450 protein-coding genes, 4 tRNA genes, 2 other RNA genes and 3 pseudogenes (2 of these 459 only partly in view) are annotated in these 438211 nt (G+C 66.5%); 201 read left to right on the top strand and 258 right to left on the bottom strand.

The genetic code is table 11. The features are described 5' to 3' along the window. From AC6RIC_RS11875 to yidD, 5 genes are all read right to left on the bottom strand, one after another. A protein-coding gene (locus AC6RIC_RS11875; protein ID WP_499736316.1) for an OpgC family protein crosses the window boundary here: on the bottom strand, nucleotides 1-750 show its 5' portion. It extends 477 nt beyond the left edge of the window; 750 of the gene's 1227 nt are visible here — the first part of the coding sequence; it begins with the start codon at nucleotides 748-750; its stop codon lies beyond the left edge, outside the window. A 421-nt stretch (nucleotides 751-1171) separates the two neighbouring features. After that, the gene (locus tag AC6RIC_RS11870; RefSeq protein ID WP_499736315.1) at nucleotides 1172-1783 is read right to left on the bottom strand and encodes a GDYXXLXY domain-containing protein; all 612 of its coding nucleotides are present in this window, start codon (nucleotides 1781-1783) and stop codon (nucleotides 1172-1174) included. Beyond that, on the bottom strand, nucleotides 1783-3072 hold the full coding sequence (locus AC6RIC_RS11865) for a DUF2157 domain-containing protein (protein ID WP_499736314.1): 1290 nt from the start codon (nucleotides 3070-3072) through the stop codon (nucleotides 1783-1785). Before AC6RIC_RS11865 ends, AC6RIC_RS11870 begins: the two co-directional genes overlap by 1 nt. A 247-nt stretch (nucleotides 3073-3319) precedes the next feature. Next, nucleotides 3320-5317, bottom strand: a complete 1998-nt coding sequence (thrS, locus tag AC6RIC_RS11860; RefSeq protein WP_499736313.1) for a threonine--tRNA ligase — start codon at nucleotides 5315-5317, stop codon at nucleotides 3320-3322. 51 nt (nucleotides 5318-5368) lie between these two features. Beyond that, complete coding sequence (gene yidD, locus AC6RIC_RS11855) at nucleotides 5369-5659, bottom strand: membrane protein insertion efficiency factor YidD (RefSeq protein ID WP_499736589.1); 291 nt, start codon at nucleotides 5657-5659, stop codon at nucleotides 5369-5371. A gap of 173 nt (nucleotides 5660-5832) precedes the next feature. Between yidD and AC6RIC_RS11850 the strand changes: the two genes are divergently transcribed. Further along, nucleotides 5833-6579, top strand: a complete 747-nt coding sequence (locus AC6RIC_RS11850; RefSeq protein ID WP_499736312.1) for a phosphatase PAP2 family protein — start codon at nucleotides 5833-5835, stop codon at nucleotides 6577-6579. Nucleotides 6580-6787: 208 nt separating this feature from the next. On the opposite strand, the gene AC6RIC_RS11845 is transcribed toward AC6RIC_RS11850, so the two are convergent. Then, on the bottom strand, nucleotides 6788-7234 hold the full coding sequence (locus AC6RIC_RS11845; RefSeq protein ID WP_061967062.1) for an iron-sulfur cluster assembly scaffold protein: 447 nt from the start codon (nucleotides 7232-7234) through the stop codon (nucleotides 6788-6790). A gap of 185 nt (nucleotides 7235-7419) precedes the next feature. Between AC6RIC_RS11845 and folE the strand changes: the two genes are divergently transcribed. The 3 genes from folE to AC6RIC_RS11830 all read left to right on the top strand — a co-directional run bounded on the left by folE (nucleotide 7420) and on the right by AC6RIC_RS11830 (nucleotide 9941). Next, entirely contained in the window at nucleotides 7420-8064 is a 645-nt protein-coding gene (gene folE / locus AC6RIC_RS11840) for a GTP cyclohydrolase I FolE (protein ID WP_291922946.1), read from the top strand. 290 nt (nucleotides 8065-8354) lie between these two features. Beyond that, nucleotides 8355-8762, top strand: a complete 408-nt coding sequence (gene hisI / locus AC6RIC_RS11835; RefSeq protein ID WP_454656469.1) for a phosphoribosyl-AMP cyclohydrolase — start codon at nucleotides 8355-8357, stop codon at nucleotides 8760-8762. 201 nt (nucleotides 8763-8963) lie between these two features. Next, the gene (locus AC6RIC_RS11830) at nucleotides 8964-9941 is read left to right on the top strand and encodes a patatin-like phospholipase family protein (RefSeq protein ID WP_454656468.1); all 978 of its coding nucleotides are present in this window, start codon (nucleotides 8964-8966) and stop codon (nucleotides 9939-9941) included. Nucleotides 9942-10120: 179 nt separating this feature from the next. Here the strand turns inward: AC6RIC_RS11830 and AC6RIC_RS11825 are convergent, their stop codons facing one another. Then, on the bottom strand, nucleotides 10121-10552 hold the full coding sequence (locus AC6RIC_RS11825; protein ID WP_454656467.1) for a CBS domain-containing protein: 432 nt from the start codon (nucleotides 10550-10552) through the stop codon (nucleotides 10121-10123). 195 nt (nucleotides 10553-10747) lie between these two features. Beyond that, nucleotides 10748-11560 carry a rhomboid family intramembrane serine protease gene (locus AC6RIC_RS11820; RefSeq protein ID WP_499736311.1) on the bottom strand — a complete coding sequence of 271 codons (813 nt, stop codon included), beginning with the start codon at nucleotides 11558-11560 and terminating at the stop codon, nucleotides 10748-10750. A gap of 410 nt (nucleotides 11561-11970) precedes the next feature. Here AC6RIC_RS11820 and AC6RIC_RS11815 point away from each other — a divergent pair, with 410 nt between their 5' ends. Both AC6RIC_RS11815 and AC6RIC_RS11810 read left to right on the top strand, forming a co-directional pair. Next, nucleotides 11971-12540, top strand: coding sequence for a PAS domain-containing protein (locus AC6RIC_RS11815; protein ID WP_454656465.1), 570 nt, complete (start codon nucleotides 11971-11973; stop codon nucleotides 12538-12540). A gap of 61 nt (nucleotides 12541-12601) precedes the next feature. Beyond that, a complete protein-coding gene (locus AC6RIC_RS11810) occupies nucleotides 12602-13216 on the top strand; it encodes a PilZ domain-containing protein (RefSeq protein WP_454656464.1) in 615 nt (204 codons plus the stop codon). 36 nt (nucleotides 13217-13252) lie between these two features. Here AC6RIC_RS11810 and AC6RIC_RS11805 read toward each other — a convergent pair. Further along, nucleotides 13253-13898, bottom strand: a pseudogene (locus tag AC6RIC_RS11805) (glutathione S-transferase family protein). Between the two features lie 346 nt (nucleotides 13899-14244). Here AC6RIC_RS11805 and AC6RIC_RS11800 point away from each other — a divergent pair. Continuing rightward, the gene (locus AC6RIC_RS11800) at nucleotides 14245-14880 is read left to right on the top strand and encodes a transglutaminase-like cysteine peptidase (RefSeq protein ID WP_454656463.1); all 636 of its coding nucleotides are present in this window, start codon (nucleotides 14245-14247) and stop codon (nucleotides 14878-14880) included. Between the two features lie 143 nt (nucleotides 14881-15023). Here AC6RIC_RS11800 and AC6RIC_RS11795 read toward each other — a convergent pair whose 3' ends face one another. Both AC6RIC_RS11795 and AC6RIC_RS11790 read right to left on the bottom strand, forming a co-directional pair. Further along, nucleotides 15024-15554 (bottom strand): gamma carbonic anhydrase family protein, encoded by a 531-nt coding sequence (locus AC6RIC_RS11795; RefSeq protein WP_499736310.1) that lies wholly within the window; start codon nucleotides 15552-15554, stop codon nucleotides 15024-15026. Nucleotides 15555-15608: 54 nt separating this feature from the next. After that, nucleotides 15609-15935, bottom strand: coding sequence for a DUF6949 family protein (locus AC6RIC_RS11790; RefSeq protein ID WP_499736309.1), 327 nt, complete (start codon nucleotides 15933-15935; stop codon nucleotides 15609-15611). Between the two features lie 162 nt (nucleotides 15936-16097). On the opposite strand from AC6RIC_RS11790, the gene AC6RIC_RS11785 reads away from it, so the two are divergent. Next, nucleotides 16098-16817, top strand: coding sequence for a hypothetical protein (locus AC6RIC_RS11785; protein WP_454656460.1), 720 nt, complete (start codon nucleotides 16098-16100; stop codon nucleotides 16815-16817). Nucleotides 16818-16995: 178 nt separating this feature from the next. On the opposite strand, the gene AC6RIC_RS11780 is transcribed toward AC6RIC_RS11785, so the two are convergent. Next, nucleotides 16996-17208: a DUF3126 family protein gene (locus AC6RIC_RS11780; RefSeq protein ID WP_499736308.1), complete on the bottom strand. Its 213-nt coding sequence runs from the start codon at nucleotides 17206-17208 to the stop codon at nucleotides 16996-16998. A gap of 170 nt (nucleotides 17209-17378) precedes the next feature. Between AC6RIC_RS11780 and AC6RIC_RS11775 the strand changes: the two genes are divergently transcribed. Together AC6RIC_RS11775 and AC6RIC_RS11770 are read left to right on the top strand one after the other, a co-directional pair. Continuing rightward, nucleotides 17379-18755 (top strand): serine hydrolase domain-containing protein, encoded by a 1377-nt coding sequence (locus AC6RIC_RS11775; RefSeq protein ID WP_499736307.1) that lies wholly within the window; start codon nucleotides 17379-17381, stop codon nucleotides 18753-18755. A 255-nt stretch (nucleotides 18756-19010) separates the two neighbouring features. Further along, the gene (locus tag AC6RIC_RS11770; protein ID WP_499736306.1) at nucleotides 19011-19349 is read left to right on the top strand and encodes a hypothetical protein; all 339 of its coding nucleotides are present in this window, start codon (nucleotides 19011-19013) and stop codon (nucleotides 19347-19349) included. On the opposite strand, the gene glyA is transcribed toward AC6RIC_RS11770, so the two are convergent. Then, entirely contained in the window at nucleotides 19346-20668 is a 1323-nt protein-coding gene (glyA, locus tag AC6RIC_RS11765; protein ID WP_499736305.1) for a serine hydroxymethyltransferase, read from the bottom strand. The genes AC6RIC_RS11770 and glyA overlap by 4 nt on opposite strands. 123 nt (nucleotides 20669-20791) lie before the next feature. On the opposite strand from glyA, the gene AC6RIC_RS11760 reads away from it, so the two are divergent. After that, nucleotides 20792-21682, top strand: a complete 891-nt coding sequence (locus AC6RIC_RS11760) for a LysR substrate-binding domain-containing protein (protein ID WP_499736304.1) — start codon at nucleotides 20792-20794, stop codon at nucleotides 21680-21682. Nucleotides 21683-21687: 5 nt separating this feature from the next. Here the strand turns inward: AC6RIC_RS11760 and cysE are convergent, their stop codons facing one another. Next, nucleotides 21688-22536, bottom strand: coding sequence for a serine O-acetyltransferase (gene cysE / locus AC6RIC_RS11755; protein ID WP_454656455.1), 849 nt, complete (start codon nucleotides 22534-22536; stop codon nucleotides 21688-21690). Between the two features lie 188 nt (nucleotides 22537-22724). After that, nucleotides 22725-23492 carry an alpha/beta fold hydrolase gene (locus AC6RIC_RS11750; protein WP_499736303.1) on the bottom strand — a complete coding sequence of 256 codons (768 nt, stop codon included), beginning with the start codon at nucleotides 23490-23492 and terminating at the stop codon, nucleotides 22725-22727. Between the two features lie 117 nt (nucleotides 23493-23609). On the opposite strand from AC6RIC_RS11750, the gene AC6RIC_RS11745 reads away from it, so the two are divergent. The 4 genes from AC6RIC_RS11745 (at nucleotide 23610) to AC6RIC_RS11730 (ending at nucleotide 26540) form a co-directional block, all read left to right on the top strand. Next, nucleotides 23610-24569, top strand: coding sequence for a heparan-alpha-glucosaminide N-acetyltransferase (locus tag AC6RIC_RS11745; protein ID WP_488849738.1), 960 nt, complete (start codon nucleotides 23610-23612; stop codon nucleotides 24567-24569). A 79-nt stretch (nucleotides 24570-24648) separates the two neighbouring features. Next, nucleotides 24649-24900: a zinc-finger domain-containing protein gene (locus AC6RIC_RS11740; RefSeq protein ID WP_293808006.1), complete on the top strand. Its 252-nt coding sequence runs from the start codon at nucleotides 24649-24651 to the stop codon at nucleotides 24898-24900. A gap of 85 nt (nucleotides 24901-24985) precedes the next feature. Continuing rightward, nucleotides 24986-26167 (top strand): FAD-dependent monooxygenase, encoded by a 1182-nt coding sequence (locus AC6RIC_RS11735; protein WP_499736302.1) that lies wholly within the window; start codon nucleotides 24986-24988, stop codon nucleotides 26165-26167. Next, a complete protein-coding gene (locus tag AC6RIC_RS11730; RefSeq protein ID WP_499736301.1) occupies nucleotides 26157-26540 on the top strand; it encodes a hypothetical protein in 384 nt (127 codons plus the stop codon). The genes AC6RIC_RS11735 and AC6RIC_RS11730 overlap by 11 nt, the downstream gene beginning before the upstream one ends. 3 nt (nucleotides 26541-26543) lie before the next feature. Here the strand turns inward: AC6RIC_RS11730 and chrA are convergent, their stop codons facing one another. From chrA to AC6RIC_RS11715, 3 genes are all read right to left on the bottom strand, one after another. Further along, nucleotides 26544-27923 carry a chromate efflux transporter gene (gene chrA, locus AC6RIC_RS11725; RefSeq protein ID WP_499736300.1) on the bottom strand — a complete coding sequence of 460 codons (1380 nt, stop codon included), beginning with the start codon at nucleotides 27921-27923 and terminating at the stop codon, nucleotides 26544-26546. Then, nucleotides 27920-28753 (bottom strand): chromate resistance protein ChrB domain-containing protein, encoded by an 834-nt coding sequence (locus AC6RIC_RS11720; protein ID WP_499736299.1) that lies wholly within the window; start codon nucleotides 28751-28753, stop codon nucleotides 27920-27922. The genes chrA and AC6RIC_RS11720 overlap by 4 nt, the downstream gene beginning before the upstream one ends. 133 nt (nucleotides 28754-28886) lie before the next feature. Then, nucleotides 28887-30149 (bottom strand): hemolysin family protein, encoded by a 1263-nt coding sequence (locus AC6RIC_RS11715; RefSeq protein ID WP_454658976.1) that lies wholly within the window; start codon nucleotides 30147-30149, stop codon nucleotides 28887-28889. A gap of 126 nt (nucleotides 30150-30275) precedes the next feature. Here AC6RIC_RS11715 and AC6RIC_RS11710 point away from each other — a divergent pair, with 126 nt between their 5' ends. Then, the gene (locus AC6RIC_RS11710; RefSeq protein WP_499736298.1) at nucleotides 30276-30923 is read left to right on the top strand and encodes a DUF938 domain-containing protein; all 648 of its coding nucleotides are present in this window, start codon (nucleotides 30276-30278) and stop codon (nucleotides 30921-30923) included. A 130-nt stretch (nucleotides 30924-31053) separates the two neighbouring features. On the opposite strand, the gene AC6RIC_RS11705 is transcribed toward AC6RIC_RS11710, so the two are convergent. The 4 genes from AC6RIC_RS11705 to AC6RIC_RS11690 form a co-directional block, all read right to left on the bottom strand. Continuing rightward, nucleotides 31054-31140: transfer RNA gene (locus AC6RIC_RS11705), tRNA-Leu, on the bottom strand. Between the two features lie 238 nt (nucleotides 31141-31378). Beyond that, on the bottom strand, nucleotides 31379-32035 hold the full coding sequence (locus AC6RIC_RS11700) for a DUF1190 domain-containing protein (protein WP_499736297.1): 657 nt from the start codon (nucleotides 32033-32035) through the stop codon (nucleotides 31379-31381). A gap of 47 nt (nucleotides 32036-32082) precedes the next feature. Beyond that, nucleotides 32083-33648, bottom strand: a complete 1566-nt coding sequence (locus AC6RIC_RS11695; protein ID WP_499736296.1) for an AMP-binding protein — start codon at nucleotides 33646-33648, stop codon at nucleotides 32083-32085. A gap of 85 nt (nucleotides 33649-33733) precedes the next feature. Beyond that, complete coding sequence (locus AC6RIC_RS11690; RefSeq protein ID WP_499736295.1) at nucleotides 33734-36553, bottom strand: phosphoenolpyruvate carboxylase; 2820 nt, start codon at nucleotides 36551-36553, stop codon at nucleotides 33734-33736. A 185-nt stretch (nucleotides 36554-36738) separates the two neighbouring features. On the opposite strand from AC6RIC_RS11690, the gene AC6RIC_RS11685 reads away from it, so the two are divergent. Both AC6RIC_RS11685 and AC6RIC_RS11680 read left to right on the top strand, forming a co-directional pair. Beyond that, nucleotides 36739-37338, top strand: coding sequence for a DUF2239 family protein (locus AC6RIC_RS11685; RefSeq protein ID WP_499736294.1), 600 nt, complete (start codon nucleotides 36739-36741; stop codon nucleotides 37336-37338). A gap of 142 nt (nucleotides 37339-37480) precedes the next feature. Next, entirely contained in the window at nucleotides 37481-38374 is an 894-nt protein-coding gene (locus AC6RIC_RS11680) for a DMT family transporter (protein ID WP_499736293.1), read from the top strand. A 12-nt stretch (nucleotides 38375-38386) separates the two neighbouring features. On the opposite strand, the gene gpt is transcribed toward AC6RIC_RS11680, so the two are convergent. The 5 genes from gpt to AC6RIC_RS11655 form a co-directional block, all read right to left on the bottom strand. Next, nucleotides 38387-38896 (bottom strand): xanthine phosphoribosyltransferase, encoded by a 510-nt coding sequence (gpt, locus tag AC6RIC_RS11675; protein ID WP_499736292.1) that lies wholly within the window; start codon nucleotides 38894-38896, stop codon nucleotides 38387-38389. Nucleotides 38897-39017: 121 nt separating this feature from the next. After that, nucleotides 39018-40814 carry a methyl-accepting chemotaxis protein gene (locus tag AC6RIC_RS11670; RefSeq protein WP_499736291.1) on the bottom strand — a complete coding sequence of 599 codons (1797 nt, stop codon included), beginning with the start codon at nucleotides 40812-40814 and terminating at the stop codon, nucleotides 39018-39020. 329 nt (nucleotides 40815-41143) lie between these two features. After that, nucleotides 41144-41905, bottom strand: a complete 762-nt coding sequence (locus AC6RIC_RS11665; RefSeq protein ID WP_454656440.1) for a competence/damage-inducible protein A — start codon at nucleotides 41903-41905, stop codon at nucleotides 41144-41146. Nucleotides 41906-41999: 94 nt separating this feature from the next. After that, nucleotides 42000-42851: an FkbM family methyltransferase gene (locus AC6RIC_RS11660; protein ID WP_499736290.1), complete on the bottom strand. Its 852-nt coding sequence runs from the start codon at nucleotides 42849-42851 to the stop codon at nucleotides 42000-42002. 53 nt (nucleotides 42852-42904) lie between these two features. Continuing rightward, entirely contained in the window at nucleotides 42905-44086 is a 1182-nt protein-coding gene (locus tag AC6RIC_RS11655) for an HD-GYP domain-containing protein (RefSeq protein ID WP_499736289.1), read from the bottom strand. A gap of 229 nt (nucleotides 44087-44315) precedes the next feature. On the opposite strand from AC6RIC_RS11655, the gene map reads away from it, so the two are divergent. The 8 genes from map to AC6RIC_RS11615 all read left to right on the top strand — a co-directional run bounded on the left by map (nucleotide 44316) and on the right by AC6RIC_RS11615 (nucleotide 52971). Then, a complete protein-coding gene (map, locus tag AC6RIC_RS11650; protein WP_499736288.1) occupies nucleotides 44316-45137 on the top strand; it encodes a type I methionyl aminopeptidase in 822 nt (273 codons plus the stop codon). Beyond that, on the top strand, nucleotides 45134-45877 hold the full coding sequence (gene radC / locus AC6RIC_RS11645; protein ID WP_499736287.1) for a RadC family protein: 744 nt from the start codon (nucleotides 45134-45136) through the stop codon (nucleotides 45875-45877). The genes map and radC overlap by 4 nt, the downstream gene beginning before the upstream one ends. Beyond that, nucleotides 45877-46245, top strand: coding sequence for a DUF488 domain-containing protein (locus AC6RIC_RS11640; protein WP_454656435.1), 369 nt, complete (start codon nucleotides 45877-45879; stop codon nucleotides 46243-46245). The genes radC and AC6RIC_RS11640 overlap by 1 nt, the downstream gene beginning before the upstream one ends. A gap of 207 nt (nucleotides 46246-46452) precedes the next feature. Then, entirely contained in the window at nucleotides 46453-47868 is a 1416-nt protein-coding gene (locus AC6RIC_RS11635) for a circularly permuted type 2 ATP-grasp protein (protein WP_454656434.1), read from the top strand. 70 nt (nucleotides 47869-47938) lie between these two features. After that, entirely contained in the window at nucleotides 47939-48880 is a 942-nt protein-coding gene (locus AC6RIC_RS11630) for an alpha-E domain-containing protein (protein ID WP_499736286.1), read from the top strand. Nucleotides 48881-48934: 54 nt separating this feature from the next. Then, on the top strand, nucleotides 48935-49762 hold the full coding sequence (locus AC6RIC_RS11625; protein WP_499736285.1) for a transglutaminase family protein: 828 nt from the start codon (nucleotides 48935-48937) through the stop codon (nucleotides 49760-49762). 147 nt (nucleotides 49763-49909) lie between these two features. Beyond that, nucleotides 49910-50659, top strand: coding sequence for a proteasome-type protease (locus AC6RIC_RS11620; protein WP_454656431.1), 750 nt, complete (start codon nucleotides 49910-49912; stop codon nucleotides 50657-50659). 14 nt (nucleotides 50660-50673) lie between these two features. Then, nucleotides 50674-52971: a putative bifunctional diguanylate cyclase/phosphodiesterase gene (locus AC6RIC_RS11615; protein ID WP_499736284.1), complete on the top strand. Its 2298-nt coding sequence runs from the start codon at nucleotides 50674-50676 to the stop codon at nucleotides 52969-52971. Between the two features lie 30 nt (nucleotides 52972-53001). Here the strand turns inward: AC6RIC_RS11615 and AC6RIC_RS11610 are convergent, their stop codons facing one another. After that, a complete protein-coding gene (locus AC6RIC_RS11610) occupies nucleotides 53002-53589 on the bottom strand; it encodes an exopolysaccharide biosynthesis protein (RefSeq protein WP_454656429.1) in 588 nt (195 codons plus the stop codon). A gap of 131 nt (nucleotides 53590-53720) precedes the next feature. Next, on the bottom strand, nucleotides 53721-53990 hold the full coding sequence (locus AC6RIC_RS11605; RefSeq protein ID WP_454656428.1) for an usg protein: 270 nt from the start codon (nucleotides 53988-53990) through the stop codon (nucleotides 53721-53723). A 159-nt stretch (nucleotides 53991-54149) separates the two neighbouring features. On the opposite strand from AC6RIC_RS11605, the gene bcsS reads away from it, so the two are divergent. Beyond that, a complete protein-coding gene (gene bcsS / locus AC6RIC_RS11600) occupies nucleotides 54150-54881 on the top strand; it encodes a cellulose biosynthesis protein BcsS (RefSeq protein ID WP_499736283.1) in 732 nt (243 codons plus the stop codon). A gap of 239 nt (nucleotides 54882-55120) precedes the next feature. Here the strand turns inward: bcsS and AC6RIC_RS11595 are convergent, their stop codons facing one another. The 10 genes from AC6RIC_RS11595 to AC6RIC_RS11550 all read right to left on the bottom strand — a co-directional run bounded on the left by AC6RIC_RS11595 (nucleotide 55121) and on the right by AC6RIC_RS11550 (nucleotide 65068). Next, on the bottom strand, nucleotides 55121-56722 hold the full coding sequence (locus tag AC6RIC_RS11595; RefSeq protein ID WP_499736282.1) for an NTP transferase domain-containing protein: 1602 nt from the start codon (nucleotides 56720-56722) through the stop codon (nucleotides 55121-55123). A 9-nt stretch (nucleotides 56723-56731) separates the two neighbouring features. Next, a complete protein-coding gene (locus AC6RIC_RS11590; RefSeq protein WP_499736281.1) occupies nucleotides 56732-57424 on the bottom strand; it encodes an XdhC family protein in 693 nt (230 codons plus the stop codon). A 3-nt stretch (nucleotides 57425-57427) separates the two neighbouring features. Continuing rightward, a complete protein-coding gene (locus AC6RIC_RS11585) occupies nucleotides 57428-58057 on the bottom strand; it encodes a LysE family translocator (protein WP_454656424.1) in 630 nt (209 codons plus the stop codon). Between the two features lies 1 nt (nucleotide 58058). Then, the gene (locus AC6RIC_RS11580; protein ID WP_499736280.1) at nucleotides 58059-58382 is read right to left on the bottom strand and encodes an XdhC family protein; all 324 of its coding nucleotides are present in this window, start codon (nucleotides 58380-58382) and stop codon (nucleotides 58059-58061) included. Nucleotides 58383-58525: 143 nt separating this feature from the next. Then, nucleotides 58526-59725 (bottom strand): vWA domain-containing protein, encoded by a 1200-nt coding sequence (locus AC6RIC_RS11575; protein WP_499736279.1) that lies wholly within the window; start codon nucleotides 59723-59725, stop codon nucleotides 58526-58528. Further along, nucleotides 59722-60102, bottom strand: a complete 381-nt coding sequence (locus tag AC6RIC_RS11570) for a nuclear transport factor 2 family protein (protein WP_499736278.1) — start codon at nucleotides 60100-60102, stop codon at nucleotides 59722-59724. The genes AC6RIC_RS11575 and AC6RIC_RS11570 overlap by 4 nt, the downstream gene beginning before the upstream one ends. 33 nt (nucleotides 60103-60135) lie before the next feature. Further along, nucleotides 60136-61050: an AAA family ATPase gene (locus tag AC6RIC_RS11565; protein ID WP_454656420.1), complete on the bottom strand. Its 915-nt coding sequence runs from the start codon at nucleotides 61048-61050 to the stop codon at nucleotides 60136-60138. A 236-nt stretch (nucleotides 61051-61286) separates the two neighbouring features. After that, nucleotides 61287-62090, bottom strand: coding sequence for an FAD binding domain-containing protein (locus AC6RIC_RS11560; protein WP_499736277.1), 804 nt, complete (start codon nucleotides 62088-62090; stop codon nucleotides 61287-61289). A 17-nt stretch (nucleotides 62091-62107) separates the two neighbouring features. Continuing rightward, the gene (locus AC6RIC_RS11555; RefSeq protein WP_499736276.1) at nucleotides 62108-64471 is read right to left on the bottom strand and encodes a xanthine dehydrogenase family protein molybdopterin-binding subunit; all 2364 of its coding nucleotides are present in this window, start codon (nucleotides 64469-64471) and stop codon (nucleotides 62108-62110) included. 96 nt (nucleotides 64472-64567) lie between these two features. After that, on the bottom strand, nucleotides 64568-65068 hold the full coding sequence (locus tag AC6RIC_RS11550) for a (2Fe-2S)-binding protein (protein WP_454656417.1): 501 nt from the start codon (nucleotides 65066-65068) through the stop codon (nucleotides 64568-64570). A gap of 287 nt (nucleotides 65069-65355) precedes the next feature. Here AC6RIC_RS11550 and AC6RIC_RS11545 point away from each other — a divergent pair, with 287 nt between their 5' ends. Beyond that, the gene (locus AC6RIC_RS11545) at nucleotides 65356-66711 is read left to right on the top strand and encodes a methyl-accepting chemotaxis protein (protein WP_499736275.1); all 1356 of its coding nucleotides are present in this window, start codon (nucleotides 65356-65358) and stop codon (nucleotides 66709-66711) included. Between the two features lie 9 nt (nucleotides 66712-66720). Here the strand turns inward: AC6RIC_RS11545 and AC6RIC_RS11540 are convergent, their stop codons facing one another. Continuing rightward, nucleotides 66721-67173 (bottom strand): SRPBCC family protein, encoded by a 453-nt coding sequence (locus AC6RIC_RS11540; RefSeq protein WP_199085851.1) that lies wholly within the window; start codon nucleotides 67171-67173, stop codon nucleotides 66721-66723. A 148-nt stretch (nucleotides 67174-67321) separates the two neighbouring features. Between AC6RIC_RS11540 and AC6RIC_RS11535 the strand changes: the two genes are divergently transcribed. Further along, nucleotides 67322-68581 carry an aconitase X gene (locus AC6RIC_RS11535; RefSeq protein ID WP_499736274.1) on the top strand — a complete coding sequence of 420 codons (1260 nt, stop codon included), beginning with the start codon at nucleotides 67322-67324 and terminating at the stop codon, nucleotides 68579-68581. Beyond that, a complete protein-coding gene (locus AC6RIC_RS11530; protein ID WP_499736273.1) occupies nucleotides 68572-68982 on the top strand; it encodes an aconitase X swivel domain-containing protein in 411 nt (136 codons plus the stop codon). The genes AC6RIC_RS11535 and AC6RIC_RS11530 overlap by 10 nt, the downstream gene beginning before the upstream one ends. A 181-nt stretch (nucleotides 68983-69163) precedes the next feature. Here AC6RIC_RS11530 and AC6RIC_RS11525 read toward each other — a convergent pair whose 3' ends face one another. After that, nucleotides 69164-69679, bottom strand: coding sequence for a flavin reductase family protein (locus tag AC6RIC_RS11525; RefSeq protein WP_499736272.1), 516 nt, complete (start codon nucleotides 69677-69679; stop codon nucleotides 69164-69166). A gap of 274 nt (nucleotides 69680-69953) precedes the next feature. On the opposite strand from AC6RIC_RS11525, the gene AC6RIC_RS11520 reads away from it, so the two are divergent. The 8 genes from AC6RIC_RS11520 (at nucleotide 69954) to AC6RIC_RS11485 (ending at nucleotide 78185) form a co-directional block, all read left to right on the top strand. Then, entirely contained in the window at nucleotides 69954-70280 is a 327-nt protein-coding gene (locus tag AC6RIC_RS11520; RefSeq protein WP_454656412.1) for a cupin domain-containing protein, read from the top strand. Nucleotides 70281-70689: 409 nt separating this feature from the next. Continuing rightward, nucleotides 70690-71613 carry a branched-chain amino acid ABC transporter permease gene (locus AC6RIC_RS11515; RefSeq protein ID WP_454656411.1) on the top strand — a complete coding sequence of 308 codons (924 nt, stop codon included), beginning with the start codon at nucleotides 70690-70692 and terminating at the stop codon, nucleotides 71611-71613. A gap of 4 nt (nucleotides 71614-71617) precedes the next feature. Further along, nucleotides 71618-73003 carry a high-affinity branched-chain amino acid ABC transporter permease LivM gene (gene livM / locus AC6RIC_RS11510; RefSeq protein WP_499736271.1) on the top strand — a complete coding sequence of 462 codons (1386 nt, stop codon included), beginning with the start codon at nucleotides 71618-71620 and terminating at the stop codon, nucleotides 73001-73003. Further along, entirely contained in the window at nucleotides 73003-73869 is an 867-nt protein-coding gene (locus AC6RIC_RS11505) for an ABC transporter ATP-binding protein (RefSeq protein ID WP_454656409.1), read from the top strand. Before livM ends, AC6RIC_RS11505 begins: the two co-directional genes overlap by 1 nt. Beyond that, nucleotides 73866-74597, top strand: coding sequence for an ABC transporter ATP-binding protein (locus AC6RIC_RS11500; protein ID WP_454656408.1), 732 nt, complete (start codon nucleotides 73866-73868; stop codon nucleotides 74595-74597). The genes AC6RIC_RS11505 and AC6RIC_RS11500 overlap by 4 nt, the downstream gene beginning before the upstream one ends. 127 nt (nucleotides 74598-74724) lie before the next feature. Beyond that, nucleotides 74725-75099 (top strand): DUF6867 family protein, encoded by a 375-nt coding sequence (locus AC6RIC_RS11495; RefSeq protein WP_454656407.1) that lies wholly within the window; start codon nucleotides 74725-74727, stop codon nucleotides 75097-75099. A gap of 130 nt (nucleotides 75100-75229) precedes the next feature. Continuing rightward, a complete protein-coding gene (locus AC6RIC_RS11490) occupies nucleotides 75230-76345 on the top strand; it encodes a branched-chain amino acid ABC transporter substrate-binding protein (protein WP_454656406.1) in 1116 nt (371 codons plus the stop codon). A gap of 322 nt (nucleotides 76346-76667) precedes the next feature. Beyond that, entirely contained in the window at nucleotides 76668-78185 is a 1518-nt protein-coding gene (locus AC6RIC_RS11485) for a hypothetical protein (RefSeq protein WP_454656405.1), read from the top strand. Between the two features lie 314 nt (nucleotides 78186-78499). Here AC6RIC_RS11485 and AC6RIC_RS11480 read toward each other — a convergent pair whose 3' ends face one another. The 5 genes from AC6RIC_RS11480 to AC6RIC_RS11460 form a co-directional block, all read right to left on the bottom strand. Further along, entirely contained in the window at nucleotides 78500-79078 is a 579-nt protein-coding gene (locus AC6RIC_RS11480; RefSeq protein WP_499736270.1) for an RBBP9/YdeN family alpha/beta hydrolase, read from the bottom strand. 185 nt (nucleotides 79079-79263) lie between these two features. After that, nucleotides 79264-80571 carry an adenylosuccinate lyase gene (gene purB / locus AC6RIC_RS11475; protein WP_499736269.1) on the bottom strand — a complete coding sequence of 436 codons (1308 nt, stop codon included), beginning with the start codon at nucleotides 80569-80571 and terminating at the stop codon, nucleotides 79264-79266. A 132-nt stretch (nucleotides 80572-80703) separates the two neighbouring features. Beyond that, on the bottom strand, nucleotides 80704-81387 hold the full coding sequence (gene rpe / locus AC6RIC_RS11470; protein WP_499736268.1) for a ribulose-phosphate 3-epimerase: 684 nt from the start codon (nucleotides 81385-81387) through the stop codon (nucleotides 80704-80706). A gap of 36 nt (nucleotides 81388-81423) precedes the next feature. Next, complete coding sequence (locus AC6RIC_RS11465) at nucleotides 81424-82107, bottom strand: glutathione S-transferase family protein (protein WP_499736267.1); 684 nt, start codon at nucleotides 82105-82107, stop codon at nucleotides 81424-81426. Nucleotides 82108-82151: 44 nt separating this feature from the next. Further along, nucleotides 82152-83123: a hypothetical protein gene (locus AC6RIC_RS11460; protein ID WP_499736266.1), complete on the bottom strand. Its 972-nt coding sequence runs from the start codon at nucleotides 83121-83123 to the stop codon at nucleotides 82152-82154. Between the two features lie 264 nt (nucleotides 83124-83387). On the opposite strand from AC6RIC_RS11460, the gene AC6RIC_RS11455 reads away from it, so the two are divergent. Continuing rightward, nucleotides 83388-84638, top strand: a complete 1251-nt coding sequence (locus AC6RIC_RS11455) for an NAD(P)/FAD-dependent oxidoreductase (RefSeq protein ID WP_499736265.1) — start codon at nucleotides 83388-83390, stop codon at nucleotides 84636-84638. A gap of 292 nt (nucleotides 84639-84930) precedes the next feature. Further along, nucleotides 84931-86070, top strand: coding sequence for a dipeptidase (locus AC6RIC_RS11450; RefSeq protein ID WP_454656399.1), 1140 nt, complete (start codon nucleotides 84931-84933; stop codon nucleotides 86068-86070). Between the two features lie 146 nt (nucleotides 86071-86216). Here the strand turns inward: AC6RIC_RS11450 and AC6RIC_RS11445 are convergent, their stop codons facing one another. Together AC6RIC_RS11445 and AC6RIC_RS11440 are read right to left on the bottom strand one after the other, a co-directional pair. Further along, a complete protein-coding gene (locus AC6RIC_RS11445) occupies nucleotides 86217-86717 on the bottom strand; it encodes a Clp protease N-terminal domain-containing protein (protein ID WP_499736264.1) in 501 nt (166 codons plus the stop codon). 10 nt (nucleotides 86718-86727) lie between these two features. Next, a complete protein-coding gene (locus AC6RIC_RS11440; RefSeq protein ID WP_454656397.1) occupies nucleotides 86728-86949 on the bottom strand; it encodes a hypothetical protein in 222 nt (73 codons plus the stop codon). A 188-nt stretch (nucleotides 86950-87137) separates the two neighbouring features. Here AC6RIC_RS11440 and AC6RIC_RS11435 point away from each other — a divergent pair, with 188 nt between their 5' ends. Beyond that, nucleotides 87138-87965: an RNA methyltransferase gene (locus tag AC6RIC_RS11435; RefSeq protein WP_499736263.1), complete on the top strand. Its 828-nt coding sequence runs from the start codon at nucleotides 87138-87140 to the stop codon at nucleotides 87963-87965. 57 nt (nucleotides 87966-88022) lie between these two features. Here AC6RIC_RS11435 and AC6RIC_RS11430 read toward each other — a convergent pair whose 3' ends face one another. Beyond that, on the bottom strand, nucleotides 88023-90293 hold the full coding sequence (locus tag AC6RIC_RS11430; protein ID WP_499736262.1) for a TonB-dependent hemoglobin/transferrin/lactoferrin family receptor: 2271 nt from the start codon (nucleotides 90291-90293) through the stop codon (nucleotides 88023-88025). Nucleotides 90294-90680: 387 nt separating this feature from the next. Here AC6RIC_RS11430 and AC6RIC_RS11425 point away from each other — a divergent pair, with 387 nt between their 5' ends. Continuing rightward, complete coding sequence (locus tag AC6RIC_RS11425; RefSeq protein WP_499736261.1) at nucleotides 90681-91958, top strand: flavin monoamine oxidase family protein; 1278 nt, start codon at nucleotides 90681-90683, stop codon at nucleotides 91956-91958. On the opposite strand, the gene AC6RIC_RS11420 is transcribed toward AC6RIC_RS11425, so the two are convergent. After that, nucleotides 91939-92901, bottom strand: a complete 963-nt coding sequence (locus AC6RIC_RS11420; RefSeq protein WP_499736260.1) for a bifunctional helix-turn-helix transcriptional regulator/GNAT family N-acetyltransferase — start codon at nucleotides 92899-92901, stop codon at nucleotides 91939-91941. The genes AC6RIC_RS11425 and AC6RIC_RS11420 overlap by 20 nt on opposite strands. 135 nt (nucleotides 92902-93036) lie before the next feature. On the opposite strand from AC6RIC_RS11420, the gene murI reads away from it, so the two are divergent. From murI to rpsD, 3 genes are all read left to right on the top strand, one after another. After that, entirely contained in the window at nucleotides 93037-93903 is an 867-nt protein-coding gene (gene murI, locus AC6RIC_RS11415) for a glutamate racemase (RefSeq protein WP_499736259.1), read from the top strand. 64 nt (nucleotides 93904-93967) lie between these two features. Beyond that, entirely contained in the window at nucleotides 93968-94204 is a 237-nt protein-coding gene (locus tag AC6RIC_RS11410) for a hypothetical protein (RefSeq protein WP_499736258.1), read from the top strand. Between the two features lie 205 nt (nucleotides 94205-94409). Next, the gene (gene rpsD / locus AC6RIC_RS11405) at nucleotides 94410-95027 is read left to right on the top strand and encodes a 30S ribosomal protein S4 (RefSeq protein WP_454656390.1); all 618 of its coding nucleotides are present in this window, start codon (nucleotides 94410-94412) and stop codon (nucleotides 95025-95027) included. A 142-nt stretch (nucleotides 95028-95169) separates the two neighbouring features. Here the strand turns inward: rpsD and AC6RIC_RS11400 are convergent, their stop codons facing one another. The 3 genes from AC6RIC_RS11400 to AC6RIC_RS11390 form a co-directional block, all read right to left on the bottom strand. Continuing rightward, a complete protein-coding gene (locus AC6RIC_RS11400) occupies nucleotides 95170-95385 on the bottom strand; it encodes a DUF1059 domain-containing protein (protein ID WP_488850061.1) in 216 nt (71 codons plus the stop codon). 273 nt (nucleotides 95386-95658) lie between these two features. Continuing rightward, complete coding sequence (locus tag AC6RIC_RS11395) at nucleotides 95659-96090, bottom strand: EamA family transporter (RefSeq protein WP_499736257.1); 432 nt, start codon at nucleotides 96088-96090, stop codon at nucleotides 95659-95661. A 102-nt stretch (nucleotides 96091-96192) separates the two neighbouring features. Continuing rightward, nucleotides 96193-96345 carry a hypothetical protein gene (locus AC6RIC_RS11390; RefSeq protein ID WP_454656387.1) on the bottom strand — a complete coding sequence of 51 codons (153 nt, stop codon included), beginning with the start codon at nucleotides 96343-96345 and terminating at the stop codon, nucleotides 96193-96195. Between the two features lie 201 nt (nucleotides 96346-96546). Between AC6RIC_RS11390 and AC6RIC_RS11385 the strand changes: the two genes are divergently transcribed. After that, nucleotides 96547-96789, top strand: a complete 243-nt coding sequence (locus AC6RIC_RS11385) for a hypothetical protein (protein ID WP_454656386.1) — start codon at nucleotides 96547-96549, stop codon at nucleotides 96787-96789. A gap of 95 nt (nucleotides 96790-96884) precedes the next feature. On the opposite strand, the gene AC6RIC_RS11380 is transcribed toward AC6RIC_RS11385, so the two are convergent. Continuing rightward, the gene (locus AC6RIC_RS11380; protein ID WP_454656385.1) at nucleotides 96885-97505 is read right to left on the bottom strand and encodes a Spy/CpxP family protein refolding chaperone; all 621 of its coding nucleotides are present in this window, start codon (nucleotides 97503-97505) and stop codon (nucleotides 96885-96887) included. Then, nucleotides 97502-97669 (bottom strand): hypothetical protein, encoded by a 168-nt coding sequence (locus AC6RIC_RS11375; protein WP_499736256.1) that lies wholly within the window; start codon nucleotides 97667-97669, stop codon nucleotides 97502-97504. Before AC6RIC_RS11375 ends, AC6RIC_RS11380 begins: the two co-directional genes overlap by 4 nt. A gap of 11 nt (nucleotides 97670-97680) precedes the next feature. Here AC6RIC_RS11375 and AC6RIC_RS11370 point away from each other — a divergent pair, with 11 nt between their 5' ends. The 5 genes from AC6RIC_RS11370 to AC6RIC_RS11350 all read left to right on the top strand — a co-directional run bounded on the left by AC6RIC_RS11370 (nucleotide 97681) and on the right by AC6RIC_RS11350 (nucleotide 103240). Then, entirely contained in the window at nucleotides 97681-98679 is a 999-nt protein-coding gene (locus AC6RIC_RS11370; protein WP_454656384.1) for a P1 family peptidase, read from the top strand. 118 nt (nucleotides 98680-98797) lie between these two features. Continuing rightward, the gene (locus AC6RIC_RS11365; protein ID WP_454656383.1) at nucleotides 98798-99112 is read left to right on the top strand and encodes a hypothetical protein; all 315 of its coding nucleotides are present in this window, start codon (nucleotides 98798-98800) and stop codon (nucleotides 99110-99112) included. Further along, nucleotides 99109-100569 (top strand): methyl-accepting chemotaxis protein, encoded by a 1461-nt coding sequence (locus AC6RIC_RS11360; protein ID WP_499736255.1) that lies wholly within the window; start codon nucleotides 99109-99111, stop codon nucleotides 100567-100569. Before AC6RIC_RS11365 ends, AC6RIC_RS11360 begins: the two co-directional genes overlap by 4 nt. A 43-nt stretch (nucleotides 100570-100612) precedes the next feature. Further along, complete coding sequence (locus AC6RIC_RS11355; protein WP_499736254.1) at nucleotides 100613-101401, top strand: ATP12 family chaperone protein; 789 nt, start codon at nucleotides 100613-100615, stop codon at nucleotides 101399-101401. Nucleotides 101402-101710: 309 nt separating this feature from the next. After that, nucleotides 101711-103240, top strand: coding sequence for an acyl-CoA carboxylase subunit beta (locus AC6RIC_RS11350; RefSeq protein ID WP_499736253.1), 1530 nt, complete (start codon nucleotides 101711-101713; stop codon nucleotides 103238-103240). Nucleotides 103241-103249: 9 nt separating this feature from the next. Here the strand turns inward: AC6RIC_RS11350 and fabF are convergent, their stop codons facing one another. The 6 genes from fabF to AC6RIC_RS11320 all read right to left on the bottom strand — a co-directional run bounded on the left by fabF (nucleotide 103250) and on the right by AC6RIC_RS11320 (nucleotide 108793). After that, nucleotides 103250-104515, bottom strand: a complete 1266-nt coding sequence (fabF, locus tag AC6RIC_RS11345; RefSeq protein ID WP_499736252.1) for a beta-ketoacyl-ACP synthase II — start codon at nucleotides 104513-104515, stop codon at nucleotides 103250-103252. A 9-nt stretch (nucleotides 104516-104524) separates the two neighbouring features. Next, the gene (locus AC6RIC_RS11340) at nucleotides 104525-105040 is read right to left on the bottom strand and encodes a winged helix-turn-helix transcriptional regulator (RefSeq protein WP_454656378.1); all 516 of its coding nucleotides are present in this window, start codon (nucleotides 105038-105040) and stop codon (nucleotides 104525-104527) included. Nucleotides 105041-105112: 72 nt separating this feature from the next. Then, complete coding sequence (locus AC6RIC_RS11335; RefSeq protein WP_499736251.1) at nucleotides 105113-106255, bottom strand: ABC transporter permease; 1143 nt, start codon at nucleotides 106253-106255, stop codon at nucleotides 105113-105115. Next, nucleotides 106252-107145 (bottom strand): ABC transporter ATP-binding protein, encoded by an 894-nt coding sequence (locus AC6RIC_RS11330; RefSeq protein ID WP_499736588.1) that lies wholly within the window; start codon nucleotides 107143-107145, stop codon nucleotides 106252-106254. The genes AC6RIC_RS11335 and AC6RIC_RS11330 overlap by 4 nt, the downstream gene beginning before the upstream one ends. Before the next feature lie 29 nt (nucleotides 107146-107174). Beyond that, the gene (locus AC6RIC_RS11325) at nucleotides 107175-108134 is read right to left on the bottom strand and encodes an HlyD family secretion protein (RefSeq protein ID WP_499736250.1); all 960 of its coding nucleotides are present in this window, start codon (nucleotides 108132-108134) and stop codon (nucleotides 107175-107177) included. After that, nucleotides 108131-108793, bottom strand: coding sequence for a CerR family C-terminal domain-containing protein (locus AC6RIC_RS11320; RefSeq protein WP_454656375.1), 663 nt, complete (start codon nucleotides 108791-108793; stop codon nucleotides 108131-108133). The genes AC6RIC_RS11325 and AC6RIC_RS11320 overlap by 4 nt, the downstream gene beginning before the upstream one ends. 389 nt (nucleotides 108794-109182) lie before the next feature. Between AC6RIC_RS11320 and AC6RIC_RS11315 the strand changes: the two genes are divergently transcribed. The 4 genes from AC6RIC_RS11315 to AC6RIC_RS11300 all read left to right on the top strand — a co-directional run bounded on the left by AC6RIC_RS11315 (nucleotide 109183) and on the right by AC6RIC_RS11300 (nucleotide 112679). Then, a complete protein-coding gene (locus tag AC6RIC_RS11315) occupies nucleotides 109183-110556 on the top strand; it encodes an MBOAT family O-acyltransferase (RefSeq protein WP_499736249.1) in 1374 nt (457 codons plus the stop codon). Then, on the top strand, nucleotides 110531-111553 hold the full coding sequence (locus AC6RIC_RS11310) for a hypothetical protein (RefSeq protein ID WP_499736248.1): 1023 nt from the start codon (nucleotides 110531-110533) through the stop codon (nucleotides 111551-111553). Before AC6RIC_RS11315 ends, AC6RIC_RS11310 begins: the two co-directional genes overlap by 26 nt. Nucleotides 111554-111733: 180 nt before the next feature. Next, nucleotides 111734-112156, top strand: a complete 423-nt coding sequence (gene dksA, locus AC6RIC_RS11305) for an RNA polymerase-binding protein DksA (RefSeq protein WP_454656373.1) — start codon at nucleotides 111734-111736, stop codon at nucleotides 112154-112156. Between the two features lie 130 nt (nucleotides 112157-112286). Next, nucleotides 112287-112679, top strand: coding sequence for a GFA family protein (locus AC6RIC_RS11300; RefSeq protein ID WP_499736247.1), 393 nt, complete (start codon nucleotides 112287-112289; stop codon nucleotides 112677-112679). Between the two features lie 46 nt (nucleotides 112680-112725). Here the strand turns inward: AC6RIC_RS11300 and AC6RIC_RS11295 are convergent, their stop codons facing one another. From AC6RIC_RS11295 to flgF, 6 genes are all read right to left on the bottom strand, one after another. Continuing rightward, the gene (locus AC6RIC_RS11295; RefSeq protein ID WP_454656371.1) at nucleotides 112726-113958 is read right to left on the bottom strand and encodes an HlyD family secretion protein; all 1233 of its coding nucleotides are present in this window, start codon (nucleotides 113956-113958) and stop codon (nucleotides 112726-112728) included. After that, nucleotides 113951-114406 carry a hypothetical protein gene (locus tag AC6RIC_RS11290; protein WP_454656370.1) on the bottom strand — a complete coding sequence of 152 codons (456 nt, stop codon included), beginning with the start codon at nucleotides 114404-114406 and terminating at the stop codon, nucleotides 113951-113953. The genes AC6RIC_RS11295 and AC6RIC_RS11290 overlap by 8 nt, the downstream gene beginning before the upstream one ends. 504 nt (nucleotides 114407-114910) lie before the next feature. Next, nucleotides 114911-115663 (bottom strand): flagellar basal body L-ring protein FlgH, encoded by a 753-nt coding sequence (gene flgH / locus AC6RIC_RS11285; protein ID WP_454656369.1) that lies wholly within the window; start codon nucleotides 115661-115663, stop codon nucleotides 114911-114913. An 18-nt stretch (nucleotides 115664-115681) separates the two neighbouring features. Beyond that, nucleotides 115682-116728 (bottom strand): flagellar basal body P-ring formation chaperone FlgA, encoded by a 1047-nt coding sequence (flgA, locus tag AC6RIC_RS11280; protein ID WP_499736246.1) that lies wholly within the window; start codon nucleotides 116726-116728, stop codon nucleotides 115682-115684. Nucleotides 116729-116739: 11 nt separating this feature from the next. Next, on the bottom strand, nucleotides 116740-117531 hold the full coding sequence (flgG, locus tag AC6RIC_RS11275) for a flagellar basal-body rod protein FlgG (protein WP_454656367.1): 792 nt from the start codon (nucleotides 117529-117531) through the stop codon (nucleotides 116740-116742). A gap of 21 nt (nucleotides 117532-117552) precedes the next feature. Next, the gene (flgF, locus tag AC6RIC_RS11270) at nucleotides 117553-118296 is read right to left on the bottom strand and encodes a flagellar basal-body rod protein FlgF (protein WP_454656366.1); all 744 of its coding nucleotides are present in this window, start codon (nucleotides 118294-118296) and stop codon (nucleotides 117553-117555) included. A 285-nt stretch (nucleotides 118297-118581) separates the two neighbouring features. Here flgF and fliL point away from each other — a divergent pair, with 285 nt between their 5' ends. The 6 genes from fliL (at nucleotide 118582) to AC6RIC_RS11240 (ending at nucleotide 125997) form a co-directional block, all read left to right on the top strand. After that, on the top strand, nucleotides 118582-119082 hold the full coding sequence (gene fliL, locus AC6RIC_RS11265) for a flagellar basal body-associated protein FliL (RefSeq protein WP_499736245.1): 501 nt from the start codon (nucleotides 118582-118584) through the stop codon (nucleotides 119080-119082). A gap of 46 nt (nucleotides 119083-119128) precedes the next feature. After that, entirely contained in the window at nucleotides 119129-120256 is a 1128-nt protein-coding gene (gene fliM / locus AC6RIC_RS11260; protein WP_454656364.1) for a flagellar motor switch protein FliM, read from the top strand. 10 nt (nucleotides 120257-120266) lie between these two features. Further along, nucleotides 120267-120722, top strand: coding sequence for a DUF6468 domain-containing protein (locus AC6RIC_RS11255; protein WP_454656363.1), 456 nt, complete (start codon nucleotides 120267-120269; stop codon nucleotides 120720-120722). Further along, nucleotides 120719-121519 carry a MotE family protein gene (locus AC6RIC_RS11250; protein ID WP_499736244.1) on the top strand — a complete coding sequence of 267 codons (801 nt, stop codon included), beginning with the start codon at nucleotides 120719-120721 and terminating at the stop codon, nucleotides 121517-121519. The genes AC6RIC_RS11255 and AC6RIC_RS11250 overlap by 4 nt, the downstream gene beginning before the upstream one ends. A 549-nt stretch (nucleotides 121520-122068) precedes the next feature. Continuing rightward, complete coding sequence (locus tag AC6RIC_RS11245) at nucleotides 122069-122383, top strand: hypothetical protein (RefSeq protein ID WP_454656361.1); 315 nt, start codon at nucleotides 122069-122071, stop codon at nucleotides 122381-122383. Between the two features lie 167 nt (nucleotides 122384-122550). Next, on the top strand, nucleotides 122551-125997 hold the full coding sequence (locus AC6RIC_RS11240; RefSeq protein ID WP_499736243.1) for a tetratricopeptide repeat protein: 3447 nt from the start codon (nucleotides 122551-122553) through the stop codon (nucleotides 125995-125997). Nucleotides 125998-126000: 3 nt separating this feature from the next. Here AC6RIC_RS11240 and AC6RIC_RS11235 read toward each other — a convergent pair whose 3' ends face one another. The 4 genes from AC6RIC_RS11235 to AC6RIC_RS11220 all read right to left on the bottom strand — a co-directional run bounded on the left by AC6RIC_RS11235 (nucleotide 126001) and on the right by AC6RIC_RS11220 (nucleotide 129336). After that, nucleotides 126001-126345 carry a lipid-A-disaccharide synthase N-terminal domain-containing protein gene (locus AC6RIC_RS11235; RefSeq protein ID WP_441471609.1) on the bottom strand — a complete coding sequence of 115 codons (345 nt, stop codon included), beginning with the start codon at nucleotides 126343-126345 and terminating at the stop codon, nucleotides 126001-126003. Then, on the bottom strand, nucleotides 126345-127088 hold the full coding sequence (locus AC6RIC_RS11230) for a glycosyltransferase family 2 protein (RefSeq protein WP_454656359.1): 744 nt from the start codon (nucleotides 127086-127088) through the stop codon (nucleotides 126345-126347). Before AC6RIC_RS11230 ends, AC6RIC_RS11235 begins: the two co-directional genes overlap by 1 nt. Nucleotides 127089-127167: 79 nt before the next feature. After that, nucleotides 127168-128862 carry an ArnT family glycosyltransferase gene (locus tag AC6RIC_RS11225; protein WP_499736242.1) on the bottom strand — a complete coding sequence of 565 codons (1695 nt, stop codon included), beginning with the start codon at nucleotides 128860-128862 and terminating at the stop codon, nucleotides 127168-127170. A gap of 216 nt (nucleotides 128863-129078) precedes the next feature. After that, nucleotides 129079-129336, bottom strand: a complete 258-nt coding sequence (locus AC6RIC_RS11220; RefSeq protein WP_499736241.1) for a hypothetical protein — start codon at nucleotides 129334-129336, stop codon at nucleotides 129079-129081. 103 nt (nucleotides 129337-129439) lie between these two features. Between AC6RIC_RS11220 and AC6RIC_RS11215 the strand changes: the two genes are divergently transcribed. Further along, complete coding sequence (locus tag AC6RIC_RS11215) at nucleotides 129440-129730, top strand: hypothetical protein (RefSeq protein ID WP_499736240.1); 291 nt, start codon at nucleotides 129440-129442, stop codon at nucleotides 129728-129730. Nucleotides 129731-129734: 4 nt separating this feature from the next. On the opposite strand, the gene AC6RIC_RS11210 is transcribed toward AC6RIC_RS11215, so the two are convergent. Together AC6RIC_RS11210 and AC6RIC_RS11205 are read right to left on the bottom strand one after the other, a co-directional pair. Further along, entirely contained in the window at nucleotides 129735-130745 is a 1011-nt protein-coding gene (locus AC6RIC_RS11210; protein ID WP_454656355.1) for a hypothetical protein, read from the bottom strand. Nucleotides 130746-130789: 44 nt separating this feature from the next. Beyond that, nucleotides 130790-131776 (bottom strand): extracellular solute-binding protein, encoded by a 987-nt coding sequence (locus tag AC6RIC_RS11205; protein ID WP_454656354.1) that lies wholly within the window; start codon nucleotides 131774-131776, stop codon nucleotides 130790-130792. A 111-nt stretch (nucleotides 131777-131887) separates the two neighbouring features. Between AC6RIC_RS11205 and AC6RIC_RS11200 the strand changes: the two genes are divergently transcribed. From AC6RIC_RS11200 to AC6RIC_RS11190, 3 genes are all read left to right on the top strand, one after another. After that, entirely contained in the window at nucleotides 131888-132931 is a 1044-nt protein-coding gene (locus AC6RIC_RS11200; protein WP_499736239.1) for an ABC transporter ATP-binding protein, read from the top strand. After that, complete coding sequence (locus tag AC6RIC_RS11195; protein WP_499736238.1) at nucleotides 132928-134601, top strand: ABC transporter permease; 1674 nt, start codon at nucleotides 132928-132930, stop codon at nucleotides 134599-134601. Before AC6RIC_RS11200 ends, AC6RIC_RS11195 begins: the two co-directional genes overlap by 4 nt. A gap of 130 nt (nucleotides 134602-134731) precedes the next feature. Continuing rightward, nucleotides 134732-134998 (top strand): hypothetical protein, encoded by a 267-nt coding sequence (locus AC6RIC_RS11190; protein ID WP_454656351.1) that lies wholly within the window; start codon nucleotides 134732-134734, stop codon nucleotides 134996-134998. Nucleotides 134999-135272: 274 nt separating this feature from the next. Here AC6RIC_RS11190 and AC6RIC_RS11185 read toward each other — a convergent pair whose 3' ends face one another. Beyond that, the gene (locus tag AC6RIC_RS11185) at nucleotides 135273-135626 is read right to left on the bottom strand and encodes a hypothetical protein (RefSeq protein ID WP_499736237.1); all 354 of its coding nucleotides are present in this window, start codon (nucleotides 135624-135626) and stop codon (nucleotides 135273-135275) included. Between the two features lie 101 nt (nucleotides 135627-135727). Here AC6RIC_RS11185 and AC6RIC_RS11180 point away from each other — a divergent pair, with 101 nt between their 5' ends. The 3 genes from AC6RIC_RS11180 (at nucleotide 135728) to AC6RIC_RS11170 (ending at nucleotide 137065) form a co-directional block, all read left to right on the top strand. Further along, nucleotides 135728-136048: a hypothetical protein gene (locus tag AC6RIC_RS11180; RefSeq protein ID WP_499736236.1), complete on the top strand. Its 321-nt coding sequence runs from the start codon at nucleotides 135728-135730 to the stop codon at nucleotides 136046-136048. An 8-nt stretch (nucleotides 136049-136056) separates the two neighbouring features. Further along, nucleotides 136057-136344: a hypothetical protein gene (locus AC6RIC_RS11175; RefSeq protein WP_499736235.1), complete on the top strand. Its 288-nt coding sequence runs from the start codon at nucleotides 136057-136059 to the stop codon at nucleotides 136342-136344. A gap of 337 nt (nucleotides 136345-136681) precedes the next feature. Further along, nucleotides 136682-137065: a hypothetical protein gene (locus AC6RIC_RS11170; RefSeq protein WP_499736234.1), complete on the top strand. Its 384-nt coding sequence runs from the start codon at nucleotides 136682-136684 to the stop codon at nucleotides 137063-137065. A gap of 44 nt (nucleotides 137066-137109) precedes the next feature. Here AC6RIC_RS11170 and AC6RIC_RS11165 read toward each other — a convergent pair whose 3' ends face one another. The 44 genes from AC6RIC_RS11165 to AC6RIC_RS10950 form a co-directional block, all read right to left on the bottom strand. Further along, nucleotides 137110-137811, bottom strand: coding sequence for a nucleoside/nucleotide kinase family protein (locus AC6RIC_RS11165; RefSeq protein WP_499736233.1), 702 nt, complete (start codon nucleotides 137809-137811; stop codon nucleotides 137110-137112). Further along, nucleotides 137808-139154 (bottom strand): hypothetical protein, encoded by a 1347-nt coding sequence (locus AC6RIC_RS11160; RefSeq protein ID WP_499736232.1) that lies wholly within the window; start codon nucleotides 139152-139154, stop codon nucleotides 137808-137810. The genes AC6RIC_RS11165 and AC6RIC_RS11160 overlap by 4 nt, the downstream gene beginning before the upstream one ends. Before the next feature lie 2 nt (nucleotides 139155-139156). Then, entirely contained in the window at nucleotides 139157-139474 is a 318-nt protein-coding gene (locus AC6RIC_RS11155; RefSeq protein ID WP_499736231.1) for a hypothetical protein, read from the bottom strand. Next, nucleotides 139471-139662, bottom strand: coding sequence for a hypothetical protein (locus AC6RIC_RS11150; RefSeq protein ID WP_499736230.1), 192 nt, complete (start codon nucleotides 139660-139662; stop codon nucleotides 139471-139473). The genes AC6RIC_RS11155 and AC6RIC_RS11150 overlap by 4 nt, the downstream gene beginning before the upstream one ends. 7 nt (nucleotides 139663-139669) lie before the next feature. After that, complete coding sequence (locus tag AC6RIC_RS11145; protein ID WP_499736229.1) at nucleotides 139670-140053, bottom strand: hypothetical protein; 384 nt, start codon at nucleotides 140051-140053, stop codon at nucleotides 139670-139672. Then, complete coding sequence (locus AC6RIC_RS11140; protein ID WP_499736228.1) at nucleotides 140053-140535, bottom strand: lysozyme; 483 nt, start codon at nucleotides 140533-140535, stop codon at nucleotides 140053-140055. The genes AC6RIC_RS11145 and AC6RIC_RS11140 overlap by 1 nt, the downstream gene beginning before the upstream one ends. Continuing rightward, on the bottom strand, nucleotides 140532-140744 hold the full coding sequence (locus AC6RIC_RS11135) for a DUF7940 domain-containing protein (protein WP_499736227.1): 213 nt from the start codon (nucleotides 140742-140744) through the stop codon (nucleotides 140532-140534). Before AC6RIC_RS11135 ends, AC6RIC_RS11140 begins: the two co-directional genes overlap by 4 nt. A gap of 7 nt (nucleotides 140745-140751) precedes the next feature. Continuing rightward, complete coding sequence (locus AC6RIC_RS11130; RefSeq protein ID WP_499736226.1) at nucleotides 140752-140883, bottom strand: hypothetical protein; 132 nt, start codon at nucleotides 140881-140883, stop codon at nucleotides 140752-140754. Between the two features lie 8 nt (nucleotides 140884-140891). After that, a complete protein-coding gene (locus tag AC6RIC_RS11125) occupies nucleotides 140892-141344 on the bottom strand; it encodes a hypothetical protein (RefSeq protein ID WP_499736225.1) in 453 nt (150 codons plus the stop codon). A gap of 90 nt (nucleotides 141345-141434) precedes the next feature. Then, nucleotides 141435-143975, bottom strand: coding sequence for a hypothetical protein (locus AC6RIC_RS11120; RefSeq protein ID WP_499736224.1), 2541 nt, complete (start codon nucleotides 143973-143975; stop codon nucleotides 141435-141437). A gap of 2 nt (nucleotides 143976-143977) precedes the next feature. Then, the gene (locus tag AC6RIC_RS11115; RefSeq protein ID WP_499736223.1) at nucleotides 143978-144232 is read right to left on the bottom strand and encodes a hypothetical protein; all 255 of its coding nucleotides are present in this window, start codon (nucleotides 144230-144232) and stop codon (nucleotides 143978-143980) included. A gap of 61 nt (nucleotides 144233-144293) precedes the next feature. Then, nucleotides 144294-144785, bottom strand: coding sequence for a DUF4376 domain-containing protein (locus AC6RIC_RS11110; RefSeq protein WP_499736222.1), 492 nt, complete (start codon nucleotides 144783-144785; stop codon nucleotides 144294-144296). Nucleotides 144786-144793: 8 nt separating this feature from the next. Next, nucleotides 144794-145807 (bottom strand): hypothetical protein, encoded by a 1014-nt coding sequence (locus AC6RIC_RS11105; protein WP_499736221.1) that lies wholly within the window; start codon nucleotides 145805-145807, stop codon nucleotides 144794-144796. 12 nt (nucleotides 145808-145819) lie between these two features. Then, the gene (locus tag AC6RIC_RS11100; RefSeq protein WP_499736220.1) at nucleotides 145820-146443 is read right to left on the bottom strand and encodes a hypothetical protein; all 624 of its coding nucleotides are present in this window, start codon (nucleotides 146441-146443) and stop codon (nucleotides 145820-145822) included. Nucleotides 146444-146450: 7 nt separating this feature from the next. Next, nucleotides 146451-147560, bottom strand: a complete 1110-nt coding sequence (locus AC6RIC_RS11095; RefSeq protein ID WP_499736219.1) for a baseplate J/gp47 family protein — start codon at nucleotides 147558-147560, stop codon at nucleotides 146451-146453. A gap of 7 nt (nucleotides 147561-147567) precedes the next feature. Beyond that, entirely contained in the window at nucleotides 147568-148098 is a 531-nt protein-coding gene (locus tag AC6RIC_RS11090; protein ID WP_499736218.1) for a phage GP46 family protein, read from the bottom strand. After that, nucleotides 148095-148643 (bottom strand): phage baseplate assembly protein domain-containing protein, encoded by a 549-nt coding sequence (locus tag AC6RIC_RS11085; RefSeq protein WP_499736217.1) that lies wholly within the window; start codon nucleotides 148641-148643, stop codon nucleotides 148095-148097. Before AC6RIC_RS11085 ends, AC6RIC_RS11090 begins: the two co-directional genes overlap by 4 nt. Continuing rightward, the gene (locus tag AC6RIC_RS11080) at nucleotides 148640-149746 is read right to left on the bottom strand and encodes a phage baseplate assembly protein (RefSeq protein ID WP_499736216.1); all 1107 of its coding nucleotides are present in this window, start codon (nucleotides 149744-149746) and stop codon (nucleotides 148640-148642) included. The genes AC6RIC_RS11085 and AC6RIC_RS11080 overlap by 4 nt, the downstream gene beginning before the upstream one ends. Nucleotides 149747-149761: 15 nt before the next feature. After that, on the bottom strand, nucleotides 149762-150952 hold the full coding sequence (locus AC6RIC_RS11075) for a DNA circularization N-terminal domain-containing protein (RefSeq protein WP_499736215.1): 1191 nt from the start codon (nucleotides 150950-150952) through the stop codon (nucleotides 149762-149764). After that, on the bottom strand, nucleotides 150952-152886 hold the full coding sequence (locus tag AC6RIC_RS11070) for a phage tail tape measure protein (RefSeq protein ID WP_499736214.1): 1935 nt from the start codon (nucleotides 152884-152886) through the stop codon (nucleotides 150952-150954). The genes AC6RIC_RS11075 and AC6RIC_RS11070 overlap by 1 nt, the downstream gene beginning before the upstream one ends. A gap of 68 nt (nucleotides 152887-152954) precedes the next feature. Then, on the bottom strand, nucleotides 152955-153332 hold the full coding sequence (locus AC6RIC_RS11065; RefSeq protein ID WP_499736213.1) for a hypothetical protein: 378 nt from the start codon (nucleotides 153330-153332) through the stop codon (nucleotides 152955-152957). Continuing rightward, nucleotides 153329-153712 (bottom strand): hypothetical protein, encoded by a 384-nt coding sequence (locus AC6RIC_RS11060; protein ID WP_499736212.1) that lies wholly within the window; start codon nucleotides 153710-153712, stop codon nucleotides 153329-153331. The genes AC6RIC_RS11065 and AC6RIC_RS11060 overlap by 4 nt, the downstream gene beginning before the upstream one ends. 70 nt (nucleotides 153713-153782) lie before the next feature. Then, nucleotides 153783-155288 (bottom strand): hypothetical protein, encoded by a 1506-nt coding sequence (locus AC6RIC_RS11055; protein WP_499736211.1) that lies wholly within the window; start codon nucleotides 155286-155288, stop codon nucleotides 153783-153785. 28 nt (nucleotides 155289-155316) lie between these two features. After that, a complete protein-coding gene (locus tag AC6RIC_RS11050) occupies nucleotides 155317-155505 on the bottom strand; it encodes a hypothetical protein (RefSeq protein WP_499736210.1) in 189 nt (62 codons plus the stop codon). 12 nt (nucleotides 155506-155517) lie between these two features. After that, nucleotides 155518-156324, bottom strand: a complete 807-nt coding sequence (locus tag AC6RIC_RS11045; protein ID WP_499736209.1) for a hypothetical protein — start codon at nucleotides 156322-156324, stop codon at nucleotides 155518-155520. Continuing rightward, a complete protein-coding gene (locus AC6RIC_RS11040) occupies nucleotides 156321-156728 on the bottom strand; it encodes a hypothetical protein (RefSeq protein WP_499736208.1) in 408 nt (135 codons plus the stop codon). Before AC6RIC_RS11040 ends, AC6RIC_RS11045 begins: the two co-directional genes overlap by 4 nt. Then, complete coding sequence (locus tag AC6RIC_RS11035; protein ID WP_499736207.1) at nucleotides 156728-157315, bottom strand: hypothetical protein; 588 nt, start codon at nucleotides 157313-157315, stop codon at nucleotides 156728-156730. Before AC6RIC_RS11035 ends, AC6RIC_RS11040 begins: the two co-directional genes overlap by 1 nt. 201 nt (nucleotides 157316-157516) lie before the next feature. Beyond that, entirely contained in the window at nucleotides 157517-157858 is a 342-nt protein-coding gene (locus tag AC6RIC_RS11030) for a capsid cement protein (RefSeq protein ID WP_499736206.1), read from the bottom strand. A 95-nt stretch (nucleotides 157859-157953) separates the two neighbouring features. Further along, nucleotides 157954-159588: a phage major capsid protein gene (locus tag AC6RIC_RS11025; protein WP_499736205.1), complete on the bottom strand. Its 1635-nt coding sequence runs from the start codon at nucleotides 159586-159588 to the stop codon at nucleotides 157954-157956. 76 nt (nucleotides 159589-159664) lie between these two features. Then, nucleotides 159665-160330 carry an HK97 family phage prohead protease gene (locus AC6RIC_RS11020; protein WP_499736204.1) on the bottom strand — a complete coding sequence of 222 codons (666 nt, stop codon included), beginning with the start codon at nucleotides 160328-160330 and terminating at the stop codon, nucleotides 159665-159667. Next, nucleotides 160317-161843, bottom strand: coding sequence for a phage portal protein (locus AC6RIC_RS11015; RefSeq protein ID WP_499736203.1), 1527 nt, complete (start codon nucleotides 161841-161843; stop codon nucleotides 160317-160319). The genes AC6RIC_RS11020 and AC6RIC_RS11015 overlap by 14 nt, the downstream gene beginning before the upstream one ends. A 5-nt stretch (nucleotides 161844-161848) precedes the next feature. Further along, a complete protein-coding gene (locus AC6RIC_RS11010) occupies nucleotides 161849-162058 on the bottom strand; it encodes a phage head-tail joining protein (RefSeq protein WP_499736202.1) in 210 nt (69 codons plus the stop codon). 3 nt (nucleotides 162059-162061) lie between these two features. After that, a complete protein-coding gene (locus AC6RIC_RS11005) occupies nucleotides 162062-164113 on the bottom strand; it encodes a terminase gpA endonuclease subunit (RefSeq protein WP_499736201.1) in 2052 nt (683 codons plus the stop codon). Nucleotides 164114-164134: 21 nt separating this feature from the next. Next, nucleotides 164135-164740: a hypothetical protein gene (locus AC6RIC_RS11000; protein WP_499736200.1), complete on the bottom strand. Its 606-nt coding sequence runs from the start codon at nucleotides 164738-164740 to the stop codon at nucleotides 164135-164137. Nucleotides 164741-165116: 376 nt separating this feature from the next. Beyond that, nucleotides 165117-165842: a hypothetical protein gene (locus tag AC6RIC_RS10995; protein ID WP_499736199.1), complete on the bottom strand. Its 726-nt coding sequence runs from the start codon at nucleotides 165840-165842 to the stop codon at nucleotides 165117-165119. Nucleotides 165843-166155: 313 nt separating this feature from the next. Beyond that, a complete protein-coding gene (locus tag AC6RIC_RS10990) occupies nucleotides 166156-167910 on the bottom strand; it encodes a DNA primase family protein (RefSeq protein WP_499736198.1) in 1755 nt (584 codons plus the stop codon). Further along, complete coding sequence (locus tag AC6RIC_RS10985; protein ID WP_499736197.1) at nucleotides 167907-168959, bottom strand: bifunctional DNA primase/polymerase; 1053 nt, start codon at nucleotides 168957-168959, stop codon at nucleotides 167907-167909. Before AC6RIC_RS10985 ends, AC6RIC_RS10990 begins: the two co-directional genes overlap by 4 nt. A gap of 2 nt (nucleotides 168960-168961) precedes the next feature. Then, on the bottom strand, nucleotides 168962-169165 hold the full coding sequence (locus AC6RIC_RS10980) for a hypothetical protein (RefSeq protein WP_499736196.1): 204 nt from the start codon (nucleotides 169163-169165) through the stop codon (nucleotides 168962-168964). Continuing rightward, nucleotides 169162-169839, bottom strand: a complete 678-nt coding sequence (locus AC6RIC_RS10975) for a hypothetical protein (protein WP_499736195.1) — start codon at nucleotides 169837-169839, stop codon at nucleotides 169162-169164. Before AC6RIC_RS10975 ends, AC6RIC_RS10980 begins: the two co-directional genes overlap by 4 nt. Further along, on the bottom strand, nucleotides 169836-170579 hold the full coding sequence (locus AC6RIC_RS10970) for a DNA methyltransferase (RefSeq protein ID WP_499736194.1): 744 nt from the start codon (nucleotides 170577-170579) through the stop codon (nucleotides 169836-169838). The genes AC6RIC_RS10975 and AC6RIC_RS10970 overlap by 4 nt, the downstream gene beginning before the upstream one ends. Then, complete coding sequence (locus AC6RIC_RS10965) at nucleotides 170576-170839, bottom strand: hypothetical protein (RefSeq protein WP_499736193.1); 264 nt, start codon at nucleotides 170837-170839, stop codon at nucleotides 170576-170578. The genes AC6RIC_RS10970 and AC6RIC_RS10965 overlap by 4 nt, the downstream gene beginning before the upstream one ends. Further along, nucleotides 170839-171045, bottom strand: a complete 207-nt coding sequence (locus AC6RIC_RS10960; protein ID WP_499736192.1) for a hypothetical protein — start codon at nucleotides 171043-171045, stop codon at nucleotides 170839-170841. Before AC6RIC_RS10960 ends, AC6RIC_RS10965 begins: the two co-directional genes overlap by 1 nt. Continuing rightward, the gene (locus tag AC6RIC_RS10955; protein WP_499736191.1) at nucleotides 171042-171509 is read right to left on the bottom strand and encodes a hypothetical protein; all 468 of its coding nucleotides are present in this window, start codon (nucleotides 171507-171509) and stop codon (nucleotides 171042-171044) included. The genes AC6RIC_RS10960 and AC6RIC_RS10955 overlap by 4 nt, the downstream gene beginning before the upstream one ends. Before the next feature lies 1 nt (nucleotide 171510). Further along, on the bottom strand, nucleotides 171511-171993 hold the full coding sequence (locus AC6RIC_RS10950) for a phage regulatory CII family protein (RefSeq protein WP_499736190.1): 483 nt from the start codon (nucleotides 171991-171993) through the stop codon (nucleotides 171511-171513). Nucleotides 171994-172076: 83 nt separating this feature from the next. On the opposite strand from AC6RIC_RS10950, the gene AC6RIC_RS10945 reads away from it, so the two are divergent. The 22 genes from AC6RIC_RS10945 to AC6RIC_RS10840 all read left to right on the top strand — a co-directional run bounded on the left by AC6RIC_RS10945 (nucleotide 172077) and on the right by AC6RIC_RS10840 (nucleotide 182982). Then, nucleotides 172077-172235, top strand: coding sequence for a hypothetical protein (locus AC6RIC_RS10945; RefSeq protein ID WP_499736189.1), 159 nt, complete (start codon nucleotides 172077-172079; stop codon nucleotides 172233-172235). Between the two features lie 279 nt (nucleotides 172236-172514). Next, nucleotides 172515-173171, top strand: a complete 657-nt coding sequence (locus AC6RIC_RS10940) for a LexA family protein (protein ID WP_499736188.1) — start codon at nucleotides 172515-172517, stop codon at nucleotides 173169-173171. Nucleotides 173172-173181: 10 nt separating this feature from the next. Continuing rightward, nucleotides 173182-173475, top strand: coding sequence for a hypothetical protein (locus AC6RIC_RS10935; RefSeq protein WP_499736187.1), 294 nt, complete (start codon nucleotides 173182-173184; stop codon nucleotides 173473-173475). Nucleotides 173476-173555: 80 nt separating this feature from the next. After that, entirely contained in the window at nucleotides 173556-174002 is a 447-nt protein-coding gene (locus AC6RIC_RS10930; RefSeq protein ID WP_499736186.1) for a hypothetical protein, read from the top strand. Nucleotides 174003-174013: 11 nt separating this feature from the next. Beyond that, nucleotides 174014-174424 (top strand): hypothetical protein, encoded by a 411-nt coding sequence (locus AC6RIC_RS10925; RefSeq protein WP_499736185.1) that lies wholly within the window; start codon nucleotides 174014-174016, stop codon nucleotides 174422-174424. Then, nucleotides 174424-174579, top strand: a complete 156-nt coding sequence (locus tag AC6RIC_RS10920; protein ID WP_499736184.1) for a hypothetical protein — start codon at nucleotides 174424-174426, stop codon at nucleotides 174577-174579. The genes AC6RIC_RS10925 and AC6RIC_RS10920 overlap by 1 nt, the downstream gene beginning before the upstream one ends. A 70-nt stretch (nucleotides 174580-174649) precedes the next feature. Continuing rightward, nucleotides 174650-174808 carry a hypothetical protein gene (locus AC6RIC_RS10915; protein WP_499736183.1) on the top strand — a complete coding sequence of 53 codons (159 nt, stop codon included), beginning with the start codon at nucleotides 174650-174652 and terminating at the stop codon, nucleotides 174806-174808. Then, nucleotides 174805-175044, top strand: a complete 240-nt coding sequence (locus AC6RIC_RS10910; protein ID WP_499736182.1) for a hypothetical protein — start codon at nucleotides 174805-174807, stop codon at nucleotides 175042-175044. The genes AC6RIC_RS10915 and AC6RIC_RS10910 overlap by 4 nt, the downstream gene beginning before the upstream one ends. Then, nucleotides 175041-175754: a hypothetical protein gene (locus tag AC6RIC_RS10905; RefSeq protein WP_499736181.1), complete on the top strand. Its 714-nt coding sequence runs from the start codon at nucleotides 175041-175043 to the stop codon at nucleotides 175752-175754. Before AC6RIC_RS10910 ends, AC6RIC_RS10905 begins: the two co-directional genes overlap by 4 nt. Before the next feature lie 3 nt (nucleotides 175755-175757). Continuing rightward, nucleotides 175758-175952 carry a hypothetical protein gene (locus AC6RIC_RS10900; RefSeq protein WP_499736180.1) on the top strand — a complete coding sequence of 65 codons (195 nt, stop codon included), beginning with the start codon at nucleotides 175758-175760 and terminating at the stop codon, nucleotides 175950-175952. Then, nucleotides 175949-176287 (top strand): YfdP family phage-associated protein, encoded by a 339-nt coding sequence (locus AC6RIC_RS10895; RefSeq protein ID WP_499736179.1) that lies wholly within the window; start codon nucleotides 175949-175951, stop codon nucleotides 176285-176287. The genes AC6RIC_RS10900 and AC6RIC_RS10895 overlap by 4 nt, the downstream gene beginning before the upstream one ends. 33 nt (nucleotides 176288-176320) lie before the next feature. Further along, nucleotides 176321-177295: a DUF2303 family protein gene (locus tag AC6RIC_RS10890; protein ID WP_499736178.1), complete on the top strand. Its 975-nt coding sequence runs from the start codon at nucleotides 176321-176323 to the stop codon at nucleotides 177293-177295. A 63-nt stretch (nucleotides 177296-177358) separates the two neighbouring features. Then, a complete protein-coding gene (gene dnaN / locus AC6RIC_RS10885) occupies nucleotides 177359-178477 on the top strand; it encodes a DNA polymerase III subunit beta (RefSeq protein WP_499736177.1) in 1119 nt (372 codons plus the stop codon). A 3-nt stretch (nucleotides 178478-178480) separates the two neighbouring features. After that, the gene (locus AC6RIC_RS10880) at nucleotides 178481-178735 is read left to right on the top strand and encodes a hypothetical protein (protein WP_499736176.1); all 255 of its coding nucleotides are present in this window, start codon (nucleotides 178481-178483) and stop codon (nucleotides 178733-178735) included. Continuing rightward, nucleotides 178732-179121 (top strand): ASCH domain-containing protein, encoded by a 390-nt coding sequence (locus AC6RIC_RS10875; RefSeq protein WP_499736175.1) that lies wholly within the window; start codon nucleotides 178732-178734, stop codon nucleotides 179119-179121. The genes AC6RIC_RS10880 and AC6RIC_RS10875 overlap by 4 nt, the downstream gene beginning before the upstream one ends. A gap of 142 nt (nucleotides 179122-179263) precedes the next feature. After that, complete coding sequence (locus AC6RIC_RS10870) at nucleotides 179264-180157, top strand: TAXI family TRAP transporter solute-binding subunit (protein ID WP_499736174.1); 894 nt, start codon at nucleotides 179264-179266, stop codon at nucleotides 180155-180157. 10 nt (nucleotides 180158-180167) lie between these two features. Beyond that, nucleotides 180168-180542 (top strand): hypothetical protein, encoded by a 375-nt coding sequence (locus AC6RIC_RS10865; RefSeq protein WP_499736173.1) that lies wholly within the window; start codon nucleotides 180168-180170, stop codon nucleotides 180540-180542. Continuing rightward, nucleotides 180535-180765 (top strand): hypothetical protein, encoded by a 231-nt coding sequence (locus tag AC6RIC_RS10860; RefSeq protein WP_499736172.1) that lies wholly within the window; start codon nucleotides 180535-180537, stop codon nucleotides 180763-180765. Before AC6RIC_RS10865 ends, AC6RIC_RS10860 begins: the two co-directional genes overlap by 8 nt. 1 nt (nucleotide 180766) lies before the next feature. Next, nucleotides 180767-181036 carry a hypothetical protein gene (locus AC6RIC_RS10855; protein ID WP_499736171.1) on the top strand — a complete coding sequence of 90 codons (270 nt, stop codon included), beginning with the start codon at nucleotides 180767-180769 and terminating at the stop codon, nucleotides 181034-181036. Nucleotide 181037: 1 nt separating this feature from the next. Beyond that, nucleotides 181038-181538 carry a single-stranded DNA-binding protein gene (ssb, locus tag AC6RIC_RS10850; protein ID WP_499736170.1) on the top strand — a complete coding sequence of 167 codons (501 nt, stop codon included), beginning with the start codon at nucleotides 181038-181040 and terminating at the stop codon, nucleotides 181536-181538. 8 nt (nucleotides 181539-181546) lie between these two features. After that, nucleotides 181547-181825 carry a hypothetical protein gene (locus AC6RIC_RS10845; RefSeq protein ID WP_499736169.1) on the top strand — a complete coding sequence of 93 codons (279 nt, stop codon included), beginning with the start codon at nucleotides 181547-181549 and terminating at the stop codon, nucleotides 181823-181825. Then, entirely contained in the window at nucleotides 181813-182982 is a 1170-nt protein-coding gene (locus AC6RIC_RS10840; protein WP_499736168.1) for a hypothetical protein, read from the top strand. Before AC6RIC_RS10845 ends, AC6RIC_RS10840 begins: the two co-directional genes overlap by 13 nt. A 72-nt stretch (nucleotides 182983-183054) precedes the next feature. On the opposite strand, the gene AC6RIC_RS10835 is transcribed toward AC6RIC_RS10840, so the two are convergent. The 4 genes from AC6RIC_RS10835 to AC6RIC_RS10820 all read right to left on the bottom strand — a co-directional run bounded on the left by AC6RIC_RS10835 (nucleotide 183055) and on the right by AC6RIC_RS10820 (nucleotide 184206). Continuing rightward, nucleotides 183055-183131: transfer RNA gene (locus AC6RIC_RS10835), tRNA-Arg, on the bottom strand. Nucleotides 183132-183162: 31 nt separating this feature from the next. Beyond that, the gene (locus tag AC6RIC_RS10830; RefSeq protein ID WP_454656350.1) at nucleotides 183163-183468 is read right to left on the bottom strand and encodes an ETC complex I subunit; all 306 of its coding nucleotides are present in this window, start codon (nucleotides 183466-183468) and stop codon (nucleotides 183163-183165) included. A 69-nt stretch (nucleotides 183469-183537) separates the two neighbouring features. Next, nucleotides 183538-183614, bottom strand: a tRNA-Pro gene (locus AC6RIC_RS10825). A gap of 109 nt (nucleotides 183615-183723) precedes the next feature. Next, nucleotides 183724-184206, bottom strand: a complete 483-nt coding sequence (locus AC6RIC_RS10820) for a DUF192 domain-containing protein (RefSeq protein WP_499736167.1) — start codon at nucleotides 184204-184206, stop codon at nucleotides 183724-183726. 203 nt (nucleotides 184207-184409) lie between these two features. On the opposite strand from AC6RIC_RS10820, the gene AC6RIC_RS10815 reads away from it, so the two are divergent. Together AC6RIC_RS10815 and AC6RIC_RS10810 are read left to right on the top strand one after the other, a co-directional pair. Beyond that, a complete protein-coding gene (locus AC6RIC_RS10815) occupies nucleotides 184410-186239 on the top strand; it encodes an aq_1923 C-terminal domain (protein WP_499736166.1) in 1830 nt (609 codons plus the stop codon). A gap of 36 nt (nucleotides 186240-186275) precedes the next feature. Continuing rightward, a complete protein-coding gene (locus AC6RIC_RS10810; protein ID WP_454656342.1) occupies nucleotides 186276-186998 on the top strand; it encodes a CatB-related O-acetyltransferase in 723 nt (240 codons plus the stop codon). Here AC6RIC_RS10810 and AC6RIC_RS10805 read toward each other — a convergent pair. The 5 genes from AC6RIC_RS10805 to aspS are packed head-to-tail and all read right to left on the bottom strand — an operon-like array spanning nucleotide 186970 to nucleotide 191411. Beyond that, nucleotides 186970-188022, bottom strand: coding sequence for an acyltransferase family protein (locus tag AC6RIC_RS10805; protein WP_499736165.1), 1053 nt, complete (start codon nucleotides 188020-188022; stop codon nucleotides 186970-186972). The genes AC6RIC_RS10810 and AC6RIC_RS10805 overlap by 29 nt on opposite strands. After that, entirely contained in the window at nucleotides 188019-188900 is an 882-nt protein-coding gene (locus tag AC6RIC_RS10800; protein WP_499736164.1) for a glycosyltransferase family 2 protein, read from the bottom strand. Before AC6RIC_RS10800 ends, AC6RIC_RS10805 begins: the two co-directional genes overlap by 4 nt. Before the next feature lie 42 nt (nucleotides 188901-188942). Beyond that, on the bottom strand, nucleotides 188943-189245 hold the full coding sequence (locus tag AC6RIC_RS10795; protein ID WP_499736163.1) for a hypothetical protein: 303 nt from the start codon (nucleotides 189243-189245) through the stop codon (nucleotides 188943-188945). A 13-nt stretch (nucleotides 189246-189258) separates the two neighbouring features. After that, nucleotides 189259-189627 (bottom strand): hypothetical protein, encoded by a 369-nt coding sequence (locus AC6RIC_RS10790; protein WP_499736162.1) that lies wholly within the window; start codon nucleotides 189625-189627, stop codon nucleotides 189259-189261. 5 nt (nucleotides 189628-189632) lie between these two features. Then, a complete protein-coding gene (aspS, locus tag AC6RIC_RS10785; RefSeq protein WP_454658973.1) occupies nucleotides 189633-191411 on the bottom strand; it encodes an aspartate--tRNA ligase in 1779 nt (592 codons plus the stop codon). A 143-nt stretch (nucleotides 191412-191554) separates the two neighbouring features. Between aspS and rnd the strand changes: the two genes are divergently transcribed. The 3 genes from rnd (at nucleotide 191555) to AC6RIC_RS10770 (ending at nucleotide 193304) form a co-directional block, all read left to right on the top strand. After that, nucleotides 191555-192694, top strand: coding sequence for a ribonuclease D (gene rnd, locus AC6RIC_RS10780; RefSeq protein WP_454656337.1), 1140 nt, complete (start codon nucleotides 191555-191557; stop codon nucleotides 192692-192694). Nucleotides 192695-192787: 93 nt separating this feature from the next. Beyond that, nucleotides 192788-193033 carry a type II toxin-antitoxin system Phd/YefM family antitoxin gene (locus AC6RIC_RS10775; RefSeq protein ID WP_499736161.1) on the top strand — a complete coding sequence of 82 codons (246 nt, stop codon included), beginning with the start codon at nucleotides 192788-192790 and terminating at the stop codon, nucleotides 193031-193033. Then, nucleotides 193023-193304 carry a type II toxin-antitoxin system RelE family toxin gene (locus AC6RIC_RS10770; protein WP_499736160.1) on the top strand — a complete coding sequence of 94 codons (282 nt, stop codon included), beginning with the start codon at nucleotides 193023-193025 and terminating at the stop codon, nucleotides 193302-193304. The genes AC6RIC_RS10775 and AC6RIC_RS10770 overlap by 11 nt, the downstream gene beginning before the upstream one ends. A gap of 12 nt (nucleotides 193305-193316) precedes the next feature. On the opposite strand, the gene fliP is transcribed toward AC6RIC_RS10770, so the two are convergent. Beyond that, entirely contained in the window at nucleotides 193317-194084 is a 768-nt protein-coding gene (gene fliP, locus AC6RIC_RS10765; protein ID WP_499736587.1) for a flagellar type III secretion system pore protein FliP, read from the bottom strand. A 155-nt stretch (nucleotides 194085-194239) separates the two neighbouring features. Further along, entirely contained in the window at nucleotides 194240-195559 is a 1320-nt protein-coding gene (locus AC6RIC_RS10760; RefSeq protein ID WP_499736159.1) for a hypothetical protein, read from the bottom strand. A gap of 241 nt (nucleotides 195560-195800) precedes the next feature. Here AC6RIC_RS10760 and flgB point away from each other — a divergent pair, with 241 nt between their 5' ends. From flgB to cckA, 7 genes are all read left to right on the top strand, one after another. Then, complete coding sequence (gene flgB / locus AC6RIC_RS10755; protein WP_499736158.1) at nucleotides 195801-196202, top strand: flagellar basal body rod protein FlgB; 402 nt, start codon at nucleotides 195801-195803, stop codon at nucleotides 196200-196202. A gap of 2 nt (nucleotides 196203-196204) precedes the next feature. Further along, nucleotides 196205-196615, top strand: coding sequence for a flagellar basal body rod protein FlgC (gene flgC / locus AC6RIC_RS10750; protein ID WP_499736157.1), 411 nt, complete (start codon nucleotides 196205-196207; stop codon nucleotides 196613-196615). A 32-nt stretch (nucleotides 196616-196647) separates the two neighbouring features. Further along, nucleotides 196648-196971 carry a flagellar hook-basal body complex protein FliE gene (gene fliE / locus AC6RIC_RS10745; RefSeq protein WP_454656332.1) on the top strand — a complete coding sequence of 108 codons (324 nt, stop codon included), beginning with the start codon at nucleotides 196648-196650 and terminating at the stop codon, nucleotides 196969-196971. A 24-nt stretch (nucleotides 196972-196995) separates the two neighbouring features. Next, nucleotides 196996-197262: a flagellar biosynthesis protein FliQ gene (fliQ, locus tag AC6RIC_RS10740; RefSeq protein ID WP_047578234.1), complete on the top strand. Its 267-nt coding sequence runs from the start codon at nucleotides 196996-196998 to the stop codon at nucleotides 197260-197262. A 77-nt stretch (nucleotides 197263-197339) separates the two neighbouring features. After that, nucleotides 197340-198095 (top strand): flagellar biosynthetic protein FliR, encoded by a 756-nt coding sequence (gene fliR / locus AC6RIC_RS10735; protein WP_499736586.1) that lies wholly within the window; start codon nucleotides 197340-197342, stop codon nucleotides 198093-198095. A gap of 7 nt (nucleotides 198096-198102) precedes the next feature. Next, a complete protein-coding gene (gene flhB / locus AC6RIC_RS10730; protein ID WP_499736156.1) occupies nucleotides 198103-199170 on the top strand; it encodes a flagellar biosynthesis protein FlhB in 1068 nt (355 codons plus the stop codon). A 70-nt stretch (nucleotides 199171-199240) separates the two neighbouring features. Further along, the gene (gene cckA / locus AC6RIC_RS10725; RefSeq protein ID WP_499736155.1) at nucleotides 199241-201745 is read left to right on the top strand and encodes a cell cycle histidine kinase CckA; all 2505 of its coding nucleotides are present in this window, start codon (nucleotides 199241-199243) and stop codon (nucleotides 201743-201745) included. 33 nt (nucleotides 201746-201778) lie between these two features. Here the strand turns inward: cckA and AC6RIC_RS10720 are convergent, their stop codons facing one another. Beyond that, the gene (locus AC6RIC_RS10720; protein ID WP_499736154.1) at nucleotides 201779-202201 is read right to left on the bottom strand and encodes a DUF1330 domain-containing protein; all 423 of its coding nucleotides are present in this window, start codon (nucleotides 202199-202201) and stop codon (nucleotides 201779-201781) included. Further along, nucleotides 202201-203028 (bottom strand): crotonase/enoyl-CoA hydratase family protein, encoded by an 828-nt coding sequence (locus AC6RIC_RS10715; protein ID WP_499736153.1) that lies wholly within the window; start codon nucleotides 203026-203028, stop codon nucleotides 202201-202203. Before AC6RIC_RS10715 ends, AC6RIC_RS10720 begins: the two co-directional genes overlap by 1 nt. Nucleotides 203029-203109: 81 nt before the next feature. Between AC6RIC_RS10715 and AC6RIC_RS10710 the strand changes: the two genes are divergently transcribed. The 6 genes from AC6RIC_RS10710 (at nucleotide 203110) to AC6RIC_RS10685 (ending at nucleotide 210258) form a co-directional block, all read left to right on the top strand. After that, nucleotides 203110-203703, top strand: a complete 594-nt coding sequence (locus tag AC6RIC_RS10710) for a TetR/AcrR family transcriptional regulator (protein WP_454656327.1) — start codon at nucleotides 203110-203112, stop codon at nucleotides 203701-203703. Between the two features lie 175 nt (nucleotides 203704-203878). Then, a complete protein-coding gene (gene recA, locus AC6RIC_RS10705; RefSeq protein ID WP_257732354.1) occupies nucleotides 203879-204925 on the top strand; it encodes a recombinase RecA in 1047 nt (348 codons plus the stop codon). 189 nt (nucleotides 204926-205114) lie between these two features. Next, a complete protein-coding gene (gene alaS, locus AC6RIC_RS10700) occupies nucleotides 205115-207757 on the top strand; it encodes an alanine--tRNA ligase (RefSeq protein ID WP_499736152.1) in 2643 nt (880 codons plus the stop codon). Between the two features lie 7 nt (nucleotides 207758-207764). After that, nucleotides 207765-208928, top strand: a complete 1164-nt coding sequence (locus tag AC6RIC_RS10695; RefSeq protein WP_499736151.1) for a cyclic nucleotide-gated ion channel — start codon at nucleotides 207765-207767, stop codon at nucleotides 208926-208928. Nucleotides 208929-208930: 2 nt separating this feature from the next. Next, nucleotides 208931-209554: a hypothetical protein gene (locus tag AC6RIC_RS10690; RefSeq protein ID WP_499736150.1), complete on the top strand. Its 624-nt coding sequence runs from the start codon at nucleotides 208931-208933 to the stop codon at nucleotides 209552-209554. 68 nt (nucleotides 209555-209622) lie between these two features. Continuing rightward, a complete protein-coding gene (locus tag AC6RIC_RS10685) occupies nucleotides 209623-210258 on the top strand; it encodes a class I SAM-dependent methyltransferase (protein WP_499736149.1) in 636 nt (211 codons plus the stop codon). An 80-nt stretch (nucleotides 210259-210338) separates the two neighbouring features. On the opposite strand, the gene AC6RIC_RS10680 is transcribed toward AC6RIC_RS10685, so the two are convergent. Beyond that, nucleotides 210339-211553, bottom strand: coding sequence for an NADP-dependent isocitrate dehydrogenase (locus AC6RIC_RS10680; RefSeq protein ID WP_454656322.1), 1215 nt, complete (start codon nucleotides 211551-211553; stop codon nucleotides 210339-210341). Between the two features lie 323 nt (nucleotides 211554-211876). Here AC6RIC_RS10680 and AC6RIC_RS10675 point away from each other — a divergent pair, with 323 nt between their 5' ends. The 4 genes from AC6RIC_RS10675 (at nucleotide 211877) to AC6RIC_RS10660 (ending at nucleotide 215457) form a co-directional block, all read left to right on the top strand. Then, a complete protein-coding gene (locus AC6RIC_RS10675; RefSeq protein WP_499736148.1) occupies nucleotides 211877-212692 on the top strand; it encodes a hypothetical protein in 816 nt (271 codons plus the stop codon). 77 nt (nucleotides 212693-212769) lie between these two features. Beyond that, the gene (locus AC6RIC_RS10670) at nucleotides 212770-213507 is read left to right on the top strand and encodes an SDR family NAD(P)-dependent oxidoreductase (protein WP_499736147.1); all 738 of its coding nucleotides are present in this window, start codon (nucleotides 212770-212772) and stop codon (nucleotides 213505-213507) included. Between the two features lie 89 nt (nucleotides 213508-213596). Then, the gene (locus AC6RIC_RS10665) at nucleotides 213597-214142 is read left to right on the top strand and encodes a 2,4'-dihydroxyacetophenone dioxygenase family protein (protein WP_454656319.1); all 546 of its coding nucleotides are present in this window, start codon (nucleotides 213597-213599) and stop codon (nucleotides 214140-214142) included. 142 nt (nucleotides 214143-214284) lie between these two features. Continuing rightward, nucleotides 214285-215457, top strand: a complete 1173-nt coding sequence (locus AC6RIC_RS10660) for a lipase family protein (RefSeq protein ID WP_499736146.1) — start codon at nucleotides 214285-214287, stop codon at nucleotides 215455-215457. A 52-nt stretch (nucleotides 215458-215509) separates the two neighbouring features. Here AC6RIC_RS10660 and AC6RIC_RS10655 read toward each other — a convergent pair whose 3' ends face one another. Then, nucleotides 215510-215917 carry a flagellar assembly protein FliX gene (locus AC6RIC_RS10655; protein WP_499736145.1) on the bottom strand — a complete coding sequence of 136 codons (408 nt, stop codon included), beginning with the start codon at nucleotides 215915-215917 and terminating at the stop codon, nucleotides 215510-215512. A gap of 379 nt (nucleotides 215918-216296) precedes the next feature. On the opposite strand from AC6RIC_RS10655, the gene AC6RIC_RS10650 reads away from it, so the two are divergent. The 8 genes from AC6RIC_RS10650 to flaF all read left to right on the top strand — a co-directional run bounded on the left by AC6RIC_RS10650 (nucleotide 216297) and on the right by flaF (nucleotide 222827). Then, nucleotides 216297-217382 carry a flagellar basal body P-ring protein FlgI gene (locus AC6RIC_RS10650; protein ID WP_454658970.1) on the top strand — a complete coding sequence of 362 codons (1086 nt, stop codon included), beginning with the start codon at nucleotides 216297-216299 and terminating at the stop codon, nucleotides 217380-217382. Further along, nucleotides 217382-217738: a rod-binding protein gene (locus AC6RIC_RS10645; RefSeq protein WP_499736144.1), complete on the top strand. Its 357-nt coding sequence runs from the start codon at nucleotides 217382-217384 to the stop codon at nucleotides 217736-217738. Before AC6RIC_RS10650 ends, AC6RIC_RS10645 begins: the two co-directional genes overlap by 1 nt. After that, nucleotides 217725-218213, top strand: a complete 489-nt coding sequence (locus AC6RIC_RS10640) for a hypothetical protein (protein WP_499736143.1) — start codon at nucleotides 217725-217727, stop codon at nucleotides 218211-218213. The genes AC6RIC_RS10645 and AC6RIC_RS10640 overlap by 14 nt, the downstream gene beginning before the upstream one ends. Before the next feature lie 224 nt (nucleotides 218214-218437). Beyond that, on the top strand, nucleotides 218438-218890 hold the full coding sequence (locus AC6RIC_RS10635) for a hypothetical protein (protein ID WP_499736142.1): 453 nt from the start codon (nucleotides 218438-218440) through the stop codon (nucleotides 218888-218890). A 268-nt stretch (nucleotides 218891-219158) separates the two neighbouring features. Further along, on the top strand, nucleotides 219159-220496 hold the full coding sequence (locus tag AC6RIC_RS10630) for a flagellin N-terminal helical domain-containing protein (protein WP_499736141.1): 1338 nt from the start codon (nucleotides 219159-219161) through the stop codon (nucleotides 220494-220496). A 190-nt stretch (nucleotides 220497-220686) separates the two neighbouring features. After that, entirely contained in the window at nucleotides 220687-222030 is a 1344-nt protein-coding gene (locus AC6RIC_RS10625) for a flagellin N-terminal helical domain-containing protein (RefSeq protein WP_499736140.1), read from the top strand. A 49-nt stretch (nucleotides 222031-222079) separates the two neighbouring features. Beyond that, complete coding sequence (flbT, locus tag AC6RIC_RS10620) at nucleotides 222080-222472, top strand: flagellar biosynthesis repressor FlbT (protein ID WP_047577967.1); 393 nt, start codon at nucleotides 222080-222082, stop codon at nucleotides 222470-222472. Further along, a complete protein-coding gene (gene flaF / locus AC6RIC_RS10615; RefSeq protein WP_499736139.1) occupies nucleotides 222456-222827 on the top strand; it encodes a flagellar biosynthesis regulator FlaF in 372 nt (123 codons plus the stop codon). Before flbT ends, flaF begins: the two co-directional genes overlap by 17 nt. Before the next feature lie 95 nt (nucleotides 222828-222922). Here flaF and AC6RIC_RS10610 read toward each other — a convergent pair whose 3' ends face one another. From AC6RIC_RS10610 to AC6RIC_RS10580, 7 genes are all read right to left on the bottom strand, one after another. Then, nucleotides 222923-224443, bottom strand: coding sequence for a flagellin (locus AC6RIC_RS10610; RefSeq protein ID WP_499736138.1), 1521 nt, complete (start codon nucleotides 224441-224443; stop codon nucleotides 222923-222925). A gap of 7 nt (nucleotides 224444-224450) precedes the next feature. After that, the gene (gene flgK / locus AC6RIC_RS10605) at nucleotides 224451-226310 is read right to left on the bottom strand and encodes a flagellar hook-associated protein FlgK (protein ID WP_499736137.1); all 1860 of its coding nucleotides are present in this window, start codon (nucleotides 226308-226310) and stop codon (nucleotides 224451-224453) included. Between the two features lie 59 nt (nucleotides 226311-226369). Next, nucleotides 226370-227770 (bottom strand): flagellar hook protein FlgE, encoded by a 1401-nt coding sequence (locus tag AC6RIC_RS10600; protein WP_454656308.1) that lies wholly within the window; start codon nucleotides 227768-227770, stop codon nucleotides 226370-226372. A 176-nt stretch (nucleotides 227771-227946) separates the two neighbouring features. Continuing rightward, nucleotides 227947-228960, bottom strand: coding sequence for a YcjF family protein (locus AC6RIC_RS10595; RefSeq protein ID WP_499736136.1), 1014 nt, complete (start codon nucleotides 228958-228960; stop codon nucleotides 227947-227949). Between the two features lie 13 nt (nucleotides 228961-228973). Continuing rightward, a complete protein-coding gene (locus tag AC6RIC_RS10590) occupies nucleotides 228974-230419 on the bottom strand; it encodes a YcjX family GTP-binding protein (protein ID WP_499736135.1) in 1446 nt (481 codons plus the stop codon). A 55-nt stretch (nucleotides 230420-230474) separates the two neighbouring features. Beyond that, a complete protein-coding gene (locus tag AC6RIC_RS10585) occupies nucleotides 230475-230990 on the bottom strand; it encodes a SixA phosphatase family protein (RefSeq protein ID WP_499736134.1) in 516 nt (171 codons plus the stop codon). Nucleotides 230991-231011: 21 nt separating this feature from the next. After that, nucleotides 231012-231710: a TetR/AcrR family transcriptional regulator gene (locus AC6RIC_RS10580; RefSeq protein ID WP_499736133.1), complete on the bottom strand. Its 699-nt coding sequence runs from the start codon at nucleotides 231708-231710 to the stop codon at nucleotides 231012-231014. A 103-nt stretch (nucleotides 231711-231813) separates the two neighbouring features. Between AC6RIC_RS10580 and AC6RIC_RS10575 the strand changes: the two genes are divergently transcribed. Beyond that, nucleotides 231814-233067: an ABA4-like family protein gene (locus AC6RIC_RS10575; protein ID WP_499736132.1), complete on the top strand. Its 1254-nt coding sequence runs from the start codon at nucleotides 231814-231816 to the stop codon at nucleotides 233065-233067. A gap of 44 nt (nucleotides 233068-233111) precedes the next feature. On the opposite strand, the gene AC6RIC_RS10570 is transcribed toward AC6RIC_RS10575, so the two are convergent. Continuing rightward, nucleotides 233112-233336 carry a helix-turn-helix domain-containing protein gene (locus AC6RIC_RS10570; RefSeq protein WP_454656302.1) on the bottom strand — a complete coding sequence of 75 codons (225 nt, stop codon included), beginning with the start codon at nucleotides 233334-233336 and terminating at the stop codon, nucleotides 233112-233114. 9 nt (nucleotides 233337-233345) lie between these two features. Further along, entirely contained in the window at nucleotides 233346-233810 is a 465-nt protein-coding gene (locus AC6RIC_RS10565; RefSeq protein WP_454656301.1) for a DUF2975 domain-containing protein, read from the bottom strand. A gap of 187 nt (nucleotides 233811-233997) precedes the next feature. Between AC6RIC_RS10565 and AC6RIC_RS10560 the strand changes: the two genes are divergently transcribed. Beyond that, nucleotides 233998-234624, top strand: coding sequence for a hypothetical protein (locus tag AC6RIC_RS10560; RefSeq protein WP_499736131.1), 627 nt, complete (start codon nucleotides 233998-234000; stop codon nucleotides 234622-234624). On the opposite strand, the gene AC6RIC_RS10555 is transcribed toward AC6RIC_RS10560, so the two are convergent. Then, nucleotides 234599-235444: an AAA family ATPase gene (locus tag AC6RIC_RS10555; RefSeq protein ID WP_454656299.1), complete on the bottom strand. Its 846-nt coding sequence runs from the start codon at nucleotides 235442-235444 to the stop codon at nucleotides 234599-234601. The genes AC6RIC_RS10560 and AC6RIC_RS10555 overlap by 26 nt on opposite strands. Before the next feature lie 218 nt (nucleotides 235445-235662). On the opposite strand from AC6RIC_RS10555, the gene AC6RIC_RS10550 reads away from it, so the two are divergent. Next, a complete protein-coding gene (locus tag AC6RIC_RS10550; protein ID WP_454656298.1) occupies nucleotides 235663-237456 on the top strand; it encodes a cation:proton antiporter domain-containing protein in 1794 nt (597 codons plus the stop codon). Here AC6RIC_RS10550 and AC6RIC_RS10545 read toward each other — a convergent pair. Beyond that, nucleotides 237392-238504: a glycosyltransferase family 4 protein gene (locus tag AC6RIC_RS10545; RefSeq protein ID WP_499736130.1), complete on the bottom strand. Its 1113-nt coding sequence runs from the start codon at nucleotides 238502-238504 to the stop codon at nucleotides 237392-237394. The two genes, AC6RIC_RS10550 and AC6RIC_RS10545, sit on opposite strands and share 65 nt — an antisense overlap. Further along, nucleotides 238504-239334, bottom strand: coding sequence for a UDP-2,3-diacylglucosamine diphosphatase (locus AC6RIC_RS10540; RefSeq protein ID WP_499736129.1), 831 nt, complete (start codon nucleotides 239332-239334; stop codon nucleotides 238504-238506). The genes AC6RIC_RS10545 and AC6RIC_RS10540 overlap by 1 nt, the downstream gene beginning before the upstream one ends. 128 nt (nucleotides 239335-239462) lie before the next feature. Between AC6RIC_RS10540 and AC6RIC_RS10535 the strand changes: the two genes are divergently transcribed. From AC6RIC_RS10535 to AC6RIC_RS10525, 3 genes are all read left to right on the top strand, one after another. Continuing rightward, nucleotides 239463-240242 (top strand): SDR family oxidoreductase, encoded by a 780-nt coding sequence (locus AC6RIC_RS10535; protein ID WP_499736128.1) that lies wholly within the window; start codon nucleotides 239463-239465, stop codon nucleotides 240240-240242. 121 nt (nucleotides 240243-240363) lie between these two features. Further along, on the top strand, nucleotides 240364-241287 hold the full coding sequence (locus AC6RIC_RS10530) for a DMT family transporter (protein ID WP_499736127.1): 924 nt from the start codon (nucleotides 240364-240366) through the stop codon (nucleotides 241285-241287). 99 nt (nucleotides 241288-241386) lie between these two features. After that, entirely contained in the window at nucleotides 241387-242007 is a 621-nt protein-coding gene (locus AC6RIC_RS10525; RefSeq protein ID WP_454656293.1) for a helix-turn-helix domain-containing protein, read from the top strand. A 17-nt stretch (nucleotides 242008-242024) separates the two neighbouring features. On the opposite strand, the gene AC6RIC_RS10520 is transcribed toward AC6RIC_RS10525, so the two are convergent. From AC6RIC_RS10520 to lysM, 7 genes are all read right to left on the bottom strand, one after another. Further along, nucleotides 242025-242606 carry an HAD-IA family hydrolase gene (locus AC6RIC_RS10520; RefSeq protein ID WP_499736126.1) on the bottom strand — a complete coding sequence of 194 codons (582 nt, stop codon included), beginning with the start codon at nucleotides 242604-242606 and terminating at the stop codon, nucleotides 242025-242027. A 38-nt stretch (nucleotides 242607-242644) separates the two neighbouring features. Then, entirely contained in the window at nucleotides 242645-243586 is a 942-nt protein-coding gene (locus AC6RIC_RS10515) for a c-type cytochrome (RefSeq protein WP_499736125.1), read from the bottom strand. 182 nt (nucleotides 243587-243768) lie between these two features. Next, on the bottom strand, nucleotides 243769-244200 hold the full coding sequence (locus AC6RIC_RS10510) for a c-type cytochrome (protein ID WP_499736124.1): 432 nt from the start codon (nucleotides 244198-244200) through the stop codon (nucleotides 243769-243771). A 131-nt stretch (nucleotides 244201-244331) separates the two neighbouring features. Then, nucleotides 244332-246641 (bottom strand): xanthine dehydrogenase family protein molybdopterin-binding subunit, encoded by a 2310-nt coding sequence (locus AC6RIC_RS10505; protein WP_454656289.1) that lies wholly within the window; start codon nucleotides 246639-246641, stop codon nucleotides 244332-244334. A gap of 101 nt (nucleotides 246642-246742) precedes the next feature. Then, on the bottom strand, nucleotides 246743-247702 hold the full coding sequence (locus tag AC6RIC_RS10500; protein WP_499736123.1) for a DUF3829 domain-containing protein: 960 nt from the start codon (nucleotides 247700-247702) through the stop codon (nucleotides 246743-246745). Nucleotides 247703-247756: 54 nt separating this feature from the next. Further along, nucleotides 247757-248074: a rhodanese-like domain-containing protein gene (locus AC6RIC_RS10495; RefSeq protein WP_488847827.1), complete on the bottom strand. Its 318-nt coding sequence runs from the start codon at nucleotides 248072-248074 to the stop codon at nucleotides 247757-247759. Between the two features lie 147 nt (nucleotides 248075-248221). Continuing rightward, nucleotides 248222-248662, bottom strand: a complete 441-nt coding sequence (gene lysM, locus AC6RIC_RS10490; protein WP_499736122.1) for a peptidoglycan-binding protein LysM — start codon at nucleotides 248660-248662, stop codon at nucleotides 248222-248224. A 179-nt stretch (nucleotides 248663-248841) separates the two neighbouring features. Here lysM and AC6RIC_RS10485 point away from each other — a divergent pair, with 179 nt between their 5' ends. Further along, the gene (locus AC6RIC_RS10485) at nucleotides 248842-249270 is read left to right on the top strand and encodes a GlcG/HbpS family heme-binding protein (RefSeq protein WP_454656285.1); all 429 of its coding nucleotides are present in this window, start codon (nucleotides 248842-248844) and stop codon (nucleotides 249268-249270) included. A gap of 159 nt (nucleotides 249271-249429) precedes the next feature. After that, nucleotides 249430-250491, top strand: coding sequence for an NAD(P)/FAD-dependent oxidoreductase (locus tag AC6RIC_RS10480; protein ID WP_499736121.1), 1062 nt, complete (start codon nucleotides 249430-249432; stop codon nucleotides 250489-250491). A gap of 246 nt (nucleotides 250492-250737) precedes the next feature. Here AC6RIC_RS10480 and AC6RIC_RS10475 read toward each other — a convergent pair whose 3' ends face one another. Next, on the bottom strand, nucleotides 250738-253233 hold the full coding sequence (locus tag AC6RIC_RS10475; protein ID WP_499736120.1) for a hypothetical protein: 2496 nt from the start codon (nucleotides 253231-253233) through the stop codon (nucleotides 250738-250740). Nucleotides 253234-253589: 356 nt separating this feature from the next. Continuing rightward, nucleotides 253590-254828, bottom strand: coding sequence for a urate hydroxylase PuuD (locus tag AC6RIC_RS10470; RefSeq protein WP_499736119.1), 1239 nt, complete (start codon nucleotides 254826-254828; stop codon nucleotides 253590-253592). A gap of 221 nt (nucleotides 254829-255049) precedes the next feature. Between AC6RIC_RS10470 and uraH the strand changes: the two genes are divergently transcribed. The 3 genes from uraH (at nucleotide 255050) to AC6RIC_RS10455 (ending at nucleotide 257063) form a co-directional block, all read left to right on the top strand. Further along, nucleotides 255050-255403 carry a hydroxyisourate hydrolase gene (gene uraH, locus AC6RIC_RS10465; RefSeq protein ID WP_499736118.1) on the top strand — a complete coding sequence of 118 codons (354 nt, stop codon included), beginning with the start codon at nucleotides 255050-255052 and terminating at the stop codon, nucleotides 255401-255403. Between the two features lie 6 nt (nucleotides 255404-255409). Then, nucleotides 255410-256834, top strand: coding sequence for an allantoinase PuuE (gene puuE, locus AC6RIC_RS10460; RefSeq protein ID WP_499736117.1), 1425 nt, complete (start codon nucleotides 255410-255412; stop codon nucleotides 256832-256834). A 70-nt stretch (nucleotides 256835-256904) separates the two neighbouring features. Further along, a complete protein-coding gene (locus AC6RIC_RS10455) occupies nucleotides 256905-257063 on the top strand; it encodes a hypothetical protein (protein WP_454656279.1) in 159 nt (52 codons plus the stop codon). A gap of 161 nt (nucleotides 257064-257224) precedes the next feature. Here AC6RIC_RS10455 and AC6RIC_RS10450 read toward each other — a convergent pair whose 3' ends face one another. Beyond that, nucleotides 257225-258628: an SNF2-related protein gene (locus AC6RIC_RS10450; protein ID WP_499736116.1), complete on the bottom strand. Its 1404-nt coding sequence runs from the start codon at nucleotides 258626-258628 to the stop codon at nucleotides 257225-257227. 304 nt (nucleotides 258629-258932) lie between these two features. Between AC6RIC_RS10450 and AC6RIC_RS10445 the strand changes: the two genes are divergently transcribed. Further along, entirely contained in the window at nucleotides 258933-260321 is a 1389-nt protein-coding gene (locus AC6RIC_RS10445; RefSeq protein WP_499736115.1) for a M20 family metallopeptidase, read from the top strand. Between the two features lie 7 nt (nucleotides 260322-260328). On the opposite strand, the gene AC6RIC_RS10440 is transcribed toward AC6RIC_RS10445, so the two are convergent. The 5 genes from AC6RIC_RS10440 to AC6RIC_RS10420 form a co-directional block, all read right to left on the bottom strand. Further along, on the bottom strand, nucleotides 260329-260586 hold the full coding sequence (locus tag AC6RIC_RS10440; protein ID WP_454656276.1) for a hypothetical protein: 258 nt from the start codon (nucleotides 260584-260586) through the stop codon (nucleotides 260329-260331). Nucleotides 260587-260660: 74 nt separating this feature from the next. Beyond that, nucleotides 260661-261119, bottom strand: coding sequence for an MgtC/SapB family protein (locus AC6RIC_RS10435; RefSeq protein WP_499736114.1), 459 nt, complete (start codon nucleotides 261117-261119; stop codon nucleotides 260661-260663). Nucleotides 261120-261283: 164 nt separating this feature from the next. After that, nucleotides 261284-261359 (bottom strand) — tRNA-Lys (locus AC6RIC_RS10430). Nucleotides 261360-261498: 139 nt separating this feature from the next. Beyond that, on the bottom strand, nucleotides 261499-262776 hold the full coding sequence (locus AC6RIC_RS10425) for a solute carrier family 23 protein (protein WP_499736113.1): 1278 nt from the start codon (nucleotides 262774-262776) through the stop codon (nucleotides 261499-261501). Between the two features lie 337 nt (nucleotides 262777-263113). Then, on the bottom strand, nucleotides 263114-264676 hold the full coding sequence (locus AC6RIC_RS10420; RefSeq protein ID WP_499736112.1) for a 2-isopropylmalate synthase: 1563 nt from the start codon (nucleotides 264674-264676) through the stop codon (nucleotides 263114-263116). Nucleotides 264677-265083: 407 nt separating this feature from the next. On the opposite strand from AC6RIC_RS10420, the gene AC6RIC_RS10415 reads away from it, so the two are divergent. Continuing rightward, nucleotides 265084-265725 (top strand): YoaK family protein, encoded by a 642-nt coding sequence (locus AC6RIC_RS10415; RefSeq protein ID WP_499736111.1) that lies wholly within the window; start codon nucleotides 265084-265086, stop codon nucleotides 265723-265725. A gap of 69 nt (nucleotides 265726-265794) precedes the next feature. Beyond that, a complete protein-coding gene (locus AC6RIC_RS10410; RefSeq protein WP_454656271.1) occupies nucleotides 265795-266127 on the top strand; it encodes a hypothetical protein in 333 nt (110 codons plus the stop codon). A gap of 17 nt (nucleotides 266128-266144) precedes the next feature. On the opposite strand, the gene AC6RIC_RS10405 is transcribed toward AC6RIC_RS10410, so the two are convergent. The 10 genes from AC6RIC_RS10405 to AC6RIC_RS10360 form a co-directional block, all read right to left on the bottom strand. Continuing rightward, nucleotides 266145-267860, bottom strand: coding sequence for a SulP family inorganic anion transporter (locus AC6RIC_RS10405; protein WP_499736110.1), 1716 nt, complete (start codon nucleotides 267858-267860; stop codon nucleotides 266145-266147). Nucleotides 267861-267919: 59 nt separating this feature from the next. After that, the gene (locus AC6RIC_RS10400; protein WP_499736109.1) at nucleotides 267920-269995 is read right to left on the bottom strand and encodes a M3 family metallopeptidase; all 2076 of its coding nucleotides are present in this window, start codon (nucleotides 269993-269995) and stop codon (nucleotides 267920-267922) included. Between the two features lie 154 nt (nucleotides 269996-270149). Beyond that, nucleotides 270150-270878: an NUDIX hydrolase gene (locus tag AC6RIC_RS10395; RefSeq protein WP_499736108.1), complete on the bottom strand. Its 729-nt coding sequence runs from the start codon at nucleotides 270876-270878 to the stop codon at nucleotides 270150-270152. Next, the gene (locus tag AC6RIC_RS10390) at nucleotides 270875-271774 is read right to left on the bottom strand and encodes a PhzF family phenazine biosynthesis protein (protein ID WP_454656267.1); all 900 of its coding nucleotides are present in this window, start codon (nucleotides 271772-271774) and stop codon (nucleotides 270875-270877) included. The genes AC6RIC_RS10395 and AC6RIC_RS10390 overlap by 4 nt, the downstream gene beginning before the upstream one ends. A 16-nt stretch (nucleotides 271775-271790) precedes the next feature. Beyond that, nucleotides 271791-272906 carry an endonuclease/exonuclease/phosphatase family protein gene (locus AC6RIC_RS10385; protein ID WP_499736107.1) on the bottom strand — a complete coding sequence of 372 codons (1116 nt, stop codon included), beginning with the start codon at nucleotides 272904-272906 and terminating at the stop codon, nucleotides 271791-271793. A gap of 10 nt (nucleotides 272907-272916) precedes the next feature. Beyond that, a complete protein-coding gene (gene pdxY / locus AC6RIC_RS10380; RefSeq protein ID WP_499736106.1) occupies nucleotides 272917-273765 on the bottom strand; it encodes a pyridoxal kinase PdxY in 849 nt (282 codons plus the stop codon). Nucleotides 273766-273869: 104 nt separating this feature from the next. Beyond that, the gene (locus AC6RIC_RS10375) at nucleotides 273870-274949 is read right to left on the bottom strand and encodes a sensor histidine kinase (protein WP_499736105.1); all 1080 of its coding nucleotides are present in this window, start codon (nucleotides 274947-274949) and stop codon (nucleotides 273870-273872) included. Between the two features lie 89 nt (nucleotides 274950-275038). Beyond that, a complete protein-coding gene (locus AC6RIC_RS10370) occupies nucleotides 275039-276070 on the bottom strand; it encodes an ABC transporter substrate-binding protein (protein WP_499736104.1) in 1032 nt (343 codons plus the stop codon). A 90-nt stretch (nucleotides 276071-276160) separates the two neighbouring features. After that, the gene (locus AC6RIC_RS10365) at nucleotides 276161-276952 is read right to left on the bottom strand and encodes an ABC transporter permease (RefSeq protein ID WP_499736103.1); all 792 of its coding nucleotides are present in this window, start codon (nucleotides 276950-276952) and stop codon (nucleotides 276161-276163) included. Next, the gene (locus tag AC6RIC_RS10360) at nucleotides 276949-277827 is read right to left on the bottom strand and encodes an ABC transporter ATP-binding protein (RefSeq protein ID WP_499736102.1); all 879 of its coding nucleotides are present in this window, start codon (nucleotides 277825-277827) and stop codon (nucleotides 276949-276951) included. Before AC6RIC_RS10360 ends, AC6RIC_RS10365 begins: the two co-directional genes overlap by 4 nt. Nucleotides 277828-278040: 213 nt before the next feature. On the opposite strand from AC6RIC_RS10360, the gene AC6RIC_RS10355 reads away from it, so the two are divergent. Further along, nucleotides 278041-278544 (top strand): DedA family protein, encoded by a 504-nt coding sequence (locus AC6RIC_RS10355; protein ID WP_454656260.1) that lies wholly within the window; start codon nucleotides 278041-278043, stop codon nucleotides 278542-278544. 210 nt (nucleotides 278545-278754) lie between these two features. Further along, entirely contained in the window at nucleotides 278755-279144 is a 390-nt protein-coding gene (locus AC6RIC_RS10350) for a ComEA family DNA-binding protein (RefSeq protein WP_499736101.1), read from the top strand. 406 nt (nucleotides 279145-279550) lie between these two features. On the opposite strand, the gene ilvC is transcribed toward AC6RIC_RS10350, so the two are convergent. Next, nucleotides 279551-280570 (bottom strand): ketol-acid reductoisomerase, encoded by a 1020-nt coding sequence (gene ilvC, locus AC6RIC_RS10345; RefSeq protein ID WP_454656258.1) that lies wholly within the window; start codon nucleotides 280568-280570, stop codon nucleotides 279551-279553. Between the two features lie 14 nt (nucleotides 280571-280584). Further along, nucleotides 280585-281250, bottom strand: coding sequence for a TetR/AcrR family transcriptional regulator C-terminal domain-containing protein (locus AC6RIC_RS10340; RefSeq protein ID WP_499736100.1), 666 nt, complete (start codon nucleotides 281248-281250; stop codon nucleotides 280585-280587). A gap of 141 nt (nucleotides 281251-281391) precedes the next feature. On the opposite strand from AC6RIC_RS10340, the gene AC6RIC_RS10335 reads away from it, so the two are divergent. Next, on the top strand, nucleotides 281392-281937 hold the full coding sequence (locus tag AC6RIC_RS10335) for a DUF924 family protein (protein ID WP_499736099.1): 546 nt from the start codon (nucleotides 281392-281394) through the stop codon (nucleotides 281935-281937). 3 nt (nucleotides 281938-281940) lie between these two features. On the opposite strand, the gene AC6RIC_RS10330 is transcribed toward AC6RIC_RS10335, so the two are convergent. The 5 genes from AC6RIC_RS10330 to AC6RIC_RS10310 all read right to left on the bottom strand — a co-directional run bounded on the left by AC6RIC_RS10330 (nucleotide 281941) and on the right by AC6RIC_RS10310 (nucleotide 286071). Beyond that, the gene (locus tag AC6RIC_RS10330) at nucleotides 281941-282162 is read right to left on the bottom strand and encodes a hypothetical protein (protein WP_454656255.1); all 222 of its coding nucleotides are present in this window, start codon (nucleotides 282160-282162) and stop codon (nucleotides 281941-281943) included. Nucleotides 282163-282164: 2 nt separating this feature from the next. Next, entirely contained in the window at nucleotides 282165-282707 is a 543-nt protein-coding gene (gene ilvN, locus AC6RIC_RS10325; RefSeq protein ID WP_499736098.1) for an acetolactate synthase small subunit, read from the bottom strand. Between the two features lie 57 nt (nucleotides 282708-282764). Then, nucleotides 282765-283442 (bottom strand): glutathione S-transferase family protein, encoded by a 678-nt coding sequence (locus AC6RIC_RS10320; RefSeq protein ID WP_499736097.1) that lies wholly within the window; start codon nucleotides 283440-283442, stop codon nucleotides 282765-282767. Further along, a complete protein-coding gene (locus AC6RIC_RS10315; RefSeq protein ID WP_499736096.1) occupies nucleotides 283439-284149 on the bottom strand; it encodes an aspartate/glutamate racemase family protein in 711 nt (236 codons plus the stop codon). Before AC6RIC_RS10315 ends, AC6RIC_RS10320 begins: the two co-directional genes overlap by 4 nt. A 158-nt stretch (nucleotides 284150-284307) precedes the next feature. Beyond that, a complete protein-coding gene (locus AC6RIC_RS10310; RefSeq protein ID WP_499736095.1) occupies nucleotides 284308-286071 on the bottom strand; it encodes an acetolactate synthase 3 large subunit in 1764 nt (587 codons plus the stop codon). A 335-nt stretch (nucleotides 286072-286406) separates the two neighbouring features. On the opposite strand from AC6RIC_RS10310, the gene AC6RIC_RS10305 reads away from it, so the two are divergent. Beyond that, nucleotides 286407-287870, top strand: a complete 1464-nt coding sequence (locus AC6RIC_RS10305) for a GGDEF domain-containing protein (RefSeq protein WP_454656250.1) — start codon at nucleotides 286407-286409, stop codon at nucleotides 287868-287870. A 3-nt stretch (nucleotides 287871-287873) separates the two neighbouring features. On the opposite strand, the gene miaA is transcribed toward AC6RIC_RS10305, so the two are convergent. Further along, nucleotides 287874-288800 carry a tRNA (adenosine(37)-N6)-dimethylallyltransferase MiaA gene (gene miaA, locus AC6RIC_RS10300; RefSeq protein WP_499736094.1) on the bottom strand — a complete coding sequence of 309 codons (927 nt, stop codon included), beginning with the start codon at nucleotides 288798-288800 and terminating at the stop codon, nucleotides 287874-287876. 12 nt (nucleotides 288801-288812) lie between these two features. Here miaA and serB point away from each other — a divergent pair, with 12 nt between their 5' ends. Continuing rightward, nucleotides 288813-289700, top strand: a complete 888-nt coding sequence (serB, locus tag AC6RIC_RS10295) for a phosphoserine phosphatase SerB (RefSeq protein ID WP_499736093.1) — start codon at nucleotides 288813-288815, stop codon at nucleotides 289698-289700. Here serB and AC6RIC_RS10290 read toward each other — a convergent pair whose 3' ends face one another. The 9 genes and pseudogenes from AC6RIC_RS10290 to AC6RIC_RS10250 form a co-directional block, all read right to left on the bottom strand. Further along, nucleotides 289701-290042 carry a DHCW motif cupin fold protein gene (locus tag AC6RIC_RS10290; RefSeq protein ID WP_454656247.1) on the bottom strand — a complete coding sequence of 114 codons (342 nt, stop codon included), beginning with the start codon at nucleotides 290040-290042 and terminating at the stop codon, nucleotides 289701-289703. 148 nt (nucleotides 290043-290190) lie between these two features. Next, on the bottom strand, nucleotides 290191-291708 hold the full coding sequence (locus AC6RIC_RS10285) for a DegQ family serine endoprotease (protein WP_499736092.1): 1518 nt from the start codon (nucleotides 291706-291708) through the stop codon (nucleotides 290191-290193). A gap of 161 nt (nucleotides 291709-291869) precedes the next feature. Next, nucleotides 291870-292061 (bottom strand): DUF2065 domain-containing protein, encoded by a 192-nt coding sequence (locus tag AC6RIC_RS10280; protein ID WP_454656245.1) that lies wholly within the window; start codon nucleotides 292059-292061, stop codon nucleotides 291870-291872. A gap of 18 nt (nucleotides 292062-292079) precedes the next feature. Beyond that, nucleotides 292080-293015, bottom strand: a complete 936-nt coding sequence (gene hflC, locus AC6RIC_RS10275; protein ID WP_454656244.1) for a protease modulator HflC — start codon at nucleotides 293013-293015, stop codon at nucleotides 292080-292082. Then, the gene (gene hflK / locus AC6RIC_RS10270; protein WP_499736091.1) at nucleotides 293012-294172 is read right to left on the bottom strand and encodes an FtsH protease activity modulator HflK; all 1161 of its coding nucleotides are present in this window, start codon (nucleotides 294170-294172) and stop codon (nucleotides 293012-293014) included. The genes hflC and hflK overlap by 4 nt, the downstream gene beginning before the upstream one ends. A 154-nt stretch (nucleotides 294173-294326) precedes the next feature. Then, complete coding sequence (locus AC6RIC_RS10265; RefSeq protein WP_499736090.1) at nucleotides 294327-294842, bottom strand: dihydrofolate reductase; 516 nt, start codon at nucleotides 294840-294842, stop codon at nucleotides 294327-294329. 4 nt (nucleotides 294843-294846) lie between these two features. Beyond that, complete coding sequence (locus tag AC6RIC_RS10260) at nucleotides 294847-295329, bottom strand: GNAT family N-acetyltransferase (protein ID WP_499736089.1); 483 nt, start codon at nucleotides 295327-295329, stop codon at nucleotides 294847-294849. Further along, nucleotides 295326-295604 (bottom strand): annotated as a pseudogene (thyA, locus tag AC6RIC_RS10255) (thymidylate synthase); the annotation flags it as partial. The gene AC6RIC_RS10260 and the pseudogene thyA (AC6RIC_RS10255), both read right to left, overlap by 4 nt. A 588-nt stretch (nucleotides 295605-296192) precedes the next feature. Beyond that, complete coding sequence (locus tag AC6RIC_RS10250; protein WP_499736585.1) at nucleotides 296193-297080, bottom strand: helix-turn-helix transcriptional regulator; 888 nt, start codon at nucleotides 297078-297080, stop codon at nucleotides 296193-296195. Between the two features lie 371 nt (nucleotides 297081-297451). Here AC6RIC_RS10250 and AC6RIC_RS10245 point away from each other — a divergent pair, with 371 nt between their 5' ends. The 8 genes from AC6RIC_RS10245 (at nucleotide 297452) to istB (ending at nucleotide 305309) form a co-directional block, all read left to right on the top strand. Continuing rightward, nucleotides 297452-297832: a helix-turn-helix domain-containing protein gene (locus tag AC6RIC_RS10245; protein ID WP_499736088.1), complete on the top strand. Its 381-nt coding sequence runs from the start codon at nucleotides 297452-297454 to the stop codon at nucleotides 297830-297832. Nucleotides 297833-298086: 254 nt separating this feature from the next. Next, entirely contained in the window at nucleotides 298087-298968 is an 882-nt protein-coding gene (locus AC6RIC_RS10240; RefSeq protein ID WP_499736087.1) for a hypothetical protein, read from the top strand. 41 nt (nucleotides 298969-299009) lie between these two features. Next, nucleotides 299010-299366 (top strand): HdeA/HdeB family chaperone, encoded by a 357-nt coding sequence (locus AC6RIC_RS10235; protein WP_499736086.1) that lies wholly within the window; start codon nucleotides 299010-299012, stop codon nucleotides 299364-299366. Nucleotides 299367-299473: 107 nt separating this feature from the next. Continuing rightward, nucleotides 299474-299740, top strand: coding sequence for a hypothetical protein (locus AC6RIC_RS10230; protein WP_499736085.1), 267 nt, complete (start codon nucleotides 299474-299476; stop codon nucleotides 299738-299740). 327 nt (nucleotides 299741-300067) lie between these two features. Next, on the top strand, nucleotides 300068-300580 hold the full coding sequence (locus AC6RIC_RS10225; RefSeq protein ID WP_499736084.1) for a hypothetical protein: 513 nt from the start codon (nucleotides 300068-300070) through the stop codon (nucleotides 300578-300580). 332 nt (nucleotides 300581-300912) lie between these two features. Further along, nucleotides 300913-302484: a DUF1254 domain-containing protein gene (locus tag AC6RIC_RS10220; protein ID WP_499736083.1), complete on the top strand. Its 1572-nt coding sequence runs from the start codon at nucleotides 300913-300915 to the stop codon at nucleotides 302482-302484. Between the two features lie 597 nt (nucleotides 302485-303081). Then, a complete protein-coding gene (gene istA, locus AC6RIC_RS10215) occupies nucleotides 303082-304581 on the top strand; it encodes an IS21 family transposase (RefSeq protein ID WP_499732769.1) in 1500 nt (499 codons plus the stop codon). Next, complete coding sequence (gene istB, locus AC6RIC_RS10210) at nucleotides 304581-305309, top strand: IS21-like element helper ATPase IstB (protein WP_499732768.1); 729 nt, start codon at nucleotides 304581-304583, stop codon at nucleotides 305307-305309. Before istA ends, istB begins: the two co-directional genes overlap by 1 nt. Here istB and AC6RIC_RS10205 read toward each other — a convergent pair. From AC6RIC_RS10205 to AC6RIC_RS10195, 3 genes and pseudogenes are all read right to left on the bottom strand, one after another. Continuing rightward, the gene (locus AC6RIC_RS10205; protein WP_499736082.1) at nucleotides 305293-307767 is read right to left on the bottom strand and encodes a hypothetical protein; all 2475 of its coding nucleotides are present in this window, start codon (nucleotides 307765-307767) and stop codon (nucleotides 305293-305295) included. The two genes, istB and AC6RIC_RS10205, sit on opposite strands and share 17 nt — an antisense overlap. A gap of 8 nt (nucleotides 307768-307775) precedes the next feature. After that, complete coding sequence (gene thyA / locus AC6RIC_RS10200; protein WP_499736081.1) at nucleotides 307776-308678, bottom strand: thymidylate synthase; 903 nt, start codon at nucleotides 308676-308678, stop codon at nucleotides 307776-307778. Between the two features lie 528 nt (nucleotides 308679-309206). After that, nucleotides 309207-309734: pseudogene (locus AC6RIC_RS10195) on the bottom strand (thymidylate synthase); the annotation flags it as partial. A gap of 215 nt (nucleotides 309735-309949) precedes the next feature. Here AC6RIC_RS10195 and AC6RIC_RS10190 point away from each other — a divergent pair. The 6 genes from AC6RIC_RS10190 (at nucleotide 309950) to AC6RIC_RS10165 (ending at nucleotide 313107) form a co-directional block, all read left to right on the top strand. After that, nucleotides 309950-310213: a hypothetical protein gene (locus AC6RIC_RS10190; protein WP_499736080.1), complete on the top strand. Its 264-nt coding sequence runs from the start codon at nucleotides 309950-309952 to the stop codon at nucleotides 310211-310213. A 38-nt stretch (nucleotides 310214-310251) separates the two neighbouring features. Beyond that, nucleotides 310252-310630, top strand: a transfer-messenger RNA (tmRNA) gene (gene ssrA, locus AC6RIC_RS10185). A gap of 62 nt (nucleotides 310631-310692) precedes the next feature. Continuing rightward, complete coding sequence (locus AC6RIC_RS10180) at nucleotides 310693-311265, top strand: SspB family protein (RefSeq protein ID WP_499736079.1); 573 nt, start codon at nucleotides 310693-310695, stop codon at nucleotides 311263-311265. A gap of 13 nt (nucleotides 311266-311278) precedes the next feature. Next, the gene (gene fumC, locus AC6RIC_RS10175; RefSeq protein ID WP_499736078.1) at nucleotides 311279-312673 is read left to right on the top strand and encodes a class II fumarate hydratase; all 1395 of its coding nucleotides are present in this window, start codon (nucleotides 311279-311281) and stop codon (nucleotides 312671-312673) included. A gap of 15 nt (nucleotides 312674-312688) precedes the next feature. Then, the gene (locus AC6RIC_RS10170) at nucleotides 312689-312886 is read left to right on the top strand and encodes a DUF4169 family protein (RefSeq protein ID WP_499736077.1); all 198 of its coding nucleotides are present in this window, start codon (nucleotides 312689-312691) and stop codon (nucleotides 312884-312886) included. Continuing rightward, nucleotides 312883-313107, top strand: a complete 225-nt coding sequence (locus AC6RIC_RS10165; RefSeq protein WP_454656181.1) for a ribbon-helix-helix domain-containing protein — start codon at nucleotides 312883-312885, stop codon at nucleotides 313105-313107. Before AC6RIC_RS10170 ends, AC6RIC_RS10165 begins: the two co-directional genes overlap by 4 nt. Nucleotides 313108-313405: 298 nt before the next feature. Here the strand turns inward: AC6RIC_RS10165 and AC6RIC_RS10160 are convergent, their stop codons facing one another. Both AC6RIC_RS10160 and AC6RIC_RS10155 read right to left on the bottom strand, forming a co-directional pair. Then, nucleotides 313406-316987: an AsmA family protein gene (locus tag AC6RIC_RS10160; protein ID WP_499736076.1), complete on the bottom strand. Its 3582-nt coding sequence runs from the start codon at nucleotides 316985-316987 to the stop codon at nucleotides 313406-313408. Between the two features lie 164 nt (nucleotides 316988-317151). Beyond that, on the bottom strand, nucleotides 317152-318591 hold the full coding sequence (locus AC6RIC_RS10155) for an FAD-binding oxidoreductase (protein WP_454656179.1): 1440 nt from the start codon (nucleotides 318589-318591) through the stop codon (nucleotides 317152-317154). 46 nt (nucleotides 318592-318637) lie between these two features. Here AC6RIC_RS10155 and AC6RIC_RS10150 point away from each other — a divergent pair, with 46 nt between their 5' ends. Both AC6RIC_RS10150 and AC6RIC_RS10145 read left to right on the top strand, forming a co-directional pair. Then, a complete protein-coding gene (locus tag AC6RIC_RS10150) occupies nucleotides 318638-318982 on the top strand; it encodes a hypothetical protein (protein WP_499736075.1) in 345 nt (114 codons plus the stop codon). Between the two features lie 75 nt (nucleotides 318983-319057). After that, nucleotides 319058-319630 carry a thioesterase family protein gene (locus AC6RIC_RS10145; RefSeq protein WP_454656177.1) on the top strand — a complete coding sequence of 191 codons (573 nt, stop codon included), beginning with the start codon at nucleotides 319058-319060 and terminating at the stop codon, nucleotides 319628-319630. A 12-nt stretch (nucleotides 319631-319642) separates the two neighbouring features. Here the strand turns inward: AC6RIC_RS10145 and AC6RIC_RS10140 are convergent, their stop codons facing one another. From AC6RIC_RS10140 to AC6RIC_RS10130, 3 genes are read right to left on the bottom strand one after another with little or no spacing between them, the layout of a single operon-like run. After that, nucleotides 319643-320452 (bottom strand): potassium channel family protein, encoded by an 810-nt coding sequence (locus tag AC6RIC_RS10140; protein ID WP_454656176.1) that lies wholly within the window; start codon nucleotides 320450-320452, stop codon nucleotides 319643-319645. Between the two features lie 21 nt (nucleotides 320453-320473). Next, entirely contained in the window at nucleotides 320474-321109 is a 636-nt protein-coding gene (locus AC6RIC_RS10135) for a class I SAM-dependent methyltransferase (RefSeq protein WP_499736584.1), read from the bottom strand. 38 nt (nucleotides 321110-321147) lie between these two features. Beyond that, on the bottom strand, nucleotides 321148-322371 hold the full coding sequence (locus tag AC6RIC_RS10130) for a BtaA family protein (RefSeq protein ID WP_499736074.1): 1224 nt from the start codon (nucleotides 322369-322371) through the stop codon (nucleotides 321148-321150). Between the two features lie 238 nt (nucleotides 322372-322609). On the opposite strand from AC6RIC_RS10130, the gene msrB reads away from it, so the two are divergent. Next, nucleotides 322610-323038: a peptide-methionine (R)-S-oxide reductase MsrB gene (gene msrB / locus AC6RIC_RS10125; protein WP_499736583.1), complete on the top strand. Its 429-nt coding sequence runs from the start codon at nucleotides 322610-322612 to the stop codon at nucleotides 323036-323038. A 115-nt stretch (nucleotides 323039-323153) separates the two neighbouring features. On the opposite strand, the gene AC6RIC_RS10120 is transcribed toward msrB, so the two are convergent. After that, nucleotides 323154-324803 carry an acyl-CoA dehydrogenase family protein gene (locus AC6RIC_RS10120; protein WP_499736073.1) on the bottom strand — a complete coding sequence of 550 codons (1650 nt, stop codon included), beginning with the start codon at nucleotides 324801-324803 and terminating at the stop codon, nucleotides 323154-323156. A gap of 227 nt (nucleotides 324804-325030) precedes the next feature. On the opposite strand from AC6RIC_RS10120, the gene AC6RIC_RS10115 reads away from it, so the two are divergent. The 5 genes from AC6RIC_RS10115 to AC6RIC_RS10095 all read left to right on the top strand — a co-directional run bounded on the left by AC6RIC_RS10115 (nucleotide 325031) and on the right by AC6RIC_RS10095 (nucleotide 328903). Beyond that, nucleotides 325031-327412: an ATP-dependent helicase gene (locus AC6RIC_RS10115; RefSeq protein WP_499736072.1), complete on the top strand. Its 2382-nt coding sequence runs from the start codon at nucleotides 325031-325033 to the stop codon at nucleotides 327410-327412. Nucleotides 327413-327535: 123 nt separating this feature from the next. Continuing rightward, complete coding sequence (locus AC6RIC_RS10110) at nucleotides 327536-327730, top strand: type II toxin-antitoxin system HicA family toxin (protein ID WP_499736071.1); 195 nt, start codon at nucleotides 327536-327538, stop codon at nucleotides 327728-327730. A 1-nt stretch (nucleotide 327731) separates the two neighbouring features. Next, nucleotides 327732-328019: a type II toxin-antitoxin system HicB family antitoxin gene (locus AC6RIC_RS10105; protein WP_499736070.1), complete on the top strand. Its 288-nt coding sequence runs from the start codon at nucleotides 327732-327734 to the stop codon at nucleotides 328017-328019. A 42-nt stretch (nucleotides 328020-328061) separates the two neighbouring features. After that, nucleotides 328062-328484 (top strand): GNAT family N-acetyltransferase, encoded by a 423-nt coding sequence (locus AC6RIC_RS10100; RefSeq protein ID WP_499736069.1) that lies wholly within the window; start codon nucleotides 328062-328064, stop codon nucleotides 328482-328484. 44 nt (nucleotides 328485-328528) lie between these two features. Beyond that, nucleotides 328529-328903 carry an SDR family NAD(P)-dependent oxidoreductase gene (locus tag AC6RIC_RS10095; protein WP_499736068.1) on the top strand — a complete coding sequence of 125 codons (375 nt, stop codon included), beginning with the start codon at nucleotides 328529-328531 and terminating at the stop codon, nucleotides 328901-328903. A 76-nt stretch (nucleotides 328904-328979) separates the two neighbouring features. On the opposite strand, the gene AC6RIC_RS10090 is transcribed toward AC6RIC_RS10095, so the two are convergent. Then, nucleotides 328980-329753, bottom strand: a complete 774-nt coding sequence (locus tag AC6RIC_RS10090; protein ID WP_454656170.1) for a GGDEF domain-containing protein — start codon at nucleotides 329751-329753, stop codon at nucleotides 328980-328982. A 98-nt stretch (nucleotides 329754-329851) separates the two neighbouring features. On the opposite strand from AC6RIC_RS10090, the gene AC6RIC_RS10085 reads away from it, so the two are divergent. Beyond that, on the top strand, nucleotides 329852-330799 hold the full coding sequence (locus AC6RIC_RS10085) for a 50S ribosomal protein L11 methyltransferase (RefSeq protein WP_454656169.1): 948 nt from the start codon (nucleotides 329852-329854) through the stop codon (nucleotides 330797-330799). 45 nt (nucleotides 330800-330844) lie between these two features. On the opposite strand, the gene AC6RIC_RS10080 is transcribed toward AC6RIC_RS10085, so the two are convergent. Next, nucleotides 330845-330973 carry a hypothetical protein gene (locus tag AC6RIC_RS10080; protein WP_257734498.1) on the bottom strand — a complete coding sequence of 43 codons (129 nt, stop codon included), beginning with the start codon at nucleotides 330971-330973 and terminating at the stop codon, nucleotides 330845-330847. Between the two features lie 56 nt (nucleotides 330974-331029). Then, nucleotides 331030-331272: a hypothetical protein gene (locus AC6RIC_RS10075; RefSeq protein WP_499736067.1), complete on the bottom strand. Its 243-nt coding sequence runs from the start codon at nucleotides 331270-331272 to the stop codon at nucleotides 331030-331032. 297 nt (nucleotides 331273-331569) lie between these two features. Here AC6RIC_RS10075 and AC6RIC_RS10070 point away from each other — a divergent pair, with 297 nt between their 5' ends. Further along, a complete protein-coding gene (locus tag AC6RIC_RS10070; protein ID WP_499736066.1) occupies nucleotides 331570-333405 on the top strand; it encodes an aminopeptidase P family protein in 1836 nt (611 codons plus the stop codon). Nucleotides 333406-333634: 229 nt separating this feature from the next. On the opposite strand, the gene AC6RIC_RS10065 is transcribed toward AC6RIC_RS10070, so the two are convergent. The 4 genes from AC6RIC_RS10065 to AC6RIC_RS10050 all read right to left on the bottom strand — a co-directional run bounded on the left by AC6RIC_RS10065 (nucleotide 333635) and on the right by AC6RIC_RS10050 (nucleotide 336877). Continuing rightward, nucleotides 333635-333934, bottom strand: a complete 300-nt coding sequence (locus AC6RIC_RS10065) for an AzlD family protein (RefSeq protein ID WP_291653072.1) — start codon at nucleotides 333932-333934, stop codon at nucleotides 333635-333637. Further along, nucleotides 333931-334644: an AzlC family ABC transporter permease gene (locus AC6RIC_RS10060; RefSeq protein WP_454656166.1), complete on the bottom strand. Its 714-nt coding sequence runs from the start codon at nucleotides 334642-334644 to the stop codon at nucleotides 333931-333933. Before AC6RIC_RS10060 ends, AC6RIC_RS10065 begins: the two co-directional genes overlap by 4 nt. 29 nt (nucleotides 334645-334673) lie before the next feature. Next, nucleotides 334674-335537, bottom strand: coding sequence for an AraC family ligand binding domain-containing protein (locus tag AC6RIC_RS10055; protein WP_499736065.1), 864 nt, complete (start codon nucleotides 335535-335537; stop codon nucleotides 334674-334676). Nucleotides 335538-335632: 95 nt separating this feature from the next. After that, nucleotides 335633-336877: an MFS transporter gene (locus AC6RIC_RS10050; protein WP_499736064.1), complete on the bottom strand. Its 1245-nt coding sequence runs from the start codon at nucleotides 336875-336877 to the stop codon at nucleotides 335633-335635. 95 nt (nucleotides 336878-336972) lie between these two features. On the opposite strand from AC6RIC_RS10050, the gene AC6RIC_RS10045 reads away from it, so the two are divergent. Continuing rightward, the gene (locus AC6RIC_RS10045) at nucleotides 336973-337947 is read left to right on the top strand and encodes an AraC family transcriptional regulator (protein WP_454656163.1); all 975 of its coding nucleotides are present in this window, start codon (nucleotides 336973-336975) and stop codon (nucleotides 337945-337947) included. Nucleotides 337948-337950: 3 nt separating this feature from the next. On the opposite strand, the gene ligA is transcribed toward AC6RIC_RS10045, so the two are convergent. Then, nucleotides 337951-340116: an NAD-dependent DNA ligase LigA gene (gene ligA / locus AC6RIC_RS10040; RefSeq protein WP_499736063.1), complete on the bottom strand. Its 2166-nt coding sequence runs from the start codon at nucleotides 340114-340116 to the stop codon at nucleotides 337951-337953. 381 nt (nucleotides 340117-340497) lie between these two features. On the opposite strand from ligA, the gene AC6RIC_RS10035 reads away from it, so the two are divergent. Then, nucleotides 340498-341289, top strand: coding sequence for a DUF2189 domain-containing protein (locus tag AC6RIC_RS10035; RefSeq protein WP_499736062.1), 792 nt, complete (start codon nucleotides 340498-340500; stop codon nucleotides 341287-341289). Nucleotides 341290-341700: 411 nt separating this feature from the next. Here AC6RIC_RS10035 and AC6RIC_RS10030 read toward each other — a convergent pair whose 3' ends face one another. Continuing rightward, nucleotides 341701-343719, bottom strand: coding sequence for a DEAD/DEAH box helicase (locus AC6RIC_RS10030; protein ID WP_499736061.1), 2019 nt, complete (start codon nucleotides 343717-343719; stop codon nucleotides 341701-341703). Nucleotides 343720-344082: 363 nt separating this feature from the next. Between AC6RIC_RS10030 and aidB the strand changes: the two genes are divergently transcribed. Beyond that, a complete protein-coding gene (gene aidB, locus AC6RIC_RS10025) occupies nucleotides 344083-344904 on the top strand; it encodes an AidB family quorum-quenching N-acyl homoserine lactonase (RefSeq protein WP_499736060.1) in 822 nt (273 codons plus the stop codon). A 6-nt stretch (nucleotides 344905-344910) separates the two neighbouring features. On the opposite strand, the gene recN is transcribed toward aidB, so the two are convergent. From recN to AC6RIC_RS09985, 8 genes are all read right to left on the bottom strand, one after another. After that, nucleotides 344911-346593: a DNA repair protein RecN gene (gene recN / locus AC6RIC_RS10020; protein ID WP_499736059.1), complete on the bottom strand. Its 1683-nt coding sequence runs from the start codon at nucleotides 346591-346593 to the stop codon at nucleotides 344911-344913. A 72-nt stretch (nucleotides 346594-346665) separates the two neighbouring features. Next, a complete protein-coding gene (locus AC6RIC_RS10015) occupies nucleotides 346666-347559 on the bottom strand; it encodes an outer membrane protein assembly factor BamD (protein ID WP_499736582.1) in 894 nt (297 codons plus the stop codon). A gap of 297 nt (nucleotides 347560-347856) precedes the next feature. Further along, on the bottom strand, nucleotides 347857-348804 hold the full coding sequence (gene lpxC, locus AC6RIC_RS10010) for a UDP-3-O-acyl-N-acetylglucosamine deacetylase (RefSeq protein ID WP_499736058.1): 948 nt from the start codon (nucleotides 348802-348804) through the stop codon (nucleotides 347857-347859). Between the two features lie 309 nt (nucleotides 348805-349113). Next, on the bottom strand, nucleotides 349114-350820 hold the full coding sequence (gene ftsZ / locus AC6RIC_RS10005; RefSeq protein ID WP_454656155.1) for a cell division protein FtsZ: 1707 nt from the start codon (nucleotides 350818-350820) through the stop codon (nucleotides 349114-349116). 126 nt (nucleotides 350821-350946) lie between these two features. After that, nucleotides 350947-352278, bottom strand: a complete 1332-nt coding sequence (gene ftsA / locus AC6RIC_RS10000; RefSeq protein WP_454656154.1) for a cell division protein FtsA — start codon at nucleotides 352276-352278, stop codon at nucleotides 350947-350949. Then, nucleotides 352275-353237, bottom strand: a complete 963-nt coding sequence (locus AC6RIC_RS09995) for a cell division protein FtsQ/DivIB (protein ID WP_499736057.1) — start codon at nucleotides 353235-353237, stop codon at nucleotides 352275-352277. The genes ftsA and AC6RIC_RS09995 overlap by 4 nt, the downstream gene beginning before the upstream one ends. Nucleotides 353238-353242: 5 nt before the next feature. Continuing rightward, entirely contained in the window at nucleotides 353243-354157 is a 915-nt protein-coding gene (locus AC6RIC_RS09990; protein ID WP_499736056.1) for a D-alanine--D-alanine ligase, read from the bottom strand. A 225-nt stretch (nucleotides 354158-354382) separates the two neighbouring features. After that, a complete protein-coding gene (locus tag AC6RIC_RS09985; RefSeq protein ID WP_499736055.1) occupies nucleotides 354383-354880 on the bottom strand; it encodes a MarR family winged helix-turn-helix transcriptional regulator in 498 nt (165 codons plus the stop codon). A 117-nt stretch (nucleotides 354881-354997) separates the two neighbouring features. On the opposite strand from AC6RIC_RS09985, the gene AC6RIC_RS09980 reads away from it, so the two are divergent. Beyond that, nucleotides 354998-355885, top strand: coding sequence for an EamA family transporter (locus AC6RIC_RS09980; protein ID WP_499736054.1), 888 nt, complete (start codon nucleotides 354998-355000; stop codon nucleotides 355883-355885). On the opposite strand, the gene murB is transcribed toward AC6RIC_RS09980, so the two are convergent. Genes murB through AC6RIC_RS09960 form a run of 4 tightly spaced genes read right to left on the bottom strand, consistent with a single transcriptional unit; the run spans nucleotide 355860 to nucleotide 360487 of the window. Then, nucleotides 355860-356786, bottom strand: a complete 927-nt coding sequence (murB, locus tag AC6RIC_RS09975) for a UDP-N-acetylmuramate dehydrogenase (RefSeq protein WP_499736053.1) — start codon at nucleotides 356784-356786, stop codon at nucleotides 355860-355862. The genes AC6RIC_RS09980 and murB overlap by 26 nt on opposite strands. A 46-nt stretch (nucleotides 356787-356832) precedes the next feature. Next, the gene (gene murC, locus AC6RIC_RS09970; protein ID WP_257734478.1) at nucleotides 356833-358239 is read right to left on the bottom strand and encodes a UDP-N-acetylmuramate--L-alanine ligase; all 1407 of its coding nucleotides are present in this window, start codon (nucleotides 358237-358239) and stop codon (nucleotides 356833-356835) included. A gap of 15 nt (nucleotides 358240-358254) precedes the next feature. Then, on the bottom strand, nucleotides 358255-359358 hold the full coding sequence (gene murG, locus AC6RIC_RS09965; protein ID WP_499736052.1) for an undecaprenyldiphospho-muramoylpentapeptide beta-N-acetylglucosaminyltransferase: 1104 nt from the start codon (nucleotides 359356-359358) through the stop codon (nucleotides 358255-358257). A gap of 4 nt (nucleotides 359359-359362) precedes the next feature. Continuing rightward, nucleotides 359363-360487: an FtsW/RodA/SpoVE family cell cycle protein gene (locus tag AC6RIC_RS09960; protein WP_454656146.1), complete on the bottom strand. Its 1125-nt coding sequence runs from the start codon at nucleotides 360485-360487 to the stop codon at nucleotides 359363-359365. Between the two features lie 305 nt (nucleotides 360488-360792). Here AC6RIC_RS09960 and AC6RIC_RS09955 point away from each other — a divergent pair, with 305 nt between their 5' ends. Next, nucleotides 360793-361272 (top strand): VOC family protein, encoded by a 480-nt coding sequence (locus tag AC6RIC_RS09955; RefSeq protein ID WP_499736051.1) that lies wholly within the window; start codon nucleotides 360793-360795, stop codon nucleotides 361270-361272. 193 nt (nucleotides 361273-361465) lie between these two features. On the opposite strand, the gene murD is transcribed toward AC6RIC_RS09955, so the two are convergent. The 9 genes from murD to AC6RIC_RS09910 all read right to left on the bottom strand — a co-directional run bounded on the left by murD (nucleotide 361466) and on the right by AC6RIC_RS09910 (nucleotide 371626). Continuing rightward, on the bottom strand, nucleotides 361466-362899 hold the full coding sequence (gene murD, locus AC6RIC_RS09950) for a UDP-N-acetylmuramoyl-L-alanine--D-glutamate ligase (protein WP_499736050.1): 1434 nt from the start codon (nucleotides 362897-362899) through the stop codon (nucleotides 361466-361468). 10 nt (nucleotides 362900-362909) lie between these two features. Continuing rightward, nucleotides 362910-363992 (bottom strand): phospho-N-acetylmuramoyl-pentapeptide-transferase, encoded by a 1083-nt coding sequence (mraY, locus tag AC6RIC_RS09945; RefSeq protein ID WP_499736049.1) that lies wholly within the window; start codon nucleotides 363990-363992, stop codon nucleotides 362910-362912. A 21-nt stretch (nucleotides 363993-364013) separates the two neighbouring features. Further along, complete coding sequence (locus tag AC6RIC_RS09940) at nucleotides 364014-365441, bottom strand: UDP-N-acetylmuramoylalanyl-D-glutamyl-2,6-diaminopimelate--D-alanyl-D-alanine ligase (RefSeq protein WP_499736048.1); 1428 nt, start codon at nucleotides 365439-365441, stop codon at nucleotides 364014-364016. Continuing rightward, nucleotides 365438-366889, bottom strand: a complete 1452-nt coding sequence (locus AC6RIC_RS09935; protein WP_499736581.1) for a UDP-N-acetylmuramoyl-L-alanyl-D-glutamate--2,6-diaminopimelate ligase — start codon at nucleotides 366887-366889, stop codon at nucleotides 365438-365440. The genes AC6RIC_RS09940 and AC6RIC_RS09935 overlap by 4 nt, the downstream gene beginning before the upstream one ends. A gap of 27 nt (nucleotides 366890-366916) precedes the next feature. Further along, a complete protein-coding gene (locus AC6RIC_RS09930; protein WP_499736580.1) occupies nucleotides 366917-368665 on the bottom strand; it encodes a peptidoglycan D,D-transpeptidase FtsI family protein in 1749 nt (582 codons plus the stop codon). 26 nt (nucleotides 368666-368691) lie between these two features. Beyond that, nucleotides 368692-369078, bottom strand: coding sequence for a cell division protein FtsL (gene ftsL, locus AC6RIC_RS09925; RefSeq protein WP_454656141.1), 387 nt, complete (start codon nucleotides 369076-369078; stop codon nucleotides 368692-368694). Nucleotides 369079-369080: 2 nt separating this feature from the next. Continuing rightward, nucleotides 369081-370121 (bottom strand): 16S rRNA (cytosine(1402)-N(4))-methyltransferase RsmH, encoded by a 1041-nt coding sequence (rsmH, locus tag AC6RIC_RS09920; RefSeq protein ID WP_499736047.1) that lies wholly within the window; start codon nucleotides 370119-370121, stop codon nucleotides 369081-369083. Then, complete coding sequence (locus AC6RIC_RS09915; RefSeq protein ID WP_499736046.1) at nucleotides 370118-370594, bottom strand: division/cell wall cluster transcriptional repressor MraZ; 477 nt, start codon at nucleotides 370592-370594, stop codon at nucleotides 370118-370120. The genes rsmH and AC6RIC_RS09915 overlap by 4 nt, the downstream gene beginning before the upstream one ends. 567 nt (nucleotides 370595-371161) lie before the next feature. Next, nucleotides 371162-371626, bottom strand: a complete 465-nt coding sequence (locus AC6RIC_RS09910) for a MarR family winged helix-turn-helix transcriptional regulator (protein WP_499736045.1) — start codon at nucleotides 371624-371626, stop codon at nucleotides 371162-371164. Nucleotides 371627-371774: 148 nt separating this feature from the next. Between AC6RIC_RS09910 and AC6RIC_RS09905 the strand changes: the two genes are divergently transcribed. Further along, nucleotides 371775-372197 carry an organic hydroperoxide resistance protein gene (locus AC6RIC_RS09905; protein ID WP_499736044.1) on the top strand — a complete coding sequence of 141 codons (423 nt, stop codon included), beginning with the start codon at nucleotides 371775-371777 and terminating at the stop codon, nucleotides 372195-372197. A gap of 173 nt (nucleotides 372198-372370) precedes the next feature. Here the strand turns inward: AC6RIC_RS09905 and rnpB are convergent. Both rnpB and AC6RIC_RS09895 read right to left on the bottom strand, forming a co-directional pair. After that, nucleotides 372371-372777, bottom strand: an RNA gene (gene rnpB / locus AC6RIC_RS09900) — RNase P RNA component class A. A gap of 56 nt (nucleotides 372778-372833) precedes the next feature. Then, nucleotides 372834-373433 (bottom strand): lytic transglycosylase domain-containing protein, encoded by a 600-nt coding sequence (locus AC6RIC_RS09895; protein WP_499736043.1) that lies wholly within the window; start codon nucleotides 373431-373433, stop codon nucleotides 372834-372836. A 408-nt stretch (nucleotides 373434-373841) separates the two neighbouring features. Between AC6RIC_RS09895 and AC6RIC_RS09890 the strand changes: the two genes are divergently transcribed. The 6 genes from AC6RIC_RS09890 (at nucleotide 373842) to AC6RIC_RS09865 (ending at nucleotide 380343) form a co-directional block, all read left to right on the top strand. Then, nucleotides 373842-374591, top strand: coding sequence for a TerB family tellurite resistance protein (locus tag AC6RIC_RS09890; protein WP_454656135.1), 750 nt, complete (start codon nucleotides 373842-373844; stop codon nucleotides 374589-374591). Nucleotides 374592-374771: 180 nt separating this feature from the next. Beyond that, nucleotides 374772-375560, top strand: coding sequence for an N-acetylmuramoyl-L-alanine amidase (locus AC6RIC_RS09885; protein WP_499736042.1), 789 nt, complete (start codon nucleotides 374772-374774; stop codon nucleotides 375558-375560). Nucleotides 375561-375667: 107 nt separating this feature from the next. Continuing rightward, entirely contained in the window at nucleotides 375668-377329 is a 1662-nt protein-coding gene (locus AC6RIC_RS09880) for a hypothetical protein (RefSeq protein ID WP_499736041.1), read from the top strand. Between the two features lie 10 nt (nucleotides 377330-377339). Further along, the gene (locus AC6RIC_RS09875; protein ID WP_499736040.1) at nucleotides 377340-378089 is read left to right on the top strand and encodes an ABC transporter ATP-binding protein; all 750 of its coding nucleotides are present in this window, start codon (nucleotides 377340-377342) and stop codon (nucleotides 378087-378089) included. Next, a complete protein-coding gene (locus AC6RIC_RS09870; protein WP_499736039.1) occupies nucleotides 378086-379318 on the top strand; it encodes an ABC transporter permease in 1233 nt (410 codons plus the stop codon). The genes AC6RIC_RS09875 and AC6RIC_RS09870 overlap by 4 nt, the downstream gene beginning before the upstream one ends. 83 nt (nucleotides 379319-379401) lie before the next feature. Then, nucleotides 379402-380343: a diguanylate cyclase domain-containing protein gene (locus AC6RIC_RS09865; RefSeq protein WP_499736038.1), complete on the top strand. Its 942-nt coding sequence runs from the start codon at nucleotides 379402-379404 to the stop codon at nucleotides 380341-380343. Nucleotides 380344-380383: 40 nt separating this feature from the next. Here the strand turns inward: AC6RIC_RS09865 and AC6RIC_RS09860 are convergent, their stop codons facing one another. Continuing rightward, a complete protein-coding gene (locus AC6RIC_RS09860) occupies nucleotides 380384-380743 on the bottom strand; it encodes a winged helix-turn-helix transcriptional regulator (protein ID WP_499736037.1) in 360 nt (119 codons plus the stop codon). A gap of 123 nt (nucleotides 380744-380866) precedes the next feature. On the opposite strand from AC6RIC_RS09860, the gene gstA reads away from it, so the two are divergent. From gstA to AC6RIC_RS09845, 3 genes are read left to right on the top strand one after another with little or no spacing between them, the layout of a single operon-like run. Continuing rightward, nucleotides 380867-381478, top strand: coding sequence for a glutathione transferase GstA (gene gstA / locus AC6RIC_RS09855; protein WP_499736036.1), 612 nt, complete (start codon nucleotides 380867-380869; stop codon nucleotides 381476-381478). Between the two features lie 15 nt (nucleotides 381479-381493). After that, a complete protein-coding gene (locus AC6RIC_RS09850; protein ID WP_499736035.1) occupies nucleotides 381494-381874 on the top strand; it encodes a nuclear transport factor 2 family protein in 381 nt (126 codons plus the stop codon). Nucleotides 381875-381902: 28 nt separating this feature from the next. Beyond that, the gene (locus tag AC6RIC_RS09845; protein ID WP_499736034.1) at nucleotides 381903-382142 is read left to right on the top strand and encodes a tautomerase family protein; all 240 of its coding nucleotides are present in this window, start codon (nucleotides 381903-381905) and stop codon (nucleotides 382140-382142) included. 15 nt (nucleotides 382143-382157) lie between these two features. Here AC6RIC_RS09845 and AC6RIC_RS09840 read toward each other — a convergent pair whose 3' ends face one another. The 4 genes from AC6RIC_RS09840 to AC6RIC_RS09825 are packed head-to-tail and all read right to left on the bottom strand — an operon-like array spanning nucleotide 382158 to nucleotide 388356. After that, on the bottom strand, nucleotides 382158-382619 hold the full coding sequence (locus tag AC6RIC_RS09840) for a GNAT family N-acetyltransferase (protein ID WP_499736033.1): 462 nt from the start codon (nucleotides 382617-382619) through the stop codon (nucleotides 382158-382160). 55 nt (nucleotides 382620-382674) lie between these two features. Continuing rightward, nucleotides 382675-386427 carry a methionine synthase gene (gene metH / locus AC6RIC_RS09835; protein WP_499736032.1) on the bottom strand — a complete coding sequence of 1251 codons (3753 nt, stop codon included), beginning with the start codon at nucleotides 386425-386427 and terminating at the stop codon, nucleotides 382675-382677. A gap of 4 nt (nucleotides 386428-386431) precedes the next feature. Continuing rightward, on the bottom strand, nucleotides 386432-387343 hold the full coding sequence (gene metF, locus AC6RIC_RS09830) for a methylenetetrahydrofolate reductase [NAD(P)H] (RefSeq protein ID WP_499736031.1): 912 nt from the start codon (nucleotides 387341-387343) through the stop codon (nucleotides 386432-386434). Then, on the bottom strand, nucleotides 387343-388356 hold the full coding sequence (locus tag AC6RIC_RS09825) for an ArsR/SmtB family transcription factor (protein ID WP_454656122.1): 1014 nt from the start codon (nucleotides 388354-388356) through the stop codon (nucleotides 387343-387345). Before AC6RIC_RS09825 ends, metF begins: the two co-directional genes overlap by 1 nt. Nucleotides 388357-388737: 381 nt before the next feature. Here AC6RIC_RS09825 and mbfA point away from each other — a divergent pair, with 381 nt between their 5' ends. After that, entirely contained in the window at nucleotides 388738-389727 is a 990-nt protein-coding gene (gene mbfA / locus AC6RIC_RS09820) for an iron exporter MbfA (protein ID WP_499736030.1), read from the top strand. A gap of 19 nt (nucleotides 389728-389746) precedes the next feature. After that, entirely contained in the window at nucleotides 389747-390283 is a 537-nt protein-coding gene (locus tag AC6RIC_RS09815) for a cytochrome b (protein ID WP_499736029.1), read from the top strand. An 812-nt stretch (nucleotides 390284-391095) separates the two neighbouring features. Here AC6RIC_RS09815 and AC6RIC_RS09810 read toward each other — a convergent pair. Continuing rightward, nucleotides 391096-391299: a cold-shock protein gene (locus AC6RIC_RS09810; RefSeq protein WP_199091797.1), complete on the bottom strand. Its 204-nt coding sequence runs from the start codon at nucleotides 391297-391299 to the stop codon at nucleotides 391096-391098. A gap of 542 nt (nucleotides 391300-391841) precedes the next feature. On the opposite strand from AC6RIC_RS09810, the gene AC6RIC_RS09805 reads away from it, so the two are divergent. From AC6RIC_RS09805 to AC6RIC_RS09795, 3 genes are all read left to right on the top strand, one after another. Continuing rightward, nucleotides 391842-392465, top strand: coding sequence for a YitT family protein (locus tag AC6RIC_RS09805; protein ID WP_454656119.1), 624 nt, complete (start codon nucleotides 391842-391844; stop codon nucleotides 392463-392465). Nucleotides 392466-392561: 96 nt separating this feature from the next. Beyond that, a complete protein-coding gene (locus AC6RIC_RS09800) occupies nucleotides 392562-393734 on the top strand; it encodes an alpha-hydroxy acid oxidase (RefSeq protein ID WP_499736028.1) in 1173 nt (390 codons plus the stop codon). Nucleotides 393735-393758: 24 nt separating this feature from the next. Then, nucleotides 393759-393971, top strand: coding sequence for a DUF4287 domain-containing protein (locus AC6RIC_RS09795; protein ID WP_499736027.1), 213 nt, complete (start codon nucleotides 393759-393761; stop codon nucleotides 393969-393971). A gap of 122 nt (nucleotides 393972-394093) precedes the next feature. On the opposite strand, the gene AC6RIC_RS09790 is transcribed toward AC6RIC_RS09795, so the two are convergent. The 3 genes from AC6RIC_RS09790 to ettA form a co-directional block, all read right to left on the bottom strand. Beyond that, nucleotides 394094-395881 carry a peptide ABC transporter substrate-binding protein gene (locus AC6RIC_RS09790; RefSeq protein WP_499736026.1) on the bottom strand — a complete coding sequence of 596 codons (1788 nt, stop codon included), beginning with the start codon at nucleotides 395879-395881 and terminating at the stop codon, nucleotides 394094-394096. Between the two features lie 242 nt (nucleotides 395882-396123). Continuing rightward, nucleotides 396124-396810: a VOC family protein gene (locus AC6RIC_RS09785; RefSeq protein WP_499736025.1), complete on the bottom strand. Its 687-nt coding sequence runs from the start codon at nucleotides 396808-396810 to the stop codon at nucleotides 396124-396126. 101 nt (nucleotides 396811-396911) lie between these two features. Next, nucleotides 396912-398564 (bottom strand): energy-dependent translational throttle protein EttA, encoded by a 1653-nt coding sequence (gene ettA, locus AC6RIC_RS09780; protein ID WP_499736024.1) that lies wholly within the window; start codon nucleotides 398562-398564, stop codon nucleotides 396912-396914. Between the two features lie 162 nt (nucleotides 398565-398726). Between ettA and AC6RIC_RS09775 the strand changes: the two genes are divergently transcribed. Continuing rightward, entirely contained in the window at nucleotides 398727-399275 is a 549-nt protein-coding gene (locus AC6RIC_RS09775) for a hypothetical protein (RefSeq protein WP_454656113.1), read from the top strand. An 82-nt stretch (nucleotides 399276-399357) separates the two neighbouring features. Further along, on the top strand, nucleotides 399358-400170 hold the full coding sequence (locus AC6RIC_RS09770) for an MBL fold metallo-hydrolase (RefSeq protein WP_499736023.1): 813 nt from the start codon (nucleotides 399358-399360) through the stop codon (nucleotides 400168-400170). 10 nt (nucleotides 400171-400180) lie between these two features. Here AC6RIC_RS09770 and AC6RIC_RS09765 read toward each other — a convergent pair whose 3' ends face one another. After that, entirely contained in the window at nucleotides 400181-400921 is a 741-nt protein-coding gene (locus tag AC6RIC_RS09765) for an SDR family NAD(P)-dependent oxidoreductase (protein WP_499736022.1), read from the bottom strand. Between the two features lie 111 nt (nucleotides 400922-401032). On the opposite strand from AC6RIC_RS09765, the gene AC6RIC_RS09760 reads away from it, so the two are divergent. Both AC6RIC_RS09760 and AC6RIC_RS09755 read left to right on the top strand, forming a co-directional pair. Continuing rightward, a complete protein-coding gene (locus AC6RIC_RS09760; RefSeq protein WP_499736021.1) occupies nucleotides 401033-401650 on the top strand; it encodes a TetR/AcrR family transcriptional regulator in 618 nt (205 codons plus the stop codon). 95 nt (nucleotides 401651-401745) lie between these two features. Then, a complete protein-coding gene (locus tag AC6RIC_RS09755) occupies nucleotides 401746-402075 on the top strand; it encodes a hypothetical protein (RefSeq protein ID WP_499736020.1) in 330 nt (109 codons plus the stop codon). 12 nt (nucleotides 402076-402087) lie between these two features. Here AC6RIC_RS09755 and AC6RIC_RS09750 read toward each other — a convergent pair whose 3' ends face one another. After that, nucleotides 402088-403095, bottom strand: a complete 1008-nt coding sequence (locus AC6RIC_RS09750; RefSeq protein WP_499736019.1) for an aldo/keto reductase — start codon at nucleotides 403093-403095, stop codon at nucleotides 402088-402090. On the opposite strand from AC6RIC_RS09750, the gene AC6RIC_RS09745 reads away from it, so the two are divergent. Genes AC6RIC_RS09745 through AC6RIC_RS09730 form a run of 4 tightly spaced genes read left to right on the top strand, consistent with a single transcriptional unit; the run spans nucleotide 403094 to nucleotide 406322 of the window. After that, on the top strand, nucleotides 403094-403219 hold the full coding sequence (locus AC6RIC_RS09745) for a hypothetical protein (RefSeq protein WP_499736018.1): 126 nt from the start codon (nucleotides 403094-403096) through the stop codon (nucleotides 403217-403219). The two genes, AC6RIC_RS09750 and AC6RIC_RS09745, sit on opposite strands and share 2 nt — an antisense overlap. A 30-nt stretch (nucleotides 403220-403249) precedes the next feature. Next, nucleotides 403250-404872 carry a flagellar hook-length control protein FliK gene (gene fliK, locus AC6RIC_RS09740; RefSeq protein ID WP_499736017.1) on the top strand — a complete coding sequence of 541 codons (1623 nt, stop codon included), beginning with the start codon at nucleotides 403250-403252 and terminating at the stop codon, nucleotides 404870-404872. Next, nucleotides 404869-405162, top strand: a complete 294-nt coding sequence (locus AC6RIC_RS09735) for an EscU/YscU/HrcU family type III secretion system export apparatus switch protein (RefSeq protein ID WP_499736016.1) — start codon at nucleotides 404869-404871, stop codon at nucleotides 405160-405162. The genes fliK and AC6RIC_RS09735 overlap by 4 nt, the downstream gene beginning before the upstream one ends. Beyond that, complete coding sequence (locus tag AC6RIC_RS09730; protein WP_499736015.1) at nucleotides 405159-406322, top strand: GNAT family N-acetyltransferase; 1164 nt, start codon at nucleotides 405159-405161, stop codon at nucleotides 406320-406322. Before AC6RIC_RS09735 ends, AC6RIC_RS09730 begins: the two co-directional genes overlap by 4 nt. On the opposite strand, the gene AC6RIC_RS09725 is transcribed toward AC6RIC_RS09730, so the two are convergent. Beyond that, nucleotides 406240-407253, bottom strand: coding sequence for a hypothetical protein (locus AC6RIC_RS09725; protein ID WP_499736014.1), 1014 nt, complete (start codon nucleotides 407251-407253; stop codon nucleotides 406240-406242). The two genes, AC6RIC_RS09730 and AC6RIC_RS09725, sit on opposite strands and share 83 nt — an antisense overlap. Before the next feature lie 152 nt (nucleotides 407254-407405). Between AC6RIC_RS09725 and mog the strand changes: the two genes are divergently transcribed. Next, nucleotides 407406-407939: a molybdopterin adenylyltransferase gene (gene mog, locus AC6RIC_RS09720; RefSeq protein ID WP_499736013.1), complete on the top strand. Its 534-nt coding sequence runs from the start codon at nucleotides 407406-407408 to the stop codon at nucleotides 407937-407939. A 29-nt stretch (nucleotides 407940-407968) separates the two neighbouring features. On the opposite strand, the gene AC6RIC_RS09715 is transcribed toward mog, so the two are convergent. From AC6RIC_RS09715 to AC6RIC_RS09660, 12 genes are all read right to left on the bottom strand, one after another. Next, complete coding sequence (locus tag AC6RIC_RS09715; RefSeq protein WP_454656101.1) at nucleotides 407969-408538, bottom strand: glutathione peroxidase; 570 nt, start codon at nucleotides 408536-408538, stop codon at nucleotides 407969-407971. A 123-nt stretch (nucleotides 408539-408661) separates the two neighbouring features. Further along, nucleotides 408662-409048: a response regulator gene (locus AC6RIC_RS09710; RefSeq protein WP_047578914.1), complete on the bottom strand. Its 387-nt coding sequence runs from the start codon at nucleotides 409046-409048 to the stop codon at nucleotides 408662-408664. A gap of 10 nt (nucleotides 409049-409058) precedes the next feature. Beyond that, nucleotides 409059-410171 (bottom strand): chemotaxis-specific protein-glutamate methyltransferase CheB, encoded by a 1113-nt coding sequence (gene cheB / locus AC6RIC_RS09705; protein WP_454656100.1) that lies wholly within the window; start codon nucleotides 410169-410171, stop codon nucleotides 409059-409061. After that, entirely contained in the window at nucleotides 410171-410764 is a 594-nt protein-coding gene (locus AC6RIC_RS09700) for a chemoreceptor glutamine deamidase CheD (RefSeq protein ID WP_454656099.1), read from the bottom strand. Before AC6RIC_RS09700 ends, cheB begins: the two co-directional genes overlap by 1 nt. Beyond that, nucleotides 410761-411639 carry a CheR family methyltransferase gene (locus tag AC6RIC_RS09695; RefSeq protein ID WP_499736012.1) on the bottom strand — a complete coding sequence of 293 codons (879 nt, stop codon included), beginning with the start codon at nucleotides 411637-411639 and terminating at the stop codon, nucleotides 410761-410763. Before AC6RIC_RS09695 ends, AC6RIC_RS09700 begins: the two co-directional genes overlap by 4 nt. A 3-nt stretch (nucleotides 411640-411642) precedes the next feature. After that, nucleotides 411643-413469 carry a methyl-accepting chemotaxis protein gene (locus AC6RIC_RS09690; RefSeq protein ID WP_499736011.1) on the bottom strand — a complete coding sequence of 609 codons (1827 nt, stop codon included), beginning with the start codon at nucleotides 413467-413469 and terminating at the stop codon, nucleotides 411643-411645. Between the two features lie 67 nt (nucleotides 413470-413536). Continuing rightward, nucleotides 413537-414049, bottom strand: coding sequence for a chemotaxis protein CheW (locus tag AC6RIC_RS09685; protein ID WP_454656096.1), 513 nt, complete (start codon nucleotides 414047-414049; stop codon nucleotides 413537-413539). After that, a complete protein-coding gene (locus AC6RIC_RS09680) occupies nucleotides 414046-416364 on the bottom strand; it encodes a chemotaxis protein CheA (protein ID WP_499736010.1) in 2319 nt (772 codons plus the stop codon). The genes AC6RIC_RS09685 and AC6RIC_RS09680 overlap by 4 nt, the downstream gene beginning before the upstream one ends. Before the next feature lie 10 nt (nucleotides 416365-416374). Beyond that, nucleotides 416375-416734 carry a response regulator gene (locus tag AC6RIC_RS09675; RefSeq protein ID WP_257731518.1) on the bottom strand — a complete coding sequence of 120 codons (360 nt, stop codon included), beginning with the start codon at nucleotides 416732-416734 and terminating at the stop codon, nucleotides 416375-416377. Nucleotides 416735-416740: 6 nt separating this feature from the next. Continuing rightward, the gene (locus tag AC6RIC_RS09670; protein WP_488847750.1) at nucleotides 416741-417022 is read right to left on the bottom strand and encodes an STAS domain-containing protein; all 282 of its coding nucleotides are present in this window, start codon (nucleotides 417020-417022) and stop codon (nucleotides 416741-416743) included. 238 nt (nucleotides 417023-417260) lie between these two features. Further along, on the bottom strand, nucleotides 417261-417728 hold the full coding sequence (locus tag AC6RIC_RS09665) for a response regulator (protein WP_454656093.1): 468 nt from the start codon (nucleotides 417726-417728) through the stop codon (nucleotides 417261-417263). A gap of 56 nt (nucleotides 417729-417784) precedes the next feature. Next, entirely contained in the window at nucleotides 417785-419257 is a 1473-nt protein-coding gene (locus AC6RIC_RS09660) for a methyl-accepting chemotaxis protein (protein WP_454656092.1), read from the bottom strand. Nucleotides 419258-419513: 256 nt separating this feature from the next. Between AC6RIC_RS09660 and AC6RIC_RS09655 the strand changes: the two genes are divergently transcribed. Further along, entirely contained in the window at nucleotides 419514-420251 is a 738-nt protein-coding gene (locus tag AC6RIC_RS09655) for a superoxide dismutase (RefSeq protein ID WP_454658963.1), read from the top strand. A gap of 160 nt (nucleotides 420252-420411) precedes the next feature. Here the strand turns inward: AC6RIC_RS09655 and AC6RIC_RS09650 are convergent, their stop codons facing one another. Further along, nucleotides 420412-421635, bottom strand: a complete 1224-nt coding sequence (locus AC6RIC_RS09650) for an MFS transporter (RefSeq protein WP_454656091.1) — start codon at nucleotides 421633-421635, stop codon at nucleotides 420412-420414. Between the two features lie 269 nt (nucleotides 421636-421904). Here AC6RIC_RS09650 and AC6RIC_RS09645 point away from each other — a divergent pair, with 269 nt between their 5' ends. Together AC6RIC_RS09645 and AC6RIC_RS09640 are read left to right on the top strand one after the other, a co-directional pair. Continuing rightward, nucleotides 421905-422879, top strand: coding sequence for a TAXI family TRAP transporter solute-binding subunit (locus AC6RIC_RS09645; protein ID WP_499736579.1), 975 nt, complete (start codon nucleotides 421905-421907; stop codon nucleotides 422877-422879). Nucleotides 422880-423061: 182 nt separating this feature from the next. Next, nucleotides 423062-425227, top strand: a complete 2166-nt coding sequence (locus AC6RIC_RS09640) for a TRAP transporter permease (protein ID WP_499736009.1) — start codon at nucleotides 423062-423064, stop codon at nucleotides 425225-425227. A 19-nt stretch (nucleotides 425228-425246) separates the two neighbouring features. On the opposite strand, the gene AC6RIC_RS09635 is transcribed toward AC6RIC_RS09640, so the two are convergent. From AC6RIC_RS09635 to AC6RIC_RS09615, 5 genes are read right to left on the bottom strand one after another with little or no spacing between them, the layout of a single operon-like run. Then, nucleotides 425247-426734, bottom strand: coding sequence for a M81 family metallopeptidase (locus tag AC6RIC_RS09635; protein ID WP_499736008.1), 1488 nt, complete (start codon nucleotides 426732-426734; stop codon nucleotides 425247-425249). Nucleotides 426735-426772: 38 nt separating this feature from the next. Next, complete coding sequence (locus tag AC6RIC_RS09630; protein WP_499736007.1) at nucleotides 426773-427618, bottom strand: ABC transporter permease; 846 nt, start codon at nucleotides 427616-427618, stop codon at nucleotides 426773-426775. Continuing rightward, a complete protein-coding gene (locus AC6RIC_RS09625) occupies nucleotides 427615-428547 on the bottom strand; it encodes an ABC transporter permease (RefSeq protein ID WP_293809060.1) in 933 nt (310 codons plus the stop codon). The genes AC6RIC_RS09630 and AC6RIC_RS09625 overlap by 4 nt, the downstream gene beginning before the upstream one ends. Nucleotides 428548-428579: 32 nt before the next feature. After that, nucleotides 428580-430148, bottom strand: a complete 1569-nt coding sequence (locus AC6RIC_RS09620; protein WP_488847740.1) for an ABC transporter substrate-binding protein — start codon at nucleotides 430146-430148, stop codon at nucleotides 428580-428582. A gap of 51 nt (nucleotides 430149-430199) precedes the next feature. Continuing rightward, entirely contained in the window at nucleotides 430200-431078 is an 879-nt protein-coding gene (locus tag AC6RIC_RS09615; protein ID WP_499736006.1) for a MurR/RpiR family transcriptional regulator, read from the bottom strand. 139 nt (nucleotides 431079-431217) lie between these two features. Here AC6RIC_RS09615 and AC6RIC_RS09610 point away from each other — a divergent pair, with 139 nt between their 5' ends. The 6 genes from AC6RIC_RS09610 to AC6RIC_RS09585 all read left to right on the top strand — a co-directional run. Beyond that, nucleotides 431218-432495, top strand: coding sequence for an NAD(P)/FAD-dependent oxidoreductase (locus AC6RIC_RS09610; protein WP_499736005.1), 1278 nt, complete (start codon nucleotides 431218-431220; stop codon nucleotides 432493-432495). Between the two features lie 169 nt (nucleotides 432496-432664). Continuing rightward, nucleotides 432665-434296: a methyl-accepting chemotaxis protein gene (locus AC6RIC_RS09605; protein WP_499736004.1), complete on the top strand. Its 1632-nt coding sequence runs from the start codon at nucleotides 432665-432667 to the stop codon at nucleotides 434294-434296. 127 nt (nucleotides 434297-434423) lie between these two features. Beyond that, nucleotides 434424-434888 carry a chemotaxis protein CheW gene (locus tag AC6RIC_RS09600; protein ID WP_499736003.1) on the top strand — a complete coding sequence of 155 codons (465 nt, stop codon included), beginning with the start codon at nucleotides 434424-434426 and terminating at the stop codon, nucleotides 434886-434888. Continuing rightward, a complete protein-coding gene (locus tag AC6RIC_RS09595; protein ID WP_499736002.1) occupies nucleotides 434888-436165 on the top strand; it encodes a CheR family methyltransferase in 1278 nt (425 codons plus the stop codon). The genes AC6RIC_RS09600 and AC6RIC_RS09595 overlap by 1 nt, the downstream gene beginning before the upstream one ends. Next, on the top strand, nucleotides 436165-436860 hold the full coding sequence (locus AC6RIC_RS09590) for a chemotaxis protein CheW (protein WP_499736001.1): 696 nt from the start codon (nucleotides 436165-436167) through the stop codon (nucleotides 436858-436860). Before AC6RIC_RS09595 ends, AC6RIC_RS09590 begins: the two co-directional genes overlap by 1 nt. Then, nucleotides 436857-438211, top strand: partial view of a hybrid sensor histidine kinase/response regulator gene (locus AC6RIC_RS09585; RefSeq protein WP_499736000.1) — the 5' portion only. The gene runs 913 nt beyond the window's last position; only the first 1355 of its 2268 coding nucleotides appear in the window; it begins with the start codon at nucleotides 436857-436859; the stop codon falls past the right edge of the window. The genes AC6RIC_RS09590 and AC6RIC_RS09585 overlap by 4 nt, the downstream gene beginning before the upstream one ends.

Raw genomic sequence — 438211 nt, 5'->3', positions numbered from 1 at the left:
CGCGACATCGAGCCAGACCAGGCGCGGTGCGCGGATGCCAAGCTGCGCCGCCCGGCCGATGATGACGCCGAGCGTAAAGACGACCTGCCAGGCGAAGGGGTTGAAGAACCAGACCCCGGCGCTGCCATTGGGCAGGTTGAGATCGAAGGCAAGCGCCGCCTGCCAGATCGCCAGCGAGCAGGCGAGCGTGAGCAGCGGGCTCATGCGCGCTGCGTAATAGATCGCGGGAAAAAGCGCGAGCAGCACGATATAGAGCGGCAGGATATCGAGATAGGACGGCTGATAGGTCAGCGTCAGCGCGCCGATCAGCGCCTCGACCGTGTCGCGGAAGAAGGGCTGGATGTTGATCGCCTCGATATAGAGCGGGTTCTGCGTCCGCGTCACCGCCGTGGCGACGACGCCGCAGACGATGATGAAGACCGCGAGATGCGCGATGTAGAGCGTCCAGAGCCGGGCGCCGAGCTTCAGCGCCGCGAACGGAAAACCGCGCTGTTCGATCAGCCCGCCATAGGCGAGCGTTGCCGAGACGCCGGCCAGCAAGACGAAGATGTCGGCAGCATCCGAGAAGCCGAAATTATGCGGCGTATAGACTGAGACCACGTTCCCCGGCATGTGATTGATGAAGATGATCAGCAGGGAAAGCCCGCGGATCACATCGATCCGCGCATCCCGCCCCGGCGCGGACAGCACCGCGTCCACGGCCGGTCGGCCGAGAAGCAGGAAGCGCCTGAAGGAAGAATGGGAGGACATGGGAACCGCAGTCCTTCAGCAGGCCGGAAATCAGGATCGAAACGCCGACGGCCGATGCAGGTTCCCGGCTCGCCACCCTCAAGATGAACGTTCGTTGTCGAATTCGTTCATCTGCCGTTCATATAACTCCTGAGGATTCGCGTCACGCGGCGTGTTGTCACAAGCGCGTGTGGCGGATCATCAGCGGCTTTGCGGCAAGGTTGCGACGAAGCGGCGCCGACACGGCAATGTGATGCCTCCTCCCTTCGGAGTCTGGCGCTCAATGACATTGCGCGGGTCATCCCGGGCTTGACCCGGGATCCATCCCGGAGCGCTCCCGATGAAGGTTCAGGCATGGATCCCGGATCTCCGCTTCGCTGCGTCCGGGATGACTCGCGCTTTTGAGAAGTCGTGGTGCGGCGGCGCAAGCCGCCTGTGCGCCTCAGTATGGTGGCTCGGCGTAGACCGGCTTGCCGTCGATCAGCAGGCGCTTGATGGCGGCCTCTCCTGACGACGAGACGGCGGCCACGACCTCGATCCGGGCCTTGTCGGTGGTCTCGATCGCCTTGCCCTCGCCCTGCGGCACGAAATAGCTCTCGAGCCCGTAGGCGATGCGCAGGCGGTTGCGCCGGCCGCTGCAATCGACATCGCCGTTTGCATTGGTGGCGCAGGCCGAGTTCGCGGTGACGCGTCCGGCGATCACAACGATACCGTCGCCGGCCTTGGGCCAGTCGCGCGTCACGCCGGTCGCCTTGGCGAAGCCCTGCTCGTCCCGGCCGAGGCTGACATAGACTCGCTCGCCGCGCTGGAAGCCCGGCTGGCCGGCTGCCTCGACCGTGCTGATCGGATAGGCGAGGATGACATAGTCGCCGCGGAAGAGATCGCGCGGATCGACCGGCACGGTCCGTAGCCGAATCTCCGTCCCGCCCCGCAAAATGCGCGCCCGCTGCTCGACGAGCGCCAGCAGGACGAGCCCCAGCAGCAGCGCGGTTGCCAGCGCGCGCCAGACCAGCGGGACCTTGGCGACGAGGGTATCGGCCGAAAGCGCGCGCATCAGGCGGCTTCCTTCTCAGGCGGGTTGAGGCGGGCGAAGAGGCGCCGCGCGCCGGAAGCGATCGCCAGAAGCGCGGCGCCCGCGACGAGGAAGAACAGCGACTGGTCGAGCAGCGTGCCGATCGTCTGCCAGAGCAGGATCAGGATCGCGACACCGAACAGTACCGAGCCTGCCAGCACCAGCCGCCGGATGCCGCCAACGGACCCGGCCACCACCAGCGCCGTCGCGGCCAGCAGCACGAGGCTCGCGACGATGATCTTGCCGGCCATCGCGGTGACGATGCCGGTCCAGAACACGGCGGGCACCAGCAATGCGAAGGCAAGCCCTGCCGCCAGCGGCCACGCAAAACGCCGCTCGCGAGCGAAGCCCGCCAGCACGGCGACGACAGGAATGGCGACGGCATAGGCCAGGAAGACGAAACGGAAGGCGTGCCCGGCCCGCGCCTCGTCGCGATCGAGGATGCGGATCAGCTCCGTGTTCAGCACCAGCACCAGCCCAAGCAGGCCCCAGGGCAGGCAGGCCGTCAGGACCGAAGGCAGGCCCCGATCGAGCGCCAATGCGCCCAGCGCCACATAGAACACGGCGAGCGCCAACCCATAGGCCAGGAGCCCGTAGTCGAAGCGGTCGAAGAGCCCGTAGCCCGGCGCCATGGCGAGCCAGGAAGCCGCAGCGAGCACGACGAGGTGATGCACCAGCCGGTTGTCGCGCGACAGCGAGAGCCACAGGGCAGGCAGATAGAGGATGAAGAAGCCGAGATGGGCACCGCTGCGCGCCTCCTCCCAGCGCCCGCCGCTCCAGGCGCAGATCGCAATCAGTGCGATCGCCAGCGCGCCGTTCGAGCGCATCAGGACGGCAGCGATCAGGCCGCCAAGCGCGACCAGCAAGGCCCCGGCCGGCCAGTCCGCCGGCAGGTGGTACATCTGGCCGACCAGTGCCAAGCCCGCGCCGAAGATCAGCACGCCACAGGTCACGGCGGCATCGGCGCCGCGCGGCGAGCCCTGGCGCTCGAGCCGGAAGGCATAGGCGATGCAGGCCAGGATGGCCGCGAGGATCATGCCGAGCTTGACGAGGCGGGGGATATCCTCCCAGCCCGCCGCGACGAAGGCGGCGACGCTCGCCGCGATCAGCAGGCCGCCAAGCAGGCCGAGCACGGCCGGCAGGCGGATACCGCCCTGCTCGCGTGCGACCGAACGCCGGATCGCGCCGGCATTCTCGGCGCTGAGCCAGCCCTCGGCGACCCAGCGGGGAAGATCGGCTTCGAGCCGCTTGCGATAGGAGCCTGTCAGCATCGCCGGCAATCTGGCACGGCAGGGCCGGGTTTCGCTAGGGGAGAGCTCCGCCAACGAGCGGAGACAACCACCGGCCGCCCCAAAGCGAAAACACCGCTGTCATTCCGGGGCTTCGCGCAGCGAAGAACCCGGAACCCACGACTGGGTGAAACATCCGACGCTCAGTTACAGGCGGCTCACCCAGTCGTGGGTTCCGGGTTCGCGCCAAAAGGCGCGCCCCGGAATGACAACTGTACGGCGCTACTGCTCAGCCCGCCTTGACGGCCTTCCGGCGCGCCAGATCAGGCGCCAGCGCCTCCTGGCCGAGCGCCGCGAGCGCCTCGTCGAGCGTCATCACGGTCTGCGCCTGGCTGCCGAGGCGGCGGACGGTCACGGTCTTCTCCTCGGCCTCGCGCTTGCCGACGGCGAGAATGACCGGGACCTTGGCCAGCGAGTGCTCGCGCACCTTGTACGAGATCTTCTCGTTGCGCAGGTCGGCGCGGGCGCGCAGGCCTGCCCCCATCAGGGCCATCGTCACATCCTCGGCATAGGCGTCGGCCTCGGAGGTGATGGGGCAGACGACGATCTGCTCGGGCGCCAGCCAGAGCGGGAAATGCCCGGCATGGTGCTCGATCAGGATGCCGGTGAAGCGCTCCAGCGAACCGCAGATGGCGCGATGGACCATGACCGGCTGCTTCTTCTCGCCATCGGCGCCGATATAGAAGGCGCCGAACCGCTCCGGCAGGTTGAAGTCGACCTGCGTCGTGCCGCACTGCCAGTCGCGGCCGATGGCGTCGCGCAGCACATACTCGAATTTCGGCCCGTAGAAGGCGCCCTCGCCCGGATTGATCTCGGTCTTGATCCGGTTGCCGGACTGCTGGGCGATCCGCTCCAGCACGCCGGTCATCACCTGCTCGGCATGGTCCCAGACCGCGTCGGAGCCGACGCGCTTCTCGGGCCGCGTCGAGAGCTTGATCACCAGCTCCTCGGTGAAGCCGAAATCCTCGTAGACCGACAGTATCAGGTCGTTGATCTTCAGGCACTCGGCCGCGAGCTGCTCTTCCGTGCAGAAGATATGCGCGTCGTCCTGCGTGAAGCCGCGCACGCGCATCAGCCCGTGCAGCGCGCCCGAGGGCTCGTAGCGATGGACATTGCCGAATTCGGCAAGCCGGATCGGCAGATCGCGGTAACTCTTCAGACCGTGCTTGAAGATCTGGACATGGCCCGGGCAGTTCATCGGCTTCAGCGCGAAGACGCGATGGTCGCGCTCGGCATCGGCCGGGTTCTCGAAGGCCGAGGCCGACTTCACCGCGAACATGTTGTCCTGGTACCAGCCCCAGTGGCCCGAGGTCTCCCAGAGCGACTTGTCGAGGATCTGCGGCGCATTCACCTCCTCATAGTCGGCGGCAAGGCGCCGGCGCATATAGGCGATGATCTCCTGGAACAGGCGCCAGCCCTTGGAGTGCCAGAACACGACGCCCGGCCCCTCCTCCTGGAAATGGAACAGGTCCATCTCCCGGCCGAGCTTGCGGTGGTCGCGCTTCTCCGCCTCCTCGAGCTGCTTGAGATAGGCGTCGAGCTCTTCCTGCTTCGCGAAGGCGGTGCCGTAGATGCGGGTCAGCATCGCGTTGTTGCTGTCACCGCGCCAATAGGCGCCGGCCGTCTTCATCAGCTTGAAGGCGTTGCCGACCTTGCCGACCGAGGTCATGTGCGGGCCGCGGCAGAGGTCGATCCAGTCGCCCTGCGCATACATCTTCAGCGTCTGGTCGGCGGGGATCGCATCGACCAGCTCGACCTTGTAGGCCTCGCCCTTGGCGGCGAAGAAATCCTTGGCCTTGTCGCGGCTCCAGACTTCCTTGGTGAAGGGTTTGTCGCGCGCGATGATCTCGCGCATCTTCTTCTCGATCGCCGGGAAGTCCTCCGGAGTGAAGGGCTCGTTGCGGGCGAAATCGTAGAAGAACCCGTTCTCGATCACGGGGCCGATCGTCACCTGCGTGCCGGGAAACAGCTCCTGCACGGCCTCGGCGAGGACGTGGGCGGTATCGTGCCGGATCAGCTCGAGCGCACGCGGGTCTTCCCGGTTCAGGAGCTCGATCTTGGCATCGGCAGTGATCGGGTCGGCGAGGTCGACGACGGTGCCGTCGAGCGCCATCGCGACGGTGCGCTTCAGCAGGGAGGGAGAAATGCCCTTGGCGATCTCGACTCCGGTAATGCCGGAGGGAAACTCGCGCTTGGCGCCATCGGGAAATGTCAGGGAGATCGTCATGGATCGCTATCCTGCTCACTCGGGGATACAAGCCCCGTAAGACTAGGCCGGCTACGGATGTGAGGATTGCGTTCCGCCGCCCGTGGCCGGTTCAGCGTCGGAATCGAAAGCCGCCGGCACGTTTGTCCCGCGCCAGCGGCCATAGGACCATGGCCTATACCAGGATGAGTTCGGCGGCAATTCCTCACAGACGATATCGACGCCGCTCGTGCCCCAGGGGTTGCAACGGCAAATTCGCGCGAAACCGGCCCAGCCGCCGCGCCACAATCCAAAGCGCAGGATAGCCTCGTCGGTATAGGCCGAGCAGCTCGGCCAATGCCGGCAATGCCGCCCGACCAGCATGGAAAGGCTCAATTGATAGCCGCGAATGGCGAAATGTGCGGCTTTTCGGGGGAAAAGCGCGACACTTCGCAGCAGCGAAAATCTTTGCTTAACAAAGAGACGCTGAAATAGATCGTCTGCTTCGTTTCGTTCAGCCACAACCAGAACCGCTTCCCTTGCTCGACACCGGAAACATGATGCGCGCCGCTCGCTTTCGCCAAGCCCTCGTTCGCAAAGCCCTGCTCGGTGCCGGGCTGGCCCTTGGTCTCGGCCTCGCCATGCCGGCCTCTGCTCAGCAACGGCCTTACCTGCTCTGGCTCGACGGCGCCAAGCTCGACATCGCCAAGATCATCGGCCTTCCGCCGGCGCAGAACAGCCCCGAGGGCAAGGCCGAGTTCGAGCAGGTCCAGCAGATCACCCTGAACCGGACGCCCGAGCGCGAGAAGGCGGCCATCGCCGACCAGCGCCTTGCGCTGGTCAATTTCCTGAACGGCATGGACACGGGCTATGTCGACGGCACCCATCGCGAGGTCCGGCTGCTCTTCCGCGAGGCCCAGGTCGAGCTCGGCATCCTCCTGAAGAGCGTCCACCGCCTGACCAGCCGCCAGCGCCCGTTCCAGCTCTGGGCGAAGGTCCGCGTCAAGCCCTGCCCCGGCGCGCGGCCGGAAGGCACCTCCTTCCCCTCCGGCCATGCCGCGACCGCTGCGCTCTATGCCGAACTCCTGAAGACCGCGGCGCCCGAGCTCGGCGACAAGCTGGAGCAGCGGGTGAAGAGCTATGGCGAGAGCCGCCTGATCTGCGGCTTCCACTATCCGAGCGACCTCGTCGCCGGCGACAAGGTCGGGCGCGCCGTCGCCAAGGCCCTCCTCGCCGACCAAGCCTTCAAGCTGCGTTTCGACGAGACCGTGCCGGAAATCCGCGTCGCCTTCGGGGTGAAGTAAACGGGCGGCATATCGCCAAGCGGCGTGGAAACGATCGCGGTTCGAACCAACCTTTGTCATTCCGGGGCACGTCGAAGGCGTGAACCCGGAACCCATGACCGGGTGAATCGCCTGCCATCAGGCATTGGATGTTGTACCCGGTCGTGGGTTCCGGGTTCTTCGCTGCGCGAAGCCCCGGAATGACAAAGGCACGGCAAATATCGCGCGCCTAGGCGGCAGCCTCTCGCCGCTTGGCCTCGATCTGGTCGATCGCATCGACCACCGCGTCGAAGGTCAGCATCGTCGAGGCATGGCGCGCCTTGAAGTCGCGCACCGGCACGAGCACGGCGAGATCGGCCCATTTGCCCTCGGGCGGCTCGGCATTGTCCTTCAGGATGGCACGGGCCTGCTCGCGCACCTCCCGCAATTCCGCCGCCGTCGAGCCGACGACATGGCGGGCCATGATCGAGGACGAGGCCTGCCCGAGCGCGCAGGCTTTCACCTCATGGCCGAAGCCGGTCACGACATCGCCTTCCATGGTGACATCGACTGTCACGGTCGAGCCGCATAGCTTCGAGTGCGCGCGCGCCGTCGCATCGGGCGAAGGCAGGCGCTGCAGCAGGGGGATGTTGGCGGCAAGCGAGAGGATGCGCTTGTTGTAGACGTCGTCCAGCATGGCTTGTTCTCTCGCCGGTCTGGAATGACCGGCACGCAGACCCAATATAGGGTTGATCGCCGCAAAACGGGAGGGCATGGGAACCTCTCCCGCCGCGAGGCATCAAACTTGTCGCACCGACCTCGGGAGCCGCAGCCTGCAAGGGCTGGCTCGCGAGGCTTCATCGTCCCAACGGGAGGCACCACATGATCCCTGTGGTTAAGTCCTTGTCCGTCGAGGGGGCCATCGGCCCCTCCGCTGACAAGTTTCTGGTTCGCAAGCCCACGCAGGAAGAGGCCGAAGCCGCTGTCCGCACACTGCTGCTCTGGGCGGGCGACGATCCGTCGCGCGAGGGGCTGGCGGACACGCCGCGCCGCGTCGCCAAGGCTTACAAGGAATTCTACAAGGGCTACGCCGAGGATCCGCATCATATCCTCGACCGCGTCTTCGAGGAGGTCGAGGGCTATCGCGACATGGTCCTCGTCCGCGACATCCCGTTCTATTCGCATTGCGAGCACCATATGGTGCCCTTCGTCGGCAAGGCCCATATCGGCTATTACCCGTCGAAGGGCGTGGTCGGCCTGTCGAAGCTCGCCCGCATCGTCGATGTCTATGCCCGCCGCCTGCAAACGCAGGAGACGATGACGGCCCAGATCGCCGATGTGATCGAGGAGGTGCTGGAGCCGCGCGGCGTCGCCATCCTCGTCGAGGCCGAGCATATGTGCATGTCGATGCGCGGCGTGCAGAAGCAGGGCTCGTCGACGATGACCTCGCAGTATCGCGGCGTTTTCCGGGACGATCCGGCCGAGCAGGTCCGCTTTTTCACGATGGTGAAGTCGCCGGGGCTGTAGGTGCGTTCGACGGCGGGCAGCAACGACTTCGTACCACCCTTGTCATTCCGGAGCTTCGCGGAGCGAAGAACCCGGAACCCACGACCGGGTGAGCCGCCCACAACGCGGCTTGGAATGTCGCACCCCGTCGTGGGTTCCGGGTTCGCGCCTGCGGCGCGCCCCGGAATGACAAAGGGTGGTTCCGACGACGGGTTTCCGATAGCTGTCTGCACCAGTTGGCGGCTCCATTAGCCGCTCCTGGCATTCTCATTACAAGGCGCGTCACGTGACCGCCCTTCCCCGGAGCCTCCATGCCCCTCTTCCCCGCCGCGACCGACAAGCACGCCCTCGAGGAGGGAACGGTGCTCAGCCCCCGCTTCGACGCGAACGGCCTGGTCACGGTCGTCGCGACGGAGGCCGATACCGGCGCGGTGCTGATGGTCGCCCATATGAATGCCGAGGCGCTGAAGCGCTCGATCGAGACTGGCGAGGCCTGGTACTGGTCGCGCTCCCGCAAGGAACTCTGGCACAAGGGCGCGACCTCCGGACAGATCCAGACCATCGTCGAGATGCGGGTCGACTGCGACCAGGATGCACTCTGGATCAAGGTGAAGGTGGCCGGCGACGGCGGCTGCTGTCACACCGGGCGCTGCTCCTGCTTCTACCGGGTCAAGCCGCTGCGGAGCGAGACGGAAAAACCTCTGATCCTCTGCGACTGACAGCTTGAATCCGGCGCGCATCGGCAATGCCGCCGGCATGCCTTCACGGATTCGTCAAAGACAGGCGATAATCGCCGGAGGCTGGCCGTTCATCTTTCGCTCATCGGCTTCTGAGACCCTCTTATTCCATGGAGGGACGGGCCCATGCGGTGGGATGGTGTCGCGCGGCGAGCCTTTGGTCTCGGCGGAGGTGGTGCCGCAATGAACGATATGCGCCCGGTCGAGGGACAGCCGGCCCTGGTCAGACCGAAGATCGGCCTCGCGCTCGGCGGCGGCGCGGCCCGCGGCTGGGCCCATATCGGCGCGCTCGAGGTGCTGATCGAGGCCGGCTTCGCCCCCGATGTCATCGCCGGAACCTCGATCGGCGCCGTGGTCGGCGGCTGCCTCGCGGCCGGCAAGCTGCCTGAGCTCAGCGAATTCGCCACCAGCATGACCAAGCGCCGCATCGTTGGCCTGATGGATTTCCATATCGGCGGCGCCGGGCTGATCGCCGGCAGCCGTCTGAAGCGCCTGCTCGAACAGCATCTGAACGGCATCCGGATCGAGGACCTGAGCCACCGCTTCGTCGCCGTCGCGACCGAGCTCGGATTCGGCCACGAAATCTGGCTGACCCGTGGCCCGCTGGTCGAAGCGCTGACCGCCTCCTACGCGCTGCCCGGCATCTTCGACCCCGTGAAGCTCGGCGGCCGCTGGCTGATGGACGGCGCGCTGGTCAATCCGGTTCCGGTGACGGCGGCGCGCGCGCTCGGCGCCGATGTCGTGATCTGCGTCAACCTCAACAGCGACCTCACCGGCCGCGGCACGACCATCCAGGATCAGAGCTCCGACCCCGACCCGCTCATACCGGAATTGCGTATCCAGCCGGAGCCGCGCTGGTATGACGGGATCAGCGGCGCGGCCAAGCGCGTCCGCAACATCGTCGGCCGCCCGGCGGAGAACCGTCCCGGCCTCGCGGGCGTGATGATCGATGCCTTCAACATCACGCAGGACCGCATCTCGCGCTCGCGGCTGGCGGGTGATCCGCCCGACGTGATGATCGGCCCGAAGCTCGGCCGCATCGGCCTGTTCGACTTCCACCGCGCCGACGAGACAATCGAACTCGGCCGGCAGGCGACGCGCCGGGCGCTCGACGACATCGCCACCCTCGTCGCAGCCAACCATATCGCGCCCGAGAGCTGAGGCCCTCCGGCGGCGCCCGAGCCTACCGGATTTTGCATGGAAACACGCGGGTCATCCCGGGCTTGACCCGGGATCCATGCCGGAGCGCTTCCAATGAAGGTTCAGGCATGGATCCCGGCTCTCCGCTTCGCTACGGCCGGGATGACCCGCGTTTCAATGGAAACGCGAACAGGCTTCCATCACGCCATCGCAATATAGTCGCGCATAGCCTTGCTTTCGGCCTCGATCGCGGCCACGCGGTGCTTGACCACGTCGCCGATCGAAACGAGGCCGGTGACGCGGCCGTTCTCGACCACCGGAACATGGCGGAAGCGGCCAGTCGTCATGATCTCCATCAATTCGTCGACGCTGGTCTGCGGCCGGCAGGTTACGACCTTCGACGTCATCGAGCGCGAGACCGCGCTCTCAAGCGCGCTGGCTCCCAGCTCACCAAGCGCCCGGATGATGTCGCGTTCGGACAGGATGCCCACGAGCGCCCCATCCGCACCCATGACGACAACGGCGCCGATGCGCTTCTCGCTCAGCGTGCGGATCGCCTCGGCCAGCGTCCGATGCGGCTGCACCGAGATCACATCGTGCCCCTTGCCGCTCAGCAACTGCTCGACATTCATGGCCAACCCTCCTCGCAGGCGCGCCGTTGCCGGCGCGCGGTTTCGCTGGAACTTCGCGAGGGCCGGCAAGTCTCTCGATGCCGGGCCGGCTCGGGAAGTGCTTCGCAATAAGGTGAGTGTGGGCGAAGACCTTGGCGCAGGCAAGGTTTCCGAAATGGTTCTAAGGAGCCTGCGAATACGGACCCGCCATCCGCTTCAGCTCCGCTTCTGCCCCCGGTCGAGCAGCGGAAACAGCATGAGTCCGACGACGAAGCCGCCGATATGGGCTTCCCAGGCGATGCTGGTCTCCTCGCCGAAGATCGGCACCAGCCCCGCGCCGAACAGGATGTTCGTCACGAACCAGATCGCGATGAACAGCAGGGCGCGCGAATTGCGCCAGAGCTGCCCGAACGGCTCGGCCGGAATCGCGCGCACGACCGCATCGTCGCCGAGCTCACCGAAGCGCAGGCCGGGCGCGAAGACGAAACGGATCGCCGCTGCCGTCGCCCCCGAGATGCCCGCCGAGGCGCCGACGAGCGGCAGCACGTCGAGATCCCGCGACCACCAATGCAGCAGCGCCCCTCCGATGGTCGCCAGAGCCATCAGATTGAGGAAGCGCCCCGTCCCGAGCCGCCGCGCGACCGGGCTGCCGAAAGCCGCAAGCCAGACCGCGTTGGAGACGAGATGCAGCCAGGAGCCGTGCAGCAGGCCATAGGTCAGGACCGTCCAGAGCCTGACCCCGCCATCGGCCAGCAGCAGCCGGACGAGCTGGAGCCGCTCGACGACGTCCTGTCCTGCAGTGAGCTGCGCCATCGCGCCGACGACATCGTCGATCCGTCCCGGCGAGAGCCAGAGCGTCAGGCGTGCCGGCACGAAGGCGAGCCAGGACATCAGCACGTAGTCGTCATAGTCCGACAGCAGCGAGCGGCCGGCCTGGATCAGGACCAGGACCACCAGCAGCCAGACCACAGCGGACGGCAGGTTGAAGACGGGCTCGCGCCGCGGCGGTGGAGAATATTGGGAAGACATGCGGCCGTCACACTTGCCGAAGCACCGGTACGGCGCAAGCGGCAGACCAGCCCGACTCAACGAAAAAGGGGAGCGGCTCGCGCCGTCCCCTTTTTCGCCGGCTGTGAGGCCGCCCGGTCGTACCGAGCGGCTGGCTCACGCCCCCCTCCACCTCGTGCTGCGCATGCTGTCCGCATCCGCGAATTCCGAAGCGATTGATGCGCATTTTAACGATCATCCACAATCGTAAGACTTGATTAACCCTAACGCCCCTGCCGCCTCCCCCGACTCAGTGCGGGGTGGCAAGACGGCACGGCGAATGCGTCAGCGATCTTCTGAGAGATTGATTCGTCCTCCTTTCGAACGGTTCCGCGTCGTCTTCGGACGTCGGGCCGCTCCAGGGAGAGACAGACGGGCGATATGGGCACAGAATGAAGAACGCGAGCACACGTCTGGTTTTCGAATATTGGGACGGGCTGCGCGGCGAGCGGGCCGCGCCGGAGCGTGGCGAGATCGAGCCCGGAGCCTTGCGGCATGCCCTGGCCGATACCTTCGTGCTGGAAAACGAGCCGATCGGCCCGGTCTTCCGGTTGGCGGGTACGCGGCTCTGCGCCCTGATCGGCAGGGAACTGCGCGGCCGCGCCTTCACGGCGCTTTGGGCCGATGTCGAGGCCCAGAGCGATATGCGCCGCCTCGTCCAGACCGTGATGGACGAGAGTGCCGGCGCGGTCGCCGGCCTCTCCGGCAAGTCGGTCACCGGCACGCCGATCTATCTCGAATTGCTGCTGCTGCCGCTGCGCTACCGGGGCCGCACCCACGCCCGTGTGCTCGGCGCGCTCTCGCCCGCCCTGTCACCGGACTGGCTCGGCCTCGACACCATCGAATCGATGCGGATGATCTCGCTCAGGATGCTCTGGCCTGCGGCGACCGCACGCCCACCCGTCACGCCGCGCCGTGCCGAACCGCCCCGTCTCGTGGTATTACCGGGCGGGCGGGCCTGAGCGGAACGATACGTTAACCGAAACCCGCCTAGGATTATCGGGGAATCTAGGTCGGTTATTGATGTTGAGCGCCCTCAAAACGCCTCGAGCGGCTGCCTTTCCTGCTGAGCGCAGGCGGCATTTCCGTATGAAAGTGGTGTTGTTGGGTCGCTACATGCTGCCGAACCGCATGGAATATCCCTGCCAGACGATCGACATCTCACCCGGCGGCGTTCACCTCGCCGCGCCCGCCAAGGCCAAGCCCGGCGAGCGCGTCATCGTCTATCTCGAGCATCTCGGCCGCATCGAGGGCGCCTGCGTGCGCACCACGGCCGAGGGTTTCGCGATGACCATCACGGCGACCAGCCGCAAGCGCGAGAAATTCACCGCCCAGCTGACCTGGCTTGCCAATCGCGAAGAGCTCGGCCTGCCCGAGGATCGCCGCCACGAGCGCATCGTGCCGCGCAACCCGCGTTCGACCCTGGTGTTGGATGACGGCGCCGAGCATATCGTGCGCATTATCGATATCTCGCTCTCGGGCGCCGCCTTCTCCAGCGATCTCGACCTGCCGATCAACACGCCGGTCCGCCTCGGCACGACGCCGGCGCGTGTCGTCCGCCGCTTCGACGGCGGCTATGCGGCCGAGTTCCGCTTCCCGCTCTCGGCCGACCTGCTCGACGAGAATCTCGAGCTCTGAAGCCCGCATCGCGGGCTTTCAGCGTCCTCCATAGCGTCAGCTCGCAGAGCGCCGCTTGGCGTCCGCCGCCTTGAATAGCGCAACCTGATCGGCCTGCGCCTTCCGAAAGACCGAGCGGCCGGTGACGCGGGCGACATAGGCCTCGCTCGCCGGCCGGTCGCCGAAGGCACGGACCTTCTCGACCCGCAGCACATCCGCCATCGGCAGGTCGGCTACCGTGAAGCGGCCGGCGGCGAGCCATTCGCGCTCGCTCAGCACCTGTTCGAGCTGACCGAGGCGCAGGCCCATCCAGCCCGTCAGCGGATTGTCGGCGGCTCCGGTGACGGTCAGGAACCACCAGGGCACGCTGACCATCTCGATCGCGTTGAGCGCGGCCAGCGTCCATTGCAGCGTTTCCGCTTCCGCGACCGGATCGATCGGCATCAGCTTCTCGCTCTTGCGCGCCAGGTGCAGCAGCCCTGCCCCGCTCTCGAACAGCTTCGCCGCGCCATCGTCCAGGAACGGGATCTGCCCGAAGGGCTGGCGCGAGAGATGATTGGTCTCGCGCCCATCGAAAGGAATGGTGCGGACGTCATAAGCGAGGCCCGCCTCCTCGCAGGCCCATCGCAGCCTTAGGTCGCGCACGAAACCGCGGGGGCCCCTCGGGGACCCAGTCATAGGTCCAGATGGTCAGTGCACTCATCAAGGCGCCCCTCTGCATGGTTCGATCGGCAATAACCCCTCATCGAGCGCGCACGTTCCAGTCGATCCGGCGAGACCACATTTCCGAGGTCACAGCAGCCCTTTCGGCCGCTTCGGCGCGGTAACGATTGCGTAGGTTAATCAGTCCTTTCTGTACAACGAACAATTAAGGGTTAACGTTTGGTTTTACGATCGACGCAAATCGTTACTTCCGCTTTCGAACAAGGTTGAGGCTGATCTTTACTTGGCCACCGCACCGGCCGAATACATAAATTTGTACGTTTCCATTTCAGCTCGAATCCATCCGCCGCCGCGCATCGTCATCCCCGGGACAGAAAGGGGACGACATGCTTTCACTCCACCGCAATCTGATTGGTACCGCTCTCGCCGCCATGGTCGCCATGGCCGGGGCAAGCGCGGCTCAGGCTCAGGGTTCGGCCGGCATTCCGGTCGCGAGCCTCCCGGCCGAAGCCTCCGGCGACGCCCGCGCACCCTATGCCTGGACGGATTTCTGCAAGCGCACGCCGTCCGAATGCCGCGTCGACACCCGCGAGGCTGAGCGGATCGAGCTGAATTCGAAGCTCTGGAAGACGATCGTCGCGGTCAACAACAATGCCAACCGCGAGATCGAGGCGATCACCGACCAGGATCACTGGGGCGTCGTCGACCGCTGGGACATCCCCACGGACGGCAAGGGCGACTGCGAGGACTATGTGCTGCTGAAGCGCAAGCGCTTGGCCGAGGCCGGTCTGCCGCGTCGCGCCATGCTGGTCACCGTCGTGATCGACGAGGAGAATGCCGGCCATGCCGTGCTGATGATCCGCACCGATCGCGGCGACTTCGTCCTCGACAACAAGCGCAACGCGATCCTGCCCTGGAGCCAGACCGGCTACGTCTACGTCAAGCGGGAGTCGCAGTACCGCACCGGCTGGACCTCGCTCGGCGGCGCGCAGACCCCGACGGTCGCCTCGGTGCAGCGTTGATGGAATCCGTCGCAGCCCGATTTCAGCTGCGTCGATAAGGACGGCGAGGCTCGGTCACGTCCCCACCCACCCGTCCCCAAGGGATCGGGTTTCGCCAAGGGCCGGCTTTCCTCCGCGGAAAGCCGGCCCGCTTCGTTTGAGCTTCAGTCGAGCCGTTCGAGCCCGGCCGCGAATTGCCGCCAGCGCTGGACATAGGCCTTCGCCGAAGCGGTGATCCCTTCCGCAGCCTTGTCGTCGAGCGTCCGGACCGCCCGCGCCGGCGAGCCGACGATCAGCGAATTGTCGGGAAATTCCTTGCCTTCGGTCACCAGCGCATTGGCGCCGACGAGGCTGTTGCGGCCGATCTTGGCACCGTTGAGCACGGTCGCGCCCATCCCGACCAGGCTGTTCTCGCCGATCGTGCAGCCATGCAGGATGGCGCGATGACCGATCGTGCAATTGGCGCCGACCGTCAGCGGATAGCCCATGTCGGTATGGAGCACGCAGCCTTCCTGGAGGTTGCTGCCCTCGCCGATCGTGATCCACTCGTTGTCGCCGCGCAGCACGGCGCCGAACCAGATTCCCACTCCGGCCGCCAGCCTGACGCGGCCGATGACATGCGCGTCGGGCGCGAGCCACCACTCTCCGGCTTCCGCGGTTTCCGGCCTAGTTCCATCGAGCGCATAGAGGGGCATCGGCTTGTCCTGACGGTTCGAGCCCTCAGGATTGCAGGCGGGCGACGCCTGTCGTCAAGCGCCGAGGAGATGCAGCAGGTCGAGCACGATGCGGCCCGAGACCAGGCTCCAGATGCCGGCGGTCATGCCCGCGAGCATGAGGAAGGAAACCGGGCGCCCGTCGTTCTGCCGGCCGCGCACCGTGTTGCGCAGGATCAGGAAGGGCGCGCTGAAGACCACCACCGGCACGCTGGCGATGGCGGCAAGCCCGCCGGTCTGCAGAAGCGTGAAATCGGCGCGCCGCTCCGTGAACAGCTCGAACGCGCTGGCCAGCAGTCCCGCGAAAGCGAATCCGAGGAACAGGGATTGCAGCGCCTCGACGAAGGCAGGCTGGATGGTCACGGACGCAACTCTCAACCGGAACGACGCCCGAGCCTGCCGCATGGTTTACGAACTGTGAAGGACAGACTTTACCGATGGTTAACCGTATCGGCCCGGTTATGGTTTACGCCGCATTAAGCCGGGGATGATTCAGTGGTTGCGACTTGATCGCAAGGCACCGGAATGACCGCATCGCTGCCCTATCACCGGCCCGGCCACCAGGCCGCTCATATCACTTCGATGGTGCGCATGCGTCTGCAACAGCGGGCTGCCCCGCTCCCGCGCGCGGACGGCGCCTTGCTGAAGGCGATGCTGCTGATCCTGACGGCGGGTGTGCTCGCAACCGGCCTCGCGGTCTACCTCACCCAGCAGCGCGACGAGCCGACGGCTGCCCCGCAGCCCGCTCGCGTCGGCGAGGTCGCCTTGATGATCCCGAAGGAGCTCACCGGTATCGAGGACGATGGCGATACGAGCCGGCTCGTCGGCATGGTGCGCCTGCGCCTGGATTGGCCGAACCTCGGCCCGGCCCAACCGGATAACCGCAAGCGGCTGCTGATCACGCTGAGCCCGCCCGACCGGGTCAACGAGCCGGCCCGGCAGCTCGCGACCTATGCCCGCTTCCTGACGCCGACCGTCTGGTCGAACCCCGGCGGTCTTGTGGTGCGCGGCTTCCGCAAGGGCTCGCCCTTCGAGAACGACGAGTTCTACGTCTCCGTCCCCGACGGAAAGGGCTTCGCCGCGCGCTGCCCGATCGAGACCGGCGCCGGCCTCGAGGAACCCTGCCGCATCACCTTCCAGCATCGTGGCATGGATGTGAATATCCGCTTCCCCCGCGCCATCATCGCCGATTGGGCGGTGATGCTGGGGGGTGTCAGGCGGACGCTCGACGGGCTGATCCGCTAGGAAGCAGTCTTTAGGGCGGCAGGGAACACCCACAGCCCTCATCCTGAGGAGCCATTCCCGAGGGAATGGCGTCTCGAAGGATGCTTCAGAAATCTCTGGAGCCTACTGGACCATCCTTCGAGACGCCGCGTTCCGCGGCTCCTCAGGATGAAGGCTCCAGCCTTTGGCTTTGACGACTTCAATCCTCGAGATCGACGTCGAGGATCGCCATGGTAAAGTTGAACGAGCGGTCGCCATCCTCGTCGTCGACATGGATGATGCCGATGAACTCCTCGCCCAGATAGACCTCGGCCGAGTCATTCTTCTTCATCCGGGCGCGCACGCTGATCGCGTGGTTGTTGAAGGTACGACGCAGATAGGTTTCGAGCTTGGCGAGTTCTGTCTTGTCCACGGTCCTGGGTCCTTTCGAATTGGCCGGGAGCGATGCCACGGCAGGCCACGAAGGGCAAGCGAAAGCAGCCGCTGCGGACATGGCAGGCCTCATCCATCCGGTGGTTGTGGATGCCATGCGGAATCGTGCCATGTTCGCGAACCTCCGGAACCTTGACGGACCTTGAGACCATGAAGCCGTGGCTTGCTCCCGCCCTCGATTATGTCGCGACCTGGCTCGATTTCCAGCGCAGCCATCATGACCAGCCGGGCTGCGCGGTCGCGATCGCGGATGGCAGCGAAGTTGTGCTGGAGGCCGCCTTCGGCAGCGCGAACCTCGCCACCGGCGAGGCACTGACGCCGCGCCACGGCTTCCGCATCGCCTCGCATTCCAAGAGCTTCACCTCGGCCGGCATCCTGCGCCTCGTCGACGAGGGCCGCCTGCGGCTCGACGACGAGGTCGGCGGCTTGATCAACGGGCTGCATCCGGAGATTGCCAGGGTCACCGTTGGCCAGGTCCTCTCCAACAGCGCCGGCCTGACGCGCGACGGCCCCGATGCCGGCCAGTTCCTCGACCGCAAGCCCTTCTGCAGCAAGGCGGAACTGCTCGCCGATCTCGCGAAACCGCCGGTCCTGCCCAGCTCGCAACGCTTCAAATACTCGAACCACGGCTTTGCCTTGCTCGGCCTCGTCATCGAGGCCGTGACCGGACAGGACTACAACAAGTGGATCACCGACGAGGTCGTCGCCAAGGCCGGACTCACCGAAACCGCAGCCGATATCGGCCTCTGGGGCCAGAGGCCGATGGCGAAGGGCCATACCGGCAAACAGCTGCTCGGCCGGCGCGCAATCATCCCCGCCGACAACCACTGCCATGCCATGGCGTCCGCCACCGGCTTCGTCGGGACCGCCGCCGATGTCGCGCGCTATTTCGCACAACTCTCGCCGCAAGCCGAACGCAGCATCCTCTCGGCCAAAAGCCGCCGCGAGATGACGCGCCGGCTCTGGCCGGACGACGAATCCAGCCTCGGCCGCCATTACGGGCTCGGCACGATTTCCGGCGGCGAGGGCGACTGGCGCTGGGTCGGCCATTCCGGCGGTTTCCAGGGCTTCATCACCCGCACCGCCCTCATCCCGAAGCAGGGCCTGACGATCTCCGTCCTGACCAACGCCATCGACGGCCTCGCTCATCCCTGGCTCGACGGCATCGCTCATATCCTGAAGGTCTTCGCCGAGCGCGGCGGCCCGTCCGTCGAGACGCGCGACTGGACAGGGCGCTGGTGGACGCTCTGGGGCGCGACCGATCTCGTGCCCGTTGCCGACCGCGTGCTCTGCGCCGCCCCGGCCCTGCTGACGCCCTTCCTCGATGCCGCCGAGATTGCGATTGAAGCGCCCGATCAGGGCCGCATCGTCCGCGCCTCCGGCTTCCACAGCCCGGGCGAGACCGTTGCTCTGGAACGTGAGGGCGGAAAGGTGCGCTCGGTCAGAATGGCCGGCTCGCGCTTGCTCGGAGCCGACGCGATGCGCGCGGAGATGGAAGAGCGCTACGGCGGTCGAGCGCAAGGCTGAGGCAACTCGGCTTTTTAAGAACGCAAGTCATCCCGGACGCAGCGAAGCGGAGATCCGGGATCCATGCCTGAGCCTTCATAGGAGGTGCTCCGGCATGGATCCCAGGTCTCCCTGCGGTCGCCCGGGATGACGACGCGCGATTGAACCCAGCCGTCATTCTCGAACGACAGCAGGGAGACCCGAGCATGACGAAGCGGATACTCTGCCACGCATTCGCCGCCTTCCGGTCGCAGCCTTCGTTTCGAGGGCCGGCCGATGCGTGTTCTTGCCTCGATGATCGCTGCTGTCCTGATTGCAGGAGCGACGGTCGCGCGCGCCCATCAGGCCCCGCGGGGCTGGGACTATCCGTTCTACTGCTGCCTCGATTCCGACTGTGCGCAGATCGATGCCGAAGCCGTCCGGGAAGTCACCGGCGGCTTCGTCGTCACGATCGCCCCCGGCAAGCATCCGATGTGGTCAACGGAGCGCAAGAAGCCACTGACGCTCGAAATCCCGCAGGACAAGGCCAAGCAGTCGCCGGACGGCCACTGGCATCTCTGCATCGACGACTCAGGCGAACTGCTCTGCTTCTTCGCGCCGGGCAATGATTCCTAGCGCATGAAATGCAGCGTCCGGAACTTGCCACGGAAGGCCGTCACGTCCTTCGCCACAGCCTCCGCCGGGCGCGAGCCGTTCAATCCCTCGGCGATATAGCCGGCCAGTTCCGGCATATCCGTAGCCGTCATGCCGAAGCGGACGATCTCCGGCGTGCCAAGCCTGAGGCCATTGACGTCGCCCTCGACGGTCGGCAGCGGCAAGCCGATGCCGCAGGAGAGGATGTTGACGGCGCGAAGCCGCTTCGCCGCCGCCTGCCCGCCGCCGTAAGCAGCGGCCTCGATCGCGAACTGGTGCGAGGTCGTCATGCCCCGGTCGCGCGCGAAGACCGGCACCTGCCGTTCGGAGAGCGCTTCCGCCAGCGCCTTCGCGGTCTTGGCCATCTCCTGCGCATAAGCACGGCCATGCGCCTTCCAGTCGAGCAGCGAGACGGCGAGCGAGGCTGATTTCGCCGCGTCGAAATTGGCGGTGAGACCGGGATAGGCGATGGCGTCGAGCTTTTTGGCGATCTCGGCATCGTTGGTCACGATCAGGCCCGAAGGCGGCCCGCCGAGGCTCTTGTAGGTGCTCATCGTCATCAGATGGGCGCCCTCCTCCAAGGGCTGCTGCCAGCCATGGCCCGCAATCATGCCGGACATATGCGCCGCATCGAACAGCACGAGCGCGCCGACCTCATCAGCGATGGCCCGGATCTCGCGGATCGGATGCGGGAACAGGTTGAGGCTGCCGCCGATCGAGATCAGCTTCGGCCTGAGGCGCAGCGCATCGGCCCGGAGCTTCCCGACATCGACCGTATAATTCACCGGATCGATCGGTGCCGGATGGGTGACGATGCCGTAGAGCCCGGCTGCGCCCGCACCGTGATGGGTGACATGCCCGCCGATCTCGCCGGGCGGCGCGATGATGCAGTCGCCGGCCTTGGCCGCGACCATGAAGGCGTAGAGATTGGCGATGGCGCCGGAGGGCACGCGGATTTCGGCATATTTCGCGCCGAAGACCTCAGCCGCGAGCTCGGCGGCGATGATCTCGATCTGCTCGATCGCCTCCAGCCCCATCTCGTATTTGTCGCCGGGATAGCCGAGCGAGGGCCGCGCCCCGATCCCCGCCGAGAGCAGCGCCTCGGCCTTCGGGTTCATGACATTGGTGGCAGGATTGAGATTGACGCAGTCGCGCTCATGGATCGTCCGATTCTCGGTGGCGAGAGCATCAATTCGCGCCGCGATGGCCTCGAGCGGCTGGCTCGCCGTTTCGCCGGCGACCTTGAGCACATAGTCCTCGCTCGCTTGCGGAACCCAGTCGCGCCTGCCCAGAGCCGTCATCTCGCCGTTCTCCCGATCCCGCCTGATGTCGCGACGCATAACAGCGGTTTGCCGGCCCGCGCGCAAACGAGTATTCATCGCTCGCAGGCTGAGGAATTCTCAGCCTCAATCTGGAGCCTCGCCTTGCCGGTCAAGCCGCCGCGCCCGCGCCTGCCCTCGCTCAATGCCTTGCGCGCCTTCGAGGCCGCGGCACGATTGGAGAGCTTCGCCAAGGCCGCCGACGAGATCGGCGTCACGGCCGGCGCCGTCACCCAGCAGATCAGGCAGCTTGAAGCAACGCTGGGTTTCGCGGTCTTCCGCCGCCTGCCGCAGGGCGTCGCCTTGACCGAAGCCGCGCGCGAGGCCCTGCCACGCCTGACGCGCGGCTTCGACATGCTGGGACAGGCGGTGCAGGCCTTGCGCGAGGCACAGCCGCATCGGCCGCTCGCCATCGCCGCCCTGCCCTGCATCGCCCAGCTCTGGCTCTCGCCGCGCCTGCCGGCGCTCCAGGCCGCATTCCCGGACTTGCAGATCTCGATTTCGGCGATGGAGGAACCGCCCGATCCGCAGCGCGATCCCTATGATCTCTCGCTGTTCTATCGGGAAACCGCACCGGCCAGCGGCGGGCTTCAATTGGCGGACGACGCGATTCTACCCGTCTGCGCGCCCGCTCTCGCTGCAAAGCTCGCGACGTCAGCCGACCTTGTCGCGCAGACACTGCTGCACGACGCGGTCTGGCGCAGCGACTGGGCGCGCTGGCTCTCCTTCGCCGTACCCGGCACGAAGATCGATCCGAGCCGTGGCCCGGCGTTCTCGCTCTACAGCCTGGCACTGGATGCCTGCCTGTCGGGTTCAGGCATCCTGATGGGGCGGATGAGTCTTGTCGGCCCTCATCTCGCGTCGGGCAGGCTCGTCGCGCCCTTCCCCCAGGCCATGCCGACGCCCGATCGCCTGACGCTCGCGGCCGCAACGGCTGCCGGCGCGCATCCGCACCGGGCCGAGATCATGGACTGGCTCGCCGGCTCGGCCGACTGAGCACATCAGATATAGGCGCCGCAATCGCCGGCGAACGTCTGGTTCATTGAGCGCGAAGGCTCGGCACAGCCCGCTTCCCCGACCACCTTGGCCGGCACGCCCGCCACGGTCTTGTTGCGCGGCACGGGCTGGAGCACGACCGAGCCGGCCGCGATGCGACTGCATTGGCCGACCTCGATATTGCCGAGGATCTTGGCGCCGGCGCCGATCAGCACGCCCTTGCGGATCTTCGGGTGGCGGTCGCCGCCCTGCTTGCCGGTTCCGCCCAGCGTGACGCCGTGTAGCATCGAGACGTCGTCCTCGATGACCGCCGTCTCGCCGACGACGAGCCCGGTCGCGTGGTCGAGGAAGATGCCCTTGCCGATCCGCGCCGCCGGGTTGATGTCGGTCTGGAACACCTCGGAGGAGCGCGCCTGCAGGTAGAGCGCGAAATCGCGCCGGTCGCGCTTCCAGAGCCAATGCGCCAGGCGGTGGCATTGCAGCGCATGGAAGCCCTTGAAGAACAGCACCGGCTCGAGCACGCGGTAGCAGGCGGGATCGCGATCGAGTACGGCCATCACATCGGCGCGCATGCCGGCGCCGATCGTCTCGTCATCGGCCATCGCCTCGGCGAAGCCCTGTTCGACCAGGTCGGCGGTCACGGCGGGATGGCCGAGCCTTGCCGCGACGCGATGAGCGACAGCGGCCTCGAAGCTCGGCTGGTTGAGCACGGAGGCGACGATCAGGGTACCGAGCGCCGGCTCGGCCGCGACAGCGGCTTCGGCCTCGGTCCGCAGGCGCGACCAGGCGGGGTCGACGCGGTCGAGCCCGGTTGCGAAGTCGCGTACTTCCACGACGGAGTGCCCCGACGGCATGGTCATTCTCCGGAAAGACGGGTTCAGCGGAAGGACAACCCGGCCTGAAGCAGGCGTCCGCATCAAAAGCTCAAGCCGAACCGAAGTTGAATCTAAAAGCGAGGCAACGGAATCAGAATTTCAGGGAAGATCGACAACACATTGGCGTCGCCCACTTTTCTGGATTGCCTGTATTCGCCTGCATGCTCTCACAAACGCGCGAGAAAGTCGAGGACGGCTTGCTTGTGGCTCTTGTCGCCGACGGCGAGGTTATGGTCGCGCCCGATGATGTCGAAGGACTCGGCGCCGGGGATGAGCTTCGCCAGCTCGGGCCCGGAGCCGGATACGTCGTCCTTGGTACCGACACTGATCAGCGTGGGCATCGAAATCTGCCCGACCTGCTCGGCAGTCAACGTCTGGCGCGAGCCGCGAATGCAAGCGGCGAGCGCCCTGAGATCGCTCTTGGTCTGCTCGGCGAAGGCGCGGAACATGCGCTGCATCGGATCGGTCAGGACATCGAGCGACGGCGCCTCCATCGCATCGGCGATGCCGAGCGGCAAACCAACTCCCTCGACGAGATGGATGCCGAGCCCGCCGAGCAGCAAGGCCTCACACCGGCGCGGATGCGCCAGCGCCAGATGCGCCGAGATGCGCGCGCCCATCGAATAGCCCATCACCGCCGCGCGCGGGATGTCGAGATGGTCCATCAGCCGGCGCACATCCTCGGCCATGACCTGCGAGGAATAGGCGGCGGGGTCGTAGAGCTTCTCGCTCTGGCCGTGGCCGCGATCATCCAGCGCGACGACCCGATAGCCGGCATGGGTCAGCGTCTTCGTCCACTGGGTGTTGACCCAGTTGATCATGTGCGAGGAAGCGAAGCCGTGGACCAGCATCACGGTGCGGTGCTTCGGCTCGTCAGCGGTCGGCGCCATGTCGATGAAGGCGATCTTCACGCCATCGGAAGAAAAGCTCTGCATGCGGATCTCGGGTCGCAACGTCGGAATGGTTCCCTTCCCTGCCATGGCCGGGCGGATTTGGGTACCCGCCATGGCGCGGCTTGCTTATGAGCGCCCGCCATGATGAACGATGGCCGCATGACCCAGCCCGCGCCCCGCGAATCGTCACGCCTCGCCATCGTCGACATCGCCCGCGGCGTCGCGCTGCTGGCCATGTTCGTCTACCACTTCGCCTATGACCTCTCGATGTTCCGGCTGATCGAGACCGACATCGTCGCCGAGCCGGGCTGGCGCCTGTTCGCGCGCGGCATCGCCGGCAGCTTCCTGACCATCGTCGGCTTCAGCCTCGTCCTCGCGACGCGCAAGGGCCTGGACCTCAAGGCCTACCTCAAGCGCCTAGCCATGGTCGCGGGTGCGGCAGCATTGGTCACGCTCGGCACTTGGCGGTTCATACCGGGCGATTTCATCTTCTTCGGCATCCTGCACCATGTCGCGGTCGCGAGCGTGCTCGCCCTGCCCTTCCTGCGCCTGCCGGTCATCGCCGGCGCGTTTGCGGCAGCTCTCGCCTTCGCGCTGCCCTCCTTCGTCGCCCATCCGCTGTTCGATCACCCCTGGGCGGCCTGGCTCGGCTTCTCGCAGGCGCCGATCCACACGGCCGATTTCGTGCCGGTCTTCCCCTGGTTCGGCTGCGTGCTGAGCGGCATCGTGCTGGCGCGCCTCGTCCTGCCGCATCTGGCCGGTACCGCGCTCGCCGGCTGGCGGCCGGGCAACAAGGCGACCCGAATCGTCGCCTGGGGCGGGCGCCATAGCCTGCTGGTCTATCTCGTCCACCAGCCGCTTTTCATCGGCGCGCTGATGCTGTCGATGCAGGTCGTCGCTCCGACCTCGCCGGAGGAACGCGCCTTCCGGAACGAATGCCAGCGCAGCTGCTCCGGTCCCAACGTGCCGCAGGAGATCTGCCGGATGGTCTGCGCCTGCACGGTCGATGGCCTCAAGCGCGAGCAACTCTGGCAGAAGGCGCTCGACAACCTCCTCTCGCCGCAGGAAAGCGCCCGGATGACTGAGCTGGCGCGCGGCTGCCTGCGCGACGGGCGCTGATGCGAAAGAGCGCTCTGGCGCTGGGGCGGTTCACGCGATAGGTTGCGGCCGAATTTCAGACTTGCGAAGAGCGACGACCATGGCCGCCACCGGCATCCCGCATTTCCACAATGACCTCGGCGTTCCCGTCATCAAGGTCGGCGCGCATGAGTTCATGTGCATCGGCGCCAAGCCGCCCTTCGACCACCCGCATGTCTTCCTCGACATGGGCGCGGACCATGAGATCATCTGCCCCTATTGCTCGACCCTGTTCAAATATGAGCCGTCGCTGAAGGGCGCCGCCTGCATCCCGCCGGAATGCGCCTATACGGACTCGGCCAAGGCGGCCTGAGGCTCGTCCACTGCATCCGGCGCGCGGGTTCTGAGGGGCATCCGCGCCTCGTCTTCCAGCACCATCATCGAAGGCGTCCGATCCCGTGTCCGCTCCTCATTTCGTCATCGCCGGCGCCGGCATCGGCGGCCTGACTATGGCCCTGTCGCTGGCGCGGCGCGGCATTGCCGCGACCGTCGTCGAGAAGCGCACCGGCTTCGGCGAGACCGGGGCCGGTCTGCAAGTCACCTCCAATTCCGGCCGCGTGCTCGATGCGCTCGACCTCGCCCTGCCGCTGAAGCGCATCAGCGTGACTTCGCACGGGCTGATGATCCGGCGCTGGGCCGACGGCTCGCAGGTACTGGAGATGCCCTCCAGCCCCGAGCACATGCCGACACCGTTTCGCATGATGAAGCGCAACGATCTCCATACCGTCCTGCTAGACGCCGCCCGTGCCATGCCGAATATCCGCCTGATGGTCGGCCGCAGCGTGGATGAGGTCAGCCGGAATGCCGACGGCGTCACGATCGGGCTCACCGCGCGCGACGGTGTCGGCGGGACGCTTTCCGCTCTCGGATTGATCGGCGCCGACGGCCTGTGGTCGCGCGTCCGCGATCTCACCGGCGATGCTTCGCCGCCGGTCTTCACCGGCTACGAGGCCTGGCGCGCCGTGGTGTCGGCCCGCGCTGGCGACAAGCCGCGCGTGACGCTGCATATGGGCTCCGGCCGCCATGCGGTGCATTACCCTGTCGCCGGCGGCCGGGAGATCAACATCGTCGTCGTCCGCCAGGCGAAGGAGGCCCGCGAGGGCTGGTCGCGCGATGGCGACCGCGGCGTCGTCACCGAGCATCTCGCCGGCGCCTCGCCGGCCTTGCGCGAGCTCACGGACGCGGCCGAAGGCTGGCAGGTCTGGTCGCTGTTCGACCGCAAGCCCGCCGCCATGGCCAATGGCCGGATCGCGCTGCTGGGCGATGCCGCCCACCCGATCCTGCCCTTCCTCGCCCAGGGCGCCTCGCTCGCGATCGAGGATGCCGCGGTGCTCGCCCGCCTGCTCGCCGAGACGCTTAGTCGCGAAGGCGCTGCCGGGGTGCCCATGGCCTTCACCGCCTATGCCGCCGCCCGCGCCCAGCGCGTCGCCCGCGTGCAGGAGGAGAGCCGGGGCAATGGCCGCAACTATCATATGGGCTGGCCGCTCAGCATCGCCCGCGATTTCGCGCTGAAGCGGCTGGGGCCGGACGGCCTGCGCAGCCGCTATGGCTGGCTCTACGATTGGCAGGATGCGGCCTGATCTCGTCAAAGCCGCAATCGATCCCTATCTCTGTGCCGAGGGAAGGGACCGAAACCAGATGATCCGCGTCAATCTCTACGAGCAGCTCAACGGCCGCACCCGCGCCATGCCGCGCTGGCAGGCGTGGCTCGCCATGGCGGCGAGCCTCACCGTCGGCGTCGCGCTTTTCGTGCTGGCCGCCAGCCTCGCGCTCATCCTGATCCCGGTCGTGCTGATCGTCGGCGCGATCGCGGTCTGGCGCCTCAAGGCCAAGCTGAAGGCGGCGGGCATCGACCCGACCAATCCTTTCGCCAACCAGCCGCGCCAGCCGGACCGCGTCGAGGTCATCGACGCTGAGTATCGCATCATCGAGCCGGACGAGCCGCGCCGCTGAGACTCAGAACCCGCCTTTCAGGACGACGCCGGCGATCGCACAGATCGCCAGCACCGGCACCATGCCCAGCTTGAAGCGCAGAAGCGCGATGGCCGCGCCAGCCGCCAGCACGGCGGCGCGCCAGTCCAGCGAGGTGAGGACCGGCACCTCCGGGCTCATGCCGAGGAAGGACAGGCTGGAGACCTCCCGGAAGAGGACATGCAGCCCGAACCAGAGCGCCAGGTTGGCGATGACGCCGACCACGGCGGCGGTGATTGCGCCAAGCGCGGCAGACAGTCCCTTGTTCTCCCGGAGCGCCTCGACATAGGGCGCCCCCAGAAAGATCCAGAGGAAGCACGGCGCGAAGGTCACCCAGACCGTCAGCAGCGCCCCGAGCCCGCCGGCCACCAGCGGCGGCAGGCTGCCCGGCGCCCGGAACGCGGCGAGGAAGCCGACGAATTCGAGCACGAGGATGAGCGGCCCCGGCGTCGTCTCAGCCAGCCCCAATCCATCCAGCATCTCGCCGGCGGTGAGCCAGCCGAAACCATCGACCGCCGCCTGCGCGACATAAGCCAGGACCGCATAGGCCCCGCCGAAGGTCACCATCGCCATTGTGCTGAAGAAGCTGCCGATCTGCGTCCAGATGCTGGCCGGGCCGGTGACGAGCCAGAGCACGGCCACCGGCGCGAGCCAGAGCGGCAGCCAGAGCGCGAGCACGCGCATGGCCTTGCCCGCGGAAGGCCGGACATGCGGGAGCCCCCCCTCCGAAAGCAGTCGGTCGACCAGGCCGACGACCGGCGGCCCGGCTGCGCCATGCCGCCCCGCCGCGCCGAACCAGTCCGGCCGGACGCGACTACCGCGCCAGCCGACGAGCCCCGCGGCCAGGATGATCGCCGGAAACGGCGCCTTGAACAGGAAGATCGCAACGAACGCAGCCGCCGCCACAGCGACCATCACCCCATTCTTGAGCGCCCTGCGGCTGATCCTCAGGCCCGCCTCGATGACGATGGCGAGCACGGCCGCCTTCACGCCGAAGAAGATGCCGTCGACCAGCGGGACATGGCGCCAGGTAACGTAGAGGATGCTGAGGCCCAGCATCACCAGCGCCCCGGGCAGGATGAAGAGCAGGCCGGCGATCAGGCCCCCGACCGTCCGATGCATCAGCCAGCCGATATAGACGGCGAGCTGCTGCGCCTCCGGGCCCGGCAGGAGCATGCAGTAGTTCAGCGCGTGCAGGAAACGCTCCTCGCCGACCCAGCGCCGTTCCTCGACCAGCTCCTTGTGCATCAGCGCGATCTGGCCTGCCGGCCCGCCGAAGGACAGGAAGCCGATCCGCGCCCAGACCCGCGTCGCCTCGCCGAGCGTCGGCATGCGCCCTGCCGCTATCGTTTCCACGACATTCATCGCCGCGCCTCCCCCGCCGGCTTCGGGACGGGCCAGTTATGGGTTTCCTCGCCCGCATCGCGGCACCAGCGATAGAAGGCGTCGTAGAGCAGCATGCCGGCTTCGAGCTGGTCGAGATCGTGCTTGTACATGCGCGACAGCCCGAGCGACGCCGCGAGCAGGCCCGCAGCCTGCGGCTCGGCCTCCAGCGTCGCGGTATCCGCCGCCCGCACGATGCGCGCCAGCCGGTCGAGCGTCGGCGAAGCCAGCCGGAACTCCTCGATCATCGCGTCGAAGGTGCAGAGCGGCCCGCGATGGCTCCAGAATACGCCCTCGATATCGAAGGGCGTGGCCCCGAAGCGATCCGCCACGGCCTCCACCTCGGATGCCGCGACGAAAAGGAAGACGGCCTGCCTATCGATGAAGCGTCGGATGAGCCAGGGGCAGGCGATGCGGTCGATCTTCGGCCGTGCCCGCGTCACCCAGACGCTGCCGCTGGCCGTGCCCCCCGGAGGCAGGCGCTCCGGCGAGAACACCATCCCGCCAGCCTGACGCCAGGCCTGGTGCCCGCCTTCCAGAGTTTCCGCAGGAATGCCGCGATGCCGCAGCCAGGCGGCAACGCCTTCACTGAGCTTGAGGCCGCGATGGCAAACCACCACCACGCGTCGCTGGGCGGCGAATTCAGTACCCCAGTCGGCGACAGTACGATAATCGCGCCGAACGGAGCCCGGCAGGAGCAATGGATCGGCGGCGACATCCTCGTCGATGCGGACATCAACGATCGCCGGAGCATCGGGCAGGCCGACCAGCCGTGACAGCTGGGCGACCGAGATCTGTTCGTTGGAAGACATGGCTTGCGTCCATCCTGAAGCGAGGAAGTTGGACGCGAACATTGGGCCGAAGCCTCACGGGGTCGTCGCGGTGAAACCCCTTGGCAACGACTACACCATGTCAGCGCGGCCGGCGTCAACGCCGGCCGCAACTTCACTCGATCCGGCTGACCAGAATCTTGTCGATGCGGCGGCCGTCGAGATCGACGACCTCGAAGCGCCAATGCCCCTTGTCGAAGCTCTCGCCAACATTCGGCAGATGGTTCATCTCGGCCAGGATGAAGCCGGCAACCGTCTGGAAATCGGCGTCGCGCGGAATCGGGATGCCGAGTTCATGCGAGAACTCGTCGACCTGCATCCAGCCCGCGACGAGATAGGAACCGTCGGCGCGGGTAACGATCGCCGGCTCGTCCTCTTCCTCTTCCTGGAAGGCACCGATGATCGCCTCGAGCACGTCGCCGGGCGTGATGATGCCCTCGAAATGGCCGTACTCGTCGAAGACCAGCGCCATATGCACGCGGCTGGCGCGGATCTCGCGCAGGACATGCAGCGAGTCGGCCGTATCCATCACGATCGGAGTCTCCTGCACGAGCGCGCGCAGGTCCTGCACCTCGCCGGTCTGAAGGAACTCGATCAGGTCCTTGACGAGGATCACGCCGACGATCGAATCCGCCTCGCCGTCCTGCACCGGCAGCCGCGAGCGGCGCGTCGCACGCAATTGCTCGCGGATTTCTTCGGCACTGTCCTCGAGATCGATCACCTCGACCTCGCGGCGCGGCGTCATCAACGCCCGCGCCGAGCGGTCGGCAAGGCGCATCACGCCCGCGATCATCTCGCGCTCGTCACGCTCCAGCACGCCGGCGGTCTCCGCCTCGGCGATGATGGTGCGGACCTCCTCCTCGGTGACTCTCTCCTCGGATTCACCCTTCTGGCCGAGCAGGCGCAGAACCGCTTTGCCGGAGACATCGAGCAGGAACACGACAGGCGCGCCGACCTTCGAGAGCAGCGACATCGCCGGCGCGACCCGCGCCGCCACCCGCTCGGGGTCGCGCAGCGCGATCTGCTTCGGCACGAGTTCGCCAAGAATCAGCGAGAGATAGGTGATCGCGACAACGACGGCGCCGACGCCGAGCGTATCCGATACCGATGGCGAGAAACCATGCGTGCCCAGCCATTCCGACAGGCGCGCGCCGAGCGTGGCGCCGGAGAAGGCGCCCGAGAGCACGCCGACGAGCGTGATTCCGATCTGGACGGTGGAGAGAAAGCGACCGGGATCTTCCGCGAGGCGCATCGCGGTTGCGGCGCCCTTGCTGCCCTGATCGCTGAGAACCTTGAGGCGCGCCGGGCGTGACGAAACCACGGCGAGTTCCGACATGGCGAGGAGTCCATTAACGATCGTCAGCGCCACGACGATCAGGATTTCGGTTAACAAAACCAGCCTGCTTGCTGCAAAGCCGCGACATCTGGCGGCCCGCTTCCTCGCCCCTTATAGCGGAACATGGCCCCAACGCGATGGGCCGGGCGAAAGATTTGTGAGCGGATAATGAGCAAGCCCCAATTCTGGCAGCCGACCGCCGATCCCCAGGCAGCAGCCGATCCCCGCCTGCGCGCGCCCTCGGCCCAGCGTAACCGCGATGCGATCCTCGCCGTGCTGGCGAGTGTGCTCCCGCCAGCCGGGCTCGTTCTGGAGATCGCCTCCGGCTCCGGCGAGCATGCCGTTCATTTCGCCGCGGCCCTGCCCGGCCTGACCTTCCAGCCGAGCGATCCCTCCCCCGACGCGGTCGCGAGCATCGCGGCCTGGACCAGGGAATCCGGCCTCGGCAACATTCTTCCGCCGCTCGTCGTCGACGCAACCGCGCCGGACTGGCCGATCGAAGCAGCCGACGCGATCCTTTGCATCAACATGATCCATATCGCGCCCTGGGCCGCGGCGGAGGGCCTGTTCCGCCATGCCGGCCGCCTGCTGAAGCCGGGCCAGCCGCTCTATCTCTACGGTCCCTATCGTCGGCCGGGCAGACCGCTGGAGCCGGGCAACGCGGCTTTCGACGAAAGCCTGCGCGGGCGCGACCCGGCCTGGGGCCTGCGCGAGCTGGACGCGGTAGCAGCGCTCGGCGCGGCCAACGGTTTCAACGCGCCGGAGATCGTCGAGATGCCCGCGAACAATCTGAGCGTGATCTTCAGGAAAGCGTGACACCCGCTGCATCCAGCTAACGGTTGTCAAACGAACCAACCGTCATTGCGAGCGTAGCGAAGCAATCCAGGGGGACGTAGAGCGCTGCCGCCCCTGGATTGCTTCGCTACGCTCGCAATGACGGCGGCGATGGTGCGGACGGCGGGACTCGAACCCGCAAGCCTTTGAAGGCGCAAGATTTTAAGTCTCGTGCGTCTACCAGTTTCGCCACGTCCGCAGGCGGCAAAGCGATAGCGGGCGGGCGCAGCCGACGCAAGCCTCGGCCGATCAAAACCGGCCGGTCACAGCACCCCGTTTCCGCTTCAAGCGCGCCGTCATTCCGGGCGTAGCGAAGCGGAGACCCGGAATCCATCACGGAGCCCATCGCCCTACGGTGGATTCCGGATCAGCGCCGCTCACGCGGCTTGTCCGGAATGACGCGTTGCTTCCGGAAGGAACCGGACGACGCGAAACGCTCAAGGCCGGCGGGCGGGCTTGTACCACTCCACCCCGTCGGGATCGACATAGAGGCCCGGCTTGACGTCCGAGCCGATGCTCTTCTCTTCCATCGGCACGCGCACCGTATCGTCGCGATCGCCGCGCTTGACATAGGGGGCCGAGCCCTGCCCGGCCTGGCCATGCGCGCCACGTCCGGCGCTGCTGGCTTGTCCGATGATGCCGCGCCGCCCGGCGACCTTGTCCTGCAATTCCGTCACCGGGCGCCCGGCGAAGGCGACCTTGGCCGTGCCCTCGACCACCGGCACCGCCCGGCGCGCCGCGCCCTCGCCGGTCACCCGCACACCGATGAAGCGCGGCACATAGCTCGCCCCGCCCTTGCCGAAGGATTCCCAGCCGCCGGCCGAGATCATCTGCGCACCGCAGCGCTTGTGGCTGCGCTCGCAGGCCGCGCGCGAGCCATAGCGCGGTGCCGCCTGTTCGAACTCGGCGCGCGCGTTGCGATAGGCGAACTCGCATTGCTCGGCCGTCAGCCGGCCGGCCTCGATGCATTCGTCGCGGCGCACATAGAGCGCGGTCTGGGCCTGAGCCGCGAGATCGGACGGCCCCGTCAGCGACAGGGCGGGAGCAAGGGTGGCGACGCGCAGCAGCGCCAGGGCGGAACCTGGAATCATCATGCGGCGTAATAGAATTACAATTGTGGCCACAAGGCAGCGAGCCAGACTCACAGCAGCGACCGCCGCGAGGCCGCAAGCTCCCGCGTCGAGCCATAGTCGATCTTGCCGTTGCCGAGCACGGGGATGGCCTGCGTCACCAGGATCGCGCGCGGCACCCACAGTTCCGGGAAGCCCTGCTGCTTCGCCGCCTCCTGCAAGGCGGCACGATCGGCATCCGGCGTCTCGGTGACGAGCACGAGCTGCTCGCCCTTGCGCGCATCCGGCAGCGCGACGACGACATGGTTCTGGTCCGGCCAGACCTTGGCGACCATGGTCTCGACAGCCGCGAGCGAGACCATCTCGCCGCCGAGTTTGGCGAAGCGCTTGGCCCGGCCGCGGATCGCGACGAAGCCGTCCTCGATCACGACGATGTCGCCGGTATCATGCCAGCCGCCCTCCGGCGGGATGATCCGGCCAGGGTTCTCGGGATCGAGATAGCCGGCCATGACGTTCGGCCCGCGTACGGTGAGCCGCCCGCCTTCGTGTATCCCCTCGACCGGCTCCAGCTTCGCCTCGATGCCGGGCAGGAGCTTGCCGACCGTGCCCTCACGGATCGCGGCCGGCGTGTTGACGGCGAGCACCGGCGAGCACTCGGTGCAGCCATAGCCTTCGAGGATGGTGGTGCCATAGGGCTCCCACATCCGCTTGGTCTCGGCCTTCACGCGCTCGGCGCCGGCCACGACATAGCGCACGCTGCCGAGGTCGTCCTTTTCCGCCGCGCGGGCGTAACCTTGCAGGAAGGTGTCGGTGGCGAGCAGGAAGGTCGCCTTCATGTCGCCGATCAGCTTCGGCACCTGCTTGTAGTGCAGCGGGCTCGGATAGAGCACGACCTTCATGCCGTGCAGCAGCGGCACCATCAGCCCGGCCGTCAGCCCGAAGGAGTGGAAGGCCGGCAGCGGATTCATGAACACGTCCCGCTCGGAGATCGCCCCGGCCGCGTGGGCGAAGACCTGCCTGGCATTCGAGACGATATTGGCATGACTCAGCGCCACGCCCTTCGGCTTGCCCTCCGTGCCGGAGGTGAACAGGATCACCGCCGTATCGTCCGGTTGCGCTTCGAACGAGCGGTGGACGAGCCCCGGCACGAGGCTCTGCAAGGCGCCGAGCGCCTTGTCGAAGCTGGTGATCTGCTTGCGGACATCTTCGAGATAGACGACACGCCGCCCCTCGCCCAAGGCCGCGATCTCGTCGTCGAGCTTGCCCTGGTCGACGAAGCGCCGCGAGGTGACGATGGTTTTGAGCTGCGCCAGCTCCGCCGCCGCACGCAGGTTGCGGACGCCGGCCGTGAAGTTCAGCAGCGCCGGCACCCGGCCATACGCGAAGAGCGAGAACAGCGTCACCGCCATGCCCTGCATGTTGGGCAGGAGCACGCCGACCTGCTCCTCAGGCGCCGTCAGCGCGGCGAGCTTGCGCCCCAGGACCAGCGCGCCGAGCACGAGCCGGCCATAGGTGATCGGCTGGCGCTCGGGGTCTTCCAGCGCGATGCGGCCCTTGCCGTGGCGGGCAATGGTCTGAAGCAGGGCGCGGAAGAGCGTGATCCGCGCGCCCGCGGCGTCGAAGCTGGTGGCGGCCATGTCCGGCGCGTCTCCCGTCGGCGTTTCCTCTGCCGGTCAAGCTAGTGAGATCGGCGTGGGTTTCAACGCCGATCCCGACCGGCCATCAGCCGAACGCGCCGATCTCGTGTTGGATCGCCCCGGAAATCTCGCGGATCAGCGCGAATAGCCCCAGCATCGGCGCGAAGACGTCGCGGTGCAGCGCCTCATAGGTGCCGCCCTCGCGCGGCCCCGGCGGCTCGCCGAAATCGAGGCCGATAGTGGGATCGGGATCGCGCGGGAATATCTCCGCCAGCAGCGCGAGTGAAGCCGGCACGTCGAGGCGCAGCAAGCGCTCGATCAGCGCATCGCGTGTCAGGCCCGCATGCGGCCGGAAATCCGGGATATGGGCGAAGGACAGCCAGATGCGATGCATCGCGGCGAGCCGGAGCGCATGCAGCGCCACAAGCCGCGCCGACATCTGCGGCACATCGTCGGCCGCGACCTTGAGCTTCAGCGCATCGGCCGAGAGCCGCCAGAACAGGCGTCGCAGCGCCGGCGCCAGCTCCAGCCGCGACAGCGCTTCCGCGACGACCAGCAACTCCTCACGCCGCCCTTCCTTCACCGTGCGGCGCGCCCGATCGAACCAGCTGCCGGGGTCGAGCGTGTCGAGATAGGCGCGCAGCACGTCGAGATCGCTATGCGCCATCGCATAGGCCGCGAGTCGATAGGCCCGGTCGAAGCGCTGCGAGCGCTCGCGCATGGTGCGAAAAAGGTCCGGCGCGCGCGAGGCAGCATGGCCGACGCCATGCATGCTGTTCGCCATCCAGCCGAGCTGCTGGAGGATGGCGTTATTGGGGATGGCGCGCAGTTCGCGGGGATGGCGGATGCGCGTCGGCCCCGCCCCTTCCGACTGGCGCGCGGCGGGACGCGAGCCGGTCTTATCGAGCAGCGAAGGGCCGAAGGTGCCGATGAGCGCGGCATAGCCGGGATCGTCGACGAGTTCATTCATCTCCTCGCGCACCGTCTGGAAGAACTCGCTGGCGAAATCCGGCTCATCATAGATCGGGTCCTCGACCACTTCCGGTGATGCGAAAACCGCCTCGGCGATCCGCCCAACCGTGGCACCGGCAAGCTGCGGCGTGCCGAATAGCAGATAGCCATCACTGCCCTGGAAGCTGGTCTCGCGCACCGTCCGGATGCCGGCGCGCGCAAAGGCCTGCCGCGCATAGGCCGGGTCGAGATAGGCCAGCCGGTCCGACAGGCTATCGGGATGGGCGCCGCGCCCGACCGACTCGCCATGGGTGTCGAAGATCACGAGTTCGACATCCGCAAGCTCGTAGCGTGCCAGCAGTTCAGCAATGCGGATGCGCAGGCGCTCGACCCAGAAGGTCGAGGCGACCTGCCCGATATAGCGCCCGGAATCCGAATAGCCGAACTGGATGCATAGCCGGCCATGGCGCTTGAGATAGTCACGGAAATGCGGGCTGCGCAGCGCCTCGTCGATGATGCGCGGCCCCTGCTCCAGCGCGTCAGAGGTCTCGAACAGCGGCGAGATCTCGACCCGATCGGCAATGCCGAAGCGGCTCGCAAGCCAGAGCGCGCAGAGCAGCGTATAGCCGGTCTCGGTTTCCGCGATCAGGAAGCGCACAGGCTTCGATCCGTCGACATGCTTCACGATCTGCGCGATCGTCATCATCATCCGCGCGGCCGATGCCCGCTCGGCCGCCAGCGCCCCGAAATCGACCGTGATCGCCTTGACCTTGTCGAGCGCCGTATTGGCGGCAGCGAGGAAGGCGCGCCGCTGCGCCGGCTGGCCCGGCTCCTCGTCCAGCGTGACCGTCGCGCGCAGGGCGTTGTGGAGCTGCGAGGCGTTGAGCCGGAAATGCGGCAACGCGATCGAGACGCCATGCGCGAGGCAACCGGCCCGGATCAGGGCGAGCGCGAGCCGCGTCTCTTCATCGCCGGCATCCGCCAAGGCTTGGTCGAGCGCCTCGACCAGACGGGAGGCTTCGGGCAGTGCCGTCTGGCGCTCCTGAACCAGCGACAGCGCGAAAGCCTGAAGAGCCTGCAGCGAGGGCTGCGTACCGATGGGCGGCGCCAGAGCAAGCTGTCTCTCCACCGCGGCCAGCGCCTCGCTCACCAGCTGGCGTACCGCTTCCGTGGTCGGGACCTGCGGCAGCTTTTCGAGGATGCGCGCGAACTGCCCGCTCTTCGATTCCAGCCGGTAGCGCAGCGTGTCCCACCAGCCGATATCGGTGCGCCCATCCGTGTCGCAGCCGACCCAGGAGGCGAGCGTGACCGGCTTCGGCGCAAGCTGCGTCCACTGCGCCGGCCAGCGCTCGCGCGCGACCGCGAAGAGGGCGGCGTTCAAACGGTCGATGGCATCGCGGGCATGGCGCACGGCATAGCGCGCCTGCTCGAACTCGTCCTGCAAGGTGATCCGCCCGTCCGGGCGAAAGCTGAGAGCGCCATCGGCGACCACCGCCTCCCCCGCCTTACCGCCGGAGGCAAGGTCAGCGAGCGCATGGCAAAGCTGCCGCGCCATGCCGAAGGTCGGATGGGCTGTGAACACGGCTGCGAAGCGCACCCGCTCCACCGCCTGCCGGAACATATCGAAGGACCCGGCTTCCCTGGCCGCCTCCTGAGCTAGACCAGCGAAAACAGCGGCTTCGTCGTTCTGGAGCCCGACATAGCGCGCGACTCTGCCGGCGCGCTGATGCAGGGCTTCCCGCCCGAGCCGGCGCACCAGCTCCGAGGCAGCGTCCATGCCCAGCTCGCCGCGATCCATCAACCGCGTCAGCCAGAGCGTGACGCTCAGCACCGGGTTGCCGAAGGGGTCGTCGCGGGAATCGCTGCGCGCCGCCTCGACGCGGGCGAGCAGCTCCTTCGCGAGGCCGGCGACATTGGGGAGCGAATGACCTTCCGCAGCGATCGTCCCGGCCATGGCCCCTCTCCCTTTTCAGATCGGCCGAACGAACACGCGGTCACGATCGATATTGCGCTGCATTGCAGCATCGGATTCTCGCAGCTGCAAGCGGGAAGCTTAAGCGGCTGTCGGATAAATTTTATCCGGGTCATATTGCGTCATTCAAATCATCCGGATAATAAGTACGCCAACAGAGAGTAAACATGCTCGACATCGCATTCAGGCCCAGCACCGCCTTTCACGACACAGCCCGCATCGCCAGCGGCCCGCTTGCGACCGTCGCGCTCGCTGTGAAGGCTGCGCTCGCGACGGACCCCGAGGCCGCGATCCTCGTCTTCGACGATGGAACGGGAAAGGTCATCGATCTCGACCTGCGCGGCAGCGACACCGACATCGCCGCGCGCTACGCGCCTCCGGCAGGCGCGACCGAAGAAACCACCGACGAAGCCCCGCGCGGACGCGGCCGGCCCAAGCTCGGCGTCGTTGCCCGCGAAGTGACCTTGCTGCCGCGTCACTGGGACTGGCTCGCCTTGCAGCCCGGCGGCGCCTCGCAGGCTCTGCGGCGTCTCGTCGACGAAGCCCGCAAGGCGGATGGCGGCCGCAGCCGAGCCCGCGCGGCACAGGAACGCGCCTACGCCTTCATCGCGACGATGGCGGGCGATCGCGAGGGCTTCGAGGAAGCCTCGCGCGCCCTCTTCGCCGGAGACGATGCGCGCTTCGCCGCGCACAGCCGGACTTGGCCGCAGGATATCCGCGCTCATGCCGCGAAGCTGCTGGCCGGTGACGCTCCGGCGGACGGCTGAGCGCGGCCGGCGGAGGGCCTGCAGCCCGCCCTGGGAGCATTCCGGCAGCGCGGTCGCGGCGGGTTGCTGGCCGGGCGCGGCAAGGGCATAGCAGCGCCACGCCTCCCGCCGCCCGCATCGCCCCGCCGAAAGCCGCCCGTCCATGACCTCCCGCGCACAATGGCTCGGCATTCTCTGCGGCCTGCTGACCGCGATCATCTGGGGCGTTCAGTCGGTCGTCTCGCGCCACGCGATGCTGATCGACCTGACCCCGGCCGACGTCACGATCCTGCGTTTCACCTCGGCTGCGGCCGTGCTGCTGCCGTGGGCGCTCCGGCACATGCGCCCCTTCCCGGTCGGTTCACTCGGCTGGCCGCGCGCCTGGGTGATGGCGCTGCTGATCGGCCCGCTCTACAGCCTGATCCTGGTCGGCGGCGCCGCCTTTGCGCCTGCGCTGCATTCGTCGATCATCTCGCCCGGCCTGATCCCGGTCTTCACCGCGCTGCTGATCTTCCTCGTTACCGGCGAGCGCGCCGGGCGGATACGGCTGATCGGCCTCGGCATCATCGTGCTCGGCATCGGCATCTTCTCGCGCGATGCGCTCGCGATGACGCCGTCTCGGCCCGACGCCTGGATCGGCGACCTGCTCTTCGTGCTGATCGCCTTCCTCTGGGCGATCTTCGGCCTGCTCGCCCGGCGCTGGGGCGTGAGCTCGCTGGAGGTCACCGCCGCCTCGTGCCTGCTTTCGGTGCCGCTGCTCGCGATCGTTGCGCTGGCCTTGCCGATCCACATGTCACGGGCGCCCTTCGTGGAACTTCTGCTGCAGGCGCTCTACCAGGGCGTCCTGGTCGGCGTCGTCGCGCTCTATCTCTATGCGCGCTCGGTCGCGACGCTGGGCGCAGCCCGGGCGACGCTGTTCCTGCCGCTGGTGCCGGTGGCGACGGCCGCCGCCAGCGCCTTGCTGCTGGCGGAGTTGCCCTCTCCGACCGAGATCGTCGGCATGGGGATCGTCGTCAGCGGGATGCTGATCGCCTTCCGCTCGCCATCGGTGGGCTGAAGCGCGGCCTGCTCAGCCCTTGTGCCCCTTGGCGATCGGCTCGACATAGGAGAGACCCAGGTCCCAGGGAAAATAGATCCAGGTGTCCTGGCTGACCTCGGTGATGAAGGTATCGACCGTCGGCACGCCGGCCGGCTTGGCATAGACCGTGGCGAAATGCGCGTTCGGCAGCATCTCGCGGACGACGCGCGCGGTCTTGCCGGTATCGGTGAGATCGTCGACCACCAGCACGCCCTTGCCCTTGCCGTCGCCGATCGCCTTGATATTCGGGGCGATGTCCTTGAGCACCTGGAGCTCGGTCTGGTTCTTGTAGTCGTGATAGCTCGCGACGCAGACGGTCTCGATCATCCGCAAGCCAAGCTCGCGGCAGATGATCGCCGCCGGCACCAGGCCGCCGCGGGTGATGCAGACCATCGCCTCGAACGGCCCCTTCTCGGCGAGGCGCCAGGCGAGCGCGCGAGCATCGCGATGGAACTGATCCCAGGAAACCGGGAAAGCCTTGTTCGAGGACGGTTCGGCCATGGACAGCGCTCCGGACTTAGCCCGACGCGAAACGCGCCGGTTTCCGACCGAAAAGCCTATCGGCGCGCGCCTGACAAGAGGCACGCGCCGAACATCCCCAATTCAGCGCCGCTAAACTGCGTCAGAACTCCGCCCAGCCATCCGCCGTGCCGCCGCCGGCCACCCGCCGGCCGCGCATCACCGGCGCCGCCCGTGGTGCTGCGGGAGCCGAATGGACAAGTTGCGGTGAAGGCCGGTGCCGGTCGCCGCCAAGCTGGAAGGCGGAGACCATCGTGCTCAGCGCCTCGGTTTCCTGCTGGAGATCGCGCGCGACCTTGGCGCTCTGCTCGGCGAGCAGCGAATTCTGCTGCGTGATCTCGTCCATATGGGCGACGGTGCGGGCCATCTCGTCGATGCCGTTGGCCTGCTCGGTCGTCGCCTGCGAGATCTCGCTGACGGTCGATGCGACCTTGGAAGCGGCGCCGACGATCTCGCCCAGCGTCGTCCCGGCATCCTTGACCAGGCCGACGCCAGCTTGAATCTGTTGCGTAGAATTCGCGATCAACATCTTGACGCCATTGGCGGATTCACTGCATCGCGCAGCCAATGCCCGCACCTCGGTCGCGACCACTGCGAAGCCGCGCCCGGCATCGCCGGCCCGCGCCGCCTCGACCGCGGCGTTCAGCGCCAGCAGGTTGGTCTGGAAGGCAATCTCGTCGATCATCGAGATGATCTCGGAGATGCCGGACGAAGCCTGCTCAATCCGCCCCATCGCCGCGACCGCCTCGGTCACGATGGCGCCGCCGCGCGCAGCGACTTCGCTCGCCTCGTTGCCGAGCTGGACGGCCATCTTCGAATTGCCGGCGCTATGCTTGACTGATGCGGCGAGTTCCTCGGTCGTCGCCGCGGTCTGCTGCAGGCTCGCCGCATTGGCCTCGGTCCGCTCGGCGAGTTGCTGGCTGTCGGAGGTGATCTTGAGCGAGGCGCTGTCGATTCGCGCCGAGATGTCGCGCACCGAGCCGACGACCTCCGCCAGCGTGTCGAGAAGGTCGTTGACGCCGGTGCAGAGCGCGGCCACCTCCCCGTTCTTGCCGTCCAGCGACACGCGCCCGGTCAGGTCCTTGCTCTTGGCCTGGTCGATCACCGCGCTCGTCTCCTGCACGGCCGCTTCGAGCTGTTTGCCCTTGAAGGTGGCGGTGATGTCGGAGGCGAATTTGACGACCTTGTAGGGGCGCTCCTGCGCGTCGAGGATCGGATTGTAGCTCGCCTGGATCCAGATCTCCTTGCCGCCCTTGCCGATGCGCCGGTACTGGCCGGCATCGTACTCCCCATGGCCGAGACGCTCCCAGAAGGCGCGATAGCCTTGCGTCTCGCGCTCGGCCGGATCGACGAACATGCGGTGGTGCTGGCCGACGATCTCGGCCAGCGAATAGCCGAGGACGCTCAGGAAATTCTGGTTGGCCGTCAGGATCTTGCCGGTGAGGTCGAACTCGATCACGGCCTGCGCCTTGTCGATCGCGGCGCGCTGCCCTTCGAGATCGGCGAGGCGGTTCTTCTGCTCGGTGACGTCGAAGGCATATTTGATCACGCCTACCGGCTTGCCGCCCGCCCCCAGAATCGGGGTGTAGCTGGCCTGGATCCAGATCTCCTTGCCGCCCTTGCCGAGCCGCAGATACTGCCCCCGCGAGAATTCGCCCCGGCCGAGATCGGCCCAGAATTGCTTGTAGGCCGGGCTCGCCTTCTCCTCGGTCGTCACGAACAGGCTGTGATGCTGCCCCTTCACCTCCGCCAGCGCATAGCCCATCGCCGACAGGAAATTCTCGTTTGCGTCCAGTATCTTGCCGTCAAGGTCGAATTCGACGCGTGCCTGCGAGCGATTGATCGCATCCAGCTGCCCCGCAACGTGCCGATTCGAGAAAAGGCCGGAAAAGAGCGACATCTGATATCCCCCCTCGGCGCGGCCTACGGATCATGCATCCTTGAGGCCAGCGTCGTCATGAAAGGCCTTGTCGGATACCCGCGGCGCCCGGAGCGCGGCGGGAAAGGCCGAATGCTTTCCGGCCACGCCCGAATGTCTCTCAAAACTTGTTTATGATTAGTTTATGCCTACAATATACTCAATTGATAGCAGAAAATTACAACGAAAACGATATGTCATATTTATAAGACATACCAAAAAGGCACATGAAGATTAGATCGAGACCTTTAAAAACACAAACGCTCCGTAAAATTGTACAAAAACCGCAAAAGTTGTAGAATAAACTTTCTTCAGAGCCGTTTCTGCTTTTCCGCAGCAACCATGGCTTTCACAGCAGCCATTGCAGCGAGTAGTTTCCCCGCGTCGCGTGACCTGACGACGATATTGGTATCGGGACCGGTTTCCGACCAGAACGGATACGAGCCGATCGAAACCGCCGGGTGGGCATTGGCGATCTCTGCCAGCGGACCACCGATATCGCCCTCCCGCAGCCCGGTTTGCACCGTATCGGACAGCATTTTCGCTCCCGTCCGCAGCGTCGGGCCGATGACGTCGAGCATCGCCTGCATGATCGCGGGCACACCCGCCATCACGTAAACGTTACCGATATTGAAGCCCGGTGCCTTGGAGATCGCGTTGGCGACCAGCTCGGCTCCCGCCGGGATTCGCGCCATGCGCATCCGGGCTTCGTTGAGCTCGTCCGGCGAGAAGCGCTCGGATAGCATCGCGACGGCGCGCGGATCGTGGTCGATCGTCACGCCGAAGGCGGCCGCGACCGCATCAGCCGTGATGTCGTCATGCGTCGGGCCGATCCCGCCGGTCGTGAAGACATAGGTATAGCGGGCGCGCAGCGCATTGAGCGCGGCGACGATCTCTTCGGAGACATCAGGCACGACCCGCACCTCGCGCAGATCGACACCGATATTGGTGAGATACTCGGCGATGTAGCCGATATTCTTGTCCTTGGTCCGCCCGGACAGGATCTCGTCGCCAATCACCAGGATCGCGGCCGTGACGATGGTGACGGAGGAACAGACTTCGGTGACGGACATGACTGCGCTCCTGGCTCTCCGCCAAGAGCTAGGCTTTCCCTGCGAAGCGCTCAAGCGCCGCGACGGGCGCGCCGGCCATGCCGCAGGCGCGCGCTCAGCCCGGCTTGCGCTCGAAGACCAAATTGAGTCGCGTCTGTGCGACGAGCTTGTAGCCGCTGCGCTCGAGCAGGCCCACAAGGTCGGTCTGCCAGCGCTGGCGCGAATCCTCGATGACGATGAAGCCCGGCCAGAGCGCCTGCGGGGCATCGCGCAGGAACGGCTCCAGAATCAGGTCCTCGGCCCCCTCGACATCGAGCTTCATCGCATCGATGCGCTCATAGCCCTCGCCTTCGACCAGCGCGAGCAGGGTCATGGCAGGGACCTTGACCGAGGTTCCGGCGCTCGAATTGAGGATGCGGACGCTCGATTCCCCGCGATTGGTCGGGTCGATGAACAATGTCAGCTCGCCGGGCTTGTCGGCGAGCGCGCAGGCCACCGCCTTGACGGTTCCGAACGGATTCTGCGCGATGTTGAAGGCGAGGCGCGCGAAGATCTCGGGCTGCGGCTCGACCGCGAGGATGCGTGCGCCCCGTCCGGCCCGGGCCGCGACGAAGAGCGAATAGGCGCCGATATTCGCGCCGATATCGATGAAGGTGAAGCCGTCGCGCAGCCGTGAGACCAACAGCTCCCGCTCGACCGCATCGAAATATTGCGGTGTGAACAGCACGCGCTTCTCGCAGACATTGCCGCTCGGATAGAGGCGCATCTTCGCCCCCAGCGACTCGATGTCGACCGGCGCGCCGTCGAGCGAGCGCAGGCCGAGGCGCCGCAGCGCATAGGCGACCTTGCGCCCGAGGAAACTGTCCGAGGCGGCGCGCGTCCGGGCGATGATGCGGGCGAGATAGGCTTTCGGAGCGAAGGCGCCGAAAGGCCGCTCTTCCGCCGGGTTCTGTTCGATGATGGCCATTGCGCCAGCCTGATACACCTCGACGGGCTCGCGCGCCAGTCGTGGTTGCGACCTCACTGCCCGTCGGCGAAGCGGGCGTGGATCTCGCCGAAACGGGGAGCGATCTCCAGGAAGACATCGACGAGCCGGGGGTCGAACTGCCGGCCGCGCTCGCTCATCACCACGGCGACGGCCTCGTCATGCGTCATCGCTTCCTTGTAGACCCGCTTCGTGACGAGCGCGTCGTAGACATCGGCGATCGCCATCAGCCGCCCTGAGAGCGGGATGTTCTCGCCTGCGAGCCCTTGCGGATAGCCTGCCCCATCCCAGCGCTCGTGATGGGTATGGGCGATCTCCTTGGCGAGCCTCAGGAAGGAGCTGGAACCACCGAGATGGCGCTCGGCATCGGCGATGGCAATGCGCCCGAGCTCGGCATGGGTCTGCATCGTCGCCCGCTCATCGTCGTCGAGCCGGCCGGGCTTCAGCAGGATGCTGTCGGGGATGCCCACCTTGCCGATATCGTGCAGCGGCGCCGATTTGAACAGCAGATCGAGCGTGGCGTCGTCGAGCTCCCCGGCGAAGAGCCCGCGCTCGCGGGCGCCCTCGGCCAGTACCCGCAGATAGTGCTGGGTACGCCGGACATGGTTGGCCGTCTCGTTGTCGCGCGTCTCCGCCAGAGAAGCCATGGCCAGGATGATGGCCTGTTTCGCTCGCTCCGCCTCTTCCAGCGCCGCCGAAAGCGAGTTCACCAATGCGATGTTGGTCATCGCAACCGCCGCGCTGTTGGCGATCCGCCTCAACGCCCGGACCACCTCGGGCGATGGCCGATGGCGATGTGCCCAATAGGCACCGATCGCGGCAACGGGATCATCCTGACGAACCGGCACCATGACGAGGCTGCGCACGAAGGTCGGGCGATAGGCCTCTTGGGGAATCCGCTCGTCCTGGTCGATATCCTCGATGACGACGACCTCGCCATGCTGCATCGCCCAGCCGGAAATGCAGGTATCCATCGGGAAACGCTGGCCCTTCCAGAGCGGCGCAATGGCATCCTCATCGGCATAGTAGCAGCGGCCGTTGTCGCGCAGGATGAAGCTGATGCCATCCGCACCAATGAGCCCGCGCGCGTTGCGGCGCACGACCTCCATGACCTCGTCGATGCCGCGCGCCATCGCGAGATCGAGCGACAACTGGTCGAGCGCGCTGAGCGTTGGGTCGGAAACGTCGGCGGGAAGCAAAGAGACAGACGCTTTCATGTGTCCAAGGGGAAGCTGTCCGGGCAGACGAAAGGTTCGGGCGGCAAGTTGCCTCAAAAAAGCTACAAGTCCCCTAACGTCAGCACAACAATCGCCCGCGCATCACCGACCCTGCGGCAGCGCAGGCATCGCCCCTGCCCGGGACATCGCCCCTGCCCGGGACGCGGCAACCGGCTTGCGTGCGCCGCCAAACGCAATAGATAAGAGGGCGAGGAGTTTTCCGCGCGCAATGACATTCGAAGACACCATCGGCCGCTCGCGTTCGCGCGAGCCCGCCATCAAGATTCATGGCCCCGAGGCCTTCGCGGCCATGCACAAGGCCGGCCGGCTGACGGCCACGGGGCTCGACATGCTCGGCTCCTACGTCAAGCCCGGCGTTACGACGCAGCGCCTCGACGATCTCGCCTTCCAGTTCGCCATGGATAACGGCGCCTATCCGGCGACGCTGTTCTATCGCGGCTACACCAAGTCGATCTGCACCTCGATCAACCATGTCGTCTGTCACGGCATTCCCGACGACAAGCCGCTGCGCGAGGGCGATATCCTCAATATCGACTACACGCTGATCGTCGACGGCTGGCATGGCGATTCCAGCCGCATGTATGGCGTGGGCGAGATATCGCGGAAGGCCGAGCGCCTGATCGAGATCACCTATGAGAGCCTCCAGCGCGGCATCAAGGCGGTGCGGGCCGGCGCCACCACCGGCGATATCGGCTTCGCCATCCAGCGCTATGCGGAAGGCGAGCGCTGCTCGGTCGTCCGCGATTTCTGCGGCCACGGCATCGGCCAGCTCTTCCACGATGCGCCGAACATCCTGCATTACGGCAGCCCCGGCGAGGGCGTGCTGCTCAAGCCCGGCATGGTCTTCACCATCGAGCCGATGATCAACCTCGGCAAGCCGGGCGTGAAGGTGCTGTCGGACGGCTGGACCGCGGTGACTCGCGACCGCTCGCTCTCGGCGCAGTTCGAGCACCAGATCGGCGTCACCGAGACGGGCTGCGAGATCTTCACGCTGTCGCCCGCCGGCCTCGGCAATCCGCTCGCGAAATGAGCGTCGGCATCGGCAAGGGAGCAGGTAAGGGACCGCGCAAAGCGCCCTCGCCCGCTGCCCCTGCCGATACGCCGCATTACCACGGCCACCGCGAGCGCCTGCGCGCCCGCTTCCAGGAAGCCGGTGCCGAGACGCTACCGGACTACGAATTCCTGGAGCTGCTGCTCTTCCGCTCGATTCCACGGCGGGACGTCAAGCCGCTGGCCAAGGAGCTGATCCAGCGCTTCGGCTCCTTCGCCGAAGTGCTCGGCGCGCCGGTTGCGCGCCTGGCAGAGGTCGATGGCGTCAGCGAAACCGTCGCGCTCGACCTCAAGATCATCGAGGCGGCGCTGAAGCGCATGGCCAAGGGCGCCGTCGGCAAGCGGCCCGTCCTCTCCTCCTGGTCCTCCGTGCTCGACTATTGCCGTATGGCGATGGCCTTCGCCGAACGCGAGCAGTTCCGCATCCTCTTCCTCGACAAGAAGAACATCCTCATCGTAGACGAGGTCCAGCAGACCGGCACGGTCGACCACACCCCGGTCTATCCACGCGAGGTGATGCGGCGAGCGCTCGAACTTTCGGCCTCCGCGATCATCCTGGTGCACAACCACCCCTCCGGCGACCCGACGCCCTCGGGCGCCGACATGCGGATGACGCGCGAGCTGGTCGATATCGCCAAGCCCCTGGGGATCGCCATCCACGACCACATCATCGTCGGCCGCGACGGCCATGCCAGTTTCCGCAGCCTCGGGCTGATCTGATGACACAACTCACGGTGAAGCGCGTCTACGATCCCCCTGCCCCCGGCGACGGCACCCGCATCCTCGTCGACCGGCTCTGGCCGCGTGGTGTGTCGAAGGACAGGATCGACCTCTGGCTCAGGGATCTCGCGCCGAGCGATGCGCTCCGCCACGAGTTCCATGGCAATCCCGACCGCTGGGACGAGTTCTGCGCCGCCTATGCGACCGAGCTCGGCAGCCCGCCGGCGCAGGCGGCGCTTGCGACGCTCGACGCCGAGCGCAGGAAGGGCCCGGTCGTCCTGCTCTACGCAGCGAAGGACGAGCATCGGAACAACGCGGAAGCCCTGCGCCTCTGGCTGGACGGCCGCGCGAATTCGGTCCAAGAATAGCCTAGGCATGGCCGCATGGCGCGGCACGACGAAGGAACAGCCGCTTCATGCGGGCTGGTTCAGCTTTGCCAAGATCAACTCAAGTAAACTGTATCTGATCAATACTGCCCATGAAAAAGGCAGACCTGATCAATTGCGCGGCTATTCTCCCTCTTCCCGAACGCCAGCGAATGCGCATAGGCTGGTTTCAACGGGGAAGAGGGCTGCATGGTTGCATTCGATGAGATGACCGGTTCGGGAGCCGAGCTGAGGCCGGCCTATGAGGCTCTCGATCGCTGGCTGAAGGAAGCCCCGCCCGAGATGCTGGCGCTCAGGCGCAGCCAGGCGGAACTGTTCTTCCGCCGCATCGGCATCACCTTCGCGGTCTATGGCGACGAGGAATCGACCGAGCGCCTGATCCCCTTCGACATCATCCCGCGTGTGCTGACCAAGCCGGAATGGACGAAGCTGGAAGCCGGCCTGCGCCAGCGCGTCACCGCCCTCAACATGTTCCTGGCCGATGTCTACGGCCCCAAGGAATGCCTGAAGGCCGGCATCATTCCGCCCGATCTGGTCTATCGCAACGCCTGCTACCAGCTCGAAATGGTCGACTTCAAGGTCCCGCACGACATCTATTGCCACATCGCCGGCATCGATGTGGTGCGCGTCGACGCCGATACGTTCTACGTCTTGGAGGACAACGCCCGCACCCCGTCCGGCGTCTCCTACATGATGGAGAACCGCGAGGTGATGCTCAGGCTCTTCCCGGAGCTCTTCGCCACACATCGCGTCGCGCCGGTCGATAATTATCCCGACCAGTTGCTGGCGACCTTGCGCTCGGTCGCGCCGCGCAGCGCCTCCTCCGATCCGACGATCTGCCTGCTGACACCCGGCCAGTACAATTCGGCCTTCTACGAGCACTCCTTCCTCGCCGACAAGCTCGGCGTCGAGCTGGTCGAGGGCTCGGACCTGCTGGTCAAGGACGACGTCGTCTATATGCGCACGACCCAGGGGCCGAAGCGCGTCGACGTGATCTACCGGCGCATCGACGACGACTTCATCGACCCCCTCGCCTTCCGCAGCGATTCCGTGCTCGGCGTCCCCGGCATCATCGGCGCCTACAAGGCAGGCAACGTCACGCTGGCCAACGCCGTCGGCACCGGCGTCGCCGACGACAAGGCGGTCTACAGCTACATGCCGGAGATCGTGAAGTTCTTCACCGGCGAGGAGCCGATCCTGAAGAATGTCCCGACCTATCGCTGCCGCGAGCCCGAGGCCAATGCCTATGTCCTCGACAACCTGGAGAAGCTCGTCGTCAAGGAGGTCAACGGCTCGGGCGGCTACGGCATGCTCGTCGGCCCGCACGCCAACAAGGCCCAGATCGAGACCTTCCGGCGCAAGCTCAAGGCGCAACCCGAGGGCTTCATCGCCCAGCCGACGCTGGCGCTCTCGACCTGCCCGACCTTTGTCGCCTCCGGCGTCGCGCCGCGCCATGTCGACCTGCGGCCCTATGTGCTTTCGGGCGCCAACGGCATCTCCTGCGTGCCGGGCGGCCTGACGCGTGTCGCGCTCAAGGAAGGCTCGCTCGTCGTCAATTCCAGCCAGGGCGGCGGCACGAAGGACACCTGGGTGCTCGACGCATGACAGTCTCGGCCGCCTCCTTGCCAGCCCTCCCGAAACAGCCTGCCATCCCGCGGAAAGGCACACGCTGACCATGCTTTCGCGTACCGCAGACAGCCTCTACTGGGTTTCCCGCTATGTCGAGCGGGCCGAATACCTTGCCCGCATCCTCGACGCGACGACGCGCCTGACCAATCTGCCGACGACCTATGGCGGCGCCGGCACGGAGTGGCAGAGCGCGGTCCTCACCGCCGGCTGCGAGGACGCCTTCGCCAAGGCCTATGGCGAGGCCAACGAACGCAATGTCTGCGACTTCCTGACCTTCAGTCCCGACAACCCCTCCTCGATCCGCAACTGCCTCGCCCAGGCTCGCTCGAATGCGCGCGCGGTGCGTACCGCGCTGACCTCGGAGATGTGGGACGCGCTGAACGGCGCCTGGCTGGAGCTGCAGCGCTTCGAGAAGAAGCGCATGGACCGCGAGGAATTCGCCCGCTTCCTCGACTGGGTGAAGAACGTCTCGCTGGTCTTCGACGGCTCGGCTTACCGGACCATGCTGCGCGACGACAGCTACTGGTTCTCGCGGCTCGGCGTCTATCTCGAACGCGCCGACAACACCGCCCGCATCCTCGACGTGAAATACCATGTCCTGCTGCCAGCCGATGAGCAGGTCGGCGGCTCGCTGGACTATTTCCAGTGGACCACGGTGCTGCGCGAGGTCTCGGCGCTGACCGCCTATCACTGGGTCTATCGCGAGGCGGTGAAGCCGATCCTCGTCGCCGATCTCCTGGTGCTGAACCGGCGCATGCCGCGCTCGCTCGCCGCCTGCTACGAGAATATCTCGCGCTTCCTCGACTCGCTCGGCGACGCCTATGGCCGCCAGGGGCCAGCGCAGCGCCAGGCGCGCAAGACGCTGGCCAGTCTCAGCAATACGCAGATCGACGACGTCTTCGTGCACGGGCTGCACGAGTTCATCGAGGAGTTCATCACCGAGAACAACCGCCTCGGCAACACGATCTTCGAGCAGTATCTGCAATGAGCCGCTCGCCTATCTTCGCCGCGCGACTGCCGTAACCCTGCCCCGGACTGGATCATGCGGATCAGGATTTCCCACACGATCGGCTACGACTATGCCGAGCCGGCACGCCATATCACGCAGATCCTGCGGCTGACGCCGCGCGACCATGACGGCCAGCATGTCATGTCATGGCGCATCGAACCGAATGTCGACGGGCGGCTACGGGCCTCGCAGGATGCCCATGGCAATATCGTGCACTCATTCTACGCCGACGGGCCGATCTCCTCGCTCGCCATTCGCATCGACGGGCTGATCGAGACGATCGATCTCGCCGGCGCCGTCCGCGGCGGCCTCGAGCGCGTGCCCTGCGAGGTCTATCGCCGCGACACGCTCCTCACCGAGCAGGATGAAGCCCTGCGCAGCTTCGCCGACGAGGTCACGGCTGGTGCCGGCACGCCGCTCTCGCGGATGCATGCGCTGATGAATGCCGTCAGCGACCGCATCGATTGCGTCGAGGCCAGTGGCCGCAGCGGTGTCGGCGCTGTCCCAGCCTTTGCGGCACGCGAGGCAATCGCGCAGGACGTCGCCCATGTCTTCATGGCCTGCGTCCGGCATCTGGGCCTGCCGGCCCGCTATGTCTCGGGCTATGTCGCGCAGTCCGACAGCTTGCCGCATGGCAACGGCGCCCATGCCTGGGCCGAAGTCCATCTCGACGATTATGGCTGGATCGGTTTCGACTGCGCCAATGCGCTGTGTCCGATCGACACGCATGTGCGCGTTGCCATAGGGCTAGACTACGCGGATGCAGCGCCGGTCCGCGGCTCGCGCCAGGGTGGTGAGGGCGAGAACCTCAATGTCCTGGTCAGCGCCCGCGAAGCCGAGGCCCGCTTCGCCAATCAATAGCCGCCCCGCCCGGTGAACGTGGCCCGGAGCATTTTCGAGCGAGGTGGACATCGGTTCGCGGGGAAAAGATGCAATAGACAGGAAGATGAAGCTGTTGGGTGATTCGAAGAATTGCTGAATGGCTCTTGAAGACAGGGACTGAGACCCGTGACCTATTGCGCCGGAATCCTCGTGCAGGACGGGCTCGTCATGATCGCCGACACCCGCACCAATGCCGGGCTCGACGACATCTCGACCTTTCGCAAGCTCCATGTCTTCAACTGGCCGGGCGACCGCAATTTCGGCCTGATGACCGCCGGCAATCTCTCGATCACCCAGTCGGTGGTGAGCTTCCTGCACGAAGGGCTGCCGAATCCCGATACCGGCGAGATGGACACGCTGCAGAACGCCGGCTCGATGTTCAGGGCGGCCCAGCTCGTTGGCCGCTGCATCCGCCATGTTCGCGACATCGACGGCCCGGCGCTGGAAGATGCCGGCGTCAAATTCGAGATCGGCATGCTGTTCGGCGGCCAGATCAAGGGGCAGCCGATGCGCCTCTTCATGGTCTACAGCGCCGGCAACTTCATCGAATGCGGCATCGACTCCCCGTTCCTGCAGATCGGCGAGCATAAATACGGCAAGCCGATCCTCGACCGCGCCGTCACCTACAAGACTCATCTCTACGATGCCTTGAAGGTCGGACTGATTTCGATGGATTCGACCATGCGCTCGAATCTCGGGGTCGGCCTACCGATCGATCTCCTCGTCATCCGGCGCGACGCCGACGATTTCGAACTCAATCGCCGGATCGAGGCCGGCGAGCCCTATTTCCACGATTTGCGCGAGCGCTGGTCAGCGGCGCTCAGGGCCGCACATATGGCTATTCCGCGCCCACCCTATGCGCCTTCAGGGACTTGACTGCCTGAAAACCCGTGGCAGGCAACGGGATGTCAATAATTCAGGCATTAAGTCGCAGCACGAAGACTACCCCTGGACGCATAATGCCCGCATTCAATGCCGCGAAGATGACGAATGCGGGCTCCTCCGCTCGCATGTTCGCGAGCACTGTGGTGACTCTGGGCTGCGCCTTCCTGCTGCTCATGGCCGCCGGGATCGGCGTTGTGGTTGCGATCACCCGCGAAGCCAACCGTCTCGAGGCGCAGCGCCAGGGCGAGCGCATCGAAGCCGCCGTCAGCGCCCAGATCAAGTTGAGCGAGTTGAGGCTGGAACGGCTCATCAGCGCCGGCGACCTGTCTGAAACCTTGCAGCAACCCGGATCGGCCGCCACCCTGCAGGCCGCGCTCCGGCGCCTGAGCAGGCAGCTGATGGATTTCGACGGCGCCTATATTAGCGGAACCGGCGAAACCGTGCTGGCATGGGTCGAAAACTCGACCACAACGGACCACCTGAATCACGAGAGTCCGCATCGCATCGAGGCGCTGCAGCGTGGCGTTAAGAGTTCTTTCGCCCCCGTCATCGGCGATGACGCTGCGCCCCGGTTCGGCGCAGCCCGCTCGACCATCACCACGGATGGCGACGAAGCCCTGATGCTGACGGTGATCGACCTGTCGCGCATCGCCACGTTCAGCTCCGAAAACGGCTCGGCGCCGCTATCCTTCGTCGCCTACCGGCACCTGTCGAGCGCCCTGCTCTCCGATCTGGCCGAGCGCAACCGCGTCACCGATATCCGGCTGGTAACGACGCCGCCTGCCGAACCCCTGTCGAAGCTGGGCCTGCGCGCCGCCGACGGCAAAGTCAGCGCCTGGCTGACCTGGTCTCCCGCGCGCCCCGGCGACGTCATGCTGCGCCGTTTCCTCTGGGCTCTCATCGCGGTTGCCGTACTGTTTTCCGCGATCTTCGTCTTCGTCGTCCAGCGCCTGCGCGCCTCGGCCGAGCAGATCGAGCTGCGCGAGCGCCAGATCCAGCGCCTCGCCGGCCAGGACGAACTCTCGCTGCTGCCGAACCGCCGCAGCTTCGACCTGACGCTCGACCAGACGCTCGCCCATATCCAGGACGACGACGGCCCGAGCCTTGCCGTGCTGCTGATCGACCTCGACCGCTTCAAGGCCGTCAACGACACCTATGGCCACACCGCCGGCGACGAACTCATCCGCCAGGTCGCGGTCCGCCTCTCCGCTGCCGTGCATGTCGGCGACACCGTCGCCCGACTGGGCGGCGACGAGTTCGGCATCATCCAGACCCATTCCGCGACGCCAGCCGGCTGCGCCGCGCTCGGCGAGCGCATCCTCGCCAGCCTCACCGAGCCGTTCACCATCACCGGCGCCGAGGTCACGATCGGTTCCTCGATCGGCATCGCCACGGCGCCGCGCGATGGCACCAGCCGCGAAGCCCTGCTGAAGCTCGCGGATACCGCGCTCTACGAGGCCAAGAACAGCGGCCGCAACCGCTATGCCTTCTTCGAATCGCAGATGAACCGCTCGATGCAGCTGAAGCGCATGGTCGAGGACGACCTGCGCCACGCCATCGACAACGACCAGTTGATGCTGCACTACCAGCCTCAGGTCTCCGTCGACGGATCGACCATCGTCGGCGTCGAGGCGCTGGTGCGCTGGCAGCATCCGGCCCATGGCATGATCCCGCCCTCGGACTTCATCGCCATCGCCGAGGAACGCGGCCTGATCGTACCGCTGAGCGAATGGGTGCTTCGCCGCGCCTGCACCGAGGCCAGGCGCTGGAAGGGCATCCGCCTCGCGGTCAACGTCTCGCCAATCCAGTTCCGCCACAAGGATTTCGTCGCCAACGTCATCCGCACCATCGAGGAAACGGATTTCGATCCGGCCCAGCTCGAGCTCGAACTGACCGAAGGCGTTCTGATCGAGGATGCCGATGCGGCGGAAGCCGCCATGATGGACATCCGGGCCCATGGCGTCGGCCTCGCGCTCGACGATTTCGGAACCGGCTATTCGAGCCTGATCTATCTGCGACGCTTTGCCTTCGACAAGATCAAGATCGACCGCTCTTTCCTCGAATACATGGAATCAACAGGCGAATCCGCGATCCTCGTCCATTCGATGGCCCATCTCGGCCGCGCTCTTGGCCTGCGGGTCTGCGCCGAGGGCGTCGAGACCGCCGAGCAGCACCGCTTCCTGCAGGCGATCGGTTGCCACGAATTGCAGGGCTTCCTGTTCTCCAAGGCCGTGCCCGCGAGCGAGATCGACCGCCTGCTTCGCCTGGACAATCCCTTCGCCGAAATCCTCGCCGCCGCCTGACGACCCACGAGCCGGACGGGCGGCAGACCTTCAGAAGAACAGCTCGTGGATGCCGCTGAAGATCGCGTAGGCGAAGCCCGCGCTGAGCAGCAGGCCGACAGCGCCGACCGCGGCGCCGATGATGATCAGCACCCCGTCCCGCTCGACGAGGCCGAGCCCGACAAGGCAGACCGCAAGTCCGAGCGGGATCTGGCCGATGAAGGGCGCGGCGACGATCAGGCCGAGCGCCAGGACCAGGATCACGAGCCCCAGCACCGGGATCGCCCAGGCGCCGCCCAGCAAGGTCAGGCGCGGCTGCGAGAAACGTTCCAGCCAGGTGAGCGCCGGCAGCGCTCTCGCCACCGCCCGGTTGAGCTCGGGCTTGCCGATGCTGCGCTTGAGCAGCGCCTGCGGTAGCCATGGCATCCGCCGCCCGGTCAGCATCTGCACGGCGACGAAGGCGAGCACCAGGCCACAGACCAGCGGGATCGGAGGCGGCATCGGCAGGCAGTTCGGCAGGCCGAGCAGCACGACGAGCAGCGCATAGGCCCGGTCCTGCAGCGCGGCGACAATCGTGCTGACGGCGATACGCTCTCCGGGCAGACCCGCCAGCGCCGTCAGAAGTCCGGATGTACGCAAGGGAGATGACAAGGGAGAAGGCCGTGCCGAAGCGGAGACGCCCGCCTAGCACGCTCCGGCGTCCGCCAACAAGCGAGCCGGACGCAGGCTTTCAATGCCCGTGGCTCAGGACCGGCGCACTCTCGAAGCGCTCAATGCAGCGTCAGCACGCCGTTCACAGTGCGGATTTCCGCCGGCCTGATCAGGCGTGAATGGGCAACCGTGACGGAGTGGAGCGGCCCGTCCAGTTCCCGCTTCCAGAACGCCAGGAAGTCCTGGAGGATGGGAAAGCGCGGTGCCAAGTCGTACTGCTGCCAGATATAGGTCTGGAGGACGCTGAGATGATCCGGCATCCGATAGAGGATCGTCGCCGTGGTCAGCCCATAGCCTTCGAGTTGCCGTATGAAATCGGTCGAAACCATCGCCACCTCCCCTCCGTTACGGACTGAAAGCTTTGCCGGACAGATCGAGCCTGCTCCCGCCTGGTTAACAAAGGCTTGCCAGCCTACTGACAAACTGCTGCAATCCTGAGGCAGGTTGCCGGAGAGGCAGCGTGCGCAGCGGCGGGCGTGGGGGCGTGCGTGGCGTACCGGGTGGGCAAGGCCGGACTGGCCGGGCTGGCGATGAGCTTCGCCGCCGCCCCGATCTGCACCGCCGGCGCCGAGGAGAACGAGCCCGAACGCACCCCGCTCTCGATGGTCATCTTCGGCTCCATGGAAGCCGGGCCGACAAAGAGCTTCCTCTCGGTCGGCATGAAGCGCGCGCTGGGCGGAAGCCTGACCGGCAGCGGCTTCCGCCTCTTCGTGAAGGCCGGCGGCTCGCAGGAAGAGACCCGTCGCCACAAACCGCACGGCGTCACCTACAAGAGCGAAACCCAGGCTCTGCTTGGCTATGAATGGCGTATCGGGAGCAGCTTTCTCGCGCTCTACGCCGGCTCGGATGTCGAAAGCGAGCAACGGGTCGAGGCTTTCGGCCCTTCCTTCATCGCCACCCGCTACGGGGCCAGGGTACAGGCTGACCTCTGGATCGTTCCGACGCCGGGGATGATCGTCCAGGCCAACGGCTATCTATCGACAGTCAACGGGCGCCTCTGGGCGCGCGTCGCGCCGGGCTGGCAGGTGCCGGCCGGTTTCCATGTCGGACCGGAATTCGAGGCCTATCGCGAACGCGACTATCGCAAACTGCGCCTCGGCCTGCACCTCACCGGCCTGCGCTTCCTCGGGTTGGAATGGCGCCTGTCCGGCGGTCTCCAGTCGACGAGCAATCGACCCTCCGAATATTACGGCACGCTCGGACTGCACTGGCAGCGCTGAGAGCGGGGAGAACGACCTAGTCGTTTCCGACCTGCGCCACGCTTGTCATTCCGGGGCTTCGCGGAGCGAAGAACCCGGAACCCACGACCGGACGAAACGCCTGCAAGAGGCTCGGAATGTCTCACCCAGTCGTGGGTTCCGGGTTCGCGCCTCCGGCGCACCCCGGAATGACAAGGGCGCGGTGCAGAACAGCTGAGACTGAACATCAGCAGCCCGGAACGAAGGTTTCGCCCCCGCCCTCAACCGCGCAAGGCCTTCAAAGCCTCCGGCGTGTCGACATCGATGGCGATGGCGGGATCCTCGAAGGGTACATCGACGACACGTTCCCCCGCTTCGTCGAGCAGCCGCCGCGCGCCCCGATCGCCGCTCAAGAGTGAAACGGCCGGGAAGATCGCGCGCGCGAGCAGCACCGGATTGCCGCGCTGGCCGAACAGGGTCGGCACGGCCGCCAGCGCCTCGGGCCGCGCGCGATGCGCCTCCGTCAGGCGTTCGATCACCGAAGGCGTGACATTCGGCATGTCGCCGAGCGAGATCACGGCCGCTGCGGCCCCTGGCGGCAGCGCCGCCACGCCGGCCTTGAGCGACCCGGCCAGCCCGGATGCGTAGTCGGAATTATGCACGAGCTGTACCGGCAGCTCCGACAGCACCGCTTCGACCTCCGCGCGCTGGTGGCCGGTCACGACGATAACGGGATTGAGCCCCGCTTCGAGCTGCGCCTCCACCGCATGGCGCAGGATCGGCTTGCCGCGCAGAGGCTGGAGCAGCTTGTTCTCCGCGCCCATCCGCGTCGATTGTCCCGCCGCCAGCACGATCCCCGCCAGCGGGCCACCCTCTGCGGAACCCGGAGCACGCGGCTGCGGGCGCGAGACGATCTCCATCAGCAACCCGCCGACACCCATCTTCTGGACATCGCTGCGTCCGACGGGAACACCTGCGAGATGGCGCTGCAGCACCCAGTCGAAGCTGTTCTCCTTGGGCGAGCGCGCGCAGCCCGGCGCGCCGATCACCGGCTTGCCGGCAATGCGGCCGAGCATCAGCAGGTTGCCGGGATCGACCGGCATGCCGAGATGCTCGACCTCGCCGCCGGCCTCGACCAGTGCCTGCGGGATCACGTCGCGTCGGTCGGTGATGGCGGAGGCGCCGAAGACGACGATGATATCCGCCGTCCCGGCTGCCTGCTCGGCGATCGCCACGGCCAGAGGCTCGGCCGCATGAGGCACGCGCTTGTCCGCCGCCAGCACGGCCTCTGCCGGCTCCAGCCGGTCGCGCATGATGCGCAGGGTCTTGTCGACGACGCTCGGCTTCAGCCCCGGCAGCAGCGTCGAGATCACCGCGACATTGGAGGGGCGGTAGGCCGCGACCGAGACGGGCGGCGTGTTGCCGAGCGCGTCGAGCGCCTGCTCCACCATCGCCTGCGGCACGGCATAGGGGATGATCTTCACGGTGGCGACGAGTTCGCCTGCGACGACGGCCTTCAGTGCCGGCAGGGTCGCGACCGTGATCGCCTCGTCCACTGCATTGAAGGCATCGATCGCCGCGACGTCGATGCGCAGCACGCCCGCCTGGGTCGCGAACATGTTGACCCGCCCGGTAAAGGGCAGCTCCGCCGCAATCGCATCGCCGACCATCCGTTCGGCCAGTCGCGCCGCCGCGGCGTTCTCATCGATATCGCCGGGTTCCAGCCGCACCGCGACGATCTCTGCGATCCCGGCCTCGGCTAGCTTTGCCGCCAGTTCCGCGGTGACGGTCGCGCCCTTCTTCACGATGGTCCCGTCGGCACGGATGGTATGTGCCGCGATGCTGCCAACGGCATCGGCGATGGCGATTGGTCCGAATTTCATCGCCTCGCCTCAGGCCGGCTTGCGGCGCGGGCCGCGCAGCGTCTGGACGATCTCGGCCAGGATCGCGAGCGCGATCTCAGCCGGCGAGACCGCGCCGATATCGAGCCCGATCGGGGCATGGATGCGCGCCGTCGCCGTCTCGTCGAAGCCGGCTTCCGCCAATCGCTCCAGCCTCCGGCCATGGGTCTTCCGGCTGCCCAGAGCACCGACATAGAAGCAGTCCGAGCGCAGCGCCGCGACGAGGCCGGGATCGTCGATCTTCGGATCATGGGTCAGCGCGACGAAGGCGGTGTAGGCATCGAGCCCGATCCGGCCGATCGCTTCCTCCGGCCATTCGGCGAGCAACGTCACCCCTGGAAAACGCTCGGGCGTGGCGAAGGCGCTGCGCGGATCGATCACGATCAGATCGAGATCGAGCACCTTCGCCATCGGCGCCATCGCCTGCGAGATATGAACCGCACCGGTCACCACCACGCGCAGATGCGGCGCCTGCACGGTCAGGAAATAGGATGTGCCCTCCGCCTCGACCATGCCGCTCTTGCCGGAGCGCAATTGCCGCTCCAGCAATTCCGCCAGCGGATCGGCAGCGATCGCGGCTTGCTTCACCAGGCGCTGCGTGCCCGTAGCGAGATCGCTCACCAGCACGGCAGCACGGCGCGCCTGCCGCTCGGCATTGAGCGCAGCGAGAGTCGAAAGCTCCACCGCTCAGCCCCTGTCCGTCGCGAGCTTCAGGCCGAGCGCGATCATCAGCGAGCCACCGATCCAGCGCCCGAAGGCGAAGCTCGCCTTGGTCTTCTTCATCGCACCGACGACGAGCGAAGCACCAAAGACCGTCACGAGATCGGCCGAGGAGAAGGCGAAATTCACGATCGTACCGAGGATCAGGAACTGCACCCAGACCGGCAGCGCAGCGGCCGGATCGACGAACTGCGGCAGCAGAGCGATGAAGAACAGCGCGACCTTGGGGTTCAGGATCTCGACGATGAAGGAATCGAGCAGCGCGCGCTTCACCGTCTTGGGCGGCGCGACCGGCTGGTCGGGCGAGCCCATGCGCGAGCGGATCATTCCGATGCCGATCCAGATCAGGTAGAGCGCGCCCGCGATCTTCACGGCCATGTAGAGTTCAGGCACATGCTTGAACACGGCCGACAGCCCGAAAGCCGCGGCGAAGACATGCAGGTAGCAGCCGAGATGGATGCCGAGCATCGCCATCAGCCCGGCCTTGCGACCATGGCTGATCGTCTGGGCGGCGGTGTAGAGCAGCGCCGGCCCCGGAAAATAGGCGACGAGGATGGTCACCGTCGCGAAGGCGACAAGGGTTTCCCAGGAGGCCATCTCAGTTCACCTTCTCGACATAAACCTTGATGCGCCCGCCGCAGGAAAGCCCGACCTGCCAGGCCGTCTCGTCGGCGACGCCGAACTCCAGCATGCGCGCCTTGCCGTCGGCGATGACGTCGGCAGCCTCGGCCACCACGGCGCCCTCGACGCAGCCGCCCGAGACCGAGCCGAGGAAACTCCCCTCCCCGTCGATGACGAGATGCGAGCCGACCGGGCGCGGCGCCGAGCCCCAGGTCTCGACCACGGTCGCGATGGCGACGCCGCGGCCGCCGCGCGCCCAATCCTCGGCCGCGCGCAGGATATCGGTTTCGGTGCTGATCATGGTCGGCGTCCTATCTCAGCCCTCATCCTGAGGAGCCGCGTAGCGGCGTCTCGAAGGATGTTCTAGCGAACTCTGGAACATCCTTCGAGACGCGATCTACGATCGCTCCTCAGGATGAGGGCTCGCGAGCAAAACATCATGCCTCAACCCGCCCGTTTCAACCACAGGCGCGGATCGCTCTCCCGCCCTGCATCCAGCGACAACGCGGCGCAGAGATCGGCCATCGCCGCAAGGTTGTGAATCGGCCGGAACGAGTCGACATGGGGCAGCATCGCCCGGATGCCGCTCGCCCGCGCCGCGAAAGCCTCGTAGCGCAAAAGCGGGTTCAGCCAGACGAGTTGCCGGCAGGAGCGGTGCAGCCGGTCCATCTCGAAACCGAGGCTATCATCGAGATGGCGTTCCAGCCCGTCCGTGAAGAGCAGCACGATCGCCCCGCCCGCCAGCACCCGCCGCGACCAGATGCGGTTGAAGTCATGCAGCGCCGTCGCGATGCGCGTGCCGCCCTCCCAGTCCGGTGCGGCCTTTCCGGCGAGCGCCAGCGCCTCGTCAGGGTCGCGCGCCCGCAGCATCCGCGTGACATTGGTCAGGCGCGTGCCGAAGACGAAAGAATGCACGCGCCGGCGCTTCTCGGTCAGCGCATGCAGGAAATGCAGGAAGATGCGCGAATACTCCGCCATCGAGCCGGAGATATCGACCAGTGCCACGACCGGTGGATGCACCTCGCGCCGCTCGCGGAAGGCAAGGTCGATCGAGCCACCGCCACCCCGCAGCGACTGCCGGAAGGTCCGGCGCGGATCGATGCGCGTGCCGCGATGCGCCGGCCGGAAGCGGCGCGTCACGATGGCATCGTCGGGCAGCCTGAGCTCGGCGATCAACTGCTTGGCGCGCGCGATCTCGGCAGCACTCATCTGGGCGAAATCGCGCGATTTCAGCATCTCGCGATCGGAGACAGTCAGTCGCGCCGTCAGCTCGGTCAGCTCCTTCGGCGGCTCGTCTTCGCGTGGCGGCGGCGCGAAGGCCTCCGCGACGCGCAGCGCCCCGGCTTCGGCCTTCTCCGGCTGGCTGTCGGCGCGGGGCGAGACCGGCGACATCTGCGCCATGATCTTCTCGATCAGGTTGCGCCGGCGCCAGAACAACCGGAACGCCTGGTCGTAGACGGGCGAGTCCTCATGCTTCTTCACGAAGATCGCATGCAGCGCCCAGTAGACATCGTCACGCCCGCCGAGCGCTCCGCCTTCCAGCGCCGCGATCGCCTCGACCACGGCGCCCGGCCCGACCGGCAGCCCAGCCGCGCGCAAGGCGCGGGCGAAATAGGCGACGTTCTCGGCAAGCTTGCCGCTCACGCGCCCCGCGTCTCCGTCATGAACACCTTCTGGACGATCTGCCAGCGGCTCTCGATCTTCAGCAGCGAGAGCAGGTCGGTGAAATAGCGCGGCGGCATCTGGCACTTCACCTTGACCAGCGCCAGCGTCGGCCCGACGAGGTCGATGGTCAGGATATGGTCGTCGCGCTGCATCCCCACCGCCTGCGGCGCCGGCCGGGTGCGCACGGCGTCGAGCCACGCGTCGCGCGTCACGATCTGGATCGCGCCGTCGTCGCGCGCCGTGGTCAGGGCGCTGGTCGGGTGGAAGACATGCGCGAGCTTCTCGGCATCGCCCTCGTAGAGCCCGTCGAGATAGGTCCGGACCGTCGCCTCGACGGCCTTGATATCGGCGTTCATCGCAGCACCCTCTCGCTTCGCGGCGCAGGAAACCTAGCGCCCCGCCTCCGCCTTGGCCCGATCCAGAAGCTCCTTCACCTGCGAGCCCTGCATCGCCTGGATATCGTCCTGATACTTCAGCAGTGCCCCCAGCGTATCCGAAACGATGGCGGGATCGAGCGCGACTGCGTCAAGCTCGACCAGCGCCGTCGCCCAGTCCAGCGTCTCGGCGACGCCCGGCGCCTTGAACAGCTCCTCCTTGCGGATCGCCTGCACGAAGGCGACGAGCTGCTTCGAGAGCTTGGCCGGCGCATCCGGCACCTTCGCCTTCAGAATCGCCAGCTCGCGCGCCGCATCGGGATAACCGACCCAGTGATAGAGGCAGCGGCGCTTCAGCGCGTCGTGGATCTCGCGGGTGCGGTTCGAGGTCAGGATCACGATCGGCGGCTCGGCCGCCCGGATCGTGCCGAGCTCGGGGATGGTCACCTGCGCATCGGCCAGCACCTCGAGCAGGAAGGCCTCGAAGGCCTCGTCGGTGCGGTCGAGCTCGTCGATCAGCAGGATCGGCGCCCCGCCCTCCTGCGGCTCCAGCGCCTGCAGGAGAGGCCGCTTCACCAGATATTTCTCGGAGAAGATGTCGCCTTCCAGCCGCTCGCGATCGCCGGCCGCGCCACCGGCCTCGGCCAGCCGGATCGCCATCATCTGCCCGGCATAGTTCCATTCGTAGACGGCGGAGGCGAGATCGAGCCCCTCGTAGCACTGCAACCGGATCAGCCGGCGGCCCAGCCCTGCCGCCAGAACCTTGGCGATCTCGGTCTTGCCGGTGCCGGCCTCGCCTTCCAGCAAGAGCGGCCGCTTCATCCTTAGCGCCAGGAACAGCACCGTCGCGAGCGCGCGGTCGGCGACATAGCCTTGGCCCTGCAGGAGCGCGAGCGTGGCGTCGATGGAGGAAGGCAGAGGGCTGGACATCAAGACACACGTCATGCCCGAGCCTGACCCGGGCATCTCTCGGGAATGAGCGATGAGCTAGGCGCGGAAGAGGTCAAAGGGTCAAGTCGACGAAACGCCGGTCCGCTTTGCGCCCCTTTCCATGTCATGGTCGGGCTTGTCCCCACCATCCACGTCTTGATCGATGCCATGCGGTGTTCAAGACGTGGATGCTCGCCACAAGGGCGAGCATGACGGTCAGGGCGGCAGCGCTTCGCCTACTTCCCCGTCGCCTGCGCCACGGCCTGCTTGGCCATCACGCTGATCAGATGGGCGCGGTACTCGGCATCGGCATGGATATCGCCGTTGATGCCCTTCGCCGTGTGCTTCAACCCGTCCAGTGATTTCGGCGCGAAGCGCGCCTTCAGCGCGGCCTCGGCTTCCGGCCAGCGGAAGACGCCGCCCTCGCCCGCCCCGGTCACCGTGACGCGGATCTCGCTGCCGCGCTTGGCGACGAAGACACCGACCATGGCATAGCGCGAAGCCGGGTTGCGGAACTTGGCATAACCCGCCTTCGAGACCAGCGGGAACGAGACCTTGGTGATGATCTCGCCTTCCTCCAGCGCCGTCTCGTAGAGCCCGGTGAAGAACTCCTCCGCCGTCAGCTTGCGCTTGTTGGTGACGACGGTGGCGCCGAGCGCCAGCAGGGCCGCCGGATAATCCGCCGCCGGATCGTTATTGGCGACCGAGCCGCCGATCGTGCCGCGATGGCGCACATGCGGATCGCCGATGCTGCCGGCGAGGAACGCGAGCGCCGGGATCGCCTCCTGCACCTCGGCCGAGGATGCGACCTCGGCATGGGTCGTCATCGCGCCGATAACGATGTTGCGGCCCTTGGCCGCGATGCCCTTGAGATCGGGGCAGGCGCCGAGATCGACGAGCGCAGTCGGCGAGGCCAGCCGCTGCTTCATCGTCGGCAGCAGGGTGTGGCCGCCGGCCAGAAGCTTGGCGTCCTCCTTCTTGGCGAGAAGCGTCGCGGCCTGCCGGGCGCTGGTGGGCTTATGATAGGTGAAAGCGTACATGGACCTGTCCTTTCAGCTCACTCGGCCGCCTGGCGGCTGATCGACTTCTGTGCCGCGCGCCACACCGCCTGCGGCGTGGCCGGCATCGCGATGTCCTCATGGCCGAGCGCGTCGGTGATGGCGTTGATGACGGCGGGTGGCGAGGCGATGGCTCCGGCCTCGCCACAGCCCTTGATCCCCAGCGGGTTCGACGGACACGGCGTCACGGTCATGCCGACATCGAAGGATGGCAGGTCGTCGGCGCGCGGCATAGTGTAATCCATGAAGCTCGCGGTCACGAGCTGCCCGTCGGCATTGTAGCGCGCGCCTTCCAGCAGGGCCTGACCGACGCCCTGGGCGATGCCGCCATGGACCTGCCCTTCGACGATCATCGGGTTGATGACATTGCCGAAATCGTCGACGGCGGCCCAGCGCTCGATCCTGGTCACGCCGGTCTCGGGGTCGATCTCGACCTCGCAGATATGGACGCCGGCCGGGAAGGTGAAATTGGTCGGGTCGTAGAACGCCCCTTCCTTCAGCCCCGGCTCCAGCTCCTGCCCGTTGAACTTGTGCGCGACATAGGCCTGCAGGGCGCAGGAGCCGAAATCGAGCTTGCGGTCGGTGCCCTTCACCGAGAAATGCCCGTCCGCGAAGTCGATATCGGCCTCGTCGGCCTCCAGCACATGGGCGGCGACCTTCTTGCCCTTGGCGATCACCTTGTCGATGGCTTTGAAGATCGCGGACATGCCGACCGCACCCGAGCGCGAGCCATAGGTGCCCATGCCCATCTGCACCTTGTCGGTATCGCCATGGATGATCGAGACATTGTCGATGGGAATGCCGAGCCGATCCGAAACGAGCTGGGCGAAGGTCGTCTCATGGCCCTGGCCGTGGCTATGCGAGCCGGTGAGAACCTCGACAGTCCCGACCGGATTGACCCGGACCTCGGCCGATTCCCACAAGCCGACGCCGGCGCCGAGCGAGCCGACTGCGGCGGACGGCGCGATGCCGCAGGCCTCGATATAGGAGGAGAAGCCGATGCCGCGCAGCTTGCCGGCCCGCGCCGAGTCGCGCTTGCGCTTGCCCAGTCCCTTGTAGTCGATCATCTCCAGCGCCTTCTTCATGGAGGCGCCGTAATTGCCGGCATCGTACATCATGATGACCGGCGTTTGGTGCGGGAACTTCTTGATGTAGTTTTGCATCCGGAACTTGGCCGGGTCCTTGCCGAGCTGGCGCGCCGTGACCTCGACCAGGCGCTCGACCACGAAGGTGGCCTCCGGCCGCCCGGCGCCGCGATAGGCATCGACCGGAGCGGTGTTGGTATAGACCGCGTCGACCTCGCAATAGATCGCCGGGATATCGTACTGGCCGGACAGCAGCGGCGCGTAGAGATAGGTCGGCACCGAGGACGAGAAGGTCGAGAGATAGGCCCCGAGATTGGCGGTCGTCTTCACCCGCATACCCAGGATCTTGCCCTCGGCATCGGTCGCAAGCTCGGCATGGGTGACGTGGTCGCGGCCATGTGCGTCGGAGAGGAAGGCCTCGGTCCGATCCGCCGTCCACTTCACCGGCCGTCCGACCTTCTTGGCCGCCCAGACGCAGACCGTCTCCTCGGCATAGATGAAGATCTTGGAGCCGAAGCCGCCGCCGACATCCGGCGCGATCACGCGCAGCTTGTTCTCGGGCGCGATGCCGATGAAGGCCGAGAGCACCAGCCGCGCCACATGCGGGTTCTGGCTGGTGGTGTAGAGCGTGAAGATGCCATCGCCGGCGTCGTAGTCGCCGACGGCAGCCCGGGGCTCCATCGCGTTCGGCACGAGCCGGTTGTTGACGAGGTCGAGCTTCGTGACGTGCTTGGCCGCCTTGAAAGCCTTCTCGGTCGCGTCCTTGTCGCCGAGATGCCAGTTGAACACGCTGTTGTCCGGCGCCTCGTCATGGACCACGGTCTTGGCGCCGATGGCCTTGGCGGTGTCGACCACCGCCGGCAGCTCCTGATAGTCAACCGCGATCGCCTCGGCCGCGTCGCGCGCCTGCGCCAGCGTCTCCGCCACCACGACCGCGACATGGTCGCCGACATAGCGCACCTTGCCTTGCGCCAGCGCCGGGTGCGGGCCGGCACGCATCGGCGAACCGTCCTTGTTGTGGATCATCCAGCCGCAGATCAGCCCGCCGATCTTGTCGGTGGCGAGATCAGCACCGGTGAAGATGCCGAGCACGCCCGGCATGCCGGCGGCGGCCTTGGTGTCGATCACCTTGATCTTGGCATGCGCATGCGGCGAGCGCAGGAAATAGGCATGGGCCTGGCCCGGCCGGTTGACGTCGTCGGTATAGCGGCCCTGGCCGGTGATGAAACGGTGATCTTCCTTGCGGCGGACTGCGGCGCCGATTCCGGTGGCGGACATGGTGTTCCCTCCTCGCACGGCGCCTCTGCCGGGCGCCTCACTGCATGGAACGCGTGACGGATGGGGAGCCCGCACCGCAAGGCGCGGGCGAGTGCCTCATTCGGCAGCCTGGCGGGCAGGCGCGGCGCCCTTGCCCATGGCCTCGGCGCCTGCGGCGATCGCCTTGACGATATTGTGGTAGCCGGTGCAGCGGCAGATATTGCCGTCGAGATCCTCGCGGATCGTCTTCTCGTCGAGGGCGTGGCCGCGGCGGTTCACCATGTCGACGGCGGACATGATCATGCCCGGCGTGCAGAAGCCGCATTGCAGGCCATGATGCTCGCGGAAGGCCTCCTGCATCGGATGCAGCGTGTCGCCGGCGGCGAGCCCCTCGATCGTCGTGACGGAAGCGCCGTCCACGGAGACCGCGAGCGTCGTGCAGGACTTCACCGCCTTGCCGTCGAGATGCACGAGGCAGGCGCCGCATTGGCTGGTATCGCAGCCGACATGGGTTCCGGTCAGCCGCAGGTTCTCTCGCAGGAACTGCACCAGAAGGGTGCGCGGGTCGATAGTGGCGGTGACGGCTTTGCCGTTCACCGTCAGCGAAACAGTGGCCATGAGCATATCTCCTGTGACCCGTCTCTGACGCCGGCCCGCCCCCTCCCTGGGGCTTGGCCGTGCTGGAACCTCGGAACGGCCGGCCTCATCAGGCAGACCTTCCTTGGAACAGCTCAAAAATGAATGTGGACCCGCGTTTTTCCGGGGTCAAGCGGAACGGCGCATTCCGAAAGCGGAGATTTTTACCGGAATCCGGGGGTTTTCGCCATTTCGATCTCCCGCAGGCGCACATTGGCGAAATTTTAATGAGCCCCTGTCAGACTGTTTGGCGTGGCAGGCTACCCCACATGAGCGATTTCTTGCCCTTGATCATGGACCAGATCCAGCGACGCCTGAAGGCGATCGGCTATGGAGAGGCGCAGCGCGAACGCTTGCAGCGCTATCGGCCGCTCGTCGACCGATTGATCGAGGGGCTGGTCAGCGCCGATTTCGAGCGGGCCTTCATCATCCATCCGCCGCTCCGCGAAACGGTCCTTCCGGTCGCCGAAGCACTTTACCCTGCCGAGGCGAACCATGTCCGCCTGCTGTTCGCCGGCGCCTTCGACGCGACCTATGTCGCTTCGATGGATCGCCTGTGCCAGCTCGAACGGCAGGCCAATGTCCGCAGCCGCGCCCGTGCCTCGATCGCCTTCTCGCTGGTGCGCGAAATCTGCCTGGCGAACCGGAAGCGCTCGCTCGTCTCGCCGCGGAAATTCGCCGAGGACATCTTCATCATCGAGCGAATCCTGACCTATGACGTCAATACGGCGATGACGATCAACCAGGAGATCGAGGCGAGCGACGCCCGCCGTCGCACCTCCACGCTCGACGAGGCTGCCGCCAAGCTCAGGACCCGGATCGCCCATCTCGACGAGACCATCAGCGATGCGGTCGAGCAATTCGTGGTGACGGCCGACGAAACCGGGCGGACCACCAGCTTCATCAAGGACACTGTCGGGAAGGTCGCCAGCGCCTCGGTCATCGTGCGCGAAAAGTCGCTGCAGACCGCAGCCGCGACCGAGGAGATGTCGGCCAACGTCGCCGATATCGGCCAGCGCGCCCGGCAGAGCCTGTCGATCACGCATCAGGCCGTGCTGGATGCCGGCGAAATGAACGAGGCGGTCGTCCGCCTGCGCGAAGCCACCGGCAGCATCGGCAAGGTCGTCGGTATGATCGCCGACATCGCCGCCCAGACCAATCTGCTCGCCCTCAATGCCACGATCGAGGCCGCCCGCGCCGGCGAGGCCGGCCGCGGCTTCGCCGTCGTCGCCGCCGAGGTGAAGTCGCTCGCGACCCAGACGGCGAGCGCGACGCAGGACATCGCCGGCCAGATCGCCGAGCTTGCGGCCAGCGCCGAGGCCTGCGGCACCCACGCCGCTGCCATCGCCGCAACGGTCGATGCCATCCGCCTCGATTCCGAGGCGATCTCGGAAGCCGTCACACAGCAGAGCAAGGTCACCGCCTCGATCGCGCACGATGCCGCCATGGTCGCGGACAGCTCGGACGCGGCGATCGAAAGCGCCAATGCCGTCAATGGCAGCCTGGACATGACCCAGACGGCGCTTGAGCGGGCGAATGTCGCCGCCGCCAACATCGCGCTTCAGGTCGGCGCGGCGGAGGCCGCTGTGAGCCAGGCGCTGGCTGCGCTGCGCGAAGCCTCCTGAGCAACGGCCTCAGCCTTCGCTCACCGCCTTGGCGAAATTGGCGAAGAACTCGTCGGCCAGCTTCTTCGAAACCGAGTCGATCAGGCGCGAGCCGAGCTGCATCAGCTTGCCGCCGACCTGCGCCTCGACCTCGTAGCGCAGCAGGGTCTGGCCTCCCTCGGCATCGCTCAGATGGACGCGAGCGCCCCCCTTTGCGAAGCCGGCAATACCACCCTCGCCCTCGCCGGAGATGCGATAGCCGTTCGGTGGATCGAGTTCGCTGAGCTCGACCTTGCCCTTGAAGGTCGCCTTCACCGGTCCCAGCTTGACCTTCACCACGGCCGAGAGATGCGTGTCGTCGTCCATGGTGAGCTGCTCGCAGCCGGGAATGCAGGCTTTCAGCACCTCCGGGTCGTTCAGCTTGGCCCAGACCACGTCCTTGGCGGCCGGCAATGTCGCCTCGCCGTTCATCGTCATCGCCATGGCGCGTCTCCCGCATGAGGTCACCGCGACACGGGCGATTGCAGCCGGCGCGGTTCGAAGGTTATCCAGTTCCCTATCCATGGTCGCAAAGCCCCCGCCTGCACAAGAGGCGCCCGGCATGGAGCCTGCGCTCTTTCCGGGAGGACCGATGCTTGAACTCACCCAAGACGAACGCGCGATCGCTGGTGGCGCCGCCGGCGAAGGCGCGGCCATGGCGATGCGGATCGTGGCCGAGGCGGCCCGCCTGATGGGCGCACCGCGCCTGATCCCGGTCGCCTCCGCCCATATCGACGGGGCGCTCTACCATGGCGATTCCGGCACGCTCTTCGCGGAGAAACTCGTCGCGGGCGGTGCCCGCGTCGGCGTGCGGGCCAGCCTGAATGTCGGCTCGCTGGCACCGGCCGGCTGCGCGGCGATCCGCCTGCCTCCGCATCAGCGCGACATGGCCCGGCGCATGATGCGCGCCTATGAGGCGATGGGCTGCGAGCCGAGCTGGACCTGCGCGCCCTATCAGGCCGGGCATCGGCCGGCGCAGGGCAGCGACGTCGCCTGGGGTGAATCCAACGCAGTCGTCTTCTGCAATTCCGTGCTCGGCGCCCGCACCAATCGCTACGGCGATTTCCTCGACATTGCCTGCGCCATCGCCGGCCGCGCCCCCGATTACGGCCTGCATCGCCCCGAGAACCGGATTGCGACGCTGTTGATCGATGTCGGCAGCCTCTCCCGCGAACTCCGTTCCTCCGACGTGTTCTATCCCGTGCTCGGCACGATCCTCGGCCGCCGTGCCGGCAGCGACGTTGCCGTGATCGAGGGCCTCCAGGGCTGTACCAGCGAAGACCGGCTCAAGGCGCTCGGCGCGGCTGCCGCTTCGGCCGGCGGCGTCGGGCTTTTCCATGTTGCGGGCGTGACGCCCGAGGCCCCGGATGCAACAACAGCGCTGGGCGGTATCGCACCACGCGAGGCGATCAAGTTGACGCCGGGCGACATCACCAATGCCCTCGCCCGCCTCTCGACGGCCGGATCGACGGACCGCATCGATGCCGTCGCCATCGGCTCGCCGCATCTCTCGCTGGCCGAGATCGACGAACTCGAACGCCTCATGGCCGGGCGCCGGCTGAAGGTTCCGCTCTATGCCAATACCGGCCGTCATGTCGTCGGCCCGCTGGAGGCACAGGGCCGGCGCGCCGCGCTGGAAGCGGCGGGCGTGGTCTTCGTCGTCGACACCTGCGTCGTCGTCACCCCGATCCTGCCGGAGCTGGAGGGCGCGGTGCTGATGACCAATTCCGGCAAATTCGCCCATTACGCGCCGGGCAATACCGGCTACGCCGTGACCTATGGCTCGCTTTCGGAATGCGTCGAGAGCGCGGTCGCCGGCCGGCTCGTCAGGGAGGCCCGCGCATGGCGCTGAAGGCGGAAATCCTCCTGCCTGGCAACGCCGTCTCGGGCGCCTGCCTGGCCTTGACCGCCCCGATCAGCTTCTGGGGCGGGGTCGATCCAGCGAGCGGCGCGATCATCGATGCCCGCCATCCCGAACGCGGGCAGAACATCGCCGGCCGCATCCTCGCCTTGCCGGGCACGATCGGCTCGTCCTCGGCCTCGGCCGTGCTGCTGGAACTGGTCCATGCCGGCAAGGCGCCGGCCGCCCTGCTGATGGACGCGCCGGACGCGATTCTTCTGCTCGGGCTCGTCGTCGCCCGCGAGATGGGCTGGCCGACGCCACCGGCCCTCCGACTGCCGGCCGCCGATCAGAGGGCACTTGCCGATCGCAGGATCGCGATCTCGGCAGAGGGGCTGATCACGGCGGCTTAGCGACTGTTCGATCCCGGTCACAACCACCTTGTCATTCCGGGGCTTCGCGTCAGCGAAGAACCCGGAACCCACGACTGGGCGAGCCGCCAGCAACTCGCGAAGTGATGCTTAACCCGGTCGTGGGTTCCGGGTTCGCACCTTCGGCGCGCCCCGGAATGACAAGGAGCAGCTTGAGCCGCCGCTAAACCGAGCTGAAACGGCGGTGGCGGTAGATCAGCCCCGCCCCGCGCCCCGCGCCGCCAAGACCGACGACCTCGCCGATCACGATACGATGGCTGGCGACGTCATGCGTCGCGACCAGCCGGCAGTCGAAGGCCGAGATCGCATCGAGCAGGACCGGCGCCCCCGTGACGAGCTTGCCCCAACGGACGGTCTCGAAGCGTGCCTCACCCTCGATGCCCCGCCGGCTGGCGAAGATTTCCGCGAGATCGACGAGCTGTTCCGGCAAGGTGTTGATGCAGAACGTCCCGCTGGCCTCGATCGCGGCCAGCGTGCGGCTGCCCCGCGCAATGCAGGCGAGCACGGTCGGCGGCGAATCGGAAACGGAAGCGACGGCTGTCGCGGTCAACCCGATGCGCCCGCCCGGCCCGCTGGTGGTCACGACATGGACGGCACTCGCGACCCGCGCCATGGCATCGCGGAAAGCATGGGCCTCCGGATGGTCCAGCGGCGGCAGGGGATGGACGGTCTTCGTCATCAGCTCGATCGGTGCACTGTCCCGCATCCGGCGGAACAGCAGTCCATGTAGAGATTCAAGGAAGCCGGCGCCAGCCATCGCGGCGCAGGCATGCCCGTGCACGGCAGTTGGGGCTTTCCCGTCCGCCAGCGGCCCGGCGCAACCATGGTCTGCGCCCGGCAGCTTGATCTCGCGATCGCGATCCCTCAGGCTCGACCGATGTCGGCTGCCAGCGGCCGGGCCGGGGCCTGATCGGGAGAACCGGCGAACCGGCGTTCCGACCCAGGAGACCCAGATGGCCTTCACCTGCACGATCCCCGCCACGCCCACCATCCAGCAGGACGACGAGACGATCCGGATCACCCGCTGGGATTTCGAGCCCGGCGCCGTCACCGGCTGGCACGAGCATGGCTGGCCCTATTTCGTCATCATGCTCGTGGCGGGTACGCTGCGCATCCACAACGGCACGGATGTCACCGACGTGCCGCTGGCACAGGGGCAGGCCTATATGCGCCCGGCCGGCATCCGCCACGACGTCATGAACGGGTCCGACCACCCGATCGCCTTTGTCGAGATCGAGGTGAAGCAGCCCGGCGCCCTGAAGGAACTCACCTTGCCGTGACGGCAGCAGCCGCGCGACGGGCCTCGCGGGCACAGCCGGGGCCCGTCGCCACACGGCGCTGATCCATGCATTTTTCCGATCCAACGATCAGCTTTTCGTATTCGTCTTTCGGATGAGCCGCCTTCGGGTGCATGACGGCCCGCTGTAGCCGAGATGGCAGGAAATGCCGTTCACCCAAGTTTTCCCCGCTCACCACGCAATCATCATGCGCAGAACGCCCGCAATCCCGCAGAGTATTCTGCACATTTTCGCGCCGTTTGGTTCGTAATTGCTTTTGACAGAAATTTAGCGCGGAGCGATTGTCGCTGACGCGAGCCGTTGGTAGCTCTGCACAGCAATCGCATCCCGCATGCGCCGGTGTCATGCCGACGACAAGAACGGGAGCTGGTTCGAGGGGTCGGCGTTTTCAATGGAAGTCTTCCTGCAGCAGCTCATCAACGGGCTGACACTGGGATCGATCTACGGTCTCATCGCCATCGGCTACACGATGGTCTTCGGCATCATCGGCATGGTGAACTTCGCCCATGGCGACATTTTCATGCTCTCCGCCTTCATCGCGCTGATCTTCTTCATGCTGATCACGGCGGTGGTCGGCACCGGGGCCGGCATGGTCATGCTGGCGCTGATCGTGGTGCTGGCGCTGGCGATGTTCTTCACCTCGCTGTGGAACTGGACGATCGAGCGTGTCGCCTACCGGCCGCTGCGCGGCTCCTTCCGCCTGGCGCCGCTGATCTCGGCGATCGGCATGTCGATCTTCCTGATGAACTTCGTGCAGGTCGTGCAGGGCCCGCGCAACAAGTCGATCCCGCCGCTGCTCAACAAGTCGATCACGCTGATCGAGAGCACGACCTACTCGGTGCAGATCTCCTACAAGCAGATCGTCATCATCCTGACGACGGCGGTGCTGCTCGCGGCCTTCTGGTACATCGTGCAGAAGACGCCGCTCGGCCGGGCCCAGCGCGCCTGCGAGCAGGATCGCAAGATGGCGGCCCTCCTCGGCATCGACGTCGACCGCACCATCTCGATCACCTTCGTCATGGGCGCCGCGCTCGCGGCGGTGGCCGGCGTGATGTACCTCGTGCTCTATGGCGTCGTGAACTTCGCCGACGGCTTCACACCCGGCGTCAAGGCCTTCACGGCCGCGGTGCTCGGCGGCATCGGCTCGCTGCCCGGCGCGGTCATCGGCGGCCTGCTGATCGGCCTGATCGAGGTGATGTGGTCGGCCTATTTCACCATCGACTACAAGGACGTCGCCGCCTTCACGATCCTGGCGATCGTGCTGGTCTTCATGCCCTCCGGCCTGCTTGGGCGCCCGGAAGTCGAGAAGGTCTGACGCCATGGCGAGCAACCCGACCGCAAACCCGGCCGCTCCCGGCCGCGACCTGAAGGCGGCCTTCAAGGAGGCCGGCTTCGCCGCCCTCGTCACGCTCGGCCTCTGCATCCCGATCATCGCCTGGGGCACGCGCCAGAACATGGACAATGTCCTGGTGCTCGACCCGCGCTGGGATGCCGTCGCCTGGGCCGTCGCCATCGTCTTCGTCGGCCGCTTCCTGGTCGCGCTGCGCAAGCAGGGCCAGCAGGAGGGCAAGGCCACGATGCGCATCCTGCCGCACGGCACCATAGCCTTCTTCCAACGCTATTCCCGCATCTTCTCGGTGTTCGGGCTGGGCTTCCTCGTCACCTTCCCGGCGATCGCGATCGGCCTCGCCGGCTGGGGCGGCGCGCTGAAATGGATCGACAATTTCGGCGTCCAGATCCTGATCTACGTCATGCTCGGCTGGGGCCTGAACATCGTCGTCGGCCTCGCCGGCCTGCTCGACCTCGGCTATGTGGCCTTCTACGCCGTCGGCGCCTATTCCTACGCGCTGCTGGCCAAGAATTTCGGCCTGTCCTTCTGGATCCTGCTGCCGCTTGCCGGCATCCTCGCCGCCTTCTGGGGCATGCTGCTCGGCTTCCCGGTGCTGCGCCTGCGCGGCGACTATCTCGCCATCGTGACGCTGGCCTTCGGCGAGATCATCCGCCTGGTGCTGATCAACTGGACCGAGTTCTCGAACGGCTATGCCGGCATTTCCGGCATTCCGCGCCCCACCTTCTTCGGCATACCCTTCACGGCGGCGGATAATGGTTTCGCCGCCGTTTTCGGGCTGGAGTTCACGCCGCTCTACCGAACGATCTTCCTCTACTACCTGATCCTCTGCCTCGCGCTGCTGACCGCCTTCGTCACGCTGCGGCTGCGCCGCCTGCCGGTCGGGCGCGCCTGGGAGGCGCTGCGCGAGGACGAGATCGCCTGCCGCTCGCTCGGCATCAACACCACCAACACCAAACTCACCGCCTTCTCGATCGGCGCCATGTTCGGCGGCTTCGCCGGCGCCTTCTTCTCGGCGCGGCAGGGTTTCATCTCGCCTGAATCCTTCGTCTTCATGGAATCGGCCGTGATCCTCGCCATCGTCGTGCTCGGCGGCATGGGCTCGCTCTGGGGCTGCGCCATCGCGGCGATCGCGATGATCGGCGGCACCGAGCTCCTGCGCGAGCTCGAATGGATGAAGCAGATCTTCGGCAACGACTTCGACCCGACGAAGTACCGCATGCTGATCTTCGGCTTCGCCATGGTGGTGATCATGATCTGGAAGCCGCGCGGCCTGATCTCGACCCGCGAGCCCACCGCCTTCCTCAAGGAGAAGAAGAAGATCTCTGCCGACATGGTCCAGGAGGGGCACGGCTGATGGCCACGAACGCTCCCCAATTGACGCCGCAGGGCCGCGCCCTGCTGGAGGTCGAGCAGGTCACCATGCGCTTCGGCGGCCTGACCGCCGTCAACGCGCTGTCCTTCCAGGCCCGCAAGGGCGAGATCACCGCGCTGATCGGCCCCAACGGCGCCGGCAAGACCACGGTCTTCAACTGCATCACCGGCTTCTACAAGCCGACGCAGGGCATGATCTCGCTCAACCACGAAGACGGCACGAGCTATCTGCTCGAGCGCATGCTGGACTTCCGCATCTCCTGGAAGGCCAAGGTCGCCCGCACCTTCCAGAACATCCGCCTTTTCGGCGGCATGACGGTGCTGGAGAACCTGCTCGTCGCCCAGCACAACCCGCTGATGCTGGCCTCCGGCTTCACCTTCCTCGGCGTACTCGGCGTCGGCGGCTACAAGGCCCGCGAGAGGGAGGCGATCGAGAAGGCCAAGTTCTGGCTCGACAAGATCAACCTGACCCATCGCGCCGACGATCCCGCCGCCGACCTGCCCTATGGCGACCAGCGCCGGCTGGAGATCGCGCGGGCCATGTGCACCGACCCGGTCCTGCTCTGCCTCGACGAACCGGCCGCGGGCCTCAACCCGCGCGAGAGCCACGACCTCAACACGCTGCTGCTCTCGATCCGCAAGGACCTGGGCACGGCGCTGCTGCTGATCGAGCACGACATGTCCGTCGTCATGGAAATCTCGGACCACGTCGTGGTCCTCGACTACGGCACCAAGATCGCCGACGGCACGCCGGCCGAAGTACAGGCCGACCCGAAGGTCATCGCTGCCTATCTCGGCGTCGATGATGAGGAGGTCGAAGAGGTCGAAGCGGAGGTCGGCATCTCGTGACTCAAGCTCAGCCTCTTCTGGCCGTCCGCGGCGTCAAGACCTATTACGGCAAGATCATCGCGCTGAAGGGCGTCGACATCGACGTCAATCCCGGCGAGATCGTCACCATGATCGGCGCCAACGGCGCAGGCAAATCCACGCTGATGATGACGATCTTCGGCAATCCGCAGGCCCGCGAAGGCTCGGTCACCTATGAGGGCCGCGATATCACGCGGATGCCGAGCCACGAGATCGCGAGGCTGGGCATTGCCCAGTCACCCGAAGGCCGCCGCATCTTCCCGCGCATGACGGTGTTCGAGAACCTGCAGATGGGCGCCGCCGTCCGCAATTTCGAGAATTTCGACGAGGATCTCGAAAAGATCTGCGTGCTCTTCCCGCGTATCCGGGAGCGTCTGCAGCAGCGCGGCGGCACGCTCTCCGGCGGCGAGCAGCAGATGGTCGCGATCGCACGCGCCCTGATGGCCCGCCCGAAATTGCTTCTGCTCGACGAGCCATCGCTCGGCCTCGCACCCCTGATCGTGAAGCAGATCTTCGAGGCGATCCGCGAGCTCAACCGGACGCAGGGGCTCACCGTCTTCCTGGTCGAGCAGAACGCCTTCCATGCGCTGAAGCTCGCCCATCGCGGCTATGTGATGGTCAACGGCGTCATCACCATGAGCGGCACCGGCAAGGATCTGCTCGCCAATCCGCAGGTCCGCGCCGCCTATCTCGAAGGCGGCCGGCACTGACACGAGACGGCGGAGGGTCACCTCTCCTCCGCTGCAACTTTTTGATGAGAGACGGCCGCACGCCACCCATGCCATCGCTGTGGTGATGTCAGCCGCTTCCAAAGCCGCCTGAAGCGGGGAACACGAGATGCAGGGCATCCTCTACGAAGAACCGACGGTCTGGCTCTTCCTGCTGGTGACGGTCGTCATGGGCGGCTGGCTTGCCTGGATGGCCGGCCGCGCCATCGCGCTGACCTGGCGGTCGAACTGGCAGCTCGTCGTCTACATGCTGGTGCTCGGCCTGTTCGTGCGCTTCATCCATTTCGCGCTGTTCCAGGCGACGCTGCTGACGCTGCACTACTACATCGTCGATACCATCCTGCTCATCGCCTTCGGCTATGCCGGCTGGCGCTACACCCGGGCGAAGCAGATGACGCGGCAGTATCACTGGCTGTTCGAGCGCGCCGGCCCCTTCGGCTGGAAACCCCGCCCGGGCGCCGAAATACGACCTGAATTGCTCTAAAGAGCTCATGAGCTTGTCGCGTGACAGACCATCGGAAAAGCGCAAGATTGCGGCTCACGGTGGCCATAACGCGCCGAGACGGGCGGCCCGTCCAGCCCGTTGGTCAATCAATACAGGGGAGTTGCATCACATGAAGAAACTGCTGTTGGGCGGTATTGCGCTCGGCGCGGTCCTTGCCTTCTCCGGCATGGCCAATGCGCAGATCAAGCTCGGTGTCGGCGGCCCGATCACCGGCCCGAACGCCGCGTTCGGCGCACAGCTCAAGAACGGCGCCGAGCAGGCGGTCGAGGATATCAACGCCGCCGGCGGCGTCCTCGGCCAGAAGATCACGATCTCGGTCGGCGACGACGTCTCCGATCCGAAGCAGGGCGTCTCGGTCGCCAACAAGTTCGTCGGTGACGGCGTGAAATGGGTGCTCGGCCACTTCAACTCTGGCGTCACCATGCCGGCCTCCGAAGTCTATGCTGAAAACGGCATCCTGATGATCTCGCCTTCGGCCACGAACCCGAAGATCACCGAGCGCGGCCTGTGGAACACCTTCCGCACCTGCGGCCGTGACGACCAGCAGGGCAGCGTCGCCTCGGCCTATCTCCTGAAGAACTTCAAGGACAAGAAGATCGCCGTCGTCCACGACAAGACGACCTATGGCCAGGGCCTCGCCGACGAGACCAAGAAGGGTCTCAATGCCGGCGGCGTCAAGGAAGTGCTCTACGAAGGCATCAACGCCGGCGAGAAGGACTTCTCGGCGCTCGTCTCGAAGATCAAGGCCTCCGGTGCCGACTACCTCTACTGGGGCGGCCTGCACACCGAAGGCGGCCTGATCGTGCGCCAGATGCGCGACCAGGGCCTGAAGACGGTCCTCGTCTCGGGTGACGGCATCACCACCGACGAGTTCGCCACCATCGGCGGCCCCGGCGTCGAAGGCACCCTGATGACCTTCCCGCCGGATCCGCAGAAGCGCCCGGAAGCGGCCGCCGTCGTCCAGAAGTTCGCGGCCAAGAACTTCAAGCCGGAAGCCTATACGCTGTACAGCTACGCCGCCGTCCAGATCATGGCGGAAGGCGCCAAGCGCGCGAACTCGGTCGATCCCAAGAAGATCGCCGCCGCGCTGCATGGCGGCCAGCCGGTCAAGACCGTGATCGGCGATATCGGCTTCGACAAGAAGGGCGACATCACCCGTCCGGACTACACCGTCTACACCTGGAAGAAGGCCGCCGACGGCAAGATCACCTATGTCGAGAATTGATCTCGGCGGCTAATCCGGTCTCCTGAACGAAAGAGCCCGCCCCGGGATGTCCGGGGCGGGCTTTTCGCTATGTGCGGCAGCTCTTTCGCGTGGCGTCGACCCAAGTAGCGTCCTCCAGCCGACACCGGACAGCCGAGCGCGCAGCGCCGGCCGCTTCCAACCATTCAGCAAGTCTCGTGTGCAGCCACCAGGGCAAGTTCAAGCCGCAGGATCGATGCAATCCATAATCTTCCATCCAAAAATAACACAACCATAAGTTGCATAATGTCGATTTGATCATTACCTTGCGGCAGCCACCTGTGCGGTGGCCCGGGAGGAAAACATGTCTCGAACTGTCAGCTCAGCACTGCTTTCGCTCACGCTTCTTGCCCCGTTCGGCGCCCAGGCGCAGCAACCGCTGTTCGGGGACTGGGGAAATCCCGCATGGAGCCGGTACTTCAAGGCGATCGAAACCCGTTTGATCGGACCGACCCCCTCGAACAGCGACCTGGCCATCCTGCTTCCCACACCGACCAACGCCGACTGGGCCAGCAACAATCCGACCCGACGTCTGCTCGCCATGAATAATTGGGGCGAAACCATGCCGTCATTCCAATGGACCTATCTGCGCAACAGCTCGAAACGCATCAGCGACGGCTACAAGTACTTTCTCAATGCCGCGATGCTGCAGAGAATCGGCCAGGGAACCGCGAGCGACGACTTGAAGAATGCGACGCGGCGAGCTCTGGACGAGCTCGAATTCGCCCGTTCGGATTACAAGGCCTCCGTGGACCAGGCAGATGCCGCATATGAGAACTATGCCGGCGTGACCCCCAAACCCCAACGGCTCACCAAGGCGCAATTCTTCAAGCAGCAAGCTTATGACGTCCAGATCAAGGTCAAGGACAGGGCGCTCAAAGAGGCGGCGGGCACCTTTGACATCATATCCAGCGGTCTGAACGACCCCGACATCGCCCTTCTCAAGGACGCGCAGATAAGGCTCACCAACCCCAACCAGAAAATCAGGCTGCCCGCATCGGAACAATTGATAAACGATCCGGATCGCTGGCAAGAATACTACATAACAACAATAGATAAATCGCTTAACATATTCGCGAATGACTACAAACCACAAACACAAGAAATAAACGAAGCACAATCATCTTCACAATATTTCGAATCACGCTGGAAGGTCAATGTCAGCGTCAAATTCCTCGGATTATTTCGGACCGCTGGGGCCAGCGCAGAACAGACCACACGCGAAAATCATGTCAGGACCAACACGACGAACATACAGATCGGGTTCGAGAACCTGGACGTTTTCCCGATTACGCGTGGAGAGTGGTACAGCCAGAACGTCATTGACAAGTTTGGGCCTACACTCAAGACGAGCGAATTCAATGCCGTGTTCGGCCCGGGCGGACAGCTCGAGGTCATTCCGATGAACCTTCTCGTCGGGAAGGGCATGTCGTTCACCGTTTTCGCCGATAGCCAATCCCTGGACTACGTGTACGAGCACTTTCATGCCGCCGCAGATGCGGGGATTATGATCGGATGGTGGAGGCTGGGAGGAAGCGGGGAGTACTCGACGACCAAGGAGAATGTCGAAGTCAAACGCTTCTCGGACAGGATTACCTTCACGGACCTGAGCGGCAGGCCGCAAGTCATCGCGATGGCCGTGAAACATATGGCCGGCAGCATGAAGCCTGCAGCGGCTGTACCGCAGCTCCTGACCGCGGAACAGACGATGAAGGGCCTCAAGAATGTCGAGGCCATCTGGGCGAACGAACAGGGCGCAAAAGCGCTCCAGAACTTTGCCAGCCCCATGCTGATGCAGAATCTGAGGCTGCAACTCCAATAGCGGGGTGAGATCAGCCAGACCAAAGCCGATCGGGCCAGACAGACCCGATCGGCTGAGCTGCCTTATGCTGATCCATAACGGATCGCACGGCTCGAGCGGCAAATGTCGTCGGCACGTCAGAAATGCTGCGGCGGCAAGGACAAATTCCCGCCATCGCTCATGGACCGGCAAGCGTACCTGTCGATTCCGGATTGTTGCCGCGCACCGGGGGGCGATCGCGCGCTGCGCCTCCCGTGCCGCCCCCCGCTGACAAGCGGGGCCGCATAGGACAGCGGGCATCAATGCGCTGGGGAAGCCGGCGACCCGCCGCCCGCCTATTGACTCAATCTCTGCGGAACCACGCTCAAGCTCTTGAGGAAGCCCGCGAAACGCAGGAGACCGTCCGGCCAGGGACCATGCCCGGACTCGCTGTTGAGATGGCCGCTATCGCCGGCATCGACGAATTCCGAGCCCCAGGCTTCGGCCAACGCCTTCGCCTCGTCCTGCGTGCAATAGGGATCGGTCGCGCTACCGATCAGGACTGAGGGGAATGGCAGCTTCTCGCGGCGATGCGCGATGAAATCCGGCCCCATACCGGGCACCGCCCCTTTCGCCTTCTCGGAAGCCGGGGCGACCAGAAAGGCACCTGCGACCTCGCCGGGATGGAGATGCTCGGCGGCGAAGGCGATCGCACTGCAGCCAGCCGAGTGCCCGACGAGCACGACGGGGCGCGTCGCGCTGCGCACGGCCTTCACGATCTCATCCGCCCAGACATGGCGGGAGGGTTTGTACCAGTCCGCCTGCTCGACGCGGCGCGCCGTCTTGAGGCGGGTCGCCCAGCGGCTCTGCCAATGGTCGGGCCCGGAGCCCGACCAGCCGGGAACGATGAGGATATCGACGTCGGAGGATTTCATGATGGATCAGTAGAGCTGTCTTCCCGTGCGCGCTGCAGCGTGAAACGCTGCTGCGCAGACACGGAACCGTCTTACGAAGAAGCGCCTTTCCGTCATGCGGCCCCGCATCTGCGCAGCAGCACTTGCGTGCTGCGGCGCGTGCGGGATGACGAACCGGCCCAAAGTAAGTTCGCCCATCAACCGCTTCAAGCGTCCCCGAACACCCGGCGGAAGATCGTGTCGACATGCTTGAAGTGATAGCCCTCGTCGAACATCGCCTTGAGCTCGGAAGCGGAGAGCTTCCCGGCGACGTCCTTGTCGGCCATCAGGTTGGTCAGGAAGTCCTCGCCATGCTCCCAGGTGCGCATCGCGTTGCGCTGGACCATGGAATAGCTGTCCTCGCGGCTGGCGCCGGCCTGGGTCAGGGCCAGCAGCACGCGCTGCGAATTGTGCAGGCCGCCGAGACGGTCGAGGTTCTTGCGCATGTTCTGCGGATAGATCAGCAGCTTGTCGACGACGCCGGTGAGCCGCGCCAGCGCGAAATCAAGGGTCACGGTGGCGTCGGGGCCGATCATGCGCTCGACGGACGAGTGCGAGATGTCGCGCTCATGCCAGAGAGCAACGTTCTCCAGCGCCGGCGTGACCATGCCGCGCACGAGACGGGACAGGCCCGTCAGGTTCTCGGTCAGCACCGGGTTGCGCTTGTGCGGCATCGCCGAAGAGCCCTTTTGGCCCGGCGAGAAATACTCCTCCGCCTCGTAGACCTCGGTGCGCTGCAGATGGCGGATCTCGGTCGAGAGCCGCTCGATGCAGGAGGCGACGACGCCGAGCGTCGCGAAATACATCGCGTGCCGGTCGCGCGGGATCACCTGGGTCGAGACCGGCTCGACGGTCAGCCCCATCTTGGCAGCGACATACTCTTCCACGCTCGGGTCGATATTGGCGAAGGTGCCGACGGCGCCAGAGATCGCGCAGGTCGCGATTTCGGCACGGGCTGCAACGAGGCGGGCGCGGCAGCGGTCGAACTCGGCATAGGCCTGCGCGAGCTTCAGCCCAAACGTCACCGGCTCGGCATGGATGCCATGCGAACGGCCGATGGTCGGGGTGAGCTTGTGCTCGAAGGCGCGGCGCTTGATCGCGGCGAGCAGCGCGTCGACATCGGCGATCAGGAGATCGGTGGCACGCGCGAGCTGGACCGAGAGCGTGGTGTCGAGGATATCAGACGAGGTCATGCCCTGGTGGACGAAGCGGGCCTCGGGCCCAACGATCTCGGCCAGATGCGTCAGGAAGGCGATGACGTCATGCTTGGTGACGCGCTCGATCTCGTCGATGCGCGCGACGTCGAAGACGGCGTCCCTGGCCTTGGCCCAGATCGTCGCGGCGGCCTCTTTCGGCACCACGCCGAGCTCGGCGAGCTTGTCAGTCGCATGCGCCTCGATCTCGAACCAGATGCGGAAGCGGGTCTGCGGCTCCCAGATGGCAACCATCTCGGGGCGGGAATAGCGCGGGATCATCGCAAGCCTTTCACTTCGTTCTCAGCGTCATCCCGGGCGGAGCGAAGCGCAGACCCGGGATCCATGCCTGAACCGTTCCGGAATGGATCCCGGGTCTCCCTACGGTCGCCCGGGATGACGGCGGATTAGAAACTACACCCACGACCCGCGCGCGGCTTCGGCCGCCTTGCGGATCGCTTCGATATTGCCGGCATAGGCCGAAGGCCCGCCCTTGAACACGGCGGAGCCGGCGACCAGCGTATCGGCGCCGGCCTTCACGACCAGCGGCGCGGTCTCGGGCGTCACCCCGCCATCGATCTCGATGGAGATCGGCCGGTCGCCAACCAGCGCCTTCACCTGCGCAACCTTCTCGACCACCGAGCGGATGAAGCTCTGCCCGCCGAAACCGGGATTGACGGTCATGAGCAGGATGAGATCGACATCCTGGATCAGCGCCTCGGCCGCGCTCGCCGGCGTACCGGGGTTCAGCACGATGCCGGCCTGCTTCCCTTGCGCCTTGATCGCCTGCAGCGTGCGGTGCGGATGCGGGCCCGCCTCGACATGGAAGGAGATCAGGTCGGCGCCGGCCTTGGCGAAGGCTTCGACATAGGGGTCGACGGGCGCGATCATCAGATGCACGTCGAAGAACTTCTGGGTGTGCGGGCGGATCGCCTTCAGCACATCGGGGCCGAAGGTGATGTTCGGCACGAAATGCCCGTCCATCACGTCGCAATGGATCCAGTCGGCACCAGCGGCATCGACAGCGCGCACGTCCTCGCCGAGCTGGGCGAAATCGGCCGAGAGGATCGAGGGGGCGATGCGGATGGGATGGGTCATGGCCGGGGGTTTAGCTCCGGCAGCCGTTTATCGCAATCAGGCGGAGCGCAGTTTCACCGGAAAGGACAGCCTGCGGTCCGCTTCCGCCGTCTCCGCCACCACCTGCGCGAAGGCCGGGCGCAACTTCAGGCGCGCATACCACTCCGCCAGCCCCGGATAGCCGTCGAGCGACGGCCCGCCAAGGCGGCGGATGAAGAGCATGCTCATGAAGAGCGCGATATCGGCCACCGAAAGCCGGCCGCCGAAGAATGGGCGCCCGGCCAGCTTCTGCTCCAGCACGTCGTAATGGCGCAGCAGCCCCTCCTCGGCGATCAGCGCGTCGGCCTCCTGGGCGATGCGGCGGTCGCGATCCGGCGAGGGCGGCTCCGTGCGGTGCATCAGCGGCTTCAGGGCCTGGAACAGGATCTCGTCGCCATAGAGCTCATCGAGCCGGCAGCGCGCGCGCTCGACCGGCGTGTCCGGCATCAGCTTTGGCTCGGGATAGGCTTCGTCGAGATATTCGTTGATCACGGTGGAATCGTAGAGGACGAGCCCGCAATCGGTCAGCACCGGCACCTGTCGCTTGGGATTGAGCGCCAGCACTTCCGGATGCCGCGGGTCGTAACCCGTCGTCTGGTTGAACGGCACCACGACACGCTGGAAGGCGAGGCCCTTCTCGGCCAGCGCGATCTCGACCTTGCGTGAGAACAGGCTTAACGGCCCGGAATAGAGGGTGATCATGGCGCGGCTCTCCTGCGACGGGAAAAGCCTCGCAAGCCCCAGCGTCAACGCCCGTCAGCAGCCTCCCGGCGTCGAATCCCGGCGGCAATCCCGCTGAGCAGCCAGGGCAGCAGGTAGATCGGGAACTGCGCCAGCGCGAAATAGAGAAAGGTCGTCGGCGAGACCCCGGCTCCCAGCGCCGCGACCAGCAGGCCCATGTTCCGCTGCCCGGTGCCGTAGCCGATCATGAAGCGTTCGGAGGCCGGCAGGAGCCGCAATACCAGCCAGCTCGACACCAACCCCGCCGCCGAGACCGCGAAGACGCATCCCAGCACGAACAGGACGAGCCTGGGATTGTCGAGCGCGGCCTTGGTCACGCCGTCCATCGCGGCGATCGCGAAGATGAAGTACATCAGCACGCCGAAGCCATCGAGATTGGCCTTCATCGCCTTGATGCGCGCCAGCCCGAGCCAGAACCGGACCGCGGCCGCGACCGCCATGCCGCCGCCGATGAAGATCAGGAGGCGCAGCGTCAGCGCCCAGCGGTCGAGCGGCACGGCGGCGCCTGCCAGCAATTCGACCAGGATCGGCGCAACGATCGGGCTGACGATCGTGGTCAGGATGACGCTGGCGATGATCAGCGAGGGCTCGAAACCGTAGAGGATCGCGACCGCCGGTGAGGACATGATCGGCGGGGCCGCGCCCATAATCGCGAGCCCGAGCACGATACCGGGATCGAGGTTTTCGCGCCCGACCAGCAGCAGCGCCCCGCCGATCAGCAGCACCGGCCCGGCGATGAGCCAGAGGCAGCTTGCAGCAAGCTTGGCCGGTTTCCGGAACAGCCCGAGCGTCACGCCCATGTCGAGCCGCATGAACACGACCGTGGTGAAGCAGAAGATCGTGATCGGCAGCGCCGGACGCGCCATCGCCGAGAATTGCGGCAGCGCCAGGCCGAGGAAGATCGAGAGCGCGAAGCCTTGCGTGCCATGGCGGCCAAGCCACGCGAGCGCGGCAGCGAGGAAGGCGGCGGGATTCATCGGCTTGGGCTCTGGAATCGCTGTCGAAACAGACGCACACTGACTGACGGCGCGCGCAGCGTCACCTGCCGGCGAAGCAAGCCGGTCCTGCGCCGGCATAAAATTGCGCCCTATCCCGACTATGAAACCCTACCGCAGACCATCTCGGGGAGTAGGCGCAGAAATTGCGAAAGATCACCCCATTCCGCGCAAAATCCGGTCGCGCCGCTGACAAGCCGGCGCAAACCGGTATCCTTGCGGGAAAAGGGTTGGCAGGAGCAGGTCATGAAGGTGGATACGATCGTTCTCGGCGCCGGTGTCGTCGGCATTTCGGTCGCGCTTCATCTCCAGAAGGCTGGGCGCGCCACCTTGCTGGTCGACCGTCGCGCTCCGGGCGAGGAAACCAGCTATGGCAATGCCGGCCTGATCCAGCGCGAGGGCGTCTACCCCTACGGCTTCCCGCATGATTTCGGCGCGCTCTTCCGCTATGCGATGAACAACACGATCGACGCGTCCTACCATTGGAGCGCGATCCCGAAGCTCGCCCCCTTCCTGTTCTCGTACTGGATGCATTCGCGCGCCTCCCAGCACGAGGCGATCGCGCATAAATACGCCAAGCTGATCGAGCATTGCGTCACCGAGCATGACGCGCTCGCGCAGGAGGCCGGCGCCACCAATCTGTTGCGCCGCGACGGCTGGATGAAGGTGTTCCGCACCGAGAAGGAGCGCGACACCCGCCTCGCCGAGGCCGCCCGCTGGAACCGCGAATTCGGCCTGAACTACCGCGCGCTCGATATGGCCACCCTCAAGGCCGAGGAGCCGCATCTCGACCATGGCAGCCTGATCGGCGGCCTGCACTGGACCGATCCGACGACGGTCGTCGACCCGCTCGGCCTGTCCAAGGCCTATGTCGCGCTGTTCGAGAAGCTTGGCGGCAAGCTCGCCATCGGCAATGCCGGCACGCTCCAGCAGAACGGCGCCGGCTGGACCGTCACCCTCGCCGGCGGCACCACGGCCGAGGCCAAGGATGTCGTCGTCGCGCTCGGCCCCTGGGCGGACGTGCTCAGCAACAAGCTCGGCTATCGCCTGCCGCTGGCGGTCAAGCGCGGCTATCACATGCATTACAAGCCGCAGGGCAACGCCGTGCTCAACCACCCGGTACTCGACACCGAGCGCGGCTATTTCCTCGCGCCGATGCTGCAGGGCATCCGCCTGACCACCGGCGCCGAGTTCGCCGACCGTGATGCTCCGAAGACCCCGGTCCAGTTGGCCCGCGCCGAGCCGATCGCCAAGCAGCTCTTCCCGCTCGGCGAGCGCGTCGACGCCGAGCCCTGGCTCGGCCGCCGCCCCTGCACACCCGACATGATGCCGATCATCGGCCCGGCGCCGAAGCACAAGGGCCTGTGGTTCTCCTTCGGCCACGCCCATCACGGCCTGACGCTCGCCGCCGTCACCGGCCGCATGATCGCGGAGATGGTGACGGGCCAGAAGGTCTTCGTCGATCCGGCGCCGTTCGCGCCGGCGCGTTTCACCTGAGACGCCGCCTGCTGAAAGGCGCCTGCTGAAAGGCGCTGTCATCCCGTGCGCGCTGCGGCATGCAATGCCGCTGCGCAGACACGGGACCGCCACCCGGAAAAGGCGCCTTCTCGTCGGGCGATCCCGCATCTGCGCAGCAACACTATCGTGCCGCATCGCGTGCGGGATGACACCTTTGCGCGCGGGATGACACGGTAGCGCCTGCGGGATGACCGACCTGCGTCCTGCCCCCTCGCCTCATGGCCCGCACCCTGCCACGATCCGCCTCCCGATTCCCGACCGAGACCTCGCCATGGCCCTCGCCAAACCGCCCGTCCAGGATAATGCCTACGCCGCCGCGCTCGCCCTGCTCGATCGCGTGCCGCTGATCGACGGCCACAACGACCTGCCCTATGTCATGCGCAAGGACGCCAAGGCGAAGGGCGACGTCGCCGCCTATGGCCTCGACAAGGTCCATGCCGAGGGCGACACCGACATCCCGCGCATGCAGGCCGGCAAGATGGCGGCGCAGTTCTTCGCGGCCTATGTCCCGCCGAAGCAGCCCAATCCCGCCGGCTTCGCGCTCGCCCAGATCGCGCTGATGCGCGGCATCCTCAAGCGTCATGCCGACGCGTTCCGTCCGGGTCTTTCCGCGGCGGATGTCGAGGCCGCCAAGGCCGAGGGGCGCATCGCCCTGTTCATGACCATCGAAAACGGCTCTGCCGTTGACGGCGAACTCGACTCGCTCGACGCCTATTACGATCTCGGCGTGCGCCTGATGACGCTCTGCCACAACGACACCACCGACTGGTGCGATTCCGCCACCGACGCCCCGCGCCATAATGGCCTCACCGGCTTCGGCAAGGACGTGCTGCGCCGGATGAACAAGCTCGGCATGGTGATCGACCTCGCCCATGTCTCGCCCAAGGTGATGCATGACGCGCTCGACGTCTCCAGCGCCCCGCTGGTCTGGTCGCATTCGAACGCCTTCACGCTCTGCGACCACCCGCGCAACGTCCCCGACGACGTGCTCGACCGCGTCGCCGGCAATGGCGGCGTCGTGATGGCGACCTTTGTGCCGGACTTCATCAGCCAGGCCTCGCGCGACTGGCACCGTCCGGCCAAGGACCAGTACGGCAAGACGCCTGAAGGCATGGATTACGCGAAGGTCGAGGCCGAGATCGAGCGCAAGTCCGGCCCGCGCCCGAAGGCGACGCTGCCGGAATATTGCGACCATGTCGAATACCTCGCCAAACGCATCGGCCACGACCATGTCGGCATCGGCTCGGACTTCTTCGGCTGGGTCAATCCGGACGGGCTCGAGGACACCACGACCTTCCCGTCGGTGATCGCGGAGCTGATCCGCCGCGGCTGGTCCGAGGAGAACCTCACCAAGCTCGCCGGCGGCAACACGCTGCGCGTGCTCCGCGCCGTCGAGCAGGCGGCGGGGTAGTTCGAGCGGGATTCTCCGCCGGCACATCCGGCCGGCCTGGCTGCTGCCCGCGCGGGAACGCACGGGCAGCCGCAAATTTCCTTTTTCCGGGGCGCAGATGAGTCTTGCCCCGGCCCTGATGCGCTACGGCCCGAAAGCGCTGGCGGTCAGCGAACGCTTGTCCCGACGATCGCGTCGGCGCTTGACTTCAGGATGGCGGGATCGACACCGAGCGCACGCAGCGCCCGAGGCGCCACGCCCTGCGGCAGGCCCGCCACGATGCTGACGACATGAGCGCCGAGCAAGGGCGCATGATCTCTCCGGGTTTGCGCCAGTTCCTGCATGATGGCCTGGCCGGACGGTGCGGCCTGGTAGGCACCAGGATTTGCTGACAGGGGCATTTCATCCGGCGCATTCCCCGTCAGGCCGATCGACCGAAGGGCATCGCCATATTGCCGTTCGATCGCGGCCTTCAGCGCGTCGGGTTCCGCCCCTGCCCGCTCGAAGGCGAGACGGGCCGTGCCGTCCGGCAGATCGAGCGCGGCCAGCAGAAAATGCTCAGCCCCCGGCTCTCGCTGCTGATCGTGCAAGGCATGGGCTTCCGCCCGCTCGCAGAGGCGCTTGATCGTGCTCATGTCGTCGAGCTTCGCTCTGATGCGTTTGAACATCGCATTCTCCCTAGGCGGAGCCGTCATCCGCGGCCACATCCGAAAGCCGTTTATGGGCGGCCTGCTTGGTGACCCCGAGGGCCAGGGCAATCCGCGACCACGACCAGCCTTGCCGCAGGGCCGAGCGCACCGCCGCGCGCTCGATCCTGTCCGCCAGGCGGCGCAAGGCCACAACGGCCGCCAGGGCTTCCTCGGGATCGGTCGGGATGGCGATGTTGCGCAGGTCATCCATCCGTCAACCTTAGTTGACATATGCCTGATCGTCAACAAAAGCTGACGGCGAGGCTCTCGCCCGCCCTGACAGAGCGCAGCGCCCGAGCCTCTCGTCACCCGCGGGCTCGCCATGAGAACCGGCTTGCCGTATGGCGTCCCCGGCGGCCCGTTCGGAGGCTGCACCAAGATCATACGAAGCGAATTTCCATGACCGGTTCCGGCACTGACCGCACCCGCCCGGCCGTCCAGGCCCCCGCCCCGATCGTCATCCTGGTCGAGCCTCAGCTCGCCGAGAATATCGGCATGTGCGCCCGCGCCATGGCGAATTTCGGCCTCTCCGAGATGCGCCTTGTCGCCCCGCGCGACGGCTGGCCGAGCGGCGGCGGCCTCAAGAAGGGCGCGACGGCCGCCGCCTCCGGCGCAACGCATATCCTCGAGAACGCGCGGCTCTTCGACAGCGCGGCGGAGGCCATCGCCGATCTCAACCATGTCCTGGCGACCACGGCCCGCGAACGTGGCCAGATGAAGCGCGTGCTCACCCCGGCCGAGGCCATGCCCGAGGTCGCCGGCCGGATCGGTTCCGGCGAGCGCGTCGGCATCCTGTTCGGGCGCGAACGTATCGGCCTGACCAACGAGGAGATCAGCCTCGCCGACGCGATCCTGACCTTCCCGGTCAATCCCGCCTTCGCCTCGCTGAACCTCGCCCAGGCCGTGCTGCTCAACGGCTACGAATGGTTCAAGACGACGGGTGGCGAGCCACCCTTCCGCGAGAATAACCCCTCGCCGCCGGCCAAGCGCGAGATGATCCTGTCGATGTTCGACTATCTCGAGGGCGAGCTCGATCTCTGCGGCTTCTTCCCGGCCGGCAAGAAGCCGGTGATGACTGCGAACCTGCGCGACATCCTGCACCGGCTCGACATGACCGAGCAGGAAGCCCGGACGCTGCGTGGCGTCTTCAAGTCGCTGGTCGAGGGCCCGAAGAAGGCGCGTCTCCTGGCCCGGCAGGCGGATGAGGCAGACGGCTCCGAAGGATAAAAAAAAGCCGGCCCCGAAGGGCCGGCTCGTCTGGTCGGGGGGTCTCGAAACGCCCGGTCAGAATTGGTACTTCAACGTCGCCTTCACGGTGCGGCCCGGCTCGCTGTAATAGTCGCGGGCCTGCGCCAGCACGCCCGTCGGCACCGTCACGGCATCCCAGTATTTCCGATCGAAGATATTGTAGACGCCGACCTGCAATTCAAGGTCCGCGATCTGCGGCATCGGCCGCCACCAGCCCATCGCGTTGAAGATCGCGTAGCCCGGCGCCTGGAAGCCCTGTGTCGTGCCGGTCGTGGCGACGCTCTTGCGGGCACCGGCCAGCTTCGTCGACAGCTCGCCGCCCCAGTTCTCGTTGCCATAGGCAATGGCGAGGATGCCCTGCACCGGCGGGATCGAGTTGAGACCGATGCCGGTGACCTTGTTCTTGCCGTCCGTATAGGCGAAGGAGCCGCGCACCAGCCAGTTCGGCGCGAAAGCGTACTGCATGTTGGCCTCGACGCCGGAAATCTCGACGCGCGCCACGTTCTGGTAGCTGGTGATACCACCCTGCGGATAGAGAACGCTGTCTCTGGCAGCGACGACCTGCACCGTTTCGATGAAGTTGCGGTAGTTCGTGTGGAAATAGGTCACCGAGCCGCCGAACGCCTTGTCGCCGAAGCGGAAGCCGACATCGATGCCGTTGCTGGTTTCCGGTCGCAGTTCGGGATTGCCGCTACGCAGATAGGTGCCGACAGCGCCGAAATTCGCATAGAGTTCGCTGGCGGTCGGTGCCCGGAAGCCCTTTGACCATTGCGCGAACAGCGTCACGTCCTTGATGTAAGGCGCGTTCTTGACGATGTCGTATTCCAGCCGGACGCGCGGCGACCAGGCGTCGTCGCTGGACGCGGCAGGCGTCCCCGCGAAGGATGAGCTCGCGACATAGGCCGCCGTCGCCTTCGGCTTTTCCTCATACCGGTCGAAGCGGACACCCGGCGTCAGGCGCAGCGTATCGTTGAGGAAGCCGAGCTGATGATGGGCGTAGAACCCCATCATGTTGCCCTCGACGCGCGGCGTGTCGGACTGGTTCGTGTGCAGGTTGTTGCAGGCGGTGAACGCGCCCGTATAGGGGCGGCGGCAGCTGTCCAGTCCCGCCGAATACTGGTCGAGCGTCGATGCACGCAGCTCCGTGCCGAGCGTCAGCCTGTGCGAGACGGGGCCGGTGATGAAGCTCTTGATCAGGTGGCCGTTGAAGCCGAAGGACTTCTCCTCGACCTCGTTGTTGCGGGCATAGGGACCAACCACGCTCGTATGGCGGTAGGCGTTGAGGATCGAGTTCCGCGTGACGCCCTGCCAGTAGAGATTGGCATGGGCCTCGTCGATGAACCCGCCCGGCTGCTTGTAGTCATAGGTCAGCGAAACGCGCTTGCGCTCCACATCCTCCTGGGTCTGGTGCGCGCCGGGGCGGTAGTTTCCGGTGAGCGAGACCGCGCTCGTCCGCGTTTGGATCTTCTCGTCACGCTTGAAGATCTCGCCGGTCAGCCCGAAGCGATGCGCCTCGTTCACGTATTGATGGACCTTGGCGAGGAAGCTGTACTGATTGAAATCGGCCGGGTTCGGCTCGGTACGGGTCGCGCCGATCGTCGGATTCGAGCCGCGGCTATCGGTCTCGTGCCCCTTCCGGAAGCCACCCTGCAACAGCACCCAGGTATTGTGGAACCGACCGGCGACCGCGCCGCTGCCGAAGACGGCCTTGTCGGTCGTGTCGAACCCGGTCTTTGCGAGACCGCCGATCGTCTTGCCGGGACGGATCAGGTCTTCCGGATCGAGGGTGCGCACGGCCAGCGCGCCGCCGAGCGAGCCTGAACCCAGCGTGCTGCTGCCGCTGCCGCCGCGCAGGAGGTCAAGTGTCGACAGCGCGTCGAAATCGAAGGCCGTGCCGATGCTGCGGTCGATCCGGTTATCCTGGATGAAGGGCTGGCGGATACCGTCGACCGTGGTCAGCACGCGCGCGCCGTCCAGGCCACGGATGTTCACCGAGCCGTTCACCCGATTAAAGCTGATGCCGGCCTCGAGTCGCTGCGACAGCTCCGAAATGCTCTGGATCTGCTGGCGGTCGAGCTCCGCGCGCGTCGTGCGCGTCGTCGTCGGTCCGCCGAGCAGCGCGCCGCCAGGCTGCCCCTCGCCCTGAACATTGATCTGGTCGAGAACGACCGGAGCCTCCGCAGCCTGCACCACTGGCGCGGTGCGCGTGCGGCCTTGCTGCTGCGCGATGGCGGGCGAAGCCAGCAGAACCACGATCAAAGCGCCGAGCGCGACACCTTCGCGCAATGTGCCGGAATACGTCCCCATGGCCTGGCCCGTCCTTCTGAGCGCCGCGACCGAAGCCGCGCGCCTCAATAGTTTTAAATTAGTACAAACAAGTTCTTATCTGCCTAGATAAGACAATTATCGGATACCGATCGACTCAATAACTGTCAATTGCCTACATATCGAAGGAAACATCCCGATACAGAAAGATAACAGCAGTAGAATTTATCTAAACAACAATATTTGATCACCTCATTCCAAATTGGATCTCTGCGACCTATGGCCCGCCGGCTCCCGATCTCGTGATCGCCTCCTGCCTCTCGCCCGCCAGCTTCCGGTTGCAATGCAACTGCTGGGCTCCAACATGCGGGGCATCAAGGGACTTCAGAGATGCTCGACCGCCGGACGATCTTGACGGGAACAGGCTCCATGGCCGCGAGCTTTGCTGTCGCCGGCCATGCGCGTGCCGCCACGGATACCGACGTCATCGTGATCGGCGCCGGTGCCGCCGGCATCGCCGCCGCGCAGGCCCTGCGTGCTGCCGGGCGGCAGGCCGTCGTGCTCGAAGCGCGTCGCCGCATCGGCGGGCGCGCCTTCACCGACGCCTCGCTTGGCCCCGCCTATGATGCGGGCGCCATGTTCATCCATTGGGCCGAGCGCAATCCCTGGGTCCAGATCGCTCGCGACCTCGACATCGCCACACCCGCCGAATCCTGGGGAACCGGCTTCAAGGTCTTCGCCGATGGCCGGCCGATGGCCGAGCCGGAACGCAACCGCCGCCGGAGCGCCTTCCGCCAGATCGACCGCCGGCTGGAAACGGTCGATCTTAGCCAACGAGACATGTCGATCGCCGAATTGCTGGGGGATCTCGGCCCGGAGCTGGCGCCCGTCGCGGCTTCCGGCCTGCTGCTCTCGATCGGCGAGGAATCAAGCCGCATTTCCGCCCGCGATTACCAGCGCCTGTGGTCGGGGGATGATCTCATCGTTCCCTCCGGCTACGGCAAGCTCGTCGAGCGCTCGGCCGCGGGGCTCGATATCCGCCTTGGCGAGCCGGTCGAGACGGTCCGCTGGGATGGGCCGGGCGTCACCGTCACCACCCGCTCCGGAACATTACGCGCCAATGCCTGCATCGTCACGGTGCCGGTCGGCGTACTGAAAGCCGGCACGATCCGCTTCATCCCGGAGCTGCCGGCAGCGACGCGCGACGCCCTCGGCGGCCTGCATATGGGCGCGCTCACCAAGATCGCGCTCAAGGTCGAGGGCGATCGCTTCGGCATCGCGCCGGGCACGAGCTTCCTCGAAGCGGCAGCGCCGGAACGCCTGATGAATCTCGACATGTTCCCGGGCGGCCAGGACATCGTCATCGGCTATTGCGGCGGCGACTATGCCCGCAAGCTCTCCGAGGCCGGCACCGACGAGGCCCGCGCCCATCTCGTCGACCTGCTGGTGAAGATGGTCGGCGCCGATTTCCGCAAGACGGTGAAGGACATCTCCTTCCCGGCCTGGTGGACCGACCCTTACGCCCGCGGCTCCTACTCGATCTGCGACCCCGGCCACGAGGCGGCGCGCGAGGCCCTTGCCCGGCCGATCGGCAACCGCCTCTTCATCGCCGGCGAGGCGACGGCTGGGGGCGGCGCCATGACGGTCGGCGGCGCGACGCTTGCCGGCCGCGCTGCGGCAGCGGCGATTACTCGCCTGAAGGCCTGACGCGTCGGCCGGCGCTCTGCCGGAGCATCAGCTCCCAGTTCTGGCCGACAAGGTCCTGGCCGAAGGAATGGTGCTTTTCCTCCGCCACCAGCTTGAACCCCTCGCCGACATAGATGCCGCGCGCCGCATGCAGGATGTCGTTGGTCCAGAGCACCATGCGCTGATAGCCGGCGTCGCGTGCGAAGCCGACCGCCTCGCGGACAAGGCGCTTGCCGAGCCCCAGCCCATGCGCCCGCTTCTCGACCAGTACGAGCCTGAGCTTCGCGGTCCCCTCGTCCTCCTGCACGACGAAGGCCGAGCCCACGGGCAGGCCATCCAGCTCGGCGATGAAGCAGCGCTCGCGGCCCGGCTTGAACTCGCGCAGGAACTTTGCGGCGATCTCCGCGACGAGCGCCTCGAAGGAGATGTCCCAACCGTAATCCTCGGCATAGAGCCGGCCATGGGCGCCGATGACCCAGCCCATGTCGCCGGCGCGATGCTCGCGAATGACGGGGGCCGGACGCTCGCGCGCATCTCCGGCGAGAAGGCGCTCCGTATCGGCGAGCGCCTCGACGAGGCGAACCTGTTCGAACGGCGCCAGGCGCTGCAGAATCGCCCCGGCCTGCGCGCTGGAAGCCCGATCCAAAGGTTGGAAAGCCGCCCTGCCCTTTTCCGTCAAACGCAGGCGCAAGGCACGCCCATCGGCGGCCGAACGAGTGCGTTCGAGCCAGCCCTGCCCGGTAAAGCGCTTGAGGATGCGCGAAAGATAAGCCGGATCGAGATCGAGCACCCTGGCCATCTCGCCCGCCTGCCAGTCGTCGTGCTGCGCCAGTTCGTAGAGCACGCGCGCCTCGGCGAGCGCGAGGCCCGAGCCGTGCAGGCTGCCGCCAAGCGCTCCCACCCAGCGGGTATGGAAGCGGTTGAAGCGACGGATCGCGGCGACGGCGGTCTCATTGGCTTCCATGGCACACCTCCACCTGGAAGCGAAGCGATTTAGTGGACGGAGTCAACTAAATTCGAGACAGTCACTGAACGGGCCGTTGACCCTCCCTTAACCGGTCTCTGGCGGAGTCGCGCTTTGACGTCCTGCGGCACTCTCATGCAAGTCGACCTCCTCGCCGGCACGGGCCACCGCCCCTTCGCGATCCCCCGCCCCCGGCCCACCGTCCTCGTTTTCGATTCCGGCCTCGGCGGCCTCACGGTGCTCGGGCGCACGACGCAGGCCTGCCCCGGCTCCCATATCGTCTATGCCGCCGATGATGCCGGTTTTCCCTATGGCCGGCTGAGCGAGGACGAGCTCGTCATCCGGGTCCTCGTCGTGATGGAACGCCTCATTGCGCGCTTCCATCCCGATCTCGTCGTCATCGCCTGCAACACCGCCTCGACGCTGGTTCTGCCGGCCCTGCGAGCGCGCTTCGCCATCCCCTTCGTCGGCACGGTGCCCGCGATCAAGCCGGCCGCAGCGGCGACCCGCAGCGGCATGATCTCGGTCCTCGCCACGCCCGGCACCGTGGCGCGCGACTACACCCGCGAACTGATCGAGACCTACGCGGCCAGCCACCGTGTCACGCTGGTCGGCGCGACGCGGCTTGCCGGTCTCGCCGAGCAGGCATTGAAAGGCGAGACCGTCGACGACGCGGTCCTCGCCGCCGAGATCGCGCCCTGCTTCGTCGAGGCGGATGGCCGCCGCACCGATGTCGTCACCCTCTCCTGCACGCATTATCCCTTGCTGCTGGAGCGGATGAAGCGAATCGCGCCCTGGCCGGTCGAATGGATCGATCCGGCCCCCGCGATCGCCCGCCGCGTCGCCGATCTGTTGTCCGGCGCCCGCGAACCTGATCTTGCCTGCCCGGAGGCCACGGCCGTCTTCACCAACGGCTCCGGCCTCACCGGCCCCTTGCGGATCGCGCTCGCCGGCTACGGCCTGGCGCAGATCGTCGTCGAGCCGATGCCGTTGGCGAACTGAGGGAACCGGGCTCCGCTCCGAGACGTTCCACATGGCGGCGACCACCGCAGAAGGAGCCAGGTCCATGAGAAAGCTGCTGTTGCTGCTGGCGCTTGCCGTCGGATTCGCCTTCGCCGGCACCGGTACGAGTACGGAAGCGCAGGCCAAGCCCCATGGCTGGCACAAGGGCCATGGACATCACGGCGCCTATCGCCATGGTCCGCGCCGGCATTACGGCTGGAATCGCGGCCATCATTATGGGTGGTACAAGCATCGCCCGCGCCGCTACTATGATTATCGGCCCTATGGCTATTGGCGCTGAATTCGGCTTTTCGTCGTCCCGGAATTGACTCGAAGCCGGCTTTCCGTCATACGCCCTCTCGTCACGCGGCTCCTCACGGGGCCGCGTGGCTTTTTCCGCACCCGTGATCCGCTCTTCTTCGGAAGCTGGATCTGTCGCCCCGGCCAATATGCAGGGGAGCAGGAGGGCGCGGTCCTCAACTCGCGAACCTGAGAGGACACGCGATATGTCGAAGCGCCATGAGGCGAAGTACAAGATTGACCGCCGCCTCGGTCAGAACATCTGGGGCCGCCCGAAGTCCCCGGTCAACCGCCGTGAGTACGGCCCCGGCCAGCACGGCCAGCGCCGCAAGGGCAAGCCGTCCGACTTCGGCACGCAGCTCCGCGCCAAGCAGAAGCTGAAGGGCTATTACGGCTCGATCTCCGAGAAGCAGTTCCGCCGCTACTACGCCGAGGCGATCCGCCTCAAGGGCGACTCGGGCGAGAACCTGATCGGCCTGCTCGAGCGCCGTCTCGACGCGGTGATCTACCGCGCCAAGTTCGTGCCGACCGTGTTCGCCGCCCGTCAGTTCGTCAACCACGGCCACATCACCGTGAACGGCAAGCGCGTCAACATCGCTTCCTATCAGGTGAAGCCGGGCGACGTGATCGCGGTCAAGGACTCGTCGAAGCAGCTCGCCATCGTCATCGAGTCGGCCGCCCTGGCCGAGCGTGACGTGCCCGACTACATCGACGCCGACCACACCAAGTTCTCGGCCACCTACACCCGCACCCCGACCCTCTCGGACGTGCCCTACGCGGTGCAGATGGAACCGAACCTGGTCATCGAGTTCTACTCGCGCTAAGCCTTTCGGCACGGGTAGCAATACCCATTGCTTTCGATTTTGGGGGAGGGCGAGATTTCGCCCTCCCCCTTCGCATTTTCCGCCCTTGCTTCGGGCACGCACCCGCCCCGAGATGCTGCGTGCCTCGCAGGCAATCGCTCGATCATGCAGCGCGTTCGGGCGCCCTCTCGGACGGCATGCCGTCCTTGATGATGGTCCTGAGTTGGCCGCGTAGCTCGGGCGTATCCTGATGCTTGTGCACGGCGACGGCATGCTGCACCGCCACCTCCAGAAGCTCGTCTTCAGTATCGGCGCTGATCGCGATTGAGCACTTCATCTCACTCGGAAATGCCCGGCAATCGATGAACTTGCGTCCCATGGCATCCTCCCTTGGGAAACGGCAAACTCTCCACGATATCAGCTCAAGGCTGCGCAATTCACCATACGCTTCTGCCGCGCCCATCGCAAAAAGATACAGCTGCAAGCGAGCCGCTCTGATCAGGAAACAGCCGCCGGTCCTCGAGCAACCTGCCTGGCTTTCCTAAGCTTCACAAATGCCGATGAAGGCGACGATCGCGCTCTGGCCGGGAATCCCGATACTGAAGCCCGAGGATGGCCCGGACATCTGCAATCAGGAACCAAGAGAACCACCCTACTCCCTGTAGGCCACCAACACGGCAGCGATGAGCGCCACGCCGAGCCAGTTGGGGAGAGCCAGGCGTTCACCCAGGAAGATCACGCCGAACAGGGCAACCAGCACGACGCTCATCTTGTCGATGGGCGCCACCCGTGCCGCATCGCCCAGCTTCAACGCCCGAAAGTAGCAAATCCACGAAGCGCCCGTGGCGAGGCCTGACAGCACGAGGAAGACGGCCGAACGCCCCGACACGGAGCCGAGGCCCTGCCAACCACCCGTCGCCGACAGAATGGCCGCAAGCGCCAGAAGGATGACGATCGTTCGGATGAAGGTGGCGAAGTCGGAGCCGACATTCTCGATCCCGATCTTGGCGAAGATCGCGGTGAGGGCCGCGAAGAAGGCCGACGGCAAGGCCCATAGCTGCCAAGACGTGGCCAGTTGCTTCATGCCCGCGGTCCTTGTCCGACGTCCCGCTACGGGTCTCCGGCCATAGAAAGGGATCGGCCGCAAACCACCCTTCTGCTTGCTCCTCGACGAGCTGCAATCCACTCAGAGATGCGAGCCGACCTCATGCCGGAAGAAGTAGCAGCCGACGCCAATGCAGCCGATCAGGATCGACAGCGCGTAGGGCCCGAACAGGCAGACGATGAACACGGAACCGATGAAGGCCCGCATCGCCCAGCATGACCATGTCTGCTTCATGGCTCACCTTTCGCATCGCAATCACTGACAAAGCGTAAATAGCGAGCCGTGAATCCAAGCTGAACAGATATGGTAAACACCTGAATTCGCAATGAAATCCGTACGTTAGGGATTTTGTCGAAAGCAGGGCGGCACTGCTCCTCTCCCGTATCTCCCGGCCGCGCGGTAGCGTAGCGTCACCGTCCCGGAGAGGAGATTCGCATGAAAAGACTTCTGCTGACCGCACTCGCAGTCTGCTGCATGGCGGGCGCCGCCCAGGCGCAAAGCTGCAACCTTCAGGCCTCGGACAAGAAACTGGCAGGCGCGGCGAAGACGAGCTTCCTGACCAAATGCGAGAAGGACGCCGGCGCCGCCTGCGACAAGCAGGCCGCCGACAGGAAGCTGGCCGGCGCCGCCAAGAACAGCTTCACCAAGAAATGCGTCTCGGACGCGGTCGGCACCTGACGCCAGGCGCCCGCAAGCCAGATGCGAGGAGCCGCGCCCGGATCCGGACGCGGCTCTCTTCAGTCATGTTTCTGAAAACGGATTGAGGCCGGGCCTCACTCGTCGTTCTGGTCGTCGCGGTCGCGCCATTGCCTGCGCCCGCCGCGGTCTCCGCGCTCGCCTCGGTCGTCATCATGCCAGCCGCCGCGCCCGCCACGCATCTCGCGGAAGCGCTCGCGCCCTTCCGCCATCGCCTCGCGCACCGAACGGCGCAGTACCGTCTTCTGCTCGTCGCTGAGCGTCGCCCAGAGCGGGCGCACCGCATCAGCGAGTTCCTTGGAACGGGCCGCGCGCTCGCCCTGCTGGTTGGCGGTGGCGTCGAGCCGCTCCATCAGGTCGGCATGGCGCAGCGTCTCGCGCCGCTCGCGCATCGCGTTCCAGCGCTCGCCACGGTTGGCGCTGCGCTGCTTGATCAGCCCCTCTACCTTGTCGAACAGGGCCGTCTGCTCGGGCCTAAGCTTGAGGTCGGCGCGCACCTTCGACAAGCGCTCGTCGAGCCGCGCCTTGGCGCGCTCTGCCCGGCGTTCGCGCCACTCGTCGCGGCGCTGCTCGCGGCTTTCCGTCCTTTCCTGCTTCTGGTCTCCACCGGCGGGCGGAACCGGCTGCGGCTGCGCCAGGGCGAAGCTGCCGGCGAGCATCGCGATCGACGATGCGGCGATGAGGGTAATAGGTTTCACGGGCAATCTCCCTTGGAGCAGTCCAGTCGAAGCGTCGCGCAGCGGGTCTCGAAGCCGATTGGCGATGGCATCAGCCTGATCTCGTCGGTCTGACCCGGCAATGGCCAGCGCATGAAAAGATCGTAATGTAGCCACAACGCCTTCGACGCGATTCGGTTCGCCATCGGGTTCCTCCATGAAAAATCTCATCACCGACGTGCGCGGCCTGCTCGTCGGCCAGGCCCATGACGCTGCGGCAGCGACCGGCGTCACCGCCGCGATCTTCGAGCGCCCGACAATCGCCTCGGCCGCTGTGCTCGGCGGAGCGCCCGGCACCCGCGACACGTCCCTGCTCGACCCCGAGATGACCGTCGAGCATGTCGACGCCATCGTGCTCTCCGGCGGCTCGGCCTGGGGGCTCGGCGCCGCCGACGGCGTGATGCGCTGGCTGGCACAGGAAGGGCGCGGCTTCCCGGTCGGCGCATTCCGCGTGCCGATCGTCCCGCAGGCGATCCTGTTCGACCTGATGAATGGCGGCGAGAAGCCCTGGGCCCGCGGCGAAGGCGAGACGCCCTATGCGCGCTTGGGCGCCGAGGCTGCCGCTGCGGCTTCCGCCCATTTCGCGCTCGGCACCGCCGGCGCAGGTTTCGGCGCGACCACGGCGACCTTGAAAGGCGGTCTCGGCTCGGCCAGCGCGCGTGCCGCGACGGGACAGATCGTCGGCGCGCTCGTCGCGGTCAATGCCGTCGGCAGCGCCACGATCGGCGATGGCCCGCATTTCTGGTCGGCGCCCTATGAGCGCGACGGAGAGTTCGGCGCCCTCGGCTGGCCCGCTACGATCACCCCCCACGACACCGCTCTGCGCTTCAAGGGCGGCACCGGTCAGAACACCACGATCGCCCTCGTCGCAACCGATGCCGTGCTGACAAAGCCGCAGGCCCGGCGCCTCGCGCTCGCCGCGCATGATGGCCTCGCCCGCGCCTTGCGCCCCGCCCATGCCCCGCTCGACGGCGACATCGTTTTCGCGGCAGCGACCGGCTATAGCGGCGCCCCCTCGGATGCCTTCGCGCTGACCGAGCTTTGCTCTGCCGCCGCAGACGTGCTGGCCCGCGCCGTGGCGCGCGGCGTCCATGCCGCCACGGCCCTGCCCTTCCCCGGCTCCAAGCCCGCCTGGCAGGATCGCTTCAAATCCTGAACCGGGGTCAGTGCATTCCCCACAGTAAGTGAAACAATTTACCAAGCATAAAGCCGGCCTCCGTAACCTGCCCGTCTAGGTTTCCGTCTGACGACCGGACAACCGGTGGGGGGGGTCCATGCGCGAGATCGGCTTCGGCCTGATCTGCGGTATCGCGATGGCGATTGCCGCGCTCCTGATTGCAGCCTGGCCCGTGCCAGGTCGGCCGATCGCAGCCCTTTTTCCGGCGGGAACCGCATCAGCCGATATCGCGCAAGCCGTTTCCAGCGCGAACGGCAGTCTCATCCAGATCGATTCCGCCTCCTCCATCGCCTTCACCATGGGCGAGCGCGATGGCTTCGTCTCATCCCTCTACGGCGCAGGAGCCTGGCTCGTCATCGACGCGGCCTTCGCCAGGCTTTGCACCGGGAGTCCCGCAGGGAGTGGCCGATGAACGCCGTCACACGTTTTCGTGAGCGCTTCTCCCGTTTCCTGATTGCGATCCTCTGGGCCAATGCCGGCGTGCTGGCGGTCGGAACACCAGCCGCCGCTCCGCTGCACAGCCCCGCGCTCGGGCTGGCAGGCATCGCGCTGGCAGCGCTCGGAACAATGATCTGGCGCATCGACCGCACCGGCTGGGTGACCCGCGAGGTTTCCAGCATCGTGACCATGGGCCAGGTCATGCTGCTGGTCTATGCCTTCGCCGGGCATCCCTATCAGTCCGACATGCACATGTATTTTTTCGCCATGCTGGCGGTGCTCACCGGCTGGCTGGACTGGCGCATCTTCATTCCGGCGACCACCGCCATCGTTCTGCATCACCTCGCCTTCAGCCTGATCATGCCGGGCGCCGTCTTTCTCAACGGCAACCAGATCGACCGGGTGCTGCTGCACGGCCTGATCGTGGCCGTTCAGTCGATCGCGCTGAGCTGGCTGGTCTGGTCGCTGCGCCAATCGCTCGAAGTCTCGGAACGCGAACGCCACGAGGCCGATGCCGCTCGCGCGGCCGCCGACGAAGCGCGGCGCGACCTCGCCGAAACCATGGAAAGAGGAGCCCTCGTCCGTCGCCAGGTCCTGCATGCCGTCGCCGATGACTTCGAGCGCGAGATCGCCGGTATCGCCCGCGACGTCATCGCCTCCGTGCAATCCCTGCGCGTCGCCTCGCAGCAGATGAAGACGGGCGCGGTCGAGGTGTCCGAGCGTTCCACCGCAGCCTCGCAATCCTCGCGCCAGACGTCGTCCAATGTCGTCGCCGCCACGCAAGGCACTGCGGAGCTGGCGCAGTCCTTCGCCGAGGTCGACCGCCAGGTCGCGGAAACCACGCGGGTCGTCGGCGAGACGACGCGGCAAGCCCGCGCCGTGCTCGACACCGTCGGCGAATTGTCGCGCAAGGCCGGCCAGATCGGAGACATCACCGACGCGATCTCGACCATCGCCAAGCACACCAACCTGCTGGCGCTGAACGCCTCGATCGAGGCCGCCCGTCTCGGCCAGTCCGGCGGCGGCTTCACCATCGTCGCCCAGGAGATCAAGTCGCTCGCCAACCAGACCTGGCGCGCGACCGAGGAGATCCAGAGCCAGATCGGCGCCATCCGCGACTCCAGCTCCGAGGCGATCGGCGCGATCGACGCCATGAACACGACGGTCGGCTCGCTCAACCAGATCTCCGGCAATGTCGCGACCGTGGTCGAGCAGCAGAACGCCGCCGCCGCCAACATCGCCCAGATCATCCGGCGCGCCGCCGACGAGACCGTCTTCGCAGCCGGGCATATCGACATCGTCTGCCGCATCGCCGCGGAAACCGACGAGGCCGCCAGCCATGTCGCCGAATCCGCCGACAAGCTCTCGCGCCAATCGGTGCATCTCGATACGGAGGTCGCCCAGTTCCTCGGCCGGATCCGCGCCGCCTGAGCCTCCCGTTTCGCGCCGAGCGCGAATGCGCTATGGCGGGGCCATGTCCACCGATGATTTCCTCGCCCGCTTCGGCTCCCCCGGCTCACGCCAGCCCGACCCTGTCGCCGCCGCCCAGCAAGCGATGCGCAACCCGCTTCCCGCCCGCTTCTACAAGGAAGCCAGCGTTCTGGAGCGGGACGGCCTCTTTCATGTCGCCCTCGACGGCAAGACGGCGCGGACCCCGGCCCGCAAGCCGCTCGCGGTGACCTCCCGCCCCGTAGCAGAAGCTCTCGCCGTCGAATGGCAGGCGCAGGCCGAGCGGATCGATCCCGCCCGGATGCCACTGACCCGGCTCGTCAATTCGGCGCTCGACGGCGTCGAGGACCAGCAGGAGGCCGTGCGCGCCGAGATCGTCCGCTATGCCGGCTCGGACGCGCTCTGCTACCGCGCCGGCGAGCCCGAGCCGCTTGTCGAGCGGCAGAACCAGCTCTGGCAGCCGATCCTCGGCGATATCGAGACGTTGATCGGCGCCCGCTTCCTGCTGGCGGAAGGCATCGTCTTCGCCGAGCAACCGGTGGAGACGCTCGCCGCCGTCACCCGGCAGGTCGCCAAGATCCCCGCCCCGCTCGCGCTCGCCGGCGCCCATAACGTCATGACCTTGACCGGCTCGGCCATCCTCACGCTGGCGCTGGCGAACGGACGGATCGATCCGGATGCCGCCTGGGACGCCGCCCATCTCGACGAGGACTACCAGATCGGCATCTGGGGCCAGGATGACGAAGCCGCCGAGCGCCGCGTCATCCGCCGCCGCGAGTTCGAGGCTGCGGTGCTCCTGCTCCTGAAGGGGTAGGCAGCGGGAGGAGTTGATTGCATCGGCTTCGCTCAACCGTTGTCATTCCGGGGCTTCGCGCAGCGAAGAACCCGGAACCCACGATCGGGCGTGCCCTTGCAATCGCATAATCGCAACCACTCACCCAGTCGTGGGTTCCGGGTTCACGCCTGCGGCACGCCCCGGAATGACAAAGGTGGCGCGAAATCGCTGATCACCCGCCTTCCGCATGATTGCGGTTCCGACTTCGGCAAACGTCGCAATAGACTCGCAGCGCCCTGCCGCTTAAGCCGGCTTTGAGACGCGATTTCCGGCCGGGAGCCTGCCGCCATGAAGAACATCCTCGAACAGCTCGAAACCCGCCGGGAGGGCGCCCGCAAGGGCGGCGGCGAGCGCCGCATCGAGGCGCAGCACAAGCGCGGCAAGCTGACGGCGCGCGAGCGCATCGAGCTCCTGCTCGACAAGGACTCCTTCGAGGAGTTCGACATGTTCGTGCAGCACCGCGCCGTCGATTTCGGCATGGACAAGGCCGAGAAGATTCCCGGCGACGGCGTCGTCACCGGCTGGGGCACGGTCAATGGCCGCACCGTCTTCGTCTTCTCCAAGGACTTCACCGTCTTCGGCGGCTCGCTCTCCGAGACCCACGCCCAAAAGATCATCAAGATCCAGGACATGGCGCTGAAGATGCGCGCGCCGATCGTCGGCCTGTTCGATGCCGGCGGCGCCCGCATCCAGGAGGGCGTCGCGGCGCTCGGCGGCTATGGCGAGGTCTTCAAGCGGAATGTGCAGGCTTCGGGCGTGATCCCGCAGATCTCGGTGATCATGGGCCCCTGCGCCGGCGGCGACGTCTACTCGCCCGCGATGACCGACTTCATCTTCATGGTCCGCGACACTTCCTACATGTTCGTCACCGGCCCCGAGGTGGTGAAGACCGTCACCAACGAGACCGTGACCTCCGAAGAGCTCGGCGGCGCCAAGGTCCACACCTCCAAGTCTTCCGTCGCCGATGGCTCCTTCGAGAACGATGTCGAGGCGCTCTTGCAGGTGCGCCGCCTGCTCGACTTCCTGCCCGCCAACAACACGGCCGGCGTGCCGGAATGGCCGTCCTTCGACGTGCCTGACCGCGTCGACATGAGCCTCGATACGCTCGTGCCGGACAATCCGAACAAGCCTTACGACATCAAAGAGCTGATCCTGAAGACGGTCGACGAGGGCGACTTCTTCGAGATCCAGGCGGCCTACGCCGGCAACATCGTCACCGGCTTCGGCCGGATCGAGGGCCGCACCGTCGGCATCGTCGCGAACCAGCCGATGGTGCTGGCCGGCGTGCTCGACTCCGACGCCTCGCGCAAGGCCGCCCGCTTCGTGCGCTATTGCGACGCCTTCGAGATCCCGATCGTCTCGCTGGTCGACGTTCCCGGCTTCCTGCCCGGTACGGCGCAGGAATATGGCGGCCTGATCAAGCACGGCGCCAAGCTGCTCTTCGCCTATTCGGAATGCACCGTGCCGCTGGTCACGATCATCACGCGCAAGGCCTTCGGCGGCGCCTATGACGTGATGGCCTCGAAGCATATCGGCGCGGACGTGAACTATGCCTGGCCGACGGCGCAGATCGCGGTGATGGGCGCCAAGGGCGCGGTCGAGATCATCTTCCGCGGCGGCGATGCGGAAACCATCGCGCGCCAGACCAAGGAATACGAGGACCGCTTCATGTCCCCCTTCGTCGCGGCCGAGCGCGGCTATATCGACGAGGTGATCATGCCGCATTCGACGCGGCGCCGCATCGCCCGCGCGCTCGCCATGCTCCGCACCAAAAGCGTCGAACGCCCCTGGCGCAAGCACGACAACATCCCGCTCTGAGCGGGTAACTTACGGCCAGCGCCTGAACGCGGCGCTGGCATTCACCCCGCCGAAGCCGAAGCCGTTCGAGATGGCGTGCTCCATCGCGAGCGGCCGCGCCGCCTTCGCAACAAGGTCGAGCCCGGCTGCAGCCTCGTCCGGGTTTTCGAGGTTGAGCGTCGGCGGGGCGATCTGGTCGCGCAGCGCCAGGATCGTGAAGATCGCCTCCAATCCACCGGCAGCCCCGAGCAGATGGCCGGTGGCCGATTTCGTCGCGCTGATCGCGATGCCGCCCTCCGTGCCGAACACGGCCTTGATCGCGGCAAGCTCGCCGCGATCGCCGACTGGCGTTGAGGTCGAATGGGCGTTGAGATGCGCGACATCGGCCGGTCGCAGCCCCGCCTGCTTCAGCGCGGTCTCCATGGCGCGCCGCGCGCCGGAACCATCCTCCGGGCCCGAGGTGATGTGATAAGCATCGGCGCTGGTGCCGTAGCCGGTGAGCTCCGCCAGGATCGTGGCGCCCCGCGCCTGCGCACGCTCCAGCGCCTCAATCACCAGAAGCCCAGCGCCCTCGCCCATGACGAAGCCGTCGCGATCCCGGTCGAAGGGCCGCGAGGCCTTTTCGGGCTCGTCGTTGAAGCTGGTCGAGAGCGCCCGGGCCGCCGCGAATCCGCCGAGCGCGACGAGATCAACGCAAGCTTCAGTGCCGCCGCAGAGCGCGATATCGACCTCGCCCGCCCGGATCATTCGCGCCGCGTCGCCGATCGCCTGCACGCCGGCCGCGCAGGCCGTCACGGGCGCACCGATCGGCCCCTTGAAGCCATGCTCGATCGAGACATGGCCGGCGGCAAGGTTGACGAGGAAGGACGGGATCGTGAAGGGCGAAAGCCGCCGCGCCCCGCGCTGGTCGGTGATCCGCACGGCCTCGGCGATCGCCGGGAAGCCGCCGATACCGGAGGCGATCACCGTCGCAGTGCGCTCGCGCTCGGCTTCGCTCTGCGGCTGCCAGCCGGCCTGCTCCAGCGCCTCCTTGGCGGCGACCAGCGCGAACTGGATGAAGCGGTCCATCTTGCGCTGGTCCTTCGGCGCGATCACCGCATCAGGATCGAAGCCGCCCTCGGCATCCTCGGCCTTGGACGGCACGATGCCGGCCACCTTGGCAGGCAGCGTCTCGACGATCGCATCCGGCAGGCGGCGCAGGCCGGAACGCCCTGCGAGCAGACGCTGCCAGGCGATCCCGGTTCCGCAGCCGAGCGGCGAGACCACGCCCATTCCGGTGACGACGATACGGCGCATGGAAAGCTCCTATGTGCGAGTGTCCGGCGCAGCCGCATCCCGCGCCGCCACGATGGCGAGGCGTTGCAGCATGCCGGGACTGGCCTGTGGGCCGGCGATGACTGTGACGTTGTCAGGATTCACGGGCTGCAAGCTCTGCGCATCGGCATAGGCCGGGACGACCGCCCGCCCGCTCTCGCGATCGGCGAGCAGCAGGGCCTGCCCTTCCGGCGCGAGATGCCGATTGCCGAAGGCAACCAGCGCCGCGACCACCGGGAAGAAGTCCCTGCCCTTCTGCGTCAGCACATATTCGTAGCGCTTCGGCCGCTCGCTATAGAGCCGCCGCTCGAACAGCCCGGCCTCGGTGAGGTGCTTGAGCCGCCGCGCCAGCATGTTCGGCGCGATGCCGAGGCTGCGCTGGAACTCGTCGAAGCGGGTGAAGCCCTGCAGCGCATCGCGCAGGATCAGGATGCTCCACCACTCGCCCACCGCCTCGACGGCGCGGGCGCAGGGACATTCGGCGAGCGGGATGAGCCGGGGCTGCATGCGCCCCAGCTAATGCACTGACTATCATTTTGCAAGTCACAGTCGCGGACTGCATACCCGCGGCAGCTCGCTTCAGTCCAGCGTGCTTCTGAACCGCATCAGCGCGAGCCCCGCATAAACCGGCACGAACAGGCTGAGATAGATCACCTCGTCGTCGATATCGCTTAAGTCCGCGCCCTTCAGCATGATCGCCCGGATGATCCGCAGGAAATGCGTCAGCGGGAACAGTTCGCCCAGCGTCTGCGCCCAGCCCGGCATGCCCGCGAAGGGAAACATGAAGCCCGACAGCATCAGCGAGGGCAGGAAGAAGAAGAAGGTGAGCTGCATCGCCTGCAGCTGCGTGCGCGCCACCGTCGAGATCGTGTAGCCGAGCAGAACCAGCGCCAGCACGAAGATCAGCACGCAGGTGAGCAGAAGCCCGAGACCACCGAGGAAGGGCACGGCGAAAAGCAGCTTCGCCGCCCCCAGCACGATCACCACCTGCACGGCACCGACGGCAAGATAGGGCAGCACCTTGCCGAGCATGATCTCGCCCGCCGTCGCCGGCATGGCGAGCAGGTTCTCCATCGTGCCGCGCTCGATCTCGCGGGTCAGCGCCATCGCCGTCATCATCACCATGGTCATCTGCAGGATGACGCCGAGCAGGCCGGGCACGATGTTGTACTGGGTGATGTTCTCCGGGTTGTAGCGTCGGTGCACGATGAAGGAGAGGGTATCGCCCCCACCACCGGCCGGATCGGTCACCGGCTCGCGCCCCTGTGCCCGCAGCAACGCCCGACTCGCGATGGTGCCGAGCGCCGAGACAGCACCGCTCGCCGCCGCCGGATCGGTCGCATCGGCCTCGACCAGGATGCGCGGCCTGTCCGCCCGCTCGACGCGGGCGCCGAAATCGCTGGGAATGGTGACGAGGAAGGAGATTTCCCCCTTCGCCATCAGGCTTTCGGCCTCGGCCGCGCTCTGCGGGCGCTCGCCGAAGCGGTAATAGTTCGACACTTCCAGCGCCGAGACCACCGCGCGGGTATAGCGATCCTGCCCGAGCGCGAGGATCGCCGCCGGCAGGCCGCGCGGATCGTTGTTGATAGCGTAGCCGAAGAGCAGGAGCTGGACGATCGGCACCGCCAGCATCATCGCGAAAGTGATGCGGTCGCGCCGCATCTGCACGAACTCCTTGGCCAGCATCGCGCCGAGCCGGCGGGGCGAGAACAGGCCGATCATGCCGCCCTCTCCTGTGCGCCGGTCATGAACTTGATGAAGACGTCCTCGAGGCTGGTCTCGCCGGGCTCGACCTTGATGCCGGCCTCGCGCCGGACTGGCTCCAGCGCCGCCTCCAGCTTGCCTCGGTCGGTGCCCACGACATGCAGCGTCGCACCGAAGGGCGCGACCTGCTCGACGCCATCCGCCGCCTCCAGCGCCCGAATCTGGGCAGGCTTCAGCGCGCCATGGACGACGAAGGTGACGAGACCTGAGCCCTTCACGACCTCCTCGACCGTCCCCGTCGCCAGCATCCGGCCATAGGCGATGTAGCCGATGCGATGGCAGCGCTCGGCCTCGTCCATGTAATGGGTCGAGACCAGCACGGTCAGCCCGTCCCCGGCGAGGCGATGGATCTCGTCCCAGAACTCGCGCCGCGCCTTGGGATCGACGCCGGCCGTCGGCTCGTCGAGCAGCAGCAGCTTCGGCTGATGCATGATGCAGGCGGCCAGCGCCAGCCGCTGCTTCCAGCCGCCCGAGAGCGTGCCGGCAAGCTGGTCCTTGCGGGAGGTCAGGCCGAGCCCATCCAGCGTCTTCGCCACAGCCTCGGCGACCGGATCGAGCTCGTAGAGCCTGGCGACGAAGGTCAGGTTCTCGGCGATGGTCAGGTCCTCGTAGAAGGAGAAGCGCTGCGTCATGTAACCGACCTGGCGCTTGATCGCGGCGCTCTGGGTGCGGACATCGAGCCCGAGCACCGTGCCCTGCCCGGCATCGGGCCTGAGCAAACCGCAGATCATGCGGATCGTCGTGGTCTTGCCCGAGCCGTTGGGGCCGAGGAAGCCGACGATCTCGCCCGTCGCCACCGCGAGATCGACATCGTCGACCACCGTGCGTTTGCCGAAGCGCTTGGTCATGCCGCGGACATCGATGGCGAGCGAGGCGCTCACCGCTGCCCCCTGAGCGTCACGTCGACGATCTGGCCGGGCTGCAAGGCCGATTGCGGACCGCCATCGGGCCGCGCCTCGACCAGATAGACCAGCTTCTGGCGCGTCTGCGCCGAATAGATCACCGGCGGCGTGAATTCCGGCTCCGGCGAGACATAGGTCACGGTTGCGGTCAGCCCGGGCGCGCAGCCGTCGCAGCGGACATCGAGCTTCATGCCGGTGGTCACGCCGGAGATTCGTACCTCCGGCACATAGAGCATCAGCTTGGCGGCGCCGTCCGGCAGCATCAGCAGCACCGGCGCGCTCGGTCCGGCGAGTTCGCCGACCCGGCGCAGCACGTCGCTGATCCGCCCGGCCGAGGGCGCGACGAGCTGGCGCTGCGACAGACGCCAGCGCGCCTGCGCCAGCGCAGCCTTGGCCTGCTCGACCGCGTTCTCGCTCGCCTTGATCTCGTCCGGTCGCGCCGGCAGGCGTGCGACATCGAGATTGGCGGCGTTCTGGCGCACGCTCGCGGCAGCGACATCGCGCGCCGTCTCCGCCTGGTCGAAATCGGCCTGGGTCGAGACGCCGCGCCGGAGCAGGTCCTGCCGGCGCTCCAGAGCCCGCTCGGCCTCGCGCTGCTGCGCCTTGGCCGAGGCGAGATTGGCCTCGATCACCGCGATCTCTTCGGGTCGCCGGCCGAGCTTCAGGTTGTTCAATTGCGCCTGCGCCTGCACCAGCCGCGCCTCACTTTCCCGAACAGCATTCTCGGCATCCGTCGTTTCGAGCCCGGCGACAACCTTGCCGGCTTCGACACGGTCGCCCCTGCGGATGTCGATATGCTCGATCCGGGCTGTATCGATCGGGCCGAGCCGGACGTATTCGCCCTCGACATAGCCGGCGATCCGGACCGTATCGCCGCCGCAGGCGGAGAAGCTGCCGGCGATCAGCGCGAAGGAGCAGAGAAAACCGAGGATCATGACCTGTTCTCCCGCATGCCGGCGATGCTGGCGCGGACATTGGCGCGGATGACGCCGGCGATCGCTTCGCTCTGTTCTTGGTCGATCGTGGTCCAGCCCATGCGCCGCATCACGGCGGGCCGGGCGAGCCGGAAATAGAGCACCTGCCCGATCGTTGCGAAGACGGCGAGCCTGGTGTCCTGCGCCTCGGCCTCCATGCCGGTCGCCGCCGCCCAGAGCCGGCAGACCTGGCCATGGACCGGGCCGACGAGCCCCTCATAGAGCGTCTCGAAGGCCGAGGTCGGCTCCATCATCTCGCGCAGGACGAAGCGGGCGATCGTCTCGCTCTCCTGCGCCTGCGTCGCGAAGGCCGTGACGCGTCCAACGATGCCGAGTAGCAGCTCGACCGCCGCCTCCGGCGCCAGCCCGTCGAGCGGCGGCATGGCAGCGGCGGCGCCGAAGACCCGCTGCTTCATCGTCGCGACCACGGCCTCGGCGCAGGCCTGGCGGAGCCCGTCCTTGCCGCCGAAATGATAGGCGATGCCGGCGCTGTTGACGCCCGCCACCTGGGCGATCTGGCGGATCGAGCTCGCCTCGAACCCGTGCCGCCCGAACAGGTCGAGCCCGGCCCGGATCAGCGCCTCGCGCGTTCCCGCATCGTTGTCTGAAATGGCTTTCATGCCATCCCGATAGCATCGCCAACTCTTTCAATCAATCGATTGATTGAATCCAAATCGAAAGGCTTGCAATAGCTCCGTCCTCCTTCCGACAAACGCGCGGTCATCCTGGGCGACCGCAGGGAGACCCGGGATCCATGCCTGAACCTCTCCCGAAAGCGCTCCGGAATGGATCCCGGATCTCCGCTTCGCTGCGTCCGGGATGACCAGCGCCGGAGGTCCAGACTAACTCCCAGGCACCCACGCACCTTCGACCGCCAGACCCTCAACTCTAAGGATGAACGCTGAAGGGCAGATGCCCACCTTCTCCATCACGCCGCACCACCCCCGACATGACTCGCCGCCGATTATGGTCTAAGGCGGCAGCCATCCTTTGATCCGCTCCCCGCCCGATGCTCTTCAACTCCTTCGTCTTCCTGCTTGCCTTCCTGCCGCTGGCGCTCGCCCTTCACTGGGCGGCGGAGCGCTTTGCGCCGAGCTGGCGGCTGCCGGTTCTGGTAGCGCTGTCCTTCGCCTTCTACGGCTATTGGGACTGGCGCTTCCTGCCGCTGCTGGCGCTCTCGATCGCGCTGAACTGGCTGATCGCCGAAGCTTTCCAGAAGACGAAGTCGGGAGCGCTGATCACGCTCGCGATCGTCCTGAACCTCGCCGTCCTTGCGGTCTTCAAGTACTTTAACTTCTTCGCCGATCTCGCTGGAATGATTCCCGGATTGCCGGCGCCGAAATTCGACATCGCGCTGCCGCTCGGCGTCTCCTTCTTCACCTTCCATCACATCATGTACCTGACCGATCTGCGGCGCGGGCAGGCCCCGCGCTACGATCTCGTCCGCTACGCGCTCTACATCGCCTTCTTCCCGCAGGTGCTCGCCGGCCCGCTGGTGCGCTGGCGCGAGATCATGCACCAGCTCGACGAGCGGCCCTATCAGCGCCCGGATGCGGCCGAGCGGATCGCGCGCGGCCTGATGCTGCTGACCTTCGGTCTCGCCAAGAAGGTGCTGATCGGCGACCCCCTCGCCGAATATGCCAACCCGGTCTTCGCGGCGGCTGCGGCCGGCAAGGTCATCAGCATGGCGGAAGCCTGGCAGGCGACGCTCGCCTTCACCTTCCAGATCTATTTCGACTTCTCCGGCTACACCGACATGGCGCTGGGCCTTGCTTTGCTCTTCGGCGTCGTGCTGCCGCAGAACTTCGAGGCGCCCTATCGCTCGCTCTCGATCCAGGACTTCTGGCGCCGCTGGCACATGACGCTATCGCGCTTCCTGCGCGACTATCTCTACATCCCACTCGGCGGCTCGCGGTCCGGCCTGCCGACGCAGATCTGGGCTCTGTTCGCGACCATGTCGCTGGGCGGCCTCTGGCACGGCGCTGGCCTCACCTTCGTCGCCTGGGGCGTGGCGCACGGGCTGGCGCTGATCGTCGCGCTGTTCTGGCGCCGGGCCAACTTACCGATGCCGGCGGCGCTCGGCTGGCTCCTGACCTTCCTGTTCGTGGCTTTGTGCTGGGTGCTGTTCCGGGCCACGAATTTCCAGGCCGCGCTGGCGATCTACAAGGGCCTGTTCGGCTTCGCGCCGATCGGCACCGGTTTCAAATGGCGTGCCCTGTTGCCGGCCGCCGCCTTCGCCATCATCGGCCCCACCGCCTGGAACCTCGCCCACAAATTGCCGCCAGCCCGCTGGCTCGCGATCCTGTGCGGGCTCCTGTTCGTCATCATCCTGCTGAAGATCGGCGAAGACGCCAATTATGAGTTCATCTACTTCCAGTTCTGAGCAGGCCGCTCGGGCGGCGAAGTGGACGGGCTTCACCGGCGCCTTCCTGGGGGCGGCGGCGCTGATCGCGATCGCCTTTCTGACAGTCGCCTTCCTGATCGACCCCTATGATTCCGGCCGCTCGCCGCTGAAGCTGAAGGAGGGCGTGCGTCCGCAAGGGCCGCGCACGGCGCTGGCCAGCCGCGGCCGCGACCCGAATTTCACCGGCGCCATCTTCGGCAATTCGCATATCCAGTTGATCTCTCCCGAGGAGTTGCGCGCGAAGACCGGCATCCCCTTCGTCTCGCTGATCGCCCCGGCGACACAGCCGCGGGAGGCCTTCGCGACGATCGACTGGTTCCTGCGCCATCACCGGAAGACGCCGCCGAAGGCGATCGTGGTCGGCATCGACAATTACTGGTGCACGGCGAACCCAGCCCTGCCCAACGAGAAGCCCTTCCCCTTCTGGCTCATGAGCCGCAGCCTGCCCGATTATGTCGGCGGACTGATGCGCTTCGACTTGCTGGAGGAACTGCCCCGCCGCATCGCCTACCTGACCTCACGCAAGGCCGAGCGCGCCCGCCCGGACGGCTATTGGGACTACGAATCGGGCTATGGCGTGCAGGGCTACGGCGCCAATCCGGAGATCATCGCCCGGCTGGAAAAGCCGATCGAGGCCGGCGGCGGCAATGTCGACGGCCCCTTCCCGGCGGCGACGGGGCTTGAAGAGCTGATGAGAACGGCGCCGGCCGAGACCGCGCTGATTCTCCTGCGCCCGCCGGTCTATGTCACCGCGCTGTCGAAGCCCGGCACGCGCGACGCCGCAGCCGACGCGGCCTGCCGCAAGGCTTTCGCCGATCTGGCGGCCCGGCGCCCGCGCACCGCACTGGTCGACTGGAGGGTCGACAGGCCTGAATTGCGCGATTCCAGCCTCTTCTTCGACCATAGTCACTATCGCCAGCCGATTGCCCGATTGGTTGAAGCTGATATTGCCGAAGCCATCCGCAAGTTGAATTGACGCAAAACGAGCCAATTTCACCGAGAATCGGCACGAAATCGCGCATTTTCACGAAGCCGTTGAAGCCCTGTCGGAAGCGATTGTTCCGATTGAAACGGATCGCTATAAGGGCGCCAAATCGGCTCCCCTCCCGCGGCACAGCCGATGGGTGCGAGAGTCGACAAACGAGAGAGCGCGCCCATGTCGAAGCAGATCATCCTCGAGGCGGATTACAAACCGAGCGATGACGAGCCGTTCATGAACGACCGTCAACGCGAGTATTTCCGCGGCAAGCTCCTCGCCTGGAAGGACGAGATCCTGCGGGAGGCCAAGGAGACCCTGGTCACCTTGCAGAAGGAGAGCGAGAATCACCCGGACATCGCCGACCGGGCCTCCTCCGAAACCGATCGCGCCATCGAGCTTCGCGCCCGCGACCGGCAGCGCAAGCTGATCGCCAAGATCGACGCGGCGGTCGCCCGCATCGATGACGGCTCCTACGGCTATTGCGAGGAGACCGGCGAGCCGATCTCACTGAAGCGGCTGGAAGCCCGCCCGATCGCGACCCTCTCGCTGGAGGCGCAGGAGCGCCACGAACGCAACGAGCGCGTCTTCCGCGACGATTAAGCGGACATACTCGCCCCGTCTTTTGGAAGGGCCCCGCGCTGGGAGGCGCGGGGCCTTTTTGCGTGAACGAACCGTCGCTTTGGCGATACGCTTTCGCCGGTGATGGCGTCCGAACGGGTGGAGGCACAGCATGGACCGTTTCACGGGCGGATGCCGGTGCGGCAATCTTCGTATCGCTGCGTCGGGACGTCCCTATCGCATCGGCATCTGCCATTGCCTGGATTGTCGCAAGCACCACGGCGCCCTCTTCCACGCCTCGGCGATATTCCCGCAGGACGCGGTGACAATCGAGGGCGATGCCCGCGACTATGACGGGCGCTTCTTCTGCCCCCGCTGCGGCTCGACGGTCTTCGGACGCAGCGGCGACGAGGTCGAGATCAATCTTGGCTCGCTGGATGCGACGGACCAGCTGGTACCGACCTACGAACTCTGGACGATCCGCCGCGAATCCTGGTTGCCGCCGTTCCCGCTGAGGAAGCGATACGAGCGCAACCGCGACTCCGCCAGCCGCTCCGAGGAATAACGCCTCGAAGCGATGCTGAACTGCGCGCGCCGGCCCCCTCCCGCCCTCAGTGCCCGCCGAAGACGAGAGACTGGACCGGCAGCACCAGCGCCTGGATGCGCAGCAGGATGGCATGGACCACCCCGGTCGCATCGACGGCGTGCAGCGCGATGCGGCGCATCGTGCCGGTTTCCTTCGCCGCGATGATGTCGTGGTTGCTGGTATAGGCGTTGGCGATGCAGCTGCTGCCGGGCGTCACGCCGTCGAGCCCACCCTGATGGAGTGGCTCCAGCGTGGTGAGGATGGAGCCGGGCCGGACCACCTGCTGCGCATCGATGAGTTGCTCGCCGCTCCGGACCTGGCCAGCGGCGATGAAGTCCTGCACGCCCGTCACCACCATCGGGATGACCACCCAGGGCTTGGAGATGCAGGTGACCTCGGCGACCATGCCGACCTTCATCACCTGTGCCTCGATCTGGTTGAACCCGGCGACCAGCCGTCCCCGTCCCGCCTCTTCCGGGATGACGATTCCTGCGGGGCGCATGAACGGGTTGACGATATCGCCGACCCGCAGCGTGAATTGCTCCACCCGCCCGGCAAACCCTGCCCGCACCACCGTCTTCTGCAATTCGGCCTCGGCCTGTGCAAGCGCGGCCTCGGCGCTGGAACGCTGGGCGGGAAGCAGCGTCGCGATCCTGGTCTGCTCGGCATCCCTCGCGGCCGTCACCGACAGCAGCGCGGCCTCGCGTCCCGCCACAAGGTTCTCGAGCCGTTCGATTTCGCGAGCGGCGACCACGGCATCATTGCGCCGCTGCAATTCTGTCTTGGTCCGCAACTCGTCGAGGGCCTGTTGCAGGGAGCTCTTCGCTTCCTGGATCTTGCCTTCATCGGCGAGGATATCCGCCTTCGCGACCACGAGCGCGGCATCCGCCTCTGCGATCTTGCGGCGCGCTGCCTCGACGGCCGAGGCCTGTGTCTTGTTGTCCAGCGAGAAAAGCAGATCGCCCTTGGCGACCGCCTGGCTGACCCCGACATGCACCTCGGCGACGCGGCCATTGACCTCCGGGACGATCGGCACCGTCCGGAAGAAGACCGTCGCGCTCGTCGTCGACGGATGATAGTAGAAGATCACGGTGATCAGGGCGACCGTCAGCATGACGCAGGTCACGATGCCCCAGCGCAATTCGAACCAGACCGAAAAGAGCGTGATCTCTCGGCCGAAGCGTTTGCCCTGACCGTACCGGCGAAAGAGATAGTCGGGAAAGATCGTGAAGAGCGCGCAGATGAGAAGCTCAAGCATGCCCCTTCTCCTGGCTCTCGACGACAGCGGCCTGCGGGCTCTCCGGTGGCCCCGCGACAGCCGCCTCCGCTGCTAGCGCGCCCGTTTCCTCGCTTTCGACCGGGGGCTTGCCGGCGATGGTCTCCAGGGCCCTCGCCATCCGGCCGAACGTCCCGGAAAAATCAGGAAAATCGATCAAGGCGAGCAGGAGTCCGGCCACCCAGAACAGGTGGATATGCGTGAACAGCGCAAGCAGTCCGAGCACCGCCACGATCTCGAACTGAAGCTTGTGCGTCTTGTGCGCCATGCGCTCGGGCAAGGTGTGCAGCCGCAGGAAGAGCAGGCCGACGCCCAGCACCGCTCCGACAAGAAGGATTCCCGCCAGCACCAACAGGACGTCGGTTTCGCCGGGGGCGGTGATGAAGGGTGGGAGCGCATGCGGAGCGGCGGGGTGAACGGCTGCCGTCATGACGGAACTCCTCTCGCGCGAGGCATAACCGAAACAGCTACTGGACTCGGCCAAAGACTTGTTGCGGCAGCAGATCCGTCGTCATCACAGCCTAACGATACCCAAAGGTCAACTCGCCTGGCGATGTCGTTGCCGGCCTCAGGAAGAGCGGCGCGCTGGAACGCGGATATCCACGCGAGCGGCGCCTTTTTGGGAACAATGGAAAGCCCCGCGTCGGGAGAACGCGGGGCTTCTGGCCGCCAGCTTTAAAAGCTTGGGGAGCGTGGCGGGCGGCCGGGATGGTGGCGGCTCGGGAGAGACCGCCATCCGTCCGGCGCGGAGACAAGGGGGAGCGTTCCGCGCCGTCCGGGATTCGGTGGAGGCCGTCCGTTCGTCCCTTCGCTCTGGTGAGTCGGCTGGAGCGGCTTTCGAGAACCGGAGCGCAGCGGACTGATGTCCGTGAGCGCCGGAAGCGCAGAAAGCTGCTTCAGACGTCCGTCAGAGTAGAGGGGGCGGACGAGCGGGTCAGAAGGGCAGCAGGATGTCCATCACCTGCTGGCCGTAGCGCGGCTGCTGAACATCGGTGATCTGGCCGCGGCCGCCGTAGGCGATGCGGGCCTGGGCGATCTTGGTCGACTCGATGGTGTTGTCGGATTCGATGTCCTCGGGCCGGATTACGCCGGCGACGATCAATTCACGCACCTCGAAATTGACGCGGATCTCCTGCTTGCCCTCGATCACCAGATTGCCGTTGGGCAGGTTCTGGGTGACGACCGCCGCGACATTGGTCGCCAGCGTCTCGGAGCGGTTGACCGAGCCCGCACCTTCGCTCGAAGCATCGGAATCGAGCTTCAACAGCGAGGAGGCCTTGGCGCCGTCGGGCAGGAACTTGTCGAGCTTGTTCTCGAAGCCAAAGGCGTTCTCGGCGCCGAAATCCTCGCCGTTCTTGCGGCTACGCTTGGTCGTGTTGTTGAGCTGGGCCCGGTCCGTGACCTTGACCTTGACGGTGACGAGGTCGCCGACATTGCGGGCGCGCTGGTCCTTGAAGAAGGCGCGCGACCCGGTGCGCCAGAGCGAGTTCGGCGCGTAGGAGGCATGCGCCACCTCCGGCATCGGCATCTGCACGGGCTTGTAGCCCTTGGCGGCGGTCGGGTCCTCGATCGGCGAGAGCGTCGGCGCCTGGCCGACATTGGCGAGGCGGTCGCCCATGCCGCAGGCGCCGAGCGAGGCGGTCAGCAGCAGGAGCCCGGAAAGCTTGGCGAGGCGGGTGGCGTACATGGCGGTTTCCACGGAGCTTTACTGGGCGCTGGCGACACGGCCGGCGGCGGAAGGCTGGACGGAGACCCGTCCCGCCCCGCTGACCTTGCCTTGCAGCACGCGCTTGGACTGGGGATTGGTGACGGAGACGACATCGCCCATCGCACCGGCCTCGTTGGCCCGGCCGCGCAGCGTGATCAAAAGGCCCGGCGCCTCGTAGACGATGGTGACGAGATCGCCCTTGGCGACGATCTCCTCGCGCTGGACGTCGCTGCCGCGCAGCGGCACGCCGGCGAGCAGCGCCCGGCGCGCGACCTTGTCAATGGCGGCGCGGACATCGCCGATGATCTCGTTACCCTGCCCGTCGCGCGGGCGGCGCTCGACGGTGACGTCGTCCTTGCCGAGCGTCTCGCCGCGGGCGATCAGGCGCTTCGGTACCACGACTTCCATGGTCTCGACGAGCTGGCCGGAGATACGCAGCGGCTTCAGGCGCAGCGCGGTGCTGCCGGGCACTGCGAGCCGGGCCTGCAGACGCCGCGAGCGTGCGTCGAAGGAGAGGTCGACCACGGCAACGTCGCCGGTCAATTCAGGCTCGACCGCGACACTCGGCGCCCCGCCATCGATCGCCAGCGCGAAGATGCGGGCATCGACACCGAAGCGCTCCTGCAAGCCGGCCTTCACGGCGGCTTCGAGGTCCATGGCGGTGATGCGGCGCGCGCTACGCGTGACAACGACCTGGGCAAAGCCCTGGCTCTGAAGTTCGCTCGCCTCACGGACGATGCCGGCAGCGCGGGCTGCCTCGACGATGCGCGCGACCTGGATGGTGCCGGTCTCGCCGAGCGCCGGCGCCCGGAAGGCCGCCGTCGCGGCAGCCTCGCCGGCGAGGCCCGGAATGAGATCGCCGAAGGTGACGAGATCGCGCGCCAGGCTGACCTCGGGACGCAGGTGCAGCTTGGAGGGCAGCGCGGCGGCAGCCGGCGCCGCAACGGCCGAGGCCATCGCGACCGGCGCGGTCTGGATCTGCTGCGGCGCGGCGAGCGCGGCGGTGCCGGAGAGAGCCAAGGCGATCAGGGAGAGACGGATCATGATGAGCCCCCTCAGCCGCGGAACATCTGGGTCGTCGCCGACATCATCTGGTCGGCGGCGGTGATGACCTTGGAGTTCATCTCATAGGCGCGCTGCGCGGCGATCAGCGAGGAAAGCTCGGTGACGGCCTGAACGTTGCCCTCTTCGAGATAGTTCTGCTGCAGCGTGCCGAAGCCTTCGCCGCCGCCGAAGCCGTCGATCGGCTGGCCCGAGGCGGCCGTCTCGACATAGAGGTTGTCGCCGATCGACTCGAGGCCGACCTTGTTGACGAAGCGCACGAGCTGAATCTGGCCGAGCTGCTGCGGCGCGGTCTGTCCCGGAACCATCGCCTCGACGATGCCCTGCGCATTGACGCTGACGCTGGAGGCGTTGTTCGGCACGGTAATGCCGGGCTCGACCTGATAGCCGTCGCGGGTGACGAGCTGGCCCTGCGCATCGAGGTCGAAGGAGCCGTCGCGGCTATAGGTGGTGCGGCCGTCCGGCATGCGGATGCGGAAGAAGCCCTCGCCGCGGATGGCGAGGTCGTAGGGCTTCTCGGTCGGGGTAATGTTGCCCTGGGTCATGACGCGGCCGGTCGAGACCGTCTTGACGCCGGAGCCGATGAAGGTGCCGGCCGGAGCCTGGGTGTTCTGGTCGGAGGTAGCCGAGCCGGCGCGCCGGAAATGTTCGTAGAGCAGGTCCTGGAAATGAATCTGCTGGCGCTTGTAGCCGGTGGTCCGGACGTTGGCGATGTTGTTGGAGATGACCTGGACGTTCATCTCCTGGGCCATCATGCCGGTCGCGGCTGTCTGCATGGCGCGCATGGTGCGTGCTCCCTTCCGCTATCAGGCTTGCTGGTCGGCCAGGCGCGAGATCGCCCGGCTGCGCAGTTCATCGGATTTGCTGATCATGTTGGCGACGCTCTGGTAGTTGCGCTGCACCTCCATCAGGCGGGTCAGCTCGACCACGGCCTTGACGTTGGAGCGCTCGATCGCGCCCGGCTCCATTCGCGCCTCGAGGCCGGCGGCCTGCGGGGGCGTGGTCGAGGAGAACAGGTTGGTGCCTTCGTTCGCCAGCGTCTTCGGATCGGCGAAGCGGACCTGGCGCAGCTTGCCGCGCGTGCCCTGGTCGCTGCTCACGGTGCCGTCGGCGGCGATGCGCATGGAGTGTTCGCTGGAGCCGAAGGCGATCGGCCCGCCATCGCCCATCACCGGCAGGCCGGTCTGGGTCACGAGCCGGCCCTGCCGGTCGATATTGAGGGAGCCGGCGCGGGTATAGCGCTCGCCGTTCGGCGTCTGCACGACGAGGTAGTTGTCGCCCTTCAGCGCGACGTCGAGCGGATTGCCCGTCATCTCGATCGTGCCCTGCGACAGATCGAGCGGCGTGCCCTTGTCGATGACATAGGACAGCGGCCGGTCAGCCGGCTTGAAGGCGTCGGCCTTCGCGACAGGCATGAGGAATTCGTTGAAGCGCGCGCTGCGTGCCTTGAATCCGTTGGTGCCGACATTCGCCATGTTGTTGGCGATGACGTCCAGCTCGCGCGCCAGGGCCACCTGACGCGACAGGCCGATGAGAAGCGCGTTCTCCACGGCTTATCTCCCGATCATGTCCCGCGGCGACCTCGACGCTCCCCAGCGCAGTCGCCACGGCCCATGCTTCGCAAGCGGCATGCCAGCATGGTTAACCCATACAAGTTATTGATATCATTAAATACAGGTCGATTTCTCTCAGGTGCCGCACCCCGGCACAGGCTGCAGGAGCGGCAAGAAACGCCCGGCAAATTCTGCCGCCCTTAACGACGCGTTAACCGTAATTGGGGAAGGTGCCTCTATGGGCTGCAGAAGGCGGCCCGGCGGCCCGGGACGCGTGACGAGATGGCGAAGAAGCCCAAGAAGGAAAAGGAAGAAGGCGCTGCCGGCGAAGAGGCGCCGAAGAGCAAGAAGAAGCTCTTCATGATCATCGGCGGCGTCATGCTGCTGTCGGCCGCCGGCGGTGGTGGCTGGTTCTTCCTGAAAAAGCCTTCGCCCGAGCAGACCGCGGCTGCCGAGGCCGCGGCCAAGGCCCCCGTCGCCTTCCTCGACATGAAGGACATGATGATCGGCATGTCCAATAGCGGCCAGCAGGACCGCCAGTCGATCATGAAGATCAAGGTCGTGCTGGAGATCGCCGATGCGAAGGCGGCCGACCAGATCAAGCCGCTGCTGCCGCGCGTCGAGGATGCCTTCCAGGTCTTCATGCGCGAACTGCGCCCCTCCGATCTCGAAGGCTCGGCCGGCATGTTCCGGCTCAAGGAAGAACTGCTGCGCCGCGTCAATCTGACCGTCTATCCGGCCAAGGTCGACGCCGTGTTGTTCAAGGAACTGCTGGTGCAATGAGCGAGCCGATGGCTCCCGCACACCGGACCGAGATGGCGGCGCAAAGATGAGCACCGAACACGACAAGAACACGCCGAGCGACGAGCCGCTGACCCCGGAAGGGATGGCGGCCGGCTGGGCGGCGATGCCCGACATCATGGAGGATGATGGCGAGCAGGAAGGCGGTACCGACCGCCTGATGTCGCAGGACGAAATCGACACGATGCTCGGTTTCTCCAGCGGCGACGACAAGGACGGCCGCAACGGCATCCAGGCGATCGTCGATTCCGGCTCGGTCGCCTATGAACGCCTGCCGATGCTCGAGATCATCTTCGAGCGTCTGGTGCGCCTGCTCTCGACCAGCCTGCGCAACTTCTTCACGGACAATGTCGAGGTCACGCTGGAGAGCATCCGCTCGGTCCGCTTCGGCGACTACATCAACTCGATCTCGCAGCCGGCGCTGCTCTCGGTGTTCAGGGCCGAGGAATGGGACAATTTCGGCCTCATCACCATCGAGCCGTCCCTGATCTACTCCGTCCTCGACGCGATGTTCGGCGGCAAGCGCGGCCAGCCGGCACCGCGCATCGACGGCCGCCCCTTCACCTCCATCGAAATCCGCATGGTCCGCCGCGTCATCGAGCTGGTGCTGGGCGATGCCGAGGCCGCCTTCAAGCCGCTCTCGCCGGTGAGGTTCATCGTCGACCGCGTCGAATCCAATCCGCGCTTCGTCTCGATCTCCCGCCCTGCCAATGCCGCGATCCGCGTCGAGCTGAAATTCGACATGGAAGGCCGTGGCGGCGCTCTGCACATCCTCTTGCCCTACGCCACCATCGAGCCGATCCGCGAATTGCTGCTCGAAAGCTTCATGGGCGAGAAGCTCGGGCGCGATCCGATCTGGGAGAACCATCTCGCGACCGAGGTCTGGCAGGCCGATGTCGACGTCACCTGCGTGCTCCACGAGACCCAGATGCCGTTGAAGCGCGTCATGAAGCTCGAGATCGGCGACACGCTGATGTTCGACGCCCGGCCGGATTCAATCGTCTCGCTGCGCTGCGGCGACTTCGTCGTCACCGAGGGCCGGATCGGACGGGTCGACGACAAGATCGCCGTGCGGGTGGTGAACCCGCTCCGGCGCTCCAAGACGACCCTTGCCGCTTTCGACAGCCTCGCCAGCCATCTCGGCGCGACGACCTGATAGGGATGCCATGACGCTCAATCTCATCGCCGACGTGCTTGTCGCCTGCCTTCTCGTCGCCACCATCGTCACCTGCTTCATCCTGACCAAGCGCATCGAGCGGCTGAAGGCGGACGAAGCCGGCATGCGCCAGACCGTCGGCGCGCTGATCACCGCGACCGACAATGCCGAGCGCGCCATCGCCGGCCTCAAGTCCACGCTGGGCGATTGCGACCGCACCCTGGAGGAGCGCCTGCGCACCGCCGAGCGCTACGCTGCCGATCTCGCCGCGCAGGTCGAGGCCGGCCAGGCGGTGATGGAGCGCATCGGCCAGATCGTCAGCGCCGCGACCCTGGTCGGCGCCAAGGAAGCTCCGGTCGAGGCGCCCGCGGCGCCGGCTCCGGTCTCCCGCCTTGAGAGCGCGGTCCAGTCGGCCGCCGCCATCCGCGCCCGCGCCGCGCGCCGCCTCGAGGAACAGGCTGCGTGATCGAACGGCCCCGCCTCCTGCCGGCAGTGATTCTCGGCGCCATGGGTCTCCTGGCGCTGAAGCTGCTCGCCTGGACGGCGGAGCCCTCGCCCGGCCACATCCCGGCCGCCGCGCCGCTTTTCGCGCAGACCGCGGCCAAGCCTACGAACACGACCGCGCCCAAAATCTTCGATCCCGAGACAACCGGCTCCGTACCCGCCCCCGATCCGAAGAAGGAGCAGGAAAAGAACGAAGCCGAGGCCAAGGGCGGAGCGGTCCGTATGGCCGCCAATGCCAACAACAAGGCCGACATCATGAACGGGTCGGTCCAGCCGGTTTCGCCGGCCGAGAAGGCGATCCTGGAACGCCTCGGCGAGCGGCGCGAGGAGCTGGAGGGCCGGATGCGCGAGCTCGAAATGCGCGAGCGCCTGCTGAACTCCGCCGAGAAGAAACTCGACGGGCGCGTCGGCGATCTGAAGGCGCTCGAAGAGAAGGCCGGCGGCCAGGGCGCCAGCAAGCCTGCCGTCGAGGAAGCCAAGGCGATCAAGAACCTCGTCATCATGTACGAATCGATGAAGCCGAAGGATGCCGCGCGCGTCTTCGACCGCCTCGGCCTCGACGTGCTCGTGCCGGTGGTGCAGCAGATGAATCCGCGCAAGATGTCCGAGGTGCTGGCGGCGATGGCGCCCGACCGCGCCGAGAAGCTCACCGTCGCGTTGGCGACCAGCGGACGCACCGCCAGCGTCGAGCGCGTGGCGAACGAAGCCCCACTGCCCGGCAACGAACTCCCGGCGATCGCACCCGCGTCACGGCGCTGATCCGATTATCCCGTTCAGCCCTCTTGGCGAGGGCGAGTTCCAGCTCGCGTGGCGGCGTGGAACTGGGAATTGTCAGCGATCGTTCAGGTCTGGCGGCGGATGATCGCGACAGGAGGAAACTTCAATGCGGTTCACAGCCCTCGCTTCGGTTTTGCTGTTCGGAACGCTTGCGGCAGGCTGCGTCGATCAGCGCTCCTACGCCTACCCGGGCTCGTACTGCGATGAGTATGGCTGCGGTGCGCCGGTTGCCCCGGTCGTCCAGGCGCCCGCTTATTGGGGCGGCGGCCCCGGCTACGGCGGCTATCCACGATACAGGGGCGGAGGATATCGCGGCGGGCCGTATGGCGGGCCGCCTCCGCCGGTCGGCTACAATCCCCCGACCTGCAGCGAATGTTAGAGCCGTCCGCTTTGAACGGCCGAGCTTCGGTGGTGCGCCTGACGGTTCCGAACAAGGACGTCCGCCAACGCTGGCGTCAGGCGCCGGGGATTGGCTGCCAGCGATGGTTGGTCAAGCTTCTGCTTTTGTCGCCCGCAGGTTAGAAGGCGCCGATGTGGCACAGCGCTAAGGGCATCATCAAGAGCACGAGCGGCCTGAACGATATCGTGCTCCACGTCCTGCTGGGCGCGGCCATCTTCATCGTCCTGGCGATCGCCTTGAGGCGGCCGCTCTTGGCGTTCCTGCTGACCACGATCATCCAGATCGCCAACGAGCTCGTCGACCTCATCGAGGACGCGACGGGAACCGGCGTGGCCGGCTCCCTCGCCGATATCGTCTGGACGATGATCATCCCGGTCGTGCTTCTCGGCATCTGGGCGCTGAGGTCGCGGTTCCGACGGCCCATTCGTGATCGTTCGAACCGGTGACGTCGCGCTGCCGGCGATCATTCGCGATCCGCCCGAGGACATCCCCACCTCACCGCGAAAACCCGTCATCGTTAGTAGCTGAGGGATGCGACTGTTAACACGCCATTATGGTTGACGCGCTAGCGTGCCGGAGGGCCGCCGCGTTCGAATGAAGGCGGCGAGGCCCAGTGTCGCGTTGGGTCGAGTATCACGGTTTGCGTCTGTCGCGCTCCTTTGCCTTCGGTATCGGGCTGGCCGCTCTCGCGCTCGCCGCCGGCCTGGAGACGCCTGCCTTCGCGGCTGGCGCGAACCTGCGCGGCGAAGCCATGCCGGCGGGCTTCGGCCGGCTGTCCCTGACCTTCGACGAGCCGATCCAGACCCGCATCCGCGTCTCCAACGGCGTGCTGATCGTCGCCTTCGGTAGCCAGGTCCAGGTCGATGTCGCCCGCATTGCCCGCGAATTGCCGAACTACGTCTCCGTCGCTCGCGTCGATCCCGACGGGCGCGGCATGCGCTTCGCACTGACCCAATCCTACAAGGCCAACCTGATCGAGGCCGGCGACAAGGCCTTCATCGACCTGCTGCCGCAGAACTGGTCGGGCGTCATGCCCGGCCCGCCGCCGGAAGCCCTCGCCGAGCTGACCGAGCGCCTGCGCCTCGCCGAAGTCCGGGCGAAAGACGCCGCGCGCCAGCCTCCCGCCCCTCCAGCCACGCTGACGATGAGCTCGGCCAGCCTGCCGACGCTGGAGCGCCTGATTTTCAAGGCACCGGCCGAGACGAAGCTCGCCAGCAACCTGTCGGACGGTACGCTGAAGCTGGTCTTCGACCGGCCGATGAATGTCGAGGCCGCCGCCATCCGCAACGCCCTGCCGACCGATATCGACCTCACCGGCCTCGATGCCGGCAAGGAAGCGCTGAGCCTGACCCTGTCGCTGCCCAAGGACTGGCAGGTCCGCAGCTTCGACGACGAGACCGGACTGGTCGTCGACCTGCTGCGCCCTGTGAAGCAGGAAGCGCCATCGCTTGTCGAGCTGTCAAAGCCGCCAGCACCGACGCCGCCTGCTCCGGCTGCGACACCGCCAACCGAACCCGCTCCAAAGTCCGCGGCGACGGCACCGGCGGCCAAGCCAGCCACACCGCCCACCCAGGCTGTGGCCGCAGCGCCAACTGCGCCCGAAGTGCCGCCGGGCCCGGTCGCCATCACGGTCGACGGCAAGCGCCTCGATTTCCGTTTCACCCGCCCCACGGGGGCCGCCGCCTTTCTCGATGCCGGCGTGATGACGCTGGTCTTCGACACGCGCGACACCATCGATCCCGCGAAGCTCGCCGGGCTGATGCCCAAGCTGATCGAGGACAGCACGGTCACCCGCGAGGGCAAGGTGACCCTCGTCAGGCTCAGGCTCGCCGGCCAGCCGCTTGCGCGCGTCTTCGACAACGGCCCGACCTGGTCGCTCGATCTCGGCGAGGATGCGGGACGGCCCGCCACCCCGGTCGAGCCGCAGCGCAGCATGGACGAGCGCGGCCAGACCATCGTCGCCGTGCCGCTCGCCGGCCTCACCGGCATCCACTGGCTTGAAACCGGCCCCGCCGGCCTTCCCGTTGCCGTAGCCACCGCGACGGGCCCGACCCGGCTGACGCCCAAACCCTATCAGTTCGTCGAATTCGGCCTGCTCCCGACAGCGCAGGGACTGGCCGTCCAGCCACATGCGGACGACGTCGCGGTCCGCGCCGGCACGGAGCAGGTCCGCATCGGCCGCAGCGGCGGGCTCAACGTCTCGCTCGACATCGGCGCCCCCCTCCCCAAGCCGGAGGAGAAGGCCGGGAAGCAGGAGGCAGCTCCGCTGCTGGACGGCGACGCTTGGGCCAGGCTGCGCCTCGACAATCCGCGCGAGCGCGCCCGCGCCCTGATGCTCGACATCACCGACGCTTCGCGTGGCCGCAAATCCGAAGCCCGTCTCGCGCTCGCCCGTTTCTATGCCGCCAACGGGCTGATGCCCGAGGCCGCCGGCCCGCTCAACGCCTTGCTCGCGGACGATAAGGCGATGCGCGGCAACCGCGAGGCGCTCTTCCTCAGGGGCGTCATCGCCACCGGGATGCATCGGCACCAACAGGCGCTGGCCGCCTTCGATGCCGGTCCGATCAAGGACGATGTCGAGGCAGGGCTGTGGCGCGCGCTGGTCGAGGAGCGCCTGAACCGCAATGCCCAGGCGCTGGTCGGCTTCCGCCGCGCCGAATCCGTGCTCGACCGCTATCCGCTCCATCTCCAGGGCGAATTCCGCGAGGCCATGGCACGCACTGCGCTCGCCCAGCAGGATATCGCTGTCGCCGAGCGCCAGATCCAGGCACTGGCGGACATGCCGCGCGGCAGTTTCGACCAGGAGCATCTCGCCCTGCTCCAGGCGCGACTCGACGATATCAGCGGCCGCCCGGAGGCCGCGATGAACGGTTACAAGCCGCTCTTCGAGGCCAAGAGCCGCCCGGTCGCGGCGGAAGCCCAGTTGCGTGCGGTCAAGCTCGCGGATGCCGAGAAGCGCACCGACATCAAGCCCGAGGAAGCCATCGCCCGGCTGGAGACCGTCTCGGTCATCTGGCGCGGCGGCCGGCTGGAGATCGAGGCGCTGGCCGGACTCGGCCGGCTCTATGCCGACCAGCAGCGCTGGCGCGACGCCTTCATGGTCGCGCGCCGCGCCAACGAGAACTTCATCGAGGATCCGCTGACCAGCCGCATGCACGACGAGACGGCGCAGCGCTTCGCCGAGTTGTTCAGCGGCTCCGGCCTCGGCAAGCTGCCGCGCATCGAGACGCTGGCGCTGTTCTACGACTTCAAGGAATTCCTGCCGATCGGCCGGCGCGGCGACGAGATCACGCGCCTGCTCGCCGACCGGCTGGTCGAGCTCGACCTGCTCGATCAGGCCTCCGAGATCCTGAAATACCAGATGGACCGGCGCCTCAGCGGCGCGGCGCGTTCCACGGTCGCGGCACGTCTCGCCATGATCGACCTGATGAATGGCAAGCCCGCCGACGCGGTCCGCGCGCTCAACACCACGCGCCTCGTCGAGCTGCCGGCAGACGTCAAGCGCGCCCGTCTGCTGCTCGAGGCCAAGGCGCTCTCGGACCTCTCGCGCACCGATCAGGCGCTCGAGATGCTGGAGGTCGAGCGAGGCCCCGAGATCGATCGGTTGCGCGCCGACATCTACTGGACCGGCCGCCGTTGGCGCGAGGCGGGCGAGGCCTACGAGCGCCTGCTCGGTGAAAGCTGGCGCGGCGACGGCGCGCTCGGGGACAGCGAGCGAGCCGATGTCATGCGTGCCGGCGTGTCGTATGTGATGGCGAGCGAGAACCTGTCGCTCGACCGGCTGCGCAGCAAGTTCGCGCCGAAGATGGCCCGCGGCGCCGATGCCCGGACCTTCGCCTTCATCACCGGGGCCGACCGGACCCGCGCCGCCGACATCCGCGAGATGGCGCGCGCCACCGCGAATGCCGACACGCTCTCGGACTTCCTGAAGGCCTATCGCGAGCGCTATCCCGCCTATTCGGCAGCGATGCGCAAGCCGCAGGCTCCTGCCGCCGACAAGCTGCCTTCGCCCGCCGAGGGCGCGGCAGCCGAGCCTGCGGCGCCGCCGTCGCGGAGCTAGATCCTAGCCCGGACCCGAATTCGTGTCCTCGCCGCGCGCCTTGGCGCGCAGGACGAATTGCAGGTTGCGAATGTAGACGAAGACACCGAAGCCCTGGCCGAGGATGAAGACCGGGTCGCGCCGATAGAGCGCATACATCAGCAGCAAGGCGCCGCCGCCGATCGAAAACCACCAGAAGGTCATCGGCACGACCGAACGCCCGGCCTTCTCGCTCGCCAGCCACTGCACGACGAAGCGCATGGTGAAGAGCCCCTGCGCGACGACGCCGAGCAGGACCCACCAGTCGATATTGTTGACGAAGACGTCGTGGAAATAATTGCCGATGGTCTGCTGCAGGTCGATGAGCATCACATCGTCTCCGAGACGATCTGGGGCACGCGCTTGCGCCGCCGGATCAGCCACCAGACACCGGCGAGATCGAGGATACCGACCCAGAGCCGGTCGAAGAAGCCGTAATTCGAGACACCGGTCAGCCGCGGCCGGTCGTGCACGTCGACATGCAGCACCTTGTGGCCCTCACGCGCCATCAGCGCCGGCATGAAGCGATGCAGCGCATCGAAATACGGCAGGGCGAGATAGGCCTCGCGGCGGAAGCATTTCAGCCCGCAGCCGGTATCGCGCGTATCGTCCTTCAGCACGCGCACGCGCACGCCATTGGCGATCTTCGATTGCCAGCGCTTGAAGCCGGTATCCTTGCGACCGACGCGCTGCCCCTGCACCATCCCGGCCTGGAGGCCGGCCTTCTGCAGGACCTCGACCATCTCCGGCAGGAAGGCCGGATCGTTCTGGCCATCGCCGTCGAGTGTCGCCACGATCGCCGAGCGGGCATGGCGCACGCCGCTGCGCACGGCCGCGCTCTGGCCGCAGGACTGGGCGTGGGTGACGACGCGCAACCAGGGCCGCGTCGCGGCAAGATCGGCCAGCGCAGTCGCCGTGCCGTCGGTCGAGCCGTCATTGACATAGACGATCTCGAACGGGCCGATCGCCGCGCAGGCCTTCTCGATATCGGCGACGAGCGGCGCGATGTTGCCGACTTCGTTGCGCACCGGCACGACGACGCTGAGCAGCGGATGGGAAGAGGTTTCGGTCAAAGGGACATCATCCGGAAAAACGGTCCGCAAACTGCGTCAGAGCGACGGATAGGGCAAGGGTTTCGAGCAGAAGGGTGCCTCACGGCGAGCGGGCGAAGACGGCGATCTCCAGCTTGCGCCCGCCATTGAGGTTGAAGCCGTTGATCGTGGTCACGAGTCGCGGCTTCAGGTTCTGGCTCGCCAGCGCCGCATTGAAATCAGTGGCGAAGCGGCTCTCGACGAAGGCGACGCGGCAGCCCGGCTGGTTGAGGAAGGCGGCTGCATCGGCGCCGCTCGCGGCCATGGCGAGCTTCGTGCCGGTCAGGAAGACCAGGCTCGGCTCGCGATAGCCCAGCGTCACGACGGCCGGATCGGCACAGCCGGCAGCCTTGACGCTCTCCGCCAGACGCGGCGACAGCTTCAGCGAGCGCAGGCTCTCGATGGCAAAGGGATAGACCGCGATGGTCAGCAGCAGGCTAGCCAGCACGCAGCGCCAGAGCGCGCCCTCGAAATCGAGCCGCCGGAACGCCGCGACGACGCTGACGCCGGCGAGCAGGACGAGCGCGAAGAACGGCAGCGCGAGCAACGGCACGGCCCGGTCGAGCGTCCAGTTGCCGAACAGGATCGTGCCCATCAGCGCCAGCGGCACGATCACGACGAGGCAGGCGGTGAGCACCGCGCCGCGCCGGTAGCGGTTGATTCCCCCATTGAGCACGGCGAGCAGCAGGAGCGCGGTAATCGCCGGATAGAGCGGCAGAACGTAATGCGGCAGCTTGGTCGGCACCGCCTCGAAGACCAGCCAGGACGGCACGATCCAGGCGATCAGGAACAGGATCTGCGGCTCCTTGCGTCGCACCCAGGCGAAGGGCACCGCCATCGCCGCGAAGGCCGCCGCCGGCCAGTAGGTCGCGAAGAAGACGACGAGATAAAGCCCGGGCGGCCCCCAATGCTTTTCCTGCCCCTCGGCGACCTTGCCGAGCATGTCCTGGCCGACGCTGTCGGCGAAGAAGCTGCCGCCGGTCTTGATCATGATCGCGGCGAACCAGGGCAGCGCGACCACAAGGCAGAGCAGCAATCCGGCGCCGAAGCGCAGCGGCTTCAGCCAGCGGAAGGAGCGCTGGCTCGCGCTGAGCACGAGAATCGCGAGGCCCCAGACCATCGGTACGATCGGCCCCTTGATCAGCAGGCCGAGCGCGGTCGCGCCCCAGAACACCAGCCAGTTGCGCCGGTCCGGCACGAAGGCGAGCGAGCGCGTCCAGTCGAGCCAGGTTCGGGCAAGCGCGCCCATCGTGGCGACGGCGCAGGCCGCCAGAAGCGCATCGGTCTTGGCGATGCGCGCCTCGACCCCGAGCAGCACCGCGGCAGCCATCAGCGCCCCGCCAAGCAAGGCCAGCGGCGGCGACAGGAAGGCCAATAGAGCCCAATAGGTCAGGAGCACGGTCGCGGTCGCGCCGATGAGCGAGGGAATGCGATAAAGCCAGATCTGGGTGTGCGCCTCCGGCACGCCGAGCGCCTCGCCGGCCTTCACCGCCGCGCTCTGCAGCCAGTAGATGCCGACCGGCTTCTTGTGGCGGGCTTCGTCCTGGAAGCGGATATCGACGAAATCGCCGGTCTCCAGCATCTGCTTGCTCGCCTGCGCGAAGCGCGGCTCGTCGCGGTCGAGCGGCTGGAGCGTGCTGTATCCGGGTAGGAAGGCCGCGAGCGACAAGAGCAGCAGGAAGATGCAGGCCCGCAAATGGCTGGCCGAGGCCGCTTGCTTGAGGCGGTCGATCGCTGGCGTGAGCGAAAACATCATTCATCCCCGCGGCTGCCGGCCGCAACTGTCCAGAATGCCGGCTGCCGCCCGATGGCGGGCCATTCAGGCACGATCAAGGCGGTGCCGCGCGGGGTTTACGCCGCCGGGCGTAGGTCGGCAAGCGCCGAAGGCCGATGGAGCCGATGCAGGGCGCTGCGCCGCGTCATATAATATCGCGATGTGGACGCCAGCCGTCGATCGCCGGCCGCTCCCGCGTCAATCGCTGGAGGCCGCGTTGTCGACGCGGATCGCCTGGACCATGCGCGGGGACAGGGTCATGGCCTGATCTGACGCCGGCACGACAGGCCCCACCGAAGCCGACAGGTTGATCGGCAACTCACAGGCCGCCTTGGGGCCGAGCATGGAGGCAGATTCGAGCACTGGCAGGCTGGCCGTCCTAACGAAACCGGGCTCAGCCGATGCCGGAGACGAAAGAGCCGCCGCGAGGGCGGCGATGGCGACGAACCGCAACATGGTTGCTCTCCACATGTCCCCCAATCCCATAACGAGGCAAGGCGCGACCTGTTCCGTTGGGCTGGAACCGAGCTATGCTGGCCGGAAACGGGGAAGGCTCGGCATGACGCGCCTGCTGACGAAAGCGCTGCTCTCCGGCCTCGTCGGCCTCGTCATCGGCCCGCTTTTGGGCGTGATCGCGGTCTTCGGCCTGATGCTGTTCGATCCGAAATGCGGCAGCCCCGGCGATTCCGGCGGCTGCGCGATGGGCCTGCTGACGGTGCCGATCGCCCTCGCCCTGCCGAGCTTCGGGCTGTTCGCGCTCGTCAGCCTGATCAGAAACCTGTGGAGGCTGCGCCCGCGCGACCCCGCCGCCAAGATCCGCAAATTGCGGAACTGGGGCCGGGAAGACTGACGCCTCAGCGATCGAACGCGATTCCGAGATAGGTCCGGTCGTCGGTCCAGCCGTCGGCCCCGGAGCCCTTGACGCTGGCATAGGGGCCGATCTTGTCGGGGTCGATCCGCTCGACCTCGGCGAAGCTCGCCTCCCAGGCCGCGACCCCGAAAGCGTCCGGCTCGGCGAAATAGCCGTCGCTGAACAATTCGAGCCGCGCGACCTCGGTGGCGGGGTAATCCGCCGTGAAGACGTGCCGCTCGGCGATGGCGAAGCCGTCGAGCACGCCATAGCCGAGATCGCTCGTGGGATGATTGGAGAAGACGCGCTGGCCGCTGATGCCGCTATCGACGATCCGTTCGATCTCGGCCCGCGCGATCGTCGGCATCTCCTCGTCGCAAAGCCGCAGCACATGCGCCCTGATCGTGGCGCAAGCCTCAGCGCTCAGCCCGGCCGGCGGCTCGCGCAAACCATTCCAGACGGCATCGTCCGAGATCGAGCGCTGAGGCAGCGGATCGGCCCGCATCCTGCCAAGATGCGCCCAGCATTCGCGCCGGATCAGCGCCGTCACCCGGTCGAGCGGCTTCTCCTCGACATGGCGGATCGTTCCCAGCGCTTTCCCGCTCAGCCGGATGCCGGAATCGCCGATCGAGACCAGTTGCAGCACCGGGCCGTCATGATAGCCCAGCGCCAGCGTGCAGCCGATCCGGACGGCAGGATCGGCCGATGCCTTGTCCAGCAGACCATGCGCGGCATAGCCCCCGCGCAGTGCATCGCCCAGCGCCTGGACCAGCCTGCGTATGCGATCCGGCCCGCCGCGAACGCTCAGGTCCTCGTCGAGCAGGAAGCGGGTGAGCTCCGTCGCCACGAGGACGGAGGCGAAGCGCCCGGCCCGCATGGCGCCAAAACGGCGCCCGCTGCGGTCGGTCACCCCGTCGATCACGGCATAGCCGCGGCCGGGCAGGATGACGACACTGTCCTCGTTCTCCTCAGGCGTGGCGAAGCGCTTGCCGAGGCTGAAGCATTCAATCTGCATGGTCGTCGTCGTATCCGGCTGTCAGCGTATGCCCGTCGCCTCTGTCAGTTGCCGGTCACCTGGCGCCACTTCTCGATCATCGCCTTGGTGCCGCCGAGCTCCTCGACGGACTTGAGCTTGACCAGCTTCAGTTCGGAAAGCGGCTTCACATCGCCGGGCGCGGCGACATCCTTGCGCACCGAGCGGCGGCCCGCCTCCTTGACCAGCGCCTCCTGCGTCTTCTTCGACAAGGCCCAGTCGATGAAGCGCTTCGCCGGCTCCGGGTTAGGCGCGCCCTTCAGCATCGCGACACCGTCGGGCGAGGTCGTGGTGCCGTCCTCGACATAGGCGATCTTCACCGGGGCACCGCCGGCGACATATTCGAGCGCGTTGTCCTCGAGCGTCAGGCCGAGCGGCGCCTCGCCATCGGCGACGAAGCGCGGGACCGCGCCGGAGCTGTCGGAAAAGACGAAGTTCTTGGCCAGCTTGCCGTAGACATCCCAGCCCTTGTCGCCGCCGGCCGTCAGCACGGTCGTCATCTGCTGGAAAGCCGAACCGGAATTGTCGACGCGGGCCGAGGCAACCTTGCCCTTCCACTTCGGATCGGAGAGCTCGGCCCAGTTCTTCGGGATGTCGGCATCCTTGACCATGCGCTTATTGACCATCAGCACGTAGATGACGGTCGTGTAGGGCGTCCAGGCCGGGCTGCTGACGAAGCGCTCGTCGATGGCGCCCTGATCCTTCGGCGCATAGGGCGCGAGCAGGTCGGCATTCTCGCCCAGCAGCGAGCCGGTCACGCTCCAGATCACGTCGGCCTTGGGCGCGGCAGCCTCGGCACGGGCCCGGCGGAAGACGTCGCCGGAACCGAGCTGGACGACCTCGGCCTTGATGCCGGTTTCCGCTTCGAAGAGCGGGATCATCTTCTGCACGATCGAGGACTTGTGGGCGGTGTAGAGCACGACCTTGTTGTCGGCCGCGACCGCCGCTCCCGCGACACCGAACAGCCCCGCCGCCAGCAGGATGCGGCCGACCCAGATTTTCCGCGACGTCATGATGTTCAAGATCCTCTCCCAGTGCGTCGATCTGTGCCGACGATGATCAGCCATCTTGCCGTCCAATCGCGGCCATGCGCAACTAGGGGAAAGGGGAGATTCTTTGCCGGCATGGCTTATTTGAACGTCGAAGGCGCGATCAAGCGCTACGGGCCCACAACCGCGCTGAACGGCGTGTCCTTTTCCGTTGCCCAAGGGGAGTTCTTCACGCTGCTCGGCCCGTCCGGCTGCGGCAAGACGACCTTGCTGCGCTCGATAGCCGGCTTCTCGCAACTGTCGGAGGGCAAGGTTTCGCTCGACGGCACCGATCTGCTCTCAGTGCCGCCGCATAAGCGCGATATCGGCATGGTTTTCCAGGACTATGCGATCTTCCCGCACCTGACCGTCGCCGAGAACGTCGCGTTCGGCCTCAAGGCGCGCAAGGTCGCCGCGTCGGAGATTCGCGACCGCGTCGCGGAGGCCCTGGCGACCGTCCGCCTCTCGGCGCTGTCCGAGCGCCTGCCCGCAGCGCTCTCGGGCGGCCAGCAGCAGCGCATCGGCATCGCCCGGGCGATGGTGGTGAAACCGCGCCTGCTGCTGATGGACGAGCCCCTATCCAATCTCGACGCCAAGCTCCGGCTCGACCTGCGCGACGAGATTCGCGACATCCAGCGCACGATCGGCATCGCCGCGATCTATGTCACCCACGATCAGGAAGAAGCGCTCGCCATCTCCGACCGGATCTGCGTGATGGATGGCGGCTCGATCGAGCAGATCGGCACGCCACAGCAGATCTATGGCAAGCCGGCGACACGCTTCGTCGCCTCCTTCGTCGGAACGATGAACCTGCTCCAGCCCTCCACCTTCGGCCTGCCGGACGTACCGGGCGTGGCGCAATGGGCCCTGCGGCCGGAGCGCCTGCGCCTCGCCGAGGCGGAAGCGGCCGAGCCCGGCGCCTCCGCCATCACCGGCGTGGTCGAGCATTTCACCTATCTCGGCCGCGAGGCTCATCTCACAGTGCAGGCGCAGGGGCATCGGCTCGTCGCGCAGATCGCCGCCCCTCCCCCGGACCTCGTCATCGAGGCCGGCCGCGACATCAGACTCGGCTTCGACCGGGCCGATCTGCATGCCTTCGATGCCGCAGGCCAACGCGTTCGGACGGAGCTTGCGGCATGAGCGCGGTCGCAGCTCCGGCGAGGCGCATCGGCTGGCGCCCGGATTTCTGGACGCTCGTCGCGGTAGGGGCCTGGGCGATCCTGATCGTGCTGCTGCTCATCCCGCTCGGCCTCGTGCTGATCTCCAGCTTCCGCGACGAGAGCGGCCAGCTCACGCTCGCTAACTGGCAGAGGCTATTCACCAGCACGCGCTACTTCAACGCCCTGATCAACACGCTGATCGTCGGCTTCGGCGGGCTGGCGGGCGCGCTCCTGCTCGGCTCGGTCATGGCCTTCTGCATGGCTCGCCTCCGCATCGCGGGCGGCCGCTTCGTTTCGATGATGGCGATCCTGGCGCTGGTCTCGCCGCCCTTTATCGGCGCCTATTCCTGGATCGTGCTGTTCGGCTCGGGCGGCATCGTCAGGCAGACCCTGATGAGCTGGGGCATCAACATGCCGCCGATCTTCGGCGTCTGGGGCATCCTCATAGTCTTCGCCTTCAAGTTCTATCCTTACGTCTACCTGCTGACGTCAGGCGCGCTCGCCAACATCAACCGCTCTCTGGAGGAGGCGGCAGAGAATCTCGGGCTGACGCCGTTCCAGCGCGTGATGAAAATCTCGTTCCCGCTGGTCCTGCCGGCGCTCTCGGCCGGCGGCCTGCTCGCGCTGATCCATGCCATCGCCGATTTCGGCACGCCACGCCTGCTCGGGCGCGGCTTCAACGTGCTCGCGACCGAGGCCTACACCGCCTATTCCGCCGAGATCGGCTCCAATCTCGGCATGGCGACCACGCTCAGCCTCGTCCTGATCTTGATGTCGATGATCTTCGTCTTCATCCAGCGCTACATGTCGCGGCGCAACGTCTACCACAGCAACCTGATCAACCGGCCCGAGAAGATCCAGCTGCGCGGCTTCGCGAATGTCGCGGCCCATGCAGCGGTCTATTTCATCGCTCTGGGCGGCGCGATGCCGGCGATCATCGCCGCGATCTACTCGGTCAGGAAGACGAACGGGCCGGTCTTCCAGCCCGGCTTCGGCCTCGAAAGCTACAGCCGCATCATCGCCACGCTCGGCGATGTCGTGCGCAATTCTCTCGTCTTCTCCGGCGTCTCGGTGCTGCTGATCGTCGTCATCGGCACGCTGATCGGCTGCCTGGTGGCAAGGCGCAACACCGCCCAGAGCTCGCTGCTCGATGCGACCCTGATGGTGCCCTATGTCATGCCGGGCATCGTCGTCGGCGTCGCCTTCATCGCGGCCTTCAACACGCCACCGCTGGTGATGACCGGCACGGCCGCGATCATCATCCTCTCCGTCTTCATCCGCCGCCTGCCCTATGCCGTGCGCTCCTCGGCGGCGGCGCTGCGGCAGGTCGGGCCGAGCATGGAGGAAGCGGCGATCTCGCTCGGCTACAGCCCGGTCCAGGCCTTCATGAAAGTCACCATCCCGCTGATCCTGCCCGGCATCGTCGCCGGCGCAATGCTGTCCTTCGTGACGGCGGTCAACGAATTGTCCTCGTCGCTGGTGCTCTATGTCGGCGGGACGATCACGATGCCGGTCAAGATCTACATCGCGATCAACGATGGCGACTACGGCACGGCCGCCTCACTCTCGACGATCCTGCTCGTGCTCAGCGGCACCGCGATCTACCTCGCCTTCCGCCTGCTGGGCCGCGACGAACGCGCCTTGCTCTAGGCGCAAGGCCAGGCGAGGCCCACAGGCAGATCAGATCAAGGCACGGTTCTTGAAACGCCGCCAACGAGAGGCCATCTCTCGGATCAGGCTGGAACAACGCGTTCCCGCAATGGAACAAAGAGGGTACGAAATGTCGCTCTACGGGACTTTGAAGAGCAGCGTTACAAGGGTTCGCCAGATGCCGGCTCCAAACATTCGGCAAGCTCCACTTGCTTTCGGCATGGTCAGTCTGGCGATCGGCTACTACCTACGCAAGATTCTTGGTCTGTACGACGCAGCCGCCGTCACCCCGCTTGGACTCTCTTTGCTCTCCGTTGCTGGAGCGGCGCTCCTGACATGCGCGATCGTGATCGCGGCGGGCTTCGTCGCCGAGGGCGAACGCGCTGAGCAGGCGTAGCAGCGGCCCGGCAAGCCCCAGCTCGATCACGCCTTGAAAGACAGTTGGAAAGCGGCTGGATTCTTCCAACTGTCGAGGCACCGCAAACGGGCTGAGTGCTTGAAAGGAGTGGCGAGCCCGGCAGGATTCGAACCTGCGACCAGCAGCTTAGAAGGCTTTCAGGTTCGTGAGCAATTTCAAGCCTGCTTCCGACTTTCCCATGGTCCGGACAGGACGGTTTTAGGGGGCGAGTTGGAAGAGCTTAGCGCCAGTATTTGATATCAGACATCCGGCGTTATTCATCACCGCCGACGCGCTTCCGCCGTTCGATCTCGGCCGGCGCCGCGGGCAGCTTCTCGCTCAGACCACCCTCGATGATCTGCAAGCCTTGCATGCCAGGCGGCAGGTCTGGAGGATCGGGCCGGCGGAGGTCAGGGCAGAAGCCGCCGCACTTCATGCCGTATTTCTGCGGCCGGCGCGTCTTGTCCCACGGTGCCCAGGCGCAGCCGCTGATGAACTCGACCACCAGCCGGCCCATGGTGATGTAAGGCCCGTGCCTCGCCGAGAGCACGGCAAGGCGCGCATCGCCGCCACGCCGGCAGAAATGACAGCGCATCCGGACGACCACCCACGGATAGTCGCGCAGCATTGTCGAATCGGTCGGAGGCCCCGGCCTCTCCTGACTCTCCATGTCACCAGCCCCTGCATGATGAGAACACACAGAGAACAAACAGCGTGGAGTGTCAAGCTATGTCGCGTATCGAGAGCCCGGCCGGAACCACCCTCACCCGTCCCGAAATGCACACGATCATGCCGTGCCAAGGAGATTTCACGTTAACACGAATCGAGGCTGAGCGAGACGGAAAGGCAAGCGATCACATCTTCGATCCGCCCTATCGCCTCCAGGACGGCGAAGCCTATGCGATCTACCAGACGTCAGCCGGCGGCATTGAGCTCTGGCAGGTCGAATGCATCGAGCGCGGCACGTGGCGCTGGGTCCAGGAGGCGAAGCGGGCAAGGGCACAGAAGCCGGCGACACTCGTCGCGGCCAATGGCATCGCGATCGGCTGAGCGGGGCCATGATCGCGGAACAACTGCCCTGGGTTAAGCCCGGCGAGATCTTCGGTGCGGCCCGCACCGTCGGCGCACACCTTTCTCGCGGCTATCACCTGGTCCAGGTCTGGTGCCTGCCCTGCCACCGCATGGTCGAGGTTGAGATCTTCGATCTACCGCCGAGCATGCGCATAGCCGATATCTGCAAGCGCTTCCGCTGCGAGGCCTGCGGCGGCACCGAGCTCGGCTCCTATACCAGCGACACCGAGCTCATCGCGCATGAGATTTCGGCGATGATCGGGAAGCCGAAATGACGACGCCCAGCGATTCCTTTCCACTGTCAATCGTTAACGGACTCCCCGGAATTTATCCCCATAAGACACAGATGCCTACCAGATGTCGTGCCCAATGGTCATAACGAACCCTATTCCTTGCCGGAATGGCTGAGCAGCGTTAAGAATATATGGCCAGCCATCAGGCGGCCCGGGCCGAGCGTTCGTTCCGGAAACACAAAAGCCGAGGCGCGAGCCCCGGCTTTCAGATGACAGGCTACCCGCTGACGCGAGCAGTGTCCCTTGGTGTGCACCCTCTTAAACGAGGACCAACGGTCATCTGTCAAGCGGTGGCGGCGCCTGCGAAAGGCATAGCGCAGTGTTCGCCTACGTGATCCCCTATGATCTGAGTTCCACCCATCCGGACGCTCACACCGCCTTCATCAAGCACGCCGCGACCTACGGTCTTTCGACCTGGGTCGAAGCGGAAGGCGCGATGCACAAACTGCCGAACACGACCCTGTCGGGCAAGTTCGCAACCATGGGCGAGGCAGAGGCAGCATTTGACGCCGCCCTGCGCGCGACCCGGTTGGAGCTGTGGATGTCAACGATTGCACTCACCAAGCGTTTCATCATTCCGCAAGGCGCGCCGGGCTTGGTGCTTTCGGATAATCACCAGCCGAAGTTCGCACTTGGCGATCTGCTGTCACCGCGAGCAAGGCGCGTACAGACGCTCGGCCTTCTCGGCCGCGCTTTGAGCTGAAAACGCAAAAAGGCCCCGCCGGCGCAAGCCAGCGGGGCCATCTTCTACTCTCTCAACTCCATCGCCAGCGCATCGATCTGCGCGCGCAACTCCGCGACGCTGCCGCGATTATGGATCACCCGGTCCGGCACGAACTCGAGGCGCTCGCTCGCATGCCCACCGCCACTGGTCGAACCGGCGCCCGTCCGGTCGATCCGGATGACGATGCCGCCGCGATCGCGGATCGCCTTCGCCTCATTGGCAAAGCGGACATCGTCGGCGACGATCAACCGGATCGGATCGAATCCACCGTGATAGGTGAAGGTCGGCGGCGCCCGCTCGACGGCCGCCTGCCAGGCCGCGATCCAGAATTCCGGGCCGATCAGGTTGCGGCCCCATTCGGTGCCGAGCCACTGCATCGCCTGGCGCGGCGTGCGGCCCTGCAGGAGCGGTGACGGCTCTTCCTTCAGATTGCCGTCGAGTTGCTCGGCCGAGAGACCGAGCGCGGCCATCATCGCCTTGAGCGGACCGGCGAAGCGGACGCGGTTGAAGCGCCAGCGCTTCACCAGACGCTCGGCCGCGGTCGACTTGCCGGCGCCGGCCGCGCCGCAAATCCCGATCGTCCGCACGCGGAAGCCGGCCATGCAGCCGCCCGTGCAATTGTATTCGTGATTCTCGAATCCGCTCTGGCAATGCGAGCAGTCGCGACCGGCGATCAGCCCGCGGCGCGGCGGCTTCATCGGCCAGGCATCATGGATGACCTTCACGCCGCCCTCCTGAAACTGACCCAGTCCTCGCCGGCAGCCGTCTCCGGCTCGTCGAGCTTGATTTCCCATTTCGAGGTGATGCCGCGGCGCGGATGCACGAACCACAGCGGCTGCGAAGGCGCCTGCGGCGGAGCGCGCAGGGCCGAGCGGGCATATTCGTCCCAGCCCTTGAGCGTGCCGGCGACAATGACGCGCGGCAGCCAGATCATCTGGTGCCAGTGGCCGATGACCAGCATGTCGTAATCGAGGCCGAGCGCCGCCGCCTGCTTGCCAACCTTCGTTTCGCCCCGCGCAATCGGGCCGAGCGAGCCGATGATGCCATCCCCGCCCTTCACGCCGAGCATGTCGCCATGCATCGCCAGATAACGCTGGCCGAAGACACGATAATGCACCTCGTTGGTGTCCGGGATGTCGAAATGCAGGCGCCGGTCGCCTTCGAAGGCCCGTGCGACAAGCTGATAGATCAGCCAGTCGAAATTCTTGAAGACATAGCGCTTGAATTCCGGCTTCTGCGTCGCCCGGCCGTGGTTGCCGGAGGCGCAGGGCACATAGACCTGGCCAAAGGCGGCGGCGATCTGGCGCAGGCCCCATATCAGCAGGTCGACGCAGCGCAGGACGGTGGGCAGCACCTCTTCGGCATCGGTCTTCGCGAGCTCGGGATGCAGCCCGCCCGAGACGAAGTCGCCGAGAAGGTTGATGACGATGCCGGGATAGTCGCCCGGGCCGTGCTCCTTCGCCAGCGAGATCGTCGCGGCGATCAGCCGGCGCACGCGCGCCTCGGCGATCGTCGGGTCGAAGGCGTTTTTGCCGCCGGTCTCGGCCAGCGAGACGACCTCGCCCATATGCCAGTCGGACCAGACGGCGACAGGCACCTCCGGCGTGCCGCGTCCGCGCTTGGCACCGGGCTCGATCGTCCAGCTCGGCGGCGTGGTCGGAGCGGCAGCAAGGCGGCCGAGCAGGGTCCGCACGGCCTCGGTATCGAGATCCGCGCGCTGCTCCGCCTTGATCTGCTTGCGCAGCGCCACGACCTCATCCTGCAGGCCGGTGAGCTTGCGCTGGAGCGCGGTGTCCGGCTCGACCGCCTTGCCTTTTCCGCGCTGTCGCTCGGCGGGCGCGATCCCGTTCGGCGTCAACCCGTAGAGGGCGGCAGCCTGCCGCAGGCGGTTGGCGACCGTGCTGGCTGCAAGGCCGAGCGCGGCGGAGCCCTCCGCCAAAGCCGAGCGGCCGGCCTGGCCGCGCGCCAGCGGATAGATGGCGCCCGCCGCGATCGCCGCCTCGATGGCGCGCACGGCAGCTTCCGCCTCGGCGAGGCCGAGCGGCTTGTTCAAATGCTGCACCGACATGATCAGCTCGCCCTACCCCGGCCCGCGCCGGCTCGGGCATCCAGAACCTTGTCGAGACGATCAGCCAGACGATTGATCGCGTCGGAGATTCGCGTCTCGACCTTGGCCAGCATCTCGTCGCTGACGAAGCGCTGCACGGCCTCGATCTTGAAGGCGGCCAGCTCCCGCCCGAGGGCTTCGCAACGCTCATCGAGCCGGGCGATCCGCTTGTCGTGCTGGGCGCCTTGGAAGCGAACGACCGCGTAGCTCGAGACGATGGCGCAGATCGCCGTCACGACCGAGATGATCGTCGGAACCGAGAATTCACCCACCAGATTCATCGCACCGCTCCCTGCGCATTGACGGCGGCGCTCCGGCGCTGCTCGCATATCTCGAGATGGGACCGATCGCGGCCCCAGAGCGTGCCGACCTCGCGCGCCGTCAGGCCGCGGTCAGGCAAAGGCGCCGGCTTTGCACAGGCCGCCCGCGCCTCGGCCGGGAGAACCGGCCGGATGAACTCGAGCTTCACCACCGGCTTATCGTCCCTGGTTGAGCAGGCGGACGCGATCATGGTCGAGGCCGCAAGCATCAGCATTCGGCAAAGCCGCATTGCGGGCTTCCTTTTCGGCAAGGCTGTCGGAGAGGCGAGAGATTTCGGCGGCGGCGGCGCGGGATGCAGCGTCGGCCTTCAGGGCCTGCGCTTCGCGGGCCGCCGAGGCCTTGGCATTGGCGGCGTCGATCTGGCCCTGCCACTCGGCATCTCGCAGGGCGACGGCGGCCTTCACCGCCTTGTCCTGCAGCCGCTCGATCACGGCGAAACCGCGCCAGAAGCCGACGCCCGCGAGAAGGAGCGCCAGAGCGAAGGCCCCAGCGATGAGGAGCGGCTTGGCCGCCTTCGAGGCAAACCAGGTCGCGAGCATCACAGGCCCTCCAGGCACATGGCGCGCTCATGCTCGCGCCGGCGCGTCAGGCCGCGCATCACCATGCCGGCCGCCTTGTTCCATTTCAGGAAGGCGTCGCAGCTCGCCCGCGTGTGCCCGGCGTTCTGCAGGCGCGCGACGCTCGACTTGCAATAGGCTGATGGCCCGATGTTGTAGGCGAGAGAGAGATGGGCGACGTAGCGCGGCCCGGGCGCGGACTGGAGCGAAGGCACGCAGCGCTCGATCGCGTTTCCGAACTCGTCGGTGCGTGCGATCAGCATCGCCTTGCACTGATCGAGCGTGAAGCTCATCCCCGGCCGGATCGGCGAGCCGTCCGGCAGACGCGTCTCGCCGATGCAGGCGGTCCATGGATAGCTTTTCGTGGCCGGATCGGGATAGGCGTAAAGCTTGAGCCCCTCGACGCCGATGAAGACCGTTGTGACGGCGGCAGCGATGGCGCCGCTCTTCTTCACGCGGCTCATTGCTGATCCCCCGAGACGTCTTCCTGCTTGACGATGCGCAGCACGCTCGCGGTGAGCGAGACGACGGCGACGATGAGGCTGGCGGAGAAGCGACCATCGACAGCGTAGCTGACGGCGGCTTCGGCTGCGGACGCGAGCGCCATCAGCAGGTTGAGACGGACCGACCAGGCGTGCCGCAGCACCGCCCGCCAGTTCAGGACGAGACGCATGTCGGCCTCACTGGCACTTGCGGTTGATGTCGTGGTCGACGGCGAGGCAGTAGAGCAGCGCGCCTGCGCCGGGCGCGCAGCCGGCAAGGGGGGCGCTCAATGCGGCCGCCAGCACGGCCGCGAGGATGAGACGGGACATGGCGAGCCTCACAGGGTCAGGATGAGCAGGCCCCAGATCGCGCCGGTCGCGAGCTCGGCCAGCCAGATCGGATTGGACTGTCGCCAGCGCCAGGCGAGCTCATAGGCGCCAAGCGACAGGACGGCGAAGAGAACGCCGAGCAGCGCGCCCCACCACCCGAAGACGAGCAGGATGGGCACAGCCAACAGCATCCGGAGGAAGAAGCGCCAGTGGTCGCCACCCGCCCCCGGCAGACGGCCGAGGTCGTAGATCGAGCCCCAGGCCGGAATGCCCCAGAGGAGATAGGCGACCGCGATCGCCAGGGCGGCGAGCGGCGGCTGGGCGAAAAGTGCGACAAGGCCGAGGGCGGGCGCGACATACCAGAGTGCCCGACCACGCAGCCAGGCAGGCATCCAGCGGGCATCACCGCGCGCGCGGTTGAGCCCGGCGCTCAGCGCGAGCACCAGCGGAACTTCGAACATCGGGGTCTCCGGACAAGAAAAAGCCCGCGCGAGGCGGGCTGGTCAGGACGGACAGGACCTATCGGCCCTGTAACGGGTGATGGGTTCAGATCAGGGCCAAAGCGTCCCCGCTCCGACATCCGTGACGGCGGACGGAGATATCGCGATGTATTTTGCGCCAGTGCCGCGATTGATGCCGCCCGCGTCGTTCCACTGTGCAGCGTTGCCGATAGCACAGACGCGAGACGGAGCGCCGAACGGCCCGCCGCCGTCAGACCCGATGTGATCGGCGGTAAAGAGCGTCCGAACAGCCGGGTCGGTGATGTCGGCACGAACCTGAGTATTGAGAACGAAACCGCCCCACTGCCCGCTGAAGTTGGACGTGCTGGATCCCGAGACGATACCACCCAAGCACATTTGAACGCTTCCGGTCGCGCGAGTATAGCCAACCGAACCCGCGCCGGCCCAAGATGTGATTGAGCCTGTTCTGTCCGTGCCGTCGAGGAAGACTTTCGCCCCGTTCGCGGCGAGAGCTTGCGAGGTGTCCCACGCGATGAAAACATCACGCTCGACATTATCGCAGACGCTGACGCTGGTATTGATGACGCCGAGGGTCGTCCCGGCGTTGTTGCGCAAAGTGACCCGAATGAAGCCAGTCGTCAGAACCTGCACCACGACAACGGCGGTCCCGGCGACAGAGTTGTAGAGGCTAACGTTTGATGCTGGCGCAGCCGCAATCTTGAGCCTCGGGATGAATAGTGTTCCGGTCGGGCTATCGACTGTATCCAGAGCGCCAGCCGAGGCAACCGCGAACCTATCAGGATCGGTATGAGCGAACGCGACGACCGGGAAGACAGCCGTGGAGGCAGTCGCGACGCTCCAAGTGAACGTCTCGCCGCCGATAGTGACATTGGCGTTGACGGCGGTCGACCCGCTCGCGCTGCTGGTCACTTCAAGTTGGAGATACCGACCATCTGCGATAGTGCCGGCCGCCGATATCCAGGCCGTCGCATTCGTCCCGTTCTTGTCGTCAGCCGTGCGATACCTGACGCCGGCAGAGACCGAGATCGCGCGACTCTCAAAACAGTGAACGAAGCTCCACTCCGACGTGTAGACCGTCGAAACCGTGGCCCCGGCCACGGGCGCGAACGCGGCGAAGCTAGGCAAGCTCGGCCACGGGCGGTTTGCAGGCACACCCCAGCGGTCCAGCAGAGTGGCGGCAGTGTCAGCCGGGCGCACGGCTCCAAGCGCCGCAAAGCCAACCTTGGGGCGCAGTGCCGAGATGATTTTGTCTTCCGAATCAGCGGCGTCCCATGCCGCATCATTGGCATCGAACCATGTGCTGTAGGACGCGGTATCATTCCCCCGCCCCGCGATGACGTTGCTGAGCGCTCCAGCCGCGCCGCCGACTGCGATCAAAGCCTCAGCGAAGTTGCCATCAATGAACTGATGATCCGGGTAAGTGGTATCGCAGTTGATGTCGATTGTTGAAAGGGCAGTTCCGTTCTCTGCGGTAACGCCGGAGACGGAGTTCGTGACGAGTTCGTTTTGGATCGGTGCGTTGTTGCGAGGGTTGGTTAGAAGGGTGTTGCGGAAGATGTATGCCCACGCCGCTCCCGTGTTGGCTTCGCGGAACTGGATGCCCTTCGACGTGATGCGCGAGACGAAGAGATTATCGATGATCCGAGGCGCAAGAAACGGATATCCGTCGTTGATATCCGACATGAACATCCGCTGCGGCTGACCGCGAGCGCCTGGGCGTTGGAACCCGATGTTTCCCGCCACCAGCAAGCCGGCAATGGGGAAATTGTAACCGGGCTGTGCGGCGAAGATCTGGATCATATCGCCGTGCGGGTTCGCATTGTCCTGCGGCTGGCAGAACATGTCGGCGAAGACATTGCCGGAAATGTCGACAGGACCGTTCGCCGAGGTCGCGGCAGCGGTGTAGCCGAACGAGATGAAGTCGCCATAGGGGCGGAGGAGCTTGTTCTTGCGGATCGTGATCGAGCCGCCGTTGCCGATATGGTTGAACTTGATCAGCCCCCACATGTCGGCGAACGTGCTGTTCTGGATCGTGATCGAGCCGGTGATCGTCGAGCCGGCGCCCTTCACCGAGCCGAAGCCGTACCACGCCTGGAACAGGTTGTTCTGCGCCGAGAAGCTACCCGACGATCCGAACTGAGGGTATGTCGCGCTATCGGCCGTAGGATCGAAGGCGATGAAGCCGCGCGTCCAGTCACCACCGCGCACGTCGCAGCCGTCGACCAAGAGGCCGTTGACGTTGCCGTTCGCAGCGATCAGCGGAGGCGGCTGGCTTCCCCAGGCGGGCGGGGCAGTATTCGGTTGCACCCGCAGCTTGAGCAGAGAGACATTCTGGGCCGCATTCACATAGATCGAGCGCAGGACGTGTCCCGCGACGGATGCCCCTCGAACGATGAGCCCGGCCTTCGTGACGGTGAGGTCCGAGAAAGCCCCCCCATCTGCCAACTCGATGATCTTCCCGGCCGTCGCCGCCGAATGCGCTGCCGAAAACTCGGCATCATTGTGGACGATGTAATCCGCAAGCGACGGCTGAGGGCCTGAACTCCCACCCGTGCCAAGGGCGCCAAGCGAGACAGTCCCGCGCGGCTTCTCGCCAAGCCAGATCGGCATGGTCAGCGCTCCACCACGATCGTGGTCGCGGTCGACGCGGCCTTGCCCCAGAGCTTGAGCCCGGCCTTCTGGAAGCTGGCGCCCCGCGTGCCGCCCTGCTCCCGCGAAAGCTCGAGGCCATCGGCGCCGGCAGAAGGCTTGGCGGCGGCCGTGGTCACCAGGGCTGGCGCGCCGCCACGGATTTGCACGGCACAGTCATCGGCGGCGCCGCAATCGGCCCAGTCGGAGGCGTTCAGGGGATAGGAGGTGGCGGCCATGATATGGCTCCCATGAAAAGCGGCGCCCGAAGGCCGTCGAATGTCGGTTGAATTGCGGAGCTCAGCCCGCGAAGGCCGCGTCGATGGCAGCCTCGTTCGTGATTGCGCCCGCTTCGATCGCAGCCTTGACAGCGGCGAAGGTGGCGAAGCCGCCGTTCACATGCGCCTGCACCGCATTGCTGATTGCGATCATGGCCGTTGCGTCGACCGGGTAGGTCCCGCCATCGGCGCCATGCCAGACCGTCGACCAGTCCGCATCGGCCGCCGCGGCGACGCGGGCGCCCGTGATCATCAGCTTGGCGCGATCGTCGGTCGCGACCGGTATGCCGGCGACGGTGATGCCGCCGGTTTCCTTGCGCCAGCGGATATCGGCCGCATAGGCGACGAGCCTGACCTTGGCCTCGGCAGCAATGGCGGAGACCGCTGCCTCCAGCGCCGCGTCATAGCCCGCGAGATCGAGATCCTCCGGCAGATGCGAGATCGAGCCATCCTCGCTCTCAATCACGGTGTCCGCGCCGAGTGCGAGGAGCGCCCGAACTTCCGGTCGGTTCATGCCCATCATCAGTTTTCGACCTCGTAAAGCGTGAAGGTGGAGGTGAAGCCATCGGTCCAACCGCCGCTATCGACTGCGGACGGGTTGACGACGATCGTGGTGTTGATGGCGGTCGCCTGGCCGACGCGATATTCGATGGCGACATTGCCCTTGCTGATGCCGGACCAAGAGAACTTGTTCACCTGAGGCGTCTGATAGCTGGCGCCCGAGTTATTGTAGAGCAGGTAGTGGTTCTGGAACTGGTCCGTGCCAGAAGAACCGTTGAGCCGTGCCCGCGCATAGGTTGTCGAGTTGGTGTCGGCCAGCCGAAGGGACGGCGCAGCCTCGAAGATGAGCCGGGTCGAATCCTTCAGCTTTGGATAGGTTCCGGTCCAAAGGACAATCCCGGGATTGAGCAGGGCTGTGATCACCTGCCGGGCCGTCAGAGTATACACCCGGTAGTTCAGGATGCGGCCGCCCTCGGCCGTCAGGGCCACACCGATATCGCTCGGCAATTGCCCCAGGACGCGCAGCGCGCCGCCATAGTCGAAGACCGTATAGGCCTTGCCGGCGATCAGGTCGCCGATCGCGGGGTCGGTCCCGTCCGCCTTCTTGATCCGGCGGTCGCCACGGCCCGAGACATTGGCGTTGACGGTGGTGTCGGTGTTCGTCGCCGGCGCGACAATGTTCAGCACCCGGCCCGAGGCATAGGCTGGCACTTCGAGGGCCGGCGTCACCACCCAGGCGTTCGCGGTTCCCGTCGCCAGCGCCCAGGTCGCATGGCCGGAGGCGATGGCCTGCGCCAGCAGAAGCGGGTTGAGATTGCTGACCGCGACGCTGCTCGAGCGCACCACGCCGCGCAATTGCTTGATCAGCATGTTGATCAGGGCCGCGCGCCATTCCGTGCCGTCATCGGCGATCGGCGAGGAGCAATCGGCGAAGAAACTATCGGGGTCGCCCGGCCCATTGTTGGGGCTGAATGTCGGTTCGATCGCGGCGGAATCGGCGGCGCCGAAGGCGCCCGGCCCCCAGAGGTCGACCATTGGCAAGGCTCCTTAGATCGTCTCGAAGACGAGATCGGCATGCGCCGGCGCGATCCGGCGGATCAGGCAGACGAGCGGGTTGATGTCGGGGCCGCAATCGATGCCGTAGCCGGTGCGCATGCGCCCCATCAGGGGCTTGCGCAGCGCCTTCGCGGCATAGGACGGCGAATTCGCGAGATCGACGGCGATGCGCCAGGCAACCCCATCGGCGGCGCCGACACGCAGGGCGCCGACGCGGCCATTGCCCATCCGGCAGGATTGCGGGCGGGCGATGAATTCCTCGGCGATCGCAATCGACCAGCCGCGGCGCAGCGCGGCCGCCTCGGCATAGGCCGGAATGCCGTCGCCGACCGCGTTGACCTTCTCGCAAATGTCGGCAAACGGGTCGCAGCCATCGGGCAGGCCGTATTCCAGAGCCCAGAGGTCAAGCGTCTCGACCGCAGTCGAGCAGAAATACTCGTCGACCACGGCGCAGATGCGCCTGTCGGCTTCGCCCGCCACTTCCCCGAACGCCTCGAAGAAGGCGCCCATGGTCGAGCCGGCGATAGCGTCATGGCCGCCATGCCGCCAGGCGGCGCCGCGCGGCCGCATGGCTGCGATCGAAGCGGCAACCTCGGCATCGCTCGGGCAGATCATCGGGGCCTCAGGCGAAGGTTGGCGTGCCCGGCACGGCCGTCTGGCCCGGCGTCAGCACGATGTCGGCGGAGGGTGAGACGAGGACGTGGCTGCTCTCGCCGGTCGCGTTCGCGATCGCCTGCCAGATCCAGCTGACCGAGAAAGTCGCAGGTGTCGCCAGGAAGGGCATGGACGGATGATCGTCGGCGGAGCCTGCCACGCGGCTGTTGCGATAGAAGGTCGTTGCGACCTCCGCCACCACGGCGCTGCGGACCTCCGGCGTATCGGGCAGCAGGTTGTCGATCGTGTAGTTGACCGGGACAGCCTCGGCGATGCGAACGACGCCAAGGCCAGCGCCGGGGCCGGCGACGCGCAGGGCGCTCTCGACGGCCAGCCTGTCACTCTCGAGCGGGATGCCGTTCGGGCGCGTCAGGTCGAAGAAGGGATAGATCACGACCGTGCCGCGGCCGGCGCCCAGCGGCTCGATGAAGGCGCGGGTCACGCCCGGGACGGCGAGCGTGTATTTCAGCCAGTCGGCGGGGGCGCCTGCATGTTCGGGGAAGGCCTTCGCCAGAAGCAGGCGGGCCTTGTAAGCCTGGTTGCCCTCGGCATCGGCCGCGCCGCCCAGCCCGCTAGCGGCGACAGCAAATGTCGCCGGCCCGGTCAGGCCGCTGCTCGCGGTCAGGATCGCCCCGGCGGCGGTCGCGCCAATCGCGCCTGCCTCGCCAGCGGTGACCGGCACCGTGGCCGACCCGGCGCCGGCCAGCGTGATGCCGGCATCGACCGTAAAGCCCACTCCATCGGACCGGGCGAGCACGGCGCCGGTGGCGAGCACGATCGCGCCGGTCGCGGTGACCGTCACCGCGCCGCGCGCCGCGGTCGCCGCCTTGCGCGGGACCGGCGGCTTCATTTCCGCGCCATGGCGATCCAGCGTCGCCGGATCACTCGTCAACACGAAGCGCTGATCGGCAGCCCAGGCGAGCCGCTGATGCAGGATCGACATCTCGCCGGCGATGATCTTCGCGACCGGGTTCAGGTTGTTGCGGGCAAGCGTCGCATCGGCGCCCTGCAGCTTGCCGGTGAAGGCGCGCGCGACCCGGGTGATCAGGCTCTGCAGGGTCGGGGTGGTCCAGGCCATGCGCGCCCTACCTCATCTCTTGCCAGAGGCGCTCGAAGCGCTGGCTGTAGCGAAGGGCGCCGTCGCGCCCGTAGATCTCGGCCGCAAGCCAGACGCCGCGGCGCTGGTTCTCGATCAGGCCGGAGGTGACCGAGACCCGTGCCGCGACCTGGTCGCGCACCATCCACGCCAGCGCCTCCTCGGCATAGATCCGGGCGAGATTGGCGACCTCTTCGATTGCGACCTCGTTGGCGAGCAGCCAGAGATGGCTGCCCTGTTCTTCCGGCTTCTCGCCTTCCGGCGCATAGGCGTCGCCCCACCAACCGCGCCGGTCGACGACATCGGGCCGCCAGCCTTCGGGCGCCCGCCTGTCCGTGAACAGCGACTGGATGACGGCACCTGCCAGCGCGTCGGAGGCATCGAGGCCGCCGGGATTGACCGGGTCATTGGCCGGCGCGATGCACCAGTCGCCGAGCCCCTCCTCCTGCGACCAGAAGGTCGACCAGACGAGCGACGGCTTCTCGGCCGCCTCGCGGCTGATCGCGATGCCGTAGCTCATAGGATCGAGAACACCTTGCTGGAAAAGCCGCTTTCGGTAGCGACGCGATGGCCGCCCTCGCCGCCGAGATCGACCCGGCCGGGTGTCATCACGACCTTGAGGCCGCTGGCGAGCGAGAACTCGATGCGCTCGTCGGAGAGCGTTGCCTGCATGCCGCCGCGCTTCAGGGTGATGTCGCCGGTTTCGGCTTCGACCTCGACCCCGCCGGCCTTGGCGCGCACCTGCACGCCATCGGAGCCCTTGGCGAAGATGACGTTCTCGGAAGCGTCGTAGAGCACCGCCGAACCACCCGGCGAAGCCACGGGCCGCTTGTCGCTGTCGAAGCCGATAGCCCGCAGCCGGTCGGACGAACCGACCCGTTCGAACCATCCGGTCGAGCCGATCGGAGGAACACTCGAGAGCCCGTGGGGCTGATCACGCAGCACGCCAGTGAATAACTCCCCGCGATAGCCGCGGACGGTCAGGACTTGACCGCGCTTGCTGTCATCGACCGCGACGATCTCGCCGCGGGTGAAGGTCGAGGCCTCGCCGAACTCGGTGATCATGTGTCGTCCCCGCCGGCCTTGCCGGTGTAATCCGTGCCCTTGTTCGCCTTGCCCTTCTTGCCGCCGAAGCTGCGCGGATCGACCAGGCTGAGAATGGCCTGGGTTCCGCCGGTCGGTTCGTCGGACTGGCGCAGGCTCACCTTCTTGACCAGCATGTCCTGCACCACGTCGAGGCTGGGCAGCTCGGTGAAGACGAGGCGACCCGGCGTCCAGATCGTGCCGGCCTCATCGCGCCAGCCCGGAACCGTCACCTCGCAGGTCAACCCTTCGCCGCTGGCGCGGTCACGGTGCCATTTCGCTCGGTCACGGGCGTCCTGCTTCCGGATCAGCTCGGGCGGGACGACGATCTTGACCCGCTTGCGCTTGATCGTGTCGTCCTCGGCCTCGGCCTCGATCCGGAGATCGTCATCGCCATAGCCATCGGGCGCCTGTGCCCGCACCTTGACCTTTGAGAATTTCTTGCTGTCGTCATGAACCGCCGAAGCGTCGAGGATGTTGAGACCCTCGGTCAGGCTGCCGGCATGGCGCTTGCTGCCGGCCTTGGCGAATTTGACATTGCCCTCGGGCGTGTCGCCGATGGCGAAGCCTTCCTTGCGCGAGAGGCGGCGAGCAAAGGTATGGACGGTCTCGCCGGGGCGGATGCGCTTCACCGGCTCCTTGCCATGCTGCAGGTCGCTCTCGACCGAGATGCCGAAATTCTTGGCCAGAGCGCCGATGATGCCCTTAGCGTCCTGGTCGCGGAATTCGCCGGTGTCGTGCTCCGCGCTCGAATCGACCAGGTCGCCGGTCTTGGAGCGGCCGGCGATCGGCAGCTCCTGCTCCGCCGAACGCAGGGCGGGCGATCGCTTCTCGACATGGCCGGTCAGCAGCAGGTCGCCGCCATCGGCGCCGTAATCCGGCGAGAAACCGTCGCTGGCCAGCGCGTGGATGGTGACGGCGGGCGAGCCGCGCAGCGCCTTCAGCAGATCCGCCTGCGGCAGCTCGGGATGCTTGACCTTCGCCTCGAAATTCCGGGCCGCCTCATCCATGGCGATCTCGACCGCGATCGTCAGGGGGCGGAGCACAAGCCCCGCCACCTTCAACGTCACGATCTCGAAGGCCATGGCGGCGTGCCTCTATCAGGATGCCAGTGCTTCGAAGCGCTCCGGCAGAAAACCGGGATGAACGGCCCCGGAGCGCCGCACTAGTTCATCGGCCCGGGTGGGGTCGCCATAGAGCGACCAGGCCCAGACCAGCGCCGGCAGCGGCCGGTTGGCCGAGACGGTGATCAGCGGGGCGAGATCGGCCTCCTGGCGCTGCGCCAGTTCGGCGACGATGCCGGCCATGGCCGAGAGTCGGTCGAGCAGGTCGAGCCCCGCGCGACCGATCCGGCCGAGCGCATCATCGAAAACCGCCATCGCCTCGGCCCGCGCCGCCACGGCCTCGGACCGGTCGGCATAGGTCCGGCGGGCCTGCGCCTCACCCAACGCGAGCGCGCGGGCAGTCGCGGTGATCGCCACGGCAAGCGCCGCATTCTCGGCGATCGTTACCGCCGTTCCGCGGCTGACCTGGGCCGGCGCCGCATCGGCGGGTGGTCCCAGATCCGAGAGAACCCCGGCCAGCAGGCCAGGGTCGGCCGCATCGCCGATCGCGATGGCGACCGCGGCAACCGATCGGCCGAAGCCGGCCGGATCGTCCGACAGGGACGCGAGCGCCACGGTGGCCTGCGTCAAGGCGGTATCGACCGGCCCCTTCGCCTCGGGCGAGAGCCTGAGCAGGTCGGCAATCGCCGCCATGTCGCCGACGATGCCGGCGCCGGCCTCGATCGCCGCCTCCAGCACCGTGATCGGCAGACCGACGATCTGCAGGCCGGCCAGGGCGAAATCGGCCAGGGCATCCGCCACCGGCCCCGCCGCAGCGAACAGGCTGGCGATCAGGGCGTTCGGCGAGAGACGGATTGGCGAGAGATCGGGCTCGGCCACCGCCTCGATCGAGACGGTGAGATACCCGAGCTTCTCCTTCGAGAACTGCCGCTTCGCCTTGGTCAGGCGCACCAGCCGCGCACCGCCGACCGGCAGCACCAGCAGGCCGCGATGCCGGGTCTCGGCCGCGGCAAGCAGAGAATCTGCCACCGCCTCGGCAGCGTCGCCGACCAGATAGGCCTCAATCTCGTATTTGCGGGCGTTGGGGCCGAAACTCTCGTTCAGCCAGGTCCCGTTCGGGATCGTCGGCGATGCGACCCGGTGGCCCGCCTCGTCATCGGCGCTGTCGACATGGAAGCCGATGCCGTTGAACGAGGCGCGGCGCAGCCGGCGCGGATCAAAGACCATTATTCTGCCCCCTGCCTCCCGGTCGGGAGGCCGCTGACGCTCATGGACGGCATGCTGAGCGACGCCAGATCCTGGCGAAGCCGCGCGACCTTGCCAGACAGTCGGTCGATCGACCCTTCAGCGGCGACGAAGCCGGCGGAGATCTCGCTGCCAGCCGTTTGCGCGGCGGGGCCGAGGAGGCCGAAGGACGATGCCGCCGCCTCGCTCTTGGATTTGACATCGTCGAGCGCCGCGATCGGTGCGAGACCGCCGCCGGCGAGATCCTTTGGCCGAACCGGCGGCAAGACCTTGCCCTCGCGTCCGCCAGAGAGCGGCTTACTGCCGGCGCCGATGCCGCTGAAAGCTCCGGCCCGTCGAGCCTCCCGCGCTGCTTCGATGACGTCGGCAAATTCCGGAGAGTTCGATGTCAGCGAGGAGCCAGGCAGGGCGCCGAGGCGACGAAGCTGATCGCGCGACCAGGCATTATCGCCAGCCGCAATGCGGTCCATGAACGACTTCTTGTTGGCTTTGTCGAAATACGACAGGTAGCCCTGCTTCTTTTCCTTCGACTGGAGCGCCTCCAGCGCCTTCATCGTGGCGGCGCGGCTGGTGTCGCCCGTGACGAAATCCGACCAGGAGCCCTTGTTGGGGTTGGTCACGCCTTCGAGCGTCTGGGAGTCGACGAAACCCTGCCAACCCTCGTTATGCTCGCGCAGATCCTTGCCGACAGTGTCCGTGGCGAGCTGCTTGACGGCTTGGAGAAAGCCCTTCTCGCGAACTGCTATCGTAGCGCGCTCCAGCGCCTGGGCGACGCGATCGAGATTGTCGGCGCCAACCTGAAGGCGGGTTGATCCAAGCTCCAGCGCTAGGCCGCCAACAGCGGTCTTCGCGCGGTCGGTGGCCTCGGCGAACCGGTCGAATTTGGCCTGCGCATCGTCAGAAACGCGGGCGAAGTCAACATCGATCGTCCCTTTCGAGCCCTTCAGCTTTTCGCGAAGCTCGACCATCTTCTGCATGTCCGCCAGCAGCGGCCGCATGCCGCGCTGCACTTCCATGTCCGAGAAGAGCTGCGGCAGCTTCGACAGGTCACCCTTTAGAGCCTTGTTCGACAGATCGACGAAGACGTCGAGGAGGTTCTTCCCCTCCTTACGCGCCTTGGTCATCTCCTTGCGGAGATCGATACCGAACTTGGAGAAGCGCTTGACCGTCTCGTCGCTCTCCATCTTCGAGAAAATGTTTTGCGCCGAGCTGGCTGCCTCCTCCGCCGAGCCGGTACCGCCGCGGATAACCTGGAGCATCGCGACCAGGTTTCGCAGGCCGCCCTGCCCGGACTGTCCCAACGCCTTGAATGCCGGGAGCATCGAGGGAAGGTAACGCGCCATATCCTTCAGCTCGAACTTGCCGAGCTTGCCGCCCATGGCGAGCGTGTCCTGCGCTTCCTGCAGACCCTCGACCGCGATCTTCATGTGGTCGATCAGGGCGGTCGAGGAGTTCGCGATGTCCTCGACACCGGCGCCGGAGGCCTGGGCCGTCCGCAGCACCGAAGGCATCATCTTCATGGCCTCGGAGAATTCGCGGCCCGAGGCCGTGATCGCGTCGAGGCCTTTCTGAGCCGGATCGAACAATGTCGCCGTTTCGCGGGCGAGATTGCGCAGTTCGACCGTGCCCTTCCGAGTCGCTTCCGCCGTGGCATCGCCCGTAATGCCGATCCGGGTCATCGATCGATCGACCTCGGCGAAGCGCTTCTGCGCCTCGTTGAGGCCGCGAATGATGCTGGCACCCGCCAGTGCGCCGCCTGCCGCTGCCATGGCGCGGGCCGCGATCGATTGGAACGCAGCCATGCCCTTCGATTGCTGAGCCCGGAACCGATCGAGGTCGCGAGCAGCGGCGGCGAGGCCCGGGCGCAGCTTGTTCTGCGCCGTCAGGAGGGCCTCGGCCCGAACCGCGACAACCATGGATCACCCGTAAAGTTCGGCCCAGCGCTTCAGGGCCGGCAGGCTCATTGAAGCGAACTCCCGAGGCGTTACGCCGGCGGCAGCGAGGGCGCGGACGCGGGCTTCAACCGCATCCGCGCGTTCTTGAAAAAATCGAGAACCGCCTCCTCGATCAGCATGCCGAGGGCGGCATCCCGCTCGCGGGCGATGATATCGGCGTCGTGCTCGGTGATGAGCTTCCTGATCCATTGCAGGAGCAGCGGCCGGTCGACATAGGGCGTACCCAACCCGGCATCGTTGTAGATGAAGCCGCGTGGATCGCCGATCTCCCAGATCTCGCCTGCAGTCGGCGGACGCAGGAGCAGCGACGACACGGCAGTGCCGCCGATAGCGACGATCGGCGCGGAGAAATGGATGCGGACAGACCCGTCCGGCAGATCCTCCCGCCGCGGAGCAGGCGCGCTCACCGAGCCACCGCCAGGAAGCTCTCGGCCGTGATGGTGAGACCGGAAAGCTCGCCGGTCATGGCGTCATCCTGCGGATCACCGGTGAAGACGGCGCGGCCGAAATGGTAATCCATCTTCTCGGTGTCGTGCAGGAAGACGACATCGACCTTGTCGAGCGTCAGCAGCGCATCGACATCGATCGGGTTGCCGTTCGTATCCTTCGAGGCGAGCGACAGGCCGGTCCGATAGCCCTGAACCGTGAAGGTACGGTCGACCGTCCCGTCGGTGTTGGTGACGGCCTCGGCGGAGAGCCGGCTGGGATTGCGGGTGAGAGAGCCGCGAAGGGCCAAGTTCTGGCCCGTGGGCAGGCGCAGTTTGATGATGCCGCCGTAATTCGACATGGGCGAGCGCTCCGGATGAAGAAAGAAGGAGCCCGCCGCCGCGCGGCGGGCCTATGCGGATCGCCTGCCGTCAGGCCGCGGCGGGGTACTGCGCGTAGAAGGTCGCGTTGGCCGCGAGGATGTCGAGCGGGTTCACCCGGTCGAGCGACATCGCGATGTTGACGCGCGCCGGATTGGAGGCGTCGATCTCGGTCTTCACGCGCTTCGCGAAGCCCGGCTTGTCTTCGAACAGGCCGCGATCGACCAGGTCGCCATAGAGCGAGATGCAGTCCGCCTTGATGTCGTCCGGCGTCACGATCGTCGGCAGGTTGGACGGGTTAGCCCGCGCCAGCGCCTTGTTGGCGTTGCGGGTGGCAAGGCCCGCGCGCATGTAGCGCAGCCCCAGCATCACCTGCGCGATCGCCTGGATGTCGCGGAACACCGTGTCCGGCATATCCTGCGCGTTCACCTGCTGCGTGGTGATGAGCTTGTCGACCACCACCTGGCCGGTGCCGTTGACCTTCCAGGTCGAGATACCCGAGCCGTCGAGCGTGTTGCGCACCGCATAGTTCGGCCAGACCGAGCGGTCGCGCGGCGCGCGGATATCCTCCAGCGCCAGGTCGCTCTGGTTGCGGGCGGCGTTGCCGTTGGTATCGTCGGTCAGCCACGGCAGCACACGCGCCGCATACTGCGCCACCCATTCCCAGCCCGGCGTCGGCGAAGCGACGCGGCCGATGATGGACAGGTGACGCTCACGCTTGCGGCCGAGGCCCAGCGAGGTCTGGGCGCCGGTATTGCCGGTATTCACCGTGATGTAATGCCCGTAGAGCTGCGCATTCCAGGCCCAGCGGCCGGAAACATCGGAAAAGGCAGCGACGGCCGCGTCGAGATTGGCGGTCTCGACGAAGGGCGAGATGATCCAGTCCATCGGCATGTCGCCAAGCGCCGCCAGAGCCGCCGCGATCGAGGCCGTGCCCGTCGCGGGGACGGTCTGGGCGATGGTCAGGCCGGAGGCATAGGCGTTGCCGGGCAGGCTGGGGTCCGCGAAGACCTCGAGCTCGTTCATGGTCGTGCCGGCATGGCGCGCCGTCAGCGTCACCACATTGGTGCTCGCCGAGGCGGTGACCGGCAGATAGGCCAGCGTCAGCGGATCGACATAGGCGTTGATCGCGGCGGCGATGGCCGTCGCGGTCTGCGCGGCGGTCTCGCTCGCGGCCTTCGCCACCGCGACCTTGCGGCCGGCGATCTCGATCACGCCATCGCCCGCGGCGGCGGCGAGAGAACCGACCGTGGCGGTCCAGGCGCCGGCAATGCCGGTGACCGGAATGGCGACCAGATAGAACTTCTGCACCGGCGCGGCGCGGCGCGCCACGCGGAACATCTCATAGAGCTGCGAGCCCGGGCCGGCGAGCGCGGCGGCCTCGCCGATCGTGGTGCAGAGCACGGGGGTGTTGTCGGCGAGCGAGCCGGCGGCGGACTTGTGACCGAAAATCACGCCATAGCTCTGGGACTCGTACTGCCCGCCGGAATTGATCTCGAAGAAGGTGCCGGGCGCGATCAGGCCGCTGCCCGGAATGAAATTGAACAGCGTCGCCATGCGCAGCGCTCCGGTTGATGGGATGGGTTCAGGAATTCGGTTTGGCCGGCTTCACCGGCTTGCCCTCGAGCAGCGTCCCGTCGGCGAGCAGCGTCGCGAAGAACGGATCGACGGACGAGACCTCGAAGGGCTCGGCCGGGAGCGTGCTGCCGGGCTTTCCCGGCCACGGCACGCGCGCGGCCTTGTCCGCCAGGACGACGGTCTTGGTCAGGCTCATGGGGCGCCTCGTCTACAGGGTGATGGAGCCGCCGAGATCGCCGACGGGCGGGGTCTGGCTGGGATCGGCAGGCGGTGGCGGCGGATCGTTGCCGTCGCGCCGAAGATTGATGGCCAGGCGCATCTGGTTCAGCGCCGGGAAATCGGCCGGACGGCCGATCAGGCTGCCCAGCATGGTCGCGATCTTGTGGCCGTAGCTGCCGACTGGAAGGTCGCGGGCAACATATGACAGCGGCGCAGGCAGATAGTCGAAGGCCGGGGCGCCGCTCGGCACACCGGCCGGCCAGCGCTCCTCGCGGAAGATCGAGCAGGCATATTCGAGGCGCCGAGCCGAAAGGCGCGTCTCGGTATCGCCGTCGCGATAGGGATGGCTTTCGACTTCGCGGATCTCGCTCAGCACATAGCGAAGCGGCCCGCTCATTCGCGCATCGGCCAATCTCTGGCCGATCTGCGCCTCGATGAGGTCGAGCGTCGATTCCGCAGCCGCATCCGTCGGTCCGACAGCCTGCAGGGCGGCGCTGTCGCCATCCTGAACTGCCACGGGCACCATGATCTCGAAGGCAAGGGAAACCATCAGCGGCGTCGAATTATGCGCCACGGTGACGTCACCGATGCCGCCCTTGATCGCCGTCTCGTCGGTCATCACTACGATGAGCGGCATCGTCGGATCGACATCGGCCAGCGCCGTCGGGCTCATCTGCGTGTCGAAGACCTGGCGACCCGCAAAGGTCGGCCAAGCCGGGCTCGCAAGACGCTCCTGGGAAAACGGCGCCAGAGTTTCGATGACGGCGAGGCGCAGCGCCGTGCGAGCGAGCATCATCCGGAAACCCTCGTCAGGCCGAGATGAAGGCCGGCGAGCCCGTCGGGCATCGGCTCGGCAATGCGGTAGCGAACGTCCGGACGGTCATCGAAGACGATCTCGTCGCCTTTGCGCGGCACCCATGAGAGTCCGCAATGCTTGAGCGTCGCGACGATACGGAAGCCGGCCGAGGCGACCTTGAACGCCCCTGCGGGGGTCGGAAGTCCCTGCCCGCCGATCTGGACGCGTTCCGACCATTCCGACCGGATCATGGTCACGCCGGTGAGGATCGGCCGGTCCGGATCTTCCTCGGGCAAGGCGTTGACGCTGCCGGCCGGGCGCATCGGGAAGATGCTCGCGCAATCGCCGAACAGCACGCCAGCGGTGTCGAGCACCATGGCGTCGAGCTCGTCGAAGGCGGACATCAATACCCCCTGAGCGCGGCGAGCAGCGCTTCCTTCATGTGATGCGGCAGCCGGGCGGAAGCGTCGCGCTCCCAGGCCCGGGTGAACGGGCGAGATTGCATCGCCTCGGGCACGCCGGGGCCTCGCGGCCGCGACAGCGACCATTTGCCCTTACCGGTCCGCTCCCAGACCGCATGCGAGATGCGGCTGCGCTTGCGGCGGGGGAACTTGCCGGAGAGGTAGAAGCTGCGCGGGACGAGCTTGCGGGTGCCGAGCCAGTGCACGGTGGCGCCTGCCTGGGTTTCCTTCGGCTGATACCAGATCAGCGGCAGGCCCCGGCCGAAGCCGGCCATGGAGAAGGTCAGCGTCGTCGCATTGGCTTTGAGGATCGAGGTATAGCGCTTCACCGCCTGGGTGACGGTGCCCTTGGCGTAAGGATGCTTTCGCAGCCCCAGCACCTCGCGGATATTGCGCTTGCCGGCATTGGCGGCGGGCGTGCCGGCACGGTTGAGGCCGCGCGCGATCGCCCGGTTCGCCTTCGGCCCTGCCGCCATCACCAGGGCGTCGAGCCCCTTCATGGTGATATCGGTGCGAACCTGCAGGCTCATCGGGCGCCCTCGCCTATCTGCGCCGCGCCAGGGCGGCCTGCGCCGCCTGCGCGACCTTGCCGGCCACCTTGCCGAGATCGACCCGGGCCGAGGCGGCGGCGGCTCTTGCCGCTGACCCCACCTCCTGCCAGGCCCCGCGCACCGCGGCCGCGCCGGCGCGGGCGAGATGCTCGCCCCGCTCGGCGCACCCGCCGCAGGCCATCAGGCGACGCCGTTGAGGCGCACCGGAAGGGTGGCGTCGCCACCCGCGGCCGCGGCAAGGCCGGCATGGATGCCGGCCACCACGTTCGAGCCGACTGTGGTCGTGATGCTCTTGGCCGTATCGTCCCAATAGACTTTCGCGCCGGGCGCGGGCGTGTTCGCAGCCGTCTTCGGAAGGGTGAAGGTGCCCTTCAGGTCGAGGATGGATTTCTGGCCCTGGATCGCCGAATGGCGCACCACGCCGAAGATGGCACCGAGCAGGAAGCCCTGACCGCCGACCACGCCACCCGAGGGGGCGAGGAAGTCGATGGCATCAGCTTCGGACTGAACCGAATTCTTCATGGAGAATCTCCGGATTGCATGACAGGGCTTTGGAAATCCCGCCGGCCGGGCCAGCGGGATCGGTCAAAGCCCTTTCGAGGGGGAAAAGGCGCCGGTCAGGCACCCACGTTCTTGTAGCCGCCGCGGAAGTCGATCGCGCCGCAGCCGAAGTCGTGCTCGAGACTGAAGCTCACGCCCTGGATGCCGAACGGCGTCTCGGTGCGGAAGCGCGGGGCGGTGTAGCCGTCGAGCAGGCCCCATTCGAAGTTCGGAACCTCCGCCGGAGAGGCGAAGAGATACCAGGCATTGCCGACGATCTTGGCGGTGACCTCGACCTCCAGCTTGCCCGAGAACGGGTTGATGTTGCCGACCTGCTGCGCCTGGATCGGCGCGACGAGCTGCTGCGCCTCCAGTTCCTTGTCGGGACCAACCAGGAGGATCACCGCCGAGATCTCGAGCTCGGAACCGTCCTTCGACTTGCGCTTGCGCAGCGCGGCGCGGCCGAGCGCAACCGAGTTGACGGTGATGGCGGCGTTGGCCGCGGCCTTCGAAGCGTCCGTGGTGTTGAACACCTGCCGGGCCGTGTCGTTCAGGGTCGGGCCGTCGTTGTTCGCGCCGGAGAGCATCATCGCGTAGAAAGTGCGATCCTCGAAGCGAGCGACGGCGTTGCCACGGTCGTTCAGTACCTGAACAAGGCCGTTCAGGCGATCGTTGACCAGCATCTGGCGCGAGAAGTCGACCCGCACGCCATAGGCTTTGACCGCGGTCTTCTCCTTGCTCTCGGAGAAGGTGCCGGACTTGATCTCGCCGCCCTCGGGGTTGACCTCCTGCAGGTCCGGGAAATCGCCGACGCGGATCGTGTTGTGATCGCGGAAGTCGGCATAGCTGCGCTGGCGAGCGATCCGACGATAGGTCGGCTGGGCCAGCGCGTAGCGGGCGGCCAGGGCCGAGTTCAGCGCGCCTTCGAACAGGATCGGGAAGTCGGTCGTGGCGTGGAAGGCCCGGCGGATGATCTCCTCGCGTGCGCCGAAGCCCATCGGGACGCGGCGCTCGCCGAGACGTTCGGCAGCGAGTTCGACCAGGGCAAGGCCCATGTAGCCCCGCGCGGCGTCACTGGGCTCGCCTCGGCCGGCCCCAGCCGGCGCGAGCTGGATCGTCAGCGCCTCCTGCATCGCGGCGCGGCGGGTCTCGGTCTCGTCGCGATCGATACGGACATGGCTCGTCGGCGTCTGCCGGCTGGCCAGCGCGGAGAAGGCAGCGGCCCGGAACGCCTCGGCCGTGGTGCCGGCGTTGATGGCCTCCTGCGCTTCGTTGCCGGTATAGCCGGCGCGGCGCGCGACCTCGAGGATATCGTTGGCACGCTGGCGATCGGCTCGCAGGGCGGCACCATTATCCGGCTGGGCGGCCTGGCGCGCCTCTTCGGTGGCGATTTCGCCGCGGATCTGCTCGGCCTCGGTCAGAAGCCTCCCATGCTCCTCCTCGATCGCACGAAGCGCATCGGCGGCGAGGCCGTCCTTGACCTCGGCCATCTTGGCATCGGCCTTTTCGGTGACCTCCTTGAGACGCGCCTTCAGTCCGAGGATGACGGGCGAGGCCTGGATGGCGGTCTGCAGCCAGGTCGGATCGGCGTGGCGGAAGGACAGGCCGGAGAGCGGCGCGGCCAGAGCCGCATCGGAGGCGAAGATGGTGACGGCGACAACCGCCGCCAGGGCGCAGAGCGCGCCCACGAAGAAGCGACCCTTCACGGTCATGGTTTCACTCCAGTGGGTCCGGGACGAATGGGAGCGCCGCTCCTGCCGTCCCGGGACGTGCAGGGGGCAAAGGGGTTCAGGCCGCGAACTGACGGCGCCGCATCTGCATGCGGGTCAGCGCGGCCGAGGCGGCGAGCGGGGCAGCCAAATCGACCGGGTAGCGTGCAACCTGGTCGAGGGATCGGACCTGTGCGCCGGGGTCGGCGGGGATGGTCACGAAGCTGATCTCATAGGGCGTCCAGCGCTCGACCATGCGCTTCTCGACTTCGCCCTTCTTCTCGGCCTCGATCACGCGGGCGCGGTCGATGGAATAGCCGACTGAGATGTTCCGGATGATCCGGTCCGTCACCAGGCCGAACATGCGATCGGCGGCCTTATCGATCTCTGCTTTCGGGAAGCGGATCGTCGCCATTCCCTCGCTGCCCTCGATCCAGGCACGCTCGACGACGCCGACCTGCGAATAGGACGAATACATCGAGTGAGAATCGAGCGCCGGAGCACCGCGCGCGAGCCGCGAGAGGTCGATCGCGTCGCGACTGACGACCAACACCTCGTCGAAAGGCACCGAACTATCCCAGCCGGTCCAGCGCCGACGGCGCACCGAGGCACCGGTCGTGAAGATCACGTCCACCGTGCGCGCCTCGATGTTGATCGAGCTGTCGATGATGCGGGTGCGCGCGCTCGACGTGTCGATGTCGTCGGTCTGGAGCGGGAGCCCCTCCGGAAAGCTACGCATCGTCATTGTCGGATTCCTGGGCGGGCGAAGCCGCGTCGGTGATGGCTTGCCCAGTGCGCGAACGCTTGCGGGCGTCGATATCGAAGATCAGCGGCATTTCGCCGGCGTCGACTTCCTTGAAGAACTCGACATATTCGGCGACGACCTCGCGCCAATCGCGCCCCCAAGCTCCCAGGAAATCCTGCGGAGACATGCGGCCGGCGCGGACGGCGAGGATATCGGCCTCGAGGTCCTTCTTCGGATCGACCGGCTCAAATGCCGGCATGATGTAGTGTCGGCGATAACCCTTCGGCCGCGCTGGCAACCGTCCCGCCATAATCGCGCGATCGAGAAACCTCTCGACGATGCGGTGGATCACCTGCGGTACCAGCATATGCCACTGGTCTTCCGTGACCTGCCGGCGCTGGTCGGTGAGGCCGGCTTTGAGCGAAGAGTAGTTCGCCTGACTGAGATCGCCGGTCAGTTGGTGATAGGTCAGGCGCACCCCGACCGCGAACCCCATCAGGGTCGAGCGGCTGACCGGCTCGAAAGCCGTATTCGATGCGGGAACGAACGGCTGAACTTTTTCGCCGATCCGCAGATAGTGGACCATGCCCGGGCGGATTCGTTCGATCCGATCCGAAGCCTTGTCGCCGGCATTCTTCACAGAACCGCCGATGCTGGTCGCCGAATCGTTCGATTCGACAACTAGGCCGATCGAAGCTTCCATTCTGGCCTTGACGACCAGCGCATCCATGAGGTCCGCGAAGTCGCGGCCGGTCATGAGGACCGGAGCGAAGAGCGGCACGCCGCGGACCTGCCCGGGGCGCTCGCGCCGATACAAATGGCAGACCTCGGCACGCGGCGTCAGAACGCTTTCCGGCAGGCCGGAGCGCGGCAGGCGCTGCGGTTCTCCCGGGATGTCGCGATGCAGCCAGTAGCCCAGCCGCTGATCGTGATCGCCAAGCTCGACACCCAGGCGAGCCCGGCTCGCGCGGGGCAGCAGCGAGGATGCGTCCCGGCTTTCGTCGATCAGGTCGCCCTCGCCGACATGCAGCGCCAGCGGGACGTCTCGACCTTCGTTCATGGGTCGGTCGAGCATCCTGACGATGCTGTCCCCTCCCTCGAGCTGCGCCCGCACCATCAAGGCAAGAAGGCCCGTGAAACCGGTCTCCTCCTCGATGTCGCAGGTCACGACCCAATCGTCCCAGAGCTTCTGGACAACCTTGTCAATCTGCTTCGAGCCGGTATCGAACCGCACTGTGAGGTCCGGGGTCACGATATGTGACGCGAGCACGTTGATCGCCCGAGACCCCAACCAGGTGTTGCGCACCAGCTCCCTCGAGCGAGCGCGCAGGATCGGCAGAGCGCGCGATAGCGTCGCATTGGCGGATTGCTCGCCAACGCGGAAGCTGCTCTGGCGGCGGCCATTCTGGGCACCGTCATAGCTTCGCGAGGCGTCGAGAGCCTGGCGGGCCATCTCGCGCCGATAGCCCGCCTCGGGCGAAATCCAGCCGATCGCCTTGTCGAGGAGGTTCATGGGGCTCAATCGCGGCTGTATTCGGTGATGGCAAATCGAGGCGGAGCGTTTGCGCCGGCCACTTCGGCTTCCATCTCGGCGAGGATCTGCCAGAGCTCGGCGAGTGTCCGGTTTTCCAACCGACGCTTAGTCTCACCCGAGCCGTATTCGATGACCTTGGCGCCAGTCGCGATGCCGCGCTTCAGCTTATCGATATCGGCTTGGGTCCAGGCCATGGCTCACCAGTTGGCACCACGGCCCCCCAGCCAGTCATCGGCAGGAGGAGGCGGAGCACGCTGCTCGTCGGGTTGCGTTTCGGCGGTGAGGATCGGCGGCGAGAACAGATCCCGTCTCGTCACTTCGACCGGAAGGCCGCGATGGCGAGCAAGTGCGGCCCATTCGTCGGCAGTCATGATCGAGATGCCGAGATACTCGGCCAGCGCCATGTTGTAGATGCGATCGTCGAGGAAGTGGTTTTCGCGCAGATCGACCCAGCGCTTGCCGGACGGTCGCCCCCTCACCTTGATATCCTCGAGGTGAGCGGCACAGAGCTGCTTGAAATATTCCTCGTCGGTCCACATGCCGAAATGGCAGTAGCCCGGGGGCGCCTCGTCGAGATTCTCGCCGATGCGCTGCTTGCCGAGATCGAGATAGAGCCCCGATTTTAGTGGCCAGGTTCCGATCGGCCAGACCTTGGCGCCCTGCGTGATCTTGCGGCCGCCGAGGTCGATATCCTGCAGGCTGGGCGTTCCGATCGCCGGCTTGCCCCAGCCCTGCAGGCCCTTGATCGCCAGCACCATGTCGCGCCCAGTGTCGGGATGCGGCGTCTGGTTGAGGCGAACCCAGCTATAGACGACATTCGACCGGTAGCCGGAATCTATGCCGAGGACGTCCAGCGTGCGCTGGCCACCGAAGGCATCCGGGAAGCGCCGATCGAGCGTCTCCGCCCGCAGCTGCGCGAAGACCGGAGCATCGGGGCTGTCGGTATCGCCCGAAATGTAGCGGGCGTCGATCAGGTACGAACGCCGATCGGCGGTCCAGGCGACGATTTCCAGCCAGATACCGCGCATCTGCACGTCGGCTGACGCCGTGAGCAGGAGCGCATCATCCGGGATGTGCCCGCGCAGCAGGTGCGGCTCACGCCGCCCCATCAGGCGCTTGTGGTCCGGCACATCGGCCAGGATCTTGTAGGGCAGCCCGAGGACGAGCTTCTGGAAATCCTGCAGCGCGACGCCGGAGCCGCGGGTGTTCTTGTAGTCTTCTGCGATCGCCTGATAGCTCATCATCAGCGAGATGAAGGCGTCGATATGGAAGCCGGGATGCCGGCCTTCGTCCGGCTTCTGCGCGATCCAGCAGGCGCCGTTCTCAGGCTGAAGCTGGATGCGCCGCTCGGCTTCAGAAATCTGGTGTCCGCAGGCCTCGCATTCATAGGTCGTCAGGGCCGGGTTGGCCTTGTTGATCCGGAGCTGCTCGAAGCGATGGCGGAACAGCACCCCGCAGGACGGGCAGGCGATGTGCCAGTAGCGCTGGTCCGACAGCTTGAAGCTGCGGTCGATCCGGCAATGGCCTTCGAACTCGTCGGCGTCGGCATTCTCGCCATCGAAACCGAGATCGGCCTCAGGTGTCGAGATTTCGAGGATTTTCCAGTCGCCTGTGCCTCGAAATGAGGTGAACCGGCCGAAAAACAGCACCTCCGGGTCGCCAGCGCCGGGAATAACCTGCCATTTCGAGACCTCGTCCTTGACCCCCTTTTTCGTGGTCACAGACGAGAGATCGGTCTGCGAATTGGCATTGGCCAGGAAGACCCGACCATCCTTGGCGAAAACCTTCTCATAGGTCGTCGAGGACGCGCCGGCCCGCGAGACCTGGTCCACTATCAGCTTTTTGCCGATTTTCCGCTGCCACTTGTCGATCAGCGGCTGCAGCTTGGCCGAATTGACCTTGCGCAGCGCGTCGATCGCCGGCGCCGCATAGATCATGTTCGCCGGCTCGCGGTCGGCGCAGTACAGCACCCAGGCGAGCGAAGCGATCGAGGCGCCCGACTGCTGGCTCTTGCGGACCGTGACCAGATTGCACGGATGGTCCTCGGTCAGCAGGTCGAGGATCTCGACCATGTAGGGCGCGCCACTGGCATCCCAGAGCTGCCCCGCGGCCGGCCCGTCGACCAGGACGATGTTCTTCGAAACCCAGTCCGACACGCGCATCGGCTGTGCCGGGCGGATCGCCACAGCCAGCCTCGATGCGGCCAGGCGTGCGGCGCCGGGATGCGAGAGACTGGTCGGCGCCTGCATGGGTGCGGGTGGCGCTCGACCTCAGGCGTTGGGGGCCTCGGGCGGCAGCGCGTCATCCTTCTGCGGGGCGCTCGTGGCGATGCTGGCGCACTGGTCCGCGATGGCGGTGCGCGTCTGCGTCGTCAGGCGCTTCAGGGTGATCCTCAGCTCATGCAGCCCGCGACCAGCCGCGGCGGCGATCGTGTCGGTATGCTGCAGGAGGTCGACGGTCCGGCCGATATCCTCGGCCAGGCGCGTCAGGGCGTCGATCATCACGTCCATGCGGACAAGCTGACCGCTCTCCTCGGCGAGGCGCAGGCGCAGCAGCTCGGTCTCGTGGACGAGCTTGATGCGGCGGGCGCCGTCGAGTGTGGCGTCGGAGCCGGGCTCGCGCCCGGGCTCCAATGATGGCGGGCGATCCGTCGCACCGCCGCTGGTGACCTTGCTCGCGTCACCGAAGCGACGGCGCAGGTCGTCGAAATGCACGATGTTGACGGCGCAGACCCTGCCGCGTCCGTCGCGGGTGACTTCGAGGCTGTGATGCTCGACCAGCCGCGCGACCTGTTTCGAGATCGCTTGCCGGGAGACGTTGTCACGCTCCGCGATCGCCTTGAGCGACAGCATCACCTCGCTGGCAACCGCCGTCATCCGTCTGACAACCCTGTCAACCCGTAGGAAAAACCAGTCTCACTGGAAAAACCCCGCGCCGCTAAACCGTCGCGGGGTGGGGTGGCCGGGGAAGGACCCGCGGTCGGTCGCCGTGAAACATTTTCGTGAAACATCGTTCAGGGTTGAAGTATGTTTCACATCCGGTGTTTCACGATCGGTCGGGGCCGGTCGATGGGGTCACATGGCGCCCTCCCTCGGCCCGGGCCGGGAACGCAAACCGCCCCGGCGCTGGTGCGACGGGGCGGCTCAGTTCCCTATTGGGATGCTCCGAACATGCCACAAGAGGGTGCGGCCGTCAAAGGAGGCGATTGCTTCGCTATCTCAATGGGTTATACCGCATTGGATTACCGTGTTTTCAGGCCGTTGCGGCGTGGGAAACGAACACTTCGCCTTTCGATCCCCTATCCCATGGCGTAGCGGGACTGACAGGGCCGCTCACGGCGTGCTTGAGCAAAGCCCCCTCCAGCGCCACAGCAAGCAGGCCGAGCGCCGCATGCCAGGTCGCATATACCGAGCGGGCCAGCATGATCCCGGCCCGCTCAGCCCGGACGGCCTCGCTCGGCCGCCCCTTCACTACCGGCATCGGCCCACCATGATCCGGCCGCGTGCCGTTGCGGGCATGCTCGATCACCATCGCGGTCAGGTATGGCTCATGCAGCCGCGACCACGCATCCGACTTGCTCAGCACTCCCTCACGGACGGGCCGCACCAGCCACAGCCCCGTGGCCGCATCCTCGACGCGCCAACCCTGCTCGGCGATCTCCGAGCGCTTCCACGCCTGCGGCTCGTCGCCCTCGGCGCCCTCGATCAGCCACTCCGACAGCGCCAGCACATGGTCGTGCACGACGAGCAGGTCGTCCGGCGTCGCCGCGGCCATGGTCTGGAAGCCCAGCATCTTCGCGGCCGGGCCGCTGTTGTCGATGATGGTGCCGAGCTGCAGCGCCTGCATCGCGCCGACGAGCGAGCCATTCGGCTTGAAGCGCGGCATGCCGAGCACGGCAGCCGGCGTCACCTTGTCGACGCGATACTGGGCATAGGCCCGGTGCAGCAGCGCTTCGATCCCGATCGTCTCTTTTGCCATCAGAGCAGCCCTTTCGCGGCTAATGGAGGGTTGTGGAGGGTTGATGGAAGGTTTGAAAGAACTATACATCGGAAATAGCTGTTCATAATCAGATACTTGAGGCGTTTGATGGAGGGTATGGAGGGTTTGAGAGGGTCTAGACGCATGAGAAATAGCTCCAACCCCGAACCCCTTTGAATACGCATACGGGCACGAGAAACCCTCCAGACCCTCCACAGCGCTTGCCATGTCATTGAACCGAAACCGAAAACCGCGATGGAGGGTCGGCCGAAACCCTCCATGAACCCTCCACAACCCTCCACGAAATGGACGGTCATGGACGGTCCGAACCGGTGTCATCGGGGTTGCGGGGCCGGTAGGTTCGCGCCGGGATGTCGTGCAACTCGATGTCGAGATAGACTTGCCCGGCAGCCGTCTTCGCCCGCTGGAAGCGCTGGCCCATGACGCGGCCGAAAGCCGTCTCGGTCTTCGCGCGACGACCATTCTCGTGAGACCAGGTCTCGTAGCAGTCGAAGGCGTGCCTGGCGCGCACCGGCTCGACCGTATCCGGCGGCATCGATCGCACGCAGCTCTCGATGAACACCGAGATCGGGTCCATCTCCTCGCGGTATTCCTTCGCCGCCTCCACCATCGAGGGCGGCAGCACGAGCCCCTCGGCGTCGAAGGCCTCCATGCCCTCGATCAGCCAGTTCAGGATGCCCGGTCCCTCCTCGCAGAGCTCGCAGACCATCTCCTCGAAGTCGCGACGCTGCTCCTCGGGGATCGTCACCTTCCAGGGCACCACGGCCATGCGCCGCCAGATGCCGTTGTCCGAGCCGGTGATGCTCGGATAGCCGTTGCCGGACATGTGCGCCTTGAACTGCGGCTGGAAGGCGAAATAGCCCTTGAACAGCGTGCGCACGTCCATCTTCTCGCCGCCGGTCAGGCGCTTCACCAGCGCCTCGCGCAGCGGCTCGCCCTGCGGCAGTTCGGTTATGCGCAGGAAGCGGACGCCCGGCAGGCGCGCCAGATCCGGCGAGGCCGATCCCGCCGCGCTCTGCGCCTGGCCAGAGATCGATTCGGCTGGCAGCCCCTCCCCCAGCGCGCCGAAGATGCGCGCCAACACCTCGAGGAAGACGGATTTGCCGTTGGCGCCGAGGCCGTAATGGAACAGCAGGAGCTGCACCGGCACGCCGGTCAGCCCGATGCCCGAATATTTCTGCACGGCCGCCGCCACGCCGGGCACCAGGGCCTCGGGCAGCATCTGCGCGATGAACTCGCGCCATTTCGGCGCCCTCGCCTGCGGGTCATAGGCCACCGGCATCATGCGGGTGACGCGGTGCTCGCGGCGCCAGCCCTCGGGCTCGAAGACATGCCGACCGCGATGGCTGTTCTGGTAGCTCGCCGGGTCGTCGGGATCGGGCTGCGTGGGTTCGCGCAGGAAGCGCAGCGTGCCATTGGCGACATAGGTCAGCCGCTGCTCGGCATTCCAGGCCTCTGGCTTCACCACGCAATGCGGCGCGGCGCAGGTCAGCATAGCGGAAAGCCGGGCCGAATTCTTCGAGGTCACGCCGAAGCCGCGCCGCTTCGCCTGGCGCTTTTCCAGTGCCACCAGGGCAGCGTCCTTGGCGGCGATGTTCTCCTTCGTGCCCTCGCGCTGCGCCTTGCGGATCGCGGCGTTTTCCTGCGGCGTATGGCGCAGGAATTCCGCCTCGAGCCCGATCAGCCCGCCGATGGTCTGCGCCTTGGCCAGCGCCTGGAAAGCGCCGTCGGCGGCGTCCCAATGCGTGCCGGTCCACACGGCCCAGCTCGCCTTGTCGGAGCCGACCTCGTGCATACGGGCGAGATCCTGCCCGCAATGGCGCAGCAGGCGCTTGCCATTATCGGTGTCTGATGCGTCGAGAGAGGCGCACCATTCGACATCGCCGAGGTTCACCCCTTCGACCGGCATGTCGGACGGGCCGTCCTCGTCATCCTCGCCATAGTCCGGCCCATCAAACGGGGTTGCGGGGCCGGCCTCGGCCTCCGCGCCGGTGATAAGCGCGCGCAGGCTCTCGGCCGAGAGATCGTCAGCAGGAATGTCGGTCACGCGGCTCGCCCCCGCCCGATCTCGTCGGGTGAAAATGTTCCGCGCTCGGTCGCGTTGAGGCCGTTGCGGATGGTCTGCTGGATCTTGTGCTCGCTGGGCTCGACGCCGGCGGGCAGGTTCGCGAGCAGCAGGGCTTCCGCCCTGCCGCGATCGAGATGGCCGGAGCGCACGAAGCGCCCGAGATGCGAGGCCGCCTGGAAGACATCCTGGTTGCGCTGGCCGGGCGGCGCCTTGCGCGCGAAGTCCAGCGCCCAGTTCACCGCACCCTCGACGAAGCGGGCGACCTGGCTGTCGCTGGCGCCCTCGCTGCGATGACGCGCTCCAGCCTGCTTTGCGGCGCGACGCTGCGCCCGTTCCGCCTCGGTCAGGAATTCGCCGGTGATGACGCCGCGCAGGCGCCGCGGCAGGGTTGGCAGGCGCGAGACCTGCGGCATCAGCCATTCGTAAGCCTTGCCGTCCACCATCAGGGAAGGCGGCGCGATGACATAGCCGCCCTCGCCGCGCACATCGATATGGGCGAGCTCGACCGGGCATTCGCCATCGCGCAGGAAGCGCGTGAACAGGTTAGCCTTGTTGCCGATCGCGCCGGAGAACGGCCGGCCGAGCCGCGCCAGGTTCTCCGTCACCTCGGCCAGCACGGCCTCGTCCGGCCAGGCGAAATAGAGATGCAGGCCGCCCGATTGCGTCTTCGCGATCACGGGCTCGACGATCTCGCCAGTCTCCGGATCGACCTCGCGCAGATGCCCGCAGAATCGCGTCAGCGCCGCCAGCATCACCTTGGTCGGATGGTCTTTCGGGTCGAGATCGACGACGATGCAGCGCGAGCGCAGACCGGTCGGAAAGCCGATCAGCGCGGTGGGCGAGCGCTTCCACCAGCCGCTGATCACGCCCGCGTCGAGGCTGGCGAGCCAATGCCCGCCATCCTTCGCGCCGGGCGCGCTTTCCTTCGGAAGCATTGGCGCCTTCGAGCCCGGATCGGGCTTCTGAGTCGGCTTGCACGGAAACACCGGGAAGCCCTGTGCAGCGAAAGCGAGGGCGTGCTCGAGCATGGTCATAGCCCCGACGATGCCTCGGCCCGCGGCTGGTCAATCCCGGCGGCGCGATCTTTCTCGCGCTGCGTTTCCTTTTCGATCTGGAGCGCCAGCGTATCCATCGCGATCAGCGTGTCGCGGCTGGTCAGGCCGCCATGGGCCTCGTCGATCAGGAAGAAGCGTCGCGCCCGCCGCGCGGCCGAGAGCAGGGTTTCCTCGCTCATGCCGGCACCAGCGCGCGCAGCGGCTTGGCCTCGCGTTCGATCTCGCGCAGGCGCGTCAGCATGGCCTCGCAGGCCTGGCGGGACGCGACCATCTCCGCTTCGATCTTGACCGCATGAGCGATCGCCGCATCGACCTTGGCCAGCAACTCGGCGACATCCTCGCCGCCCTCGCCATCGCCGAAATAGCCGGTCCGCTCGTCCTTGACCCAGGCGCGCGGGATGCCGAGATCGGCGGCGAGCTTTTCGTCGGACCAGCCGCGATCATAGCGCTGCTCGGCCACGAGATAGATCTCCGACAGCTTCATATGGATGATGCGCTTATGATCGCGGGTCGGCTGGCGCGGCTGCTCAGCAAAGGGCTTGACGGGTGCGGCTTGCGGCTTCGCCATGATGAGTGACTCCTTGCTGTCGACGCCCTCGCGCAGCGCGCGGCGCTCCTGATGGTCGTGCCGGCGCGCCGCGCGGCATGAAGGGCAGAGATCCTTCGCGGGCTTGGCGCCGACGACCCAGCCGAGCCGCTCGAAATAATTCGTCGCCATCCGCACCGAGCGGCTCTGGCTGGAGGTCAGGCGGAAGAGCTCGCGCGTGCCGCAGGCCGCGCAGGTGATCGGCCGCGCGGTGACGGGCCGGCCCGCCTCCTGAAAGGACACCTGTCCGAACTGGCGGTCGCTCATTCCGCCGCCTCCGCGAACAGGCCGCCGATCGGGGTCGCGGCCTTGCCGCGCGCCTTCGCGCTCTCGACCTCGCGATCGTCGACGAGATGCTCGACCCAATCGGGGACCGGCGTTGCCACCAACGGGCGCAGCAGCTCGAGATGCTCGCGCGTCGCGACGAGCGGCTGCTCTTTGTCCGTGACATAGTGCGAGCCCATCACTGTATCGGTCGCTTCATTGATCGCGCGGGCAGTCAGCCCGACCGAGCGAACCCAGGCCGTGAAGGTCAAGGCGCGGCGGCGGCGCTCTGCAGCCGCATCCAGCTTGTCGATCGCCTTCGACACATCATGCGACTTCGGGAAGCCCGAGCCATAGATCCAGGCGAGCTGGTCGCGGATTTCGAAGCCTGCATCCTCGATCGCGCAGACCATGCGGTGATAGGTCCGGGTGCCTGAGAACGCGACGAGATGCCCGCCGGGCTTGAGCACGCGCAGGGCCTCGACCCAGAACTCGGCAGCGAAGGCGGTCTCGCCCGTGTCCCAGTTCTGGCCCATGAAGCCGGCCGAGGCGCGGGAATAGACATCGCCGTCGCGGGTCGGCGCCGCGCCGGGCTTGCCGAAGCGCTTGCCGATCGAAACCAGCGCATAGGGCGGATCGGTGACGATCGAATCGATCGAGGCATCAGCGAGCCCGCGCAGCACCTCCCGGCAATCGCCGGGATGAAGCACGACGCGACCGTCCAGGAAAGAGCGCGCGGTCATGCCGACAACTCCGGCAGGCCGGCCAGACGCCGCGCGGCGTTTGCCTGGGCCTCCATCGCCCGGCAATCCTCGAAGCTATGGTCGCCCGCGATGTAACCGCCGCCGGCAATCACCCAGACCTGCTGGGACCAGGCGTTCACATCCCACACGCTGAGCCGCTTCGAGCCGCCGCACCAAAGGCAGGAGATGTCGAACAAATCGGCGCGGCCGCTTCCCTTGCACGACGGGCAAATGGTCTTCGTGATGCGAAAACTCGCCATCACTTCCCCTCCCGGAACAGCGCGAGCTCGGCCGCGCTCCACAGTGCGCCGGGCGCGTGCTTGCCGGCGACGATGTCCTCGGCCGTGGCGCGCTTCAGCCGCAGCACGGCGGCGATGATCACGGCCGGGAACCCGGCCTTGGCCATGCCGCGCGCGGCCGAGCGGCGCCACTTGCCCACCTTCTGCAGGGTGAACCGGCGTTTCATGCTGCCGCCCTCGCCGGGGCGACATCGCGATAGGTGTGGCCGGCTTCGAGAACGAGCGCGGCGAGCGCGGCGAGATCCTGCTGCACATGGGCCGGCAGGCGGCGTTGCGCCGCGCGCTCCAGCAGGCCGGCGGCGATGCCGGGGCAACCGGATTGTGCGTAGCCCCTGGCGCGGCTGATCACGGCGGCGAGCGTTGCGCGCTGCCCGGGCGAGAGCTGCTCGGGGTCGCAGATGCCAGGCGCCACGGGCGCCGGCGCCGCGCCGGTCGCGGTGAAGCCGGCGCGGCATTCGCGGATATGGCCGAGCGTGACCAGCCGGTCGAGCGTACGGCCGAGCCACATCCGCTCCGTCCGGCTGAGCGGCGCCAGCAGCACGGCGCGGCCGATCGGCCTGTCGGCGGCGGTGACAGCCGCCAGAACGCGGGCCGTCAGCGAGCCTGGCTTGATGCTCCCCCGTGCGGCCATCTCACTCCCCCGCCCGCTCGGCGAGGCGGCGGATGACCTCGCCGAACTCCTCCTGGTTCTTGATGGCGGTGGCGAGCAGGCCCTTGATCTCGCCGCGGGTCAGCTTCTGGTCGGCGATCGCTTCCATCGCCTGTGCGGCGAAGCGGCCCTGGCTGGCGGTCGTCGCCATCACCGAGCGCATGAGGCAGAATTCATCTTCGTTGGCGCCCGAGACCGGCATGAGCTGGTGGCCGGAGAGCGAGGCCAGCGCGCGGGAGAAGATCGGCTGCCCGGTCGCGGCCTCGAGCAGGCCGGCGACATGGATCGGCATCAGCGCCGGGTCGTTCTCGCTCTGCCATTTCGAGATCTGGCCCTGGCTGTAGCCGGTCATGGCCTCGACACGCTGCGGCCCGGTCTGGCCGGGCGCGGCGCAGGCATTCACCAGGGCGCGGCCGGCCGTCTTCAGCAGCGGCAACAGACCTTCAGGCAAAGCAATATGGCTCACGAAAAAAGCCCCTCTGCTTTTTCGTTGGGAAAACGGCGGTGATGGCAGACGGTCAGCCCATCAGATCACGGAGGCGGAACCCCATGGACGAGAAGCAGAAACAGACGGCAGGACAGGACACGGCGCGGCTGCGGGCGGCCGAAGGCCACCTGCGCCAGGCGCTGGTCGGAATGGCGAAGGCGCGGCGCGCGGCGGGTCATGCCGAGGCCTCGCAACCCAAGGGCAGGAAGTCGGACGGCTGAAGCGAAACACCAACTGACGCCGCGAGCTTCAGCAGCGCGGGAACGTGTCGGTTGGGCACGACGCCGCCGCACCCACCGCGCTCCTTCGGATAGGTCCATCGATAAGTCGCAGTGTAGGCGACGCCGATGCCCGCCGAGACGGCGCGATGCCCACCGAGCTTGATGATGATGCCAAGGGCCGGTTCCATGACCTTATTTTCGATAACCGAAAACTAAAGTCAAGAGATCATTTCGATAAACGCGATTGCGCCTTTGCGATCCGCGGAGAATGAGAGAACCATGGATATTCAGTGGATTCTCGACGGCCTGGAGAAGCCAGACAAATCGAGGATCGGCCTTGCCAAGGCGCTCGGCCGATCGCCGTCCGTCGTCACCAAGATACTGAATGGAGACCGCGAGCTGAAAGCCCGCGAAATCTCGATCATCGCAGGCTATCTCAATGTCGATGCACCCGCTGCGCTAAGGCCCCTTTCACCGTTTGAGAGTGAAGCTCCCGCTTTGACGAAGCTGGAGGTGGTGGGGGAAGTGGCTGCAGGCGTGTGGACTGAACCAGAAGCTGATAGCTTCGAGCGCTATTATGTCGACGTTCCTTTCGATCCTCGATTCGCTGAGGACGATCAGTATCTGCTGAAGGTCCGCGGACCTTCGATCAACAGACGGGCCGCTAGCGGCAGTCTTGTACGTTGCCTGAAAATTCACGCCGCGCCCCGTTTGCCGCGCGATGGCGATTGGGTGGTCGCGCTGCGCATGCGCAACGGGTCTGGCGAGACAACAGTCAAGCGGCTGGAGATGTCTTCAGACGGTCGGCAATATCTCTGGCCAGATTCAACCGACCCGAAGTTTCAGGAAGCGATTGAAGTCGGAGAGCACGACGGGGACGAGGTTAGCATTTGCGCTTACGTTCTCGATTTTATCAATCCAGCGACAAGATTCTAGCGGGGACTCAATGAAGACGCTGATTGCAATCATCGTTCTCGCGATCGGCGGATACTACTTATACAACCTCTCGACCGGCTTCAGCACTGACCAGATTGAGCAGGTCAAGCGGTCTATAAAGGAGGAATACGAAAAGAGCGGCGATAGAACCGTCCAGGAGGTCTCGCTTTTACGGAAATCCTCTCATGAGCTGACCGGCTTCGTGCGCGTCAAGCATACGAAATTGAGCATCGATCAGACGCTGGAATGCACCGCAACAATGGACCAGGCGGGCGGGCGGTACCTCTGGAGATGCGGCCGATAGATCGATAATCGAAAATCACCGCTTGACTTATTTTCGTTTATCGAAAAGTATGACCTCCATCGTCACCGATGGAGGCCGTCTTGGCATTCCTTCCTCTGCTCCCCAGCGCCGGCCCGGCAGTCCGCGGCAAGCGCCTTCGCATCGCCGTCGAGCGCCGCGGTCGCCAACTTGACCGGCGGCGCGTCACCTTCGCGATTTCCCGCGAACTTGCCGAAGCACTGAACTGGCAGCCGGGCGACCGGATCGTCATCGCGCTCGGCCTGGGCGACGATCGCGGCCGGGTTCAGCTCTCCCGCGTCGAGAAGCCCGGCGCGGCCCACAAGCTCACCTGCTTCAATCAATCCCGCGTCCTGCGCGTCGGTGTCACCACACCGACCACGCTGCAGGGCGAGGACATCGCGCCCTTGCTCGACAGCTTCGTTGAGCCCGCCTGCGCCGATTTCGCCATCGAAAATGGCGCCCTCCTCGTCAGCCTTTTCCCGCTCACCCCCGCTGTCGCGCAGCCCGAGCTGCGGGCAGTGGCTTGATGGAGGCCGCCTTGTTGCAAGCCGCCCACCCTGCCGACACGTTCGGCCGTGGCTATCTCGAAAGCCGCAAAGCCGTCGATGACGGCTATATCTGGCCGTTCGCCCGTCACGAGATGGTGTCAGTCGGCGCCATCACCGAGCGCATGGTCGAGGATGTCGCCGCGCTCGTGAACGATGGCGGCGACGCCCCTTGCGTCTTGCTCGTCGATCTCGTCCGCCTCGGCTGGCTGCAGGCCCAGGTCGATCGCTGCGGCGCCAAGGCCTTCGCCCTCTACGAGGCGGCTCATCCGCAGCCGCGCGTCGTCACCGGCAACCGCTCCACGGTTCGCAACATCAGCTGGCGGCAGGAGGCCGCCTGCTTCGCCATCCTCGCCATTCCGTTCGGCCTCTGGGCGCGCGCGCTGATCGCGGGCGTCGTCTAATGGCGAGCCGCTCGGTCACCCTCGGCTGCATGCTCCGCGAACTGGCGATCGTCGCCGCGCAGACCGTTGCCCTGCTCGCCACCCTGCTCGTCGCCGCCGCCGGCTGCGGCATCATGCCGGCCTTCATCGGCCAGGCCTTCCAGAGGCTGCACTGATGGGCGGGCTCTGGCTTCTCCTCACCTATGCAGGCGCCACCGCGCTGCGCCGCACCCTGCGGAGGCGCGCATGACCGAGCATCAGCGCCAGTCGCTCATCGACCTGATGAACGCGATCCTCGCCTGCGCCTGCGCGCCGGCCGACATCCGCTTCCGCGCCAACAATCTCCTCTGGAAGCTCCAGATGGATCAGATCGGCCTCGGCCGCTTATTCGGGGGGCGGGCATGACACCGCAACAACATGGCAACCTCCGCAACGACGCCGAGGCGTTGGTCAAATCCGCGCACTGGCTCGGCCGCCGGGCCGAACTTATCCTCGCCAACATTCGCGACGGCAGGGTCGACACCATCCAGTCCGACGCCGTCGCGGGCATGATCGAAGCCGCTCAGATCGACAAGAGTTTTGCGGCGCTGGCTCGCAAGGCGGGCGCGCCGTTTCCCGAGACGACGGAGGCCGGCCAATGACCTGGCTTCAGACCTGCTCCAACGGTCCGACCGATCGCGCCTTCGATCTCCTGCGCCCGGACTGGCGCGATGTCGATTTCGAGGTCGCAATCCCCGAGGCCCTGGCGCGCCAGTCGCGCTATACCGGCCATGTCCGCGGCGGCGTCTATTCGATCGCGCAGCACTGCGTCATCGGCGCCGATGCGATCTGGCGCAAGCACCGCGACCGCGACGCGGCTGCCGCCTTCCTCCTGCACGATGCCCACGAATTCGTGCTCGGCGACAAGGCGACGCCGATCGCCGAGGCCGAATGCGAGACGGCCGAGCAGCTCCAGCCCGGCGCCGGCAAGATCGTCAAGGCGATGCAGAAGCTGATGAAGCGGCGCATCGATCTGGCGATCTACCAGGCGGCCGGGATGGGCGCCGATGGCTGCCCGGAAATCTATCGCCGCATCGTCGAGGAGTACGATCTCGGCCTGCTCGCGACCGAGCGGGCGCATCTGCTCGGCCTGGCGCCGAAGCCATGGAACCCGCTGGTTGAGGCCACCGAGCCTGTCCGCATGCTCGGCAAGATCAGGCCGTGGCCCTGGCATGTCGCCGCCGACGAATACCGCGACCGGCTGCGCAAGTACCTGCCGGACCGCTTCGGCGGCGTAACCGCCAATCCCCCGTCGAAATCCGGACCGCGCCGTGATGGCGCGCGCCCTGTCCGCAAGCTTGAGGAGGCTTAGTCCGTGAACATCCTCACCCAGAAGGGCGAGCCGGTCGATCGGACGCAGGTCTGGCTCACAGCCTGGATAGCTGTGGCCACATCCGCGTCGTGCATGAACAGCGACGTGGCGACGACCTGGGCAGATCGCTGCCTGCGCGACTTCGACTCCCGCTTCCCCGCTCAGCCCCAAACCGCAACGAAAGGCTCCGGCCAATGAAGAAGATCCGCGATGCGCAGACCATCGTCGGCGTGCTTGAGGGTGGCGAGTTCGCCACCGATCTCGGCAACGCCATCACGGAATCTCTCGCCAAGCTCAAGGAGATGGCCGGCAACCGCCCGAAGGCCAAGGTCAAGGGCAAGGTCAAGGTCGCGTTCCACCTCACGGTCGAGCTGGGCACCGTCACGATTGAGACCGACATCGTGCCAGAGCTGCCGAAGAAGCCGCGCGGCTCCTCCTTCTACTGGGTCACCGACGACGGCTCGCTCTCGCCCGAGCATCCCCAGCAGACCGACATGTTCTCCGGCCCGCGCGGCGTCTCCGCCAGCGCCTGACCCCTCTCATCCGCCAGCAAAGGAAAGCCAGCCATGGCCAAGGAAGACCCGAAATCATTGGAGCCCGTCTTCGGTGACATGCTGCTCGAAGGAACGATCCCGAATTCCGACAAGGGCATCGCCGCGATCGTCGATCTCACCCGGAAGAGCATGGGCTCCGAAATCAAGATCGTGTCGCTGCCCGCGCTCGGCCCCGGCCTGCCGACGGCTATCCCGGCCATCTTCGACAATCGCAACAGCGACGTGAAGCCCGCCCAGGCTCTGATCGAAGCGTTCCGCGTCAAGCCCGCCCGCAAGACCGGCACGGCCCGCGCGCTGACGCTGCAAGCCTTCATCGACCTGACCAACCGTCACAAGACCGCGCACTCCGCCGTCTTCGCCGATACGGACTGGAAGAAGCCTTCCTTCCAGACGGTGGTCGACTATCACGAGGCCAAGAGCGAAGGCACCGCGGACAACCTGAAGCACCGCGTCTCCTATTCCTTCCCCTCGTCGGAGGAATGGAAGGCCTTTGTCGAGCAGAACGGCGAGCCGATGGAACAGGGCAAGTTCGCCGCGTTCCTCGAGGATCGCATTGCCGATCTCTCGGCCCCGACCGATGCCGAGCGGATCTGGCTGGAGCGCGACTTCGGCACGACGGTCGCCACGCCGGCGCAGCTTATCCAGCTCTCGCGCGGCCTTCAGGTCAATGTCGACAGCGTCGTCAAGAACGTCGTCAACCTCGCCTCCGGTGAGGCCCAGGTGGCCTTCGAGGAGACGCATACCGATGGCGACGGCAAGCCCCTGAAGGTGCCCGGCATCTTCATGCTGTCGATCGCGCCGTTTTTCATGGGCGAGAAGGTCAGCCTGCCGGTGCGCCTGCGCTACCGCAAGGCCGGGCAGAAGATCGTCTGGTTCTACCAGATGTATCGGCCGGACCAGTTCGTCACCGAGCGCGTGCGCGACGACCTGATCACGGTTGCCGAGCAGACAGAGCTCCCGACCTTCGAAGGCGCCCCCGAGGCTTAGGCCCTCGCCTCGGCACTAGCGGGGCTTCGGCCCCGCCTCTTTTCCTCACCGCGAGAGCGACCCATGAAGATCACCATCCCGCGCGATGTGCTCGCGCCCGCCCTGGCTTCGCTCTCCCGCGTCGTCGAGCGCCGCAACACCATCCCCGTCCTGTCGAACATCCTGCTGCGCGCCGGCGACGGCAAGCTCGCGCTCTGTGCCACGGATCTCGACATCAAGGCCGAGACCAGCCTGCCTTGCGATGTCCAGGAGGCCGGCGCCATCACCCTGCCGGCACACACGCTCAGCGACATCGTGCGCAAGCTCCCGGCCGAAGCCGCGATCACGCTGGAGCCGATCGGCACCCAGCCATCCCTTGCCCTGAAATCCGGCCGCTCGCGCTTCACGCTTCAGACGCTGCCGGAATCGGACTTCCCCGATATCGCCGATGGCGAATTCACCTGCCGCTTCGCCCTGCCGGCGAAGACGCTGGCCGAGATCGTCGAGGTGACCAGCTTTGCGATCTCGACGGAGGAGACCCGCTATTACCTGAATGGCATCCACATGCACGCCATGGAGGTCGAGGGCGCCACCGTGCTGCGCGCAGTCGCGACCGACGGCCACAAGCTCTCGCGCCTGCAACTCCCCGCCCCTGCCGGCGCCGAGGCTATGCCGGCCGTCATCATTCCCCGCAAGACCGTGGCCGAACTCGCCCGCATGGCGAAGGAGGCCGAGGGCGACGTGGGCGTCGAGCTCTCGCCGACGAAGATCCGCGTCACCGCCGGCGCCACCACCCTGACCTCGAAGCTGATCGACGGCACCTTCCCGGATTATCATCGCGTCATCCCGGCCGGGAACGACAAGGTCGCGACGCTGGAGGCCGAGGCCTTCAAGCAGGCGATCGACCGCGTCGCCACCATCTCCAGCGAGCGCGGCCGCGCCGTGAAGCTGGGGCTTGCGTCGGGCAGCCTGACGCTCAACGTCTCCAATCCCGACAGCGGCTCGGCCACCGAGGAGCTGACGCCGGATTATGACGGCGTGGCGATCGAGATCGGCTTCAACGCCCGCTACCTGCTCGACATCCTCGGCGTGCTCGGCGGCGACAGCCTGCAGATGAAGCTCGCAGAGCCCGGCGCCCCAGCCATCCTCCAGCGGCGCGAAGGCGACAGCCTCCTCGTCGTGCTCATGCCGATGAGGGTTTGAGCCATGAAGCTGGAGACAAAAACCGAGCATCTGGAAAAGATCACGGCCTTTCTCGACCGGGCGGTGCTTGAGCGCATCGTGATCGAGGCCGTCGCGAAAGAGGCGAAGGTCAACCTGCGACGCCGCGACCTGTCGACCAAGATCGAATTCCGGGATGCGACCGAAGGCTCGCCGGCCTATCGCGTCGGGCAGACCGCCCTCGTCACCATCACGATCGACCACCAGGCGTGCAGCGCAATCGAGGGAGTAGAGCCATGAAGGCGCTCTCCATCATGCAGCCCTGGGCCTGGCTGATCGTCAACGGCCACAAGTCGATCGAGAACCGGACGTGGCGTTGCCATTACCGCGGGCCGGTACTGATCCACGCCGGCAAGAAGCTGGACGAGGAGCCGTGGCAGGATCTCTGCATCGGCAATCACCCCGTCACGGGGGAATCTCTGCCCAAGGAGATCGACCCGCCCTTCGGCCTCGACTTCGGCGGCATCGTCGGCGAGGCCGAGATCGTCGACTGCATCGAGCACAGTGACGACCCGTGGTTCGTCGGGCCGTTCGGCATCGTGCTGCGCAACGCCCGGCCGCTGCCCTTCCGTCCCTGCAAGGGCATGCTCGGCTTCTTCACCCCGACATTCGAGGAGCCCGCCTGATGCTCTGGGCTCTCGTCACCCGCCTCTCCGATGTCCTCGCGCTCATCGGCCTCGGCACCGTCCTCTGGGCGGTGGTCCGCCTGACCCGCCGCCTCTCCCGCATCCTCGGCCGCTGAAGGCCGCCACACGAAGGGATCATCCCATGCGTCGCCTTGCCTATACCGCCGTCACGGCCCTCGCCTTCGGCACGCTGTTCAGCGTGACAGCCTTCGCCCAGCAGCCGTCATTCCGGCTCTGCACCGGCAGCGAGGCAGGCAACTATTTCAAGGCCGGCCATCTCCTCAAGAAGACGGCCAACTCGCTGAAGCTCGACGTCATCCCAACGCAAGGCTCGCTCGACAACCTCGACAAGGTCGTGAAGGGCGAATGCGACGGCGCCTTCGTTCAATCCGATGCGCTGCTGGTCTATTCCAGCCGCAATGCGCAGGCGCTGTCGGCGATCGAGCGCGCCGGCATCCTCTACCAGGAGCATGCGCATCTGCTCTGCAACCGGGGTTCCGGGGTCGATCGCGTCACCGATCTCGGCAAGAAGCACACCGTCGCCGTCGGCCCTGACGGGAGCGGCGCCCGCACCACTTGGGACGCTTTCGTGCTGGCCGACAAGAAGCGCTATGCGCCGGTCATGGTCGACGCGCGCAGCGGCGGGCGAGCGCTCTCGGCCGTGGCCGATGGCAGCCAGGTCCAGTGCCTGCTCTGGGTCGGCGCGCTCGGCTCGAGCTACCTGAAGAACGATGCCCAGCAGAACGGCGACCGCATCGTGCTCGCCGGCACCGACGACTGGGACATGGGCAAGGTCGCCAAGGATGCCCGCGGCAAGGAGGTCTACGGCTATTCCGAGATCCCGAGCGGCACCTATCCGCGCATCCAGCCGGGCGGCACCGTCTACGGCACCAAGGCGGTGAAGACCATCACGGTCGACGCGCTCTTCGTAGCGAACGTCGCCTGGATCGACGCCAACGCCGGCGCCTACGACCGCATCCTGCGCGGCTTCGCCGCCGCCAAGCCGGCCATCGCCGAGCTCGTCACGCCGAAGTGAGGAGCACGCGATGGCAGATGTTCGCGGCCCAGGGGGGCTGCCCGGCCAAAAAAGCGCCCCGCCTCAAGAAATTCAGTGTGACGACTGCAGCGAACCGGCGACGGTTCGCGTGCAAGGGGAGACTGACAGCTTTGGCTCGGAGCAGCACGACCTCTGCGACGCCTGCGCCAAGAAGATGCGCGAGGAGTGCTCGGATAGCTCCGGGAGCTGCGACTGGTGCAAGCAAGATGCAACCGAGCGGGTCTGGACGCGCGATTACGAGGAAGGGCTGGGCGGACCGGTCTATCACATCTGCCGGCCCTGCTTTCAGCGTCAACAGGATCGGATCAACGAAGACATCGACGACTGGGCCGACGATGGCAGTTGGGACGATTACGATGAGTAGTCTTGCGAGCCTCCACCGCCGGCGGCTCGACGCGAAACTCGCTCTCGCGAAGGCCGAGGCCTGTCCGAAGAAGCGGGGCCGCGGCGAAGCCCGCCGCGCCTATATCCGCGCCACGGCGGCCATCATCCGCGCCGAGATCAACCGCAGCATCGCCGCTCCGCTCCTGCGCGCCCAGGCGGCGCAGCGAGAGACCGGCGACCTCTTCAGCCAGATCGGAGCCTGACATGGCCAAAGTGAACCACTTCCGGCCGAAGATCGAAGCTGAAGCCGTCATCACGATCAATCTGGACGAGATGCGGGCGCTCGATGCGCTCACAGGATACGGCATCGATAAGCTGATCGAGCATTTCTACAAGCACATGGGTGAGGCTTACCTGAAGCCTTACGAGCACGGGCTTCGCTCATTCTTGAAAGCTGCCGCGAGCATCTCTCTGCATGCTGCAGATGAAGCTGAGCGCCTGCTGCGAGACCATTACGCCAAAAAGGGAGCCTGACATGGCCGGCAGCGTCAACAAGGTCATTCTCGTCGGCAATCTGGGCAGGGACCCGGAAATCCGGCGCACCGCGCAGGGCGAGCCTGTCGCCTCGTTCCGCATCGCCACCTCGGAAACCTGGCGCGACAAGCAGTCGGGGGAGCGCAAGGAGCGCACCGAATGGCACAGCATCGTCATCTTCAACGAGGCGCTGGCCAAGGTGGCGGAGCAGTATCTGAAGAAGGGCTCGAAGGTCTATCTCGAGGGCCAGCTTCAAACCCGTAAATGGCAGGACCAGAAGGGCGACGATCGCTATTCAACCGAGGTCGTGCTCCAGCGCTTCCGCGGCGAACTCACCCTGCTCGACAAGGCCGAGCGCGAGCCGCCCTCGCAGGACAGCTATGGCCAGACCCGCACGCGCGAGAGCGGCCAGAGCTACAGCCAGGCGCGCGACGGCGATTCCTATGGCGGCACATCATCGGGCGGCGGCAGCGCGCACCTCGATGATGATATCCCGTTCTGAGGATCGCCATGGCCCGCGCCCATGTCATCGACGACCTGCCGCTTTCCACGGTCGCCCGGGCCCTCGGCTTCGATAGCGCCGAGGCCTTTCGCGCGCGGCTGCCTGAATACCTGAAGCGCGGCCTGCCCGCGCCCGATCCGATGACAAATCGCATCGATCCCGAGGCTTTCGAGCGCTGGCGCCGCCTGCGCACGCCCCATCTCTTCCCGGAGTTGACGAGCGCAACGGGAGCACGCAACGCTGCCGATCTCGCGGCCGAGCGGAAAGCGCGTCGATGGGCCAGGTGAAAATCCCTTATTCGCCAGTCAAGAATGGCAAGCGCTATTGGCAGCCGACCAAGGCGATGCAGGCGCAAGGGTTCCTGCCTAAGCCGCTCGGCGACGACGACGCGCGCAGCCAGAAGATCGCAGTCGATCTCTATCAGGAATGGCTCAAGGTCTTGAACGGCGAGACGCCGGCCCCTGTCGCGGCGGATGCGAGCCGCGAGACCGCCGAAGCCGCCCGCCGTTATCCGCCGAACTCTGTAGGTGAGGCCTTTCAGCGCTGGATCAGGACGAAGGCTTGGGATTCCATGCCGCACAGCACCCGCAACAAGGTGCTCTGGCCGGCCTGGTATCGCGTTCGCGATGCTTGGGGCGAAGCCGCCCCCGATACCCTGACTTTCGAGCTGATGGACGATTGGCGGGCCGAGCTCGTCGAGGAGCATGGCACCGGCGTCGCCCACAAGACGCTGAAGGTCTGGCGCAAGCTCTGGAAGGTCATGCGGGCGATGAAGGTCGCGCGCGGCGATGACCCCTCGCTCGGCTTACGCAACAAGGCGCCGCCGCCGCGCTGGCAGACCTATACCGAGGGCGAAGCTGTCATCCTCGTCAAACGGGCGATCCGGGCCAGGCAGTTCGATCTTGCCTGCATGATCGCGGTGACCTGGGACACCTTGTTCTCGCCGGGCGACACGCGCCTGCTCACCGGGCGCCATGTCGCCTATCTCAAGCAGGGTGAGCGCAAGGCGCTGTATTTCGACCGCTCGAAGGACGGTCGCATCAAGACCGGCCGCGCGGCGATCGGTACCGTCAGCCGGCGCACGCAGAAGCTTTGCGAATCTGTCTGGGCCTGGCGAGGGCTCGAGCTGACACCAGAGGCCTATCTCTGGCGCAAGGCGAACGGCCAACCGTTCAAGGATCACGAGATGGCCAAGGCCTTCGCGACGATCCGCGACGAGGGCGACGATCGCCAGTTGCGCGACATGCGCCGCTCCGGCAGCGGCGAGGCGAACGCGAGCGGCAGCTCCAACCCGGGCCTGCTTTCGGCGAAGCTCGCCAACAGCATCCAGACCTCGAACGCCCTGCACAAGACCTATGCGCCGGTCGATGTCGACGCCGTCCTGGCCTTCGACAAGGCCCGCCTCGCGGGGCGCCAGAAGCGGCGCGGCCAGAACGAAAACTGAATGTCAGTTGGAAAGCAGCAGACTTCTTCCAACTGGCTGAGCACCGCGACAAAGGCTAAGTGCTTGATATTGTGGCGAGCCCGGCAGGATTCGAACCTGCGACCAGCAGCTTAGAAGGCTGCTGCTCTATCCATCTGAGCTACGGGCCCGAAAGCGAGGGAAGTCCCTCGCCTGTCGGCATCAATGCGTCCACTGACCGACGCGCGTGAACTTGAAATTGTCGGAATAGGAGGCCGTGCGACGCTTGGCTTCGTTCGGCTGTTCGACGCGATAGGCGATGCCGTTGCGCGTGGCATAGGCAACGGCAGCAGCCTCGCTGTCGAACCAGAGCTTGAGCTGGCTCTTCATGTCCGAGGACGAGGTCCAGCCCATCAGCGGTTCGATCTGCCGCGGCGCCTCCGGCTCGTACTCGAGCAGCCAGCGCTCGGTCTTGGCCGTGCCGGACTGCATGGCCGTGCGGGCCGGGCGATAGATGCGTGCGGTCATGAAAGCGCTCTGCCGTCACCAAACCTGTGCAGCCCGCGACGCGAACCGCTTCATACAACCTCGGAATGATGGTCGGGGCACCAGGATTCGAACCTGGGACCCTCTGCTCCCAAAGCAGATGCGCTACCGGGCTGCGCTATACCCCGACGAAGCATTCCAAACGTTGCGGTTCGCTATCATGCCACAGGCCGCGCCGGCAAGCGAAAGCCAACCGCATCGCGTCGCCCCTGTGCAGCAATCTGGCCGCCGCACCCCTCAGCGCTTGAACAGCGCGTGCTCGACTTTGTCTCCCGCCTTGATGCCGAGCTGCTTGCTGACACCGCCATTGATCTCCAGCACGGACAGAACCGGCTCCCCCGAGGGAATCGTGCGCGTCGAGAGCGGCTCGGTGCGCTCGGCGATGCGCGCGATCGTGCCATCCGCCCGGATGAACAACATGTCGAGCGAAATATAGGTATTCTGCATCCACATCGCCACCGGCTCGGTGGCGGCGAAATCGAACAGCATGCCGCGGTCAGTCGGCATGTAGTTGCGGAACATCAGGCCCTTCGCCCGCTGATCCGGCGTGCGCATCACCTCGACCTGGAAGGTGTGGCGCGTGCCACCGCTGACGATGACGAGCGATTCGAGGCCCGCGCCTCCGGCTGCGGCCGGCTGGCCCTGCGCCTGCAGCCCGGCCGGGGCCAAGGCGATCAGCGCCAGCGCGACGGCGGCGAGAGCGGTTCTGACGGCATGCATCGCTTTGGACTCCGTGGCGGCCATGGCCCGCATGCTCTAGAAGCGGCCGATGGCAAATCTTCGGCAGATGGCCGCGTTCGCCGCCTTTCGGTCAAGCCTTTCGTCATCATATGAATGCGGGATGCCACGCGGCGCCGCCTGACGGCTTTCTTTCGTCATCGGCTTGCGGCAGTTTCGCCGGACCAAAGAACCAGGAGATATCCATGATCGCTGCGCGCCCTCGTCGGACGACGCATCTCGCAGGCACGGCCCTGGCCACCTTGTTCCTGACCTTCGCGTCCTCGGCCTGGGCCGCCGATTTCCAGCTCGACAACGTCAAGATCGACCTCGGCAAGCTGGTGATCAACGCGCCGAGGATCGCGGTCAAAGGCTCGACCCTCGAGAAGGACGCCTTCCTGGCCCTGTTCACCGGCACCGGCGAATCGGCTGCCGGCCGGGCCGCCAAGCTGAACGCCGCCGAGATCAGCGCGCCGGAACTCTCGCTGATCCAGACGGTCGGCGACCAGAAGCAAACCACGACCTATCGCGACATCCGCCTCACCGATATCCGCGAGGGCAAGGTCGGCCGCGGCGAATCGGCCAGCGCCAGCATCACGGCCGACGGCGCCACGACCGGCCCGATGAAGGGCGAGCTGAAGCGCACTGCCTTCGACGCCTTCGACCTGCGCCAGATCACCCGCGTCCTGACCGAGAAGGCAGCGCCCGGCACCAACGAGGCGATGCTGCCGATCATCGGGAATTTCGAGCAGGACGGCTACAACCTGGATATGGGCAAGGCCGGCAAGATGTCGCTCGGCCGCACCACCGCGCGCGGCTTCGCGGCCAAGGTCGGCCCCGAGCCGCTGCTCGAGGTCATGTCCCGCCTCGCGGCGGCGAGCGAAGAGGTCGAGCGCAAGCAGGGCGACAAGACGGCCGATGCCGACAAGTCGCCGACGAAGACCGAGGCCGAACGGCAGCTCGGCCTTTCCGTGCTCTCGCTCTTCGACATGTTCGAATACGGCAGCGGCGAGGCGCGCGACCTCGTCATGACCGTGAACCCGCCGCCGAAGACCACCGCCAAGGGCGACGCCGTCGACATGCGGATCGCCCGCATGGCCTTCGGCGAGAACACCTCGGCGAAATCCGGCTTCGTCATGGAAGGCTTCCAGTTCCGCTCCGGCGAGGCCAAGGGCGGCATCGATTCGATCGGCTATTCCGGCTTCGCTTTCGCTTCCGTCATCCGCGAATTGCGGGCCGCGCTGGCCGAGCCGGATAAGCCGATCGACGAGTTCGATTTCCGCCGCTTCATCCCGACCCTCGGCACCATCCGGCTTGCCGGCATCTCGATCGACGCGCCCGCGATCATAACCGGCAAGGAGCCGGTCAATATCTCGCTCGGCACCTTCGAGATCAAGGCGGGCGAGCAGTTGAACGGCATCCCGACCAGCCTGGCGCTGACGATCGACAAGCTCGTCACCCCGGTTTCCGAGGCCACCGGCAACCCGGCCGCCAAGGACATGATCGCGATGGGCATCCGCACGCTCGACCTCTCGGCCAAGCTCGACCTCGCCTGGGAGGCAGCCAAGAACGAGATCGCCATTCGCACGCTCTCCTTCGGCAGCGCCGGCCTCGCCCAGATCGAGGCCTCCGGCACGCTCGGCAACGTCACCAAGGACCTGTTCGCCAGCGATCTCGCGCTTGCCCAGGTCGCGGCGCTCGGCGCCACCGCCCGCAACCTGCAGGTCAAGCTGCAGAATTTCGGCCTGGTCGAGAAGCTGGTCGAGAACGAGGCGCGCAAGTCCAAGCGCAAGGTCGAGGATGTCCGCCAGCAGTTCACGATGGTCGCGAGCCTTGGCCTTGCCGCCATTCTCGGCCCGTCCGACGGCGCCAAGAGCGTCGCCGCCGCCGCCGCCCGCTTCGTCGCCAAGCCCGGCACGCTCACCGTCTCCGCCAGCGCCAAGTCGGCGACGGGCCTGGGCCTCGCCGACGTCATCACCATGACGGAGCCGACGGAGATCTTCGAGAAGATCGACCTCAAGGCCGATGCGCAGTGAGCTGAGCATTTTTAAGCGAAGTGGACACCGGTTCGCGTGAAGAAAATGCGACCAACTGAGGATCACGCCGTCGCGCCCGAAGACCGCAACTGGCGCCCCTCCGCCGTCCAGGCGTGGTGGGCGGGCCTGGCGCCCGTCCCCCGCGGCTGGCTGCGCAAGCGCCTGAACCCGGACAACCAGACCCGGCTGCATCTCGCGAAGCTGATCACGCGGCGGCCGGGGCAGTTCACGGTCGGCGCCTATACCTATGGGCGCCCCAAGGTGCGCTTTCCGGAAAGCGGCGCCCGGCTCGTCATCGGGCGCTACGGCTCGATCGCTGAACAGGTCGAGATCCTGCTCGGCGGCAACCACCGCCTCGACTGGGCGACGACCTATCCCTTTCCCGCCCTGCCCGGCCTCTGGCCTCAGGCGGGTGCGCGATCGGATTATCATTCGTCGCGCGGCGACGTCGTTATCGGGCACGACGTCTGGCTCGGCTCGCAATGCATGGTGATGTCGGGCGTTACGATCGGCCATGGCGCCGTGGTCGCGGCGCGCTCCGTCGTCACGCGCGACGTGCCGCCCTATGCGATCGTCGCCGGCAATCCGGCCCGTGTCGTCAGGTATCGCTTCGACGAAACCCGGATCGCAGCACTCGTCGAAACCGCCTGGTGGAACCGGCCTCGCGCCGAGATCGAACCGCTGATCCCGCTGCTGCTGTCAGAGCAGATCGACGCGTTGCTGGAAGCGCTCAGGAAGCGCCCATCAGCCGGCGCTTGAGCCCGAGCGCCGGCTTCTCGATCAGGTACCAGGACAGCGCCGCCACGACGACGGTCACGGCCAGCGACGGCCAGAGCAGCGCCACCGCGCCAAGCGAGGGGAACAGCGCGTGCAGCGCCTGCTGCACTGGCCAGCCATAGAGATAGACACCGTAAGAGAGATCGGCCGGCGGCTCGACCGAGCGCCGTGTCAGGGCCGGCGCCAGCGCCAGCACGAGAACGCCCCAGGCTGTGACGAGATAAAGCGCCGCCTTGTAGAACGGCGTGAAGGAGAGCGGCACCAGCGCGAGCAGCGCAACGGCCAGCAGCGGCAGCGAGAGCGGCACCTTCTCGCGATAGAGATAGACGACGCCACCGGCGAGGAAGATCAGCGGCAGGCGCAGCGCCGTCTCCGTGCCCTTCGAACCATGCGGCGCCATGACCTCACGCAGGACGACGGCCAGCGTCAGCACCAGGAGCGCCGCCAGCGCGAGACGCGGCCGCGCCAGTATTCCGGCGAGCCCCGCGACGAGCACACCGAGATAGCACAGCGTCTCGTATTTCAGCGTCCACACCGTCCCCAGCGGGAAGGGCAACGGGTTGGTCTCGAAGACGCCCGGCAAGGCCGCCGCGCTCTTGAAGGTGGTGAGCGTGCCCGAGATGAAGCGCCACAGCCGCGGGTCGCTGAAATAGGCTGAAACGTCGAGCGTCGTCATCAGCGCGCCGAGCACGAGCGCAACGATCAGCGTCGCCGCGATCAGTCCCGGCGCGATCCTGAGCAGGCGCGCCACGACATAGTCGCGCCAGCCGCGTCGCACGAAGCTCATCGTCACCAGGAAGCCGGAGATCGCGAAGAAGCCGTTGACGGCATGCTCGCCCAGCGTGAACCCCGTCGTCTGGAACCAGGGCTCCTGCTCGACCCGCCCGTCAGTGACGCTGAAGGCATGCGACACCACGACGGCGAGCGCCATGACCAGCCGGAGCAGGCCGAAATTATTGTGCGGATTGGCGAGCGCCTCCGCGACCGTGGACCGGGCCCGGCTCATGGCATTTCCCCCAGTCCTTCATGGGCGAGCGCCGTCTCGCCGCGCCGCCAGGCGCGGGCGCCGGCGGCGGAGCCCGCATGCGCGAACATCTTCTCGCGCCTGAACAGCATGCCGTAGCCCGCAGCCTTGCCGATATTCTCCAGCATCCGGATCGGCCCCGGTCCGGCGAGCCCGTATTTGCGGGCGATATAATGCTCGGACCAGGCCAGGTGCCAGCGCGCCTTGAAGCGCCGCTGCGGCGACGGGGCCGTCGAGCGGCCGCGACCATGGCGCGCCTCGGCGCCATGGACATGGACGAGCGCATGGCCCGCATCGCGCATGCGCCGGCACAGATCGTCGTCCTCATAGAACAGGAAAATCGCCGGATCGAAGCCGCCAAGCGCGACGAACGCGTCGCGCCGGATCAGCAGGCAGGCGCCCGACAGGAACGGCAGGCAGGCATCGCCCTCGGGGATCGCCATCGTGCCGGCGCGGTTGAGATGCGCAGGCGAAAGCAAGGAGCGTGGCTGCAGGAAGATGCGGCCCGAGGGCTCGACGATACGCGGCGCCAGCATTCCGGCATCGGGATAGCGTTTGGCGGCCGCGAGAAGCGCCGCGGCAGCGCCCTTCGTCAGTTCAAGATCGGGATTGACGATCAGCACATAGGGCGTCTCAGCTGCCGCGACGCCGATATTGTTGGCGCGCCCATAGCCCTCGTTGCGGGCATTCGCGATCACCCGCGCCCCCTTCGCCTCCGCGATGGCGCGGCTGTCGTCGCCGCTGGCATTGTCGACGACGATGGCGGGCACGTCCTCCCCGGCCAGCGCGTCGAGGCAGGCGGGCAGGACCTCGGCGCTGTCATAGCTGACGACGATGGCGGTGATGGCGGCGGCGGGCATTGCCGCCTTGTGGCCATGTCGGGAGGCCGGAAGCAAGCGATTTCAGCGGCGCGCGAGCGCGCCGATTTCGCCCTTGATCCGCTCGCGCTCGCCAGCCTCGCAGCGATGCGGCGCCTTGTAGGACTTCACGGCATAGCCGGCATTGGCCGCGACGAAGCGTTGCCGATCCTGTCGATCGAGTCGCGCGATAATCCGGCTGCGATCGACCGGCAGGCCGCAATCATAGGCGCGCGAGACGGTGGCTGCGGCATACTCCACCGTGCCGGGTATCGGCCCTGCGACGGTGCAGGCGCCGAGCGCCGCGCACAGAGCCGTTGCAGCGGCAAGCTTAGGGGACGAAGGCATCGGCACGGGCAGCTCAGAGCTTGTCGAACTCTCCGGCGCGGATGCGACCCATCCTCGCCTTCAGCTCCGCCCGCTCTTCCGCCGTGCACGGCTGCGGCCGCACACCCTGATTGACCATCTCAGCCTCGGAGACGCCGACATAGGCCGCGCGTGCCGCCGCAATCTGCTGGTCGTCGGCGCCGCGCGCCTTCTCGGCCGCGAGGAAACGGTCGAGCGTCGTGCGCTGCGGCGAGCCCGCCTTGCAGGCCGTGGCGCGTGACACCGTCGTCGCCAAAGCCGAGGCACGGCCGGCGCTGCTGTCGCCGGCGGCGACGCAGGCGCCGAGCAGCGGCGCAAGAAGACAGGCGAGCGGCAGCGCCCGCCCGATCGACAGCAAGGCCATGGACGTCAGCCGTTCTTCTCGGGAGCGTTGATCCGCAGATGCGCCTCGCGCAGCTGCTTCGGCGTCGCCTCGGCCGGTGCCCCCATCAAGAGGTCGACGGCCTGCTGGTTCATCGGGAACAGCGCGACCTCGCGCAGGTTCGTCGCGCCGGCCAGCAGCATGATGATGCGGTCCACGCCCGCCGCCATGCCGCCATGTGGCGGAGCGCCGTACTGGAACGCGCGATACATGCCGCCGAAGCGCTCGATCACCGTCTCCTCGCCATAGCCGGCGATCTCGAAGGCTTTCACCATCGCTTCGGGGCGGTGGTTGCGGATGCCGCCGGAGGCCAGCTCGAAGCCGTTGCAGGCGATGTCGTACTGGAAGGCCTTGAGCGAGAGCGGATCTTCCTCGGTCAGCGCCTTCAGGCCGCCCTGCGGCATCGAGAAGGGGTTGTGCGAGAAATCGACCTTCTTCTCGTCCTCGTTGTACTCGAACATCGGGAAGTCGACGATCCAGGCGAAGGCATAGGCGTTCTCGTCGATCAGCCCGAGTTCGGAACCGACCTTGTTCCGGGCGCTGCCGGCGAATTTGTAGAACTTGTCCGGATCGCCCGCGACGAAGAAGCAGGCATCGCCGCCCTTGAGTCCCATCTGCTTGATGATCGCGGCGACGCGCTCAGGTCCGATGTTGTTGGCGATCGGCCCCTGGCCCTCGCCGTCTTCCTTGACCATCAGGTAGCCGAGGCCCGGCTGCCCCTCGCCCTGCGCCCAGGAGTTCATCCGGTCGCAGAAGGCTCTGCTGCCGCCGCCCGGCGCAGGGATCGCCCAGACGCGGTTCTTCTCGCCTTCGAGGATGCGCGCGAAGACCTTGAAGCCCGAGCCGCGGAAATGCTCGGAGATGTCCTGCATGATGAGCGGGTTGCGCAGGTCCGGCTTGTCGGAGCCGTATTTGGCGATGGCTTCGGCATAGGGAATGCGCGGCCAGTTGCGCGCGACTTTCTTGCCCTCGGCGAACTCCTCGAACACGCCGGTAATGACCGGTTCCATCGTCGCGAAGACGTCTTCCTGCTCGACGAAGCTCATCTCGACGTCGAGCTGGTAGAACTCGCCCGGCAGACGGTCGGCGCGCGGATCCTCGTCGCGGAAGCAGGGCGCGATCTGGAAGTAGCGGTCGAAGCCCGCCATCATCAGAAGCTGCTTGTACTGCTGCGGCGCCTGCGGCAGCGCGTAGAATTTGCCGGCATGCAGGCGGCTCGGCACCAGGAAGTCGCGCGCGCCTTCCGGCGAGGACGCGGTCAGGATCGGCGTCTGGAACTCGGAGAAGCCCGAATCCTTCATGCGGCGGCGCATCGAGTCGATGACCTTGGTGCGCAGCATGATGTTGTTGTGCAGCTTCTCGCGACGCAGGTCGAGGAAGCGGTACTTGAGGCGGGTATCCTCGGGATATTCGAGGTCGCCGAAGACCGGCAGCGGCAATTCGGCCGAAGGGCCGAGCACTTCGATCGCCGTCGCGAAGACCTCGACCGCACCGGTCGGCAGGTTGGCGTTCTCGGTGCCGGCGAGGCGGGCCTTGACCTTGCCGTCGATGCGCACGACCCATTCCGAGCGCAGCGTCTCGGCCTCGGCGAAAGCCGGCGAATCGGGGTCGATGACGACCTGCGTCATGCCGTAATGGTCGCGCAGGTCGATGAAGAGCACGCCGCCATGGTCGCGGATGCGATGGCACCAGCCGGAGAGGCGGACATTCTGGCCGATGTCGCTGTCACGGAGCGCGCCACAGGTATGGGAACGATAGCGATGCAGGGTCACGGGCTCAGTCTTTCGGAAATGCGTCGGTGGCCGGCGCGAAGCGCCAGCCACAGCTTGGGGCTAACCACACGCGCGCGCCCGAAATGTCAAGAACGCCCGCGACATCCTGCGGCTCTCTCTGCTAAGACGACGACATCATGCATCTGATTTCCGATACCGCCGCGCTCTCCGCCGCCTGCGATCGCCTCGCGACCCATCCTTTCGTCACGGTCGACACCGAGTTCCTGCGCGAGACCACCTATTACCCCAAGCTGTGCCTGATCCAGATCGCCTCGCCGGACGAGGCGGTACTGGTCGACCCGCTTTCGCCCGATCTCGACCTCACCCCGTTCTTCGGGCTGATGGTCAACGAGAACGTGGTCAAGGTCTTCCACGCCGCCCGGCAGGACCTGGAAATCGTCTGGCTTCTCGGGCGCGTGCTGCCGACCCCGCTCTTCGACACGCAGGTCGCGGCCATGGTCTGCGGTTATGGCGACTCGGTCGGCTACGAGCAGCTCGCCAACGACCTCGCCAAGGCGCGCATCGACAAGTCCTCGCGCTTCACCGACTGGTCTCGCCGCCCGCTGACGGAGGCGCAGCTGTCCTACGCCGAATCGGACGTCACGCATCTGCGCGACATCTATCTCGCCTTGAAGGCCGATCTCGATGCCACCGGCCGCGAGAACTGGGTGGCTGAGGAGATGTCCGTACTGACCTCGCCCGCGACCTACGAGGTCAAGCCGGAGAATGCCTGGCAGCGCCTCAAAGGCCGCATCCGCAAGCCGCGCGAGCTTCCGAACCTGATGGAGATCGCCGCCTGGCGCGAGCGCGAGGCGCAGACCCGCGACGTGCCGCGCCAGCGCGTGCTCAAGGACGATGCGCTGATGGATATCGTCCAGCGCGGCCCGCGCTCGGTCGAGGCGCTCGCCGAATTGCGCTCCGTCCCCAACGGCTTCGAGCGCTCGCGCAACGGCGCCGAGGTTCTGGCCGCGATCGAGCGCGCCGCCGCCCTCGATCCCAAGACCCTGCCCCGGCTGGAGCGCGAGCGCGGCCGTCCGACCAATGCCGCGGTGCTCGACCTGCTCAAGGTCCTGCTCAAGGCGGTGGCGGATGCCGAGCGCGTCGCGCCCAAGATCATCGCCTCGACCGACGATCTCGAGGCGATCGCCTCCGACGACCTCGCCCAGGTCCCGGCCCTGCAGGGCTGGCGCCGCAGCGTCTTCGGCGAGAAGGCATTGGCGCTCAAGGACGGCTCGCTCAGCCTGCGCATCCAGCGCGGCCGGGTGGTCGTGGGCTGAACAGCATCTGGCAGCCTCGGAGACGATACGCTATATCGACCTTAATTCAGACCTGAAATCACACCTTATTTCAGGATCGAATAAGGAAAAACCATGCAGCGTGTCGAAGCCGAGATCGCCGTCAGCGTCTCCGATCTCAAGAAGAATCCCACCGCGGTGGTCGACGGCGCGCGAGGCAATCCGGTCGCGATCCTGAATCACAATCGCGTCATGGCCTATATGGTGCCGGCCGACACTTATGAGGCGCTGGTCGATGCGCTCGACGATCAGGTTCTCATCGAGATCGTCCGGGCGCGGGCCGGCGAAAAGGGCGAGCCGGTCGGTCTCGATGAGCTATAAGCTCGAATTCCTGCCATCCGCGCGGAAGGAATGGGACAAGCTCGGCGCGACGTTGCGGGAGCAGTTCAAGAAAAAGCTCGGCGAGCGACTGACGCATCCCCGAGTGCCGGCCGACGCGCTTCATGGCCTGCCGGATTATTACAAGATCAAATTGCGCGCCGCGAGCTATCGGCTGGTCTATCGCGTCGAGGACGAGCGGATCACGGTCGTGGTCGTTGCCGTCAGCAAGCGCGAACGCTCACAAGTCTACTACGCCGCGAAAAAGCGATGAGACTTACCCCATCTACCCGCTGCCGTAGCTCTTCACCAGCGAGCCCGCGACAAGCCCCCAGCCGTCGACCAGCACGAAGAAGATCAGCTTGAACGGCAGCGCCACCGTCACCGGCGGCAGCATCATCATGCCCACCGACATCAGGATCGAGGCCACGACGAGGTCGATGATCAGGAAGGGCACGAACAGCAGGAAGCCGATCTCGAAGGCGCGGCGCAGTTCCGAGATCATGAAGGCCGGGATCAGCACCTCGACACCGATATCCTGCTGCGTCTGCGGACGCGGCCCCTGCGACATGTCGAGGAACAGCGCCAGGTCCTTCTCGCGGACATGCCTGAGCATGAAGGTCTTGAAGGGCACGACGCCGCGATTATAGGCCTCCTGCGGCTGGATCTGCCCGGCGACCAGCGGCTGGACCGCCGTCGTGTAGGCCTCGCGCAAGGTCGGCGCCATCACGAATCCGGTCAGGAACAGGGACAGTCCGAGGATCACGGCATTGGGTGGCGCGGTCTGCGTGCCCAATGCCGAGCGCAGCAGCGACAGCACGACCACGATCCGGGTGAACGACGTCACCATGATCAGGATGGACGGCGCCAGCGACAGCACCGTGATCACGGCGATGAGCTGGAGCGCCCGCTCCGCCACGCCGCCGCCCTGCCCGAGGTCGAGCGACAGTGTCTGCGGCATTGCCGGCACGCTCTGGAGCACAAGCAGCAGCGCGGCCGCCGCTAGGGCACGCCCGCCTCGAAACCGTCTCGCTCGTCCGCCGATGACCTTCACGCGCGCCGCCACTGCCCGACTCAACCGATCGGGTGCGCCTGAAGCTAGCCACGCGAAAACGCCACGCAACCGGTGCGCGGCGTCATAAGGCTGGAGAGCCGACAATCCTGTTGATGGCCCGCCGCCCGAAGGCGCTCAGGCCGTGCGCTACTGACTCAGGACTTGGCCTTGGGATCCCGGCCAAGCAGCCGGGCGAACTCGGCTTCGATCGCGTCCACAGAGAAGGGATCGATCTCCTTGGTCGCGGGCTCGGCCGGCTTTTCGGGCTCGGGCTGCGGCTTGGGAGCTTCGACCGGCGCCGGCTCTTCCACGATCGCGGCAGGCGCCGGCTCGACGAAAGCGGGCTCGTCGACGATCGGCTCGGGCACGGGATCCGGGGTCGGCTCCGGCTCCGGCTCCGACGGCTCCGGATGATGGATCTCGGCCGGCTTGGGTTCGAACAGCTTCGGCTCCGGTGCCTTCGAAAGGGGGCGATCCAGCGAAAGCCCAAGCGCGGCAGCAAGCTCGGCCTCGACATCGCTCGGAATCGGCTTCTGGCGCGGCGGAGCAACCGGGGCCGGCGCCACGACGGGCTCGGCTACGATCTCCGGTTCAGGAGCCTGCGGTTCGATGTGAGGCGCGACCGCCTCCACCGGTTCCGGCTCCTCCTCGACGATGGGCGCAGGCGCGAATTTCTCGACGGGCGCGGGCAGCTCGACAATCGGCGCAGCGCTCGCAGCAGGCGCCTCGCTGCCGAGATTGGCCGGACGCACGGCAGAGAAGGGCCGCTTCAGCGCCTCTTCTAGCTGACGCGTCATGTCGTCGAGCTCGCCGGCGCTGACGGCCGGCTGCGGTGCATGCTCGCGGGCGAAGCTCGGCGCCGGCCCGGTCATGACCGGGGGCACCGGCATGGCCGGAGCGGCTGGCTTGGCAGGGGCCGCAACCGCCTCGGCCGCGGCAGCGACGCCGAGAGCGGCGGCGACACCCGCGGTCGCGGCCGTGGTCGCAGAAATCGGCGCAGGCGGCTCGACGGGCACGGAAACCGGGCGGGTCGGCAGCGGCGGCAGCAGCTCCGGCCCTTCGGGATAGCCGGCGCGGCGTGCCTCCTCCCCAGCCCGCAAGGCAGGCTCGCTCGGCGGAACTAGCGTCTCGAACGGCGGCAGCGGCCGGTCCGTCGCGGCGGTGTCGACATGGGTCGGCGGCGCGGCACGGCCGCCGCTGCGCAGGATGTTCGTCTCGACCACGACATCGGACGCACCGCCGATCATCAGCAGATGCTCGATATTGTCACGCCGGATCAGCACGAGCTGGCGCTGGCGGTCGAGGTCGTAGGTGTCGACGACACCGAGCCGGGGCTGGCGCTGCCTGCCCCCGGCCTGGCCACGCAGCCTGAGCCGCCCGCCCTTGATCTGCCGCACGAACAGGCCGAGCAGCGCGAGAAGCACGAGAACGACGATGATCGCGACAATCGCCCTCTGCGGGGTCGTAAGTTCCAATCCGAACAAGCTCTGCAAGGTATGCCTCTTAACGCCACGGCGGCCCGGACGGCCGTTAAGTCCCGCCCATTGTTCAACACCTTGGCTATAGCATAACGCTTTCGCTATCGGGAAACATGGTGAACGCGTGGTTAATCACACCCGCGAAAACCCGCCCCTTTAACCGGATATTAACCATGCACCCGGCAGGATTTGCCCAGTAGTCCCGCCTCGCCGGCGGCGATAACGGGGAGCTGGAGCCATGGCGAACGACGGATTCAGCGTCGGCGGCGGCCTGATGCAGGCGCTGAAGACGCGCATGCATTACCAGCAGTCGCGCCAGAAAGTGCTCGCCGAGAACGTCGCCAATGCCGACAGCCCCGGCTTCCGCCCGGTCGATCTGAAGCCGCCGAGCGCCGATCCGGCTCGCGCCGGCGTGGCTGTCGCCCTCACCAGCGCCGGCCATATGAGCTTGAACACCGCCAATGGCGGCTTCAACGGCACCGGCGCCCCGCGTTTCGAAACCACGCCCAACGGCAACGCGGTCAATCTCGAGGACGAGATGCTCAAGGTCGCACAGAACCAGTCCGACTATCAGCTCGCAGCCTCGCTCTACAGCAAGGGCCTCGGCCTGATGAAGATCGCGATCGGGAAAGGCCGCTGATCATGGACCTGATCAAGAGCATCGCCGTCGCCGCCTCCGGCCTGCGCAGCCAGTCCGGGCGCATGCGCGTCATCTCCGAGAACATCGCCAATGCCGATTCGGGCCCGGAACGCGCCGGCGCCGAGCCCTATCGCCGCAAGGTCCCGACCTTCCAGCGCCATTTCGACCGCACGCTCGACGCCCAGCTCGTCGCGCTCGGCAAGGTCCAGCGCGACCAGAGCGCCTTCAAGGTCAAGCACGAGCCCGGCAACCCGGCCGCAGACGCCAGTGGCAACGTGCAGATGCCGAACGTGAATTCATTGGTCGAGATGGTCGACATGCGCGAGGCCCAGCGCAGCTACGAAGCCAATCTCAACCTGATCTCTTCGACGCGCCGGATGATCCAGCGCACCATCGACATCCTGCGCGCCTAAAGCACGCGGCTCCAGAAGGGGACTAGACCATCATGGCCACTCCGGGTTTCGCCGCGGGCGCCTACGCCAACATCCAGGGGATGGGTGCCGGCAATCTGATGCGCAAGCCGCTCGCCACGGGCGGCGCCGAAGCCGGGGGGCCGGATTTCTCGGCCCTGCTCGGCAAAGCTCTCGATGCGACGGCGGATGCCGGGCGCAAGGCAGATGCCCAGACCGCGAGCGTCGCGGGCGGCCGGGCCGACATCGTCAATGTCGTGACGGCGGTGGCCGAAAGCGAGGCCGCGATCGAAACGCTGGTCGCGGTGCGCGACCGCGTCATCGCGGCCTATGAGGAAATCATGCGGATGCCGGTCTGACGGCCTCAGGATCGGATAAAGATCATGACTTCCGGAGCCATTCTCGACATCGCCCGCGACGGCATCGTCGTCTTTCTCAAGGTCGGCGGCCCGCTGATGGTGATCGCGCTCGCGGTCGGCCTCATCGTCTCGCTAATCCAGGCACTGACCCAGATCCAGGAACAGACGCTGGTCTTCGTGCCGAAGATCGTCGCCGTCTTTGCCGCGCTGCTGCTGTTTCTCCCGTTCATGGGAGACGCGCTGGCGGGTTATATGGGGCGAGTCGCCGCCCGAATCGCCACGGGCGGATGAGCCCGTCGCGCCTGCTGCCGGCCTTGGCCGGCGCGGCGCCGCGGCCCACACCTTGGCGTGAAGGTGCCCGCGGCACGATGCAGATCGCGATCCTGCCAGAGATCAGCGCCCTTTTCGTGCTCGTCTTCGCGCGGGTCGGCACGCTCGTCATGCTGATGCCCGGCATCGGCGAACGCTTCATCTTCTCACGGGCGCGGCTTTCGCTCGCCTTCTTCATCGCCCTGATGATCGTGCCGATCGCCCGGCCCTCGCTGCGCCTGCCCGGCGACGTCTCCGGCGTCGTCGCCCTGCTGATCGGCGAATTGCTGGTCGGCCTCGTCATCGGGCTCTGCGCCCGGCTGGTCATGGCCTGCCTGCAGACCGCCGGCACGCTCGTCGCCCAGACCATGGGGCTGGGCTTCGCCATGACGGTCGACCCGACCGGCGGCATGCAGAATCCCTCGATCGGCAACTTCCTGACGATGCTCGGCATCACGCTGATCCTGACCACGGACCTGCACCACATCGCCATAGCAGCGATCCATGAAAGCTACCGCCTGCTGCCGCCGGGTGGCGCCGTCGACCTGACGGATACGATGGCGCTCGCCATCCGCTCCACGGCGCGCGGCTTCGCGCTCGCGATCCAGATCTCGGCGCCCTTCCTCGTCTTCGGTCTGCTGTTCAATCTCGGCCTCGGCGTCCTCGCGCGGATGATGCCGCAACTGCAGGTGTTCTTCCTCGCCGTGCCGGCCTCGATCATGGGCGGCATGCTCGTCCTGCTCGTCGTGCTCGGCGTGATGATGAGCGTCTTCATCGACGATCTCGGCGCCTTCCTCCGTCAGTTCACAGGCTGAGGCTGCAATGTCCGAGGAAGCCGACAAGGAAGACAAAACAGAAGACCCGACCCAGCGAAAGCTGGACGAAGCCACCGAGAAAGGCGACGTCCCCAGATCGCAGGAGATCGGGACCTTCTTCGTGCTCTGCGGCTTCACGCTCTCCCTGCTGGTCGCCGCCGGCTGGTCCTCCCGTGAGGCGATGCTGTCGCTGCGCTCCTTCCTGATGAACGCGCACCAGGTCCCCTCCGATGGCGCCTCCTTCATGCAGATCACGCAGCGCGGCGTGCTGACTGGCTTCATGGCGCTCGGCCTGCCCTTCGCCTTCATTCTCTGCGCGGGCCTTGCCGGCGCGATGCTCCAGCACAAGCCGCTCTGGACCTTCGAGCCGCTGATGCCGAAGTTCGACCGCATCTCGCCGATGGCCGGCGCCAAGCGGCTCTTCGGCAAGGAGGCCTGGGTCAACTTCGCCAAGGGCCTCGCCAAGACCGCCCTGATCGGCATCGTCGTCTGGCTCACGCTCTGGGGCCAGCATGACCGGCTCGAAGGCTTCGCCCAGATGGGCGTCGAGGCGCTGATGCCGGCGACGCTCTCGCTCGCGATCCAGCTGATGGGCGCGGTCCTCGCCCTCTTCGCGATCATCGCCATCGGCGATTTCGGCTGGCAACGCTTCTCCTGGTACCAGCGCCAGAAGATGACCAAGCAGCAGATGAAGGACGAGTTCAAGAACTCGGAAGGCAATCCCGAGGTCAAGGCGAAGCTGCGCCAGATCCGCGCCCAACGCGTCGGCAAGCGCATGATGGCGGCGGTGCCCAAGGCCACCGTGATCATCACCAACCCGACCCACTTCGCCGTAGCCCTGCAATACGAGCCCGGCATGGCAGCGCCGCTCTGCCTCGCCAAGGGCGTCGATGCGATAGCCCTGAAGATCCGCGAGGTCGCCGGCGAACACCGCGTGCCGATCGTCGAGAACCCGCCGCTCGCGCGCGCGCTCCACGCCACGGTCGGCATCGACGAAGAAATTCCTGTCGAACACTATCAGGCTGTCGCCGAAGTCATCGGATACGTCTTGCGCCTGAAGGGCCGGCGCGCCTAACTCGGCAGGGATGCGAAGGAAGCTTGGCCGCCGGTTTCCGCGCGGCCGCAAGGGAACGGACTCCACCGCAATGAGCGGCACCACGGCGACCAACACGATCGATCGCTCCGACAAGCCCGGCCATATCGGCATCATCCTGCTGGTCGCGGGCGTGCTGGTGGGCGCGGCGATCGCGCTCGGCTTCCTCGCCAATGAATGGGCGCAGCCCCTGATTCTCGGCCTGCTCGCCATCCTCTCGGTCGTCGGCGTCTTCGGCCTCTTCGCCTTCGCCATCGGCCTCGTGCAGTTTTCCGGCCGCGCCGCCCGCAACGACCTGACCAAGGCGATCGTCGACCGCGCCGACGATGGCATCGTCGTGACCGAGAGCGAGAACGAAATCGTCTATGCCAACGAGGCCTATCTCGCGCTGGCGGGCGCCACCGGCGCCAATGACCTGAAGCCGGTCGGCCGCCTGCTGACCGGCCGCGCCGATGTCTCGGAAGCGATCTACCGGCTCGCCACCGCCGCCCGCGAGCATCGTCGCCTCGTCGAGGAGGTCCGCCTCGAGCCCGCCCTGAACGAGCGCGGCGAGGTCGGCTGGTACCGCGTCCGCGTCTCGCCGGTGCGCCGCGAGGCCACGACCGCGACGATCTGGTCGGTCTCCGACATCACGCCCGAGCGCGAGCGCCAGGAAAACGCCTTCCAGGAGCTCCAGCACGCGATCGACTATCTCGACCACGCGCCGGCCGGCTTCATCTCGATCGATGCCGATGGCGAGATCTCTTATCTCAACGCCACCCTTTCCGGCTGGCTCGATTTCGACCTCGCCCGCTTCGGCTCGGGCGGCCTGCATCTCGAGGACGTCTGCACCTCCTCCGCCGCCGCCCTGATCCAGGCGATCCGCGGCCAGCCCGGCGATGTCCGCGTCGAGGTGCTCGATGTCGACCTGAAGCGCCGCAACGGCGCCCCCCTGCCCGTGCGCCTGCACCATCAGGTCGCCTTCGGGCAGGACGGCCGCGCCGGCCCCTCGCGCACCCTCGTGCTCAACCGCACGGCCGGCGAGGCCGGGGCCGATGGCGGCAGCGATGCCGAAGTCCGCTTCGCCCGCTTCTTCCATTCGACGCCGATGGCGATCGCCACCGTCGACGAGGCCGGCGCGATCCTGCATTCCAACGCCGCCTTCGCCCGCCTGATCCCGGCGGGCCTCAGGCCGCGCACCATCCACGACCTTGTCGCCTCCGGCGCCGGGCTCAACGAGGCGCTGGCCGAGGTGGTCGCCGGACGCTCGGGCGGCGCGCCGCTCGACCTCGCGCTTGCCGGCGAGGACGGCCGCTCGGCCAAGCTCTACCTCACGCCCGTCGCCGGCACCGAAGGCGGCGACGGCGAGCGCGCCATCGTCTATGCGCTGGAGACCACGGCCGAGCGCAAGCTGCGCGACAACATGGACCAGGCCGGCAAGATGCAGGCGGTCGGCCAGCTCGCCGGCGGCATCGCGCACGACTTCAACAACGTGCTGCAGGTCATCATCAACGCCTCCGAGTTCCTGCTGGCGAGTCACCGGCCGACCGATCCGTCCTTCCCGGACATCATGCAGATCAAGCAGAATGCCTACCGCGCCGCGGCGCTGGTACGGCAGCTCCTCGCCTTCTCGCGCCGCCAGACGCTGCGCCCGCAGGTGCTGGAGCTCGGCGAGGTGCTTTCCGACCTCTCGCTGATGCTGAAGCGCGTCGTTGCCGACAAGGTCACGCTCGACGTTCGCCAGGGCCGTGATCTCTGGCCGGTCAAGGCCGATCTCGGCCAGCTCGAGCAGGTCATCGTCAACCTCGCCGTCAACGCCCGCGACGCTATGCCGGACGGCGGCAAGCTCGCGGTCCGCACCCGCAACGTCGCCCGCGAGGACTGCGCCTCCTTCGGCCACGAGGCCCTGCCGGCCGACGATTACGTGCTGCTGGAGGTCGAGGATACCGGCACCGGCATCCCTCAGGAGCATCTCGACAAGATCTTCGAGCCGTTCTTCACCACCAAGGAGGTCGGCAAGGGCACCGGTCTCGGCCTCTCCATGGTCTACGGCATCGTCAAGCAGACCGGCGGCTACGTCTTCGTCGACTCGACCATCGGCAAGGGCACGGCCTTCCAGATCTTCCTGCCGCGCCATATGCCGAGCCAGGAGGAGATCGCCGCCGAGGCCGCCGCCAAGGAGGCGCCGAAGAAGCTCGCCGCCGACCATACCGGCGCCGGCGTCATCCTGCTGGTCGAGGACGAGGACGCGGTGCGCGCGCTCAACGCCCGCATGCTGGTCTCGCGCGGATACACCGTCCACGAGGCAGCCTCCGGCGTCGAGGCGCTCGACCTCTTCCTGCAGAACGACGGCAAGATCGATCTCGTCGTCTCCGACGTGGTGATGCCGGAAATGGACGGCCCGACGCTGCTCGGCGAATTGCGCAAGCGCAACCCGAACACCAAGGTCGTCTTCGTCTCCGGCTATGCGGAGGAAGCCTTCCGCAAGAACCTGCCGGAAGGCGAGGAATTCCACTTCCTGCCCAAGCCCTTCACGATGAAGCAGCTCGTCGAGACGGTGAAGGCGGCGATGGGCTAAAGGCCGGCGACCTCACGGCCGCCAGCCCTGGCTTCAGGCGTTTGAGAAGCGCGAGCCCGCAACGCTCGCGCCGTATCGTACGAGCCGGCAGTCCCTCACGGCCGCCAGTCGGTGTTGCATCGCCTCACGGTAGACGGGATCGCGAAACAGCGCCGCGAAAGCCTCGACGCTTGGATATTCGGCGATGAAGCAGACATCCCAATTCTCTGCTTCAGGCCCGATCAGCATCTGCTCAAAGCGGCCCCGCCACAGGATGCGCCCACCCAACCGCGCCAGGACCGGCTCGCTGATCCGGCCGTAGGCGGAGAAGGCCTCGACCCCAGATCCACCTCGCCCGTCAGGATACTGCGCCAGCTCATGCAGGCGAATCAGGTTGAGCATCTGGACCGGCCCCGCCCTGTCCGCAGCGCGGAAGGCGGCCAAGCTCTCGCGTGAAAAGGTGGTATGGTCCGTCATCACGCCTCTCCCCGTCCCGCAGTCCGCGACCAGGAGCCGATATAGCGCGGAGCGCGCCGCCCCATCCACGCGTCCAGCCCCTCACGCAGGTCCGCGGTCGGTGCAATGCGTGCGAACTGCTCGCTCTCGATCAAGAGCCCTTCGCCGATGCTGGCATTGATGCCACGGGTGACCGCCGCCAGGATACTGGCCGTCGCCAACGGGGAATGCCGCATGATCCGCTGGGCCAGTTCATGCGCTGCCGGCAGCAGGTCATGATGCGCCGCGACGTGATTGACCAACCCCAGCTCCAGCGCCCGCGCAGCTGGGAAGGGATCCCCGGTCAGGAGCAGCTCCAGCGCGCGCTTTCGGCCGGCCAGCCGCGGCAGGCGCTGCGTCCCACCGAAGGTCGGCGGCATGCCGAGATTGATCTCCGGCTTGGCGAAGGTCGCCCGCTCGCTCGCGATGGCGAGCGAAACCGCTTCTGTAATTTCGCAGCCGCCGCCATAGGCGAGACCGTTCACTGCGGCGATCACCGGCTTGCAGAACGCTTCCAGCCGTGCGGTCAGCCGTTGGCCGCGCCGAACGAAGTCGCGCACCGCGGTCTCCGGGCTCGAGGCGACGCTGCCTGAGAACTGGGGAATGTCGCCCCCCGCGGAAAAGGCGCGTTCCCCGGCGCCCGTCAGGATGACGACACGAATGGCCGGGTCGTCCTCGATGACGTCGAGATGGGCGAGCAGTCGGTCGATCAACTCGTAGCTCAGCGCATTGAGCTTGTCGGGCCGGTTAAGTGTCAGCGTGGCGATTCCGCCAGTGCTGGCGAAGAGAACGGGATCATGGTCAGGCATGAAAACCTCCTGGGTCATCGACCGCGGAAGGCTGTCTGCTCGGCTCTGTCATGTATACTACCTATACGGTATACCTCGATCATGAAGAAGCCCGACAGCCCTACCCGCAAGCGCATCGTCGATGCCGCCAGCCGGCTCTTCTATGATGAGGGAATCCGCGCGGTCAGCGTCGACTCGGTCGCAGCAAAGGCCGGGGTGACCAAGCGTACGCTCTATTATCATTTCGAGAGCAAGGACGATCTCGTCGCAGCCTATCTCGACGCGCGCGACCAGCCCAATCTCGCCCTCATGGCGCGGTGGTTCGACGAAGCCGACGGGGGACTGCCGGACAAAATCGAAGCGATCTTCCGTCAGCTCGCCCGCTCGGCGCGCCATCCGCGCTGGAAGGGCTGCGGCTTTCTGCGTACCGCCGCCGAACTCGCCCCGCTGCCCGGCCACCCCGCCGTCAGAATCGGCGCGCGCCACAAGGCCGGCTTCGAGGCCTGGCTCGCCGGCGCCTGCGCGGCGGGCGGCATCCCGCCCTCAGCCGAGCTGGCCCGCCAGGTCGTCCTGCTGATGGACGGTGCGTTCTCCATTATGCTGGTGCATCGCGACCCCGGCTATATCGAAGCGGCGGGCCGGGCGGCAGCAGCACTGGCGCGAGCAGCGCAGTCCCCTGGGACAAGCGCTCCATAACGCCCAGCAACCGCCTCCTGACAGGAACTGACATCGAGAACAAAAAAAGAACTTGCCGACAGGAACAAAGCGTGACCATTCTCATGTCAAGACGCATTGAGATGTCCCCGTCGCCCTGCCATAAGGAGCCCGAAACGTGAATCAGGCGAATCTCAAACTCGTGGAAGGCTCCTCGATGGACAAGGCCAAGGCGCTGGATGCGGCGCTCTCCCAGATCGAACGCGCCTTCGGCAAAGGCTCGATCATGCGGCTCGGCAAGAACCCGCAGGCGATCGAGATCGAGACGATTTCGACCGGTTCGCTCGGCCTCGACATCGCGCTCGGCGTCGGCGGCCTGCCCAAGGGCCGCGTCATCGAGATCTACGGGCCGGAATCCTCGGGCAAGACCACGCTGGCGCTGCACACCATCGCCGAGGCCCAGAAGAAGGGCGGCGTTTGCGCCTTCGTCGATGCCGAACATGCGCTCGACCCGGTCTATGCCCGCAAGCTCGGCGTCAATCTCGACGACCTGCTGATCTCGCAGCCCGATACCGGCGAGCAGGCACTTGAAATCACCGACACGCTCGTCCGCTCCGGCGCGATCGACGTGCTCGTGGTCGACTCCGTCGCGGCGCTGACGCCCCGCGCCGAGATCGAGGGCGAGATGGGCGACGTCCAGCCGGGCCTCCAGGCCCGCCTGATGAGCCAGGCCCTGCGCAAGCTCACCGCCTCGATCTCGCGCTCGAACTGCATGGTCATCTTCATCAACCAGATTCGCATGAAGATCGGCGTGATGTACGGTTCGCCGGAGACCACGACCGGCGGCAACGCGCTCAAGTTCTATGCTTCGGTGCGCCTCGACATCCGCCGCGTCTCGACGCTGAAGGAGCGCGACGAGGCGACCGGCAACCAGGTTCGCGTCAAGGTCGTCAAGAACAAGGTCGCGCCGCCCTTCAAGCAGGTCGAGTTCGACATCATGTTCGGCGAGGGCATCTCGAAGGTCGGCGAACTGATCGATCTCGGCGTCAAGGCCGGCATGGTCGAGAAGGCCGGCGCGTGGTTCTCCTTCGACAGCCAGCGCCTTGGCCAGGGCCGCGAGAACGCCAAGACCTTCCTCAAGACCAACCCGGACGTCGCCGCCAAGATCGAAGCGACGATCCGCCAGAATTCCGGCCTCGTCGCCGACCGCATCCTCGATCAGGCGGACCCGACCGCGGACGATCTCGACGAAGGCGAGGCCTGAGACGGCCTTCCCGATCCGGAACGAATGCGAAGGCGGCCCTCCGGGCCGCCTTTTCGTTTCAGAGTAAGGCCTTGCGGCTGGTGCGCTGCATCAAGCTTTCTGGACAGGCGCCAACCGCCTGACTAGAACCGGTTCTTCCCGCCGAGCGCGAGCCCGGCCTCCTGCCCAAGATCAGAGCGCAAAAGAGCGATGAGCGGCGTCAACGATATCCGGTCGACCTTCCTCGACTACTTCAAGTCCCAGGGCCACGAGATCGTGCCGTCGAGCCCACTCGTGCCGCGCAACGACCCGACGCTGATGTTCGCCAATTCGGGCATGGTGCAGTTCAAGAACGTCTTCACCGGCCAGGAGAAGCGCCCCTATTCGCGCGCCACCACGGCCCAGAAATGCGTGCGCGCCGGCGGCAAGCACAACGACCTCGACAATGTCGGCTACACCGCGCGTCACCACACTTTCTTCGAGATGCTGGGGAACTTCTCCTTCGGCGACTATTTCAAGGAACAGGCGATCCACCACGCCTGGACGCTGGTCACCCGCGAATTCGGCCTGCCCAAGGACAAGCTGACGGTCACCGTCTATTCCGAGGACGACGAGGCGCACGCGCTCTGGAAGAAGATCGCAGGCCTGACCGACGACAAGATCATCCGCATCCCCACCTCGGATAACTTCTGGCGGATGGGCGATACCGGCCCCTGCGGTCCCTGCTCCGAGATCTTCTACGATCACGGCGACCATATCTGGGGCGGCCCGCCCGGCTCGGCCGAGCAGGACGGCGATCGCTTCATCGAGATCTGGAACCTCGTGTTCATGCAGTACGAGGAAGCGGCCGGCGGCATCCGCACCAACCTGCCCCGCCCTTCGATCGATACCGGCATGGGGCTGGAGCGCATCGCGGCCGTCCTCCAGGGCACGCATGACAACTACAATATCGACCTGTTCCGCGCCCTGATCACGGCTATCGCCGACCTGACCTCGGTCGACCCGGACGGCCCGATGAAGGCGAGCCATCGCGTCATCGCCGACCATCTGCGCTGCGCGTCCTTCCTGATCGCCGATGGCGTGCTGCCTTCGAACGAAGGTCGCGGCTATGTCCTGCGCCGGATCATGCGCCGCGGCATGCGCCATGCGCAGCTCCTCGGCGCCAAGGAGCCGCTGCTCTACAAGCTTGTACCTGCCCTCACCCGCGAGATGGGCCGCGCCTATCCCGAATTGCTGCGCGCCGAGGCTCTGATCACCGAGACGCTGAAGCTCGAGGAAACGCGCTTCCGCACCACGCTGGCGCGCGGCCTCACCCTGCTCGACGACGCCTCGAAGGACCTGACCGCCGGCCAGAGCCTCAAGGGCGATGTCGCCTTCACGCTCTACGACACCTATGGCTTCCCGCTCGACCTGACGCAGGACGCGCTGCGCGCCCGCGAGATCACGGTCGATATCGAGGGCTTCGACGCCGCCATGCAGCAGCAGAAGGCCAAGGCGCGGGCCGCCTGGTCCGGCTCCGGCGAGGCTGCAACCGAGACGCTCTGGTTCCCGCTGCGCGACAAGGTCGGCGCGACCGAGTTCCTGGGCTACGACACCGAGACCGCCGAGGGCGTCGTCACCGCGCTGATCCGCGACAATGCCGAGGTCCAGACCCTGAAGGCCGGCGAGAGCGGCTTCATGCTGGTCAACCAGACCCCGTTCTACGGCGAGTCCGGCGGCCAGGTCGGCGATGCCGGCCAGGTCAAGGCGCCGGGCACGGTCGTCGAGGTCTCCGACGTCCAGAAGAAGCTCGGCGACGTCTTCGCCCATAGCGTCACGGTCAAGGAAGGCGAGCTCAAGCTCGGCGCCGCCGTCGAGCTCGTCGTCGACCATGAGCGCCGCACCGCGATCCGAGCCAACCATTCGGCAACACACCTGCTGCACGAGGCACTGCGCCTCGTCCTCGGCGACCATGTCGCGCAGAAGGGCTCGCTGGTCTCGGCCGACCGCCTGCGCTTCGACTTCTCGCATCCGAAGCCCATCAGCGCCGAGGAACTGCGCGAGGTCGAGGAGATCGCCAATGCGATCATCCTCCAGAACGAGCCGGTCACCACCCGCCTGATGAGCGTCGACGAGGCGATCGCGTCCGGGGCGCGGGCTCTCTTCGGCGAGAAATACGGCGACGAGGTTCGCGTCGTCGCGATGGGTACGAACCCGGCCGGCCGCGCCTATTCGGTCGAGCTCTGCGGCGGCACCCATGCCTCGCGCACCGGTGATATCGGCCTCGTCAGCGTCGTCGGCGAAGGCGCGGTGGCGGCCGGCGTGCGCCGCCTCGAAGCCATGACCGGCAATGGTGCGCGCCTGCGCCTCAACGAGGAATCGCGCCTGCTCGACGGGCTCGCGAGCCTGCTCAAGGTCCCAGCCAACGAGGCCGGCAACCGCCTGGCCGCGCTGATCGAGGAACGCCGCAAGCTCGACCGCGAATTGACCGAGGCCCGCAAGAAGCTCGCCATGGGCGGCGGCGGCGCGGCCGAGGATCCGATCCAGGAGATCGCCGGCGCGAAGCTCCTGGCCCGTGCGGTCACCGGCATCGAGATGAAGGACCTGAAGAGCCTGGCCGACGAAGCCAAGACGCGCGTCGGCTCCGGTGTCGTCGCCATCGTCGGCGTCGCCGATGACGGCAAGGCCGGCGTCGTCGTCGGCGTCACGCCTGATATGACCGAGCGCTTCGACGCGGTCGCGCTGGTCCGCGTCGCCTCCGAGCAGCTCGGCGGCAAGGGTGGCGGCGGACGCCGCGACATGGCCCAGGCCGGCGGGCCGGACGGCAGCAAGGCGCAAGCCGCGCTCGACGCCGTCGCGGCGGCGATGGGCTGAGGCGGAGATGGCCGCCGCCACGCCTCAAAGGGGCTGGCGGTGGCAGGTTCACCTGTGGCTCGACCACGGCGCCGGCGACGATCTCGTCGCCACCGTGATCCACCGGGCACTGGTCGCGTTGATCTGCGCCAACGTGCTGGCGATCGTGCTGGAATCGGTCCCCACGCTCGCCGCCCGCTTCGGGCCGGGCTTCGATCTGCTGGAGCGCATCTCGCTCGCGGTCTTCACGGTCGAATACGCCATCCGCATCTGGATCGCGCCCGAGCATGCCCGCTATCGTGGGATGAGCGCGACCCGCGCGCGGCTCGCCTATCTCCGCTCCTTCCCGGCCATCATCGACCTGCTCGCGATCCTGCCGCTCGCCGCCAACCTGGTCGGCTTCGGCGAAATCCGGATCCTCCTGCTGCTGCGCCTGCTGCGCTTCTTCAAGCTCGGGCGCTATTCGCCCGGCATGGCCTCGCTCGCGGCGGCGCTGACGGCGGAGCGCAAGGCGCTGGTCGCCTGCTTCGTCATCCTGATGGGCGTGATGCTGGTCGCGGCGAGTGCCATGCATCTCGTCGAGCATGAAGCCCAGCCCGACAAGTTCGGCACGATCCCCGATGCGATGTGGTGGGCGATCATCACCTTGACCACGGTCGGGTATGGCGATGTCTATCCGGTGACAGTGGCCGGCAAGGGTGTCGCGGCTGTCACCGCCGTGCTTGGCCTCGTCATGCTGGCCCTGCCGGTCGGCATCGTCGCCACGGCCTTCGCGCAGGAGATCCACCGGCGCGAATTCGTCGTGACCTGGAGCATGATCGCGCGTGTGCCGCTGTTCGGCGGGCTCGACGCGAGCGAGATCGCCACCGTGATGCAGTTCCTGCGCGCCCAGTCGGTGCGTTCAGGCGCGGTTATCATGCATCAGGGCGAGCCCGGCCGGGCGCTCTATTTCATCGCCAGCGGCGAGGTCGAGGTCGCGCTCGCCAATAGTCGCGACCGGCTCGACGAAGGCCATTTTTTCGGCGAACTCCAACTCGATGATATCGCCATCGCAAGCCATTCCCCCTGCCCGCAAGCAGCGGTGGCGACGGCTCCTTCCAAGCTTCTGGTGCTCGATCCCGTCGATTTCCGGGCACTGACCACGCGCCACCCCCGGCTTGCCGAGCGCATTCGGACGCTGGCGAGAGGATGAACGTGAAACGCCGCTCCCTGATCGCGCTCGCTGCCCTGCTCCTGCCGGTGCTGGCTGCTGCGCAAACGAAACCCGCTCCGCGCCGCAGCGACACCCCTGCCCTCTCCGCGGCCCGCACGATCGTCGCCGGCGCGCCGCTCAGCGTCTTCCTGAGCAATGCACCGCAAGGCGCCCGCCTCGCCATCGCCCGGACGGACGATCCCGCAAGCAAAGCGATCGTCGTCGTCGAGCCCAAGACTGCGGTCCCCGCCCTGCCGACGCCGGGCGCCGTCGGCGCTTATGAACTGCGCCTCACCATGGAGAAGGACGGCGCGCCCGTGATCCTGCTGCGCCAGCCGCTCGCCACGACCGAGCCGCGCGCGACGCTGGCGGCGCCGGAGCGCGTCGGCCGCGGCCAGGGCCTGCCTGTGCGCGGCATCGGCCCGAATGGCGAGCAGGACCGCGTCATGCTGGTGAAGCCCGAAGCGCCGGCCGATGCCGACGGCCCGCGCTTCTTCCCGGCCGAGAATGTCGAGGCGACGCTGGAGGCACCGGACCAGCCGGGCGTCTATGAGCTGCGCTATATTCTGCATGCGCCGCTGGCGGAGCATCGCATTCTCGCGCGGCGCGTCGTGAAGGTCGAATGAGCCCCTTCGCGTAAAATTCCAGCAATCTTCGCTGCCTATACCGTCCTTACCCAAGGGAGCGACGAAGGATGAACGCCGTGAATGACGCCCGTTTCTGGGATCGAACGTCCAGCCGGTATGCCCGCAGCACCATCTCGGATCAGGCCGGCTATGAACGCACGCTGGATCGCACGCGTGAATTGCTGAAACCGCAGGACCGGGTGCTGGAACTCGGCTGCGGCACCGGATCGACGGCGCTCAGACTGGCCGATAGCGTGCAAAGCTATCTGGCGACCGATATCTCCACCGGCATGATCGCGATTGCCGAGCAGAAGCAGGCGACCGAGACGATCCCAGGGTTGAGCTTCCGCGTCGCGACAGTGGAAGCGCTCGCACCCGACGAGCGTTTCGACGCCGTTCTGGGCTTCAGCTACCTCCATCTGGTGCGTGACCTGCCTGGCACGCTGCGCCGTATCCATGCGCTGCTCGCCGAGGGCGGGCTGTTCATCTCCAAGACCCCCTGTATCAGGGACATGAACCCGCTCGTCGGATACGCTGCCCTGCCCGTGATGCGGGCGCTCCGGCTGGCGCCCTATGCTGCCGTCTTCCGCGCGGCGGAGCTGAAGGAACGCGTGTCTGCAACGGGTTTTCAGATTCTGAACGTCGAGAACCATGCGAGCAAGGGCACGCACTGGCGCCCCTATATCGTGGCCCGGAAGGCCTGATCACTGCGAGCTGGCGCGGCGCATGAAAAAGCCCGGCCTTTCGGCCGGGCTTCTCATACCACGCAAGCGAGCGCCTGAAATCAGGCGGCCATCGCCTTGCGCATGTTGTCGCTGACCTTCTCGAGGAAGCCGGTGGTCGAGAGCCACTTCTGCTCGGCGCCGACCAGCAGGGCGAGGTCCTTGGTCATGTCGCCGGCCTCGACCGTGTCGACCGTGACCTTCTCCAGCAGCGAAGCGAACTTGGCGAGCTCGGCATTGTTGTCGAGCTTGGCGCGGTGCGCGAGGCCACGGGTCCAGGCGAAGATCGAGGCGATCGAGTTCGTCGAGGTCTCCTTGCCCTTCTGGTGCTCGCGATAGTGACGGGTCACCGTGCCGTGCGCGGCCTCGGCCTCGACGGTCTTGCCGTCGGGCGTCATCAGCACCGAGGTCATCAGGCCCAGCGAGCCGAAGCCCTGCGCCACCGTGTCGGACTGCACGTCGCCGTCGTAGTTCTTGCAGGCCCAGACATAGCCACCCGACCACTTCATCGCGGAGGCGACCATGTCGTCGATCAGGCGGTGCTCGTAGGTGATGCCGAGCTTGTCGAACTCGGCCTTGAACTCGGCCTGGTAGATCTCCTCGAAGATGTCCTTGAAGCGGCCATCATAGGTCTTGAGGATGGTGTTCTTGGTCGAGAGATAGACCGGGTACTTGCGGATCAGGCCGTAGTTCAGCGAGGCGCGGGCGAAGTCGCGGATCGAGTCGTCGAGATTGTACATCGCCATGGCGACGCCAGCCTCGGGGGCCTTGAAGACCTCCTTCTCGATGACCTTGCCGTCCTCGCCAACGAACTTGATCGAGAGCGTGCCCTTGCCCGGGAACTTGAAGTCGGTCGCGCGGTACTGGTCGCCGAAGGCGTGACGGCCGATGACGATCGGCTGGGTCCAGCCCGGCACCAGGCGCGGCACGTTCTTGCAGATGATCGGCTCGCGGAAGATCACGCCGCCGAGGATGTTGCGGATCGTGCCGTTCGGCGACTTCCACATTTCCTTGAGGTTGAACTCCTTCACGCGGCCTTCGTCCGGCGTGATGGTCGCGCACTTGACCGCGACGCCATGCTTCTTGGTGGCGTTGGCGGCGTCGATCGTGACCTGGTCATTGGTTGCGTCGCGGTTCTCGACCGAGAGGTCGTAATAGTCGAGCTCGAGATCCAGATACGGGAAGATCAGGGTGTCCTTGATCTTCTGCCAGATGATCCGGGTCATCTCGTCGCCGTCCATGTCGACGACCGGGTTGGCGACCTTGATCTTGCTCATGCGATGACCCCTGTTCTCTCCAGATAGAACGATCCGAAACGGCGGCTTTCGCCCACCATTCCCGGCTGGGTCGCTTCCTAGAGCATGTTCCGCAAAAGTGGAAACCACTTTTGCGGAACATGCTCAGTGATTTGATTAGGCGCGAATTCTTGTCCTTCGGCCGATCTCGGCCGAAGGGAAAGCGCGCCGCGGGTTCGGGGCGGCGGGGGTAGCGCGGCTTTCGGGCAATCTCACGCAACAATCTTTATGTTGCACTGCCGCAAAATCGGCATCTTCCCCGCCTAGCCTGTCCTGCCGCTCGTCATAGCGACAGGACGAACGACGTGTTCCGTTTCATTTTCGATATCCGCGCCGGCCTCCAGCCGGCCGCAATCCTTCTCGCGGCGCTGTTCAGTCCGACCCTCGCCTCCGCCCCGCTTACGGACGAGGAGCAGCCTGCAACGCCGCTGCCGATCCCACGCGGCGCATTGATCGATCCCGACGCGGACGAGATGCCGGCGCTCGCCGCGAGCGAGCCCGACGCCATCGTCTTCGATCCGGGCCTGGCCGTGCTCGGCCGCGCCACCGCATCATCGGGAGCGCATCTGCGGGCGCGGGCGCCTATCCCGGTCGACATCATCCGCAAGGGCTTCGCCGCCCGCCAGCACATGATGAGCGCGGCGCCGGACCGTTCGGTCGGCTTCAAGCTGGACCGAGGTGCCTTCTCGCTCTCGACCACGCTCTCCGATCCGGCAAGCATCGGTGCGCCCCGGAACGCCGAGCTGCGCTGGCGCCTCGCCCAGCCGGCAGGAGCGGGCAAAGGCTTCATCTGGGGTCTCGCCACCGGTGGTGGCAGCTCGCTCTACGGCAATCCCGAGCAGATCGGCGAGGCCTTGATCGGCTACCGGCAGGAGCTGTTCCCGCACCTCACCCTGACCTCGCAGCTCACGATGGGTGGGACTTACGTCTTCGCGCCGGGTGACGGCATCCACACTGCGATGACCCCGGAGATGAAGCTCTCGGTCGATCTCGCCAAGCTCGCCGATCTGCCGTGGCAGACCTCACTCGACGTGACGCTGGCGCGCAAGGTGCCGCTCGTTGCCAGTGATTTCGAAACGCGTGGCCAGGCGATGCTCTCCTTGAAGTACAAGTGGAACTGACCGTCACGGCCGCCATCGCATGGCGGCCTGCATCATCCTGCCTTCCCCCTGGACGCGGGCCGCTCTAGCCTCGCTCCATGACACAATCGACTTCGACCAAATTCGCCCTCGTCACCGGCGGCACGCGCGGCATCGGCGCCGGCGCCGCCCTCGCGCTCGCCACCGCGGGCTATGACGTACTCGCCACCGGCCTGACGGAAGAGGAGGTCGCGGCGCCGCCGGCCCACCCCGCCATCCGCCACGCCCGGCTCGACGTGACCCGTGACGCCGAGGTCGCCGCGATCGTCGCGACCTGCCTGCGCCTCGACGCACTGGTGAACTGCGCCGGCATGATCCAGCGCGGCGGCAAGGAGTTCGAGATCGACGCGTTCCGCCTGACCATCGAGGTCAATCTCAACGGTACGATGCGGATGTGCCTCGCCGCCAAGGACAAGCTCGCCGCCAAGGGCGCGGACAAGGCCGGCGGCGCCATCGTCAACATCGCCTCGATGCTGACCTTCCACGGCTCGCCCTTCGCGCCGGGTTATGCGGCCTCGAAGGGCGGCATCGGCCAACTCACCAAGTCGCTCGCCGCCGCCTGGGCGCAGGAGGGCATCCGCGTCAACGCGGTGGCGCCTGGCTGGATCGAGACCGAGCTGACCCGCCCGCTGGTCGAGGATACCGAGCGCTCGGCCCCGATCCTCGCTCGCACGCCGATGGGTCGCTGGGGCAAGCCCGGCGATGTCGGCGGCGCCATCGCGTTCCTGCTCTCGGACGCCGCCCAGTTCGTCACCGGCGCGATACTGCCGGTCGATGGCGGCTATCTCGCCGTCTAGAAAAGCGATTCCGGCCTAAGGACTTGGGCCGCAAACCTGAATCGAATTGTGCGCGGATTGAATCAGAACATCAGCACGGGAGAGACACCATGAACACGACGAGCCCGATGCCCGTCGCGGCCACGCAGGAGGAGCGCTGGACGCCCTATCGCCACCCCCAGCCGAAGGAATCGCCACCGGAGCTGGTCGTCCCGAACGTGATCCCGACCGACGAGCGCGTCTGGGTCCCGGTCGACGACAATGTCTGGTTCCGGCCTCTGCTCCTCTGCACCTCTCGCGGCTACTGGATGAACCTGCTCAAGGTCCGCCGCGCCGGCGTGCTCTCGCGCCACCGCCATCCGCTTCCGGTCCATGGCTATGTGCTGAAAGGCAAGTGGCGCTATCTGGAGCATGACTGGGTCGCGACCGAGGGCTCGTATGTCTACGAGGCTCCGGGCGAGACGCATACGCTGGTGGTCGATCCCGAGACGGAAGAGATGATCACCATGTTCCAGGTCAATGGCGCGATGATCTATGTCGACCCGGACGGCAAATGCCTCGGCTATGACGACGTCTTCACCCGCATCGACAAATGCCGCGCCCATTATGCAGGCAATGGGCTGGGCGCCGAATACGTCGACCAGTTCATCCGGTGAGCGATGCGCGGCCCGCCTGCCCGGCGGCCGGGCCGTCCATGATCGGCACATCCCGGCGCCGCCGCGGAAGCAATTGCTAAACGGTATCCGGGCTAATCACCGGAGAATCTGAAGCCTGCGCCTGCTCCGCGGAGACACATTCATGCGGCTCGTCATTACCCTGCTGATCTGGATGTCGGCCGCCTTCTCCACCGCACCGGCCGGGGCACAGTCGGCTCTCTACACGGCGACGGCCGCCGAGATTGCCGGAGGGCTCCCCGGAACGGTGATCCGGACGGAAATCCTGAACGGCACGCCCGACGGCGCGACGGCCTATCGGATGCTCTATCGCTCGCGCGGGCTCGACGGCAAGCCGATCGCCGTCTCTGGCATTGCGATCGTCCCGTCGGGACCCGTTCCGCCCGGAGGCCGCCCGGTCGTGGCCTGGGCCCATCCGACGACCGGCGTCCAGCCGCAATGCGGGCCGTCGCGCTCCGGCGGCATCTTCCTGTCGATCCAGGGCCTGCGCGCGATGATCGCGCGCGGATACATCGTCGCGGCGACCGATTACGCCGGCCTCGGCGGGCCCGGGACACATCCCTATCTGGTCGGTGAGAGCGAGGGCCGCTCGGTGGTCGACTCGGTGCGGGCGGCTCGCCAGCTTGCCGGCGCCTCCGCCGGGCGACGCTTCGCCGTCTGGGGCCATTCGCAGGGCGGGCACGCGGCGCTCTTCACCGGCATCCTGGCGAAACGCCTGGCCCCCGAGCTCGATCTGGTCGGCGTCGCGGCCGCCGCGCCTGCGACCGAGCTCAGGCCGCTCCTGGCCGACGACATCGAGACTGACGGGGGCCGCAACCTGACCGCGATGACCCTCTGGTCGTGGGCGCGCGTCTACAAGGCCCCCCTCGACAAGGTCGTCTACCCACAGGCGATTCCCGTCGTCGACGAACTCGCCGCGGACTGCATCGAGAGCCTGTCCGATATCCTGCGCCGGCTGCGCCCGACCAAGGCACTGGAGCGCAAGTTCCTCGTCGACGAGGACTTCGCCGCCCACGAGCCCTGGCGCTCGCTTCTCGATCGGAATTCGCCCGGCCTCGTGCCGCGCAGCATCCCGGTCTTCCTCGCGCAGGGCACGGACGACACGCTGGTCAGGCCGCAGGTCACGCGCGACTATGCCGACAGGCTCTGCCGCGCCGGGAATTCGGTGCGGTTCGTGGCGCTGCAGGGCGTAGGCCATCTGCCGGCAGCCGAGGACAGCGCCGCCGCCGCAGTGGACTGGATGGAACAGCGCTTCAAGGGCGCGCCGCCACCGAGCGACTGCACCCGGGCGAAGTGAGGATCAGCACCATGCTGCGATGGCTCCGATCCGGGCGATCAGGCGGAGGCAGCTAGCGGCCGAGCTTGGCGAGCTCCACCGCGGCGCGCAACTCGATATGGGCGAGAACCTCGTCGAGCCGCGGATCGTCCGTCGTCTCGCGCCTGAGCGCCAGCGTCGTGCGCAGCCGCTCCAGCTCCGAGGGCAGCACACGCCCGGCGAGCAGGGCCGCCTTCAACCGGTCGAGCCCATCGAGCAGGTCATGCCCGCGCCTGGCCTGCCGGCGCTTGCGATCCTGCGAATCTTCCTGCGCCTGAACGGCGAGCAAGGTGTCGAGCGGGCCGGCCGCGCTGACGCCGCTGCTGCGGGCCGCGGTCGTGCTGTCCTGCGTCGGAAGCGTGAAGGCCGCGCCGCTCGAGCGCCTCGCGGAACTGGCCGGGCCGGCATTCGAGACGGGCGCGCGCTGGTCGATCCTGATCATCGGCGGCCTCTGGGGGCATCGGACCGAAAAGTGGATGCCACTTTTCGGAAGAATCCGATGCCTGGATAATGATCCGGATCGTCACTTTGCGTCCGATAGGACGCGCGACGATCTGGAAGGGTTAACGAACTCTTGCCGGAAGATGGTTAACAGCCGGTAAACTGCCCGGCAGAAACTGCCGCCCCGGCAGGAAGCGCAGGCTCCGCAAGAGCCTCCCAACCATGCCGCCGAACTGCAAAGGACTGACAAACAAGGCTTTTCAATTTTGAGCGGTTTGGCACGCCGCTCGCAAGGGCTGTGGCGAGTTCAACTATCCCTTGGTGCCAGACACATGTTCCGCAACCCCGCCCTGAAGACGCTGCTGAAGCCGCTGGCCGCGATGCTGGCCGTGGTCGTCGGCCTGTCGTCGCAGCCGGTGTTCGCGCTCTCCCGCATCAAGGACCTCGCCTCGGTCGAGGGCGTGCGCACCAACCAGCTCCTCGGCTACGGCATCGTCGTCGGCCTCAACGGCACCGGCGACACGCTCAACAACACGCCCTTCACCAAGCAGTCGCTGCAGGCGATGCTGGAGCGGCTCGGCGTCAACACCCGCGGCGCCAACATGCGTACCGCCAATGTCGCCGCCGTGATGGTGACCGCCAGCCTGCCGCCCTTCGCCACGCAGGGCACCCGCGTGGACGTGACCGTCTCCGCCATGGGCGACTCCAAGTCGCTGCAGGGCGGCACGCTGCTCGTCACCCCCCTGCTCGGCGCCGATGGCGAGGTCTATGCCGTGTCGCAGGGGCCGGTCGCGATCTCCGGCTTCTCGGCCGAGGGCGACGCCAGCAAGATCACCCGTGGCGTGCCGACCGTCGGCCGCATCGCCAATGGCGGCGTCGTCGAGCGCGAGATCGACTTTGCGCTGAACAAGCTCCAGACGCTGCGCCTGTCGCTGCGCAATCCCGACTTCACCACCGCGCGCCGCATGGCCGCCGCGATCAACGAGTTCGTCGGCGGTGACTCGGCCGAGCCGACCGATCCCTCGACCGTGGTCCTGCAGATCCCCGCCCGTTTCAAGGGCAACATGATCAAGCTGCTCACCGATATCGAGCAATTGCGCGTCGAACCCGATCAGCTCGCCCGCATCGTCATCGACGAGCGCTCCGGCATCATCGTGATGGGCAAGGACGTCCGCGTCTCCACGGTGGCCGTGGCGCAAGGCAACCTCACCGTCACGATCAGCGAGACACCCCAGGTCTCCCAGCCCGAGCCCTTCTCCCGCGGCCGCACCGTCGTGACGCCACAGACCAGCGTCAAGGTCGACACCGGCGGCGGCAACAAGCTCGCCCTCGTCCGCGAGAGCGTATCGCTGGCCGAGCTGGTCGACGGGCTCAACGCGCTCGGCATCGGCCCGCGCGACCTGATCTCCATTCTCCAGGCCATCAAGTCGGCAGGCGCGCTGCAGGCCGAAATCGAGGTGATGTGATGACTGTTGCCCTCGCGCTTCCCGCCGCGAATCTCGCCCTCGGCGTCGCCGGCAAGGTCGCTGGCGGCATCGCCGACGCGCTCGACCCGGCCAAGGCCAAGGCGAAGAAGCAGGCCGACGATTTCGAGACCATGTTCCTCGAGCAGATGACCGAGAAGCTCTTCGCCGGGGAGACCGGCGAGGGTCCGCTCGGCGAGAACGGCACCGGCGGCGGTGTCTGGCGTTCGCAGCTGACCCAGCAATATGCCAAGCAGATTCAAAAGGCCGGCGGCATCGGCCTGTCCAACCAGATCATGCGCGACCTGATCAATCTGCAGGAACAGGCCGCCGGCGGAGTCCAGAATGCTGGCCGCTAAGCCGATCCTCGACGAGCGCCCGCGCATCGCCGACGCCCTCAGCGCGCGCGCCCTGATCGAGGCCGTCCTGGAGGCGCTCGGTGCCCTCTCGCATCTCGTCGGCGAGGAGACCGAGCTGGTCCGCGCCGGCCGCCTGCCGGAAGCGATGACCCGCGAGCCGCGCAAGACCGAGCTTGCCGGCATCTATATGCGCGGTGTCGAGCAGGTGAAGCTCAATGCCGTCGCGCTCGCCCGCTTCGTGCCGGACCAGGTCAAGCGGCTGAAGGAGGCGCACCACGCCTTCCAGGGCCTGATCGAGACCAACCAGATCGTGCTGGCGACGGCACGCGCCGTCTCGGAATCGGTGGTGCGAGATCTCGCGGCCGACGCCAACAGGCCGATGCGCGCCAATGGCTACGGCCCGGCGGCCACCGTCGGCGCCGGCGTCTTCGCCCGCCCCAATTCCGGGCCATTGGTCGTCTCGCGCCGGCTGTGACGGGGCGAAGCGCCCTTCGCCTCCTGCGCCGTGAACGCCAGCCCCTTGGTATAAAAAGGGTTTACGCAGCGGCTGCGCCGGAAACCCTAAAGATTTACCTAATTTCTTGACGCCGGATTCAATCTTTTCTGCCAATCTCCGCAGTGTCGGGTAACCACGTCCTGTTCCCGGCAGAGGACGAGAGCGGCGCAACGGCGCCGTGAACGACTCCAGAAGGAGTGGTCATGGATTTTGGCAACGCCCCCAGGCTCGCCGCCGTTACCGGCGCTCCGCCTGTCGCCCGCGCGGACGTGACGGCCCAGGCCGGCAGCGTCGCCGTGGATCTTCCCCCCGAAAAGACCGTGCAATCCGCCTCTGCGGGCTCAGCCGTCAATGTCGAGGTGCGCGCCGAGACACGCGACGCGCAGAGCCGTGCCGATGGCGAGCGCCGCGCCCGGGCCAACGCCCAGAACAATCGCGAAGCGGTCCGCACGACAGACGAAACGATCGAGCGCAAGCTGATCATCGATCCGCAGACCCGGGCGATCGTGCTGCAGAAGAAGGACCCGCAGACCGGCGAGACGATCTCGCAACTGCCGGACGAGACACTCCTGAAACTGCGCGCCTACTCGCGCGAACTCAGCGAGCGGGCCCGAGAAGCCGAGGAGCCTTCTCACCAGATCGAGCGGACGGCCTGACAGGGTTCCCGCTCTCCACCGGATCTGCAAACCGCCCGCCTTTGCGCGGGCGCTTTGCGTTTAGGGCTCCGGCGGGCCGGCCTATCCGGCCATCCAGCCATGCCGCGCTGCGTTAGAGGCTGCTTAACCATCCTCCGACAAGCCGCCGGTCCGCTTCAATTCGACGGCTGAAATTTACCGGTTGTTACGGGCTGGCGCAGCAGGGTCACCCGGTCCTGGCCAGAACGGCCTGGGCGCCAGAAGGCTCCTTACCAGAAGGTAAATACAAATGGCCGTCTCTCTCTCCTCCGGCGTGCGTAACAACCTGGCGTCGCTGCAGTCGACCCAGTCTCAGGCTCTGGCGATCCAGAACCGCCTCGCCACCGGTAAGCGCGTCAACTCCGCGATCGACAACCCCGTCAACTTCTTCACCGCCGCCTCGCTGAATGATCGTTCGAACCAGCTCACGGGCCTGCTCGACGGCATCTCGAACGGCATCCAGACCATCCAGACCGCCTCCAAGGGCATCGACGGCGTCACCAAGCTGGTGAACTCGCTGCAGTCGACCATCAAGCAGGCTCAGGCTGACGCAGCTCAGAACCGGCCGGCCGTTGTCGGCACCGGCACGACGCTGGCCACCGCGACCGAAGCCGCCGCGACCTCGAAGAGCCTGAAGGACATCGCTCTCGACAAGCGCATCGGCAGCGCCGGTGACACCGTGGTGACGGGAGCGACTGCCGGCGCCGCGGGCGATCTCGGCATCGACATCACGGCGACGCCGGAACTCAACATCCAGATCGTCACCAACCCGGCTGCGCCGACCTCGACGACCAATATCGGCATCACCCTGACCGCCAACACGACCGTCCGTGACGTCGTCAACGCGATCAACGGTTCGGGCGTCGCCACGGCGTTCGTCGACGAGAAGGGCGTGCTCAACGTCAAGGGCACCGGCTCGGAAGCGCTCGGTGTCGGTATCGGCGCCGGTGCCGCTGGCCCGGCTGCGGTCACCGACTCGGATACCGGCCTGCAGAACACCAAGTTCGGCCTGGCTGCTACCGACCGCACGACCGGTGCCACCTCCTCCGGCATCACGTCGTCGGTGCGCTCGAACCTGATCGATCAGTACAACGATCTGCGTACCAAGATCGACGATCTCGCCAAGGATTCGGGCTTCAACGGCATCAACCTGCTTGGTGGTGACCGCCTGTCGATCGTCTTCAACGAGAAGACCGGCAAGAACCAGACCAAGCTCGACGTTCAGGGTACGTCCCTGACCGCGGACAATCTGGGCATTGCCAAGGCCGGCAACACCCAGCTCGCCGGCACCACCAACTTCCAGAACGATGCCGATCTGGAAACCGCCACCAAGTCGCTCAATGGCGCGCTGACCTCGCTGAAGTCGCTCGCTTCGACCTTCGGCGCCAACCTCTCGGTCGCCCAGACCCGCCAGGACTTCACCAAGGACATGGCGAGCGTTCTGACGACCGGCGCCGACAACCTGACCAACGCCGACGTCAACGCCGAGGCCGCCTCCCTGCTCGCGCTGCAGACCCGTCAGCAGCTCGCCCAGACGGCGCTCTCGCTGGCTAACCAGGCCGATCAGGGCGTCCTGCGTCTGTTCTGATCTTCGGTCCGCAGAAGCGGATCAGCCCGCAGAACGCGGGACGAAGCAAAAAGAGCGGCGGAGCCGAAAGGCTCCGCCGCTTTTCGTTTGGGTCGGTTCCCGCCATTAACCGATTATTAGCCTTAACAAAGGATTGTCGGTCCATAACGAGCTGGTTGAGCGCCGAGTCGCGCTGTCAGAGGGACCTGAAATGGCCAATACGATCCTGTCGAACGGCGTCCGCAACAACCTGCTGACCCTCCAGCAGACCACTGCGCAGCAGGGCGTGATCCAGAACCGCCTCGCCACGGGCCGAAAGGTCAACTCGGCGATCGACAACCCGGTCAACTACTTCACCGCCGCCTCTCTGAGCGACCGCTCGAGCCAGCTCACCGGCCTTCTCGACGGCATCTCGAATGGCATCCAGACCATCCAGACCGCTTCCAAGGGCATCGACGGCATCACCAAGCTGGTCCAGTCGCTGCAATCGACCGTGAAGCAGGCCCAGGCCGACGCGGCCCAGAACCGCCCGACCGTCGTCGGCACCGGTACGACCCTGGCCGGCGCCGCCGAGCAGCAGGCGACCAACAAGAGCCTGAAGGACATCGCCCTCGACAAGCGCATCGGCAGCGCCGGTGATGTCGTGGCGTCGCCTGCAACCGCCAGCTCGGGGGGCGATCTCGGCATCGACATCACGGCGACGCCGGAACTCAACATCCAGATCGTCACCAATCCGGCTGCGCCGACCTCGACGACCAATATCGGCATCACCCTGACCGCCAACACGACCGTCCGCGACGTCGTCAACGCGATCAACGCTTCGGGTGTCGCCTCCGCCTTCGTCGACGAGAAGGGCATCCTGAACGTCAAGGGCATCGGCTCGGAGCAGCTCGGTGTCGGTATCGGCGCCGGTGCCGCTGGCCCGGCTGCGATCACCGATTCGGCGACCGGCCTGCAGAACACCAAATTCGGCCTGGCTGCTACCGACCGCACGACCGGCATCGCCTCCTCCGGCATCACCTCGTCGGTGCGCTCGAACCTGATCGATCAGTTCAACGATCTCCGCAACAAGATCGACGATCTCGCCAAGGATTCGAGCTATAACGGCATCAACCTGCTGACCGGCGACCGCCTGTCGATCGTCTTCAACGAGAAGACGGGCAAGAACCAGACCAAGCTCGACATCCAGGGTTCGAACATCACCGCCGATAACCTGGGCATCCCGCGCGCGGTCAACACGCAACTCGCCGGCTTTATCAACTTCCAGAACGACGCCGACCTCGAAAAGGCCACAGCCGCCCTCACCGGAACCCTGACCTCGCTGAAGTCGCTGGCCTCGACCTTCGGCTCAAACCTCTCGGTCGCCCAGACCCGCCAGGACTTCACCAAGGAACTGGCCAACGTCCTGACCACCGGCGCGGGCAATCTCGTCCTGGCCGACCCGAACGAGGAAGGCGCGAGCCTGCTGGCTCTCAACACCCGCCAGCAGCTCTCGCAGACGGCGCTGTCGCTGGCGAACCAGGCCGACCAGGGCGTGCTCCGGCTCTTCGGCTGACGCCGCAGACGCCGCCCGCCCTCCCCTCCAGCCAGAAGGCAGGACCGCCATGGCCCTCAAGGTCGAACTCAAGCCGCGCGAGCGCATCATCATCGGCCAGGTGGTGATCCGCAACGACGAGCAGCGTACGCGCTTCTTCATCGAGGGCGACGCGCCCATCCTGCGCGAGAAGGACATCCTCACGGCCGCGACTGCCGATAGTCCGGCCAAGAAGATCTATCTCGCCATCCAGCTCATGTACCTGGCACAGGACCCGACGCTCGAGCACGAAACTTACTTCCAGCTCGTGCGCGATTTCGTCAACGCAGCGCCCAGCGCTCTGCCGCATGTTCACGAGATCAATAACCGCATCTTAAGCGACGACCTCTATAAGGCTCTCAAGGCGGCCAGAAAGCTGATCGCCTATGAAGCGGAACTGATCGAGAATGCAAAACGGGTTTAATGCCTACGCTGCCGCGGCCAAGACTGCTCAATCCGTCGTTTCGCCTCGCGAACTCGAAGCCTCTCTTCTGATCAAGGCCGCCATGCGGCTCCAGGCTGTCGCCGACGACTGGAACCTGCGCGAGCGTGAGTTGGACGAGGCGCTGACCTATAACCGCCGGCTCTGGACTCTGCTGGTCTCCGCCGTGATCGCCGAGGACAATCCGCTCCCGGTCGGCATCAAGACCAACATCCTCAGCCTGGCCAATTTCATCTTCAACCAGACCTTCAAGATTTCGACCGACCCGAATCCGCAGTCGCTGGGCGTCCTGGTTAACATCAACCGCGACATCGCCGCCGGCTTGCGCGGGCGCTGAGCCGCATCGGGAGGTCGATCCACCTGGACAAACGAAAACGCCGCCCTTTCAAAGGGCGGCGTTTTCGTTTGAGCTGGACGGCTCCTTGGCGATACTCAGAGATAGTTCGTCAGCGACAGCTTGGAGAGCATCGAGGTCACCTGGTAGCTCGCCTGCAACTGCGTCTGCAGGGACAGGATTTGCGTCGCGACTTCCTCGGTGGTGACGTTCTCGACACCGGCAAGCGTCGTGTTGAGGTAGCCCTTGGTGCTCTGGTGGCGCTCTTTCGCACTGGTCAGCGCCGACTGGGCCGAGCCGAACTCGGTGATGAGCTCGGCCGGCTTCTGCGTGGTGCCGCCGAAGCCGAGCTTCTCGCCAACCCGCGCCGCCATGGCCTCGTAGCGTGCCTGCGAGTTCGTATCGGCAGCCGGGAAGTTCTCCACGGCCATGATCGCGAACTGGGCAAGGCCGACGCGGAAGGCTTCCTCGTTCGCCCGTGCGCCCGTGCCGACTGTCTGACCCTGATCGACCTGCACCGTCGCCGTGTTGCGCGCCGAATCCGCCCCGTCGTCGCCGCGATACCAGATCACCGTCTTGGTTGCGGCGGGGCCGGTATTGCTCGGCGGCAAGGTCGCTGTGGCGAAGGGAGGCCCCGGCACCCGCTTCGGCGGGTTGTTCGGGCTGCCGGCGAAGAACTCCTGCGCGGCGACCTGCGAGGAAGCGGCCGAGAGCGCCGTGTTGGCCTGCTTGCCCAGCCCCGCCGCGATGGAGGCCCGGAGATTGACGGCAGTCGCATTGGCATCGACGCCGATCTCGAAGCTGTCGCTGCTGGAACCTGTGGTGCCGGCGGCCCGCGCGGTCAGCACCACCTCTTCCTGTGTCCCGTCGGGCAATTTGAGCTGGATGCGCACGGTATCGCCGGCTGCAGGCTGCGCTGCGACATTCGCAGCGGCATCCGCAGGCGGACCCGGATTGAACGTCGTCGCCAGCGCGGCCGAACTGCCGGTGATGCCGACGATCTTGAAACCGTAGGGCTGAGGGGGGTTCTCCTCGGCGATCGTTGCTGTCGTCCCGGCCCCGCCCGTGGTCAGCCGGCCGAGTCCGGAGCCGAGATCGGCCTGTCGGCGCTCGTCGATCATCTGCCTCAGGCCGTCCCTGCCGGCGCCATCGCCGTTGATGATCTCGTTGTATCCCAGCGTCGGCTGCGTGTCGGAGGTCTTGCCCGAGAAGAGGTAGCGTCCGTTGACCGCGATATTCAACAGGTCGAGCGTTTGCTTGAACTTCTCTTCCGCCAGAACCTGGGGCGACGAACGGCCGCTCGCGCTCGGCACATAGCTGTTGGAGCGCGTGTCGTTGCGGGTCTCGTTGGTAAGCTTGGTGAAGTTCTCGACCGAGGCGGTCTGCAACTTGAGGTTGACGCCGGTCAATTCGATGCCGCTCAGCCAGGAATCGATCTGCGCCATCTTGCTGTTGAGGTCGAGGCTGACGCGCCGGTCGATACCGAGATCGCCATAGCTGGTGCTGCGCTGCTTGGTGTCGAGCTGGCGCTGGAGGTCGTCGAACTGGGCCCGGGTAGAGACGAATTCGTTGGGCTTGGCCGCGCGATAGGCGCCGGTGCCGTAGCTGGTGATGGTCATCGTGGCCTCACACTCTCATCAGCACGTCCATCATCTCCTTCACCGTGGAGATGATGCGGGCATTCGCGGCATAGGCGGTCTGAAGCTCGATCAGCATCGACATTTCCTGATCGACATTGACCTGCGACGTTTCCTGGAAGCGACTCTGGATCGAGGCGAGCGCGACCTGCTGGCCCTCGTTGAGGCGCTTGGCGGCCTCGACCGCCTGTCCCTGCGAGGACACCACGCGCTGGACGAAACTGGTGAGCGTTCCGGAGAACTGCGCCGTCGACCCGTCCGGCGAGGAGGAGTTGTCGAAGCTGCGAACGCTGCTCGTCAGGCTGTTGAGCAATGCCTTGGGTCGCGTCGTATCGCCGGCCGCCGTGCCCGCCGGGCCGACCAGGAGCGACCGGTCCTTGATGACATCGGCGTTGACCGCGATACGCGCCGCCAGGCCGGTCTTGCGCGTGGCCTCGTCATAGGAGGCGACGAAAGGCTTGTTGTCCGCATCGACGAAGAGCGGCATCCCCGGCGTCGCAGCATCGGCTGTGAGCACGCTGGTCTTGGCACCAAGCCCGGCAACACGGCCGCCCGGCTCGGTGATCCGCAGCGTCGAGCCGGCGGGGTTGGCGACCGTGAAGCCGGTCGCGCCATTGGTATCGAGCGCGTTCTGGATCTGGGCGGCGACCGAAGCCGGACCGGCCGAGAAGTCGATCGCGATCACCGTTGTGTTCGGATCGGTGCTGGCCGGCAAGGTCGTTCCCGCCGGCGCATTGACGAACGAGAAGTGTCTCGTCGGGCCGGGCGGCGTCGGGGTGTAATCGAAGGTCAGCGTGTTCAGGCGCTGCCTGGTGGGATCGAAGCCGAGATCCAGATCGAGACCGGTCGGCGCCGCCGGGGATGGCGGAAACGCCGTGCTGGAGAGCGAGTTCTCCGAGAGCGCCTTCGCCATCTGGGCGGCGATCTCGTCGAGCTGCGCCTGAGCCTGGACCAGCGTCTTGTCGCGCAGCTCGATGTTGGCCGCGATCTCGCCGGAACGGAAGATTCGGTTGGCGATCGCGTCGGAGACGTTTCCGGACGCGTCCCTGATCTTGATCGTGCCGACGCCCCGCTGCGTCGGGTCGATGTTCCACTGGTCCTCCGACCCCAACCCGGGATGCTCGTCGAACGTGAAGGTAACGGCGGCCTGCCCGTCGAAGAGCTGTGTCCCCGAGCTGGTGACGATGCTCACCGACCCGCGTGCGTCCTCCGTCGTCTTGATGTCGACATACTGCGACAGCTCGGACAGGATCAGGTCGCGCTGGTCCTTCAGGGCAGCGGTCGCGCTGTCGTTCGGGCTGCCGACGATGCGTGCATTGACCTTGGAAAGCGCTCCGAGCAGGTCGTTGACCTTGGCGACGCCGGTCGCGATACCGTTCTCGGCCTGGCTGCGCAGCGCCTGCACACCGCTGGAAAGCGTATTGAGCTGGCGCGCGAGCTGCGTCGCATTGTCGATAACCTGTGAGCGCAGGCTGTAGGATGACGGGTCGTTCTGGAGCGCCTGCAACGCGTTCGTGAACTTGTTGAAGACCGTATCGAGCGCCGTGGCACTGCCGGGCGCGCCGTAGAGCTTGTCGAGGTTCGAGAGCGCACTCGCGCGTGTCGAGGTGTAGCCGGCACCCGACGCTTCCTGCCAGAGCTGGTGCTGGACGATCTTGTCGAGCAGCCGCTGGACCTGCGTGCTCTGCACGCCGACCGTGCGGCCGGACAGGCTGTCGGCCGTCGAGACCGTCCGCCGGACATAGCCCGTCGTTCCCGCATTGGCGACGTTCTGCGAGACGATGCCGATGCCGACCTGCGTGGCATTGAGCCCGTTGATCGCCGTGTTGAGGGAAGTGCTGATGCCCATCGTCAACTCCTGTTGCGAGAGGCGGCCCTTCTGGGCCGCCGCTTAGGCAGATGCGCCGGTCAGCGGATGATGTTGAACACCGCGCTCAGCATTTCCTGGGCGGTGGTGATGACCTTGGTGTTGGCCGAATAGGCCTGCTGGGTGACGATCATCTTGGAGAATTCGTCGGCGATGTCCGTGTTCGACTGCTCGACGCTGCCGCCGACCATCTGCGAGGTGCCGAGACCGATGATCGGCGGGCCGGATTCGATCGTCTCCTCGAAGGCGCCGCCATCGAGCCGCTTCAGCGAGTTGTCGGCGTTGAAGCGGGCGACCGAGACCTGCGCGAGCGCCACGACCTGGCCGTTGCTGAAGGTGCCGATCACCTGGCCTTCGGCCGAGACCGAGACGCGGTCGAGCGTGCCGGCGGTGTAGCCATCCTGGCGGATGCTGCGCGCGTCGATCTGGCCGCTGACATCGCCGTTCTGGGTCACGCCATTGCCGCCGGTCGTCAGGTTGATGCCGGTGATGGTGGTGCCGTTGATCGTCATGGTCGGCAGGGTGATGTCCCCGGTCGCCGGGGTCACCATCTGGCCGGTCGTGCCGAAGGTGACGGGCTGGCTGGCCTGAACATAGGCGACCTGGCCGGCGCCCGTCGCGCTGGTGTCCTGGGCCACGAACAGGCCCCAGGTGCCCGTCGTCGGCGGCACCGCGGCCGGGTTGCCGTTGTCGATCTTGGCCCAGCGCATCTCGACGCTGGTGGCCTTGCCGAGCGTGTCATAGACGGTGACCGACCCGCCGGGGATCGAGGTCGCCAGGAAGCTGCTGATATTGTTGCCCATGACGGCGGCGTTGCCAGCATAGGGGTTGGGCGCCGTGCCCGCCGCGGTGACCGAGGCGGCATTGAGGAATTCGGTGCCGCCCTGCGTCTTCTGGGTCGTCGCCGGCACGGCCGGGATATTGGCGCGGTACTCGATCGAGGTCGTCGCCTTGGCCGGGAACTGCTCCTTGGTGATGCGCAGCACGTCCGGCTGCGTGCCGATCAGCTGGCCGGTCACCTGGTCGATTTTCAGACCCTTGAGGTAGTAGCCGGCGCCGTTGACGAGATAGCCGTTCGCGTCGAAGTCGAAATCGCCGCGCCGCGTGAAGAGATTGCTGTTCGAGAACTGCGTGTTGGCACCGACGCCGCTCTGGCGCTGGTCGACCACGAAGAAGCCATCGCCGTTGATCGCGATATTGGTGTCGATGCGGGTCGGGTTGAGATCGCCCTGGATCGAGTTCGTCGCCTGGCTGAAGGCCTGGACCGAGCCGGCGACCTGGCGCCGCAGCGCCGCATCCGGCACGAGATCGGCAAAGGCGGTGTCGACCCGCTTGTAGCCCGCCGTCCGGGAATTGGCGATGTTTCCGGAGATGTTCTCGAGCGCATAGGACTGCGCCGTCATTCCCGAAACCGCCGTCGTCAGCGCACTGAAAACACCCATGGAACCCTCACCTCGACCGGCAGCCCCCCAAGGGCGGCCCACAACTCGAGGCAAGGTTCTGCACGGCGCGTGCCATGCGAGGCTTCATGCGATTTCAAAGAGTTGGATCGTTTACGAAAGGTTTAGCGGCAGTCCGAGCCGGGCAAATTCGCCCTTGCCGGCAGATTCTGCCGGGTTCAGGCTTCTTCGTCCTTGCCGCCCCGCCACCCGCCGAGATCGCCCGCGACATCCGACAATGTCGGCGCGGCCGCTTCGACGAAAGGCAGGGGCCGACAGACCGCGAGCGCGGCGAGCCCGATCCTGGCGGTCAGCATTCCGTTGATCACGCCCTCGCCGAGCTTGGCCGAGAGCCGGGCGGCGAGCCCCTGCCCGAGCACCTGCTGGATCACGGCATCGCCCGCTGCCATGCCCCCGGTCAGGACGAGGTGGTTCATCACCTGCCGCGCCAGCCTGAGCAGGCCGAGCGTGCCGGGACGCCCGGCATAGATGCCGGCGATCGAGCGCAGGAGCCGCGCGCAGGCGACCAGTACGAAAATGACATCGACCAGCGCCCGCGGGCTCACCGCCGTCACCAGCGAGACGCGCCGCGCCGCCTGCGCGATCTGGGCGGTCGCCAGCGCATCGAGCGGCGCCAGCAGGCTGCGCTCCGCCACCGTCAGCATGTCGCGCGCCGCGAAGAGCTGCGGCAGCGCCTCCTGCAGCGCGGCGCGGCCCTGCGCGGTCTGCGCCCGCCCCTTGTAGAGCGTGACGAGTTCTCCGGCGATCGCGCGGCCCTCGTCGGGCGTGCCGCCAACCAGCGCCGCGACGGCACGCTCGCGCAGCGCCTCGACCTTGCGCTCGCGCAGGATGTCACGCAGCACCCGCGCCAGCATGACCAGCAGCGCCAGCGTCGCGATCGCCGCGCAGACCAGCGCGGCATAGCCCAGCGCCGGGTTCTGGCTCATCAGCGCGCGGATGGTGTTCTCGACCCAGACGCCGGCCGCCAGCGCCAGGAAGCCAGACAGCCCCGCCACGAACAGCGAACCCCAGGAGAAGCGCCGTTTGGGCTTCACCGGCACAACGGGAACCATGGCATCGATCGGTTCGCTCTCGGGCAGGATCGCGAGATCGCCCTGCCGGATCGGGACCTCGCCGGCCGGTTCACCCGGCTTCGGGTTGTCGAGACGGATCGCGCGCGGTGCCTTGCTCATCGCGAAACCCCGTTCATGCCAGCTTGTCGCCGATCAGGAATTCCAGCGCACGGTCGAGGCGGATCTGCGGCGGCGGCTTCAGGCGCCCGCCCGCATCCGGCCCGACCAGCGGCGGCCGGAAGCGCGGCGCCCTGACCTGCCAATGCGCCTTGGGATCGAAGATCGCCTCGGGCCGCTCGGGCAATTCGCCCGGGAAGATAGCCGCTTCCGCAATGCCGTCGAAGACCTGCCCGTCGATCGTCTCGCCCGCCTCCGGCACACCTGCGATGGCCGGCAATTCCTCGCGGCCTTCCTTGATCCTCACTTCATGCGTCGCCCGGACCGCGGCCAGCGCCATCGCCTCGACCTGCGCGCCCGCCCCTTGCGCCCGCGACAGCGCCCGCCCGACCAGATGCGACATCACCGCCGCCAGCCGGTCATGGCTCGAATGGTGGATATGGTCGGCCTTGGTCGCGGCGAAGAGCACGCGCTCGATCCGCGGCGCGAACAGGCTCGTGAGCCAGGAATTGCGCCCGACCGAAAAGGCCGCGAGCGCCTGCCCCAGCGCGGTTTCGAGATCGGCCAGGGCCGGCGCCCCGGCATCGAGCGCCGCCAGCACGTCGACCAGCACGATCTGTCGGTCGAGCCTTGCGAAGTGATCGCGGAAGAATGGCGTGACCACGACGCGCTTATAGGCCTCGAAGCGCTCCGCCATCAGCGCCGCCAACGTGCCCGGCCGCACTTGCCCGTCATGGCCGAGATCGAGCGGGGCGAAGGTGAGAGCCGGCGAGCCCTCGAGATCGCCGGGCATCAGGAAGCGCCCGGGCGGCGTCACCGCGACCGCTTCGGGGTCCGCTCGCAACCGGGCGAGATAGCCCTTGAACAGGTCGCTCGCCGCCTCCGCCGCGAGCTCGTCCGGCGCGCCGTCCGGGTCCCGCCCCGGAAGGTCCGCCAGCCAAGCGGCGGCGGCCTCGCGCCGATGCGCCTTGCGGGCGTCGGCGATGGCCTGCGCCGACCAGTCCTTGTAGTCCTGCCCGATCAGGGCGAGATCAAGCAGCCATTCGCCGGGATAGTCGACGATGTCGAGCGTCAGCGTCGCCGGCCCCTTGAACCAGCCGGCCGCCCGCTCGTAGTCGATCTCGACCCTGAGCTCGGAAATGCGCCGCGTCGATTCCGGCCAGCGCCGCCCCTCGCCGTTCATCGCGGCGCGGTGCGCCTCGTAGGGAAAGCGCGGCACGTCCGGGTCGGGCTGCGGCACCAGTCGCACGCGGGCGATCCGGCCCTCGGAGGCCGCTTTCAGCACCGGCAGCTTCGCGCCTTCGATCAGGTTCTGGATCAAGGCGGTGGTGAAGACCGTCTTGCCCGAGCGCGACAGCCCGGTGACGCCGATCCGCAGGCGCGGCCGCGCAAGCCCGAGCAGGCTGTCGCCGAAGGCGAGAGCCGCGTTGCGGGCACTGTCGAGATAGGAGGTGTCGCTCATAAAGCGGAAGCGCGCAGGACGTGCCCAGGCCTCGGTCGACGTGCCGAAGGCTCTCTCATTCGTCCGGGCCTTCGCCGAGCGAGCCCGGGGTGACGAAGCGGTCGAGCCGTCCTTCCCGCGCTGCGACCGCGTACCAGTGCTCGGTGGCGAAATCGATCACGGCCAGCCCGCAGGTCGGATATTTCTGGCTCATTCGTGCCGACGCATAGCGGTCACCATGCCCGGTGAGCAGATGCGCCAGTTCCTCGAAGCCGGGGTTGTGACCGATCAACAGGAGCGTGCGGACATCGCCCTCGACCTCCTGCACGACATCGAGAAGGCGCTCGGTCTTGGCTTCGTAGATCCGCGGCTCGAACTGGACGGGCGGCCGTTCCGGCAGCATCGGCGCCACCATCTCCCAGGTCTCGACCGTGCGCTTCGCAGGCGAGACCAGCACGAGATCGGGCAGCAGCAATTCGTCGGCGAGATAGCGCCCCATCACGGGAGCGGCTTCGCGCCCCCGTGCCGCGAGCGGTCGGTCGCGGTCGGCCACACCGGTGGGCCAGTGGGACTTGGCGTGGCGCAGTAGCATGAGGCGTCGCATGAGCAGAACCTAATCGCGGGCGTCGGCTTTTGCGAGCCCCTGCGTCACGTGAAGCACCGAGGCCAGCAACGCAAACAGCCGGGCCGCATGCTTTTCGACGAACGCCTCACGATCGCTCCCCTCGTTGAGGAAATCCAGCGCCCCGTCGATCAACAGGGTCGAGAAGCCGTGGACAGCCGACCAGGCCAGCAACACCTCCGGCAGATCGGGAGCGAGCACATTCGCCGGCGGCTTCTGGTCCATGGCAGGCAATGGCGGCCGGCCAGCGGCCGATCGGACCTCTCGCAGCAGGATGCCGAAGGCGCGGCCCGAGGCCATCTGGCAGCCGACATCCTCCCGATCGATGCCCCGCTGTCCGAAGACCACGCGGAAGCGGCCGGGATTGGCCAGCGCCGTCTCGACATAGGCGCACGCGATCGCGGCGAGCCTACTGCGCCCCTGCTCCTGCGCCGTCGCGACGGCCGCTTCCATCGCCGTCCCCAGATCGATGAAGCCCAGCGTCGCGATCGCGGTGAGCAGCCCGGTCAGGTTGCCGAAATGGTGTGCCGGTGCCGCGGGCGAGACCCCTGCCCGACGGGCGCATTCGCGCAGAGTGAAGCCGCCGAGCCCGCGCTCCGCCAGCACCTCCTCGGCCGCGGCGATCATCGCCTCCCGCAAGGAGCCGTGGTGATAGTGCCCGCGCACGGCCGGCGCCGGAGCATCGGCCATCGCGGCCTCCTCAATCTTAACAGCGTCAAAATTATCTTGACGGCGTCAAGATAGCGCGCCAGAACCAACTCGCAACTGAACACTGTCAAGATTTGAGGGTATCATGCCGCCTTTGACGTCGGACGCTGCGTTTTCGATGGCCGGCCAGCTCGCGATCGCGGGCTGGCTTCTCCTGATCTGTCTGCCGCACTGGCGCCTCGGCCGAGCCATCGCCGGCCTCGTCATCCCCACGCTTCTCTCGCTCGGCTATTTCGTCCTGATCGCCGTGTTCTGGCATGACGCGGCCGGCGGCTTCTCCTCGCTCGACGCTGTCGCATCGCTCTTCGCCTCACGGCCACTGCTGCTGGCAGGCTGGGTCCATTTTCTCGCCTTCGACCTGCTAATCGGCGCATGGCTGCTTGGCCAGTCCCAGCGCGAAGGCCTACCGCATTGGGCGATGATCCCGGTTCTCGCTCTCACTTTCCTGTTCGGCCCGGCCGGCTACCTGCTCTATCGCCTGATCGCCATCAGCCGCACCATCGCGTCGGAGGACCGTATCCCGCGCTTCCTGGCGCGGCTGCCGGGACCGTTCCGGGCACTGGAATGGGAGCCGCGGCTGACGGCGGCCGGAATCGCAATGCTTCTGCTCGTGATCCCGACGCTGCTCGCCCATGCCGTCGATCCGCGCTTGTTCAACGGCGACAATGTCTGGCTCAAGCCGCTGAAGTTCGAGATCTCGATCGCGGTCTATCTCCTGTCCTTCGCAGTGCTGCTGCCGTTGACTAGCGAGGCCTTCCAGCGCTCTCGGCTCGGCCGCTTCACGGTCTGGCCGGGGATCGGGCTGCTCTTCTTCGAGCTCGTCTACATCGCCTGGCGCGCCTCACGCGGCGAAGCCTCGCATTACAACCAGGACGGCGTGGCGGCGATCATCCTCTATGCCGCGATGGGCGTCGCCGCCGTGCTCTTCACAGCCGCGAGCGGCGTGCTGGCCTATGGCCTCGCCCGCCGCGGTGCTGCGCCGATGCCCCCGGCGCTGCGCCGCTCGCTCGTCCTCGGCCTCGCCCTGACCTGCGGCCTCGGCCTCCTCTCCGGTGCCATCATCAGTTCGGCCAGCGGGCACACGGTCGGCACGCCGATGCCGGGCGCAGCAGTCATCCCCTTCTTCGGCTGGTCATTGACCGCGGGCGACCTGCGCCTAGCCCATTTCCTGGCACTCCATGCGATGCAGATCGTTCCGGCCTTCGCGCTGCTCGCCTCGCTGCTCGGGCGCACCATAGCGCTGCGCAGCGTCGATGCCTTCGCACTCGTCTATGCCTGCGTGACCGCGACAGCGCTGATCGCCGCGCTGAAGGCCCGCCCACTGCTTGGCCTCGGCTGACGCAAACCATCCTGGCGCATTGCAGCCGGCCGAACTGTCGGCAATCAGTCCCCTTCGGCTTCAGGCCCCGGCTCGTAGCGCAGCAGATCGCCCGGCTGGCACTGAAGCACGTCGCAGATGCGCGACAGCGTGTCGAAGCGCATGCCGCGCACCTTTCCCGACTTCAGCTGCGAGACCTGCTGTTCGGTCAGGTCGATCCGCTGGGCGAGTTCCTTCGAACGCATCTTGCGGCGCGCGAGCATGACATCGAGTTCGACGACGACGGGCATGATGCCGGCTTACACGAAACTCTGATTCTCGTCCGCCAGCCGGATCGCCTCCCGCAACACATGGCCGAAGGCGATGAGCGCGGCGGCGGCGGCCAGCGCGGCAAAGATCCCGGGATCGAGCGTGATCGCAAGATGCCGCTGTCCCGGGGGATTGTCGAAGGTCAGAGCGATGCTCTGCAAGGTACGGACGATCGGCGTCGTCGCACCGAAGCAGGCCAGAAGCCAGCCGACGCGCAGCAGCCCGGCGGCGTTCTCCTCGACCAGGACCCTGCCCTCGCCGAACGCCCGGAACAGGCGCCCCAGTTGCAGCATCGCCAGAATGAAAAGTCCGGCCGGGATCCAGGCGAGGCCGAACGCCATCCAATAGCCCCGGACCGAAGGAGCCAGCACGGCGTCTCCGAGCCCTATCGCACTGCGAGCGTAATGAGCGAGCGCCTGAGCGTCGGTCCACAACCAGACCAGCCCGAAGAACATGAGCGATCCCGCCGCATAGCAGAAGGCGCGCGCGTATCGACTGACGTTGCGCAGCCGCGCAGCGGCCTCCTCCGAAAACGTGGCCGGAGGCTGAAACGACATCGGCATGATTATTCCCTCGGTTGACAAAATTAAACTAAGAGATGAATTTATAAATGTCAAAGGCAATCATATCCGAAGAGCCGCCATGCGTATCGCCTCACCTGCCTGCCTCCTCCTCGCCAGCCTGCTCGCCGGCTGCGGGCATGTTCCGCTGACCTCGCTGCCGAAACTGGCGAAGATCGACATCAAGACCACCGACCTCTCGCAGTTGCGGGCCGGAATCAGCCTTCCGGCCGATATCCGTCCGCTGCCTGGCGGCGTCACGATGACGATCGCAGCCCTGCCGAAGGATGGCGGCCGTCATGAGCGCAAGGTGGTACTGGAGGAGGTGCGCGACGCGACGGAACTCGCCTCGTTGCCTGTGCTGATCGCCCCGGGGCGGCACTTCACGCTGTTCAAACTGAGCTCGGCGGACGTGGCGCGGCTGGGAGCCTTCCGCGAGGAAATGTTTGCCGGGCCGCAGCAGAGCGGCAATCGCGGCAGCCTCTCGCTCGGCGCGGACAAGGCCTGCCGGCTCGGCGAACTCTCCGCCAAGCCGGTCACCATGACCGGCTATCTCAAGACTTCGGAGACACAGGACTATGTCCTGCTCATGCGCGACTTCGACCTGACCGAGGCGGTGCGCGCGATCGACCCCAAGGTCGATCTCGCCACGGCGATCCCGGCTTGCGAGCCGGGCATCGGCCTCACCGGCTCTCGCGCCGCGCCATGAAGGCGAGCTTCTCGAACAGCGAAACGTCCTGCTCGTTCTTCAGCAGCGCCCCGTGCAGCGGCGGGATCAGCTTGCGCGGGTCGCGCTCGCGCAGGACTTCCGGCCCGATATCCTCGGCGACGAGCAGCTTCAGCCAGTCGAGCAGTTCCGAGGTCGAGGGCTTTTTCTTGATGCCGGGCACCTCGCGCACCTCGAAGAACAGGCGCAGCGCCTCCTCCATCAGGCGCTTCTTGATGCCGGGGAAATGCACCTCGACGATCGCCTGCATCGTCTCGGCATCGGGGAAGCGGATATAGTGGAAGAAGCAGCGTCGCAGGAACGCGTCCGGCAGCTCCTTCTCGTTGTTGGAGGTGATGATCATCACCGGCCGCTGCGCCGCCTTGATCGTCTCAGCCGTCTCGTAGACATGGAATTCCATGCGGTCGAGCTCGAGCAGCAGGTCGTTGGGGAACTCGATATCGGCCTTGTCGATCTCGTCGATCAGCAGCACCGGGCGGACGGGCGCGGCGAAAGCCTCCCAGAGCTTGCCGCGCTTGATGTAGTTTCCGATCTCGGAGACGCGGGGATCGCCGAGCTGGCTGTCGCGCAGGCGGCTCACCGCATCGTATTCGTAGAGGCCCTGCTGCGCCTTGGTCGTCGACTTGATGTGCCAGGTGATCAGCGGCGCGCCGAGCGCTGCGGCGATCTCCTCGGCCAGAACCGTCTTGCCGGTGCCGGGCTCGCCCTTCACCAGCAGTGGGCGCTCCAGCCGGATCGCGGCATTGACGGCGACGGTGAGATCTTCGGTCGCGACGTAGTTTTCGGTGCCGGCAAAGCGCATGGGTGGTCCTTTTGAGATAGCGGCGGGACGCTAACCCATCCTTTGCGGGCGCGGAAACGGCTTTTTTCGCCAGCGGCACCTAAGCACCCCTGCCTAAAGGCTCGCGCCGCAAGGCGAATTTCTTTCCGCGACAGCGATTCCAAGGTTGTGCTGCGCCGCCGCAAACCGCAAGAATTGCCGGCGCATCCCGCAATCCCTCGAATCGCAAGGTCAGCCCTTTGGCCGGAACAGTCGACCCTTCCGTCTACAAGGACGCCGTCGTCGTGCTCGCGACGGCCGGCGTGGTCGTGCCGCTGGCAAAGAGCCTGAAGGTCAACTCGATCATCGCCTTCATCGCCTGTGGCGCCCTGCTCGGCCCGTTCGGCCTCGGTGGCCTGGTCTCGACGGTTCCGCTGCTGAGCACGATCACTGTCTCTAATGCCGAGGCACTCGCCGGCCCGGCCGAGCTCGGCGTCGCCTTCCTGCTCTTCGTCATCGGGCTGGAACTCTCCTTCGAGCGCCTGATGACGATGAAGCGCCTCGTCTTCGGGCTCGGCCTCGGCCAGGTCGGGCTCTGCGCCGCCGTGATCGGGCTTGCCGCCTATGCGCTCGGCCAACCGGCGGCGGCGGCCCTCATCATCGGTTTCGGCCTTGCGTTGTCCTCGACCGCGATGGTCGTCGAACTGCTGGCGGCGAAGAAGCGGATGACGACCTCGGCCGGCCGCTCCAGCTTCGCGATCCTGCTCTGCCAGGACCTCGCCGTCATCCCGTTGCTGTTCCTGATCAACGTGCTCGATGCCCAGAACGGCTCGGGCTCGCTGCTCGCCGGTCTCGCGCAGGCCTTCATCCAGGCCTTTGCGGCAATCGCGACGATCGTCGTCATCGGCCGATTGGCGCTACGCCCGCTCTTCCGTCTGGTCGCCTCGACCGATTCGACCGAGAGCTTCATGGCGGCGACGCTGCTGGTCGCACTCGGCACCGGCCTCATTGCCGCAGCCGCTGGTCTGTCGATGGGGTTGGGGGCCTTCATCGCCGGGCTGCTGCTGGCCGAGACCGAATTCCGCCGCGCGATCGAGGTCACGATCGACCCGTTCAAGTCGCTGCTGATCGGCGTCTTCTTCCTCACCGTCGGCATGGGCGTGAACCCGGCCGATATCGCGGCTCATCCCTTCGCGATCCTTGGCGGCGCCATCGGCCTCGTCCTGGTCAAGGGCACCATCATCTTCGTGCTCGCGCGCCGCTTCCGGCTCGCCACGGCGACGGCGCTCGAAACGGCGATACTGGTCGCACCGGGCGGCGAGTTCGCCTTCGTGCTGCTCAATGCCGCGACCGGCGCCGAGTTGATCGACCCCGGCGCGACCAGCATCGTGCTGGCCGCTGTCTCGCTCACCATGGTCGCACTGCCGCTGCTGGCCCGCATCGCCCGCAATCTCGCGCAGAAGCTGGCCGCACCCGTCATATTGCCCGACGAAGCCGCCATCTTGCCACCGGACGATCACACGCCCCGCGCTATCGTGGTCGGCGGCGGCCGCGTCGGACGCCTCGTCGGCTCGATGCTGGACGAGCACGGCAAGTCCCATATTGTCATCGACGCGGATGCCTCGCTGATCACCGCGCAGCGGCGTGCCGGGCGCCCCGCCTATTACGGCGACGCGACCAAGCCCGAATTCCTGCGCCTCTGCGGCCTGGAGGAAGCGACCGCCCTGATCGTGACGATCGACAATCCTCGCGCCGTCGACGCCATCGTCCTCGCCGCGCGCTCGCTGAAGCCCGACATCGTGATCGTCGCCCGCGCCCGCGACGCCACCCATGCCCGCCATCTCTACGAGATCGGCGTGAACGACGCGGTGCCGGAGACGATCGAGGCCAGCCTACAATTGTCGGAAGCGGCTCTGGTCGGGCTCGGCGTGCCGATGGGCCTCGTCATCGCCTCCGTGCATGAGCGGCGCGACGGCTTCCGCGCCCAGCTCAAGCCGTCAGGTGCCGCGGCTGCCCGCGCCCTTCCCCGCCACGCCCGCTCGCGAAGGCTGTGAGCGCCGTAGTGGTCGCGGCCTCCGGCTCGCGCGGCAGATAGCCGGCCTCGCGCGCCACGCGCCGGATATGGCCATAGAACTGCGCGGCGCTTGCGGCCCAGCTATGGCGCGCGGCCAGATCCAGGCAGGCTTCGCGCGGCACCCTGAGCGCCTTCATCGCGGCACTGCGCAGATCCTCGTCCAGCACCGCCGCGCCGCTGCCGGCAAAGACATCGCGCGGCCCCTGCACCGGAAAGGCGGCGACCGGCAGCCCGCTCGCCGCCGCCTCCAGTAGAACGATGCCGAACGTGTCGGTCAGGCTCGGAAAGACGAAGACGTCGGAGGAGGCATAGATACCCGCCAGCTCCTCGCCCTCCTTCAGGCCGAGGAAGCGCGCTTCGGGAAAAGCGCGTTCGAGATCGCCCCGCGCCGGCCCGTCGCCGACCACCACCTTGCTGCCCGGCAGCTTGAGCGACAGGAAGGCCTCGACATTCTTCTCGACCGCGACACGCCCGACATAGAGGAAGATCGGCCGCGGCAGGTCGAGCAGGCTCTGCGGGCGCGGGTGGAACAGGCCGAGATCGACGCCCCGCCCCCAGCGCACCAGCTTCTCGAAGCCATGCTGGCGCAATTCCTCCTCCACCGTCGCCGTCGAGACCATCACGGCCGCGGCCGGGCCGTGGAAACGGCGCAGCAGCCCGTAGCTCCAGCTCTCGGGGATGGGCCAGCGTGCCGCGATATATTGCGGAAAGCGCGTATGGTAGCTCGTCGTGAACGGCCGCTTCTGGGCGAGGCAGACCGCCCGCGTCAGCCAGCCGATCGGCCCTTCGGTCGCGATATGGATATGGTCCGGCGCGAAATCGGCGATGCGCGCAGCCAGCGCCCGGCGCGTCGCCAGGGCGAGGCGGATATCGGGATAGCTCGGCAGGCCGACCTGATGGAAGCCCTCCGGCGTCAACGCCTGTGCCGTGATCCCAAATCCCGGAGCCGCCGCGATCATCTGCTCCAGCGAGCGCACGACGCCGTTGACCTGCGGGCGCCAGGCATCGGTCGCGACCAGAACGCGCATCACGCGGCCTCGATCAGGTCCCGGACCGGAGCCGGTCGCGCCGACACCGCAACCGGCACGGCCGGCGTCGTCTTCGCCCGGCCCTGCGGCCAGCGGATCAGCTCGAAACGGCCGTCCTCGTGCTCGACGAAGGCGGTACAGCTTTCGACCCAGTCGCCGGTGTTGATATAGGTGAGCCCCTCGATCTCGCGATGGGCGGCATGGTGGATATGGCCGCAGATCACGCCATCGGCCTTGTGGCGGCGCGCCTCGGCGGCGAGGCAAGTCTCGAACTCGCCGATATAGTTCACGGCGTTCTTGACCTTGGCCTTGGCCCAGGCCGAGAGCGACCAGTGCGGCAGGTGCAGGACGCGCCGCACCCGGTTGATCGCCATGTTGAGCCCCAGCGCGACCGTGTAGGCCCAGTCCCCGAGCAGCGCGAGCCATTTGGCATTGCGCACGACGAGGTCGAACAGGTCGCCATGGATGACGAGCATGCGCTTGCCGTCGGCGGTCTCGTGGACGATCTCGTCGACCAGCGTGATGCCGCCAAACTGTAGGCCGGTGAAGTCGCGCAGGAAATCGTCGTGGTTGCCGGTGACGTAGATCAGCTTCGAGCCCTTGCGCACCTTGCGCAGCAGCTTCTGGATCACGTCGTTATGCGCCTGCGGAAAGTACCAGCCGCTCTTCAGGCGCCAGCCATCGATGATGTCGCCGACGAGATAGATCTGTGGCGCATCATAGGCGCGCAGGAACTCCAGCACGAGATCGGCCTGCGCCCCGCGGGTGCCCAGATGCAGATCCGAGATGAAGATGCTGCGGACCCGCTTGCTGTTGTCCTCGTCGCTCATGCCGGAAAGCCCCTGCTGCTGCGATGCGAGGGCCGTGTGTCTGATTTGCGTTGCGCTTTGATGACGGCGCGGCCAATCCGTGTTCAGGGTAGAGACCTCGAATACCTCCCTGCTGATCGGAGACCATCATGGATCTTGGAATTGCCGGCCGCACGGCCATCGTCTGCGCCTCCAGCAAGGGGCTGGGCCGCGGCTGCGCCGAAGCGCTGGCGCAGGCCGGCTGCACCGTCGTCATCAACGGTCGCGACGCCAAGACGCTGGAAGCGACCGCCGCGGCGATCCGGGCAGCAACCGGCGCCACCATCATCGCCGTGGTCGCCGACGTCTCGACCAAGGCCGGCCAGGACGCGCTGCTGGCGGCTGCGCCGAACCCCGACATCCTCGTCAACAACAATGGCGGCCCGCCGCCCAAGCCCTTCCGCCAGGTCACGCGGGAAGGCCTGCTCGAAGGCGTCGTCCAGAACATGGCGACCCCGCTGGAGCTGGTGCAGCGCGTCATCGATGGCATGGTCGAGCGCGGCTTCGGCCGGATCATCAACATCACCTCGGCCAGCGTCGTGACCCCGCTGACCGGGCTCGACGTCTCCTCTGCCGCCCGCGCCGGCCTCACCGCCTTCCTCTCCGGCGTCGCTCGCGAGGTCGCGCATGCCAACGTCACCATCAACAACATCCTGCCCGGCGTCTTCGACACCGATCGGATCAAGACCGCGACCACCAAGGCCGCCGAGATGCAGGGCATCAGCATGGACGAGGCCGTGAAGCGCCGGCTCGCCGCGGTGCCCGCCGGTCGCCTGGGCCGGCCCGACGAGTTCGGCAAGCTCTGCGCCTTCGTCGCCAGCGCCCATGCCGGGTACATCACCGGCCAGAACTTCCTGATCGACGGCGGTTCTTTCCGCGGCACGTTCTGACGCCGCTCCCACGCCATTGGCCTAGCCGGGTTGCAGAGTTCACGCTTCGCTTCCCGGCCTGGACATGGTCTAAGCAGGAACGGTTTCGCTCAAAACCGTTCCCCTGTTTCGGCCGCGCGCTTTGTCCCCTCTTCTCGGCATCACCCTCAAGCTGGTCTCCGCGCTGGCCTTCACGCTGATGTCGGCTGGCATCAAGTCGATCTCGACGCGCTATCCGACCGGCGAGATCGTCTTCGTCCGCTCCTTCTTCGCGATGATCCCGCTGCTCATCTGGCTCGCCTGGCGCTCCGAGCTGCCTCACGCCCTGAAGACCAGCAATCTGCGCGGCCATCTCAAGCGCGGCATCATGGGCTCGACCGGGATGTTCTGCGGCTTCGCGGCCTTGCAGTTCCTGCCGCTCTCGGAGGCTGTCGCGATCGGCTATGCCGCGCCGCTCGCCGTAGTGGTTCTGGCCGCGCTCGTCCTCAAGGAAAAGGTGCGCATCTATCGCTGGAGCGCGGTGACGATCGGCTTCGTCGGCGTGCTCATCATGCTCTCGCCGCATCTGGGCGCAGGCGCCCATCCGGTTGGCGGTAATGCCGCGCTCGGCGCCATGCTCGGGCTCGCCGGCGCCTTCTGCTCGGCCTTCGCCTCGGTCGAGGTGCGTCTCCTGACCGCGACCGAGCGCACCGGCGCGATCGTGTTCTATTTCATGCTGCTGACCAGCCTGCTCGGGCTCTCGACCATCCTGCTCGGCTGGAACATGCCCAATCTCCAGGATGCGGCGATGATGGTGCTCATCGGCATCCTCGGCGGGCTCGGCCAGATCCTGATCGTGCAGGCCTACCGCTATGGAGACGCCTCGCTTATCGCGCCTTTCGAGTACTCGACCATGCTCTGGGCCGTCGCCATCGGCTGGTTCTGGTTCGGCGAATGGCCGGCTCTGGCGATCCTGATCGGCGCGACCATCGTCATCGTGTCGGGCATCTACGTGATCCTGCGCGAGCGCCAACTCGGCCTCGCCCGCCGCGAGCAGCGCGAGGTCGGCCCCAGCCGCATGACCTGAGGATGAGCGAACCGCCGGCCCCGCGTCCGGCACAGTTCGCTTGTTCAAACGATCGTCCGCCGTTACAAACGACGTCACAGTCGAAAAGGGGCCGGACGGATGGGAATCGAGACCAAGGAGCGCGGCGGGCGGGAGCTTGAATCCGGGGCTCAGGTCATCTCCGGCCAGCTCGGCAAGACCATCCAGCGCCTGCGCAAGGCCTATAATTTCTCGCTCTCGGACCTCGCAGAGCAATCCGGCGTCGCCAAGTCGATCATCAGCCAGATCGAGCGCAACGAGACCAATCCGACGCTGGCGACGATCTGGCGGCTGTCGCAGGCGCTCGACATCTCGATCGAGCGCGTGCTCTCCAGCGCCGAGGAAGAGCCCTTCATCGACAAGACCACCCGCGCCGACACCCCGATCCTCGTCTCCGAGGACGGCAAGCTGCGCCTCGCCATCGTCGGCTGGATCAAGACCGTCGAATGGCTGCAATGGTACGAGGTCAGCGCCGAGCCGGGCGGCGAGCTCGATTCCGAGGGCCACCAGCGCGGCTCGATCGAATCGCTCTCGGTGACCTCAGGCGAATTCGAGGTCGAGGTCGGCGACATCGTCCAGCGCGCCAAAGCGGGCGAGACGCTGCGTTATCGCTGCGACCGCCGCCATGTCGTCCGCTGCGTCGGCAACGAGCCGGGAACCGCGCTGATGGTCTGCATCCTCAAGGCGGCGGTGATGGAATAGGCGGAAGCACCGTCTGCTCAACCCTCAGCCATCAAGACAGCCAGCGGCCTGGTGCCGTCCCAAACTGCCGCACTCAACCCCTCCGCGCGCGCCGCATCGACATTCGCCTGCTTGTCGTCGATGAAAAAGATCTCACGCGGCGCAAATCCGGATCGAGCCGCGGCCGCGCTGAAGAATTGCGCTGCGGGCTTGGCCCAGCCGATTTCGGCCGCATAATGCATGGTGTCGAAATGCTGCTTGAGCCCGAGCTCGTTCCAGATGTGGTGGGCGCGCTCATGCTCCTGCACCGTGGCGAGATGCAGCTTCACGCCACGGGCCCGGATCGGCGCGAGCTGCGCCAGCAGGCCCAGGTCTAGATGCGCGTCGTTCTCGAACCAGTACGCGATCAGCCTGTCGACGCCGAGGCCCGGCGCGATCTCAGCCAGAACCGGTTCGAGCCGTTCGCGCAGGCTGGCCCGTCCCAGGATGATGTCCGGCCAGTGCGGCGCGAAGAACGCCGACTGCAACAGCGCCGGCGGCAGGCCGAGATCGCGTTCGAGATGCGCCGACCATCCCTGCGGATCTGGATGCACGATCACGACGCCATCGACGTCGACCATCAGAGCTTTGAATCGCATCCGACCCTCGGCCCGGTGCTTCAGGGCGCCTTCGCCTGCGGTCGCATCGGTCCTTCCACCGCCGGCAGCGACTTGAGGTATTCCGCCATCGCCATCCGGTCGGCCTCGGGCAGTTGCGCGGTGTTGCGCACCACCGCGGCCATCGAACCGCCGACACTGTCGAAGCTCGGCGTGAAACCGGTCTTCAAGAGCTCGGCGATCTCGTCCTTCGACCACTTGGCCAGCCCCTTCTCGGACTGGGTGATGTTCGGCACCCAGCCCTTACCCTCCGGGTCCGGCCCGCCGGCGAAGCGGGTCGCCGCGATGACGGCGCCGAGCGCGTTGCGGTTGGAATGGCATTCCGCGCAATGGCCGGGGCCGTTGACCAAATAGGCGCCACGATTCCAGGCCTCGCTCTTGCCCGGATCGGGGCGGAAGGACGCACCTTCGAAGAACAGGAGCTTCCAGCCTCCGACGACCCGGCGGATGTTGAAGGGGAAGCGCAGATCATGCGCAGCCGCCTTGCCCTCGGCCGGCGGCAGCGTGCGGATATAGGCGAAAAGGTCAGCCAGCGCCTTCGGCGGCATCAGGCGATAGGAGGTGTAGGGGAAGGACGGATAGAGATGCTGCCCGGAGGGCGAGACGCCGGCCGCCATCGCATCGACGAAATCCTGCACGCCCCAATTGCCGATGCCGTCGCGTGTATGCGGCGAGATGTTCGGCGCATGGAAGGTGCCGAAGGGCGATTCCAGCGCGAGCCCGCCACCGAGCCGGAGCTTGTCGTCCTGCCCGGGCGTCGCATGGCAGGAGGCACAGCCGCCCGCCGCAAACAACACCTTGCCGTTCTCGATATCCGCTGCCGGCAACGCGCCAACTTCCGGCGAGGGCGAAACCACGCGCGGATCGGTCAGGACATAGAAGCCCGCGAAACCCACCACCGCCAGAAGAACGAGAGTCACGAAAAGGCGGCGCAGCAACAGCATCGAGGTCTCCCGTCAGTACATCGGACAGATTGGACGGGCCGGCGCATCATCGGCAACCCTGAAAACGCAGCAATTCCAAACTGGCCCATTTCCAACGCCGCTGATCGGCCAAGGCTCCCTCCGCCACGAAAAAGCGGGCAGCCATCGCTGGCGCCCGCTTCCCTGATCAACCGCGAAGCCGATCACTTCTTGATGCGATAGACCTCGTGGCAGGTGCCGCAATTCTTCGTCGCCCCGCCGAAGGCGGAGCGGAAACCGTCGAGATTCGCGACGGTCGCACCGGCGGCGGCATCGGTCTCGAACTTGGCGAAGGCAGCCTTGAACCCGGCCTGATCCTCCCAGATCTTCGAGGCGGCCGTGGTCTCGCCGCCGGTCTTGGAGGAATCCGGGAACAGGGTCGGCACCTTCTTGGCCGCATCGGCATAGGTCTTGAAGATCGCCTGCGCCTTGGCCGCATCGAAGGCGGCCTCGCCCTTGGCCATGGCAGCACCATCGCGCGTCGCCGCGCCGACCGCCTTCATCGCATCCTTGCGTTCCGCGATCGGGTTCGACTGCGCCGTCACGGCAGTGAGGCCGAGCCCAAGGCTGGCGAGAACGAGAGCAGTGCGGATCATTCAGTTTCCCTCAAAGACAAGTCCGCGCCATCAGGCGCTGTTTTGAACTTGTCTAGATCAGACGATGATCGCGCGACAGCCAAGTCGCTTTTGCGTGAATGAGCTTGCGGAACCGCAAGCTCATTCTTGCATCAAAGCCGATACCCGGCCTCCTTCAGCGCCGTGAAGACCTTGAGCGGCGTCGCCGGCATGTCCATCGCCTTGATGCCGGCGGCCCGGTCGAGCGCATCGACCACCGCGTTCATCACCGCCGGGCAGGCGCCGATCGCGCCGGCCTCGCCCGCGCCCTTCACGCCGATGGCGTTGGTCAGGCAGCGGACATTGCGTGTCTCGAAATGGAAGTTCGGGATGTCGACGGCGCGCGGTAGCGCATAATCCATGAAGGTCGCAGTCAGCATCTGCCCGTCCGGATCGAAGCGGATCTCTTCCATCAGCGCCTGGCCGATGCCCTGGGCCGAGCCGCCATGCACCTGGCCCTGCAGCATCAGCGGGTTCAGCGTCACGCCGAAATCGTCGACCACGACATAGTTGAGGATTTCCGTGCCGCCGGTGCCGGGGTCGATCTCCAGCTCGCAGACATGGGTCCCGTTCGGGTAGGTCGCCTCCGGCGGCTGCCAGCTCTGGTGGACCTTGAGCATGGCGGGCGTCGCGCCCGGCAGGGCCGCGATCGCGGCGAGGTCGAGCGCCTTGTCGGTGCCGACGATGCGCACCGCGCCATCGGCGATCTCGAGATCGCCCACCGCCGCCTCGAGCTTCTCCGAGGCGAGCTGCTTGAGGTTGTCGGTGAGGATGCCCGTCGCCTTGTCGAGTGCCGCGCCACCCACGGGGATCGAGCGCGAGCCGCCCGTACCCGAGCCGGTCTCGACCCGGTCGGTATCGCCCTGCACGACGCGGATGCGATCCATCGGGATATCGAGATGCTGCGAGACGAGCTGCGAATAGGCCGTCTCGTGCCCCTGCCCGTTCGATTGCGTGCCGATCAGCACGGTCACCGTGCCGTCCTTCTCCAGGATCACGGTCGAGCTTTCCGGCCCGCCGCCGCCGCAGGCCTCGATATAGCTGGCCAGGCCGATGCCGCGGATCTTGCCGGCCTTCGCCGAGGCCTTCTGGCGGGCCTTGAAGCCCTTCCAATCGGCGACCTCCATGGCGTGGCGCATATGGCCTTCGAACTCGCCGGAATCGTAGACCGGCCCGGTCTGCGTCTTGTGCGGCATCTCCGACGGCTTGACGAAGTTCTGCGCGCGCACCGCGTCGGGCGTCTTGCCGGTCTCGCGCGCGATGGCGTCGACCAGCCGCTCGATCAGATAGGCCGCCTCGGGACGGCCGGCTCCGCGATAGGCATCGACCGGGGTGGTGTGGGTCAGCACACCCCTGAAGACAACATGCACGGCCGGGATATTGTAGCAGCCCGGCGTCATCGTCGTGCCGACCCAGGGGATGAAGGGCCCGTATTGCGAGAGATAGGCGCCCATCTCGGCCGAGAGATCGACCTTGAGGCCGATGAACTTGCCCTTGGCATCGAGCGCCATCGTCGCCGTCGCGAGATTGGCGCGGCCATGGGTGTCGGCGAGGAAATGCTCGTTGCGATCGGCGACCCAGCGCACCGGCCGCTTCAGCTTTTCCGCCGCGATCATCGCCAGCGGATATTCGCGATAGAGGAAGATCTTGGTGCCGAAGCCGCCGCCGACATCCGGCGTCACCACGCGGATGCGCTTGGGATCGACCTTGAGCACATAGGTCGCGATCAGGTCACGCATGCCATGGCTGCCCTGGCTGCCCAGCGTCAGGGTCCAGCGCTTGTCGGCCTTGTCATATTCGGCGATGCAGGCCCGCGTCTCCATGTAGTTCGAGGCGAGCCGGTTGTTGACGACCGTGAGCGAAACGGTCCGCGCCGCCTTGGCGAAGGCCTTCTCGGTCCTCACGCGATCGCCCTGCTCCGCCTCGAAGGCGACATTGCCCTTGCGATCGGGCCAGACCTGCGGCGCGTCGCCCTCCAGTGCTTCGGCGATACCGGTAACGGCCGGCAGCGGATCCCAGTCGATCGCGATGGCTTCCGCGGCGTCGCGCGCCTGCGCCAGCGTCTCCGCGACGATGAAGGCGACGGCCTCGCCGACATGGCGGACCGTGTCGGTCGGCAGCACCGGAACCGGCAGCGATTTCGACATCTCGCCGGAAGTCGTCTTCACATGCCCCTTGCAAGGCAGATCGCCGTACTGGGAGACGTCGGCGCCGGTCAGGATGAGCTTGACGCCCTTCATCTTGCGGGCGGTCTCGACATCCGCGACGGCGAAGCGGGCATGGGCGTAAGGGGAGCGCAGCACGAAGGCGTGCAGGGCGCCGTCAGCGGCAATGTCGTCCGTATAACGGCCGGTGCCGGTGGTCAGGCGCTGATCCTCGACCCGCCGCACCGGCTGGCCGAAACCGAATTTCATGGGACGCATGAGGCATATCCTCAGTTAGGTCTAATGAAAGACTGGAGCATAAAACGCGCCACGTCAGCCCCGGCGCATCACGCGCCGGGAATGCGCGGCACGCATCGATCTCAACGCGACATGCGGATGGCCGTCTCCGAGAGCGAGACCATGGTGTTGTAGTTGTTGACGATCCAGTTGGCTTCGTTCGCCGCGCCGCGCCGGACATCGCCCTTGCTCTTGGCCAGCTTGTCGCTGAAATCGCGCAGCTTGCCGAGCCAGGAGCTGGCCTGGCTCTCGATGAAAGGCACGCCCTTGGGCTCCTTGTCCTTGAACGCATCCATCTCGCGGACCGCGGCGGCATAGTCGGCGACCGCGGCGTTGAAGGACTTGAGATCGACGATCGGGCTCTCGTTGCTCGGCATCAGGTCCATCACGGCGCGCGCATTGATCATGATGTTGCGCACCTGCCAGCGGGCCGACTTGCCCTCGCGCTGCTCGACCGAGGCAAGCTCGCGCTGGTCGAGCCCACGCTTGTAGACGCGCATCAGCGCATCGAGCTTGGACCGTTCCTCGAGGAAGGTCTTCGCGGCCGGCACCATCAGCGCATGCAGCTTCTGGCCCTCCGCGAGGTTGTCGTCGCGATAATCCTTGCGGTCGTAATAGCGCTCGGCCTTGGTGATCAGCGGCGCCAGCTCCTGATAGGCCTTGATGTAGCGGCCCATGGTCTCGTCGATGGCCGGCAGCTTCGGCTCGCGCGCCATCGCCTCCTCGGCCCTGTTGGTCTCGCTGGCCACATCATAGAGGCTGTAGAGCCCATAGGTGATGTAGCGCTCCTTGCCGGTCGGGCCCTTCTTCATGTCGACCCAGCTGCCATAGCGCTCCCAGGACTGGATCGCGCGCAGCGTGCGGTTCATCAGCCCCGTATAGGCGTTCGACTTGGTGATCGCGGCCTGAAGGTCGTCATCGACCGCCTTGCTGGCGCTGCCGGCAGGCATCGTCGCCGTACCCTGTGCCCAGCCGGCCCCCGGAGCGGCCAGAAGCAACGCGGCCGCGCAGGCGGCGCCGTAGAAAAAAGCTCGGGTCAGCATGGTCTTTATCCTTAGTCTTGCAGGCGGCGCAGGGCGCGGATCGGGCCTCACGCCTCAATCCTGCGTCACCGGCTCGCCATGCATCAGCCAGTCCTTGAAGCCGCCGGCATAGTGGCTGTCGATGTCGAGCCCGGCCGATTGCGCGAATTCCAGCGCGCGTCGCGAGCGCACGCCCGCCGCGCAGGACAGCACGATGCGCTTGCCCGGCTCGTTCGGCAGGTCGGCGGGATCGAATTGCGAGAGCGGACGCGATACCGAGCCCGGAATATGTCCGGCGGCGAATTCATGCGGCTCGCGCACATCGACCAGCAGGATGGAGCCATCGTCCAGCCCCGCCTTCACGGCGTCGATGTCGAGGTCGTTCACGATCATGGGCAGGCCACTCCAGCTCGGTCAGGCGAGCCGTTCAGATAGGGCGGCAATCGAGCAAGCGCCACCGTTCGGCCGCGTCCTCTAGATGCCAGAAACGAAAAGCAGCCGCGAGCACGAGGCGCGCGGCTGCCCTGTCGCGGAAAGGCCTCAGGCCTTCGGCGGAATGCGCAGCACCCAGCCCGGCTGGATCAGGTCGGGATTCTTGACCGGCGGCGTGTTGGCCTTGACGATATCGGTGTACTTGGCGCCCTGGCCCTTGCCGTAATGCTCCTCGGCAATCTTCCAGAGCGTGTCGCCCTTCTTCACCGTGTAGAACACCGCGGCCGCGGCCTCCTTGGTCACGGCGAGGTCGGATTCGACCTGGGCCACGCCGGTGGTGTTGCCGAGCGCGAGAATGATCTTCTCGGCCTCTTCCGTCGAAACGGCCTTGCCGGAAACCTTCACCTTGTCGCCGTCGATCTGGATATTGACGTCGGAAGGCAGGCCGTGTCCCGCAAGTTCCTTCTGCAGATCGTCGGCGGTCGCCGCCTTGGCCGAGCCGCCGAAAATCTTGGCGCCGGCATCCTTGATGAAACTGAACAAACCCATTGGGTAAACCTCCGCGTGTCGCGGCGCTATCAAGCCCTGTCGGACGGCCCTATGCAAGTCGGCATGGAAAAGGTGTTTTGCTTGCCGGCTGGCACCGATTGCACGAAAGCGCGCCCGAACGGCCTTTTCCACGCGCCCCGCGGCTGGCAAGAACGTCGCTAACGCAACCGGAGTTCCCCATGCTGACTCTCGCTCAGGCCCAGACCATCCTCCAGACAGCGCTCGGCCATGCCGAAGCGAATGGCTTCAAGCCGCTCGCCATCGCCGTGCTCGACGCGCGCGGCGCGCAGAAGGCCTTCGCCGCGCAGGACGGCACCAGCCTGAAGCGTGGCGAGATCGCGCTCGGCAAGGCGCATGGCGCCGTCGCGCTGGGCATGGGTTCGCGTGCCCTCCACAAGATGGCGCTGGACCGGCCTTATTTCATCGAAGCGGCGACCCATGCCGTCGGCGGTTCGCTGGTGCCGGTTCCCGGCGGCGTGCTGATCCGCTCGCTCGAAGGCGCGCTGCTCGGCGCGGTCGGCATCTCCGGCGACACCTCCGACAATGACGAGGCCGCGGCCTGCGCCGGCATCGCGGCAGCCGGGCTCAAGGCCGATACCGGAGCCTGATTTCACTACGGTGACCGGGCGCAGGAGAAGGCTCTTCCCCTGCCCCCCCGTCGCCGCGCCGATTTCGCACTTTGCACTTGCCAACCGGCCTTCGAAGCCTCATGTCCTCCGCGCGGGTTCGTTAAATCGGACAGTTTGGACCGGCTCGAAGGTAGAATCATGAGCGAAGCGGCTGCCGCCAACGAAAACGAAGTCATCACCACCGATGTTGTCATCGTCGGCGCTGGCCCCTGCGGCCTCTTCGCCGTCTTCGAGCTCGGCCTGCTCGATATTCGGGCCCATCTCGTCGACATCCTGCCGAAGGTCGGCGGGCAATGCGCCGAGCTCTATCCCGAGAAGCCGATCTACGACATTCCGGGCTTCCCGATGGTCACCGGCCAGGCGCTGGTCGACAATCTCCTGGAGCAGATCAAGCCGTTCGGGCCGACCTTCCATCTCAACCAGATGATCGAGGCGGTGGAGCCGACGGGAACGACCGAGGCACCGCGCTTCCGCGTCACCACCGATGCCGGCACCGTCTTCGACACCAAGACCGTGATCATCGCGGCCGGTGGCGGTTCGTTCCAGCCGAAGAAGCCGCCGATCCCCGGCATCGAAGCCTATGAGGCCGGCTCGGTCTTCTACGCCGTGCGCAAGATGGAGGCCTTCCGCGGCCGCAACATCCTGATCGTCGGCGGCGGCGATTCCGCCCTCGACTGGACGCTGAACCTCCAGCCCATCGCCAACCGCGTCACCCTGATGCACCGCCGCGACGATTTCCGCGCCGCGCCGCATTCGGTCGAGCAGATGCGCGCCCTCGTCGCCGACGGCAAGATGGACATGAAGCTCGGCCAGGTCACCGGCCTCAAGGGCGAGAACGGCAAGCTCGAGGCGGTCGTCTGCCGCGGCACCGACAACGAGCCTTTCGAGGTTGCCTGCGATACGCTGCTGCCCTTCTTCGGCCTGACGATGAAGCTCGGCCCGATCGCCGACTGGGGCCTGAACCTCAACGAGAACCTCGTCCCGGTCGACACCGAGAAGTTCGAGACCAGCGTGCCCGGCATCTTCGCCGTCGGCGACATCAACACCTATCCGGGCAAGCTCAAGCTGATCCTCTCGGGCTTCCACGAAGCCGCGCTCTGCGCCCAGAAGGTCCACCGCTACGTCTATCCGGAGAAGCGGCTGACATTCCAGTACACGACCTCCTCGACGAGCCTCCAGAAGAAGCTCGGCGTCGCCTGAGCGGGGGCGCCGCCTGTCATCCCGTGCGCGCCGCAGCGTGAAACGCTGCTGCGCGGACACGGGACCGCATGCCGCTTGAGGCTCCCCTCCTCACGGCCTCCGCAAGGGAGGCTTTTCCGGGAAACGATCCCGTGTCTGCGCAGCGGCATTCACATGCCGCAGCGCGCACGGGATGACACGCTTCCTTGAAAGCAGGGTTTGCAAAGCTAGAGGATTATGAAAGCCGCGGCACCCGCCGCGGCTTTTTCAATGCGCGATCGCGTCGCCGGGGATATGCGCGGCGGCGGTGCCGCTGCGCGCCGCCGGGCCCTGGGCGGTGCCCAGACCCAGCGAATTGCGCACGCTCACCGAGGGACCGGCCAGCTTCGGCATCTCGCCCGGCGCGGTGACGATCTGCGGCTCGTCATGGCGCGGCGCCGGCGGCAGCATGTCGTCCGGCTCCTGCGGCTCGATGCGCGCCCGGAGCTCGGCCAGCGCACCCCAGAGCGGCTGGAAGCTGAAGCGCACCTTATGCGTGCCGGCCGGTACCTGCACGGCGCGGAACAGCACATTGGCCCGCAGAATCTCGGTCTCGACGCCGTCGACTTCGGCCTTCCACCAGGGATGCCAGATATCGTTGAGCACGACGAAGCCCGCGACCGGGGTCGTGACCTCGATCTCGACCTGGGCATTGAGATAGCGCGTCAGCTTGACCTCGGCCTGCGTCGCGACCGGCCCCTCCGGCGTCGGCACCGGCGGCTCGGTATCGAGCAGCACCGCCTGGGTCGGGTCGGTCTCCGGCCAGCGACCAGACAGCTTCATGCTCTCGAAATCGGCGAACTGCCAGCCGCCGACGAACTGCACGCGCGGCAGCGCCCGCGGGTTCTCGTAGACATAGCCCTGCTTCGTCCGGGCCATCAGGGTGAGATCGCTCTCGCCCAGCGCACGGTCGACCTGCTCGATCGGAACCGGCGAGGCGATGTAGCGCAGGCCCAGCAGGTTCGCGAGCCGGCAGCGATAAGACGGGAAGAGCGGCGTGAACTTGCGATCGGCCGGCCTGGCGATACCGTCCCCGGTACCGACGGCCTCGGAGAAATCCTCCAGCCGCAGCGGGTTGTAGCCCAACGTATGGTCGAAGCCATGGACCATGCCGGCATTGGGCCACTCGAAGCCCATCCCGAGCAGCTCCACCCGGTCGCGCCGCGGCGAGCCATCGGGCTGTGAGGTCAACTGCTTCAGCAGCGCGATGGTGTCGTTCTTCGTGCGGGCATCCAGCACGTCGTACATCTGCGGCGAGAGCGCGGTGGATTCGTTCGGGCCATTGTTGACGCCGAGATCGGCGGCGACCACGCCCGTGACCAGGACAGCCGCAGCCGCGGTGCCGAGCGCCCCGCGCCAGCGCTGCAGGATGAAGAATGCCCCGCCCGCGAGCGCGAACCAGCCCAGCGCCATCGCAACCGGCTTCCAGGCGTCAGCGAGATGGCCCCAGCCGCGCGACACGCCAAGCGCGAGCACGATCGTACCGAGGACCAGCGCCGCCCCGACCAACATGTCGCGCCGGAACGACGTTCCCGCCTCGGCCGTCAGGATGCGATGCAGCACATAGCCCGAGAGGATCGACGCGATACCTCCGATCAGGAAGGTCGCGTCGGCAGGCCGGCGGAACTGCTTCACGCCCGGCAGATACTCGTAGGTCAGGTGGAACAGCGGCGTGTAGCGGCCGAGCGCGAACAGCACCATGAAGGCGAGCATTAGCGTCAGCGGGCGGACCGACTTGTCCCAGAGCCAGCCGCGCGTCAGGCCGGGGGCCAGCAGCAGCAAAAGCGGCAGCGCACCGAAATAGACCTGTGCCATGTTCTGTGACAGGTGGAGCATCTGCGGGTTGCCATAGGGCCCCCAGAACTCGACGGCCGGGTCCTTGGCGCCGAACAGGTCGCCAACGAAGGCGGAGAGCAGCGACATCGGGTGCAGCGAGCCGCGTGCCGCGATGCCGAAATCGATCTCGGGCCGGGTCGTCGCCTCGGCGAAGAGCCAGGTCCAGATCAATGGCATGGCGATGACCGCGAGGCCGACGACGCTCGCGGCCGTGATCGGCAGCAGGCTCGCCTTGAAGGCAGGCCAGCCGCCCGAAATCCAGTGCGCCACGACCATGGCGACCAGCACATAGCCGGCGAGCAGCGCGACCTGATCCGGCTCCAGCACCATCATACCGGCCGCAAGGCCGGCGAAGACACCAGACAGGATCGAGGAGCGCTGCAGCATCCGCGCCGTCAGCCAGAAGGCGATGGCGAAGAAGGCATAGCTCGCGATCTGCCCGACATGCTGAACGCGCCAGGCTGCCGAGGCGCCGAAGGCGAAGACCAAAGCCGCCATCAGGCCGCCGGCCGGATGCCAGCCGCGATCGCGGAAGAACATCAGGAGCGCGAGACCGCCGGCCAACAGATGCGCCAAAACATAGGCGTCGACCTCGCGGAAGCTCGGCTCCGGCGAGATCAGCGCGAGCAGGATCGCGGGCGAGAAGATCAGCGATTGGGGGTCGGCGATCTGCGGCGAGCCGGCGAAAACATTGTGGTTCCAGAAGGGCGACTGGCCGGTATGGATCGCGTTGGCGAGGAACTGCACCTGCGCCTGGAAATGCGCCTTGGCGTCGAACGGAATCGTCACCGCCCCCGAAAGCCAGGGCCAGCACAGGATCCCCCATGCCACGACGAAACCGATGGCCGCCAGCAGGTAGCCGGCGCCCCTTGCATCAACGCGTCTCAACTGGACCCCCGCGGTCCTCGGCACGAACGGTCCCGTTCTGGGATCCTGTCTCCAGCCCTGTCAGTGGCTGAACCATGGCGCCGCGTACCTGAACCGAATCTGAACGTGATCACGCCTCCGTGAACGAGGCTGATGACAGTCTGAAGAAGGCGGAAATGGGATGTGTGAAGGGCGGGGTTGTCGCGTGTATCGATGCTCACCGCACAGTCGCGAAGAACGCGGGTCATCCCGGACGCAGCGAAGCGGAGATCCGGGATCCATGCCTGAACCTTCATCGGAAGCGCTCCGGCATGGATCCCGGGTCAAGCCCGGGATGACCCGCGTTTCCGAGCAGATCGAACGACGGCCGGTTGGATTTATCGCGCCGCCGCAGCCAGCCACCCCGCCAGCGCCTTCCGCTCGGCCGGGGTCATCCCGGAGAGGTTGTTCGGCGGCATCGCATGGGTCATCACCGCCTGCATGCGGATGGCGCGGGCATGCATCGCGATCTGCTCCGGCTCGTGCAGCATCACGCCCTTGGGCGCGATCTGGATGCCCGGCCAGGACGGCTCCGGCGCATGGCACATGGCACAGCGGCCGGTCACGATGTTCGAGACCTCCGTCGGCGGCAGCGTCATCCCGGCCAGCAGCACGGGCTTGCCCGCGTCGCGCGCCTTGAGGCCGAGCTGCTCGCGCCCACCGGGCGACGATGACATCGCCACCCAGAAGGCGAGCCAGAGCGCGAGGATAGCCACCGCCCAGCACCACCACGGCGACTTGTCGTGGTTCGCGTGCCGGATGTTGAAGAAATGTCGGATCAGCGCGCCAGCCACGATCACCAGTGCCACCAAGAGCGGGATGACCGCCGAATTGGCATAGGTCACCGGATAGTGGTTCGACAGCATCAGGAACAGCACCGGCAGGGTGATGTAGTTGTTATGCGTCGAGCGCTGCTTGGCGGCCTTGCCGTATTTCGGATCGGGCTTCTCGCCGGCGGTAAGCGCCGCGATCACCTTCCGCTGGCCCGGCATGATGTTGAAGAAGACGTTGGCGGTCATGATCGTCGCCATCAGCGCGCCGGTATGGATCAGCGCGCCGCGTCCCGAAAACACGTTGGCGAAGGCCCAGCTCGCCGCGACGACATAGCCGAAGCCGACGAGCCCGAGCAGGACGTCATGCTTGCCGAGCGGCGACTTGCAGAGCAGGTCGTAGATCAGCCAGCCGATCACCAGCGCCGCGATGCCGATGGCGCCCGCCGCGAAGGGCGAAAGCTGCATCACCGCCGGGTCGATCAGGTAGAGCTCGGACTGGGCATAATAGACCCAGACCAGCAGGAAGAAGCCGGAGATCCAGGTCCAGTAGCTCTGCCATTTGTGCCAGGTCAGCTCGGCCGGCATCACGCCCGGCGCCACCATGTATTTGCGCATCTCGTAGAAGCCGCCGCCATGGACCTGCCAGGCGCGCCCGCCGGTGCCGGGCGGGATATCCTCGGCCGGCTTCAGCGAGGCGTCGAGATGGATGAAGAAAAAGGAAGCGCCGATCCAGGCGATCGCCGTGATGACATGGAGCCAGCGCAGCATCATGCCGCCCCATTCCATCAGATAGGCTTCGAGCATGGCGCTGCGCTCCGGGAGAGCTGGAGGTGAACCGGGAGTCGGAACCTCCGGCTGCAATAAAGTAGCCTGCTTTCGTCGTCGCCGAAATCGCCGCAACACTCTCGCCGATTGACATCCGGGAACATGATCTTATCGCAAAAGCCGATATTCACCGCAGCGAACGGCGCCGTACACTCCCCGGAGACCGGCCAGGCCCGACACCGGCGCCTTCAGGAGAACGCATGGGACATCTCTCGACGCATGTGCTCGACACGGTGAACGGCCGCCCCGGCGCCGGCATCGCGGTGACGCTCGACCGGCTCAATCTCGACGGTGCGCGCGAGCGGCTGGCGGAAGCTGTCACCAACAGCGACGGCCGCACCGATTCAGCCCTGCTCTCGGGAACGCTCGTGCCCGGCACCTATGAGCTGACCTTCGCGATCGGCGCCTATTTCCGGGGCCTCGGCACCACCCTGCCCGAGCCCGCCTTCCTCGATCTCGTTCCTGTCCGCTTCGGCATCGCCGAGCCGGAGGGGCGCTATCATGTCCCGCTCCTAGCCTCGCCCTGGAGCTACTCCACCTATCGCGGCAGCTAGACCATCATGAGCCAGACCACCTATCCGCGCGACATGAAGGGCTATGGCCGCGCTGCCCCGCATCCGCATTGGCCGGGCGAGGCCCGCATCGCCGTCCAGTTCGTGATCAATTACGAAGAAGGCGGCGAGAACTGCATCCTCCATGGCGATGCGGCCTCCGAGGCCTTCCTCTCCGAGATCGTCGGCGCCGCGCCCTGGCCGGGCCAGCGCCACATGAACATGGAGTCGATCTACGAATACGGCTCCCGCGCCGGCTACTGGCGGCTCTGGCGGATGTTCACCGAGCGGAACATGCCGGTGACGGTCTTCGCCGTGGCCTCGGCGTTGGCCCGCTATCCCGAGATCGTCGGCTCGATGCAGGAGGCCGGCTGGGAGATCGCGACCCACGGCCTGAAATGGATCGACTATCGCGATACGCCCAAGGAGCGCGAGCGCGCCGACATCCTCGAAGCCATCCGCATCCAGACCGAGCTCACGGGCGAGCGCCCGCTCGGCTGCTATCAGGGCCGCACCTCCGAGAACACGATTCCGCTGACGATGGAGGAAGGTGGCTTCCTCTACACCGCCGACGTCTATGCCGACGAGCTGCCTTACTGGCTCAGCAGTCCGAAGGGGCCGCAGCTCGCCGTGCCCTACACGCTCGACGCCAACGACATGCGCTTCGCCACGCCGCAGGGCTTCAACACCGGCGAGCAGTTCTTCACCTATCTCAAGGACTCGTTCGACACACTCTATGCCGAGGGCGAGACCGCGCCGAAGATGATGTCGATCGGCCTGCATTGCCGCCTCGTCGGTCGCCCCGGCCGCGCCGCCGCGCTCGCCCGCTTCCTCGACTATGTCCAGAGCCATGACAGGGTCTGGGTCGCGACCCGGCTCGACATCGCCCGCCACTGGGTCAGGACGCAGCCACCCGCCGGCGGCTACGTGCCCTCGAAGCTGCCGAAGGCCCTGTTCACCGAGGTCTTCGGCCGCGTCTGGGAGCATTCGCCCTGGATCGCTGAGGCCACCCACGACGCCGGCATCGGCGCGAGCCACGACACGGCGGAAAGCCTGCACGCGGCGATGGTCGCGGCCATGCGAAAGGGTACGCCGGAGCAGCAGAAATCCCTGCTCAGCGCCCATCCCGACCTCGCCGGCAAGCTCGCGGCGGCGGGCGAGCTCACGCCGGAATCGACGCAGGAGCAGGCCGGCGCCGGGCTCGACCGCCTCACCAGCGATGAGCGCGTCCGCTTCACGGCGCTGAACGAGGCTTACAAAGCGCGCTTCGGCATCCCCTTCATCATGGCGGTGAAGGGCGCGACCAAGGCCCAGATCCTCGCCGCCTTCGATGGACGACTGAAGAACACGCCGGAACAGGAAGTCGCGACGGCACTGGCCGAGGTCGAGAAGATCGCCCTGTTCCGCCTGAAGGAACTGCTGCCGGCGGGCTGAACCCACGGCAAACCGGAACCCTCCTGCGATCGCGGCGTTGATGCGTCGCTATCGAGGAGGGTTTCCGTTCGTGTTCCGCCTGCTTCTGATCATCATCGTGCTGGTCGTCGGCTACGACGCGATCGTCCATCAGGGCGCCTATACGCGCGACGCCTGGAACAGCATCGTTCGCCTCACCAGCTCGTCGGTCGAGGGCGCCAAGGAACTCGGCGAGCGCGCTCGCAACTAACGATCGGCAATACCTTGCTCTTCCTATAAGCGCGGGTCATCCCGGACGCAGCGAAGCGGAGATCCGGGATCCATGCCAGAGCCTTCATCCGAAGCGCTCCGGCATGGATCCCGGGTCAAGCCCAGGATGACGGCGTGTTTCTTCGCTATGTCGGCAAGGGTTTACGCCGCCGCCCGCCCCTCGACGATCCCGGCGATCGCTTCCAGCATCCGTGTGTCGTCGCCCGCCAGCCCTTCCATCGCCGCCATGCGCTGGATCACCGTGCCGGCGATCGCCTCCTCCACCGTATCCTCGGCATAGGCGTAGAAGATCGTCGCGTGCTGGCCGTCACGATGGCAGCGGCCCTCGATCTGCTGGAGCTGGATGGCGCTATGGCGCATGTCGTGGATGACGAGCGCCCGCTCGCGCTCGCCACCCGGCATCTCGCCGCGATGCAAGGAGATCGACTCGGTCACGGTGAAGATCACCGCGTCGAGCTGCCCCGTCTGGAAAGCGATGCGCGTCTCCTCGTTCTGCGCGCCCGAGCGTTCGCCATTGATCTCGGCCGTGCGCCAGCCCCTCCCCCTCAGTGTTTCGGCCAGCATCGCGCTGGTCTCGAGGAAAGCGACGGAGATGGCGACCTGCTCGTCATTGCCCAGCAGGTCCTCGCAGAAATCGGCCGTGCCGGGGATGCGCAGCAGGCTCGCCTTCTGGCGGAAGCGCAGATCGGCGGCCCAGCCCTGCGGCTTGCGCGTCGAGCCACCGGCGAGCCCCAACTCCCTCCGGAACTCGCGCCAGGTCGCGTCATAGAGCTTGCGCGCGGCCGTATCGAGCGCCACCGGCGCCAGTTCGCGCTGCACCTCCGGCCAGCCGGCGATCTCCTCAGGCCGGCGACGCAGGCCGATGGCGTTCGCCCCGCGATAGAGCAGGTCCGCCATCACCTTGCGATCCGTCTCGTTCGGCTCCCAGCTCCAGTTCTTCCAGCGCCCCTTGGCCCGGCCGATCTTCAATCGCTTCATCAGCACGCGGAAACCGTCGAGATCGGCCGAGGGCATGCCCGCTGCCTTCGCCAGCAGACCAGCCAGATAGGACAGTTCATGCGGCGACTGCCCGGCCGTCGCGCTCATGTAGATCGTGAAATCGGCCGCTTCCGCCATCTGCCGGCAGACCAGCCCCTGCTGCGAGTTCGGATTGCGGATTCGATGCGCCTCGTCGATCACGACGAGCGGCCAGACGCGCTTCGGCCGGCCATGCTTGGCGATTTCGTTGTTCTTCGCCCGCGTCGAGCGCTTCTTGCTGTCGGCGACGGGGGCGAGCAGCGATTTCGTCTTCTCGAAATTCATCAGCGTCACGCGCTTGGCCGGCATGCCGGACAAAGCCATGGTCCGCCGCCATTGCGGGATCGCGCCCTTCGGGCAGATCACCAGCACCTCTTCCTCCGGCATCGCCGAGAGCGCCAGCCAGGCCGAAAGCGTCTTGCCGAGGCCGGTGAGGTCCCCCAGCAGGAAGCCGGCCTCGCCCTTCCCCCGCGCCGACAGGATCGCGTCGCGCGCAACGAGCTGGTGCGGATGCGGGATCATGGTCATGAGAGAAGGGAACACATTCGGAAGCACGACCTATCGACAAAACTCCGCGCCGTCATCCCGGACAAGCCGCCTTTGGCGGCGCCGATCCGGGATCCATTCCTGAGCCTTTATCGTCCGCGTTCCGGAATGGATCCCGGGTCTCCCTTCGGTCGCCCGGGATGACCCGCACCCTTCTGCCAACCTGAATGAGGCTGGCAGTCTCCGCCCTGCCCGGCGGGCATGGCGCGCCCGGCTCTCTTGGCACTGGCGCCGGCCCGCGTCCACCGGCACTGTGCCGGCCACCTATTGGGGAGAGTACAAGACCATGACCCGCGCGCAGGCGATCGCGAAAGCCCAGGACTATTTCGATTCAGGCCGGATGAAGGCCGATCTCGGCCGGCTCGTCGCGATCCCCACCGAAAGCCAGAATCCCGACCGGGCCCCCGTGCTCGGCGAGTATCTCGACAAGGAGATGCAGCCGCTGCTCGAATCGCTCGGCTTCACTTGCCGCATCCTCACCCATGCCAAGGCGCGCGGCCCCTTCCTCTATGCCGAGCGCATCGAGGATCCCGCCCTGCCGACCATTCTCGGCTACGGCCATGGCGACGTGATCCGCGGCCTCGACGCGCAGTGGAGCGAGGGCCTCTCGCCCTGGAAGCTGGTCGAGCGTGACGGCCGCTGGTACGGCCGCGGCGTCGTCGACAATAAGGGCCAGCACCTCATCAACATCAACGGCCTGCGCGCCGTGCTGGAGACCCGCGGCAAGCTAGGTTTCAACGCCAAATACCTGATCGAGATGGGCGAGGAATCCGGCTCGCCGGGCCTGCGCGAGCTCTGCCAGGACGAGGCCGAACTGCTCAAGGCCGATATCCTGATTGCCTCGGACGGGCCGCGCCTCAATGCGGAACGCCCGACCGTTTTTTTGGGCGCGCGCGGCGTCATCACCTTCGACCTGCAGATCAAGGCGCGCGAGGGCGGCCATCATTCTGGCAACTGGGGCGGCATCCTCTCCGATCCGGCGATCCAGCTCGCCCATGCCATCGCCTCGATCACCTCGCCCACCGGCCAGATCCGCATCCATGAATGGGTGCCGAAGGAACTGCCGGATGGCGTGCGCCGCGCGCTCGCCGATTGCGAGATCGACGGCGGCCCGGACGGCCCGACCATCGATCCGAACTGGGGCGAGCCCGGCTTGTCGCCGGCCGAGCAGGTCTTCGGCTGGTGCTCCTTCGACGTTCTGGCGATGAAGTCCGGCGTGCCGGAAACGCCGGTCAACGCCGTGCCGCCCAGCGCCTGGGCGCGCGTCGCGCTGCGCTTCGTCGTCGGCATCGATCCGCGCGACGTCGCCCCGGCGCTCCGCCGTCATCTCGATCGCCACGGCTTCGACATGGTCGAGATCATCATGCCCGGCACTGAGCGCTTCGGCGCGACGCGGCTCGACCCCGACGATGCCTGGGTCCGCTTCACTATCGATTCGATCGCCGAGAGCACCGGCAAGAAGCCGGCCCTCCTGCCCAATCTCGGCGGCTCGCTCCCGAACGACATCTTCGCCGAGATCCTGAAGCTACGCACGATCTGGGTGCCGCATTCCTATCCGGGCTGCTCGCAGCACGCCCCGGACGAGCACCTGCCGGCCGCGATCGCACGCGAGGGACTCGTCGCCATGGCCGGGCTCTACTGGGATATCGGTTCGGGCAACGCGCCCAAGGTCTAAGCGAGACTTATTCCTGCGGCTGGCGCGGATCGCGCGCCGGCGGCAGATCGATCGGCGTCGCCGGGGGAGCCTCCGGCGGCGCATTGGGTGGCAATTCCGGCGGCGGCTCGGTCGGGATGCCCTGCGGCTCCTCGTCCGGCGGCGATTCGACGGGAGGAGCCGGCGGCACCTCGCCGGGCATCAGCGGCGGCGCCTCGGGCGGCGGATTCGGAATGGCCGGCGTGTTGCCGGGCGCGGCCACAAGGCCTTGATCGAGTTGCATCATACGAAACCTGTCTTTTCGGACAGGAACGCCGGAGCCGCCAAAAGGCTCCCTTCCGCTCAGGGAAGCCAGCCTGCTCAGTCCGGCGGCCGGGACGAGCCTTCATCGCCCGGCAGCGGATGGCGGCGCTGCAACCAGCCTTCCAGCGAATGGTCGAGAAGCAGCAGGACCAGCGCCAGGACCGTGGCGGCCAGCGTCACCGGCCATTTCCCCAGCCCCGCCGAACAGCCCAGCGCAGCCGTCACCCAGATCGCCGCAGCCGTGGTCAGGCCATGGGGCATCAGGTCGCCGTCGCGGCGGATGATCAGGCCGGCTCCGAGAAAGCCGACGCCGGTCAGCACGCCCTGAACCACGCGGCTCGCCGCATCGGGATGCAACGTCTCGCTGAACAGGCTCGCCGCCGCAGCCGTACCAAGCCCGACCAGCCCGAAGGTCCTGAGGCCGGCGCTCTTGCGCTGGAGCGTTCGCTGCCAACCGACGGCGACGCCAGCCACGAGGCCGGCCAGAAGCCGCAGCACCAGTTCGAATTCACCCACGCTGCCGCTCGCTCCGCCATAGCTCAAGACGAAATATAGCACGGCCGTTCGGCTTGCGCGCCAAGGACGGGGGTCGACAGCCTTGCAAACTAGGCGCCCGAGGACGCCGCCTCCAAGATAAATCTCGGAGCGGGAAGTCCAGCGATGTCAGGATTTTGAGATCGTGGTGGGTGATGTAGGGCTCGAACCTACGACCCGCTGATTAAGAGTCAGCTGCTCTACCAACTGAGCTAATCACCCATACGCCACGAAGCGCCGCCGGTCAGCGGCGTCAGCCGCGTCAGGCAGGGGGCGTGTAGCAAAGGCCCCGCCCCCTGTCCACCCATCTGTGACAGTTTTTTCAAACGCGGCGGAAAAGGCCCCGCCGCGCTGTGGATTATCAGGCCGTGCGGCGGTTCAGCAGATGATAAAGGATGATCGCGCCGAAGGTCGCTGTGCCGATTCCGCCGAGCTCGAAGCCGAAGATCGGCAGCTTCAGGTCGCCGGCACCGAGAATCAGCGCGGTCGCGACCGTGATCAGATTCTTCGGCTCGGAGAAATCGACCTTGTTCTCGACCCAGATCCGGCCGGCTGTCGCGGCGATGAGGCCGAAGACCACGACCGCGAGGCCACCCAGCACCGCGACGGGGATCGTGCCGATCACCGCGCCGAACTTGGGCGAGAAGCCGAGCACGAGCGCGATGATGCCGGCTGCGACGAAGACCAGCGTCGAATAGACCCGCGTCACCGCCATCACGCCCATGTTCTCGGCATAGGTCGTGACACCCGTGCCGCCGCCCGAGCCGGCGATCATGGTGCCGAGACCGTCGGCGATGAAGCCGCGACCGATCAGATGGTCGAAATTGCGGCCGGTCATCACCGCGATTCCCTTGATGTGGCCGAGATTCTCCGCGACCAGGATGATCGCGACCGGCACGATCAGCGTCATCGCCTTCATGTCGAAGACGGGAGCCACGAATTTCGGCATGCCGAACCAGGCGGCGGCGCCGATCTTGGCGAAATCGATCGTCGGCGCGCCGAAGCTCGACGCGGTCACAGCATAAAGAATGTAAGCGGCAAGCCCGCCGATCAGCACCGGCAGGCGCTGCGGCAGCCCGCGCCCATAGACGGCGATCAGCGCCACCGCCACGACCGTGAACAGCGCGATCCACTTGGTGTAGGCACTGGCCGAGATCATGCCGATCGCGACGGCGGTCAGGTTGAGGCCGATCGCGGCCACCACGGCGCCCGTGACGACCGGCGGCAGCAGCTTCTCGATCCAGGTCGTACCAACGCCCTGCACGATCAGGCCGATGAGGGCATAGACCGCGCCGCAGGCGATGATGCCGCCAAGCGCGACACCGATATTCGCGTTGGGGCCGGAGCCGGCATAGCCGGTTGCCGCGATGACGACGCCGATGAAGGCGAAGGAGGAGCCGAGATAGCTCGGCAGTTGCCCGCGCGTGACCACGAAGAACAGAAGCGTCGCGATGCCCGAGAAGAAGATCGCGACATTGGGGTCGAAGCCCATCAGCACCGGGGCCAGCACCGTTGCGCCGAACATGGCGACGACATGCTGCAGGCCGGCCACGACCGTCTGGCCGGTCGGCAGTCGCTCGTCCGGCATCACGACGCCGGAAGTCTTCAAGGTCCAGTTCGGAAAATAGCCCATCGGCATCGCGCTCCCCAGGGTCGCCGGGGGAGCGACCGCACCGGAAGCGCAGATGAAAGCAAAAACCGAGCCGGCGCCAGATCGCGCCGGCGTCATCCACCGGAATCAAAGAGGAGCGTGCTGTACGCGGCCAACGCTGTCATACCGTGCGCGCTGCGGCGCGTAGCGCCGCTGCGCAGACACGGGACCGTTCTCAGGAAAAGGCGCCCTTATGGAGGCCGCGAGGAAGGGAGCCCTACTCCTCACGCGGTCCCGTGTCTGCGCCGCAGCGTTTCACGCTGCAGCGCGCACGGGATGACACCCTTGCTCCAAGGGCGCTTCCGTGAGCGACGACGCTCGTTACTTACTCCGCCGCCTGCGCGTGCAGGCGCCCGCCGCGTGCGATCAGCTTGTTCAGCGCAGCGAGATAGGCCTTGGTCGAGGCGACCAGCGTGTCCGGATCGGCTCCGCGGCCGGTCACCGACGACCCGTCGCGCGAGAGGCGCACCGTCACCTCGGCCTGCGCATCAGTGCCCTCGGTCACGGCATGCACGTCGTAGAGCTCCAGCGTCACCTCATGCGGCACGATCGTCTTGATCGCGTTGAAGATCGCATCGATCGGGCCGTTGCCCTCGACCTCCTCGGTGACGTGACGACCCTCCACATCCAGCTTCATAGTCGCGCGCTGCGGGCCGCGCGTGCCGGCGATCACCGTCAGCGATTCCAGCTTGATGCGGTCATGGGCGGTCGCGATGTTCTCGTCGACCAGTGCCTCGATATCCTCGTCGTAGACATGCTTCTTGCGGTCTGCCAGGGCCTTGAACCGGGTGAAGGCGTCTTCCAGCTGGTTGTCGCCCAGCTCGTAGCCCATCTCCTTCAGCTTCGAGCGGAAAGCAGCGCGGCCGGAATGCTTGCCCATCACCAGCGAGGTCTTGGTCACGCCGACCGATTCCGGCGTCATGATCTCGTAGGTGGTGTTGTTCTTCAGCATGCCGTCCTGGTGGATGCCGCTCTCATGCGCGAAGGCGTTCCGGCCGACGATCGCCTTGTTGTACTGCACCGGGAACGAGCAGGCGCTCGATACCGCCTTGGAGATGCGCATCAACTGCGTCGCGTCGATGCCGGTATCGTAGGGCATCACGTCGCCGCGCACGCGCAGCGCCATCACGATCTCCTCCAACGCGGCATTGCCGGCGCGCTCGCCGATGCCGTTGACCGTGCACTCGATCTGCCGGACACCGCCCTCGATCGCCGCCAGCGAATTGGCGACGGCCAGGCCCAGGTCGTTATGGCAATGCGCCGAGAAGATCGCCTTGTCGGCATTCGGCACGCGCTCGCGCACCGCCCTGAACATGGCGCGGTATTCGTCCGGCGTGGCGTAGCCCACGGTGTCGGGCAGGTTGATCGTGGTCGCCCCGGCCCTGATCGCCGCCTCGACCGTGCGGCAGAGATAGTCGATCGGGGTGCGGGTCGCGTCCATCGCCGACCACTCGACATCCTCGACCAGGTTGCGCGCCTGCGTCACCGTCGCGGTGATGATCTCCAGCACCTGCTCCTGCGTCTTGCGCATCTGGTGCTCCAGATGGATCGGCGAGGTCGAGACGAAGGTGTGGATGCGCGGCTTCACCGCATGGCGCACCGCCTCGCCGGCGCGGGCGATGTCGGCGCTGATGGCGCGAGCCAAGCCGGCGACAGTCGCACGCTTCAGGCGGCGGGCGATCTCCGATACCGCCTCGAAATCACCCTCCGACGCGATCGGGAAGCCGGCCTCGATGATATCGACGCCCATCGCGTCGAGCGCCTCGGCGATCTCCAGCTTCTCCTCGAAGGTCATGGTGGCGCCGGGGCACTGCTCACCGTCGCGCAAGGTGGTGTCAAAGATCAGGACGCGGTCTTTTGCGGAGCCGGTCTGGGTCGGGTTGGTCATGGTTCTGCTTCCGGGTGTCGGCGCGCCGCGGAATTTTTAGGAAAGCGGGCGCTAAGGTTTTCTGTCGGCGGTTCTCGTCACTCCCCTGAGCGCCCAGGCAGCATGCCCGGCCGGCCCTCAGGGGCAGCTAAGGAGAAGAAGGCCAAGAAGCGAGAACGGAGCGCGGGCGCGCATGCCGACGACCTGCGCAGCGGCGCAGTCCTTCGTCAGGTCATGGCGGGCAGTCGAAACCACGGGCGTTCCTCAATTCGACGGGACAGGATGTAACCGAAGCAAGGGGCAAAGCGCAAGCATATGTCGCATGCGGTTATCCGGATCGCGACGAGCTTGCCTCGCGCCCTATGATAGAGCGACGCTGATTCGGCCGGCTCCGGCGCCGGATCGATGATTCGGGATTCGTATTCGTCATGATGCGCTACCAGAGGCGCGAGATCGCACTCGCCGCCTGCTTCTCGGCACTCGCCGGCTATGTCGACGCACTCGGCTTCATCACGCTCGGCGGCTATTTCGTCTCCTTCATGACGGGCAACACGACGCGGCTCGGTATCGAGCTTGCGGGCGGTCAGGCAGGCGGAGCTGCGCTCGCCGGCGGCATCATCGCCCTCTTCGTCTGCGGGGTCGTGCTCGGCTCCCTCGTCGGCCATGCCACCGGCAAGCAGCGCGCCCCGACCGTGCTCGGCGTGGTCACGCTGCTGCTCGCGCTGGCCGCGCTGCTGGAAACGATCGGCGAGACGCTTCCGGCGGTCGGCCTGCTCGCGGTCGCGATGGGCACGGAGAATGCCGTCTTCCAGCGCGACGGCGAGGTCACGATCGGCCTGACCTACATGACCGGCACGCTGGTCAAGATGGGGCAGCGGATCGCCGCCGCCATGCTCGGCGGGCCCAAGCGCGCCTTCCTGCGCCATTTCCTGCTCTGGCTCGGCTTGATGGGTGGTGCCTTCCTCGGCGCGGCGGTGCATGGCTGGATCGGCCTCACGGCTATCTGGCTCGCCGCCGCGGCGGCAGCCACGATGACGGTCGCAGCGACCTTCTTCCTGCGCAACGGTTGAACCGCAGGTCGCTGGCGCGGCTTGCGAGAATCGGCAATGGTCAGTGGCTCGATCACACCGGAGAGACCGATGCGCGCGCTGCCCCTCCTCGCCTTCATGGGCTTCGCTCTCGCCGCCTGCCAGAGCGCTGGACCGCCCCCTGCCCCAGCGCCGGAGCAGGCAGCGCCGGGCGTGACGCCCAGCACTTTCCGCATGCCGGCTGGCACCGGCTGTTCCGGAGAGGTGGAGCGCTTCCAGGCGGTGATCGACAACGACCTCGCCACCGGCCACACGACGAAGGGCGTTCATGACCGGGTCAGCAGCGAGATTTCCCGCGCGCGGTCGAGTTGCTCCGCCGGCAACGATACCGGAGCCGTCAGCCAGATTCGCGCGACCAAGGCCAGATTCGGCTATCCGGGCTGAGACCGGGCTCCAATGCTCTAGATCGCCGGACCGGCGCGCTCCGCCCGGGCATGGCCGGCGGCAACGGCCTCGCTCACCGACGCGGCGAAGCGCACCCGCGGCCGCTTGATGCCGTGGATCAGGAGCGTGCGGCGCACCGCCCGCGTCGCCCCGGCGATAAAGACAGCCACGCCTTGCCGGTTGGCCTTGCGCACGAAGCCTTCGAGCGTCGCAGCGCCGGTCGAATCGAGCAGGGAAACCGCCGAGAGATCGACGACATAGGTCTTGGGCGCCACGCCGACCCGGTCGAGCGCCGCGCCCACCGCCGCGGCCGCCCCGAAGAAGAAGGCCCCCGAGATCCGCACCACCACGACATCGGGATCCATCGCCGGCACGGCATCGTAAGGCTTGCGCCCGTTGCCGTTGACCGTATCCGCCCTGTCCTCTTCCATCATCGGCATGCCGGTCTCGATCGCCACCGACTGCGCCATGCGGTGCAGGAAGAGCAGCGCGCTGACGACGAAGCCGGCGACGATACCCGTGCTCAGATCGACGAAGATCACCAGCAGGAACGTCACCAGCAGCACGACGGCATCGCCGCGCGAGGCGCGGATCAACGTCGCGAACTCATGCTTCTCGGCCATGTTCCAGGCGACGACGGCGAGCACGCCTGCAAGCGCAGCCAGCGGGATGTAGGAGGCGAGCGGCGCCGCCGCCAGCATGAAGAACAGCAGGAAGGTCGCGTGCAGCATGCCTGAGATCGGTCCGCGCGCGCCGGAGCGCACATTGGTGGCCGTCCGCGCGATGTTGCCGGTGACGCAGAAGCCGCCGAACAGCGGCGAGGCCATGTTGGCGAGCCCCTGCGCCACCAGCTCGCCATTGGAGCGGTGCCGCCGGCCCGTCATCGAATCCGCGACGACCGCCGAGAGCAGGCTCTCGATGCAGCCGAGCAACGTGAAGGAGAGTGCGTTCGGCAACACGGCCCCGAACTTCTCCCAGGAGATCGCCGGCAACCGCGGCAGCGGCAGCACCTGCGGGATGCCGCCGAAGCGCGTCCCGATCGTCTCGACCGGCGCGCCCAGAACGGCGACGCCCACGGCGGCGATCGCGACCGCGATGATGAAGGCCGGCCAGTGCGGGCGAAGACGGCGCAGCAGCAGGATAAGGCCGATGGTGACGGCGGTAACGGCGATCGCGGCAGGGCTCGCGCTCGGCCAGGCTCCGGCGAGCGCCTCCAGTTTCGGCAGCAGCGGCCCTGGCTCGTTGGCCAGCGTCAGCCCCAGCAGGTCCTTGATCTGGCTCGCGAAGATGATGACGGCGATGCCTGCGGTGAAGCCGACCGTGACCGGATAAGGGATATATTTGATGAAGGTACCGAGGCCGAGCAGGCCGACCGCCGCCAGCATCAGGCCCGAAAGGAACGTGGCGAGCAGCAGTCCATCGACGCCGTGCTGGGCCACGCAGGCCGCAACCAGCACGATGAAGGCGCCGGCTGGCCCGCCGATCTGGAAGCGGCTTCCGCCCAGTGCCGAGACGATGAAGCCGCCGATGATCGAGGTGTAGAGCCCCCGGTCGGGCGTCACGCCCGAGGCAATCGCGATCGCCATGGAAAGCGGCAGGGCGACGATCGCGACCGTCAGCCCGGAGATGGCATCGGCCTTGAAGCTCGCGAGGCCATAGCCCTCGCGGAGGACGGTCAGCAACTTGGGAGTGTAGAGCTCGATGAAGCTGGGCTTGCTGCTCGTGGCCGCCATGACGTCCTCCGCTGCCCGAAACTATCGGGCAACGGAAAGAACGTCCATGATATGTGAAATCAGGCCGCCAGCCCGCGCTTTTCCAGCAACGCATCCGGCGTCGGCAGCCGCCCGCGGAACAGCGTATAGGCCTCTGCCGCATCGCGGGTGTCGCCGGCCGAATAGATGTAGCGCTTCAGCTTCTCCGCCACCGCGGGCGAGAACACGTCGCCGGTCTCGGTGAAGGCGTTGAAGGCGTCCGCATCCATCACCTCGGACCAGAGATAGCTGTAATAGCCGGCCGAATAGCCGTCGCCCGAGAAGACATGGGTGAAATGCAGCGTCCGGTGCCGCATGGTGATCTCTGAGGGCATGCCGAGGCGCTGAAGCTCCGCGGCCTCGAAGGCCAGCGGATCGACCTCGACTGGGCCCTCCAGCGAGTGGAAGGCGAGGTCGACCAGCGCCGAGGAGGTGTATTCCACCGTGGCAAAACCCTGGTTGAACGTTTGCGCCTTTTCGATCTTCTCGATCAGCGCCTCGGGGATCGGCTCACCCGTCTCCGCATGGCGGCAGTATTCGCGCATCACCTCGCGCGTCAGGAACCAGTGCTCGTAGAGCTGCGAGGGCAGTTCGACGAAGTCGCGCGCGACCGACGTGCCGGCCAGCGAGCCATAGGTCACGTCCGAGAGCAGCCCGTGCAGCGCGTGGCCGAACTCGTGGAACAGCGTGCGCGCATCGTCGAGCGAGAGCAACGCGGACTTGCCCTCGGCCGGCTTGGCGAAATTGCAGACATTGACGATGATCGGCCGGGTCTCGCCGTCGAGCTTGCGCTGGCCGCGGAAGGCGCTCATCCAGGCGCCGGAACGCTTCGAGGCGCGGGCGAAATAGTCGCCGACGAACAGGCCGATATGGCGACCGCTCGCGGTCTCCGTCACCTCGAAGATGCGCACGTCCGGGTGATAGCCCTGAAGCTCCGGACGCTCCGCGAAAGAGAGCCCGAACAGCTTGCCGGCGACGTCGAAAGCGGCCTGCCGGACGCGGTCGAGCTGGAGATATTGCTTCAGCACGGCCTCATCGAGCGCATAGGTCTTCTGCCGGACCTTCTCGGCATAGTGGCGCCAGTCCCAGGGGCGGATCGGGCCGTTCTCGCCCTCGTCCTGCGCCAGCGCCGCGAGATCGGCTGCCTCGCGCGCCGCGCGCGCCTTGGCCGGCTTCCAGACCAGCTCCAAGAGCCCTCGTACATGCTCCGGCGTCTTCGCCATGGCGTCGTCGAGCTTGAAATGCGCGAAGGTCGGATAACCCAATAGCTTCGCCTTCTCGGCCCTCAGCTTCACCATCTCGGCGACGATAGCGCGATTGTCGCTTTCACCGCCGTTCTCGCCGCGCTTGCTCCAGGCGATGAAGGCCTCCTCGCGCAGGTCGCGACGCGTCGAGAAGGTCAGGAAAGGCTCGATGATCGAGCGCGACAGCGTCACCGCATGCTGGCCGGGCTTGCCGCGATCGGCCGCGGCGCGCGCCATCGCCGCCTTCACGAAATCAGGCAGGCCGGCCAGACCCGCATCGTCCTCGATGAACAGCGCATAGGAGGATTCGTCCTTCAGCACGTTCTGGCTGAACTGCGTGCCGAGCCCGGCGAGGCGCTCGTTGATCGCGGCGAGGCGCTTCTTGTCCTCGGCGTTCAGCTTCGCGCCCGAGCGGATGAAGCCCTTGTAGCTGCGCTCCAGCAGGCGCGCCTGCTCGGGGTTCAGGCCCAGCGTATCGCGCCTGGCATTGACCGCATCGACGCGGGCGAACAGCCCCTCGTCCATCATGATCGCCGACCAGTGCCGCGAGGTGATCGGCGACATCTCGCGCTCGATGGCCTGCAAGGCCTCGTTCGTGTCGGCGCCGGTCAGGTTGTAGAACACGCCGCCGACGCGGCTGAGCGCCCGCCCTGCCCGCTCCAGCGCCTCGATCGTGTTGGCGAAATCGGGTACGGCCTTGCCGGCCACGATTGCCGCGATCTCATCCTTGTGCTTGGCCAGCGCTGCGTCGAAGGCCGGCCGGATATGCTCAGGCTTGATCGCCGCGAAGGGCGGCAGACGGAACGGCGTCTCCCAACGCGTCGCGAACGGGTTCTCCGCCGGCAACGGCAGAGCCTCGGGATAAGCGGTCATATTATCGGCCTTTCAACACTGCGGCGTCAGTCAAAACAAACACGGGTCATCCCGGGCGCAGCAAAGCGAAGACCCGGGATCCATTCCGGAACGGTTCAGGAATGGATCCCGGATCGGCGCCGCTGACGCGGCTTGTCCGGGATGACCGCGAGGGTCAGGATCGGTCCGCCTCGAAGATATGTGCGAGATAGCGGCGCATGAAGGGCGGCATGTCGTGCTTTTCGGTATCAGTGAGATCGCGCACGATGACGATGTCGGACAGCTCCTCCTCTTCGAGATGCTTCATCCGCTCCAGCATCAGCGCGCGCGCCTCATCCGCCGGCAAATCGATGCGGACCTCGCGCATGAAGGCGATACGGCCCTGCTCGATCAGCACCGTCCAGCCCTCGCCCACCGTCAGGTCCTCGACGCGCAGGCCCGTCTCTTCACCGAGCTCGCGCGTGACGCTGCCGGCGAGGTCGAGCGTGCCGTCGGGCCGGGCATCGTCGCGGTCGGGCGTGCCCGCGGCGAAATAGACCTTGCCGGCATTGGCGGTGTGGTCGCCCATCTTGCCGCACAGGAACGCGCCGTCATTGGCCCGAAGCGCCGCCATGGCGAAGCCGTTGCGGATGACCGGGCCGGGATGGCCGACATCGCGCCAGGTCAGGAAGGCAGCATAGTCCACCTCGAAATACCCGGCCTCGAACACGCCGCCGCGGATCGCCGCACGATGCTGCAGCATGACGCGGCCGTTGAACATCGCGGGTTTGTCCGCGCTGATCTTGGCCCAATGCGCCGCGATCATCTCGGCGTTCTCACGCGCGAAGGCCCAGTCATAAGGCTCGACCAGCGCATCGACCCGCGACAGTCTGACGATCGAGCCATTTTCGACGCCATCGCTCACAGCAGCACGCCCTCGCTGACCACGACGGCCGAACCGCCGATCCGCGCCGAGACCAACGAGCCGTCCCGGACGCTCAGTTCCAGCGTGATCTGCGACGGCCGTCCCATCTCGTAACCCTGCTCGATGACGAGGCGGTGGTCGCCGTCCTCCGGCTTGTCATAGGCCATGATCGCGCCGGCAAAGGCCGCGACCGCCGAGCCCGTTGCCGGGTCCTCGACGACCCCGGCGCCCGGCCAGAACATCCGGGCATGGTAGTGATGCCCGACCTCGGCGGTCTCGCGGCAATAGACGAAGGCATTGCCGTTCGGCGTCGCCGCCATCACCCGCTCGAAGGCCGCTGTGACCTTCGCCCTGGCGACCGCCTCGCGGCTCGCGACCGGCACGGTGGTGTAGGCGACGCCGGCGGAGAAGCCGCTCGGCCGATGCGCGTCGAAGCCGAGATCGGCAAGGTCGAGCCCAAGCGCTTCCGCCAGTTGCGCATCGGCGACCGGCTGCTCCAGAGGCTCCGGCAGACGCGGCAAGGTGAAGGTGGCGTGGCCGGCATGGCTGCCCTTGATCGAGACCGCGCAGGAAACCGGCCCGACCTTCTCCTCCAGCACCAGCATGTCGGCAGACTTGCCCTCGGCCTCGTCCGTCAGCGCGAGCCAGACCGCCGTACCGACAGTCGGATGGCCGGCGAAGGGCAGTTCGCCTGTTGGGGTGAAGATGCGGACGGAGGCGCGGTGCCCGGGTGTCTCCGGCAGCGCGATGAAGACCGTCTCGGACAGGTTGAACTCCCGGGCGATCGCCTGCATCGCCTCGGTATCGAGCCCGTCCGACTGGAGCACGACTGCCAGCGGGTTGCCGGCATGACGGCGCGTGGTGAAGACGTCGAGCGTGACGAAGCGGCGTTTCATCGATGCGTCCTTGAGGTCAGCCTTCAGGAATGTCGAGATCAATGGCGAGCGGGCAATGGTCGGAGGCCTTGGGCCGGTCCCAGCCGACGCGCGGATAGCGGTTCGCGCAAGTCGCGAGCGCCGCCATCGAGCGGTCCGGCTCGCGCGGATCGAGCGGCACGCGATAAGGCAGGCCGCGCCGGATCATCTGCATGGCCGGCTTCGGATTGGCCGCCGCGAGCGCCGGCGAGAGCAGGATGTGGTCGAGCGGCATGTGGCTGTCGATCAGCCGCTCCTGACTGTCGGACCAGTAGCGCCGGAAATGCGTCCAGCGCTCATGCACGGGCAGCGTGGCCATGGGATCGACGGCAAAACCGTCGAGCAGGGGCTCGATGCCGCTGACGCCCTCGTCGACCACTTCCGCGCGGGGCCCGAGCCCGTAGCGATAGCCGTTGAGATCGCCGAGCACGATCCAGTTGGTCTCGCGCCAGCCGCCGCCAAAGCGCTGCTGGACCAGCCAGCGCACGGCCCGCGCCTCGGCGCGGCGCACCGGCAGCGTCGCGGTGCGCCCATCCTCGCGGCCGTTGTTCATCGACTTGAAATGGCAGCCGAACAGGCTGAGCCGCCGCCCCGCGAAGCTCAGTTCCACCTCCAGGCAGTCGCGGGCGAAAACCTTGGCATGCGGGCCGATGCCCAGCATGGCGAGCTCACGGTCATGCACGCCGGCCTCGGCAAATGTCAGGTCCTTGTGTGAGCGCACCGTGACCTGTCCCGGCCCGAACAGGTCGCGCCGCGCGGCGAAGCCGATATCGATACTCCGCCGATCATTGCCGTCGATCAGCGTGAAATGGCCGTAGCGGTGGTCAGCGATGCGGTGGACGTAGTTGGCGAAGAAGGCCTGCAGGCTCGCGAGCGAATCGACCTCCTGCAACATCCAGAGATCCACCTGCGCCTCGGCGATGGCGAGCGCCGTCATCTGGCGCTTGTCGTCCTCCAGCGCCACCGCGAGCGAGCGTTCCACCGCGTCACGCTCGTCGGCGCGCGGGAAATGGAACAGCGACATCGCGGCGGCCGTCTCCGTGCGTCCGCCCGGCTCGAAGCGGTGCCGCGTCAGCAGGTTCTCGACGTTGAAAGTGCCGACGCGCAGCTTCATCGTCGGGCGCTCAGATCGCTTCCGGCGCGAAGACCTGCGAAGGCGTGACGAACTCGTCCTGCGCCGCCACCGTCAGGATCTCGCGCGAACCCGCCTCCTTGGTGCGCTTCAGCAGGCCGTAGACCGAGGATGCAGCCTTCGAAAGCGCGGCCGCCGCCGATTCCTCGCGCAGGTAATGGGTGAAGAACAACGCTCCGATCGCGTCGCCCGCGCCGTTGACGCTGACGTCGAGTTTCGGTGTGCGCACGCGCCAGCTGCCCTTGGCATCCGCCGCCATCAGGTCGATCGAGTCGCCGGGCGTTTCCTCGGTCACGAGCGAGGTCACCATCACCACCTGCGGCCCGGCATCGCGCAGGGCCTCGACGGCGCGATGCGCATCGGCGAGGGCCTTGATCTCGATATCGGTCAGCAGCTCGAGTTCGAACTGGTTGGGCGTCACGATATCGGCGGCCGGCACCGCCTGCTCGCGCATGAACTCCGGAATGCCCGGCCGCACGAAGACGCCGCGCCCGACATCGCCGATCACCGGATCGCAGCAATAGAGCGCCTTGGGATTGGCGGCGCGCACCCGCTCCACCGCCGAGAGGATGGCATGGCCGATATCGGCCGAGCCCATATAGCCGGAGAGCACGCCGTCGCAGCTGCCGAGCACGCCACGTTCGGCAATGCCGTCCATCACCTCGTCGATCATGCCGCCATCGAAGACGCGGCCCTTCCAGTTGCCGTAGCCCGTATGGTTCGAGAACTGCACCGTATGGATCGGCCAGACATCGACCCCCAGCCGCTGCATCGGAAAGGTCGCGGAGGCGTTGCCCACATGGCCATAGGCGACATGGGACTGGATCGAGAGAATATTCATGGTCCGAAGCGATACCCCGTTCGCGGTGGGACCGCGAACCTAACGGCTCTCACGCGGGGCGCAAATCGAAAGCGGTGAAGAAACCGATCGCTCGCGCAGAGCGGTCATTCCCGCGGCGCGACATGCGCCATCGTCGTGGTCAGGACATAGCGCAGGCCCTCGGGCCGATAGTCGAGTTCAACCTCGCCCTGGAATTTCTGCGCCATGACGCGCTCGACCAGGCGCGAGCCGAAGCCCTGCCGCCGCGGCTTGACGACAGCAGGGCCGCCGCTCTCGATCCATTCGAACCGGAAGGCGTCCTCGCTCTGCGGCCGGCCGACGGCCCACCGGATGGCGACCTCACCGGCCTCGACCGAGAGCGCACCGTATTTCACGGCGTTGGTCGCCAGTTCGTTGGCGGCCAGCGCCATTGTCATAGCCAGATCGGCCGGCAGTTGCAGCGGCGGCCCCTCGACATGGATCGTGCCGATATCGGAACGATGCGGCGCCAGAGCCCCGTCGATCACGGCGCGGATCGGCGCGCTGCTCCAGCTCGACCGGGTCAGGATGCTGTGCGCCTCGCCCAGCGTCGCGATGCGATCGCTGAGGATGGACTGCGCCTCTTCCAGCGTCTCGGCCGAGCGGAAGGTCTGGCTGGCGATCGCGGCGATCATCGCCAGCGTGTTCTTCATGCGATGGGCGAGTTCGGCGTTGAGCAGGCGGCCGTTGCGCTCCGCCTCCTTCTTGCCTGTCGTTTCCATCACCGTATCGATCATGCCGAGAACCCGGCCGTTCTCGTCCCGGATCGGGCTGTAGCAGAAGGTGAACCAGACCTCTTCCGGATGGCCGTAGCGATCGATGGTGAGCGGAAAATCCTCGATGAAGGTCGCCTCGCCGGCCAGCGCCTTGTGCACAAGCGGGCCGATATCGTCCCAGACCTCCGCCCACACATCACGAAACGAATGGCCGAGCGCACAGGGCTTGTCGCCGAGGATCGCGCGAAAGGCATCGTTATGGATCGTGATCAGGTCCGCGCCCCAGACGATGCATTTGGGAAAGCGCGAATTGACCATCATGCCGACGGCGATCTTCAACGCGACAGGCCAGCCGGCGATCGGCCCCAGCGACGTCGCGCTCCAGTCATGATCGCGGATGGCAGCGGCCATGTCGCCGCCGCCATCCAGAAAGGCGTTTTCGCCGCTCACGTGATTCCCCCAGCGCGAATCCGCGCAACATGCACGGAACGCAGAACGGGCGCGACGTCAAAAGACAGGCGCCGCGTTCGCGCCCACAATCAGGAGCCTGAGGCGGCTTTCTTGGCGAAGCCGTCGATGAAGGTCTTCGTCAGGTCAACATTCGAGTTGGTCAGTTCGGGATCGAGCAGCTTGAGCGAGTCGTACATGCTCTTCATCGCGTCAGGCGTCGCGATGCCGGTGCGCGAATAGCTCTCCTGCGAGTTCTTGACCGCGCGGATATAGAGCGCCTTGTCGCCGAGCAGGTACTCTTCCGGCACCAGCGCCGCGACATCGTCGGGCTTCGCCGTCTCCAGCCATTTCAGCGACTTCATCAGGGCATTGACCAGCTTCTGGGTCGTGACCGGGTTCTTCTCGGCGAAGTCGTTCTTGAGATAGAGCACGGCCGCCGGGTTCGAGCCGCCGAACAGGCCCTTGGTGCCGGCTTCGGTGCGAGTGTCGATCAGCGAGACGATGTCGCCATCGGCCTCCAGCTTCGAGGTGACGGGGTCGAGATGCGAGATCACATCGACCTGCTTCTGCTTGATCGCCGCGACCGCGCTGGCACCGGCGCCGACACCGATGATCGGAGCGTCCGTCGCCTTCAGCCCGGCCTTGACCATGGCATATTGCGCGGTCAGCGCCGTCGAGGAGCCCGGCGCCGTGACGCCGATCTTGAGGCCCTTGAAATCGGCGGCAGACTTCACCTTGTCGGCGAGGTCCTTGCGCACGGCGATGGTGATCGCCGGGAAGCGCCCGAGCTCGATCACGGCCCGGATATCCTGGCCCTTCGCCTGCATGCGGATGGTATGCTCATAGGCACCCGTCACGACATCGACCGAACCGCCGACGAGAGCCTGCAGCGACTTGGCGCCGCCGCCGAAATCGTTGATCTCGACGTCCAGCCCCTGCTCCTTGAAGTAACCCTTCTTCTCCGCGACCGTGAGCGGGAGATAGTACAGAAGCTGCTTGCCGCCGACGCCGAGCGTGAGCTTCGGCTTCTCGGCATTCTGGGCGAGCGCGGCGTGCGGCGCGGCGCCGAGCGCGGTCGAAAGAGCGAGCGCAGCCAGTGCGGCGCGGCGGGTGAAGATCATGGCGAAACCTCCGGTTGAATGAAAAAAGCGCTTCTGCGGGGCGCATGTCGGGTAACGATAGGCGAGTTCTGCTGACCCCGGCAACTCGCCTTACGTCGCCGTCGTCGAGCTTTGCCCCGGCCGCCAGACCAGCAGCCGCTTCTCGACCACCGTCACCAGCGAGTCGATGGCGATGACGAAGATCGCGAGGATCAACATGCCCGCAAAAACGCCGGTGACGTCGAACACGCTCTCGGCCTCGTGAATCTTGTAGCCGAGCCCGGCCGAGGAACCGAGATATTCGCCAACCACGGCACCGACCAGGGCGAAGCCTACCGAAGTGTGCAGCGAGGAGAACATCCAGGTCAGGGCAGACGGCCAGTAGACATGCTTGAAGAGCTGGCGCTCGTTCATGCCGAGCATGCGGGCATTGGCCAGGATCGTCGGCGAGACCTCGCGCACGCCCTGATAGACGTTGAAGAACACGATGAAGAAGACGAGCGTGAAGCCGAGCGCCACCTTCGACCAGATGCCGAGTCCGAACCAGAGCGCGAAGATCGGCGCCAGCACGACGCGGGGCAGGGCGTTCGCCGCCTTGATATAGGGGTCGAACACCGCGGAAAGCAGCTCCCGCCGCGCGAAGGCGAAGCCGAACAGGATGCCGGCCAGCGAACCGATCACGAAGGCCAGCACCGTCTCGGTCAGGGTGATGCCGAGATGGTAGTAGATGTCCCCGCTGGTGAGCTGCTTGAAGGTGCGCGTCAGCACCGCTGATGGCGTCGAGAAGAAGAACTGCATCGTCTTGACGTCGCCGAACAGGCTCGTTGTCGTCACGACATGCCAGATCGCGAGGAAGACCAGCATCACGAGGATCTGGAGCGAGAGCAGCTTCATCCGCTTCATGACGCATCTCCCCCGACGAGCTCGCGCCCCTCGCCCATCGCATAGGCTTTCTGCACCTCGACCCGCAGCGAGGCCCAGATATCGCGATGGATCTCGTGGAAGGCTTTTTCCAGCCGGATATCGGCGATGTCGCGCGGACGCGGCAGGTCGACCTTGTAATCGGCGACGATCCCCGCCGCCGGCCCGGCCGACATCACCACCACCCGGTCGGAGAGCGCGATCGCCTCCTCAAGGTCATGGGTCACGAACATCAGCGCCTTGCGGTCGCGCGACCAGAGATCGAGCAGGAGATTGCCCATGATCTGCCTGGTCTGTGCGTCGAGCGGCCCGAAGGGCTCGTCCATCAGCAGGATCTCGGGATTGCGGATCAGCATCTGCGCCAGGCTGACGCGCTTGCGCTGCCCGCCCGAGAGCATGTGCGGATAACGGTCGACGAAGGTGCGCAAACCCACGCGGCCGAGCCATTCGCGCGCCCGTTGATCGGCCTCGCGTTCGGGAACGCCCATCGGCTCCAGCGCGACCTTGACGTTCTCCAGCGCCGTCTTCCACGGCATCAGCGCATCCTGCTGGAAGAGATAGCCGGCGCGCCGGTTCAGCCCGGAGAGCGGCTTGTCGAAGATGCCGACCGTGCCGGCCGAGGGCGCGAGCAGTCCCGCCGCCGCATTCAGCAGCGTGGACTTGCCGCAGCCGGTCGGCCCGACGATCGAGACGAACTCGCCGGGATGGACCTTCAGATCGATGCCCTTGACCGCCTGATAGCGGCCGCCATCGGCGAGATGAAAGGTGATGTCGATGCCGCCGAGCGCCACCGCCGGATCATCAGACGAAACCGCCCTCGTGCCCGCATGCGCCTGCGGGCGATCTTGCAACTCCATGAAATCCGTTTCCCCCTCGGGCTCAAGGCTTGGCGCCCGGCCGTCAGCTTTTTTTTCGCGTTGCCGGAATTAATAGGCGATCATCCGGGGAAGGCAACGCCTCGCCCTGCGGCGGCCCGCCGCTTGCATCGTTCCAGCGACACGGCCATATGGCGTGACCGACCCGACCCCGCTGGAGCCGAGCCGAACGCCATGGCCGAACTAGAGCAAGCCATGAAGGCGCTCGTCAACTTCATGCAGACCCATCAGCAATGGGCGATCCCGATCGTCTTCGCGGTGGCCTTCGCCGAATGCGTAGCGGTACTATCCTGGCTTATACCTGCCACGATGTTCTTCACCACCTTCGGCGCGGTTGCCGGCGCCTCGGGCCTCAATCTCGTGCCGTTGGCACTGGCGGCCTCGTTCGGCGCCGGCAGCGGCTTCTGGGTGTCGTACATCGCCGGCATCTATCTCGGACCACGCGTCCATGATCACTGGCCTTTCACCAAGAACCCGCAATTGCTTGATCGCGGTCATGCCTTCTTCGAGAAATGGGGCATCGCCAGCATCCTGATCGGCCATTTCTTCGGGCCGCTGCGGGCCGTCATCGCCATCGTCGCCGGCCTCGTCGCGATGCCCGCCTGGCAGTTCCAGCTCGCCAACTGGCTGGCTTCCTTCGCCTGGGGGTTTGGCCTGCTCTACGGCGTCGGGCGCCTCAGCGAGATCCTTGCGCGCTGACCGGCCTCGAAACCTGACTGCCCGGTGAACGCGGCATTCGGGGGTCGTTCAAGCCGATAGTCGTTTCTTCACGTCGTCGCATCGCGGCGCGCCACAACGGCGAGCACGGCGCGACACGCTGAAAGGCCTCGTGCCGCCAGCGTCGTCCGGCGGAGGGACCCGGCCCCCGACGGATGCGACGTTTCCGGGCCGACCCGCGAGGTCCCAGTCATGACGATATCTCGTTTCCTCATCCCCCTCGTCGCGCTTGCCGCCATGGGCGGCCAGGCCTTCGCCCAGACGGCGACGCAGGCGCCCGCTCCGGCCAAGCCGACCGCGCCCGTCACGGCGCCTGCCGCCCCGGCAGCGCAGGCCGCTCCCGCCGCGAAGCCCGCCCCCCCCGCCGTTGCGACGCCCGCCGCGACCCAGGCCAAGAAGATCAACATCAACACCGCGACCGCAGCCGAGCTCGACACGCTCAAGGGCATCGGCGAGGCCCGTTCCAAGAAGATCATCGAGGAGCGCGGCAAGGCGAAGTTCAAGGATTTCGCCGATCTCGTGAAACGCGGCACCCTGCCGTCCAATGTCGAGGCCGACATCAAGGACAAGATCACCTTCTGATCCGCAGGCCCCATGCAAAAAGCCTCCGGCGCCCGGCGCCGGAGGCTTCGTCATGTCAGGTCTCTCGAGACAGCTGCGTCAGGCGAGACCGAGGATCACCGCCAGCATCATCGCCAGCGACAGCGCCATCACGACGCGGATCGCCACCGGCGTTTCGAGAATGCGGAAGAGTTCCATCACTGCCTCCCTGTAGCGGGCACGCACCGCAAGGAGAACGCTTCCGCCACAGGGCTGTTCCTGATCGCCCCCGAAAAGAAAGCGGGCGGCAGCCTCTCGACCACCGCCCAAAAACAGGAAAATCTATTTATATCAGTCGATTGCACGATATTCCGGAATCAGATCCGGAACATCTTGAATCGATCTGGGAAGCCCGCGCCTGCCATGGCCGGCGCGGGCTCGCGCCAAATCAGTTCTTGGTCTTGTCGACCAGAGCCTTGGCCTTGATCCACGGCATCATGTCGCGGAGCTTGGCGCCGACTTCCTCGATCGGGTGAGCGGCGTAGCGCGCACGGGTCGCCTTGAACGAGGTCTGGTTGACCTTGTTCTCGAGCATCCAGTCGCGGGTGAACTTGCCCGATTGGATGTCGTTGAGGACGCGCTTCATCTCGGCCTTGGTCTCGGCCGTGATGATCCGCGGGCCGGTGACGTACTCGCCGTACTCGGCGGTGTTCGAGATCGAGTAGTTCATGTTGGCGATGCCGCCTTCGTAGATCAGGTCCACGATCAGCTTCACCTCGTGGAGGCACTCGAAATAGGCCATCTCGGGAGCGTAGCCGGCCTCGGTCAGCGTCTCGTAGCCGGCCTTGATCAGCTCGACCAGACCGCCGCAGAGCACGACCTGCTCGCCGAAGAGGTCGGTCTCGCACTCTTCCTTGAAGGTGGTCTCGATGATGCCGGCGCGGCCGCCGCCATTGGCCGAGGCGTAGGACAGGCCGAGGTCATGGGCGTTGCCGGTCGCGTCCTGGTGGATCGCGATCAGGGTCGGCACGCCGCCGCCGCGCTGATACTCGGAACGGACGGTGTGGCCGGGGCCCTTCGGGGCGACCATCAGCACGTCGAGGTCCTTGCGCGGCTCGATCAGGTTGAAATGAACGTTGAGGCCGTGCGCGAAGAGCAGCGCGGCGCCTTCCTTCATGTTGGCGTGCAGCTCGTCGCGATAGATGTCGCCCTGCAGCTCGTCCGGGGTCAGCATCATCATGATGTCCGAGACCTTGGCGGCCTCCGACGGGGTCATGACCTTGAAGCCTGCCTCTTCGGCCTTCTTGCGCGTGGCCGAGCCGGCCTTGAGCGCGATGATGACGTCCTTGACGCCGGAATCGCGCAGGTTGAGCGCGTGGGCGTGGCCCTGCGAGCCGTAGCCGACGATGCAGACCTTCTTGCCCTTGATCAGGTTGATGTCGGCATCACGATCGTAATAAACGCGCATGGGTGTCTCCTTTGTCACGCGTTGAAGGTGTCCCGGCCCGAAGCGTTCAGCCCCGCGCCGTAGAGGGTGAGAAACTGTTCGGTCGCCCGCTCGGCGTCGGTGGCGATCTCGGCCCGGCTCAACGTCAGCGTATCGCCGAGCAGGAGCCGGATCTGGACGTCGCGACCGGCGAGGCCGAAGAAGGTGCGGAAGGCCGTCTCGGTATCGTCGAAGGCGAGCAGCCCCGCCTCGCGCCCGGCATCGAGCACGGGCTTCAGGCGCTCGCCGATGGCGAAGCGGCCATTGGCCAGCACGATCGAGCCGAGATTGCCGTCGCGAGACGCCGCCTGGCTGATGCCGATGCGGTTGAGCGCGATCGAGGTCGGCGATGAGATCACCTCGAGCCAGTTCGCGGCGAAGCCCTTGAGGCTCTCGCGCAGAGTGCCGGCATCAAGCTTCTGCCGGGCGTAGTTGCCCGCCCTCACCTTCGAGGCCTGCCACTGCACGGTTGCGGTGAGCAGACCGTCGCGGTCGCCGAACCACTTGTAGAGCGTTTCCTTGGAACAGCTCGCCCGCCGCGCCACGGCGGTCATGGTCAGGCCGCTGCCCTTCTCGACCATCAGGCTCAGCACGGCATCGAGCACGGCCTGCTGGCGCGCTGTCAGCGCCTCGCCTTGCGTCTCTGCGGAGCCTTGCGTCATGGGCGGGAGAAATCCAGTACCGTACGTTACGGTTCAGGCATCTATCGTAGCGCCGGGCGGCCCGCAAGCGTTATTCGCGACTGGCATACGGGCGAAGAAGAATTATCTCTGGGCCATCGGATTCAAGGAACGGAGCCCTTCATGACCCTACCCAGCGCCAATGCCGTCGTCAGCTTCTGGCGCGAGGCCGGCCCGGAGAAATGGTTCGCCAAGGACGAGGCTTTCGATGCAGAGATCACCAGGCGCTTCCAGGCCGCTCATGAGGCTGCGGGAGCGAGCAAGCTCGCCGATTGGGAGGAAAACCCGGAGGGCGTCTACGCGCTCCTGATCCTGCTCGACCAGTTCCCGCGCAACATGTTCCGCGGCAGCCCGCGCGCCTTCGCCACCGATGCGCAGGCGGTCGCCATTGCCGAGCGCGCGATCGCCAAGGGCTTCGACGAGGCCTACCAGCCGCCGGAGAAGCGCTTCTTCTACATGCCCTTCATGCATTCCGAAGGGCTCGCCGATCAGGAGCGCTGCATCGAACTCTGCGCCGCCGCCAACGATGCCGACGGCGTGAAATATGCCGAGATCCACCGCGACATCATCCGCGATTTCGGTCGCTTCCCGCATCGCAACCCCGTGCTTGGGCGCGATACGACGGCACAGGAGCAGGCCTTCCTCAACGAAGGTGGTTTCAGCGGCTGAGGCTCAGCCGGCCTGCTGGCTCGCGATCCGTTGCAGGAAGATCGCCGCGATCGTCAGCAGGAAGCCCGCCCACCACAAGGGTGAGCGCAGGCTCTTGCCGCTGCCCAGCGGCTCGGCCTGCCCCTTGCCTGACAAGCGCATCACGATCGGCCAGGCGAAGCAGGCAAGCCCGGCCCCTCCCAGGAGAAGCGCGATCAGGCCGAGGGTTTCGGAGGTCAGCCCCATATTCACATGGATTCCGGGCCGCGGCTCATCGCGGCGATGCCCGTGCGCGAGACCTCGGTCAGCCCGACCGCCGTCATCGTCTTGATGAAGCGCTCGATCTCCTCGGTCGCCCCGGTCAATTCGAAGACGAAGGAGGTCAGCGAGGCATCGAGCACGCGCGCACCGAAGGCCGAAGCGAGGCGCATGGCCTCGACGCGATGGTCACCCTTGCCGACGACCTTGATCAGCGCCAGCTCGCGCTCGATCGCCTCGCCCTGCTCGGTCAGGTCGACGACACGATGCACCGGCACCAGCCGGTCGAGATGCGCCTTGATCTGGTCGATGACATTGGACGTACCGGAGGTCACGACCGTGATGCGCGAGAGATGCTTCTCATGCTCGGTCTCGGAGACGGTGAGGCTCTCGATATTGTAGCCGCGGCCCGAGAACAGCCCGGCGATGCGGGCAAGAACGCCCGGTTCGTTGTCGACGATCACCGCCAGGGTGTGGCGCGCGACCGGCTGGGCCTTCGGAGCATTCGGGTAGTGGGTAGCGGGCTTCGGCATGACGGACCTGTGAGGCGAGTTGGAGCGGACGAAATCGAGCGAATGAAAGTGTCGGGGTCAGCGGAGATTGACGAGGGCAGGTTCGTCGACCTCGTCCTGGGCTACGATCCAGGGCTCTGCCAGCGCCGCAGTGAGCCACTCGCGATAGGCGGGCAACGCGAGCACGGCCTGCATATAGTCCTGCGAGACCGGATCGACGGCGATGCCATAGGTATCGAGCCTGGTCACGACCGGCGCATACATCGCGTCCGCCGCCGAGAACTCGCCATAGAGGAACGGCCCGCCGGCGCCGAAGCGCTCGCGCGCCTGCCGCCACAGGCCGGTTAGCCTCTCGACATCGCGGGCGACGCCGGGGCCGCGATCGCGCGTGGCGAAACGCTTGCCGAGATTCATCGGGCAGGCACTGCGCAGCGCCATGAAACCGGCATGCATCTCGCTGGAGATGGCGCGCGCATGAGCGCGGGCCGCCTTGTCGCGCGGCCAGATGCCGGCCTGCGGCTGCGTGTCATGCAGGTATTCGCAGATCGCCAGCGTCTCCCAGACGGCGATATCGCCATCGACCAGCGTCGGCACGGTACCGCCGCTGCCGGGCGCAGCAGCGAAGATCGTCTCCTTGAAACCGGGTTCGTCGAGCAGCACGAGCTGCTCGGTGAAGGCGATCCCGCTCGCCCGCATCAGGAGCCAGGCCCTGAGCGACCAGGACGAGTAGCATTTGTTACCGATCAGAAGCTTCATGCCGCCGCAGCCTCCCATTCTTCGACGAAATCGAGCGCCGCCTGGACATGCAAGGCCGTCGTGTCGAACACCGGCACGTCGACATCGCCCTGCGAGAGCAGGAGACCGATCTCGGTGCAGCCGAGAATGACACCGTCGGCGCCCTCCTCCCTGGCAGCGCGCGTGACGATGGCGCGATAGCGCTCGCGCGAGGCCGGATCGATCCGCCCGCGGCACAGTTCCTCGTAGATGATGCGATGGACGTCGTCGCGCTCTTCGGGAGCCGGCACCAGCGCCTCGACGCCGAAGGCCCTGAGCCGGTCGCGATAGAAGCCCTGTTCCATGGTGAAGCGCGTCGCGAGCAGAAGCGGCCGTCGCGAGGACGAGGCCAGCACCGCCCGCGCCGTGACATCGGCGAGATGCAGGAAGGGCAGCTTGGTCGCGGCGATGATCTGGTCCGCGACCTTGTGCATGGTGTTGGTGCAGAGCACGAGGCAGGAGGCCCCGCCCTGTTCGAGGCGCCGCGCGCTCGCGGCCAGCGCGGCGCCCGCCGCGGCCCAGTCGCCCTTCGCCTGCATTTCCGCGATCGGAGCGAAATCGACCGAATGCATGAGCACGTCGGCCGAATGCAGCCCGCCCGAACGAGCGCGCACGCCCTCGTTGAGGAGCCGGTAATAGACCGCGGTCGACTCCCAGCTCATCCCGCCGATCAGACCGATGCTGGCCATGGTGCTTTCCTTCAATCGTACCCTCAGCCCTCATCCTGAGGAGCGGGCAAAGCCCGCGTCTCGAAGGATGATCCAGATCCCTCCCCACCCACTGGAGCATCCTTCGAGACGCCGCTATGCGGCTCCTCAGGATGAGGGCTGAGGGAGTCTGGACGGGCTCAGACGAGCTGCTTGCCCTTGGCGTCGATGATCTCGCCGGTATCGCCCTCGAAATCGGGCAGGATCATCTCGTTATGGGCCTTGCCCGACGGGATCATCGGGAAGCAGTTCTCTTCCTTGGCGACGAGGCAGTCGAAGATCACCGGGCCGGGCGTCTCGATCATCTCCATGATCGCGGCGTCGAGCTTGGCCGGGTCGGAGCAGCGGATGCCGTGGCCGCCATAGGCCTCGGCCAGCTTCACGAAGTCAGGCAGCGACTGCGAATAGCTCTCCGAATAGCGCCCGCCATGCAGCAGTTCCTGCCACTGGCGCACCATGCCCATGTACTCGTTGTTGAGGATGAAGATCTTCACCGGCAGCCGGTACTGCACCGCCGTCGACATCTCCTGCATGTTCATCAGGATCGAGGCCTCGCCGGCGACGTCGATGACGAGAGCCTCGGGGTGCTTCATCTGCACGCCGATGGCCGCCGGCAGGCCGTAGCCCATCGTGCCGAGGCCGCCCGATGTCATCCAGCGGTTCGGCTCCTGGAAGTGCAGGTACTGCGCGGCCCACATCTGGTGCTGGCCGACCTCGGTCGTGATGTAGGTGTCGCGATCCTTGGTCAGAGCATGGAGGCGCTCCAGCGCGTATTGCGGCTTGATGATCGTGTCCGAGTTCTTGTAGGCGAGGCTCTTGCGGCCGCGCCAACCCTCGATCTGCGTCCACCAGGCGGCGAGCGCAGTCTTGTCGACCTGCGGGCTGCTCTCGCGCCAGATCCGGACCATGTCCTCGAGCACATGGGCGCAATCGCCGACGATGCCGATATCGACCTTGACAGTCTTGTTGATCGAGGACGGATCGATGTCGATATGGACCTTCTTCGAGCGCGGCGAGAAGCCGTCGATGCGCCCGGTGATACGGTCGTCGAAGCGCGCGCCGATATTGATCATGACGTCGCAGTCATGCATCGCGAGGTTCGCCTCGTAGGTGCCGTGCATACCGAGCATGCCGAGCCACTGCTTGTCGGCGGCCGGGAAGGCGCCGAGACCCATCAGCGTCGAGGTGACCGGGAAGCCCGTCAGCCGCGCGAGCTCGCGCAGCAGCACCGAGGCATGCGGCCCGGAATTGATCACGCCGCCGCCGGTATAGAAGACCGGGCGCTTGGCGCCGGCGATCAGCTCGACCGCGGCCTTGATCTTGTTCAGGTCGCCCTTGACCACCGGGCGGTAGGTCTTGTGCTGGTTGTCGCGCGGCCGGGTATAGGAGCCGGAGGCGAACTGGATGTCCTTGGGGATGTCGATCACGACCGGGCCCGGACGGCCGTTCGAGGCAACGTGGAACGCCTCGTGCAGGATGCGCGGCAGGTCGTGGATGCTCTTCACCAGATAGTTGTGCTTGGTGCAGGAGCGGGTGATGCCGACCGTGTCGCATTCCTGGAAGGCGTCGGAGCCGATCAGATGCGTCGGCACCTGGCCGGTGATGACGACGAGCGGGATCGAGTCGAGCAGCGCGTCGGTGAGGCCGGTGACGGCATTGGTCGCGCCGGGGCCGGAGGTGACGAGGACACAGCCGACCTTGCCGGGGCCGGAGCGGGCATAGCCTTCGGCAGCGTGCACGGCGCCCTGCTCGTGGCGAACGAGGACGTGCTTGACCTTGTCCTGCTGGAAGATGGCGTCGTAGATCGGGAGTACGGCGCCGCCCGGATAACCGAACAGGTGCTCGACACCCTGATCCTGAAGCGCGCGGACGACCATCTCGGCGCCGGTCATCATCTCGCTCATTACGCTCTCCTGCGGCTGGTCTTTTTGTCTGTCTGGAATGCGGGCAATAAAAAAGGCCCTCGGAGGGGCCTGGGCGTGCGCTGGCGTCGGGGACGCCCGGTTCGAAAACCGGCCCCTACCAGCGCACCTCTACGAGAATAAGCTTGCGCATTGCGCACATGATCCTTGGCGAAAGTTGCCGAACGCTAACGGAGCGCGCGCAACCGGTCAAGCGTTAACATGGTTTGGAGGTCTTCGGGAGCGGCCGATCGTCCGATCTCGAAAATCCCATGCCTTTGCGGAACACTTTCTCAATCCGTCGGCAGTAGGTTCTGCGCGCTCGAACCGGGACGGATATGTACTACGAGGTCCACACCGAGAATATCGCGGCCCGCGGCCACGCCCCGGAGATCGCGCGGATTCTAAGCCGCTTTGCGCTTCACCGTCAGGACGGCGAGCCCGTCGGCTATGAGAAGCTCGCCGCCGCGCTGCTGCCGGATTTCGGCGAGGACCTGATGGTCCTGGAGCCCACCGACGACGGCGACTATCGCTGGCTGCATTTCGGGCGCGAGATCATCCGCTACTCCGGCGCAAACCGCCTCGGCAAGCGCCTCTCGGGTATGCGCGAGCACGTCGCCCGTTTCTCGATCGACAGCTTCGACCAGGCCATCGCCGAGGATCGGCCGCTCTACACCGTCCACCGCTCGACCCAGACAGTGCGCGTCGCCCTGTGGGAGCGCCTGGTCCTGCCGACCACGACGCGCGACGGGCGCCGCTTCATCATTGCCTTCAGCCGCCCGCTGCAGTTCCGCGAGGACCTGCTCAATGCCGTGCTGGACAGCTCGCCCTGCGGCATCGTCGCGCTGCGCGCCATCCGCGATGCGGCCGGCGAGATCGAACAGGCCGTCGTCGTCACCGCCAACCGCCGTGCCGCCGAGCTGAGCGGTCGCGCGGAAAACGACCTGCTCGACACCGATGGCCGCGAAAGCCTGTCCTTCCTCTCCGATCCCTCGATCTGGCGCCGCTGCCTCTTTGCCATCGACCTGCAGCGGGCCGACTGCCTCGAGACCTCCTACACGCGCGACGGCGCGACGACCTGGCTCAGGGTCGCGATCGCCCCACTCGGTGACGGCCTGCTCCTGACCCTGACCGATATCACCGACCTGACGGTGGCCAATCAAACCTTGCAGATGCGCGCCGCCACGCTGGCGCTCGAGATCGGCCGCGAACGGGCGACCCGCCGTGCCCTCTCCGAGGAAATCGGCCTGCGCGAGGAACGCGAGAAGGAGCTGCGTCGTCTGGCAGAGGAAGACCCGTTGACGGCTCTGCTCAACCGCCGCTCCTTCACCGACAAGGCCAACGCCGCCATTGCCGCCAGCGAGGCCGACGGCACCGAACTCGCGATGATCATCGTCGACCTCGATCACTTCAAGCAGGTCAACGACACCTATGGCCACCCGGCAGGCGATGCGGTGATCCGCGCCTTCGCCGACCTGCTGCTCGGCCAATACCGCAACGAGCGCAATCTCGTCGGCCGCTTCGGCGGGGAGGAGTTCGGTATCCTGCTGCAGGATTGCGACCTGGCCTCCGCAGCGGCCAGTGCACGCCAGATCCAGGATGCCTTGCTGACCCGCGCCATGCCGGTCTCCGAAACATTGGCTCTGCGCGTGACCGCGAGCCTCGGCATCGCCGCGCGTCACCCGGGCGAAGAGCTGGGGTCCCTGACAAACCGTGCCGACCGGGCGCTTTATCGCGCCAAGAACGAAGGTCGCAACCGCCTCGGCATCGCCGACCCTCTGGCTGTCGCCGAGGCGGCCTGAGCTTCAGCAGCCGAGCTGCCCGAGCGCCGCCTCCAGTGCAGCCTCGGGCGCGACCGCTTCCCAGCCCTCCATCTGGTGGCGGAACCACGTCACCTGCCGCTTGGCATAGGCGCGCGTATCGGCCTGGCCGCGCCGGATCGCTTCCTCCAGCGTCATCGTGCCGTCGAGATGGGCGATCAGGCTTGGCACCCCATGGGCGCGCATGATCGGCAGCAGCGGATCGAGCCCGCGTAGCCGCAGACGCGCGACCTCGTCGAGCGCGCCCTCACCCATCATCGTCTCGAAGCGCCGGTCGATCCGCTCCCGCACCGCCTCGCGCTCGGGATGCACGAAGAGCCGCAGCGTCGGCGTGCCGCCGAGCGGCCCCGGTTCGCGCTCGCCCTGGAAGCTCGCCAGCGAACGCCCCGTCGCCCGGAAGACCTCCAGCGCCCGCATGATCCGCATCCGGTCGCTCGGGCGCAGCCGCTCAGCCATGGACGGATCGCAAGCGACAAGCTCGGCATGGAGCGCAGCCGTCTCCCGTCCTTCGGCATGGCTCCGAAACGCGGCTCGAACATCCTCCGGCACCGGCGGCATCGCCGAAAAGCCTTCCGTGACGGCCTTGAAATAAAGCCCGGTGCCGCCAACCAGGATCGGCAGCGAGCCGCTTTCGCGCAGTTCAGCCAGCAGCGTCGTCACGTCAGCGGCGTAGCGCATCGCCGAATAGTTCACGGCGCCATCGACATGCCCGTAGAGGCGGTGCGGCACCATCGCCTCCTCAGCCGCGCTCGGCCGCGCCGAGAGGATGCGCAGATCGGCATAGACCTGCATGGAATCGGCGTTGACGACGGTTCCGCCGGTGCGGCGTGCGATCTCGATCGCGAGCGCGGACTTGCCGCTCGCGGTCGGACCTGCGATGAGCACCGCGCCGAATTGCCCTGCCGCCTTCACCCGGTTCCTCACATGCTCGTCGCCACACTCGTATCCGCCCACGGCCAGGCGCTGGTCGGCGAAGCCCTGCTCGCCCGCCTTGCCCGCACCGTGCCCGGCATCACCGGCACGACCGTGCTTGACGGCGCGATCGCTGCCGACCTCTTCGCGGAAGCGGCCGACGCACGCAAGCTCGAAGCCGAGATCCGTTCGGAACTTGAAGGCGCCGCGATCGACGTCATCGTCCAGCCGGCAGCCACCCGCCGCAAGGCGCTGTTCCTCGCCGACATGGATTCGACGATGATCGGCCAGGAATGCATCGACGAGCTCGCCGCCTTCGTCGGCCTGAAGGAGCATGTCGCCGCCATCACCGAGCGCGCCATGCGCGGCGAGATCGATTTCGAGCCGGCTTTGCGCGAACGCGTCGCCCTACTGAAGGGCGTACCGCTCTCCGTCGTCGGCGAGATCATCCGCGACCGCATCACGCTGACGCCGGGCGGCCGTGAACTCGTCCAGACGATACGGGCGAATGGCGGCTACACCGCGCTCGTCTCTGGCGGCTTCACCGTCTTCACCGGCCCGATCGGCCAGACCATCGGCTTCGACGAGCACCGCTCGAACACGCTCATCGCCAGCGACGGCATCCTGAACGGCACGGTCGCCGATCCCATTCTCGGCAAGCAGGCCAAGCTCGACGCGCTCGTCGAATTGCGCGCCCGCTTCAAGCTCGCCCCCGCGCAGACCATGGCCGTCGGCGACGGCGCCAACGACCTCGCCATGCTCGGCGAGGCGGGACTGGGCGCAGCCTTCCGCGCCAAGCCGGCGGTGGCGGCAGCCGCCGACGCCCGGCTCGACCATGCCGACCTCACCGCCCTGCTCTACGCCCAGGGCTATACGCGCGGCGAGATCGTCCGGGGCTGATCAGTCGACGATGAAGAGCTTCGCGCCGGTCTTCGTCGCGGAGCGGTGCGCCTCGGCATTGTCCGCGACCTGATAGCTCATGCCTGCCTTCAGCGGCAGCACGCGCCCGTCGGCCAGCGTGGTCTCCATCTCGCCTTCCAGGCACAGGATGATGTGCCCCTTCGAGCACCAGTGATCGGCGACATAGCCCGGTGAGTACTCGACCATCCGCACCCGGATGCGGTTGCCCTCGGGGCCGAAATACTGGACGCGCCAGGTCGCCTCTCCGCTGTCGCCGGCATGGCGCTCCATGGGGATCGTCGCCCAGTCGGTGGTGACGAAGGGAATGTCGCTAAGCTTCATCTCGGTCTCTCCGGGCGCCGTCGCCAAGCTCTAGCTGCGTTCGGCCGGTCTGCGCCAGCGCGCGCACTTCGCCACCGCTCTGCGGACAGAACATGAAAAAGGGCGGCCCGACCGGACCGCCCTTCATATTCTACAGATATCACCGGTCTCAGTTCATCGAGACGGCGACGAAGCGGACCTCGCCCTGGCCGTTCGAGACCAGCAGGAGGGCCGACTTCTTGCCTTCCTTCTTCAGCGCATCGAGGCGCTTGGTCACGTCCTGCGGCGTGTTGACCGGCTCCTGGCCGACCTCGACAATCAGCTCGCCGACAAGGATGCGCTTGTCGGCGGCGTTCGAGTTGGCATCGACCTTGGTGATGACCACGCCCTTGAGGCCGTCCTTGATCGTGTAGCGCTTCCGAAGCTCGTCCGTCTGCGGCGAGAATTCGAGGCCGAGCGCGCTCGTCAACGCGGGCTTGGCCGGCTCGGCCGCCGGCTTGTTCGCCGAGGCCGACTGGACCTTCTCGCCATCCTCGAGGCGGCCGAGCTTGACCGTCTTGGTCTCTTCCTTGCCCTTGCGGATCACCACCAGCGGCACGTCCTTGCCGACCGGCGTCGCCGCGACGATGCGCGGCAGGTCGCGCGAATCCTTCACGTCCTTGCCGTCGAACTTGACGATCACGTCGCCGGTCTCGAGGCCGGCCGGCTTGGCCGGGCCCTTCTCGTCGATGCCGGCGACGAGCGCGCCCCGCGCCGTGCCGAGGCCAAGCGCCTCGGCGGTGGCGTCATCGACGGTCTGGATGCGCACGCCGAGCCAGCCGCGACGGGTCTCGCCGAATTCCTTCAGCTGGTCGACGATGTTGGTCGCCAGCGTCGAGGGCACGGCGAAGCCGATGCCGACCGAGCCGCCCGTCGGCGACAGGATCGCCGTGTTGATGCCGATGACCTCGCCGGCCATGTTGAACAGCGGGCCGCCCGAGTTGCCCTTGTTGATGGCCGCGTCGGTCTGGATATAGGTGTCGTACGGACCCTGGCTGATGTCGCGATTGCGGGCCGAGACGATGCCCGACGAGACCGAGCCGCCGAGGCCGAACGGGTTGCCGATCGCCATCACCGGATCGCCGATCCGCATCTTGTCGGAGTCGCCGAACTTGACCGCCGGCAACGGCTTATCGTGCTTCACGCGCAGCACGGCGAGATCGACCTTGCTGTCCTTGCCGATGACTTCGGCCTTGAGGCGCAGGCCGTCATTGAGGATCACCGTGATCTCGTTGGCGTCGCCGATGACGTGGTTGTTGGTGACCACGATGCCCGAGGGATCGACCACGAAGCCGGAACCGGCCGATTGCGAACGGCGCTGCTGCGGCGCCTGGCGCTCGCCCTGCTGGTTGCGGCGGTTGAAGAATTCCTCGAACAGGTCGCCGAAGGGCGTGTCGGGACCAAGCTGCGGCAGTTGCGGCAGGTTGCGGCCCTTCTGGTCGTTGGTGGTGACGGCCGCGATGTTGACCACCGCCGGCATGACCTTGTCGACGAGGTCGGCAAGCGAGGTCTGCCCCTGGAGGAGCGGCGTATTGGCCTGCGCATGCCCCGGCGCCAGCACGGGCGAGGCCAGCAGCGCGAGGCCGGCGACGCCGGCAGCGAGAGCGATGCGGACAGGCCTGGCTGCGGAAAGGGTGTTCGATGCCATAGGGGTCCTCATGTTCGGAAGAATGCGGGCCGATCGATGAAAGGCGGGCGCCCCCGGTGCCGCAAGGCAGGCGGACGCGCCCGATGATTGAACTCCGAAATGCGGCGGAAGGGCGACGCACGATCATGTCATCGAACACGATCGCGTGGCCGCCCCCGCTTCTACCAGACGCCGCGCGCGACCCAGACCAGGATCACGCCCAGCACCGCCGAGCCGAGGCCGATGAGCCGCATCCGGTCCGGCGGCGTTTCCGCCGCGCTCCGCAAGGCATCCTTCGCCAGATGCGGAACCGCAGCGAAGAGAATGCCCTCGATAGCGAAGACCAGGCCGAGCGCCGCGACGAAATCAAGCATCCGCGTCGCTCGCCATGATCAGGGCCGTGCCGGCGCAGGCTGCGCAGGTGTCGCCGAAGCGCCCGCCTGGCCGTCCTGACGCTGCGCGTTCGGGCCGTTGAAATACCGGAAGAACGGCGAATCCGGCGACAGAACCATCCGCGTGTCCCCCGGCTTGATGCTGGCTTCATAGGCCTGCATCGAGCGGTAGAAGGAGAAGAACTCCGGATCCTTGCCGAAGACCTCGGCGAAGACCTTGTTGCGCTCCGCCTCGCCCGCGCCGCGGATCTCGTCGGCGTGCTGCTGCGCCTCCGCCACGATCACGGTCGAGTCCCTGTCGGCCCGGGCGCGGATCTCCTGCGACTGCTGGCCGCCGAGCGCGCGGGCTTCCGCCGCCTCGCGCTGGCGCTCCGTCTGCATGCGCTGGAACACCGCCGCCGAGTTCGCCGCCGGCAGATCGACACGCCGCAACCGGACATCGACGACGGTCATGCCGAAGCGGGCCGCCTCCCGGTTCACGTCGTCGCGGATGCGGTTCATCAGGCGCGAGCGCTCGGTGCGAACCATCGCCGTGAAGCTCGCTTCCGCCAGCACCGAGCGAACGTTGCCGTTCACGATCGAGGCGAGCTGCGAGTTCGCCCGCGGGATGTTGTTGACCGCCTGGTAGAAGCGCAGTGGGTCCGAGATACGGTAGCGCGTGAAGGCATCGACCACGAGACGCTTCTGGTCCGAGGCGATGATTTCCTGCGCCGGCAGGTCGAGATCGAGGATGCGGTTGTCGAGGATCGTCACCGTCTCGAAGGGCGCCGGCAGCTTGAAGTACAGCCCCGGCTGGGTCGCGACGGTCCGGACGCGACCGAACTGCAGCACGATCGCCGACTGCGTCTGCGAGACCACAAAGGTCGAGGCATAGAGCACCACGGCAATGATGACGGCGGCGAAGAAGAGCACGCCGCGCAGGACGGGAGAGTTCATCGCTGAGCCCCTCCCTGCTGGCCCGGACCCGGGCGCCGTTGCTGGAGCTGGTCGAGCGGCAGGTAAGGCACGACGCCCTGCCCGTTGCCGGTCGAGTCGAGGATGATCTTGTCCGTCCCGCCCATCACGCGTTCCATCGTCTCCAGGAAGAGACGCTCGCGCGTCACGCCCGGAGCGTTCTTGTATTGCTCGTAGACCGCGTTGAAGCGGCTCGCCTGACCGCGCGCCTCGGCAACGGTCTGCTCCTTGAAGGCTTCGGCCGCCTGCGTCAGCTGCGCCGCCCGGCCGCGTGCCTCGGGCACGACGCGGTTGGCATAGGTCTGCGCCTCGTTGCGCAGGCGTTCCTGGTCGGCGCGGGCCGCCTGGACGTCGCGGAAGGCGTCGATGACCTGCTGCGGCGGATCGACCTTCTGGAGCTGGACGAGGCTGATGCGCACGCCGGCATTGTAACCGTTGAGCGTCTCCTGCATGAGCTGGCGCACCTCGGCCTCGATCGCGCCGCGGTCTGTCGTCAGCACCGGCTGGATATTGCGGCGGCCGATGATCTCGCGCATCGCGCTCTCGGCCACGGCCTTCACCGTGCCCGGCGGATCCTGGATGTTGAAGACGTAGTTCTCGGGCGCGGCCGGGTCGATCTGCCACTGCACGATGAAATCGATATCGACGATGTTCTCGTCGCCGGTGAGCATCAGGCTCTCCTCGATGACGTCGGTCTGGCGCGAGGTGCGCACCGATTCGACCGTCCGGAAACCGACCTCGGTGGTGATGACGTTCGTCACCTGCGGCTTGACCACGCTGCCGACCGGATAGGGCCAGTTCCAGTTCGGTCCCTCGCCGGTCTTGCCGATGAAGCGGCCGAAACGAAGATTGAGGCCGACCTCGTTGGGCCGCACGAAATAGACACCGGACAGCATCCAAACCGTGATCAGGAGTAGCAAGCCGAGAAGCAGGCCGCGCCCGCCGATATTGCCACCGGGGACCAGGTTCTTCAGCCGGTCCTGGCTGCGACGCAGGATTTCCTCGAGGTCGGGCGGGTTGCCATTGCCCCCGCCGCCACCTGAACCGCCGCCCCAGGGACCGCCGCCGCCGCTACCTCCGCGCTGACCCCAGGGACCTCCCCCGCCGCTGCCACCGCCGCTCTGATTGCTCCAAGGCATTCGCGAGCCGTTCCCTTTCGTTCTATCGAGGCCAAGCCATAAGCAAATGACGGCCGCTTGTCAGCGCCTTCGGTCGAAGGCGCTGGGCTGACTTGGTCATGGGCCATGGATTCGTCAACGGCGCAAGCCATTCATCGTGAACGGAAAGCGGCGATCAGCCGCGTCGGCCATAGGTGACGAAGGTATAAGGATGGTCGTTCTCGGCGTCGGCAGCGTGGCTTTCCCGCGCCGTCTCGACGAAGGCATCCTCCTCCCAATGCGGGAAAACAGCGTCGCCGGCCGGCTGCGCATGGACCATGGTGAGTTCGAGCCGGTCGGCCAGCGGCAGCATCTGCGCGTAGATTTCAGTACCGCCGCCGATGATGACCGCATGGGCGCCCATCTCCCGGCCGAGCCCTTGCGCCAGCGTCAATGCTTCCGCCACCTCATGGGCGACATGGACGCCCTCGGCGCGAAATTCACGATCCCGCGTCAACACCACCGTCTGGCGCCCGGGCAACGGCTTGCCGATCGAAAGATAGGTCTTGCGCCCCATGATGATGGGGCAGCCGGTCGTCAGCCGGCGAAAGCGCTGCATGTCGGTCCTGAGCCGCCAGATCAGCTTGTTGTCGTCGCCGATCACGCCGTTATCGGCGATGGCTGCGACGAGGACGACCGGAAGAGACGGCATCGGCTCAGCCCTCCGCGCCGAGCTTCGCCAGCGCCTGGCCTTCCAGCCGCTTCACCGTCCACTCGTCCTGCGCCGTGGCGCCGAGCGCCCGGTAGAAGACCCGCGACGGCTCGTTCCAGTTGAGCACCCACCAGGCAAGGCGCGGCAGCTTCTCCGCGACACAGCGCCGCGCCAGCCCGGCGATCAGCGCCTTGCCGATGCCGCGCCCGCGCTGGTCCGGCCGCACGAACAGGTCTTCCAGCCAGATGCCGTGCCGGCCCGAAAAGGTCGAATAGGTGTAGAACCACACCGCGAAGCCCACCGGCTCGCCATCCCATTCGGCGATGTCGCAGAAGGTCTTCGGATTCTCGCCGAACAGCGCGGCCTCGATCTCGGCCTCGGTCGCGACGACCTCGTGCAGCAGCTTCTCGTATTCGGCGAGTTCGCGGATGAAGGCGAGCACGAGCCCGGCCTCGCCGGGACGGGCGGAGCGGATGGTGAGGGTCATACTGCGATCGGAGCCTTGATGCCGGGATGCGGGTCGTAATCGGTAATCGTGACGTCCGCGAACTGGAAATCCTCCAGCCGCGTCACCGCCGGATTGAGCGTCAGCTTCGGCAGCGCGCGCGGCTCGCGCGAAAGCTGGAGCCGCGTCTGATCGAGATGGTTCACATAGAGGTGAGTGTCGCCGAAGGAATGCACGAACTCTCCGACGCCAAGACCCGTCACCTGCGCGACCATATGGGTCAGCAGCGCGTAGCTCGCGACGTTGAAGGGTTTTCCGGTCACCCCCGTTTTGAGCAGATTCGCTATTATGGCTACGTCTCCCATTCTAGGAAGGGCGAAGGAATCAGAGAACGCACGCATTCCCGCTTACACCACGACTAGGGCTTGTGCACATGGGTTGCCCGGCGCGCCCTACATAGCGCTGTAGCCGGGCAACCCTTGTGTGCAAGGCCGGGTTCACTAGCTTCGCAAGATTGCTGTTATAGTGATCCCTCTCCGCAAAGCGGCCGATAGGAATGCGATATCTTGGCCCATAGCGGCTGTTGGGAAGGTCTGCTTCTAGGCAATCTGGTTCTTCCGCAGGCTACGGCATGTGAGATGCGGCGGGATCGTTGGATTGAAGCCCAGCTGTCGAAATGCTGCGGCGTGCCCCCAGCCCGGAGTGCTTCTCGTGGCCTTCCAATTTATGCTGGGAGGGGCCTCGGGCCATGGTTTTGGCCACGGACCTCGCATGTTTTGGGCTCGGCTTCCGGCCGCTGAAGACTTGGCCACTGTCCAATCTAATGGCAGGCAGAGCAGCCGGCTCTGCTCCAGCTTGCCCGCGTCTACGCTGCTGGCGACCAATTGAAGGCTCGACCAGAAAGCCTAACACTTGCGATTCTGTTCCCGGAACTGTCGTGGTGTGATGCCGGCGATCTTTCGGAAGGCACGGGTGAAATGTGCCGGGTCCGCGTAGCCGCAGGCGAACGCGATCTCGATGATCTTGGCATCCGTTCCGCGCAGGAGCCGCGCGCCCTTGTCGAACCGGGCTGCACCGAGAAGATCGGAATAGGATAGCCCGGCATCCGTGAGCTTCCGCTGAAGGCTCCTGCCGCTGATGCCGGCCATTTCGGCGATTTCGGCGACGGTCGGGACCCGTTCCCCCAGATAGGAGGGCAGCATCAATCTGAGCGCGTCGATCATGTCGCTTTCAGGAGGCTCTCCCTCGTCGGCCGGCGGCAAGGTCGGTCGCTCGGTCATGAGGTTGGGAAGGCTCAAGAGCGAGATCGGCACATCGATCCAGGAAGCCGTCTGCCCGGAGAGGAAGCGGGTCGCCGGCCAGCAGGACCGGGTCTCCGGGCTCGGTGCGTACCGCGCCTCGAATGCCATCGTCGCCGGCACCCAGTTCGGCCCGGCGAACTGGCGGACGATATGGATGGGAAAGATGTTCTGGAGCCACTGCGAGTGCTCGAGACGGGCGATCCCGGTCGTGCCCAGCAGCCTGCTGCATATCTTCACATGGTCGTCGGAGCGCTCGAGCCACATGCTCAGAACGTTGTCTTCGAGAGATGTCCATCTGCAGGTTTGTTGCAGCGCAACGAGCAGCGTCGGGGCATAGCCGATCACGGCCCTGAGCTTGTCGCTGAGATGACAGAACTGCAGGTTCTTCGATGCCTGAAACCCGATATCCGGGATGCCCTGCGTTCTTTGAGCGGCTTCCGCGAAATCGACGGCGCGCAGCAGCGGGATGAAATGGTCCGGATTTTCCTCCAGGGATGTCGGCAGCTGGAGTTTCGCCAGAAGCGGCGCCGTGGCGGCCCCGATCTCGTCATGAATGATGGTGAACGGAAGGAGGAATTGGCATCGGGTAAGAGGAATTGTGCCCACAGTACTTGCCCCCCGGCTGTGGAATGAACCGTCGTGTGTAGCTAGGTTTTCTCCGGGATCGCTATGTCAACGATGCCATAAAAGGTCCGCAGATTTCCGATCGCGCACGGTGCAGAGGCCTGGTCTTGGCGGCTCCGAACGATATCTGGCCCGTTTTGATTCTGGCGTCTGATGGCCAGACGGCGGCCGTTTTCAGCTCTTGAATAGCGTCGCCGTTCGAACGGGGTCTCAAAGCCCCTCATGTCTGCGACCTGGCGATGAAGTCCGTCAAGATGCCCTCCCGAGAGGCGGTGCAAGCCGTGATCGCCGCGTCGCTGCAACAGCATGGCGCATCCCTTCAGGATGCCGCAAGAGAGCTGCGCGTCAGCGCGCGCTCGCTGCAGCGCCATCTCGCCGAAATGGGCACGAGCTACCGCGAGATGGTCGCGCAGATGCGCCTCGACACGGCCTGTCACCTGCTGACCGAATCCAGCGAGCGCATGTCGCAGATCGCCCTGCGCCTCGGCTATTCCGGTCCCAGCAGCTTCAGCCGCACCTTCATGCGCATGATGAAGATTCAGCCTGCCACCTATCGGCGGCAGCGCGGCAGCGCCGCTGCGCTCCGCCACGGAAACGCGAGCTTCGGCCGCTCTCATTGAACAGCCGACTTGGCGCGAGATGGCAAGACACCCCTTGCGAACTGGCGCGAAAAGAACAGCGAGAGCCTCCGTCGTCGGGATGTCGCTGTCGACGCCGATCGACCAGGCTGGGCTGTGGGGGCATGATGAGGAGGAGCGCGCGCGCTTGGGCGTCGGAACGCATTTGGACCGCTCGCACGATTATTGCGAGTTCGCCCGGCACTAGCCTTTCGATTCTCCGCCGAGAGGCGGAGAAATGGCTAGCCGCGCATGGAATGCGCGGCTCCCTTGCCGCCGCTGCGATCTGCGTCGGGACAACGACCTTCGCAGCCGACCTGACGCCGCGCGCAGCAACGCCGCTGCCGCAGGTTCCGAGCTGGACCTATGTCGCCATGCCCTATGCCTGGCTGCCCGCTATCAACGGGTCGACGACGATCAAGGGCCGGACGACCGATATCAATGCCGGTATCGGCGACGTCCTGGACAGAAAGATCCCGGCGCAGCTCTTCGGCCTGATGGGCGCCTTCGAAGCCCGGAACGGCCGCTTCGCCGTGATGACTGACCTCACCTACATGAAACTGGGCGCAGACGGCGGCGCGGCCCGTCCCCGCAGCGTCCATCCCCTCGTCGGCGGGGGATTGGCCGCCTTCGCGACGGTCCAGTTCGAGATGGTCATCGCCGAAGCCGCCCTGGGTTACGAACTCGTCCGTTGGCAGGGCGCGGGCGCCTCTGAAACGGCGATCGACCTCTATGGCGGCGGGCGCTTCTGGTGGCAGAAGGCCGAGGCGGAGCTCGGGCTGGCTGCAAGCCTCACGATCGGCGACCTCACCTTCGCCCGCGGACGTGCTCTCGCCGATTCCGGCGATGTGACATGGCTCGATCCGATGATCGGCCTGCGCCTGCGCCACCGGTTCACGCCCCAGACGGACTTGGTGCTGCGCGGCGATGTCGGCGGCTTCGGCGCCGGCAGCAAATTTTCCTGGCAGGCCATGGGTTACGTCAACTGGGAGTTCGCCCGCACCCGGAGCGTCGCCTGGAGCGGCATGCTCGGTTACCGGGCGCTCTATGTCGATTTCTCCAAGGGCTCCGGTCGTTCGCACTACGAGTACGACATGCTGACGCATGGGCCGATCGTCGGCCTGACCGCGCGGTTCTGAGATCCGCGCCATCTCGCGCAATCTGAAAGAGGGGGATAGACATGTTCCGCAACCTGCTGATCGCAGCGACTCTGGGTATGACCTTCGCGCTGCCGGCGCACGCCCAGACGGCCCTAAGCGCCTATGCCGACGACAAAGGCTATGTCGACGTCCAGAAGCTGACCTGCGCCCAGCTCGCCGGGACCTTCCAGGAAGACGCCGACATGCTGACCGCCTGGTATAGCGGCTGGTACAACGGTCTCGCCAAGAAGCATCTCCTCCAGGTCAAGCGAGCGAAGGAGGCCGAGCACGAGATCATCCAGTACTGCAAGGCCAACCAGGACAAGAAGGTCATCGAGGCGATCGCCGTCGTGTTCAAGGACATGCGCGCCAAGCTCGGGATCAAGATGAAGCCGTAGGCTCAGCGCGGAAGCGACGTCCTCGACGTCATCGATCCCGGGGCGGGCATGGCCCATTCGTCAGCCGCAACGGTGGCTGCAGCATCACAACAGCAGGAGAACCGCCCATGAAAGCCCTGATCCTGGCCTCCGGCATGATCGGACTGGCATTGATCACCATCCCGGTCGAAGCGAATGCCGTCGTCTGCGCGCGCGGCGTCGTCAGAGCCGGCTGCGTCGGCCCCAACGGGGCCGTCGTTGCAAGACGACCCGTTCCAAGGGCAGTCGTGGTCAGGCCGGCTGGCGCCGTCGTCGTCAGGCCGGCGGGTGCTGTGGTCGTCCGGCCGGTGCCGGTTCGCTGTGCTATCGTGAACGGCCGGAGGGTCTGCCGCTGATACGCCAGCGGATCCTGAAATGGGGGCTGGCCGATGAGAGCTTCAAGAGCTGCGCCTGCAATAGGCGCGTTGCGGAAACGATGCATCACCGCCAAGCGCTTCGGGCTCGGCGTGTCGTTCGCCGCAGCGTTCGCTCTCGCGGCCTGCGGTGCGCGGCCCGAGACGGGTTTCCTCGCACCGGTCACGGAGGTGCATCTCGGCTCCGCTACGCGCCATCATTGATCGTCACAGAATTCGGTGCGGCTGACCAGGTGGCAGAAGCATCCGAGACGAGCGTGCGTTGGCCGGCCCCTATAGACAGAGGCCTATCTCGAAAAGGGGCGCTGAATGAGCAAGAGGGACCGCCCGTCGGCGTCCGATGCGGGACATGGCCGCGGGACATCCCGACCGGCCGGAATGTATCTGGCATTATTGCTGATCCAGACGATCGCAGCCTCTGCGATCATTGCTGCGATCCAGAGCGCCTTTCGTATCGTGGCCGATGAGGTCGGAGTGCTGCACCGGATCCCGGGGGCAGCTCTGACCGCGCTCATCGCCGCGATGGCCGTGTCCCAGGCCGCCTATTGGTATCGGTTTTCAAGGATCGAGCTCCCCGACTGGAAGCACGTTGTCCTCGGGCATTGCCTGGGGTTTGCAAGCCGCCTCAGCTTCATTTTCGGAGGCGCGATGTTCAGCCTGTTCTTCCTGCGGCATGCCCCTGAACTGATTTCGTTCCAGACGGGCGTGCCGCTGCTGACGCGGACCGCGATCATGCTGGCCGCGCTTTTCTGCCTGTATTGCTACGCCTTGGAGCTGGACCGGCTCGGAGCAAGGCTGCAATCGTCCGCGGGAGATGGCTAGGGCGGCCGGACCGCGCTGGCCTCGGCGATCCGGACAGTCGAAACCCCGGTCGATCGGCCGATTGCGGCATGCTGCACAGTTGCGCTTCGAGAGGGAACCCACGCACGGGTTTGGCGCGAAATGGCAAGACCGGCGGGGGCGACGCAGCTAGCCTCGATGAAGTGTGCTCGGTTTCACGTGCCGGCATGGTTTCCGGTTCGCTGCATGTGGGCGATGGAGCGCATGTGACCGGGCCGAGCCTGTTGCTTTCGCCGGGGACCACCCTGTTCTTCGATCCTCTCCTTTTGCTGTCCAGGTGATGAATGGCTGCCAGAACATCTGAGAGAAAGACCATGATGCTGTCTGGAATGCTCCGGCCTGCCGCGCTGGCCGTTGCCGGGTTGCTTGCGACGACGCTGGCAGCGGCTGGCGAAGAGAAAACGCCAGGCTACAATCACAAGATCCCCGAAAAGATCATGACGCCGGATGCGGTGGAGACCCGCTTCGGCACCCTGAAATTCTTTGACGGCATGCCGGACAAGGCAACGGTCGAGCGGCTCTATGACAATCTCGACGTCCTGCGTGGCGTCGAGACGTTCCTCAACGGCGTCCCGGCCACATCGATCGAGGGCTTGCGTCTCGGCCATCTCGATCTGGGCGCGGACACGTCGAACAAGGTGATCCTTCTCGACCAGCTGATGGACTCGGCGCCGCTGTTCCTCACCGGCAATACCGATACCGTCTATGGCAGCGCTTTTCTTCACCTGGGAACGGACGGGCCGACGGTCGTCGAGATTCCCGCCAGGACCGGTCCCGGCACGGTCAATGACGCCTATTTCCGTTTCGTGACCGACATGGGCGCTCCGGGGCCTGATCGCGGCCGGGGAGGCAAGTATCTGATCCTCCCACCCGACTATAAGGGAGATCTCAATCCGCCCGTCGGTGGCATGGAGGCCGAGGTCGAAGGCGAAAAGTACTTCGTCTCGAAATCGACCAGCTACGTGAACTGGCTGATCCTGCGCGGCTTCCTGGTCGATGGAAAGCCCGACGCGGCCGTGGCTTCCTTCAAGAACGGGTTGAAGATCTATCCGCTCAGCAAGCGTGCCAATCCGCCGAAAATGGAGTTCATCAGCGGGTCGCGGAAGTCCTGGAACACGATTCACGCCAATAATTTCGAGTTCTACAAGGAGCTCCACACCGTCATCGATCGTGAACCGACTTCGATGCTCGATCCCGAGCTGCTGGGGCTGTTCGCTTCTATCGGCATTGAAAAGGGCAAGCCCTTCGCCCCGGACGCCCGGATGAAGAAGCTGCTGACCGAGGCCGTCGCCGTCGGCAACGCGACCGCCCGCGCGATGATCTTCCGCCCGCGCCTCGACGGCTTCCATCTCTATCCGAACAGCGCCTGGGGAGCGGCCTTTGTCGGCGGAAGCTATCAGTGGCTTCGCGACGGCGGAAAGGGTGGGCGTTACCTCGACGCGCGGACCCTGTTCTTCTACCAGGCGACGGTCAACACACCCGCCATGGTCGAGCAGATGATCGGGGCCGGTTCCCAATACGCCTATGCCGCTACGGACCGGAACGGCGACTATCTGGACGGCGCGAAGACATACAGGCTGCGCATTCCCGCCAATCCGCCGGCGAAGGATTTCTGGTCCGTGGTGGTCTACGATCCGCAGACCCGCTCGGAACTCCAGACCGGACAGACCTTCCCGAGCAAGAACAACAAGCGGGACAAGCTCATCGCGAACGCCGACGGCTCGATCGATCTCTATTTCGGCCCGAAGGCACCGGAAGGCAAGGAAGCCAACTGGATCCAAACCGTCGCTGGCAAGGGATGGTATACGATTCTTCGGCTCTATGGGCCGCTCGAACCCTGGTTCGACAAGAGCTGGCGGCCGGGCGAATTCGAGCCGATCAAGTGACGGGCTTCTGTTCGAGCTGATGAATAGGCGGTTGGTCTGGACCTGGCGTCAAAAGCGAGCTCGCTGTTTGCAGTTTTGAAGCCAGGTCCATCGGCGCGTCGTGCCCGAGAGGCCCGGTTCCGGCGTCAAGCCGGTGCCGGGCATGCTCGTTTTCGCAGATGACCGTTGCAAGCGCATGGCTGCCATAAAGGACGCGTGGCGCGGCCTTCACACGAACGACGTACAAGCTGCCCTTCCAATGCTTCAACGGCGGGGCGAGCTTACCTTCGTCCCGAAAGCGTAGGCTTGATGACGAGCCTTGGCTTGAGACACGGCCCCACGGGATTACAGATCGAGCGCTAGGCATGTGCGATGCCGCAATAGGTCCGCTTTCCGGCCGAATGCTTTTGTCAGCTTTTGGCGCGTTGCGACGGTCTGGGGGCAATCGACCAAGGAGAGATCGCGGATACGATGATCGAGTTGCTTTGGTAGGCCTTCTGATTGTGTTTCGGCGTGCAAGTTTGACCCCATGAGGCGGGGGATCGGCGTCCAACTTTGACCCCCTTGAGCCGGTTTCGGTGAGACTGTCCGTCCTGGTTTCGGATGGGCGGGCGGGGGATGAAGGGCGTGGATACGATTGCGCGGATCCGGCGCGAGTTTTCGATCCGCGGGAAGACGATCAAGGAGATCGCCCGCGAGCTGCACGTCTCTCGGAACACGGTGCGCAAGGTGCTGCGCTCTGGCGCGACGTCGTTCGAGTATGAGCGGAAGGTTCAGCCGCAGCCGAAGATAGGGCCCTGGCGCCCTGAGCTGGATCGGCTTCTGATGGCGAACGACGGCAAGCCGGCCCGCGAGCGCCTGACGCTGATCCGTCTTTTCGAAGAGCTGCGGGATCTCGGCTACGAGGGCGGATACGATGCCGTTCGTCGCTATGCGCGAGGCTGGCGCCGCGAGCAATCCGCCGTCACAGCCGACGCCTATGTGCCTTTGAGCTTCGCGCCCGGCGAGGCCTACCAGTTCGACTGGAGCCACGAGATCGTCGTCATCAATGGCGCCACGACCCAGGTGAAGGTGGCGCATGTCCGGCTTTGTCACTCGCGCATGCTGTTCGTACGGGCCTATCCGCGCGAGAGCCAGGAGATGGTCTTCGACGCCCATGACCGCGCCTTCGCCTTCTTCAAGGGCGCCTGCACGCGCGGCATCTACGACAACATGAAGACCGCTGTGGAGACGATCTTCGTCGGCAAGGAGCGGGCCTATAACCGCCGCTTCCAGCAGATGTGCAGCCACTATCTGGTCGACCCTGTCGCCTGCACGCCAGCCTCGGGCTGGGAGAAGGGGCAGGTCGAGAACCAGGTCGGGCTCGTGCGCGAGCGCTTCTTCGCCCCGCGCCTGCGGGTCAAGAACTACGACGAGTTGAACGCCTGGCTGCTGGATCAGGTGCTTCGCTACGCCAAGGCCCACCGCCATCCGGAGCAACGTGACCGCACAATCTGGGAGATGTTCGAAGCCGAGCGCCCGAGCCTGGTGCCTTACGCGGGGCGGTTCGACGGCTTCCACTCACTGCCAGCCTCGGTGTCGAAGACCTGTCTCGTGCGCTTCGACAACAACAAGTACTCGGTCATCGCGAGTGCGGTCGGGCGCCCCGTCGAGATCCGCGCCTATGCCGATCGGATCGAGCTGCGCCAGGACGGGCGTATCGTCGGCGAGCATCCCCGCTGCTATGGCCGCGACCAGACCATCTACGATCCCTGGCACTATGTCCCGGTACTGGCTCGCAAGCCGGGCGCCCTGCGGAACGGAGCGCCCTTCAAGGACTGGGTCTTGCCCGGTGCGATCGACCGGGTCCGGCGCAAGCTCGCGGCCGTTCAAGACGGCGACCGGCAGATGGTTGAGATCCTCACCGCGGTGCTGAGCGACGGATTGTCCGCCGTCGAAGCCGCCTGCGCGGATGCTCTGCGGCAAGGCGTCCACTCCGCCGACGTGATCATCAACATCCTGGCCCGGCGCCGCGAGCCGGCGGCAGCGATCACGATCATGACGCCCGATGCCTTGCGCCTGCACCATGAGCCTGCCGCCGATTGTGCCCGCTACGACAGCCTCAGGAGAGCCGTGTGATGGAACGCTCGGAGATTCTTGCCACCATGGGCGAGCTCAAGCTCTATGGCATGAAGGCCGCCTACGACGAGATCATCGCCTCGGCGGTGAAGCGCCAGCACGAGCCGCAGCGCGTCGTCGGCGACCTCCTCGCCGCCGAAATCGCCGAGAAGCAGGCTCGTTCGATCAAGTATCAGATCACCATCGCCAAGCTACCGCTCGCCAAGGATGTCGCCGACTTCGCCTTCGACGGAACCCCGATCAACGAGACCCTCGTTCATGATCTCGCCGGCGGCAACTTCCTGGCGCACCAGCGCAATGTTGTCCTCGTCGGCGGGACTGGGACCGGCAAGACCCATCTCGCCATCGCGATCGCCCGGGCATGCATCCGTGCCGGTGCTCGAGGCCGCTTCTTCAACGTCGTCGATCTCGTCAACAAGCTCGAGGCCGAAGCCCGCACCGGCCGCCAGGGCCGCATGGCCGATTATCTCGCACGCATGGACTTCATCGTCCTCGACGAACTCGGCTATCTGCCCTTTGCCCAGTCCGGCGGACAACTGCTCTTCCACCTGGTCAGCAAGCTCTACGAGCAGAGCTCCGTCATCGTCACCACGAACCTCGCCTTCGGCGAATGGCCGTCCGTCTTCGGCGACGCCAAGATGACCACCGCGCTCCTCGACCGGCTCACCCATCACTGCGACATCGTCGAGACCGGCAACGAGAGCTGGCGCTTCAAGAACAGGCTCTGAGTTCCCCGCACACCACCGATCCGGAGTCGGCGCGGCTGCGCAATCCAGACCAGCTCCGCCGCGCCGCCTCCTCGCCGCGAAGCATACTCAAGGGGTCAACATTGGACGCCGATCGGGGGGCAACTTTGCGGGCCGTTTGACACCCGGTCGCTTGCAGGTTACCGAGCCGGCTTTCGAATTGCTCTTCGGTGATGCCAAGTTTCAATGCCGCGTCGGGAATGTTGGCTACGACGACGGTCTCAAATGCGGTCTGAAACCGGCGTACGGTCTGATCATAGAGCAGCCGCGTCGCCCACTTTTGCTGATAGCCTTGGCTGACACCAACGGTATGTTGGCCTAGGGCCATGCCAGCCATCAGCCTCCCGTCATTGCACAGAGCAGCGTGCAAAAGGACACTAGGCCGAAGCATTGATGGCGTAAGTTTGAGAACTTCAAGCCCTGGCGTATTGCCTGCGAAGCTCTTAAACCAATTCGTATACCAGTGCGGCGTCATAAGCTGGACTCGACTACCGCACCTCATCAAAAACAAACGATCCTCGTCGGCCGTAGCGCTATCGGGGAGCTTTTTCCCAGCTGAAAGCAACCAGTTAATGGCGCGCACAGAGAGTGAATCTTCAGGCAGATCGACGATGATTGGCTTGCCCTCTGCCTTGGCTTTATGGCCGGTGATGCGGCTGTGCCCCTCAAGATCGCTGACTTCTATACATTCGCGATCAAGTGTCCGGCCAACTGCCACATTGGCGCCGCTGTCAAGGAGATAGAGCGTGAGCACCGAGCCAACGGCGTCGTTGTCCGGAATTAGCATTGGTTGGATCGTCTGCAGACCGCCGTAGTGGAGGTAGCGCTTCGCGAAGAACTGACCGTAGTCCGGATCTGGCGAACTCAAGAGCGGAGGGATTCCGCCGCGCAGTTGGTCTATAAGCGCTAGGAAGTTGGCCACCCCCCGCTCCACCTGATCGTCCGAAGCTTCTCGGCCTGGAAAAAGATTGTGAACCAGCATCGTCCGCTGGTACTTATTGAGGTAGTTGCCAAGGTAGGCTGCTTCGAATTGTGCACTGTCGATCGTGGCTTTCGAAATGAGCTCCTGCCCCCGATCATGCATGGAAGCGGCTTCCTCAACGAAAGCCCAGGCACGAGCCCTGAGCTTCTCCAGCCGACGCTCCAGAACCATTCGGACCGCCTCCGCCGGATCATCTGGCAAGGCAGCTCCAGTATTCAGTGCTTGACCTATGCTACCGAAGAAAGGTTCGGAATCGCCGGATCCCATATCCAGGCCCAAACGCTTACAAGAATCTTCGAAATGCGCGCGAGCGAAGGCCACATAGTCCGCTGTGTCTCGAGCTGAGAAGGTGACTTCAGCGACGCTGGGACGATGTAAAGCCTGCCGGCGCGCATGCTTCACGCCGGGGATCGGCGTTGCAGTACCTGGTACGACTCCTCCGGAAGCCAGTGCATCCAACGCTGTGCGGAGCCTCGTTATGGCCGAATCCACACTGTTTTCCGTCAGAGTCCCGTTGGCTACCCCCATCAGTAGGTGATCGCGGTGGGCGAACAGGGCATCCTCCCATTCGCCGGCGGCGCTTACACGTCCATCTTTTTGCGCCTCAGCGACAACCGCCAAGCAGTTCGGGTTGTCGCTTTCCCCAATCCAAATCAGTACATTCAAGAGCGACAAGTAGATGTGCTTGGAAGAAGGTTCCGCCAGCCCAGATATCACCTGCTTGAAACGTGTCGCAGCGCGCTCCGTGAACCTCGAACCCCATGTTGGCAAAAGATTGCTGAACGGGAAGACGCGGCCGTGAAAGTACGGATCGATCTTGCTGGCTTTCACATTTTCGGCAACCCTACTCTGGGCGTCAGCAATTACTTTCGCGAATATGTTTTCCCGAAGCCTCGACACGGGGACGCCCGAAGCTGCCGACAAAGCAGTTAAGCTGATGTTTTTTCGATCTTTGGACAGTTCCGGGCCGTGCTCGAGCGCAACTCGGACACGATCAAGCTCTTCCTGTCGATTCGCCGGCAAGTAGTTCTCTCGCTTCGCACGAGCGTCGTAGTCCTCGATCAATGCCCGAATTTCCGGGTACCGCGTCAAGAAAGTCCCACCCCGCAGACCGAACTGCGCGGCAAATGCGGCGCGATCTATTTTGCCGTCGCGAACGCCCAGTTCCCTGCTCTCATAGGATCTTGCAAGCCACTCCCGCATGCTAGAAAGAAGGCGCATAGGGCCTGTAGCTGCCCCGAGCCTCCGCTCGAATTCCGCGAGGATATCGATGTGCCTCGTGAGCGCCGGTCGTGCGCAGGCGAGCATGCCGGCATAGTGTTTGCGGCTAATTTTGCCACCCCGGCTCAAAGGCACCATGCCAGCCTGAGTGTCAGCTTCGAGGAGAGCACGTAGTCTATCGGCCAAACTGCCGCGCTCGCTTTTGTCAGATCCCCAAATATCGAGTTGCTCGGCCATCGCTGAACTCAGACCGCGACGTCTGCCTTGATAACCGCGTGTGGCGAATAGCCCTCGACCTCAAAGTCCTCAATCCGATAGTCATCGATGCTAGCAGCGTGCCGCTTCAGGCGCATTTTCGGCAATGGACGCGGGTCACGGGTCAACTGCTCTCGAGCCTGCTCAAGGTGATTTAGGTAGAGATGCACGTCTCCGCCGAACCAAACAAAACTACCTAGGTTCAATCCCGCTTGTTGCGCTATCATCAATTGAAGGGCGCAGCAGTTTACCCAGTTGAACCCTACGCCAAGGAGCAAATCTGCTGACCTTTGGAAGCAGAGAGAATTCAAGCGACCATCGGAAGTGACATGATATTGATAGACCATATGGCAAGGCGGCAGCGCCATTTGACCTAGCTCGGCGACGTTCCAGCCGTGGAACAACATTCGACGACTCGATGGATTATTACGTAATGTTTTGATCAACTCTTCAATCTGATCGTGCTCACGACCATCAGGACCCAGCCACCGACGCCATTGCTTGCCGTATACGGGACCTAAATCACCCCACTCTCTGGCAAACTCGTCATCCTCCGCGATGCGCTTCTCGAACTCGGACTGATCGATGTCTAGCCCGGTTTCGCGGCGATATTTGGCTAGCGGCCAGTCCGTCCAAATTCGTACATTCTCGCGTATCAACGGCTGGATGTTGGTCTGCCCGGTCAAAAACCAGAGCATTTCCTTCACTGCCGTTTTCCAGAAGACACGCTTGGTTGTGAGAATCGGGACTGTCCCGTCCGACAGATCAAAACGGGCCATCGCGCCAAATATGGACCGGGTACCGACTCCAGTACGATCTAGCCTCTCGTCGCCGTGCTCTAGCACGCTCGAGAGAAGGTCGAGAAATTGGTACTCCGCGTGCCGCCCACTCATTCCTGCCTCCTGCAGCTGCACGACATCTGTCGCAGCTACCCATACTTTCCTGAGCAGACTTACTTCACTTGAGGGCAATTGATCAAGTGCCACTGGAAATCGTAAATTGGGCACCAAATATTCGGTCAGAAAAATCCCAATAATAATTCCAGCTTGGGATTTTAATTCAGCGGAAAATCGCCCGAGAAATCAGGATTTATATTATAAAAATAGGAAAAAATCATAAAAAACAAAATGATAACCAAAATTCTTATAACGAATTACCGAATTCCAAATTCAAGCTAAGGCGGCAAGTCCAATTTTTACCGAGGATTTTTTATTCCGATTTTCACCCGCGCCGCATCAAAAATGCTGGCAGATAGCCACCCGCGAAGCCAATCGAGATTTGGCTAAAACTTCTGCCGCGGCCGCTCCCTCGACGGGAGCTTCAATCATTCATTGATCATAGCGCTATGCTGCACGCTGCTCTGGAAATCCCCGCACGTGCCGAGAAAACCATTCATTGAAGTGCGCTGCTATGCCGGAAACGAAGGGCACGCCGAGGAAGACGTCGGCCGAGCGCTGGTAGAGCTGGCAGGACAGCTTCCCGTTGGCCACGAAGAACTGGAACAGGCAGTGGCAGGGCGCCAGCGCCATCTTCGGGATATCGGCCGGGTTCCAGGCCGAGACGATCAGCCGGCGCGAATCCGGATTGCGGCGGATCTCGTTCACCAGCCAGGCGATCTGGTCGATCACCTGCCCGTCGGGCGCCGCCCAGGAACGCCACTGCCGGCCATAGACCGGGCCGAGATCGCCATTCGCATCGGCCCATTCGTCCCAGATCGTGACGCCGTTCTCCTGGAGATAGCGCACATTGGTGTCGCCGCGCAGGAACCAGATCAGCTCGTGGATGATCGATTTCAGGTGCAGCTTCTTGGTCGTGACCAGAGGGAATCCTTCCGACAGGTCGAAGCGCATCTGATGGCCGAAGACGGCGAGCGTGCCGGTGCCGGTGCGGTCGTCCTTGCGGACGCCCTCGGTCAGGACGCGTTGGAGCAGGTCGTGATACTGGCGCATGGCGACTCTCTGGAAGGCGCGCGACTATAGCGGCTCGCGATCCGCTTGGCCCGGCCCGGCCGGCAGGCATCCCCAGCGTTTGCGGAAGCCCCTGCCAATCCATGGCGGGAGCCTTGCCACCTCACGCAAACGCGACGATCCGTGAGATGGCTTCTCCGCAAACCCGCCCCAATCGGCGCCATTCATCGCGCGCTTGATTCGTGGGGATAGTCGATATGCCGACCCTGAACGTAACCGGCCGCCTGCTGGTGGCGCTCGCTTTCAACGCCCTGATCGCGCTGTCGGCGCATGGCGAAGAGACCTATGCCAATGTGGCGATCTCGGAACGTCAGGCGCGCGACATCGCCTGGAGCGCCGGCCTCGTCCATGTCGAGGAGATCGTCCGTTACGACGATCGCTGGGAGGTCGCGGGGCGCACCGCCGAGGACGACGAAATGAGCCTCGAAATCGACATCAGGAATGGACGTATTCTCGATTGAGGCGGCAAAGCCGCAGTCTTTGTCGAAAACAAATGAGAACCCTTTCCCAACGCCCCGGCCTTCCCTATATTCGCAAGTGCCGCTCGCAAGAACGGCTATGGCGATAAACGGATCTCGAAATAAGCCTTTCGGACCCGGGGGCGGTACCCGGCGCCTCCACCAAAGCCCTGCTCAGGCAGGCGGCCTTGCGGCGAACCCGCAGGGCTTTGGCGGGGGCGAAATAGGATCGACGAGGGTGTAAAGGTTATCCTTTTGCTCGGCATGGTTCCGCCGTTATCGGGCCATTGCATAGTTGCCAACGACAACAATGCTCGGGTCGCCGTCGCCGCGTAAGCGGTGCTGGTTCCCAAACCAAAGCCCTTGCGCTTAGCCGCGTAAGGCGGGGCTCGGAGGCGCCTGGCAACAGAAGCCTCCACTTCTTTCTCTGACGGCCTGCCGGCTGTTCCCGCCGGAACGCAACAAGCGGAAACCACGACTCGATGTCCAAGGATGTTCTTCGTTACGACCTCATGGTTCAGGACGCGCTGAAGGGTGTGGTCCGCAAGATCCTGACGGAGGCCGCGCGCGACGGACTGCCGGGCGAGCACCATTTCTACGTGACATTCCGCACGGGTGCGCCGGGCGTGCGTCTGTCGCAGCGCCTGCGCGAGAAGCATCCCGACGAGATGACGATCGTCCTCCAGCATCAGTTCTGGGACCTCAGCGTCGGCGAGCACTCCTTCGAGGTCGGCCTGTCCTTCTCCGGCGTGCCGGAGCGGTTGCTCGTGCCCTTCGACGCGATCTCGACCTTCTTCGACCCGTCCGTCCAGTTCGGCCTGAAATTCGAGGCGCAGGATCAGGCCGAGGATGCCGCTTCCCAGGACGTGGAGCCCGCCGAGGCGCCGCCGGCGCCGGCGAAGATCGTGCCGGCCGCGCTTCCGGCCGCCAAGGGCAAGGCGCCTGCCGCCGAGCCTGCTGCCGCATCCGCGAAAGCGGAACCCGCTGCCGAAGGCGAGGACAGCCGGGGCGGTGCCGAAGTGGTCAGCCTCGATTCCTTCCGCAAGAAGCCCTGACGACGGACGCCACATGACCGAGACGCGCACCGAAACCGATTCCTTCGGCCCAATCGCGGTGCCGGCGGATCGATACTGGGGCGCTCAGACGCAGCGCTCCCTCGAGAATTTCAAGATCGGCGGCGAGAGCGAGCGCATGCCGCTGCCGCTGGTCCATGCCCTGGTGCTGGTCAAGAAGGCCGCGGCCCATGTCAACGCGAAGCTCGGCCTGCTCGACCAGCGCGTCGCCGGCGCCATCGCCCATGCGGCGGATGAAGCGCTCGCCGGCAAGTTCGACGGACATTTCCCGCTGGTGATCTGGCAGACCGGCTCGGGCACCCAGTCCAACATGAACGCCAACGAGGTTCTCGCCAACCGCGCCAACGAATTGCTCGGTGCCGGGCTCGGCGCCAAGAGCCCGGTCCATCCCAACGACCACGTCAATCGCGGCCAGTCCTCGAACGATTGCTTCCCGACCGCGATGCATATCGCCGCGGTGCTGGAGATCACCCGCCGCCTGCTGCCGGCGCTGCGCGGCCTCGAAAAGGCGCTGAACGCCAAGGCCGAGACCTTCAAGCATCTCGTCAAGATCGGCCGCACCCATCTCCAGGACGCGACCCCGGTCACGCTCGGCCAGGAATTCTCCGGCTATGCGATGCAGCTTCATCTCGGCATTGGCCGGATCGAAGCCGCGCTCGGCGGGCTCTATGCGCTGGCGCAGGGCGGCACCGCCGTCGGCACCGGCCTCAACACCCATCCCGATTTCGCCGCCTTCTTCGCCAAGGAAGCCGCGACGCTGACCGGCCTGCCCTTCCGCAGCGCCGAGAACAAGTTCGAGGCGTTGGCGAGCCATGGCGCGCTCGCCGCCGCTCATGGCGCGCTCGCCGCGCTCGCTTCCGATCTGTTCAAGATCGCCAACGACATCCGCCTGATGGGCTCCGGTCCGCGCTCGGGGCTGGGCGAGATCAGCCTGCCGGAGAACGAGCCGGGCTCGTCGATCATGCCGGGCAAGGTCAATCCGACCCAGGCCGAGGCGCTGACCATGGTCGCGACCCAGGTCCACGGCAATCAGGCGACGGTGGGCTTCGCCGCCAGCCAGGGCCATTTCGAGCTCAACGTCTTCAAGCCGGTGATCGCCGCGGCCTTCCTCCAGTCGGTGCGGCTCCTCGCCGACGCGGCGGATAGCTTCCGGGTCAACTGCGTTGAAGGCATCGAGGCCAACGAAGCCCAGCTCAAGGAGCTGCTCTCGCGTTCGCTGATGCTGGTGACGGCGCTGGCCCCGGCGATCGGCTACGACAAGGCCGCCGGCATCGCCAAGGCCGCGCATCACAACGGCACGACCCTGCGCGAGGAAGCGCTGAAGGCCGGCGTCGATGCCGAGCTCTTCGACGCCACGGTCAAGCCCGAGCTGATGCTCGGCCCACACTGACGCAAGGCAGGTCCAGTGGCCGAGATCATCAACCTCCGCCAGGCCCGCAAGCAGAAGGCGCGCGCCGAAGCTGAGAAGACGGCCGAGCAGAACCGCATTTCGTTCGGCCGGACCAAGGCCGAGCGCAAGCTGACCGAAGCCGAGCGCGACAAGGCCGCCCGTCATATCGACGGCCACAAGCTCGACCGCGACGACGAGCCGGAGCCGGCATGAGACCCGAGCGCAAGCGCTCGCTCAGCATCGCCGGCCACCGCACCAGCATCTCGCTGGAAGCGCCCTTTTGGGAAGCCCTGAAGGAGATCGCGGCGAGCGAGAACCGCCCGATCGCCGCTCTTGTCGCCGACGTGGATTCCGGCCGGGGCGAATTGAACCTCTCCTCCGCGCTGCGGCTCCACGCGCTCGCGCATTACCGCAAGATAGCCGGGAGCTCGTAGGCGGTGCGGTCAACGGTCGGCCTGCTCCCGATCGGAACCATCTTTGTCATTCCGGGGCTTCGCACAGCGAAGAACCCGGAACCCACGACCGGGCGAGCCGCCTGCAACGAGGAATGAGATGTCTCACCCAGTCGTGGGTTCCGGGTTCGCGCCTACGTCGCGCCCCGGAATGACAAGGGGGGTCTTCGTGCGGAACCAGCATGACCTGCAACGACCACGCCGCAACCCAAAAACCGTACCTATTCAATAACTTGCCACTAATCCCGGAATCAGGCCGCGGCGCGGCTGAATCAGCATCTCAACGCGCCGGCGTGCTGCGTGGCTGCGGCAGCGGCGCGACGCCGCCGGTCGGAGGCTGCACGGCGCCTTCCGGTGAGCTGCTGAGCGGCGCTCCCGGCAGGACAAGCGGGCCGGGCAGCGGCTGCGGCTGAGACTGCGGCGCTGCCGATTGCGCCGCCGCCCGCTCGGCTGCGGCACGGGCACGCTCCTCGGCTTCCGCCCGTCGGCGCGCTTCGAGTTCCGCCCGCGCCTGCTCGACGCGCCTGAGTTCCTCGGCGCGCTTCTCCTCGGCCAGGCGACGTTGCTCCTCGAGGCGGCGTGCCTCTTCCTGGCGCTTCTCCTCCGCCAGGCGGGCTTCCTCCTGCGCCCTCAGGAACTCGGCGAGCTTGCGCTCGTTCTCGCGCGTCTCGCGCTCGGCCCGCAGTCGCCTTGCATGCAGCGCCCGCTCGCGCGCATCCGCCTCGAAAGCCTCGACGCGCTCGATCTCGCGCGCCAATGCCCGCGCCGCCACCGTATTCGACAGCGCGCTGACATCGCTCTCGCGCCGGAGGTTCGACAAAGGCCCCCGCCAGGCGATGCCGATCTGCGGCGCATCGCCGGGCCAGCCCTTCGGGAGGGCACCGAGCGGTTTCAGACCGAGCCTGAGATCGGCCGTCAGCGCGCGCAGGTCGAGGATGCCGCTCGCCTCGGCACGCAATCCGTTGCGCTCGAATGCGAAGGGCTGGAGCCGGATCAAACCGCCGGCCAGCGTGAACGGCAGCGTTACGTCACCAAGCGCCCAGGCATCCTTGTCCAGCGCCTCGCTGAGACGGTCTTGCAGGCGCGATGCGTCGCTCTCGGAAGCATCCTCGCCGGTGCCGGCGATGATCCGCGCATAGGCGCTGGGGTCGAAGCGGGCGAGGCGCGTGGCGGTGAGCGCGAGGCTGCCGGCCCCGCTCAGGCCCGCGACCAGCCGCGCCGGAGTCTCGCCCGAGCCGCCAAACTCGATCTGCCCCGAGGCCTTGCCGCCGACTGCGCCCTTGGTCATCTCGCCGAGATCGACGGCCATCAGGCTGAGCCGCCCATTGAGCTGGGCCAATCCGCCATCGCGGCGCAGGCCGAGCCGCCCGCCGATCTGCCCGCCGCCATAGCTGCCGCGGATATCGTCGATCCTCAGCCCGTCCTGGTCCGAGCGCAGGGCGAAGCTGGCATTGCGGACCGTCCCGCCATCGAAGGCGGCAAGCATCCCGGCCTCCACCGCGATATCGAAATCGGGAAAACCCGCCACGCGCCCGAAGCGTGCTGTCGACCAGAGCGCATTCGGGGTCGTCGCCGCCTGCCCGAGCGCAGCGCCCATCAGCGGCCGCAGGTCGGCGGCGGGAACTGCGATGCGCCCGGAGGAGCGCCCCTCGCGCGGCAGCAGCAGCGAGCCATTCACCATCATGCCGCCGAGATGGGCGGTAATGTCGTCAAGCCGGATCGCCTCCTCGGCGATGCCAAGTCGTGCGGACGCATCGATCACGCCGTCCGGCAGCAGGCGCGCCGGTCCTTCTGCAAGAATCTGCCCCGGTCCATCGGCCTGCAAGGTCAGTTGCGGTCCCTTGCCGCCATCCTCGACGACAAGGGACAGCCCCTGCCCTGCGAGCGAGCCCGTTGCCTTGCCACGGTCCAGTTCGAGGTTAAACCGCCCCGCCCCGCCCTGCTGCGGCAATGGCAGCCCCAGCGCCGCGAAAGCCTGCCGCCTGTCATTGAGTTCGAAGCCGAGCGCGGCGCGGCTCCAGTTGCCGGCCCGGTCGAGCCGCCCGTCGAGCTTCAGCTTGCCTGCCGCAGCCGTGCCTTCCGCCGACAGGCTGGTTTCGCCCGAGGCCGCACGCGTCAGCCGGAAGCCGGTATCGAGCCGTGCGAGGCCTTCGCCAACGCGCTGGAGCGCCTGGGTCGCGGTCTCCGGCAGCAGCGGCCCGGCCAGCGCCGTCAATGCCTCGAAGCGCGGCGCACGGACGCGGCCGGAAATCTCGCCGCCCTCCGCCAGCAACGCACCGGCGCCCGTGACGGCGACGCCGCCGAAGCCATCGACCGACAGCCGGCTCAGCCGCCAGACATCGCCCTCGCGCCGGAGATCGAGATTGGCCGAGCCCGGCGGCGCGTTGCGGAAGCGCAGATTGGTGAGCGCGAGATCCAGCGCCACGTCGCGCTGCCGAAGCAGGCTCGAGAAGCTGTTACCCGGCGGGAGGGTATCGAGCGAGAGCCCGTTTACAGCCGCCTTGGCAGCGATCCGGTTCGGCGCGATCTCCCCGGAGGCATCGAGGCGCAGGCCCGACGAGCCCGCAACCAGCAGGCGCTGGAACCGGCCGCCGGTGCCCGTCCAGGCGCCGACGATATCGGCATCGATCCGCCCGAGCCGCGCGATGAAATCGGCCAGCGCCGAATCGAGCCCGGCCCGCGCCAGCACCAGCCCGACGCGCCGCGCATCGTCGGCCTTGAGATTGAGCCGTCCCGAGACCCCATTCCCATCGAGATTGCCGCTCGCGCCGAGCAGAGCCCCGGCGACGCGCACCGAAGCGGAAGCCTCGCTCAAGCCTCCGTCATGCAGATGCCCGCGCAGGGCCAGCGCCGAGAAATCCTCGCCGCGCCAGATCAACTGGTCGAGGTCGAGGTTGACGTCGAAAGCGCCGGGCAGCCCCTGCAACGCGCGCTCGAAGCCCTGCCGTTCGGCCAGCGCCGTCATCAGCGCATCGGCATCGAGCCGGCGCGCGCGCAGCGCCAGTGAACCCTTGCCGGTGCCGGGCAGGTATTGCCCGTCACCTTCCAGCCGCGCCGCGCCGCCTGCGAGATCGAGCATGAGCCCGGAAAGGTCGAGCTTCTGGCTGCCGCCCTTGACGCGCCCGGTCAGCGCGACGGCGCCGCCCGGTGAGAGATTGAAGGCACCGTCGAGCTCGGCGCCCACGCCCTCGGCACCCTTCGGGAACAACAGGGCGCCGTCAAAACCGAGCTGCAGATCCTCGCCGGTGAGATAAGCCTTCGTCCTGAGCCTGCCATCGGCCTCCATTTCACCGGTGGTGACGCGCAGCGACGCGCCTGCCACCTCACCCTCGAAGCGCCAGGGACCGGCAAGGCTCACCGCCGACATCTCGGCCGCGATCGGCGAGAGCATGACCGCGGGTTTCCCGGCCTCGCGCCAGATCATGGTCGAGCGGCTGATCGTCAGCCGGTCGAGGCTCGCCCCGGCCGGAATGCCCGTGCCGCTGCGCTCGGGCATGCGGATCACGCCCGCCTCGTCCAGCGAAAGCGAGATCGCAGCGCCCTCGAGCCGCGCTTCCGAGAAGCGGAACTCGCCGCGCGCCAGCGCCGCCAGTGCCAGCTCCACGGTCGCATGCTCGGCGCTGGCAGAACTCGCCGTGCCGTCAACCGGCCCGATCCGCACGTCCTCAAGCGCGATGCGCGGCGAAGGCAACAGTCGCAGGCCGATCGCACCGCCGATCCGCGTCTCGACGCCGAGACCCTCGCTCAACCGCGCCTCGATCTGCGGGCGATAAGCGCGCCAGTCGATGAAGCCGGGACCGATCAGGGCCGCCAGCAGCGCCAACACCAGCAGGCCGGCCAGAACTGTCAGACTCTCACGCAAATTCCGCTGCCTGCCCCTGTCGTGATGGTAGAGCGGTGCCGGCTTTGAGCGTCATTGCGAGCACAATGACGGTCCGTACCGGCGCCTCCCCCATCCTGCCCGCAAGTCGCGGCGAGATCACGACATTTCGGCAAAGCAGGCGAATGGCGCAAGCCGCAATGGCGTCACAGGGCGACGATTTTTCCGGGGTTGAGGATATTGCGCGGATCGAGAGACCGTTTCAGCAGGCGCATCACCGCGAGCGCCTCGGCTCCGTGCTCCTGCTCGAGATACTTGATCTTCTTCTGGCCGACGCCGTGCTCGCCGGTGCAGGTGCCGCCCATGGCGAGCGCGCGCTTCACCAGCCGGTCGATGAAGGCTTGAGCCCGCTCGACCTCGGCCGTGTCGGCAAGATCGACCAGCGGCTGCGTATGGAAATTGCCGTCGCCGACATGGCCGGCGATCGGCGCGATCAGGCCGGAGGCCTCGATGTCGCGCTTGGTCTCCTCGACGCATTCGGCCAGTTGCGAGATCGGCACGCAGACATCGGTCGCGACCGAGTCGAAGCCGGGGCGCAGCGCCTTGGCCGCCCAATAGGCGTCATGGCGCGCCTGCCAAAGCTTGGAACGGTCCTCGGCCTTGGTCGCCCAGTCGAACGGGCCGCCACCGAACTCGGCCGCGATCTCGCCGAAGCGCTCGGATTGTTCCTTCACGCCGGCTTCCGTGCCGTGGAACTCGACGAAGAGCATCGTCGTCTCCGGCAGACCGAGCTTGGCGTGGAGGTTGACGCCGCGGATCATCACGTCGTCGAGCAGTTCGATGCGGGCCACCGGCAGGCCGGTCTGGATCGTCAGGATGGTCGCGTCGCAGGCCGCCTTCACCGATGGGAACGGGCAGACGCCGGCGGCGATCGCTTCCGGGATGCCGTGCAGCTTCAGCGTCACCTCGGTGATGATGCCGAGCGTGCCTTCCGAGCCCACCAGCAAGCGGGTGAGGTCATAGCCGGCCGAGGTCTTGCGGGCGCGCGTCGAAGTCCTGACGACCGAGCCGTCGGCCATCACCGCGGTCAGCGCCAGAACGTTGTCTTTCATCGTCCCATAGCGGACAGCATTGGTACCCGAGGCGCGTGTCGCCGCCATGCCGCCGATCGAAGCATCGGCACCGGGATCGATCGGGAACATCAGGCCCTGGTCGCGCAGATGCTCGTTGAGCTCCTTGCGGGTAACGCCGGCCTCGACGACGACGTCGAGATCCTCGGCATGAACCGCGATGATCCGCTTCATCTGCGACAGGTCGATCGAGACGCCGCCGAAGGGCGCGTTGACATGCCCCTCCAGCGAAGTGCCTGTGCCAAAAGCGATAACCGGAACGCCATGGGCCGCGCAGAGCTTCACGATCTCGGAGACTTCCGCCGTGCTCTGCGGAAACACCACTGCATCCGGCGGCTGGTTCGGGATCCAGGTCAGCGTGTGGCCGTGCTGCTGGCGCACGGCGAGGCTGGTGACCAGCCGGTTGCCGAAGCTGGCGGCCAAGGCCTGCGTCACCGCCGCGATCGCCTCCGGCGAGGGCGGCAGCACTGCGGCAGGGACAGGGCTGTCATGAGGAGCGGCGGCAGGCTGGCTCATTGTCAACATCCGGGTTTGGCACTTAGAGGCTGGTAGGGACTGTGGGATGGATTTGACGCTGGCGATTTTGAGCGAATGCAAGGAGTTCGAGGACGCAAGCCTTTCGGCTTGCTACGAAGAACGACAAAGCAGTCGCTCAAAAGCGCCGCGCCCTTCGGGTGAGGTGAAAACGGCAGGGCTGCAGCGTCGCATCGCTTGCCGATACCAGTGGTATCGGCGGCGCAATGCTCCTCCCATCTCTGCCGTTTTGACCTCATCAAATCCTTCCCACAGCCCCTACCAGCCTCTAGACTTCGAACAGATCGGTTTCGCAATTGGTTACGCTTCGACATCGTCCTGCCATACTGGCTGGCCCAAGATGCTGACGCCGCTTGCGAGCGATGCATACTAAATCATGCGACGACGAAATGGGCAGCGGCAATAACGCCGCCGGCCCTTGAACGAGGCGCCTGCCAGGGAGGCGAACATGAAACACGAGACGCGCGCCCCGGCGCTGTTCTTCGCGCCCTTCGTCTCGTCGGCGATGCGGGTCGAGCCGCAATGGATCGACTATAACGGCCATCTCAACATGGCCTATTACCATGTGCTGTTCGACCGCGCGGTCGACGAGGTCTTCTCGCTGGTCGGCCTCACCCGCGACTATGTCGAGACGCGCCACGCCTCCACCTTTGCGGCGGAGTGCCATATCCTCTACAAGCGCGAATTGACCGAGGGCGATACCGTGCGCATCACCGCGCAGCTCATCGCCTTCGACGATAAGCGCCTGCATTATTACCTGGAGATGCGGCACGCCAACGAGGGCTGGCTCGCGGCGACCAGCGAGAACCTGTCGCTGCATGTCGACATGGTCCATCGCAAGGTCACGCCCTTCCCGGCCGACATCCTCGCGAATATTGCCCTGATGAAGGCCGCCCACAGCATGATGCCCCTCCCGGCCACGATCGGCCGCATCATCGGCATGCCCAGGAAGTCCGCCATCCGGGTCGATGAGACCGCCGAGGAACGCGAGACCGAGACGGCGATCGAAACCCGGCACTGAGCGATCGCCGTATCAGGGACCGTTGTCGGGAATCTTCAGCTTGTGCCCGCAGGCCTTGCAATAGACCGCATCCGGCTCGTGCCGCTGCAAGGCGCATTCGGGACAGGGAAACAGCACCTTGTTCGGGCGGAACAGCGCCTGCGCCAGCCGCACGAACAGCGTGATCCCGACGATCATCACCACGATCGAGGTCAGTTTGCCGGCGACACCGGGCAGAGTCACGTCGCCGAAACCGGTCGTGGTCACCGTCGCGACGGTGAAATAGAGCGCCTGGACATAGCTCTCCAAGCCACCCTCGTGCCGGAAGAAGAAGGTGTAGACGAAACCCGTGACCACAAAGAGGAAGGTCGCGATGTTGCTCAGCGCGCGGACGACGCTTTCCCATTCGCGTAAGCGGGTTTCGCGGAACTGCGCCCAGACGATGCCCTTATGCGAGAGCGACCACAGCCTGAGGATGCGCAGGAAGCCGAAATTCTCCAGCCATTGCGGCGCGAGCAGCGTCAACAGGATGAAGAGATCGAGCAGCATGGTCGGCTGGCGCAGCAGCCTGAGCATGTTGGACGAGGCGAGCAGCCGCGCCGCGATCTCGGCGATCATGATCACCGCGACGGAATAGTCGATCCAGAGAAAGGCTGCGTTCTCTCTGAGCAACGGCGTCAGGATGAAGAACGCTATGATCAGGAGATCGACGACCGTCGTCACCGCCTGGAAGCGCAGCGCCGACGGCGAACGGCCGTGATAGAGCTGGCGCAGGCGGCTCCGCAGGGCTTCGAAGCGGCTCTGATCGGGCGGGGCGTCGGCGGCATCCATCGCCGCCAGCATAGGCGCTCCGTCGGTGCGACGCTACGGAGCGCGCCGGCGCCGCGTCGCCACCGCATGCACCGCATAACCGCGATAGGGCGCGCCGATCCGGCAATCGATCCCGGCCGCTTCGGCCATGGCAAGTACGATACGTGACAAATCCTCGCGCGGCGTGACATGAAACAGCGCGAGCCAGCGCAACAGCACCGCCTTGAACGGAGCCGGCAACCCGGCCTGATCGCCGAAATCGACGATATGCAGCGAACCGCCGGGATTAAGCCGGCGCAGCGCCTCGGCGACGACGCCCTGCCAGGGCGGGATCATCGAGAGCGCATAGGAGATCACGATCCGGTCGAAGCCGGCGCGGCCGAACAGAACCTGCGGATCAAAGCTGGTCGCATCGGCCTGCGCGAGCCCGATCCGTTGCTCCAAACCCGCCTTCGCCACCGAGCCCTGCGCCGTCGCGAGCATCGCGCTGGAGACGTCGAGTCCATGGCAGGCGCACTCCGGATAGCGCTGCGCGATCCGGATCAGATTGCGCCCGGTGCCGCAGCCGATCTCCAGTACGCTCCCGCCGGCCGGCGGCTGCAGACCGTCGATGAGCTGGTCCCGGCCGAGCAGATAGAACTTGCGGCTGGCGTCGTAGATATGGCGCTGGTTCCGGTAGATCCGGTCCATCAATCCGGCGGCCGATCCGGCCGGCGCCTCGGCCGCGCTCACCGCGCCTGCCCCTTCAGGACATAAAGGTGGAATCCGCCATAGATCGCCGAGCGATCCTGCCGGCAGAGCTCGCGGCTCTTCTCCTCCTCGTAATGCCACTGGTCGAGAATCGCGGCCGGCACTCGTCCCGGCAGCAAGCGCTCGTCGGCTGCCGTGCGGAAGATCACCCGCGCACCGGGCCGCGCCGTCCGTGTGATCTGCGACCACAGCGCCGTGAGATCGGCATCATTCATCCAGTCCTGCGCGTCGAGCAGCACATAGGCATCGCAGCTCTCGGCCGGCTGGTCTTCGAGGAAGGCAGTGACCGCGCTCTGGCGGTACGAAACATTCGGCGAGCGCGCCTTCACCGCCGCGAAATGCTGCTTCTGGAGATAGGGCGGGAAGGCCGCGTCCGGCCCGTCGCCATAGCGCCGGCCGAAGGCCTGCTGGGCGAAGTAGTTGTCCTTCAGGTCGAAATCGCAGGCGAGACGCTCCAGCCGGAGCTTCAGCGCACCCAAGATGCCGTCATCGCCATCGGCGGCCAGCGCCTTGTACTGCGCCGGCGGAATGCCGAGCCCGTAGAGCGAGGCCGGCTGGCGCACGAGCCAGCGCACCAGCTTGCGTTCGAAGACCGGCGCGAGATGCCTGTCATAGAGCGTCCGCTGTTCGGCCAGGTCGCGGGCCGCCAGCATCGCCTTGGGATTGCCGCCGAGCAATCGCGCCAGAACATGACCTGTACCGATGAACCGGCCGAGCAGGCCGTAGCGGTGGAATCCCCGAGCGAAGAGATTGATCCGGCGCCGCCCGTTCAGCCCCCGCCCCTCCCAGTAGCCGCGCGAGACAGCGTCGAGATGATCGGCGATCTCGCGATCGTAGAGCGCGACATTGGCGCCATCCTTCGCCCGGCCGAAGAAGCGCAGGAAATCCTCCTGCCGCTCCATCCGCGCCAGCGCCGCAAGCTTGAGCCGCCCAAGCGCGATATGCGTGGCGTTGAGGTCGACCGCGCTGACCCGGATCGGCGCCGCCGTCAGATACGAGAGGATGTTGCAGGAACCGGACGCGATCGCGACGACGTGGTCGCCGGCCTTGAGTTCAAGCGCCGCCATGTCGACGACCGGGTCTTCCCAGATCTGCGGATAGACCAGCCCCGAGAAGGCGCGGGCAAACAGCCATTCCAGCATGCCGGCCTTGGAGAGCGTCTTGCTGCGCCGGACGGCCTGTCCCAAGCCCGAACTCGTCATGCGGCGGGCCGCGCGTGCCGTTTGCGTCGCCTGTTCCGTCACCGGTTTTCCTCCCTTTGCGGGTGGCCGGGCTGCTAGAGGAGTCGCGTGACGGTCCGGTGACGATGCTGCCGCGATTGCCACGGCATCGTGAAACGACCGGAGATCGGCGGGGCTGAAATCCGGCGCACGAAGCCCCATATTGCGGCACGAAAGCCGATGAGGCGCTCCCGCCAGGAAGGAGATCGCGATGGGTCTGATGAGCATGTTCGGAGCCGAGAAGAAGCAGGAGGAGAACTTCCCCTTCCAGCTCACCGACGCCGAGTGGCGCGCGCGTCTGACGCCCGAGCAGTACCGCATCCTGCGCGGCCACGGCACCGAGCGGGCGGGCTCCTGCGCGCTGAATTATGAGAAGCGCGCCGGCACCTTCTCCTGCGCCGGCTGCGACCAGAAGCTGTTCAGATCAGGCAAGAAATTCGAGAGCGGCACCGGCTGGCCGAGCTTCGACCAGCCGCTTGAGGGCGCTGTCGGCACCACCGAGGACCGCAGCTACGGCATGCACCGCGTCGAGGTCCATTGCGCCAATTGCGGCGGCCATCTCGGCCATGTCTTCCCGGACGGCCCGCCGCCCACCGGCCTGCGCTACTGCATCAACGGCGAGGCGATGAACTTCGAGCCAGAAGCCTAGCAGACCTGCCTTTTCGTCATGGTTGGGCTTGTCCCGACCATCCACGTCTTCCCCCGTCGAAGGCCGTGTTCAAGACATGGATGCTCGCCACAAGGGCGAGCATGACGAAAGCGCCCTACGAAACCACTGGCACGGCCCTTCGCGCCAGCGCGGCCGCATCGACCATCGGCGGCAAGTCGCCGAATTGCCCCGACCAGCCGCCATCCAGCCGCGTCGCGATGAAGGCATTCGCCACAGCGGCCGGCGCGAACCGCAGCAGCAGCGAACCCTGCAACATCAGCGCCAGCCGCTCCGTCAAACGCCGCGCCTGCCCCTCGTTGCGCCTCAATTCCGGCAACTCCGCCTCCAGCCGCTTCAGCGCCGCATCGTAGCGCCTGTCCGCGCCCGCAGCCGCCATCAGTTCGCCCCGCAGCACATCGACCGCCCCCTCCTCGCGCGCCAACGATCGCAGCACGTCCAGGCAGATGACGTTGCCCGAGCCTTCCCAGATCGCGTTGAGCGGCGCCTCCCTGTAGAGCCGCGCCATCGGGTTCTCTTCGATGAAGCCGTTGCCGCCATGGCATTCCAGCGCCTCGGTGACGACGGCCGGCGCGCGCCGCGTGATCCAGTATTTCGCGATCGGCGCCCCGACCCGCGCCAACAGCCGCTCGCTTTCGGACGCCTCCTGCCGATCGAGCGCCGCGAACAGCCGAAAGGCGAGCCAGACGGCCGCTTCCGCCTCGATGGCTAGGTCCGCCAGCACGTTCTGCATGATCGGCTGGTCGATCAGCGCCTTCTGGAAGGCGCGGCGATGCTGCGCATGATGCGCCGCGAGCGACACCGCCATCCGCATCAACCCGGAGGATGCCGCCGCGATGTCGAGCCGCGAGTTGTGGTTCATCGATAGGCCTGTGCGGATGCCCCTGCCCGGCTCGCCGACCAGATGGCCGATGGCGCCCCTGAATTCGACCTCGGAAGAGGCATTCGAACGATTTCCGACCTTGTCCTTGAGCCGCTGGATCGCGACGCCATTGCGCGATCCGTCCGGCAGCCAGCCCGGCACGGCGAAGCAGGAGATGCCCTCGGCCGTCCGCGCCAGCGTCAGGAACAGGTCGGAGTGCGGCACCGAGAAGAACCACTTTCGCCCGTGCAGCGACCAAGTGCCGTCGCGGTTGTCCTCGGCATAGGTCTGGGTCTGGCGCAAATCCGAGCCGCCCTGCGTCTCGGTCATCGCCGTGCCGACGGTTGCGCCGGTCTTGAGATGCGCCGGCCCCCGCCGCGGATCGTAGCGGTTCGAAGTGACGAGCGAGCCCCACTGCCTCCACAGCGCCGTGTCCTGCTTCAGCACCGGCACGGCGGCATAGGTCATGCTGATCGGGCAGCAGATGCCGCTCTCCGCGCCGTACCAGAGATACTGCAAGGCGGCCCGCGCGACCTGCGCGCCGGGTTCCGGCCGGTTCCAGGCCAGCGCATGCGTCTCCTGACCGATGGCGAGCCCCATCAACTCGTGCCAGGCCGGATGGAAGGCGATCTCGTCGATGCGGTTGCCGAAGCGGTCGAAGGCCTTCAGCTCGGGCGTGTAGCGATTGGCGAGATAAGCCAGCTCCTGCACCCGAGCCGAGGCGACTGTCCGCCCGGCCTCATGCAAGCGCTCGCGCGCCCAATCGGCACCGAACGCCGCGGCGATGCCGGGCAGTACCGGATCGGCAGCGAAGGCATCGTAATCCGCCAGCACCGGCACCTGATTGGCGACTTCCCAGTCGGGCCGGGTTGCATGATCCGCCATTGCCAATCCTCCGATCCTTCTCCGCCGTCATCCCGGACAAGCCGCGAAGCGGCGCCGATCCGGGATCCATTCCGGAACCCAACCGGAAAGGCTCAGGCATGGATCCCGGGTCTACGCTTCGCTACGCCCGGGATGACACCATCAAGCTTTCCGAGAAGGGGGCGCAATTCGGCTCCTGTCACCCTATATTGCCACCAGAACGAATCACGCACGAGCAGCGCACACCCTTGTCCGACGCAGACCCCTTTTCCGCTCCTCCGCCTCGCCCCGGCGGCCTCGCCGCGCGCGCTGCCGCGCAGCCGGCGGCCGGCTATCTCGCAGGGCTGAACCCGGAGCAGCGCCAGGCGGTCGAGGCGACGGACGGCCCGGTTCTGGTGCTCGCCGGCGCCGGCACCGGCAAGACCCGCGTGCTGACCACCCGCATCGGCCACCTGATCTCGACCGGCCGCGCCTATCCCTCGCAGATTCTCGCCGTGACCTTCACCAACAAGGCGGCGCGCGAGATGAAGGAGCGCGTCGCCCACCTCGTCGGCCCGGTCGCCGAGGGCATGCCCTGGCTCGGCACCTTCCACTCGATCTCGGCCAAGCTCCTGCGCCGCCATGCCGAACTGCTCGACCTGCGCAGCGACTTCACCATCCTCGACACCGACGACCAGATCCGCCTGATGAAGCAGGTGATCCAGGCCGAGAACATCGACGAGAAGCGCTGGCCCGGCCGGATGCTGGCGGGGTTCATCGATAGCTGGAAGAACCGCGGCCTTAGCCCCAAGGACGTGCCCGCGGGCGAGGCTGCCGTCTTCGCCCATGGCAAGGGCGGCAAGCTCTATGCCGCCTACCAGGAGCGCTTGAAGGCGCTGAACGCCGTCGATTTCGGCGATCTGCTGCTGCACTGCCTGACGCTGTTCCGCGACTATCCGGACGTGCTCCAGACCTATCACGACCGCTTCCGCTACATCCTCGTCGACGAGTACCAGGATACCAACACGGCGCAGTATCTCTGGCTGCGCCTTCTGGCTCAGGGCCGCCGCAACATCTGCTGCGTCGGCGACGACGACCAGTCGATCTATGGCTGGCGTGGCGCCGAGGTCGACAACATCCTGCGCTTCGAGCACGATTTTCCGGGCGCGACCGTGATCCGGCTGGAGCGCAACTACCGCTCGACCGGCCATATCCTCGCCACGGCCTCCAAGCTGATCGCCCGCAATGAGGGCCGCCTCGGCAAGACGCTCCGCACCGAGGACGCGCTCGGCGAGAAGGTCACCATCACCGGCGCCTGGGACAGCCAGGAGGAAGCCCGCCTGATCTCCGACGAGATCGAGGCGATGCAGGCCAAGAAATATAATCTCGCCGAGGTCGCGGTGCTCGTGCGCATCTCTGCCCAGATGCGCGAGATCGAAGAGCGCTTCGTCCAGGCCGGCGTGCCCTATCGCGTCATCGGCGGCCCGCGCTTCTACGAGCGTGCCGAAATCCGCGATGCGCTCGCCTATCTGCGCTGCGTGGTCTCAGCCACAGACGATCTCGCCTTCGAGCGCATCGTCAACGTGCCCAAGCGTGGGCTGGGCGACGCGACAGTCCAGCTCCTGCACAACCACGCCCGCGCCACCGGCTTCTCGCTGATGCAGTCGGCCCGCGCCGCCGTCGAGAGCGACGAGTTGAAGCCCAAGGCCCGCACGGCCCTGCGCGAACTGGTCGAGGCCTTCGGCCGCTGGTCGAAACGCGCCGAGCACATGCCGCAGGGCGAACTCGCCGAGCTGGTACTGGAAGAGTCCGGGTACACCGAGATGTGGAAGAAGGACCGTTCGGCCGACGCCGCCGGGCGCCTCGAAAATCTCAAGGAACTCGTCCGCTCGCTCGACGAATTCCCCGACCTGCCGGCTTTCCTCGAACACGTCTCGCTGGTGATGGATGTCGGGGACGGCGAGGCCGAGGCGCGCGTCTCGATCATGACGCTGCACGCCGCCAAGGGGCTGGAATTCGACACGGTCTTCCTGCCCGGCTGGGAGGAAGGGCTGTTCCCGAACCAGCGCGCCCTCGACGAGAGTGGCCGCGCCGGGCTGGAGGAGGAGCGCCGCCTCGCCCATGTCGGCCTGACCCGCGCCCGCAAGAAGCTGAAGCTCTATTTCGCCTCGAACCGCCGCATCCACGGCCTCTGGCAGACCAGCCTGCCCTCCCGCTTCATCGACGAATTGCCGGAGGAGCATGTCGAGGTCGAGCAGGCCCCGACCAGCTATTCGCAGGGCGGCTATGGCGCCTCGCGTTTCGACCGGATGGAGAGCTTCGGCTCGAGCTACAACACGCCGGGCTGGCAGCGCGCGCAGGAGAACCGGGCGAAGAACAGCGGCGGTGGCAGCGGCTTCTCCGAGAGCGGCCGCGGCTTCGGCCAGGGCAATTTCGGCGGCTCCTCACGCCAGCGCGGTCCGCGGCTGATCGAAGGCGAGCTGACGGCGAAATCCTCAGGCGAATCCGCCTATGGCGAGGGCGCCCGCGTCTTCCACGTCAAGTTCGGCCCCGGCTCCGTCGCCAGCGTCGACGGCAACAAGCTGACGGTCGACTTCGACAAGGCCGGCCGGAAGATGGTGCTGGATAGCTTCGTGCAGAAGGCGGGGTAGCGACCGAGGCCTGTGGAGAGCGGGTATAGCTGATTTGTCCACAGGCATTCGCTAGTTTTCACCTGAATCGAGTTCGCCCCAACCGATATGTGTATTGGGTCGAATGCGAATCAGTTGGACCCGATGCTCAACAACAGCCGCGACATCATTAACCGCCTCGAAAGCGAGGGCTGGGAATGTATGCGCGTCACAGGCTCGCACCATGTCTTCAAAAAGCCGGGTGCCCGTGACACTATCGTGGTACCGCATCCGAAGAAGAGTTTCGGACCCGGTCTCGTGTTGAAGATTTACAAGCAGGCAGGCTGGCCGCGCGACTGACATGACCTATTACGTCGCCATCATCGAGGATGCAGGCCCCGACCATGCCGTCGGCGTCTGGTTTCCCGATCTGCCCGGCTGCTTCGCGGCCGGCGATACGCTGGATGAAGCCTTGCTCAACGCTCCGGAAGCCATTGCACTCTGGATCGAAGCCCAAGGCGGCCCGGCACCCCACGCTCGCACTCCCAGCGCATTGCGCGGCGATCCCGAGACCTCCGCGGACATGGCGATGCATGCCATCGCTCTGATCCCGGCGCCCGGCCTATCGTTGCAGCCAGCGGCGGAGTAGAAGCGGCTCATCCTTGCCGCAGCTCCAGCGATGCGACCGACCATGCCTCCCGAAATCACCCTCACCGACGCCGAAGACGACGCCTTTCGCAAGCTGCTCGGCGAAGGTCTGAAAGGCTACAACGACGAGGCGATCGGCCTGCACGATCGCCAGGAACTGCAGATCCGCATCACCGATCCCGAGACGGGCAAGCCGGTCGGCGGGCTTGTCGGCCGCACTTCGCTCGGCGTGCTCTTCATCGACACCGTCTACCTGCCGAAAAGCCTGCGCGGCACCGGCATCGGCAGCCACATCCTCGCCATGGCCGAGGAGGAAGGGCGCCGGCGCGGCTGCAGCAAGGCCGTGCTCTTCACCATCAGCTTCCAGGCGCCCGAGTTCTACAAGAAGCTCGGCTGGCAGGTTTTCGGCGAGATCGCCCCGAAGCCGCCGGGCGCGACCCGGATCTACCTGACCAAGGACCTCTGAGCGCTCAGGCGCCGTCCAACCGGCAATCGGCTCGAAAAGGTGACATGACGATGCAGGCAAAGGGTCTTGCAGGTCGGCGGGCCGTGATCACCGACGCCGGGCGCGGGCTGGGCGCGGCACTTGCCATTGCGCTGGCCGAGGCCGGAAGCAGCGTCGTGCTCTGCGGCCGCAATCCAGCCGGATTGTCGGATACCGCGGCGATCATTCGCGAACGAACGGGTAGCGAGCCGCGCCGCGTCGCGCTCGATCTCGCCGATCCCGCCAACGTCGAAGCTGCCGGCCGAAAGCTCGCCGACGGTGAGGGTATCGACATCCTCATCAACAATGGCGCGATGTGGCTGGAGGGCGCGAAACCGCCTATTCCGCCGAGGAAGTGCTCGGCGTCGTCAACGCGGCGGTTTCTGGCACCTTCCTGCTGACACAGGCCCTGCTGCCGACGCTGCGGCGTTCGAGCTGCCCGGACATCGTCACTATCGGCTCGATCAGCGGCCTGTCTCAGGCCACCGCAGCGATGTTCAGCGAGCAGACAACCCGGTTCCGGCCCTGCATCTTCGCGCGGTAGAGCTGTGCGTCGGCCTCGGCGATCAATCGCTCGATCGTGGTGCCGCCGGTCCAGCCGGCGGCGCCGATGCTCACCGTCAGGTTGACCGGCTCGCCACCGGGAGCCTCGATCCGGAGACGCCGAACCGCATCGAGAACCTGCTTCGCAACGGCCTGCGCCTCCGTCAGGGCGGTTCGCGGGAGATAGACCGCAAACTCCTCGCCGCCGAGCCGGCCGGACAAGCCGCCCTCGCCCACTGCGCCCGTGATCGCTTGCGCCAGCCTCCTCAGGGCATCGTCGCCGACAGGATGGCCGAAGCGATCGTTGACCTGCTTGAAATGATCGGCGTCGATGAAAAGCAGCGTTCCCTTGCCACCCGGCGCCATCGCCTGCTCCAGATCGGCGAGAAAGCTTTCGCGGTTCAAAAGCCCGGTCAGGCCGTCGCGGCGGGCCCTTTCCAGCAAAGCCTCATGCGCCGCCGACAGTTCGCCGTGCAGCCGCTCGATCTCGCCATGGGCGTCCTTCAGGCGCTGCGCCTGCCGGAATTGCCAGGCGCTCGCCGGCCAGGCGATCAGCAACGGACAGAGAATGCACATCAGCCAGGCCGTGCCGTCCACGACCCCACCGAGCATCGGCACGACGGTCAGCGCCAGACCGAGCGAAGCCGCGATCGACAGCAAAGTCGCGAGGCTTGCCTTCAGGATGATCGCGCGCGTCGAGGCCGTCATGGCCTGCGGGTAGCAGGGAATGCTGAACGCAGGGTTTAGCAGCGCCGGCTCCGGCCATTTCCGATGACAGCGGCGGGTGCGCCTGCTAAGGCCACCGCATGCGCGAAGGCCTCCTGCCAGCGACGGTCGCGACCGTCCTCGAACTCTCCACCTCGGGCGAACAGGCCCGGGCCCTCACCGAATTGCTGGGCGAGATCTTCGATCCCACCGAGACGGCGATCTCCGCCTTCGAGGTCGCGGACGGGATCACCACGCTCTCGATGAACATCCCATGGAAGGTCGAGATCTATTTCGCCAACCCGCCCGACGAGGACGCGGTGCGCGACCTGCTGCGCCCGATCGTCGGCGAGCTCGTCGACAACACGCCCTTCACCACCGTCAACACCAAGGACTGGGTCGCCAACAGTCTCGACGGGCTGAAGCCCGTCCGCGCCGGCCGCGTCCTCGTCCATGGCGCGCATGACCGGCACGTCGTCCGCACCAACGATGTCGCGATCGAGATCGAGGCCGCGCTCGCCTTTGGCACGGGCCATCACGGCACGACCGCCGGCTGCCTGCTCGCGCTCGATGCCGAACTGAAGAAGCGCCGGCCGCGCCATGGCATCGATATCGGCACCGGCACCGGCATTCTCGGACTGGCGCTCGCCAAGCAGATCAAGCGCAAGGTCGTCGCCGGCGATATCGACGCCGTCGCGGTCGAGGTCTCAGCCCATAACGCCCGGCTCAACCACGCGCCGAACGCGCTCGATCTCTATGTCGCGCCGGGCCTGCGCCATGCCAAGGCCTGGCGCCCCGGCCATTTCGATTTCGTCTTCGCCAATATCCTGGCCGGCCCGCTGAAGCGGCTCGCTCCATCGATCGCGCGCGTGCTCTCGTCCGACGGCACGTTGATCCTGTCGGGCCTGCTGGCGATGGACGTCGCCGGCGTGGCCTCGGCCTACCGGCATCAGGGCGTCTATCTCGCCAGCCATTCGCTCCGCGAAGGCTGGGCGACGCTGGTCATGAAAAAAGGCGGCGCAGCCCCGAGGCCGCGCCGCCTTGCCTGACCTCCGGCGCCCCCTAGGGAAGCGCGAGATCGTTACTCGTTCGGCTCAGAAGCCGATATAGCCGTACTTCTTCTCGGCATCGGCCTGCAGGCTGCGGGCATCGTGCCAGACGGCGGCGGTGAACTTCGCGGCATCGGCGATCTGTTCGTAGATGTGCTTGATGATGGCGATCATGGTGATGGTCCTCAAAGGGTGTCAGCTGCGCGGCTCAAGGCCGCAGCGGCGTGAATTCAGCGGCTGAAAGGCAGCGCAACGTCGCTCGACAGCGTCGCGGACGGGTAGCCGCCCAGCACGAGTTCTGCCTCGTTGACGAGCAGGTTGCGGGCGCGCAGCTCGCGGGCTGCGGAGCGCGCACGGCTCACGACGAGCGCGGCATAGAAGCGCTGCATCAGGCCCGGCTTGCTGGCGCGGGCTTCGCCATGGCTCCGGCCCGGTACGGGCAGCACGTCGGCATTGTTCAACACATAGGTCATGGGTCTATCTCCGAAAAACGAAGGACAGTCCCGGTCGCTTCCTCGTTCTCTTATGCGACTAAGGTGGGATCATTTCGCATTTGCGAGAAGATATGTTCGCATATGCAAGATATGCAAAAAACGCATGCGATCCGTCCATATCCATTAATATTTGCGTAGATTGCATAACCAATCGGCACAATGCGGAGCAGCAAGGCAGCACCGTCCCACCGAACGGGCAGTGCCTCGCCCACGCATTTGCGCTGGCGCTTTCGCGGACGCGAGGCGACGATGCGGCAACCTAAGCCGGACCTTGCCATGACCGATTCGACCCTGCCGACCTGCCGTTTCCAGTCCTTTTCCGAGCCGAGCGACCCGAAGCTGGTTGCGGGCCGCGTCGCCGCCCTGCGCAAGGCTCTTGCCGCGCAAGGGCTCGACGGCTTCGTCGTCCCGCGCGCCGACGAACATCAGGGCGAATATGTCCCGGCCCATATGGCCCGCCTCGCCTGGCTGACCGGCTTCACCGGCTCGGCCGGCAATGCCGTCGTTCTGGCCGACAAGGCGGCGCTGATCGTCGACGGCCGCTACACCATCCAGTCGGCCGAGCAGACCGACACCGCGATCGTTCCGCCGGTCCGCATGGAAGAGACGCCGCTGGAGCGCTGGGTCGAGCAGAATCTGCCGGCCGGCGGCAAGCTCGGCTACGATCCCTGGCTTCATACGGTGGATGGCCTCGCCCGGCTCGAAAAGGCTACGGCCGCAGCTGGCGGCAGCCTCATTGCCGTCAAGGCCAACCCGATCGACGCGCTCTGGAGCGACCGCCCTGCACCGCCGACGGCGCCGGTCAAGGCGCATCCGGCCGCCTTCGCCGGCGAGGACAGCGTCTCGAAGCTCGCCCGCATCCAGAAGGCGCTGACTGAAGCCAAGGTCGACGCGCTCGTCGTCTCCGATCCCCATGCGCTGGCCTGGGTCTTCAACATCCGCGGCGGCGATGTCGAGCACACCCCTCTCCCGCTCGGCTATTCCATCGTCCCGCGCGAGGGCCGGCCGACCGTCTTCCTTGCGCCCGAGAAGATCACCAACGAGGCGGGCGATGCGATCGGCGCCGTTGGCGAGATCGCCTCTCCAGCCGATCTCGACAAGCAGATCGCCAGGCTCGGCGCAGCCAAGGCCAAGGTCAGGCTCGACGCCACGACCGCCGCCTCCGCGCTCGCGACCCTGATCCGCGAGGCCGGCGGCACGCCCGATACCGGCACGGACCCGATCGCCCTGATGAAGGCGCGCAAGAACGCGGCCGAGCTCGACGGCGCCCGCAAGGCCCATCTCCGCGACGGCGCCGTCATGGTGCGCTACCTCTCCTGGCTGGCGCGCGAGGCGCCGAAGGGCGGCCTGACCGAGATCGACGCGGTGGCCGCGCTCGAGGCCGAGCGGCTCAAGACCGGCCTGCTCAAGGACGTCTCCTTCACCACCATTGCCGGCGCCGGCCCCAATGCCGCCTTGCCGCATTACCGCGTCAGCGAGGCGAGCAACCGCAAGCTGGAGCCCGGCATCTTCCTGGTCGATTCAGGCGGCCAATACGAGGACGGCACCACCGACATCACCCGTACCATGGTGATCGGCGCGCCGACGGCCGAGATGCGGGACCGCTATACCCGCGTGCTCAAAGGCCATGTTGCGATCTCACGACTGGTCTTCGTCAAGGGCACCTCGGGCGCGCAGCTCGATGCCTTCGCGCGGCTGCCGCTCTGGCAGGGCGGCTTCGATTTCGACCACGGCACCGGCCATGGCGTCGGCAGCTATCTCTCGGTGCACGAGGGACCGCAGCGCCTCTCCAAGCTCGGCACCACGCCATTGGAGCCGGGCATGATCCTCTCCAACGAGCCCGGCTACTATAAGCAGGGCGAGTACGGCATCCGCATCGAGAACCTGATCGTCGTCGAGGAGCGCCAGATCCCCGGCGCCGAGCGGACGATCTACGGCTTCGAGACGATCACCTGGTGCCCCTATGAGCGCGCCCTGATCGAGAAGAGCATGCTCGATGCCGGCGAAATCGCCTGGATCGACGCCTATCACGCCAAGGTTTGGGAGAAGCTCTCGCCGCAGGTCGAGGGCGAGGCGAAGCTGTGGCTGGAAGCGGCCTGCCGGCCGCTGTGAAGCGCCTCTACCGCGAGAAAAATTGCCGCATCGCGGTTGGAACCACCATTGTCATTCCGGGGCTTCGCGCAGCGAAGAACCCGGAACCCACGACCGGGTGAGATATCTTATGTTCAGTGGCCGGCGGCTCACCTAGTCGTGGGTTCCGGGTTCGCGCCTAAAGGCGCGCCCCGGAATGACGGGAGTGGTCACGAGGTGCTCAGGGCTCAAGCCCGAGCATGACGGTGCACTAAAGCACCATCCTGAACCCGACCACCGCCACCACGCCAACCGCGACCACCCCCAGCAACGGCAGCCGCGTCGCGGCGAGCGCCGTGACCGCCGCCGCCGCCGTCTCGGCCCAGCCGGTGGCAAGCGCGCTCGGCGCGATCACCGCGATCAGCACGGCGGGCGGGATCGCGTCGAAGGCGGCCTGCGCCCGTGGCGAGAGGCTGAGCCGCCCGGCCAGCGCCAGCCCGGCGACGCGCGTGAAGTAGGTCACGATCGCCATGCCGAGGAAGGCGAGGAGATTGATCGGGTCGACGCTCACGCCTCGGCCTCCTTCGTCACCGGCCGCTCCTCGGCGCCGGCCGCAAGCCAGGCCGCCAGCAAGCCGCACAAAGCTCCCGCCGCGACATGCCAGGGCGGTCCGGCCAGGCGATAGGTCACGGCCGAGGCGATGCCGGCGGCAGCGACCGTCCAGAACGTCACCCGCCCCTTCCAGAAGGCGGCGACAAGCGCGATGAACAGCGCCGTGAAGGCAAAATCGGCACCGAGCCGCTTGGGATCGCCCAGCACCGCGCCGACCATGGCGCCAAGCGTCGAGTTGATCAGCCAGCCCGCGACGAAGGGGATGACCATCGCGAACCAATAGGCCGGCGTCAGGCGGTGGGTGCGGGCGCGCTTCTCGGCCAGCGCCCAGTTCTCGTCGGCCATGTAGTAGAGGCCGAGGAATTTCTGCCAGCGGCTGAAGCCCTGGAGCTTGGGCGCCAGCGATGCGCCCATCAGCACATGGCGCGCATTGATCAGCAGCGTCGAGAACACCAGCGCGGCGACCGGCGCCGGGCTCGCCCAGAGCTCGATCGCGGCAAACTGCGCCCCGCCGGCGAAGACCATGATGCTCATCAGGAAGACTTCGAAGGGTGAGAGCCCCTTGCTGGCCGCGACCGCGCCGAAGAGCAGGCCGATCGGCGCCGCAGCCACCGCAGCCGGCCAGATATCGTTCAGGCCGCGCCTGATGTCGTCACGCATCGTGGACATGGATTATCGGTTCTCTTGAAGCTCGTCATTCAGCCGGCATGCGCCGCGCGAAAGGCGCCGGGCGTGACCCCGAGCCGCGCCTTGAAGGCCCGCGTCAGGTGCGGCTGATCGCAGAAGCCCGTTGCCGCTGCGACCTCGCCCAGGCTCTCGCCGCGCCGCAATCGCTCGCGCGCCCGCCGGACCCTGACATCGATGAGATAGGCATGTGGCGTCAGGCCGGTCTCGCGGCGGAAGGCCCGGATCAGATGGTGCCGAGGCAGTCCCGCAAGCTGCGCAAGGTCGGCCAGCGACAGGTCTTCCTCGTAGCGCGCCTCGATCGCCCGGCGCGTGCGCGCGACCGGTCCGTCCTCGCGCCCGACCGCCTGCACGGTCAGATCGGCATGGCGCGCCAGCATATGGGCATAAGCGCGTAGCAGAGCTTCCTCGCCCGCCAACGCGTCGGTGCCTTCCTCCAACAAGCGATGCGCGGCGCTGAACAGGGCGGCACCAACTGGGTCCTGCACGACGGGATCGCAGAAGAACGGCGTGCCGACAGCCTCGTTCCCGGTCAGCGACGCCGCGATCTCCTGCATCAGTTCGACGGAGGGGTAGCTCATTCGGTAGCGATAGCCGCCCTCGCTCGGCGCGCCGTCATGGACGTCGAGCGGGTGGTTCATCACGATGTCGCCGGGGCCGGCATAGAGCTTCTGCCCGCGCGCATGCCAGACTTCGCAGCCCATCTCGATCGTGCCGATCGCATAGGTGTCATGGGCATGCGGCGCGTAGGCATGAGTGCGGAAGGTCGCGGCGAGGAATTCGAGCCCGTCGAAACGGCGCGCGGCGAACAGATGCGCGCTCTCCCCCGCCCTGAGCGGGGTCTCCAGCAAGGCCTGTTCCTGCGAGATCGACTGCATGCCCAAAGATAGCGCAGAAGCCCGCCATACTGTCTTGAAGAAAAGTGATCGGGCGCATCACGCGCCCGATCGATCTACCACTCTTGAGTGAGGCTTCAGAGCGCGTGCGTAACCGCGCCCGCGCCGATCCGCTCGGGGCTCTTCGAGCCCAGCAGCAGTACCCCCGCCCCGCCGACCAACGTCGCAATCGTGGCATAGGCGATGACGCCGAGCGTCCCGAAGCCATCGACCAGCAGGCCGCCGAAGATGGCTCCGCTCGCAATCGCGATCTGGAAGGCGGCGACGATCAGACCGCCCGCCGACTCGGCCTCGTCCTCGGGCGCGACCCGCACCAGCCAGGTCTGGAAGCCGACGGGCAATGCACCGAAGGCGAAGCCCCAAAGCCCGACCGCAACGGCAGACGCGATCGGCGACGCGCCGACGAAGAGCAGGCTCACGCCCACCAGCGCGATCAGGAAGGCGCCGAAGATCACCGAGGCCTTGGCGCTGCGCGCCGTGATCGCCCCACCCGCGAAATTCCCGAGGAAGCCACCGACGCCATAGGCCAGCAGGACGAGCGAGATCGCCTCGACCGACAGCTTGGGGATCTGCTCCAGGAACGGACGGACATAGGTGAAGCCCGCGAAATGCCCGGAGATCACCACGACGATGCCGGCGAGAACGAGCGCGATGCTGGGCTGGCCGAGCAGGCGGAACAGCGTGCGGATATCGGGCGAGCCGCGCGCCGGCAGCCGCGGCAGCACCGCGATCTGCACGACGAGCGTCGCGACGCCGACCAGCGCCGAGAGCCAGAACACGAAGCGCCAGCCCATCACGTTGCCGAGATAGGCGCCGATCGGCGCGGCGCTGACGGTGGCAAGCGAGACGCCGGCGAAGATCAGCGACATCGCCTTGGGCAACACGCTGGGCGGCACGAGGCGCATCGCGGTCGCCGCGACCATCGACCAGAAGGCGCCGAGCCCGATGCCGAGCAGGACGCGGGCGAAGAGCAGCGTCGTCAGGTTGGTGGCGACGGCAGCGATGACGCTGGAGACGATCAGCAGGCCGGTCAGCGACCAGATCACGATGCGCCGGTCGATGCCGCGCGTCACGATGGCCGCGGCGAGACCGGCAATGGCGCCGACAACGGCGGTCGCGGTCACCGCCTGCCCGGCCGCGCCGACGGAGACGCCGACATCGGCGGCCATCGGGGTGAGCAGGCTCGCCGGCAGGAACTCGGCCGTGACGAGGCCGAAGACGCCGAAGGTCAGGGATGTGACGGCCGCCCAGGCCGGCTTGTCGCGGGCCTCCTCGGCTGTATCGTCGAATTCAAGTGCAGTGGCAGACAGGGAATCTGACATGGGGTTCTCCATGAGGTGGCCGGAAGATGGGCGTGGCTCCATGGAGTTTCCATGCTATATCATCCGCATCTCATGACCGTTCGTCCAGGATTGCCATGACCGCTTCGACCGACCACCTGACCGAGATGCTCCGGGGCCTGAGGCTCGACGGCGTCGATTACAGCCGCTGCCAGTTGGCCGCGCCCTGGGGCGTCGCCTTTCCGCCGACCCATCAGGCCTATTTCCATTTCATCTCGCGCGGCAGCTGCTGGCTGAAGACGCCGGCCGGCGAATGGCTAGAGCTTGCCGATGGCGATGCCGTGCTGTTGCCGCGCGGCGGCGGCCATGTCCTGGCCAGCTCGCCCAAGGCCCTCGCCTCCCCGCCCTGCGAGTGCCGGGTGCTGGAGGCCTATGGCAATATCTTCGACGTCGAGGGCGGCGGCACGGGCGAGCATATGCTGCTCTTCACCGGCCGCATGACCTTCAATGTCGATCTCGACCACCCGCTCCTGCGCCTGATGCCCGACCTGATGCGGATGAGCGATTTCATCGCCGACGAGCCGGGGGTCCCGCATCTGCTGGAGGCGATGGGGCGCGAGGTCATGCTGGACCGCGTCGGGGCCGGCGGCATTCTCGCCCGTCTCGCCGATGTGCTGGCCGCCGCGATCATCCGCGCCTGGGTCGAGCGCGGCTGCGGCGCCGCCAAGGGCTGGGTCGCGGCGGCGCGCTGCCCGACGATCGGCAAGGTGCTGGCGGCGATCCACGCCCATCCCGAGACAGACTGGACCGTGGAGAGCCTCGCCGAACTGATGGGGGCCTCGCGCTCCGGCTTCGCGGAGCGCTTCGCCGAGGTCGTCGGCGAGACGCCGGCCCGCTATGTCGCGCAGGTGCGGATGCATCAGGCAAGGCAATGGCTCGCCCGCGACAAGCTGCGGATCGGAGTGGTGGCGCAGCGCCTCGGCTACGAGTCCGAAGCCTCGTTCAGCCGCGCCTTCAAGCGCATCACGGGGCTGGCGCCGAGCCAGGTGCGGACCGCGGGCGAAGCGGCGCCGGCCGCGATGTTCACACCGACGGCGGAGGCGGCAGAATAGACCTCAGCCGCCGACTAGATCGAACCAGCCGGCCTCGTCGATCACCTCGACGCCGTGCTTGGCGGCATCCTTGAGCTTCGACCCCGCCCCCGGCCCGGCGACGAGCAGATCCGTCTTCGACGAGACCGAGCCCGCGACCTTGGCGCCGAGCCGCTCGGCCATCGCCTTCGCCTCATCGCGCGTCATCCGTTCCAGCGCGCCGGTGAAGACCACGATCTTGCCGGCGACGGGACTGGCCGAGGCCACCGCTTCCAGCGGCTGCGGCGAGACCTGCGCCAGCAGCCGGTCGAGCAGTTCCTCGTTATGCGGCTCGCCGAAGAATTCGACGAGAGCCTCGACCACGGTCGGGCCGACGCTGTCGATGGCGCCGAGTTCCTGTCGCTCCGGCGAGGCCTCGTCGGCGGCGGCGATACCGGCCGCCCGCAGCGCCTCGAACGAACCATAGTGCCGCGCCAGCAGACGCGCCGTCGTCTCGCCGATATGGCGGATGCCGAGGCCGAAGATGAAGCGGTTGAGCGGCGGACTACGCCGGTCCTCGATCGCGTCGAAGAGCTTCTTGGCGCTGACGGCGCCGAAGCCTTCCTTGTCCTTGAGCTTCTTCAGGTTCGCCGCATCGCGCGTGGCCAGCGTGAAGATATCCGCCGGCTCCCTGACGGGAAGCTCGGGATCGGCATGGAAGAACTCGATCTGCTTGTCGCCGAGCCCGTCGATATCCAACGCGTCGCGCGAGACGAAATGCTTGAGCCGCTCGACCGCCTGCGCCGGGCAGATCAGGCCGCCGGTGCAGCGGCGGATGGCGTCCTCCTTGCCGCTGCGTGGATTGAGCTCGCGCGTCGCATGGCTGCCGCAGGCCGGGCAGAGCGTCGGGAACTCGTAGGGCTTCGAATCCGCCGGCCGCTTGGCGAGATCGACCGCCTCGACGCGCGGGATGACGTCCCCAGCCCGTTTCACCGTCACCGTGTCGCCGATGCGGATATCGGTGCCATCACGGATCGGCAGCCCCTTGGAATCGAAGCCGCGGATATAGTCCTCGTTATGCAGTGTCGCATTGGTCACGACGACGCCGCCGACCGTCACCGGCTTCAGGCGCGCCACCGGCGAAAGCGCGCCGGTGCGGCCGACCTGGATGTCGATCGCCTCCAGCACAGTCGTCGCCAGCTCCGCCGGGAACTTATGCGCGATCGCCCAGCGCGGCGCCCGCGAGACGAAACCGAGCCTGCCTTGCAGCGCGAGATCGTCGACCTTGTAGACCACGCCGTCGATATCGTAGCCGAGCGTCGCGCGCTGGCTCTCGATCAGCCGGTACTGCGCGATCAGTTCCGCGACGCTCTCGCAGTGCTTCATCAGCGGGTTGGTGCGGAAGCCCCAGCGCCTGAACGCCTCGACGACGCCAAACTGCGTCGGCGCAGGCAGGACCGGCATCTCGCCCCAGGCATAGGCGAAGAAACGCAAGGGTCGCGCGGCGGTGACGCTGACATCGAGCTGGCGCAGCGAGCCCGCCGCCGCATTGCGCGGATTGGCGAATTCCGGCAGCCCCTTCTCGCGCTGGCGCTCATTGATGGCCGCGAAATCGGCGTGTCCCAGATAGACCTCGCCGCGCACCTCGGCGATCTCAGGCACATCCGGCCCTGCCAGCGTGCCGGGGATTTCGGAAATGGTGCGGGCGTTCAGCGTGACATCCTCGCCCTCCTCGCCATCGCCGCGCGTCGCGGCCGCAACCAGCTCGCCCTTCTCGTAGCGCAAGGACAGCGAGAGCCCGTCGATCTTCGGCTCGGCGGTGAAGGCGATGCCGTCTTCCTCCTTGCGGCCGAGAAAGCGGTAAACGCGGCCGACGAACTCGGCGACCGCCTCGTCGGAGAAGGCATTGTCGAGCGAGAGCATCGGCACGCGATGGCGGATCTTGGCGAACTTGCCTGACGGCCTGGCACCAACCTTGGCACTGACGTCGCTTTCCTGCTTCAGCGCCGGAAAGGCCTCCTCCAGCGCAACGAGCCGGCGACGCTTCGCGTCATAGGCCGCGTCGTCCATGATCGGCTGGTCGTCCTGGAAATAGGCATCGTTCGCGGCCTGAACTTCGGCAGCCAGCAGCTTGTGCTCGGCCTTCGCCTTGCGCGGCGTCAGCTCCGCGATCGGCGTTTCGGAGGGGGCGGAATCTGCGGCGTCGCTCATGGCAAACCATTAGGCGAGATGATCGTGACGAGAAAGGGCAGGAACCGACGCCCTCGCGCCGCTGCTCCCAAAGCCTCACCCCACCAAAAGAACGCGGGTCATCCCGGGCGACCGCAGGGAGACCCGGTATCCATTCCGGAGCATGTCTCGGTGGAGTTCCAGAATGGATCCCGGATCTCCGCTTCGCTCCGTCCGGGATGACCTCGCATGAGGAAATCGGAGGGCGGCTTCTCACATCCGCGCGAAGGCCTTGCGACAAACCGGGCTTTCGCGCGTATAGTTCGGGAACTGGGAATTGGAAGCTCGACGCCGCCGGCCGTTGACGCCAAGGATCATGTCGACAGCCATAGGGCGAACCGGGCCGGAACCGGGAGACACGCCATGGCCAATCTCGACGGCACAGTTCATGACATTGCCGCCCTCTCGCAGCCGCGCGTCAGGACCATCACGACACGGGACCTGACCGAGGCACTGCTGCGCGGCTGGGAGGATTTCAAGGCGCAGCCGAGCCACCTCGTCTTCATCGCCCTGATCTACCCCATCGCCGGCATCCTGCTGGCGCAGCTCACCGTGAGCTACAATATCTTCCCCCTGCTCTTCCCGCTGCTCTCGGGCTTCGCCCTGCTCGGCCCCTTCGCCGCGATCGGGCTCTACGAGATCAGCCGCCGACGCGAGAAGGGCATGGACTCGTCCTGGCTCCACGCCTTCGCCGTGCTGCGCTCGCGCTCGATCGGACAGATCGCCCTGCTCGGCGGAATGCTGACCGGGCTCTTCCTGGCCTGGCTGTTCAGCGCCTGGTTCCTCTATCGCGGCATCCTCGGCCTGCCGGCCGATGTCTCGACCACCGACTTCCTGCGTGCCGTGTTCACGACCGCGGACGGCTGGACCATGATCGTGATCGGCAATGCGATCGGCCTGCTGATGGCGATCCTCGCCTTCTCGATCTCGGTCGTATCCTTCCCGCTGATCATCGACCGGCATGTCGATGCGCCGACAGCGATCCGCACCTCGATCGCCGCCGTCGAGACCAATCCGCGTGTGATGATGATCTGGGGCCTGATGGTGACCGGATTGCTGGTGCTCGGCTGCCTGCCGATGCTGGTCGGTCTGACGGTGGTCATGCCGGTGCTCGGCCATGCTACCTGGCATCTCTACCGCAAGGTCGTCGGCTGAGAGTACAACCGTCATTCTCGGGCGAAGCAGAGCTTCGAACCCGAAGAATCTCATGACGAGAAGGAGCCGGCTTCCGGGATGCCCCGGGGCTCAAGCCCGAGCATGACGCCGCGCCTGCATCCCGGCTCCCACCGGGAACCTTGGCCCTCAAGCCGGGTTCACCTCCTGCCAGATCGGGCCGCAAGGCTCCATTCAGCCAGGGGGTTTTTCATGAACAACATCATTTATCTGGTCGGCCTCGTCGTGGTCGTGCTCGCCATCCTGTCCTTCCTCGGCTTGCGTTGAGGACGGAAATCGGGCGAACGTCCACCCGCAGGCGGCAACGCTCGAAACGCGCATTCTTCAAAGAAAAAAACGCCGATCTCCCGAGCTTGACCCAGGAAATCGGCGCTTTTGTGTAAAGCTGAAGCCTCAGCCGCGAGGACCACCGCGCGGCTTGCCCTTGCCGAAAGGCTTGCCCCCAGTCGGGCGCCCGCCCTCGGGCTTGCCGGCGAAAGGCTTGCCCTTCCCGGCAAACGGCTTCTTGAAACCACCGGGCTTGCCATCATCGCGGCGCGGCGGGCGCGCGTCGTCGCGCGGGGGCCTGCTGTCGGCGCGATAAGGCTGGCGGTCATCGCCCCGCGGCGCGCGTTGGTTCGCGTCCCGAGGCTCGAATCGCGGCCGCTGCGGCCTGTCCTCGGCAGCCTGATCGTCGCCCCAGCTCCGGCGCGGCGCAGCCGGACGCTCGGCCTTGTCCGAGAAGGACTTGGCCGGGCGGCGCTCCGCTTCGGTCGTCGGCTCGATCACGATCTTGTCGCGATCCGGGATACGGACCGAATCGTAGAAGCGGTCGGCGACATCGGCGTCGATCTCGACCTTGGTCTCGCGGTCGAAGATACGGATCGCGCCGACCTCGTCGCGCGTGATCCGCCCACGGCGGCACAGCATTGGCAAGAGCTGGCGCGGATCGGCGCCCTGCTTGCGGCCGATATCGAGGCGGAACCAGACGGTGTCGCCACGCGGGCCGGCCGGCTTGCGCGGACGCTCGCCATCCTCGCCCTCGTCGCGTCTGGCACCGAACGGGCGCTTGGCGGCGTAATCCTCGTTGGTGCGGGCCGGGCGGCGCTCATCGCGGCCGAAGCCGGGATCGCCAACCTCTTCCGCCGCCGGCAGGCGGGCGCGATAGAGCCGCACCAGCGCAGCGGCAATGTCGCGCGCCTCGCGGCCTGCCATCAGCGCCTCGATCATGCCGGCATCGTCCTCGGAGCCGTCGCCGTTGAGCAGCGGATCGGAAAGCAGGCGCTCCTGGTCGAGAACGCGGATCTCTTCCTCCGTCGGCGGGCCGATCCACTCGGCCTCGACCTTGGCTTCCATCAGCAGGCGCTCGGCCTTGCGGCGGCGCGACTGCGGCACCAGCAGGACGCTCGTGCCCTTGTTGCCGGCGCGACCGGTGCGGCCCGAGCGATGCTGCATCACCTCGGAATCGTTCGGCAGCTCGGCATGGATGACGAGGTCGAGCCCCGGCAGGTCGATGCCGCGCGCGGCGACGTCGGTCGCGACGCAGACCCGCGCCCGGCCGTCGCGCAGCGCCTGCAGCGCGGCGTTGCGCTCGTTCTGGCCGAGTTCGCCGGACAGCGCGACAGAGGTGAAGCCGCGCTCCAGCAGGATCGCCTCGAGATGGCGCACCGCGTTGCGGGTGTTGCAGAAGACCAGCGCCACCGGCGCATTGTGGAAGCGCAGCAGGTTGACGACGGCGAGCTCGGCCTCCTTCGGGAAGACGCGCACGGCCTTGTAGGCGATGTCGGCATGGCCGCGCCGGGTCGCTTCCACCTCGATGCGCAGCGCATCGCGCTGGTAACTCTGGGCGAGCTGCACGATCGCCTTCGGGAAGGTCGCCGAGAACAGCAGGCTGCGGCGGCTCTCGGGCGCGGTCTTCAGGATGTATTCGAGATCGTCGCGGAAGCCGAGATCGAGCATCTCGTCGGCCTCGTCGAGGACGACGGCCTTGAGCGCGGAGACGTCGAGGCGGCGGCGCTCGATATGGTCGCGCAGGCGGCCGGGCGTGCCGACCACGATATGGGCGCCCTCGTCGAGCAGCATCGCCTCGCGACGCGGGTCCATGCCGCCGACGCAGGAGATCACCCGCGCACCGGTCTGGGCATAGAGCCAGGCGAGTTCGCGCTGCACCTGCAAGGCGAGCTCGCGCGTCGGCGCGATGATCAGGGCCAGCGGCTCAGCCGCAGGGCCGAGCTTCTCGGCCGTGCCCAGCAGGGTTTCGCCGATGGCGAGGCCATAGGCGATGGTCTTGCCGGAGCCGGTCTGCGAGGAGACCAGCAGGTCGCGCCCGCGGGCGGCGTCCTCGATGACGGCGCTCTGCACCGGCGTCGGGTCGGAATAATTGCGATCGGCGAGCGCGCGCGCGAGCGGCGGGCTCGTGAGAGAAAAGGACATGCGATAACGGCCTAAAGGTTTGCGGCGTAAGACAAATGAACGGCGCGAAGCGTGGGCGATGGGTTCAGGCGGCACTAGACAATCGGACTGAAAAGCGGAATGCGCATTTCAGAAAATCCGATGCCAAAACAAATAATTAGATCGCCCCCAAGAGGCGTCCAGCAGGACGCATGGCGATCTAACGGGCAGCTGCACCATCGGATGACAGCGGCTCATAAAGCAAAGCGATACAAAAGGAAATGCGGCATTCCCGCGCCCCGCGCAGGGCTGAGCCGGGCCGGACGCGCCTTGCCGGCAAGGTAGCGGCCCGACTAGCTTCCCGACCTCACCCGATGCTCGCGACGCCAAAGCGGAGAACAGCCCATGGTCCAGCACGCTCGCCGCATCGGCGCCTACGAGGTTTCCATCCTGCATGACGGCGTCTTCGAAGCGCCCCTTGATGTACTGATCCATGCCGATGGCGAGGCCGCCCGCGACGAAGCTGTCGCGCGCTGGGGCAAGCCGAAGGTCAGCATCACTGTGAACTGCTTTGCCCTGAAGGGCCCAGACGGCATCACCCTGATCGATGCCGGCACCGGCCCGTCTTGGGGCGCCGCAATGGGCCATGCCCCGGCCTCGATGGCGGCTGCAGGCATCGCGCCCAAAGACGTCGCCCACGTCCTGATCACGCATCTCCACGGCGATCACGCGCTCGGCCTGTTCGGCGGCGACAAGCCCTTTTTTCCGAAGGCCGAAATCATCGTGCCCGAGGCCGATTTCGGCTTCTACGGCGATGAGGCCAACCGCGCACGGACACCGGAGAGGAAGCAGGGCGCCTTCGCCATCACCGCAACGCTGAAGAAGCTCTATGCCGGCCGCATCTGCTCGGTTCCAGCCGGCGAAGCTCATCCAGGCATCGCGCTGATCCCCCTGCCCGGGCACACTTTCGGCCATAGCGGCTATCTGATCGAGGGCGAAGGCGAAAGCCTGCTGCTTTGGGGCGATGCGCTGCACCTCTCCGATCTGCAGGCCTCCGACCCGGATGTCGGCTTCGTCTATGATTTCGACGCAGCGACCGCTCTCGCCTCCCGGCGTGGCATCCTGGAGCGCGCCGCGCATGAGAACTGGCTCGTCTCCGGCGGCCATGTCGAGGGCTTCAGGCGGGTTGTGAAGAAGGGCGCCGGCTACGAACTGGTCGCGGCCTGACGGCCCTCAGCCGCGCAAGCCCGCCGCCTGCAGCAGGCGCCCGGCCGCCGCGCGCGCTTCCTCGGTGATCGAAGCGCCGGCCAGCATGCGTGCGATCTCCTCGCGTCGCGCCTGGTCCTCCAGCGCCGTGACCCGCGTCACGGTGCGGGAAGCCTCGCCTTCCCCCGCCGATTTGGCGATCAGGAAATGCTGCCCGGCCTTGGCCGCAACCTGCGGCGCATGCGTCACCGAGATCACCTGCACCTGACCGGCAAGCCGCGCCAGCCGCTCGCCGATCGCGTCGGCCACCGCGCCGCCGACACCCGTATCGATCTCGTCGAAGACCAGCGTCGGGGCCGAACCACGCTCGGCCAGCACAACCTTGAGCGCCAGCATGAAGCGCGAGAGTTCGCCGCCCGAGGCGACCTTCATCATCGGCCCCGGCCGCGTGCCGGGATTGGTCTCGACCCAGAACTCGACCTTGTCGAACCCCTCCGGCCCGCGCGCCGCGGCGTCGCTATCGATCCGGGTGATGAAACGGGCGCGTTCCAGCTTGAGCGGCGGCAATTCGGCCTTCACCGCCGCATCGAGCCTTGCCGCCGCAGCCTGCCGCGCTTCGGACAAGGCCTCCGCCAGCCCGACGAAAGCCGTCTCCGCTTCGCTCAGTTCCGCCTCGAGCCGCGACAGCGACGATTCGCTCTCGTCCAGCGCGGCAAGATCGCTCGCCATTGTCGCCGCCAGAACCGACAGGCCATCGACCGGCACGTCGTATTTGCGACCGGCAGCCCTGAGCGCGAACAAACGCTCCTCGATGCGCTCCTGCTCGCGCGGATCGTATTCGGCCGCGCGGGTCGCGGCGGCGAGCGCCTCGCCGGCTTCCTCCAGCGCCACGATCGCGGTGTTGAGCGCGGCGATCGAAGGATCGACCAGCTCCGGCGCCTGGCTCGCCCGGCGCTCCAACCGGCGCAGCACGGCGGCGAGCGTCGGAATGGCAGAGGATTGCCCGCCCACCGCCTCATAGGCCTCGTTCAGATCGCGCGCGACCTTCTCGGCCTGCATCATGCCCTGGCGAGTGGCGGCCAGCGCGTCCTCCTCGCCGGTCTGTGGCGCGAGCTTGCCGAGTTCGTCCACGGCATGGCGCAGGAAATCCGCTTCCTTGCGTGCGGCTTCCACTCGCAGGCGCTGCGATTGCAGGGCCTGTCGTGCCCGCTTCAGCGTCTCGCTCGCCCCGGCAACCGCCTCGGCCTGCGCTTCCAGCCCGCCGAATCCGTCGAGAATGGTGCGATGCTGCCCCGGATCGGTCAGGGCGCGGTCGTCATGCTGGCCGTGGATCTCGACGATCGCGGCGCCGACCATCCTGAGGATCTGCACCGAGACCGGCTGATCGTTGATGAAGGCGCGGGTGCGTCCATCGGCATATTGCACGCGGCGCAGGATGAGATCGCCGTCGGTATCGATCTCCTGCGCCTGCGCCAGCTTGCGGGCAGGATGGGTCATCGGCAGGTCGAACACGGCGCTGACCTGGCCCTGCGCCTCGCCATGGCGCACGAGCGAGCCGTCGCCGCGCCCGCCGAGCGCCAGCGCGAAGCCGTCGAGCAGGATCGACTTGCCCGCGCCGGTCTCGCCGGTGAGCACGCTCAGCCCCTCATGGAAGCCGAGATCGAGCCGGTCGATCAGGACGATGTCGCGAATCGAGAGCTGCGCCAGCATCGGCGCTCAACCCCGTTTTCGGATCTGGCAGGATCGCCCGTGGCCCGTCATGACAAGGGGCGTCCTATCCCGTCAGAAGCGGTTGATCCCGATGATGCCGCCGACCGTGCGCGAGAAGCCCTGGAAGGCGCGGCTGATATAGGAACCACGATCCTCGCGCGGCTCCAGGCCGCCGCTCTGCAGCAGGGCATAGGAGTCCTTGTACCACGGGCTGTCCGGGAAATTGTGCCCGAGCACGGCCGCCGCCGTCTGCGCCTCGTTGGTGATGCCCATCGCCATATAGACCTCGGTCAGGCGCATCAGCGCCTCCTCGACATGGCGGGTGGTCTGGTACTTGATGATCACTTCGCGGAAGCGGTTTACAGCGCCGGTATAATTGCGCTTCTCAAGATAGTAACGCCCGACATTCATCTCCTTGCCGGCGAGCTGGTCGCGCGCCACCAGGAGCTTCTCCTTGGCGTCGAGCACGTATTCCGACTTCGGATAGGTGGCGATGAGCTGCTCAAGAGCCTGGATCGCCTGGGCGGTCCGCTCCTGATCGCGGGTCGCGTCCGGGATCTGGTTATAATAGGACATCGCCAGGATGTACTGAGCGTAGGCCGCGTCCGGGCTCGCCGGGTTCTGGGCGATGAAGCGCTTGGAGGCGGTGATCGCCTCCTCCCATTTCGACGCCTGGAAATTGGTATAGGCCGTCATCAGCAGGCCCTTGCGGGCATAAGGCGAGAACGGCGAGGTCTTGTCGATGTCCTCGAACTTCTTCGAGGCGCCTTCGCTGTCGCCGTTCTGCAGGCGGGCGAGGCCTTCGTTATAGAGCTTGTCGGCCGGCGTCGGCGGCGTCAGGTCCGGCTTGTAGACCTCGGGCTTGTCGAAGGGGTTGAGCGAGGACAGGGTATCACAGCCGCCGAGCAGCAAGGCGGCGCCCAGCGCAAGAGCGATGCCCCTGCGCGGCGAAAGACCGCGATGAATTGCCGGAAGGCTTTGCCGCGTCACGCTCACGTCGTCGGTCCTCTTTCGATCGTCCCTCGTGCATCGGACCGAAAAGTGGAAGCCACTTTTCGGAACAATCCGATGCCGAAACCAAGGCTGGGTCGCCACCTTGCATCTGGTCGGACGCGTGGCGATCCAGTCTCCGGGAAGCATGCCTTACCTCAGACGCTTCCCCCGCGCCACTGCCGAAAATCGGTTATGACGGGATTCCGCACGGATGCGGCATCTGGGACAAAAACCCGGCGAATGGAAGGCGGAGCAGCCTTGGCCCGCGTTTTAGTGCAGATCCGGCGCGAAGGCGGCCGGCGCGGCGGCAGCCATCTGCACGGCACGCGGCGCCGCGAAAACCGGCTGGGATTCGACGATCGCGAAATTCGCGCGGTCGGCAAACAGCGCCTGAAGGATCTGGACATTCATCCGGTGGCCGCCGCAATAGGAGCGGAACTCGCCGATGATCGGATAGCCGGCGAGCGCGAGATCGCCGATCGCGTCGAGCACCTTGTGGCGCACGAACTCGTCGCCATAGCGCAGGCCCTCGGGGTTGATCACCTTGTCCTCGCCGACGGCGACCGTGTTTTCGAGCGAGGCGCCCTGGGCGAAACCCGCCTTCCAGAGCTGCTCGACATCACGCATGAAGCCGAAGGTGCGGGCCTTCGAGATTTCGCTGGCATAGCCTTGCGCGTCGAGGTCGAAGATCTTGCGCTGGCGGCCGATCACGACGCTGTCGAAATCGATCTCGACATCGAGGCGGAAGCCATGCTCGGCCGGAGCGAGCTCGGCGAAGGCGCGGCCCTGCTCGATGCGGACCGGCTGAAGAACCTTGAGATAGCGGCGCGGCGCGGCGAGCGTCGTCATGCCGGTCGCCTCGATGGCGGCGACGAATTCGCGGGCGCTGCCGTCCATGATCGGCATTTCCGGCCCGTCGATCTCGACCAGCACGTTGTCGAGGCCCATGCCGGCGCAGGCCGACATCAGGTGCTCGATGGTCGAGACCGAGGCCGGGCCACGGTCGCCGATCACGGTGCAGAGTTCGGTGGCGCTGACCTTGGTGTGCTTGGCGTGGATGAGCTGGGGCGGCATGCCCTCGATGCCCGTCCGCAGGAAGACGACGCCGGAATTGGCGCTGGACGGCTTCAGGCAGATGCTGGCGGGAGCGCCGGAATGAACGCCGATGCCGGTCAGGGTCACGGCTGCCCGCAAGGTCGTCTGCCGATCGAAGGTCATTCGGTTATCCAATCCTGATCGCCGGGTTCAGCCTGCCCTCCGCCGAGGCGAAGGTGGCACGGTCCGGCGATGTCTATCCAAGGCCGGCACCGGAGAAGACCCGGCAACGCTGTCGTTCTGATGCGCCGCAAGATAAGCTTTTGAGGCCGCCTCTCAAAATCACGCTTTCTTTCGCTGTGTTACAGCGCCGTCCACGTGGATCGGATCATATAAAGCGCTGAAAGATAAACATTTTCTAACGACGAAAAACCCGCCGCGGCTGCGCCGCGGCGGGTCTTGTTACAGAGCCGTGAGAGGCTTTCAGTCCCGTCAGTTCGCCTGGCGGCGAAGGAAAGCGGGAATCTCGAGATGGTCTTCCTCGCTGGAGCGAGTCGGCGCGGCGCGGCCATGCGGGTCGAGCTGGCCCTGCGCCGGACGCGAGGCCGGCTGCTGCACCGGGCGGCGCATGTACTCGGCATGGGCAGCGCTCGGCGCGGCCGCCTGCGGCATCGGGGCCTGCGGCATCTGGCGGACAGGCGCCGGAGCGGGAGCCATCTCGGCCTCCTCGTCCTTGCGGCCACCGAAACCGACCGAAGCGAGACGCTGCATCAGCGACATGCGCTTCTGTTCGACGGCGCTCGGCGGCTGCGGCGCAGGCTGGGCGCCACGATGCGCGTTGAGCTGGGCCTGACCGGGAGCCGGCAGGTCCTCGACGCGCGGCATGCGGGTCGGGCGAACCACGGCGCGCTCCGGCATCGGCGGGATGAAGCTCTCGTCGAAATGCAGGTGCGGCTCGGCATGGTGGACCGGCTCGGGCGCCGGGGGGGCGGCCATCACCGGGCGCGGCTGCACCGGCTCGATGCGGATGTCCTGCGCGACCTGGGCGATCGGAGCGGGTTCCGGCATCGGCGCGGGGGCGACGCGGGCCGTCTCGATCACGGGCGCCGGCGGGGCAACCGGACGGGCGGTGGCAACCGCGGCGTTGCTGCGCAGGCGGGCCTCGGCCTTCAGGCGCTCGGCGACCTGGGCGATGCGGGCCTCGGTGTCGTCGTTCTCGACCAGCGACGAGATCGGCTTGTCGATGCCGGTCGCGACGACCGAGACGCGCACGGTGCCTTCCAGCGATTCGTCGAAGGTGGCGCCGACGATGATGTTGGCCTCGGAATCGACCTCCTCGCGGATGCGGGTGGCGGCCTCGTCGACCTCATAGAGCTTCATGTCACGCCCGCCGGTGATCGAGATCAGCAGGCCGCGCGCGCCCTTCATCGAGACGTCGTCGAGCAGCGGGTTGTTGATCGCGGCCTGGGCCGCGGTCAGCGCGCGCTTCTCGCCCTGGGCCTCGCCGGTGCCCATCATCGCCTTGCCCATGCCGCGCATCACGGCACGGACGTCGGCGAAATCGAGGTTGATGAGGCCGGGACGGACCATCAGGTCCGTGATGCAGGCGACGCCCGAATAGAGCACCTGGTCGGCCATGCCGAAGGCATCGGCGAAGCCGGTGGTCTCGTTGGCGACGCGGAACAGGTTCTGGTTCGGGATGACGATCAGAGTGTCGACCGCCTCGTTCAGCTCGCCGATGCCGGCTTCAGCCATGCGCATGCGGCGCTGGCCCTCGAACTGGAACGGCTTGGTGACCACGCCGACGGTCAGAATGCCCATGTCGCGGGCGACGCGGGCAATCGCGGGAGCAGCGCCCGTGCCGGTGCCGCCGCCCATGCCGGCGGTGATGAAGACCATGTGGGCGCCCGCCAGATGATCACGGATCTCGTCGATGACCTCCTCGGCCGCCGCGCGCCCGACTTCCGGCTGCGAGCCGGCGCCGAGGCCCTCGGTAACCTGGAGGCCCATCTGGACGATGCGGGAAGCGCGCGACAGGGCGAGAGCCTGCGCATCGGTGTTGGCGACGACGAAGTCGACACCGTCGAGGCCGGCCTCGATCATGTTGTTGACCGCATTGCCACCGGCGCCACCGACGCCGAACACCGTGATCCGGGGCTTCAGTTCCCGGATGTCCGGGGCTTGCAGATTCATCGCCATGGTTGCCTCTTTTGATCCCTTGTCCGGCGCCTGGCGGGAGCCGTCCCGATTGCTACGTTTGACGCCGTGGCCCGCCCTCAGGACGCGCCATACTCACTCAATTCTCGACCCCGGCTCGCGCCAGGATCAGAAACTGTCCTTCAGCCACCGCCCGACACGCGAGAAGTAGCCGTCCGTCCCCGTCATCAGAGGCCGCCCGCCGATGGCACGCGGCTCGAAATGCTCGACATGGGCGACCTGCGGATAGACCAGTAGGCCGACCGCCGCCGCGAAGGCGGGGCCCTTGCCGGCTTCCGGCAGGCCCTTGATCCCGAGCGGCCGGCCCGTGCGGACCTGGCCACCAAGGATGCGCCGCGCCACTTCCGGCAGGCCGGTGAGCTGGCAGGCGCCGCCGGTCAGGACGACGCGCCGCCCGGCCTGGGCCGAGAAGCCGGCATTGTTCAGCCGGTCGCGCACCAGTTCGAGGATCTCCTCGACGCGCGGCTTGATGATCCTGACCAGATGCGACTTGGCGAGATGGTTCGGCATGTCGCGCTCGTCGTCGTCGACCTGCGGCACGGCGATCATGTCGCGCTCGTCGGAGGCGCTGGAGATGCAGGAGCCGTGCAACGTCTTGAGGCGCTCGGCCGCCGAGACGCGGGTCGAGAGACCGCGCGCCACGTCCATGGTGATGTGGTTGCCGCCGACCGCGATTGCGTCGGCATGGACGAGATGCCCACTCGAGAACACGCCGAGCGAGGTCGAGCCGCCGCCGAGATCGACGAGGACGACGCCCATCTCCGATTCGTCGTCGACGAGGACAGAGAGGCCGGACGCATAGGGGGTCGCCACCACCGCCTCGACTTCGAGATGGCAGCGCTCGACCGCGAGCATGACGTTGCGCGCCGCCGCCGCCTCGCTGGCGACGACATGCATGTCGACGGAAAGCTTGCCGCCGATCAGCCCGCGCGGATCGAGAACGCCCGGCACACCGTCCAGCGCATAGCCGGTCGGCAGGGCATGAAGCACGGCCTTGCCGGGGCGCAGCGCATGGGTCGCAGCGGTCGCGAGCACGCGCTTCACGTCGCTATCGCCGACGGAGCCGGAGCGCAGGTCGACGCTGGCCGCATAATGCTGCGAGCCGATACGCCCGCCGGTCAGGTTGACGATGACCGACTGCACCTCGACCTTGGCCATGCGCTCCGCTGCGTCCACGGCAGCACGAATGGCGCGTTCGGCGCTTTCGAGATCGACGATCGCGCCGCCCTTCAGGCCGAGCGAGCGCTGGTGGCCGATGCCGATGATGCGGGCGACATGGGTGCGCCCGCGCAGCCGCTCGTTGGTCTCGGCCGGGCTGAGCTCGGCGATCAGGCAGACGACCTTGCTGGTGCCGATGTCGAGAATCGACAAGGTCGCGCTCTTGCGCGACGACAGCGGACGCATGCGCGGCGTCAGGCCCTGGGAGGTGACGTGGTTCATGCTTCGCCTCCCTTCTTCTTGGCCTTGCTCTTGAGCTGGTCGGCGCGGGCTGCGGCCGCCTCCTCGGTGAGGCGCATCGTCACCCGGTCCGGCTGGCGCAGGTCGATGGCGAGCACGTCCTTTTCGAGAATGCGATAATCGCTCTCCAGCGACACGAGGCGCTGCACCGCGGCTTCCGGCTTGGTCTCGGGCAAGCGCACATCCATGCCGTTGTCGAGTTTCAGGTTCCAGCGACGCCCGGAGACGAGGGTCGCTGCGCGGATATGCTGGGCGAAGGCGCCGGCCTTGCTGCGGATCGCCAGATATTCGGCGGCGCGGTTATTGGCGTCCGCGCCGACGACCAGCGGCAGATAGGCGAAGCGGCCATCATCCATCTTGTCGATCACCGTGCCGTCGGCCGCGATCACGAAGAGCTCGCCCTTCACCTGCCAGAGCGCATAGGGCTCCCGCTCGGTGAGCTGGATCGAGACCTCGCCCGGGTAGAGCTTGCGGACGGCGGCCTCGCGAATCAGCGGCGTGGCTTCCAGCTGCTTGCGGGCCTCGTCTGCGTCGAAGAACACCAGCGAGGTCTTCGGATCGATGCCGGCCGCGACCAGGACCTCCTGCTCGGACAGTCCCGAGAGGCCGGAGATGGTGACGCGGTCGATGCCGAAGCCGAGCGCCCGCGCGAACATGTGGCGCGGCTCGCCATAATTGTCCTGCATGGTCTGCCAGTGGCCGCCGAGCACGAAACCGCTGCCGAGGCTGAGCGTGAGGAAGCCGAGCGCCAGCCAGGTGCCGAGGCTCTGCGGCAGGCGCTGCGCCAACGGCACGGCGATCGCGCTGCGGCGCGAGCGGCGCATCCAGCGGCTCTGGCGCTGCTCACCCACCAGAAGCTGGGGGGCGGCAGGCGCCACCGGCAGCCGGGAGAGCGGCCGGGCAGGCGCGAATCGGGGCATGGCAACGGTCTTCGTCGTCATCGCTTTCACCGATCGAGGGAGGCGTCCTCCACCATCCATTTGACGAGCTCACCGAAATCCAGGCCCGCATGGGCAGCCAATTCGGGCACCAGGCTGGTTTCGGTCATCCCGGGCTGCGTATTGACCTCCAGCCAGACGAGCGTGTCGCTCTCGTCGTGGTAGCGGAAGTCAGATCGGCTGACGCCCCGGCATCCGATTGCTTGATGCGCCGTTAACGCACACTCTTCGATCTGCTGGTAAATTTTCGGTAAAATTTGAGCCGGACAGATGTGGATCGAGCCGCCTTTCGCGTACTTCGCGTCGTAGTCGTAAAACTCACCTGTTGCGGCTTGTATTTCGGTCACACCGAGGCTGCGGTCGCCCATCACGGCGCAGGTCAATTCGCGCCCCGCAATGAAGGTTTCAGCCAGCAGCATCTCGCCGCAGGGCCAGTCCGGGCGGGCGATTTCCTGTGGCGGGTGTTCCCTGCCCTTCTTCACGATGACGACGCCGACGGAGGAGCCCTCGTCGATCGGTTTCAGGACATAAGGCGGCGGCAGGACATGCTGCTTGGCGGCCGCGAATCGCGAGACGTTGACGCCGTAGGCGACCGGCACGCCAGCCGCCTTCACCACGGTCTTCGCCCGGTCCTTGCGGATCGCCAGCGCCGAGGCCAGCACGCCGGAATGGCTGTAGGGAATGCGCAGGATCTCCAGCACGCCCTGGATCGTGCCGTCCTCGCCGAAGCGTCCGTGCAAAGCGTTGAAGGCGACATCCGGCTTGAGCTTCGCCAGCACCTCGGCGATGTCGCGCTGCACGTCGACGCGGGTGACGCGATAGCCGACGCTCTCCAGCGCTCGCGCGCAAGCCGCGCCGCTGTTGAGGCTGACCTCCCGCTCGACGGACCAACCGCCCATCAGCACTGCAACATGTCTGGTCATCGACGCTTCGCTCCTGCGATGCGTCCAACCTCGTTAAACTTGGTTAACAGCGCGTTAACCATGACGAATCAAGTGCTTTACGCCTTCAAGGAAACGCGTGTCATCCCGGCCGGAGCGAAGCGAAGAGCCGGGATCCATGCCTGAACCTTGATGAGCAGCGCTCCGGCATGGATCCCGGGTCAAGCCCGGGATGACCCGCGTGTTTCCCCGGGAAATCAACAGCCGCTAGCCGATCTTCGCAAGCAGCCGTCTCAGCTCCGCCCGCTCCTCCCCCGAGAGCGCGCTGACCAGCCGTTCCTCGGTCGCGACATGGCTGGCGACGATTCGGTCGGCCAGCGCGAACCCGGCCTCGGTCAGCACGATGCGCAAGGCCCGACGATCGGCCGGATCGGGCTGCCGCTCGATCAGCCCGCGCTTCTGCAGGCGGTCGAGCCGGTTGGTCATCGCCGAGGTCGAGATCATCATGTCCTGCGCGAGTTCGGAGGGTGAGAGCGCCCGCCCCCTGCCCTGTCGCCGGAGCGTCAGCAGCACGTCGAAACCAGCGAGATCGAGCTCGTCACCCGCGAGATTGGCGGCGACACCATCGCGCACCCGGTCCGCCGCGCGCCAGAGATCGCCGCAGACCGCCATGACGCTCGTATCGAGATCCGGCCGCTCCCGCCGCCACTGCGCCAGGATCGAATCCATCGGCCCGCCCTGAACGCCGGCTCGCTCCTGACTCATTCCTGCTCCTTGCCAAGTAACTTCACGTCAGATAATTTGATATCGAATTATATCACATCAAACCAAAATAGCAGCTGTGCTGGCGAGAGCCAAGCGCGGCACGCATCGGAGGCCGAAATGCCACTGAACCGGCCCTTGCTGACCACGATTCTCGTGCCCTGCATCTGGGGCACAACCTACATCATCTTCACCCAGACGCTGCCGGTAGAGCATCCGCTGCTCGTCGGCGCGCTCAGGGCCCTGCCCGCCGGATTGCTGCTGATGGCGCTCGGCCCCGGCCTGCCGCCGCGCGACAAACTCCTGCCGCTGGCAGTGCTCGGCCTCGCCAATATCGGCATCTTCTTCGCCCTGCTCTTCGTCAGTGCCGCGCGCCTGCCCGGCGGGCTCGCCGCCACCGTCGGCTCGACCCAGCCTCTGATCGTCGGCCTGCTCGCCTGGCCCCTGCTCAACCGGCGTCCGGGCCGCGGGCAGATCGTGGCCGCGCTCGCCGGACTCGTCGGCGTCGCCCTGCTGGTGCTCGACCCGCATGCGAAACCCGATGCGCTCGGCATCATCGCAGGCCTCTTTAGCGCGGCCTCGATGGCGACGGGAACCGTGCTGATCGAACGATGGGGCAAGATGGGCTCGCCGCTGGCGATCGCGGCCTGGCAGCTCACGCTCGGCGGCCTGATCCTGCTGCCGGTCGCGCTGATCGTCGAAGGCTTGCCGCCGGTCCCCACCGCCCTGAACGGGCTCGGCTTCGCCTATCTCGTGCTCATCGGCACGGCCCTGACGTATTGGCTCTGGATCAGGGGCATCACGACGCTGGGGGCCGGCGTCGCCTTCCTCGGGCTGCTCAGCCCGACCATGGCGACGATTCTGGGGGCCCTGCTGCTGGGCGAATGGCTGAGCCCGGTGCAATTCCTGGGCATCGCGATCGTCTTGGGATCGACGATCGCCGGGATGATCCTCTCGCGCCGCCGCGCCTCGGCAGTCGCGGCTACGCCGCAACCCCGAGCCGCTTGATCTCCCACTGCAGATCGAAGCCGGAGTTCTCCTTGACCCGGCGGCGAACCTCCTCGCCGAGCCCTTCGACATCGGCGGCCGTCGCGCCGCCGGTGTTGATCAGGAAGTTGCAGTGCATCTCCGAGACCTGCGCTCCGCCGACGCGCAGGCCGCGGCAGCCGGCGGCGTCGATCAGCTTCCAGGCCTTGCCGCCTTCGGGGTTCTTGAAGGTCGAGCCGCCGGTGCGTTCCTTGATCGGCTGCGCCGCCTCGCGCGCCGCCGTGACCCTGTCCATCTCGGCCTGGATTTCCGCCTGATCGCCCGGCCGGCCCTGGAACAGCGCCGAGGTGAAGATGATATCGCGGGTCGCGGCCGCGCTGTTGCGATAGGTGAAGCCCATATCCGCATGGGAGAGCGTCACGATCTCGCCCTTGCGGGTGACGCCACGCACCGAGACCAGCACGTCGGTGGTCTCGCCGCCATGGGCGCCGGCATTCATGCGCAGCGCCCCGCCGATCGAGCCCGGAATACCGCGATAAAAGGCCAGCCCGTCGAGCGAGGCATCCGCCGCCGCGCGGGCGACCTTCACGTCCGGCACGGCCGTGCCGGCACGCAGGCGGTCGCCGCTCTCCAGCGCGATCTCGCCGAAGGCCTTGCCGCCGAGCCGGATCACGACGCCGGGAATGCCGCCATCGCGCACGATCAGGTTGGAGCCGAGCCCGATCACCGTGACCGCGACATCCTCCGGCAGCTTCGACAGCAGATAGGCGAGGTCCTCGTCATCGGCCGGCGTGAACAGGATCTGCGCTGGGCCGCCGACGCGGAACCAGGTCAGGCCAGAAAGCTCCTGATTGGCGAGAAGCCGGCCCCGCAGATCGGGAGCAGAGGCGCGGATATCGGAAGAGAGGTCTGCGAAGGACATGGCTCGGCGCTTACTCCTTCTCCCCTCGGGGGAGAAGGAAACAAGCTTATCCCTTCAGCGCCGCCAGTTCACCCGGCAGCGCATAGGCCCATTGCGTGATGTTGCCGGCGCCCAAACAGACGACATAGTCGCCCGGCCCGGCCAGCTCCGCCACCATGCCGGCGAGCTTGTCGGAACTCTCCAGCGGCAGGGCATGGCGATGGCCGCGCGCCTTGATGCCCGCGACCAGCGAATCGCGGTCGGCACCGGCGATCGGCGCCTCGCCGGCCGCATAGGTATCGGCGACGATCACCGTGTCGGCATCGTTGAAGCAGGCGGCAAAATCGTCGAACAGGCTCGACAGGCGCGTATAACGATGCGGCTGAACGATCGCGATCACCTTGTTCTTGGTCGAGGCGCGGGCCGCCTTGAGCACAGCGGCGATCTCGACCGGGTGGTGGCCGTAATCGTCGAAAATCAGCGCGCCGTTCCACTCGCCGGTCTTGGTGAAGCGGCGCTTGACGCCGCCGAAGCCGGCCAGCGCCTCGCGGATGCGCTCGACCGGGATGCCGAGGTCATAGGCGACCGCGATCGCCGCCGTGGCGTTCAGCGCGTTGTGATGGCCGGGCATCGGCATCACGAGGTCGCGGATCACCTCATCGCGGCCGGTCTTGCGGTCACGGATCAGCAGCGTGAATTTGGCCTGTCCACCCGAGAGATCGATATCGATCAGCCGGAAATCGGCCTGCGGGTTCTCGCCATAGGTGACGACGCGGCGGTCGGTGATCTGGCCGACCAGCCCCTGCACCGTCGGATGGTCGATGCACATCACCGCGAAGCCGTAGAAGGGCAGGTTCTCGACGAAGGAGCGGAAGGCCGCCTTGATCGCGTCGAAAGTGCCGAAATGATCGAGATGCTCGGGGTCGATATTGGTGACGATCGCCACGTCGGCCGGCAGCTTCAGGAAGGTGCCGTCGGATTCGTCGGCCTCGACCACCATCCAGTCGCTCTCGCCCATGCGGGCATTGGTGCCATAGGCGTTGATGATGCCGCCATTGATCACGGTCGGGTCGAGCCCGCCCTTCTCCAGCAGCGTCGCCACCAGCGAGGTCGTGGTCGTCTTGCCATGGGTGCCGGCGATGGCGACGCAGCTCTTCAGGCGCATCAACTCGGCCAGCATCTCGGCGCGGCGCACCACCGGCAGACGCTTCTCGCGCGCGGCCAGCAGCTCCGGATTGTCGCGCTTGATCGCGGTCGAGACCACGACGACCTCGGCCTCGCCGAGATTCTCCGCCTTGTGGCCGACGAAGGTGGTAATGCCCTTGTCGGCGAGGCGCTTGACGTTGGCGCCGTCGGAGGCGTCCGAGCCCTGCACCTTGTAGCCGAGATTGTGCAGGACCTCGGCGATGCCGGACATGCCGATGCCGCCGATGCCGACGAAATGGATGGAGCCGAGCTTCGGCGGCAGCTTCATGGTCCTGGAATCCTGTCAGTTCGAAGATTGAGCCGTGGCGATCACGAGATCGGCCAGGCGGTCGGCGGCGTCGGGGATGCCGGCGCTCTTCGCGTTTGCCGCCATCGTCGTCAAGTGCGCGGGCTGCGCGATCAACTTCGACAATTCGTCGGCAAGATGGCGCGGCGTGAAATCCGGCTGGAGGATACGGATCGCCCCGCCCACCCCTTCGAGGAAGGCGGCGTTGGCCGCCTGGTCCTGGTCGAGCGAGCCCGGCAGCGGCACCAGCAAGGCCGGCCGCCCGATCACGGTGAGCTCCGCCACGGTCGAGGCGCCGGAGCGCGCGATGACGAGCTGCGCCGCCGCCATCTGCGCCGGCAGGTCCTTGAAGAAGGGCGCGATCGTCGCCTGGACGCCGAGCGTCTCGTAGATGCCGCGCACGCGCTCGTCGTCCTCAGCCCGCGCCTGCTGGACGATGGTCAGGCGTGCCCGCTCGGCATCGGTCAGGAGCTCAATCGCCGACGGCACGATATCGGCCATGATGCGCGCGCCCTGGCTGCCGCCGAAGACGAGGAGCCTGATCTTGCCTTCGCCCGGCCAGTCATAGTCGCGGCCTGAGGCCTCGATCACGGCCGGGCGGACAGGATTGCCGACATGCCGGCACTTGGCCTGTTGCGCCTCGGTGATCCCGCCGACCTTGGCGAAGCCGGTGGCGATCACGTCGGCGCGGCCGGCAAGAAAGCGATTGGCGCGGCCGATCACGGCGTTCTGTTCGTGGATGAGCGTGCGAACTCCCGCAAGCGAGGCGCCGAGCACCGGCGGTACCGTCGGGTAGCCGCCGAAGCCGACGACGACGTCCGGCTTCAGCTGTCGGATGATCCGTCGCGCCGCGAAGGTGCCCTTGGCGATGGCGAACAGCGCCTTGGCCTTCTGCAAAGGCGAGCGGCCGGACGGCGTCGCCGCCGGCACCGCATGCACCGCCTCGGCCGGGAAATTCCCGGCGAACTCGGCGGCGCGCGTATCGGTCATCAGCACGACGCGCATGCCCTTGGCGTGCAGCGCGTGGCTCAGCGCCTCCGCCGGGAAGAGATGGCCGCCGGTTCCCCCGGCCGCCAGCATGATGAGCTTGCCTGTGGCCATCGCCTCAGCGCCCGAAATCGACGGCGCGCGGGCGCCGCCGGGTCAGCGCCAGCAGGAAGCCCATCCCGACCGCAAGCGACAGCAGCGAAGAGCCACCATAGGAGATGAAGGGCAGCGTCATGCCCTTGGCCGGCATCATGTGCAGGTTGACCATCATGTTGATCGCCGACTGGATGCCGAAGAGCAGGGCAAGGCCGGTGACCGCGAGGCGAATGAACGGATCCTCCGCCTTCTGCGCCACGAACAATGCCCGGATCACGATGACCGCGAAGAGCGCGACCAGGAGCATGCAGACCACGATGCCGAACTCCTCGGCGGTGACCGCGAAGATGAAGTCGGTATGGGCGTCGGGCAGGATGCGCTTCACGGTGCCTTCGCCCGGCCCTTTGCCGAGCCAGCCGCCCTGCGCGAAGCTCTCCAACGCCGTATCGACCTGGAACGAGTCGCCCGAGCCCTTGTCCATGAAGCGCTCGATACGGGCGCGAACGTGCGGCACCAGCTCATAGGCAACCACGATACCGACGGCGCCGATGCCGCCCAGCCCGACCACCCAGAACCAGTGCAGGCCGGCGACGAAGAACAGGCCGCACCAGACCAGGCTCACCAGCATGGTCTGGCCGAAATCGGGCTGGAGAACGAGCGGCACGATGGTGACCGGCAGCAGGAGCAGCGCCAGGATCGTGCCCGGCAGGTCGGGACGACGCAGGCCTTCGGCGAAGGCCCAGGCGGCCATCACGACGAAGGCGGGCTTGAGGAACTCGGACGGCTGCACCGAGCCGAGCGGCCCGAGCGTCAGCCAGCGTTTCGCGCCCTTCACCTCAACGCCGAAATAGAGCGTCGCCACCACCATCACGAGCGAGCCGAGATAGATCAGCAGCGCGGCGCGCCGGACCTGGCGCGGCGTCATCAGCGAGACCCCGAGGAAGATCACCAGCGCGCCGACGAGATAGGCCGCCTGCCGGTTGACGAAATGGAAGGTCGACAGGCCGAGCCGCTCGGCGACCGGCGGCCCACCGGCCATCAGCAGCACGACGCCCGAAATCATCAGGGCGACGAGCGCGGTGAGGATCAGGCGGTCGATCGACCACCACCAGCGGCCGCTGAGAGAAGGTTCCGCGCGCGAGACCATGACGGGTATCCCATCGACAAATTCTGCGCGGCCGAAGCCACGCCTACGTGACGAATCACTCTGTCAATGAATGGTTAACCGATTGATTCCGATGCGTCGGATCGGTGAGTTCAGCGCATCGCGATCCACAGCGGCGCAATGACGCTTCCTGACCTGTTCGATGCAGCCTCAGTCACCGCGATCGACTCCATGCGTCAAATCGGCCTCGTGCAGCCGAGCAGATGCGGGTGCCGCTCCTGACACGCATTGTCGCCCCATGGGAGGAGTTGCAGCCTGCACCAGTTTCGACAGCGAAAGGACTGACCATGGCCATCGCCAAGAACACGATCTGCCTGTGGTACGACAAGGACGCCGAGGCCGCCGCCCGCTTCTATGCCGAGACCTTCCCGGACAGCACGGTGAACGAGGTCTTCCGAGCCCCGACCGATTTCCCCTCCGGCAAGGCCGGCGACGTGCTGACGGTCACCTTCACGGTGCTCGGCATCCCCTGCCTCGGCCTCAATGGTGGGCCGATGTTCAAGCACAGCGAGGCCTTCTCCTTCCAGATCGCCACCGAGGATCAGGCGGAAACGGATCGCTATTGGAACGCCATCGTCGGCAATGGCGGCAAGGAGAGCGATTGCGGCTGGTGCAAGGATAAATGGGGTCTGTCCTGGCAGATCACCCCGCGCGTGCTCAGCGAGGCGCTGGCCGTCGGCGGCGAGGAGGCGAAGCGCGCCTTCGCCGCGATGATGACGATGCAGAAGATCGACGTCGCCAAGATCGAGGCCGCCCGGCGCGGTTGAAGCGCAGAGCCGTTGCGTCTTCACAGGGACTTGGCACCGCCCTTGTCATTCCGGGGCACGCCGCAGGCGTGAACCCGGAACCCACGATGGGGTGAGACATAAAGTGTTCGGTTGCCAGCGGCTCACCCAGTCGTGGGTTCCGGGTTCTTCGCTCCGCGAAGCCCCGGAATGACAAGCTGGTGCAGCCCCTGACCTACCGCTTGCCGCCGAACGGCTCGAAGCCCGGCAGGTCCGCGACCAGCTTGCGGAACGTATCGCCGCGCACCTCGAAATTCGGAAACTGGTCGAAGGAAGCGCAGGCCGGCGAGAGCAGCACGGCGATCTCGCCTTCGCCCGGCGCCGCCAGGGCGTCGCGCGTGGCGGCGGCCACCGCCTTGTCGAGCGTGACGCTGCGCTCGTAAGTGACGCGCCCGTCATCGTCAAAGGTCGCGGCGAAGAGGTCGCTCGCCGCCCCGATCAGATAGGCGCGGGCAATGTTGGGGAAGTAGCGGCGCAGGGACTCGATGCCGCCGTCCTTGGCCTTGCCGCCGAGGATCCAGAAGATGCCGTGGAAGGAGGTCAGCGCCTTCTCGGTGGAGTCCGCATTGGTCGCCTTGGAATCGTTGATGAAGACGACACGGCCGATCCGGCCGAGTTCTTCCATGCGATGCGCCAGACCCGGATAGGTCTTGAATCCATCAGCGATCTCTTCGGCGGTGAGGCCCAGAGCCGAGCAGGCGGCGAAGGCAGCTGCAGCATTCTGCGCGTTATGCGAGCCGCGCAGCGAGCCGATGCCAGCAAGGTTGGCCACGACCTTAGGCTTGCCGTCCTTGACCTCGACGATGCGCGTGTCGAGCCGGCCCTGATTGGCGGTGACGCCGGCGAAGACGCCCTCGTCGAGCGGCTGCTCGCCGCTGATCTTCACCAGCGGGCGGCCTCCGGCGGCGCGACGGCGCGCCATCTGCTTGGAAGCATCATCATCGACACCAACTACCGCGATATCGGCCGCGGCAACCAGCCGCTCCTTGATTCCCGCATAGTTCTCCAGCGAGCCGTGCCGGTCGAGATGATCCGGCGTCAGGTTCATCTGGATGCCGACGGTGGGCTTGAGCGAGGGCGCGAGATCGATCTGATAGCTCGAGCACTCGATGACATGGATGCGGTTCGCGGCCGGCGGCTCCAGCGCCAGCACGGCGGTGCCGATATTGCCGCCCATCTGCACGTCGCGGCCGGCTTCCTTCAGCACATGCGCGATCAGCGCCGTCGTCGTCGACTTGCCGTTGGTACCGGTGATGCAGACGACCGGGGAAGCCGGCGCGATCTTCGCCCGCTCCAGGAAGAACAATTCGACATCGCCGATGATCGCGACGCCGGCAGCCCTGGCCTTGCCCACCGTCCAGTGCGGCTCGGGATGGGTCAGCGGCACGCCGGGTGAGAGCACGAAGGCGGCGAAACCCGACCAGTCGGCATTCGCCAGATCGACGACGGCAATGCCCTCGACCGACGCCTTCGCGCGACTCGTCTCGTTGTCGTCCCAGGCCGCGACCTCGGCGCCGCCCGCCGTGAGCGCGCGCGCCGTTGCGAGCCCCGACCCGCCGAGGCCGAACAGGGCGACCTTACGCCCGGCGAAAACGGTGACGGGCGTCATGCGGGTACTCTCAGCGCAGCTTCAGCGTGGCGAGGCCGACCAGCGCCAGCACGACCGAGATGATCCAGAACCGGATCACGACCTGCGGCTCGGTCCAGCCCAGCTTCTCGAAATGGTGGTGGATCGGCGCCATCAGGAAGACGCGCTTGCCGGTGCGCTTGAAGACGAAGACCTGGATGATGACGGAGAGCGCCTCGACCACGAAGAGACCGCCGACGATGGCGAGCACGATCTCGTGCTTGGTCGCGACCGCGATGGTGCCGAGCAGGCCCCCTAAGCCGAGCGAGCCGGTATCGCCCATGAAGATCTGGGCCGGCGGCGCGTTGAACCAGAGGAAGCCGAGGCCGGCGCCGATGACCGCGCCGCAGATCACGGCGAGTTCGCCCGCGCCGGGGATATGGTGGATCTGCAGGTAATTGGCGAAGATCGCGTTGCCGACGAGATAGGAGATGAAGCCGAAGGTGCCGGCCGCAATCATCACCGGCACGATGGCGAGCCCGTCGAGACCGTCGGTCAGGTTCACCGAATTGCCGGCGCCGACCACGACGAAGGCGGTGACCAGCGGGAACAGGATGCCGAGCGGGATGATCGCTTCCTTGAGGAAGGGCATGGCGAAGCCCGAGCCGATCGCCGGCGGCTGCATCTGCATGATGAAATAGCAGGCGATCAGCGCGACCACGACCTCGATCGCGATGCGGGCCTTCCCCGAGAAGCCCTTGTGCGACTGCTTGGTCACCTTGAGGAAGTCGTCATAGAAGCCGATGGCGCCGTAGGCCGCCGTGACGCCGAGCACGATCCAGACGTAAGGGTTGCGCAGATTGCCCCAGAGCAGCACCGCGACGAACAACCCGGTCAGGATCATCAGCCCGCCCATGGTCGGCGTACCGCGCTTGGCGAAATGCGATTCCGGCCCGTCGGTGCGGATCGGCTGGCCCTTGCCCTGCTTGATCCGCAGCCAGGAAATGGCCGAGGGGCCGAAGAAGAAGACGAACAGCAGCGCCGTCGCCGTCGCCCCGCCGGCGCGGAAGGTGATGTAGCGGAAGACGTTCAGCACCGGGAAGGTGCCGGCGAAGTCGGCGAGCCAGACGAGCATGCTGCTTGGTTCTCTTGTAAATCAGTCTTCGGCAGGCACGGCAGGAAAGCGCGCGAGGATCGCCTTGACGATCGGCCCCATGCGCGTGCCCAGCGATCCCTTGACCGTGACAGTGTCGCCGCCGCGGATCGCATCGAGCACGAGCGGCTCCAGCTCGCTCGCGGTTGCGGCATAAGCCCCCCGCATGGCGGAAGGCAAGCTCTCATGCAGCCCTTTCATCAGCGGGCCGCAGGTGAACACCTTGTCGATCCCGTTCGAAACCAGCGGCTCGGCGAGGCCGCGATGCAACTCCGGCCCGGTTGCCCCGAGCTCCAGCATGTCGCCGAGCACGGCGATGCGCCGGCCGCGCCCCTCGACCGGCAGGCGGCCGAGATTCTCGATCGCGGCCCGCATCGAGGCGGGGTTGCCGTTATAGCTCTCGTCGAGCAGTGTGATCTTGCCGCCCGGTGCCTGGAGCACCTGCCGCGCACCACGCCCGGCTGGCGGCTTGAGATCGCCCAGCGCCAGCGCGGCCAGCGCGAGATCGGCCCCGAGCGCATGGACAGCGGCAAGCACCGCCAGCGAATTCAGCACGATATGCTTGCCTGGGCTGCCCAGCCGGTAGGTCACAGGCTCGCCGAAGACGCGGGCCTCGACCACCGACATGTCGGGCTTCAGCGCGCAGGAAATCAGCTTCACATCGGCATCGGGGCTCTCGCCGAAGGTGATGATCCGCCCGGCCGGACCGGACTTGGCGATGTCGCGCAGCAATTCGGATTGCGGGATGTCGGCATTGACGATCGCCGTGCCGCCCTTCTCGAGTTCCCAGTAAACGCCGGCCTTCTCCTCGGCGATCCCCTCGAGCGAGGCGAAGGCGGCGAGATGCACGGGCTGGATCGTGGTGACGATGGCGACCTGCGGACGCACCATCCGCGCCAGCGGCACGATCTCGCCGGGACTGTTCATGCCGATCTCGTAGACGCCATAGGCGACATCGGCGGGGGTGCGGCAGAGCGTCAGCGGCACGCCCCAGTGGTTGTTATAGGAAGCGACCGGCGCATGGGTCTTGCCCTGGCGCGAGAGCACGAGGCGCAAGGCCTCCTTGGTGCCGGTCTTGCCGACAGAGCCGGTAACGGCAACCACGCCGGCCTTGAGCTCGGCGCGGCGCGCGCTGCCCGCATGCTCCATCGCCTTCAGCACGTCCGGCACGACGGCGAGTGCGCCCACGCCCTCAAACTGAGCGGCATGCGCCTCGTCGATCACGGCAAGCGCCGCGCCCTTGTCGAGAGCGCTCTTAACGAAATCATGCCCGTTGCGCGCCTCCCCGGTGATGGCGAAGAAGACGTCGCCCGGCTCCAGCGTCCGCGTATCGATCGAGGCTCCGGTCACGACCCGCGGCACGGCGCCTTCGGGCCGCGCCCGCAGCGCCGCGATCAGCTTGTCTCCGGTCCAGAGTGGGCCGCCCATCATTTGATCTCCGATAGCGCTTTCCGGACCACGTCATGGTCCGAGAAGGGCAGCGTCCGGTCGCCTATGATCTGGCCGGATTCATGGCCTTTTCCGGCCACGACCAGCAAATCCCCAGGCTTCAGCATCTTTACGGCAGCATGGATCGCTTCCTCGCGGTCACCGATCTCCTGTAGCCTGGGCGAAGCGGCCATGATCTCGGCCCGGATGGTCGCCGGATCCTCGCTGCGCGGGTTGTCGTCGGTGACGATGGCGATATCGGCCTTTTCGGCCGCGATCGCGCCCATCAGCGGGCGCTTGCCCTTGTCGCGATCGCCACCACAGCCGAAGACGCAGATCAGGCGTCCGGTCGCGTAAGGCCGCAGCGTCGTCAGCACCGCGGCGAGCGCATCGGGCTTGTGGGCGTAATCGACGACGACGAGCCCGCCATTCGCCTCGCCGACGCGTTCGAGCCGCCCGGCGACGCCCTTCAAGCCGGAAATCGCCTTGAGCGATGCAGCCTTATCCTCGCCGGTGGCAATGGCGAGCCCGGCAGCAACGAGCGCGTTGCCGGCCATGAAATCACCGACCAGAGGCAGGTCGACCGACAACTCGCGCCCCTCGAAACCAACAGTCAGCCACTGCGAGAAGCCGTCGCGCTCGTTGCGCAGCAGGGTCAACGTCTCGCCCTTGCGGCCTATGCCGATGATCGGATGCCCTGCCTTGGCCGCAGCCTCAGCCGCCTCCCCCGCATAGGGTTCGTCGCGATTGATCACGACCGGCGCACCGGCCGGCAGCAGCTCCCAGAGCCGCAGCTTCGCGGCAAGGTATTCCTCGACGCTTGGGTGATAGTCGAGATGGTCGCGGCCGAGATTAAGAAAGGCGCCGGCGCTGAGCAGGACCCCATCGAGGCGGCGCTGGTCGAGACCGTGCGAGGAGGCCTCCATCGCCAGATGCGTGACGCCCTCGCCCGCGAGCTTCTCGAACGAGGCGTGCAGCGAAAGCGGGTCCGGCGTCGTCAGTGAGCCGTAATCGGCGCCCTTGGCCGTCACCACGCCGATCGTGCCGACACTCGCCGATTCATGACCGAGCGCCTGGAAGATCTGCCGGGTGAAGTCCGCCACCGAGGACTTGCCGCTGGTGCCGGTCACCGCGACGATGGTCCTGGGCTGGCGCGGATGGATTTTGGCAGCGGCCAGTGCCAGTGCCAGCCGTGGATCGTCGACCTGCGCGAAGGCGACGCCGGCCGGCAGATCGGCCGGGCGAGGCCCGCCCGAGACGATCGCGACCGCGCCATGCCCAACCGCATCCATGATGAAGCGCGCACCATCGGCCTTGGCGCCGGCAAGCGCGACGAAGACGTCGTCGCCGGTCACCTTGCGGCTGTCGAAGGCGACGCCATGCACCTGCTGGCTGGCGGCCTCAGCCTCGAAAATCTCGGGGAAGAGGTCTCCGAGGCTGTATCCGGTCATCGTCATGGTCACCGTTATAAGTCGAGATCAGCGCGAACCCCAGGCACCGAGCCGCGCCATCAGCGGGAACGGCGCCACCGGCGGGTCGAAGCGCGGGTTGAGCCCCAGGATCGGCCCGGCGCGTTCGATCACCTTGCCCGTGGTCACGCCGGCATTCCAGGCCGCCGTCGAATAGCCGCCGCTCTCGGCATAGCCCTTCGGCTCGTCATAGATCGCGAGGAACAGGTATTTCGGCTTGTCGGAGGGGGCGATCGCCGTGAAGGTGGTGAAGTTCTTGTTCTTGGCGTAGCGGCCGTTGATGACCTTTTCGGCCGTACCGGTCTTTCCGCCGACGAAATAGCCGTCGACGCTCGCCTTGCGGGCCGAGCCCTTCTCGCCGTTGAGCCACATGATGTAACGCAGCGCCTCGGAGGTCTCCGGCTTGATGACGCGGGTCGCCACCTTGCGCGCCTCCTCCTCGGAGCGCTTCAGGAAGGTTGGCTTCATCAGGTAGCCGCCATTGACCAGCGCTGCCACCGCGGTCAGCGCCTGCAGCGGCGCGACGGCAAGGCCGTGACCGAAGGCGATGGTCGCGGTGTTGATCTCGCCCCAGCGCTGCGGAACGATCGGCGCCGCGCTTTCCGGCAGCTCGGTCGTCATCCGGTCGAGCTGCATCATCTTCTTGAGGAAGGCCTTGTGGCCGTCGACGCCGACGGCCAGCGCCATCTTGATCGTGCCCATGTTCGACGACTTCAGGAAAACCTCGGGCACGGTGAGCGTCCGTCCGGTGCCGTGGTACTCCTTGATGACCTGGCGGCCGAACCGCATCATGCCACCGGCGGTCGAATAGCTCGAATTGATGTTGGCCTTGCCGGAATCCAGCGCCATCGCGATGGTCAGCGCCTTGAAGGTCGAGCCCATCTCGTAGACGCCGACATTCATCCGGTTGATCCGGTCCTTCTCCAGCGCGTCGACCGGGTTGCCCGGATCGAAATCGGGCAGCGAGACCAGCGCGAGCACCTCGCCGGTGTTCACGTCCATGATCGCGCCGGCGGCGGCGATGGCCTTGAAGCGCTCCAGTCCCTTAGAGAGTTCGTCGCGCAGCAGGTGCTGGACGCGCAGGTCGATCGACAGCTTGACCGGCTTGAGATCGGACGCCTCGGTCGCCAGCCCCGCTCCGTTCAGGTCCTGCAGGCCTTGCGAGTCGATGTATTTCTCGATGCCGGCGATGCCGACATTGTCGATATTGGCGAAGCCGAGCACATGGGCGGCGGCATTGCCGTTCGGATAGACGCGCTTGTTCTCGGGCACGAAACCGACGCCGGGGATGCCGAGGCGATGCACTTCCGCCTGCTGGCGCGGCGTGATCTCGCGCTTGACCCAGACGAAGCCCTTCTTGGTGCCGAGCTTGTCGCGCAAATCCTTGGCGTCGAGATCCGGCAGCACCGCCGTCAGAAGCTCGGTCGCCTCGTCCTTGTCGAGGATGCGGCGCGGTTCGGCGAAGACCGAGACCGTGCGGATATCGGTCGCCATCACCTCGCCGTTGCGGTCGACGATGTCGGGCCGGGCGGCGGAAATGGCATTGGAGGTGGCGCGGCGTAAGCCCACCTGCTCGTTCGGGGCGACCCCGAGATAGACCAGCCGGCCTGTGATCGCGAGGAACAGCGCCGAGAAGCCGAGGATGACGAGCCCAACGCGCGGCTCGCTCTTCTCGCCGCTCATGCGGAAGACATCGCGCAGCCAGGCCAGGCGCCCGCGCTTGACCGCACTTTCGGCGGCCTCGTGCTGCTGCTCCATCGAAACCTCGTCTCGTGTCGGCTCGGTCATGGCATCGGCCCCGGCGTGGTCGCGCCCGCCCTGGTGTTCCTGGGTGTCTCGGTCGGCAGTCCGAGCCCGAGATCCTCGAGCTTGCGGCCGATCGTATCGACCTTGGGTCCGCGGTTCGGGATGTCCGAGGGCTTGACCACCTGCGTCACCACGAAGGGCTGGAGGTCGAGATGGCGCTCCGCCAGCATCTGGACGCGGTCAGGCCGGTTCAGGAACTGCCACTCCGCCTTGAGCACGGCGATGGCGTCGCGCTCGCGCTGGGTCTTGGACTTGAGCTTCTGGAGATGCTCGGTCGCCAGCGTCGTCTCGTACTTGATCGAATAGGCATAGACCGCCGAGGAGACCAGCGCGCCGATGGCGATGACATGCAGGAGCTTGATCACGCTCAGGGCCTCCGGCGCGGCTGCAGGTCGGGGACGGTGGAGAGCGCGACGAGCCCGGCATCGGCCCGGCGTGCCGGCGCCTCGTTGCGTTCGGCGGCACGCAGCTTGGCCGAGCGCGCCCGCGGATTGGCCCGCATCTCGGCCTCGGACGGCGCGACCGCACCCTTGGCGACCAGCCTGAAGGTCGGCTGCGCGGCGGCAACCGCCGGCGCATGACGCGAGCCCGCCGGCACCCGGCCGGAGCGCTCGGCGAAGAACTGCTTGACGATACGGTCTTCCAGGGAATGGAAGGTCACCACGACCAGTCGCCCGCCCGGCTTCAGCACGGTCTCGGCCGCGTGCAGCGCCCGGACCAGCTCGCCGAGTTCGTCATTGACCGCGATGCGCAGCGCCTGGAACACGCGCGTCGCCGGATGCGCCCCGCCGGGCTCGCCCCAGACGATGCCGGCGACGAGATCGGCCAGTTGCTTGGTCGTCGCGATCGGCGCCTTGCGGCGGGCCTCGACCACCGCGCGTGCGACGGCGCGCGAGCGGCGCTCCTCGCCATAGTGATAGAAGATATTGGCGAGCAGCCCTTCCTCGGCCTCGTTGACGAGGTCGGCCGCGCTCTGTCCGGCGCTGCTCATGCGCATGTCGAGCGGCCCGTCGAAGCGGAATGAAAAGCCGCGCTCTGCCTGATCGATTTGCATCGAGGAGACGCCGATATCGAGCACGACGCCGTCGAGCGGCGCCATCTTGAAGCGCTCGGCCTCCTCGGCAAGCTCGCCGAAATTGGCCTGGGACAGCGTCAGGCGTCCGGCCATCTCGGCGACGAGATCAGCACCGCCGGCGATCGCCGTCGGGTCGCGGTCCAGCCCCAGCAGGGTCACATCCGGCGCGGCATCGAGGATCGCGCGCGAATACCCCCCTGCCCCGAAGGTGCCGTCGAGATAGCGCCCGCCGGCCTGCGGCGCGAGCGCGGCCAGAACCTCGGCGAGCAACACGGGCACATGACGAACCGGTCCGCCAATGGCTCCGCCGGAACGGTCGCCATGGTCCGTCATGTGCCCGTGCCTCCCGTTGGAATGGTCAAACTGCCGAGCGTGCGCTTCACGTCGCGCAGACGCGTCCGCGCCGCGTCGAGATGCGCGCGGAACCGCTCCGGCTCCCAGATCTGAAACTTGTGGCCGTGGCCGACGAAGGTCACGGCATCGCCGATACCGGCATGCGCCTTCAGCGCCTCGCTCAGCACCATCCGCCCCTCCGTGTCGATCCTCAGCACCTCCGAGGTGCCGTTCAGCGCCGTCGAGAGCAACTCCCACTCGTCCGAGAACGGCGAGAAGCGCGCGAGGATATCGTCGATCGTGGCCCTGAGCGCGTTGCCGCCGGCATCCAGCGCCGGCAGGTCGAGCCCCTGATGGACATAGAGACCCTCGTAGCCGTCCTTGGCCAGCACCGACCGGAAACTCGAGGGAATGGAGACGCGCCCCTTGGCGTCGAGCCGGTTCGTGAAATTCGAGACGAAGCGGTCCGTCAACGCCGCCTCCCGGCCTGCTCTTCAAGGCGACACCGCTGAGATGGGCAAGCGGCGAAAGGACTCTCCGTCGAAGCGGGCAAGGCAGTCCAGCAAGCCAAATTCCGCGCGGCACACGGAGCCTGACCCTTGGTTTGCCTGCCGGCTTCGACGGGATGATTTGGGATAGCATGGGCCTATATGGGCGTCAATGGAATCGCGGGTGCAACGGCGCACCCACGAGGACTCTCCGCCATCACAGCTCGTTAAGGTTAAGTATCCGTAAGCACGCGCAATTCGGCGTCGTCCGGCCTTATCGGCAGGCGGAGGAGCGCATCGGCGCTACGAAAAATTTTTACGAAAGCGGGCCGTTATTTTCGGCGAGCCGGAGCGCGGCGCCGAGGAGTAGGCCATCGGAACGCACCACGGTTGTCATTCCGGGGCGCGCCGCAGGCGCGAACCCGGAACCCACGACTGGGTGAGGCACTTTATATCACGGCTCAGGTCGCTCACCCGGTCGTGGGTTCCGGGCTCTTCGCTACGCGAAGCCCCGGAATGACAAATGTACCGCCCGCGGCAACGGACACGCCCTCACTCCTCGCGCGATGACGCCAGCAGCGCATCGCGGACGAGGCCGAGCTGATCGCGCAACCGCCCGGCATCGCCGGCCGTCCCGCCGAGCGCCTCGCCGACAGCATCCTGCACGCAACGCCCCTGCTCGCGCAGCCCCTCGCCCTTCTCGGCGAGATGGATGCGCACCTGCCGCTCGTCGCGCGCATCGCGCTCACGCCGGATCAGGCCGGAGGCTTCGAGCCGCTTCAGCAGCGGCGTCAGCGTGCCGGAATCGAGCATCAGCCGCTCGCCCAGATCCTTCACCGTCAGCCCATCCTGCTCCCAGAGCACGAGCATCACGAGATATTGCGGGTAGGTCAGCCCGAGCGCCGCCAGGATCGGGCGATAGGCCCGATTAAAGGCATGGCCAACCTGATAGATCGCAAAACAGAGCTGCTGCTCCAGACGCGGCACACCCTCCCCGGCCCTGTCCTGCTTCGCCATCACACCCTCGCCGATCACCTTGTTCCACGGAAAGCCGAAAGCAGCCCCGCGATCAACCGCTCTTTGCCTTGCCCAAATTAATTGTTGACAATTTAATTGTGCACAATCTAAAAGGCAACCATCAACCCAGCGAGCAAGGAGATCGATCATGAAGACACTTTATACCGCGCATGGTTCCGCCACCGGCGGCCGCGAAGGCCAGGCCGCGACCGACACTGGCAACGTCAAGCTCGTGCTGAACACCCCCAAGGAACTCGGCGGCGGCGGCGGCGAAGGCACCAATCCCGAGCAGCTTTTCGCCATGGGCTACTCGGCCTGCTTCCTCGGCGCGCTCAAGTTCGTCGCCAGCAAGGAGAAGGTGAAGATCCCGGATGACGCGAAGATCTCGGCCGATATCGGCATCGGCGCCCGCGACGACGGCCAGGGCTTCGGCATCACCGCGAAGCTGACCGTCTCGGTGCCCGGCCTCGACAAGGCCGCGGTCGAGGACCTCGTTAAGAAGGCCCATGTGGTCTGCCCCTACTCGCATGCGACGAAGGGCAACATTCCGGTCGAGACGACGGTGGCCTGAGACAGGTATTCCGGCGCACGCTGATCGAGCCCTGAGACCGATCGGGAATTCGCTCCGGTGAGGCAGCCGGCGCGGCTATCGAGAACCGGAGCGCAGCGGACATCGGTTCGTGAGCACCGGAAGCGCAGAAAGCCGCGTCGGATGCCCGCCGGAGTAGAATTCACGACGGTCGAGGTGCCAGTCGGCCTGTAAGCCGGGTTCTGGATGGCCGGAGGATCGCTCCCCCGACGTGACGGCCATTCCTCTGGGACGCGTATTGCTGCGCGCCTCGAGCAACCAACCCGGACGACAAGGCACAGAAACCTGCCCCTGCCCGCTTGCGCGGGCAGCATCGTCCCTATTCGGTTTTGCTCCCGGTGGGGCTTGCCATGCCGTCCCCGTTGCCGGGTCCGCGGTGCGCTCTTACCGCACCTTTTCACCCTTACCTCGCCGGAAAAGCCGAAGCTCTCCAGCGCGAGGCGGTTCGATCTCTGTGGCGCTTTCCCTGGGGTCGCCCCCGCCGGACGTTATCCGGCACCGTGTTTCCGTGGAGCCCGGACTTTCCTCCCTCGCGAGCGAGAGCGGCCGTCCGGCCGACTGGCGAGGGGGAAATGCGCGCTGGCGCAGCCCGCGTCAAGCGCAGGCGCACCGGAAAGATCAGTTGCGGGCGGTGATCGTGCGCACCTTGGCGCAATAGGTGCGGTTGGCGCCGCTCATCCGGGTCGCCATATGGCCACTCTGATACTTCATGATGGTGCGGCAGGTATCGCCGCCCGCCATCTTGTAGGCCATGGCGAGGTATTTCATGCCGTAACGGGCATTGGTCTCGGCATCGAGCAACCCGCCGGCGCTGCCGGAATAACCCATGCCGCGCGCCGTCTGGTGACGGATCTGCATCAGGCCGTAATTGCCGGCATGCGAAGCCCGCGGATTGTAGCGGCTCTCGACGCGCACGACGGCATCAGCGAGCGAGAACGGCACACCATTGGCAGCCGCATGGCGCGCGACGATGGCCTTGATGCCTTCGGAGCCGGCCGGAGCGGCAAGCGCGCGGCTGGCGCGGGTCTCGTGCTTTTCGGTCTCTGACTTGACGGCCTCCGCCTTGGCCGCGCGGGCAGCGGACTTCGCCTTGGGAGCCTCGGCCTGGACGTCCTCACTCTTGCCTTCGGCGGCCTTGGCGCGGGCGATCTCGGCGTCGCGGAGAACGATAGCTCTGGGGTCCGTTTCCGCGTTGACGAAATCCTCAGCAAAGGCCACCCCGGAGAGGCTAATCAGGCACGCAGTCGCGAGACCACCACAGATATATCGCATGTCGAATTGAACCCCATTGCGCCATGACTGGCCGATGGGGGCGCTCAACTGATGGTCGAATGTGTCGATAATCTGTCACATTCCACAGAAAAACGATCAACAATTAGCGTAAACAGGAATTTATTCTATATTTAACTATTCAGTATTCATATGTATTCGGTCACTCGAAAAACTTCGCCGGCTCCCCGCCTCCGGGTGCGAATCAAGCAGGCGAATCAGCTGCCGCATTTCGGCCTCATTCGCGGCCGGATGTGCTTTTTGGGCGCGGCAGGCCGCCGCACCGGGCGCTCTTGCGCGGATAAGCCCCCTTCTCCCATCATCTGCGCATTCGGATTCACCGGGATCGGTTTTGTGATGGCTTCCTCTTTCTGGGGCGCTCTTGGCGGTGGCGGGCTCGGGCTCGTGATCGGCGGCCCGCTCGGCGCCCTCGTCGGCGCACTCGCCGGCCATGTCCTGGTCGATCGCGAGGGCGCGCCCTTCGGCCCGGCTCCGCGCGAGCTCGTCTTCACCACCGGCCTCGTCGCGCTTGCCGCCAAGATGGCGCGCTCGGACGGCGTCGTGACCTGCGACGAGATCACCGCCTTCCGCCGCATCGTCGAGGTCCCGCCCGACCAGCAGCAGCGCATCGAGGCCCTGTTCGATCTCGCCAAGCAGACCAGCGCCGGCTTCGAGGCCTATGCCACGCAGATCGCCGGCGCCTTCAAGGATGAGCCGGCCCTGCTGGAGGACGTGCTCGACGGGCTCTTCCTGATCGCCGCCGCCGATGGCGCGATCCATGAGGCCGAGCACGCCTATCTCCAGTCCGTCGCCGGCATCTTCGGCATCGCCGAGAGTGATTTCGCCCGGATCGAGGCCCGCCATGCCCGCCGGCCCGACGATCCCTATCTCGTGCTCGGCGCCAGCCGCGAGATGGACGACGCCGAGCTCAAGCGCCATTACCGCCGCCTCGTCGCCGAGACCCATCCCGACCGCGAGATCGCCCGCGGCCTGCCGGAGGAAGCGATCGCCATCGCGACACGCCGGATCGCCGCCATCAATGCCGCCTGGGACGCAATCCAGAAGGAACGCGGCATGAGCCGCAGCCTCGCGCCGCAACCTGCTTGAATCCAGGCTTCTCGGACAATACGCGGGTCATCCCGGACAAGCGGCGTTAGCCGCGCCGATCCGGGATCCATGCCTGAACCTCAATCGGACATGCTCAGGAATGGATCCCGGGTCTCCCTTCGGTCGCCCGGGATGACGGCGCGGTTCCACCACGATCACACAATGCGCTAAGGCCGACGCATGACCGACACAGCCAAGCCCGACAGCCGCTTCGCCTCGAAGATTTTTCCCTCGCCGAACCACGGTGAGCGCAAGCACCCCGACGGCACGCCGGACCGTCGGCCCGACATGCTGATCCTGCATTACACCGGCATGCCGGTCGCGGGCGAAGCGCTGCAATGGCTCTGCAACCCGGTGGCGCAAGTCTCGTCGCATTACTTCGTCTTCGAGAACGGCCACACGCTCCAGCTCGTGCCGGAAGGTCGGCGCGCCTGGCATGCAGGCGCCTCGCACTGGGCCGGCGAGACCGATATCAACTCCTGCTCGATCGGCATCGAGATCGCCAATCCCGGCCATCCAGGCGGCCTGCCCGACTATCCCGAGGAGCAGATCGCCGCGACGCTCAACCTCTGCCGCGACATCTGCGAGCGCTGGTCGATCCCCCCCGAGCGCGTGCTTGCCCATTCCGACATCGCGCCCGGCCGCAAGATCGACCCTGGCGAGAAATTCCCGTGGCGCCGGCTCAGTGAGGCCGGCGTCGGCCTCTGGACGGAGCCGGCCCCGATCCGCGGCGGCCGCTTCTTCGCGCGTGGCGAAAGCGGCCAGCCGGTCGAGGCCTTGCAGGCGATGTTCGCGATGCTGGGCTATGGCGTCACCGTCGACGGCATCTTCGACGAGAAGCTGGAAGCGGCGGTCGCCGCCTTCCAGCGCCACTGGCGCCCAGAGAAGGTCGACGGCATCGCCGATTCCTCGACGATCACGACGCTGCGCGATCTGCTCGCCGCCACACAAGCGAGCCGCACCGCCTGACCGTCGGCTAAGCCAAAGATTGCAGGAAGTTAACTCGCCGTGCGGCCCGCTTTCTGGCAAGCTCTTCCCTAGCGGCGGCCAAAGGCTGCCGGGATGGGGAAGCGACCTTGCGCAAATGGCTGATCGGAACCGGGCTGATCGTGCTTGCGGCGGCTGGCGGCTACTGGGCTTTGCGCCCGGCAGGCGGCAACGCCAATGAGCCGCCCTATCGCACGGCTGCACTCGATCGCGGCCGCATTACCGCCGCCGTACGCGCCACCGGGACGCTGACGCCGGTCACGACCGTCCTCGTCGGCTCGCAGTTGTCCGGCCAGATCGTCGAGCTCCTCGCCGACTACAACACGCAGGTGAAGGCCGGGCAGGTCGTCGCCCGTCTGCAGAGCGACCAGATCCGGACGCGCCGCGACGCCGCCCAGGCCGATCTCGAACAGGCCAAGGCCGATCTTGTCGTCAAGAACGCCCAGCTCGAACGCGCCCGCGCTGCGCGGATCAAGGCGGATTCCTTCATCCGCGATATCGAGGCCCAGCGCACCCGCACCTCGGCTCAGCTCGCCGATGCCAGGCGCACCTTCGAACGGCAGGACCAGCTCTTCAACCGCAGCACGGGCTCGCAACAGAATCTCGACACCGCCCGCACGCAGGTCGAGGTCCAGACTGCCTCGCTCGCCTCGAACGAAGCCCAGATCGCCTCTGCCCGCGCCGAGCTCAAGGGACTCGACGCCGATATCCAGCTCGCCGAAGGACAGGTTCAGGCCAGCCAGGCCCTGATCGGCAGCCGCGACGCCAAGCTCCGCGACATCCTGATCGACCTGGAACGCACGCAGATCCGCTCGCCGGTCGACGGCGTCGTGGTCCAGCGCCAGGTCGATCTCGGCCAGACCGTCGCCGCCTCGCTCTCCTCGCCGACCCTGTTCCAGATCGCACAGGACCTGCGCACCATCGACATCTACGCCAATATCGACGAGGCCGATGTCGGGCGGCTGAAGCCAGGTCAGCCGGTCTCCTTCACCGTCAACGCCTATCCCAGCCGCAATTTCCAGGGCCGGGTCGAGATGGTCCGGCTCGGCGCCCAGACCATCCAGAACGTCGTCACCTATACCGGCATCATCCGCGTCGAGAACCGCGACATGGCACTCCTGCCCGGCATGACCGCCAATCTTCAGGTCGTGACCGAGGATAGGCCCGATGCGCTGCGCGTGCCCAATGCCGCGCTGCGCTTCCGCCCGGCCGGCGCGGCAGGTGCTGCCCCTGCCGGCTCGGGCACCGGCCCGGTGGCGCTTCCGGATGCCGGCGAGCGCGGGCCGCGCGCTGCCAACGCCCTGCGCGAGCGGATCGAGACCGAATTGCAGCCGACGCCCGAGCAGAAGCAGGCGATCGCAGAAATCCTGAGGGAGCGTCGCGGCAATCGTGAAGCGATGGCCGGCCTCTCGCCGGAAGAGCGGCGCGCCGCCTTCCGCACGGCGCGGACGGAGATCGTCACGAAGATCGGCGCAGTGCTCGATCCCGAGCGGCGCGCTAAGTTCGAGGCGATCATGCAGGAGGGTCGCGCGGCGCCAAGCCGTGGCATTCCCGGCCGCGTCTATGTGCTGGACGAAGCCGGCCAACCCAAGCCTATACCCGTCATGCTCGGCCCGACCGACGGTGCCTTCACGGAATTGCTCGGCGGCGAGGTCAAGGACGGCGTGCAGGTCGTGACCGGCGGCGGTCCGCGCCTGACGACCGCGCCGGAACCGTCGGCCTCCCGCGCCCGCGGCCCGCGGCTGTTCTGAGGGCGCCGCCATGCCCCTGATCGAAACCCGCGACCTCTCCCGCGTCTACGATCTCGATTCCGGCCGCGTCACGGCGCTGGACCGGGTCTCGCTCGCGATCGAGGCCGGCGATCTCGTTGCGGTGATGGGCCCGTCAGGCTCGGGCAAATCGACCTTCATGAACCTGATCGGCTGCCTCGACCGGCCGAGCGGCGGGCATTATGTGCTCGACGGCATCGCGGTCGAGACCCTCTCTGGCGACGGGCTCGCAGAACTGCGCAACCGCAAGCTCGGCTTCGTCTTCCAGCAGTTCAACCTGCTGCCACGCATCGATGCCTGCGCCAATGTCGAACTGCCGATGGTCTATGCCGGCGTCGCCCGCGCCGAGCGCAAGCGGCGCGCACTTGCGGCGCTCGCCCGCGTCGGCCTCGCCGAACGCGCCCATCACCGCCCGATGCAGCTCTCCGGCGGTCAGCAGCAGCGCGTCGCCATTGCGCGCGCGCTGGTCAACGAGCCGCGCCTCTTGCTCGCCGACGAGCCGACCGGCGCGCTCGACAGCCGCACCGCGCTGGAAATCCTCGCCCTCTTCCAGGACCTGAACCGCGAGGGCGTCACCGTCGTCCTCGTCACGCATGACGCCGAGGTCGCCCGCCACGCACGCCGGCTGATCCGCTTCCGCGACGGCCGCCTGCTCAGCGATCTCAGGCAGGAGCCGGCCGACGCCCGCGCCGCGCTCGCGGCCTTCGACGCCGGGATCGGCTTGCCGGAGGCCGCCGCATGAGTCTGACCGAAGCGATCCGCTCGGCGCTGTCCGCCATCGGTGCCAATGCCCTGCGTTCGGCGCTGACGATGCTCGGCATCATCATCGGCGTCGCCGCCGTCATCGCCATGGTAGCGATCGGCGCCGGCGCCCGCGAGCGCGTCACCGGCCAGATCAAGTCGCTCGGCGCCAATCTCGCCATCATCCAGTCCGGCAACGTCACGCAGGGGGGCGTCAGGCTCGGCGCCGGCGCCTCCTCGACCCTCACTGACGAAGATGCCGCCGCGATCCTGCGCGAGGTCGAGGACGTCACGGCTGCCGCGCCCGTCCTGGTCACCCGTGCGCAGGCCGTCTATGCCGGCGCCAACTGGTCGACCCAGATCACCGCCACCGATCTCGACTTCTTCGCCGCCCGCGAATGGGAGATCGGTGCCGGCCGGCTGTTCGAGCCCGAGGAACTGCGCAAGGGCGAGATCGTCGCCGTGATCGGCCAGACGGTCGCGCGCAACCTCTTCGGCGAGGAGAACCCGCTCGACCAGCAGTTCCGCATCCGCAACGTGCCCTTCAAGGTCATCGGCGTGATGGCAGCCAAGGGCCAGTCGGCGCTGGGGCAGGACCAGGACGACGTCATCTTCGTGCCGCTCGATACCGGCCGGCGTCGCATCGTCGGGCGCAATTATGCCCGCGACCGTTCGGTGCAGAGCATCATGGTGAAATTCGCGAACGAAGAAGCGATCACGCCGGGCATCGCCGAGGTCACCGCCCTGCTGCGCCAGCGCCACCGGCTTATGGAGGATCAGGAGGACGATTTCATCGTCCGCAACCTCACCGAGATCGCCAATACCGCGACCGCCGCCGCGACCACCCTCTCCTGGCTGCTCGCGGCTGTGGCCGCCGTCTCGCTCCTCGTCGGCGGCATCGGCATCATGAACATCATGCTGGTCTCGGTGACCGAGCGCACCCGCGAGATCGGCCTCCGGCTCGCGGTCGGTGCTCGCCAGAGCGCAGTGCTGACCCAGTTCCTGATCGAGGCGACGACGCTCGCGACAATCGGCGGCGCGGTCGGCGTCGGGCTCGGCATCGCGGCGGCGCTGACCATCGCCCATGTCGCCGGCTGGCCTTCGGTGATTTCGGTCCAGACCATCCTGATCGCGGTCGGCGTCTCCGGGCTGATCGGCGTGTTCTTCGGCTTCTACCCGGCACGCCGCGCCGCAAGGCTCGATCCGATCGAGGCGCTCAGACGCGAGTAAGGCGGCGGATTTTCTTTCACTGCGCAAGGGTCGCTTAACCCTGCCCGCCCTAGGCTGCCCTTGAGGCAGTCAGGAGGCGGACCGTGAACAGCCAGCAGCTCACCGCGGCGACGCAGTCCCTCTACGATCGCGCGGTCGCGGCCGCAGCTGTCGGTGCCTGGGAATGCAACCTCGCCAATGAATCGCTGAGCTGGACGGACGGCGTCTACGACCTGTTCGGCCTGCAGCGCGGCTCCGCCATCTACCGCAGCGCGACGCTGGATCTCTATGAGGAGCGCTCGCGCCGCGAGATGAACCAACTCCGCAGCAAGGCGATCAGCACCGGCCAGGGCTTCGCGCTGGATTGCCGGATCAGGGCGGCGAATGGCGAGAAGCGCTGGATGCGCCTCATCGTCGGTGTCGGCCATGAGCACGGCCGCCCGATCCGCATCTTCGGCTCGAAGCAGGACGTTACCGCCGAGAAGGGCTTGTGGAGCGAAACCGCGACGCTGGTGCGGGCGAACGCATCGACGAACCTCGCTGCGCGCCGCAACTTCATCGATGCTCTTCGGCAGTCCCGATACGAACGTAGCCGGGAGCCCGAGCGCTTCGCCCTCGCCATCTTCGGGATCGATCGGTTCGCGACTCTCGTCGAGAATTACGGCCGCTCCGCGGGCGACGATGTGATCCGGAATTTCGGCGAGCGGCTGCGCCGGCTCTTCCCCGATGCGCTCGCCATCGACCAGACCGGCCCCGGCGCTTTCGCCTTGCTGCTGCGCATGCCCGGCGACAAGGGCTACCTCGCCTCGATGCTCTCCGGCACACGCAAACTGCTGTGCCGGCCGATGCCGCGCAGCAATCTCGTCATTGACTTCACGCTCTCGATCGGCGCGGCCCTGCTGACACCGGAGGGCTATCGCGAGCAGAACGAGATCTTCGCGGAGGCCGAGGCCGCGCTTCAGGTCGCCGGCATGGCCGGAGGCGACTGCGTCCGCGTTTTCGACGGGCCGGTGGCCGCCGTCAGCCGGGTCGCGCTCGCCGGCTGACATCGCTGAAATGTTCGCGCGGCCAGCGGGCCCTGCCCGGTCAGGATGCCTGCCCGCGCGCAAGAGCCTTGAGCTTGGCGCCGACCTCCGCGATCGCCTGAATCGCCGGCATGTATTCGCGGCCAAGTGGCGTCAATGCGTACTCCACCGAGGGCGGCGAGCCCGGCAGGACGCGCCGCCGCACAACCCCCTTGACCTCGAGACTGCGCAGCCGGGTGCTGAGCATTTTGGCCGATATCATGGGGATGTCGCGCCTGAGCTCCCCGAAGCGCCGTGGCCCCCCGCTCAGATACCAGATGATGTTCGGCGTCCAGGCACCACCGAGTACCTGCATGCAGGTGCCGACATCGCAGGTCTCCGGTGGCTCGGGAGAGCGATTCCTACGGATTTTCAAAGCCATACAGCAAACCTCCGGTAACCGCGAGGATACCGGAAAATGCGGTTGCGACAAGTAACGAGGTATACAAAGGTTACTTCCGGGATCTAACGATGGCGCATCACCGATCCACGGAGATGAACCACCATGAAGCTCTACTTCGCTCCCGGCGCCTGCTCGCTCTCGCCCCATATCGCACTGCGCGAAGCCGGCCTGCCCTTCACCCTCGAAAAGGTCGATATCTCCACCGGCAGAACGGCAAGCGGCGAGAGTTTCGCCGCGATCAATCCCAAGGGCTACGTTCCCGCGCTGAAGCTCGATGATGGCGACGTCCTGACCGAAGGCGCGGCGATCGTCCAGTATATCGCCGACCTCGCCCCCTCCGCCGGCCTTGCTCCCCAGCCAGCGACGCTCGAGCGGGCACGGTTGCAGGAATGGCTCACTTTCATCTCGAGCGAACTGCACAAGGCATTCTCGCCTCTGTTTCGGCCTGGGACGGACGAGGCCGGGCGGCAGGAAGCCCGGGCAGCGATCGCGCGGCGCCTCGGCTATGTCGAGGCAAAGCTCGCCGACGGACGCGACTACCTGCTCGGAGACACCTTCAGCGCCGCCGACATCTATCTCTTCGTCATCACCAGCTGGGCCGAGGGCAAGGAGATCTCGCTGTCGACTTGGCCACGTCTGAAAGCCCTGCTGGAGCGCGTCGCGGACAGGGATAGCGTCCGGGAAGCGCTGAGCGCCGAACGTCTCGCCGCCTGACACGAGGCGCAGCGCATGACCTCGCAATTCGCCCCGATCGAGGCCCTGCTCGGCCGCTATTTCGACGGGCTCTACCACAGCGATGCGGCCCTGCTGGGCCGCGTCTTCCATCCGCAGGCGATCTATGCCTGCGCGACCGATGGACGGCTGACCCACATGACCATGGACGCCTATCTGCCGATGGTGGCGGCCCGCCCCTCCCCGGCGAGCCGTCAGGAAAAGCGGCGCGATCGGATCATCTCGATCGCCTTCGCCGGGCCGGTCACTGCGCTGGCCCGCGTGGAGTGCGCCATCGGAGAGAAGCGCTTTACTGACCTGCTCAGTCTCGTCCAGCTCGAAGGCGAGTGGCGCATCATCGCCAAGGTCTTCCACTTCGACCTCGCGTCCGCCGCCTGAACACTTACGAACCCGTGAAGGAACATCCATGCCCTATGTCAACATCCGCATCACCCGCGAAGGGGCCACGGCAGATCAGAAGGCCGCGCTCATGGCCGGCGTCACCGACCTTCTGAGCAAGGTCCTGAACAAGAACCCGGCCACCACCTTCGTGGTCATCGACGAAGTCGGCCTCGACGACTGGGGCGTCGGCGGCCTGCCGGTTGAGCAGTACAGGCTCAAGTTGTCCCAGACCGCAGCTCCGACCGGCGCGGTCGCGCGGGGCTGAAGCGCGCGTCCGGGGTCAGGTCGTCGGCGGCTCCTCCTGCGACAACGATCGGGTGAAGACGATCTGCCCGTCGAGGCCGCGGCCCCGGTCACGCCAGCCATGGCGGCGATAGAAGCGCTCTGCCCGCGTGTCGGCGCCGGTTTCGAGCCAGGCCTGGGCATGGCCCGCAGCCTTCAGCCCGGCCAGCGCCGCATCGATCAGCGCGCGGCCATGGCCCCGCCCTTCCTGCGCCGGATCGATGAACAGGGCCCAGATCAGGCCGGTCTGATGATTGGCGCAGGCGAAGCCGGCGATCTCGCCCGCCTCTTCCGCAACGAGGAAAATCGCCTGCTCTCGATACCAGGCGACATCCTCATCCGTGACCTTCGAGGGGTCGCTCAGGATGTTCTCGCGCACGCCCATGCGGATCGTACGGATGCGCGGCTCATCCGCCGCCACCGCCTTGCGGATCAGTCTTGCCACGTCAGTCGTCGCCACACGTCATCTCCATCGCTGCGGCTAGCGTGATGCCCGCCGCTGCGATGGAAGGCAACTACTCCGCCGCCTGCAGGCGATAGGCTGACGTGTCGTAGTTGAGGATCGGCGCGAGCCAGCGCTCGACCTCCTCGATCGTCATACCCTTGCGCTCGGCATAATCCTCGACCTGGTCGCGCTCGACCTTGGCGACGCCGAAGTAGTAGGCCTCCGGGTGCGAGAAATAGAGCCCGGAGACCGAGGAGCCCGGCCACATCGCGTAGCTCTCGGTCAGCTTCACGCCGACGCGGCGTTCGGCTTCGAGCAGCCGGAAGAGCGTTTCCTTCTCAGTATGGTCGGGCTGGGCCGGATAGCCCGGCGCCGGACGGATGCCCTGGTATTCCTCGCGGATCAGCTCGTCATTGCTGAAGGTCTCGTCCGGTGCATAGCCCCAGAACTCCTTGCGGACGAGCTGGTGCATCCGCTCGGCGAAGGCCTCGGCGAAGCGGTCCGCCAGCGCCTTGACCATGATCGAGCGGTAGTCGTCATTGTCGCGCGCGAACCTCTCGGAGATGCGCTCTTCCTCCGCCCCGGCCGTGACGGCGAAGGCGCCGATATAATCGGGCGCCACGCCTTCCGGCGCGACGAAATCGGACAGGCACATATTGGACTTGCCGTCGCGCTTCGAGAGCTGCTGGCGCAGGCCGTGGAAGGTTGCGAGCTGTTCCTGCCTGCTCTCGCCGGTATAGAGGCGGATATCGTCGCCGACGGCATTAGCCGGCCAGAAGCCGATTACCGCCTTCGGATTGAACCAGCGTTCCTCGACGATGCGCTTCAGCATCGCCTGAGCATCGTCCCAGAGCGCGCGCGCCGCCTCGCCCTGCTTCTCGTCCTGCAGGATCGCCGGGAAGCGGCCCTTCAATTCCCAGGTCTGGAAGAACGGCGTCCAGTCGATCACCGGCACAAGGTCGGCGATGTCGAAGGTACGGAACGTACGCGTGCCCAGGAAGCTCGGCTTCGGCGGCACGTAGTTCGCCCAATCCGGCTTGAAGGCATTGGCGCGGGCACGGGCCAGCGGCAGGCGCTGCTTGTCGGCCTCGGAGCGACGATGCGCCTCGGCAACCTTGGCGTATTCCGCCTGCACGCCCGCCACGTAACCCGGCTTCTGCTCCGACGAGAGCAGGCTGGAGACGACGCCGACGGCGCGCGAGGCGTCGTTCACATGCACCGCCTGGCCTTTCTCATAGGCCGGGTGGATCTTCACCGCCGTATGGACACGGCTGGTCGTCGCCCCGCCGATCAGCAGCGGGATATCGAAGCCCTCGCGCTCCATCTCGGAAGCGACCGTCACCATCTCGTCGAGCGAGGGCGTGATCAGCCCGGACAAGCCGATGATATCGACCTTCTCCTTGCGCGCCGTCTCCAGGATCTTCTGGGTCGGCACCATCACGCCGAGGTCGATCACCTCGTAATTGTTGCACTGGAGCACGACGCCGACGATGTTCTTGCCGATGTCGTGGACATCGCCCTTCACCGTCGCCATCAGCACCTTGCCGGCGGCCGAGCGCTCGGAGCCGCCGTTGAGGCGCTTCTCCTCCTCCATATAGGGCATCAGGTAGGCGACGGCCTGCTTCATCACGCGGGCCGACTTCACCACCTGCGGCAGGAACATCTTGCCCGCGCCGAACAGGTCGCCGACCACGTTCATCCCGGCCATCAGCGGGCCTTCGATGACGTGCAGCGGCTTCTCCGCTTTCAGGCGCGCCTCTTCCGTGTCGACATCGATGAACTCGGTGATCCCGGCGACCAGCGCGTGCTCCAGCCGCTTCTCGACCGGGAGTTCGCGCCAGGCGAGATCCTTGCCGGACGCGGCGACCGAACCGTCGCCCTTGAAGCGCGGCGCAGCCTCCAGCAGCCGCTCGGTCGAATCCTTGCGGCGGTTGAGGACGACATCCTCGCAGAGCGAGCGCAGCTCCGGATCGAGATCGTCATAGGAGCCGAGCTGGCCGGCATTGACGATGCCCATGTCCATCCCCGCCTTGATGGCGTGGTAGAGGAACACGGAGTGCATGGCCTCGCGCACCTTCTCGTTGCCGCGGAACGAGAAGGACAGATTCGAGACGCCGCCCGAGATATGGGCATGCGGCAGGGTCTCGCGGATCGCGCGGGTCGCGTCGATGAAGTCGTTGCCGTAGTTGTCGTGCTCCTCGATCCCCGTCGCCACCGCGAAGATGTTCGGGTCGAAGATGATGTCCTCGGGCGGGAAGCCGATCGTCTCGGTCAGCAGCTTGTAGGCCCGCGTGCAGATCTCGATCTTGCGCTGGAACGTGTCGGCCTGCCCGACCTCGTCGAAGGCCATCACGACGACCGCCGCGCCGTATTGCCGGCAGATGCGTGCCTGTTCGAGGAAGGCTTCCTCACCCTCCTTCATCGAGATCGAGTTGACGATCGGCTTGCCCTGGATCGTCTTCAGACCGGCCTCGATCACCGGGAATTTCGATGAATCGACCATGATCGGCACGCGCGAGATATCCGGCTCGGAGGCGATCAGGTTGCAGAACTCGGTCATCGCCTTCTCGGAATCGAGCAGGCCCTCGTCCATGTTGATGTCGATGACCTGCGCGCCGTTGGCGACCTGGTCGCGCGCCACGTCGAGCGCGGCGGCATAGTCGCCATTGGTGATCAGCTTCCGGAATTTGGCCGAGCCGGTGACATTCGTGCGCTCGCCCACGTTCACAAACGGAATGGTCTCGTCGAGCGTGAACGGCTCCAGCCCCGCAAGCCTGAGCCAGGGCTTCACCTCGGGAATCTGGCGCGGTGCCTTGCCGGCGACCGCCTCGGCAATGGCGCGGATATGGTCGGGCGTGGTGCCGCAGCAGCCGCCGACCATGTTGACGAAGCCGGCATCGGTGAACTCGGCCAGCATCTTGGCGGTCGCCTCGGGGCGTTCGTCATAGAGGCCGAATTCGTTGGGCAGGCCGGCATTCGGATAGGCGCAGACCAGCGTGTCGGCAATGCGCGACATGTCCTTGATATGCGCCCGCATCTCGCGCGCGCCGAGCGCGCAGTTGAGGCCGATGGTCAGCGGGGCGGCATGGCGCACCGCGTTCCAGAAGGCCTCGACCGTCTGGCCCGAGAGTGTGCGACCCGAGAGATCGGTAATCGTGCCGGAGATCATCACCGGCAGGCGAATGCCCTTCTCGCGATAGACTTGCTCGATCGCGACGATCGCGGCTTTGGCGTTGAGCGTGTCGAAGATCGTCTCGATCAGCAGCAGTTCCGAACCGCCATCGATCAGGCCCCTCACCTGCTCGGCATAGGAATCGCGGACCTGATCGAAGCTCACGGCGCGGAAGCCGGGATTGTTGACGTCGGGCGAGATCGAGAGCGTGCGGTTGGTCGGGCCGATCGCGCCGGCGACGAAGCGGCGACGCCCGTCTTCCCTCTCGGCGATCGCGGCCGCCTCGCGGGCGACGCGCGAACAGGCGACGTTCAGCTCATAGACGATCGCTTCCATGCCGTAATCGGCCTGGGCGATCGAGGTGCCCGAGAAGGTATTGGTCTCGACGATATCGGCGCCCGCCCGGAAATAGGCGAGATGGATGTCGCGCAGCGCCTCGGCCTGCGTCAGGGCGATGATGTCGTTATTGCCCTTGAGGTCGTGGTTGAAGCCCTTGAAACGCTCGCCGCGGAAATCCGCCTCGGAGAGCTTCAGGTTCTGGATCTGCGTGCCCATCGCGCCGTCGAGCACGAGGATGCGTTCGCGCGCGGCCTGGCGCAGCGAGCGCTCGATCTCGGCGCCGTCGACGGGAGCGGGAATGAAGTCGGACATAGGCTTACTCCGCCGCCACGGCCTGCGCCGCCGGCTTCTCGGGCTTCAACCCCACGAGATGGCAGATGGCATAGACGAGGTCGGCCTTGTTCATCGTGTAGAAATGCAGGTCAGTGGCGCCGCGATCGATCAGGTCAAGGACCTGCTCGGCGCAGACGGCGGCGGCGACGAGGCGGCGCGTCGCGACGTCATCCTCCAGCCCCTCGAAGCGGTCGGCCAGCCATTGCGGCACGCTGGCGCCGGTCTTGCGGGCAAAGTTCGCGGTCTGCTTGAAGTTCTGGACGGGCACGATGCCGGGCAGAATCGGGATCTCGATGCCGCGCGCGCGCACCTTGTCGAGATAGCGGAAATAGACGTCGTTATCGAAGAAGAACTGGGTGATCGCCCGCGTCGCGCCGGCATCGACCTTCTTCTTGAGCGCATCGATATCGGCATCGAGCGAGGCGGCTTCCGGGTGCTTCTCGGGATAGGCCGAGACCGTGACCTCGAAGTCGCCGATGCGCTTCAGGCCGGCGACGAGATCGGAGGTCTGGTGATAGCCCTGCGGATGCGGCTCATAGATCGTGCCGAGCCCGCCGGCCGGATCGCCGCGCAGCGCCACGACATGGCGCACGCCGGCATCCCAATAGGACCGGATGACCTCGTCGACCTCAGCCTTCGAGGCCGAGACGCAGGTCAGATGCGCGGCCGGCTTCAGCGCGGTCTCGTCGACCATGCGCTTGACGGTCGCGTGAGTGCGCTCGCGGGTGGAGCCGCCGGCGCCGTAGGTCACCGAGACGAAGCTGGGGCCGAGCGGCTCGAGCCGGCGCACGCTGTCCCACAGCGCAACCTCCATCTCCTCCGTCTTCGGCGGGAAGAATTCGAAGGAGACGCGCGGACGGCGCGAGCCGTGGCGGCTGGGGCGGAAAGCATTCATCACGCAACCTCGAGATTGATCGTGCGGACCGGCGGATCGGCCTGGACGCGCCGGTCGCGGCCACGCCAGAGCATGACCGGGAGCTGGCCCGAGCCGCCATCGGCAAGGGTGACTTCACGGGAAAGATCGCAGGACAGGCCGGCCTCGGCGAACCAGGCCGCGATCTGCTGGCGGGAGAAGCCGAGCCGACGATGCGCATGCTCGGTCCGCAGGAATTCCATCTCGTGCGGCGCAAAATCGACGACGATCAGGCGCCCGCCGGGCGCCAGCATCGCAGCCGCCTCGCGCACCGCTCGGCCGGGATCGTCGAGGAAATGCAGCACCTGATGGATCACGACGAGGTCGAAGGAGCCGCGCGCGAAGGGCAGCGCATAGATGTCGCCCTGTCGCAGCTCGACGCGCGACAGCCCCGCCTGCTCCAGATTGGCGCGGGCCACCGCCAGCATCGCATGGTTGGCATCGACGCCGACGGCGCGGCCGAATTTCGGCGCGATCCGCTCCAGCATCCGCCCCGTGCCGGTGCCGAGATCGAGCATCGCGCCGGGCGAGCCCTCGCCGACGGCCTCCTCGACCGCAGCCTCCACGGCATGGTCAGGCACATGCAGCCCACGCAACCGGTCCCAGTCGCGCGCGACGCTGGCGAAATAGTTTTGCGCGGCCTCGGCCCGCGTCGTCCTTACCGCAGCGAGCCGCTCGCGATCGGCCGCGAGCACCGGGTCGCTCAGGTCGAGCCAGGCGGCGAGCGAGGCGGCAAAGGCCCCGCCCGGCCCGGTCTCGTCGAGCCGGAAGAAAGCCCAGGCGCCCTCGCGCGAACGCCGGACCAGCCCGGCTTCGGCGAGCAGCTTGAGATGGCGCGAGATGCGCGGCTGAGACTGGCCGAGAATGTCGGTGAGATCGGAAACGGAGAGCTCGCCCTCGGAGAGCAGCGCCAGAATGCGCAGCCGCGTCTCCTCGCCGGCCGCCCTGAGGCCCGCGAGAAGCACATCGGAAGACAATGTCGTCGGCTGCCGCACGCGCTGGCGTCCTCTATCGACAAGGAAAAAGATATAAAGATATCTTTATATCAAACACGCCGTTCGTGCAAGCGGATTGTCGTGCGGAAGATAGGACGCAATCCACAACCGCTCCTGCGGGAGAAGGTGCCAATATGTGGCGCTGACAGATCAGGACTTGCACCGCCGCCGATGCCAGCGCCGGACCTCTTCGCGAGAGAACGGCTGCCCATTAACCTCACCGGGACGCGTGGCACGAAGGCCATTCAAGCCTGATCTTGATTCACAGCTGTCGCTTTCGACCTTCATTCTGAGGCGACAGAGCGGTCACGCCCCCCCCCCTGGACACTAGATTAGAATTATTCTAAACAATGACCAATAATCGCTCGCGCAGGTGCCGCAATGCCCGCTCTCTTCCCCATCTTTCGGCCAACCCGCCGCAGGTTTGACGATCTCAGCGCGCAAGAGGTGTTGTCGCTCGCCATACTCGCGGAGGAAGAGGATGAGCGCATCTACGCCGCCTACGCGGCCAATCTGAATGAGAAATTTCCGGCCTCGGCTGCAATGTTTGACGCCATGGCAGCCGAAGAGAACGAACATCGGCGCCTCTTGCTCGACCTTTATGTCCGCAAGTTCGGTTCGACGATCATTCCCATTCGTCGCGAGCATGTTGAAGGCTTCTACACGCGGCGCCCTTTGTGGCTGGTGAAATCCCTGCCATTGGAGCGTGCACGAGCCGATGCCGCCGACATGGAGCGGCAAGCAGAGGCCTTCTATCGGCTGGCTGCGTCGCGCAGCACCGATGTCGAGACACGTAAGCTCCTCGGGGATCTTGCCGCCGCAGAAGCCACCCATGAGCGCAAGGCAACGGCGCTGCACGAGGGCCTTTCGAAAGGCGACGAAGGGCAGGCCGAAACGGAGCACGCCAAGCGCCAATTCGTACTGACATGGGTTCAGCCGGGGCTTGCGGGCCTGATGGACGGCTCAGTCTCAACCTTGGCCCCGATCTTCGCCACTGCGTTCGCAACGCAGAACCCTTGGACAACCTTCTTGATCGGCCTGTCGGCATCCATTGGCGCTGGCATTTCCATGGGGTTTACCGAGGCCGCCCATGACGACGGCAAGCTATCCGGCCGCGGAGCACCGTGGAAGCGCGGGCTGGCATCGGGCGTCATGACTGCTGTCGGCGGCCTCGGCCATGCCCTGCCGTACCTCATCCCGCACTTCTGGACCGCGACGGCCATCGCGCTCTGTGTGGTGTTTGTGGAGCTCTGGGTGATTGTCTGGATACAGAACCGCTACATGGAAACCCCGATAGGCCGGGCCATGTTCCAGATCATTCTTGGCGGCATGCTCGTCCTGGCAACGGGCATTTTGATCGGCGGGGCGTAAGCAAAAGGCGAACGCGGCGATGCAGAACCGTTCTGACGAAAATCACTATGACAACACGAGTGTCAGCTTCCACTGGATAACGGCGGCACTTGTCTTGCTGCTCTGGCTCATGGCGCAAAGCGAATCTTTGCTTCCACAGGCGTTGCGGCACGGCATGTGGTCTGCCCATATCGCAACGGGCGCGTTGCTCATCCTTGTTTATTGTACGCGTGTGGTTTGGAGGCAGTTCGCAGGCGCACATCTGGCCTCCGTCAACTCAGGTGTGCTGAAGATCGCCGAACACCTCGTCCATGGCCTGCTTTACCTGCTCCTCGCAGCGACGCTCGTGGCTGGAATCGCGAATGTTACTGCGCGCGGCTGGGACCTTTTCGGCTTAGTCCAGATACCGGCATTCGCAGCAGACGACAGGGCTCTTCGGCGATCCATTAACGGGTGGCATGAGCTTGCAGCGAATGGCCTTATCTGCCTGGCAGCAATCCATGCCATTGCAGCGATGTTTCACCAGTTCGTGTTGCGAAATGGCCTGCTGAAGCGGATGTGGTTCACACGACCATGATCGCCACGACATGTCATCAAATGGCAATCGGCCCATAGAGTCGAGTGACCGAAGCTCCAAGATCGACCGAACACGGATTTTTCCCGTCGTGCTGCTCACGCTCATCGAGGCCGGTTTAAGCCCCCGATTTCAGCTCGGTCCGAAATGAGCAGGAGTTCCAAAAGAACCCGAATTTGATGCGAGGGGAGAAAGTGGCGGCCCCGCAGAACTTATCCCCGCCCCACTCCCCGCTCCCCTATCCTGCACGCGTCCCATCCGACCGGGAGGGCTTCGCGAGACATCGTGGGCCGGAGGGGATTGCGGGTTTCGCGCCCCGGACCGTTGCGGGTTCATCAGGCGCGCAGGTGCCGACTTCGCACAGGCCGAACAGGCAGGCCTCCGCCCTCAAGCATCGAACCGAAAAGTGGAACCGACCTTTCGGATGAATCGATGCTGAAACAGAGAGCTGGATCGCCGCGCGTCCCCGGACGCACGGCGATCAGGCGGCGTCCAAGCGGAGCAGACCCCCAGATACCCGTGCGCGGAGCGGGGCAGCGCGAGGTCGTCTCTGTTCGACATCATCGGCATCGACTCGACACCGGCACGCAGCCGTCGACTGCGAACGCCGTCCGGCTCCGCGCATTCCCCCGGATGCCAACATCCAAAACCCCGCAGGCCGGGCCTGGACGGGGCTTTCGGCGCGCATCATGTCGCGTCAAGAACCATCGCGCCGGACAGGCGGCGATAACGCCGGTCCGGTCGTCATTTTCAGGCGCGCGCCCGCCAACACCCCGCCGCGCGCGGCAGGCGAGCCCTACGGCAACAGAATGGTCTCAGAGTACTTTCAGGTCGCCCGCGGCCGTCTTGCCGCGCTCGGTCTTCAGCTCGAACGAAACCTTCTGCCCTTCCGTCAGCGTCATCATTCCGGCCTCTTTCACGGCCGTGATGTGCACGAACACATCCTTGCCGCCGTCCGCCGGTTGAATGAAGCCGAAACCCTTCTCAGTATTGAACCACTTCACGGTTCCGGTCGCCATCGCCACATCCCTCGAAGCCAAAGCGTCTCATGCTGGCACAGGGCGCATGGCTCCTATGCCGGCAAGGCAGGATTGACCGAAAACCTGTCCTTGTCGAGATGAAAGGACAGGCAGGCACCGCCTCCTGCTTTCAAGATTTTGTCAACGCGATCCATGTCTTGGCAGCGGCGCGAGAAGAGTCACTCGGACAGGCTTTCGCTTCGTTGGGAGGCACGACCCAGCGCCTCCACCCGCGATGATTGCCGTGTCCTTGCCTGCTCAACCTCAAGCCGATGACGACGGTCTCGCCGGCCTCGAACGTCATCTTGGCGAAACCCTTCCTGCCCCGCCGCCAGCCAACAAGCTCGCGACCTTCCGACGATCGGTCCCGATCATGGCCAGTCGTCTTGAGCGACGGGACGGCACAGGCCATTTTCCTCCATCGGCCGCCCCCTCCAGAGGCATCGGGCCCTCAACGACCGCATCCCGCCAGGCGCCCCTATCCGGCGCGATCCTTGCTTGACCTCTGGCGCCGGAAGCCGCCAGCCGATACAGGCCTCGCAATGTCCCAAACCGTCAGCGCCGCCATGCCGCAGCAGCACCGCTTCTACGAAGACCTCCTCGCCCTGCCGCTGGGCACGCTGATGATCAGCTTTGGCATCGTCCTGTTCGCGAAGGCGACGCTCTTGACCGGCGGCGCGGCCGGGCTCGCCCTCCTGCTGCAATTCGGCACGGGCGCGGATTTCAGCCTGCTCTTCTTCGTCATCAACCTGCCGTTCTACTGGCTCGCCTTCCGGCGGATGGGCCTGCCCTTCACCTTGCGCACCTTCGCCGCCGTCGGCCTCGTCTCGGTCTTCGTCTGGGCGACGCCAGGCTGGTTCCGCATCGAGGCGGTGGCGCCGCTCTACGCCGCCATCGCCGGCGGCGTCGCGATGGGGCTCGGCCTGCTGGCGCTCGCGCGCCACCGTACGGCGATCGGCGGGGTCAACATCCTCGCGCTCTATCTGCAGGAGCGCCATGGCCTGCGCGCCGGCTGGGTTCAGCTGGGCATCGACGCCGCGATCTTCGCCGCCGCGCTTTTCGTGCTGCCGCCCGACAAGGTCGCGCTCTCGCTCGTCGGTACGCTCGTGCTCAACGCCATCCTCGGCATGAACCACAAGCCCGGCCGCTACATGGCTGTGTCCTGACGAAAGGCCTTCCGCGCCTCGGAACGGTTGCGCCCTGCCCGCCAGCATGCGAGCAAGCCCGTAGGACAAGACGGGACGCCAACGGCGAGACGAGACATGGCCCAGCCCCTGACCATCGAAGACCTGCGCCTTCTGGCCAAGCGCCGCGTGCCGCGCATGTTCTACGACTACGCCGATTCCGGCGCCTGGACCGAGGGCACCTACCGCGCCAACGAGACCGACTTCGCCAAGGTCAAGCTGCGCCAGCGCGTCGCGGTCGACATGACCAACCGCTCGCTCGCCTCGGAGATGATCGGCCAGCCGGTTTCCATGCCGGTCGCGCTCGCCCCAACCGGCCTCACCGGCATGCAGCACGCCGATGGCGAGATCCTCGCCGCCAAGGCCGCCGCCAAGGCCGGCGTGCCCTTCACGCTCTCGACCATGAGCATCTGCTCGATCGAGGATGTCGCGAACCACACCCAGGCGCCGTTCTGGTTCCAGCTCTATGTCATGAAGGACCGCGACTTCATCTCGCGTCTGATCCAGCGCGCCAAGAAGGCCGGCTGCTCGGCGCTGGTGCTGACGCTCGACCTGCAGATCCTCGGCCAGCGCCACAAGGACATCCGCAACGGTCTCTCCGCCCCGCCGAAGCCGACCATCGCCAACCTGATCAACCTCGCCTTCAAGCCGCGCTGGTGCCTGAAGATGCTGGATACGCCACGCCGGCAGTTCGGCAACATCGTCGGCCATGTCACCGGCGTCGCCGACATGTCCTCGCTCTCCTCCTGGACCGCCAGCCAGTTCGATCCGAAGCTGAACTGGGACGACGTCCAGTGGATCAAGGACCAGTGGGGCGGCAAGCTGATCCTCAAGGGCATCCTCGATCCGGAAGATGCCGAGATGGCGGCCAAGAGCGGCGCCGACGCGCTGATCGTCTCGAACCATGGCGGCCGCCAGCTCGACGGCGCTCTGTCCTCGATCGAGGCCCTGCCCGGCATCGTCGAGCAGGTCGGCAACCGCATCGAGGTCCTGTTCGACGGCGGCATCCGCTCGGGCCAGGACGTGCTGAAGGCGATCGCGCTCGGCGCGCACGGCACCTTCATCGGCCGCGCCTTCCTCTACGGGCTGGGCGCCATGGGCGAGCAAGGCGTCACCGCCGCGCTCGACATCATCCGCAAGGAGCTCGACACCACCATGGCGCTTTGCGGCCTGCGCGATATCAAGGATGTCGACGAACGCATCCTCGTCGGCGGCCGCGCGGGCGCGATCAAGCGGCTGGCCACGGCCTGAGTTCCACGCCAGAGGGTGTCCGAGATGTCAGAGCAGCCGGTCAAAGGACCCGCATCCTACTTCCCCTCCATCGAGAAGAAGTACGGCCGCCCGATCGCCGAATGGAAGGCGATGGTACGCGCCCGCCTCCCCGCGAAGCATATGGAGCTGGTCGCGATGCTCAAGGCGGAGCACGGCATGGGCCACGGGCACGCCAACGCTATCGTGGCCCATACCTTCGCCGAGGACGCGAAGTAACCGGTTCCGGCCAGACCACGCCGCAAGACGACAGAAGGCCCGGCGGATCGCGTCCGCCGGGCCTTCCTTATTTCCGGAGAAGATCCCGCCCCGCGATAACGCGCGAGACGGGCAACTCATGATCAGACGCGATACCAGGACGCCAGGTTCCAGGTGTCGACATCCCAGCCCGAATGGTCATGCGAGAGGGTGTTCGACGCGGCGACCACCTTCTTGCGCGACAGGATCGGCAGAATGACGTTGGCCTCGCAGAAGATCTCGTTGACCTTGATCAGGAGCGCGGCGCGCTTGGCCGGGTCGAGCTCCTTCTGGGCAGCCTTGTAGGCTTCGTCGGCCGCCGGGTCCGTGTAGCGCGAGACGTTGCGGCCCAGCCACTTGTTCTCCTTGTTGGCGACTTCCCACGAGGTGAACTGGTTGAGGAAGCGCTCCGGATCGGGCTGCGGCTGCGTCGTGGTGTACATCTCCATGTCGACATACAGCTTGGTGTAGGTGTCGGGGTTGGCGACGTCCGACGAGAAGAACACCGAAGCGGTGACCGACTTCAGCTCGATATCGATGCCGGCGCGCTGGCACGCCTGCTTGATGATGGCCTGCACCTTCTGGCGCGGAGCGTTGATCGAGGTCTGGAAGACATATTTGAGCTTCTTGCCGTCCTTCTCGCGGATGCCGTCCGAGCCCTTCTTCCAGCCGGCATCGTCGAGGATCTTGTTGGCCTTCTCGATGCTGAACTCGTACTTGAGCTTGGTCGACTTGAACTGCTTCGGCTCGTTGACGAAGCTCGCCGTGGCAGCACCAGCGCGGCCGTAGATGAACTTCTGGATCGAGTCGCGGTCGATCAGCAGGTTGATCGCCTGGCGCACGGCAGGGTCGCTCAGCGTCGGGTGCTTGGTCTTGACGCTCGAACGCTCGCCATCGACTTCCGTCCACGGATCGGTCGTGTTCAGCGTGACGAACTCGATGTCGCCGGCAGCAGCCGCGCTGATCTTGCCGCGACCACCGGTCTCCATGCGCTTGAGGACCTCGTCCTCGACCAGCGTGTCCCAGGCGTAGTCGTACTCACCGGTCTGCAGGACGGCGCGGGCCGCCGAGACGGCATCACCGCCGCCCTTGATCTCGAACGTGTCGAAATGCGGGCGGTTGGCGACGTGGTAGCTCTCATTGCGGGTGCCCGACAGGATGTCGCCCGGCTTGAAGTCGGCGAACTTGTACGGGCCGGTGCCGACGGGCTTCAGGTTGGCCGGAGCCTCGCGCGACTTGGCACCCTTGTACTCGCCGAAATGATGCTTCGGGATGATCATGCCGGCGACGCCGACGAAGGGGTCAGCCCAGAACGGGGTCGGCTTGGCGAAGATCACCTTGACGGTGAAATCGTCGATCTTCTCGACCTTGATGTCCTTGTAGGCGCCGGTGGTATAGGCCGCGGTCGCCGGGTCGGCCGCATATTCCCAGGTGAAGACGACGTCGTCGGCCGTGAACGGCTTGCCGTCATGCCACTTCACGTCCTTCTTCAGCTTCCAGATGACGGTCGTGCCGTCCTCGGACAGGCCGCCATTGGCCTTGGTCGGGACTTCCGCCGCAAGCTGCGGGATCAGGTTGCCTTCCTTGTCCCAGCCGGCGAGCGGCTCGTAGAACACGCGCGAGGCGATCTGGTCCTTGGTGCCCGAGGCGAAATGCGGGTTCAGCAGCGTCGGAGCCTGCCAGAGCAGCATCTTCAGCGGGCCGCCGCCGCCAGCCTTGGTCGGCTTGTACTCGAGCGTGGCATTGGCCATCGCAACATCGTTCCAGGAGAGGATCTGGGTCGCGATCGGCGCGGTGATGCCCAGCGCCGCCATCTTCTGGATGAAGGAGCGCCGCGAGAGGCCACCTTCCTTCACATCCTGCACCATACCCTGGATATACTGACTAGTCATAATCAACCTTCACGTCATGGCAGCAAGAACACGATCAATAACTTGACCAGTTCCAGATCGGATTTATCAGTTCCAAGGCGTAGAATTGCTTTGGACGCGACTCTGCTCCTAGGAGCCGCTGCCTTAAACATAACTTAAGTCGTCAGACGGAAACCGCATGGCGGACCTGCTTGTCACTCGGGACGCCGGCTAAATTACGCTAATTCCAAAGGAAAATGCCTCGCGATCACTTTCCGATGCGTTCAGGATAATTCCCTGAGACCGCCGGGCGTGTCGATCTGTGCGCGATAGCGCAGTTCGGCCCCGTAGGTGACGCCGGGCGGCCGTTCGACGGCCAGTTCGTGCAAAAGCGCCGAGACCTTCCCGGCCTCCGGATGCTCCAGCGAGAACCCGCGCAAGCGCGCGCCCAAATCGGCGATCGTCGCCATCGAGCGCGGCTTGCCACGCCGGTCGATGATCGAGGGAGCCGCCCCGCCCCAAGGCAAAGAGCCGTCATCGGGAATGGCGAAATCAAAGACGGGATCATCCGTCGGCAGCCCGACCTTGCGGCCGAAGATCGCCTCCCGACCTTTCAGGACATCGTCGATCCCATCGGTCCGGGCGACCCAGCCACGCAGGCGGCGGCCGGCATCCCAATCCCGCCTGACCTGCTTCTGGTCATCGAGCCCGAACCAGCACGCGCGCCCGGGATGCACCCCGTCGGGATCGAGCGCGACGATCTCCAGATAGACCATGCCGCCGAGCTGAAGCAGGTGGTTCCAGGTCCCCATATAGCCGTGCCGCTGCCCGAAGGGCACCTCGAGATCGAGGCAATCGCGCACATGCGCTACGCCTTCGGCGAGCGTGGGCGCGATGACGGTGAGATGGTCGAGGGTCAGCATGCCGTCAGTTGAAGCCGGGGCGCGACTGTAGTCCAGCTTCTGTAGCACTGAACCGCTTCATCGCGCAGGCATGCGCCTTAAAGCAACACATGAAAAAGCCCCGCGGACCTTGCGGCACCGCGGGGCTTTTTGAGTCAGATATCAAGCACTCAGCGCGAGAACTTCTTGTACTGGATGCGCTTCGGAATGGTCGAGTCGATGCCGAGGCGGCGCTTCTTGTCTTCCTCGTAATCGGCGAAATTGCCCTCGAACCACTCGACATGGCTGTCGCCTTCGAAGGCGAGGATATGGGTCGCGATGCGGTCGAGGAACCAGCGATCGTGGCTGATGATCACGGCGCAGCCGGCATAATCCTCCAGCGCCTCTTCGAGCGCCCGCAGCGTGTCGACGTCGAGGTCGTTGGTCGGCTCGTCGAGCAGCAGCAGGTTGGCGCCGGACTTCAGCATCTTGGCGAGGTGGACGCGGTTGCGTTCACCTCCGGAGAGCGAGCCGACCTTCTTCTGCTGGTCGCCGCCCTTGAAGTTGAAGGCCGAGCAATAGGCCCGCGAATTGATCTCTTTCTTGCCGAGATAGATGATGTCGTTGCCGCCGGAGATCTCCTCCCAGACGTTCTTCTTGTCGTCGAGCGAGTCGCGGCTCTGGTCGACATAGCCGAGCTGGACGCTCTCGCCGACCTTGATCGTGCCGGCATCCGGCTTCTCGACGCCGGTGATCATCTTGAACAGCGTGGTCTTGCCGGCGCCGTTGGGGCCGATCACGCCGACGATGCCGCCCGGCGGCAGCTTGAACGAGAGATCGTCGATCAGGAGCTTGTCCTGGAAGCCCTTCGAGAGCCCCTCGAAATCGACGACGTTGTTGCCCAGCCGCTCGGCGATCGGGATGATGATCTGCGCGGTATCGGGGCCCTTGTTGTTGGCCTTCTGCACCAGTTCGTCATAGCGCTGGATGCGGGCCTTGCTCTTGGCCTGGCGGGCCTTCGGCGAAGCCGCCATCCACTCCGCTTCGCGCTCCAGGGTCTTCTGGCGCGAGGCGTCCTCGCGGCCTTCCTGGGCGAGGCGCTTCTGCTTCTGCACCGACCAGGCCGAGTAGTTGCCCTCGTAGGGAATGCCCTGGCCGCGATCGAGCTCGAGGATCCAGCTGGTGACGTTGTCGAGGAAGTAGCGATCGTGGGTGACGATCAGGATCGCGCCCGGATAGGTCCGCAGGTGGCCTTCGAGCCAGGCGGTGGTCTCGGCGTCGAGATGGTTGGTCGGCTCGTCGAGCAGCAACAGCTCAGGCTGCTCCAGCAGGAGCTTGCACATGGCGACGCGGCGGCGCTCGCCACCCGAGAGCTTGTCGACAGCCCAATCGTCCGGTGGGCAGCGCAGCGCGTCCATCGCCTGGTCGACCTTGGAATCGAGATCCCACAGGCCCTTCGCCTCGATCTCGTCCTGGAGATTGGTCATCTCGTCGGCGGTCTCGTCCGAGTAGTTCATGGCGAGTTCGTTGTAGCGGTCGAGGATAGCCTTCTGCGGCGCCACACCGAGCATGACGTTCTCGCGGACGGTCAGCGTCTCATCGAGCTTCGGCTCCTGTGGCAGATAGCCGACGCGCGCGCCTTCCGCGACCCAGGCCTCGCCGGTCCATTCCTTGTCCATGCCAGCCATGATCTTGAGCAGGGTCGACTTACCGGCGCCGTTGACGCCGAGCACGCCGATCTTGGCGTCCGGATAGAAGGACAGGTGGATGTCCTTCAGCACCTGCTTGCCGCCCGGATAGGTCTTGGACAGGCCGCGCATATGGTAGATGAACTGGCGGGACATGGGGCGAGCGGGCTCCGCTTTCGAACGCTTGCGACAAGGATGTCGGGAAATCTGGCCGCTATGTAGCGGTGAGCCGCGCCGCCCGCAACCGCATCCGGCGCATTGCGGAGGCGGGACCTGTCCGGAACAATGCCGGCCTGCGACAGCGGGAGGGGTTTCGCGATGGAGGACCGGGACGGCAGAACGACAGTGGCGCTGAGGCTGCGCGACGGCGCCCAGCTCTTCAACACGCTCGACCCTTTCCCCTTCCGCGAGGGTGACCTCGCACCCGAGGCTGAGGAATACATCGTCGACTGGGCCCGCGACCTGCCGAAGGACGAGCCGATCGCGATCGTGATTCATCTCGAAAGGCCCGATGCGCCCGACAGGCCGGTTCCCGATCTCGCCAACGCCATCACCGGCTGGTTCGCCGGCCGGGCGAAGGCAGAGACCCATGCGCTGCGCGAACTGTTCCATGACGGCCGCCTCGCCTTCGCCATCGGCTTCGTCGGCCTCGCCGCCTGCCTGTTCCTGAGCTGGCTGCTGACGAAGGCCTATGAAGGTCCCTTCGCCCGCCTGTTTCAGGAAAGCCTGATCATCATCGGCTGGGTGGTGATCTGGCGCCCGGCCGAGATGTTCCTCTACGACTGGGTTCCGATCCTGCGACGCAGGAAGCTCTACCGCCGTCTCGCGACCGCGACGGTCGAGATCCGACGCTCCGCGCCTGTGTAACGGTTCACGAAACCGCCAGCGCGCTTTTCAAGGCCCGTCCTTTGCCTGATCGTTGCGGGCAACGCGCAACCGGAGCCGGACGATGAATCTGTCGCGCACCTTCGGGTTATCGGCTTTCGCCGGCATCGTACTGAGCGCTGCCCTGGGCTTCGCTCCAGCCCGCGCCCAGTCGAACGAACCCGGCTGCCGGCCCGAGATGGCGAGCCTCGGCCTGCCCATCCACCGGGTGCAATTGGCAAAGGACGAGGCCCGGTTGACCTTTGTCGGCCACGCCACCTTCCTGATCGAGACGCCCGGCGGCGTGAAGATCGCGACCGATTACAACGACTATGTCCGCCCGCCGGTGACGCCCGACATCGCCACGATGAACAAGGCGCATTCCACCCATAACTCGCGTAGCCCGGACCCCGCCATCAAGCATGTCCTGCCCGGCTGGGATATGTCCGGCCAGGGCGCGGCGCAGCATGATCTCACCTACGGCGATGTCCGCGTCCGCAACGTGCCGACCAATATCCGCACCTATGAAGGCGGCACGGACTATGACGGCAACTCGATCTTCATCTTCGAGATCGGCGAGCTCTGCATCGCCCATCTCGGTCATCTGCATCACCCGCTGGAGCCCGGCCATCTGCGCGCGCTCGGCCGGGTCGACATCGTGCTCTTCCCGGTCGACGGCAGCTACACGCTGGACCAGACCGGGATGCTGGACGTCCTGAAATCGATCCAGGCGCGGGTGATGATTCCCATGCATTTCTTCGGCGGCGGCACGCTGAACCGCTTCCTCGCCCGCACGCAGGACATCTGGCCGGTCGAGCGCCGCGAGCAGCCAACGATCACGCTGGGCAAGGCGACGCTGCCGGCCAAGCCCACCATGATCGTCCTGCCCGGGCACTAGGTCAGCGGCGTCAGGTGTTCACGCCGCCGTCGATGGCGAAGCCCGCACCGGTGATGAAGCGCGCCTCCTCGCTGGCGAGATAGGCGACGAGCCCGGCGATATCCTCGGGCTGGCCATAGCGCGGGATCGCCATGCGCGCCCGCTGGGCGTCTGCGCCGGGGCCGCCGGCCGGGTTCATGTCGGTATCGGTCGAGCCGGGATGAACGATATTGACCGTGATGCCGCGCGGGCCGAGATCGCGCGCCAGCCCCTTGGTGAAGCCGATCAGCGCCGCCTTGCTCATCGCATAAAGCGTGACATTGGGCTCGACGACCCGGTCGGCAAGGCACGAGCCGGTCGAGATGATCCGCCCGCCCTCGCCCAGATGCGCCGCCGCAGCCTGCGATGCGAGCACCACGGCGCGGACATTGACGGCGAGCGTCGCGTCGATATCGGCGAGGCTCCACTCCGCGACCGGCCCGCCGCGATAGATGCCGGCATTGTTGACGAGGATATCGAGCCCCCCGAGCGCCCTGGCGGCATCATCGACCGAGCGTGTCACGGCCGCAGGGTCCGCGCTGTCGGCGGCGATGGCGAAGCCCTTGCGGCCGAGCGCCTCGATCTCCGTCACGACGGCGGCCGCCTTGTCGGCGGAACGCTCATAGGTCAGCGCGACATCGGCTCCCTCGGCAGCGAGCCTGCGGGCGATGGCGGCGCCGATTCCGCGGCTGCCGCCGGTGACGAGCGCGCGCTTTCCGGCAAGGCGTGACATGGCAAACTCCATTTATGTGATGATCGATACATAATACATGCTGTGCTTGCCTGAGACCGTCAAGGGAAATATATAATGACCGTCACAAAATAATTTCGGGGAGGCGAACTCATGGCCGAGCGCGGCCGCCCACGCAGTTTCGACCGGCAGGCGGCGCTCGAGCGCGCCATGGACGTCTTCTGGGAGCGCGGCTACCAGGCGGCCTCGATGAACGACTTGACCGAGGCGATGGGCATCAATTCGCCGAGCCTCTACGCCGCCTTCGGCAGCAAGGAGGAGCTTTATCGCGCGGCCATCCACCACTTCGCCGCGACCGAGAGCGACGACATCCTCGCGCCACTGCAGAACGAGCCGACGGCGCGCGCGGCGATCGAGGGCTATCTCATGGCGAGCGCCAGAACCTTCACCCGCCCCGGCCGGCCGCCCGGCTGCATGGTGGTGCTCTCGGCGGTGAACGCCGTCGGGGTCGGCGACGAGACCAGCCGCATCCTGCGCGAGATGCGAGCCGGCAGCGTCAGCATGATCGAGGAACGGCTGCGGCGGGCCATAGCCGAGGGTGAATTGCCGGCCTCGCTCGATCTACCGGGGATCGCGAGCTACTACGTCACCGTCCAGCAGGGCATGTCGATCCAGGCGCGCGACGGCGCCTCGCGCCCGATGCTGGAGACGATCGCCCAGGGCGCCATGGCCGCCTGGGACAGCCTCACCCGGCCACTAGCAGCCGCCTGAGGAGCGGCGTTAACGCCTCGCTGAGGCTGATTCCAGGCTTTCCTTGTCGTTGCGGCAGATCGCGGCATCCTGTCGGCAACCGGGAGACCGTCCTCATGCGCCGCATCGCCGCCCTCGCCTGCCTGCTCGCGACCGCCACCTTGCTGCCTGTCCAGGCCGAGGCCGCCAAGTTCCGTTCCGGCGGGCGCAGCTCCGGCTCATCCGCAACGACCAGCCGGAGCGTCGTCGTCGTACCCGGCATCGCCGCGGGCGCAAGCCGCGCGCAGGCCGCAACCGGCAAGCCCGAGCGCGTGCCTTTCCCCCCGGCCGCAGCCCATCAGCAGCGCGAAGAGCCTTTGCCCTTGCGCCTCTCGGCGAACGGCGAAGCCAAGAAGCCGTGGTGCCAGACGAATGTCGTGGTCAACGGCTTCTGCATGATGAACTGAACGGCCCGTCGCTCAGGCGCGGCTGACGCGCCCCTCCAGCGGATAGGCCGGGTCGCTGTAGCCCGGCGTCGAGGGATGCCCCGCCGGGACGAGCCGGTCGATCAGCGCCTCGTCCTCCGCGTCGAACCCGGCATCGAGCGCGGCGAGATAGGCCTCCCACTGCTCGAAGGTGCGCGGCCCCGCGATCGCCGCCGTGACGAAGGCATTGTTCAGCACCCAGCGCACCGCGAACTGGATCGGCGTCAGCCCCTTGCGCGCGGCATGCTCCTTGATCGTCTGGGCGATGATCAGGCTCTCCTCGCGCCATTCCGCCTGCATCATCCGTCGGTCGCCGCGCCCGGCGCGCGTACCCTCCGCCGGCGCCTGGCCCGGCGCGTATTTCGCGGTGAGAACGCCACGCGCCAAGGGTGAATAGGACGCGACGCCAAGGCCGAAATAGCCGCAGGCCGGCAGATGCTCGACCTCCGGCATGCGGTTCATCGCGTTGTAATAGGGCTGGCTGACGACGGGCCGGTCGATGCCCAACTCGTCGCAGAGCCGGCAGATCTCGGCCAGCCGCCAGGCGCGATAGTTCGAGACGCCGAAATGCCGGATTTTCCCCTGCCGCACGAGATCAGCGATCGCATGCACCGTCTCCGCCAGCGGCGTCGTGTGATCCTCCTTGTGGAGGTAGTAGATGTCGATGGTCTCGGTGCCGAGTCGGCGCAGACTGTCCTCGCAGGCGCGCAGGACCCAACGCCGCGACAGCCCGCCATTCATCGGCCCCTGTCCCATCACGTTCGCGACCTTCGTCGCCAGCACCCAGTCATAGCGATGGGCGGCGATGGCACGGCCGGTGACTTCCTCGGAGCGGCCCTCGTTATAGACATCGGCCGTATCGATGAAATTGATCCCGGCCTCGCGCGCGCTGTCGATGATGCGGCGGGACGTCGCCTCCTCAGTCGGGCCGCCGAACATCATCGTGCCCAGGCAGAGCGGCGAGACCTTGAGGCCGGAGCGGCCGAGACGGCGATAATCCATGGCTGACATCCTCGAACAGGGTGACCAAGCCTGCCGCAGCGCAACGCCATATGCCAGCGCCCGGCACGCAGGCATGCTCTGCATGGCGCAGCCGGCCGGCAAGGAAATGCTTAATCTTTCGTGACAGGGTGATGCGTCGCCACATGGTCATCAGATGAATCTCGCCCAGCTCGTCAAGAGCCAGACCCTCGCCACCCTGCTGCAAGCGCTCGACGCAGGCGGCGAGCTGACGGCTGGCCGGACGGTGCAGGCGCGACTCGCCTCGCTGGAACCGGACGGCACCGCGACCGCGATGATCGGCGAGACCAAGGTCGCGCTCGTCCTTGCCGGCCCGCAGGCCAAGCAAGCGGCCATACAACCGGGCGCCACGCTCATGCTGCGGCTCGATCCGCCCGAGCAACCCGGCGGCGACCTGCGTGCCACGCTGGTCGAAGTGCGCCCGCCATCGGCAACATCCGGTCAATCTCAGCCGCAACCGGCCCCCGCGCCTCAACCTGCGCAGCCAGCCGTGCCTTCGGCTTCGACGATGGCTCCAGCCCGGCCGAACCCGGCAGCCGTCCCCGGTGCTGCACCACAACCTGCCGTCGCGCTGGCACCTACAGTCGCACAGGCTGCGCACCCGCCCTCCCCGGTAGCGGTGCAGCAGGCCTTTCTGCAGCAAGCTCTGAAAACGCTGGGCCTCCCGGCAGCGCAAACCGCTACCACGCCTGCGACCTCGACCGCCGCTAACCCCGCGTCACCGACAGCCGCTGCGTCCTCTGCTGCTCCCGTCATCACGGCCGCGACCGCGCGCGCCATCGCCGGTCCGCTGCTCGGCCCGATGCTGCAACAGCAGGCCGGCCTCGCCCCGCTCTTCGCCAATCTGCGCGCGATCGCGCAAGGCTCGATCTCGCTGGCCTTGCCGAAGACCCTGCCGCCCGCCATCCAGCAGGTACTGGCGCAGGCTGTTCCCGCCGAGCGGCAGGCGCCCACCGCGGCGAAGCTGAAGGAAGCCTTCCGGGCGTCCGGGCTCTTCCTCGATGCCCGGCAAGCCGCAGCACTGCCCGCACCCCGACAGGGCGACCTCAAGGCCACCCTGCAGGCGTTGCGCGAAACCTTGCTGCCGATCATCGACGCCCTCTCGCCGGACCCGAAGGCGAGCCGTCATGAGCATGGAAACGCTCCGGGAGCGGAGCAGCAGGCCGATCTCGCCTCTGCCGATCAACCAGCTCGCCTCGCTCCGCCCCGACGCGACGGCCCGCTCGCGCCGCAGCCGGCGGTCGAGCCGTCGCTGACGCCGGGCGAGAAGCCGCTCGCCATCGCCGAGACCCTGCTCGACCAGACCGAGGCCGCGCTCGACCGGATCAAGCTGACGCAATATGCCTCACTGCCACTGGAGCCCGCCCGGCAGGATGGCACGCAAGCAGCGCAGCGCTGGCTCGCCGAGATCCCGCTCGCCTTTCAGCAAGGTGTCTCGATGCTGCCGCTTCAGGTCGAGCGCGAGCCGCCGCGCCGCGATGCGCAGGGGGTGAGCCCACCGGTCTGGCGCATCCGCTTCGCGCTCGATGTCGAGCCGATGGGTCCGCTCCAGGCCGTCGTCACCTTGCAGGGCCGCGATGTCGGCGTCTCGATCTGGGCCGAGCGCGAGGAGACCAGCCAGCTCCTGCGCGGCGCGGCGCCCGGCCTCGAAGGCGCTCTGCTCGATGCCGATTTCGCCAGCAGCGCTATCGATATCCATACCGGCCAGCCGCGCGTGATGCAGCCGACCGCCGGCCAGTTCCTGGACCGCCTGTCATGAGCGCGCCGCAACCACCCCGCATCGCCGTCGCGCTCGAATATGACGGGCATGGCGCGCCGCGCGTCACCGCCAAGGGTCGCGGCGAGCTGGCCGAGCGCATCGTCGAGACCGCCAGGGAGCATGACGTCGCGGTCGAGCAGAACGCCATCCTCGCGCAGGCGCTCTCGGCGGTCGAGCTCGACGACCAGATCCCGGAAGAACTCTATCGCGCGACCGCGCAGGTGATCGCCTTCGTCCTCTCCCTGCGCGGCGAGCTGCGCCGGCCGAGCCGGGACGGCCATCGGTCTTGAGCACGATCGTCGTCAGGCGCCTCGGTCCCACCGCCTACGCGGAATTGGGACAGGTTTTCGCGGAGCTCGCCCGCCACGCGCTCGAGCCCAATCCGCATATGGCGCCGGCCGCCGTCTCGGCCGCGACAGCGCTGGTGCCGGAGGAGGAGATCGTCGTCCTCTGCGCCTGGCTCAGCGAGGCGCTCGATTTCGAGCAGCTCGTCGGCGTCTGGGCCTTCCGGCGCGAGAAGGGCTGGCGCAGCGGCTTCTCCGCCGCCCTCGCCTCGCCGCTCGTGCCGCTCTACGAGGTCTCCTCGCTGCCGGTGCTCGACCGCGACCATGCGGCGGAGGCGGCGCGCGCGCTGATGCGCTACCTCCTCGCCTCGCGCGACCTGCCGCATACGTTGTTGCTGCCGCTGCTGCCTCTGGACGGGCCTTGCTACGCCGCATTGGCTGAAGCCTGTCGCCAGACCGGCAGCGCGATCTCGACCTATGAGCGCTGGATCCGCCCGATCATGATCCCGCGCCCGGACGACAATTTCGAAGCCTATCTCAGGCGCGCGCTCGGCTCCTCCTATAAGAAGCGGATGCAGCAGTTCCGGGCGGTGGGGAAGCAGGGCGCCCTCACCTTCCGGCGCAGTCGCGGTCGCGGCGCGTTGGAGGCGCTCGACGCTTTCCTCACCCTCGAAGCTTCCGGCTGGAAGGGCGAGGCCGGAACGGCCATCGCCTGCCTGCCCACCGACACAGCCTATATCCGCCATCTGGCCGAGCTTAGCGCGGCGGACGACACCCTGCTGATCGACACGCTGCTGCATGACGGCCGCGTGATCGCGATGGGCCTGCTGATCGAGAGCGGCAATCGCCGGCATTTCCTCAAGATCGCCTATGACGAGACGCAGAGTCGCCATTCGCCCGGCCGGACGCTGGCGATCGCCATGCTGCAGGCCGATTTCAACGGAACGCCGCCCGCCTTCTTCGACAGCGGTGCCGGCGAGGGCGTCGATGCCGGCACCTATGTCTGGGGCGAACGCCGCGAGATGGCCAACGCGATCATCCGCGTCGGCCCGGGTCGCCCGGGCGCGGCGGAGATCGCGGGCTTCAGCCGGCTGTGGCTCCGGCGCCTGCGGGATGCCGCCCGAGCCCGATCCGCCCGAGCAGCCAGCGGCCGACCTCCGGCTTGAAGTGCAGGGTGTCGAGCCAGTAGCGCGACGACGCCTTTCCGGGATCGAAATCCTCGAACGGATGGTCGGAGACAAAATCATGGAACGGCAGGCCGCGACGTGCGGCCAGCGAGGCAAGGTCCTGTCGCCAAGCCGCCAGTTCCGCTCCGCGACCACCTGCCTCGATGAGATGTCGCTGCGCCGCGCTCATCGGCGACAGGACGATGGTGATCTCCCGCCCCCTTAGCAGGTCGAGAGTCCGGTCGAGGTAATCAAGGTCACCCGACCGGTACGCCATCGCCGCGATATTCTGCTCGCGCGTGATCCTGCCCACGAGCTCGGCATCGAAATCCGGCGTCGCCTTGTAGCCGTCGCCATGCCAGAGGCCGGGCTCCGCCCGTAGGCTGCGCCGACCCAGCAGATTGTCGATCACCTTCGGATTGAGCACGACCGAGACCAGCGCCTCGCGGCGCCCCGCTACTGTGGCGAGCTTGCGATCGATCGGCGGCGGCGGTGGCCAGGCCGTGAACATGAAATAGTCGAGTTCGATCACCACGCGTCTGACGCTGCCGACATCGACGGCCAGCGCCGCGAGCACCGGCAGTTCCCGCGCCATCAGCGCGGAGAAGCCGGCATTGTAGACTTGGCCGACCGCGGCGGAGACGTCGCGCGGATCGAGCCCGCGATAGACCACGGACGAGCCGATCAACAGCGTCTGCGGCTTCAGCCTGGCGATCTGGAGCGGCTTGATCAGGCGCATCTCGACATCGAGCAGGCGGCTCGCACCCACGCCGTCGCGGGCCCAGGGCGGGTTGTCCCGGAAGACCCAGTAAGGATCGCGCCAGAGCGTCAGCGCCGCCAGCAGCCCGGCCGCGAGCACCACCGTCGCCGCAAAGCAGGCGGCAAAGCTGCGGGCGTCCGAAGAACGGGACAGGGCGGCGGCGAGGCGCATGGCGCTGCGCTACAGCATCGAACCGGAAAGTGGAAACCGCTTTTCCGGGTTATTCGATGCGATGGCGGGATGGGTCGGCCCGCCGCTGCGAGCCGGCTTGACCGTCCCTCCGCCCCCGCCGATACAGCAACCCTGCCTGCTGGAGAAAGCCGATGAGCGCGACCGCCCGGATTGGAATCGTCACGGTCTCCGACCGCGCCTCGGCTGGCATCTACGCGGATGAAGGCGGGCCAGCCATCGATGCCTATTTCAGGAAGGTGCTGACCTCCCCCTGGGAAGCTGTCGCGCGCGTCATCCCCGACGATCGCGCGGTGATCGCGCAGACACTGCGCGAGCTCGCTGACAAGGAGGGCTGCTGCTTGATCGTCACCACCGGCGGCACCGGCCCGGCCCCGCGCGACGTCACGCCTGAAGCGACCGAGGATGTCGTCGAGAAACCGATGCCCGGTTTCGGCGAATTGATGCGTCAGGTCAGCCTCGCCAAGGTACCGACCGCGATCCTCTCGCGCCAGACGGCCGGCATCCGCGGCAAGTCGCTGATCGTCAACCTGCCCGGCCGCCCCCGCGCCATCGCCGAATGCCTTGACGCGGTGATGCCGGCGATCCCCTATTGCATCGACCTGATCGAAGGGCCCTGGCTCGAAACCGATCCGGCGGTGATCGCGGCATTCCGGCCGAAGAAGTGAGATAGCCCCGGTTTTCGGAACAAGGAGGCTCAGCCCGCCGCCAGCTCCCGCCCGATCGCCTGCACGAGCTGCGGCGAGAGCGGATCCGTCCCGGCCGGAAAGCCCCCGAGCAGCGCGCCGTCGCGTCCGACAAGGTATTTGTGGAAGTTCCAGCGCGGCGTATCCGCCGGTCGTTCGCTTGCCGCCCAGCGATAGAACGGATGCGCCTCCGGCCCGCGCACGACGGACTTCTCGACGAAGGCGTAGGTCGCGCCATGGCTCTGCCGGGCGGCCTCGGCAATGGCGGCACCCTCCAACGGCTCCTGCCCGCCGAAATCATTGCTCGGCACGGCGACAAGCATCAGGCCGCGCGCCTGATAGCGCTGCCAGAGCTGCTCCAGCGTCGCCATCTGCCCGGCATAGCCGCAGCGCGTCGCCGTGTTGACGACGAGGATCGGCCGGCCGCGGTAATCGGCGAGCGGCATCCGCCCGCCACCCGGCTTGTCGAAGCCGAAGGCATGGGCGCCGGTGAGGGCCTGCGCCGCGGTATCGCGGGAGACCAGGCCGACAGCGGCAGCTCCGGCAATCCCGGCGACGATCTGGCGGCGCGACGGCAACATGGCTTCTCTCCGGTTCGACAGCCGAACGGGCGGCATCATGCCCCAAAGCAAAAAGCCCCGCAGCCGGCCGGCGCGGGGCTTCGCTTCACGATGGCGAGACCGGAAGGCCTCGGCAACTAACTCTCAGCAGGCGAGAACCTTCTTCACCCGCACTTCGAGATCGCGCAGCTCGTAGGGCTTCACGACATAATGGTCGGCGCCGTTGCTGGTCGCCTCGTCCATCTTGTCGACCGAGCGCTCGGAGGTCGCCATGATGATCTTGATCTGGTTGAGTTCCGGCACCGAGCGGATCGCGCGCAAGAGGTCGATGCCGCTCATGCCGTCCATGTTCCAGTCGAGCAGCAGCAAGTCGTAGCGTTTGGTCTGCATCTTCATCAGGGCTTCGCGGGCATTCTCCGCCTCGTCGATGTCCTGGAATTCGATCTGCTTGAGGAAATAGGTCGCCAGGCCGCGCATGCTCTTCTGGTCGTCGACCACCAGGATGCGGTATTCGCTTCTGGCCTTTGACATCTTACTCTCCTTACGCGGTGCGCAGGTTCGGCTTCTCGCCGATCAACTGGCTGACCGCGGTACCAATCTGTGTGAGTGGAACGACCCGCTCGGTCGCTCCCAATTCGTAGGCCGCTTTCGGCATCCCGTTTACCACGCAGGTTTCCCCGCTTTGGATTAACGTCTCGGCGCCGGCTTTGCGCATGGCTAACAAACCGTCAGCGCCGTCGCGCCCCATGCCAGTGAGCAGGATGCCGACCGCATGGCTGCCGACGCTGCGTGCCACGGAATGGAACATCACGTCGACGGACGGCGAATGACCGCTGACCAGCGGCCCCTCGCGCAGCACGCAGACGAACTCGCCACGCCGCTCCTCGATTTCGAGATGGCGCGGACCGCCGGGCGCCACCACGGCCATGCCGGGCCGCAGCTTATCACCGTCGGCCGCTTCGCGCACGTCGAGACCCGTCGCGGTGGCAAGCCGCGCCGCGAACTTGGCCGTATAGCCCGACGGCATGTGCTGCACGACGACGATCGGCAGCCTGAGATGCGCGAGATCCCGCATCACCGTCTGCACGGCCGGGACGCCGCCGGTCGAGGCGCCGATCGCGATCAGCGAGGTCTTGCCGCTGCGCGCCGGCTCCCGCGACGGGACGGGCGCGGCCGGGCGGGCCGGTGCGGCGGCGGCCATCTGCGTCATCTGCCGGGCGGCGGCGATCATCTTGCGGCTGGCCGCGGCGCGCTGCAGCGCCGCGACGAGATGCTTCATGAAGCCGTCGAGCGTATGGGTCGTGCCATCCGGCTTCTCGATGAAGTCGATGGCGCCGAGTTCCAGCGCCTGGATGGTGTTGTCGGCGCCCGGCCCGCCGAAGGCCGAGACGATCAGCACCGGCAGCGGGTCCTGCTTGAGGACGCGCGCCAGGAGCTTCAGACCGTGCCGGCCCGGCAGTTCGAGGTCGAGCGTCACGACGTCGGGACGGAGCTCCTGGATGGCGTCCCAGCCCTCCTCGGCGCTGCCGGCGACGCCGATCACCTCGAAGCCCGGCGCTCCGTTGATGATCTGCGTCATCAGCTTCTGCATCAGGATGGAATCGTCGACGACGAGAACCTTGACCGGGCTTGCGGAGGATAACGGCATGCTCATCACCAGACCTCCACTTCACCGGCCACCGGCTGCGTCTTGAGCCGGTTGAGATAGGCGATTTCCTGCTCGTGGCCGCTGTCGCGCGCGGTCGGCTGGACATGCTGCACCCAGGCCCGGCCCGTGGAGGGCTGGTAGTGGATGCGCCGCGAGCGCGTGCCGCCGACATCCCGCGAGACCACCGGGATGCCCTCGACCTTCAGGAACTCGTTGACGAAGGTGATGTTGCCGTCGCCGATCGCGAGCATCGTGGCGCCCGAGAGCACGCGCGCCCCGCCGAAGACCTTCGCCTCGAAATTGCTGCGCTTGGCGCCGCGCTTGAGCAGGTCGTTGATCAGCACTTCCATGGCGGTGTCGCCATAGCGCTCGCCGGCGCTGGGATCGGCATTGCCGTTGTTCTTCGGAAGCAGGAAATGGTTGAGCCCGCCGACGCCGGCGATGGGGTCGCGCATGCAGACCGAGACGCAGGAGCCGAGCACCGTCGCGACGATCTCGTCCTTGGCGGAGGTGATCTCGTGCTCGCCCGGCGCGACGGTGATGATCGTCGCCTGGAAACGTGGATCGAAATAACGGCGGGAGGACCGGGAGACGCTCATGCAGTCCTCTCGTAGATGGTGCGGCCGATCAGGCGCAGTTTCGGGTGCGGCTGCGGCAGCGATTCCGAATGCCCGAGATAGAGGAAGCCGCCTGGCGCCAGCAGCCCCACGAAACGGTCGAGGATCGAGGCCTTCGTCTGCGTGTCGAAATAGATGAACACGTTGCGGCAGAAGATCACGTCGAACGGGCCGCTCATCGGCCATTTCTCGATCAGGTTCAGTCGCTTGAAGGCGATCATCCGGCGCAGGTCCTCGACGATGCGGGCCTCGTTTCGCCCTGCCCCGCCTTCGAGCTTGAGCAACGGCTTCACGTCGCCCGGCAAGCGCTCGAACAGCTCGGCCGGATAGATGCCGGCCTCTGCCCGCGTCAGGATATCGGTGTCGATATCGGTCGCCAGGATCTTGAAATCGAGATCGCTGCGCGACCCCATCACGTCGCGGCAGTATGCGGCGATCGAATAGGGCTCCTCGCCCGAGGAGCAGGCCGCCGACCAGATGCGGATGCGGCCGCGCCGGCCACTGCGCTCCTGCAGAAGCCGCGGCATCACATCCTTGCGCAGATGGTCGAAATGGTGGCGCTCGCGGAAGAAGGCGGTGTGGTTGGTAGTCACCGCGTTGATGAGCTCTGGCAGTTCGCCCGCCGCCTGAGGCGTCTTGAGGAAGGCGCAGTATTCCGCGACCGAGTTCATGCCGAGCGCCTTGACGCGCCGCGCCAGGCGGCCGCGCGTCATCGCCTCCTTGTGCTCCCGGATGACGATGCCGGCCTGCTCATAGACCAGCGTCGCGATGAACTTCATGTCGTCGCGCGTCAACGTGACGTCGGCCAGCGCGGGCTGGGCCAGGGCGAAGGGATTGGGCGAGGCGGCTCTGGTCATCTCTCAAATCCCCATGCGGCCGCCGGCAGCGACGCGGCGAGGCTGCGGCTGCAATTGCGGCGACGGTATCGTCCGCGACGGCTGCGTGGCCGTCGGCGCCACGTTGCGCCGCGGCGGCAACGCGCCGCCGGTCACGGCATGGCCGCCGCTGAACGCTTCGACATAGGCGTGCAGTGCTGCCGCCTGATCGGCGAGCTCGGCCGCCGCTTCGGCACTTCGCGCGGCCAGGTCGCTGTTGTGCTTTGTGCCCTTGTCCATCTTCGCGACGCTGCGGCCCATCTCGCCGGCGCCTTGCGCCTGCTCGGTCGTCGCGCTGGCAATCTCGGAGACGGTTGTCGAGACCTTGCCGGCCGCGGCGACAATGCGCTCCAGCGCCGTGCCGGTCTCGCGGACGAAACCGACGCCCTCGGCGACCTGCCCTTTGGACGAGGCGATCAGGCCTCTGATATCCTTGGCGGCCTGTGCCGAACGCTGCGCCAGCGAGCGCACCTCGGAGGCGACAACGGCGAAACCCTTGCCGGCATCGCCGGCGCGCGCCGCCTCGACGGCAGCGTTCAGCGCCAGCAGGTTGGTCTGGAAGGCGATCTCGTCGATCACGCCGACAATCTCGGAAATCTTCAGCGACGAGCTTTCGATGCGCCCGATCGCATCGACGGCGCGGGCGACGACACCCTGCCCCTGCTGCGCGACGCTCATCGTCTCACTGGCGATGTCGCCTGCTTCGCGGGTGCGGATGCTGCTGCGCCCGACCGAAGCCTTGACCTGCTCGGCTGCGGCCGAAGCTTCGCCAAGATCGGCCGCCGCCTGCCCAGCTCCCGCCGCAAGCTCCGTCGTCGCCGCATCGACCTCCGCCGCGGCGTGCGAAACCCGGCCGGCGCTGTCGCGGATGGTCGCGAGCGTCGCGCCGACATGGCTGAGCGCCTCGTTGAGGCTGTCCTGAAGGAAACCCAGGCTGCCCTGATGGGTCACCGGGATGTGGCGATTGAAATCGCCTTCAGCCACGCCCGAGACGGCATGGGCCATCTGGTCGAATGTACCTTCGAGCAGCGCGTTGATCCGGTTCAAGCCTTTGACCGCATGGCCGAGCGGCAGCGGTTGCCCTTCCGACGACAGACGACGGGAAAAGTCGCCCGCTTCGGCAGCCTCGACCAGCGTCACGATTTCAGCGGCGAGCTTGAGGTCACCGGTCATCTCGCGCCATTCCACGGCCGTGCCGAGACTGCGGCCGTCGCCGCGGGCGATCGCGGTCAGGGTCAGGCAGATCGTGCGACGGCCGAGCGTCAGGCGCACCGGCTGGCCGCCGAGCGGCTGGTGCTCGCCCTGTACGCGCTCCATGACGCGGCCCAGCATGTCCTTGGCGGAACAGCCCGGAAAGGCGGCACGGAAATCCTCCTGTGCCTCGCCGAAAAAGCGCAGCAGCGCCTTGCTGACATAAACGACGCGGCCGTCGGGGTCGCAGAGCATGACGCTGGCCCGGCCATGGTCGAGTGCGGCGCGCAATCGCTCTGCTTCCTGGCCCTGCTCGTGGATGGCTGCCAGCGCGCGCGAAAGTTCCGCGCCTTCACCGGGACCGGATGGATCGGGAAGCGCGATTTCCCCGCCTTCGGCGAGGCGGGCGGCAGCTGCGGCGCTGCGCGCGAGCGGGCGGGTCGCGCCCCAGGCCGCGAGGCCGCCGAACAGCGCGACCGCCGTCACCGCGGCAACTCCCAAGGCGGGAGCGCCAGCGACGGCGGCATAGGATGCCAGGCTTCCGGCGAGCGCGGCCGAACCGGCGGCGAGCAGCGGCTGGCTGACCGAGAGACGTGAGAAGGGGCCGAGCGCGCTGCCCATATGGTTCGATCGTTTCTTGTTCTCGCCCGCTTCTTGAACGCTACGCTCGGGCTGGTCTCAAAGAAGGTCAGGCGGCCCGGCTGGTCTTGATCTGGGCCTCGGCGCCGCCGTCGCGGATCACGGCCGCGAGGTCGAGCAGCGCGACGATATCGGTGTCGAGCAGAACGAGGCCTTCGATCAGGCCATGCTCGTCACGCTCCAGGTCGGGAGCAGGGCGAACCGCGGTAACCGGCACATCGACGATATCGGAGACCGAGTCGACCAGCAGGCCGGCGGTCTTGTCCTCGACATCGACGACCACGATGACATGGGTCGCGGTGGCGTCGGTGGCGCCGAGGCCGATCGCGGTGCGCAGGTCGTAGACCGCGAGGATCACGCCGCGCAGGTTGAGCACGCCGCGCACATGCGGCGCCGCATGCGGCAGCGGCGTCGTCGCCTGCCAGCCCTTGATCTCGCGGACCATGCCGACATCGATGCCGAAGGTGCGGTCGCCGACCTTGAAGGTCACGATCCGGCGCGCAGCCGCTTCCGGCTGTGCAGACGAGAAGTGCTTTTCGCCGAGTTGGAGGCTCATGGTCATCCAGCCATCTTGAGGTCAGATTGGGGGTTGCGGCCGCCGGACGCGGCCAACCGCAGCATCGAGTCGATATCCAGGATCAGGGCGACGAGGCCGTCGCCGAGGATCGTCGCCGCAGAGGCGCCGTTGACCGCGCCGTAATTGGCCTCGAGGCTCTTCACGACGACCTGCTGCTGGCCGACGATCTCGTCGACGGCGATGCCGACATTGTTGCCGCGCTCGGTCTCGGCGATGATCACGATGTTCTCGTTGGTCTTGCCCATCGAGCCCATGACGTCGCCCAGCCGGTAAAGCGGGGTGACCTCGCCGCGCCAGCGCAGGACTTCCTGGCCGAAGGGCAGGCGCTCGATCGGGGTCGAGGCGAGATGCTGCGTCTCGATCACCGAGGCGATCGGAATGACGTAGCGGTCGTCGCCGCAGCGGATCACCATGCCTTCGAGCACGGCAAGCGTCAGCGGGAGGGCGAGCGTAAATTTGCAGCCCCGGCCCGGCTCGGAATCGACGCTGATGCGCCCGCCGAGCGATTCGACGTTGCGGCGCACGACATCCATGCCGACGCCGCGTCCCGAGACGTCGCTGACGACCTCGGCCGTCGACAGGCCGGCGGCAAAGATCAGCTGGTCGATCTCCTCAGGAGCGAGCTTCTCGTCGGCGCCGACGAGGCCGCGCGAGCGGGCCTTGGCCAGCAGCCGGTCACGGCCGATGCCGCGTCCGTCGTCGGTGACGGAGATGACGATGCGGCCGGCGCGATGCTCGGCGACCAGCTTGATCGTACCCTCGCGCGGCTTGCCGGCCTCGACGCGATCATCCGGCGTCTCCAGCCCGTGATCCATCGAGTTGCGGATCATGTGGGTCAGCGGATCGGCGAGCTCCTCGATGATCGTCTTGTCGACCTCGGTGTTCTCGCCTTCCAGGACCAGGCGCACTTCCTTGCCCAACGTCTGCGCGAGCTCGCGCACCAGGCGCGGCATGCGCTGGAACACGGCCTTCACCGGCTGCGCGCGGACCGCCATGACATGGTCCTGCAATTCGCGCGTCTGGCGCGACAGCGTGAGCATGCCTTCCGCGGTCTTGGCGTGGACGTCGTAAGGCAGCGAGCGGACGCATTCGACCAGCATCGACTGGGTGATGACGATCTCGCCGACGAGGTTCATCAGCTTGTCGATGCGATCGAGATCGACGCGCACGCTGACGGCCTGGCGCTGGCGGGCCGCGTTGTCGGGGGCAGCCGGGGCACGCGGTGCCGCGCGGGCGACGGCGGGCGCCTCCACGGCGACAACCGGAGCGGCGACGGCAACCGGGGCCGGCGCGGGCTGGATATCGGGCTCGTTCGCGGCTTCCGGCGCCGCGCCGAGCTTGGCGAGGATCGCGGAGAGATCGGCGGCGACTGCACTGGACACTTCCGGCTCGGCGGCCGGTGCTTCGGCGGCCTGCGGAGCCTCGATGACAACCTCCTCAGGGAAGCTGATCTCGAATTCCTCGTTCGCGAGGCTGAAATCGAAACGGCCGTGCAGATCCTCGATGGAGAGTTCGGTGCGCAGATCCACGTCGAAGCGCATCCAGCAATCGCTGACATCGATGCTTTCGAGCGGCGGCACCTGGCTCAGGTCGCAGCGGATCGAGACGATGTCCTCGGCCGGCAGGGAACCCAGCACGACGCGCGGCTCGATCACGCGGCGGAACAGATCCTGCTCCGGCGCGATGCGCAGATGCACGTCGCGGCCCGGCTTGTTCGATGCGGGCACAGGCGCAGCGACCGGCTCATCGTCCCAGCCGTCGTCAGAAGCCGCGGCAGCGGGGGCAGCCGTCCTCGCCTCGACCATGGCGAGCAGGTTGCCGAGCGCGGCGATCCCGATGGGCGCGTCATTGTTGGCGGCGGGAGCGACCGGCTCCGGAGCAACCGGCGCGGGCGGCGGCGGCGCGGCGACGGGGGCCTGCGGCTCCTTGCCGACCTGTTCGAGCGCGGCCAGAAGATCGGGCCGCTCGGTCGCGGGCTCGTCGTTGCGCGCGGCCGAGACCAGATCGGCGACTGCATCGGCGCAGCGCAGGAACAGCGTGAACGGCGCATCCTCGACGGCGACACGGCCGGACCTCAGATGGTCGAGCGAAGCCTCGAAGACATGCGCGAAACCGACCAGCTCCGTGCAGCCGAAGGCGCCCGCGCCACCCTTGATCGAGTGAATGGCGCGGAAAGCCGCATTGACGTCCTCAGAATCGGTCGAGCCCTCGTCGAGAGCCTGGAGCTTTTGCTCCAGCGCGCCGAGGAGCTCTTCGCACTCCTGGAAGAATGTCTGCTTGAGTTCTGCCAACGGATCCATCGGCCGACCTTCAGTTCTGGTAGCGCGCGACGAGGCCGAGCAGCGTGTTGGGTTCGAAAGGCTTGACCATCCAGGCGCTGGCGCCGGCGCGGCGGCCTTCCGCCTTGATCTCGGCGCCGTTCTCGGTGGTCAGCACGATGATCGGCGTGTTCTGCCCGGCCGGGCGCGAGCGGCAAGCGCGGGTGAACTCGATGCCGTCCATGATCGGCATGTTGAGGTCGGTAATCACCAGATCGGGGCGGAACTGGTCGAACTTGGTGAGCCCATCCTCGCCGTTCTCGGCTTCGGCCACCTCGTGGCCGGCATTGCGGAGCGTCAGGCTGAGCAGGCTAAGCAGAGTCTTGGTATCGTCAATCGCCAGGATTTTCATACCTGATCACTCCAGAACGAGAGCGCTGTGAGCGGCATCGAAGCCGATCGCCCGCAAGGATTCGCGGCATTCCTCGGAAGCCGCCCTGAGCGTGACCGAAAGCCCCCGCGCGGCGGCGCTGGTGGCTGCGGAATGAAGGAGCTGAATCCAGAGACTGGGCAGAGGCCCGGCCTCTGCGCATTCGACGGCGACACTTTCCCGCTGTTCCAGCGCGACCAGAAGCTGGTTGCGGAACGTCGCGGCCTCGGACCGGCCGAGGAAAGGGGGAAGCGAGACAGTGATGACCATGAAGGGCGACCCAGGATTGCGCCTGGAGCATCGGGGCAAACTGGTAAAAACTTCGCTAAATATGTTCAGCCGCATCAATACTCTTGGCATTTTCGCGGCAAGCACGACCTACCTGGGGTTGCCGTCGAACCCGACGGCGATCCGACGAGGCCTCAGCGCGCACGCAAGCGCGCCGTGGCGCCTGCCCGAGGGCGAACCTTGCCGTTGCATTCCCCTTGGATAGCGTCTGATGCGTCGCTCAGAAGATGGCGTTGCTGATCGCGCGCGGCACCAGCGTGATCTTGCCAGCCGCTTCCCTGTATTTTCGGGGCATGTTGATGACACCCGACAGGTGAAGCCAGAGATTGTTGGGCGAGATCGGCTTGGTGACGATCTCATGCGCGCCGAGCTTCGCGGCCTGGACGACCGAACGCCGGTCCGGCCGCTCCATCATCACCAGCACCGGCGCCTTGGCGAAGGGCGAGGTCTTGAACGACCGGATCGCCGCCAGGCACTTGATGCTGTTGCCCTCCGGCATGTCCCAATCGAGGATGACGATGTTCGGCTGCTTCTGGATGAAGGTCGAGGCCGCCGAGGACAGGTCGGATGCCTCGAAGATGCGGTTGAGCTGCGCCTGGTACAGCATCGTGCGCACGATCCGGCGGTAATGCGGGCTCGGATCGATGAGCAGCACCGACAGGTTGGGAAAGGATGGCGCGATATGCATGGCGCAGACTCGGAAACTCGCTCACTCAACTCGACAGGGCACGCACGGACGAAGCACTAGACCTTGAGGCCGAAGCGGAAGGCGCCCCAGTGCCGGCCCTTGACCATGATCGGCGCCGACAGGTCCTCCATCACGAGGAACTGCCCGCCGCCCATGTCGCGCCGGTAGCTCTGCAACAGGAAAGGCTTGCGGCTCCGTGCGGCGGCCAACCCGGTCCGGTCGTCGAAGATGCGCCGGTTGCGGCAATTGGCGTTGTTCCAGACCGGATCGCTGCCCTGCGGTTGCGCGTATTTGCGGTTATGCGTCGGCAGGAAGCCGTTGCGGTCCACCGCCGCGCAGAACACGATCCGCCCGTTCGAGGTCAGGAGCTCTTCCTGCAGCGGCGGCAGCAGCCGGTCGGTCAGCGCGACGAAGCGCGTCATGTGCTGGGCCGGGTCGGAGCCCGGAATCGGCCGGTAGGCCTCGTCGAACAGGTCGGCAAGCGCGATCTCCCCACGCACCAGCGCCGCCTCGAACAGTTCGCTGATCGTGCCGGCCGTCGCCATCGCCGTCGCGATCAGCTCCGACTGAGCCGTCCGCACGCCGGACGCCGCGATCGAGCCGAGGATGCCTTCGCTGATCGCCACCAGCGCCTCGGTGCGCTGCCCCGCCTGCTGCAGATTGTCCGTGGAGGTGTCGACCCCGGCTACGAGGCCCGCTAGGTCCTGCCCTGCCTTCGTGCAGGCCTCGGCATTCTCCCGCGTCGGCCGCGACACCGCCTCGATCTCGCCGATCAATTCGACCACCGAGCGACCGAAGCTGTCGAACTCGCCGATCTGCTGCGAAATGGTCTGGCTGCCCGCCTGCGCGCGCTGCGCCGTCTGCGCGTTTTCCTGGCTGCGGCGGGCGACCGCGTCGACGGCCTTCACCAGCTGATCGAGCTGCGCGGCGCTCGCCGCAGTCGCTTCGCGCGTCTGCTCCGCCAGCGCCTTCACGGCCGCGGCGATGACGGCGAAGCCCTTGCCGGCCTCGCCGCTACGGGCCGCCTCGACGCCGGCATTGATCGAGAGGAGCTGGATCTCGCGGGTGATCGACTGGATCGCATCGCTCGACGCCCGCGCCTTGTGCGCATCGCCGACGGCCTGCGCCAGCACCTGCGACATCGACTGGGCCTCTTGCGACAGGGTCTCGATATCGACCTGCGCGGCATTGAGCCCGAGCCGGACCGATTTCGTTACGCGTTCGAGACCGTTACGGACACCCGAGGCAGCCACTTGCGCGCCCTCGGCCGCCTGCCGGATCGCATTGTTGGCCTGCGACACCTGCTCGACTGCGCCGACCACGCGGCGCAGACCGGCCGTCTGCTTGTCGAATTGCTGAGTCACGTCGCCGACGCGCCCGGCGATATCGGTGATCTCGGCGCTGAGCTTGCCGAAACGGGCGGCGATCTCGCGCACGGCGCGCTCGGCACCGGCCTCCATCGGCTCGCCCGCGGGCCCCGACGCCACCGCATGAACCGGCAGATCGAGCTTGCGAGCCAGTGCATGCATGGCGGGGCGCCCCTTCAACCCGGGAGGAATTCTTCCGGAAATGTAGAGAAACGCGGTAAATCGCCGGTTAAGAGCCTGTTCAGGGGGGGTACCACTTTCGGCGGACATGCCGGGATTGCGATATTGCCCTAGGGTCAACTGCGGTGCACGTCCGTGCTATAGCTGTCGCGATCGACGGCGGACCCGCAACGGGACACGCGCGTTGAGCCAGAAGCCAACACGCCCGAACGCTTTCCGGAGGAATTCCATGACCGTAATCTCCGCCGTCTCCCGCCGCGGCCTGCTCGGCCTGGGCGCCGCTGCGCTCGCCATCTCCGCCGCTCCGCGGGTCTGGGCTCAGGCCGCCGCCCCCGCAGCGCCGGCCGGGCCGTTCTCGCTGCCGAAGCGCGCCTACGAGGCCAATGCGCTGGAGCCGCATATCGACGCGGCGACGATGGACATCCACTACAACCGCCACCACGCAGCCTATGTCACTGCGCTGAACAACGCCGCCAAGGACAATGGCGTCATCGCCAAGGCCTCGGTCGCCGAACTGATCGCCGATCTCGGTCAGGTGCCCGAGAGCATCCGCACCCTCGTCCGCAACAATGGCGGCGGCCATGCCAACCACAGCATGTTCTGGGAGATCATGGCGCCGGGCGCCGGCGGCGCGCCGACCGGCGAGGTCGCCGAGGCGATCACCCGCGACCTCGGCGGCTTCGACAAGTTCAAGGCCGATTTCGAGGCGGCGGGCCTGCGCGTCTTCGGCTCCGGGTGGGTCTTCGTCACCGTCGACAAGGCCGGCAAGCTCGCCTTGCTCGGCAAGCCGAACCAGGACAGCCCGATCATGGACAAGCAGATGGTCCTGCTCGGCAACGACGTCTGGGAGCACGCCTATTACCTGAAATACCAGAACCGCCGCGCCGACTACCTCAAGGGCTGGTGGAACGTGGTCGACTGGAAGAAGGTCAACGAGCGCTACGCCGCCGCCAAGGCCGGCAAGCTCGCAATCTGATCTAACCAGCTTCAGTCACTTTAGAAAACGCAGGTCATCCCGGACGGAGCGAAGCGAAGATCCGGGATCCATGCCTGAACCTTCATCGGAAGCGCTCCGGCATGGATCCCGGGTCAAGCCCGGGATGACCGCGTGGTTCCTGTGGTCGTGCGGGTCGGGTCTAGTGCCCGACCTTGGCGCCCCGCGTTCCCTCGCTGAGCCGCGGCAGGAACCAGGCGAGGAGACCCATCAGCGGGATGAACGAGCAGATCTTGTAGACCGCCTCGATGCCGAGGATGTCCGCGAACTCGCCGAGCAGCGCGGCAGCGAGACCGCCGAGCCCGAAGGACAGCCCGTAGAAGAAGCCGCCGACCAGCCCGACGCGGCCAGGCAAGAGCTCCAGCGCATAGATCAGGATCGCGGCGAAGGCGCTCGACATGATCAGGTTGATCACGATCGTCAGCACGCCGGTCCAGAACAGGTCGGCATAGGGCAGGATCAGCGTGAAGGGCAGCGCGCCCAGGATCGAGAACCAGATGATCTTGTTGCGGCCGATCCGGTCGCCCAGCATGCCGCCGCCCAGCGCGCCCGCCGCCGAGGAGGCGAGGAACAGGAACAGCATCACCTGCGAGTTCTGGATCGAGATGCCGAACTTGCCCATGAGGTAGAAGGTGTAGAATGAGGAGAAGCTCGCCGAATAAGCGTTCTTCGAGAACAGCAGGATGATCAGGATCGTGATCGCGAAGGCGACCGAGCGCTTGCCCGGCCGGGCCGGTGCTACGCTCGCCGTGGCAACCTTCGGCGGGCGCGCCCTGTCGAGCTTCGCATAGCTCGCCGCCGTCCAGACCATCAGCATCATCGCGACGAGCGCCGCGACCGAGAACCAAGCGAGGCTGCCCTGCCCGCGGGGCACGATGATGAAGGCGGCCAGCAGCGGCCCGAGCGCGCTACCCGTCTGCCCGCCGACCTGGAAGATGCCCTGCGCCAGACCATGCTGCCCGCCGGAGGCATTGCGCGCCATGCGGGTCGCCTCGGGGTGGAAGATCGAGGAGCCGATACCGACGCAGGCCGCCGAGAGCAGCAGGAACCCGTAGCTGCCGGCATAGGCGAGGCCGATGAGGCCAGCGAGCGTGAAGCCCATGCCGACCACCATCGAATAGGGCATCGGATGCTTATCGGTGTAGAGCCCGACCGCCGGCTGCAGCAGCGAGGCCGAGACCTGGAAGGTCAGCGTGATCAGGCCGATCTGGCCGAAATCGAGCCGGTAGGCTTCCTTGATGATCGGGTAGATCGCCGGGATCAGCGACTGGATCATGTCGTTGAGCAGATGCGTCACGCTGAGAGCAATCAGCACCGGCATCATGGCGCGTTGCGGCAGGGAGGCGGTCGGCGCGCTGGCGGTCATCTGGCTAAGTCCCGCGGCATCTCCGGCAGGCCGATTCCCGCCTCGTGACGCGGTCGAAGGCACTAGAGGATTGCCGCCGGCCGCACAATTTCATGAGCCGGCACCTCGGCAATGCCTCCGTTGCATGCCGGACCATGATTTCGCGCGCCGAAAGCCGTCCTATTCGGCCATATCGCTGTTGATCGAGTCGACCAGACCGCTTTTTAGGTTGATCCCGCGCCCATTCCTGCCGAGATTGCCCCCTTTCATGGGAGGTTGACTGAATGTCTCTGCGTTTTCGTTCGAAATTGACCGCCGCCGGCCTCGCGCTCGGCGCCGTGGCGCTGGTGGCCGGCATCGCCGTCGCCCAGGCTCCCGCCTTCTTCCGCATCGGCACCGGCGGCACGGCCGGCACCTATTATCCGATCGGCGGCCTGATCGCGAACGCGATCTCGGCTCCGCCGCAGCTGGTCGCGACCGCCGTCGCCAGCAACGGCTCCGTCGCCAATGTCAACGCCATCGTCGGCGGCGCGGCTGAATCCGGCTTCGTGCAGGCCGACGTCGCCTTCTGGGCCCATTCCGGCACCGGCGTCTACGACGGCAAGCCGAAGGTCGAAGAACTGCGCTCGATCGCCAATCTCTATCCCGAGAGCGTCCATCTCGTCGTCCGCAAGGCCTCGAACGTGAAGAGCGTCGCCGACCTCAAGGGCAAGAAGGTCTCGCTCGACGAACCGGGCTCCGGCACCCTGCTCAACGCCAAGGCGATCCTCGCCGCCTTCGGCGTCACCGAGAAGGACATCACCGCCGAATATCTCAAGCCGAACCAGGCGGCCGAGAAGATGAAGGACGGCTCGGTCGATGCCTTCTTCTTCACCGGCGGCTTCCCGGCGGCGGCGATCTCCGAGCTCGCTTCGACCGGCTCGGGCATCGACATCCTGCCGATCACCGGCGCCCCGGCCGAGAAGCTCGCCAAGGACTCGCCCTTCTTCGCCGCCGACGAGATTCCGGCCGGCACCTACAAGGATGTCGGCGCGGTGAAGACCGTCGCGGTCGGCGCCCACTGGGTCACCTCCTCCAAGATCTCGGCTGATACGGTCTACGCCGTGACCAAGGGGCTTTGGAGCGGCAAGGCCCGCGCGGCGCTCGATGCCGGCCACGCCAAGGGCAAGGTGATCCGCAAGGAAACCGCGCTCTCCGGCCTGCAGGGCGTGCCGCTGCATCCGGGCGCCGAGAAGTTCTACAAGGAAGCCGGCCTGCTCAAGTAAGCAGACCCCGCGTCCATACATCTGATCCGTCATCCCGGGCGGGCAAAGCCCGACCCGGGATCCATTCCGGAACCGTTCCGGCATGGATCCCGGCTCTACGCTACGCTCCGGCCGGGATGACGGCGCTTTTATTTGACGGCGCGGATCGCGCTGCTCTCAGCTCGACCGCCGAGGTTCTTCCCATGGCCAACCAGCCCTCCGCCGCCGAACTCGCCAAGCTCGAGGAAGAACTCGACCCGGAAATGCAGTTCCGCAAGGTGCCGCATGGCACCGCGCTGCTGATCGGCGGCCTGCTGCTCGCCCTCTCGGCCTTCCATTACTACACCGCTGGCTTCGGCCTGATGCGCGAGACCACGCATCGCGGCATCCACCTCGCCTTCGTGCTCGGGCTGATCTTCCTTGTCTTCTCCGCACGCAAGAGCGAGGCCGGCACCGTTTATCCCTCGACCGTGTTCCGCCCCGGCGGCGTGCCGCTCTATGACTGGATCTGCGCGGCGGCGGTCGCGATCGCCAGCCTTTACGTGCCCTGGATCTTCGAGGATCTTGTCTTCCGCGTCGGCAACCCCTCGCCGCTCGACGTGACGATGGGCACGATCACCATCGTCCTGATGATCGAGGCGACGCGCCGCGCCATCGGCTGGGGCCTGCCGCTGATCGCGCTCTTCGCCATCGTCTACGCGCTCTTCGGCAACTGGTTCCCCGGCATCTTCCTGCATCCCGGCGCGACCTGGTCGAACCTCGTCAACCACCTCTACCTGACCAGCCAGGGCGTCTACGGCGTCGCGCTCGGCGTGGTCGCGACCTATGTCTTCCATTTCGTGCTGTTTGGCGTGCTGGCGACGCGCATCGGCCTCGGCCGCCTCTTCCTCGGCGTCGCCGCGGCGGTCGCTGGCCGCTTCGCCGGCGGCCCGGCCAAGGTCTCGATCTTCGGCTCGGCCCTGTTCGGGATGATCTCGGGCTCCTCCGTGGCGAACACGGTCACGGTCGGCTCACTCACCATCCCGATGATGATCCGCCTCGGCTACCAGCGCCATTTCGCGGCCGCCGTTGAATCGACCGCTGCGACCGGTGGCCAGATCACCCCGCCGATCATGGGCGCCGCCGCCTTCCTGATGGTCGAGTTCCTCAACCTGCCCTATGCGACGATCATCATCGCCGCGATCGTGCCGGCCTTCATGCACTTCTTCGGCGTGCTGATGCAGGTGCATTTCGAAGCGCGCCGCTCCGGCATGGGCGGCATGACCGATGCCGACGCACCGAAGCTCCGCGAGGTCTTCGCCCGCGACTGGCCGACCATCGCTCCGCTCTTCGCGCTGATCGTCGTGCTCTTCACCGGTTACACGCCCTATCTCGCCGCCTTCTGGGGCATCACCGGTTGCATGCTGGTCGGCCTCGCACATTACCGCGCGCCAGCTGCGTTGGCGCTGGCGCTCGCCATCGGCATCGCCGCCCCGACCGAACTGCTGCGCGTGCCGGGCGTCAACGCGGCGCTGGTAGCAGCCGCCTTCGCCGTCATGGCGCATGGCGTTCTGCTGCGCTCGACCGAGGGCCGCAAGCGCGTCAACGACATGGTCGATGCCTTCGTCCTCGGCGCGAAATATGCCATCGGCGTCGGCGCGGCCGCCGCGACCGTCGGCATCATCGTCGGCGTGGTCACGCTGACCGGCGTCGGCTTCAAGATCTCCTGGATCGTGACCTCGCTTGCCGATCAATGGGCCAAGGGCCTCATCGACATCGTCCCGTTCCTGCCCTTCGACATCAAGAGCGCGACGCTGTTCTTCACGCTGCTGCTGACAGGCATGGTCTGCATCCTGCTCGGCTGCGGCGTGCCGACCACGGCGAATTACATCATCATGGTGACGGTGGCGGCGCCCGCGCTCGGCATGCTCGGCGTCAACCCGCTCGTCGCCCATTTCTTCGTGTTCTACTACGGCGTCCTCGCCGACATCACGCCGCCGGTGGCGATCGCCGCCTATGCCGGGGCGAGCATGGCCGGCGCCGATCCGTTCAAGACCGGCAACACGGCCTTCCGGCTGGCGCTCGGCAAGGTGCTGGTGCCTTTCGTCTTCGTGTTCTCGCCGTCGATGCTGATCATGGCGCCGGGATTCACCTGGATCGAGTTCGTCGGCTCGACCGCCGCCTGCATGGCCAGCATCACCCTGCTCTCGGCCGCCTTCTCCGCCTGGCTGCTCGCGCCGCTGGCGATGTGGGAACGGCTCGTCCTCGCCGTCGCGGCCCTGCCGATGATCCTGGCGACGCCCGCTTCGATCGTGGCCGGCCTCATCATCGGTGCGCCCGTCCTGTTCAGGCAGGTCATCGCCCGCAAGGCGGCGCCCGCCCCGGCCTGAGCCGGGGCGCGCAGCCCTCTCACGCCACCTTGTCGAGCGGATAGAGCGGCCGGCGCACCCGGCGATAGGGCAGCTTGCTGAGATCGGGCGTGCAGAGCGCCCCGCTGTCGCAGACGATCACCTTGCCGGCGATCGGCTCAAAGGCGGCACGGAAATGCTGCATCGACTTCAGCCCCACGACACGTTTCGCCGCCGGATCGATGTCGAAAGCGCGGAACTGCTGCAGGTCGTTCATCTGGGCGCGGATCGTGGTGACGAGGATTTCGATGTCGCCGACGCGCAGCACGGCACAGGGTCCCCAGCTCGCCTGCAAGCCGCCGATCATCGGGCCGTCGCCGGTATAATCGCCGTCGCTGACGCTGACGAGCGTGCCTGTGAGTTCAAGCGGGCCGCCACCGATCTCGGGATCGACCTTGCCACCGAGCCTGACCGAAACCGTCGAGCCCGGCTTGCCCTTGCGCAGTTCGGCCGCGACCTCCGGATCGACCATCGGCCCGAAACAGGCGTCCTTGAGATCGGCGTCGATCATGCCCTTGAGCAGGCCGGTCGCATCGCCATAGCCGCCGCCACCGGGGTTGTCCGCGTAGTCCGCGATGATCAGCGGCCCCTTCGTCGCGACATAGGTCTTCGCTTCCGCGACCGCCTCCTCGACCGAAAGGAACGGCGTCACCACGTCGAAACGGCGCTGCCACATATCCTCGACCATCGCCTCGGCGAAGGCCTGGTGCTTCTCGCGCTCGCCCTCGCAGGTGACGAGCACGGTCGGGCCGACCTCATGGATATCGGCATTGCCGAAGCCGCCATTGACGCTGACGGCGAAGACACCGGCCTCCTTCTCATAGGCCCTGGCCTTGGCGATGCGCTCGACCATCGGGCCGATATCGGTGCGCCCGCCATTGACCTCCTCCAGCATCGGCCGCTCGGCCCGCAGCGTCACCGGCCTGATCTCGCCCTTCATGGTCCGCTGCAGGATGCCGGCGGCGAGCTTGCCGATCTCGCGCATGTCGACATGCGGATAGGTCTTGTAGGAGACGACGATGTCGGCGAGGTCGGTCATCTTGCGGGTGACGTTGGCATGGGGGTCGAGCGTGATGCCGATCGGCACGTCCGGCCCGAGCACGGCACGGATCCGCTCCAGCAACTCGCCCTCGCCGTCCTCGCAGAACTCCGTGACCATGGCGCCGTGCAGGCCGAGCAGCACGCCGTCGATCTTGCCGGCATGCGCTTTCGCGGTCTCCACGATCACGCCGGCGATCCGCTCGAAGGCGTCGCGCGTCACCGGGCCGGAGGGCTGTGCGGCGGCACTGATCGCATGAATGACCGTCCAGCCGGCCGGGCGGCCGACATCGAGGAAACCGGCGATCGGCGTATTGGCCTCGGCCCGCGCGGCGATGGCCTCATCGCCGAACTTGATGCCGCGATCGGTGAAGGCGGCGTAGTCGGCCGGGCAGCGGCTGAAGGTGTTGCTCTCATGCGAGAACTCGGCGGTCAGGACGGTGAAGCTCATGGCGTTCCTCTGGCTGCTTTCGCGCGTTATTGGGGGCTTCAGCCGTCCCGAAGCGGGCGGCGGATATCGAGCGCCTCGATCAAGGCGTCGCCGAAGACATTGATGGCGATGACGGCCGTGGCGATGACGAGGCCGGGGAAGATGATGATCCAGGGCGCGATGAAGATCTGCGCGGTGCCGGAGCTCATCATCGCCCCCCAGCTCGGCACGGGCGGCTGCGCGCCGAGCCCGAAGAAGCCGAGCGTCGCCTCCAGCACGATCGCATCGCCCGTCGCCAGCATGCCGGCGACGATGACCGGCGTCATCGCATTGGGCAGGAGATGCAGGAAGAGCACGCGCCCCGGCCGGGCACCCGCCGTCACCGCCGCATCGACGAAGAGCTCGCCCTTCAGCGCCATCACCTGCGCCCGCGTCAGGCGGGTGAACTGCGCGAGATAGGCGATCGCGATGGCAATCGCGGTCGAGTGCAGCCCGGGGCCGAGGATCGCAATCAGGATCAGCGCCAGCAGGATTTCCGGGAAGGACCATGTCAGGTCGACGAAGACGGTAACGACCTTGTCGAAGACGCCGCCGAAATAGCCGGCGGCAGCGCCCAGCGTCGCGCCCATCAATACCGAGAGCGCGATCGAGAGCACGCTGACGCTGAGCGAGGTCCGCGCGCCCTGAATGATGCGCGAGAGCAGGTCGCGCCCGAATTCGTCGGTGCCGAGCCAATGCGCCGCCGAGGGCGGCGTGTTGGCCATGGAGAGTTTCTGCGCGGCATAGTCGTAGGGTGCGATCCAGGGCGCGAAGATCGCGCAAAGCACGAGCGCGAGCAGGAACAGCGCGCAGATGGCGCCGCGCGGCGACCGGAGGATGCGGCCGGCGAGGGATTTGCGGCTCATCGTGCACCCATCGCTTCGCGCAGGCGCGGGTCGAGCGCCGCCTGGGCGAGATCGCCGATCAGCGTGCCCAACATCACCGCAATCGCCAGCATCAGCAGGCAGCCCTGAACCAGCGGATAGTCGCGCTGGCCGAGCCCCGTGATCAGAAGGGAGCCGAGCCCCGGCCGGGCGAAGACATACTCGACCGTGACAGCGCCACCCAAAATCCAGCCGATGCGCAGGCCCAAAATGGTCATCACCGGCAGCATCGCCTGCTGCAGGATGTGGCGGAGCTGGATGCGCCAGAACGGCACGCCCTTGGCCTGCAGCACGCGCACGAAATCCCGCTGCGAGATCTCGACCATCGCCGCGCGGGTGACGCGGGCGATCAGTGCTGTGCCGCCGATGCCGATGGTCAGCGCCGGCAGCACCAGCGCGTCCCATGTCCTTGCCCCCGAGACCGGAAACCACTCGAACTGCACGGCGAACATCAGGATCATCAGGAGCGCCAGCCAGAAACTCGGCAGCGTCGAGCCCAGCAGGATGAAGCCCATCACCGCCCGGTCGAACAGGCTGTCGCGGAAGGAGGCCGCGAGCACGCCGGTGACGATCCCGACCACGGTCGAGAAGATCAGCGCCGTGCCGCCGAGCGCGAGGCTATGCGGCATGTTCTCGGCGATGAGCTGCGAGACCGGCTGGCGCATCACGATGGCATCGCCGAAATCGCCGGTGACGACCTTGGCGAGCCAGCGCCCGTACTGGACCAGCAGTGGCTGGTCCAGCCCGTAGCGGGCGATCATCTGCGCCCGCTGCTCGGGCGAGGAGCCGACCTGGATCAGATGTTCCAGCGGATCGCCCGGCACGAGATGGATGATCATGAAGATCACCAGCGAGACGGCGAGGAAGACCGGCACCAGCATGGCGAGGCGCCGGATCGCGAAGCGCAGCAAGGGATCGATCTCCTACGCGAATTCGTCCCGGCTCAGTTGGCCGGGGCGATGTCGATCATCGACTGGCTGGAGAAGCCGATGCCGCGGATCTTCTCGGGCATCACGACGCGCTTGCCATAGGCTAGGCTCTGCACCGGCTGATAGATCGGCGCGAACGGGTACTGCGACAGCACGTATTCATGGTACTTCGTGAAGTTCGCGACGCGCTCGTCCCAGGTCTTCGACTTGTTCATGGCGATGTCGTTGAGCTTCTCCGCCTCGGGGTCGTTGAACATCGAGACATTGGGGTAGCCCGCGCGCTTGGCCGCGAAGAACCAGTCGACGATATCGGCATTGGTCCACTGATAGGCGCGCACCGCGAGCTGGTGCTCGGTCTTCTTGCGGTACTGCGCATTGATCGAGCCGGCATCGATGATGCTGATATCGGCCTGCATGCCGACCGCCTTGAGCTGCGCCTGGACGATCTCGGCGAGGCGCTTGAACTCGGTGCCGTTCTGAGCCCAGAGCTTCACCTCGAGGCGCTTGCCGTCCTTGACGCGGATGCCGTCCGGACCGGGCTTCCAGCCGGCCGCGTCGAACACCTTCTTCGAGCGCTCCGGGTCATAGGAAATCTTGTACTTGGGATCGACCTGCGATTCCTTCAGCGAGGAGATCAGGAAGGTGTCGGCGGTCGCGCCATTGCCGCCATAGAGGCTGGTCAGGATTTCCTTCTGGTTCACGGCGAAGGCCGTCGCCTCGCGCACTTTCACGTCGGTGAACGGCTCGACGCTGGTGTTGATCGGCATGTAGACCACCTCGTTGCCGGGGATGGTCACGAGCTTCACCGCCTTGTCGGCCTGGATGCGCGGCAGGAAGTCGGTGGGCACATTGACGAGCACGTCGGCGCCACCGGTCTTCAGTTCGAGATAGGCGGTCGATTCCTCGCCGATCTCGCGGAAGGTCAGCTTCTTGAACTTGGCCGGCCCCTGATTCTTCGACAGGGCGGAGGCCGATTTGTAGTCGTCGTTGCGCACGAGCACGGTCTGCTGGCCGACCGTGAACTGCTGCATCTTGTAGGGGCCGGTGCCGATCGCCTCGGTCACGCCGAACTTGTCGCCCAGAGCCTGATAGGATTTCGGCTCCGGAACGCACATGAAGGAGCTTGCGAGATTGAACAGCAGGTTCGGGTCGGGATGCTTCATGTGGAAGCGCACGGTCAGGTCGTCGACAACCTCGACCTTCTCGATCGCCTCGACGGTGAAGGCATTCTCCGTGCCCTTGAACTGCGGCACCCACCATTCGATCGTCTTGGCGTTGAACGGCTCGCCGTTGTGAAACTTCACGCCTGGCTTGAGCTTGAAGGTCCAGAGCTTGCCATCCGGGCTCGATTCCCAGGAGGTCGCGAGCTGGCCGTGGAAGCTCTGGTCGGCATCCTGCACCACCAGCCGGTCGTAGATCAGCGTCGTCGCCGTGTTGAGCTTCGTCGCCTTGATCGGGTTGTAGGTCGGCGCGCCGACGAGGCGCGCGGTCATCACGAACGTGGCCTCCTGCGCCAACGCCGTGCCGGCGGCAAGCGCCGACAGGCCCAGCGCCAGAATGCTCCCCTTCATCATCGTCTTCATCCCGCTTCCCCTTTTGTTTCGAGATGTTGCGAAAGGCTGTGATCGCGGCCGTCAGCCGAGCGGGCCGGAACTGTCCCCGACATGGCCGGTGAAGCGGCCGTAGAGCTCGGCCATCCGGTTCAGCCGCGCCTCGACCTGCGGTCCGAGCTCGACGAAGACCGCGTTGATCAGCAGGTTGCTCAGGCTCGCCATCTGGGCGGTCGAGTCCCAGAACAGGTTGAACTCGGTCGAGACGACCAGCATCTCGTCGACGAGTCCCTGCCCCCAGTCGCAGAAGGAATCGGTGATGAGCGTGGTCTTGATGCCCGCCGCCTTCGCCTGCTCGGCCAGCACCTTGGCCATGCGCGAATAGCGCCGCGCCTCGAAGATCACGAGGCAGCGCTCGGTCTCGCCCGACAACAGCAGGTCCGAGAAATTGCCGGCGGCGAGATCCGCGAGATGCACGCCGTCGCGCAGATACTGCAGCTGGTTGGCGAGGTACTGCGCAAGCCCGCGCTCGGTCTGGAAACCGGTGACGTAGACGGAAGACGCCGTCGCCAGCCGGCGGGCGACGCGCTTCCACTCCTCGCTCTGAGCGAGTTCGTAGATGCGCACGAGCCCGGCGATCTCCAACTGGAGGCTGCGCGCGAGCTGATCGTCGCCGGCCAAGCTGCGCTGCTGGAAATCGCGCAGACGGTCGCTGATAAGCCAGGGCCTGTCGCCGATCTCCTCGCCGAGATTGGCCTTGAGGTCCTTCAGGCTCTTGTAGCCGAGCGTCCGGCAGAAGCGCCCGACCGTCGGCTCGCTGAGCGAGACCTTCTCGGCCAGGCTCGCCGCCGTCTCGAAGGGCAGGCTCGGCATCTGCGCCAGCATATAGCTCGCCAGCGCCTTATCGGCCCTGGAGCCGTTGGCGAGGCAAGCCTGCAATCTCTGGCGAAGCGTCTGCGACATCGGCACTCCTGCGCGTCTAGAGATCAAGAAATTTTTCTTTCAAACTGTCAAACAGTTTTTATTTTCTTGCAAAAATGCTTCGCTTGAGGCTCGGTTCCGCTGCGCCTATTCCAGAGAGATGGGGAGGATTCCAGCGACGATGGCGACTGCGACTGAACAGGCCGATGTGATCGTGCTCGGCGCTGGCATCGTCGGCGTCAGCGTGGCGCTGCACCTGCAGGAGCGCGGCAAGACCGTCCTGCTCGTCGATCGCGGCGAGCCGGGCGCCGAGACCAGCCATGGCAATGCCGGACTGATCGAGCGCTCATCCGTCGTGCCCTATGCCTTCCCGCGCGATCTCGCGACGCTGGCGAGCCTCGCTTCGAACCGCTCGATCGCCGTGCGCTATCGGCCGGCCGCATTGCTGCGCATGGCGCCATGGCTGGCACGTTACTGGTGGAACTCGGCCCCGAACCGGCTCGACAAGCTCGGCCGCGCCATCCTACCGCTGATCGAGCGCTGCATCGATGAGCATCGGCGCTGGACGAAAGCCGCCGGCACCGAGGCCCTGATGCGCGGCGAAGGCTGGATCGAGCTTTACCGCAGCCGGCAAGGACTCGACGCGGCGATCCGCGGGGCGGTCGAACTGGCTGCCTACGGGCTCACCTATGACCTGCTGGACGACGCCGCGCTGCGCCGTCTGGAACCCGGCCTGATCTCCGGCAGCGTTTCCGGCGCGGTGCATTGGCGCGACCCGGTCACCGTCAGCGATCCCGGCGCAGTGACACGCGCCTATGCCGCGCTGTTCGTCGCCCGAGGCGGCCAGCTGAAGCCGGCTGATGCGGCTAGCTTGCAGCAAGACAACGGGGCGTGGCGGCTATCCGCCGATGGCCATAACTGGCAGGCGCCTGAGACCGTCGTCGCGCTCGGCCCGTGGTCGAACGACCTGTGCGAGCGCTTTGGATATCGCTTCCCGATCGGGTTCAAGCGCGGCTACCACATGCATTACGAGAGCGCCGCCGAAACGGCACCGCAGCATCCGCTTTGCGATGCTCAGGCCGGCTTCGTGCTGTCCTCCATGCAGCGCGGCGTCCGCCTGACGACGGGGATCGAACTCGCCGGCCGCGACGAGCCCTCCGATTCCTGGCAGCTCGACCGGGCCGAGCGCATCGCGCGACAGATCGTACCGCTGGGCCGGCGCCTCGATGCCGAACCCTGGCGCGGCGCCCGCCCCTGCCTGCCCGACATGCTGCCGATCATCGGCGCGGCGCCGCGCCATCGCGGCCTGTGGTTTGCGTTTGGGCATGCCCATCACGGCTTCACTCTCGGCCCCGCGACCGGCCGCTTGCTCGCGGAAATGATGACTGGCGCGCCGCCCCTGTGCGACCCCGCGCCCTTCGCGGCCGAACGTTTCCTGCCCTCGGCGCGTACTGGCTGATCCGGCCGGCCGTGCCGCGCCACGCTTCCACAGCCTTCATTGCAACGCGTTTCCGCAACGGAGACGCAATAACTTCTCGCTAACGATGATCTGCGCACGCTTCGACCATGATTAAGGCGACAGCCGGCCCGGCTACCGCCCGGTGCACGCCGCGACGATGGATTGAGCGATGAAGAGCCTGACGATACGCCGCCGCATCCTGATCAGCTTCGTCGCCATCCTCGCGGTGATGTCCGCCATGGCGGGCGCGAGCTACTTCTGGTTCCTCCAGACCGAGCGCGAAGTAACGCAAGTCGAGACCAAGACCGTCCCAAGCCTGTATTACAGCGCTCAGTTGATGGCTTTATGGGCGAATACGACCGGACTTGCGCGCGAGCATGCGCGGGCAGAAAACCCTGCCGCAAAGAAACAGGCCACAGACGCGATTCTGGCCAATCGAGGGCGGTTGCGTGATCTGATCAAATCCTATGAGAGCGTGATCACGACGGAGACAGACCGACGCAACCATGCTCTGGCGGCGCAACTTCTCAACCAATACGTTCAGGCGGAAGATGCGGTTCTCGCCATCGGCAAGGACGCGACCACCCAGCTTCCCGATCAATCCAGGACCGTCAGAACCGATCTGGACCCAATTTCCGCCAACATGCGCAACGTGTTGAACGAGATGGTCGAGTTCAACAAGGCCGAGGCCGACGATTCGACCCGCCAGATCGTCAGCATCGTTCGCTCTGCGGAACTAGGCCTGATCATCTGCTTCGTAATCGCACTCATCCTCGCGATCCTCTGCGGCGTCCTGTTGTTCCGGGCGGTGACCCTGCCGCTCGGCAAGCTGCTCGGCATCGTCGATCACATGCGGCGCGGCGATTTCAGCGAGCGCCTGACACTGGAACGGCGCGACGAATTCAGCACGCTCGCCGACGGCGTCAACGCCATGGCGGACGATCTCGCCGGGCTGATCGGCCAGGTCCAGAAGTCGAGCATCCAGGTCAACACCTCGATCACCGAAGTCGCCGCGACCTCGAAGGAACAGCAGGCGACGGCCAACGAGATCGCTGCCACCACGACCGAGATCGGTGCGACCGCCAAGGAGATCTCCGCCACCTCCAACGAACTCGCCCATACGATGGACGAGGTCTCGGCCGTGGCCGAGCAGACCGCGACGCTCGCCAATGGCGGGCAGGCCGGGCTCGCGCGCATGGAAAGCACGATGCGTCAGGTGATGGAGGCCGCCGGCGCCATCAACGCCAAGCTCGCGATCCTCAGTGAGAAGGCCGGCAACATCAACCAGGTCGTCACCACCATCACAAAGGTCGCCGACCAGACCAATCTGCTCTCACTCAACGCCGCGATCGAGGCGGAGAAAGCCGGGCAATATGGCCGCGGCTTCGCGGTCGTCGCGACCGAGATCCGCCGCCTTGCCGACCAGACCGCCGTCTCGACCTACGACATCGAGCAGATGGTCAAGGACATCCAGTCGGCCGTCGCGGCCGGCGTGATGGGGATGGACAAGTTCTCCGAGGAGGTCCGGCGCGGCATGCAGGAAGTCCAGCAGGTCGGCGGCCAGCTCTCGGAGATCATCGAGCAGGTCCAGGGGCTGGTGCCGCGCTTCGAAGGCGCGAACGAAGGCATGCAGGCACAGGCGACGGGTGCCGGCCAGATCAGCGAGGCGCTCTCCCAGCTCAGCGAGGCCGCGCAGCAGACGGTCGAGTCCCTGCAGCAATCGACGCTCGCCATCGACGAGCTCAATCAGGTGTCGAGCGGGCTGCGCAACAGCATCTCGCGCTTCAAGCTGCGCGCCTAGAGCATTTTCGAGCGAAGTGGGCACCGGTTCGCGTGAAGAAAATACGACAGAACAAAGACTTGGGGCAATTTCGCGATTCGGAGAAGCGCGAAATGCCCCAATAAGAAAGGCGGAACGGAACCGCGCGATGCTGTTTCTGATGTTCCAGCTTGGGCAGGACCGCTACCTGCTCGAGACCGGGCAGGTCGAGGCCGTGCTGCCGTTGCTCGCGACCAAGCACTTGCCCGGCGCACCCAAGGGGATCACCGGCGCGATCAATTATCGCGGCCGGGCCGTGCCCGTGGTCGATCTCGCGCTGCTGTCGCTCGGGCGCCCGGCCGAGCCGCGCCTGAGCACCCGCATCATCCTGCTGCGCTACCCCACTACGCCTGGCAGCCACGATCTCCTCGGATTGCTGGTCGAGCAGGCCGTCGAGACGATCGAGCGCAACGCCGCTGATTTCACGGCGTCCGGCGTCGAGGCTGGCATGCCCGCCTATCTTGGCCCGGTCGCCAGCGACGAGCGCGGGCTGATCCAGTGGGTCCGGGGCGAGGCCCTGCTGACGCCTGAAATCCGTGACATCCTGTTCCGTCAGCAAGCGGTTGAGCTCTGATGGACGAGACAGCCCCGATCCGGGATTTCGAGAAGCTGCTCCGGGAGACGATCGGCCTGAGCATGGAGACGGTCGGCGCCTCCGTCATCCGCCATGCCCTGAAGCGGCGGATGACGGCCTGCGCCCTGTCCGATCTTCACGCCTACTGGGCCTTCGTGACAGGGAACCCGGCCGAGCGGCAGGAACTGGTCGACGCTGTCATCGTTCCCGAGACCTGGTTCTTCCGCGACCGCGAAGCCTTCGGCGCAATGGTGCGCCACCTCCGCGAGAACCGGGCCAGCTGCCGCCCGCTCAAGCTGCTCAGCCTGCCCTGCTCGACCGGCGAGGAGCCCTATTCCATCGCGATGGCGCTGCTCGATGCGGGCTTTCCGGATGGCAGCTTCCAGATCGATGCGATCGACGTCAGCAGCCGCAATCTCGTCCATGCCGAGCGCGCGATCTACGGCAAGAACTCCTTCCGCGGCGCCGACATTGCCTTTCGCGACCGCTATTTCGAGGCCTGCAACAGCGGTTTCAGGCCGCATGACATCGTTCGCCGGCACGTCCGCTTCCGCATCGGCAATGTGCTTTCCGCCGCGGCCCAGACCGGCAACGAGGCTTACGCTGTCGCCTTCTGCCGCAACCTGCTGATCTATTTCGACCGCGAGACGCAAGGCGCGGCGCTGAACCAGCTCAGGCAGATGCTGGCCGATGATGGCCTCCTGCTGGTCGGCCCGGCCGAGTCCGGCCTGCCGCCTCTGCACGGCTTCAACTCCACGCGCGTTCCCCGGGCCTTCGCCTTCATCAAGGCAGAAGCTGCACCGGTAAAACCTCCAGAGCCGCCCGCCGCACGAAGGCCGAGACCGGCACCGGCGAAGGCTGCTCCCTTGCCGCGGGCGCAGACAGCCAAGGCAAGTTCTGCGCCGCGCCCCTTCGCGCAGAAGACCGCCTCCGCCCAGCCATCCGCACCATCGCCGGACCGGGTGGCTGCCAGCCTCGCCGAGATCGAGCGCGCCGCCGATGCCGGGCACCTGGCCGAGGTAAGCGCGGCCGCAGAACGCCATATCGCTGAGTTCGGCCCCTCGCCCGATGCGTTCTACTGGCTGGGGCTCGCCCATGACGCGGCCGACGCGGTGGAGGACGCGATGCGGAACTATCGCAAGGCGCTCTACCTCGCGCCTGACCACCAGCGGGCGCTGGCCCAGCTCCGGCTGCTCCAGCAGCGCCAGGGCGACCATGGCGCTGCCAAGGCCCTGGCTGATAGGCTCGACCGGCTGGCGAAACGGAGCGGCACCTGATGCCCGCCGAAACCCATCCGATGGCCACCGACGGCATCGACGAATGCTGGCGGGAGATCGGCGTCAGCGGCGACCGCACCTGTCCCGAGCTGGTGGAGCATCTCCACTGCCGCAACTGCCCGACCCATGCGCAGATCGCCCGCAAATTGCTCGACCGGCCCTTGCCACCGGGCTATCGCGACGCATGGACGCAGCATTTTGCGAAACGCGACGAGAAGGCACCCGAAGGCGAGGAGATCGACAGCGTCCTGATCTTCCGCATCGGTGAGGAATGGCTCGGCCTGCCGGCTGGGATCTGCCGCGAGATAGCCGAGCCACGCCCGGTCCATTCCCTGCCCCATCGCCGCAGCGAGGCCGTCCGCGGCATCGTCAATGTCCGTGGCGAACTGCTGATCTGCATGTCGCTATCCGCCCTGCTCGGCCTTGGCTCGGCCGCCGCCTCTCGCGGCACCGAGCGGATCGCCGTGTTCCCTCGCCTCGTCGTTACCGGCGAGGAGACCCGGCACGTCGCCTTCGAGGTCGACGAGGTCCACGGCCTGCACAGCTACCGTACCGATGAACGCGGCGCCGTTCCGGCAACGGTCGGTCGCTCGGCGGCGAGTGTCGTGGAAGCGATGATCCCCTGGAACGGCCGCGCGGTCGGCTGCCTCGATGCGGTGCGTTTGCTCTCCCTGATCGACCGGAGCATCGCATGAGCGGCGAGGACCTCAGCGACCTCTCGATGCTCGAGCTGTTCCGGGCCGAGCTGGCGGCGCAGTCGCAGGCCTTCACGGCCGGCCTGCTCGCCCTCGAGCGCGACCCGACCGCTGCCGTTCATCTCGAAGCCTGCATGCGCGCCGCCCATTCCCTGAAAGGCGCCGCCCGCATCATCGATCTCTCGCCGGCCGTGCAGGTCGCGCACGAGTTGGAGGAATGCCTGGTCGCCGCCCAACACGGCAAGATCCGGCTGAACCAACGGCATATCGACGCGCTGCTCGCGGGGTTGGACCTCCTTGCTGCTATCGCGGCCGGAACGGACGAGCCGGAAGCGCAGACAAGGAGCAGGATCGAAGCCTTCGCGCAGGTCCTGCGCCGCGCCTCCGACGAAGCGACGGCGCCCTCACCGAGCGCCTCTCGCGGCGCTTCGGTGCCTGCAGACGAAGCACTCGCCACCGAGACGGCGCCTCCTGCGCCACCTATCCTTGCGGACACATCGGCCTCGATTGGAGATGGCGCGGCTGGTGAGCGCATGGTCAGGGTCACCGCCGACAGCCTGAACCGCCTGCTCGGCCTCGCCGGCGAGTCGCTGATGTCGGCGCGCCGGCTGCGGCCGTTCAATGACGGATTGCTGCGGTTGCGGCGTGTCCAGGCCGAGCTCGCCAAGAGCTTCGAGGACCTGCGCGCCGCGATGCCCGTCGATACCGACAGCCGCGCCGCGCAGGCACTGGTGACCGCGCAGCTCAAGCTGGCCGAAGGCCAGGCGCTCCTCGCCCAGCGCCTCGACGAGATGGACACGGTCGACCGGCGCGCGACCGATCTCGCCAACCGTCTCTACGACGGGACGCTGGCGAGCCGGATGCGGCCCTTCGAGGACGGCGTCCGGCATTTCCAGCGCAATGTGCGCGATATCGGCCGGACGCTCGGCAAGACGGTGCGCCTCGACATCGTCGGCGGCGCCACCAGCATCGACCGCGACATCCTCGACCAGCTTGACGCGCCCCTCGGCCATCTCCTGCGCAACGCCGCCGATCACGGCATCGAGACGCCCGAACAGCGCCGTGCCGCCGGCAAGCCGGCCGAGGGCCTGATCCGGCTGGAGGCGCGGCACAATGCGGGCCTGCTCCAGATCATCATCTCGGATGACGGCGCCGGCATCGATATCGAGGCGCTGCGGCAGGCGACACTCGCGCGCGGCCTCACCACGGCCGAGACGGTCTGGGACCTCAGCCAGGAGGAATTGCTCGAGTTCCTGTTCCTGCCCGGCTTCTCGATGAAGGCGACCGTCAGCGACATCTCGGGCCGCGGCGTCGGCCTCGATGCCGTGCAGGCCATGGTCCGGCAGGTGCG

It is taken from the genome of Allobosea sp. TBD101 (genome assembly GCF_059817965.1).
Note: the sequence above shows the minus strand (reverse complement) of the source record. Positions and strands in the feature narration are given on the sequence as shown.

Bases quoted from the DNA above. Each gene is read 5' to 3' on its own strand.
- AC6RIC_RS10565 (WP_454656301.1), bottom strand. From the start codon at position 233,810: ATGTTCTTCGGGCTGGTCTGGTTGTGGACCGACGCTCAGGCGCTCGCT.
- AC6RIC_RS10715 (WP_499736153.1), bottom strand. From the start codon at position 203,028: ATGCCTGACCATGATCCCGTTCTCTTCGCCAGCACTGGCGGAATCGCC.
- AC6RIC_RS11190 (WP_454656351.1), top strand. From the start codon at position 134,732: ATGTCGCTCTACGGGACTTTGAAGAGCAGCGTTACAAGGGTTCGCCAG.
- AC6RIC_RS10940 (WP_499736188.1), top strand. From the start codon at position 172,515: ATGGATATTCAGTGGATTCTCGACGGCCTGGAGAAGCCAGACAAATCG.
- AC6RIC_RS11460 (WP_499736266.1), bottom strand. From the start codon at position 83,123: ATGAATCCCGCCGCCTTCCTCGCTGCCGCGCTCGCGTGGCTTGGCCGC.
- AC6RIC_RS09595 (WP_499736002.1), top strand. From the start codon at position 434,888: ATGGACGAGACAGCCCCGATCCGGGATTTCGAGAAGCTGCTCCGGGAG.
- AC6RIC_RS10080 (WP_257734498.1), bottom strand. From the start codon at position 330,973: ATGATCGCCATCATCAAGCACATCTACGAACAGATCGCCGATGCCGCG.
- AC6RIC_RS10860 (WP_499736172.1), top strand. From the start codon at position 180,535: ATGAGTAGTCTTGCGAGCCTCCACCGCCGGCGGCTCGACGCGAAACTC.
- AC6RIC_RS11085 (WP_499736217.1), bottom strand. From the start codon at position 148,643: ATGATCACCGAGTTCGGCGAGGCCTCGACCTTCACCCGCGGCGAGATC.
- AC6RIC_RS11355 (WP_499736254.1), top strand. From the start codon at position 100,613: ATGTCCACCGATGATTTCCTCGCCCGCTTCGGCTCCCCCGGCTCACGC.
- serB (WP_499736093.1), top strand. From the start codon at position 288,813: ATGCTCGTCGCCACACTCGTATCCGCCCACGGCCAGGCGCTGGTCGGC.
- AC6RIC_RS11820 (WP_499736311.1), bottom strand. From the start codon at position 11,560: ATGTCTTCCCAATATTCTCCACCGCCGCGGCGCGAGCCCGTCTTCAAC.
- AC6RIC_RS10905 (WP_499736181.1), top strand. From the start codon at position 175,041: ATGACCTGGCTTCAGACCTGCTCCAACGGTCCGACCGATCGCGCCTTC.
- hflK (WP_499736091.1), bottom strand. From the start codon at position 294,172: ATGCCTTGGAGCAATCAGAGCGGCGGTGGCAGCGGCGGGGGAGGTCCC.
- AC6RIC_RS09765 (WP_499736022.1), bottom strand. From the start codon at position 400,921: ATGTCACGCCTTGCCGGAAAGCGCGCGCTCGTCACCGGCGGCAGCCGC.
- AC6RIC_RS09795 (WP_499736027.1), top strand. From the start codon at position 393,759: ATGTCAGAGCAGCCGGTCAAAGGACCCGCATCCTACTTCCCCTCCATC.
- AC6RIC_RS11030 (WP_499736206.1), bottom strand. From the start codon at position 157,858: ATGAAGAATTCGGTTCAGTCCGAAGCTGATGCCATCGACTTCCTCGCC.
- AC6RIC_RS10695 (WP_499736151.1), top strand. From the start codon at position 207,765: ATGGCCGCCGCCACGCCTCAAAGGGGCTGGCGGTGGCAGGTTCACCTG.
- AC6RIC_RS10770 (WP_499736160.1), top strand. From the start codon at position 193,023: ATGAGCTATAAGCTCGAATTCCTGCCATCCGCGCGGAAGGAATGGGAC.
- AC6RIC_RS10840 (WP_499736168.1), top strand. From the start codon at position 181,813: ATGGGCCAGGTGAAAATCCCTTATTCGCCAGTCAAGAATGGCAAGCGC.
- AC6RIC_RS11130 (WP_499736226.1), bottom strand. From the start codon at position 140,883: ATGTCCCGTCTCATCCTCGCGGCCGTGCTGGCGGCCGCATTGAGCGCC.
- AC6RIC_RS09870 (WP_499736039.1), top strand. From the start codon at position 378,086: ATGAGTCTGACCGAAGCGATCCGCTCGGCGCTGTCCGCCATCGGTGCC.
- fliM (WP_454656364.1), top strand. From the start codon at position 119,129: ATGAGCACCGAACACGACAAGAACACGCCGAGCGACGAGCCGCTGACC.
- fumC (WP_499736078.1), top strand. From the start codon at position 311,279: ATGACCGAGACGCGCACCGAAACCGATTCCTTCGGCCCAATCGCGGTG.
- AC6RIC_RS09735 (WP_499736016.1), top strand. From the start codon at position 404,869: ATGAGCGCGCCGCAACCACCCCGCATCGCCGTCGCGCTCGAATATGAC.
- AC6RIC_RS10035 (WP_499736062.1), top strand. From the start codon at position 340,498: ATGGCCAATCTCGACGGCACAGTTCATGACATTGCCGCCCTCTCGCAG.
- puuE (WP_499736117.1), top strand. From the start codon at position 255,410: ATGAGCCAGACCACCTATCCGCGCGACATGAAGGGCTATGGCCGCGCT.
- flbT (WP_047577967.1), top strand. From the start codon at position 222,080: ATGGCCCTCAAGGTCGAACTCAAGCCGCGCGAGCGCATCATCATCGGC.
- AC6RIC_RS11700 (WP_499736297.1), bottom strand. From the start codon at position 32,035: ATGATGATTCCAGGTTCCGCCCTGGCGCTGCTGCGCGTCGCCACCCTT.
- AC6RIC_RS11555 (WP_499736276.1), bottom strand. From the start codon at position 64,471: ATGTCCGCCACCGGAATCGGCGCCGCAGTCCGCCGCAAGGAAGATCAC.
- AC6RIC_RS10830 (WP_454656350.1), bottom strand. From the start codon at position 183,468: ATGACCGCACGCATCTATCGCCCGGCCCGCACGGCCATGCAGTCCGGC.
- AC6RIC_RS10180 (WP_499736079.1), top strand. From the start codon at position 310,693: ATGTCCAAGGATGTTCTTCGTTACGACCTCATGGTTCAGGACGCGCTG.
- AC6RIC_RS09685 (WP_454656096.1), bottom strand. From the start codon at position 414,049: ATGACCATGAGCCTCCAACTCGGCGAAAAGCACTTCTCGTCTGCACAG.
- AC6RIC_RS11015 (WP_499736203.1), bottom strand. From the start codon at position 161,843: ATGAACCTCCTCGACAAGGCGATCGGCTGGATTTCGCCCGAGGCGGGC.
- AC6RIC_RS10190 (WP_499736080.1), top strand. From the start codon at position 309,950: ATGCCGACCCTGAACGTAACCGGCCGCCTGCTGGTGGCGCTCGCTTTC.
- murC (WP_257734478.1), bottom strand. From the start codon at position 358,239: ATGAAGCTGCCGCCGAAGCTCGGCTCCATCCATTTCGTCGGCATCGGC.
- fliL (WP_499736245.1), top strand. From the start codon at position 118,582: ATGGCGAAGAAGCCCAAGAAGGAAAAGGAAGAAGGCGCTGCCGGCGAA.
- map (WP_499736288.1), top strand. From the start codon at position 44,316: ATGACATTCGAAGACACCATCGGCCGCTCGCGTTCGCGCGAGCCCGCC.
- AC6RIC_RS09660 (WP_454656092.1), bottom strand. From the start codon at position 419,257: ATGCATGCACTGGCTCGCAAGCTCGATCTGCCGGTTCATGCGGTGGCG.
- lysM (WP_499736122.1), bottom strand. From the start codon at position 248,662: ATGGGTTTGTTCAGTTTCATCAAGGATGCCGGCGCCAAGATTTTCGGC.
- fliE (WP_454656332.1), top strand. From the start codon at position 196,648: ATGGCCACTCCGGGTTTCGCCGCGGGCGCCTACGCCAACATCCAGGGG.
- AC6RIC_RS11295 (WP_454656371.1), bottom strand. From the start codon at position 113,958: ATGCTTGAGCTTCTCATCTGCGCGCTCTTCACGATCTTTCCCGACTAT.
- istA (WP_499732769.1), top strand. From the start codon at position 303,082: ATGAAGGGCGTGGATACGATTGCGCGGATCCGGCGCGAGTTTTCGATC.
- AC6RIC_RS10130 (WP_499736074.1), bottom strand. From the start codon at position 322,371: ATGACGAGTTCGGGCTTGGGACAGGCCGTCCGGCGCAGCAAGACGCTC.
- AC6RIC_RS11750 (WP_499736303.1), bottom strand. From the start codon at position 23,492: ATGCAGAGCTTTTCTTCCGATGGCGTGAAGATCGCCTTCATCGACATG.
- AC6RIC_RS11320 (WP_454656375.1), bottom strand. From the start codon at position 108,793: ATGAAAGCCATTTCAGACAACGATGCGGGAACGCGCGAGGCGCTGATC.
- AC6RIC_RS09905 (WP_499736044.1), top strand. From the start codon at position 371,775: ATGAAGACACTTTATACCGCGCATGGTTCCGCCACCGGCGGCCGCGAA.
- AC6RIC_RS10805 (WP_499736165.1), bottom strand. From the start codon at position 188,022: ATGAGCCGGGCCCGGTCCACGGTCGCGGAGGCGCTCGCCAATCCGCAC.
- dnaN (WP_499736177.1), top strand. From the start codon at position 177,359: ATGAAGATCACCATCCCGCGCGATGTGCTCGCGCCCGCCCTGGCTTCG.
- AC6RIC_RS11310 (WP_499736248.1), top strand. From the start codon at position 110,531: ATGAGTTCATCTACTTCCAGTTCTGAGCAGGCCGCTCGGGCGGCGAAG.
- AC6RIC_RS11810 (WP_454656464.1), top strand. From the start codon at position 12,602: ATGTTGAGCGCCCTCAAAACGCCTCGAGCGGCTGCCTTTCCTGCTGAG.
- AC6RIC_RS10150 (WP_499736075.1), top strand. From the start codon at position 318,638: ATGGATTTGACGCTGGCGATTTTGAGCGAATGCAAGGAGTTCGAGGAC.
- AC6RIC_RS11435 (WP_499736263.1), top strand. From the start codon at position 87,138: ATGACCGGTTCCGGCACTGACCGCACCCGCCCGGCCGTCCAGGCCCCC.
- AC6RIC_RS11220 (WP_499736241.1), bottom strand. From the start codon at position 129,336: ATGTTGCGGTTCGTCGCCATCGCCGCCCTCGCGGCGGCTCTTTCGTCT.
- AC6RIC_RS10595 (WP_499736136.1), bottom strand. From the start codon at position 228,960: ATGAGCAAGGCACCGCGCGCGATCCGTCTCGACAACCCGAAGCCGGGT.
- AC6RIC_RS11850 (WP_499736312.1), top strand. From the start codon at position 5,833: ATGATGCGCGCCGCTCGCTTTCGCCAAGCCCTCGTTCGCAAAGCCCTG.
- AC6RIC_RS10935 (WP_499736187.1), top strand. From the start codon at position 173,182: ATGAAGACGCTGATTGCAATCATCGTTCTCGCGATCGGCGGATACTAC.
- ftsA (WP_454656154.1), bottom strand. From the start codon at position 352,278: ATGAACCACGTCACCTCCCAGGGCCTGACGCCGCGCATGCGTCCGCTG.
- AC6RIC_RS09640 (WP_499736009.1), top strand. From the start codon at position 423,062: ATGGCCAACCAGCCCTCCGCCGCCGAACTCGCCAAGCTCGAGGAAGAA.
- AC6RIC_RS11300 (WP_499736247.1), top strand. From the start codon at position 112,287: ATGGACCGTTTCACGGGCGGATGCCGGTGCGGCAATCTTCGTATCGCT.
- flgB (WP_499736158.1), top strand. From the start codon at position 195,801: ATGGCGAACGACGGATTCAGCGTCGGCGGCGGCCTGATGCAGGCGCTG.
- AC6RIC_RS10535 (WP_499736128.1), top strand. From the start codon at position 239,463: ATGGATCTTGGAATTGCCGGCCGCACGGCCATCGTCTGCGCCTCCAGC.
- AC6RIC_RS10560 (WP_499736131.1), top strand. From the start codon at position 233,998: ATGCGTATCGCCTCACCTGCCTGCCTCCTCCTCGCCAGCCTGCTCGCC.
- AC6RIC_RS11060 (WP_499736212.1), bottom strand. From the start codon at position 153,712: ATGTCGAATTACGGCGGCATCATCAAACTGCGCCTGCCCACGGGCCAG.
- AC6RIC_RS09760 (WP_499736021.1), top strand. From the start codon at position 401,033: ATGGCCGAGCGCGGCCGCCCACGCAGTTTCGACCGGCAGGCGGCGCTC.
- AC6RIC_RS10285 (WP_499736092.1), bottom strand. From the start codon at position 291,708: ATGGCATCGAACACCCTTTCCGCAGCCAGGCCTGTCCGCATCGCTCTC.
- AC6RIC_RS11720 (WP_499736299.1), bottom strand. From the start codon at position 28,753: ATGTCTTCCAACGAACAGATCTCGGTCGCCCAGCTGTCACGGCTGGTC.
- AC6RIC_RS10235 (WP_499736086.1), top strand. From the start codon at position 299,010: ATGTTCCGCAACCTGCTGATCGCAGCGACTCTGGGTATGACCTTCGCG.
- AC6RIC_RS11020 (WP_499736204.1), bottom strand. From the start codon at position 160,330: ATGACGATGCGTAGCTTTCCGGAGGGGCTCCCGCTCCAGACCGACGAC.
- AC6RIC_RS09860 (WP_499736037.1), bottom strand. From the start codon at position 380,743: ATGGCTTTGAAAATCCGTAGGAATCGCTCTCCCGAGCCACCGGAGACC.
- AC6RIC_RS10895 (WP_499736179.1), top strand. From the start codon at position 175,949: ATGAAGAAGATCCGCGATGCGCAGACCATCGTCGGCGTGCTTGAGGGT.
- AC6RIC_RS10355 (WP_454656260.1), top strand. From the start codon at position 278,041: ATGAAGGCGCTCGTCAACTTCATGCAGACCCATCAGCAATGGGCGATC.
- ssb (WP_499736170.1), top strand. From the start codon at position 181,038: ATGGCCGGCAGCGTCAACAAGGTCATTCTCGTCGGCAATCTGGGCAGG.
- fliK (WP_499736017.1), top strand. From the start codon at position 403,250: ATGAATCTCGCCCAGCTCGTCAAGAGCCAGACCCTCGCCACCCTGCTG.
- AC6RIC_RS09675 (WP_257731518.1), bottom strand. From the start codon at position 416,734: ATGAAAATCCTGGCGATTGACGATACCAAGACTCTGCTTAGCCTGCTC.
- AC6RIC_RS11535 (WP_499736274.1), top strand. From the start codon at position 67,322: ATGCTTGAACTCACCCAAGACGAACGCGCGATCGCTGGTGGCGCCGCC.
- fliQ (WP_047578234.1), top strand. From the start codon at position 196,996: ATGACTTCCGGAGCCATTCTCGACATCGCCCGCGACGGCATCGTCGTC.
- AC6RIC_RS11640 (WP_454656435.1), top strand. From the start codon at position 45,877: ATGACACAACTCACGGTGAAGCGCGTCTACGATCCCCCTGCCCCCGGC.
- AC6RIC_RS10420 (WP_499736112.1), bottom strand. From the start codon at position 264,676: ATGACCAACCCGACCCAGACCGGCTCCGCAAAAGACCGCGTCCTGATC.
- AC6RIC_RS09695 (WP_499736012.1), bottom strand. From the start codon at position 411,639: ATGACCAGAGCCGCCTCGCCCAATCCCTTCGCCCTGGCCCAGCCCGCG.
- AC6RIC_RS09750 (WP_499736019.1), bottom strand. From the start codon at position 403,095: ATGGATTATCGCCGTCTCGGCCGCTCCGGCCTCAAGGTCTCGCCGCTC.
- AC6RIC_RS10365 (WP_499736103.1), bottom strand. From the start codon at position 276,952: ATGAAGCGGATGAAGCTGCTCTCGCTCCAGATCCTCGTGATGCTGGTC.
- AC6RIC_RS11100 (WP_499736220.1), bottom strand. From the start codon at position 146,443: ATGATCTGCCCGAGCGATGCCGAGGTTGCCGCTTCGATCGCAGCCATG.
- AC6RIC_RS10500 (WP_499736123.1), bottom strand. From the start codon at position 247,702: ATGCTGACCCGAGCTTTTTTCTACGGCGCCGCCTGCGCGGCCGCGTTG.
- AC6RIC_RS11075 (WP_499736215.1), bottom strand. From the start codon at position 150,952: ATGGTCTTTGATCCGCGCCGGCTGCGCCGCGCCTCGTTCAACGGCATC.
- AC6RIC_RS10515 (WP_499736125.1), bottom strand. From the start codon at position 243,586: ATGCTGTTGCTGCGCCGCCTTTTCGTGACTCTCGTTCTTCTGGCGGTG.
- AC6RIC_RS10545 (WP_499736130.1), bottom strand. From the start codon at position 238,504: ATGCGCGTTCTGGTCGCGACCGATGCCTGGCGCCCGCAGGTCAACGGC.
- AC6RIC_RS10425 (WP_499736113.1), bottom strand. From the start codon at position 262,776: ATGCCGATGGGCTATTTTCCGAACTGGACCTTGAAGACTTCCGGCGTC.
- AC6RIC_RS11140 (WP_499736228.1), bottom strand. From the start codon at position 140,535: ATGAGCCGCGTGAAGAAGAGCGGCGCCATCGCTGCCGCCGTCACAACG.
- AC6RIC_RS10495 (WP_488847827.1), bottom strand. From the start codon at position 248,074: ATGATCGTGAACGACCTCGACATCGACGCCGTGAAGGCGGGGCTGGAC.
- AC6RIC_RS10845 (WP_499736169.1), top strand. From the start codon at position 181,547: ATGGCCCGCGCCCATGTCATCGACGACCTGCCGCTTTCCACGGTCGCC.
- AC6RIC_RS11485 (WP_454656405.1), top strand. From the start codon at position 76,668: ATGTCTCGAACTGTCAGCTCAGCACTGCTTTCGCTCACGCTTCTTGCC.
- AC6RIC_RS10260 (WP_499736089.1), bottom strand. From the start codon at position 295,329: ATGACCCTCACCATCCGCTCCGCCCGTCCCGGCGAGGCCGGGCTCGTG.
- AC6RIC_RS11730 (WP_499736301.1), top strand. From the start codon at position 26,157: ATGCGGCCTGATCTCGTCAAAGCCGCAATCGATCCCTATCTCTGTGCC.
- AC6RIC_RS11540 (WP_199085851.1), bottom strand. From the start codon at position 67,173: ATGGCGATGACGATGAACGGCGAGGCGACATTGCCGGCCGCCAAGGAC.
- AC6RIC_RS10060 (WP_454656166.1), bottom strand. From the start codon at position 334,644: ATGTCCACGATGCGTGACGACATCAGGCGCGGCCTGAACGATATCTGG.
- AC6RIC_RS11580 (WP_499736280.1), bottom strand. From the start codon at position 58,382: ATGATCAGCACCGAAACCGATATCCTGCGCGCGGCCGAGGATTGGGCG.
- AC6RIC_RS11080 (WP_499736216.1), bottom strand. From the start codon at position 149,746: ATGGCCTTCGAGATCGTGACGTTGAAGGTGGCGGGGCTTGTGCTCCGC.
- AC6RIC_RS10360 (WP_499736102.1), bottom strand. From the start codon at position 277,827: ATGGAGTTGCAAGATCGCCCGCAGGCGCATGCGGGCACGAGGGCGGTT.
- AC6RIC_RS10070 (WP_499736066.1), top strand. From the start codon at position 331,570: ATGACCGATTCGACCCTGCCGACCTGCCGTTTCCAGTCCTTTTCCGAG.
- AC6RIC_RS11530 (WP_499736273.1), top strand. From the start codon at position 68,572: ATGGCGCTGAAGGCGGAAATCCTCCTGCCTGGCAACGCCGTCTCGGGC.
- murB (WP_499736053.1), bottom strand. From the start codon at position 356,786: ATGTCCTTCGCAGACCTCTCTTCCGATATCCGCGCCTCTGCTCCCGAT.
- AC6RIC_RS10975 (WP_499736195.1), bottom strand. From the start codon at position 169,839: ATGAGCGACCGCCAGTTCGGACAGGTGTCCTTTCAGGAGGCGGGCCGG.
- AC6RIC_RS10800 (WP_499736164.1), bottom strand. From the start codon at position 188,900: ATGCCCGCCGCCGCCATCACCGCCATCGTCGTCAGCTATGACAGCGCC.
- AC6RIC_RS11255 (WP_454656363.1), top strand. From the start codon at position 120,267: ATGACGCTCAATCTCATCGCCGACGTGCTTGTCGCCTGCCTTCTCGTC.
- AC6RIC_RS10100 (WP_499736069.1), top strand. From the start codon at position 328,062: ATGCCTCCCGAAATCACCCTCACCGACGCCGAAGACGACGCCTTTCGC.
- AC6RIC_RS11660 (WP_499736290.1), bottom strand. From the start codon at position 42,851: ATGGCCATCATCGAACAGAACCCGGCGGAAGAGCGGCCTTTCGGCGCC.
- AC6RIC_RS10625 (WP_499736140.1), top strand. From the start codon at position 220,687: ATGGCCAATACGATCCTGTCGAACGGCGTCCGCAACAACCTGCTGACC.
- thyA (WP_499736081.1), bottom strand. From the start codon at position 308,678: ATGAGTGGGCGGCACGCGGAGTACCAATTTCTCGACCTTCTCTCGAGC.
- AC6RIC_RS10230 (WP_499736085.1), top strand. From the start codon at position 299,474: ATGAAAGCCCTGATCCTGGCCTCCGGCATGATCGGACTGGCATTGATC.
- AC6RIC_RS11180 (WP_499736236.1), top strand. From the start codon at position 135,728: ATGTCGCGTATCGAGAGCCCGGCCGGAACCACCCTCACCCGTCCCGAA.
- cysE (WP_454656455.1), bottom strand. From the start codon at position 22,536: ATGCCGTCGGGGCACTCCGTCGTGGAAGTACGCGACTTCGCAACCGGG.
- AC6RIC_RS11865 (WP_499736314.1), bottom strand. From the start codon at position 3,072: ATGCTGACAGGCTCCTATCGCAAGCGGCTCGAAGCCGATCTTCCCCGC.
- AC6RIC_RS10645 (WP_499736144.1), top strand. From the start codon at position 217,382: ATGACTGTTGCCCTCGCGCTTCCCGCCGCGAATCTCGCCCTCGGCGTC.
- AC6RIC_RS09990 (WP_499736056.1), bottom strand. From the start codon at position 354,157: ATGACCAGACATGTTGCAGTGCTGATGGGCGGTTGGTCCGTCGAGCGG.
- AC6RIC_RS11105 (WP_499736221.1), bottom strand. From the start codon at position 145,807: ATGGTCGACCTCTGGGGGCCGGGCGCCTTCGGCGCCGCCGATTCCGCC.
- AC6RIC_RS11690 (WP_499736295.1), bottom strand. From the start codon at position 36,553: ATGGCCGGGACGATCGCTGCGGAAGGTCATTCGCTCCCCAATGTCGCC.
- rpe (WP_499736268.1), bottom strand. From the start codon at position 81,387: ATGACCCATCCCATCCGCATCGCCCCCTCGATCCTCTCGGCCGATTTC.
- AC6RIC_RS11290 (WP_454656370.1), bottom strand. From the start codon at position 114,406: ATGACGGCAGCCGTTCACCCCGCCGCTCCGCATGCGCTCCCACCCTTC.
- fabF (WP_499736252.1), bottom strand. From the start codon at position 104,515: ATGCGCCGTATCGTCGTCACCGGAATGGGCGTGGTCTCGCCGCTCGGC.
- purB (WP_499736269.1), bottom strand. From the start codon at position 80,571: ATGATCCCGCGCTATTCCCGCCCCGAGATGGTTGCCATCTGGGAGCCG.
- AC6RIC_RS11210 (WP_454656355.1), bottom strand. From the start codon at position 130,745: ATGCAGATTGAATGCTTCAGCCTCGGCAAGCGCTTCGCCACGCCTGAG.
- AC6RIC_RS09815 (WP_499736029.1), top strand. From the start codon at position 389,747: ATGCAGAACCGTTCTGACGAAAATCACTATGACAACACGAGTGTCAGC.
- AC6RIC_RS11000 (WP_499736200.1), bottom strand. From the start codon at position 164,740: ATGACGGCGGTTGCCAGCGAGGTGATGCTGTCGCTCAAGGCGATCGCG.
- AC6RIC_RS10910 (WP_499736182.1), top strand. From the start codon at position 174,805: ATGACACCGCAACAACATGGCAACCTCCGCAACGACGCCGAGGCGTTG.
- AC6RIC_RS11175 (WP_499736235.1), top strand. From the start codon at position 136,057: ATGATCGCGGAACAACTGCCCTGGGTTAAGCCCGGCGAGATCTTCGGT.
- AC6RIC_RS09615 (WP_499736006.1), bottom strand. From the start codon at position 431,078: ATGTCGCAGACGCTTCGCCAGAGATTGCAGGCTTGCCTCGCCAACGGC.
- murG (WP_499736052.1), bottom strand. From the start codon at position 359,358: ATGGCCACAGGCAAGCTCATCATGCTGGCGGCCGGGGGAACCGGCGGC.
- AC6RIC_RS10555 (WP_454656299.1), bottom strand. From the start codon at position 235,444: ATGCGCTTTGCCGGCACCGAAAACTACGTCGCGACCGAAGATCTCACC.
- AC6RIC_RS11385 (WP_454656386.1), top strand. From the start codon at position 96,547: ATGAAAAGACTTCTGCTGACCGCACTCGCAGTCTGCTGCATGGCGGGC.
- mraY (WP_499736049.1), bottom strand. From the start codon at position 363,992: ATGCTCGTCTGGCTCGCCGACTTCGCCGGCACCTTCCCGGTGCTGAAC.
- AC6RIC_RS11550 (WP_454656417.1), bottom strand. From the start codon at position 65,068: ATGGCCACTGTTTCGCTGACGGTGAACGGCAAAGCCGTCACCGCCACT.
- AC6RIC_RS11035 (WP_499736207.1), bottom strand. From the start codon at position 157,315: ATGAGCCTGCAGGTTCGCACCGATATCACCATGAAGGGGCTCGACGCC.
- AC6RIC_RS11120 (WP_499736224.1), bottom strand. From the start codon at position 143,975: ATGCCGATCTGGCTTGGCGAGAAGCCGCGCGGGACTGTCTCGCTTGGC.
- AC6RIC_RS10510 (WP_499736124.1), bottom strand. From the start codon at position 244,200: ATGATCCGCACTGCTCTCGTTCTCGCCAGCCTTGGGCTCGGCCTCACT.
- AC6RIC_RS11595 (WP_499736282.1), bottom strand. From the start codon at position 56,722: ATGAAATTCGGACCAATCGCCATCGCCGATGCCGTTGGCAGCATCGCG.
- AC6RIC_RS10090 (WP_454656170.1), bottom strand. From the start codon at position 329,753: ATGACGGCCTCGACGCGCGCGATCATCCTGAAGGCAAGCCTCGCGACT.
- AC6RIC_RS11710 (WP_499736298.1), top strand. From the start codon at position 30,276: ATGAGCAAGCCCCAATTCTGGCAGCCGACCGCCGATCCCCAGGCAGCA.
- AC6RIC_RS09600 (WP_499736003.1), top strand. From the start codon at position 434,424: ATGCTGTTTCTGATGTTCCAGCTTGGGCAGGACCGCTACCTGCTCGAG.
- AC6RIC_RS11040 (WP_499736208.1), bottom strand. From the start codon at position 156,728: ATGTCCGCCTTCGACGAGCTCGACGCCATGGTGCTCGACACCGCTGGC.
- AC6RIC_RS09940 (WP_499736048.1), bottom strand. From the start codon at position 365,441: ATGATGGGCGGCCCACTCTGGACCGGAGACAAGCTGATCGCGGCGCTG.
- AC6RIC_RS10875 (WP_499736175.1), top strand. From the start codon at position 178,732: ATGAAGGCGCTCTCCATCATGCAGCCCTGGGCCTGGCTGATCGTCAAC.
- hflC (WP_454656244.1), bottom strand. From the start codon at position 293,015: ATGAACTCTCCCGTCCTGCGCGGCGTGCTCTTCTTCGCCGCCGTCATC.
- AC6RIC_RS09710 (WP_047578914.1), bottom strand. From the start codon at position 409,048: ATGTCAAAGGCCAGAAGCGAATACCGCATCCTGGTGGTCGACGACCAG.
- AC6RIC_RS10075 (WP_499736067.1), bottom strand. From the start codon at position 331,272: ATGACCTATGTGTTGAACAATGCCGACGTGCTGCCCGTACCGGGCCGG.
- AC6RIC_RS10320 (WP_499736097.1), bottom strand. From the start codon at position 283,442: ATGAAGCTTCTGATCGGTAACAAATGCTACTCGTCCTGGTCGCTCAGG.
- AC6RIC_RS11045 (WP_499736209.1), bottom strand. From the start codon at position 156,324: ATGATGCTCGCTCGCACGGCGCTGCGCCTCGCCGTCATCGAAACTCTG.
- AC6RIC_RS11395 (WP_499736257.1), bottom strand. From the start codon at position 96,090: ATGAAGCAACTGGCCACGTCTTGGCAGCTATGGGCCTTGCCGTCGGCC.
- AC6RIC_RS10995 (WP_499736199.1), bottom strand. From the start codon at position 165,842: ATGGCAAAAGAGACGATCGGGATCGAAGCGCTGCTGCACCGGGCCTAT.
- AC6RIC_RS11450 (WP_454656399.1), top strand. From the start codon at position 84,931: ATGGCCCTCGCCAAACCGCCCGTCCAGGATAATGCCTACGCCGCCGCG.
- AC6RIC_RS10665 (WP_454656319.1), top strand. From the start codon at position 213,597: ATGAACACGACGAGCCCGATGCCCGTCGCGGCCACGCAGGAGGAGCGC.
- AC6RIC_RS11770 (WP_499736306.1), top strand. From the start codon at position 19,011: ATGCGTGTTCTTGCCTCGATGATCGCTGCTGTCCTGATTGCAGGAGCG.
- AC6RIC_RS10110 (WP_499736071.1), top strand. From the start codon at position 327,536: ATGCTCAACAACAGCCGCGACATCATTAACCGCCTCGAAAGCGAGGGC.
- AC6RIC_RS10120 (WP_499736073.1), bottom strand. From the start codon at position 324,803: ATGGCGGATCATGCAACCCGGCCCGACTGGGAAGTCGCCAATCAGGTG.
- flaF (WP_499736139.1), top strand. From the start codon at position 222,456: ATGCAAAACGGGTTTAATGCCTACGCTGCCGCGGCCAAGACTGCTCAA.
- AC6RIC_RS10525 (WP_454656293.1), top strand. From the start codon at position 241,387: ATGGGAATCGAGACCAAGGAGCGCGGCGGGCGGGAGCTTGAATCCGGG.
- AC6RIC_RS11400 (WP_488850061.1), bottom strand. From the start codon at position 95,385: ATGGGACGCAAGTTCATCGATTGCCGGGCATTTCCGAGTGAGATGAAG.
- AC6RIC_RS10265 (WP_499736090.1), bottom strand. From the start codon at position 294,842: ATGCCGTCTCTTCCGGTCGTCCTCGTCGCAGCCATCGCCGATAACGGC.
- AC6RIC_RS11110 (WP_499736222.1), bottom strand. From the start codon at position 144,785: ATGAACCGACCGGAAGTTCGGGCGCTCCTCGCACTCGGCGCGGACACC.
- AC6RIC_RS09680 (WP_499736010.1), bottom strand. From the start codon at position 416,364: ATGGATCCGTTGGCAGAACTCAAGCAGACATTCTTCCAGGAGTGCGAA.
- flhB (WP_499736156.1), top strand. From the start codon at position 198,103: ATGTCCGAGGAAGCCGACAAGGAAGACAAAACAGAAGACCCGACCCAG.
- AC6RIC_RS11335 (WP_499736251.1), bottom strand. From the start codon at position 106,255: ATGATCGGCCTGTTCTCGCCCCGCCGGCTCGGCGCGATGCTGGCCAAG.
- AC6RIC_RS09790 (WP_499736026.1), bottom strand. From the start codon at position 395,881: ATGACTAGTCAGTATATCCAGGGTATGGTGCAGGATGTGAAGGAAGGT.
- AC6RIC_RS10630 (WP_499736141.1), top strand. From the start codon at position 219,159: ATGGCCGTCTCTCTCTCCTCCGGCGTGCGTAACAACCTGGCGTCGCTG.
- AC6RIC_RS10865 (WP_499736173.1), top strand. From the start codon at position 180,168: ATGGCAGATGTTCGCGGCCCAGGGGGGCTGCCCGGCCAAAAAAGCGCC.
- AC6RIC_RS09755 (WP_499736020.1), top strand. From the start codon at position 401,746: ATGCGCCGCATCGCCGCCCTCGCCTGCCTGCTCGCGACCGCCACCTTG.
- AC6RIC_RS11200 (WP_499736239.1), top strand. From the start codon at position 131,888: ATGGCTTATTTGAACGTCGAAGGCGCGATCAAGCGCTACGGGCCCACA.
- AC6RIC_RS11680 (WP_499736293.1), top strand. From the start codon at position 37,481: ATGACCTCCCGCGCACAATGGCTCGGCATTCTCTGCGGCCTGCTGACC.
- AC6RIC_RS09980 (WP_499736054.1), top strand. From the start codon at position 354,998: ATGCCACTGAACCGGCCCTTGCTGACCACGATTCTCGTGCCCTGCATC.
- AC6RIC_RS10445 (WP_499736115.1), top strand. From the start codon at position 258,933: ATGACCCGCGCGCAGGCGATCGCGAAAGCCCAGGACTATTTCGATTCA.
- dksA (WP_454656373.1), top strand. From the start codon at position 111,734: ATGTCGAAGCAGATCATCCTCGAGGCGGATTACAAACCGAGCGATGAC.
- AC6RIC_RS11375 (WP_499736256.1), bottom strand. From the start codon at position 97,669: ATGGCGAACCGAATCGCGTCGAAGGCGTTGTGGCTACATTACGATCTT.
- pdxY (WP_499736106.1), bottom strand. From the start codon at position 273,765: ATGAATATTCTCTCGATCCAGTCCCATGTCGCCTATGGCCATGTGGGC.
- AC6RIC_RS11315 (WP_499736249.1), top strand. From the start codon at position 109,183: ATGCTCTTCAACTCCTTCGTCTTCCTGCTTGCCTTCCTGCCGCTGGCG.
- AC6RIC_RS11775 (WP_499736307.1), top strand. From the start codon at position 17,379: ATGAAGCCGTGGCTTGCTCCCGCCCTCGATTATGTCGCGACCTGGCTC.
- AC6RIC_RS10280 (WP_454656245.1), bottom strand. From the start codon at position 292,061: ATGCTTGATTTCGTCGCGGCGCTCGGCCTGGTCTTCGCTATCGAGGGC.
- radC (WP_499736287.1), top strand. From the start codon at position 45,134: ATGAGCGTCGGCATCGGCAAGGGAGCAGGTAAGGGACCGCGCAAAGCG.
- AC6RIC_RS11665 (WP_454656440.1), bottom strand. From the start codon at position 41,905: ATGTCCGTCACCGAAGTCTGTTCCTCCGTCACCATCGTCACGGCCGCG.
- AC6RIC_RS11095 (WP_499736219.1), bottom strand. From the start codon at position 147,560: ATGGCCTGGACCACCCCGACCCTGCAGAGCCTGATCACCCGGGTCGCG.
- AC6RIC_RS10405 (WP_499736110.1), bottom strand. From the start codon at position 267,860: ATGGCGGCCACGAGCAGCAAGCCCAGCTTCATCGAGCTCTACACTCCC.
- AC6RIC_RS09890 (WP_454656135.1), top strand. From the start codon at position 373,842: ATGGCTTCCTCTTTCTGGGGCGCTCTTGGCGGTGGCGGGCTCGGGCTC.
- AC6RIC_RS11055 (WP_499736211.1), bottom strand. From the start codon at position 155,288: ATGGCGACGCTGTTCAATTTCATTCCGGGCAGCGGCCTGATCGCGCCC.
- AC6RIC_RS10655 (WP_499736145.1), bottom strand. From the start codon at position 215,917: ATGATCAGGATCGACCAGCGCGCGCCCGTCTCGAATGCCGGCCCGGCC.
- flgG (WP_454656367.1), bottom strand. From the start codon at position 117,531: ATGCGCGCCATGCAGACAGCCGCGACCGGCATGATGGCCCAGGAGATG.
- AC6RIC_RS09960 (WP_454656146.1), bottom strand. From the start codon at position 360,487: ATGGTCTCGCGCGCGGAACCTTCTCTCAGCGGCCGCTGGTGGTGGTCG.
- AC6RIC_RS11685 (WP_499736294.1), top strand. From the start codon at position 36,739: ATGCTCGACATCGCATTCAGGCCCAGCACCGCCTTTCACGACACAGCC.
- flgA (WP_499736246.1), bottom strand. From the start codon at position 116,728: ATGATCCGTCTCTCCCTGATCGCCTTGGCTCTCTCCGGCACCGCCGCG.
- AC6RIC_RS11490 (WP_454656406.1), top strand. From the start codon at position 75,230: ATGAAGAAACTGCTGTTGGGCGGTATTGCGCTCGGCGCGGTCCTTGCC.
- AC6RIC_RS10775 (WP_499736161.1), top strand. From the start codon at position 192,788: ATGCAGCGTGTCGAAGCCGAGATCGCCGTCAGCGTCTCCGATCTCAAG.
- AC6RIC_RS11525 (WP_499736272.1), bottom strand. From the start codon at position 69,679: ATGACGAAGACCGTCCATCCCCTGCCGCCGCTGGACCATCCGGAGGCC.
- AC6RIC_RS10055 (WP_499736065.1), bottom strand. From the start codon at position 335,537: ATGCAGTCGATCTCGCAGGAACAGGCCTTGCTGGAGACCCCGCTCAGG.
- metF (WP_499736031.1), bottom strand. From the start codon at position 387,343: ATGAATGCTTTCCGCCCCAGCCGCCACGGCTCGCGCCGTCCGCGCGTC.
- AC6RIC_RS11565 (WP_454656420.1), bottom strand. From the start codon at position 61,050: ATGTCCAGCCCTCTGCCTTCCTCCATCGACGCCACGCTCGCGCTCCTG.
- AC6RIC_RS09610 (WP_499736005.1), top strand. From the start codon at position 431,218: ATGGCGACTGCGACTGAACAGGCCGATGTGATCGTGCTCGGCGCTGGC.
- ftsZ (WP_454656155.1), bottom strand. From the start codon at position 350,820: ATGGCGATGAATCTGCAAGCCCCGGACATCCGGGAACTGAAGCCCCGG.
- AC6RIC_RS11365 (WP_454656383.1), top strand. From the start codon at position 98,798: ATGCGCGAGATCGGCTTCGGCCTGATCTGCGGTATCGCGATGGCGATT.
- AC6RIC_RS11585 (WP_454656424.1), bottom strand. From the start codon at position 58,057: ATGGCCTCCTGGGAAACCCTTGTCGCCTTCGCGACGGTGACCATCCTC.
- AC6RIC_RS11070 (WP_499736214.1), bottom strand. From the start codon at position 152,886: ATGGTTGTCGCGGTTCGGGCCGAGGCCCTCCTGACGGCGCAGAACAAG.
- AC6RIC_RS11520 (WP_454656412.1), top strand. From the start codon at position 69,954: ATGGCCTTCACCTGCACGATCCCCGCCACGCCCACCATCCAGCAGGAC.
- ilvN (WP_499736098.1), bottom strand. From the start codon at position 282,707: ATGCCGAAGCCCGCTACCCACTACCCGAATGCTCCGAAGGCCCAGCCG.
- AC6RIC_RS10635 (WP_499736142.1), top strand. From the start codon at position 218,438: ATGGATTTTGGCAACGCCCCCAGGCTCGCCGCCGTTACCGGCGCTCCG.
- AC6RIC_RS09770 (WP_499736023.1), top strand. From the start codon at position 399,358: ATGAATCTGTCGCGCACCTTCGGGTTATCGGCTTTCGCCGGCATCGTA.
- hisI (WP_454656469.1), top strand. From the start codon at position 8,355: ATGCCCCTCTTCCCCGCCGCGACCGACAAGCACGCCCTCGAGGAGGGA.
- AC6RIC_RS10720 (WP_499736154.1), bottom strand. From the start codon at position 202,201: ATGACGGACCATACCACCTTTTCACGCGAGAGCTTGGCCGCCTTCCGC.
- AC6RIC_RS10310 (WP_499736095.1), bottom strand. From the start codon at position 286,071: ATGAGCGAGATGATGACCGGCGCCGAGATGGTCGTCCGCGCGCTTCAG.
- AC6RIC_RS09935 (WP_499736581.1), bottom strand. From the start codon at position 366,889: ATGACCGGATACAGCCTCGGAGACCTCTTCCCCGAGATTTTCGAGGCT.
- AC6RIC_RS10960 (WP_499736192.1), bottom strand. From the start codon at position 171,045: ATGAAACGCCGGTTCACCCTGCAGAAGGTGGGCAAGTGGCGCCGCTCG.
- rpsD (WP_454656390.1), top strand. From the start codon at position 94,410: ATGTCGAAGCGCCATGAGGCGAAGTACAAGATTGACCGCCGCCTCGGT.
- AC6RIC_RS10450 (WP_499736116.1), bottom strand. From the start codon at position 258,628: ATGACCATGATCCCGCATCCGCACCAGCTCGTTGCGCGCGACGCGATC.
- AC6RIC_RS11785 (WP_454656460.1), top strand. From the start codon at position 16,098: ATGACCGCATCGCTGCCCTATCACCGGCCCGGCCACCAGGCCGCTCAT.
- AC6RIC_RS10340 (WP_499736100.1), bottom strand. From the start codon at position 281,250: ATGACGCAAGGCTCCGCAGAGACGCAAGGCGAGGCGCTGACAGCGCGC.
- AC6RIC_RS11145 (WP_499736229.1), bottom strand. From the start codon at position 140,053: ATGCTCGCGACCTGGTTTGCCTCGAAGGCGGCCAAGCCGCTCCTCATC.
- AC6RIC_RS10575 (WP_499736132.1), top strand. From the start codon at position 231,814: ATGCCGCCTTTGACGTCGGACGCTGCGTTTTCGATGGCCGGCCAGCTC.
- AC6RIC_RS11455 (WP_499736265.1), top strand. From the start codon at position 83,388: ATGAAGGTGGATACGATCGTTCTCGGCGCCGGTGTCGTCGGCATTTCG.
- AC6RIC_RS10085 (WP_454656169.1), top strand. From the start codon at position 329,852: ATGCGCGAAGGCCTCCTGCCAGCGACGGTCGCGACCGTCCTCGAACTC.
- AC6RIC_RS11745 (WP_488849738.1), top strand. From the start codon at position 23,610: ATGACCCAGCCCGCGCCCCGCGAATCGTCACGCCTCGCCATCGTCGAC.
- AC6RIC_RS10165 (WP_454656181.1), top strand. From the start codon at position 312,883: ATGAGACCCGAGCGCAAGCGCTCGCTCAGCATCGCCGGCCACCGCACC.
- AC6RIC_RS09800 (WP_499736028.1), top strand. From the start codon at position 392,562: ATGGCCCAGCCCCTGACCATCGAAGACCTGCGCCTTCTGGCCAAGCGC.
- AC6RIC_RS11570 (WP_499736278.1), bottom strand. From the start codon at position 60,102: ATGAACGCCGATATCAAGGCCGTCGAGGCGACGGTCCGGACCTATCTC.
- AC6RIC_RS10290 (WP_454656247.1), bottom strand. From the start codon at position 290,042: ATGAAGCTTAGCGACATTCCCTTCGTCACCACCGACTGGGCGACGATC.
- AC6RIC_RS10030 (WP_499736061.1), bottom strand. From the start codon at position 343,719: ATGTCCTTTTCTCTCACGAGCCCGCCGCTCGCGCGCGCGCTCGCCGAT.
- ligA (WP_499736063.1), bottom strand. From the start codon at position 340,116: ATGAGCGACGCCGCAGATTCCGCCCCCTCCGAAACGCCGATCGCGGAG.
- AC6RIC_RS10640 (WP_499736143.1), top strand. From the start codon at position 217,725: ATGCTGGCCGCTAAGCCGATCCTCGACGAGCGCCCGCGCATCGCCGAC.
- AC6RIC_RS11870 (WP_499736315.1), bottom strand. From the start codon at position 1,783: ATGCGCGCGCTTTCGGCCGATACCCTCGTCGCCAAGGTCCCGCTGGTC.
- AC6RIC_RS11185 (WP_499736237.1), bottom strand. From the start codon at position 135,626: ATGCTGCGCGACTATCCGTGGGTGGTCGTCCGGATGCGCTGTCATTTC.
- AC6RIC_RS11440 (WP_454656397.1), bottom strand. From the start codon at position 86,949: ATGGATGACCTGCGCAACATCGCCATCCCGACCGATCCCGAGGAAGCC.
- AC6RIC_RS10305 (WP_454656250.1), top strand. From the start codon at position 286,407: ATGTACTACGAGGTCCACACCGAGAATATCGCGGCCCGCGGCCACGCC.
- AC6RIC_RS11695 (WP_499736296.1), bottom strand. From the start codon at position 33,648: ATGGCCGCCACCAGCTTCGACGCCGCGGGCGCGCGGATCACGCTCTTC.
- alaS (WP_499736152.1), top strand. From the start codon at position 205,115: ATGAGCGGCGTCAACGATATCCGGTCGACCTTCCTCGACTACTTCAAG.
- AC6RIC_RS10385 (WP_499736107.1), bottom strand. From the start codon at position 272,906: ATGAAGCTGCGCGTCGGCACTTTCAACGTCGAGAACCTGCTGACGCGG.
- AC6RIC_RS10945 (WP_499736189.1), top strand. From the start codon at position 172,077: ATGGACGAGAAGCAGAAACAGACGGCAGGACAGGACACGGCGCGGCTG.
- AC6RIC_RS10790 (WP_499736162.1), bottom strand. From the start codon at position 189,627: ATGGCCTTGCTGTCGATCGGGCGGGCGCTGCCGCTCGCCTGTCTTCTT.
- AC6RIC_RS09845 (WP_499736034.1), top strand. From the start codon at position 381,903: ATGCCCTATGTCAACATCCGCATCACCCGCGAAGGGGCCACGGCAGAT.
- AC6RIC_RS11235 (WP_441471609.1), bottom strand. From the start codon at position 126,345: ATGCTCATCGACCTGCAGCAGACCATCGGCAATTATTTCCACGACGTC.
- AC6RIC_RS10050 (WP_499736064.1), bottom strand. From the start codon at position 336,877: ATGTCAGATTCCCTGTCTGCCACTGCACTTGAATTCGACGATACAGCC.
- AC6RIC_RS10610 (WP_499736138.1), bottom strand. From the start codon at position 224,443: ATGACCATCACCAGCTACGGCACCGGCGCCTATCGCGCGGCCAAGCCC.
- AC6RIC_RS10220 (WP_499736083.1), top strand. From the start codon at position 300,913: ATGATGCTGTCTGGAATGCTCCGGCCTGCCGCGCTGGCCGTTGCCGGG.
- AC6RIC_RS11160 (WP_499736232.1), bottom strand. From the start codon at position 139,154: ATGTCGGTGCAGCATTTGAACAAGCCGCTCGGCCTCGCCGAGGCGGAA.
- AC6RIC_RS10520 (WP_499736126.1), bottom strand. From the start codon at position 242,606: ATGGTCGACGTCGATGGCGTCGTGATCGTGCATCCAGATCCGCAGGGA.
- AC6RIC_RS10965 (WP_499736193.1), bottom strand. From the start codon at position 170,839: ATGGCGAGTTTTCGCATCACGAAGACCATTTGCCCGTCGTGCAAGGGA.
- AC6RIC_RS11330 (WP_499736588.1), bottom strand. From the start codon at position 107,145: ATGACCAAGCGCTTCGGCAAACGCACGGTGGTCGACGATGTCGATCTC.
- AC6RIC_RS09650 (WP_454656091.1), bottom strand. From the start codon at position 421,635: ATGACCGCCAGCGCGCCGACCGCCTCCCTGCCGCAACGCGCCATGATG.
- AC6RIC_RS10670 (WP_499736147.1), top strand. From the start codon at position 212,770: ATGACACAATCGACTTCGACCAAATTCGCCCTCGTCACCGGCGGCACG.
- AC6RIC_RS11115 (WP_499736223.1), bottom strand. From the start codon at position 144,232: ATGGCCGCCACCTCCTATCCCCTGAACGCCTCCGACTGGGCCGATTGC.
- AC6RIC_RS11245 (WP_454656361.1), top strand. From the start codon at position 122,069: ATGTGGCACAGCGCTAAGGGCATCATCAAGAGCACGAGCGGCCTGAAC.
- AC6RIC_RS10470 (WP_499736119.1), bottom strand. From the start codon at position 254,828: ATGCTCGAAGCCTATCTGATGGAATGGGGCGGCATGATGCTGCGCTGG.
- AC6RIC_RS10980 (WP_499736196.1), bottom strand. From the start codon at position 169,165: ATGAGCGAGGAAACCCTGCTCTCGGCCGCGCGGCGGGCGCGACGCTTC.
- murD (WP_499736050.1), bottom strand. From the start codon at position 362,899: ATGACGCCCGTCACCGTTTTCGCCGGGCGTAAGGTCGCCCTGTTCGGC.
- AC6RIC_RS10820 (WP_499736167.1), bottom strand. From the start codon at position 184,206: ATGCATGCCGTCAGAACCGCTCTCGCCGCCGTCGCGCTGGCGCTGATC.
- AC6RIC_RS11370 (WP_454656384.1), top strand. From the start codon at position 97,681: ATGAAAAATCTCATCACCGACGTGCGCGGCCTGCTCGTCGGCCAGGCC.
- AC6RIC_RS10225 (WP_499736084.1), top strand. From the start codon at position 300,068: ATGAGCAAGAGGGACCGCCCGTCGGCGTCCGATGCGGGACATGGCCGC.
- AC6RIC_RS10585 (WP_499736134.1), bottom strand. From the start codon at position 230,990: ATGCTACTGCGCCACGCCAAGTCCCACTGGCCCACCGGTGTGGCCGAC.
- AC6RIC_RS09850 (WP_499736035.1), top strand. From the start codon at position 381,494: ATGACCTCGCAATTCGCCCCGATCGAGGCCCTGCTCGGCCGCTATTTC.
- ilvC (WP_454656258.1), bottom strand. From the start codon at position 280,570: ATGCGCGTTTATTACGATCGTGATGCCGACATCAACCTGATCAAGGGC.
- AC6RIC_RS09745 (WP_499736018.1), top strand. From the start codon at position 403,094: ATGGCTGACATCCTCGAACAGGGTGACCAAGCCTGCCGCAGCGCAACG.
- AC6RIC_RS11090 (WP_499736218.1), bottom strand. From the start codon at position 148,098: ATGAGCTACGGCATCGCGATCAGCCGCGAGGCGGCCGAGAAGCCGTCG.
- AC6RIC_RS11360 (WP_499736255.1), top strand. From the start codon at position 99,109: ATGAACGCCGTCACACGTTTTCGTGAGCGCTTCTCCCGTTTCCTGATT.
- AC6RIC_RS11420 (WP_499736260.1), bottom strand. From the start codon at position 92,901: ATGGAAGCCAATGAGACCGCCGTCGCCGCGATCCGTCGCTTCAACCGC.
- AC6RIC_RS11495 (WP_454656407.1), top strand. From the start codon at position 74,725: ATGCAGGGCATCCTCTACGAAGAACCGACGGTCTGGCTCTTCCTGCTG.
- mog (WP_499736013.1), top strand. From the start codon at position 407,406: ATGAGCGCGACCGCCCGGATTGGAATCGTCACGGTCTCCGACCGCGCC.
- chrA (WP_499736300.1), bottom strand. From the start codon at position 27,923: ATGAATGTCGTGGAAACGATAGCGGCAGGGCGCATGCCGACGCTCGGC.
- AC6RIC_RS11390 (WP_454656387.1), bottom strand. From the start codon at position 96,345: ATGAAGCAGACATGGTCATGCTGGGCGATGCGGGCCTTCATCGGTTCC.
- AC6RIC_RS09700 (WP_454656099.1), bottom strand. From the start codon at position 410,764: ATGAGCGTCTCCCGGTCCTCCCGCCGTTATTTCGATCCACGTTTCCAG.
- AC6RIC_RS09985 (WP_499736055.1), bottom strand. From the start codon at position 354,880: ATGAGTCAGGAGCGAGCCGGCGTTCAGGGCGGGCCGATGGATTCGATC.
- AC6RIC_RS10710 (WP_454656327.1), top strand. From the start codon at position 203,110: ATGAAGAAGCCCGACAGCCCTACCCGCAAGCGCATCGTCGATGCCGCC.
- AC6RIC_RS10045 (WP_454656163.1), top strand. From the start codon at position 336,973: ATGACCGCTTCGACCGACCACCTGACCGAGATGCTCCGGGGCCTGAGG.
- rnd (WP_454656337.1), top strand. From the start codon at position 191,555: ATGCATCTGATTTCCGATACCGCCGCGCTCTCCGCCGCCTGCGATCGC.
- livM (WP_499736271.1), top strand. From the start codon at position 71,618: ATGGCGAGCAACCCGACCGCAAACCCGGCCGCTCCCGGCCGCGACCTG.
- AC6RIC_RS11560 (WP_499736277.1), bottom strand. From the start codon at position 62,090: ATGTACGCTTTCACCTATCATAAGCCCACCAGCGCCCGGCAGGCCGCG.
- glyA (WP_499736305.1), bottom strand. From the start codon at position 20,668: ATGACGGCTCTGGGCAGGCGCGACTGGGTTCCGCAAGCGAGCGAGGAC.
- AC6RIC_RS09910 (WP_499736045.1), bottom strand. From the start codon at position 371,626: ATGGCGAAGCAGGACAGGGCCGGGGAGGGTGTGCCGCGTCTGGAGCAG.
- gpt (WP_499736292.1), bottom strand. From the start codon at position 38,896: ATGGCCGAACCGTCCTCGAACAAGGCTTTCCCGGTTTCCTGGGATCAG.
- AC6RIC_RS11205 (WP_454656354.1), bottom strand. From the start codon at position 131,776: ATGACGTCGCGGAAAATCTGGGTCGGCCGCATCCTGCTGGCGGCGGGG.
- AC6RIC_RS09885 (WP_499736042.1), top strand. From the start codon at position 374,772: ATGACCGACACAGCCAAGCCCGACAGCCGCTTCGCCTCGAAGATTTTT.
- AC6RIC_RS11655 (WP_499736289.1), bottom strand. From the start codon at position 44,086: ATGAAAGCGTCTGTCTCTTTGCTTCCCGCCGACGTTTCCGACCCAACG.
- AC6RIC_RS11125 (WP_499736225.1), bottom strand. From the start codon at position 141,344: ATGTTCGAAGTTCCGCTGGTGCTCGCGCTGAGCGCCGGGCTCAACCGC.
- AC6RIC_RS10880 (WP_499736176.1), top strand. From the start codon at position 178,481: ATGAAGCTGGAGACAAAAACCGAGCATCTGGAAAAGATCACGGCCTTT.
- AC6RIC_RS11740 (WP_293808006.1), top strand. From the start codon at position 24,649: ATGGCCGCCACCGGCATCCCGCATTTCCACAATGACCTCGGCGTTCCC.
- AC6RIC_RS10145 (WP_454656177.1), top strand. From the start codon at position 319,058: ATGAAACACGAGACGCGCGCCCCGGCGCTGTTCTTCGCGCCCTTCGTC.
- aidB (WP_499736060.1), top strand. From the start codon at position 344,083: ATGGTCCAGCACGCTCGCCGCATCGGCGCCTACGAGGTTTCCATCCTG.
- AC6RIC_RS09805 (WP_454656119.1), top strand. From the start codon at position 391,842: ATGTCCCAAACCGTCAGCGCCGCCATGCCGCAGCAGCACCGCTTCTAC.
- AC6RIC_RS10205 (WP_499736082.1), bottom strand. From the start codon at position 307,767: ATGGCCGAGCAACTCGATATTTGGGGATCTGACAAAAGCGAGCGCGGC.
- lpxC (WP_499736058.1), bottom strand. From the start codon at position 348,804: ATGACCTTCGATCGGCAGACGACCTTGCGGGCAGCCGTGACCCTGACC.
- AC6RIC_RS10105 (WP_499736070.1), top strand. From the start codon at position 327,732: ATGACCTATTACGTCGCCATCATCGAGGATGCAGGCCCCGACCATGCC.
- thrS (WP_499736313.1), bottom strand. From the start codon at position 5,317: ATGACGATCTCCCTGACATTTCCCGATGGCGCCAAGCGCGAGTTTCCC.
- AC6RIC_RS10245 (WP_499736088.1), top strand. From the start codon at position 297,452: ATGAAGTCCGTCAAGATGCCCTCCCGAGAGGCGGTGCAAGCCGTGATC.
- AC6RIC_RS09690 (WP_499736011.1), bottom strand. From the start codon at position 413,469: ATGGGCAGCGCGCTCGGCCCCTTCTCACGTCTCTCGGTCAGCCAGCCG.
- AC6RIC_RS11625 (WP_499736285.1), top strand. From the start codon at position 48,935: ATGCGGATCAGGATTTCCCACACGATCGGCTACGACTATGCCGAGCCG.
- recA (WP_257732354.1), top strand. From the start codon at position 203,879: ATGGACAAGGCCAAGGCGCTGGATGCGGCGCTCTCCCAGATCGAACGC.
- AC6RIC_RS11480 (WP_499736270.1), bottom strand. From the start codon at position 79,078: ATGAAATCCTCCGACGTCGATATCCTCATCGTTCCCGGCTGGTCGGGC.
- AC6RIC_RS10410 (WP_454656271.1), top strand. From the start codon at position 265,795: ATGCGCGCGCTGCCCCTCCTCGCCTTCATGGGCTTCGCTCTCGCCGCC.
- AC6RIC_RS10650 (WP_454658970.1), top strand. From the start codon at position 216,297: ATGCTGGCCGTGGTCGTCGGCCTGTCGTCGCAGCCGGTGTTCGCGCTC.
- AC6RIC_RS11135 (WP_499736227.1), bottom strand. From the start codon at position 140,744: ATGCGTCTCGTCCTGAACTGGCGGGCGGTGCTGCGGCACGCCTGGTCG.
- cheB (WP_454656100.1), bottom strand. From the start codon at position 410,171: ATGAGCATGCCGTTATCCTCCGCAAGCCCGGTCAAGGTTCTCGTCGTC.
- uraH (WP_499736118.1), top strand. From the start codon at position 255,050: ATGGGACATCTCTCGACGCATGTGCTCGACACGGTGAACGGCCGCCCC.
- AC6RIC_RS11515 (WP_454656411.1), top strand. From the start codon at position 70,690: ATGGAAGTCTTCCTGCAGCAGCTCATCAACGGGCTGACACTGGGATCG.
- AC6RIC_RS11800 (WP_454656463.1), top strand. From the start codon at position 14,245: ATGCTTTCACTCCACCGCAATCTGATTGGTACCGCTCTCGCCGCCATG.
- AC6RIC_RS10505 (WP_454656289.1), bottom strand. From the start codon at position 246,641: ATGCGTCCCATGAAATTCGGTTTCGGCCAGCCGGTGCGGCGGGTCGAG.
- AC6RIC_RS10350 (WP_499736101.1), top strand. From the start codon at position 278,755: ATGACGATATCTCGTTTCCTCATCCCCCTCGTCGCGCTTGCCGCCATG.
- istB (WP_499732768.1), top strand. From the start codon at position 304,581: ATGGAACGCTCGGAGATTCTTGCCACCATGGGCGAGCTCAAGCTCTAT.
- AC6RIC_RS11505 (WP_454656409.1), top strand. From the start codon at position 73,003: ATGGCCACGAACGCTCCCCAATTGACGCCGCAGGGCCGCGCCCTGCTG.
- AC6RIC_RS11050 (WP_499736210.1), bottom strand. From the start codon at position 155,505: ATGAGCCTGACCAAGACCGTCGTCCTGGCGGACAAGGCCGCGCGCGTG.
- AC6RIC_RS09775 (WP_454656113.1), top strand. From the start codon at position 398,727: ATGGAGGACCGGGACGGCAGAACGACAGTGGCGCTGAGGCTGCGCGAC.
- AC6RIC_RS11815 (WP_454656465.1), top strand. From the start codon at position 11,971: ATGAAGAACGCGAGCACACGTCTGGTTTTCGAATATTGGGACGGGCTG.
- flgK (WP_499736137.1), bottom strand. From the start codon at position 226,310: ATGGGCATCAGCACTTCCCTCAACACGGCGATCAACGGGCTCAATGCC.
- AC6RIC_RS10855 (WP_499736171.1), top strand. From the start codon at position 180,767: ATGGCCAAAGTGAACCACTTCCGGCCGAAGATCGAAGCTGAAGCCGTC.
- AC6RIC_RS11635 (WP_454656434.1), top strand. From the start codon at position 46,453: ATGGTTGCATTCGATGAGATGACCGGTTCGGGAGCCGAGCTGAGGCCG.
- AC6RIC_RS10135 (WP_499736584.1), bottom strand. From the start codon at position 321,109: ATGGACCGGATCTACCGGAACCAGCGCCATATCTACGACGCCAGCCGC.
- AC6RIC_RS10955 (WP_499736191.1), bottom strand. From the start codon at position 171,509: ATGGCCGCACGGGGGAGCATCAAGCCAGGCTCGCTGACGGCCCGCGTT.
- AC6RIC_RS11545 (WP_499736275.1), top strand. From the start codon at position 65,356: ATGAGCGATTTCTTGCCCTTGATCATGGACCAGATCCAGCGACGCCTG.
- AC6RIC_RS10480 (WP_499736121.1), top strand. From the start codon at position 249,430: ATGAGCGAAGCGGCTGCCGCCAACGAAAACGAAGTCATCACCACCGAT.
- rsmH (WP_499736047.1), bottom strand. From the start codon at position 370,121: ATGACGGACCATGGCGACCGTTCCGGCGGAGCCATTGGCGGACCGGTT.
- AC6RIC_RS11795 (WP_499736310.1), bottom strand. From the start codon at position 15,554: ATGCCCCTCTATGCGCTCGATGGAACTAGGCCGGAAACCGCGGAAGCC.
- folE (WP_291922946.1), top strand. From the start codon at position 7,420: ATGATCCCTGTGGTTAAGTCCTTGTCCGTCGAGGGGGCCATCGGCCCC.
- AC6RIC_RS11425 (WP_499736261.1), top strand. From the start codon at position 90,681: ATGGCCGCGAGCTTTGCTGTCGCCGGCCATGCGCGTGCCGCCACGGAT.
- AC6RIC_RS11325 (WP_499736250.1), bottom strand. From the start codon at position 108,134: ATGATCCTCGGTTTTCTCTGCTCCTTCGCGCTGATCGCCGGCAGCTTC.
- AC6RIC_RS10485 (WP_454656285.1), top strand. From the start codon at position 248,842: ATGCTGACTCTCGCTCAGGCCCAGACCATCCTCCAGACAGCGCTCGGC.
- AC6RIC_RS09605 (WP_499736004.1), top strand. From the start codon at position 432,665: ATGAAGAGCCTGACGATACGCCGCCGCATCCTGATCAGCTTCGTCGCC.
- AC6RIC_RS10920 (WP_499736184.1), top strand. From the start codon at position 174,424: ATGGCGAGCCGCTCGGTCACCCTCGGCTGCATGCTCCGCGAACTGGCG.
- AC6RIC_RS11630 (WP_499736286.1), top strand. From the start codon at position 47,939: ATGCTTTCGCGTACCGCAGACAGCCTCTACTGGGTTTCCCGCTATGTC.
- AC6RIC_RS09930 (WP_499736580.1), bottom strand. From the start codon at position 368,665: ATGGAGCAGCAGCACGAGGCCGCCGAAAGTGCGGTCAAGCGCGGGCGC.
- AC6RIC_RS10415 (WP_499736111.1), top strand. From the start codon at position 265,084: ATGATGCGCTACCAGAGGCGCGAGATCGCACTCGCCGCCTGCTTCTCG.
- AC6RIC_RS10335 (WP_499736099.1), top strand. From the start codon at position 281,392: ATGACCCTACCCAGCGCCAATGCCGTCGTCAGCTTCTGGCGCGAGGCC.
- flgH (WP_454656369.1), bottom strand. From the start codon at position 115,663: ATGTACGCCACCCGCCTCGCCAAGCTTTCCGGGCTCCTGCTGCTGACC.
- AC6RIC_RS09715 (WP_454656101.1), bottom strand. From the start codon at position 408,538: ATGTTGCCGTCGCGCCGCCAGATCGTCGCCGGGATTGCCGGAGCTGCC.
- AC6RIC_RS11430 (WP_499736262.1), bottom strand. From the start codon at position 90,293: ATGGGGACGTATTCCGGCACATTGCGCGAAGGTGTCGCGCTCGGCGCT.
- AC6RIC_RS10985 (WP_499736197.1), bottom strand. From the start codon at position 168,959: ATGCTCGAGCACGCCCTCGCTTTCGCTGCACAGGGCTTCCCGGTGTTT.
- gstA (WP_499736036.1), top strand. From the start codon at position 380,867: ATGAAGCTCTACTTCGCTCCCGGCGCCTGCTCGCTCTCGCCCCATATC.
- AC6RIC_RS10680 (WP_454656322.1), bottom strand. From the start codon at position 211,553: ATGAGCAAGATCAAGGTCGCCAACCCGGTCGTCGACATGGACGGCGAC.
- AC6RIC_RS10400 (WP_499736109.1), bottom strand. From the start codon at position 269,995: ATGACCGCTTATCCCGAGGCTCTGCCGTTGCCGGCGGAGAACCCGTTC.
- AC6RIC_RS10890 (WP_499736178.1), top strand. From the start codon at position 176,321: ATGGCCAAGGAAGACCCGAAATCATTGGAGCCCGTCTTCGGTGACATG.
- AC6RIC_RS09995 (WP_499736057.1), bottom strand. From the start codon at position 353,237: ATGACGACGAAGACCGTTGCCATGCCCCGATTCGCGCCTGCCCGGCCG.
- AC6RIC_RS11445 (WP_499736264.1), bottom strand. From the start codon at position 86,717: ATGTTCAAACGCATCAGAGCGAAGCTCGACGACATGAGCACGATCAAG.
- cckA (WP_499736155.1), top strand. From the start codon at position 199,241: ATGAGCGGCACCACGGCGACCAACACGATCGATCGCTCCGACAAGCCC.
- AC6RIC_RS10970 (WP_499736194.1), bottom strand. From the start codon at position 170,579: ATGACCGCGCGCTCTTTCCTGGACGGTCGCGTCGTGCTTCATCCCGGC.
- mbfA (WP_499736030.1), top strand. From the start codon at position 388,738: ATGCCCGCTCTCTTCCCCATCTTTCGGCCAACCCGCCGCAGGTTTGAC.
- AC6RIC_RS11350 (WP_499736253.1), top strand. From the start codon at position 101,711: ATGAAGAACATCCTCGAACAGCTCGAAACCCGCCGGGAGGGCGCCCGC.
- AC6RIC_RS11340 (WP_454656378.1), bottom strand. From the start codon at position 105,040: ATGCAGCCCCGGCTCATCCCGCTCGCCGAATGTCCCTGCGCCCGCGCC.
- recN (WP_499736059.1), bottom strand. From the start codon at position 346,593: ATGCTGGCGCAGCTCTCGATTCGCGACATCGTCCTGATCGACCGGCTC.
- AC6RIC_RS10095 (WP_499736068.1), top strand. From the start codon at position 328,529: ATGACGATGCAGGCAAAGGGTCTTGCAGGTCGGCGGGCCGTGATCACC.
- AC6RIC_RS09875 (WP_499736040.1), top strand. From the start codon at position 377,340: ATGCCCCTGATCGAAACCCGCGACCTCTCCCGCGTCTACGATCTCGAT.
- AC6RIC_RS10815 (WP_499736166.1), top strand. From the start codon at position 184,410: ATGATCGCTGCGCGCCCTCGTCGGACGACGCATCTCGCAGGCACGGCC.
- AC6RIC_RS09590 (WP_499736001.1), top strand. From the start codon at position 436,165: ATGCCCGCCGAAACCCATCCGATGGCCACCGACGGCATCGACGAATGC.
- AC6RIC_RS11825 (WP_454656467.1), bottom strand. From the start codon at position 10,552: ATGAATGTCGAGCAGTTGCTGAGCGGCAAGGGGCACGATGTGATCTCG.
- AC6RIC_RS10685 (WP_499736149.1), top strand. From the start codon at position 209,623: ATGAACGCCGTGAATGACGCCCGTTTCTGGGATCGAACGTCCAGCCGG.
- AC6RIC_RS11195 (WP_499736238.1), top strand. From the start codon at position 132,928: ATGAGCGCGGTCGCAGCTCCGGCGAGGCGCATCGGCTGGCGCCCGGAT.
- AC6RIC_RS10870 (WP_499736174.1), top strand. From the start codon at position 179,264: ATGCGTCGCCTTGCCTATACCGCCGTCACGGCCCTCGCCTTCGGCACG.
- AC6RIC_RS10440 (WP_454656276.1), bottom strand. From the start codon at position 260,586: ATGATGCAACTCGATCAAGGCCTTGTGGCCGCGCCCGGCAACACGCCG.
- AC6RIC_RS11670 (WP_499736291.1), bottom strand. From the start codon at position 40,814: ATGTCGCTCTTTTCCGGCCTTTTCTCGAATCGGCACGTTGCGGGGCAG.
- AC6RIC_RS10570 (WP_454656302.1), bottom strand. From the start codon at position 233,336: ATGCCCGTCGTCGTCGAACTCGATGTCATGCTCGCGCGCCGCAAGATG.
- AC6RIC_RS11025 (WP_499736205.1), bottom strand. From the start codon at position 159,588: ATGACCGTGAAGGGTCGCTTCTTCGTGGGCGCGCTCTGCGCCCTGGCG.
- metH (WP_499736032.1), bottom strand. From the start codon at position 386,427: ATGTCCGACTTCATTCCCGCTCCCGTCGACGGCGCCGAGATCGAGCGC.
- AC6RIC_RS09630 (WP_499736007.1), bottom strand. From the start codon at position 427,618: ATGAGCCGCAAATCCCTCGCCGGCCGCATCCTCCGGTCGCCGCGCGGC.
- AC6RIC_RS11830 (WP_454656468.1), top strand. From the start codon at position 8,964: ATGAACGATATGCGCCCGGTCGAGGGACAGCCGGCCCTGGTCAGACCG.
- msrB (WP_499736583.1), top strand. From the start codon at position 322,610: ATGAGCATGTTCGGAGCCGAGAAGAAGCAGGAGGAGAACTTCCCCTTC.
- AC6RIC_RS09635 (WP_499736008.1), bottom strand. From the start codon at position 426,734: ATGAGCTTCACCGTCCTGACCGCCGAGTTCTCGCATGAGAGCAACACC.
- yidD (WP_499736589.1), bottom strand. From the start codon at position 5,659: ATGCTGGTCGGGCGGCATTGCCGGCATTGGCCGAGCTGCTCGGCCTAT.
- AC6RIC_RS11605 (WP_454656428.1), bottom strand. From the start codon at position 53,990: ATGGTTTCGACCGATTTCATACGGCAACTCGAAGGCTATGGGCTGACC.
- AC6RIC_RS10370 (WP_499736104.1), bottom strand. From the start codon at position 276,070: ATGATCTTCACCCGCCGCGCCGCACTGGCTGCGCTCGCTCTTTCGACC.
- AC6RIC_RS11465 (WP_499736267.1), bottom strand. From the start codon at position 82,107: ATGATCACCCTCTATTCCGGGCCGTTAAGCCTGTTCTCACGCAAGGTC.
- AC6RIC_RS09665 (WP_454656093.1), bottom strand. From the start codon at position 417,728: ATGCATATCGCGCCATCCTTTCCCAACCTGTCGGTGCTGCTCATCGAT.
- AC6RIC_RS11410 (WP_499736258.1), top strand. From the start codon at position 93,968: ATGAGAAAGCTGCTGTTGCTGCTGGCGCTTGCCGTCGGATTCGCCTTC.
- AC6RIC_RS10315 (WP_499736096.1), bottom strand. From the start codon at position 284,149: ATGGCCAGCATCGGTCTGATCGGCGGGATGAGCTGGGAGTCGACCGCG.
- murI (WP_499736259.1), top strand. From the start codon at position 93,037: ATGCAAGTCGACCTCCTCGCCGGCACGGGCCACCGCCCCTTCGCGATC.
- AC6RIC_RS10240 (WP_499736087.1), top strand. From the start codon at position 298,087: ATGCGCGGCTCCCTTGCCGCCGCTGCGATCTGCGTCGGGACAACGACC.
- fliR (WP_499736586.1), top strand. From the start codon at position 197,340: ATGCAGATCGCGATCCTGCCAGAGATCAGCGCCCTTTTCGTGCTCGTC.
- AC6RIC_RS09725 (WP_499736014.1), bottom strand. From the start codon at position 407,253: ATGCGCCTCGCCGCCGCCCTGTCCCGTTCTTCGGACGCCCGCAGCTTT.
- AC6RIC_RS09670 (WP_488847750.1), bottom strand. From the start codon at position 417,022: ATGGTCATCACTGTCTCGCTTCCCCCTTTCCTCGGCCGGTCCGAGGCC.
- AC6RIC_RS10795 (WP_499736163.1), bottom strand. From the start codon at position 189,245: ATGCCTTCGTCCCCTAAGCTTGCCGCTGCAACGGCTCTGTGCGCGGCG.
- AC6RIC_RS09620 (WP_488847740.1), bottom strand. From the start codon at position 430,148: ATGAAGACGATGATGAAGGGGAGCATTCTGGCGCTGGGCCTGTCGGCG.
- AC6RIC_RS11225 (WP_499736242.1), bottom strand. From the start codon at position 128,862: ATGATGTTTTCGCTCACGCCAGCGATCGACCGCCTCAAGCAAGCGGCC.
- AC6RIC_RS10590 (WP_499736135.1), bottom strand. From the start codon at position 230,419: ATGAGCGACACCTCCTATCTCGACAGTGCCCGCAACGCGGCTCTCGCC.
- AC6RIC_RS11155 (WP_499736231.1), bottom strand. From the start codon at position 139,474: ATGAATCTGGTGGGTGAATTCTCGGTTCCGACGATCATCTCGGTCGTG.
- AC6RIC_RS11005 (WP_499736201.1), bottom strand. From the start codon at position 164,113: ATGCAGGCGCCGACCAGTCTCTCGCATCCCGGCGCCGCACGCCTGGCC.
- AC6RIC_RS10600 (WP_454656308.1), bottom strand. From the start codon at position 227,770: ATGGGTGTTTTCAGTGCGCTGACGACGGCGGTTTCGGGAATGACGGCG.
- AC6RIC_RS10155 (WP_454656179.1), bottom strand. From the start codon at position 318,591: ATGAGCCAGCCTGCCGCCGCTCCTCATGACAGCCCTGTCCCTGCCGCA.
- AC6RIC_RS10140 (WP_454656176.1), bottom strand. From the start codon at position 320,452: ATGCTGGCGGCGATGGATGCCGCCGACGCCCCGCCCGATCAGAGCCGC.
- AC6RIC_RS10580 (WP_499736133.1), bottom strand. From the start codon at position 231,710: ATGGCCGATGCTCCGGCGCCGGCCGTGCGCGGGCACTATCACCACGGC.
- AC6RIC_RS10915 (WP_499736183.1), top strand. From the start codon at position 174,650: ATGACCGAGCATCAGCGCCAGTCGCTCATCGACCTGATGAACGCGATC.
- AC6RIC_RS10330 (WP_454656255.1), bottom strand. From the start codon at position 282,162: ATGGGGCTGACCTCCGAAACCCTCGGCCTGATCGCGCTTCTCCTGGGA.
- AC6RIC_RS11845 (WP_061967062.1), bottom strand. From the start codon at position 7,234: ATGCTGGACGACGTCTACAACAAGCGCATCCTCTCGCTTGCCGCCAAC.
- AC6RIC_RS09955 (WP_499736051.1), top strand. From the start codon at position 360,793: ATGGCCATCGCCAAGAACACGATCTGCCTGTGGTACGACAAGGACGCC.
- AC6RIC_RS10390 (WP_454656267.1), bottom strand. From the start codon at position 271,774: ATGAAACGCCGCTTCGTCACGCTCGACGTCTTCACCACGCGCCGTCAT.
- AC6RIC_RS11010 (WP_499736202.1), bottom strand. From the start codon at position 162,058: ATGGCCTGGACCCAAGCCGATATCGATAAGCTGAAGCGCGGCATCGCG.
- flgC (WP_499736157.1), top strand. From the start codon at position 196,205: ATGGACCTGATCAAGAGCATCGCCGTCGCCGCCTCCGGCCTGCGCAGC.
- AC6RIC_RS09810 (WP_199091797.1), bottom strand. From the start codon at position 391,299: ATGGCGACCGGAACCGTGAAGTGGTTCAATACTGAGAAGGGTTTCGGC.
- AC6RIC_RS11215 (WP_499736240.1), top strand. From the start codon at position 129,440: ATGACGCGCCTGCTGACGAAAGCGCTGCTCTCCGGCCTCGTCGGCCTC.
- ettA (WP_499736024.1), bottom strand. From the start codon at position 398,564: ATGTCCCGCCAGTTCATCTACCATATGCGCGGCCTGTCCAAGACCTAT.
- AC6RIC_RS10660 (WP_499736146.1), top strand. From the start codon at position 214,285: ATGCGGCTCGTCATTACCCTGCTGATCTGGATGTCGGCCGCCTTCTCC.
- AC6RIC_RS10540 (WP_499736129.1), bottom strand. From the start codon at position 239,334: ATGAGCGACGAGGACAACAGCAAGCGGGTCCGCAGCATCTTCATCTCG.